Raw genomic sequence first — 461,373 nt, 5'->3', positions numbered from 1 at the left:
ACATTGCCAGCAATCATTGGCTTATCTTCCCCATAATTCAAACAGGGGGTGTGCCCAATATATATCTCGTGAAACTGCAAAAGCCTTTTCGGGTAAAAAATGGATTCCTTACTTAAATGCGGATCTACAGCGAGGGCCAGCTCCCATAAGCTCCTGTCCCAATACAACATGGCTTCAAACCGTTCAAATACCGGCCCGTGCGTAGATGTAAAGCCTGCATGTACAAACAACCGGTATTGCTCATCTACGTAATACAACAGCATTCTTTCGAAGAACGCCGTATGATGCAAGCGCTGGGCAGCAGATAATTTATTAAAACTTGCTAGGGTAGCCATTCCTCCATTCCGTTGCCAGGAAGGTTCCGGCATAATACCATGCAGCCAGGATTCGCACCAGGCGTCGTGGTTACCCTTTATAAAAATACAACGGCAATATTGCTCCAACTCCATCAGGTAAGAGATTACCTCCGCCGACTCTGACCATCCATCCACATAATCCCCTAAAAAAATCAGCGTATCTGTACTATCCGGCGCTATCCGCGCTATCAACTGCTTCAATGCCTTCAATGCGCCGTGTATATCACCTATAGCGTAGGTTGCGTTCATCTGTTGATCTGTTTGTACATTATATCCGGCCGCAGCACATATTTGAAACCTGCTGCCGCTGGTTATCTGCGCCCGGAGGTGCAAATCCCCTTCAGTTTTTCCGGATAAAGGTAGCATAAGCGGCGTCTTTATGCAACACCCTTCCGCGATACGATTCCATAGTAATTAGCTTCCGGGGAAACGTTGACTTGGAAGTTATTCATCTTCAACCCCTTATTAAACTGGTGAGGCAGCAAGGAATAACTCCCTGCTGCCTGTATTTACTTATTCTTCACCACTATTTTTCATTTTCATCAGTAACGCATAAGCATTCTTCGTTACTACTTCCTTGCCACCAATATCAGTTTTAATTTCCGTGTAGCCTTCTTCGCTCATCCCGGTTACCACTGGCGTTAACACAAAATTGTTCTTTCCCTTTACCACAAACAGGTAAGGTTTGTTCTCCCACTTCACCAATGCCTCATCCGGCACGGCTGTTACATGGTCATTATTCAACGCTATCTCTGCATTCATAAACATGCCGGGCAACAGACGTTTATCATATTTATCAAAATGACAATGTACTTCTGCCGTGCGGTTATCGTCTAAGCTGCGGGTAATAAAATGTATGCTGGCATTGTATTTTTCTTCCGGACGTCCGTTTACATAACAAGTTACTGGCTGTTCTGCCGCCAAGCTGGCAACATCATTTTCAAATACGGTAAGGCTCAGGTGCAGATCCGATGGATTGATCAGCTCAAACAATACTTCTGTAGGACCTACATACCGGCCAATATTTACATTTACCTTAGATACAAAGCCACTGATAGGCGCATAAATATTTACGCTACGGGTAATCTGCTGTTCTGTTAGCCGCGTAGGATCTATGTGGATCAGTTGCAGCCTTTCCGCGAGGGAACGGGCGGTTACCTGTTGACTTTCCAATTCGCTTTTCACTTGCTGCAACACCTTATCGCTATTTACTTTCGCCTCATTCAACTCCAGTTGTCTTTTATAATCCGCTTCCAGAAAACGTAGCCGGCTCCGGGTAACCAGATAGTCTTGCTGCAATTGTATATACTGCGGATCTTCAAGCGTAGCCAGTACCTGCCCTTTTGTTACCTGCATACCTGGTAAGAGGTTCATGTATTTCAGGTAACCACCCAACGGCATGCTCACGGAAGTAACGTTTTGGGGAGGCACATCAATTACACCATTTACTTTAAGTACCTGGTGCATATCGCGGGTAACGGGTAAACCTGTTTCCAGCTCCCCGTTTTTAAATTGCTCAGCTGTTACCTGCACTTCATTACCGGATATGGCGGTCTTCTCTGTAGTTGCTTTCGGTTGCTCCTGGCAGGCTAGCAGGAGCGTACTGAAAGTATATGCCAATAAAACTGTTTTTTTCATCATCAATCATTGATTAATTAATACCACTTAATTTTTCTACTGTAAAAGCGGATTGATTTAATTGTTCTACAACTGTAAAATAACTGCTACGTATTTCCATTGCCTGGTTCACTAGTATCACCCATTCCAGGTAACCGGTGTCGCCACCGCGTAAACGTTTGTTGGCGCCATCTATGATAGTAGCCGCATTATTCAATAATATTGACCTATAGGCACGTACCAACTCACGGTGATGGGTATACGTTTTTATAGCCTGATATAGTTCTGCAGAGAGTTGTTGCCGGGTAGCCACTAACTCCAGCCGGCGTTGTTCCAATAACACATTGGAAGCCTGGATACGGGCACGCTGACCGATGGTAAAAACAGGAATACCTACGCCTATACTGAAAGAAGAAAAACGACTGCTGCCACCAAAGTATTTTTCCTGGTCGCCTATCCGCTGATAACCAATAATGCTCATATTATTGTAACCAGCATTGAAAGAAGGCAACAAGCGGCTTTGCTCCAATTTCTTCTCTAATACACCTAATTGTACTTCCTGCTGCTTCAATAGCACTTGTGGTGTTTGCACCGGCAAACTGGTATCCGGCAACTCCTGCAACTGGTAGATCATGCTATCTGCCACCGGTATCAGGGAGGATGGTGAATTAAGCAATATGCGGAATAACTCCAGTTGTATGTCATAATCAGTACGTAGCAACGACAGTTGGTTAGCGATCTGCCAACGCTGATTTTCAGCAGTTGTTTTTTCCAGCAGATCAGTATCCCCTACTTTAAAACGGAGGGCAGCCTTCTGCATAAAAGCGTTATAAATACTATCCGCTTCTTCCAGCAACTGTCCTTTCTGTTGTAATACTAACAACCGGTAAAAGGTTTCTTTCACTTGCGCCATCAACTCCAGCTCACGTTGCCGGGTATTGAGCTTACTGATATCTGTTTGTAGCCGGTTAATAGCCCGTTGTTGTTTGTATACCGTTGGAAATTGTATGCCCTGCGATACAGTGAGCCGGTTATCATTTGCCACGCTGTTGATCTTTCCATACTCAACGCCAACATTGGTTTTATCAATATCCAGATGGCTTTTCCTCAATGCCTGGTAATATTGCTCTCCTAATTTCGACGTCTGTATCTGCAGGTTATTTTTCATAGCCATATCAAGCGATTGCTGCAAGGTTACTTTTGTTTGCGCCGGCAAAGCCATAGGCAATAACAACAGCAATGCCATTAATAACTTACGCTGTTTGAACGAGCCCAATCCCTTCTCAAAAAGTATGTATAACATCGGTAACACAAACAAAGTGAGCAACGTAGAAATGATTAAGCCGCCAATAACTACAGTCGCCAATGGCTTCTGCACTTCTGCACCGGCCCCACGGCTAATTGCCATAGGAATAAAACCTAATGAAGGCACTAGGGCAGTCATTAGTACCGCTCTTAATTTAGTACGGGTACCTTGCTCCACCACCTGGAAAACATCTGCTATTCCTTCCTTTTTCAGGCGATTAAATTCAGACACCAACAATATGCCATTGAGCACAGCCACACCAAATAAAGCAATAAATCCTACGCCTGCTGAAATGCTGAAAGGCATACCTCTCATCCATAATGCCAGGATACCACCTATAGCCGACAATGGAATAGCCGTATAGATCAGCAGCCCTTGTTTCACAGAATTAAAAGCAAAATACAATAACACGAAAATCATCAGCAAGGCAACGGGAACGACTATACTTAAACGTTGCTTGGCAGCAGTAAGATTTTCGAATGAACCGCCGTACACAATGTGATAACCTGCCGGTAGTTTCAATTGTTGCTGTACCTTTCCCTCTAATGTTTTCACAATGCCCTGCACATCTTTACCACTTACATTAAATCCTACAATGATGCGGCGGCGGGTGTTTTCACGTTGTATCTGGTTAGGGCCTTCTATTTCTGTAATAGCAGCCACCTGCGACAGCGGCACTTGCAATCCTTCCTTAACAGGGATCAACAGATTTTGTATATCTGCTATATTCCGGCGCGCATTACCAGCCAATCTTACCACCATGTCAAACCGCTTCTCTCCTTCATATACCAGGCCGGCGCTTTCACCGGCAAAAGCGGTATTCACCACTTTATTCACCTCACTCACGTTTAAACCATATTTGGCCATTTCTTCGCGGTTATAATGGATCACTACCTGTGGCATCCCTGTCACCGTTTCTACATATAGGTTGATCGCACCGTCTACTGTTTTAATGATTTCGCCCAGTTTGTTGGCATACAGGGCCAGGGAATCCAGGTCTTCCCCAAAAATCTTACATACGATGTCCTGCCGGGCGCCGGTCATCAATTCATTAAAGCGCATCTGTACGGGAAACTGGAACCCTACACTGATACCTGGCACATCAGCCAGGGCTTTGCCCATTTTTTCCGACAGCTCTTCGAAAGAAGCAGCAGAAGTCCATTCTTTCTTATGCTTCAATATCACCATCATATCGCTGGCCTCCATAGGCATAGGATCTGTAGGGATTTCCGCACTACCTATTTTGGTGACTATCTTTTCTACTTCCGGGAATTTTTTTAGCAAGATACCCGCCGCTTGTTGGGTTATTTTAATGGTAGTACTCAGATTTGCACCGGTTAGTAAGCGGGTATCTACTGCAAAGTCGCCTTCTTCCAACTGCGGAATAAACTCTCCGCCCAACGTACCCAGTAACAATACAGCCGCCACAAACAACAGCAAGGTACCAGCGATAATACTTTTAGGGAATCGCAATAACTTATCCAATGCAGGCTGATAGCGCTTTTCCAGCCAAGTCATTATACGGTCTGCTAAGGAAGGCCGATGGCTGATCTGCTTATTTAAAAACAAAGCACTCATCATAGGAACATAAGTAACCGATAGCAGGAAGGCACCCAGTATAGCAAAAGAAACCGTATAAGCCATGGGCTTAAACATCTTGCCCTCTATCCCTTCTAACGAAAGAATAGGAATGTATACAATGAGAATGATGATCTGACTGAATACCGCCGATTTAATCATACCGCCGGCAGCGTGTTCCACAGTAGCATCCATGGTGGGTTGGGAAATGCGGGAGATCTCCCGGAACTGCCCTGAATGGGTAAACCGGAACAGGATGGCTTCTACAACAATCACTGTTCCATCTACAATTAAACCAAAATCGATCGCTCCTAAGCTCATCAGGTTGCCGCTTACACCAAACTTATTCATCAGGATAACCGCAAACAACATCGCCAGGGGAATCACCGACGATACAATTAATCCTGCCCGCAGATTGCCCAGGAAGAATACCAATACCACTACAACAATTAATGCCCCTTCAGTGAGGTTGGCTTCCACAGTGCCGATAGCATTGTTCACCATTTTAGTACGGTCCAGGAAGGGTTCTATTTTTACGCCTTCCGGTAAAGAACGTTGTATCTCCGCCACTTTATCCTTCACTTTTTTAATAACCGCAGAAGAGTTTTCTCCTTTCAACATCATCACTACAGCGCCGGCTACCTCACCTTTATCGTTAAAGCACATTGCACCATAGCGGATAGCAGCCCCATATTGCACAGTAGCTACGTCGCGGATCAACAACGGCACGCCATTAGGCAACTTCTTAACCACTATTTGCAGGATATCTGCAATACTGCCAGTAAGTCCTTCACTACGTATATACAATACCGTTGGCCCCTTTTCAATATAGGCGCCACCGGTATTTCCGTTATTCTTTTCCAGGGCCTCAAAAATATCTGCGATGGTAACATTATTCGCTTTTAGTTGATCAGGCAGCACGGCTATTTCATACTGTTTTAGCGCGCCACCAAAACTACTCACGTCGGCTACGCCAGGCGTTCCTAGCAGTTGGCGCCTCACCAGCCAATCTTGTATAGTACGTAACTCCATAGGGCCATATTTGCCCTCATAGCCGGGTTCCGGACGTACTACATACTGGTATATTTCACCCAGCCCGCTAGTAACGGGCGCCATTTCCGGCGCACCGATGCCTGCCGGAATATCCCGCTGTACCTGTTGCAAGCGCTCTGCTATCTGTTGGCGCGACCAGTATACATCTGTTTCATCATTAAATACAATGGTAACAAGCGACAACCCAAAACGGGAGAAACTGCGTATCTGCTTCAATCCCGGAATATTACTGCAAGCCTGCTCTATAGGGAAAGTAATCAACCGTTCTACATCGGGGGCTCCCAACGATGGAGATACTGTAATCACCTGCACCTGGTTGTCTGTAATATCCGGTACCGCGTCTATAGGCAAACGGGTTACCTCATAGGTTCCCCAACCTATCAGTGCCAGCACAAATAGCCCAATAACCAGCTTATTCTTTACAGAAAAGCTGATGATCTTATTCAACATAAAATCTTCGTTATAAACTGATATAAATGTTATACACCGGCCTGTTATTGAACAGGTCCGAAAAAATCAAAAGAAGTAGTAGTAAACACTATACGGTGCGGGGAGGTCTAAACAAACTATTCAGGGCGGGCGCCGGTAAGTACTGGTCTTTTAATACCGGATAATTGATCGTTACCGGTTGATACATTTCCTGTATACGGATGCTGACTACTTTTGCCAGCGGTATAAAAGTTTGCTGTAAAAGATGGCCGTCTATCTGTTTATAAGGTAACTGCCGGTCTTGTTCCTGGTCATTATCGCCATCATCGGCGACGGTATAATGAATGGTGAGAAAGGTTGTAAAACTGATATTGCGGTTGAGCTGGTGATGATATACGTAATGGTTCAACAACGCCGGTACTTTCAATAACTGATTGAATGCACTGTTGTGTAATACAAAAAGAAATAATAATATGTAGGCACTCCTTTTTTTCACCGACGCAAAGATAACAGATAAAAACAAAAGAGGGTATATCAAAAGTAAATTAAGCAGCCTGAAAATAATATTAATGAAAAAGGGGCTACCAGGCAGCGTCTAAAATAAAAAGAGGGGTACCGTACTTTTGATACACCCTCTTTTTATTTAGACCCGGGATAGGAATATTCCAGTCATCTCATAACCTACAACTGTTACACTGTTAAGTAACATGGCGCAAAGATAGGCGCAGTGAATCAAATAAAGTGAGCCGCTATACAGAAGGTTAGCAATAATTTATGCTTTACGCCTTCCTCCACCATAGCGGTATTACCGGCAATAGCAGCGTTGATATCCATATATAAAATTTTCAAATATGGAAATATAACAATGATGTTCCTATTGCCACTCTTCACGCAGGGATTTCATCTACAGCTTCCCGTTCCCAAAAACGGTGCTGAGCAATCGCTTTAATAAATGCTTTGCTGTTACTGTCTATCAATAGTCCCGGTTCATTTTCTTCTATTGGCAGATAGGTTTCTTTAAGCACTTCAATTCCTTCCCGGTTAACGGCAACCGCCTTACAATGTTTGTAAGCTTCGTTAATGAAGTGGAGTGCAGCTGGTTCTTTTTTAAGCAGGGCGGCGCTGGCAGCTCCACCGGGCACGTATACCGCATCAAACAATACCGAAGCAGCAATAAGCAAACTCTGATCTGCTTCCAACCGGGTACCGTTGCTTACTTTGATCTGGCCGAGCTTCGGGGCGATCAATTGCACCTGTGCGCCGGCTGCTATCAGGTCGGCTTTCATTTTGCTTACATCCGTACCAGACACACCGTCGGCCACCAGGAAGGCCACTTGCCTGGATGTAATGGTATTTTTAACGGTGTTCGCCATACTGAGCGCAGCAGAAGAAGCCACCTGCTGCTTTTGGGCTCTGGGCTCATAATCCTTTATATTAGCGTCTGCCGGACGTATATGATTAATGGGTTGCTCCGGTTTAGCGGGCACCTGTATACCCAATCCAGCAGCTACCCGGCTTGCCAATGACTTCTCTACCTGGGTTAATAATCCCACCACACGTACACGTATATCCGGCCGCGTTACCTTGCCTAATTCAAAGCGCAAGGCATTTACGATATGTGTTTTTTCTACCTCCGACTGGCTATTATAAAACAGGGTAGCCTGACTGAAAAAGTCGAAGAAGCTCTGGCTACGCCCACGGATCTTCCTGGCATCCACTTTTTCTTCATAAGAGGTGAATCCTCCATCGCGTACGCCTGCCTGAAAAGGACATCCATTGCTAACGGTGTTGGGTTCATAAGAAGTTTCGGCGCGGTTAATGGCCTGCCGCATAAATCCGTCGCGTTGATTATTATGCACTGGCGCTACGGCACGGTTAATAGGTATTTCATGGAAATTAGGTCCCCCTAGCCGGATCAGTTGCGTATCTGTGTACGAAAATAAACGGCCCTGTAACAAAGGATCATTGGTAAAATCGATACCCGGCACCAGGTTTCCTGGATGGAAGGCTACCTGTTCTGTTTCTGCAAAGAAATTATCAGGGTTACGGTTCAATACCATTTTGCCGATACGTATTACCGGTACTACTTCTTCCGGAATTATTTTAGTAGGGTCCAGCAAATCGAAGGGGAACTTATGCTCATCTTTTTCCGCTACTATTTGTACCCCCAGTTCCCATTCCGGAAAAGCGCCAGACTCAATGGCATTCCAGAGGTCGCGACGATGAAAATCTGAATCTTTCCCCGAAATTTTCTGGGCTTCGTCCCAGGCTACAGCATGTACACCCAACAAAGGCTTCCAGTGAAACTTTACAAAACAGGATTTACCCGTCGCATTAATAAAGCGGAATGTATGTATGCCAAAACCTTCCATCATACGTAAACTACGGGGTATAGCCCGGTCGCTCATCACCCACATGATCATGTGCATACTCTCCGGCGACAGGGAAATAAAGTCCCAGAAAGTATCATGTGCCGAAGCTGCCTGGGGCATTTCGTTCCGTGGCTCCGGCTTTACAGCGTGAACGAAATCCGGGAACTTGATCGCATCCTGAATAAAAAAGACAGGGATATTATTACCTACCAAGTCGTAGTTGCCTTCATCGGTATAAAACTTGACCGCAAAACCGCGCGCATCGCGGGCCAGATCGCTGGAACCACGGGAACCGGCTACAGTAGAAAAACGAACAAACACAGGCGTTTGTTTTTCCGGGTCTTGTAAAAAACCAGCCTTGGTATATTTCGCCATCGACTCGTATACCTGGAAATAACCATGGGCTGCCTCTCCACGGGCATGCACTATCCGCTCTGGTATACGCTCATGGTCAAAGTGTGTAATTTTCTCCCGTAAGATAAAATCTTCGAGTAAAGAAGCCCCGCGCTCACCAGCTTTCAGAGAGTTCTGGTTATCATTGATGCGTACGCCCTGGTTGGTAGTAAGAAACTGGTCTGTTCCTTCTTCTGTATGAGGGGCGAGGTTTTCCGTTTTTTTACTGGGCTTACTCCCAGTAGTCTTTTTTTTCTTTGCCATGGTTTTCGTGGTTTTAATGATGGGGTAGGATCACTAATTTTACAGAAACCATACCATTACCCTATATGTATCTAAACGCATGAGGCAGCCTTTACGGATTCGGGAAAGTTATTTACGGGATGCAAAAATTTGCGATTAACTTCGCAGGCAAAAGGTACCCCATGAAAACACAATCCTTCCCCGCAAGCGAAAGAGGCACAAAAGATATTGGCTGGCTGAAAAGTAATTTCTTTTTCAGCTTCAGCGATTATTATAGTCCTTTGCGCAGCGCCTTTGGTACACTGGTGGCATTTAACGACGATTACGTAGAAACCGGTAAGGGCTTTGGCATCCATCCGCATGTGAATATGGAAATCATTTCTGTATTGCTGAAAGGGAAGATGAACCACAAGGATAGCATGGGGTACAGTACAGAAATAGAAGCGCCCTCCGTACAGATCATGAGCGCCGGCAGCGGGTTAAGGCATGAAGAATACAACATAGGCACAGAAGAAGTGAACTTTCTGCAGATATGGATAACACCCAAACAGCAAAATATTACTCCCCGTTACCAGCAAAGAAATTTTCCGAAAGAAAACAGGAAGAATAAACTGGTTACTATCGTTTCCAGTGAAGAAGGATTACAGCATTGCTGGATCAACCAAAATGCAAAATTGTCACTTGGCTATTATGAACAACCAGTTAACCTCACCTATACCTTTAACCCGGTGAATAAATGTGTGTTCATTTTTTCCATCTCCGGCGGTTTAAGGGTGTTAGACCAGGTATTACAAGAGAGGGATGCTATCGGTATATGGGAAATGGGTGAGATCACCTTGCAGTGTGCCGAAAAAACTGAGTTCCTGATCATCGAAACCCCCATTAACCAGAAGTAATACAAATTTCAGAAAGCATTTATTTATTCCGGCGGAATCGTTAAATTTATAGGGCACCATAGTAAAGGGTCATTTGCCCATATGATTAATACCGCTGAAAATAACTACATAGGTTTCGAGGTACTCTTTAACCATGCTACCATTGGCATACTAGTCGCCGACGCTAACCATATCATTCGGATGGCTAACCCCTTCCTCCTTAACCAGTTCGGCTATACGAAAGAAGAGCTCAAGGGGCAACCACTGTCTCTGCTTTTGCCTTACCAGGAACCTGAATATACTGCGGTACGGAAAGATGGCAGCCGCTTTCCGGTAGAAATAAGTGAAGGAAACCACCACACCACAGCAGGAATGCTAACCATCACTTACATCATGGATATTTCCGACCGGAAGAATATTGAGCTTACCCGGCAGGCATTACACCAGCAAGAAAAAGAAGCAGCCCTGAAAGATGGCGCCCTACAGCGCATGAACAGCTTCCTCACCAGCTTATGGGCCAATGCAGGCGCTATCCTGATGGTGATCAATCCGGATGGTTTTATCCGGTGGTTTAACCCCGCAGCAGAACGGATATTAGGCTACAAAGCCAGTGAAGTGGTAGACATATGCACCCCGCTCATTTTACACAACAAGGAAGAACTAGCGCTTCGGGCGGAAGAATTTTCCCAGGAATTGCAACAACCGGTGAGCCCGGATATGGAAGCACTCACCATCCGCGCCCAGCTAAACCTAGCCAACGAATACGAATGGTCGTACATCCGGAAAAATGGCAGCACCTTACCCGTTTCCTTAACGATAACGGCTATCCGTAATGCCGGCGACATTACCGGCTATATGGCCATCGCCATCGACCTGTCGCAAACCAAACAGGCAGAATCTGAACTGAGGATAGCCCTGGAAAAGGAAAGGGAGCTCAATGAGCTGAAGTCCAGGTTCGTATCGCTCGCCTCCCATGAATTCCGGACTCCCCTCAGTGCCATTTTATCCTCCATTTACCTGGTGTCTAAATATGAGTTACCGGAAGATGTTAATAAACGTAATAAACACATCCAACGCATTATTTCTTCAGTAAACATGCTGACGGACATCCTCAACGATTTTCTGTCGGTAGGCAAAATAGAAGAAGGCAAAATACAGGTACGCTATAGCACCTTTGATACCGGCAAGCATATCGGCAACGTTATCCTTGAAATGGAAGGACTGAAAAAAAATCAGCAACAGATATACTATGCGCACCATGGCTCACCCAATGTATGCCTCGACGCCACCCTGCTAAAACATATTGTGATGAACCTCATTTCCAATGCGGTGAAATTTTCACCGGAAGGCGCCATCATTTCTATCCGTACCCAATGCAATCTACAAGGATTTCAACTCTCTGTAAAGGACAGAGGCATCGGGATTTCGCAGGAAGACCGGCAGCACCTCTTCGAACGTTTCTTCCGCAGCCAGCAGGTGGCCAATATCCAGGGCACCGGCCTGGGATTGCACATTGTGGCCAAATATGCAGAACTGATGAATGGTACAGTTACCTGCAACAGCGAGCCTGAATCCGGTACCGAGTTTATTGTTTCCCTTCCTTTCCCCCAAACTGATGACAATGGAGAAAATATTGTTGATAGAAGATAATCCGGCCATCTGCGAAAATGTAGCAGAAATCCTGGAGCTAGCCAACTACCAGGTTATTACCGCCAATAACGGCAAAGAAGGCGTGGCCATGGCCCTGGAACACCTCCCCGACCTCATTGTATGTGATATTATGATGCCCATTCTCGACGGCTATGGCGTATTGCATATGCTACATAAAAACAAAGTTTTACAAGCTACCCCCTTTATCTTCCTCACCGCTAAAACAGAGAGGAGCAATATCAGAAGGGGCATGGAGATGGGCGCAGATGATTATATCACCAAGCCTTTTGAGGGTACAGAGCTGCTCAGCGCCATTGAGAGCCGCCTGAAAAGATGCGCAGAAATTAAAAACACAACCATTTCAGGACTAAAGGGCTTACAAGTGCTGTTAGCTGCCAGTACCGGCGAAGAACAGCTGTTGCAGCTGAAAGAAGACCGGAATACCCATCACTACAAAAAGAAACAAAACATCTACAGCGCAGGCAACCGTCCGGAATACCTCTACTATCTGTTACAAGGAAAAATAAAAACCTATAAACGTAACGACGATGGTAAAGAACTGATCATCGGATTGTATAATGAAGGGGATTTCCTGGGTTATAATGCCTTACTGGAAAAGGGCAACTACCAGGAATACGCAGAAGCCATGGAAGATAACACCCTGGTAGCAGTAATACCCCATCAGGACTTTGAACAACTGATCAGCAGCAACCCGGAAGTATTGGGAAAATTTATTCAACTGCTTTCACGGGAAATGGCCGAGAAAGAACAACAACTGATCGGACTGGCTTATAACTCCCTACGCAAAAAAGTAGCGGAAGCCTTGTTAACGCTCAACAAAAAATACAATACAGCCAGCAACAAGCAATTCACCATTGAAATCAGCCGGGAAAACCTGGCTGCCGTGGCAGGAGTAGCTAAAGAATCACTGATACGTACACTGGGCGATTTCCGTGACGAACGTTTAATCACTCTCAAAGAGGGGCAAATCGGTATTTTATCTGCCCATAAACTCACCGCTATGATTAACTAACCCGTTACTCTTTCATCTTTTCCTTTTCCGCAGCAATAAATATCAGGAAAGCGAGCTTTATCCGCTCGTATTCCTGTACCATGCCTTCTACATCATTCTTTAAAACAGCATATTGGTGTGGCGCCGGTTGGTTTTCTGGCTGCAATTCCAACCATGTAAGCTGTTCGCCTACTTCGTGCCGCAATAATACCAGGGATTCCTCCCTGTCGAGCATGGTGAGCTGAAACTCTTCCGCCTCTTCAATAAAGGGCCGGTGCATCGTTTCTTTCAATGCAGCTGCCAAGCGGTTTATCAGCGACGCATTATCTTCTCTTAGGGTTTTCAATACCCTGATCCAGGTTTTACAGGCCTGCAAGTATTCCCCTGCAGGCGGATCAGGTAGGATGTCGTTTAGCATAATAAAAGCTAATTATAATAAGTTTGGAGTTCATGCAGGTTCTTTGCCAACGCCCATTCTTTCAACAGACTGTTCAGTTGCTGCTGGGCCAACAACATCTCCCGGATATTTTCCTGTAAAACAGACAATTGCCCACCATTGTCTCCAGCTAACAAGTATTCTTTTCCAATAACATTATCCAGCATATGACCCATCGCTTTACCCTGTGCCACAAATTCGCTAATTAGCTTATGTACTTTACTAATATGATCATAACCAGGTTCCCACAATACTGGCTCATTCTTTTTATTACCGGTGGCAGATTGCAGCTCTTCCTGCAGGTTACGCAATACCACGCCGTGGTAAACGGTTACCTCCTGGTAATAATGGATCGTTAAATCAGTAACATCCTGGATAAAGCCCGACCCCCAAATAGCGGACTCTTTCATTACCGTATGTAGTACTTCCACCTGCTGCAATACTTTCAGCGCCTTCGGAGCGGCATGCTCACGGATATAAGCATCAATGGCAATGGCATGCACCCGGTTATAATCCAGGGCAGACGGGGTCATATCTAACAAATATTTTACCCGGGAATGCCGGCCATATTGCCTGAAAATGAAGTTCCCATATTTGCGTAAGTGCTTAATGGGAAAGAAAAGAAAACCTTCACAAAATTTCCGCTGACGTGAAGAGGGAGTTAAACCGCTAAACAACATATGCTATTTTTTGTGAGATGCCGTTAGAGAAGTATCACCGTTGCCAAAACGGTGATACTTCTCTAACGGCATCTCTGTCCTCATTTTGTTTATGCTCCAGGAATCCAGGTGGATGTCCATTTGCTGCACAAAACTAAAACAGCCGGATTTGCTGAACAATGACGGGGGTTATCGGGTAGGTTGACCGTGGTCATTTTTCAAGATGACCACCATCATCTCTTTTCTGTGGAGGTTGGTAATCCAAACAACGAAACACCAGGAATTTCCTGACTACACGGCCACACAGCCTCACTTCGATGGGAGGAAGCGGGATAACAGTATGGAAGAATGGCGCCAGTTCTGCCACAAATGCTTGCTCATCTTTATCATCCTTTACATCAGTAAGGGAATTAATAAACAAGGCATTCTTTCCCTTCAAGGCCTGCAGGTCTGTACCAATAAAATCAAACTGTAATGCATTTTCTCCAATGATATTTTTGGAATATACCATACGATGCAGGTATAAATTGAGCATCGCGCTGGTCTTATAATCGTCTGCAGAAAAAATAAAGTCATCCGGATATTGTGTAGCCAATTCACGTACACCTTTACCTAATCCTTCCCAACCTATCATGGTATCGTCTGAATGAATAGGTACCGGATACAAAAGCACTTCAACCGCCAACGCCAGATGTACTACCAGCGAACAAATCCATTGCCAGCGTACATACTTAAAGGTGAGCCAGGTACTTACCCAGATAGTGCCTGTAATATAAGCAGGCATCATCCAATTGAGTTTTACCCAATACACAGGGGACATCAACAGGAACAATAAAAAAAGAGGCAGAAAAAAACAAAGTAAAAATAGCTGGGGTGCAGGGATGCGCAAGATATGCCAGCGATACTTGCAGATAAACTTGTAGCAATAGTACAGCAAAGCAAAAAACAGTACCGGCAACAAGATAGCCGCCTGGTGCCCAATAACCCCTAAAAGATCCAAAGGGCGGAAAGCAATACCTTCCACCCGCTCAGACGATTGAAACCGGAAGGAAGCAAAGTTGTTGTTCACATTCCAGATCACTACCGGTGCGATGGTGATAAAAAAGACCACCACGCTGGTCCAAAACCAAGGAGACCACAAATAACGGCGGTGTTCACGGGATAACAGCAGATACAACACCGCTCCTGCCGGTAGGAAAATAGCGGTGTATTTACTGTCGAAAGCCAGCCCCATCGCAATACCCGCGCATATCCAATAAACCCGGCGCCCTTCAAATACAGCCCGGTACATGGCCAGCAACGATAAAGCCCAAAATAACAGTAATGGTACATCAGGTGTAGACACCAACGATAAGATGGTAATCATCAGCGTGGCATACAATAATAACAATGCATTCCAGGAACGGGTACGCGGCAGAAAACAACGGGCCAATTGGTAGAAAACCAGTAAAGTACCCACCGTTACCAGTGTATCGGCCAGTTTAATGACATACACATGAGACCCTAATAAATCTGTAAATCCCCGTAAAATCCAGGCAATAGCGGGAGGGTGGTCGAAATAGGAAAGAGCAAAATGCTGTCCATAAAAGTAATAATAAGCATCCTGGGGCATCGCCCCCATCAGGCCTATAAATGATATTCGTAGTAAAACAACCACACAGATGGACATAGCCATCCATTTATTTGATGAGATATAGGCCATAAGCCGATCATCTCCGGATGATTTCCGCATGATAGGTGCTGACAATTAATTGTGACGCATTAGTTGATAGTGCAAACCGTTCCCACAATCTCTATGCCGTAAGACTGAGTATGAACATATTGTCACTCTTACAATAATGCGCCGCTAGCCTTTCTGTTTAAAAAATGGAAAAAAAATTTGCCAGGCGACTGTGGATACGCACCATCTTTTAATAAAAAAGGCATCAACCTTCGTATACCCATTACCGGATCCGGCTTTCCGTATAACTGGCTTTTCCATATAAAAGGCCAACTTTTTGCTATTCATTTTGTTTGACTAATACAAGTCCTGTATTCACTAAAACCGTCCTGCATGGCAGTTAAGATCCGTCTTCCGGAGCACATTAAAGGTTTAAGTGACGCGGCAGTAATTGCCGCCAGGGGAAGATTTGGCAATAATACGTATGTGGCGCCCCCCCGTAATCCGGTATGGCACATGCTAAAAGAAATATTTAGTGAGCCCATGCTCATATTGCTAATAGCGGTCACTATCCTTTATTTTGTAATGGAACAGCTGGAAGAAGCCTATTTTATGCTCGCGGCCATTTTGTTGGTATCAGGCATTTCTTTCTATCAAGACAACCGCAGCCGGAAAGCATTGAAGGAACTGGAAAAACTAAACGAGCCGCTCAGCAAAGTTATTCGTAATGGTAAGCTAAAAAGCGTTCCTACCAGTGAAATTGTACGCGGCGATATGATGCTGGTATCTGAAGGCAACACCATTAATGCAGATGGCATTATTGTGCACAGCAACGATTTTTCCGTCAACGAGTCTGCCCTTACCGGCGAAGCCTATACGATTTTTAAACAGGCCGGCAGTGACAACAACAAGGTGTATAGCGGCACCCAGGTAGTATCCGGACTGGCCATTTGCGAGGTAACACAGGTTGGCTCTCGTACCAAACTTGGGCAACTGGGCACCTCCATTATCACCATCAAACCGGAACCCTCTCTGCTACAACTGCAGATAAGGCAATTTGTAAAATGGATGGCTATAGCAGGTATCGTGATATTCCTGGCAGTATGGCTGACCAACTATGTACATAGTGGCAGTTTTACCGACAGTTTACTAAAAGGGCTTACACTGGCCATGTCTGTTTTACCGGAAGAAATCCCTGTGGCTTTTACCACTTTTATGGCGCTGGGCTCTATGCGGCTGATGCAGATGGGAATTATTGTGAAAAGAATACGTACAGTAGAAGCCCTGGGGAGCGCCACTGTTATTTGCACCGACAAAACCGGCACTATTACGGAGAACAAAATGCAGCTGCAGCTCGTATACCGGGGAGCAGATCATACTTTATATGACGCAGCGCATTTGCCAGCAGATGTTATTACCATGGCCATGTGGGCCAGCGAGCCGGTACCTTTTGATCCCATGGAAAAAACACTGCATAGCATATACGAAAAGCTCGTTCCATCGGATGAGCGCAGCGCCTGGGAAATGGTACACGAATATCCGCTGGATGGCAAACCACCTATGATGACGCATATATTTGCCAACCACCAAGGGGCACACATAGTTGCCGCCAAAGGTGCACCGGAAGCCATTATCGAAGTATCTACCCTTTCTGAAACAGATAAAAAGGACTTGGCAGTGCGGATCAATGAACTGGCCCGGCAAGGCTACCGGGTATTGGGTGTAGCCACTGCTACTTTCACCGGAGAACATTACCCGGCCACCCAACAGGAACTGCCCTTTACCTTTATAGGCCTCCTGGCCTTCTATGATCCACCCAAACCCAACATCGGCGAAGTATTTCTCCAGTTCTACCGGGCAGGCCTGGGCGTTAAAATCATTACCGGCGACAACGCTGCAACCACCCGCGCCATCGCCAAACAAGCAGGCCTGAAGGATGCAGGCGCTGCTGTAGACGGCAATACGCTTTTGCTGATGGATGCCGCAGACATGCAGCGAACCCTCCAGCAAGTGAACATCTTTACCCGCATGTTCCCTGAAGCCAAGCTGGCCGCCATCAACGCTTTGAAAGCCTGTAATGAAATAGTGGCCATGACAGGCGACGGCGTAAATGACGGCCCTGCACTAAAGGCCGCCCATATCGGCATTGCCATGGGGAAAAAAGGAACTGAAATCGCCAAACAAGCCGCCGCCCTGATCCTGGTAAATGATGACCTGAGCAGCATGTTAGATGCAATTGCCATGGGCAGAAGGATTTATGCCAATATCAAAAAAGCCGTGCAATACATTATCTCCATTCACATCCCTATTATCTTTACCGTATCCCTCCCTTTATTCCTGGGCTGGATCTATCCAAATATCTTCACTCCGGTACACGTCATTTTTCTGGAAGTGATCATGGGGCCTACCTGCTCTATTGTATATGAGAACGAACCCATAGAGGCCAACGCCATGTTACAACCACCACGACCGATTACACAAACATTTTTATCTTTCCGGGAAATGAACATCAGCATCCTCCAGGGACTAATCATTACCGCCGGCGTATTGGGGGTTTATCAATGGAGCCTTACACAACAGCATAGCGAAGTATATACCCGTAGCATGGTGTTTACGACACTGGTACTGGCTAATATTTTCCTTACTTTAGTAAACCGCTCTTTTTATTATTCTTTTGTTCACAATATGCACAACCATAATAAGTTGATGGTAGCAGTTATTTACATCACGCTGGTGTTGCTGGCCATTATGCTATATGTTCCGCCTGTAGCAGACTTTTTCAGCATTAAGGCCTTACAGCCACGGGAGGTATGCATCTGTGCCGGTAGCGCCGCTGTAACCGTATTATGGTTTGAAGGCTGGAAATGGTGGAAACGTTCCAGACACGCAGCTAAAAATCTATCCCCATCATGAAGGTATTTACAACCCGGGTAATTCCAGAAGAAGGACTCCAGTTACTTCAACATGCAGGCATTACCGTTACCCAGTGGTCAACAGAAAGAGAACTGACTCAGGAAGAGCTAGTCGCCGCCTGCCAACAAAGTGATGCCTTGCTTTTTGCCGGCGGCAAAAACATAGACCGTGCTTTTATGGAACAATGCCGGCATTTAAAAGTAATCAGCCTGTTGTCGGTAGGCTACGATAACGTTGACCTGAAAGCCGCTACAGAATTAGGAATACAGATCACTAACACGCCTGAGGTACTGAGCAATGCTACCGCCGATACCGCTTTTTTATTAATGCAGGCTGTTGCCCGGAAAGCTTTCTATCAACATAAAAGAATTATAAAAGGCGAATGGGGATTTAGTGCTCCTACTGCTAACCTGGGCATTGATATAGCAGGAAAAACCTTGGGTATCTGGGGCCTCGGCCACATCGGCTATGTAATGGCCCAACGATGCCGCTATGCATTCGGGATGAAGATCATTTACTGCAACCGCCACCGGAATGAAGCAGCAGAACAAGATCTGCAGGCCACCTATGTATCTTTTGATGAATTACTGCAACAAAGTGACATACTCAGCGTGCATGCCTCACTCACACCGGAAACCAAAGAAAAGTTCAATAAAGACGCCTTCAGTAAAATGAAACCCACTGCTATTTTCATCAATACCGCCAGGGGAGGCATCCATAACGAAGCAGACCTGATCACTGCCTTACAGGAAGGCAGCATCTGGGGCGCCGGACTGGACGTTACCAACCCAGAACCCATGCAACCGGATAACCCGCTGTTGGATATGCCCACGGTAGCGATACTGCCACACATCGGATCGGCTACGCAGGAAACCCGTAACGCCATGTCGCGCTTGGCAGCTGAAAATATTATCGCCGCACTGGGAGGACGCCCGGTACCCAACCCAGTCAATCATCTTTACGCCCTCTGACTAAGGTTTCAGGCGCCAGTTAAAACAAATACCACTGGTAATTGTTGGGCTTATACAAACTCCGTAAACTTCAATAAAAAGCGCTATCTATGAAAAAGGTCGCTATCATCGGCGGAAAACGTATCCCCTTCGTAAAATCCTTCAAGGAATATAATCATATCAGCAACCAGGAAATGCTGACAGCCTGTCTCAATGCCCTGGTAGAACAGTACCAACTGGCCGGCAAGCGGCTGGGGGAAGTAGCCCTGGGCGCCTTGTTAAACCGTTCCACCGACTGGAACTTTGCCAGGGAATGCGTACTGGGCACCCAGCTCGACCCGCATACGCCCGCCTATAATGTACAAAGGGCCTGCGGCACCAGCCTCGACACCACGATCCAGTTAGGACTGCGTATTGCTGCCGGACAAATAGACACCGCCATTAGCGGCGGCAGCGATACCAATAGTGATATACCTCTCCAGTTTCATCGGCAGCTGGCCTGGAAACTCACCGACCTGCGCGCCGCCAGAACTTTTGGGGAACGGTTGAGAATGCTTACCTCTATCCGGTTGAAAGACCTCGCTCCTGTATATCCTTCTATCGTAGAACCCAGAACAGGCATGTCTATGGGGCAACATACCGAAAAAATGGTACAGGAATGGGGCATTACCCGGGAAGAACAAGACGCATTGGCTTTCCTGAGTCATATGAACGCAGCCCAGGCCTATACGGAAGGCTTCTTCAACGACCTGGTATTTGAGTTCAAAGGCGTTAAAAAAGACACCATTATCCGCAACGATACTACGCCAGCCAAACTTGCCGCCTTAAAACCAGCTTTCGATTTTAGCGGAAAAGGCACCCTTACCGCCGGTAACAGCACCATCTATACCGATGGCGCTTCCGCCCTGCTCATGGCTTCGGAAGAATTTGCCCAACAACAGAACTGGCCCGTACAGGCGTACCTGGTAGATGGTGAAACTGCGGCAGTAGACTATGTACATGGAGAAGGTTTACTAATGGCGCCCACTTATGCCGTTGCCAGGATGCTTAAACGCAATCACCTGCAATTACAGGACTTCGACGTATACGAAATACATGAAGCATTCAGCGGACAAGTACTTTGTAGCCTCAAAGCCTGGGAAAATGCGGAATACTGCAAAAAGCTGGGATGGGATGCCCCACTGGGCAGTATAGACCGTAGTAAGCTGAATACCAAAGGTGGCAGCGTTGCTATCGGACACCCCTTTGCCGCCACCGGCGCCCGCATTGTAGCGCAAACGGCGAAAATATTACAGGAACGCGGCGGCGGACGAGCCCTGATATCTATCTGCACTGCCGGCGGCATGGGCGTAACAGCTATACTGGAACGCTAAGTGCATCACCACCTTACTATTCACACCCAAACCAATTTTTAGCATATAGTGCCTGCTATACCTCGTTGCTAAATGATTGATCACTCATCCCCCAACGGGAACCCGTTCCGGGAGCCCCAGCGGGTGGGCATTTGTCATCCATACTGGGTTAGGGCACCAGCACAATTCTGCTGCCATCGGCAGGATGTTTATGCCAGGCCTCAGTTACTTCTTTTAAAGGCATCTCCAACGTATGAATGGTGAGCCGGCCTGCCGCCGCCAAACTGATCACTTCCGGGAAAGCAGCGAAAATAGCCTCTGGTGCAATACTTCCACCACCGCTACCCATAATTTCCAGCCGCGTACTGCGCAATGGCGCTGCCGGTAAGGAAATATGACTGCCGGCCATAGCGCCTACCTGGATAAAACGCGTACGTGGCGCTTCCTTCATAAGGCTTTTACCAGTTACCCCTTCTATCAGGGCTGTTGCTGGTTCTCCCCATAAATAATCTATCACCACATCATAAGACTGGGCAGCAAAAGTTTTTACTAACTCCTCATACGACTTATCAAGCGCAATACATTCATCTGCCCCCAGATCGTATAACTGTTCCAGTATCGCCTTATTTCTTCCTACAGCAATCACTTTGCCGGCACCTTGCTCTTTGGCAATTTGCACGGCCAACTTTCCTGAAGTACCTGTGGCGCCTAGTATCAACACCGTTTCTCCAGGCTGCAATTGCGCCCGGTGGCGTAAAGCCAGCCAGGAAGACATTGCAGGATTAAATATAGCCGCTGCCGTTACATCGCTAACACCATCTGGCAGGGGCAACATCCATTTGGAATTGCCTATGCCCCATTCTGCCATAGTGCCATAAGGTTTGCGCATACCCACAAAATATACCCTGGAACCATCTTCCAGCTCTCCTACACCATCTACGCCTGCCACAAACGGATAATGACCACCGGAAGAATAATGGGTACCTGCCGCCACCAACTTCACTACCTGATGGATAGCAGCTGCTTTTACTTTTACGAGTTTTTCTTCTTTTTCAGGAACCGGGTCTGTAAAAGTGCCATATTGAGGTACTTCCCCTGCTTTAGTTACAATTGCTGCCTGCATAACTTGTTTTTTACAAAGGTCTCCCTTCAAAAAACAAGTACGCTTTACAATTGTTAAGAAAATTATTGGTTCAATTTATTCCGGATGCGGCTCAGGGAAACCGGCGTGATCCCCAGGTAGGAAGCCACGTATTGCAATGGCACCCGCTGCAGTAAATGCGGTTCCTCAGCCAACAGCGCTTCATAGCGTTCCTGCGGCGTATATTTTATATGAGAGATAAATAACTTACTGTAATGCAGCAAACGTTGAAAAATAACTTCCTCTAATTGGACACGATATCCTGGAATACTTTCCAGGATCACATCCATATTTTCTTTCGATATTTTCAGCAACTTGCAAGCGGTAATCGTTTCGATGGCATACGTACTGGGTTTACCAGTACGGAAACTCTCTATGGAAGAAACACCTTCTCCCTCGAAGAAAAATTGGAAGGTGGTATCTTTCCCCTTATTATTAAACCAAAGCCGGATAGCCCCTTCCTGGATATAATAGGCATAGCGGGAAATCTTTCCTTCTTCCAACAGCACTGTTTTAGCTGGCACGGTGATCTCCTCATACAAGTGCTGATATTGTTCCCAGGATATCTTTAAAGGTGTTGGTGTTGTCATAATTTTAACTTCGCGATGCCAACCATTTTTGGCAGCAGAAAGATACAGCATTTATTGCCATAAAAAAGGCGATGCCATGAAACCATGTGCATCGCCCTGTACCCTTATCAACCAAAAAAATTATTGTACAACCAGCGTACTGATAGAATGCGGTAAACTGTTGCTGGCAGCAGCTTGTCCGTCTATCCATAAATGGAAAGGAATTTCTTTATCGGTAGCATTCATCACTATTACCACCAGTTTGCCATCGGTGTTACGGAAAGCAGTGGTTTGAAGCATGGAACGGCTGGAAGCGCTCACAATACGCTTAGCACCCGGACGGATAAACTTAGAAAAATGTCCGAGGTAGTAATAAGCATTAGTATAGATCAGTTCTCCCTTCCGGGTATCTGCATGTACGGGCGCAAAGCAGAAATTGCCTACGTGATTGGGACCGCCCTGCTCATCCAGGAGAATGTTCCAATCTGTCCAGGCAGCGGTACCGGCATTGAAATCACCAATCAGGGAAGCGCCGTATTTTTCGCCGATAAACCAGTCATGTACTTTGCCGAGATCAAATTTCTCTATACAACCTTCCGTAAATACCAATGGTTTATCAGGGAAAGCTTCATGTACCAGCCGTTCGTTTTGGAATTGCATTTCACTGCCGGTCCAGGTTTCGTACCAATGGTAGCCAATACCCCAGATATACTTAGCCGCCTCTTTATCATGCAACAGGGTGCTGGCACGCTGATACAGCAGATCACGGTTATGATCCCAGGCGATGAGCTTTTTGCCGCTCATGCCTGCCTTTTGCAAAGTGGGGCCCAAATAACCTTTAACGAAATCCCTTTCTTCTTCTGCGGTAAAGATGCAGGATTCCCATTTCTGCTTAGCCATTGGCTCATTCTGTACAGAGATCCCCCATACAGGAATACCTAAGGCTTCATATGTTTGAATAAACTTCACATAATGATTCGCCCATGATTGGTAATACTGTTTCAAAAGGTGGCCTCCCTCCAATACATTGTTGTTATCTTTCATCCATGCCGGCGGGCTCCAGGGGCTGGCAAATAAAGGTAACTTTCCTCCTGCGGCCGCAATAGCAGCTTTAATGAAAGGAATACGGTATTGTTTGTCGTGCTCCACACTGAAAGTTTTCAGGCTGGCATCCTTATCTTTCACATAGCTGTAAGTATCGCTCGAAAAATCGCAGCTAGCTATATTTGTTCTTGAAAACGTATAACCAATACCGTTATTAACATCATAATAGGCTTTCAATAATTCCTGTTGTTTGTTTTTCGGCAGCTTGGCATATGTTTCAGCTGCAGCATCTGTAAGCGCGCCGCCAATACCAATAAAGGTCTGGAAGCTTTTTTTACTGTCTACAAACACGCAGGGCTCCGTTTCCAATGGCTGTGGCATGGCTTTAAATTCCAGTGTAGCCGTTTGAGTGAGACGCAGGTCAGTATTTTCTGCTGTGGTAATAACCGTTACTTTTTTCTGTTGGCTATATCCGTGGATACATAATACCAGCAGGCTGGCGCCTGTTAAAAATATTTTCTTCATAACTTTTAGTCTCTTACCATACGAAAGTGGCTACTTCTCCGGCATTAAGGGAGGCAGCGGCCAGTTTATGATTTGCTTTGATCTGAAATGCCTGTGGAGTGGTTTCTCTGTTCACTACAATCAGCACCGTTTTTCCTGCAGGCGTTTTAAATGCCACATTATCCAAATTGCCCGGAACATTGGAAGCAATCCTCACAGATCCTGCCGGTACAAATTTAGATGCATGTCCTATTACATAATAGGAAGAGTTGCGGGAAACAGCAGTACCATCTATTGTAATACCGCCCAAACACTGGGTACATCCTCCCTGGTCGGTATGCGGATTCCATTCAGCATCTGCAGCCAGGTTCCACTGCAGTACATTACGGCTCCAATTGCGGGTAGCGCCTATAATCAGCTGGCTGGCATTGTAAGTGAATTCTTTAGAGAAGTCACCTTTACCATCAGACCATTGTTCGGTGAAGTAAAGATTTTTGGCAGGGAACTGATCATGCACCGTGCTCAGTGCATCGATAGTACCACCGTACAAATGAAAGGCTGAACCATCTACATAGGGGTAAGCGGCAGTATCTTTCAAAATGCTGATTGGATATTCTGGTTTATCACAGTTATGATCATACAAGACGATCTTGGTGGTGATACCTGCCTTTTTAAAAACGGGGCCCAGATGGTTTTTAATAAAAATTGCCTGGTCTGGCGCCAGCATTAGCATGCTGGGATTGTTTCTAGGATGAAGCGGCTCATTCTGGATAGTGATCGCATCAATAGTAATACCGGCGGCTTTCATCGTCTGTATATACTTTACAAAATACCGGGCATATGCATCATAATATTCCGGTTTCAGACTACCGCCGATAAAGGATTGGTTTGTTTTCATCCAGGTAGGCGGCGTCCAGGGTGAACCCAATATTTTAATGGCAGGGTTCAGCGCCACGATCTTTTGCAGTACAGGTATCAGGTCTTTCTTTTCTTTATCTATGTTAAAGTGCTTCAGTTCCGGATCGGTTTGTCCGTTGGGCATATCATCATAAGTAAATACATCGGCGCTTAAATCGGAAGCGCCTACACTAAGGCGCAGATAGCTGATCCCAATGCCATTGCCTTTTGTCAGGAACAGTTCTTTCAGCAAGGCCTGTTGCTGTGCCGCCGGAAGCTTGTTGATCAGGGTGGCGCTGCCACCGGTAAGGGTAAAACCAAAACCGTCTATCGACTGGAATGACTGCGAAGCGTCTACTTCAATTACGGGAGTGCCTTTGTTGGTAGCAGAAAATAACAATGTGGCCGGTTGCTTCTGCAGAGCCATTGATTTGTCGGGAGAAGTTAGCCAGTAACTGATTCCCTGGGCCTTTCGCTGTTGGCCGTTGGCGATAGGGATAATCCCCGTTAGCAAGGCGCAACAACATAAAAGTTGGAAGGTTTTGTTCATAACAGCGTGAATTAATAAACCGCAAAAGTATTCAGGAATTTTCTTATTTCCCGCAACAGCGGATATTTCCTCCGGAATTAGGAAATAAAAAAATTCCTGAACACAATGGATATTATTGACCTCCCCACTCAGGTGTTTGCTTCAACTGTGTATTAGGCAATTCCAATAATGGAATAGGCAGGATTTCGTTTTTATTCTTAGTAAACCCTCTGTCTTTCAGCACATCATAAGCCTGACCGCTTCTTACCAGGTCGAAGAAACGATGACCTTCACCAGCCAGTTCGAGGCGTCTTTCTTTAAAGATGTTATCGATGGTTGCTTCAATAGGTCCGAGGCCTACACGGTTACGCACGGCATTTAACAGGTTATACGCGCGTGAGCCGGCGCCGGTTCCCTGACCAGATTTCACCAAAGCTTCTGCTTCCATCAGGTAAGTATCAGCTAAACGGATTTCGTAGAGGTTCTGCGGGAAGTTCAGCTCCATGTTACCGCCACCTTTACTTTCGTTGGATACGCGGCCACAGAATTTATTGATGAAGTAACCAGTGTTCTTGTAACCTGCATCCGGATCATAATCAGCAATACCATTTCTTTTCAGGCTGTCCATATCCAGGATAGTAGCCTGAAAACGCGGATCGTAGTGCATTACATCATATAGGTCTTTCGTTACAATGAGGAAGCTCCAACCAGATACATAATCTGGCGCGCCTGGCTTGAGGGCTTTGTAGTTTCTGGGGCCGGTCATGATGTTCAACAGGTTGCCATCTGTGCTGCCTATAGCGCTCCAGGTACCACCGGAAATGGAGTTATAGGAAACTTCCAGGATAGATTCCGTGTTAAACTTACTGGTGGGATCAGATTTCCAAAGCGAAGCAAAATCCGGTACCAGGTTGTAACCGTATTTAGCATTTATCTGACCGGGTGTGCCGCCATTTACTTCCTGAAGCTCAGTAGCAGCTTCCGCCCACTTCTGTTCGTACAGGTATACTTTACCTAACAGGGCATGCGCAGTACCTTTAGTAACGCGGCCTCCTTCGGAAGTGGGATCTACCATATCCGGCAGATTGGTTTCTGCGATAGCATCTTTCAGATCGGCTTCAATTTGTTTGTACACATCTTCTGGTGCAGCCTGTGTTACCGTATACATTTCGGAAGTATTATAGGTTCTCAGCAACAGCGGAACGCTTTTAAACATCCGTACGAGGTCGAAATAGAAGAAGGCCCGTAGCAGTTTACATTCCGCCACAAAGCGTTTCTTCAGATTATCATCCATATTGGTCTTCGGTAATTTTTCCAGCAGCACATTAGCACGGGAAACGCCGGAATAACCTTTCTTCCATAATTCATCCTGCGGACCTACACCCGGAGTAATCGTCCAATTAGACATTACCTGGAAAGCCATGACATCGGAAGGACCACCACCGCCGGCCAGCTGATCGTCGCTGGCGGCGTCCATAGTACCTATTTTGGTAACATAGTTGCTGCCTTGCCAGCCTACTACGTCATATACGGCTACCAGGCCATTAAAAGCTTCTGTAGCATTTCTGTAATAGGTATCTTCCAGGAATGTTCCTTTGGGATCTACTTCCAGGAATTTATTGCTGCAAGCACTTAACAACTGCATTCCTGCAGTCATAGCAAGGATATATGTGTATTTTCTTTTCATTTTTAGTCAGCTTTAAAATTATCAGAAAGTAACGTTCAAACCACCCATAAAAGAACGGGCCTGCGGATAAATACCACGGTCAATGCTCAGTGCATTGGTACCACCTATTTCAGGATCATAACCAGTGTATTTGGTAATGGTCAGCAGGTTTTCACTCATCACGTACACACGTATTTTCTGTAAACCGATTTTCTTTGTAACTGTTTGTGGTAATGAATACCCGATCTGCAGTGTTTTGATCCTGAAGTAACTGCCATCTTCCAGATAGAAGCTGGAAGGATTAGAGAAGTTCTTATTAGGATCTTTTACACTCAACCTTGGATAATCGTTAGAAGTACCGGGGCCGGTCCAGCGGTCCAGTGCTTTTGTCTGATAGTTGGCATTAGCGATATCCAAACGGCGTAAGCCCTGGAAGATCTTATTACCGGAAACGCCCTGTCCGAAGATCAGGATGTCGAATCCTTTATAGGCAGCCGTTACTGTAGCTCCATAAGTCCAGCTGGGAGTAGGGTTACCGATAAACATACGGTCGTTATCGGTGATTACGCCATCCCCATCCAGGTCGGCCCAACGGAAATCACCTGGTTTGGCATTAGGCTGTATTTTATTACCTTTTTTATCAACATAGTTGTCGATATCAGACTGTGTCTGGAAGATACCCGTTTGCTTGTAACCATAGAAAGAGTTGAAAGCGTAGCCCACTTCTGTTCTAACAATTTCAGGCATGTTCTGGAAAGTCTCCTGGTGTTCTGTAATGGTTTTTACGCCTGCGCCCAGGAAGGTTACCTTATTTTTCAGGTACGACACGTTACCGGCGGCAGAGAAATCCACTGCGCCAAATTTGTTATGATAGTTCAGTTCCAGTTCCACCCCGCTGTTGGTCATGCTTCCCACATTAGCAGCCGGGTTGTCGATAGCGCCCAGGTAAGAAGGGATACGTGGTTTCTGCAGGATATCGCTGGTCTTTTTATTATACCAATCGAAGGTCAGGTTGATATTATGCAATAATGTAGCTTCAAAACCGATGTTGGTTTGGCTGGTAGATTCCCATTTCAGTTTAGGGTTAGCAGGCGCGTTAGGGCTGTAACCTACATCATAGTTTTGGTTAGTGCCAAAGGTGTAGTTCCTGCCGCTACCAATGGTGGAGAGATAAGCCAGGTCGCCGATGTTATCGCTACCTACCGAGCCATGGCCTCCACGGATCTTCAGGAAGTCGATCACTTTATTATTGTTCCAGAAGCCTTCCTTGGATACCACCCATCCCAGCGAGAAAGAAGGGAACAGGCCATATTGATATTCTTTGGCAAAACGGGAAGATCCATCCCGGCGAAGGATACCTTCTACCAGGTATTTTTCTGCGTAGTTATAGTTGATACGGCCAAACAGGGAAGACACACGGTGCTCAATTCCTTCTGCACCGTTAGAGATACGGTTGCCGGCAGCCACTTTAAAGTTCAGGGAAGCCTGGTCGAATGTTTCGGCAGGAATATCGAAGAACTGTACGTTCAGCTCTTTTTCCCTGTTTTCCATATAGGCACCCTGACCCGCTAACAAAGTAATATTATGCCGTTCGAAACTACGTGTATAGGATACCGTATTTTCCAGGTTCCATGCATAGCTTTGGTGCTGACCACGGTTAAAAGAAGAACGGGGATTGCTGGTGGAGCTATTGAGATAGAATACAGGAGTGAAGGTTTCATCACCCCAGAAGGCAACCTTTGCGCCCATGGTAGAGCGGAATTTCAGGCCTTTTATAGGTTCCATTTCCAGGTAAGTGTTACCTACCAGGTTATGCGACCAGTTATAGTTGCCCAGGCGGGTGCTGATATATGCCAGTGGGTTGGTGATTTCCTGCCCTACTACTGTAGAAATACCATAAGGACGGCCCAAAGCATCTCTTCTTACAGGATTATTGGAATAAGGGGCGCTGTTGGCTATAGCAGGATCAGTAATCACTACCGGTGTAGTAGGATCTAAATTGATAGCAGAGCTCAACGGGCCGCCAAATTCGTTGTTGGTATTACCAATACCGATTGTTTTTTCGTAAGAATAACCTACGTTTTCTCCCCAGGTAAGCCAGGGGGTAATTTTGTGGGAAGTATTCAGACGGAAGTTAACGCGTTCGTATTTAGAGATATCCGTAGCCACGATACCCTCCTGTTTCAGGTAGCCGAAGGAAGAATAGAAAGAAGACCTGTCGGTACCGCCGCTGATACTGACTTCGTGGTTTTGGCGGATAGCATTATTATTAAAGATCTGTGCCTGCCAATCGGTTCCTTTACCAAGTGATTTAGGATCTGCATAAGCAGGAGCATCCCCATCGTTGGTTAAAGCCTCGTTGCGCAGGGTAGCATACTGGGTAGCATCGAGCAATTTCAGCTTATGAGCAGGTGCAGAAATACCATAGTAACCATTGTAGCTTACACTGATCCTGCCTGCCTTACCTTTTTTAGTAGTAACAAGGATAACGCCACCGGCAGCACGCGCACCATAAATAGCCTGGGAAGCTGCATCTTTCAGTACTTCCACAGATTCAATATCGTATTGGTTCAGATAACCGATACCGTCGTTATCTACCACTACTCCATCCACTACCCACAGTGGGTTATTGTTGTTGAAGGAAGTAATCCCCCTTACACGTACCGCTGCGCTGGAACCAGGTTGGCCGGAACTGGCGGCAATGGTTAAACCTGAAGTACGGCCTTGCAGAACCTGCTCTACGCGTGTTACAGGTTGCGACTCAATATCGGAAGCACGAACGCTGGAAATAGCGCCGGTTACCACGCTTTTCTTTTGTATACCATAACCTACTACCACCGTTTCTGTAAGGGCAGTATTAGCAGGCTTTAATTGTATTGTAATCGGACTGTTAGTTACGGCTACAGTTTTAGTGTCGTAACCAATAAAAGACACCAGCAACAAACTTTTGCGGCTGGGCACTTTGAGTGTAAACTTACCTTCAGCATCTGCCGCAGTACCGGATACAGAATTCTGTATGCGTACAGTAGCACCCGGAATAGGCTCTCCCTGTTCATTCACTATCCTACCGGTAACAGTTATACTGGAATCTGCTGCCATTTTTTCCGGCATTACATTTACCAGTGTAATACGATTTCCTTCTACAACATATGCCAGTGGTTGATTTTTCAGGCATACGTCCAATGCTTCTTTTACAGATACATTAGAAACGTCAACGGTTACAGGTGCGAAAGAAGACAGTAAAGCCTCATCATATATCACTGAAATACCCGCCTGACGGGCAACTTCTTTAAGTACTTTTTTCAGTGATACATTTTTTTCCGAAAGGGTGATCTGCTGCGACAATCCTTTTGCGCTGATATGCAGGCAAGCTGAAAGAAGCAAAAAGGCGGTCATTTTCATAACGCAGAACATTTTGGTTGATAGTAATTTCCGGGTACAGGAAATTATACCACTAAAGTTTAATTGCATACTTTTGTAGTGTTTGGGAATTCTGGAAATATAGTTCTTTGATTAAGTGACTGAAATTCAAGGGCGCCCAAACCGTACCGGGAGTGTTGCGAGCACTTCCGGTTTTTTATGGGCAACACTTTCCCCCTGACTAGCTTGATTCAGTTGTAGTCATTCTGTTTAAATATTTATCAGTTTTTACAAATACGTGGATGCGCTACGTGGACGCTACAATAATTATCTTATCAAGTTAATTTTTATTTCATTTTATCTTATAACGGTTAATTTTTTACCCTCAAGTATAAATTTGGCACCGCTGCTTTCCAATAAAGACAGCATTTCTGATAACGGCAAATTCCGGTTTATTCTGCCGCCATAAAGTTTATTGTCTCCGTTTTTAGTGTCTATTTCTATATCGTACCAACGGGCTAACTGCCTCATAATCGTGTATATATTGGTATTGTCGAATTCAAAGAAACCCGTTTTCCAGGCGGTTACGCTGCTGATGTCTGCCTTACGTACTTCCATTACCCCCGTGTTATTATCAATAGCTGCCTGCTGGCCAGGTTTCAGGTATTTTTCAGTGCTGCCCTGTTTCACTTTCACTGCGCCGCTCACCAGGGTAGTCCTCATCTCCTCTTCATCCAAATAAGCCATAATATCGAAGTCGGTTCCTAATACCTGTACTTCCGTATTATTTACTTTCACAACAAAAGGCTGATGGGCATTTTGTTTTACTGCAAAATAACCCTGCCCCTGCATTTCCACTACCCTTTCCTTACCCGTAAATGAGGTAGGATAACGGAGGCTGGAAGCGGAATTCAGCCATACCTGCGTACCATCCGACAGTACAATTGTAAACTGTCCTCCGCATGGTACTTTCAGCGTATTAAACCCTACAGGCGCTTTGCCGTCTGCCATGGCATATTGCAATTTACCATTGGCCTGTTGCACGCGTGTACCTCCTTGTTGTATCACCTGGTTGCCAGCACTGTCTAACGTTACTACACTGCCATCTGCCAGCGTTAATACTGCTTTATTTGTACCCGGCATGATGTCTGTTATTGTGGAAGCTGCCACTGCAGACGCAGCCACTTTATCCGGTATCCTATAATAATAGTAAGCGCCAGCTGTTGTTAGTAACAGCGCTACAGCTGCCGCAGCAGCCCATCCCCACCAACGGCTCCGGGGTACCAGATTTACCTTCCTGCTATCAATAGATTGCAGCAACCGCATTTCAATACGGTTACTTATTTCTTCCGGTAACACTGGCTGTTGCTGTAATACCCGCTCAAAATCATCCTTCATCACAGACAGCAGGTGCTTATGTTTATCTGAAGAAAATAACCAGCTATATAAAATAGCTATTTCTTCAGGGTCGCATTCCCCATTCAGGTATTTCTGCAATAATGCTTCCTGCTTGTTTTCTGGTTGATTCATTACTATCTGCGGGCCATTTAAACAAAGGCCCTGTATTATATATCCGGAAATTTAAAGAAAGGGTACCTCGGTGAAAAAAAAAATTTCAGACCAGGTTAATCAACAGGAATACTGCCACCAAAATATCGCCATGTAGATAAATATACTCCTGTATAAAGCGCATACTGAGTACCATATGTTTTTTTACTGCATCACGGGAAATGCCCAGCATAGCTGCTGCTTCCTCATAAGTATGGCCTTCCTGCCTGCACAACCGGAATACTTTCAAGCGCTGGGTAGTCATTTTACTAAGGGCCTCCTGGAATAAGCGGTCATATTCCCTGGCTCTTACCGCCAGATCTGTTAACCCCGCATCCTGGTGTACCAGCTGCAAAAACACTTGTTCCCGCATCTGTTCGTCGGTGGCTAATTTGGTAATGGTTTTTAGTACATGGTTTCTGGCAATCCTGTAAAGATAACCACTAAAAGAAAGTTGCGGATTAATACGTGCCCTGATTTCCCATACCTTCAGAAATACGTCATGCACAAGGTCTTCTGCAAGGGAAGGTACTTTGCAAAAGCGTAGTAGGTAGGTATAGAGGGAAGAATGGTAGTGCCGGTAGATATTGGAAAAAGCCAATTCATCACCTTTTATCACCCGCTGCAATACTTCCTCTTCAAATGGCATTCGCTCCATATTGAGAAAAACAGTTTTAAATTTATGCACACCGTCCGACTGTAATATAAGCAAAACCCCGAAAAAATACAAATAGCCCCACGCTACTACATAGCCTGTAAAAAAGCCAGCGCCCTCTTCTCTGACCAGTAAAAATCCCCCCCAAACTGCACAAACCCCACATGTCCACCCTGTTCCGGCGTTTCCAGGAACAGATATTGGCTTGCGGCCCCTATCTCATAAGGGTAACACCCTTTTCCCAAAAAGGGATCGTCTTCCGCATTGATCAATAACACCGGTATCCGGATATGCTCCAGCCAGGGCAGCGAACTACTCTGCTCCCAATAAGTGAGGGCATCTTTGAACCCATGCATAGGCGCGGTGTACCGGTCGTCGAATTGCCGGAAAGAACGTATCTCCCGGTAACCGTCTAAATCAATGCTGCCCGGAAACTGTTGCGCTTTTAACCGGAGCTTCTGTTCCAGATCCCGGATAAAGCGCTGCATATAGATAACGTTGTGCTTTTGCTCCAACTCCGCCGCCCCACTTCTCAGATCGCAGGGAACAGAAATGGCCACTGCCGACCTGATCACCCCTTCCAGGGAAGCCCCCCGTTCACCCATGTACTTCAAGGTAACGTTGCCGCCCAGGGAAAATCCCACCAAATGGATAGCCTCATATTGCTTTAATGCCACGAGGTGTTGCACTACTGTATCCAGATCGCCGGTTTCCCCACTGTGGTAAAACCGCAGCTGCCGGTTCGACTCCCCGCTACAACCCCGGAAATTCAACGATACCGTATCAAATCCTGCTTCATTAAATATATGTACCATCCCCAGTACATACTTACGGGTGGAATTCCCTTCCAATCCATGTAAAATAACTACAATACTTTTCCCACCCCTTTCACTGAAATCCAGATCCAGAAAATCATCGTCGGGCGTAGCTATCCGCTCCCGTCTATATGCTGCCGGCTTAATGCTGCGGAACAAGGAGGGATAAATCGTCAACAAATGACGGTTCCTTAATAAAAAAGGCGCCTGGTAATCTGATTCATGTAACAACGGCATGCCACGAAATTAGGAAAAAGCTGATAGTTTTTGAACGGACTGGTGGCCAATCGCTAGCACTCAGCTTCACAATTCCCTGGAAACACTGTTATCTTTAATCACTGCCGGCTGCTTACCTGATCACGGAGAACAACCTCCGCCACCTGATCCGGTTCTGATGGTAGCTTAACCAAATCAACCAGGCTTTGCCTATGATGTGGTCTTCCGGTACAAAGCCCCAGAAACGTGAGTCCAAAGATTCATCACGGTTATCCCCCATCATCCAGTAATAATTCATTTTAAAAGTATAATTATCTGTTTCCTGGTTGTTAATGTAGATTTTTCCGTTTCGCACCTGAAGACTATTGTGTTCATAGGTAACGATGGCACGCTGGTATAGCGACAAATTAAAGGTGTCCAGCTTAATAGTCGCTCCTTTTTTAGGAATGTATATAGGGCCCAAACAAGCTTCGTTCCATTCATAATGCTGCGGATCAAATGGAAATATCCTGATGTCGCTGCCTGCGCCCACTATCGTCGCCCTGCGTTTCACAATAGCACCCATGGCCTGTAAGGCATCAACGTTATCGGAGACAAGGGTATACGAAAAAATGGTAGAATCCTGGGTATCTCTTACTCTCCGGTCTATATCCAGTTTGTTGAGCAATGAATCGCTCATTTTTTTGTGATCGGGCATGCTTACATCATACCGGGCCTCAAAATGCCGGGGTGAACTGGTGGCCTGCCCATTGATATAAATAATACCTTCATCGATACTGACCGTATCCCCTGCAACTGCAATGCACCGCTTGATCCAATTCTCCCTTTTATCTACCGGCCGGTACACTGGCGGTGAATAATCTTTCCAGACACGATCATAACCTAAACCCCTCACCAAGTTATAATAATCCTCGTCCTCTCCACCTTTGCTCTTTAACACAGTGTCTCCACAGGGATAATTAAATACAATCACATCGTTCCTGCTAATCTTCCCAAAACCGGGCAGCCTTTTATAAGGCCACTGTACAGCCATACTAAAGGCCGGCGTGTTTTTGGTGAACGGCAATGTGTGGAGGGTAAATGGCCATGCCAACGGCGTATTAGGTATACGGGGGCCATAGCTAAGCTTACTAACAAAAATAAAGTCATTAACGAGCAGGGTTTTCTCCATGGAGGGACTAGGAATAACAAACGCTTCAAAAATAAAAGTACGGACGAGGGTAGCAGCAACAACAGCAAAAATAACAGCTTCTATCCATTCCTTTAGCTTTGATTTCTTCTTCCTGGTTCCTTCTCCTGCCTTTTTTATATTACCAAAAAAAATGTTCATGCTGGACGCGGTTTAGGATAAGTAAGGTTGAACAATTTACTTAATTTAAACCACAACTTTCTAAATTTTACACGAAAAAAAACAGCTGCATTCTGGCTGCAGTAATCTACTGCATTGACTTTGCAGTACATGCATATATATTTTCGTATAATCGATAACGTTATATACATCTATATTAGTCAGTACCTGCGAAAAACCATCAACTTCACTTTTCTTTTTAAAAAAATTGAACAAGTTAAATCTGATTTATTAAATTGCCTGATATAACCACGTTCAAACGTTATTCATTTACCCACGTTACAAAAATATTACTATCATGTATACTTCAAGACGCGACTTCCTCCGTCAAACGGGCCTGATCACCGCAGCCATGATGTTACCAGGCTCTTTATCTGCTTTTACTGCCGGTAGAGCGCTACCTAAAAAAATAGGCTTACAATTATATACCCTGCGCGATCAATTGGCTAAAGATCCCAAAGGCACCATTGCCAAAGTAGCCGGTATTGGCTACCAGGAAGTAGAAACCTTTTATGGTTATCAGGGAGCCAACGATAAAGGACTATTCTGGGGGCTCACTCCTAAAGCCCTGTCGGCGCTCTTACAACAATATCAACTTACTACCCCCAGCGGGCATTATCAACTCAACGATTACCTGGTACGTGGTAATGGTAATGCAGCAGCCTTGCAACCACAAATAGAGCTGGCTGCCGCCCTGGGACAACAATACTTTATTGTACCGGTATTGCCCCCAGCCCTGTGGGATAAAAAATTAACACCCGCCGACTACCAGTTTATGGCGTCTCAATTAAATAAAGCCGGCGAACTGTGTAAAAAAGCTAATCTCCATATCGGCTACCATAACCATTATTGGGAATTCAAACAACTGGCCAACACCAGTAAAACCGGCTACGATATACTGCTGCAAGAAACAGACCCCTCCCTGGTATCTTTTGAACTGGATCTCTTTTGGGCGATAAAATCCGGGCGCGATCCTATAACCCTCTTCAAAGAAGCTCCCGGCAGATTTGTAGCCTGGCATGTAAAAGACATGGATAAAAACAATACGGGCAGTCTGACCGCCGCCGGCAATGAAAATAAAAACTCGGCAGACCTGCTCTCCAGCGTTACTTTTGCAGAAGTGGGCACCGGCAGTATCAATTTCCGTAAAATATTTGCCCAAGCCGACCTAGCAGGTGTAAAACACCTGTTTGTAGAGCAAGATAAAATCACTATTGATCCATTCACCAGTGTAACCAAAAGTTATCAATACCTGAAAAACGTACTGCTGAAATAAGTTGGTGGAAAACAAGTGGATATAGGAACACGCCTATATCCACTTATACGCCTCCGGGGTAAGATTTTCCCGGAAAGTAGCTAGCTTTGCACGAAAGTAAGTTACTTATGGCGATGCATGACGTAGAAACACTGGTAGAGCTTTCCATTTATTGCCTGGATAAAAGTCAGGATGAAGAACTGGACCGCAGAAGCCTCTTTTTTAATCTGTACAATTTACAGCAGCAGTTCAACACCGGCTTTACACATTTCCGGGTGATGGACCTATTGGTAAAACATCATTTCGTATATACATTTCCGATAAGCGCGCATCCGGATTATGCTGCACACCAGGCCTGGTTTGATGAACTGGCGACCCGGCAGAAGTTCAGTTTCATTTACCAGCGGCCTACCGAAACATGGGACGCAGCAACCAATCCGGTAGCAGGCTATGCCCACTACAACTTCAACACCCAAACGTACACCCTTTACTGCGATGCAGGTTCCATTCTCTGGGGCAATCTGGTTGCCAACGGGTTACTCAGTGGAAAAGACGCCGAGGCGCCCACAATCCTCGACCCTTTTAGCCTGGCCCTGGAAGTAGCTGAAAATGCTGGGGAACAAAAAGATAAAGCCCTCCTGGGCAGCTGGTACCTGCTGATTCCCTACCTGGTAATGCAGGCAGAACAAGAAGGGGAAACCATACATTATAAAGCATTGGAAGCAATACTGGAATTGGTAGTGGCCAACGAATCGATCCCTGATGAAGGATTGCCTCCGGCAGATGAACTACCGGTGGGCGGTGAACTGGGGAAATTCTGCCAGTGGTGGTATGCCCCTGCCGCAGACAAAATGAAACCAACTGCCGACCCGGAAGAAGAAATCGACCTGGAAACAATTCCCTTCACAGCACAAGTAGAAAAAAGCCAGGCATGGTACGAACAGCAGGTAGTGCAGATGCTGCAGGAAGCCAATGCTTCCATTACCCATATGGAAGAACAGGGAGCTAATGAAGCCATGCAACAAAGCGTATACGACCGCTTACAACTCGGACTGCAATACGCCAACAAAGGACTGGAGCTATCCCCCGGAGAGCCTAACCTGCTCATGAACAAAGGCTCTATACTAATGCTCCTCGGACTATACGACCAGGCACAAACCGTATATGATGAAGCACTAACTATTGCGCCGGAAAATCCTTATGTACACCTAAACCGGGCAATCCTCTTTTATCAAATGGACCAGATCCCTGCTGCCATTACCGCTTTCCGGCAACTGTTGGAATTGGAGCCAGAAAATGAATTTGCACAACAATGGCTGGCACATCTCACCAATGAGCCTATCTAAACAGCAACCAGGCATTTGTATGCCTGCACTACAACAGACTTTCTGCCGGAACTACTACCGGTAGAAAGTCTCTGGAGCTACCCACTGCCACAGGCCCTGCAAACACATTACAGTATGGCACTGTAATACAGTACATGCCACCCCCTCCTTTCAACATTATTTCCACTTACCTAACACATTGATCTGCTTACACGAATAGATCATTTTACTGATATCCCTGCAACAGGGCTACAGGAGCACTTGTAGCTTGCCTAAAAAAATTTTTGCAGTTAAAACGGAATACCTATATTTATCTACAAGATTGGTAGACTAATTAAATATATTCACCATGAACACACATTACCACCACCGAGCCTCCCGCCTGTTATGGGCTACCGCCAACTGCCAGATCAAAGCAGCATCTTGTTGTTGTTGTTAATCCATCCCTACCTGCGGCCACTCCACCAAATGCCGCTTAGCCATTTTTATTTCAACAACTGATTTATCACTGTCAACTTAAAAGTACCTCGTCATGAATACGAATAACCAACCCGTGTTCCACCTCGAAGAAGGGGTTACGGACGCGCATATCGCATATTTCCATAAATATGGAATCATACAATTTAAAAATTTCCTTTCCGCAGACCAATTAGCCCTGGTTCTCCGGGAAGTACAGCAGGTACAGGATTTTCTGCTGAACAACAACATCCAAAAGGTAAATGGCATTCCGCTGAAATTCGGTACAGACGTGGATGGCAGCCCGATCATCCAACGCATTGCCTTTACTTCGCACTACAGCAATGTGTTACGGGATTTCCTGAAAGATAAAAGATTGCAATCGCTCATCGCTTTACTAGGCCCTTACTCCGGCCGCATTGGCGAACATGAAAAAGATGGCCTTGTAGTAAACCATTATGTGAACACAACTGAAAGCCAATTTAAACAACTGGGTTGGCATACCGACAGTCCCCGTGACCTGTTCCTCGGGTCACGCATACTACCTATGCTCAATGTGGGCATCCACCTGGACGATTGCCCTTACGATAACGGCGGCCTGCGGGTATTGCCAGGCACACATCATCAGGGTTTATTTAAATTATTATTCAGGAAGAAGTATTTCATCGACAATAACCCCGATAAAAGGGAAGTAGGCTTTAACATCAATGCCGGCGATCTTACCGTACACGATGGCCGCCTGTGGCACCGCGTGCAACAATCACCTGTTACGGGCGAAAAAAGCCGCAGAAGGGTCATGTATGTACCTATTATCACAGGCGCCTATCAGCCTAAAACTGCAAATAGCCCTACACCTTTCTACCACAAACTGGCGTATCTCAAACAACATTTATACGGCGGAAAACTGCATTGGACAAATGCTAAGGCCACTACAGAAAGCCTTGCTAAAATAAACACTACAACATCATTATAAAATACAACAGGTATGTCTTACGCATTAGTTACCGGCGCAGCCAAAGGAATCGGCAAAGCAATTGCAGCAGAGCTAGCAGCGAGAAATTATCATCTACTGCTGGTAGATCTGGATGCAGCAAGCCTCCTTGCCACCGCAGCAGCCTTATCTGAAAAATATAACGTACACGTATATACGTTACACCAGGATCTGTCTTTACCGGATGCCCTGCAACAAGTAACCCGTTGGACCAGCACCTACCATGATCAGCTCTCCGTAGTGGTCAACAATGCGGGGTATGGCATTAACGGACCTTTCGAACAGCTCACCCTTGCCGAACAGTTTAACATCATTGATGTAAACGTTAAAGCACAGGTAGGCCTTTCCTACGCCTATATTCCCGTACTCCGGCAGTTCCCCAAGGCGTACCTGTTGAACCTTGCCAGTACCACCGCCTATCAAACCGTTCCTTATCTCAACATATATGCTTCTACCAAAGCATTTGCCCTCTCTTTTACGCGTGGGCTACGTTATGAGTTAAGGCATTCCAATATCTCTGTGAGTGCACTTAGCCCGGGCAGTACAGATACCGATTTCGTAAACCGGGCACGCATGGGCGACTATACCCGCAAAGTAGCCACCCGGTTCAACATGACGCCGGAAAGTGTTGCCAAAATAGCGATAGAAGGCTTGTTTAAAGGCAAGGCGGAAATCATTCCAGGCTTTACCAATAAACTCAATGCCTGGCTACCCAAGTTCTTCCCCAAAAGCTTTGTGGAGAAGATCGCTGCGGGTATCTATGAACCCCAAAAAAATAAAAAGGAAGCAGCAGCGCTGGCGGCCAGTTACTAGCGGAATGCCATTTGTAATAATGGTAGTATACTTTTTCCGGGTATTAACACAAGGCTATGGCGATTACCGGTTTGCCGTAGAGGCACGCCATAATAGCTGGCTGGCCGAAGATGCCACTGCCTTATTGCAGCAATATAAAATTGCCTGGGTGATCGCCGTTTCCCGTGGGCGATGGCCCTACGCAGAAAATATTACAGCCAAACATATCTACATGAGATTTCATGGGCCTAACGGGCAGTATAACTCCTTATATCCAGAAAAATCCATGATAGAATACGCCGGCAAAATCCAAGCCTGGCAACAGCAAAAATATCAGATATGGGCCTTTTTCAATAACGATGGTTATGCCTTACAAAATGCACAACAGCTCATACATTTACTCAAATAATACCTGTTCATCGGTATAGTAAGTTTTTCTGCCTCCCTCGGTAGATTGCCTGATCTCTCCCCCATCCGGGCTTTCTTTCAGTTTGGAGTTATGCACCAGCATAAAATCGCGGATCTCCCCACGTATAATATCCGGATCATGCTTTAGTATTTTCTTTTCTGCATCTGTTAGTATCTTCTTGATGGCTTTTAACAGCGTTTTTATCTGAGCAGCCGGAATTTTATTACAAATAGAAAATGGGGAGATCCTGGCATACCATAAAATATCATCTGCATAAGCATTACCGATACCCAATACATTATGCTGGTCTAACAAGAACTTCTTAATGCTGATCTTTTTCTTGCCCAATAAATCGGTCAGATATATTTCATCAAACGCATCCGATAAAGCATCTGGAGCATCTTTAGATGGTGGGTCCAGAAAAACATGTGCCGATGCCTGAAAATCCGTGAGTGCCAAACCGGCGCCATCCGAAAATAACAGCTCTGCAATAGTATATTTCTCTTCATTTTTCTTTTGGAAGAAGTATAACTTTCCGTGGAGCATTAAGTGCATTCCCAGCACATGCCCATTAGCGAACACAAAATGCAACTCCTTTCCTACCCGTTGAATCTGCTCTAATTTTTGCCCATCGAGCGCTGCTGCAATTACATCTGGTTTTACAGCAAGTTTTTTTGCATTTTTTATGGTGATGGATTGCAGCTTTTTATGCAGCAAGGCTTTTTCGAGATTATGTTGAAAGGCTTGTAAATCGGGTAATTCAGGCATAACTTATTTTTTCTGAATGTAGGATATTTTAAAATACAGACCATTAACACCTGCTTATTTTTATACTTATACAGATTTCATACCTATGTGAAAAACCTGTTAAAATACCGTACCAGCGGCCTCTTACGAGAGCCAATACCTTGCTGGAGAGATAAAAAATCGTTAATTTTGCACGTGTGATTTTTAGGGTATCTATGCCTTCTTAGTAAACCAAAAACATAACGGAGTGAGTATGAGTGTGAGGAAAACGGTAAAACCGTTCATTTTTGTTTTTATTATTTGCTTTTTTGCATTTTTGATTACTTCCTTAACTAAAACTAAAGCTGAAAACAACTTGGATGCCAACAATAAGCTGGCTCCTGTTGCCATAGCTAAATTGGACTCCTTACAGTCAAGTCTATACGACGATATAAGACTAGACACTGTTGGTCTGAGCCGGGAAGCTTTTAAAAATGCAATAATCGGTTATCAGTATTTACAGGGAAAAGGCCGGATTAAAAATCCGGATGTACTGTCTATTGTGGATTTTTCATTGCCCAGTACCAAAAAACGTTTGTTCGTAATAGATATGAAGAACAAACAGTTACTTTTTAACACATTGGTATCCCACGGCAGAAATTCCGGCAAAGATATTGCCAACGCTTTTTCCAATGCGATGAACAGCTTTAAGAGCAGCCTGGGATTTTATATTACCGGCAGCACTTACAATGGCGAACATGGTTATTCCCTTCGTTTGCTGGGAGAAGAAGCTGGCATTAACGACAATGCGATGAGCAGAGGTATCGTGATGCATAGCGCAACTTATGTAAATGAAAACCTTGCCAGGTTGCAGGGATATTTGGGTCGTAGCCTTGGCTGCCCCGCCATCCCTGAAAGCATTCACCGCAAGGTGATTGAACGTATCCAGAATGGCACCTGTCTGTTTTTATACGGAAGGGATAAATATTATTCTGCGCATACAAAGATTTTAGCGAGCGATAATAACGATATCGCATCCTGATAAAGAATTGATTTTTGGGGTCTTTACAAAAAAGATCCCAAAATCATTTAAAGAGCTTCTTTTTGAACACTTCATCGTGTCCATACACGTCTGAAGCAAAACACAGCTGCCCGTCATCATCTACCCAAGCGGTATAATAAGTAATGATCACCGGTACAGGATTTTTTACGGCCACAAACCGTTGCCGTCCACTGTTCATGGCATCGTCCATTCTTTCATCTGTCCATTCCGGCTGGTCTTCCAATACAAATTGCGCCATTTTTACGGGTTCTTTCAGCCTGATACAACCATGGCTATAAGCACGGTTATCGCGGGCAAATAAGCCCTTATCCGGTGTATCGTGGAAGTATATATTATAACTGTTGGGAAACAGGAATTTAACCCTTCCTAATGCGTTATGCGGACCAGGTAATTGCCGAATCACGGGCACTCCACCAGACCGGCCTGTTATTTCCATATGATGCGCAGCCAGATAACCTTTATTACGCCCCATGGCGGGCAATATTTCCTTTCTTATAATACTGCGCGGAACATTCCAATAGGGACTGAACACTACCTGGTTCAATACACCGGAAAACATGGTTGTGCTATGACCTTCCTTCCCTACCACAATATCCATATCAAATAGCTTTCTCCCATCGTCTGTTACATGCAGCACAAAAGCGGGAATATTCACTAATATCAACTTCCCTTTGGGCGCTGCAGGCATCCATTTCATCCGTTCCATATTCACCAGGAGCTGTTGCAACCGGGTATCTGCAGGCACATTCAACTCCCTGATCACCGTATCGTTGAGTATACCGGTAGGTTTGTACCCGTGACTACTGCGGAAAGTATTTACCGCGGTTTCCAATGCTTCAGTATATATTTTACTGCTATCGTTCTCAGGCAGGTACCCTGTAACCCAAAGACGTTGTTTGATAGCTGGTATTAGGGGGGAAGATTGCCCCTGCCGCAACCCCTTCACCGGGCCAACCGGTTCCCAGCCACCCTGACGCACAATATCCATATAAATTTTCAGTGACGCCTTCATAGGCGCTACTGCCGGATACATGGCATCATCCGTTTGTAACATCGAATCCGCTAATTCCATCGCCGGATAACGCTGCGTGGGCACCATATGCTCCAGCTGGGTTACACTGCCCGATGTTTCTTTAAAATAGTTGATCAACCGCCAGGTAAGCTCTAGCTCCGTATGAATAGCGGATGCGTCAGTGGCGGAGATACCCAGGCTATCCTTGTCTACCAGTGCATCGAGCTGCCGGTCCAATGCTTTGTTGTTCATTGTATCTTTGCTGTAGTTATAAAGGCTCCTGAAAGCAGCTGCCTGCTCTACGGCTCCCCTGCTGTCCAGCCAGGCAAACTCATAATTCCTTGCATTGTAAAAACTACGCATGCGGTTGGCAGTATAAGCATCCAGATTTTCGGAAGCAATAAATTTTGTGATCGCGGAACTATCCAGGAACAGGTCGTTATACGCGTTCTCCGGTGTAATAGCTGTATTTAAGGGAGTGATGGGATCGCTTTTCAGCGAGTCTGCCACTACAGCATCAGTGTGAGAAGGGGTAGAAAAGGAACCACAAGCCCAAAGCAAGACCATATAATACACCAACAACGTAAACAAGGATAATCTTTTCATATCCTTCTATCCATCAAAATGAAAGCCGGAATGGTTTACGTCGCTGTAAGGCTTCTTTCATCCGGGAAACGTGGCTCATCTGTTACAACTTGTGCATATAGCGCAACAACAAAATAATTATTGATGAAAAATGAAAAGAGGATGTATCAAAAGTAATTGAATAGGCTTGAGAATCGCGTAAACGAGATTTCTCTCCATCAAGTACCCGAATAAAATCAGGTAAAAATTACTTTTGATACATCCTCTTCTACTCTATGATCGTTGTAAATATTACGTCCCTGTTTAATCTTTCAATTTACTGCATAGCTAGTTTTATATCCTGCCCATTACCGGGTCGCTGATGCCCTCTTTACCAGTCTCTACCCTACCAGCATAGCGCTGTGCAAATAAACGGCTTCCGGAAACCTTCACCGCCAGGTCGTACCAACCTTTGCTTTGTATCAAGTCTATCACCAACGTAGCCTCTGTACGGGGAGCCACCATTTTTTTCAGCTGTCCTTTATGGTAACCCATATCATCGATCACTACTTCCACCGCTTTATCGCCGTGGTTCATCAATTTCAGGGCCACGTTACCAGTGAGCTTTTTAGTATTGGTAATACTACGTTGATAAATACACTGGATCTCCACCTTCGGATCTTCTGCATTACCAGCAAATTCGCGGTAAAAACCATTAGGACCATATACCCTCAGGTGATACTGCGCATCTTCAAAAGCGGCCAAAGGCCAGGTATCCTGCAAGCGGTCGCCTGCTTTTACAGCGTAAGACCAGGCCCTTAACGGCTCCAGTACCTGAGAGCTTTCCTGCAGGTATCTACCAGGTGCATATACGTTGAATGGGGAACCGGCCGCCTGGTTGCCAAATACTTTATCGGCAGCTTCAAAGCTAATATCGAATGATTGGCGGTCTTCACTCAGCTTACCAGACACATACAGCTCATATGGCAAGGCATTGGAGGCACGCACGCCTTTTTCCTGTTGTGGTATCCACTCCGATGCGGCAGGATGGGCATTCACCTTTGCAATTTCTTCTGGTGTCAATGCCTTAAAGCCATCCGGCAGCTTTTTGAATTTGGCATTGTGAATCATTTCAACGAATTCATTCCGTTCCAGAAAAGGCACCGTCACTTTTTCGCCGTTAAACGGACGGAAAACGGAGGTAAGATCTCCGCACACAGCACGGCGCCAGGCGGAAATATTTGTTTCCCGGATAGGTTTACCTGTTTTATGTTGCAGGAAATGTTCCATCAGCTGCAGGATGGAAGTATGGTCACATACCTGTGAATTCACATAACCACCACGGCTCCAGGGCGAAGCAATCACCAAAGGCACGCGGTAGCCCAGGCCTACCGGGCTTTCCCGGATCTCGTCGGGCTGCAGGTGTTTTTTGCGGGCTTCCTCTTCTTTGGTAACATATTCCAGCCCTGTATCAATACCGGCAGAAACCTTTCCTGTACCAGGTTTATGTGGGGGTACAAAAGGCGGCACGTGATCGAAGTAGCCATCATTTTCATCATAGCAGAGAATGAAAATGGTTTTCTTCCACACTTCTTCTTTGGTAGTAAGGATATCTAACACTTCTGATACATACCAGGCGCCATACCAGGGCGATCCGGGATGGTCCGAAAATTCACCGGGGGCTACCAGCCAGGAAATGGCAGGCAGTTTGCCTTCGTTCACATCCGCCCTGAACTGGTGCAGGATATCGCCTTTAGGCACCTCCATTGTTCTTTCAGTACCGCCGTCCATATAGGTCAGCGTTTCCAGATCGTGATAATGCGGATCGTTGATATTAGTAGTAAATGCTTTGCTATGGAGACTTTGTTCGCGTTGCGACAGTTTCGCAAAGTTTTCCGCAGTGTACACAGTAGCTTCCTTCTCCACATTCGCCAGTTCAGCCTTCAGGTCTGCCTCTTTCTTCAACAGCTTGGTCTGATCCGCAGCACGTTTCTTTTCTTCCTCCAACGCATTTAATTCTTCCGGAATCTGCTTTAACCGCCGTTGCAGATAAGCGATATAACCAGTAGAATAACGCACATTAAAGGCAGTAAACCACTCCATGGGATTATCAGTAAAATTAGCCAGCATGTCGTCTTTATAACCTTCCAGGGCAGCGGCACTAACTTCATTCTGGTATATCTTCCAGGAGATGCCGTTATCTTCCAGCTTCTCAGGAAAAGTATTCCAGTGGGCTTCAGCACCATAGTCTACATCGGAATTCCATACGTTGGCTTTCGCCGAAGCATGTTGTTCGTCCCGCAGGGTACCAGTCCATAAGTGTAAACGATTGGGAGTAGTACCGGTGAGGGAAGAACAGAAATTCTGGTCGCACACGGTAAAGGCGTCAGCCAGAGAGTAATAAAAAGGAATATCTTCCCGGTTGTAATATCCGAGGGTAAGCGGCATAGGCGCCCATTCCTTATTGCCGGATTGTTTCACCAACAACCATTGATCATATTTGCCATTATTACGGGCATCTACCTGATTACTCCAGGAATGCGGCAGGCTGCTCATCCAGGTAGCCTTGGTATCCTTGATGTTTAAACGGAAGGGGGCATACGTAGCGCCTTCTCCGTTACTTTGAAGCCATACCAGATTTTTGTTGGGCAACTGAATGGCCCGGGGATCATTGTAACCACGTACGCCCCGGAGAGTGCCGTAACAATGATCAAAAGAACGGTTCTCCTGCATCAATACCACAATATGCTCAGCATCCAGGAAAGTAGACCCTGGCTGGGGATCTATTGCCAATGCCCGTTGAATAGAAGCAGGCAAAGCACTGAATACGCCGGTAGCGCCAGACAATAAGGCCGCCTTTTTAATAAAATCTCTTCTGTTATCCATTGATATGTTGAATTTTCATATTCACTGTAAGGGAATCACGTGAAAAGGAAAAATACTAAAAAATTGTACCCTGAAAACAAGAACTAGGCTAAATAGCGGTTATATTATTGTTACGGTTTATCCGCCAGGCTAATGGAGTATTATTCTTCCACGATAAAACGCCGCAGCCCCTACGTACAAGTTGTTGCACCACATAAAAAAGGCCCTGCTTTCGCAGCGCCCTGGTATATAAGTTAAAAAATGGTAAAGTGGTTATTGCACAGATGGAATAAGCACAATTTTGATCCTTACGCGGGTTGGAGGTACTGCAGCAGCATAACCTTCAATACCCAGGATCTGCAGAAATACATATTTATTGTCGTGCAGTACATTATACGATTGGTGATTAAATACTTCAGGCAACAATTCATACTCCTGTGGTGCGGCATTGCTACCTGCAACATATCTGGCCATAGACACGATCACAGCATCGGTTTGATTTACATTCTGCAGTTCAGGAACAGAAATGGAATAAGTGTAAGAACCATCAGAAGTATTGCGCTGCCAGTCTGCAGGATTAATTTCGTACAGAATAGTTTGGTTAGGAATAACATATTCATTGGTTGTTTTTTTGCAACCAGACATGATGAAAATGCAACCCAGTAAAAGCAGTGGAAAGTAAAGCCATGTTCTCATATAGTATGTATTTAGAATGGATGATACCAAATACAATGCCATTTCACGGAAGACATATAATTTTACGTTTATACTACAGCGATATACTAAAGCATTTTACCTGCTAGAAAAACATAGCCGCTCCCCCCGCAACACCTACATACACTGCATTGAATTTATAGCGATGTACCGTTTCCGACCAGATATAATGATGCCGGAGATCCTTTCCTACTCCATATTCGGTATGCAGGTAATTAAAGGTAGAACCAGCAAACAACGCTATCCTACGGCCAAAACGATAGGTAGGAAAAATGCCCAGTGATGGCCGGTGATAATAACCTTTCTTAAAATCGGCCATTACTGTATTAGTGCCTTCTACATCGATCCTGAAATGGGAGAACAATGGCAGATGCATACCAATGCCCGCCTGCAATGCATATAACGATGTGCTGTTCTTTACATTATATCCCATGCCCAGTACACCATACAATACGCGGCTGCCAGATTTAAACGCACCAATCAATGTACCCGTTTCATCTATACTGATACTGGCCTGTTTTTCTCCACCCTTTACAATATTCAACACACCAATAGGATGCTCGCTGCTATCTGCAATATTGATAAAGCCAATCTGTACACCTTTTACCTTCTTTGCAATATTCAAAAAACCGGCTATCTGGGTATGCACATCTGCCGATTGATTCAGAAAGCCGGCTATCTGTACATCTCCATTCTTCTCTCCGTTTAAAAAACCAGCCAGCTGCAATGCTGAATTATTTTTTGCCTGGTTCATGAAGCCGGCTACTTGCGTACCATTCGCATCTTTGCTTACTATGTTGGCAAATCCTGCCACCTCCAGTCCATGCAATCCCTCTGCCAGGTTGAGGAAACCTGCTACTTGCAATCCATCTGCGTTTTTCTTCACCTGGTTCATAAAACCTGCAAACTGTGCACTGTGATAACTATTACCAATATGATTGGAAAAACCTGCGATTTCCACACCGGATGCCCGTTCGCGGATAATATTGGCCCCCCCTGCTATCGCCACACCGGTTTCCGCTTTAGATACGCCTGCAATAAGGTGCAAGGAAAAGTGATTAGTATAGTTGCCTGCATTTTTCCCATTGGTGCTCCATGGGTACACCAATCCTACATGTGCCATACTGGTTTGTGCCTGCACATAACCGGTAAAGAAAAAAAAACTTAAAAAGAAACTGGAGTAAAAAGAAATTGTTCTCATGTGTGTTCATTATTACGTATGGTATAACGACACGCTGCAACTGCTCTACCCCTATGATTATTAAAAGGAATTTAAAAAAACATGACACCAGCCTGCCAGCCCAGCCAGCCAGTGGCATTGCCTCCAGCACCAAAGGAAGGATAATGTTCGCCTGGTATATTTGCTTTATAACCAGGTAGCGATCCTACATTATCATGCTTATTTACCGACAACGCAGGACCTCCAAATAATTCAATGCTCTTGTACAACTTTACATGCAATGAAGGCTGTAAACTATATACCTGTATGCTGTGGCTCCCGTTACCTAAAAATATATTCTGCACCGCTACTTCAGCAGAAAGGTCCAATAAGGTATGCAATGGAATCAATTTTCCAATACCATATCCTATTCCCCACGCTTTATTATTGATACCAGTACTAAGCCCTGCCAGCAATATACTATATAGTTTACTGCGGCCTGTTTTCCAGGCAATATTGTACGGCAATACATCGGTGCAGTATACACTCACTTTTTTATATCCTTTGCGTACAATATTGATCACCCCGATACTATACCCGTTTATAGTATCTGCTACATTCACCAGTCCTATCTGTACACCATTCATCTGCCGGGCATAGTTAAAGAGGCCCGAAATCTGCACACCTCTCATCGTGCCCCGGTTAATATTCCATGCACCTGCTATTTGCGCACCATGCGCCTCTTTCCTGTTATAAACACCTAAGCCGCTCAACTGTAATCCTTCCATATAGCCGCCTGTATAAGACAATGCGCCTGCTACTTGCCAACCATATGTATTACCACGGGTAACGCCAACCAATCCCTGCACCTGTACGCCATTCATATTACCATATACCTGCCCTACTGCGCCGGTAACCTGTACGCCTCGCATACTTCCCTCTGTAATGTTGCTGCCCCCCGATAGCTGTACTCCATTCATAGAATCCAGTACATTGTTATGGAATCCGGCTACCTGTATGCCATTGGTTTTACCGCCTACGATATTAAACAACCCGGCTACCTGTACGTGTTGCATATCTTTTTTCACGATGTTGAAAACATTCCCTATTTCCACACCATCTACCCCGGCGGCATAGCCGCCTAACATATTAAAGGAAAATTTATTCACTACCTGCCCGCTCATTTTACCATGTGTACCCAGACCAGGTGTTAGCGATACCTGATAAGGTTTATCTGCGAGGAAAGCACCCAGATTTAAACTGGTCAATTTCTGACGGGAAGATAGGAACACCTTACCAAACCAGGTTTTTTCCACCTGTGCACGGCTAGTAATATCTACTGTTTTCAATTGATAGGTAGCCGGGGAAATATGCAGCGCTACTTCCTGGTCGTATCCCGCGGTGATCAAAACAGAAGTATCTATATACAGGTCTTTACTAACGCTGATGGCCGCGGTAGGATATTTATCCTTTAACCGCAGCCTGAAATAACCATCGCTATTCGTTAAAGTAGCAGTGAGTTGCTGTCGCTCGTATACACTGGCATTGGATACCCGTTGCCCGGTTTTACGGTCTATCACCACCCCGCTGACCTGGTACACCACCTGCCCCGGCAATCTCCGGAGCAAGATGATATAATCGCCCGACTCTTTGTATATATAATCACCGGCGAATAACAGATCCAGCACTTGTTTTATTGTTTTATTTTTAGCAACAATACTTACCAGGCTATCTTTAGGAAGAATAGTGCTCAGATAAGAAAAATAAAAATTGCCTTGTTTACCGATACTGTTCAACACTTCAGCGAGAGGTTGCTGGTTAACTTCTATGCTCACTGTTTTATTAAGCAGCCCTTGAGCGGCCACTCTTACAGATATAGCGCAGATTAAAAATAAAACCAGCAATTGTTTTTGCAGTAACATAGGGTTGGCAGATAGACGATTATTTTAAAATAATTTGCGCGCCCTTTTTTTCCACCGTAATCTCATAGGTAAGCCCTATCACCTTCAATGTGCTGTCGAGCGAACTATTGTGGAAAGTGGCATTTAACGGGAGGTTGCGTTTATTGTTATCAGCAATTACAATATTCACACCATAGGCTTCATTCAGGATTTCCACCAGCTTCCACAAGGGTGTATTATTGCATGTAAAGGTTTGCGTGCGGTAATAATTATACAGTTCGTCGGTGTTGCTTTCTTTACTGGGCGCCTCCTGATTCACTGTAACAATGGCCTTTTCGTGCGATTGCAGCCGGATGCTGTTGTTATTCTTAGTCACCTCTACTGCGCCTGTTTCTACAACCACTTCTGTTATATCGCAACTGCTTTTAATATTAAAAGAGGTACCCAACACTTTAACCGTTACTTCGTTTACCTTGATTACAAAAGGTTTTCCAGCGTCTTGCGCTACATTAAAGAAAGCTTCTCCTTCCAGTTTTACTTTACGCTCATGCTTCGAATAAACATATTCGATAGCAGACTGCTTGTTCAATATTATTTGAGAACCATCGGGTAAGGTACCTTGTTTAATTTGTGTGCCGGAACTAACAATTTCCATAGGCCTACCGGCATATAACCGATAAAAAAACCAGCCTCCGGCAGCCACCAATAATACCAGCAATACAGCAGCAATACGCAGGAAGCTTTGATAGGAATAAGGGCGGGAATCCAGCTGCAGAATACGGGTTGTATTTTCGTTGGCCCCTACCCGTTGTTTGAAATGTTCCCAGGCATCGTTTTCATCTACTGTACTTTGCGGTGCAAGCTTTTTGCTTTCTTCCCAGATAATCCGGAAATGTTCGAAATACTGCTGATGCTCGTCTTTCTCTACCAGCCAGGCAGCTACTGCAGCCCTTTCGGTAGGATCTGTGATATTCAACAGGTATTTTACCAGCAGTTCATCGTTTATATGGTCAGGTTGTTTTTTCACAAAAGCATTTTTACAGGTGGAGCAAAATTAATAACAAAGGCAGGAAATCTACCAGGTTAAGCCGTAACAAGCGTAAAGCTTTGCCCATCTGGTTTTCTACTGTTTTTATGGAGATATCCAGGCGATCGGCGATCTCCTGGTATTTCAATTCTTCAAAACGGCTTAATTGAAACACCGTACGGCATTTTTCAGGCAATGCCTGCAAAGCTGCATCCAACTTTTCTTCCAACTCCCGTAGCATCACTTTTCCGGATGTGTTGCCGGTTTGCGGGTCATTGCCCATCTGATATTTTGTATACGCCTGATGCGTTGCTTTTACCTTTTGGTGCCGCAGGTAATTAATACACTCGTGGTATACAGCACGGTAAAGGTACCCCGACACAGACTGATTAATGTTTATATTGCCGGACTTTTCCCATAGTTTACAAAATACATTCTGCACCATTTCTTCAGCCATCACTTCATCTTTTAATAAAGTACAGGCATAGGCATGCAAACCCTTAAAATAGGTTTTAAAAACTTGCTCAAACGTTAAAGAGGTTTTCTTTTCCGGTACTACAGTGTTATCCGGACTAATAAATTCCATGCTCAGGGTTTGATATCTAACACCAAATATAATTCCTTCTGCCAATTGAACTGATTTATTAAACGACACCTTTATACCTGCTTACCCCTACGCAAGAGAAAAAAAATTATACGGGTTTTAAAAGAATTGTTAACAATGGTGCTACGTACTTTCCTATTTATAAAATTTTAAATAATATGAAATAAAATAAATAGCAGTAGCTTACAATGGCCCAGAGGCCTTTTTTGCATATTAAGTTTTCTAGTCACTTTAACATTATATTATATTCATCTTAAAGAATATTTCACAACTCGACTGCTAATATTGTGATAGAAAAATATGCAATGAAATACATCTGTACACTTAGCTTGTTACTGTCGTTACATTTAATGACAGCCGCCCAATCCAGAACCGGTTATATTAATTTACAGCAGTTAATTGCTGTAATGCCTGAAAGTAAACTGGCTTACGACTCATTGAATATGTTGCAGGAAAAATTAAACCAGGAAGGAAAGCAACTGCTAGACGAGTATACCAGGAAAGTAAAGCTGTTTGATTCTACCGGCAATAAGCTTAGTCCGGCTATGCAAGAAGTAAAGATCGCAGAGATCAAGACGGCGCAACAGCATATACAACAATACAAAGAGCTGGCCGAACAAACCATCGCCGAACGGGAACAACAATTATTAGTGCCTATATTAGATAAAGCAAAAAAGAATTTAAAAACGGTAGCTAACGAGAAGGGCTATACGTTAGTGATTGATAACTCCAGAGATGCGGTACTTGTGTCTGCAGCAACCGACGACCTGATGACGGCGGTGAAAGAGAAGATGGGTATCAGGTAGGGCATTTGATGATTTAGTTATTTAGTTATTTGACTGGTATCAATGTTTGTTGTTTCCTTCCGCCATTCTAATTCATCAAATAGCTGTTACCTGCAAATAATTAAATAACTAAATGTCAAATGAAAAACACTATATGTGTAAACCATGTGCCAGCAGGGATTTCCACTGTGGATGGCTACGTACAAATTCTGCTACTTTTTTGCTGGAAGGTACCATTCTGATGTTCTGTGCAGAGATTTCTTCCATTACTTTTTCCAGCATGGCAGGCAATACACCTTGTTTTTCCAGTACCGGCGGCACTTCTGCTCCAGTAAGAAAAATACGGCTACCATTTCTTTCATAAATTACTTTGGCCAACTGTCCGGCTATATGGGCTTCGAACTGTCTGGCTTCTTTGTTGTCAATAATTTCAAAATCCTTCATGATCAGTTGTTTTTTATACATAAGTCTGGCGTAGCGTACTTAGGGGAAGTGTGATGATATAGGGAAGCGATGTTGTTTAAGATAGCATGGTTGGTATTAAAATACCCTAAAAAAGCTTATTCCAACTGTAAATATACGAAGAAAATAGCAGTAAATCGTGAAACATTCATATTTAAAAATAATTAATGTTTAAAATTATTAGTAGGTAAGCCTTTAACAGGATACTTAACGTGAAACATACTCCCACTGAGGATAAATTTTTCCAAATCTTCATCCGTTAAATGTTCCCACACTGTAGTGATTAGCATTTCATCCATGTTTGTTGCTCCAAATGCGTAAAGTAAGCCTACCGGCTTACTTTTGCCATAACAGGATGGCAGCAGTGAGCACTACCCTATAGCATGCTGCTGGAAATACCACCCCTGCATTTCTATTTATTTTTTGCAGGGTATGCCCCATACAGATGTATATTGCAGTACTATAAAGATTGGTTAATTCCTCTTCTCATTTCTCTATGAACACTCAAGTATTCGAGCAATTGCATACAGCGGGCCTTATCAACAACAACGCCCTCCATGCTGTAAAAAACGCTAACAGCCACCGCCTGTTTTCATTGCACTGGGAAATAAAAACCCTGTTGTACATCGGGGTATTACTGCTCAGCGGAGGATTGGGTGTATTAATCTATAAAAACATCGACACTATTGGCCATCAGGTAATATTGCTGATCACCGGTGCTATTTGTGCAGGCAGCTTCTTCTATTGCATCCGTACCAAAGCTGATTTTTCCTGGCAACAAGTAAGCTCACCTAATGCCTTTTTCGATTATATTTTACTGTTAGGTTGCCTTACCTTCGTTACTTTCATCGGATACCTGCAATACCAGTACCATACCTTCGGTACTACTTACGGACTGGCCACCTTTATCCCGCTGGCCATACTATCGTTAAGTGCTTACTATTTCGATCATATAGGTGTGCTTGCACTAGCTATTACCAATCTGGCAGCCTGGATGGGGGTATCTGTTACTCCGCTCCGGGTATTTTCCGGTATTAGCTCCGGCACGGAAATATACGCCCAACACTATGTATATATGGCGCTTTTACTAGGCGGTATCCTCCTGGCATTAGCCCTGCTGTCGACCGTGTTTAACCTAAAAAAACATTTCGCCTTTACTTACCGGAATTTCGGCGCACATATTATTTTCATCAGCAGTATAGTGGCAATGTGCTTGTTCCATAACAACTATTTTGGCTGGTTCCTTTTCCTCGCGGCAGTAGCCGCCTATCTGGGTATACAGGCTTTCCGGGAGCGGTCTTTTTACTTTCTGCTGATCACCGTGTTATACAGTTATGTTGGACTCAGTATCGTTATCGGCTTCTTACTGGCGGCCATAAAGGAACCCGGCACCTACGTCATATACATCGGTCTGTTGTATATGATTTTCTCCGCCATAGCAGTAATCCTATTATTAATTTTCCTCAATAAAAAACTCAAACATGCTGGCATATAACGGTCAAACGCTAGACAACCTGGAGATCAGAGAGGAAATGGCTAAAGCACTGCGTAAAAACTGTATAGACGCTACTACTTTTAGCACGATTGCAGTAGCGCACCCAGTTGATTTTTATACGCCTAACACTATTATCCGGATTGGCCTGTTTATCTTAACCGGCATCTGTGTATCTTTTTCCCTGGGATTTCTTACACTTATTACAGGAGGATTTACCAGCACAGGAAATGGTATCAGTACCGTATTTATATTTACTGCGCTGTTGTGTGTGGTAATATTGGAGTTATTTATCCGGAAGAAAAAATTTTTCCAGGCCGGTGTGGATGATGCACTCATATGGAGCGCAGCACTTTTGTTGGGCAATAGCCTGCTGTTTAGCAGTACGTCATCTTTCATTTTATGGTCGCTGATACAGCTGGTTGTAACGGCACTGGCTACACTCCGTTATGCCGACAGGATATTGGCAGGCCTGTTCTGGCTGGCTTTTCTGAGCCTGATTTTTAATATAGCCGTAAACACGGGAATGGCTACACGTACTATAATTCCTTTTCTCGTCATTATCTTTTCTTTTAGCGCCTGGTATATAGTACATCTATTGATGAGCAACCTGCGTTACCGGCATTATCAACCCTGCCTGCAGGTGCTTAGTGCACTTACACTGCTCACCGCCTATCTGGCAGGCAATTATTATGTAGTTAGGGAATTAGGCAACAAGCTTTTTAACCTGAATTTGCCTGAAGGGCAAAGCATTCCAGGGGCTTGGTTCTTCTGGATATATACAGTTGCTGTGCCACTTGTTTATATTTATTTCGGCATTCTCAAAAAAGCAACCATCCTGTTGCGTACGGGGCTGTTGCTAACAGCGGCCATTGTATTCACTATCCGCTACTACTATAGCGAGCTGCCGCTGGATACCGCCATGATCATTGGCGGCGCGATATTGATTACAGGAGCCTGGGCCTTGATCCGTTACCTGAAAACGCCCCGTCATGGTTTTACTTACCAGCCAGATGAAGAAGCCTCCATCATGGATAAGGTACAGATCGAATCGCTGATCATTGCGCAAACTTTTACGCCTGGCAGCCATATGCCACAAAATAATAACGACTTGCATTTGGGTGAAGGTAGCGGCGGTGGTGGAGGTGCCAGTGGAGAGTTTTAAAGTTAATCAGCGATCAGGCAAAAGAGGTGCGCGCATAAAGGCATAAAAAAAGCCTGACTGATTGTATCAGTCAGGCTTTAGAGCGGAAGACCGGGCTCGAACCGGCCACCCCGACCTTGGCAAGGTCGTGCTCTACCAAATGAGCTACTTCCGCAGAGGTGTTAAGAACTTTATAAAATGGAGCGGAAGACCGGGCTCGAACCGGCCACCCCGACCTTGGCAAGGTCGTGCTCTACCAAATGAGCTACTTCCGCAGGTGTTAAAAACTTTCTTATTATAAGCACTTTTCCCTTCGATAAGCATTCCTTCGTTTGCTTTGCCCTGTGGCGTTTTTCGTTGGGATTGCAAAGATAGGAAACGGACTGAAAACACAAAATTTTTTTTGAAACTTTTTTATATTTTTTTGTCCGACTACTGAGAACAACTAGCTGAAATACAATACAGTAAAGGATTTCAAGAGAAATAAAAGTAACATTTTTTATTTACAAAGTATCCGTAGCCGTAGCTATACGCACTACTACAGCCATTATAGCGGTAACCAGGCCCTCTCCGGCAGGCACCAAATAAAAAACCTCCACCGGGAACCGGAGGAGGCTGGATAATTATGTTGAAGCTGTAGCTTACTTATATTTTGGATTATACAGTGAGCTTTCCTGAACCTTTACGTCTGGTTTACCAGGATACTTATGTTTGTAAAGATTATAGCAACCACCCAGCATAAACATTACTATACAAAACAATTGTACGTAAAACAGCCAGCGGGAGCGGGAAACCTTATCTAAGGTAATATCATTTTTATTTTCTACTGTATTCTGTTCCATAATCAGTTTATTTCCGGTTGCAAACCTACATAATATTTTGAAATTTTCGAATTTTCATCAGCATATATTTCAATGCCCGCAGGATTTCTTTTACACCTTATACTAATTCCGAGAATTTTTTATGCCGCAGGAAATAATACCGCCAGATCATAATACCATGAAATACACCGGTCATAGTCAGCAGCTTCCTCTCTGGCAACTGGTCTTTTTTCACATATTTGTGGCGCCAGCGAATATAATCGCGATAAGCGCGGCAAATAGCCCTCATATCTTTGGGTTTACCAGCAATGAGGCTTTTCACTCCTGCCAGGATATCCAGGAAAAAACGTTGCGTCAGCACAATCCACCGGTCTTCGCTATGCAGGTTTTTCCATAACATCATCAGGTTGTTGCGGAAGTTAAGATACAGTTTGCGCGGATTCCCCTGGGGCAAGCTACCACCTCCTACGTGAAACACCTGGGAATCAGGGCAGTAGCAAATCCGGTAACCTGCGCGCTGCAACCGCCAGCAAAGGTCTACCTCTTCCATATGCGCAAAAAAGTCGCGATCAAAACCACCTACTTCAAAAAAACAGGAAGACCGGATGAACAACGCGGCACCAGTTGCCCAAAAAATGTCCTGCACATCATTGTATTGCCCCCTGTCTTTTTCTGTGGTATACAAGATACGTCCGCGACAGAATGTATATCCCAGGATGTCCATCCAGCCACCTGCGGCGCCGGCATATTCAAATTCATCCGGCTGCAGATAGGCCCGCATTTTAGGTTGGCAGGCAGCTATCCGGGGATCTTGCTGCATCAGGGCCACCACCGGCTCTATCCAGCCAGGTTCCACTTCTACGTCCTGGTTAAGTAATACAAAAATATCTGCTTGCACATGGGGTAAAGCATCATTGTAACCGCCAGCAAATCCATCATTGCCAGGGTTCCGGATAATGCGTATCTGGGGATAATACTGCTCTACGAATGCCACACTGTCGTCTGTAGATGCATTATCAGCCAATACCAGCTGCAGATTGCCGTAGGTAGAACGGCAAACTGATGGCAGAAACTTCTCCAGGAAAGACCTTCCATTCCAATTTAAAATAACAACTGCTACTGATGGCAATAAGGGCAACTGATATTACGTTTATGCGTGAACAATTATTTTTGAGATGCAAATATGCAACAAAGGATTTTAATATTTACGAATCATTCCCGAATAAGGAAAGCCAAATATGGCCTATATTAGAAGTATGTTTAAACAATATATCGGATGGAAATTTGTACTGGCCTCACTAGCAGTGCTTATCATAGGCACTACTATCTGGTTTGTTAGCAATCTGTCCAGAAATATTCAAGAGGAAGAAAGAAAAAAAGTAGCCACCTGGGTAGAAGCCAACCGGGAACTGTTACAAGCCGGAACAGACGCCAACCTTAACCTGGCAGTGGATATTGTTACCAATAACACCACCATTCCGCTCATATTAACAGATGAAACAGGCAATATCCTGGATTCCCGCAACCTGGATTCCCTGCGCATCAAAAACGACCCACGGTACCTGAAAAATGAGTTACAAGCCTTTAAGCAACAGCATCCACCTTTCATTATGGAGGTAGACGCCACCCAAAAATTATATAATTACATCTACTACGGCGACTCCCTCATCCTCCGGCAAATACGCTATTACCCCTACGTACAGCTTATTGTAGTAACACTGTTTATTGGTATTGTACTCTTTGCCCTGTCCAGCACCAACCGCGCTACCCAAAACCAGGTATGGGTAGGCCTGGCCAAAGAAACCGCCCACCAATTGGGCACCCCGCTGTCTTCCATAGAAGCCTGGCTGGAACTGTTACGGGAAAACGAATCCAATGCTACCATCGTTAACGAGCTTTCTAAAGATGTAGACCGCCTTAAACTGATCACCGACCGCTTTTCCAAAATAGGCAGCGTACCCAAACTGGAAGAAAAAGACGTTGTAGAACAGATACAGAACATGACTAACTATATCCGCAAAAGAGCGCCCCAGAAAGTACAGCTCACCGTACACAGCTCCGAAGAAGAACTACCCGCCATGATTTCCCCACCACTGTTCGACTGGGTAGTGGAAAACCTCCTGAAAAATGCCCTGGACGCTATGGAAGGGAAGGGAAAAATTGATATCACCATAGAAAACTATCCTACTTTTATCACCATAGATGTAGCCGATACCGGTAAAGGTATCTCTAAAATGAACTTCGAAAAAGTGTTCAAACCCGGATTCAGCACAAAAAAAAGAGGATGGGGCTTGGGCCTTTCCCTGGCCAAGCGTATCGTAGAAGAATACCACCGGGGAAGGCTATATGTAAAGTCGTCGGAACTGAACAAAGGAAGCGTTTTCCGGATAGTGCTTAGAAAATAGGTAAAACAACACCCTGCAAAACATTTTTTAAAATATTGAATAAATAAATTTGCTAATTTTAAAAAAGCCATTATTTTTGCACCCCATTCTACCAGATGCGAAGGTGGCGAAATTGGTAGACGCGCTACTTTGAGGTGGTAGTGCCTGAAAGGGCTTGGGAGTTCGAATCTCCTCCTTCGCACCAACAAAAAGAAGACCTGCTCTGAGAGCGGGTCTTCTTTTGTTATATACCTAAAAGGAACCAAAATTCTTTACCAACGTGTTTCCACACTTAACAATTTCCTAACCCCTCCTTAACATCTCAATAACAATTATTCATCAATTTACATACATACTCCGATCGTATTATAACCCCGGAAAACCATTGCTATTGTTTGTTCTGCATGTTGATGAATGAGGAAGGACCTTCAAACTCCTTCCTTTTTTTATTATAAGACAGGCAATCCCCTATCTTTACGTAATTTTTATTGAGATACATACTATGGGCACATCGATCACCTGTCCTAATTGCAAACACCAGTTTGTCATGGAGGATGCTTTCGCAGCAGATATAGAAAAAGAAATGCGGGGAAAACTGGAAGATGAATGGCGCCGGCGCCTCAAATCTCTTCAAGACGAAAAAGATTCCCTCCTTTCCGAAAAAAACAAAATGGCGCAGGAACGCCGCCAGATAGAAACGCTGAAACAACAACAGGAAGAAGAAGTAACCAAACGCGTACTGGCAGAAAAAAAACAGCTCCGGGAAACTATGGAGGAAGAACTCCGTAAATCCATTACTGCCGACATGGATAACCAGTTATCTATGCTGAAAACCACCAATCAGGAACAGGAAGAAAAACTGAAAGAGGCCCGCCGCCAGGAACTGGAATTTCTCCGCAAAGAACAAGCGCTGAAAAGCAAAGAAGAAGAACTGGAAATTAATCTGCAGAAAAAATTACTGGAAGCACGTACAGAGCTGGCAGATAAAATCCGTAAAGAAGAAGCCGACCGCAACGTACTTAAAGATACGGAATATCAACTCCGCCTGCGCGAACTCGAAAAACAACTGGAAGACCAACGCAAACTGGCAGACGAAATGAAACGCAAGGCAGAACAAGGTTCTATGCAACTCCAGGGTGAAGTGCAGGAACTGGTGCTGGAAGAAATGCTGCGCCATCATTTCCCCTTCGATGAAGTAATGCCGGTAGGCAAAGGCGTACGTGGCGCAGATTGTATACAGATGGTCCGCAACCAATACGGACAGGAATGTGGCCGTATCATTTATGAAAGCAAACGTACCAAAGAATTCACCAGGGAATGGATAGAAAAACTAAAAGCAGACATGCGTAGCCAGGGTGTGGAAGTAGCTATACTCGTTACCCAAACCATGCCGAGAGACATGGAGCGCTTCGGTGAAAAAGAAGGCATCTGGATCTGTACTTTTGCAGAAGTAAAAGCATTGGCTTATGTGCTGCGAGACGGCATCATAAAAGTTTCCACAAAACTGCGCTCGCAGGAAAATAAAGGCGATAAAATGCATATGCTCTATGAATACCTTACCGGCGGTGAGTTCGCAGAGCAATGGAAAGCCATCCGGGAAGGATTTATGTCGATGCGGTTATCTATCCAAAAAGAACGGGATGCCATGGAGAAATTATGGAAATCAAGGGAAAAACAACTGGAAAAAGTATTGCTCAACGCAGCACACATCAAAGGTTCCATTGAAGGCATTGCAGGCAACGACTCAGTAGATCTGCAACTATTGGAAGATGCCACACCTGATGAAGTGTTGGAATAATTATTTTTTATATACAGGCACTCCTACTTCAACCGGTTAAGACAATCCGCTTCAACCTGGGAAATCATTCCTATGCCGAAAACATCCGCACCAAATTATAGAATATAACTATTAACATCCTTCAGCAGTTAAAACAAAGCAAACAATTTTATTTGTATACCCACCAATTGATTACGTGAAAGATCCCCCACGCAGGGGGCTCTTTACCCATCACTGCAATTATCTGATAGCATTGTAGACCCGGCAAAGAAAAATTGCCCAAAACAGCAATAGCGCTTTATGAGCTATTGCTTTACTGGTATGCACTAACAGTATATACAAATAACAACCTGCGCAATGTAAAAGCTACCTGTGAGTTGGGTATAGATAGTATCCCTATTTGAGGGATCCACCCAACTAAATTGAATTAAAAAAAAGATCCATAATTCTAAAATTCATTCGTTAATATCTGTATTTGTTAACCAACATTACTTTAAGATTTCATTAACAATCATCTCATAAACTTCTTGTAACAATCATCCATCTAAACCGTTAAAAGGTAAAGTAACACGGAAACTAAAAAGCAACATCGAAACAGCAAAGTCAGGACTACCAACCTGTTTTTATTTCATGATGATTAAACCTTTAAGGATTATTAAACCTTAAACATCTTTTTTCTAATTAATACGCGAGGATATGAAAAGAACATTGTCTTTATTTGCCGCTGCTGCAGTGGTAGCGATGGTTTCATTCAACAGCTGCCGAAAAGATCCATTAGACCACATGACCAATGAAGAGTCGAGGATCTACATTACCAATCACGACAGCACAGCAAACTTTACGGCTTACTCTACCTTTAGCATAGTAGATTCGGTGGCGGTATTAACAAGCACGAGAGACTCTGCCACCAAGCAGCTGACTGATTATGACAAAAAACTGATTGCATCAGTAACTGCTGCTATGCAACAACGTGGGTACACACTCGTTAGTAGGGCTGCCAAACCAGATCTGGCGGTAAACTTAACCCGTATCAACAATTCTTATAACTCCGTCACCTGGACCCCTGGATGGTGGGGAGGCGGAGGCTACTGGACCCCCGGCTACTGGGGCTACCCTGGCGTTGGATGGTATTGGCCTTCTTATTACGTAGTGTACCGTGTAAATGATAAACAAGTAGCCATCGATCTGTTTGATCTAAAAAACCCCAAAAACAATCAACTGACCGCTGTTTGGAACTCCCTCTGGAGAGGCACTGGCGTATGGGATACCAACAACATAGATCAAATGGTACAAGCCTCATTTAGTCAGTCGCCCTACCTGAGTAAAACCCGATAATATTGTTCTTGAACTTTTAAACTGACAGGAAGATGAAAAAGATTAGAAACTGGATATTGATCCTTGCAGGTTGCTTAACCGTTCAGGCAGCCAATGCGCAGATTCGCCCCCCTTTGTCGATAGATGGTAATTACGCTATTGGAACACCTCTGGGCTCACTAAAGGACTATTCGAATAAAACCAGCTTCCGTGGCTGGGGCGCAGGCATACAATACATGTTTAACGATCAATGGGCTGTTGGACTACGCTCTGGTTACCAGGACTTCTACCAGCGGCTACCACGCGCTGTATATCATGATGCTCAAGGTGATGTTTCTGCCGTACAAACACGTACCCTGGAAGTTATTCCCATCCAGGCTACCGTCAGCTATTCTTTCTTAAAACAAGACATGCCGGTATTACCCTACCTAATGGTAGGCGTTGGTACTGCACATATGAATTATGAAAAGTACTGGGGACAGTTTGTAGATAAAGACGGTAGCTGGCAATTCCTTGTAAGTCCTGAAATAGGCATTAACGTGCCTTTCGGCAAAGGTTCCCCGCTGATGTTTAATGCAAATGCACGCTATAACTACGCCCCTTACAGCTATGGCGATATCAGCAACTTTAGTAGCTTCCAGTGGAATGTGGGACTAAAATTGCATATTTATTAGTATTCGTTTTTTATCCATATTCAGAGCAAGTGTGAGGATGGGTCCCGTTCGTTTATGCGGACGGGACATTTTTTTAGAACTCCATGTATTGTTTAAACCCTTTACTGAAGTTCTCCCGGATTGTTCCTTCCACATCCCTATAGATATACATAGCTTGCAATCCATATTCGGGATGCTGCTCCACAAAAGCAATTCCTTTATCCACGCCCATAAGAATCAGTGGGTTGTCAAAAGCATCTGCAGTGAAACAATCTTTGGCAATTACCGTTACGCTGATAATATTGTTATGTAATGCCACACCGGTAAGCGGATGAATAGTATGTGCAAAACGGGTACGCCCCTGGTCGAAGAAACGCCGGTAGTTACCACTGGTGGCAATTCCCTTGCCTGGCAGCCTTACCAATCCCTGTACCGGCTCGTAAGCCGTATCGCCCGGAGAAGGTCTTTCTATCCCTACGCTCCATACTTTATGTTGATGATTATGCCCTTTCGCGCAAAGCTCCCCGCCTACGTCTACCAAATAATTATCAATTCCCCGGCTAGCTAAAAACGCGCCCAGCACATCTACCGTATATCCCTGGGCGATGCCATTACAATCTATCTGCACTCCCTTTTTTAACGTATACAACTGGTTTTCTTTTACCCGCAAGTAACGGCTACCTGTATACGACAAAGCCTGCCGGATGCTATCTGCCGGCGGTACGCCTTTAAAAGAAGGCCTGGTAACGCCAAAGCCCCACAAATATACCAGGCGCTTCACCGTAATATCAAACAAACCGCCAGTAGCCTTATAAGTAAACAGAGCCTGCTGCACAACGGCTTTCATATGCTCATCCATTTGCACCTGACCGGTTTCATTAAAACGGTTGATGGCAGAACCCGGCTTATATAAAGAAAGGGATTGATCTATCACTGCAAAAATAGAATCGATACTGCCTTGCAAAGACGTAGTATCCGCAGACAAATATTTTACGATGTAATAAGTGCCCTGGGCCTTTCCCTCACAGGCCATCAGTTTCAGGGCCGGCAACGATTGCCCGTTGGTAATGGTAATATGGGCAATTGTAGTAACCATCAGAACGATGGCTATTAAAAATCTGTTCATGCAGAAAAATAGGAAAAAATACCCATAAAGCTAATAGCCGCTATTTAAAAGCGTCCAGCCCGGTAATATCATGCCCGGTAATCAGCAGATGTATTTCATGTGTGCCTTCATAGGTCATTACGCTTTCCAGGTTCATCATATGCCTCATGATAGGGAATTCTCCTGTAATACCCATTCCTCCCAGGATGCTTCGGGCATTGCGGGCAATATTGGCAGCTACTTCACAGGAATTCCGTTTAGCCATGGAAATCTGGGCAGATGTAGCCTTCCCCTCATTTTTGAGTACGCCCAAACGCCAATTGAGCAACTGTGCTTTAGTGATTTCGGTGATCATTTCCGCCAGTTTTTTCTGGGTAAGTTGGAAACCAGCAATCGGTCTTCCAAATTGCACCCGCTCCTGTGCATAACGCAAGGCAGCATCATAGCAATCCATGGCAGCGCCAATAGCTCCCCAGGCGATGCCATAACGGGCAGACGACAAACAGGTTAAAGGCCCTTTTAATCCCTTAACGCCTGGCAAAATATTTTCTTTCGGCACCTTCACCTGATCAAATACCAGCTCTCCCGTAGCGCTGGCCCTTAAACTCCATTTCCCTTTGGTTTCCGGAGTGGAGAAACCTTCCATGCCCCGTTCCACAATTAGCCCATGTATGATACCGCCTTCGTCTTTTGCCCATACCACGGCAATATCCGCAAAAGGCGCATTGGAAATCCACATCTTCGCTCCGTTTAATAGCACGTGATCACCTGCATCTTTGAAGCTGGTACGCATTCCAGCCGGATTAGAGCCATGATCCGGCTCCGTTAACCCGAAACAACCCATCATCTCTCCCGTGGCTAATTTGGGCAGATAATGCCGTTTCTGCACCTCGCTGCCGAAAATATAAATCGGGTACATGACTAAAGACCCCTGTACTGAAGCGGTAGACCGGATACCGCTATCGCCCCGCTCCAGCTCTTGCATCATCAAACCATAAGCAATATGATCCAATCCCCCACCACCATATGCTTCCGGGATAGTAGGCCCAAAACAGCCCAGTGTGCCCAGGCCTTTTAATAACTGTTTGGGAAACACCGCTTGCTGACAATAATCCTCTATGATAGGAGACACTTCTTGCTTTACCCATTGCCGTACTGCCTGACGGATCATTAAATGCTCTTCTTTCAGTAAATCATCTACCGAAAAATAATCAGGGGATTGAAACAGATCTTGTTGCATTCATTACAGGTTTACTTCTCAATATAAGGAATTACAGGGTTACCAGAAAACCTTTTTTAGCCGGCTTTTCGGCGCATTTTCACTGCAAAAAAGAGCAGTGGAAAAACACGTTATTTCAAGACAAGTTTGTAACTTCCATTTAAATATTAGGCATATGGCAAGCAAAGTTATACCTGCGCTTTTGCTATTGGGATTTATAGTCATTGTGATATTATCCTTTCACCCTACTTCCTTTCACTCCGTTACCCCCGGAACGTTATCCGCCCAAGTTAACCCTGGCGAGTCTGCGGAGCTAAAACGGTATTGGATGGTTTTCCTGCGAAAAGGACGGCAACGCAACCAGGACACTACCAACACAGAAAAGATCCAGCACGCGCACCTCAATCACCTCAGCAAGCTAGCCGCTGCCGGGCAATTGCTCGTAGCTGGTCCTTTTAGTAAAGATGATGACCTGCGTGGTATACTTATTATGAATTGTGGAGATAGCCTGGAAGTGATTTCCCTGATTAATCAGGACCCCGCAATAACATCGGGCAGGCTGAGATTTGAGGTAAAACCGTGGTACACGGTAAGGAATTGCGTATTCAGGTAAATTTTTCCAGAGAAGATGGTTCATCTTCTCCGGAAAAAAATTTATACGGCAGCAATAGCTTTGTTGAGGTAACCAGCCATCTCCTGTTGGTATTCCAGGGCCACCCTTCTGGCATCAACGGCAAAATCTTCTCCGTTGCCGGCATAAATAATAGCGCGACTGGCATTTACCAGCAAGCCACAATCGCGGTTCATTGCCTGGGTAGAAATTTCTTCCAGGCTACCGCCTTGCGCACCTACGCCCGGTACCAGGAAAAAATGATCTGGCGCCAACTTACGGATATGCCTTAGCTGGGAAGACTGCGTAGCGCCTACCACAAACATCAGGTTATCGGGAGTACCCCATTCTATACCTGCTTTCAACACTTTTTCGAAAAGAAACTCGTCTTTGACCTGCAACATCTGAAAATCCTGGCTGCCCTCGTTGGAAGTAAGCCCTAACAGGATCGCCCATTTCTCAGAAAACTGCAAGAACGGTTCTACACTGTCTTTCCCCATATATGGCGCCACGGTAACAGCATCGAACTGATAAGTCTCGAAAAATGTTTTGGCGTATTGGGTAGACGTATTGCCAATATCACCACGCTTTGCATCTGCAATGGTGAAGATACCGGAAGGAATATATTCTACAGTACGTTGTAACGTTTCCCAACCACGGATACCCATGCATTCGTAGAAGGCCGTATTAATTTTATAAGCTACACACAGATCTTTGGTAGCATCAATAATCGCCTTATTAAAGGCAAACACCGGATCTGCATGAGAAAGCAGGTGTTTTGGAATCTTTTGTATGTCTGTATCTAACCCTACACATAAGTAGGATTGCTTCTCCTTAATCAGATTCACCAATTCCTGTCGATTCATAGTCGGTTAATTTGGGGCGCAAAGTTAAGCAAAACTTAAACATCGGCGCGGCTTTAAATATATTATGATTACCTGTAATTGAAAACAACGTTTTTATATAAAATTCACTGTAGTAGCTGTGGTTTACCTACAATACCAAACATACTCATGCATACGAGGAATAATTAAAGATATTCCTTTTTGTGATTATCCGCATCAAAACCTGCGACAAAAAATGCGGGTCATTTTGCAGATGACCGCCGCGCTGCCATGGCAGCTGCTACTACCAGCGAATGCTCATCACCCAGGGCCTTCAAATGGTCGATCACACTGAAATAGTCTTTATCCTCTTTATGCTGACTTAATTTATAATTGGCATTTACTTCCTTTACAGTAAGTTCAAATCCTACAATGGCATTTACATTATTCCGGAACGTTTTTTCATCTATTTCGCTGATATGCACCGGGCAGGCGGAAGCGGCCTCATAATGATCCATTAACGCTTCCAGGGCGGCGGCCACTTCTGCCTCCTCCTGTATCCTCACCGAACCATGAATATGAACGGCCATATAATTCCAGGTAGGTATCTTTCCTTTTTCATACCAGGAAGATGAAATATAGGCATGTTCTCCTGAAAAAACAGCCAGTGTTTCACCATTGCCAAACCACTGCCATTGGGGGTTTACCTTGGCGACATGTCCGTGCAACACAAAATTTCCGGGAGTTTTTTCCACTAAAGCGAGGGGCAAATGCGTGGCATGGGGAGTGCCTGCATCATCTACATTGATCAATAAACCAAAACCATGTTCCCGGATAAAAGCGGCGATAGTATCCCAGTTGGTTTCTCTGGTGAGTGATGGAGTATACATATACAAGGATGCTAGTTGCAAAAAAACAGGGATAAAGCCGGCGGTATCTCCCGGCCGGCTTTATCCCTGGTAAAAAACTATACGATGATATCTACAATCTTGGTAGGCGCTATATTGGCGTTACGCATCGCAATGCTGCGGGCGGCGGCTCCGGCAATATCCAGGAAAGCCTTACGGGTTATCTTATCATCTCCGGCCATAGCAGGAACACCGGTATCGCCACCTTCACGGATACCTTGTACCAGCGGCAATTGGCCCAGGAAAGGAATTTCCAGCTCTTCGGCCAGTTTCCTGCCCCCTTCTTTACCAAAAATATAGTACTTGTTATCCGGCAATTCTGCAGGCGTGAAATAAGCCATATTTTCTACCAGGCCAATGATAGGCACATTGATCTGTGATCCCTGGAACATAGCGATCCCTTTTTTGGCATCTGCCAGTGCCACATCCTGCGGAGTGGTAACAATCACCGCACCCGTAACAGGTACCGTTTGTACCAGGGTGAGGTGAATATCGCCGGTACCAGGCGGCATATCAATGATCAGGTAGTCCAGTTCATCCCAGTACACATCCGTGATAAACTGCCGCAATGCGCTACTAGCCATAGGGCCACGCCAAACTACTGCTTGCCTTTCGTCAATCAGCAAGCCGATAGACATTACCTTGATCCCATATTTCTCAATCGGCTGGATCATGCCCTTACCATCTACATTTACCATCAGTGGCCTTTCTCCACGCAGCCCAAACATAATTGGCACGGAAGGTCCGTAAATATCTGCGTCCATCAATCCTACCTTGGCGCCATCGCGGCCCAGCGCAAGGGCCAGATTGGCAGCCACCGTAGACTTACCTACCCCGCCTTTACCTGAGGCCACCACGATGATATTCTTTACCTTCGACAATACACCCTGGCCACCAGTACGTTTAGTGTTTACATTGGCGGTCATCACAATATCCACTTCCGCCTCTTTGCTTACCAGCATATGAATGGCATTCATGCAAGCGTTCCGGATCAAGTCCTTCAACGGACAAGCCGGCGTGGTAAGAACGACTGTAAATTTTATTTTATTACCATCGATCTCTATATCTTTCACCATGTTCAGCGTAACCAAATCCTTCCCCAGATCCGGCTCCTCTACGTTGCTCAGGGCCTTTAAAACCTGCTCTTTCGTGATCATAAATTGTTGTTAATTTTGAATCCAGGAAGCAAAGTTAACCCAATTGGGATTTAATTTACAATTTCATCTTAGCAGAAGATCAACTGCAAGGAGAAACACGTAATTAAATTTTTATATCTTAGGGCCGGCATGCATCATAAAAGATCCCACATACTGTTACTTATACTGATCCTCCTCCTATCTCCTTTCCTGTTGAAAGCTCAGATTGCGGAATTCAGAGACAGCGTTATTCAGATTTCAGGTATTACCATGACGGCAGACAGCCTGCGGGCCATTCCTGCGGTAAGCATCATGGTAAGGGGCCAGGGCAGAGGAACCATCTCCAACAAATCTGGTATATTTTCCATTGTAGTATTTAAGGGAGATACCCTCTCTTTCAGCGCAGTGGGCTTTAAACATAAAAACTACCGGGTACCGCCCGACGTCAAAGGAAATAGCTTTTCCCTGATACAACTGATGGTGGAAGATACCACTTACCTGCCGGTAACCATCATCAAACCCTATCTTTCCAAAGAAGAATTTGAACGCGCCTTTGCCACCATGGACATCCCGGACGATGCCTACGAAGTAGCGCGGAAAAATACCAATAACGCCCGGCTACGTGCCATGGCCAGGTATATTCCCATCGACGGACGGGAAGGCGTTAACCAATACCTCAACAAACAGGCCCAGAGCCTTTATTACGCAGGCCAACCGCCTCCACAGAACATTTTTAACCCGCTGGCATGGGCTCAATTTATCCAGGCCTGGAAACGTGGCGACTTTAAACGGAAAGACGATAGCTACGGGGAATACTAACATAATTTTTCCAGACAATTTCATTACCGCCGAAAAACTACTTCACTTACGAATAACAATTCGTGAGACGTAATTCTTTTGTTTAAATTAGCGATTCACAAATCACTACACCATGCAAAAAATTGCGGTAATTGGCGCAGGTACCATGGGAAATGGTATTGCCCATGTATTTGCCCAACACGGTTATGCCGTAAACCTGATCGACGTATCAGCGCCAGCCCTGGAGAAAGCCTTGCAAACCATCACCGCTAACCTCGATCGCCAGGTGATCAAGGGAACAATTACAGAAGCGGTAAAAACAGCTACCATCGGTAATATCTCCCTGCAAACAGACCTGCCTGCAGGCGTAAAAGAGGTGTCGCTGGTGGTAGAAGCCGCAACGGAAAACATATCGCTGAAACTCAAAATATTCCAGGATCTCGACCAGCATGCACCAGCAGATGCCATCCTGGCTACCAATACGTCTTCTATTTCCATTACAAAAATTGCAGCGGCCACCAAACGCCCCGGTAAGGTAATCGGCATGCATTTTATGAACCCTGTACCAGTCATGAAACTGGTGGAAATCATCAACGGCTATGCTACTGATAAAAACGTTACTAACAGCATCATCACCCTGGCTGAAAAATTGGGGAAAGTACCTTGTGTGGTTAACGATTATCCAGGCTTCATTGCCAACCGCATCCTGATGCCCATGATCAACGAAGCCATCTACTCCCTATTTGAGGGCGTAGCCGGTGTGGCTGAAATTGATACCGTCATGAAACTTGGTATGGCTCATCCTATGGGGCCCTTGCAATTGGCCGATTTTATAGGACTTGATGTATGCCTCTCGATCCTGCAGGTATTACACAATGGCTTTGGCAACCCTAAATACGCCCCCTGCCCGCTCCTGGTAAACATGGTAACCGCCGGTTACCTGGGAGTAAAAAGCGGAGAAGGATTTTATAAATACACACCCGGCAGTAAAGAGCTGGTAGTAAGCAACCGGTTCTAATTAGCAGGGAAGCTGCCAGTTGCTGGTAGCTTCCCTGCTAACAGCTAATTTTCAGGATACAGATGAAAATTATGCTTTCACTTTTCTGATCTCCAACCCGTAAATATCTTTAAGACGGAGTAAGCAAAGCTCTTCTCCAGACTTGGGAATACCGATTACCATTTCACAGAACAGTTGTAATTCCTGCGACACCACGGTGCAATTGTTTTGTTTTACGACCATCATTACATCGTTCATAATAGTATAATCAAAACTCAACTGGTATTGCACTTCTATGTTTTTCTGTATTACAGGAATCAGTTGCAATACCATAGCAGCACTCATTTTATACGCATTGATCAGGCCGGGCACGCCTAACAGGCTTCCCCCAAAATAACGCACCACTATGATCAGTACATCCGTCAACTGTTTACTGTCTATTTGTCCCAGGATGGGCTTACCTGCAGTACCCGATGGTTCGCCATCATCACTGGCCCTGAATTGCATTCCACCGGTACCCAGGCGGTAAGCGTAGCAATGATGCGTGGCCTTGGGATGTTCTTTCTTTACTTCTGCCAAACATTCTTTCACTGCTTCCGGTGTTTTAACAGGAAAAGCGTAGGCCAGGAACTTACTCCCTCTATCTTTAAACTCTGCTACAGCGGTTTTATCAATTGTAAAATATACCTCCATCAATATCATTTAATGCGCCTGCTTGTAAAAATCAATATAATCGCCTGCGAGTTCGAGACGGTGTATTTTAACAGCCTTGGTTAGCACTGGCGCAGCCAGTCCTTCCGGCAGCACAGTAGCTCCTGTTATCACCCTGGCTTCATCCCATAAACCGGTTTCAATGAACTGCTGCAACAAATAACTGCCGCCCTCCACCAATATGCTTTGCACCTGCCGTTGATGCAACTGGTGCAGCAATTGCGGTAATAATGCCTGCTGAAAATCTACCCGGATGGCATCCGTGAGACCATGCATTTCCGCTGCTGCCGCAGTAATAAAAATGGTAGGAATGCTACCATCCCAAAGGTGATGGGAACGGGGCACTTTCAGCTCCCGGTCTATCACCAACCGTATGGGGTGTTTACCGGTCCACAGCCGGTTATTCAGTTGGGGATTGTCTAATATAGCCGTACGCGTGCCTACCAATATGCCCATTTCCTCACTGCGCCATTTATGCACCAGGCGGTTGCTGTATTCGTTGGATATCTTCACCGGAGCGCCATCTGTACCTGCAATGAGGCCATTACTGGTTTGTGCCCACTTCAATACAATATAAGGGCGTTTTTTTTCATGAAAGGTGAAAAAGCGCCGGTTGATCTTTCTGCAAGCTGCTTCCAGCATACCAATGTGTACATGTACGCCTGCTTGTTTAAGTTTCTCTATGCCTTTGCCGGCAACGGCAGAAAAAGTATCCACACAGCCTATCACCACTTCCTTGATTCCCTGTGCCACAATCAGATCCGCACAAGGTGGCGTTTTACCGTGATGGGCACAAGGTTCCAGGCTTACATACATAGTAGACAGCGGTATCAATGAACGGTCTTCTTCCCGTACGCTGTTCACACAGTTCACTTCTGCATGGGCCTGGCCGTATTGTTGATGATAGCCTTCTCCAATGATACGTTCCTGATGTACCAGTACCGCGCCTACCATAGGATTAGGCGCTACATGGCCAGCCCCCATGGCTGCCAGCTCCAGGCAGCGCTGCATAAAAAAATCATTGAGTGTGCTATCCATAATCGCCAGCTAAGTAATAATTTTGCAAATTTACCGTTTTTGCCCATGGAAACCCCATGGCTGCATTTTCCGGATTATATTCTTTAAACTATATAAATTGACAATACAAACGGCCTTTACCTATATTACAGGCGCCATCAGTGAATTGTACGATGAGCGGGAAGCCGCCAATATAGCACACATTATCATGGAGTACCTCACGGGCATGAGCAAACTGGATCGCATTGTACATAAAACCAAGATCCTCTCTCCCGAACAAAATCAACGGCTTAAAGAAGCCATTGAAGCCTTACAACACCATGAGCCGGTACAATATATCACCGGCACCAGTTGGTTTTATGGCATGGAGCTTTTCGTTAATAACCAGGTGTTGATTCCCCGGCCCGAAACAGAGGAACTGGTGGAATGGATGGTGCAAGACGCCGCCCACCGGCACCGCCTACACATACTCGATGTAGGCACCGGCAGCGGATGCATTCCGCTGGCCCTGAAGAAATCATTGCCAGATGCCCAGGTATCCGCTTTGGATGTGAGTGAAGGCGCGTTGGAAGTGGCCCGCCGCAATGCCATCCGTCAACGACTGGAGGTAAACTTTTTGCAATTGGATGCCCTTAATCCGCAAGAGATGGCCACCCTTCCCTCCTTCGACCTGATTGTCAGCAACCCGCCTTATATTACACAAAGCGAGCAACAAATCATATCCCGGTTGGTATGGGGTGCAGAGCCTTCGTTAGCCCTTTTTGTACCAGACAACGACTCCTTGCTCTTTTACCGCCACATTTCCCTGATGGCCAGGGAAAAACTCCTGCCAGGTGGCGCCCTTTATTTTGAAATCAACGAAGCTTTAGGAAAAGAAGTAGTGGTCCTCATGGAACAGCTAGGATTCCAGGAAGTGACTTTAAAACAGGATATGTTCGGGAAAGACAGGATGGTAAAGGGGAAAAGACCATAACTATGGCTATTGGCAGCCAGTAATCGGCTGCCAATAGCTTACTGCTTGTGGGCGGTAGCCAACACCACTTTAGCACCCATTTCCCTGGCTACTTCCATCACGTTCACCACATCTTCCACAGGAACAGATTTCTCGGCATTAATAACAATAGTAGGATCTATTTTTTCATTGCCGATAGCAGGCGCCAACGCCTGTTTTAAATGATCGAAAGGTACCTTGCTAGTACCTACAAAAAATTCGCGTTTATCATTGATGCTCACTACTACCGTTTGCTTAGCCTTGGTGTTACTCTTTGCTTTGGGCAACATCAGCTTGATCACATTGGGGTTGGCCAATGTGGAAACAATCAAAAAGAATAACAACAATATAAATAGGATGTCGTTCAATGCGGAGTTGTGCATTTCCACCTGCCGCTTATTTCGTCTGCTTAAATTCATAATGGGTGGATTTAGCGGGTAGGTTCCTGCAAAATATCAATAAACTCTGCGGAAGCACCTTCCATCTTGTTAACAACCTTATCGATCTGCGCATTCAGGTAGCTGTAACCAATAAAAGCCACAATACCGATAATCAGACCGGTGGCAGAAGTAACCATTTTTACATAGATACCTCCGGCAATAGTGCCCAATGTAATGTCAGAAGTAACAGAGATGTTAAAGAAGGTTTGGATCATACCGGCAATCGTACCAAGAAACCCGAACATAGGGGCAATACCTGCGATGATAGACAAGATCACCAGGTTTTTTTCCATCCGGTAGATTTCCAGTTTACCCACATTTTCCATAGACTTTTCAATCGTGTCGATTGGCTTACCTATACGCTGGATTCCTTTCTCTATCATACGGGCAATAGGTCCGAGCGTGTTCTTTGCCAGCGAGCGGGCGCCCTGCATATTTCCGGTAGTGATCTGATCACGGATCATTGGCATAAAGTTATCAGGTATCTTACCTGCTTTAGCAATAGTAATAGCCCTTTCCACAAATACATACACTGCTATCAACGACAAAATGCCCAATGGGATCATCAGCACGCCTCCCTTCATGAGCATATCGATAAGATGGATCTGCGGTGGCGCGGCCGGGGCGGCAGATATGCCCTGTGCCACCGTATCTGCTTTGGGAAGTAATAAAGAATCCTGTAATAATGTAATAAAACCTAACAACATGAACTATAGTTTAACGGGTGCGTAAGTAGAACACTACTATAAACGGTTAAAATAATAAAATATTTGCGAATGTTGCATGCAAAGCGGCAAAGCACACCTGTATACACCGATGTTCCCTAAAGTAAACGCCTATCCCAAAACCTGCTACAAGTTTCCCTAAAGCGGCCCTACTTTTACTTAACTTTACGCCTTCTCTTCCCAAACTTGTGCCAGATATACGATAGTTTGTACGGCTTTTTGCATATCCTGTATACTCACATATTCATACTTGCTATGCAGCGCCATTTCCCCGGTAAAAATATTAGGGCAAGGTAATCCCATAAACGACAAACGGGAACCATCTGTACCACCACGGATACTCATCCTCAGTGGCTGCACTCCCGCACGGCGTATTGCCTCCGCCGCATTAGCCGTTACCTCCGGATGGTTCACCAACACTTCTTTCATATTGCGGTACTGCTCTGTTACTTTCAGGGTAGCCTTTGCACCGGGATATCCGGCCACTACTTTTTCCATCAGCCGGCGCAGATAGGTTTCATGAGCTTCCAGGTTAGACGTTTCAAAGTCGCGAATAATAAAATCGATCTCTGTTTTTTCTACTGTACCCTGTGTACGCACCGGATGGATGAAGCCTTCACGGTCTTCTGTTGTTTCGGGCGACAAACTGTCTTTCGGTAACGCCGCTACGATTTCTCCTGCTATCTTAATAGCGCTTACCAGCTTATCCTTGGCGGCGCCGGGATGCGCGCTGATACCATATACGGTAATACGGGCGCCATCGGCAGAAAAATTCTCATCTTCCAGTGATCCTAATTCCCCGCCATCCATGGTATAGCCAAAATCGGCGCCCAGGCGCTGCATATCCACTTTCTCCACACCGCGACCCACTTCTTCATCTGGGGTGAATAAAATCCGGATTTTGCCATGCTTTACTTCCGGATGCGTCATCAGATAGTTGGCTGCATCCATGATTTCTGCTACGCCTGCCTTATCGTCTGCTCCCAGCAGCGTGGTGCCGCTGGCAGTAATAATATCGTCTCCTTTTTTACTGGCCAGGTAAGGATGCTCCTTCGCACGGATCACCACCGTTTCGTTATCTGGCAATACAATATCACCGCCATCGTACTGGTGGTGCACAATAGGCTTTACACCTGTACCGCTACTGTCAGACGATGTATCCACATGAGAGCAAAAGCAAATAACCGGTACTGCTTTATCTGTATTAGCCGGAATGGTGGCATATACATAACCATATTCGTCCATTTCTGCATCAGTAATGCCTATTTCATGTAATTCCTTTACCAGCAAACGGGAAAGGTCTTTCTGCTTTTCTGTGGTAGGAAAAGTAGTGCTGGTGGGATCAGATTGTGTATCTATCTGTACGTAGCGCATAAAGCGCTTGTCGACTGTGTATGAGTAATTTGTAAACATATTGCAAACGTAAGGAAAATCAATTATACAGCCCTGCCGTAGATTTTTCTGTTTCACCTCTCTTCACCATATCTAAAAAAGAATTTTATTCTATAAAAATCATTTTATCTAATACAAAAAACCAAATTTTAGTCAATATGTATTATAAATTACCAATAATCATAGGTTTGTGAAGAATAAAACACATCCTATATATGCTTACCAACATTCCAGGTTACCCAAGGATAGGGAGCCAAAGAGAGCTGAAGAAAGCCTGCGAACAATATTGGGCAGGAAAAATTTCCTTAGAAAGACTGGAACTTACGGCCAGGGAACTACGGAAAGAAAACTGGACCTTTCTCCAGGCCGCCGGCATAGACCTGATCCCCTCCAACGATTTCTCTTTCTACGACCAGATACTGGATATGAGCATCGCCCTTGGCGTGGTGCCTTCCCGCTTCAAAGCCCTGCAGGATACTCTGGCCAATCCTACATGCCTGGAGCTGTACTTCGCGATGGCCAGAGGCTACCAGAAAAACAACTTCGATATTACCGCCATGGAAATGACTAAGTGGTTTGATACCAACTATCATTACATCGTACCGGAATTTGAAATAGTCCAACAATACCATCTCCACCGTCCTAAATGCGTGGAAGAATTCCTGGAAGCCCGTCGCCTGGGTATTACCACTAAACCGGTATTAACTGGCCTGGTAACTTTTATTCTGAGCGGGAAAATTAAAGACAATCACCTGACTACCTCACAGGTACTACAGCAATTGCTTCCGGTGTACCTGCAACTGCTGACTTCCCTGCAGGAAGCCGGCGCTGAATGGGTACAAATCGACGAGCCCATACTTGTTACCGACTTGGACCCCACAGCCAGGGAACTCTTTCACACCACCTATCATGCCATCAGCCAGGCAGTACCTGCCCTGAAGATATTACTGACCACTTATTTCGGCGGCCTGGAAGAGAATACTGCCCTGGCCGTACAACTCCCGGTACAAGCGCTGCATATAGATCTGGTACGTGCGCCCGAACAACTGGACTCCGTATTGGCAGCCCTTCCGGAAGACAAATTATTATCACTCGGCGTAATAGACGGCCGCAATATCTGGAAAAACAACCATGCTACCTCCCTTGCCCTGATTAATAAAGCCCTGCAGCAAACTGGCGGGCACCGGTTAATGTTAGGCACCTCCTGTTCTTTGCTGCATGTACCCTACGACCTGGAAGTGGAAACCGGGCTGCAGCCAGAAATCCGCCAATGGATGGCTTTTGCTAAACAAAAAGTAGCAGAGCTCCGCGAATTACAGGAAATTATAGCCGGTAACGATCAACTGTTAATAGCTAATGAAAACAGTATGGATAACCGTAAAATCGCCAGCATCATACACCGGCCGGCTGTGAAAGCGCGCCTGGAAAAGATCACGCCTGCAGATATGCAGCGCCACAACATCTTTGCACTCCGGCAGCCACTACAGCATGCCGCATTGCAGCTACCTTTATTTCCTACCACTACAATCGGCTCTTTCCCGCAAACTACAGAGATCAGACGGCTCCGTGCAGATCTGAAAAAAGGCCTGATCACTACCGAAACATATGAAGCAGACCTCCGCAACGCCATCACCACCACCATCCATAAACAAGAGAGCCTGGGACTGGATGTACTGGTACATGGAGAGTTTGAGCGGAACGATATGGTGGAATATTTTGGAGAACAGCTAGACGGCTTTGCCTTCACCCAAAATGGATGGGTGCAAAGCTATGGCACCCGCTGCGTGAAACCGCCAGTGATTTTTGGCGATGTACAACGCCCCGGCCCTATGACAGTAACCTGGAGCCGCTATGCACAATCGCTTACCAGCAAACCCGTAAAAGGCATGCTCACTGGCCCTATTACTATTCTGCAATGGTCGTTTGTACGCAACGACCAACCCCGTATGAATACCGCCTTCCAACTGGCACTGGCTATACGCGATGAAGTACAGGACCTGGAAGATGCAGGCATTTCCGTTATCCAGGTAGATGAACCTGCCCTACGGGAGGGATTGCCGCTCCGCAAAGCAGCACACGCAACCTGGCTGGAACAAGCTGTAAAAGCCTTCCGCCTGGCCGTAAGTACAGTAAGCGACACCACACAAATCCACACCCATATGTGCTACGCAGCATTCAATGATATTATCGAACATATTGCCGCCATGGATGCAGACGTGATCACCATCGAAACTTCCCGGTCGCAGATGGAACTGCTGGAAGCTTTTGCGCAATTCCGCTATCCTAATGAAATCGGACCCGGAGTGTACGACATCCATTCTCCGAGAGTGCCCACTGTAGCTGAAATGGAAGCCCTGCTCCAAAAAGCGGTACAACTGCTTCCCGCCCGCAGTATTTGGGTAAACCCCGACTGTGGCCTTAAAACCAGGCAATGGCCAGAAACAGAAATGGCACTACGGAATATGGTAACAGCTGCGAGGCACATGAGGTTAACTGCCAGTCACTAACGGTTAGCAGCTATTTGCCAATAGTTCCGTAAATTTACAAATGGCGAGTCATGAAACAATAACCTGTCCGCGTTGTAAACAAACCTTCGAATGCCGCGTGGGCACTATTCTCCGCTGCCAATGCCAGAACGTTGTTTTAACAGACGAAGAACGCACTTTCATCCGGCAACAATACAATGAATGTTTATGTGCCAATTGCTTACGCCAGCTAAAAATAGCTTACCAACAACTGCCGGATACCTCTAAATAAAAAATTATGACTTACGAACAAAGGGTTGCAGAATCTACGACCAGGATTTTTAAAGCCGTGTTTCCAAACACGGTGAACCATTACGATACTTTATTTGGTGGCACAGCCATGAAACTAATGGACGAAGTGGCATTCATAACTGCTACGCGATTCACCAGAATGCGTACGGTAACGGTATCGTCGGACAGGATCGATTTTACTAAACCTATTCCCCATGGCACTATCATAGAATTAGTGGGAGAAGTGATACAAGTAGGAAAAACCAGTTTAAAGGTAGAAGTGAACGTATACGTGGAGCAGATGTACGAAAATCATCGGGAGAAGGCTATCAGCGGTACATTTACCTTTGTGGCGATAGATGAGCATAAAAAGCCTATGCAGATCAATATAGCATAGGAAAGCTGATTATTTTTATCCCAGTGATATCACCGGGATAAAAATAATCAGTCAAAAATATTAAACGATTTCAACCAGTTCAAGATCAAATACGAGATCCTCACCTGCTAAAGCGTGGTTAGCATCCAGGGTGATGAATTCGTCGGTGATAGCTACCACTTTTACTTGGAACACTTGTCCCTGAGGATTGCTCATTTGCAGCTCCATACCAATTTCTGGATTCAGATCAGCGGGCATGTTTTCCTTTGGAAAATCGATGATCATTTCCTCACTTTTGGGACCATATGCCTGATCAACAGGGATCTGAATGGTTTTCTTATCGCCCACCTGCATATCCAACACACCATTCTCAAAACCTTTGATAACCATACCGGCACCTACCTTGAATTCGAGCGGAGCTCTACCTTCGGAAGAGTCAAAAGTAGTCCCGTTCGTTAAACGGCCATGGTAATGCACCTTCACTGTATCCCCGTTTTTAACAGTTTGCATAATAATTAGTTGTTTAGTGTTAATAATTAACGCAAGATACAAAAAGCAGCTATAATCACCACTTTTTGATACAGTCATTACAGCTTTGCGTATCTTAACGCAATGAACCGTATAATCCTTTTTTGTATCCTGTTGGCAGGATGCTTTTTTGAAACTTCCGCACAATATGCGGACCATGTTTTACCTGGTGCTACACAAACAATGCGATATCTGCCCCTGTTGAAAAACAAGCGAGTGGCTTTAATGGTTAATCAAACTGCCACCATCGACAAAACCCACCTGGTAGATACGCTACTGAAACTACATGTCAAAATACAGAAGATATTCAGCCCGGAACACGGCTTCCGGGGTACTGCCGGACATGGAGAAAAAGTAGCCAACAGCATTGATTCCGCTACCGGCATTCCTATCATCTCCTTATATGGGCAACATCGTAAAGCCACTGCCGATGACCTTAAAGATGTGGATATCCTCCTCTTCGATGTACAGGATGTAGGCGCCCGCTTCTTTACTTATATTTCCTCCCTGCAGGAACTCATGGAATCTGCTGCAGAAAATAAAAAAACACTCGTTATCCTGGATCGCCCCAATCCTAATGGCGACTATGTAGACGGACCTGTACTTGATACCGCCTACCACTCCTTTATAGGCATGCAACCCATCCCGGTAGTACATGGTATGACTGTAGGTGAATATGCCAGCATGCTAAACGGCGAGCGCTGGCTCAGTAAAGGCTTACATTGCAACATCAAAATCATCCCCTGCGAAAACTATAGCCATCAAACCTACTACCGCCTGCCCATAAAGCCTTCCCCCAACCTGCCCAACATGGCAGCGGTAAACCTCTATCCCTCCCTTTGCCTCTTTGAAGGCACTACGCTCAGCCTGGGACGGGGTACAGACAAACCTTTTCAGCTATATGGCACACCCTACTTTCCTAAACAGAACTTTACCTTTACCCCCCGTGCCAGTGCCTCTAACCCAACACCTGTACTGAAAGATCAATTATGCTACGGATTTGATCTCAGTAATGCACCGGAAACTATACCACATAAAAACCGCAAAATTGAACTGAAATGGCTGATCAACGCCTATCATCTATATACTGATAAAGAAAAATTCTTTACACCCTTCTTCACCAAATTAGCCGGTAATACACAGCTGCAACAACAAATCATTAAAGGCATGTCAGAAGCGGATATCCGCAAAAGCTGGGAACCAGGCCTCGCAAAATTTAAAGTGATCCGTGCAAAGTATTTGTTGTACTAACGTGAAATCATCCTGAGCGCCAATTGCTGTTTCTTATAAAAACGCATTTTTCCTCATCAGGACAATCATCAAAATCACAAAAATCACATTTACTTTTGCAGTTATGAAGAAAGATCTCCGTATTGTTTTTATGGGCACGCCCGACTTCGCCGTGGCCTCCCTGGATATACTGGTACAACATGGCTTTAACGTAGTGGGTGTTATTACCGCTCCGGATAAGCCCGCCGGCCGTGGATTGCAGCTGCAGGAAAGCGCAGTAAAGCGCTATGCCGTTAACAAAGGATTACCGATATTACAACCGGAAAAATTAAAGAATCCGGAATTTCTCGCCGCATTACAAGCGCTTCGTGCAGACCTCCAGGTAGTGGTAGCCTTCCGCATGTTGCCGGAAATAGTATGGAATATGCCTCCTGAAGGCACCATCAATGTACATGCATCCCTACTGCCTCACTACAGGGGTGCAGCGCCTATCAACTGGGCTATTATCAATGGAGAAAAAGCATCTGGCGTAACTACCTTCAAACTGCAACATGAAATAGATACCGGCGATATCCTCTTCAGCGATGAGGTACCTATCCGGGAAGATGAAACAGCCGGCGAATTACATGATGCCTTAATGCAAACGGGCGCAACCTTACTACTCAAAACTGTACAAGCCATTGCTAACGGTGACCTAAAAGGAACACCACAAGCAGACATACCCACCGAAGCCATTAAACACGCGCCTAAAATATTCAAGGAAACCTGCCAAATCAACTGGCATACCCCCTTAGACAATATCTACAACCTGGTACGGGGCCTTAGCCCTTACCCGGCTGCCTGGACTGTTTTTCAGGGCAAAACCCTCAAGATCTATAAGGCACATAAAGAACATACTACCCCAGGCAAAGCTCCCGGCGATTTCGATACCGATCAAAAGACTTATATCAAAATAGCCGCTCCTGATGGATACCTTTACCTGGACGAAATACAATTGGAAGGAAAGAAAAAGATGGATATTACCGCTTTTTTAAGAGGATATAGGTTTGTTTAACCATAACGCAAACAGGCAGCATCTCTTCTTACTACACTTCTCTTTTAACAAAAAACCCGTGTAAAACTTAGGTTTTACACGGGTTCTGATAAAAATATACCTACTTAATTAATTCTCGTAGTTCAACTCACAATAAAACCTGGTTTCGTTACTGCCCAACGCTTCCATAGCGCCATCGCTCAGTTTAATGATCAAGCCAGCATTCGCTTTCATTTGTGGAATAACGTCCAGCACTTTTGCATATATAGCTTTACCATTAAGCGGGTTGGTTACTTTGATAATGGTGCCGCGGGGAGCAGTGTTATGCAGGGCATAATACTTCCCGGCAGCATTGCTTTTAAACCAAGTACCAGGGCCTTTTTCAGTAGCGGCTTTTTTACCATTATTAGTTTGCTCTGCATACAATTGTTCGAAGTCGGTATTATTATTTACTGCGACTGGTTTAGCTGGTGCAGGCGCAGATGGCTCTGTTACTTCTGCAACGGGCCGCGGATCTGTTTCCCTTTTAGCAGTTTCCTTTACCGGAGCCGGAGGTGGCACAGCGGCTACGTTGTTATTTTCATCTGGCTCGCTGGGTTGAGCAGGCTTTTCCTTTACTCTTTCCGGGTGGGATATTCCTTCACCGGTACCACCAGCTTTTATAAAGCCAATAATCACGTAGCTGTCTTTTTTCAATCCATCACCAGACAAACTATTCCATTGCCGGATATTCTCCAACGGCACTTTATTATAGTTTACACTTACCCGGTATAAAGTTTCTTTTTCAGTTACCTTATGATACACTGGTTTACCCGAGGCATCTGCATGCTGTGAAAAGTTGGCAGCAGTAAGCGGAATATGTAACTGGTAACCTAGTTGTAATCCCTGATCCATAGTCACTTTGTTAGCGGCGGCAATTTCTTTTGGCGGCAAGCCGTATGCACGGCTGACACTATAAAAATTCTCTCCTTTTTTAACAATGTGGGATATGAAGAGAGCGGGTGAAGTACCTTGTACTTCCAGCGTATCCTGTGCTTGCACTGCTCCCGCTGAAAAACCAAACATGACGATTGATAGAATCGATTTTATCATACTAACTCTGTTTATGATGGATGTTCTGATAGTTGTTCGGGTAATTACAACCGTATTACACCCTTACAATATCAAAAATCTGAAATTTTTCCTATGCTATTTCGGCAACGAATATATGTGTTAAAATTGACAAATTTATTTAATACCCCAAACGAACAAATGTCCTTTTTGTTGTGGCAGCAGGTGTAAAATACCCTTCTGCCTTATATATGCAAATACGCGTTGGCAGGTTATTTCATCAATTAACAGGTTAGGGGATAACCGCTGCAATCATCCTTTATAAACCAGTAATTTCTTTGAGAATGCGCAACTCTTTCGGATAATAATTATTCATACGGTTAGGCAAAAATTTCGCCCAACCCAGGCTCATACCTTTATACTTTACTAACGCCCAACCCCGCACATGGGTATCAATACCCGGATCTTCCTTGCGCAGGTATTGCAACGCCTGTGGTAGCTCCAGCGAAACAGCAGGCAGTTGTTCCGATACCAACCCGCTCAATGCCAGCTGATGATCCGGGATTAGTTCTTTAGCCCCTGGCTGCCCAGCTTTTACGCCAGCCTTGCGAATATACAGTTGTTGCTGCAGGAAAGGCATAGCTGCAGCTAATAATGGCGGCAGAAGCAATATTTCTTCCTGGTGCTGCCAATACTGATAATCAGCAGGTACATTGGTCCAGGGAGCCATTACATCACGCTGCTTTGCATTCGCCAGGGTAGGTTTAGGCGCTTTGCCATTGCGGACAGATTCTCCACTACGCTTGCGGAAACAAGCAATAAAAAAGCCTTCTCCCTTCAATTGGTCGGGATAAAAACGGTAACCTGTACAATTTCGTTTATTCGTTACCGTTGTAACGATATGCCATTTTTCTTCCAGTGGAACAATAATATTTTCTAACTCGAAATGACTTGCCAGCCAATCAAGTATTTCTTCATCTTCTGCTGCAGAAAAAGAACAGGTAGAATAAATAACGATACCATTCTCCTTCACCGCTGGCAATACATCTGCCATAATCCTTTGTTGGCGCTGGCTACAGAGCGTTACATTTTCCGGCGACCATTCGGCGATCAACTCAGGATTGCGGCGGAATAACCCCGATCCTGAGCACGGTGCATCTACCACCACCAGATCGAAATATCCCGGTAACCTCGAAAAATCACGCGGATCATTATTAGTAACCACTACGTTGGCCGCGCCCCACTTTGTAATGTTATCCGACAACAAAGCCGCCCTAGCCTTGATAACCTCATTGGCTACCAACAGGCTATCCGGGCTGATCAATGATTGCAATAAAGTAGACTTTCCCCCAGGCGCAGCACAAAGATCCAATACCTTTAAAGGTGTTGTAAGATCTACGGTAGCACGCACAGCCTGCTCCAGAAACATCGAAGATGCTTCCTGCACATAATAAGCGCCCGCGTGGAAATAAGGATCAAAAGTAAAAGAAGGCCTGGCAGGTAAATAATACCCTTCACTACTCCAGGGAACTTTGCTTACACCGCTTGAAGACAAAGATTGCAACACCTCTTGCGCAATTTCCGGCGTACCGGTTTTGGCAGGATTTAACCGCAAGGATGTAATCTTTTCTGCGGCCATATGCACTTGTTCAAATGTTTCCCGGTTATATCCGGGCAATCCCGCTAAAGAGTTAAGCAGCGCTGCTGGTAATTGATACGACAAAAGAAATTTTTCCGCAAAAATAAATGAAAATGTAGATTCAACAACAAACTGTTAACCCATTGAATCTATGCCTCCTTAATAGCCACCAGCAAGTCTTGCAGTACCTTCTTGGCATCGCCGAACAACATCGATGTTTTAGGCTGGAAGAAAAGATCATTTTCGATACCGGCATATCCGGGTTTCATGCTACGTTTGTTCACTATTACGGCCTTTGCCTGTTCTACTTCCAGTATAGGCATGCCATAAATAGGGCTGGCAGGATCTGTTTTCGCGGATGGATTTACCACGTCGTTGGCGCCCAATACCAACACTACATCTGTAGAGGCAAATTCATTATTAGCCGCTTCCATCTCCAGCAGTTTTTCATAAGCTACATCTGCTTCTGCCAATAATACATTCATATGGCCTGGCATCCGTCCGGCTACCGGATGGATGGCATATTTCACTTCTACCCCCCGCTCTTCCAAAAAACTTTCCAGCTCGCTACATACGTGTTGTGCCTGCGCTACGGCCAATCCATATCCGGGTACAATGATCACTTTACCGGCATAAGCCATCACTACTGCCGCATCATTCAGGCTGATCTCCTTATAGTGGCCTTGTTCCTTTCCACCGGCAGTAGCCACCCTATTGCTACTACCAAAAGAACCAATCAGTACGTTCTTCAATGAACGGTTCATGGCCTTACACATCAGCATAGTCAGAATCGTACCGGCAGATCCCACCAGAATACCACCTGTTAGCATCACCGGGTTATTATATAAAAAACCACCACAGGCCGCCGCCACACCTGTAAATGAATTCAGCAGGGAAATCACTACCGGCATATCGGCTCCGCCTATAGGCAGTACAAAAAGCACCCCATAAAACAAAGCCAGTAAAAAAATACTGTTGAAAACCACTGTAGCAGTGGTAGCTGCTATATTGCCTGTTATCAGCCAAACCGATAATCCAGCGATCAGCATTAATACACCCAGGTTCAGCAAATGCTGCCCGTTAAAAGAAAAGTCGCTGATCTTCCCCCGCAACTTCCCCCAGGCAATAACACTGCCGGCAAACGAAACTGCGCCAATTACCAGGCTTAATAAAATAATCAGGAGCTTACCGCCAACATAGGCCGCAGCAATAGCAACCGCCGTTGTATCCGCTGTTATTGCGTTAATGAGGTGATTAAATTCTACTACCGCAATCAAGGCGGCACAGGCGCCTCCCATTCCATTGAACATGCTCACCATTTCCGGCATAGCAGTCATCTTTACCTTTTTAGCAGATAACACACCTACCACAGTTCCTATCAATAAGCCGGTAAATATCCAGCCATAGTTGTGCAGGGGTTGATCTGCCACACGGTATAAAAAAATAGTGCCCAATATAGCTAGCAACATGCCGCCAGCGGCTATCAGATTGCCTTTACGAGCCGTATCCGGCTTGCTCAGCAGCTTTAATCCAAGTACAAATGTAACAGAGCCGATCAGGTAAATAATAGATAAAATACTGGAACCCATGGTAGAAACTTTTAGCTTTCAACTATGGTAGTTAAAAGCTGATGAATATTGGTCTGCAAACAACTGCGCTATCGCTTTTTCCTGAACATCTCCAACATCCGGTCGGTTACTACAAAACCGCCTACCACATTAATCGTTCCCAGGATCACTGCCAGAAAACCAATAATCAGGGCCAGGTAATTGTTTGCTTCTGCTTTGCCCATTACGATAATAGCGCCGATGATCACCACTCCATGAATAGCATTAGCGCCGCTCATGAGCGGAGTATGCAACACAGAAGGCACCCTGGAAATCACCTCTACACCTAAAAAAACAGACAGGATAACAATATAGATCAGATCGATATGCTGATGAAGAAAAGAAAAAATATGTTCCATGTTAATGGGTTATGTTACGATCCTAACTTCCTAAGCAGGCTGCATCATGCTTTTCACGCGGTCGTTCATGATAGCGCCATTATGGGTGATACAAGCGCCTTTTACAATATCGTCTTCAAAATCCAGGTGTAAGGCGCCTTTATTCGTCAGTATCAGTTTCAGGAAATTAAAAACATTTTTTGCATACAACTTGCTGGCATCCGCCGGCATGGCAGCGGGCAGATTAGAGTTACCGATGATGGTCACCCCTTTATAATGCGTGGTGGCGTTATCCTTGCTAACGCTGGTATTGCCGCCGGTGGCAGCGGCCAAGTCTACGACCACGGCGCCCGGTCGCATACGATCCAGCATATCGGTGGTAACTAATATGGGAGCGGCTTTACCGGGAATTTGCGCAGTAGTGATCACGATATCCGCTTTGGCAATACTTTCTGCAATACGTTGTTGCTGCTGCTGTTTATAACTATCGCTCTGCTCTACTGCATAGCCTCCGGCAGCAGTAGCATCCGCTGCGCCAGTCACCTCTACGAATTTGGCGCCCAGGCTCATCACCTCTTCTTTTACTGCCGGGCGGGTATCAAATACTTCCACCACAGCACCCAAGCGGCGGGCCGTGGCAATAGCCTGTAACCCAGCTACCCCGGCACCCAGGATCAACACTTTAGCAGGAGCAATGCTGCCTGCCGCCGTCATTAACATAGGCAGGTAACGGCTGTAGTGGTAGGCTGCCAATAATACAGCCTTGTAGCCGGCAATATTGGCCTGGGAGCTTAATACATCTATCCCTTGGGCGCGCGTGGTACGGGGAATGGTATCCAGGCTAAAAGCAGTTATTTGACGGGAAGCCCAATGGGCTACTTCCGGCATCCGGTACAAAGGCTGCAAAATGCCGATAATAATTTTTCCGGGAGATAACTGGTCAATGAGTGTACGGGAAGGAGGCTGCAGAGAAAAGATAATATCGGCGCCAGCAAGGATAGTATCAGCCGCTTTTACCAACGCCCCCGCTTCCATATAAGCATCATCGTTATAGAAGGCACTGTCTCCGGCCCCTTGCTCCACCCACACGGTTACCGACAGTTGCTGCAGTTGTTTTACTACTTCGGGGGTCAGCGATACCCTAGTTTCGCCGTTCTTTTCCTTTAAAATTCCTGCAATCATCTGGTGGAAATTTATAATGGAATTTAACGAAAAAAGAGCAACTGGAAAGTATTTTATTGAATATTTTTTGATCAGCCGGCAGCCAGCAGTTTTTCCGCCATGGTACCCGCATGCTGTAACAAAGCCGGAATAGCTACGCCTTGCAGATAATTACCGGCAATGAATATACCTGGATAATTCTTTTCGAAGACAGATACGGCGGAACGCAGTTTAGCATGACCAATATTAAACTGCGGGATCGCCCGTTCCCAACTGCTAAACCGCTGCAGTTCTGGCGGAGCAGACAATTGCAGCAGCGAGCGGATCTCTGATACCACTTGCTGTTGCAAGGCTTCAGGGCTCATCTTGTTGAACAGTTGTTCTTGGCGGGCGCCTCCCAGGAAAACGGTGAACAATACTTTTCCTGCCGGAGCTTTATCGGGGAAAATAGCTGAATTACAAATAGCTCCCAGAAAATGCATGTTTTCCGCATGCGGCACAAGGAATCCGAAACCATCCAGCGGTTTGGGCAGCGCAGCGGCATCAAAGCCCAAATGCAATACACCCATCCGGGGATAGTGTATTGCTTGCAATAAAGCAGCAGTACCTGCATCCAAAGCAGCAATAGTTGCTGCAGTGCTATATGCTGGGGTAGCCAGCACAACCTTGCTGGCCAGGAAATTGGAGGAGCTGCCATTTTCCACCGCGTTCACCATATAGCCACCGGCAACGGTACTAATGCCCGTTACCTTACAGTTAAACCGTACAGGAGTGGTGAGAAGTTGTTGCAAGCGGTTGGTAAGCACTTGGTTACCGCCTTTGAAACTAATGATTTTACGGCCTCCCATAGCGCCTTTGTCTTTCATAAGCCCTTTTGTAACACTGCCGTATTCCTTTTCCCAACGTGGCAAAACAGGCAATACTTCCGCTACGCTCATTTTATCCAGGTTACCTGCATAGATACCGGATAACACTGGATCAAATACGTAATCTGCTATTTCCCGGTTAAACCGTCTCGTTACAAAATCACTCACCGTTTCTTCCCCAGATACTGACGCCGGCTTTCTGAAACGTTCGGTGAACAAACGCCATTTACTGCCACTGCTGATATAGGGAGAAGCCATAATTTTAAAGGGATGCGGCGATACGCCGTGCAACTGGTTGTTCCTTACCAGAAACCTGTTTTTGCTGGCAGCAGCAGCGGGCATAATTGCATTGTCCAGGCCCAGTTCATGAAATAATGCCAGCACTTCCGGGGAGGCAGCAATAGTATTAGCGCCTGCATCGAGGGTATACCCTGCTTCCTGTATAGATTTCATTACGCCGCCCGTATGATCCGATTCCTCCAGCAATAGGTAGGGTACCTTACGATTTTGCAGTTCATACGCAATACTCAGCCCGGCTATGCCGGCGCCAACAATCAATACGGGTTGTTCGGACATATAAAAACTAAACTATTGTTGATGTTTTTTCGATTACCTGCGTACAATAACTTACAACAGCCTTTACCCACAGGGGATGTATATTCAGACAAGGAATCATCGTAAATGATTCTCCACCGCTGTTCAAAAAAGAATGCTTTCCTTCCATGCCTATTTCTTCCAATGTTTCCAGACAATCCGCAACAAAAGCAGGACAAACCACTAACAGTTTCTTTTTCCCGGTTGAAGGCAGGGTTTCCAACACATTGGCAGTATAGGGCTTCATCCATTCTTCACGGCCTAACCTCGATTGAAAAGAAACGCCCCATTTTTCCCTTGGCAGTCCCAGCTTCTCTGCTACCAGTTCTGCAGTAATAAATACCTGGTGCCGGTAACAATACTGGTGTGCAGGAGATGTTACATGACAACAATCATTCACTTTCATACAATGCGCACCGGTAGGATCTCCTTTATAGATGTGCCGTTCTGGCAGGCCATGATAGCTGAATAACACATAGTCATGATCCTGTTGCACATATGGGCGCATACTTTCCGCCAACGCGTTGATATATTCCGGCTCGTCGTAAAACGGCGGTATGATAGAGAGTTTAAATTTATATTTCTTCTTGCGGTAAACTTCCTTTGCATATTCTACCGCTGTTTCATAAGACGACATGGCATAATGCGGATACAAAGGCAATACCACTACTTCCTTCAATTGGGGATGTTGTTTCAACAGATTGTTGTAAGCCTCTTCAGGACTTGGATTACCGTACCTCATGGCTATCTCCACCGGTATCTCCATATCGTTTTGTACCGCCTTCTGTAATTGTTTCGTAAGTGCGATCAACGGGGAACCTTCTTCCCACCAAATAGATGCATAGGCCTCAGCTGATTTTGCCGCACGCTTAGGTACAATGATACCTTCGATCAATATTTTACGGAACAACCAGGGGTAATCGATCACACGTTTATCCATCAGAAACTCTATCAGATAACGCTTTACATCCGCTACATCCGTTGAATCCGGCGATCCAAGGTTCATCAATACTATTCCAACATCAGATTTTGAAACCATTTTCTCTAAATTGCAGCAAAAGTAAGTAAAAGCAAATAAAGCTGAAAGCCCTTACAATGTCATCCGATTGTAAAGGAAAAACCTGATAAAAATCATTTTTTCATCGCAATGGTTACCAGTAGTAGAAATGACACACTAATGACAGCTTAAAGCCTTTTGTTTGGGACGTATGAAAGTACTTTTGCAACCGGAAGCTTATACAAAAACATGCAGGTCAGTCATTCAAAAGAAATAGCAAATTTTCATATCGTTGGCATCAACTATAAGAAAACAGACGCTGCTATCAGGGGGTTATACGCCATTAACCAGGCTCAATATGAACAACTCCTGGAGCATGCCAGAAGAGTACAATTAAACGATCTCTTTGTACTCTCTACGTGTAACAGAACGGAAGTATATGGATTTGCAGCTACTCCCAAGCAGCTCATTGAATTGCTGTACAGGGAATCCCATGGCGACATCAGTCAGCTGGAAGAATTGGCATACGTTAAATCCGGAGAAGAAGCGATCAGGCACCTTTACCAAGTAGGTACAGGTCTTGATTCACAGATACTAGGCGATTATGAGATCATTGGCCAAATACGCAATGCCACCAGGTTTGCCAAGGAACACCAAAACTTGGGCAGTTTCCTGGAGAGACTTGTAAACAGCGTATTCCAGGTTTCCAAATTAATTAAAACAGAAACGGGGCTGAGTAAAGGCACCGTGTCTGTAGCATTTGCCACTGTGCGCATGCTGGAACGCCTTTGTCCTGATATTAAAAATAAAAAGATCGTATTACTGGGTGTAGGCAAAATAGGCCGCAACACCTGTAAAAATATGATCGAATACTTAGGCGCCAAAGAGATCACCCTTATTAACCGGACCACACAAGTAGCCGCCGATTTCGCCGATCAGCATGGGTTAAGATATGCACCCTATGAAAATATGGTCAGTGAAATACAACAAGCCGATGTGGTATTGGTAGCGTCTAATGCGCCACAACCTACTGTACTGGCCGAACATCTGCATCACTCCTCTCCCAAACTGATCGTCGACCTCTCCATACCGTTTAATGTGGAAACCGCTGTAGGCGAACTGTCACATATACAATTGGTGAATGTAGATGAACTCTCCAAAGTACAGGATGAAACCCTGCAGAACAGACTGGGAGAAGTACCTAAAGCACTCGCTATTATTGAAGAGCATATGGAAGAATTCCTCTACTGGTATAAGATGCGTAAGCATGCAGTAGTGCTCAAAGCAGTGAAAGATAAACTACAGGAAATTCATACCCGCGAAATACAACAACAAAAAAACGGAGATCATTACAAACTGGAAGATATAGAGTTGGTATCCTCCCGCATCATACAAAAAATGATTAATCTCATGGCAGGTAAAGTACGCAAGGAAACAGACAAAAGTGACCAGTACATTGCTATGATCAACGATATTTTTGAGACAGGTGTTAACCAGGAATAAAACAATGGATAAAGTTATCAGGATAGGCACAAGAGATAGTCAGCTGGCCTTGTGGCAGGCGCACCAGGTAAATGATCTACTCACCGCACAAGGTTACCGCACCGAGCTGGTACCCATTAAAAGCGAAGGCGATATAGACCTGGTTACGCCACTGTACGAAATAGGTGTACAAGGCATCTTCACCAAAAGCCTGGATCTGGCGCTGCTCAATAACCGTATAGACGTTGCCGTTCATTCTTTCAAAGACGTTCCTACGCAACTGCCACAACAGATCACACATGCCGCTATCCTGCAACGCGGACCGGTAACAGATCTGCTGGTATATAAAAACAATACGGATTTTCTGGAACAACCCGGATACATTGCCAACATTGCCACCAGCAGTGTGCGTCGTAAAGCCCAGTGGCTGCGCAAATATCCGGAGCATCAACTCCATAATCTCCGGGGTAACGTAAATACCCGCCTGCAAAAACTCGCTGCCGAAAACTGGGATGGCGCTATCTTTGCCGCTGCCGGATTAGAGCGCATACACGTTCGCCCGGCAACTTCCATTGAGCTCGACTGGATGCTGCCTGCCCCTGCACAAGGCGCTGTAGTAGCGGTTTGCAGAGACAATGACACCTTCTGCCTGGAAGCCTGCGCTTCCTTCAACCATGCAGCAACAGCACTGGCCACACATATAGAACGCGAATTCCTGCGCACCCTGATGGGAGGCTGCACCACCCCCATCAGTGCATACGCTTATATTGAACACAACACCGTGCTCTTTAAAGGTGAGCTATGCAGCCTCGATGGCACGCAGCTCTTCTCCGTTTCCCGCGAAGTACCGCTGGATCAGGCAACACACCTTGGTCAGGAAGCCGCACAAGATATCATGGCGCAGGGCGGCGCCGAAATTGTAGCACAGATCAGAAATGTCAAATGATAAATTCCGCATATTATGTACCAGCACTATACCCGACAGCCTCATGGCATTGGCCGGCGAAAGTGCCATACGCATAGATGTAAAGGAACTTATACAGATCAAACACCTTCCGGATGAAAGCCTCATGGGCATAGAAAATATGCACCGGGTTTTTCACGAAGATAAAGTGCTCGTATTTACCAGCGCCCAGGCCATTAAAGTATTACAACAACATTATACCAACCAGTACATACACAGGTTTGAGCCAGGCGGCCAACGTATCTGTTGCATTTCCGGTAAAACCAGGCAGGAAGCGGAAAAAGCATTTCCTGGATGCAGTATCCTCGCCGAAGCGCCTTACGGACAAAACCTCGCCCTGGCCATTATTGCCCTGGGCATACGTGAAGTGGAATTTTTTTGCAGCAATATCAGGCGGGATGAATTACCTGATACGCTGCAGGCTGCAGGCGTTACCGTCCATGAACATGTGATCTACGAAACCGTTCCCGCTCCCCTGGTAACCGCTACCAGTTACGATGGCATCCTGTTTTTTAGTCCCAGTGGCGTAAAAAGTTACCTTTCTGCCAACCAACTGGACCCAAAAACTATTTGCTTTGCCATAGGCGAAACTACAGCGGCTACGCTCCGGGAACATACCAACAATAAAATTATTATCAGCACCGGCACTGATAAAGCAAGCACGGTGAAAACAGCTATACTTTATTTTAACAACATTAATTGCTACGAATGAGCGCATTGAAGAACGACTTATTGCTGAAGGCCCTTAAAGGAGAAACTGTATCCCGTACCCCCGTATGGATGATGCGGCAGGCCGGTCGCTATCTCCCGGACTATATCAAATTGCGTGATAAATATTCTTTTTTTGAGCGCTGCGAAAATCCGGAGCTGGCCACAGAAATTACTGTGATGCCGGTAGACCAGGTAGGAGTAGATGCCGCTATTATTTTTTCTGATATACTGGTAGTGCCTCAGGCGATGGGCCTCGAAGTACAACTGGTAGAAAAAGTAGGCCCGCTGCTTCCACAGCCTATTAAATCTGCCCAGGACCTGCAACGTATATGCGTTCCCGATGTACACGAACGGCTACATTATGTATTTGATGCATTAACGCTCACCAAAAAAACACTGGATGGTCGCGTACCGTTGATCGGTTTCGGCGGAGCGCCCTGGACCTTACTTTGTTACATGGTACAAGGCAAAGGCTCTAAAACCTTTGATGAGGCCAAAGCCTTCTGTTACCAGCAGCCGGCCGTTGCCCATCAACTACTTCAAATGATCACCGATACCACCATCGCCTACCTGAAAGCACAGGTAGCCGCCGGCGCAGATACCGTACAGGTGTTCGATTCCTGGGGCGGATTGCTCAGTCCACAAGATTTCGAAATATTCTCTTTACAATATATCCGCCAGATCGTAGCAGCGATGAAAGATATCTGTCCGGTAATCGTATTTGCCAAAGGCGCCTGGTTTGCCCTGGAAGAAATGGCCGCTACCGGCGCACATGGCCTGGGTATAGACTGGTGCATTAAACCAGAACTGGCCCGCCAGTTCGCCGGCCCCAACACCGCTCTGCAAGGCAATTTTGATCCGGCTAAATTACTGGCGCCCATCCCTGAAATAGAAAAATCAGTGAAAGAAATGCTGAAAGGCTTTGGCAGGCAGCGTTACATCGCTAACCTGGGCCATGGCATATTACCCAATGTACCGGTAGACCATGCCAAAGCATTTGTGGAAACAGTAAAGGCACACGGATAAGTAAAGCAGATAATGCTGCTGGCAGCTAACAAATGGATAACTATGATTAAAGACGACTTTATAACATATATACACGGATTACAAGACACCATCTGTGCAGCATTTGAAAAAGCTGACGGCAAAGCCTTGTTCCGGGAAGACCGTTGGGAACGCCCCGGCGGCGGCGGTGGCAAATCACGCGTTATCGCCAATGGCAATGTATTTGAAAAAGGCGGCGTTAATACGTCTGTTGTACATGGCGACTTACCAGAAGTAATGGCGCAACAGTTCGGCGTTACTAACAGCCGCTTTATGGCCTGTGGCATCTCACTTGTAATGCACCCGCTAAACCCTTTTGTGCCTACCGTACACGCCAATTTCCGCTATTTCGAATTGTATGAACAAGACGGAACGCTGAAAGACAGCTGGTTTGGTGGCGGTGCAGACCTTACTCCCTATTATCTTGAAGAAGAAGATGGCATCCATTTTCACCAGACCTTTAAAGATGCCTGCGATCCCTTTGGAACAACACTATATCCAAAGTATAAAAAACAATGCGATGAATATTTTGTGAATAAACATCGTAATAACGAAGCACGCGGCATAGGCGGTATCTTCTACGATTACCTGCGCCCAAATGAAAACTGGACTGCAACAGACCTACTCCGCTTCTCCCAGGCCAATGGCAATGCTTTCCTGCAAGCTTATCTTCCCCTTGTGGAAAAAAACAAAGCGCTACCCTATACCGAAGCCCATAAAGAATGGCAAATGTATAGGCGTGGACGTTATGTAGAATTTAACCTGATCCACGACAGGGGCACCCTGTTTGGCCTAAAAACAAATGGACGTACAGAGTCTATTTTGATGAGCCTACCACCGGTAGCCCGCTGGGAATATGACTTCCATACTACTCCGGGCAGCCCCGAAGCACAACTGGAAACGTTCCTGCAACCACGTGAATGGGCGAAATAAACAGGATAACCATAAAATTTTTACACCGATGATCAGAAGAAACAGAATATTAAGGGTATCTCCCGCCATCCGTGCAATGGTAGCGGAAACAATATTAACACCGAGCGATTTCATAGCGCCGTTATTTGTAACCGAAGGAGAAAATGTGAAGGAAGAGATCAGCTCTATGCCAGGTTATTTTAGGTACTCCCTCGACCTTACTATCAAAGAAGCCAAAGAGCTCTGGAGCCTGGGTATTAAAAGTGTTTTACTGTTTGTAAAAGCGCCCGACAGCGTAAAAGATAATAAAGGCACGGAAGCTGTTAATCCTAATGGATTAATGCAACGCAGCATCCGCGCTATTAAAGAGGCTATTCCCGGTATAGTAGTAATGACCGATGTAGCCCTGGACCCTTACTCTTCCTATGGCCACGATGGCATTGTAGCGGGTACCGAAATCGTGAATGATCCTACCGTAGAAGTACTGGCACGCATGAGCCTGAGCCATGCACAGGCAGGCGCAGATTTCGTAGCGCCCAGCGACATGATGGATGGCCGCATCCTCGCTATCCGCAATATCCTGGAAGAAAATGGCTTTAGCAATACCGGCATCATGGCCTATAGTGCCAAATATGCTTCCTGTTTTTATGGCCCCTTCCGCGATGCACTCGACTCCGCTCCGGGATTCGGCGATAAAAAAACTTATCAGATGGACTATGCCAATTCCCGCGAAGCCATCAAAGAAACACTGATGGACATTGAAGAAGGCGCCGATATCGTAATGGTGAAACCAACCATGGCCTACCTGGATATTATACGCCTCATTAAAGATCGTACTACCGTTCCCGTTAGCGCCTACCATGTAAGCGGCGAATATGCCATGATTAAAGCGGCAGCAGAAAAAGGATGGCTCGATGAAAACAAGGCCATACTGGAAAGCATGACCAGCATTAAACGGGCAGGCGCGGATCTGATTGCTACCTACTTTGCAAAAGATGCCGTAAAATTGCTGAATATTTAATCTTCAAATTTCTAAATCATCCAGGATGTACAGCAAAAGTGAAATGTTATTCGGGAAAGCAAAGGAGGTCATTCCAGGTGGTGTGAACTCTCCCGTACGTGCATTTAAGAGCGTTGGTGGTACCCCCGTATTTATGCAACGCGCTAAAGGCGCCTATATGTACGATGTAGACGGCAATCAATATATTGACTACATCAATTCCTGGGGCCCTATGATACTTGGGCACGCATATGAGCCCGTGGTAAAAGCCATTCAGGAATATGCCACCTACTCTACTTCATTTGGCACGCCTACTGAGCTGGAAATAAAGATGGCGGAACTCATCGTAAGCATGGTTCCCAATATCGACATGATACGCATGGTAAATTCCGGTACAGAAGCCTGTATGACCGCCATCCGGCTGGCCAGGGGCTACACCGGCCGTAATAAGTTTATTAAATTTGAAGGTTGCTACCATGGCCATGCAGATGCATTTCTGGTAAGCGCCGGCAGCGGCGTAGCCACCCTGGGTATACAATCTGTTCCCGGTGTAACCGCCACCGTAGCTGAAGATACGCTCACTGCCCCTTACAATAATTTACCCGCTGTAGAACAACTGATAGCGGAGCATAAAGAAGCAATCGCCGCGATCATCATAGAACCAGTGGCTGGCAATATGGGCTGTATCCTGCCACAGCCAGGCTTCCTGGAAGGATTACGTCGGCTCTGCGATGAAAATAATATACTGCTGATTTTTGATGAAGTAATGACAGGCTTCCGTCTTTCCCGTGGTGGCGCCCAGGAATTACTGGGTATCAAAGCCGACCTGGTTACCTTTGGTAAGATCATTGGCGCCGGTATGCCAGTTGGCGCGGTGGCAGGGCCCAAAGATATTATGGAGCACCTGGCCCCTGCCGGAAAAGTATACCAGGCGGGCACCCTCAGCGGTAATCCCATCGCTATGATCTCCGGCTATACACTGCTGCAAACACTGAACGACAACCCTGTTATCTATCAGCAATTGCAGGAAAAAGCCACTTATCTGGTAAATGGATTAAAAGAAGCATTCGGGGCTGCCGGTATAGTACACAGCATCAACCAAATAGGCTCTATGCTGAGCGCTCACTTCGCGGAATATCCGATCGTGGATTTCGCATCCGCTTCCGGTGCCAACAACGAACTGTTTAAACGCTTCTTCCACGCCATGTTGGAACGCGGCGTATATCTTCCACCATCTGCCTTCGAAAGCTGGTTCATAAGCAATGCACTCACTACCGAAGACTTCGACGCTACCATTGCTGCTGCTAAATCCGCCATGCAGGCGATCAAATAGTTAACAATTCAATCCTGTGCTGAGTGGTGAGGTTGGCCTTTATAGAAGGTCAACCTCTTTGTTTTAATCCGGTTGATTTGCTGATGAGCAGCATTACTTACTATGCCCAAACAACCAAGGCAGCAGGTCGGGTTCCTGGAACACATGATCCCAACTGTTGTGCCCCACGCCGGGATACTCCGTATACTTCACTTCTGCCCCCAATGATTTCAATTGTGCATTATAGGCCCTGGATGCTTCAACCGGCACTATTTTATCGTCGCCGCCGTGAAAGATCCATACCGGCACTTTCTTCGCAAAGCGGTAAGCCTCTTTTACATTGCCGGCGCCACAAATAGGAAAGGCCGCTGCAAAGAGGTCGGGATGTACTGAAATCATATAAAAAGTGCCCATACCACCGAGGGATAAACCACCAATATATACCCGTTTGGTATCAATCTTTCCGGTGGCCAACAGGCTATCCAGCAACGAAGTAAGCAAAGCGGTGGGAGGAGTGGGCGCACCATCCAACGGAAATTCCGCACGGGTTACTTTCCCTGAGCTATCACGCTCAAATACCATAGGCGCCCAGGTTTGGTTGGGTGGCAGCTGCGGGAACAGCACAAACGCAGGATATTGCCGGCGGATGCTGCCTTCCAGGAACAAACTGCCGCCATGCAACAATTGGGCGTTGTTGTCTGTACCCCTTTCACCAGAGCCATGCAGGAAAACGATCAGCGGATATTTTTTATGAACGTCGTAATTCGCCGGCATTAACAGGCGGTAACGCAGCAAGTCGCCCTTACGGCTAAACGACTCATAACTATACTGTGAATAATCCTGGGCAACAGCGATCTGGCCTGCTAGCAGCAGGCAGCCCAGCAAAAAAAGTTTCAGATAACGCATAACGGGAGGAATTTATACTCCCAATATACTACCGGAAAATCAGTATTTAAGCACAAAGTGTTGCTTGATCTTAAAATCTTTGCGGAAAAAAACCAGGCCGATAAAAAACAAGTCAATGGTCATGGTAACCTGCGGATGCGCTTGTATGGTATTCCAGGCCGCTTCCATATCGGGCGTCCAGTGAATATCATCAAAAACTAAAACAGAGTACTCATCCACAAATTGCAGGCATTGTTCAAAATAGGCCAAAGTGGGCTCTTTGCGGTGATTACCGTCTATATACACCCAATCGGGCAACTGCATCTGTTTCAATACATCTGGCAAAACAGTATCGAAATTGCCCGTTACCTGGGTAATATTGCGGATCTGCAGCGCGTTGAAGTTCCTGGCAGCGCGGGCGGCTATATTAGGGCAGCCTTCTATCGTGTATACCTGTGCCTGGGGGGCTGCCAGGGCCATATAGGCTGTGGAAAGCCCCATAGAAGTACCCAATTCCAGAATACGCCGTGGTTGGAGGTATTGTATCAACCGGTAGAACAACTGCCCGAATTTAGGCTGTTTGGCCGCATAGCGGGTAATATCCCGTACTCGTCGTTCATTGCCCGACGAAATCAGGGAGCCGGCACCCAGGTCGGTCACTTGCAGGGTTTCCTCGCTTTGCAGTAATTGTTTGCGCAATTGTTCAATGGCAGTAAAGGCCGGATGCTGTTTTTTATCGAGTAATACCTCTTCTATGAGTGCATATACAAAAGGAGAATGTACATCATGACGATTACCCGACGTAAAATAGTATTTCAGGTATTTACCTGCTAATTGGTATTGTTGCGCTAAACTCACTAGTTATTCAAGTTTTTTAATAGATTTTCCCTTTGATAAGGCCCCACATATGCAAACGGTGCTGCAGGGATACCCGCAACACGCCCAGGCCATAAATAGCGCTGCGTTTGAAATTAATGCTCGAAGCTTCATCAAAGTATTTTGTCGGACAGGTCACCTCTGCGATGTCGTATCCTTTCATAAAGATCTGTGAAACCATTTCATTATCAAACACAAAATCGTCATTATCAGCCATAAAATTAATATTCCGCAATACTTCGGCTGAAAAAGTCCGGTAACCGGTGTGGTATTCACTCAGTTTCTGGCCAATCAGGATATTCTGCGTCAGCGTCAAAAAACGGTTGAAAATATACTTATATAAAGGCATTCCCCCCTTCAGGGCGCCTTTACCGAGAATTCTCGACCCAAATACCACAGGATAAACCTCATTGGCAATGATACTGCACATGGCAGTAATTAATTTGGGGGTATACTGATAATCGGGATGAAGCATCACCACAATATCTGCTCCCAGCTCCAGGGCCTTGTTATAACAGGATTTCTGGTTGCCGCCATAACCTTTATTTTTGTCATGGCAGATCAGGTGCTTGATACCCAGTTGTTTTCCAACGGCAAGGGTATCGTCTTTACTGGCATCGTCTACCAGCACCACATCGTCAACAATGTCAAAAGGGATCTCCCGGAATGTTTTTTCCAGTGTAAGTGCTGCGTTGTAGGCTGGTAATACAACCACTATCTTTTTGTTGTTCAGCATGAAAGTGGATATAAATTTTGGCAGCAAAGGTAAGTTTCCAGATGACAATTCAAAATATGGCACATATATATCACATAAAAGCAACATTAATAAAAGCGGCATTCGCCACCCATCATGATTTAATTTTAACTATTATTAATTATTTATCTTTGTGTCTTGATGTTTTGGCATCATATTTTCTAATTTTTTTGTTAACAAAAAGCAAAAACAACATGTTAAAGAACCTACCAACGGAAATGGAGCATGCAAAACGCCTGATAGCACATCCCGATGTATCATTACCGTTAGTAAAGCTGGCTAAAAAGTTCCTGTCCTCAGGATGGATTAAAGTTGTATCAGCCCCACTGTTTTTACTTTTTACTTTCCAGACCGCTCAGGCCCAGGAACCTGAACTGAAAAGCACAGTGTTACCTGTTATCAAAACCCAGGACACCACTATACGTAAACTCATTGAAGAAGTACAACGCATTACCGATAACGATAAACAGAATTCTTCATACATACAGGCGCTCATGCAGGGTAAGGATTTCGACAACCTCACCAAATATGAGTTGATCAAAAACAATATTATCAACGCAAGCGAAACTTATTACCTGCTCAATAAGAAGATTATTGACTTGAAGTCGCGTACTACCACCAATAACCTGGATGTATTCATCACCTCCCTCAACAACCCGGAAAGCAAAGCCCTCGGTTTTTCACTGAGCGACCGTATTGTAGACCTGGTGCAAAAGATCATCCTGCAAAACAAAAACGACAAAGGAGAGAAAAATTCTAAGATCGTGGAATCTACCAAATCCATCATCAATAGCCCGATCTTCCAGAGTTTTACTTCTTTAACGCCTCCGCTGGCCATCGCCAACTCCGTAATGAACTTCCTCCACAGCGTGAGCGTAAATAATAAACAGATCAACCAGAAATCGTTACAAGATTTTGAAAAAGAGCTCAATAAATATGTAGTATACTATACGGCTTTAAACGATGCGAACCAGAAATTTGAGTATGGCCTCAATTTTAATAAAGACCAATTAAGCTTACTGCAAGACAACCTGTTCGATCATTTATCTTTTACCGCCACATCACTGAGATTTCCCGCACCGCAAAAAGGCAACCAAAGCCTGAGCCAAACAATGAATGATTATTTTATTGATTTCAGGAAAGAAAAAGTGATCGATTTCTTTAACCAATTGGAAGCAAAATATACCAAAGGAAAACGTATTGACTACGAATCCCTGTTGCGTGAAAATTCTTCCCTGAAAGAAGTTAATAACCAATTGGAAGACCTTGTACTGCAAACCAAACGGTTCGAAAACCTGTACAATGAATATTTCACTTTGCTGGATTCTTACTATTCTAAAGTGAATAACTCCCTGAAAATTGCGCAGGATAACGGCCTAGCCGACAAAAGCATTATCGATACCAAGCAAGCCGAATTCAGGAACCTGAAAACGGAAGCCGTAACAGAAATACAGGCATCCATTAATATCCGTGAGCTGTACAGCAATACTGAAAAGATCAAATACAGATACCGGATATTCTAATATCCACTGAAAATAAAAACAGCGAACGATTTACATGAATCGTTCGCTGTTTTTTTACCTTGAACTTATTGCGCCATGCTATAGATTTTATTGATACCTTTGTTGAATCAATTCAGCAGAAATGACAACAGTTCAATTAGAGTATATTGTTGCGGTAGATACCTACCGGAGTTTTGTAGTAGCAGCAGAAAAGTGTTTTGTAACCCAGCCAACACTAAGTATGCAAATACAGAAGCTAGAAGACGAGTTAGGCGTTAAACTGTTTGATCGTAGCAAACTGCCGGTGGTGCCTACAGAAATAGGGGTATCGGTGATCGCTCAAGCCCGCATTATTATTAAAGAAAATGCCCGCATCCGGGAAATCATTGCCGATCAGAAAAAAGAGATCCAGGGTAACCTTAAAGTAGGGATTATTCCTACCCTCGCCCCTTATCTGCTTCCTCGCATCCTGACGGGCTTCATGAAAAAATATCCCAAGGTAAAACTGGAGATCTGGGAATTTCCGACAGAACAGATTGTACAACAATTAAAACAGGAACTGCTTGACTGCGGCTTGCTGGCTACCCCACTGCATAATCCGCACCTGGAAGAACATCCGCTGTTTTACGAATCTTTTGTAGTATATACTGCCAAAAGCAATCCCTTATACGATAAAAAGATTGTGAAAGCCGAAGAACTCGATATCAAAGAGGTATGGTTGCTTAACGAGGGGCATTGTATGCGTAACCAGGTTTTGAATATCTGTAAAGATAAATTTACCATGGGCGACAATAAGAACCTGGAATATAATACCGGCAGCGTGGAAACGCTCAAAAGGATGGTAGATCTCAACGAAGGCTATACCATATTGCCAGAGCTTTCATTGCAAGACCTTTCCGCCCGGCAACTGAATATGGTCCGCTATTTTAAAGCACCGGAACCGGTGCGGGAGATTAGCATGGTTACTCATCGCCACTTTATTAAACAGGCGCTTATAGAAGCCTTCAAAAAAGAGATTCTGGCCAATATACCTGAGAAAATGAGGGCGCAGAAAAACAAGAAAGTAATAGAGATTATAGCAGAATAGTTTTATATAGATAAATGGAAAGCCCGGGACACTTGTTCCGGGCTTTCCATTTTATGCTTTACCATCGCTATCATTTAGTAGTAGCGGGCGTATAATATTTCATCGCTTCCGGCATCAATTTCTCCAACTGCGCGATACGGGTAGCATCGCTAGGGTGAGTACTCAATAATTCCGGCGGTTTCTGGCCGGAACTGCCCATCTTCGACATCCGTTGCCAGAAAGGAATGGCTTCCTGTGGGCTGTAACCAGCCATTGCCATGAAGATAATACCCAGGTGATCTGCCTCCAGCTCATCTTTACGGGAATAAGCCAGCAAAGCTACATTACTACCTGCGCCAAAGGCCTGGTTAAAGAGGTTAACAGCAGTAGGGTTTTGGTTAAGTGCCACTGCACCGGCCATCTGGATACCCTGAGCTATCAGCCCCTGGCTCATACGCTCGTTACCATGACGGGCAATTGCGTGCGCTATTTCGTGTCCCATCACGCAAGCCAATGCGGTTTCATTTTGAGTAACCGGTAGCAAGCCGGTATACACCACTACCTTTCCGCCAGGCATACACCAGGCGTTCACTTCTTTACTGTCTACCAGATTGAATTCCCATTTATAGCTGGCTGCTTCCTTAGACATGCCATGTTCGTTCATATATTTTGTAACAGCGGCGGCAATACGTTGCCCTACCCTTTTCACCATTTCCGCATCCTTACTGGAAGTCTGGGGCACTACTTTATTTTCAGATAAAAAGGATTGGTATTGCTGCAAAGCCATAGACTGCATGGTACTTTCGGGAACAAGATTCAACTGGCTACGTCCTGTAATAGGAACACGCGTACACGCGGCCCAGGCCAGGCCAACAGTAAAGAATAAAACGTACTTTTTCATGGGAGCATCAATTTAAATAGCGTTAAACGCAAAAATAGCATGAAGCAAAGAGCATGCACATTTTATGAGCTTTGCTTTTTGCTTCATGCTATTCTTTATAGCACTATAACTAATTTTTGTCTTTTCTATTTTTAAATAAAGGCACTTTATTTTCCATACCTTTCAGCAACCGGGTGATATTTTTCTGATGGGTTAATACCACCATTAAAGCTACCGCAATGGCAAAGATGCGATAAAAAAGTTCCGGTTCGTTGAAGATATACAAAATCAATATCGGAAAAGCAATGCTAGCAATGATAGAGCTCAATGATACATACCTGGTTAAAAAAAGTATCATTAAAAAAACGCCTACACAGCACAAAGCAACCAATGGTTGAATAGCCAGCACCAGTCCAAACAAGGTAGCGATGCCTTTACCTCCTTTAAAATTGGCCCATATAGGGAAAATATGCCCTACCACGGCAGCCAGCCCCAGGCCGATCTGCAAATTAACCAATTGTGTAAGATGTTCGTGATCAGTATAATAAGGAGCCAGATAAGCCAATCGTACTGCTAACACACCCTTTAGCATGTCTACCACCATCACAAAAGTACCGGCTTTAGGGCCCAATATCCGGAAAGTGTTGGTAGCACCGGCATTGCCGCTACCATACTCTCTGATATCCATACCAAAAACGCCTTTACTTACCCAAACAGCCGTAGGCACAGAACCAATCAGATAAGCGCAAATAAGCAATATAATTTCTATCATCACTACAAGTTAGGAATGCTAAAATAACAAATTCTACGTTAAAGTATATAGAATATTAGAAAAGTTTATAACACAAAGGTTGGACAATCAGCATATTTCATATAAAAATAAAATATACTACACTATAGCTATTTCAAATTGCATCGCCAGCCAGTTGTCTTTTTCTATCTTTTTTGTGTGTACAAACCCCTGTGCTGTGGCAGCAGTGGTAATGGTAAGTTCGTCTGTAGGTAAAATGCCGCTTAGTAGTAAAATGCCATCCGGTTGCAGTAGCTTGCGCATATCTGCCATAAATTGCAAAAGAATATTGCAGTTGATATTTGCCAGCAAGATATCATATTTTCCGTTAATTTTCTCTAAGCGGTCTGCCTGCCACACCTTTACCTTTTGCATTTGGTTAGCGGCAATGTTTTCTATTGTATTATTTACCGCCCATTCATCGTAGTCGATGGCGTCTATTTCAGCAGCGCCCATCATTTCGGCTAAGATAGCCAGTATACCGGTGCCGGTACCAAAATCAAATACTTTTTCCCCAGAGATATTCAACGCCTGCATCAACTTTATCATGGATGAGGTGGTAGCATGATGTCCTGTACCAAAGGCCATTTTTGGCGTGATCACGATTTCATAGGCAGGCGGCGGCGTAAATGGCGGATGAAAAGCAGCGCGGATACCGCAAAAATCCTCTACTAACACTGGCTGAAAATTACTCTCCCACACTGCGTTCCAGTTCACCGGCAAAATGGTTTCTTTCGTATAGGTAACACCGTAGGCTTCCAGCACTTCCACTAATGCCGCCTCATCAAAATCGGTAGCCGGAATATAGCCAATGAGTGCAGCTGCCTGTTCTTCAAAACCTTCATAACCCACCCCGGATAATTGAGCGATCAGCAAGTCGGTTAGCTCCGCTCCTGCCTGTATCGTAATAGCAATGTAAGACATAAGCCGCAAATATAGGAATTTGGGACGTTAAGAGGGGCAAAGAGTGAGTTATTCTACAGGAATTAACATATTTAATAAATACACACTTTATGTTTTACTTTCTTCTCACTTTTTATGCACATCCCAGTTCTACCACTTCCTCCATTAATTGTAATTATATTACATTTGAATTATAATTAATGTAACTATTCTATGAAAACACTATTCCTCCTGCTGGCAGGTGTGGCATTGTCGCTCTCTGGCATGGCGCAGGTAATTAAAGTAAAACAACCTGTAGCACCAATCGCCGATACCGATTCTATTATTTACCAAACCGACAATGTGATCATGATCTTTGACCGCAAAGACTTATACGATTACATGGTAAGCAGAGACACTACCCTGCGCAATAACAAATACAGCAATAAAGTTTTCAACAGCGTACAGCTTTCCCGGTTTAATGCCAATGATATGGCCAACCATTTCCGCAAAGCATATTGCTACCTGGAAGATACCACCAATAAAGATTTCAGTTATAGTACCAGCAGAATGAATATGCTGTGGGCAGAAGATGGCGGCATTATGCTGCCGTATGTAGAAGAATTATTGCCAGACCTGCTAGCCTTCGGTACTGTAAGAGTAATAGAAAGAAGCACCAAGGCCTTGCAACCTGCTTATAAAATGATTGCCGAACCTATCGACGGCACTAATTACCGGGTATTCCGGCTCAATAGTGGGAAAGAAGTATTCCGGGAAAGCACTTTCCGGGTGGAACAATTAACAAGAAGGTAAACCGTATAACAGCCAGCTACCTACCAGCTGTTCATTACTAAAAGCTAAAAAAGCAGCCACAAAAGTGACTGCTTTTTTTCTTGTATTTTAATTCCAGTTATCTGCTAGCTATTACGGTGCTTATTCAGCATCGAAAGTAGGTTCCTGTGGTTTCTCGTTACGGGAGTTGTAATCACCGCCACTATCGCGGTTACCACGATTAAAATCACGTCTGTCGCCGCCACCGCGTCTGTCATCACCACCGCGTCTGTCGTCACGGGGACCACGTCTGTCGCCGCGATCTCCACCACGGTCGCCACGATCACGGAAATCGCCACGGTCGCCACGCTCTTCACGTTCTGGTCTTTCTACGTAACCTTCCGGCTTAGGCATTAACACTTTACGGCTCAGTTTAAACTTACCGGTTTTAGGATCTGTACCCGTGAGTTTTACTTTCACTTTTTCACCTTCGCTCAGCACTCCTTCCATTGTTTCGAGGCGTTTCCAGGAAACTTCAGAAATATGCAATAAGCCTTGTTTGCCAGGCATAAATTCAACAAAGGCGCCGTAAGGCATAATAGATTTTACAACAGATTCATATACTTCCCCTACTTCAGGTACAGCAATGATACCTTTCACCCAGGCAACAGCTCTATCCAAACTGTCTTTCTGAGCAGAGAAGATACTTACTTCACCGGTTTCGCCAACTTCTTCGATATTGATAGTTGTACCGGTTTCACGTTGGATTTCCTGTATAATCTTACCACCGGGTCCGATCACTGCGCCGATAAATTCGCGGTCGATAATGATTTTCTCCATGCGTGGTGCATGTGGTTTTGGTTCAGGACGGGCAGCAGGTACAGCTTCGTACATGGCTTCAACAATATGCAGGCGTCCTTTCTTGGCCTGGGCCAGTGCAGAGCGCATTACATCCATGCTTAAGCCATCTACTTTAATATCCATCTGGATACCCACAATACCATCACGGGTACCGGTTACCTTAAAGTCCATATCGCCCAGGTGGTCTTCATCACCCAAAATGTCGGTTAATACCGCCCATTTACCGTCTGAAGCACGGGAAATCAATCCCATAGCCACACCGGAAACGTGTTTTGGAATAGGTACGCCTGCATCCATGAGCGCCAGTGAACCAGCGCATACGGTGGCCATAGAGGAAGAACCGTTGGATTCGAGGATATCGGATACCACCCTTACGGTATAGGCGTAGTCGCTACCGGGCATCATTTGCTTCAGGGAGCGCATTGCCAGGTTACCGTGTCCTACTTCACGACGGCCGGGGCCGCGCATCATTTTCACTTCGCCAGTAGAGAAGGGAGGGAAATTGTAGTGGAGGATAAATTTTGAATATGTAGAGACGGCTGCACTTTCGATCAGCAGTTCATCTTCTGGCGTACCCAGGGTAACGGTGGTCAGAGACTGCGTTTCACCACGGGTAAAGAGGGCAGAGCCATGAGGAGAAGGCAGGATGTCTGTTTCCATAGCCAGCGGACGCACCTGTTCCAGGCTGCGGCCATCCAGGCGAACAGATTCATCCAGGATCATGTTACGGATCACTTCTTTTTCCAGGTCGTGCAGGTATTCTTTTACCAGTGGCTGGTCTTCTTCCGGCAATTCACCCAGGTGTTCGCCCAGCTCTTCGCCAATAGCTGCAAAAGCATCGCTGCGTTCGTGCTTAGCGGAAGCTGATTTAGCCACCTTATATATTTTTTCAGTAGCAAAAGCTGCTACTTTCGCTTTCAGTTCTTCGTTCTGATGAGGTAAAGCATACGCACGTTTTCCTGTTGCACCTTTGAGGTCGCGCAGTTCTTCCTGTGCTTTTACCTGAATTCTGATAGCAGCGTGTGCTGCCTCAATAGCCATAATCAGGTCTTCTTCCTGGCATTCTTTACTTTCACCTTCCACCATCATGATGTTCTTTTCAGTAGCACCAATGAGGAAGTCCATATCAGCTTTAGCCAGTTCAGTACGGTTAGGGTTGATAACATAATTGCCATCAATGCGGGCTACACGTACTTCGGAGATAATTTCCTGAATAGGCACGTCAGATACAGCCAGCGCAGCAGATGCAGCCAAACAGGCCAGTGCATCAGGCATTACTTCGGGATCGGAAGAGATCAGGGTAACAAGTACCTGTACTTCGCAAAAATAGTTATCGGGGAACAGGGGGCGCAGGGCGCGGTCAATTAAACGGGAGATAAGTACCTCATAATCAGACAACCGGCCCTCACGTTTGAAAAAGGAACCGGGAATACGACCGGCAGATGCAAATTTTTCCTGATAATCAACAGTAAGGGGGAAGAAAGACTGGCCTGGTTTGGGTTCTTTATTTGCTACCACTGTGGCCAGCAAAATTGCATTCCCTAAACGCACCGTAACCGCTCCATCGGCCTGACGGGCCAACTTGCCGGTTTCGATGGTCACCATCCGACCATCTCCTATATCGAATTTTACGGAAATAGGTGTCAGATTCATAATAAAGTGAGGATTAAGATAAAGTTACTCTTTTTGTATACGAAAGAATAACAAAAGGTATACATACAAAAAAACTATTCCCAACCATAATAAGTTGGGAATAGCGCTATAATTAAGTCATGGTTATTTCCTGATACCTAATTTCTCGATGAGGGCGCGATAGCCTGAGAGGTTGGTTTTAGATAAATAGGAAAGCAAGCGCTTTCTCTGGCCAACCATTTTCATCAAACCACGATGGGTAGAAAAATCTTTTTTGTTTGCTTTCAGGTGACCGGAAATGCTGTTGATACGCTCAGTCAGCAGCGCGATTTGTGCTTCCACAGAGCCTGTATTTTTTTCGCTTCCACCAAATTCCTTAAAAATATTGGCTTTCTTTTCAACAGTTAAGTAAGACATCTTTAAAAATAATAAGTAATAATAATGTTTTTTGTCGCTATTTTTCCGGGGCAAAGGTAATTTAAAAAATAGGAAATACCAATTTACCCGGAATTTATAATAAATGAAGGATAATCAGCATCCGTAAATTTCTGATCTTAAGCAACTATTAAGAAGAAAAATTTACTGCCGCATTATCCGTTACGTGCCCATTCTCTGTACGCAATACCCTGGATGGAAATTTCTGTAACACAATATAATCATGGGTGGCCATCACAATCGCCGTACCTTCCCGGCAAATCCGGAACAACAACTGCATAATGCCATCGGAAGTTTCCGGGTCCAGGTTGCCTGTAGGCTCATCCGCCAGGATCAACCGGGGAGAATTCAGCATCGCACGCGCAATATCTACCCGCTGCTGCTCTCCGCCAGATAATTCATAAGGCATCTTAAAACCCTTAGTCCCTAATCCTACCTTATCCAGTACATCCGCAATCTTATCTTCTATCTCTTTGGGATTTTGCCAACCGGTAGCCCGTAAAGCAAATTTCAGGTTGTTGTGTACATTCCGGTCTGTTAATAACTGGAAATCCTGGAATACTACCCCCAAATTGCGGCGAAGATAAGGCACTTTTTTCCAATCCATCTTCTTCAGGTCAAATCCCACCACCTGGCCAGTGCCGTCATTTAAAGGCAAATCGCCATACAATGTCTTTAACAGACTGGATTTCCCAGTACCGGTTTTCCCAATGAGATACACAAATTCTCCCTTATTAACGGCGATATTCACATCCGATAAGATCAGCGAATTCCCCTGATATATACTGGCGTTTGTTAATTGGATGATTGGTTGTTCAGGCGTCATGTCCTTTCTTGTTTTACGATCAGTTACGAACAAAAATAGCCAATTAAAAAATAACTCGTTGTGATAATATATCAAATATATCTGCCCCTCCCCCAAAAAATCAAAGACGCCAATGACTAAAGCTACCCGCCTATCCCGCTAGGGAGGATGCTACCCCGATCTATAAAAAATGGCTGTATCAAAGCGATACAGCCATTTTTTATATAACAACAATATTCTATATTAATATTCAAAAGTGCCTGCCGGAGATATTACCGTTACTTTTTTCTCTTCTGCAGCTTCCACCCGGCCAATGATCTGGGCATCTATATTAAAGCTTTGGGAGATCTGGATGATACTTGCCGCGATGGTTTCGGGCACATATAATTCCATGCGATGCCCCATATTAAACACCTGGTACATTTCTTTCCAGGAGGTACCGGATTGTTCCTGGATCAGGCGGAACAAGGGAGGAATCGGAAAAAGATTATCTTTAACCACATGCAGTTTCTCAATAAAGTGCAACACTTTAGTTTGTGCACCGCCACTGCAATGCACCATTCCGTGGATCTGCGGGCGAAACTGCTCCAATACCTTTTTGATCACCGGAGCGTAGGTACGTGTGGGTGATAACACCAGCTTACCTGCGTCTATTGCGCCAAAACCAGGGATCTCTATTTTATCGGTCAGCGATTTCTTACCGCTGAATACCAGTTCATAAGGAATATTAGGGTCGAAGCTTTCGGGGTATTTTTCTGCCACGGCCTTGCTGAATACATCGTGGCGGGCGCTGGTAAGACCGTTGCTGCCCATACCGCCGTTATACTCACTTTCATAGGTAGCCTGTCCGTAAGAAGCCAATCCCACTACTACGTCGCCGGCCTGGATGCGGTCATTGGAAATAACGTCTTCCCGTTTCATGCGGCAAGTAACGGTAGAGTCCACAATAATAGTACGTACCAGGTCGCCTACATCGGCTGTTTCCCCACCGGTAGAATAAATGCTGATACCATGGCTGCGGAGCTCTGCCAGGATATCTTCCGTACCATTGATGATCGCGGCTATCACTTCCCCTGGCAGCAATTGTTTGTTGCGGCCAATTGTAGAAGAAAGCAGGATATTATCGGTAGCGCCCACACAAAGCAGGTCGTCCATGTTCATAATAATAGCATCCTGGGCAATACCTTTCCAAACACCCAGATCACCGGTTTCCTTCCAATAAACATAGGCCAGTGACGATTTGGTACCGGCGCCATCTGCGTGCATAATGTTGCAATAAGCTTCATCACCACCCAGGATATCAGGTACTATTTTACAGAACGCTTTCGGGAAAAGCCCCTTATCAATGTTCTTAATGGCATTATGCACATCTTCCTTGCCTGCTGAAACACCGCGCTTGGCGTAAATATTATTATCCACCGGGTAATAAATAAAATATGTAAATAAAAAATAAACTGAACAAAGATGTTATTCAGGCTGCAAAAGTAACAGATTCCACGCAGAATGCCCGGCGATTGTGTTAGATTTGCAAGCGTTTTTGTTAGTTATTGAATTATATGCAGGTTCACAGGGACTTAGATCACTTACCGGAATTTCGAAATGCGGTTATTACCATTGGCACTTTCGACGGAGTACATGCAGGCCATCGCATTATTATCCGGCAGCTGGAACAGGCTGCCCAGGATGGCAACGGGGAAACCGTTATTATTACTTTCGATCCACATCCGCGGGAAGTATTACTGCCCACTCCGAATAATATCCGGCTGCTCACCACTTTACCGGAAAAAATAGCGTTGTTGGAAAAAGCCGGCGTCCATCACCTGGTAGTAGTACCTTTTACCAAGGCATTTTCTGAAATGTCTGCCCGCAGCTACCTCGAAGATTTTCTGATAGCGCGTTTCCAGCCACATACCATCATCATTGGCTATGATCACCGGTTTGGCCATAACCGGGAAGGCGGATTGGAACTACTGGAGGCAGAACAACATTTATATGGTTTTAAGCTGATAGAGATCCCCCAACAAATCGTACAGGACCTCACAGTAAGCTCTACGAAAATCCGCAAAAGCCTGCAGGAAGGAAATATCCGGCTGGCCAATGAGTTGTTGGGTTATCAGTATTTTCTCAGCGGCGCCGTAGTACATGGCGATAAAATGGGCCGCCAGCTGGGCTACCCTACCGCCAACCTCCAACTCGCAGATCAGCGCAAACTGATACCCGCCGAAGGCATTTATGCCATACAGGTACAGCTTAACGGAAGCACTACCAAACTACCAGCCGTGATGAGTATAGGTTTCCGCCCTACCTTTAATGGTACGGACCTCCGGCTAGAAGTACATATTTTTGATTTTAATGAAGATATCTACGGCCGGGAACTCACCGTGCATTTTGTGGAATATATCCGTGCCAACCAGAAATTTGACCATATAAACGATCTAATTGCACAGATGGACAAGGATGCTGCACAGGCAAAAGCTATCTTGCTGCAAACAGATGCTATTTCCTGATAAACGTTTGCAGGATCAAAACTCCTCTCCCAGAAAGTTAATTTTTTGGGGAGGAGCAGACTTCAATAACCTGCGGCCCGCCCGGATCAGGAAAAATGCACCGGAGGCAGTCAGAAACATTCCTATGAGCATTCCTACTTTCAGGCCGGGGCCATTTTTTCATAGGTAATATTTGTTAAATATTTATATTTAGTTCATCACTTTATACATCAGCTCTTTCATCAGCTCACCATCTTCTACACCACTATCGTTAATGCCTATACTCCGCAGGTTATATTGATGCAGGAGCAAAATAGCTTTTTCAATGCCCTCAGGGCCATACTGACGGACAGCGGCAGTATAATCCTTTACAAAGAACGGATGCACGCCTAAGGCGGCGGCCATTTCCTTTTCGCCTCCTTTTACGCTGAAAATAAGGTTTACTTTGGCAAAAAAGTTATAGAGAGCAGGCAGGGTCATCTGGATTGGCGCTGCTTTAGGGTTAGCAGCAAAGTAGGAAATGATACGGAATACTTTAGCCGCATTCTTTTGCCCCAAAGCATTTTGCAACTCAAACACATTATATTCTTTGCTGATGCCCACATATTTTTCAATGTCCTCTTCATCGATCTTTTTACGGGCGGGCAGGTTCACCAGCAGTTTATCAATTTCGTTGGCAATGCGGGAAAGATCGTTGCCAATATGATCTGCCAACAGGATGGCCGCTTTTTGGGTGATGGTCAGGTCCCGGCTGCTCACATAGCCTTCTGCCCATGCCGGCAGCTGGTTATCATATAGTTTTTTGGCAGATAACAACACGCCTTTTTCTTTGATGAGCTTCGCCATTTTACTGCGCCCATCTATTTTACCCTGTTTATGCGCTACTACAAAAACCGTAGAGGCAAGCGGATGATCAATGTAGGCTTCCAGCTTCAGCAAGTCGCGCATAGCCTGGGCTTCTTTCAACAATACTACCTGGCGCTCTGCAAACATAGGATAACGGCGGCAGGCATTCACCACCGTACTCCAGTCTGTATCCTTTCCGTATAGTACGGTGAGGTTAAATCCTTTTTCGGCTTCCGTTAACAGTTCGTGTTCTGCATAGTTGGTTACCTGGTCTATAAAAAAATCTTCTTCTCCTTCCAGCCAGTATAACGGCTTAAACTTTTGTTGCTTCCAGTCCCTAATAATATCCTGATAATCCATTAGCTTGTAACTTTAACTTCTGGCAACCGGTTGGTTGGCGATTGCCTTTATTTTACAATAACGATATTCGCTGTTTTTAGCCACCATACTGCCATCTACATCGTCTTTGGGCATGTGTTCTACCCCCATTACCGCTGTTAGCAGTTTCAGAGAAGTGTAATGTTTAAAATCCCAGAAATCCCACAGGTACTTCCCATGGCTTAAAACCATGCAATTGTAATGGCTGCGGCAAAGATAAATGATGAATAACAGACCGCCTGCAAATAAAAGGGATATCGAACTCTTTTATAGATCCGGCCTTGTCAGCATGGGCTGCATCTTCATCTCCGGAAATTGGCGCAGTTTTTGAGATTTTGTCACGCCAGAGCTGTTGCATATTGTCCGATAAGTGTTCCAGCGCAAACGTAACAGGCGTTGTTGCTATGTCCAATAAGAGTAATTGATCTAACACAATATTTGGAAGCACGTTTCAAAAACAGTTTTATTGCTATTATAAAATAAGAATATTATAAGTATTTTTGAATGACAATTTTTAACCATATAACGATTACATATAAAACTCACAACTATGACTGAGAACACTTTTAACGCACCTGCACCGGGGTCGCCCGGACCAGAGAAGCCACGTAGCCGTAATGGGCTAATTTACGGCATTTTAATCGTAGCATTAGCTGGCACATGGATATATATGTTATATGACAAAAACAAATCCACTGAATTAACGCAGCAACAGAAAGTTCAGATAGATTCGATTTCTGCTTCCCGCGATGATTTACAACAGGAATACAATGCTGCCAATGCCCGTTTGGATGAACTAATTTCCCAGAACTCCCGTATGGACAGCCTTGTTAAAACAAAAGATAAAGAAATCCAGGATATGAAAGCCAGGATTTCCAGCATCCTGACCAACAAAAACGCAACACAAGCACAGCTGGCAGAAGCCCGCCGTTTGATTGAGCAACTGAAATCCAACATTGAAGGATACCAGCAAACCATTGAGCGACTGGAAGGTGAAAAGATCGTATTAGCTGGCGAACGCGATGTAGCCCGCCACGAACGTGATTCTGTATCTACTGTAAAAGATAGCCTGAACAAGAAAGTAGACCTGGGTTCTGTATTGCATGCTTCCAACATTCACCTGTTGCCGATTAAAGTAAAACATAATGGCAAAGAAGTAGAAACCAGCAAAGCTAAACGTGCAGATATGATGCGCGTTACCTTCGACCTGGATGATAACCGCATTGCTCCTAGTGGAGATAAAGAGATCTTTGTGGCCATCACTGCTCCGGATGGTTCCCCACTTGCAGTAGAAGCGCTGGGGTCTGGCCGCTTCACCCTGGAAGATGGCACCGAAAAATTATATACTGCCAAGAAAACTGTTTCCTATGTTACCGGTCAAAAACAAACCGTGAGCATGGATTGGAAACAGAATTCAGATTTCAAGCCAGGCGACTATTCCGTAGAGATCTACCACAACGGTTATAAGATCGGCCAGGGAAAAGTAACGCTGAAAAAAGGCGGCTTGTTTTAATCGCTTACGGTAAAAACATATAAGACATTTATTCATAAAAGCTCCACGCCTTTGAGCGTGGAGCTTTTATTATTATGTGCCCAGGTCTATAAACCGGCGGCCGGTTTATTATTTTAAACAGATAACAAATAGCCGCCTATAAAGGATTTCAGTGATATTTTTTTCACTCATCTAATTTGTTAATGATTAGTTATTGGTAAAAAGATATATATAAAAATAAAATAAAATTAACGTTCTTTGCTTCACAATTAAAGAATAGCCGGAGGCCACTGTGTTCCCTGACCAATGCTTGAGACAAGAAGAATGTGACGTTGTTGTCGTAATACCTGTTTAGCCCATGTTTACAATAAAAATGAATGATTTCAGCGGCTTGTTATACCCTGGCATCTGTTATCATTTTATTGTAGCAAAACGGTACATCAATGAATGCCATTCTTACCGGTCGTTGTCGGTTGATACCACTCTTGCTATAAACGGATAAGATAAGAAGCCCAATTAAAAATGAAGCATGGAAGACATGAATAAAATAGTGTACGTTGTTGATGATGATGAAATATTTCATTTCATCATCAAAAAAATGTTAGGGCAGCAAAGCAATCACCTGGTAGTTACCTCTTTCCTTTGTGCAGAGGAAGCGCTGGAGCAGCTTTCCAGCGATCCGCAACCTACATTACCTTCTCTCATTATACTTGATATGAATATGCAGCGGATGAATGGATGGGATTTCATAGAGGCCTACCGGGGGCTAAAAACATCTTTAAAAAATACTATTCCAATTATAATGTGTTCCTCTTCTGTGGATGTACGAGACCTACAAAAAGTACAACATACGCCTGAATTAATGGCTTATATCACCAAGCCCCTTGATAAGAATAAGCTAAAAGTGATTGAAGAATATCTTTAGCTGTTAGCTTTAAGCTTAAAAGAGATAAGGCCCGAAGCGAACGATCCTGGATCGTTTACTTCGGGCCTTATCATTATAGCGTTAGGTTAAAAATTAAGCCGGAACAGCAGTACCGTACATTTCTTCACGCAGTACTTTTACCCGCTCATCTGCCAGGTACTCGTCGAAAGTCATCATCCGGTCGATGATGCCCTTAGGCGTAAGTTCAATGATACGGTTGGCCACAGACTGCATAAAGGTATGGTCATGTGTGGTGAACAACACAATGCCTTTATAGTTGATCATGCTTTCATTGAAAGACTGGATAGACTCCAGGTCCAGGTGGTTGGTAGGCTCGTCGAGGATCAAGACGTTCGGATCTTGCAACATCATACGGCTGATCATACAACGTACTTTTTCCCCTCCACTCAATACCGAAGTTTTCTTCATGATCTCATCGCCACCAAACAGCATCTTACCGAGGAAGCCGCGCAGAAAAGGTTCATCCACATCAGTTACATGGGCTGGTACATATTGGCGTAACCAATCCATCAGGTTCAGGTTCTTATCTATAAAGAATGTAGCATTATCGTTTGGCAGGTAAGCGCTGGTAACAGTGGTACCCCATTCCAGTTTACCGCTATCGGCCTGTGCTTCATTATTGATCACTTCAAAGAAGGTAGTCAACGCCAGGTGGTCTTTAGACAGGAAAGCAACCTTATCTCCTTTATTAATAGAGAAGGTAACGTCTGTGAAAATCTTACGGCCATCTATTCCTTTCTCCAGTTTTTCCACATTCAGGATCTGGTTACCCACTTCACGCTGTTGCTTAAAGATGATGCCAGGGTATTTACGGTTAGAAGGCTGGATATCTTCGATAACCAGTTTTTCCAGGGCCTTTTTACGGGAAGTAGCCTGCTTACTTTTGGAAGCGTTGGCACTGAATCGGGCAATAAAGTCCATGAGGTCTTTACGCTTGTCTTCCATCTTCTTGTTCTTATCGGCAATCTGACGGGCCATGAGCTGAGACGACTCATACCAGAAGGTATAGTTACCACTGAAGATCTGGATCTTGGCGCGGTCTACGTCTGCCACATGCGTACATACCGCATCGAGGAAGTGACGGTCGTGGGATACCACGATCACAATATTTTCGTAGTCGGCCAGGAAGTTTTCCAGCCAACCAATTGTTTCCACATCAAGGTCGTTCGTAGGCTCATCCAGGAGGAGGATATCGGGGTTGCCAAACAGGGCCTGGGCCAACAGTACCCGCACTTTCAAGCTACCGGAAATATCTTTCATCAGCATGCCAAGCATGTCTTCCTTCACACCCAGATCTCCCAACAATACGCCGGCATCACTTTCTGCGGTATAACCGCCCATTTCGCCGTATTCTGCTTCCAGTTCACCGGCACGCATGCCATCTTCTTCGGTAAAATCTTCCTTGGCATAAATAGCATCCCTTTCGTTTGCTATCTCCCAAAGTTTCTTGTTACCCATTAATACGGCATTCAGCACTGTCACCTCATCAAACTCAAAGTGGTTCTGTTTCAGAACGCTCATACGCTCACCTGGGGTGATTTCCACAGTACCTTTATTCGGTTCTATTTCACCGGACAATATCTTCAGGAAAGTAGACTTCCCCGCTCCATTAGCCCCAATCACACCATAACAGTTCCCTTTTGTGAAATTGAGGTTTACTTCGTCAAACAATACTCTCTTACCAAAAGAGAGCGTTACGTTTTTAACACTGATCATGCTGGCTATGTAAATTTTGAAGCTGCGAAGGTACTGATTTTATGCTGGCTTTCCAAGCCGGCCAGCTTCATTACATTATTAAAAAAATATATACTGTTTTTTATCTTACCGTAAGAATAAAAACGAAGCCAGCACTGCTTTCCGGCGGATAAGCGATCAAGACTGCGGTGTATATGCTTTCTATCTGTATCTTTATCTTATTAAAGTATACATAACATGACATCATATAACCAGATATTTGAGAACAATAAGCAGTGGGTCGCTTCGAAATTAGCCACTGATAGCGCGTTCTTCGAAAAAATGGCAGACTCCCAAAAACCAGATTATCTGTACATTGGTTGCAGTGATAGTCGTGTTCCTACCAATGAGATCATGGGACTGGAAGCTGGGGAAGTGTTCGTGCACCGCAACATTGCTAATCTGGTACCCAATACCGACCTCAACGTAATGGGAGTGATTAACTACGCCGTTGTGCACCTGGAAGTAAAACATATTATTATCTGCGGTCACTATAACTGTGGCGGCGTTAAATCGGCTATGCAAGCTAAAGACCTGGGTATCCTCAATCCCTGGCTACGTAATATCCGCGACGTATACCGCCTGCACATGGACGAGCTCAACGCTATTACAGATGAGCACGAGCGCTACAACCGCCTTGTAGAGCTCAATACCCAGGAACAATGCATCAATGTGATTAAAACAGCTGCCGTACAGAAATCTTATCTGGCAAAAGGCTACCCTACTGTACATGGCTGGGTATACGATTTGAAAAACGGCATGCTGAAAGACCTGGAAATTGATTTTGAAGGCGTACTGCACGAAATTCAAAAAATTTATGACCTCACAGGCTCCGGCCTGATGCAAAAAGAAGGATAATATGGGTCCCATCGGCGTGTTCGACTCCGGCTACGGCGGCTTAACCGTATTAAAAGAATTTGTGGCAGAGCTCCCGCAATACGATTATATCTACCTGGGAGACAATGCGCGTTCTCCTTATGGCAACCGTGGCTTTGATACCATCCATGCCTATACGCTGGAATGCGTGCAGCAACTGTTCAATATGGGTTGCCCCCTGGTAATACTCGCCTGCAATACCGCTTCTGCTAAAGCGCTGCGCACCATACAGCAGAAAGACTTACCCAATATTGCGCCTGATAACCGCGTACTGGGCGTAATACGGCCTACTGCTGAAATGGTAGGTACCATTACCCAAACAGGCGAAGTAGGCATATTGGCCACTAACGGTACTGTATCCTCTGAGTCTTACCCTCTGGAGATCTACAAATTTTTTCCACATGTAAAAACCTATCAGCTAGCCTGCCCTATGTGGGTGCCGCTGATAGAAAATGATGAGCATGAAAGCGAAGGGGCAGACTATTTTGTGAAAGAATACATTGATCATATCCTTTCTATTTCACCGGATATTGACACCTTGGTATTGGGTTGTACCCATTATCCTCTATTAATGAAAAAGATCAAACAATTCCTGCCAGGCGGTATCACCGTACTTTCCCAGGGCAAAATTGTAGCGCACAGCCTGAAAGATTACCTCAAACGCCATCCGGAAATGGAAAACAGGCTAACCAGGCAACAACAACACCATTTTTATACGACCGACGATCCTGCAATCTTTGACAGGATGGCCGAGATATTTTATGGAAAAACAGTTACTTCCGAAAAGCTGATCACGCAATAACCACAGTTCCTGATGAATACTGCTCATCAGGAACTGCCGATCGCTCTATTTTCCTTCTAATTTCAACAGGAAAGCATACTCCAACGCCACTTCCTCCAATACCTTAAACCTGCCGGAAGCACCGCCATGGCCCGCATCCATATCGGTATGCAATAAGAGGAGACGATGATCTGTTTTCATTTCCCTCAACTTGGCCACCCATTTTGCCGGCTCCCAGTATTGTACCTGGGAATCGTGCAGGCCGGTAGTAACCAGGATATTTGGATAAGCCTTATTCACTACATTATCGTAGGGGGAATAAGATTTCATGTATTCGTAAGCGCCTTTATCTGTGGGATTGCCCCATTCGTCGAACTCCCCGGTAGTTAATGGAATGCTTTCATCCAACATTGTAGTGACCACATCTACAAAAGGCACCTGGGCCACTATGCCATTAAACAGCTCCGGTTGCATATTCACCACAGCACCCATCAGCAAGCCGCCAGCGCTGCCTCCCATAGCGTATAAATGAGCCGTATCTGTATAACGCTGCTGTATCAAATACTGCGCACAAGTAATAAAGTCGGTGAAAGTATTCTTCTTCTTGAACATCTTACCATCTTCATACCACTGGCGCCCCATTTCCTGGCCACCACGCACATGGGCAACTGCATAAGCAAAACCGCGGTCCAGTAAACTGATCAAGTCGGAATCGAATTCTGTATCCATGCTGTTACCATAAGCACCATAACCGTACAACAACAACGGGCTTTTCCCATTTTTCTCAAAACCTTTCTTATAAACAATAGAAACGGGTACTTGAGCGCCGTCTGCAGCAGTAACCATCAACCGCTCAGCAGCATAGTGTTGCGGATCATAGCCGCCCAATACTTCCTGCTGGCGCTTCAATTCACTCTTTTCTGTTTCCATATTGTAATCGTACACCGTATTCGGCGTTACCAGGGAAGTATAGTTATACCTTAACACTTTGCTATCCATTTCCGGATTATTACCTACCGAAGCGGTATAAGCCGGTTCTGAAAAATGGAGGTATTTCTCCGAATGGGTTTTATCATTGATCACGCGGATAGTAGTGAGCCCGTTTTTACGTTCTTCCAGCACCGTGTAATCCTTGAACAGCTCCAATCCTTCTAATAAAACATCCGGGCGGTTGGGAACAAGTTCTTTCCAATTTTGCCTGGAAGTTTTATCCAATGCAGATTCCATCAGGCGGAAATTGAGTGCATCCCAGTTGGTCACGATATAGAATTTATCTTCCCGGTGATCAATAGTATACAGCATCTCTTTTTCACGTGGTTGAAAAACGCGGAAAGTCTCATTGGGTTTATTGGCATCAAGGATACGGCTTTCAGATGATAAGGTACTTTCACTGTTGATAACGATGTATTTTCCCGACTTGGTTTTATCCACACTTACATCAAAGGTTTCATCTCCTTCGTGGTATATCTCCCGGTCGGTGGCTTCGCCCAGCACATGCCGCATCACACGGTCGGCCCGCAAGGTAACTGTATCTTTACGGGTATAAAAAAGCGTTTTGTTATCATTAGCCCAAACACCATGTGCCGTGGTTTCCGGGATCGCATCTTTCAACGTTTCGTTGGTTTCCAGATTTTTGATGTGAATAGTATAACGCCTACGGCTAACCGTATCTATACCATAAGCCAGCAACCGGGTGTCTGGGCTTACGCTAAGGCCGGCTACGTGGCAATAGGCATGTCCTTTTGCCAATTCGTTTACATTCAAAATCACCTGTTCTTCACTCTCCAGACTGCCCTTCTTACGGCAATAAACAGGGTATTCTTTTCCTTCTTCGTAACGAACGTAATAGTAGTAGCCATTCTTCAGATAAGGGACGCTCATATCCGTTTCTTTGATACGCGACCGCATTTCTTCGTATAAGCTTTCCCGTAGTTTCTTCTCGGGAGCCATCATGGTATCGAGATAAGCATTCTCTGCATGAAGCCAGTCCAGTACTTTCGGGTTTTCCCGGTCGTTCATCCAATAATAATTATCAATACGGGTATCTCCGTGGATACGCAGTTGTTTAGGTATTTTTTCCGCTACAAGGGGTTTAATTTCATGCTGATCCTTCATGGTATTCTTCTTTTGATTACAAGACAAAAACACTACTCCCAAAAGCAACAAATAATTACCGGGGAAGTTCTTAAACATAGGAGATAGTTTTAAATAGATGGCCAACAAATATAACCTTACATTATTTTCATTTTTACAGGGTCCCAGCTCACCAACTTCTTAGTGAAATAGCTTTCATTGGTAAGCAGCGCCGGACCTGCAGCACGTAATCCGAACACGGCATCTTCTACTACGGGCTTGCCTGTACGCATTGAGGTAAAAAAATTGGTGAAATGATCCAGGCGATCATCGTAACCATTGGGGGCAGCATAAGCGGTAGCAGTTTCCACTGGCTTTCTACTGGCGGCCGGCCAGGCTGCATTGTAATTTTTCACAAACAGGTCTTGCTGTGCTTTGGGGAAAGTATGGAAGGTATCCCAGCCACCATAGCCCGGTGCTTCCGGCAGTTTATGCTTTTTTATTTTAAAATCGTTCCAGCCCAGTTCCAAAACGCCCTCTGTACCTATCAGGCGGGTATACTGCCCTCCTCCGCTGCCGTCTGCAAAATTTACCCGCAAAGTCGTTTGAAAGGCAGGATGTTCTTTGGTGGCCGGATAATTGAAGATAGCCACCACTGTATCTGGCACATCCCGGCCATCTTTCCATTGCACTAGGTTACCGCTGGCATAAATGGATTCCGGCCCTAAAGACCCCGTAATAAAGTGCAAACCAGAGATAAGATGTACAAACAGATCGCCGGGGATGCCAGTACCATAAGCGCGGTAATTGCGCCAACGGAAAAAGCGCACGGGGTCGAAAGGCAGCCTGGCAGTATCTTTCAAAAAGGTATCAAAATCCACTGTAACAGGGGAAGCATCCGGCGGTATGGAATATTGCCAGGCGCCAAGGGCGCTATGGCGGTCCATCCTGGCCTCCACCGCATTCAACTGGCCAATATCTCCAGCCTGGTAACGTTTACGCGCTTCTATTAACGCGATACTGCTCACCCGCTGGCTGCCCACCTGAAAAACAGCTTTGGTACGCTGCTGCGCTGCAATTACCTGATGCCCTTCTTCTATCTGCTGTACCATCGGTTTTTCACAGTATACCGCCTTACCCGCTTCCATAGCGGCAATAGCAATGGTGTCGTGCCAATGGTCTGGGGTAGCGATGATAACAGCATCTATATCTTTACGGGTCAATAACTCCCGGTAATCACGCGTAGTAAACACCTGTGGACCAAATACTTCCTTCACGCGGGTAAGATGGCCGGTATACAGGTCTGCCGCCCCTACCAGGTCAACGCCTGGCACTTTCAAAGCGGTTTGCACGTCGCCAAAGCCCATAATCCCCATGCCTATGCAGGCAATGCGGATCTTATCATTGGCGGCTATACTTTTTCCGGGTTCCAATAACTGTACCGGCGTTCTTTCCCTTCCTATGGCAGCCAACTGCCCCACTCCCAACAATGCCGCCGTACTGCCTATATGCTTGATAAACTTCCTGCGAGATTGATCTGACATTGTTTTTAATTTAATCAGTGACGTGGAAAAAACACATAATAATAAAAAAAATTATACATTAAACTTGTAAATTATTAATGACTAAAGCATAAAAGCCCACATTCACCAATGCCATTAGCAGGACATAAAAAAGCGAAGACCAAAGTGGCGGGGAGCCACGATGATCTTCGCTATACGTTGATACATATTATACGCAGGGTTTATTCCCTGAAAAAAATTGCTTATCTGTCGGAACCGAAACCTGCTGCAATAAATTCCCTGTTAAGACGGGCGATATTGGTGAGCGAGATTTCTTTCGGGCATTCTGCTTCACAAGCGCCGGTGTTGGTACAGCTACCAAAACCTTCCTTATCCATTTGCGCTACCATGTTAAGCGCACGGGTAGTTCTTTCCGGATGGCCTTGTGGCAACAACGACAGTTGGGATACTTTAGCAGATACAAACAGCATGGCAGATGAATTCTTACAAGCCGCTACACAGGCGCCGCAACCGATACAGGCAGCTGCTGCAAACGCCAGGTCTGCTTTATGTTTATCTACCGGGATATTATTGGCATCCTGGGCATTACCAGTGTCTACAGAAATAAAACCACCAGCTTCTATAATACGGTCAAAAGCAGATCTGTCTACAGTCAGGTCTTTTACCACAGGGAAAGCGCCTGCTCTCCATGGTTCTACCGTAACGGTATCGCCGTCTTTAAAAGCGCGCATGTGCAGCTGGCAGGTAGTAGTACCATCCCATGGACCGTGAGCGCGGCCATTAATATGCATAGAGCACATACCACAGATACCTTCGCGGCAGTCGTGGTCAAATGCAACCGGTTCTTTTCCTTCATTGATCAGTTCTTCATTCACCACGTCGAACATTTCCAGGAAAGACATTTCTGAAGAAATATTTTTAGCCTGTAAAGTTTCAAACCTACCCTGATCGTTTTTGTCTTTTTGCCTCCACACTTTTAATGTGAGGTTCATGTTATAATGTTCCATATACCTTGGACAATTATTTAATTTATAATTCTGGCCAACCGTTGCAGGTTAACCAATCACCATTATTTATAGCTACGTTGTGATGGTATTACTTCTTCAAAGTGCAGCGGCTCTTTGTGCAGTTCGTACTGGTCGTTGCCTTTGTACTCCCAGGCAGCCACATAGCTGAAATGCTCATCATCGCGTTGTGCTTCTCCATCCGGTGTTTGTGATTCTTCACGGAAGTGGCCACCACAGGATTCGCGGCGGTTGAGCGCATCCATACACATCAATTCACCCAGTTCCAGGAAATCGGCCACGCGGCCAGCTTTTTCCAGTTCGGGGTTAAATTCGTTAGCGATACCAGGAACACGCACATCTCTCCAAAACTCTGCACGCAGTGCTTTGATCTCCTCGATAGCCTCTTTCAATCCTTGTTCGTTACGGGCCATACCACATTTATCCCACATGATCTTACCCAGTTTCTTGTGGAAATGGTCTACAGATTTGGAACCTTTGATATTGAGGAATTGATTGATACGATCTCTTACCTTATTCTCTGCTTCCACAAAAGCGTCATGGTCAGTAGGAATGGCTTTTACGCGGATTTCATCTGCCAGGTAGTTACCGATGGTGTAAGGAATAACAAAGTAACCATCTGCAAGGCCCTGCATCAGTGCGGAGGCACCGAGGCGGTTAGCGCCGTGGTCGGAGAAGTTCGCTTCACCAAGGGAGTACAAACCTGGAACAGTGGTTTGCAGTTCATAGTCAACCCAGAGGCCACCCATGGTATAGTGTACTGCCGGATAGATACGCATCGGTGTTTCGTAAGGATTTTCACCAGTGATTTTAGCGTACATATCGAAGAGGTTACCATATTTTTCGGCTACCACTTCTTTACCCAGCTTAATGATTTGTTCTTTAGAAGCATTATGCATCTGGCGTTTACCAGCTTCAATCTTTCCATAACGTTCGATAGCAGCTGCGAAATCGAGGTATACCGCCTGTTTGGAAGTACCTACGCCATAACCGGCATCACATCTTTCTTTTGCCGCACGGGAAGCCACATCACGGGGAACGAGGTTACCGAAGGCAGGATATCTTCTTTCCAGGTAATAATCCCTTTCTTCTTCAGGGATATCGCTGGCTTTACGGGTATCATTTTTCTGTTTAGGCACCCAGATACGGCCATCATTACGGAGCGACTCCGACATGAGGGTCAGTTTCGACTGGTGATCGCCGGAAACAGGGATACAGGTAGGGTGAATCTGTGTGAAACAAGGGTTAGCAAAGTAAGCGCCGTTTTTGGTAGCTTTCCAGGCGGCAGTTACGTTAGAACCCATTGCGTTGGTAGACAGATAGAAAACGTTACCGTATCCACCGCTGCAGATCAATACTGCATGGCCGAAATGACGTTCCAGTTCACCGGTAATGAGGTTACGGGCAATGATACCACGGGCCTTACCATCAATTTTCACAATGTCTAACATTTCATGGCGGCTGTACATGGTAACGTTACCCAATGCCACCTGGCGTTCCAGGGCAGAGTAAGCACCTAGCAGCAATTGTTGGCCGGTTTGACCAGCGGCGTAGAAAGTACGCTGTACTTGTGTACCACCGAAAGAACGGTTACTTAACAGTCCACCATATTCACGTGCAAAAGGAACACCTTGTGCTACGCATTGATCTATAATGTTACCGCTTACTTCTGCCAAACGGTGTACATTGGCTTCACGTGCGCGGTAATCGCCACCTTTTACAGTATCGTAGAACAAACGGTAAACGGAGTCACCATCGTTCTGATAATTTTTTGCCGCGTTGATACCGCCTTGTGCAGCAATACTATGCGCACGGCGCGGACTATCCTGAAAGCAGAATGCTTTTACTTTATATCCCAATTCACCTAACGAAGCTGCAGCAGAGGCACCAGCCAAACCAGTTCCAATGATGATTACTTCCAGGTTGCGTTTATTGGCTGGGTTTACCAGTTTACAATGTCCTTTATAGTCTTCCCACTTCGTATTCAATGGGCCCTTAGGAATTTTTGCATCCAACATATATCCTTACTTTACAGAATTATTTGAAATAAATTACAACAGGAATGATAGCAAATCCGATAGGAATGGCTACTCCAAAAACCCAGATACCGATGAAGCTCAGTAAACCGTTGTACTTTTTATGATTTAAACCGAAGGTCTGACAGGCGCTCTTAAAACCGTGAATCAGGTGAAAAGATAATGCGATCATTGCAATCACGTATATCACCACGAAAAGCCCATGTTTAAATACATCATAAGATAACCAGTAGAGGTCTTTCAAAGGCTCTGCAACACCTTCATAGGTTTTAGTGCTAATCTGACCGTAGTGGAATTGTCCCCAGAATTGAACGAGGTGGATAACGATAAAGATGAAAAGAATACTTCCCATAATGGCCATCTGGCGGCTGAACCAGGAAGAGGTTTGGTTACCCGGATTAACGGCATATTTCACCGGCCGGGCCGCCCTGTTGCTAAATGTGAGCTGTATCGCAACGTATGCGTGCAGCAGAATCACAATTTTCAGCCCCCAGGCAATAAACTGAATCAGGCTGTTGTGCCCCATGAATGCTGCGTAAGTGTTGAAGGCCTTGCCATCATCATCTTTCAGCAGCTGTAAGTTACCCGCCAGGTGTACCAGCACAAAGCTGCAAAGAAAAAAGCCGGTAGCACCTACCAATAACTTCTTACCGATAGAGGTATTAAAGAACTGTGACCACTTCATAAGTAAAAATCTAAGCTTCCTAGTATAAAAAGATGTTTGAAATGTCGGGCAAATTTAAAGCAGGAAAAGTAAAAACCAAATGATATTTATCAGGTTTCTATATACATAAACAGAAAAGCAAACTCATTAACAGTTGATAATCAATAAATCACGCATAATATCTTTCATTTTGCAATGAAAATTAATATTATTCCAGGCGTTTTAGCATGATATTATCCACCATATTATACAAATGCATAGGTTGATATGTTCGCCATTTATCGTCTTCCAGCAAGTGTACGTAATAGTGTAAACGCATTTTTTCAAACTCATCTTTTGTTTGCACCGGCATATTCAAACTCACGATCCAGCCGCCTTCATCGCGGATATCATCCCACCATTCTTCATAATAACAATCATCAGAGGAATGGAAGTTCATCACATTTTCGGTGATAAGGATAAACTTTGTGATGCCTTGTGCGATCAAAGTATCAATAACGTTACGTTTCATGGTCATAATATCATTATCGATCGCGTCGTTCCATTCGCCTAATAATTCTATGATGGTAAAATTGAACTGGTAATCTGTATAGAGTATTTTCATATACAGGTTGCGCGAGCCAAATTCGTCCCATTGTGGATGTATGTAGTAGTTATATACTGCATTGGAATATTCGAACTCACTATACTCTCTTCCATAGAAAGGAGAGTATTCATCTTCTTCGGCGGTATACAGGTGCCGCCAGTTGTAATATGGCTCTATGTTATGCATAACCCGGGTTAAAGTGCAAAGGTCTGGTTAAATCATTTTTTCACAAAATCATCCACTGCTTTTTTAACACTGCCCGCCTGCAACAGCAGGCGCTGTGCCTGATCATAATCGGTGAGCGACAGTTGTTCCATCAGCATTTTCACGCCTCTATCCACTAATTTTTCATTGCTGAGCTGCATGTTTACCATTTTGTTATCTTCTACCCTACCCAGCTGGATCATTACGGAAGTGGAAATCATATTCAGCACCAGTTTTTGTGCAGTACCGCTTTTCAGTCGCGTGCTACCAGTCACAAATTCTGGTCCTACCACTACCTCCACCGGAAAATCAGCAGCGGCGGAAACGGGCGTATCAGGATTACAGCTGATGCTGCCGGTAATAATGCCATGCTCACGGCAGGCGTTTAACGCGCCTATTACATAAGGGGTGGTACCGCTGGCAGCGATACCTACTACTACGTCTTTATCGGTAATATTATACGCCTGCAGGTCTTTCCATCCCTGTTGGCGGTCATCTTCTGCAAATTCTACCGCTTTACGGATAGCGTTGTCTCCACCAGCGATCAGTCCTACTACCCATCCTTGTGGCACCCCAAAAGTAGGTGGGCATTCGGAGGCGTCTACCACTCCTAAACGGCCGCTGGTACCCGCACCCATATAAAACAAACGGCCGCCGGCCAACATTTTATCCGTAATAGCTGTCACCAGCTTTTCTATCTGAGGGATTGCCTTTTCTACGGCCAACGGAACAGTTTTATCTTCCTGGTTCATGTTTTCCAACAACTCATGTACACTCATCTTTTCGAGATGATGGTAAGGAGAAGCCTGTTCCGTTACTTTTACAAATGACATATTTAATGAATATAATATATTAATTAACAATGGTATTCCAACAATCCTTCCATGGGCGTACGCAATATTTTGCCTAAAGGCAACTCGTACAACTCACACAGCTCCTGGAGCACATCTCGGAAATGCCAGGCGATGCCGCCGGTAAAATGCAGGGCGGTTGTCCAGCTTTCGCGGTATTTATAAATATGGTTAAAGAAGAAATCATTTAGTCCGTCTTCCAGAATATTTTCGATCAGGAAATGTTTTCTGTTTTCCGACAGGAACTCCGTAAAGCTGGCCAGATAGCGGTTGGCTAAAGGTTTCCGGTACACATTCTCGAGTATTTCATCTTTACTCGTCTGATACTTATATTCAAAACGGGCGTGGAGGTCGGCATCGAAACTATTATATAGATAGTACTGCAACACCTTCTTGCCCAGGTAAGCGCCGCTGCCTTCATCGCCCAGTATATACCCCAGGCCGGGATTATTCTTTACAATATCTTCTCCATTATAATAACCTGAATTAGAGCCAGTACCCAGGATACTTACCACGCCGGCAGTGCGACCACAGAGTGAACGGGCAGCACCCATCAGATCGTGCTGCACTTCGAGATGAGTGGTTGGCCATACCGCCCGGACAGCGTCGGATACCAACTGGATATTTTTAGGCTGAGACAAGCCGGTACCATAAAAATAGATATCGGTAACTGGGGCATCAGCGGGTAACTGCGGCAACAGTTCACCGGAAAAAATGGCTTTTATTTGCTCGAGCGATTGAAAATACGGGCTTATCCCCTGCGTTTTCAGTACTACCGGCCCGCCTGCTCCCAGCAAGCCCCATTCTGTTTTAGTAGATCCACTATCCGCGATCAGCTTTATTCCTGCGCACATATCCGCTAATATTATGAAATTAAAGAATCCTACAAGTTTGCACCTGATTTATGCTATTTTTGTCACAATTTAAACAAAAGGGAGTCATATAAGCAAGTAGCGTCCTTTACGTTTAAATGATGATGATACATGTATATACAGCCCAGCTTTCGCCAGGCGCTTCTATTACATGAATTAAAAAGATTGGTCATATAAAATTAGCGGGATAATAATCAGATTATGTCTAACAGAAAGCTGAATGTTTTTTTACCTCTCCTCTTTGCAGTTGTGCTGGCGCTGGGCATGTTCCTCGGGCATAAAATGCCGGGGTCTAACAATGGCACCACCATTTTTTTTGCCAAACCCAACAGAGGACCGGTACAGGAAGTAATGGACCTTATTAAAACGAAATATGTAGATACCCTTGATACTGACTCTTTACAGCAAGAGGCTATAGAAGGCCTGCTGGCCCATCTTGACCCACACTCCATTTACATTGCCCCTGCCCAGCTAGAAGGGATCAATGAAGACATGGAAGGTAACTTTGAAGGCATTGGCATAGAATTTAACATTACCGCCGATACTGTGAATGTGGTAAGCGTGCTGAGTGGCGGCCCTTCCGAAGCGGCTGGCCTTCAAACCGGAGATAAGATCCTGAAGGTAAACGATAGCCTGGTAGCAGGCAACAGCATTACCCCGGAAGGAATACGCCGCATCCTGCGCGGTCCGGCCGGCTCTATCGTAAATACAGTTATACTACGTCAGCAGGAAGAACTGCAAGTGCCCATTAAAAGAGGCGTTATCCCTTTATATAGCATAGATGCCAGCTATATGGTGGCGCCAGAGGTAGGATATCTTAAAATCAGCAAGTTCTCCGCCACTACCTACGATGAATTTATGCAGGCCATGCGGGAACTGGAAAAACAAGGCATGACCAAACTGATCATCGATCTACGGCAAAACCCCGGCGGCTACCTCGACGCAGCCGTACGCATTGCCGATGAACTACTGGGAGAAAATAAACTGATCGTATATACGCAGGGTAAAAACTTCCCCCGCACAGAATATAAAACAAAACGCCCCGGCCTGTTCGAGCAGGGACCATTGGCCGTACTCACCGACGAAGGCTCTGCCTCCGCCAGTGAAATCCTTTCCGGCGCCATACAAGACTGGGACCGCGGTACTATCATTGGCCGCCGTACCTTCGGTAAAGGACTGGTACAGGAACAATACGACCTGAATAACGGCGGCGCACTGCGGCTCACCGTAGCACGCTACTATATCCCTTCCGGACGCAGCATCCAAAAGCCTTATGGCAAAGACCACGAAGACTACGATGCCGATATCATAGAACGTTACCAGCGTGGAGAAATGGTCAACAAAGACAGCATCAAGATCTACGACACTGTTCCTTATAAAACAGCCAAGGGACGCCGGGTATACGGTGGTGGCGGTATCACCCCTGATGCCTTTATCCCCTTCGACACGACCCGCTTTTCACCTATTCTCGGGGCACTTTACAACCGTAATACTTTCAGCAACTTTGCCTACCAGTATTATACCAGCCATAAAGCAGTATTTGCTCCTTATGAAGATGCAGCCGTATTCGTTAGAGACTTCCAGCTCAATAACGCGATAGTCAACGATTTTAAGGCCTATGCCAAAACAGACAGCATCACAGGCCTGGATCACCTGAGCCCCCGCGAAGAAAAAGAAATCCGGATACGCCTCAAAGCTATGCTGGCCCGTCAGCTGTACAGAACAGAAGGTTTCTATGAAACACTGAACGCAGACGATCCAATGATTAAGAAAGCATTGGAAGTATTGAAATGATGATATATTGTTGTGAGAGATACATTATATGTAAAACGCAGCAGGTAATCCTGCTGCGTTTTACATATATCTCCTGCTTATTTAACTATTCAAACCGGCTAAAACTCGCCACCCAAATATTTTCATCTTCTGAAAATTGAACTGTTCCAATCGCAGATAATTCTTCTTCATCATTTAATAATAGCTCAAGTCCTGTTTTAAGGGCAATATTTAAACGTGCTAAATCATTTAAAGTTCCTATGCAGTTCAATCGAACCCTCCCTTGGCGGTCGCAATTATTAAAATCAACAACAACTTTTTGTATCATATTAAAATAACTGTTGCCACCTCTATTGAGATGGTTAAAAAATCGAATGAACTATAGGCGTGACCATAGATTATCTGATTGGCGGTTCTATCGGCATGGCGCTGAATAAAAACTTCTTAAAAGAATGGGAGAGATTGAAGCCCTGCCTGAAGAGGAGAAAAAAATTTTATTCTTCATCGATATCGCTGCTACTTGTAAAACTCAAAAAGCATGACACTATCTCATAAACTGTGTAAATCATAAAAATCGGGGTTTCGCTCCGATTTTTTAATTTTAAAGCATATACAGTTTTATGAAGACAGAAGATTTTTTATCAGACGATTTCCTTGCCCAGATTCAGAAGCGGGACATTGAAAAGATGTTAGAAGGAGAGCTGGATAGCCATTGGGGTATGATAAGCATGAACACAATGAAAGTGCTAATAGCCGTAATGGTTATAGAAAGAAGAAGCTCAAGACCAGTTACGGCGAGTCTGAGATTAAGGTTCCCAAAGATCGTGATGCCAGTTTTAACCCCCATGATCGTACCCAAACGCGAAGGGATGGCTCAAGGCCAGGAAGAGGTAATCGTGTCCTTTTATGCCAAAGGAATGAGTGTAGCAGATATCGAAGAGCAAATAAGAGAAATGTATAAGTTTGACGTTTCCTCTGCCACGATTAGCCGGATAACCAGCCGGGTGGCAGAAGATATTGTCGCCTGGCAAAACCGGCCATTGGAACCAGTTTATCTTATAGTTTGGATGGATGGCATTGTATTCAAAGTACGTGAGAACAGTAAAGTAATTAACAAAACTGTCTATATCGCTGTGGGCATGAAGCGGGGATGTTTATGCTGCTCCAACCAGACAAGCTGCCATGGCCGCTCTGGACGCTCTGGACACTAAGTGGAGTGCCAAGTACGCATAATGCCATCAAAAGCTGGCGCGAAAACTGGGAGGAACTCACTGTCTTTTTGGGCTTCCCGCTGGAGATCAGGCAGATCATCTACACAACAAACCTCATCGAAAACCTGAACGGCAAAATTAGAAAGTATACCAAAAACAAGCTATCCTTCCCAACAGATGATGCTGTGCTGAAATCTGTGTACCTGGCTTTACGCGAAGTATCAAAAAAAATGGACCATGCCCATTAGAAACTGGGGCATGATCCTTAATCATTTTTTTAACTATTTTTGATAATAGAGTGAGAATATAATTATCAATTTGACTCCCGATTTTTAAGTTTACACACTTAGTGAAATAGTCCCTTAAAATCTGTAAACTTATTTTAGAACGAGACACATCGGTGATAATACCTTCATCACTTTCTGTACGGATGTCCAGCCTGGGAAGCAATAGTCTGCCGCTCTGACGCAGGTAATCGCTGAACTTCTGTAATGCCTGTAAATGCTTATTTAGATAGCTATTGCTTAACCCGCCACCACGGCGCTGATTAGACCTGCCTTTTAACTTATAATAATGATCTTTGAACAGATGTATATCTAACTGATGTAAGCCTGCATAGCCTTTACCTTCTGCATAGTAAAGCAGTTCCTGTATGTGGTTAGGTAGCTGATAAACTGTTTGTTCATTATAACCCAACGCACTTAGCCACTCCCCGTAACTTTGGACAATATAACGGTAGGCCTCACTTTTTAAGTCAAGCTGTTTCACGATACAATAAGTTTTTGTGTGCGGTGTGTATTCTCCGTATAACCTAAGCCGTTACACTAACTGCTTCTTTTCTTTCGTTTATCCGGCTCACTTATCTGATGGACCACTGTTGAACTTTTGAGCCCTTCCGTTACTTCATCTAATACGGTAATGATACGTTGCTGTAATTGCTGGTATTCTTCATAACTCAACACTTCATAATAATAAGCCTTTGTGTAGCGGCTTTCCACCTGACGGATATACCCAACTTGCAGCAGTGCTGCATGGTGACGCTTGACAGTACTTAGTGGGATACGCATCATAGTACGGATGCCACTATTGGTAAAAGCCTTTTCACCACTGGATTCCAGGCATGCCTTGAGCTGTTCAAAATAATGACGGGTAGCACCACTCAGCTCATCACTCTTACGTAGCAATATACCTTTCATCAGCTCATTGGCATCTCTTATATCGTCTATGGTAGTTGTAATATAGTATTCACATGTAGTTTCATCTGCCTGTATATCGCGCTGGTACTGCTTATAAAAGGTAATCACTTCTATAAAGGCCAGATAATGAGCATTGGTACGACGCTGTTTAAAAACCTCCTTCGGTATCTTTAGCAACTCTGCATAAGGATTGCGGACGGTAACAGGTTTTAATATACGCTGTACGTTCTGTAACAGGTAGCGGGCCTGTTGTTCGGCTGCGCTGTTTACCTTACCCGCGCTTAGTTTCCGCTGATAGTCCATGATCCTTTCATCCTGTTCAATGCTTTCATCAAGATATAAAAGGAAGCAGCGATTGGCATTATCTTCGTACAGGCTTTCATGTGTGGTACAACCAGCAATACTAACAGGGCCATGTACCTTCAGATGGATGGTTTTAGTATTGCCGTTACGGTCTTTAATGGTAACAGTTTTACTGATACGCTGCTTACTTTGCAGTTCCCGTAAGGGATACAGGGCAGACCATATACCGTCCAGGTCTTCTATCAGTATCAGCTTATGATCCAGCTCCCCTTTATCAAAATAATAAAAAGCATTCTCTGTTAAAGCAGTGATTTCGATCTTGTCTTCATCGGGCATCAGGTCGCCGATCTTTTCCTGCAGATGACTTTTACCGGTACCACTACTACCAAAGCTGATCACATGCAGCGGACGGCTAGTTTTACGACTGGTAAAGATCAGGTACATAATTAACCGGCTCAGTTCTTCACCTACCATACCGCTTTTACTGATAATTTCGTTTGTGCGTTCCAGTAAATCCGGCTGTTGTAAAAACGCCATAGCCTGGGCCTGTTCTGCTTCTGTTAGCACTTTCAGCTGCTTTACCCGTTCCTGCTTCCGGGCTTCGATCTGTTGTAAACGATAACCCTCCAACTGATCGGTGATTTCCCCCAGCGCCTGTACTACAGGACTGCTACCGATTTCCAGCCGGTCAGCTATCAGCCTGGTGGGGCGTATGATCGGTACGTCTGGTGATGTGATTGGCAGATATGAACGTGGTGATATAACTCCCTCTATCGAAGTGGTGTCTAAAATTTCTGATGCCCTGGAAGTGTCTATTGATTACCTCATTGGTAAACCAAAAATGGAACTGGATAAGCAAGCACTTAAACGTCTGGAAGATATTTCCATGCTACCGGAAGAAAATAAAAAATTCATCCTCAACCTCATTGATATGGCGCTAAGGGATTTTAAAGTCAAGAAGGCACATAATGCATAAGAAAACCGCTGATTCCCTTAGCGGTTTTCTTATGCATTAATCTTTAATGATGTGGTATAGAAACAACACAATATATACCTAGTAATACATTCGCTAATACCGCAAATTTAACTATCTTAATAAAGATTTTAGCATTTAAGCTATCACTGTTGACCGTGGCATGCCGGTAGAATATAATATAGAACAAAGTATAAATTACATTAAGGCACAATAAGTAAAACACCCCAAACGGTAGCATAAAAAAATTCACAGAAGCACTATTAAAAAACTTCATAAGTGCCATACAAAGTACACCTGTTGTGATAGTGTAAATATTAAATGGTAATCTATGTGATTCCCACCATCTCTTTATATCCTTATTCATATACCTACTCATAATGATAATTAATATTAAAATCTTCGACGCCTAATTTCACCTTTCAGAGGTAGCCCATTGAAAAGACCACCATTTATTTTTGATGTGCCGACGGTATGATGAAAGCCTTTCCTTATAGCTTGCTGATCTGCTTTAGCATCCCTAAATCCTTCATTACCCTCAGAACCAACCTTAGCACTTGAATAACTAAAACCTAACCGTTGCATTGCATTGCCCCACAAAAATTGCCCCGCATCATTTAAGTTATAGGCATTAGCTGGAGCACCGGAGAACAGCATAAAGCCCCCTCGTCCATCATAATCTGACATTTTGCTAGAATTAGGGATTATTCCTTGACTTGGCAGAGTATATAACCAATTAAAATCCATCCTATTCTGACTTTCCTCTGCAGCAAAAACCCATCTTCCTATCAGTCCTTTTCCTTTAATATCGGATTTATCCATTACATAATTAATATTCTCATCTGATACTATTGTCAACCCTTTTTGCCCAACTTCCATTGTGCTTAATTGAGCTGCATCTAATTCAGGGTCATTAAAACCAAAATATGCCAGAGCATCATACCTTGTCTGATCATTCCCGTCTTGATCTTTATATGTTGTATTCGAACCAAATGCTCCCGTCATTCCTGCCTGATCAATATCAAACATTCCTAAGTAGGTCCCTTTGGTATCAAACCTATAAGTAGTATCTCCTAATGGATCATTAAATTTAATCGGATTATTAAGCATGGCGGCATATGGACTAATCATTTCATTTGGTTTGGTATCTAGTCCATGCCATCTCCCAATTTGTGGGTCATAAGTTCTATAAAAGAACTCATACGAATTCAGATCAAAATCACTATTTAGTTCTGCACCATTATACTTAATCCGATTCTCAGGATAAGAAGAACCTTTGAGTGTGCTTGAACTTATCCCACTCATTGTGAGTCCAAACGGATAATAATGTGTCTCTTCTAACAGAGCCCCAGGGCTGGTCACTACCGTCACCTCATCAAAAAACACATCCTGCGCAGTTTCGTTACTAGTATAAACATACAAAAATCCACTCTTATCAGCAACCATTTTATCTTGTGCCAATACCTGCACTGCATCCGGCATGGCCTGCACTTGGCGCGCACCGCTATTGTTGTCCACCATTTTCAACTGATCGTCGAACAATACAAAATTGAGATAAGCTTTCGGCCGGTCTGCTGCAGGATTTTTGCCAGGGTCCTGGTCTTTCAGATGTTGATAATCAGTGTTATAAAATTGTTCGTTTAAGGGAGAAGTATTGCCCCCTGCTTCATTTAGTTTACTGCCTGCATCTGCCTGACTTCCTGAGAAGGCTTTCATTAAGGCTGCAACCATGTCCGCTACAGGAGCCAATTTACTTTTTTGTTGATCCGGTCCATTGGATTTATAAAAAGCCCGGGCGCCAACACTGATAGTATCTCCAGCCATTACCCTCAAAACAATAGACGGACCTATCTTTTTATCGGGATCACTGCCATTGAGCTTGGCCACAAATTCATTCTTTGCTGCAACATGCTGGTCTTTAGGGTAACCAGATGGAATAGCACTACGACTGGCATCCACGTTGCTGAATAAAGCGGTTTCGGTAGCAGCGCTCTCCGTTTCCATGGAGGCCATATAGATAGAGGTCTGACTTTCCTCTGTCAACACCGTACGAATGTTGCCCAAATGATCCTTGATAAAGTAATCATAAACGTAGGCAACAGGCTGGCCCGTTTTGTATACTGCACGTATCCGGCCATCAGCCAACCCTACAAACCTTAACGAGTCCTGTTCGTACACAATGCCATTAATATAATCTGTAGTATTTATTTTAACAATATTACCCGTTTGATCTGTTACTATTTTGCGTAATTTACTACCGGTAGCATCATATACATACTGGATCATTCCCTTATCTGTAATGGTAATCTGCTGTGGTAGATTCAGATGGTTATAAGTAATGTTACTGATCTTTTTATTGGAGTCTATGATCAAATTGCCGTTACTGTCATAATCATAATCAATAGCTTCTCCCTTGACAGCTTCTTTAAAATCACCCAATGAGGAAGAGGCATCATTAAAACCATCTGTAACGGCTTTCAACTTATTGCTGTTAGCGTTGTAGCTGTAAACCAGATCATCTATCTGGCTACTTCCGGCACCTTTTAAACCCCATTGCTGCATCCTCAGGATATTCCCGTTGGCATCATAAGCAAGAGCAGGATTTATACCATCCCCCATCTTTACATTAAAGTTAATACCAGCAGATTGATTCCAACTATCACCAGACAACTGTGTAAAGTCAGCCTTCATTAATCGATTGGCTACATCATAACTGTAACCATAAGCGCGGGCATTGGCATCTGCAAATCCTTTCCATTTGATACCGGCTATATTACCAGTATACTCCTGGCTGTCAAAGCCATAATCGTAGCTCAACTCCTGACCAAAATAGTGTCCCCCATTGGTGGTATTTACATAATTCTTGTTAATGCTTTTTAGCCAACCGCGGATATTATACTCATATTCCAAACTTTCCAGGTCTGCGTTATCCGCCTTTCGTATAGTTTTTGTTTTCAGCTCGCCAAGCGCATCATATTCATTGACTGCTACCTCCCGTTTCAGCGTAGCATCATCGTTCAGTTGCTCGGTTACCTTTACCAATCGGCCTCCGTGATCATAGGTATTTACTACTAATTGTCTGGTTATAGGTGTAACGCCGCTATGAGGATTACTATGGTAATTGTATACGCTCAGCAACTTACCATTAAAATCATACAGGTTGGTAACAATGTCCTGGCCTCCATTGGCATTGTCTGACACCACCTGTTGCACCCGCCCTTTGGTATCATAATACGTAGAAGTAATCAACCATTGATCTGTACCTAATATGCGCACCTTGGTGCCAGTAACCATTCCATTAGTCTGGTTACTGATCGCAATGGGTTCCGGATATGCACTGTCTCCTGTCTGAGGCTTGCTGAAGTAAGCAGCGGAGGCATCTTTCCTTCCCGGATAATTATAATGATCATAATAGGTATAAGTAAGTGGGTCAAGGTCTGCAGGGCTTAACGAAGCAATAGTATTATTAGCATAGATGGTATCTGTACTTAGAATACCATGAGGATCTAAAAAAGCATCCATAGTGTTATTGCCCGTATCAAATGCATCCGTAAATTCTATTTGTGTTCTCGCTTTATAAACAGCCCTGCCATCATAGTACCCCGTGATGAGTATATCCTGTAAGGGTATATCTTTTACTATTGGTTGCTGCGCTGTTGCTGTATTGAATGCTACCTGCAACTGTGCATGGGTTTGTGTTGTGGTATACAGACCTGTCATAACAGGCCTGTTCAGATCATCATACAAAGTAGCCAGCCACCTATTATCCTTACGTAAATTACCATCCTGGCTAAGTACCAACCTGTCGCGCATATCGTATACCATGCGAACCGCTGCAGCTCCCGGAATTTCTTTGACTACCATCCGGTTACGGTGATCATATTCATACCGGAAGCACAACTCTTTCCTCAGCATAGTATCAGTCATATTCCAGCCATTTCCAGCCAATATTTCCACCATTTTAGGAGGAATCACGTAACGAAGGTTACCCAGGTCATCATACACATAATAAGTGCTTAACCAACCCGTATAACTGGCGCCTGGCGCAATACCTAACTGTACTTTCTTAAGGATTATACGATCCAATTTGTCTTTGTACTCCACTACCTGATTGCCAGCTTCATCTATCACTACAGTTTTATATAGTGTACCAGCAGCATATCCTCCCGAACAAAAAGGATGGCTCCCTGCAGCAAAGGCAATGTTCCAGATACGCACATCTTCTGCGATGGTGTTTACCAGATACTGCTGGCTTACTCCCTTGCCACTACCCGTCCAACTGTTACCAGGAGACATTGTTTTCAATACCCGGCTCAGCGGAGACGCCTCAAATACAGTTTCCCCATAATATACCTGTTCTCCGGGAAATTGCGTTTCTATAAAGGCTGCCTGTTCCACAAAAGGATTGGCCTTAAACGAGCCATTACCTGTAGTAGCAACATAGGGTAGATATTTGTACTGCTCACGACCATAAGCATCATATAACACCGGAGATACCAGGTCTTTTCTATCCGGACTGATAGCTTTGGCAACAGTTTGTAAAGGTCTGCCGAATCCATCCACATAGACTGTAGTTTGTTTCATTTCACGGGGTGTACGATTCAGAGCTACTACCAAAGATGAATCCGTATATGGTTTGGCAGGCTCCCACGTTCTGACATAGTTCAGCCTAATACTTGCCGGATAAGCAGCAGGGGCAGCCGGCAATTCCTGAGAAGGCCTTGTCGGCAGGGGAAAAGTTGGTGAAATAATTGGTGTCTGGGCAAACATATTTATTGCCACAAACAACATTAACATAAAAAATATAAGGGTAATAGACCGCATTTATTTAACAGTTTCAATTAGGTTAGGAATAATGTCATTTGATTACTACGTGTATTGGATTACGCTATATTCCCTGCTGATATTTATATTCATACTGTTTAATAATGTTCCCATACATGTCCCTGACTATTTTAAGCCTTCCGTAATCATCATACTCAAAGAAAGCATTTGTACCTCTTTGGTCCACCTGATTAATTAATTGATTTACTTTATTGTAAGTATTTCCTTCAAGTATGGATTGAGCAGGAGCGACTATCAACTGGTCGACAAGACCTATTCCTGACATTGTAATCTGATTAGCTGTAATATTGGATTTCTTGTATAATTTCCATTGCCCCTGCACGTTATCAATCAGCTCCATAGTTGCTCCATTTACACTACAACTACCACCATCTGCTACCCATACAAGTACGTCATAAGGTATTCTAGTATTCAAGCCATTGATTATAATATTACCAGCAGACAACTGATAAGCTTTACTACCTGATAAAGTAGTGGCAGTCACTATGCCTGTTGATGGAATGGATACATAGGAAGGCATTTCCATAGTTTCAAATGAGGTATAAAACCAGTTATTGTCCCCTGAGCTTTCTATCATAGCCATTGGAATATTTAAGGCCTTATTCCAGCTATATTTACGGGTCAGACCATTCCTTTTCAAAATAGTTAAAGGATTAACATTATTATCGTAAGCGGGTACTGCGATTGCTCTTTCAAATGGATATTGGCCTATAGCAGTATTAATACTGTCCAGTAATAGTTGTTTCCCGGAAAGACGGTAATAATAACGTTCCTGGTTTATGTTCTCTCCGTTCACGCTCTTCCTGGATGCAAGCAGCGTAGTATAACGGTGCTGTTGACGCAACTGGCTGAACTCGGCAGCATTCAAATGCCCAGGACTATATGTGCTGTCGCCTGCATATACCATCTCCTGCACAACGCTTTCCTCTTTACTATTTTTTGTAGTTATCATAACAGGCAGCAGTGAAGAATCTCCATACTGATAAGTGGTAATGTTGCTGAGAGATGCAGCGTTATTATCATACATTATAACTGTATCTGCGGTTTTATACCACCTGCCGGTAGCAATCATATATATTCCTGGTATGGGAGTATTCGCCTGCATAGGTCCTACTGGATCTCCAGATTCACTAACCTCCATTCTGAAATCATTACAACCCACTTTTACAGCTGTAATATCCTGTTTAAATGGCTGCCCGGACCTATTGGAGGGATAAAAATCATATTCAGTGCCATTAATTTGTAAAGGTGAATAATTGTCGGTTGAATTTGTTTGATAGATAATCTCCCTGGACGGCTTACCCCTTACCCAGTCTTCATCATAAGCAGGCACATAGGGTAATACATAATTATTTTCAGGTGACGAAGAAATAAAATAATGCTCCTTTTTTTGTTTGATATTACCATCTGTAATGTATTCAACCACTTTAGGATAAAATATCAATGCTCCTTCTGTAAAAGAGGCTGGGATCACCGAATTTCCATGCCTTACAAGAAACTCCTTATCCTCAAATTCTATAAAATTATTCTGACGCGAAAGATAATAAGTCTTGATTTCTTCTTTATCACTGTAAACCGGCATGTTTCCCAGAAAACCATAAGAAGAATCATTTTGCTCATTGTGGTACACAAATTCCCTAATCCTAGCCATGTCTGGCCGTACATTGTCCGTTGTTGTTATCCGCTTAATCCTTAGCCCACCTACTATATAGTTTTTTCTTGACAGATCTTTACCATCATAATTTAAACTGACACTGAAATATCTTATGCCATCCACACCTTCCCAATTATTGATATTTCTTACATCGGCATATAAATGATAAGTTCCATTAGGAAAGTAGGTTAAAGGAAAAGTATTATTAAAATTGAATGATACAGGTCCGCTGATAGAATAGGTGCCACAATAAGGAAATCCCTCATCACACATAGGTTCTGATATACCAGTCATAAATGCACCACCCTTAAAATTATTCAATTCACTCGGGGGCTCGTTGATAACAAATACAGTATCATATAAGGAGGTTTTTAACGGTAACCCATTCTCTCTGATATCTGAAAGAGAGATAGTTTTATATATAGTAGAAGGTCTGATATACTTCGTATAGTTATATCCTATAGTATTGGCCTCATATTCAAAAGCATCAAAACCTCCCGTTGGATAAGTGATTTTAGTAAGAATCCCTGCCTTCATATAATCAAATTTGGGATTACGGTTAGATCCAGGAAGAAGCATCACCCTTTCTGCCGGAAGCCCTTCATAGAATGTAACCAATTCTTCAGGGGCAAGAGTGGTAGCATCGGTGGAATTACCATTCTGATAAGCACCATTGGCATACCCCCAGAAATCCTGTGCGTAAGACAAATGGCATGGCAATGGGGTACCATTATACTCAAACCTGTAACGTTGTGCAGTATCAGCAATACCATTACCATCTACACGAAGATCAAGCAGCCTCAAGCGGTAACGGCTGGTAGCAGGATCTTTCAGATAAATATTACCACACTCACCACTATCAAAGTAGTCATAATTGAAAGTATAACTATTAATGAGCTCTCCACCTGAAGTCTGAATAGATACTTTCTTTAATGCATTGCCCCCCGGGAGATCTTTTCTTTCAGGAGTGTCTGTATCAAATGTTATTTTATACTTCCTGGAAGTAATAGTGAAAATACCTGAATTCCCTTCTATATGATTATATGAAAAGCAATTCTCATCCTGACGGTAACGAAATGAGCCACTGCTATTTAAAGGAGAATATGCTGTACTTGATCCGGCCGAATAATAATAATAAGATACTGGATTATAGGTAAACCTGATTGTATCAGTCTTGTCTGGATTGATAATACTTGTCAGATTCCAGGCTGAGATAGTTCTGTTGTAGTTATTACTCGTGGTTCTGCATACGGCAACAGTGGAGGTATATTCTACTGTTGCAAATATATAAGTTGTTCCATCCGGTGTATATATTGTCCACGACGACTCACTGTTTTTCTCTATGGCTAATCCCTGATCTGATATATTAACATACTTACCTGTTTCAGGATTATAGGCAAATTTCCCACTGTAATTACCCATACTAAAGAAAAACAGGTCTGGCTCCAAATCTGCACGACCCTGCAATACATTATTATACATAATGTCCCTTTCAACCGGCTGTGCATCATTATAATAATAATAGGGAGTATGTTGGTTATATAAGAGACCTATTCCATCTCCACTGCCTTCATCAGGTTTTCCTCTCACCTCACGGGTAATAGCTCCACCAGCGGATAAGCTCCATCCTGCTCCTACCCAACTGGCTAATTCATCCACCCTTATCCCACCGGCATGATAAGATAAGTTTATTGGAACATTTATCTCTTTTTCCTCCAGATTAAATATGGGAATAGAAATAGACGGGATTCCAGTTGCGTAGCTGACTGGTAATTCTTCATATTTTTTTATTGCCTGCGCAGAGGGGGAAAGCGGCAAAAGCGAATTCAGTGAATTAATATAATTATCACTTGTTTGTGCAAAAACATTCTTTGTTAAAGAAATAAATACCAAACAACAAAAAAGAAAAATAATAATCGTACTGCTCTCTTTGAACTGAGCTAAAATCCTAACTTTTACGACTCTCATGAGGTATCGCTTTGATTGATTTACTTTTAATGAAGGCGGACTGCTAACTTTAATTTCGCGTACAATAACTGATTGGCTTGAATAACAACAGATATAGGGGCGGCATATTTTGTTATTGTAAAACGATTGAAAAATATTTCGGGTTAAAACAGTATACAGATTTAAATCTCTTAGGCGTTAAATCTACTGCAATTTAAAAAGTTATTTTTCAAAAACAAATACTCCACAGCACATGATTAGAAGAACCATATATCACTATCTCATTTTAGCTATACAAATACGCTTCAATAAAGAAGATGTGAAAGTCATTTATCATCAGTGCAAAGGCAGGGCCGATAACAGCAAAAAAAAGCTGACTAAAAATCACTTTTTAGTCAGCCTTTTTTATAATAGTATTATTACTGATTCTTCCGCTGCATCTTAGGCAAAGCCTGTACGATCAGGTCGTTCATTACATTCACTGCTTCGTCCAGGTAAATGTCTTTAGTTCTTGCCTTGATCCAATCCTTGTTACGGGCAATTTTGGAAGAGTCGTTTCCTAATTTATCCATATCGGATTTGATATTAATGATGCTCAGTTCCTTCACTTTATCGTTTACAGCATCATATTTTTTCAGGGCAGCAGTGTTTGTTTTCTGCTCTGATTTATACGTTTGAAGGTTCAGTGAATAGGTTTCCTGTTTTTCCAGGTTTTTCAGTGTGTTGAGATTTTCGTTCAACAGTTTGAAAGCTGGGCTGGCTGCCATTCTTTTTTCGCTATTCCTTTTCAGGGGTTCGGGATTTACCGGATTGTACCAGGGGGTGAAGCTGGCGCGTGGTATTTCGTCCCATGCGAGAGCATCGGAATCTTTACGCTCTGCCACTTCATAGTAAGGATCTGGTAATACGATATCTGAAGCTACCCCTCTCAGCTGGGTAGAACCGCCATTGGCACGGTAAAACTTCTGTTGGGTCAGTTTCAGGGCGCCGAGGCTGCTGCCATCTTTTACCGGATAGAAATCATCCAGGTTAAAAAGGCGTTGAACAGTACCTTTACCAAAGGTTTGCGTACTGCCGATAATCACTGCACGTTTATAGTCTTGCATCGCAGCGGCCATAATTTCGGAAGCGGATGCACTGTATTCATTGACCATAATTGCCAGCGGACCATCATATTCTACATTTTTATCACGGTCGCGCAATACCACTGCATCGCCGCCTCTGGAGCGCACCTGTACTACCGGGCCTTCCGGAATAAACAGGCCGGCCATTTGTACTACGTCTTGCAGGGAGCCGCCGCCATTAAAGCGAAGATCCAGGATAATACCTTCTACTTTCTCCGCTTTCAGTTTAGCCACTTCTTTCTGCACATCTTCAGCGCTGCGTGCACCGTTACGGTCGTTAAAATCGGCGTAGAACTCGGGGAGATAGATATAACCAATTTTATGCTGGCCGTTAATGATAGCTGATTTAGCAAAAGTTTCTTCTGTTACTATTTCATCGCGTATGATAGTGATATCTTTTGTAGTACCATCCACACTTCTTACCGTTAATTTCACCGGGGTACCTTTTTTACCACGGATCAGCTTTACGGCATCTTCTACAGGATAACCCGTAATATCTACTGGTTCACCAGTTCCCTGGGATACTTTCTGGATCACATCATTTACTTTCAGCTGTCCTTGTTTCCAGCTGGGACTTCCGGTAACGATGCTCACCACTTTGATTTTATCGCCTTCTTCCTTCAGCTGTGCGCCGATACCAAAAAACTTACCAGCCATTTGCTCTTCAAATGCACGTTTTTCATCTGGTGGGAAATAGTCGGTATGCGGGTCCATGGTAGTAGTGATGGCATTTACATACAGATTAAAGCGGTCATTATCGTTCTGCCGGTTTTTCAAACGCTCAAAATAGCGGTCATAGAGCTGTTTTACTTTCAAGCGGGCATCTGCTTCCAACTGCGTATCTGTTTTTGTTTTGATACTGTCTTTTGCATCGGCTTTATCACGCATATCCTGCAAGTCTGTGAGCTTTTCCAGGGTACGGTATTTCAGCACCTTGCGCCAGGCTTCCTTGCGGGCGTTTTCATCTGCCGGATAATCAATTTTATCCGGGTCCAGCACTACCTTTTCATCCACCGTAAAATCGAATGGTTTGGAAAGGATTTCCGGATAGATACTAGCTGCCTCGGCTACACGTTGTTTCACCAGCGCATTGATGCTGCGGAAACAATCAATCGGAGCGCCTTTCAGCTCATCATCTATATGGGTAGATAAAGGAAGGAGTTTATCCACATCTGTTTTCAGGAAGAATTTCTTCTCTGTATCCAGGCTACGCAAATATTTATAGAAAACCTCAGCGGAAAATTTATCGTCTATTGGTTTAGGTTGATAATGTCCTTCCTTTAGCATTTGCCCTACCAAGTTCATAATCACCTCGTAACGGCCTGGGGGGTCATCGGTATGTCCAAGTCTATTAAAAGCCAACACACCTGCGGAAATACTTAATAGCACAACCGGTATTATCACTTTCAGTCTCATATGTATCTCAATTGAACTTAAATGTTGTCAAATCAAATATAAAATAAAATCACCCGATGGGTACGCAAATTATTTCCTTTTAACAAAAAATTGGGCCAAACGGACACCGGTCGAGATATGTGGCTGAAATCAGCCATGTAATTGTCTCTTGCACACCGCTTTAAACAATCTTCATAAAGATAACGGTTAAGTATCCGCGAATGTTGAGAAGAATCAATCTTTCACCAATTTATATACCGCTCCTTTAAACCCATCTTTTCCGGAAATACTGGTCAGCATATAGAGCTCCCCTTGCTCATCCTGGCCCCAGCTAAGGATTTGCAGGTTACCAGCAGGGCGACCAGAGAGTTCGAGATTAGCCCGTTCCCATTTATTGCCATCAGGCACCAGTACAAAAGATTTCCCGTTATAATCACCAAACACATACAGCCCTTTCAGCGCGGGGATGGCGTTGCCGCGGTATACATAACCACCGGTGATACTTATCCCCAGATCGTGGGAATATTCGTGGACAGGTGCAATCAATCCTGCTTTATTAGCACCTGCGGGTACTTTAAAATCGTGGTCCCCTTCCATAATCCGCCAGCCATAATTACCTCCTTTGGTGATAATATCCACTTCTTCATACTTATCTTGTCCTACATCTCCTGCAAACAACTTTTTGCTACCCTTATCAAAAGAAAAACGCCAGGGATTACGCAGCCCATAAGCCCATATTTCTGGTCTTGCGCCGGCCTGGTTAACAAATGGATTGTCTGCTGGCACTTTATAAGGCGTACTGTTCACATCTATCCTTAATATTTTACCTAACAGGGTACGCAGATCTTGTCCATTGCCAGCATCTCCATGCTTATCGCCACCGCCACCACCGTCGCCCAGGCCAATGTACAAATACCCATCCGGGCCAAATTGTAACTGACCACCATTATGATTGGATTCCGGTTCGTCGATCTCCATCAATACCCTTTGGGAAGCCGGATCGGCTTCGTCTGGACGATTAACCGCAACAGTGAATTCTACCAAACGGCTGGTATGGTTAAATCCCTTCTTTTGCATTGGAGCGCTATAATACACGTAAAATTTATGGTTCTTTTTAAAGTCGGGATGAAAGGCCAGCCCCAGCAACCCTCTTTCGTCGTAGCCTGGGTTAATACTTACCATATCATTACTCACATCCAGGAAGGGAGTAGGCAGGCAGACACCTTTTTTCACTATCCAAATCTTCCCTTCCTTCTGACAGAAAAACAGCCTGCCGGAACCATCACCGGCAACAGCCATGTTTACCGGGGAAATAAACTGGTCGGTCACCAATTGCAACCGGGCTTTTCGTACAGGCGGCTCCGTGTCATTACCGGGTGGGTTGCCTGCGCACACAGCGGCCATAGTAATAGCCGGCCATAATAATAACGCCTGAAAAAAAATGCGGGGATAATGAATTTTCATAGTTATGGTTGATTTATTCAGGTTAAAAATATATTTTAAAAAACAAAGGTCAAAGCCTATGCTCACAGTTCCACTTTTATGCTTTTTTGTACCTTCGCCAAAAATTCAACAGGTTGGACAATACCGTATCGAAAAAGAACGACCCGTACGCTTCATTACGCTTCCCGGAATTCAATTACTATCTGGTTATACGTTTTGCCTTCGTATTTGCATTGGCGATGCAATTTGCCATCATAGAGTGGAAAGTATATGAAATTTCCAAAGATCCTTTCTCTCTGGGGCTGATTGGTTTATCGGAAGTGATTCCTGCCGTGCTGTTGGCTCCTTTTGCAGGGCATATGGTAGACAAACGGGAGAAACGGGGTATCCTGCTCCAATGTGTGATCGCTTATCTCTTTATCAGCACCGGACTTTTTATACTTACCTGGGACCAGGCTGTAGCTGGTATTTCCAAGCATTGGGTACTGAACCTCATTTACTTGCTGGTATTTTTAGGAGGTATTGTAAGGGCGTTTACCAGCCCGGCTACCTTCACTTTGTTGTCGTTGCTGGTGCCCCGCGACCTCTATGCCAATGCTTCTACCTGGAGCAGCTCTGCCTGGCAGATCGGTGGCGTGCTGGGGCCTGCATTGGGCGGGCTGTTTATCCACTGGATAGGCGTGCATTGGGCAATGTTGTTGGTAGTATTGATGTTCCTCCCGCCGTTATACAGTTTATTACATATCAAACCCAAACCGATCTATTACCAGTCCAAAGGTGAAAGCTTTATGGATGGCCTTACTAAAGGGATGCGGTTTGTATGGAAAACCAAGGTGGTATTAAATGCTATGGCGTTGGATATGTTTGCTGTACTGTTTGGAGGTGCGGTAGCTATGTTGCCGGCATTTGCCAAAGATGTGTTGCATGCGGGCTCTCTGGGTTATGGACTGCTACGTTCTGCACCTGCTGTAGGCGCCTTAATCACCATGTTCATCCTGGCGCACCGCCCACTGGCGAATAAGCCGGGCGTTAAGCTGCTGGCAGCGGTTTTTGGATTTGGGCTAACCATTATTATTTTCGGCCTTTCTACCAGCTTTTACCTCTCTATTCTCGCTTTATTGATCAGCGGATCACTGGATGGTATTAGCGTTATTATCCGTCAAACGATCCTGCAGTTAAAAACACCCGATGAAATGCGGGGCCGTGTAGCTGCGGTGAGCTCTATGTTTATAGGATCTTCCAATGAATTGGGCGCCTTTGAAAGCGGGTTCATGGCCCGGGCCATAGGCCTGGTGCCTTCCGTTGTATTGGGCGGTTGTGTAACGCTGGGCGTAGTGGTAACTACCTACGTTATTTCTCCGGCTATGCGTAAGCTGGATTTAAAAGCATAGCTAGCCGCCGCCTCACAAATCCATCTTCTCTTTCAGCTTTTCCAGCACATAATAAACGGCTGGACAAACAGTACTGTTTTCATAGGTGATCTTCGGACGTTTGAAAAAATCGTAGCTATCAGTGTAGGGATAGTTGGCGCAATCGCCGGGGCGTACCTCGTAGATACTACAATAATTATCTGACCCCAGGAAAGGGCAGGGAGTAAATTTCACCACATAATCCTCATCACTGTCGATACGCAGATAAGTATCGATAAATTCGCCTTCCTTCATGCCCAGGTGTTTGGAAATGCGGCGGATGTCTGGTCCTTTGAAGCGGGGGCTGATGGTTTTACAGCAATTACCGCATTCCAGGCAATCAATTTTGCTGAACGCTTCTTCATGCAGGTCTGGCAGCAATTTCTCTACCCCTTTACCACGGCGGGTTTGCAGTTTAGTCAGAAACTGTTTGTTCTGTTTTTGCTTGTCGCGGGCCTTTTGTTCCCAATCTTCTAATATGTTGCTCATTGCCGCAAAGATAAGTAAATAGTACGTGGACAAAATTATGACATAGACGCAGATAAATAATATATCATTTATCACTGTTTTCCCTCGCCAGTGTTGATTGTTTGGCCGTTGCTTAAAATCTGCATAGCTTTGCGCATTCTATTTCAAATTACCTGCTTACATCATGAATCTTTTTGATATTCAACAAAATGAATTCGTGCACCGTCACATAGGGCCGAATGAAGGTGAAACCAACCAGATGCTTAAAACCATTGGCGTTTCCGATCTGGACCAACTGATCAGCAAAACCGTTCCGGGCGCGATCCGTATGCAACAGCCGCTGTCTATTCCTGCAGCAATGAGCGAAAGTGATTATCTCCGTCACCTAAAGGAAATTTCACTGAACAACAAAGTATACCGTAACTATATCGGACAAGGTTATTTTGATACCATTACGCCCAGTGTTATCCTGCGTAATGTTTTTGAGAACCCAGGATGGTATACCCAGTACACGCCTTACCAAGCAGAGATCTCCCAAGGTCGACTGGAAAGTCTGCTGAACTATCAGACTATGGTATCTGATCTGACAGGCTTGCCTATTGCCAACGCCTCCCTGCTAGACGAAGCTACCGCGGCAGCAGAAGCGATGACCATGTTCTTCAATGCCTTAAATAAGGACCATGACCATGTAAGCAGACCTCGGTTCTTTGTAGACCGTCACGTGTATCCACAAACCATTGACGTTATCTACACCCGCGCCACTCCGCTGCATATAGAAGTAGTGATAGGCGATTACAAAACCGCTGAGTTCGACGAATCTTACTTTGGTGCGTTGGTACAATATCCTGACAATGTAGGTGCCACAACGGATTATACCACCTTTATCGACAAGGTACATGCAGTAGGCGCTTTTGTAGGCGTAGCTACCGACCTGATGGCGCTCGCCCTCCTCACCGCTCCCGGAGAAATGGGTGCTGATGCCGCTTTCGGTTCTGCCCAGCGTTTCGGCGTTCCTTTGGGCTTTGGTGGTCCACATGCTGCTTTCTTTGCCGTAAAGGATGATTTCAAACGTGCTATCCCCGGCCGCATCATTGGCGTAAGCATCGATGCCCAAGGCAACCGCGCACTCCGTATGGCGTTGCAAACCCGCGAGCAGCACATCAAACGTGAGAAAGCAACTTCTAATATCTGTACAGCCCAGGCATTATTGGCTAATATGGCGGCTATGTACGCTGTGTATCATGGCCCGCAGGGAGTGAAAAACATTGCTACCCGTATTGCCTTGCTTACCAACACCCTGGCTGATAAACTACAAGCCAAAGGCTTTAAACTTACAGCAGACAATTTCTTTGATACCATCGTTATCGAAAATGCGGATGCCAACCTGAAATCTGCCGCAGAAGCAACAGGCCTCAACTTCCGCTACTTCGCTAACGGCCATGTAGGCATCTCCCTGGACGAAACAACCACCATTGCAGATGTAAATGATATCCTGCATGTATTTGCTGCAGGTAAAACTGATGCAACAGAAGTATCTAATGGTACCACCGGTATTCCGGTAACACTGGAACGTACTTCCGCTTACCTCCAGCACCCGGTATTTAACAGCTACCATAGCGAATCGCTGATGATGCGCTACCTGAAAATGCTGGAAAACAAAGATCTTTCCCTGAATACTTCCATGATCTCCCTCGGTTCATGCACCATGAAACTGAATGCAGCTACTGAGATGATCCCTTTAAGCTGGGCGCATTGGAGCAAAATGCATCCTTTCGCTCCTAAAAACCAGGTAGGTGGTTACTTACAGATGACCTCCGAACTGGGTGAATACCTGAGCAAAATTACCGGTTTCGACGCCTGCAGCCTTCAACCTAACAGCGGCGCCCAAGGCGAATACGCTGGCTTGCTGGTGATCCGCGAATTCCATAAGAGCAGAGGCGAAGGCCATCGTAATGTGATGCTGATCCCGATCAGCGCACACGGTACCAACCCTGCGTCTGCAGTAATGGCCGGCTTCAAGGTAGTAGTGGTAAAAGCACTGGAAAACGGTTATATCGATGTAGAAGACCTGAAAGCCAAAGCAGCAGCCAATAGTAAAGACCTGGCCGGTATCATGATCACTTACCCATCTACTTACGGTGTGTATGAAGAAAGCGTGAAAGAGATCTGTGAAGTGATCCACCAACACGGCGGACAAGTATACATGGATGGCGCCAACATGAACGCACAGGTAGGATTAACAGCTCCCGGCCTGATCGGCGCAGACGTATGCCACCTGAACCTGCACAAAACCTTCGCGATCCCTCACGGCGGCGGCGGTCCTGGCATGGGGCCCATTTGTGTGGCAAAACACCTGACTCCGTTCCTGCCAGGTCATGTTTCCCTAAACGACGGACAATTAGCCAACGCAGTATCCGCAGCGCCATTTGGTTCTGCCAGCATCTTACTGATCTCTTATGCTTATATCCGTATGCTCGGATTCAATGGCGTTAAACAGGCTTCTGAATACGCTATTCTCAATGCCAACTACATGAAGAGCAGACTGGAAAACGCATACGATATCCTGTACACTGGCGTAAATGGTACCTGTGCACATGAATTTATCGTAGATCTCCGTCCATTTAAAGCATCTGCTGGTATTGAGGCGGAAGACGTAGCCAAACGTTTAATGGACTATGGTTTCCACGCACCTACCATGAGCTTCCCTGTTCCAGGCACTATTATGATTGAGCCTACCGAAAGCGAGGATAAAGGTGAACTGGATCGCTTCTGCGATGCGCTCCTGGCCATCCGTGAAGAGATCCGTGCAGTGGAAAATGGTACTAGCGATAAACAAAACAACGTATTAAAAAATGCACCACATACCCAACACGTGATCACCGCCGACGAATGGACCGCTCCATATACCCGTCAGCAGGCTGCCTTCCCGCTGGAATATGTAAAGCACAATAAATTCTGGCCTTCCGTAAGCCGTATCAATAATACCTTCGGCGACAGGAATCTGATCTGCACCTGCGAGCCCGTTAGTGCATATGAAGAAGCAGCTAGCCTTTAAATGATGTTATTGACCAATGGCCACATGCCATTGACTCAAATCATAAAAAATAAGCCGTCCCGTAATTACCTGGGGCGGCTTATTTTTTTGCCTGTTATCGAGTTATTTCTTTTACGATATACAAATGGCTCTTCTCTAAGGCATCTCCAATCACCTGTTAATGTTATTTTCCCCATCGCAAAGTAGCCATATCTTGTGCCCTGTTTTAATCCCTATATATTTATGTTAAGAAGAATTTTGTTTGTCTGCCTGTACAGCCTGATGCTACCCGTTTTAATACAAGCCCAGCAACCGCAGATTACCCGCAGTACCTCCTTTGATGAGCCGTCAGACGGCGCGAGCCGATTATTATTGATGAAGAATGGTAATACCATGTTCCTTCATTTTACCCGTAAAAGCGGTATTGATGTAGTAGTATACGATAAAAATCATCATGCCGGCACGTTGGTAAACAACCATGTAAATTCCTGGAAACAGAAACAAATGGTGAGGGCAAGCCTGGCAGGATTATTTGAATTGAATGGCCAGGCAGTTGCTTTCCTGGTACAATATCTCCACAAAAAACCTTGCCTGTACCGGTTTATTTTTGATGGAACAACAGGAAAGCTCGTAAACGAAGAACTGGTTGCCGACCTGCCCAGATTAGGACTAGCCGCTGGTTACAGCCTGGTATATGGTGGCGTGAGCATGCCTGATTTTTTTGTCCGGAAAGATCCGGAATCGGAATATTATGCCGTTGCCGCATTTAATTCGTTTGCCCATGACCGTAACGAACGTATTAAAGTAACTCATTTTGGACCTGATCATAAAAAAATCAACGAAGCTTTTTACGAATCACCTAAGGGTACCTATAAATACCTGGAATTTATGGAGATGTTCGTTCACCGCGATGAGTTTGTTTTTGTGGCCTCTTATGGCTACAATACCAGGGCTTCCGGAGGAAAAGACTCCCGGGTCATCATCTCCCGGTTAATGAAAGGAACAAAACAATTTGAATATAATCTGCTAAATTATACGGATGACTATAGAGAACCCGACATCGCTGTAAAATATAACGCCTCCAATAAAACACTTTATATGTTGGCCGCTGTTAATGCCAAAAGTGCAGGCCGTCCTTACACTATGTATACTAGCTCCGAGAACATGGTGCTACAGATGAATGTCATTAATCCTAATTCTCTTGAGGTCAGGAAGAAGTATTTTATTGATCATCCTGAATTATCTGACTATGCAAAAAATCACTTGAAATATAAAAAACCTTACTATGGCGTAATACAGGACTTCCGCATTAATACAGACAGTACAATTACCCTGATGTTTGAAGAATTGAATGCCCAAAAAGATACTCGCGTAACTACCAATTACAACAATATACCAGGCGGTACAACATCAACACGTTCTTCCTCCACCAGTACTAGTACATCAATAAGTACCACACTGGGCGATATTGGTATAGTCCGCATTAATGAAGAGGGTCAGGAAATACCAGGCAGCTATGCCATCGCTAAAAAGCAGGTTACCGCCACCTGGCTCAACGACCTGTATATTTACCGCAGACCGCAAACCAGCTGGACTTTCCGTAGGGGGATTCTTCGAAGCGGTAATTATAATGCCGGTTTCTTTTCCTATGATTATGTATTTGCCAATAATACAGGATATACCATTTTTAATGAATCGCCCGACAACACAAAGGAAGAAAATGAAAATTACAGAAAGAAAAAAGGACATCTGTCTGTTAGTATCGACAATACTATTTTAGCCTGGTACGCTGACAACACTGTAAAGAAAGCATACCTGTTCGGCGAACCTAAAAAGAAAGATGAATCCCGTTTCAGCGTGCTGGAAATGAACACCCATAGTGAAGATGGTAAATCATTGGCTACCTTAATGCTTGAACGTAAAGGTAACGATAAGAAGGCCTATATTGTTTGGGTGAATTTCGAAGAAAATAATGGCAGAGTTGTTGAATAAACGTCCTCGTTATCACTACCTGAATTAAAAGAAGAGGTTGTCTCCGTTTGCAAACATAGGAGACAACCTCTTTTAATTTTCAAAGCACTTCCTTAATGGTTTAATATAGCCTCCAATACGTCTAGCTTACCATCGATAGGCTGGGTAATATTCAACCCAAGAATATTGGCCACCAAAGGATATACATGCACATTTTCGAAGGTAGCAATACGGGTGGCTGGTTTAAATGCAGGTCCCCAGGCCATGAATATCGCATTCATATTGGTGAGGTTGTTATCATAGCCATGATATCCAAGGGTACTATATTTTTTGCCTGGGAGGCCAAAAATATAATTCGGCTCTGCCAACAGAATGATATCGCCAATGCGGTGATAAATATCTTCCTGGCCATAATGCCATCTTTCCGGTGTTTCCTTTTTCAGATAAGCGGTATAGTGATTTTCGTGTTGTTTCAGATAATCGTATGCAGCCCTGATATCTTGTTCATTTTTACCATATAACATGATCTTTTCACTGCCCCATAATATTTTCAACGGTTGCAATACCGGCACTTCCTGCACTTCTACAGGATGTTCCGTATCTGCCTTGAGCATACCATGGTCTGATACTACGATAAAGTTTACCGGCAGGTGCAATTGATTCACAGCAGCCACCATTTTTCCAATACTAGCGTCTACAAACTGTACAGCGTTGCGCACGCTATCAGAATCCGGGCCATATCGGTGCCCCATATGATCTACTTCCGGGAAATAGAAGGTGATCAGGTGTGGGCGCTCTTCTTCCGGCAGCTTCAGCCAGTTCACTACTTGTTGAATACGTTGATCGATACCTGTTTTTTCCTGATACTTAAAATAGTAAGTAGGCCTAACATTTTGTATGGCACTCTCAGAGCCTACCCAGAAATAACTGGCGCTAAGCAATTGCTGTTTTTCTGCCAATACCCATAGGGGAACTCCATTATACCAGGTGCCATCTGTTACCACATCCGGGTTACCTACTTTATAAACAGCATCACGCTTGCGATCATAAAAATAATTGTCTACTAAACCATGATGAGCAGGGTACAAACCTGTAACCAGCGAATAATGGTTGGGGAAAGTGAGCGTGGGAAAAGATGGTTGCATAGCCAGCGCCCTTACACCAGCACCTGATAGTTGCAGGAGATTTGCCGCATGGTACTTCTCGGCATAATCATACCTAAAACCATCGATAGAAATCATGATAACATATGGCTTTGTTTGCTGTGTGGCACTGTTTCTACGCCCTTCTACCACCTGTTGTGTAGTGTCCTGCGCAAAACTAATGGTATGAACCAATAGCAGGGTGGTAACAAATAAAAGAATCCTCTTCACTATTGTTGTTTTATGATCATTTATAATAGAGAGCCGCAATGGATAGATGCATAGCTGCAAATTAGAAAAGAATTTCCATAAGCAGGGATAAATAAGGCCGCTCTCTACTTAAGCATATCACCACCTGTTCATAAATATGTAATAATATTTTAACGCCCAAATATAAAAAGTGCTACAAATCAGCCAAACCAAAATCACTTCATCAATTTTTATATATATAAATTTAATTAATTAATTGTTTATCTATATATTAGCTTACTGAAAAACCATCGAATAACTATGTCTGATTACACCTTTATTACAACAGAAGAACACTTTTTATTGCAGGAAGCCCTGCAAAAGAACAAACAGCAGTTAACCAAATTTGGCTTGATCGGTTTAGGCCTGTTGATAACAGCCGCCATTATCCCCCAAATATACCTTTATACGCATAATAGTATGGGAGATGCAGATGAATCGCTCCTGTCGTTTAAGAACTTCTGGTTTTGGGTTTGGTTGCTATGCTTTGTGATAGCGTTGATATTTGCCCTGATCAAAGTAACAGATATACGTTACTGGGCCATCAAAAAAGACCTGACGGCTTTGCAAAAAGGAACACTGAAAGCGCCTATGGAAGCGGTTTACCTGGAAAATAACGATTCACAAACCAATATCATGATTTTACTGGAGAATAAAAAGAGACGCTTATTCTACTGGATGAAAGGAGCGCTGGAAGGCTATCGTGCCGGACAGGAAGTAGAAATCACTTATGCCCGCTATTCCCGCGTAATCATCAGCATCAACAAACAATAATATTTTAGATAGATCATCCGGTTAACCGGTACGTTGACAAAACAACATACCGGTTATTTTTTATCATCATCCAACGTACCTTATCCTCTGTATATTTGTAGCTCCCTTAATTTATTTTTAACACCTTCCCTTTTTTTCTTCGGTACAAGCAACGCATTGTACACAAAATTTAACGATTTTTACAGGTAGAGAACTAGCTAAAAATCCTTTATGCACCTTGCACAATTTCAAGAATACTGCCTCTCCTTTCCTGGTGTTACAGAAGAATTTCCTTTTGGAGAAGAAACGCTGGTATACAAAGTAAGCGGAAAGATGTTTGCCCTGAGCAGCCTCGATAATTTTGAAAGCATTAATTTAAAATGCGACCCGGAAGAAGCCATAGAACTACGGGAAAGATACGAAGGCGTTACTCCGGGTTACCACATGAATAAAAAACATTGGAATACCATAGCTGTGCATTCCGGCATTCCCAATAAAATGCTGCTAGAGTGGATCAAAAAATCGTATGAACTGGTAGTAGCCAGTTTACCTAAGAAAGAAAGAGAAAAATTAGGCCATTAACCGCTCCACATTTACAGCTCGTCTGTCCACATTATTTTTATTACATTAGCCGCCATCTAAATCCTAAAAACAAACTGTTTATGAGAAAATGGCTGTTGTTAGCCTTTGCTGCACTGCTTGTATTACCTGCGGTGAGTAAAGCGGTGAACCAGGACTCCCTCTGGATGTATGAGCATTATACCAAAAAAGAAGTATACATCCCTATGCGGGACGGTGTAAGGTTATTCACCTCTATCTATCTGCCTAAAGATGGTACCGAGAAGCATCCTATCCTGATGACACGCACCCCTTATTCCTGCGCTCCTTATGGCGAAAAAAACTTCCGTCCCTGGTACCGGAACCATTATATAAACTACCTGAAAGAAGGCTATATCATGGTAACCCAGGATGTAAGAGGCACCTGGATGAGTGAAGGCAAATTTGTGAACGTACGGCCTTTTAATCCTAATAAAAAAGGGAAACAGGACATTGATGAAGCCAGCGATACCTACGATACGATCGACTGGCTGGTAAAGAACCTTGCCGGCAACAATGGTAATGTAGGCATCTTTGGAATCTCTTATCCTGGCTTTTACTCTACTATGGGCGCATTGAGCGGCCACCCGGCGCTGAAAGCGGCGAGCCCGCAGGCGCCCGTTACCGATTGGTTCCTGGGAGATGACTTCCATCACAATGGCGCATTCTTTATTTCCGATGCGTTCTCTTTTTATACAGCATTTGACCATCCTCATCCCCAACCTACTACCGTAGGCCCTAAGGGAATTGAATACTATACGCACGACAATTACAAATATTACCTGGAAACCGGCGCCTTGCCTAATTTTTCCAGGATCATTGGCGACAGTGTTACCTTCTGGCGCGAAATGTATGCACACCCAACTTACGACGACTGGTGGAAAGCCCGCAACGTGCGCAACTTCGTACAAAACGTAAAACCTGCCATGCTGCTGGTTGGCGGCATATTTGACGCAGAAGACTGTTTTGGCGCCTGGAACACCTACAAAGCCATAGAAGAAAAAAGCCCTGCTACCAACAACCGTATTGTAATGGGTCCCTGGTACCACGGGCAATGGGCATCTAACGATGGTACCCACCTGGGCAATATACGCTTTGGCAGTAATACTGCTGCCTGGTATGCCCAGCATATAGAGATCCCTTTCTTCAACTATTACCTGAAAGGTAAAGGCCAGGCTCCGGATATTGCGGAAGCAACCATTTTCTTTACTGGCGAAAACAAATGGAAACAGCTACCTAAATGGCCCCCGGCCAATATGGCGCCAACGCCGGTTTACCTGCAAAACAACGACCGGTTATCTTTCTCCAAACCCAGCGACAACGACAGCTTCAGCGAGTATGTAAGCGATCCTGCCAAACCGGTTCCATATACCGAAGGTGTACACTTTAACCGCACCATCAACTACATGACAGATGATCAGCGCTTCGCTGCCCGCAGACCTGATGTAGCGGTATTTGAAAGTGATGTACTGGATCACGACATTACCCTGGCCGGCCCGGTGGTAGCAGACATCGTTGCCAGCACCAGCACTACGGATGCCGATTTTGTAGTAAAAGTGATTGATGTATTTCCGGATGATTTTAAATATGAGGAAGATGCACCCAGCGAACACCGTCGTGTGCCTTCTGCTACTTACCCAATGGGAGGCTACCAGATGCTGGTGCGTGGAGAAATTATGCGGGGCAAATTCCGTAATAGTTTCGAAAAGCCGGAACCGTTTGTGCCGAATCAGCCCGCTAATGTGAAATTTACGATGCCAGATGTAGCGCATACCTTCCAGAAAGGCCACCGTATCATGATACAGGTGCAAAGCAGCTGGTTCCCACTGGCAGACCGCAATCCGCAACAGTTCATGGATATATATAAAGCTACCGACAAAGACTTCAAAAAAGCCACTATCCGTATTTACCACGATGCTACGCATGCATCCAGCGTAATACTGCCGGTTGTACCATAATATTGATTTTCCGGGAGATGTTTAATAAGCATCTCCCGGAAAATATCGTAAGTAGAGTCGATTTGCTGTTTTACAATATACGTGATGGTATTATAGTGATAACGTATACCTATATTGAACCCCACCCTATTTAGTCCCAGATGAAGCATATGGATACGCCCATTGGAAAAGCGTCAACCTCAATGGCTAAACAAGTAGCGGGTACGAATGTTTATATTAACAAAAGGCTTGGCCGGTGAAATACTTAATTGATTAACTTGCAGCCATCATTAAAAAACCCTTATTTTAACTAACATTTATTTATGTACAAAAAATACCTGTTCTTAGCTGCACTGGGATGCTTGTCTGTACAAGGTTTCAGTCAATCCAAACCTACACCTAAGAAGCCTGCTGCAAAAAATGTGGTGAAAGCGCCACTCCCCGTATTAAAAACACGCGTGGATTCAGTAAGCTACGGTATAGGGGTAAACATAGCGGAAAATCTGAAGGCACAGGGGCTCGACAACGTTAATACTACCGTGTTAGCTAAAGCCATACAGGATGTCTTAAAAGACCAATCATTAGCATTGTCAAAAGATCAAAGTGATATGAGTATAAGTAATTATCTGCAACAACTGAAAGCAGAAAAGTCTGCAAAGAACCGCGAAGACGGGTTGAAATTTCTGGCGGAGAACAAAACAAAACCAGGCGTAGTAGCCCTGCCAGATGGTTTACAGTACCAGATCCTGAAAGCTGGAGACGGTCCGAAGCCCACCATTAATGATAAAGTAAAAACACATTACCATGGTACTTTAATTGATGGTACCGTGTTCGATAGCTCTGTAGAAAGAGGCCAACCCATCTCCTTCCCGGTGAGCGGCGTTATTAAAGGCTGGACCGAAGCCCTGCAACTGATGCCGGTAGGTTCTAAATGGCGTCTTTTTATTCCGTCTGAACTGGCCTATGGCGATCGTGGCGCTGGTCCGAAAATCGGCCCTGGCAGCACCCTGATCTTTGATGTGGAGCTCCTGGCTATTGAGCAATAAGATGGTGCTGATGAGCAAAAACTAACGAGGCGATAATAAACGAGGGTGTATCAAAATCTGATACGCCCTCGTTTTATCCGGGTGCCTGGATATACTCGCAATCCCTCCGATTATTTTAATCGCATATACGGGGCCGGCGTTGCTCCAGCAACATAAAATCTGCCAGTACCATGGCCGTTACGGCTTCCAGTACTACCGGCACACGAAGGGCAATACAAAGGTCGTGACGCCCTTTTACGCTGAAAGTTTCCATTTCTCCGCTTTTGATGTTCAGGGTATGTTGCTCTTTAGGCGTGCTGGAAGTAGGTTTCACGGCTATACGGAATACCAGTGGATTGCCATTGGTAATGCCGCCCACGATGCCCCCTGCGTTATTCGTAGCTGTTTTGCCGGTTTTATCAATAATAGGGTCGTTGTGTTCGAGCCCCTTCATTTTTGCGGCAGCAAAGCCAGCGCCAAACTCAATGCCTTTAATAGCGGGAATAGCAAATACCGCATGGGCTAAGGAAGATTCCAGAGAATCAAAAAAGGGTTCGCCGAGACCAATGGGCAATCCTTCTACCACACATTCCACCACACCACCTACAGAATCTTTGGCTGCGATTGCCGCCTCTAGCCCTTCTTCAGGGTTGCTGTAGCCGCCCACTTCTGTGATGGCAGCATTGATCTTAATGTCATCGCCCAGGATTTTTTTGGCGATCACACCGGCAGCGACCAAGTTAAGGGTAAGCCTGCCACTGAAATGGCCGCCCCCCCGGTAGTCTTCAAATCCGCCAAATTTTTCGGTAGCTACAAAATCTGCATGTCCCGGACGCGGAAACTCACGCAACTTTTCATAATCCGTGCTGCGGGTATTGTTATTTTCAAAAAGTATAGTGAGGGGTGCGCCAGTAGTATGGTCATTAAACACGCCTGATTTAATATGGGGAAGGTCTTCTTCCTTACGGGGAGTAGTGCCTCTTGCACCTCCCTTACGACGTTCCAGATCGGCTAAAAAGTCTTCCTGCTTAAGGGGAATACCTGCCGGCACCCCATCTACATTCACGCCTACGCTGGCGCCATGTGATTCACCGAAAACATTTACCCTGAATAATCTGCCAAAACTGTTCACACACGAATGATTTAAAATGAAAAAAGAAACCGGCATTCCCGCTTCGCTGCCACTAGTGGCTGGCGGAAGTAGTAGCCGTACTAACTACCTCAACACCAAGCAATGTGAGGTGGTCATAAAATTCCGGATAGGATTTATTGATTGCTTCAGCATTATCTATGATGACCGGACCATCTGCCGTTAGCGCAGCTACAGCGCAAGCCATGGCTATGCGGTGATCGTTGTGGGAGTGTACGCGAGCCGCTTTGATACCAGTGCCACCATGTACCAGCATTATATCTCCGTCCAGGTCTATTTTAATGCCCATTTTTCCGAACTCCTCCTGCAGTGTTAATCCGCGGTCGCTTTCTTTATGCGCAAGACGGCTAACACCTTTAATTTTCGTAGTGCCGTTGCAGTTAGCAGCCAGCGCCACCAGCGGAGGGAAAAGATCCGGGCAATCGGTCGCATCTATTTCAAAAGCATTCAAGCCGCCTTTTTCTATGTTGACGGTAAAAACGCCGGGCATTAAATAAGCGCCGGCTTTTTCCAGTGCTTCCAGTATCGCTTTATCTGACTGGGCAGAAGCGGTGTTCAGGTGCTGCACTTCCGCTTTACCAGCTACGGCTGCAGCTACCAGCAGGAAGGCAGCGCCGCTCCAGTCGCCTTCTACCGTATAGTCGCAGGGTTTATATGCCTGTTGTTTACCGAAATGGAAAGTTTCAAAATTCTTTTCAGTGACCTCCACACCAAAGTGTGCCATCAGCTGAAGGGTTAATGCAATATATGGTTTGCTTTTCAGATCGTTTACCGTAATGGTGGCATTTTCTGCCACCGCGCCGTAAGCCATTAGCAGGCCGGTGAGAAACTGTGAGCTCAGGGAACCGTCAATCGTAATATCTTTAGGTTGCAATGGGCCTTGTATATGCAACGGCAGTTTACCGTTTTGCGTAGTACATTTCACTTCCAGCTGAGGAAGCACTTCTTCAAAGAAGTTCATAGGACGGGTAGTTAAGCTGCCATGTCCCTGGATAGTAATTGGCATTGCCGACAAAGCCGCAATTGGTGTAAACATACGGATACCTAAACCAGATTCACCACAGTTAATCTCATCGTAGCAGGGATTAACGCCGTTGCTGGTGATCTCAAAAAAATCGTATTCCCGTTTGATCTTAGCTCCCAGGTTTTCAGCTACTTCCAATGCTGCCAGGCAATCATTGCTGAGGCCGGGGTTACGGATAATGGTAGTTCCTTTTGCCAGCAAAGCTGCTGCTACAGCACGTTGCATAGCACTCTTAGAAGGATTGGCCGTAACGGTGCCCTTAACGATGGCTGGTGATACAGTAACTTGCATATGTATATTTCGTCCGCCTTTAAAATTAATTAGTAAATATTTTTACAATTCCTGCAGCAACAGCTTCAGTTCTACAATGGGTATAGGCATAGTGGTAGCCTTGCCGATCTGTTCCAGCAATACAAAGTGGATCACATCTTTTTCCCTTTTTTTATCAAGCTTAAAGATGTCGAACACGGCTTCTTTATCGGAGGTAAACGCCACTGGCAACTGATAATCGTTGATCAGTTTAATTAACCGTATGGTTTGTTCCTGTGGAAAGTCTATCAACTTCTCCGAAAGGCGGGCAGCTGCTACCATGCCAATAGCCACAGCTTTTCCATGGGCGATATGCTCGAGCTTTTCTACGGCATGTCCCAGGGTATGTCCGAAATTGAGCCAGCGGCGCGGGCCGTTCTCCAACTCATCTTCCAGTACCACTTTGGTTTTAGCGGCTACCGATTTTCTCACCAGGTATTCCAATACAGCCACATCGTATGATAAAGCTTTCTCTTTGTTGGCTTCCAGGTAATCGAACAACTCTGCATCCATGATGCAGGCATATTTGATGATCTCTGCAAAACCGTTATGCCATTCTTCTGCAGGCATGGTTAACGGTAAGGTATAATCGAATAATATAAAAGAAGGCTGCCGGATAATGCCCAACAGGTTTTTCTGTTTACCGTGGCTCACGCCGTTTTTACCACCCAGGGAGGCATCCACCTGCGCCAACAAAGTAGTAGGTACAAAGCCAAAAGGAATCCCCCTCATATAAATGCTGGCTGCAAAACCGGCCACATCTGTGATCATACCGCCACCGATGCCCACCAACGTGGTTTTGCGGTCGGCTTCATAAGCCACCAACCCATCGATGATGGTTTCTACCGTAGCCATATTCTTCACCTCTTCCCCAGCAGGCACCACTATCTTTCTCCAGTTGTGCAGGTGATGGCCATGGTATTTCTCCACGTTCTCATCAATTACCAGCACTGCCCTGTTGCGGTCTACATGGTTACCTAGTTGCAGCAGGCTTTCACCCAGATAATAAGTGGTTTCCTGTTGCTGAAATTGGTAAGTTTCTTTTAGCATTTGGCTGTTAGCTTTTAACCGCAGGTTCTGCGCAATGAATAATTACCGGTAACCAGCCGCCATTCATTGATCAGGACTGCTGATTACCGGCTAAATAATTATTTTTCGTCGTTCATCACTCTATTCTGACGGTTGATAGATTCCAGATGAACTGCATCAAAGTATTTAAGGATGAATTCTTTGGTAAGGCCCAGTTTTTCACCTTTAGCGATATTACGGTCGAGAATCTCGTTCCAGCGGTTGGTTTGCAGGATAGTGATATTGTTTTCTTTTTTATACAAACCGATCTTTTCAGCGATTTTCATCCGGTTGCCGAGCAACAGCATAATTTCATCATCTACCTGGTTGATCTGCGCACGCAGTTTTTCCAAGGCAGAATTGAATTCCTTTTTATCGGAATGCTCTCTTCTCCAAACAATGCCTTCCAACAGTTCTGCCAGTTTTTCCGGTGTTACCTGTTGTTTCGCGTCGCTCCAGGCATTGTCCGGATCTACGTGTGTTTCCAGCATCAGGCCATCGTAGTCGAGGTCGATCGCTTCCTGGGATACTTCTTGCAGGATATCACGGCGGCCGGAGATATGGCTGGGATCGCAGATCATAGGCAGTTCAGGCATACGGCGTTTCAGCTCAATAGCCAGGTGCCACATAGGTGCATTACGGTATTGGGTATTGCCATAGCTGGAGAAGCCACGGTGAATCAGTCCGAGTTTATTGATACCGGCTTTCTGTATTCTTTCCACCGCGCCAATCCACAGTTCCAGATCCGGATTGATAGGATTCTTAATTAATACGGTAGTATCCACTCCTCTTAACGCATCAGCTACTTCCTGTACAGAAAAAGGGTTTACTGTAGTGCGGGCGCCTACCCACAGAATATCCACACCAAAATGCAACGCGTCTTCTACCTGTTTAGCAGTAGCTACTTCCACAGCCAGGGGTAAACCGGTAAGTTCACGGGCTTTTTGCAACCAGGCGAGGCCCTTAGTACCAATACCTTCAAAAGAACCAGGACGGGTACGTGGTTTCCAGATACCAGCACGCAATACGTCTACTTTACCTGTTTTCTGCAAGGCCAGTGCAGTGGCCAATACCTGCTCTTCGGTTTCTGCACTGCAGGGACCGGAAATGATCAACGGCTTTTTATCGGAAGACGGATCGGAGAATTTGGTTTTGGATAATATCTGTTCCATTGTTTGTACCATAGTATTGAAGTTAAGGAGATTATCAGAATTTAATTACTTCAGGATTTTCCTGATCTTATTGGATTTTTGAATCAATTTGTAAAAAGTATCATAGTCTTCTGCTTCCAGAAGCGCCTTCATCTGCTGTAACTGGCTGATATGTTCATCCAGCACATCCAGCACATTGTGGCGGTTATGCTTGAAAATCGGCACCCACATATCCGGGGAGCTTTTCGCCAGGCGCACGGTAGATTCAAAACCACCGCTGGCCAGTTCGAAGATGCGGCCAGATTCTTTTTCCTTTTTCAGCACCGTTAAAGCCAGGGCAAAAGAGGTGATATGGGAAATATGTGATACATAGGCGGTATGCAGGTCGTGTTCTTCCCCATTCATATATACTGTGCGCATCTGCAATTTATCCACCATGTCTTCTACCAGTTCCAGGGCATCTTCATCACTGTTTTTTACATCACAGAGCACCATGGTTTTATTGACAAATAGGTTCCTTACTGCCGCATCGGGCCCAGAATACTCTGTACCTGCCATCGGGTGGGCCGCTACAAAGCGTCCCCTGTTGGGATGACCAGCAACAAGTTCCAGGATTTTTTCTTTGGTAGATCCCACATCCATAATCACCTGGCCGGGGCTTACTTTATCCATAATCGCCGGCAACGCCTGTAATACAGCGTCTACGGGAATGGCCAGTATGATCAGGTGCGAATGCTGCATAGCCTCAGCCAGCGTAGCCCCTTCATCAATGATATGAAGCTCCTTGGCGCGCTGTAAGTGCGCCTCGCTCTGATCTACCCCGATGATCCGCTCTGCCACACCCTTTTCTTTTAGCGTAATGGCAAGCGAACCACCTATTAAACCGGTTCCTATTATTGTTACGATCATTGTAAGTTTGTTTTGATACGGTCTATCGACTCCTGGAAAACTTTTTCATCCTGGCAAAGGCTTACTCTGATATATCCATTACCGTTACTTCCAAATATACCGCCAGGGGTAATGAATACACGGGCTTTTTGCAAGATCTCATCAGTTAGCGTATATCCGTTATCGATAGTATGCGGAATCTTTGCCCATACGAACATGCCTACCTGGTTTTTATCGTAAGTGCATTGCAGCAGGTCTAACAGCTGGAATACTTTCTCCCTGCGTGCACGATAAATGCTGTTCAGGTTATCGTACCAGTCTTTACCCATCTCCAATGCTTTTACGGCCGCCATTTGCATGGGTTGAAACATGCCGGAGTCCATATTGCTTTTAAAACGCAACACATCAGCAATCCATGTTGCCTTGCCTACGAGCATACCTATACGCCAACCAGCCATATTAGCCGATTTACTGAGGGAGTTTAATTCCAGCACTACCTCTTTTGCTCCTTCAAACTGCAACAGGCTTTCCGGTTGTTCGTTGAGAATAAAGCTGTAGGGGTTATCATGGCAGATGAGGATCTGGTGTTGTTGGGCGAAAGCCACCAGCCTGGCGGCAAACTCTTTGTTCACTTTGGCGCCGGTAGGCATATGTGGATAATTCACCCACATCAGTTTTACGCGGCTCAGGTCTTTCCGCGACAAAGCATCCAAATCGGGCAGCCAGTTATTTTCTTCCGTGAGGTCGTAATCTATTGCAGTAGCACCACTCAGGTTTACGGCAGAACGGTAAGTAGGATAACCAGGATTAGGGATCAGCGCTTCATCGCCTTCCTGCAGATAAGTCATGCAGATATGCATGATCCCTTCTTTAGAACCTATCAGGGGTAATACTTCCGTATCGGGCTGAAGAAATACGTTGTAATAGCGTTGATACCAATCTGCCATTGCTTTTCTCAGGGCAGGTATGCCTTTGTAGCCCTGGTATCCGTGTGTAGTAGGCAGTATGGCATTTTCGTTTAATACAGCCATTACCTCCGGATGAGGGGGCAAATCGGGGCTACCGATACCCAGGTTAATCACCCGGATGCCAGTTTTATTCATCTCCTCAATTTCCCTCAGTTTTTTGGAGAAATAGTATTCTTCCGTGCCTTGCAATCTTTTAGCGACCTGTATCTGCATAAAACTGATTAATGTGTTTTTCCTTTTTTATAAATGCCCAACACTTTCAGGTGTTCGGTAAGCGGTGCTATTTTAGCCAGCGCTTTTTCGAAATGTGCTGCGTTATCAAATTCCATATCGGCATGGAAGTAATAGTTCCATTCTTTAGCCGGGATAGGGAAAGACTGCAGTTTGGAAAGGTTAATGCCGGCATCGGCGATTTTAGTCAGCACTTTAGCCAGGCACCCTCTTTCATTACTGGTCTGGAAATAAACCGACGCTTTATTGGCGTCTGCCGGTGTTGCCACAGGGGTACGGGATACTGCCAGAAAACGGGTATAGTTATTTTTGTTGGTGTGGATATTGGGCGCCACAATATCCAGTTCAAAGATCTCTGCGGCCAGCTTACCTGCAATAGCAGCGGTGCTTTTTAGTTTTTTCTGCCGCACGTGTTTGGCGCTAAGGGCAGTATCTTCTGTTTCCACCAATTTAATATGGGGATATTGCTCCAGGAAATCCATGCATTGCAACAATGCCATTGGATGAGAATGCACTTCCCGGATATCGTTAATTGTCTGACCTGGCAATACCATCAGATGTTGATTAATCTGCAGGTAAATTTCACCGGTAATATGCAAACCGGAATTTTTAATAAGGCTGTAGTTCGGTAAAATGCTGCCAGCAATAGAGTTTTCGATGGCCATGATACCTGCATCCACATCGGGTTGCTGTTTTACTTTCTTAACCAGTTCCGCAAAGGAAGCACAGGTTTCAATTTCGATCTGTTTACCGAAATACCCCTGGGCTGCTACCTGGTGAAAACATCCTTCAAACCCTTGTATGGCAATTTTCATGTGTATGTGTTGGTTTTATTTAATTTATAGTTGCTGTAGCAACTAGCTATGAAAAACAGAAAGGGCCCCGTTTACGGGACCCTTTGCGCTGTACTATATGTTAAAGTATGTTATTGCAAACGAGTCCCCTGCTTCTTCGCATAAAAGAAGTAAGAGAAATAAAAAAAGTAATTGCCTGAAATTGGTAACATAATAATATAATGCTTGTTTTATGCGATTAAAAAAGGCCTTCCGATTTCCCGGAAGGCCTTTTTGTAGTTTCTTTTATTTTTTACAAACGACCTTCCTATTCCTGATACCAGAAATAATAAAAGCCAAAAAAGCCAAAAGTCGTTTGTGAGATCATGTTCTTAAATTATATTGTTGTGATCGTAGAACAAAAATACGGCACGATTTTAATTATCCAAGGGCTATGCACAAAAAATACATTTTTTTCAATAAGTGCCCTTACTTCTTAAATAAGATTCAAAAAACAATGAGGCAGCGCTCTCAATAGAACAAAAAAACCGTCTGAACTAAGCCAGACGGTTATTTATAGCACTAAGCGTTAAATTAGTGGTGAGCAGCAACGGAATCAACAGTAGCATTTGCAGCTGAATCAACATTAGCTTTTGCAGCAGCAGCAGCTGAATCTACAGTAGTAGTTGCAGCTTTAGCAGCTGAATCAATAGCAGAGCTAGCAGCAGTAGCAGTAGAGTCAGTAGCAGTTTCAGTTTTACCACCACCGCAAGCAACTGCGAACAAACCGAAAGACAGAGCAAAGAAACCAATTTTAATTACGTTCTTCATGTTACAATTATTTTAGTTGTTTTTTGAATGATTTAACCTTTATACCGGGATTACCTAAAAGGTAACCCAAACTTTTAAAATATTTTTTTTTGGTACTTTGGGTTACCAAATGCCTTATAACTGTATTAATAAGTGAAACATCAAGATATAACAAGAGATAGGGAATTATTGCTGGGACTGGCAAAAGGCGAGGATAAGTCTTTGGAAATCATATATTCCGAGAACTTTCCGGTAGTATTGAGGATGATTCTTCAGCATAATGGCTCCGAAGCCGATGCCAAGGATGTTTTCCAGGAAGCGATCATTGTTTTATACGAAAAAGTACAAAAGAATGATTTTGAATTAAGCAGCAGGCTCAAAACCTTCCTTTATTCAGTTTGCCGGCATTTATGGCTGAAAAAAGTGCAACGCACTTATGGGCTTTATGCTTTGTCTCCGGAATTGGAAGAAGTGATCCCTGCTACGGAAGAACTGGAAATACACGAAATCCGTGATCAGGAATTCAGGATTATGGAAGGCGCCATGAGCAGCATCGGCCAGCCTTGCCAAACCATCCTGGAAGATTATTATCTGCATAAAAAATCTATGCAGGAAATAGCGGAGAAATTCGGGTATACCAATGCTGAAAACGCCAAAAACCAGAAGTACAAATGCCTGATGCGTTTGAAAAAGTTATTTTTTGATCAATACAGAACAACATAATAAGGAGAAAGCAGCATGAAAGAAGATATGATCTTATTACGTGATATTGAGCGTTACCTGGAAGGGGAAATGAGCGAACAGGAAAAAACTGCTTTCGATGAATTACGCCGTACCAACCCCTTAATTAATCTCCAGGTGGAAGAACACCAACGTTTCCTGCAACACCTGGACAACTTCGGCCAAAGGAAAAATTTACAGGCAAAATTGGATCAGCTCCATCAACAGCTCAACATGCCGGTACTTCGTAAACAGGCTGTGGAAGAAAACAGCCGGGTAAAAAGGCTGGCCATACGCCGCAGAACCATTACCAACCTGGCAGCTGCCGCCTGCATTGCCCTGGTCACCTCCCTGTCTACTATTGCTGTACTGCAAAATGTAGCCAGGAAAAACTCCACCGCACAATATGAAGATGTAAGAAGGGTGCTGAATAACATACAGCGCTCCCAGAACGCACTCATTAATGATATCAACAGCAAGAATAAAGCGCCGTTAAATCCGGGCACCTACGGTGGTACCGGGTTTGCCGTATCCGGCAACGGATATATCGTTACTAACTACCATGTAGTGGCTGGCGCCGATTCTGTGTACGTACAAAATAATAAAGGAGAGGCCTTTAAAGCCATCAGCATATTCGAAGATATTTCCAGTGACCTGGCTGTATTGAAAATTGCAGATTCCACCTTCAAAGGTCAACCACTTCCCTATGCCTTGAAACCGCAAAATGCCAAACTAGGCGAAGAAGTGTTTACCATGGGCTTCCCCCGTGATGAAATCGTTTATGGCAAAGGTTATATCAGTGCTAAAACAGGTTTCAACGGAGATACCATCGCTTACCAGGTATCCATTCCTGTAAATCCGGGCAACAGTGGTGCCCCGCTGTTAGATAGCAATGGGGATGTAATCGGTATCGTTACCGGCAAACAAACTACTTCCGATGGCATTGCTTTCGCCGTTAAATCTGCCCATCTGAAACATTTGCTGGACGAAATGCCCAAAGACAAACAACTCAGAAAAGAATGGACACATAAAAGCCATCTGGAAGGTATGAGCAGGATTGACCAGATCAAAAAACTGGAAGATTTTGTATATATGGTAAAGGTATATAATTGATAGTTAGGCTATTAGCCATAAAAAAACGCAATGAGGCTGTCTCATTGCGTTTTTTTATGGCTAATAGCCCGTATTATTGATTATTGCTGGTTCCCCTTTTTCATCCATGCTTTATACTTATCTGTGATCCAGTAAAGCAGATCATTGTTACCAATGGTGCGCATGGTATTATAATCAGGATAATTATCTCTCATAAATAAATGGAGGGAGTCGCCGGTAAGCCCGGTCACCCTGCTAACCAATATAGGGGTAAAGCGGGAATCGATGAACTTTTCCCTTTCCATTTCCTCATAATTCTTTTTGAATTGCCGTTTCTGCCTTTCATTTTTCGAAAAGCGGGTAATTGGGCTGATCACAATACCGGCGCCCACAGGTGTACTACCGCCAGCGAGTTGCTGGTTAGGCTTATCCAGGATATAGCCGTACAGGTTACGCCTTTCGATGGAGTCCATCTGGTAAGGAGTATATTGGGAAGTTACTTCTATTCCTTTGAGGAACCTGCCTGCCGGTTCCATCACCCGGTTGGCGGTTTGAGTACCGGAAGACAGCGATACGATCAGGGTATCAGGTTTATAACCTACAAAGGTAAAGACGATCCGGTCGTTTTTAGCAGCAGATATTTTATAAAAACCACCTTGGTCGGAGAGGGAATGCTTGCCGCTATTTAAGTTGGTAATAGTGGCATAAGGCAATACCAGCCTGTTACTATCGGAGATCATACCCGTAACGGTAACCTGTGCTTTTACCAGGGAAGTAAACACCATGCTGAGCATACAACCTAATGCTATAGTGCGCAAAAGAACCTTCATATATTGAATAAAAATTTAAACTGCTGAATCCCTTTCCTCTCTTATCAAACATATCTGTACAGACATTAGTTCATCTGTCTGTATAAAGTACAAAATAAAGAAATGCCCACAGGTTAAAAAAACAAAATCCTTCCACCTGCAGTGGCAGGCCAAACATGATCCCTTATGATACGGTAATGGCTATGCGCACATCGAATTCCTGGCTGGCGCCGGGAGCCAGCTGAGCCAGTCCGATACCATTATTAAAGGCATCCGGAGCGCCACTCAGGTTTTCTACGGCGATACTGGTCCGGTGTGGAGGAGTATAGATTTGGATCACCGGATAACATTTTCCGGGATAAAAAGCGATGTTAATATTTTTCTTCGGATCGTGGATGGTCGCCAGTGGTTGTGGCCTGGCAAAGTCCAGGATAAAAGAATTGTCCAACGCTATGTCTTTCAGCAGTTTTCCACCTGCGAAATCTGTACATGGTAATAATTTACCCGTTGGAAGTAATTGTTCGTTGAATTCCACTTTTTCGGTAGATGCGAAGGTAAGCTCCAGTTCATCCACCGGCGTACCGGTTGTGAAATAAGGATGCCAGCCGTCTACAATAGGGATTGTGCAACCGCTCTTATTCACAATAGTGGTAACCAATTGCAATATGTTATTGGGAAGCAGGGTATAAGTAACAATACAATCGTATGCAAAAGGATAACCCGCATCTGTAGTATCAGAAAAATGATAAGCAAGGGTAACAGCGGCCTGCTGGTTGTTGGCCTGCCGGGAAGTTACTGTAAAAGGCGCGTCATATAACAACCCATGGATAGCATTTCCGGGGGCAATGGTTTTGCGGATGCTGTAATCACGGCCTTCCCAGGTATATGCTGCATTCTTCATGCGGCAAACATAGGGGCTTAATTTTACGCTTTTAAAGCTTTTGCGGAGGTTATCTTGCAAATCCTGGAGATCTTTGTAACTATCTATCAGGTTCAGGGTTTCCTGCTGGCGTTTTACTTTGAATGCGTGGAGCAGGGCGCCAAACGCGGGAATGATCTCTACCTGCGTACCAGTTTCCTGGTCCCGGAGCGCAACGATGTCGAATCCTGCCTCTTCTAAAGAATGGATACCAAATTTCATTGTTCCTTATTTTGGAGCGCTAAAATAATAAGGGACCTTGTTTTTTTAACAAGATCCCTTTATTTTATCTCTCTTTAGATGTTAGCGTTGATCAGGTTTTCCAGCCACTCTTGTTTACCGCTGATTTGCGCAGGTTCTCCATTTGCCGCAGCAAAGTTGCGGAGATCTTCCAGGGTTAGTTTGCCGGCTTCAAATTCCTGTCCTTTACCACTATCGAAAGAAGCATAGCGATCGTGACGGAATTTTTTGTAAGGGGAAGCAGTGAGTACTTTTTCCGCTACGATTGCAGCTCTGGCGAAAGTATCGATACCGCCGATATGTGCGTGGAAAATATCTTCCAGGTCGGTAGAATTACGACGGGTTTTAGCGTCGAAGTTAACGCCACCACCAGCAAATCCACCTACTTCGAGGATCACGAGCATGCTTTCAATTAGATCGTTCAGGTTAGTGGGGAACTGGTCAGTATCCCAACCGTTCTGTGCATCACCGCGGTTAGCATCAATGCTGCCCAACATGCCTGCATCGGCAGCTACCTGTAATTCGTGCTGGAAAGTATGGCCAGCAAGGGTAGCATGGTTTACTTCCAGGTTAAGTTTAAAATCTTTATCCAGGCCAAAATGACGCAGGAAGCCAATCACGGTAGCGGCATCGTAGTCGTACTGATGTTTGGTAGGCTCACAAGGCTTAGGTTCAATGAAAAAAGTACCCTTAAAGCCCTGGGCACGAGCGTAGTCGCGGGCCATGGAAAGGAAGCGGGCCAGGTGCTCCTGTTCGCGTTTCATGTTGGTGTTAAGCAGGGTCATATAACCTTCACGACCACCCCAGAACACGTAATTTTCACCGCCCAATGCGATGGTAGCGTCGAGGGAATTTTTTACTTGCGTGCCGGCATATGCCAGTACTGCGAAATCAGGGTTGGTAGCGGCACCGTTCATGTAACGCGGATTGCTGAACACATTAGCTGTTCCCCACAACAGTTTTACGCCGCTGGCCTGTTGTTTTTGCTTAGCGTAATCCACGATCTGCTGCATGCGGGCTTCATATTCCGCTACAGTAGCCCCTTCATCTACCAGGTCCACATCGTGGAAGCAGTAATAAGGCAGGTTCATTTTGGTAATAAATTCAAAAGCTGCGTCCATTTTGTCTTTGGCACTTTGATTGGCATCGGTGGAAGTGAGCCATGGAAAGTGTTTAGTGCCCGGACCAAACGGATCGCCACCGGTACCGCAGAAGGTATGCCAGTAGGATACGGCAAAACGGAACAATTCTTTCATAGATTTGCCGGCAATGATGCGATTTTCGTCGTACCATTTGTAAGCCAGTGGATTGTCTGACTGGGGTCCTTCGTACTGTATTTTACCAATTCCTTTAAAATACTCGGTGTTTCCTAATGTAATACTCATAACTAATGTGGTTTAAAATGCTATTACTTGTATATGTTTCCGTTAATGCATCCTCAGTTGCAAAGCATGTAGCCAGTTGCCATAGGCCTCCTGGTATTGGGTTTGCAGGGAGGTATCGGGCGTTATTACCGAGAGGCATTCCATACCGCGGAAAGCATCCGCTATGGATACATATCCTGCGCCCACGGCAGCGCCACGGGCAGCGCCTTGTGCACCGTCTGTATTATACAGTTCTATCACTACATTGGCGGTATTGGCAAATGCTTCCCGGAAGAGTGGACTAAGGAACATATTGGCATTCCCGGCCCTTACCCGGTGTATGCCCAAGTCCATATGCCTCATGATGTCTATACCATAGTTCAAACCGAATACAATCCCTTCCTGTACAGCGCGCATCATATAAGCCCGGCTGTGGCGATTAAAATCGAGGTTAGCAATAGAGGCTCCAACACTTTTGTTTTCGAGTATCCTTTCCGCTCCGTTGCCAAAAGGAAATACCTGCAGCCCTTTTGCGCCTATAGGCGCTTGTGCGGCAAGGTTGTTCATTTCCGGATAAGTGATGTCGCCTACCAGGTTTTTAAGCCAGCTATTGGTGATGCCGGTGCCATTAAGACACATCAGTACACCATTACGGAGTGCTTCTCCACTATTATTAACGTGTACAAAAGTATTTACACGGCTACGGGCATCATATCCATTCTTATCGTGTACAGCGTATACCACACCGGAAGTACCTGCAGTGGTAGCGGCTTCTCCGGGTTGCAACACGTTGAGGGAAAATGCGTTGTTAGGTTGGTCGCCGGCACGGTAGGTAACCGGTGTACCAGGGGCCAATTTAAGGATAGCGGCAGCGGCGGCGCTCAAACGGCCTTGTTCGCCGAAGGTGGGCACTACCTCAGACAAGAGGCTTCCATCAATCTGGTAGTGTTGCAGCAATACCTGTGATACACTGTTTGTTGTGAAATCCCAGAAAGTACCTTCTGAAAGGCCGGATACGGTAGTCCGCGCTTCGCCGGTTAATTTCATGGCGATATAGTCGCCGGGCAACATCACTTTGTGGATACGCTCATAGATATGCGGTTCGTTTTGTTGTACCCAGCGCAGTTTGGATGCGGTAAAGTTGCCAGGTGAATTGAGAAGATGGGACAGGCAATATGCTTCTCCCAATGCGTCGAAGGCTGCATTACCTATGTCTACTGCGCGGCTATCACACCAAATGATCGCCGGTCTTAATACCTGTTGGTCTTTGTCTACACACACCAACCCGTGCATCTGATAAGCGATACCAATGCCTTTTATCAAGGCTGGATCAATAGTAAATCGATTTAGTAAAATCTCCGTAGCATTAATGATTTCCTGCCACCAGCTCTCTGGGTTTTGCTCTGCCCAATCCTGGTAAGGAACATCTATGGTCATCTCCTTTTCGGGGCAGGTAGCTGTTGCTACACAAGCGCCGGTTTCGGCGTTCAGCAAAGCTGCCTTAATGGAAGACGACCCAATATCATAGCCTATAAAGTACATAACGTGAAGAATTAGCGATCGAAAATAACACCGGATATTTTACTGCGCTATACGGTAGCACTGCAATAAAATATCCGGGTACCAAATTAAGAAAATGTTTCTATTACCAGAATACGGTATACAAAGCGATCAATATGCCTATAATCAGCAAGGCGCCTACTGTAAAACCCATAGCAGGTTTGAACATGCTACCATCGATAGTAAGCCCTTTAGGATTATTTACACTACTCCTATCTGCCAGGGTAATCAGCACCATACCCATTACGCACACAACAAACACCAATCCCATTCGGTCTATGAAGGCCATTTCGTATAATCCGCTGTCTGGGTTCAGGGCCGAGAAGCCAATAGCATGCAAAGGTTCCAGGTTGATCCAGTTAGGCATAAATTTCAGCACAAAGGAAAGCAGCAAACCGCCAATCATGGCAAACAGCGCAGCATCGGAAGTGGTGCGTTTCCAGAAAAAACCGAGTGCAAACATGGCGAATACCCCGGGAGATACGAAACCCGTATACTCTTGGATAAACTGGAAGCCTCCTTTTTTGTCGATGCCCAGGAAGTTGGAGATCACAATCGCAATTACCATAGTAACAATCACCACAATACGTCCTACGCCTACTATCTCCTTTTCATCGGCGTTTTTGTTATATATCTTTTTATAAATATCCAGGGAAAAAATGGTAGAGATACTATTGGCTTTACCTGCAAGGGATGCTACCACCGCTGCTGTTAAAGCGGCAAATGCCAACCCTTTCAGTCCCACCGGGAGCAAGTTCAATAATACCGGATAGGCATTATCCGCGTTCAGGGAACCATCTTTCATCATCGCCTGTACAAAGTCGCCATGATTCTGGGAATACAGTACATAAGCTGCAATACCCGGCAATACTACGATCACTGGCATCAGCAATTTGAGGAAGCCGGCAAACAGCAAGCCGCTGCGGGCCGTTTTCAGATCCGCGCCCAGCGCACGTTGGGTAATATATTGGTTACATCCCCAATAGTTCAGGTTCACAATCCACATACCGCCGATCAATACGCTGAGGCCAGGCAGATCAAGGTATTTGGGGTTATTTTTATGCAGGATCATGTGGAAGTGGTCGCCGGCATACTGGGTCATTAAAGAGAAGCCCTTCAATACGCCAGTGGTGCCGAAATGCGCCGATACCAGCTGCAAAGCCAGGTAAGTAGTGGCCAAACCGCCCAGGATCAGGAAAAACACCTGTATTACGTCGGTATAACCAATCACCTTCATACCTCCCAGAGTGATCAGGATGGCAAAAAAGGCCAGCATCACCATACAAGCATAAAAATTAATACCGGAGATCGTGGAAACCGCCAACGCACCAAGGTAAAGAATAGAAGTAAGGTTCACCACTACGTAGAGCAACAGCCAGAATACAGCCATAATAGTACTTACCGTTTGGTTGTACCGCCGCTCCAGGAACTGAGGCATAGTATAGATCTTATTCTTCAGATAAATGGGCAGAAAAAAAACAGCCACCACAATCAATGTAGCAGCAGCCATCCATTCATAGGTAGAAATGGCCAACCCGATATTGAACCCATTTCCGGACATCCCGATAAATTGTTCCGCAGAAATATTAGAGGCAATCAACGAGGCTCCGATAGCCCACCAGGTGAGGGAACCTTCTGCCAGGAAAAAGTCTTTCGAATCAGTAGTCTTCTTTTTCTTCCGGTGATAGATATAGTAGCCATAGCCAGCCACTATTACAAAATATACCAGGAATACGAGGTAATCAAAGATGTGTAAGGATTTTGTTTGCATAACGTTCCAACGTGGTTATAAAAATTTTGGCGGATGAATATACAGAATAAATGTATAAAATACACTTGCTCAGATATTTTTTAACGTGAAAAATAAACCGCGGCAACAACTGCGGCAATGAGTTAAAACGACGACGAAAAATCAGTTGTCATAGCTCATGTATCATGATAAAGAATTAATACCCCATTCTTTCACAAAAGGTACCCTTTATTTACGGCAATAGGCAGCTGTTTCAGGATGATGTCCGATCTATTAAGGGCGGGAGCGATCAACTGAATGCCAATTAGCGTGGAAATAAAAATTAAATATAGAAAAGAGATAACCGGGAAGCAAATTTTCAGGGAAATTTTAATTCTCCAGGGCCATTACCGCTAATTTATCACCTATTGCCGAGCCTATAGCCACACCCATACCGCCCATCCGCACGCCCATGAGCACATTTTTAGTATGTGCTTTCACGATAGGCTGCTTGTTAGCACCAAAAGCCATGATGCCTGTCCAGCGGTCGGCAATGTTGATATGGCGGCCTGGCAATATAACGGTTCCCAGGAGCACTTCCAGCTCGTGTTGTATACGGTCGTTGAACAGGAAGTCGGTAGATGTTTCACCAGCGAAATCTAGCTGCCGCCCGCCGCCCAGCAACACCCGGCCATCCAGCTCCCGAAAGTAATAATAGCCTTCTTCCATATGAAAAACCCCTTTAAAAGGCAGGTCATTAACCGGCTCGGTGATGAGCACCTGGCCACGGCCAGGGGTTACTTCCTCTCCTGGCAATAGTTGACGGGCAAAAGCATTGGTACAAACCAGTACCTTACGGGCCGAGAAAGCAATATCTTCTTTTAAAGTATGATGGGGAACGATGACGTTAACGGTTGTATGAAAATCTTCGATATGGCTAACAGGGCAGCCGGTCTTGATTTCCACACCTTTTCCGATAGCGGCGTCTATCAGGGTGCGCATCATTTTACCGGTATGCAGCTCCCCTTCAAAATTATTGCGGACCAGGGCTTTCACAAACCGGCGTTCAAAACCAAAAGGAACCAGGTATTCATCGGCCCTTACAAACGCCGGTTGGCTGCCTCCTATGAGCGCGCCCAGTATATCATTCACTTCCTTCAACTGGGCCAACGCCCACTCCTCCCTGCTGCTGATCAGTTCAAAACTGCCGTTCTCCCGGTAACCGATAGCATTGTCTCCCAGGCGCTTCCGGAGCAATTGTAAGCCGCTCATACGCAGGGATACCAGGTTTAATACCGCCTCTACCGGCATAGTTTGCATATCTGCCAATATTTCTGTGAGGCTGCCCACACAGGCAAAACCGGCATTTTTAGTACTGGCTCCGGTAGGGAGCACTTCCCGTTCCAGCACCATCACCCTGCTTTGCGGCGCTCTGTCTTTTATGCTGATCGCCGCCGACAACCCAACTATACCACTGCCAACAATGATATAGTCGTATTGCAGGAGGCTTTGTTTTTCCCAATAACTGAGCATATGCTTGTATTTATTACACGGTACCTACAGATCCGCCATCTACCCGGAACACAGCACCGGTAATAAAAGATGCCTGATCAGAAGCGAGGAAAGCCACAATGCCGCCGGTTTCTTCCGGCAGTCCAGGGCGGCCCAGCACCTGGTAAGGACGGTTGGCTTTCAGAAATTCCTGCGCCGCCGCTTCTACCGAAATATGCTGTTCTTTCGCAATACCTTCCAGCATTTCATCTACCAACGGAGTTTTAATAAAAGCGGGGGATACTGTATTCACCAGGATATTATCTTTCCCGTAGTTCTCAGAAAGCGTTTTGGAATAGTTGTTCAGCGCTGCCTTGGTAGCATTATAATGCCCCATATTAGGATCTGGCTGTTCCGCATTTTCTGAAGAGATATTGATAATACGCCCACCACCCTGTTTTTTAAGGTGGGGGATCACCAACTGGGTAAGCGCTACCAGGCCAAATAAATTTACTTCAAATACGTAGCGCCATTGTGCAAGGGTAATTGTTTCCAGCGGGCCAAACGCATCTATGCCACCGGCATTGTTCACCAGAATGTCTATATGTCCAAATTGTGCTATTGTGGTATCTACGAGACGCTGCAGGTCAGCTTCTTTTGTCATATCCGCTACTACAGGCAATACGCTGTATCCCTGTAAACGGAACATAGCAGCGGTATCTTCCAGTTCATCTGCCTTACGGGCGGTAATCACTACCGTAGTGCCTTCTCCAAGCAATGCTGCCGCAATGCCCTTGCCAATGCCCTTACTTCCACCCGTTACAATGGCCACCTTTCCTTTTAAATTAAGTTCCATAGTGCGTAATAATTATTTAATACCAAATGTAAACATATACCCTGAACGGGAACTTGTATAAATCAGGGAAAAAGGAGTATATCCAGCAAACACACCGGTCGCCCCTGAATACTACAAATTACGTAGCTTCGAGGTTCTAAAAATTTCAGATCATGATTGCAACAAAAGCTTATGCGGCCCAAGGTGCTACCACCGCACTGGGACCATGGAACTTTGAACGCAGGGAACCAGGACCGCACGACGTACAAATTGAGATATTATATTGCGGTGTATGCCACTCAGATATACACCAGGTCAGGAACGAATGGGGCAATTCTATCTATCCGATGGTACCCGGACATGAGATTGTAGGGAGAGTTACCAAGGTTGGCGATCATGTAACCCGTTTTAAAGTAGGTGATCTGGCTGGTATCGGATGTTTTGTGGACTCATGCGGGGAATGCGCCCCATGCAAAGCAGGAGAAGAGCAATATTGCGTACCTGGCGGAGCCTTAACGTACAATAGCTATGAGATGGACCGTAAAACGCCTACTTATGGCGGCTACTCCACCCATATTATCACTAATGAAAATTACACCCTGCACGTTTCCGATAAATTACCGCTGGAAGGTGTAGCACCACTCTTATGCGCCGGTATTACCACTTACTCTCCGCTACGGCACTGGAAAGTAGGTAAGGGCCATAAAGTAGCCGTACTAGGACTGGGTGGACTGGGCCATATGGCCGTAAAACTGGCAGCATCTATGGGAGCTGAAGTAACCATGCTGAGCACTTCCCCTTCCAAAGAAGCAGATGCTAAAAGACTGGGAGCGCATCATTTTGCCTTGATCACCGATCAGGAACAGATGAAGCAGCTGACCAGCCACTTCGACTTTATCGTAAACACTATTTCAGCGCCGCACGATTACAGCACTTACCTGAACCTGTTGAATCTGGATGGGGTAATGATCTGCCTGGGCGTTCCACCGGAAGCTTCTCCTGTACCAGCTTTCAACCTGATCGCCGGCAGACGCAGCATTGCCGGATCACTGATTGGCGGCATCCGCGAAACACAGGAAATGCTGGATTATTGTGCCGAGCATAATATTACCAGCGATGTAGAAGTGATTGATATTAAAGACATCAATACTGCTTACGAAAGAATGCTGAAAGGCGATGTGAAATACAGATTTGTGATTGATATTGCCAGTCTGAAACAATAATTAGCATATATGCGTTCAGGTTACCGCCTGAACGCATATACGTTATTTTTATATTTTATACCAAATAACCAAAGAGGTTATCATCCTTATTCAATTCTGTAAACTGAAAATTATATTTCCTGAAATTAGCGATCAGTTTATCGTAATCTTCCTTGTATTTCAGTTCTATTCCTACCAGTGCTGGTCCTATCTCCTTATTATGTTTCTGAATATATTCAAAGCGGGTGATATCGTCGTTGGGACCAAGGATGTGGTTTACAAATTCTTTAAGCGCGCCGGGGCGTTGTGCAAAGCGTACAATAAAATAATGTTTTAGTCCTTCATACAGGAGAGAACGTTCTTTAATTTCCTGCATGCGGTCTATATCGTTATTGCTACCGCTGATTACGCACACCACTTTCTTTCCTTTGATCTCTTCAGCGAAGTCGTCTAATACTGCGATAGACAAAGCACCTGCGGGTTCTACCACAATCGCATCTTCATTATACAAACGAAGGATCGTAGAGCAAACCCTTCCTTCCGGCACCAGGTGCATTTTTTCCAATACTTCTTTGCAGATCTCATAATTGAGAGCGCCTACTCTTTTTACCGCGGCACCATCTACGAAGCGCTCTATTTCCTGGAGTGTAACTGGCCCCCCATTTTCGAGGGCACGGAGCATAGAAGGTGCGCCTTCCGGTTCTACACCAATGATGTGGGTTTTGGGGCTATAGGTTTTGAAGTAAGTGCCCACGCCGGCCGCTAAACCGCCGCCGCCAACAGGAACAAAGAGAAAGTCGATGCCGGATTGGTCTTCCAATATTTCTACAGCTACCGTTCCCTGTCCTTCAATAATTTTAGCATTATCAAATGGAGGGATGAAGGTCATGCTGCTTGCTTTTGTAAAAGCCTGGGCTTCGGCAGAACAATCGTCGAAAGTATCGCCTACGAGACGGATTTCAATGTTATCGCCACCGAACATATTTACTTGGTTAACTTTTTGTTTCGGTGTAATAACAGGCATAAATACCACGCCTTTGATATCCATTGCTTTGCAGGCGTAAGCGAAGCCCTGGGCATGATTTCCTGCACTGGCGCAGGTAACGCCTTTTGCCAACAGTTCTGCAGGCAGGCTGCTGATCAGGTTATAGGCGCCGCGCAATTTGTAAGAGCGTACAATCTGCATATCTTCCCTTTTCAGATATACATCACACTGATAGCGCCGGGAGAGATTAACGCTATACATCAGCGGGGTACGTGTTACCACTGGTTTCAGTTTTACCGCTGCATCGAGGATGTTCAGGGAGTTGACGCTACTCATCAGTTCAGACATAAAATGTATGTTGTAATACAAAATGGCAAAACATCTTCAAATGACCGAAATGAAGGAACCTGGTATTTAGTGAAAGCTAATGGGGATGCTTTCTGCTAAATACCGGAACCAATAATTTCAATCATTCTAAGATGCTTTGCCATTTGTAATTTATAATAATAAGCTATTATGCATTGTTAGGACGCAGCTTACGTACAGCCGCACCTGCCTGCCACATTTCGCTTTCGCGCAGTTCTCTCAGTTCTTCGTTCAGCTTTTCACGGTAGTCTGCAGTACTGTTGGAAGAAATAGAACGGGCAGCTTCTTTACCTTCTGCTACACTGGCATACAGTTCATCAAAAACAGGCTGGGTAGCCTCTTTAAATTTCTTCCACCAGTCTAAAGCGCCACGCTGAGCGGTAGTAGAGCAGTTAGCATACATCCAGTCCATACCGTTTTCTGCTACCAGCGGCATCAGGGACTGGGTGAGTTCTTCTACGGTTTCGTTGAAAGCTTCGGAAGGAGAGTGACCATTTTTACGCAGGGTTTCGTATTGCGCTGCGAAGATACCCTGGATACAACCCATCAGGGAACCGCGTTCGCCGGTGAGATCGGAGTATACTTCTTTCTTAAAATCTGTTTCGAAGAGGTAGCCGGAACCAACACCGATACCCAGCGCTACTACGCGTTCTTTAGCGCGGCCAGTAGCATCCTGGAAGATAGCGAAGCTGGAGTTCAAGCCTTGACCGGCCAGGAACAGGCGACGCAGGGAAGTACCGGAACCTTTAGGAGCTACCAGGATAACGTCTACATCAGCAGGAGGAATAATACCGGTTTGCTCTTTATAAGTAATACCAAATCCGTGAGAGAAGTACAGTGCTTTACCAGGAGTCAGGTATTGTTTGACAGTAGGCCACAGGGTGATCTGTCCGGCATCAGACAGCAGGAATTGGATAATAGTACCTTTCTGGGCGGCTTCTTCAATATCGAACAATGTTTCACCAGGAACCCAGCCATCAGCTACTGCTTTATCCCAGGTTTTAGAATTTTTACGTTGACCTACAATAACGTTAAAACCGTTGTCTTTCAGGTTCAGTGCCTGGCCCGGGCCTTGTACGCCGTAACCGATTACTGCAATCACTTCGTTCTTCAGCACTTCCCTTGCTTGTTCCATAGGGAATTCTTCTCTGGTTACTACTTGTTCGAGTACCCCTCCAAAATTGATGGTTGCCATGTGTTCTTTTTTTAGCTGTTAGCTACTAGCTGTTAGCTATTAGCTGAGGTGTGATTTGAATGAATAATGATTAATATTTCCTACTGCAGTGCTAAAGCTGCGGGCACATGGTAGCGGATTGCCAAAAGTTAGCCATCCTTACTGCTATCATCATCAGTTAGCTACTACTTCCTGCGTTTGCAGTTCTTTTAAATGTTCATGGAAACGACGGCTCCATTTTACAATGGCTACACGACCACTTTTAGAGTATTCGATCAGCCCATATGGTTCCAGTTTCTTGATAAAACTTATCAGCTCTTGCTGATGGCCTGTTTTCTCAATAACAAAATAATCTGCTGTGATCGTGAGAATACGCGCATTGTTTTCGCGTATCAGCCTTTCTATATCACCAGTATGTAAAGAACGGGTAGATATTTTATACAGCGCCAGCTCCTGATATACCACTTCTTCTTCTTCATGTACAAAGGCACGGTGTATTTCTATCAGTCTTTCTATCTGGCCAACTACCTTATCCAGCAGTTCGCGTGTAGACATCACCGTTATAATAAACTTGAACACGCCGGGAATTTCTGTTTCAGCTGTGGTTAAACTGGTGATATTGATGCCCCTGCGGGTAAATATAATGGTGATACGGTTGGTGATACCTATACGGTCTTCCGTATATACCGTTACTGTATATTCTTTTTGCATATACCTGTTGTAAATTACAAATGATCAATATAAATCTTCTGCACGCACTGTTCTACTCAAGCCGGATAGAGGAAACTGGGGCGCCAGCAGGCACCATGGGGAATACGTTGTCTTCTTTTTCCACCACTACTTCGAGCAGATAAGCACCCTGGTGAGCCAGCATTTCGTCGATGGCGGCAGAGATATCTTCACGTGCGGTCACTTTTTTGCCCGGAATGAAAAATCCTTTTGCAATCTGTACAAAATCAGGATTAACCATTTCTGTAGATGAATAACGTTTGTCGAAGAACAGTTGTTGCCACTGCCTTACCATACCCAGGAAGTTATTGTTCAGGATCACTATTTTCACACCAATCTGCGACTGGTAGATAGTGCCCAATTCCTGCAAGGTCATCTGAAAGCAACCGTCGCCGATGATAGCTACCACTTCTTTCTGGGGCGTGCCTGTTTTTGCACCCATTGCCGCTGGCAGAGAAAATCCCATAGTACCCATACCACCGGAGGTGATATTGGTATTAGGTTCTTTAAAGCGGTAGTAGCGGGAAGCAACCATCTGGTGCTGACCTACGTCTGTTACCAGAACAGCTTCTCCTTTGGTTTTTTCTGAGATGAGGCGGATCACTTCTGCCATTTTCAGCTCACCCTGATCCGGATACAGTTCTTTATGTTGTACTTTCTCGTATTCTTTTTTATCGGCTTCACGGAATTCGTTGAGCCACGCGCTGTGCTCAACTGGCTGCACTTGTTTCACCAGGGCTTCCAGCGCTGCTTTAGCATCTGCGTGTACCGCTACATCTGCCTTTATGATCTTATTGATCTCGGCTGCATCTATTTCGATGTGTATGACTTTAGCGTTGGGTACATAGCTGGCTACGTCGCCGGTTACACGATCATCGAAGCGCATGCCTACGGCAATGATTACGTCGGCTTCACCGGTAAGCATATTAGGCCCATAGTTACCGTGCATACCTAGCAAACCTACATACAGCGGATGGTCTACCGGTACGGCAGAAAGGCCCAGCAATGTAGATCCTACAGGTATCTGCGCTTTTTCAGCGAGTGCTATCAGGTCTTTCTCTGCACCAGACAACAATACGCCGTGACCGCACAGGATAAACGGTTTTTTAGCGCTGTTGATCAGTGCAGCGGCTTCCGCTACTGCTTCCTCACTTAAAGGAGGTACCGGGCGGTAGCTGCGGATATATTCACATTTTTTGTATTCGTATTCAAACTCGCCAAACTGTGCATTCTTGGTAATGTCTACCAGTACAGGTCCGGGACGGCCGCTACGGGCAATATAAAAAGCCTTGGCAATAGCGCCGGGAATATCTTCCGGACGGGTTACCTGTATGTTCCATTTGGTGATTGGCATGGTAATGCCGATCACGTCTGTTTCCTGGAAAGCGTCTGTACCCAGGAGGGCCGCAGCTACCTGTCCGGTAATGCAAACCATGGGAGTGCTGTCCATGAAGGCGTCTGCCAAACCTGTTACCAGATTGGTAGCACCCGGACCAGAAGTAGCAAAAGCAACACCTACTTTACCGGAGCTACGGGCGTAGCCTTGTGCAGCATGCGTAGCGCCTTGTTCATGCCGGACAAGAATATGACGCACCCGATCCTGAAAATCATAGAGCGCATCATAAATAGGCATGATCGCTCCGCCGGGATAACCGAAGATGGTATCTACTCCTTCCTCAATAAGAGAGCGGATTACGGCTTCAGACCCTGTAATCACAGGTTTAACAGCTAATTGCGTATCTGCTATCTCAGGCTTCATCGGTAACACATCCTTCTGTTGCATTTTTAACAAGTTTTGCGTACTTAAATAAGATTCCATTGGATGCTTTCAATGCGGGCTGTATCCACTGCGCTCTGCGAGCAGCCAGTTCTTCATCGCTCACTTCCACATTGATAAAGTTTTTTACTGCATCTATTTCGATGATATCGTTGTCTTTTACGAGAGCGATATTACCACCTTCAAAAGCTTCCGGGGTAATATGTCCCACTACAAATCCATGGGTACCGCCAGAGAAGCGGCCATCGGTGATGAGCGCTACGCTTTTACCCAATCCTACACCCATAATAGCGCTGGTAGGTTTCAGCATTTCCGGCATACCAGGTGCGCCTTTAGGTCCTACCTGACGGATTACTACTACATCGCCTTCTTTTACTTTACCGGAGGTAATACCGGCAATCAATTCGAATTCACCATCAAAAACACGGGCAGGGCCTCTGAAGCGTTCGCCTTCCTTTCCGGTGATTTTGGCCACTGCGCCTTGGGTAGCCAGATTACCGTACAGGATCTGTATATGTGCAGTAGGTTTTAGTGGCTGTTCCAGCGGCACAATAATATTTTGTGTACTGAAATCGATATCCGGTACATTTTCCAGGTTTTCAGCCACTGTTTTACCGGTAACGGTTAAACAATGTCCATGAATATACCCCTTCTTCATGAGGTATTTCATCACCAGGGGAACACCGCCAATATTATGCAGGTCTTCCATCAGATATTTACCACTAGGCTTAAGATCAGCGATGAGCGGCGTTTTGTCGCTGATACGCTGAAAATCGGCGAGGGTAACGGAGATGCCTACTGATTTTGCGATAGCAATAAAATGCAGTACGGCATTAGTGCTGCCACCCATAGCCATGATGATGGTGAGCGCATTTTCAAATGCGTCTTTCGTCATGATATCCCTGGGTTTAATATCCCTTTCGAGGAGCAGACGGATATATTTGCCGGCAACGAGGCATTCATCTTTTTTATCCTGGCTCAACGCCGGATTAGAAGAGCTATAAGGCAAGCTCATACCGAGTGCTTCTATAGCGGAAGACATCGTATTAGCAGTATACATACCACCGCAGGCACCTGCACCTGGGCAGGAATGCTGCACAATGCCTTTGAAATCGCCTTCATCGAGCTTACCAGCCATTTTCTGGCCTAATGCTTCGAATGCAGAGATGATATTAAGGTCTTGGCCTTTGTATTTTCCTGGTGCGATTGAACCGCCGTATACCATGATAGAAGGGCGGTTGAGCCGACCCATTGCCATCAGGGAACCAGGCATATTTTTATCGCAGCCCGGTACAGTGATCAGGGCATCATAATATTGCGCTCCTGCTACAGTTTCAATGGAATCAGCAATCAGATCGCGGCTAACGAGAGAATAGCGCATACCTTCGGTACCATTGCTTATACCATCGCTCACGCCAATGGTATTGAAAATGAGTCCGACCAGATCATTTGCCCAAACGCCTTTTTTAACGTCTTTTGCAAGATCATTCAGGTGCATATTGCAAGTGTTGCCATCATAACCCATGCTAACGATCCCCACCTGTGCTTTTTTCAGATCTTCCTCTGTTAAACCAATGCCATACAACTGAGCCTGAGCAGCTGGCTGTGTAGGATCTTGTGTGATCGTTTTGCTGTATTTGTTTAATTCCATTGCTTTTGATATTAGGAGAGATAACTGTTTTTATAATACCCCTATTTTAAAACTTCAACACAAATTACCCGGGAGCGTCGTCAAATTCAAACCAACATTTTTCAGTTTACCGGTATTCAAATCTGCCTATTGAGCTTTCAAATCCTTTACTGGCAAGAGATTAGAGTTTTTCGATTTACAACCTCCAAGGGGCCGGAGGCATGAGGCGGATATTTTTTGACGGCTAGTCTTTAGCTGCTAGCTTTAGCGGTTGATTTTTACGTATAGCCGTTGGCGTTTAGTCCGTTGCGCACTTTTTTTAGCCTTTCGGCCAGCTGTTAGTCTCTAGTTCAAAAACTAAAGGCTAACAGCCAAACACTAGTGGCTAAAGAAATTATGCCAGCTGCGTTTCGCGCTGGAACGCTTTCTCCAATACCTTGGCTTTATAAGCCTGTTGGAGCACTTTACCAAGAGATCCAGCCCATGGTTTATTAAAAGATTGGCCATCGAGAGAATCGATACCGATGATCTCAGCAGCAGTACCGCAGAAGAAAGCGGAATCAGCTTCTTTCAGTTCAGCGATGGTAAATAATTTTTCTTCAAGTGGAATATTCAGTTCTTGACAAAGTTCAATAACGGTAGCACGGGTGATGCCAGGAAGGATGTTGCCTGCGGGAGGGGTATAGAGTTTGCCCTCTTTTTCAAAGAAAATATTTGCGCCAGGGCCTTCTGCTACATAACCATTCATATCCAGCAAAAGCGCTTCATCAAACCCTTTTACTTTGGCTTCCTGTGAAGCAAGTATGGAGTTTACATAAAGTCCGGCTGATTTTGATTCAATTTTAAAAGCTTTAGGGTTGGGTCTTTCATATGAAGACGTCATTACTTTTAACAGTTTTTCTCCGAGGTAAGCACCCCATTCCCATGCACAGATCAAGATATTTGCTTCCTGGGCAGCTTTCAGGGTCATATTAGGCGGACAGAAAACCAGGGGCCGGATGTAGGCTTCTTCCATATTATTCAGCTCCAACACTTTGTAACAAGCGGCGATCAACGCTTCATTATCAAAGTTGTAGGGGATATGGATCAGTTCACAAGAGCGCTTCAAACGATCGAAATGTTCCTTTGCTTTAAAGATCTTCACTTCTCCACTAGCCGTTTTATAAGCGCGAATGCCTTCAAATACGGCATATCCATAATGCAGTGACTGGCTATACAGATCTGTTGTAGCTGTGTTTGCCTTGGTGTACTCACCGTTAATGTAAAGAATAGTGTTGTCGTTGTAATAGCTGTACATAAAAATTGAAATTATACCAGGAATATATAGTCATAAAAAAAGCCTTCCTCTTTGCGGAGGAAGGCGTATATTCTGTGTTGATAATGCACGTTTACCTATCCTCCATACTGGTGGCTAATAATGACAACGACAATAATCACGACCTTCGTGATAGCCCAATTGAGCTGAGGTACGATGTGATTAAGTTTTATATTGTCTTTATTTACCCACATTGGAGGTAGTGATGATTTTTAAGTGTTAATACAAAAGTATCGGTGAAAAGAATAAAAAACAACATCCATCCCAATATTTCGTGAAAAATCAATCACGGTAGTTGTTTTTGAAAATATTTAAAAAAAGAAGTTTCTAGTTATCAAAAATCTAAACAAATTAATATTTCCTTATAAATTAGTCTACTAATTTTGTGTATAAAAGACGGTAATTTCCGGATAAAACGGGTTGTCTTCTTATTTATATATTGCTGCCGTCCTGCTTTTCCTCCAACAAAAAGTGTTGTTGATGTGTCCTGACCCAAATTTCCGGGCATTTAATCCTTCAGGCTTGGGACTTAAGCCTGAAGGATATTTGTATTGGATTTTATTTCCATAAATTGTCTGGATATTCTCCATTCTTAACCAGCTCCGATAAACTAGCCTGCACGCCTGGTGCATCTTCTTTGTAGGTAACGCCAAACCATTGGGCGCTGGTAGGCAATACTTTCACTACTCCTTTACCACGACGGATAAATTCATCTGCTACAATCGGGATAAAGAACTCAGATTTAGGGTTACTAAGATTTTTCTCCAGGAATTCCTGGAAGAGTTCCTGACTCAGGTTAAATACACTGGGATGAAAGCCCCAGAAGTTCATGGATACAGGAGTACCAGCCGCCAAAGGATGCTTGCTGCCATCAGCCTCTTCATAAACGATCTGTTCGCCGTCTTGATATATTTTAGTTCTTTCGTTGATCGCTGTAAGGGTACCTTCGGCGCTCACTTCGCACACGCCACGGGATACAGAACCGTGTTCGCTGATCGTTTTACCTAACTCGTAGCCTACTACGCTGTACACATCAGGTTTACAATCGGTGTTCAGGAAAGCCGCCATTTTCACAAAAGCGTCTGTTCCATAAAAGTCATCTGCATTGATCACTGCAAATGGTTCGTTAATCGCATTTTTAGCGCAAAGGATCGCATGCGCAGTGCCCCAGGGCTTGGTTCTGTCGGCAGGAACTGCATAATCGCCTACAAATGCATTCATTTCCTGATATACATAATCAACAGCCACGCGGCCTTTGAGCTTGGGATCAAAGATCTCTTTAAACTCTGCTGCAAAATTTTCGCGGATGATGAACACAATTTTTCCAAAACCGGCGCTAATAGCGTCGTAAATAGAGTAATCGATGATAGTTTCACCGCTGGGGCCAAATTGCTGGATTTGCTTTAAACTGCCGTAACGACTGGCCATACCGGCCGCCAAAATCAATAAAGTCGGTTGCATTTTTCTGATATTAGTTTTATGTTTTTTCAACTATTTACCTAAAAATATCGGCAATAAATGTAATGATTAAAACCATTTTCACACTTTCTTTTTGTGTGTACACCACAATTAACGATCAATTTACAGGAACAATGAAACGATTTTTATGCAGGGGAGCCTTTACTGCAACTGCTTACGCATGCCTATGCCCAACAAGCCAACGCAACAGCGCTGCAGTCTTCCAAACCATGAGTAATAAAAAGGGGATGAATAGTTTTGATGAACTTTGTGGATATTTGAATTTTGTGGATAAATAATAAATGGTCACCTACGATAATATTACTCTTGAATCTTTTCGTACAGATTGGCTGCCTGCACATCTGCAGGCAGCCATGTTACGGTTAGACCGGTTGCATCCGGAAATATGCGGGAACAAATGGTTTAAGTTGAAAGGCAATCTGGAAGCGGCAGCAGCCTCGAAAGCCAACGGTATCCTTACCATGGGAGGAGCCTGGTCTAATCATATTGCAGCTACAGCTGTGGCTTGCAAAGAAGCCGGGCTGCAAGCCCTGGGCATTATCCGGGGGGAAGAACATTTTCAGCACAGGAATAACATGCTGCTGGCTGCGGAAGCCCTGGGCATGGGCTTCGTATTCGTTTCCCGGGAAGACTACCGCCAGCGCGCAACATTTACGCTATATGAAAGTCTTTTCCCGGATTATCACGTAATTCCTGAAGGCGGCCATAACGCGCTGGGGGCCAAAGGTTGTGAAGAGATCCTCTCCATCCTCCCGACCAGCGATTTCACACATGTTCTTTGCGCCACAGGCACCGGCACCACCCTGGCAGGACTGATTAACAATGCCCCTGCCCATCAGCAAATCACCGGTATTTCAGTGCTGAAAGGCGCCCAATACCTGGAGCAGGAAATAAGAAACCTGCTACTTCCCAAGCATAAAGCCTCCTGGCAGCTATTACACGACTACCACGGGGGTGGTTACGCTAAAATATCTCCCCGCCTTATAGATTTTATCAATAATTTTTATACCAATACCGGTATTCCTACAGATATCATTTATACAGGCAAACTGGTGATGGCCTTCCATGAATTGGTGCAGCAGGGCTACTTTCCAGACAATAGTAAAATTTTATTAATACATACCGGCGGCTTACAAGGAAACCTTTCCCTGGCTCCCGGCATACTCTCCTTTTAAAAACTGTTCTTTATATTTGGCGGGTAGTGTATTTTTGCCAACTTATAAGCAGCTCACGGAATAATTAGTATGAAGCAGGTAGCGCGTATCATTTTTGTCATCGGATTATTTTTATTGACGGCATATACAGGAAAAGCCCAAGACCAAGGATATGTTCCGCCTGTATTACCGGATTTTACAGCCACCATTAAAACTGGTAAAATTCAGCTGGACTGGATCTCTGGCTTCCCACAGGTGAAAGAAATTGGCATTCAGCGGTCGCTCGATAGCGTATTGAACTTCAATACCATCGGTTATGCCGGCTATCCTACCCAAACCAGAAATGCTTACGTGGACAATAAACCATTACCCGGCACCAACTATTATCGCCTCTTCATCCTATTCAACAACGGCCGGTATATGTACAGTAAAACGGTACTGGCCTTATCCGACAGCACCATCCGGGCCGACCAGAAACTGCAGTACGCCGATATCAAGGATGCCGCCAAAGGACTGCGGGGCAAAGAACAAGAAAATAAAGAACCTGAAAGAGTAGTGTGGCACCCTTCCAACTACGTTTATACTACCGCAGATGGCAATGTTAACATCCGGCTGCCGGATGCCCTGACAAAAAATTATGCCGTTAAATTCTATGAATCCAATGGTACTTTCTTATTTGAAATAGAACACGTAAAAGGCCCTTTCCTCATCCTGGAAAAAGCCATTTTTCTGCATGCCGGCTGGTTTAATTTTGAGATCTTCGACGATGGGAAGCTGAAAGAGAAATGGAATTTATTTATTCCGTTGAACTATAAGATGTGATTTAAGAAGATTTAAACCACATCACTCATCTCTGCTTCAAACACCTCTCCAAAGTGCCTGGCAAGATGGGCTTTCACCTCTTCGATATCTACCTTGCGGCCCAGTTCCTGGTCGAGAGACGCCACTTTTTTGTCGGCGATACCACAAGCAACGATATTATTGAAGTAGGCCATCATCGTATTTACATTAAGCGCAAAGCCATGCATGGTAACCCAACGGCTGCAACGTACGCCCATAGCACATATTTTACGTGCCTGCTGAGGATCATGGGGGGCTATCCATACGCCGGTTTCTCCTTTGGAACGGTCGCCGGCAACACCATATTCCGCCAGGGTACGGATAATCACTTCCTCCAAAAAACGCAGATATTTACCAATATCTGTAAAGAAATTCTCCAGGTCTATAATCGGATAACCTACAATCTGCCCGGGACCATGAAAAGTAATATCTCCGCCTCTGTTAGTAGGCACAAAGCCAATCCCCTGCTCTTCCAGTTCTTCCCGGGAGATGAGCAAGTTTTCCAGATGACCGCTTTTACCCAGGGTATACACAGGCGGATGTTCACAAAACAGCAGGTAATTGGTGGTAGGTTTAGACAGTTGACCCGCTACACGGGATTTCAACTGCACATTTTCCTTCAATAATTGCTCCTGATAGTCCCAGGCAGCCTGATAATCTATCAGGCCGAGGTCTTTTACTACAATCTGTTGCTTTACTTGTTCCATACTAGGGCGCAAAGTTAGGTGTTTTTTCCTCGCAGCGGCACAAAGCACCCAAAGGCGGCAGCGGCGCTACTTTGCCGCTTATGCCGCTTAACCAGAAATAGCTACCTTTGCAAAAAATTAAACTTAATGGCTGAAGAATTGCTGGAACTGGAAGATGAACTGGAAAACGGTGATGGCAGTGAGGAATTATATGAAAAAATCAATATGGTGGTCGACAAAGGCCAGGAGCCACTACGTATTGATAAATTCCTCACCAACCGTATAGAAGGTGCTACCCGCAATAAAATACAACAGGCCCTGGATGGCGAAATGGTATTGGTAAACGATAAACCCGTTAAATCCAACTACAAGATCAGACCGCTAGACCGGATCGTTGTGTTCTCCAACAGGAACCCCGAAAATACAGATATCATTCCGCAGGAAATACCGCTGAATATAATATTTGAAGACGAGGATGTAATGGTGATCGACAAACCGGCCGGTCTCGTTGTACACCCCGGCTGCGGTAACCGCGACGGTACCCTGGTAAATGGATTGTCGTGGTACCTGGGCGATAAAACCCAGGTCACCGAACCGGAGATTCCCCGCTTTGGCCTGGTGCACCGTATTGATAAAAATACCACCGGCCTCCTGGTGATCGCCAAATCAGAGAAAGCGATGAATGATCTGGCCAAACAGTTTTTCGACCACACCGTACACCGCCGTTATATTGCGTTGGTATGGGGCGACTTTGAAGAAGATGAAGGCACCGTAGTAGCTCACGTAGGGCGCCACCAACGCCTACGTAAAATCATGGATGCCTATCCCGACGGAGAATATGGCAAAGAGGCCATCACCCACTACCGCGTACTGGAACGCTTCAACTATGTTACCCTGATAGAGTGTAGGCTCGAAACAGGGCGCACCCACCAGATCCGCGTGCACATGCAACATATTGGCCACTCCCTCTTTAACGACGATACCTATGGCGGTAACCGCATTGTGAAAGGCACCGTTTATACAAAATATAAACAGTTTGTGGACAACTGTTTTGAAATCATGCCAAGACATGCCCTTCACGCGCAACAGCTCGGCTTCATACACCCGCGCACCCGGCAACAACTATACTTCGAAAGTGCACTACCAAGCGACCTTACTACCGTAATAGAAAAATGGAGAAGATATATTTCTGCAAGACCTTACCAGGGAGAGGATGAATAGAGGTGGCTAGTTAAACAAACCTCACAGGAAAATAACCGGATAATAGTTGGGACCAACTTATTGGATGTACCTGAAACAGCTGATAAGATGATCTTTTCCAATAGCTGATTATTAATAATGAGGCCGTATCAAAAGTATGATGCGGCCTCATTTTATTCAGGCCCCCATGGAGCAAAATTTCATTTACATCCATCACTTTTTACTTTTGTACCCCTTAATTAATATCCACATTATTCCATCATATATATAATTTTAATTATCTTTACAGTTAACTACCCATGTCAATGCATGAGAAACCAATTATTCCGTTCCTTTCGTAGCATCCTTATACCGGTTTTACTGCTCTGTTGCTTATGGAGTGGTAAAGCGGCCGCACAAAGAACGCCTTTTACTGTTTCTTCCACCTGTTTAAACGATACTGCTTTCTTCCAGATTACAACGCCTGCAGGCATCGACTCAGTGAAATGGTTTTTTGGAGACCCTGCTTCAGGTGAAAAAGATTCTTCCGTAAATATCCGCGCTTATCATATTTATCCCAGCATTGGCACCTATACAGATACCCTTATTGCCTGGAGAAAGGGTATTAAGGATACTACCATACAAGCTATTACTATTGTAACCCCGGTATTTTTTGACCTGGGCCCACAAGATACCACCCTGTGTGAAGGCGGCACCATCATTTTAAGTGCGCCAGTGATACCGGGGGCGGCTTACCTCTGGCAAGACAGCTCTACCAGCAGCAGCATTCTTGTAGATACTTCTGCCACCTATAAGGTGAAAATTAACGGCTGTCCCAACCCAGATTCTGTGAATGTTTTTTATACGCCCATACCCGTTATAAATCTTGGCAAAGACCTGATATTATGTAGCGGCGAACATATTGCGCTAGATGCCACTGCGCAAAACTGCACTTATCAATGGAATACCGGCAATACCGAACCCACCCAGGATGTTACCACTTCGGGTACCTACCATGTAGATGTGTTCCCAAAAGGCTGTGCTCCTGTATCAGACGACATCAATATCAGTTTCACCGGATCGCCCTATCCTTTTTCATTAGGGCCGGATACCTTGCTATGCCCGGGCGAATCTATCAGGGTGGCTCCAAGTATTCCGGAAGCCACTAAATGGGAATGGAGCAACGGCGCCACTACGCCGGCTGTTACGATCAACTACACCACCAACCTATGGGCATTGGTAGAGATCAACCATACCTGCAGCGTAGTAGATACCGTGTTCATTAATTACAACCATCTCAAGAAACTGAACCTGGGCAATGATACCACCATTTGCAAAGGCAACTTTCTGGTGCTTACTGCCGATTTTGGCAATGGCGTGTACCGGTGGCAGGATTCGTCTGACCAGGCGACTTACTATGTCACCAAACCCGGTTACTATTATGTGCATGCGCAGATAGGCAGGTGCGAATCCTCCGACAGTATTGCTGTAAGGTTTGAAGATACGCTCCGGGTAAATCTTGGGCCCGACACCCTATTATGCAAAAATGAGGTATACCAATTACGCGCTACCGGCGCCTTAGGCGGCACCTACAAATGGCAAGACAGCACCAGTACACCCATGTATACTGTTACCCAACCAGGTTTATATGCGATTGTGGCCTATAACAGCTGTGGTAAAACAGCAGACTCAATAGTCGTGAAATACCATGATTGCGCCTGCCAGGTTTATTTCCCTACTGCCTTTACTCCCAATGGCGATGGCAGAAATGATTATTTCCGTCCTATATACCGATGTCCTATATACGATTTTGTGCTAAGCATTTATAACCGCTGGGGAGAACGGGTTTTTTATACCACTGATCCGCAAATAGGCTGGACCGGGCGGATAAACGGCAAAACTGCTGATGTGGCTACCTATGTATGGATAGTGGATTATAAAGAAGTGGAAACACGGCTGCCGGTACATAAAACCGGGGCTGTTACCCTGTTATATTAAAACGGCTATACCATCTAAACATTACCCTTACAAATGCTTTATCTTATTTAGCTGCAGTAAAATTCACAAACTTGGCGGCAAAAACAGCCGTTTCTCTTTTTTTGAAAGGTATATCCCAGGTGCCATTATAAGCAACCAGGGCAGGAATCAATAAACCGTTGAACTTCGTCATCTGCACATCCATCTTCACATTAAAATCAAATAGCATGGTTTTATAAGAAAGCGCATATTTACGGCCTACAATTTCAAAGTTCTCTTTATTAAACCAGGTCACCAATTCATCTATCACTACTTCCGCCCTGTCTATACGACTCAGGTCTGGTTTGGCTTTTGCTGTAAAAACATAGCAAGGTGTACCATCCACATAATTCTCTGCACTGATAGAAAAATCGTAATAATGCATTACATCCTTGTCGAAGATCGCCACTTTTTGTCCTACGATAGGCACACCGCGAACGGGTTTACCCGGATTGAAGATCAGCTGTTTCAGCTGGGCTTTATGTTTGGCAAGGCTACCGGTGGCATTCTCCGGAGTTTCTCCGTGTTCATCTACACAAACGGTACCCTGTGTAAAAAAGAGGTTGCCATATAATTCGGCCGTATAGTAGTTATAATTTCCTTTGCGGGTATAGAAATCACCTGTTACTTTTTCGTTGCTGACTTGCATAACGCGGCATCTGTCTGTTACTTCCTGGTGGGTTTGATTAAAGAGGGAAGCTTTTATCTGGGCATCCTTATCCAGGATACGGATATCATTGATAGCGTCGAAGCCAACAACATGCAGGTTTTTAAATGCGCGGTAGAAAGTGGTATCATCTTCCACCCTTTTAATAAAGCTATTAACATCGAAGCCTATACGCTTTGCCGCTACAATCACTTCGTCCAAATTAACAGTCATCCCCTTATATTGGGCGGTATCCTGTGCAAAGAGTGCTGCCGGGTGGTGCAACAGGATCAAAACAAAGGCGGCTGCTATGCTTTTCCAATTTATAGACATAGGTGCAATTTAAGTAAAAAGCCGTTATAGCAAAGAGGCAGCGTTGATATGGTTATCTGTCGCTTGCTTTCCGCTATAACGGCTTTTGTTCTTTACTTTAACGTTTCAGCCGTTGAGCATTCACCTTGTTACCCGGGGATTTTTCCGGCCACATACATCTGTTCCATAGTTGGGGCCACGGCACCACCTTTGTTCTCGAGGGTAACAGCAAACATTTGTGCTTTACCCGTTACCTTCATTTTCTGGAGCAGTTTGGCGGTATCACCCATTTCGAACACACCCATATCAATTGGTTTACCATCTACGATAGCCCAGAGTTGATATTGTTTGTCGGCACTTGGTTCCGGCAAGTTGTTCACCTTCAGGTATACCTGTTGGCTTTGCGGGTTCCAGAATACGGTGGCTAATGCTTCAGGGAATGATTTGGTACCCGGCATTGGCACTTTAAGGACTTTAGGGTCCTGGATGATCTCCATGGATTCCTCAATTTGCTCTAAGCGGGTTTTGTAAAGATTGCTCTTTGACAAAATAGAGTTTTGGGATACTAACAAAGACTCATATTTGTCTTTGTACCCTTTGAATTCTTTGTACCGGTTAAAGAAAACATAGTTTAAAATCAGGCTGCCTACCAGCAGCACGGCGGCGGCGGTGGCGATCCATTTCCAGGATAGACGTTTGGTTTCTTGCATAAACACTACTTTAGGTTGCTGCAGGTCTTTGTCGGGTACAGGCTCACCCTCCTGCAAATTTGGTTCATTATTGATTTTAGAGAATAAACTGACTTTGATGTCGGCTTGGGGGTTAATTCCCTGCAACCTAATATACTCTTCCATATTGCGGCGCCAGGCTTCTACCTCAGCTGCCACAGCAGGATATTGGGCCATAGCGGCTTTCAGCTCTTTCACCTCCTCTTCGGTAGCGATGCCAGCCATATAAAGCTCAATAATCCCAGACGATATGAAATGTTGTGGATCCACTATTAAAATTTACTTGTTTAATATGTTCCTTAATTGATTGATCGCATTACGCATCCTTGTTTTCACTGTTCCTAAAGGGATATCCAATACCTTGGCGATTTCTTCCTGTGTACATCCCTTATAATACGCTAAGTCTATAAGGGTACGCTGCTCTTTAGTCAGCTTTTCCAACACGCGGGAAAATCCCAGATAATCAGTAACAGGGTATACGGTTAATGCACTATTGGTGGCATGTACATTTTCCGTAATATTTTGGATCTTTTGTTCCTGTTTGTACGATTTAGAGCGGAGGATGTCTATCGCTGTATTCCTTGCAATATTCAGCATCCAGGTAAAAAGCCGGCCTTTTTCCTCATCATAGCGATCCAGGTGTCTCCATATTTTCAGAAATACTTCCTGTAATACATCTCCAGCAGCACGATCGTCGTTCAGCACTTTTACAATTACGCCGTATAAAGCCGGTGAATATTGATCATACAGGTAACTAAACATTTTCTGGTCGCGCGCCCTCAGGCCCTGCACCAATTCAGCTTCTGTATATGTAGCAGTGTATTCCAAATGGACTGGATATGTTTTATTTAGTATTTAACGTAGGATATTCAGCGCATGACTTGTTAGTCAATATGCCGCACAGGGGTCAGTTTTCACGGATATAATGTTAATAATTGTGTTGTGCGTCTTATAATAATTAAATGGGGATACAACAGCAATATACTGATTTCAAACGACAACAAGTATGCTTCCTCTTGGTTTATTGTGGCCATTTTACAGACAGGTACAACTGGTCCATAGAAGGCGTGGTGCTGCCACCTTTCTCTTCCAATGTTACCACTACGCCTTGAATATGATCAACCGCTTTCATTTGTTGCAATTTTTGGGAAACGGCAGCACCAGTTTCAAACACGCCCACATTCACCAATTGCTGGTCTACTACAGCCCATAACTGAAATTGTTTACCAGCCGGAGGCACCGGCATCGATGGGGCAAGCAGGAAAACCAGATGAGTATTAGGATTCCAACCTACTTCTACAGTATGGCCGGCAAATTCTCCGGCGCCTTTCAGCTGTACCCATTTAAAAGCAGGATTATTCCTGATGGTAGTTTCCGGCGCTATATCCTTAAAGCTGGCGAGTGCCTGATGTTCCTTTTCTGCATCCAATTTTTCTTTGGTAGCGATCAGCGATTTATACCGGCTTTTGTAATCGGTCGATTTCTGAAAGAAGAAAAAGTTGAGAATAATACTTCCTAAAAGCAGTAATACAATAGCGGCGGTAATACATTTCCAGAGCAGGTTTTTAGCACTCCCTTCCGCTGTTTCAGGTGGTATATCCTTTAATAACGGAGGTGTTGTTTCCACCAGGGGATGCATCACCGGCTTGGGGTTTCTGGGGGATGGTTTTACCGGCCTTTCGCTACGGTGACTAACAGTAAGTGGCATACGCAGTTCTTCCGGCAGCAGATCGTTACCTTCCTGCGTGCTTTCCTGCTGGATAATATCCAGCAAGCGTTCCTTGATACCTGGAGGAGGAACAATAGCATAGAGTTTTACAAACCTTTCTTTGTCGAGCTGCAAGGAGTTAACTGCGGCTTTAATATCGGGGTATTGCAATACAGCTGTTTCTACCTCACTTTGTGCTGCTTCCGGCAGTGAACCGAATACATAGCTTTCCAGTATCCCAGATGATATGTAACGATGTACATCCACTATTACTGATGATTACAATTGTTTTAAGAGCGTTCTCAATTGTATAATTGCATTGCGCATACGGGTTTTCACGGTGCCCAATGGTATTTCAAGGGACCTGGCTATCTCTTCCTGGGTATGTCCCTTGAAATAGGCCATGTCGATAATAATTCGTTGATCTTTTTGCAGCCGCTCAATTACTTTGCTGAGCCCCAGATGGTCTACCGACAGGTGCACCGCTAGTTGCGGTTCATACAACAGTGCTACGCTGTTTACATCTTGCACACGCTGATCTAATTTGTGATTTTTAGAACGAAGGCTATCTATCGCTGTGTTACGGGTGATATTCAACATCCAGGTAAATAAACGTCCTTTTGAGGCATCATAACGGTCGATGTTACGCCAGATCTTTACAAATACTTCCTGTAACACGTCTCCGGCTGCAGCTTCTTCTCCAACTACCTTCAATGCTACACCATATAAGGCTGGTGAATAGTGATCATACAAGTAAGTAAATACTTTTTCGTCCCTGACCAGCAGGCCCTGAACCAGTTCAACTTCAGTGTATGTTAAGGTAGCTCCCAAGTTTGAGGATATGGATGTTATACTTTATGATACCAAAATAACAGGTTTTATTTACATTACAAAATTATTTCCTATTTAGGGAAGGTCATTTTGTAATCTACTCTTATTTTACCTTTGGTGATATCATCAAGTTTACTTTTCAACATTCTGCGTTTTAATGGCTTCAGATGATCAATAAATAGTTTACCATCAATATGGTCATATTCATGCAGAATAACACGGGCGGTTACGCCAGTAAAGGTTTTCACGTGCGGAGTAAAATTTTCGTCCACATAGCTGAGGGTAACCGTTTCTGCCCTGTTTACATCTTCCCTCACTTTAGGAATACTCAGGCAACCTTCATTATAAGCCCATTCCTTACCGCCGGTTTCTACGATGTGTGCATTAATAAATACCTCTTTCACACCATTATCACCAGGATAATCGTTTTTTTCCTCTTCTTCCAGGTGTTGTATAATTTGTTCACTATCTACCACAAAAAGCCGGATCGACTTATTTACCTGCGGGGCGGCAATACCTACGCCATTAGAACCATACATTGTTTGCCACATATTGGCAATTAACTCTTTCAGCTCAGGATAATCTGGAGTAATGTCTTCTGCAACTTTTCTCAGGACCGGATGTCCGTAAGCTACTATTGGCAATATCATGTTCTTATTCTTGGTTTGATCTGCGAAGATAGTCAATTTCCGGGGAAGACGGGCCACCACCAGGCTCAAACACCCTTGCCAGCCGCCAATCTTCCCGTTAAAACAATGAAGATGCAAAAACAGCCACGCCTTTTGCATCTTCATCGTTCCGATATATAATTAATTGAAAATATATTATTTATGCTGCAAATATTCCTGCAAAATAATCGTTGCACTGATTTCATCTACCAGGCCCTTGTTCTGCCGGTCTTTTTTCTTCAACCCGCTATCAATCATCGTTTGAAAAGCCATTTTAGAAGTAAACCGCTCATCTACCTTTACTACTGGCATATCGGGAAAATTTTTCCGGATAATACGGATGCATTCATTCACCAGGGCCGTAGCATCTGTAGCCTGGCCATCCAAATTCTTAGGCTCTCCGATAACAATTGTATCCACTGGCTCTGCTGCAAAATACTTTTTCAGGAAAGGGATCAGCTCATGGGTAGCCACAGTGGTAAGCCCGCTGGCAATTAGCTGCAAAGGATCTGTCACCGCCAGGCCCGTTCTCTTTTTTCCGTAATCTATTGCCATTAACCTTCCCATATGATGTAATTTATTGATGTAATTAATATGATCCTGATATTATAAAAAGATCATCATGTCTGCAATGGCAAATACGGCGAACACAACGCTAGCAATACCGTTAGTAGTCATAAACATGATATTGATCTTACTGAGGTCGTTCGGTTTTACCAACAGGTGCTGGGATACTAGCATTACCACAAAAGCAGCTGCACCAATCCAGAACACCCAATGAAAATGCCCGGTGAGGCCAATAGTCACCACCAGGGCGGCCGCTATTACATGCAGGAACTCAGAAAAACGTAAGGCGCCGGAAAGCCCCAGCCAGGCAGGAATAGAATTCAGTTGTTGGGATTTATCGAAATCCTCATCCTGCAAGGAATAAATAATATCAAAACCGGATACCCAACATAACACCAGGAAAGACACCAACACCGGCAACAGGGCAAATTCGCCCGTTACAGCCAAATAAGCGCCTATAGGGGCCAGCGACAAGCCAACACCCAGTACGAGGTGGCATAAGGCGGTAAAACGCTTGGTATAACTATATCCCAACACTACCAGTAAAGCTACCGGTGATAACAAAAAGCAAATACGGTTAATAAACCAGGTAGTAACAACAAACAAGACCACATTGCCGACGATGAAAAACATCGCATTTTTACGGGAGATCACTCCTGCAGGAATCTCCCGCTTGGCCGTACGGGGATTGAGTTTGTCGATATCCACATCCAGCCAGCGATTAAAGGCCATGGCCGCACTGCGTGCAAACACCATACATAGTATTACGAGCCCAAAGGTAGTCCAGCTGAAACTACCACCGCCTCTGGTGATCGCCATAAAAAAGCCGGTAAGGGCAAAGGGCATAGCGAAGATGGTATGCGCAAACTTCACCAGCGACAGATACTTGTTGATCGTTGAAAACATAGCTTTTAACTTTTAGCCTCCGGCAGCCTGGCTGTTCCGACTGATCAGCCTTTTAGCATAGCCCGGATGGCCGATTCCTCTTTATTGAAATGAATTGATTGCCAGGTTCCTCCCAGTCTGCCTTTAACCTCCTAACCACTAACGGTTAGCACCAGACAGCTTCACAAAGGTATCCCAAACTACAATACCGGTGGTCACCGATATATTCAGGGAATGTTTCATACCTAACTGGGGAATTTCGATACAGCCATCTACAGCTTTCATCACCGCAGCATCTACTCCGCTTACTTCATTCCCGAATACCAGGGCCAAAGGCCTGCCAGTGGGAGGCATAAACTTATCCAACATAACGCTGTTCTCTGCCTGCTCTATGGCCATTACCTGATAGCCCGACGCCTTCAAGTCTTCCACCGCCGAAAGGGTGGTTGCCGCATATTGCCATTCTACCGTTTCCGTAGCTCCCAGGGCAGTTTTATTAATATCACGATGCGGAGGCACCGGTGTATAACCACAAAGGATAATCCCTTTTACCAGGAAAGCGTCTGCGGTACGGAATACAGCCCCTACATTATGCATGCTGCGGATATTATCCAATACCAGCACTATGGGCGTTTTATCGGCTGTTTTGAATTCTGACACCGTTTTACGGCCCAGTTCATCCATGCTTAATTTTCTCATCACCTGCAAAGATAATAGGATGGCATGAGTTTTATATATTTGCGCCATGGCAAAAAGTAAATCAGAAGAAACCCCGCTCATGCAACAACATAAGGCCATCAAGGAGAAATATCCCGATGCCGTCCTTTTGTTCCGTGTAGGCGATTTTTATGAAACATTTAATGAGGATGCAGTAATAGCCGCCAGGGTGCTTGGCATTGTATTAACCAAAAGGGCCAATGGTTCTGCCTCTTATGTAGACTTGGCAGGGTTTCCACACCATGCGCTGGATACCTACCTGCATAAGCTGGTGAAAGCCGGCCACCGGGTAGCTGTATGCGATCAGCTGGAAGATCCCAAAATGGTAAAAGGCATCGTAAAACGTGGCGTTACAGAAATGGTGACTCCCGGCGTAGCGATCAACGATAAACTGCTGGAGAATGCCAGCAACAATTTCCTGGGTGCTGTGCACTTTGGCACAGATACTACCGGTGTATCCTTCCTGGATATTTCAACAGGCGAATTTTTTATTGCGGAAGGAAGCATTGAGTATGTAGACAAACTATTACAGAGTTTCCGCCCCGCCGAAGTGTTATTTGCCCGGCAACAACAGAAACACTTTAAAGCCACCTTTGGCAGCCGCTTCTATACGTACACCATGGATGAGTGGATATTTACCACCACCTATGCAGAAGAAATACTGCTGAAACATTTCCAGACACATTCCCTGAAAGGATATGGAGCAGAAGGGCTTCCCTCCGCTATTATTGCAGCTGGCGCCACGCTTCACTACCTGAAAGATACCGAACATCCCAATCTTCAGCATATTACCAGGATGCAGCGCATCAACCAGGACGATTTCCTCTGGATGGACCGCTTCACTGTGCGTAACCTGGAACTGTTGAACAGCAGTGTGGAAAATGGCCATACCCTCCTTAAAGTACTGGACAATACGGTTACGCCTATGGGCGCACGCTTGCTCAAACGCTGGATGGTGTTTCCCCTCCGCGATATAAAAACCATCAATGAACGCCTGGATACAGTTGCTTTCTTTATAAAAGAAACAACGCTGGCCCAGTCGCTGGTACACCATCTGAAACAAACCGGCGACCTGGAACGGCTGGTATCTAAAATTCCCCTCCGGAAAATAAACCCGAGGGAAATGATGCAACTTGCCCGCTCCCTGGAGCAGGTACAGGCAGTGCAAACCCTCCTGGCCGGCAGTAACAACGGCTATTTGTTACAACTCAACGAAAAATTAGATCCCTGCGTACCGCTGCTGGAACGTATCCTGAACGAAATCATGGATAACCCGCCTGTACAGGTAAACAAAGGCGGTGTAATCCGGGAAGGCGTCAACGCAGAACTGGATGAGCTCCGCAATATCGCGTCTAAAGGCAAAGATTACCTGTTACAGATACAACAAAAGGAATCGGAGGCCACTGGCATCCCTTCCCTGAAAATTGCATTCAACAATGTGTTCGGCTACTACCTGGAAGTAACCAATACCCATAAAAGCAAGGTGCCGGAACGCTGGATGCGCAAACAAACCCTGGCCAATGCCGAACGGTATATTACTCCGGAACTGAAAGAATACGAAGAAAAAATTATTGGCGCGGAAGATAAAATACTGGCACTGGAAAGCAGGTTGTTTGATGAACTGGTAACAGCCTTACAATCCTTTATACTACCCGTACAGGAAGATGCACAAGTATTTGCCCGCCTCGACTGTTTACTTTGCTTCGCACAAAATGCAGTACAGTTTAAGTACCGCCGTCCCAATATTACTGAGGGCCAGGAGCTGATCATCAAAGAAGGGCGCCACCCGGTAATTGAAAGAGGACTTCCTCCAGGAGAAAGCTATGTAACTAACGACCTTCATCTTGATAAAGACACCCAACAGATTATTATCCTCACAGGGCCGAATATGAGCGGTAAATCTGCTTTGCTGCGCCAAACAGCCCTCATTACACTGATGGCACACATGGGTAGCTTTGTGCCAGCCAGTAGCGCTGATATTGGCCTCACCGATAAAATATTTACCCGTGTAGGCGCTTCCGATAACCTGAGTGGCGGAGAATCTACCTTCATGGTAGAAATGAACGAAACAGCCAGCATTATCAACAGCATTACTTCCCGTAGCCTGGTAATACTGGATGAAATAGGACGTGGCACCAGCACTTATGATGGTATTTCCATTGCGTGGAGTATCGTGGAATATCTCCACGACATAACGGAGCATCGCCCTAAAACCCTGTTCGCCACCCACTATCATGAGCTGAACGAACTGGAAAATAAACATAGCCGTGTAAAAAACTTCCATATCACCAATATGGAGTCTGGCAATAAAATTATCTTCCTGCGCAAACTAGCGCCTGGCGGAAGCAGACACAGTTTTGGTATACATGTGGCCCGTATGGCAGGAATGCCACCTGCACTGATTAACCGTGCCAATGAAGTGTTATCTACCCTCGAAGCTAAACATATCGATGCGCCATTACAACAAAATGTAAAGCATATCCATACACCTGCCCAACAATTACAACTGAATATTTTTGATACCCATAGCGATACTTTCCGGCAGATCAGAGATAAACTGGAACATGTAGACATCAACAGGCTCACTCCTGTAGAAGCGCTTTTGAAGCTCAGCGAAATAAAAACAATGATCGGATAAGGTATCTGATATCAAAAAAAAGCGGCTATAAAATGCCGCTTTTTTTTGATATCATGATCTTCCACATCATAAAAACATAATATTAAATATTAACTTTTAGTCACTATATTTAGATATAGTCGATAGCATATAATTAATACCATATCACCTTTATCTCCGGGCCACACCTATCTGTGGCTACTCTGTACTTGTAGTTGTGCCTTCCAACCAGGCCCATAGCAGTTAGTTGATTAGCAAAGACAGGTGATAAATTACTTGCATGCTTACTGGTATTTTGTTTAACAGGTTCTCAAAACAAAAACAGGATGAATTTTTTAGGTAGAAATGAAACTTACACGGTGAGCAAAACAGAAGGACTAGAACAGGATATTAAGAAAATTTACTTCCTGTTACCGGACTGTTATATAAAGAAAGATACTATTGTTATAAAATACATCAATGCAATAGAAAAACTGTATATCCTGTCTGATAGCGTTCCTATCGCTTCTTATCAATTGGAAAAGATAAACGGGGGGTTATTTATCAATAATTTCATCCCTGTTATCCAGGAGCTTTCCTTTAACGACCTCAATGCCAGGAGATATAAAATTGATCCAATAAAATATAGCGGGGAAACGCTGGAGATCCTAATCAGTAATGGCGGGAACAGCGTGGTGGAAAATGATTTAGTGCGGCCAGTTGTTTTATCCTTAAGCAAATGATAAAACGATAGTCTTACTATGAATATCCTTGCATTAAAAAGCGGCTGCCCTCATAGAGGGCAGCCGCTTAGTGTATTTACATGGATCACCTACTATCGTACGTTCCAGAATATTTTGACATCGCTTTTATCTTTTGATGCCACCTTAGCATAGTTGTCTGGATTGTACACCTGCTCTGTAGAAGGGTACAATAAACGCTGTGGCGGAGTAGTAGCACCGGAAGTAGAGGCCAGTGGGAACGGCAGTACAGGATAACCTGTACGCCTGATCTCTGCCCAGGCTTCGCCAGCTTGCAGGATGAAGAAGTTCACCCATTTCTGCGTCCAGATCTTCGCCAGTTTTTGTTGGGTAGTGCCAGTGTAACCAACAGCCGGAGCAGCGATAAAATCGCTGATAGCAGCCGGTGTAGGCGTAGGCAGTACAGGCCAGCTACCAGAGCGTAGTACTACATTCTTATTCAGGTTATAATAGAAACCAATAGATTGGGTAATACCGTTTTCATAGTCTGTTTGTGGTGCACCGATACCCCATCTTTCCCCAGCTTCCGCTTTCAGGAAACTTACTTCAGCGGCAGTGAATATTACACCTGGAACATTGTAATTATAAAAGAAAGTAGCAGAATCGTAGGTAGCGTAGCCGGCAGATTCATAGCTGGCCGAAGTACCATTGGCCGGAAAGCCAGCCATACCATATGTTTTGCCTTTATCCCAATATACTTCAGTACGCGGGTCGTTATTAGCCAGCATCACAGTATCTAGCAGGAAGGCAGGTGCAAATGGGTTACCTGTCAACGCATCGAGCATATCGCTTTTCAGCGCAGTAGGGCTCATAGCTACCAATACATTTTCATTATTGGAGCTGATCAGCGGGTACTGTGTAGGATTGTTCAGCATATTGATAACCGCTGCTTTAGCATTAGCTTCCTTTACAAAAGAAGTACGCATCAGTAAGCGAAGACGCAGAGAGTTAGCATAACGTCTCCAGGCGTCTATACTACCTTGCAGCATAAAGTCAGCTTTAGTGAGGCTGGCCTGTGTTTCGGCAGTCAGTTTTGCAGACGCGAAATAGCTGTTCAGGTTATCCAAGCCGGCAATCAGGGTATCGTAGATAGCAGCTGCATTATCGAATTCCGCAGGAACCACGATACGATCAGGTAAGTTAAGTGAACCTGCCTGGCCGAAAGGAATATCTCCCCAAAGATCCACCATCTGGCTGGTTTGATCGAACAGGATCACTTTAGCACAGTTGAGGAACACCACCTGGTCTGCCTGCTGTGCAGGCGTAAGCTTGGTGTAAGTGGTCTGCATTTCCCGGAAGTTAGCCATAATACCGGGTCCTACGTAGTTATAATCGTTGTCGTCGTTTTTAGAACCAGCGTAAAAATCTATCCAACGGTTTTCTGTATAAGCCAGGGAAGGCACATACATTTTAGTACCTGGCTGCAGCGCAGTGGTTTGTGCAAAGCTGGCAGTAGTAGGTAATATAAATGTTGCATAATCCCAATAGGAAGGGCGCATACGTTTATTGATAAACATACCGCTGAGCAGTTTGCTCATAGAACCGGAAGTAGTTAATTCCGGGTTGGCATAGTCATCTGCAATCTGCTTCTTACAAGCGCTGAAAGAAGCCAGGAGCAAGATAAGCAGTGAAGTATTTATTAAAAGACGTTTCATTATAATCTGTTAAGTTCGTTTACAAATCAGTTTCCTGTTAAAAACGGGCACGCAGACTGGCTCCCAGACTTCTTGTTGGTCCAACGGTACCACCATCAACACCCTGACTTAACCAGGAAGAACCTACAGCTACTTCCGGATCTAAGCCTTTAGGCAAGGTTTTCCAGATGTAGAACAAGTTTCTGCCGATGAGTGACAACTGGAGGCCCTGGAAGTGCAATTTGTCTGTGATGCTCTTAGGCATGTTATAGCTGAGCGTTACTTCACGAAGCTTGACATAGCTGTTCTTGAACACCGCGTTCTCGTACAAACCATTTGTTTCCCAGTCGTACTGGTTCATATAATATTGTGCAGCGGTAATTACTTTCTCATTCTTTTTACCATCTTTCGTTACACCTGGCAGGATCACCCCGTCGTGGTATTTACCATTCGGATTAGCTACAAAATTACCGGATGCGTAGTCGATCACATCATAAGCAATACCACCATGGGCAGCATCCCTATATTTCAAGGTGCTGTTAAACATACCTGCACCGATCTGATAGTAATAAGGAATAGAAACCAGGTTTCCGCCTAAACGATAATCAAGGGTAAAGTCGAAGCTAAAGTTTTTATACCTTAAAGAGTTGGAGAAACCACCTACTACTTTAGGCATAATGTTACCGGCATATTCGTAAGCGCCAGTGTTAGCGGTATAGATACCATCATCATTTACCAGATAGTTACCATTTGCATCTTTCGTACGTGGATGTACGTAGATGTTACCCAAAGGATCGCCTACATCGGAGCGGATCAGGAGGTAGCCACCATCGTAAGCAGGCATCGTTAAAGTAGTCTGACCAGCTACGAGGGCTGTCAGCTTATTCCTGTTGATCGCTAAGTTAAAGCGGGTAGTCCACTGGAAGTTCTTCGTAGCAATAGGCGTAGCGTTGATAGCGGCCTCATATCCGTAGTTAGTCAGGTCTCCTGCATTCATCAACTGGGAAGTAGCGCCGGAAGAAACAGGCGTACTCAGTGTCAGGATCTGGTCCATTACTTTGTTATTGTAATAACTGAAGTCAACGCCGATCTTGTTGTTAAACAACTTGGTTTCGAAACCGATTTCCGCTTCCCTCTTCTTTTCAGACTTCAGTCTTTCATTACCAAAGGCAGATGGATTGGTTTGCTGGTAAGGCACATTGTTTTTGCTCAGCGTAACAGTATAAGGATTATAAGCTACGTTGGACTGGTACAGGTTCGGATGGTTACCTACCAAACCATAAGAAGCCCTGATCTTTGCATAATTAATAAAAGCAGGCAGATGTGCCACTTCAGATAAGATGAAGCCAGCATTTACCGAAGGATAGAAATATTTGTTGTTAGCAACAGGCAGTGTAGAAGTAGACTCATAACGGCCAGTTCCCTCCAGGTATAAGAAGCCTCTATAGCTCAGGTTCAGCATACCAAAACCTGCCACATCGATCTGTTCTGCACGGGCAGAAGTAGCATACAATGCGCTGGCAGAGTTCATCAGGCTAAACCAGTTCTCATCGATCAAACCATCGGAGGTACGTGTGTACTGATTTTTATACTGTTGTTTACGGCCGGTAACACCACCGGTAACGGAGAGATCAAAATCTTTGGTGATTTTAGGATTGTATACCAATATCGCATCTCCGTAGAACACGTTGTTGTTTCTATTAGTTACCGCATACTGACCGGTGTATCCGAGTGCAGCAGGTTTTGTATTGTGTTGTTCATCGCTGGTAGTAACGTTAGTGAAATCGCCACCTACACGACCTCTGAAACGCAGGCTGTTCAACAAGCTAACATTCAGGGTAGCGCTGTTGATAAAGCGGTTCTGATTTTCGTTGTAGCTATTACGCAGGTTATTCCAGAGATAATCCATCAGGTTTGTAGCACGGAACCTGTAGGTCATTTTTTCTGACTGATCGTAAGTGGTGTTATTCGCATCTACGTATTTATAGCCGTTGGAGGTTTGGTACTTATTGAAGAAAGTACTCATATCGTCGAAGCGGCTGAAGAAACCGTCGAATGATCCAAACACGCTGCTCATCACATTTGCACGGTTATGCGTATAGTTATTATTGTAAGTAGATACCAGGTCTACACTTACTTTTTCACTCAATTTCAATGTACCATTGAAATTAAAGTTGTTTTTATACAGGCTGCTTCCTGGCATAATGCTCTTATAATCTACACGGCTATAAGAAAAGCGGAAACTTCCTTTATCAGTAGCGTTGGAAATAGCCACGTTGGCAGCAGAGTTATAACCGGTAGAGAAGAAATCTTTGTAGTTATCTTTCTGTGCTACATATTTACGGGTAGTACCATCCCAATATTTTACATCGCGGCCATCGAACTTAGGACCAAACTGATCATAAGCCCTGTAATTAGGGTGTATGGAGCCATCTGCTTCTCTCACCCATCCATCTGCATCAGCGATACCGTTTACAATATTGGTTTGCGGATCATAACCCGGGCCATATTCGTTCTGGTAATCCGGTGTTGACGCCAGTTTTTCCTGGTTAAAGGTATAGTTCACATCTACACCCAAACCGCGGCTTTTTGAGCCTTTTTTAGTAGTAATAACTACCACGCCATTGGTGGCTTCAGAACCGTACAGGGCAGAAGCGCTGGCGCCTTTCAGGATGGTGAGTGTTTCGATATCTTCCGGATTAATATCCAAAGCACCGTTTCCATCAATCCTGGAATTAGTGGTACCAAAGCTACCGGAGGTAAGGTCATTAAAGTTTCTCAGCGGCACCCCATCTACTACGTAAAGTGGTTGCGTGCTCAAACCAATAGAGGATACGCCCCTTACCTGTACAGAAACGGCGCTGGATGCACCACCAGGAGCGGATACAATTTTTACACCCGCTGCTTTACCGTACAAGGCAGAAGCAAAGTTGGTACTTCCGCTTTCAGTGATTTCCTTTGAGCTAACAGTACTTACAGAGTAGCCTAATGCTTTGGCTTCTCTTTTAATACCCATCGCAGTTACCACTACTTCATTCAAGTTTTTGTTGTCTTCTTTCAAGACGATCGTTACATCAGATTGGCCGGTTACTGGCACTTCCTGGTTGATAAATCCGATATAAGAAACTACCAGTGTAGCGTTGGGTGCTACCTGTATTTTAAATTTCCCATCGGGCCCGGTCAAGGTGCCGTTAGTGGCATTCTTTTCCTTGATGGTAACGCCAGGCAACAGCGTTCCTTTTTCATCTTTTACGATGCCGGCAACGGCTTTCTTATCCTGCGCCCACGCAGTAATACAGCAGCATAAGAAAAGCAAGGTGGTGAGAAGAAGTGATCTTCGCATAGCTTCCTTTTGGTTTAGTGAAATTATAACAAGTGAATCAGACACATAACATAAATAAGCATAACACATAACATGGTTACACGGCTACCGGCAAAACCTGCATTGCACAGGAACTCCGATAGTAATCAATTGGCTTCCGTCATTAAATTAACATGGCAATACTCTAAACTAACATGGCAATACTCTAATTAGCAATACTCATTGTTCATTGACTCCCCAGTTGCAATTTGATAAAACGTTTTAGCAACCAGGCATAAAAAAAACTTGTACTCCTTCTCACTTTTCAAACACTACTACAAGTTTCTACTGTCAGAATATTTTTTGCTGACCAAACATAGCACTAATTATGAGAAGTGCAAAGAAGATTTAACATTTTTTTTAATTATCGTTAACAGCCGCTTTAAGAAGATAAAATAATATCCCCCAGACATCAAAATAATATCATAAATACAGCGATTTTTAATTTTCTCATAACAAAAACTGCCCGGCATAGCGTAAAATAGTGTGTCCCTGACACTTTTTTTAAGCAACAAAAGACAATAATACCCATTGCGCGAATCGCTTACATCCCGGTATTACCTCTCTGGGAAGATTCCCTGACAATCAACTCAGGCACCAGTACAATCTGTTGTGGCGCTTCTGTAGTATGTCCCAGTTCATTCATCAGGATATCTACCAATTGTTTTCCGATAGCAGCAATCGGTTGCGACACACAAGTAATAGAAGGACTGTGCAAGCGGAACAGGTCATGGTCATCAAACCCTACCAGGCCTATTTCCTTTCCTATCCGGCGGTTCAGGGCACGAAGGCTTTCAATACCGGAAATACCCAGGTAGTTTGTGGCAAAGAAAACGGCATCCAGATCTTTTACCGAGAGCAGGAACTTTTTTATTTCGTGGATAAAACTTTCCCTATCCAGATCGAAAGGCAATTTTTTGATAAGGGATTTATTAAAAGGAATCTTATGGTCTTTTAACGCAGCAATAAAACCATCCAACCGGTCTTTCATCTGGGTTTGTTCAGAGGCCAGGGTTACAATGGCAATTTTTTTATATCCTTGTGAAACAAGATGACTGGTAGCATCATAGGCGCCTTTGAAATTATCCAACACCACATAATGACTTTTTACATCAGGGAAATAACGGTCTACCAATACCAGCGGCTTTGCGGCAGTTTGTAATAGTGCTATTTCCCGGTCGAGGTTTTTCGTGGGCGTAATAATATAACCATCTACCTGCCGGTATTTCAACACTTCCAGCAGGCCTTTTGCCTTCTCGGTATTATCTTCCGTACTGCCATACAATACTTTATAACCATGTTTATCTGCTTCATCCTCTATTACTTTTGCCAACATAGCAAAAAAGTTGTTGGCAATATCTTCCACAATTAAGCCAATGGTTTTAGTTTTGCCGGTACGTAAACCACGTGCAAGTTGGTTCGGCTTATACTTAAGCTTGCTGGCAATTTTCTGTATCTTTTTACTGACCTGCTCACTGATCCTCTTCTCCTTCGCCTTCCCGTTCAGAACGAACGATACCGTTGTGGGAGATACGCCCGCTTGTTTTGCAATATCTTTTATTGAGATCCCTTTCATAGAAAAATGCTACATCGATTTAGCCTCACATTGAAGATGAGTTTAAAATTGGAAATTACGTTGTTGAATCAATTATTCCAAGCACCTACCTAAATCTTCTCCTACAGTTTTCTGTCACATTAATTGGTTATTTTGAGGTGAATGATATTTTTTTAACCAATTTTTAATAATTTGGCGACAATCATAGGACAAACATAATACGACGCACCTGCCGACATAGGGGTAACCCAGAGGGGTTAAAGGGCAATGGTAATAAAGTATAGGACAATCACAGTAATATAGTTGTTTAAATTAATACATGAATGAAACCCATCCTTATTAAAGTGGGGGCTTTTGCCGATAACCAGGTCACCATGATTGAGAGAAGTGACCCATACTTCAACACACCATTCCACTTTCACCCGGAATGCGAACTGGTATATGTTACGGAAAGTCACGGAAAGAGAATTGTGGGGGATAGCATTGAAAGCTTTGAAGAGGGTGATATGGTGTTTCTCGGCCCCCATATACCACACGTGTGGTATAATGATAAGGAATTTTACAAAGGAGATGAAAATCTGAAAGCCCGTTCTGTGGTAATCTATTTTCCAAAAGATATTTTCGGAGAAAAATTTTACGGCCTGCCGGAAACCAAAGCCCTGAGCGATCTTTTCCACAGAGCGCAACGGGGCATGAAAATTACCGGCGACACCCACGAACAATTAAAGTCTGAAATATTGGCCTTACCCAGAAAAGAGGGGCTAGACCGTATCATTTCCTTACTGCATATCCTGAAAACCTTATCCGAAACAAGGGATTGCTATTACCTGGCCAGCACCGGCTACTCCCACGCCTATAATGTAAAGGACAACCACAAGATTGATGAAGTATTTAAATATGTAATGAATAATTTCTCCAAAGAAATTTCCTTACAGGATGTGGCCAGCATCACCAATCTCTCCCCCCAATCGTTCTGCCGCTTCTTTAAGAATCGCACTAAAAAATCGTTCGTACAATTCCTGAACGAAGTACGTATTGGGCATGCCTGCAAACGGCTTACCGAAGAAGATTGGTCAATCGCTGAAATTGCATACTCCTGCGGTTTTAAGAACCTCTCCAACTTCAACCGCTTCTTCAAAGAAATTGTAGGAAAAACACCCAAGGAATATAAAAACGAATTAAGACTCAAAGAAGCATAACAACTTTATCATCATGTAATAAGTTATTAATTTATTTTAAAAAGCAGCCTCATCATGTAAAATGATGACTGTACCGCCTTTAATGCCATCTGCGACCGCTACAATGCTTCAACAAATTGCGCTATTTAAAATACTCATGAAAAAACAATAGCTGGTATTTAATGGAATTTCCCCAATATTTCCAGTTATGCTCCCCCGGACGTTCTGTATAATCGTGATCAATACCCGCCAGCAGCAATTGCTGGTGCAATGCCCGGTTTACATCTATAAAAAAGTCTTTTACCCCGCAATCGATGGTAAGCGCTAAGGTGCCCGGCTTGAGCTTACCTACCTGACCTATCACCGTATAACTGGTCCAGTTAGCACCGTTTTCTCCTGGTTCGCCAAGACGTTTTATGATATCCCAGTTTTTAGGAAAAGGGCGTATATCCACGCCACCACTCATACTACCGGCAGCGCTGAATACATCCGGATGGCGCATTGCGAGGAACAAGGCACCATGGCCGCCCATACTCAAACCGGTAATAGCGCGATACCTGGGCATTGGCAAAGTAGAATAGTGCTGATCAATGTAGGCGGGGATTTCTGTTGCCACATACGTTTCAAAACGCATCGCGCTATCTACCGGGCTATCGAAATACCAACTGGAGAAAGCGCCATCCGGGCATACCAGGATCATCTGGTAGTTATCTGCCAGCTCCTTCACTGCCGGCACGCTCTTTACCCAGTTGGCGTAATCGCCGCTGTACCCGTGTAGCATATATACCACCGGGAAGCGCTGGGTACCGTTTTTATAAGAAGAGGGCTTAATAACCACGCACTTGTAGCTGCGATGCATTTTGCTGCTAGGGATACTTACCGTATCCACTTCCGCTGCCTGAGCGGTTTGTACCAGGCAAATCAATAATAAAAGACGTGCAAGCAATTTCATAACAGTAAGCTTTAAAAAGAAAAGGCGGCTACTACCACCGGTAATAGCCGCCACAAAATATAAAAATAGCTGACTTATTTTGTATTTGCTTTCTTCATGGGATTATCACCTGTAGAAGCACCACGTACTGTGGCTGCCGCTTTGAATAGCTCAAACCGCGAAGGCGCCGCCTCACGGGGCCAACTATTATTGGCTTCGTCAATATCGGCAGTTTCACGCAATGGGTCTAGCTTAATGGAGGCTACTTGCTTATCTTTAGCAAATACCTTAGTCACCTGGTTTTCATTCTTTCTCCAGATATAAGCGGAAATACGGTCGGTTTCCTTAGTACCGTCGGTAAATGTCCATTCAATGATCAGTGGCATTACCAGCCCGCCCTTATTGGAAAAAGTAACTTCGTAGAAATTCTTCTTACTGTCGTACAAAGCTTTTTCAGCTGGTGTAAGGCCGCTATATAATTGCTCATATGCCGCCTTATCTTCCTGGCTCACACCAAAGCGGTTCCATTTGCTGTAGAAGTCCTGCAGGCTGGTATCCTGGTCTACGGCATATTTGATACCTGCCGCTTTATTCTTTTGCCGCGCCACCTGGTCGAGATTTTTTTCGTAGGCGGCCCTTGCTGCCTTAGCGGTTTCATTCGGATCTTTACCATCCATGCGGTACCATTTTACACTGTCCAGGGAAATGTCTACCGGCTCTGTGCCAAAGAACCATCCGCGCCAGAACCAATCCAGGTCTACAGCGGAAGCATCTTCCATCGTGCGGAAGAAGTCGGCTGGTGTTGGGTGTTTAAAAGCCCAACGGCGCGCATATTCACGGAAAGCGAAGTCGAACAGCTCGCGGCCCATCACGGTTTCACGAAGAATATTAAGTGCCGTAGCCGGTTTAGCATATGCATTGGGGCCAAACTGTACAATATTTTCCGAATTAGTCATAACAGGCTCCAATTGGTCTTTCGGCATCTTCATATAATCCACAATCTTATGGGCAGGACCCCGGGAAGAAGGGAAGTTGCTGTCCCATTCCTGCTCTGCCATAAACTGGCAGAAAGTATTCAACCCTTCATCCATCCATGTCCATTGTCTTTCGTCGGAATTAACGATCATGGGAAAGAAGTTGTGGCCAACCTCATGTGTAATAACGCCGATCATGCCATTTTTGGTAGCTTCTGAATAAGTGCCGTCTTTATCTGCGCGGCCATAGTTAAAGCAGATCATCGGATATTCCATCCCGTTAGCCGCTTCTACGGAAATAGCCACCGGGTAGGGATAAGGTATCGTATGATGGGAATACGACTGCAGCGTATGCGCTACTACCTTAGAGGAATAACGGCGGTAAAGCGGGTAAGCTTCTGGGCCGTAGTAAGACATCGCCATTACCTTGTTGCCCTCTACCTGTGTGGCCAGGGCGTCCCATACCAAACGGCGGGAAGATACCCAGGCAAAATCCCGAACGTTCTGTGCTTCATACACCCAGGTTTTAGTATTGCTGGCATGGCCTTGCATCGCTTTCTTCGCTTCATCCAGGGTTACCACTTCTACAGGTTCTTTGTTGGACTGTGCCTGTTGCCATCGTTGCAACTGGGCAGGAGACAGCACTTCTTTATAGTTCTGGCATTCGCCGGTAGCGCCTACCACATGGTCTGCCGGCACGGTCATGCGCACTTTGTAATTGCCAAAAGCGAGGGCAAATTCTCCACGGCCGGTGAACTGCTTATTCTGCCAGCCCTGGAAATCAGCGTATACAGCCAGTCTTGGGTACCATTGGGTAATGGTATACAGGTAATTTTTATCTTCCGGGAAATATTCATAACCACCACGGCCTCCCACTGTCATACGATCAGAGAGATGGTACCACCAGTTTACTTTAAAACGGAATTTTTCACCCGGCATTAACGGTTTAGGCAAGTCTATCCGCATCATGGTTTGGTTGATGGTATAAGACAATGCTTTACCATCCGCGTCGGTGAGTTTCACAATTTTTACACCCAGGTCCTGATGAGTAGGCAGTATGCTATTCAGCGCAGCCATCGTCATTTTATCCGACATTTTGCTTTCATTAAAGCGCTGATTATCGCTGTTGGCATCGTGCTCATTCTCATCCAGTTGCAACCAGAGATAAGTAAGCGGGTCTGGAGAGTTGTTGAAATAAGTAATGGTTTCAGTACCGTTCAGTTGTTGTTTGGCATCATCTAGCTGCGCTTCAATATCGTAGTCGGCCCGCTGCTGCCAATATTTAGGTCCGGGGGCGCCGGAAGCAGAGCGGTACATATTGGGAGACTGCAGCATGGTACCTAGTTGCTCAAAGCGGTTACCATGGTTAGAACCGGGATTATTTTGCGCCTGCAACGATAACAGGCTGCAAAACAATACCCCGGTGAGGTAAAGTTGTTTTCTCATAAACTGTATAAAAGATTTTGGGACTTCCGGATGTTGTTGTTGGCTGTGTAAACATACAGAAATCAAAACAGCGCTCTCACGCCTTGTATAACCATTAAAAAAGCTACCCCAAATGTGGCCGACGACAGGAACATGGTCCAATCGCGGCGTTTTAAATGCCCTATTTTCACGATCAGGGATGATATAAGTAATATACTCATTACAATGATGATCTGCCCAAATTCCAATCCCAAATTAAACCCTAAAAGCGGCTTTACGATACTCACTTCGTTCCCTAGCAAACTTTTGAGGTAATTGGAAAACCCCAATCCATGTATTAATCCGAAAAACAGGGCATAGCAATAATTCAATTGCAGGTTTTGCGGCTCCTCTCCCCTTTGCAATATGTTGGAAACAGCAGTGATACAGATGGTGACAGGTATTAGGAATTCCACAAGGGCAGCAGGTATACGAATAATATGTAATACGCTTAATGCCAGGGTAATAGAATGGCCAATTGTAAAAGCAGTAACCAGAATCAGTACCTTCCTCCAGTCGCGCAACAGGTAAATTGCGCTCAACGCTATCACAAACAAAATATGGTCATAAGCATCCCAATTAATAATATGCTGCCACCCCAACTGAAAATACAACGCATCCATTGCCCTACTTTTCTATAATTTTGGGTAATTATAACATCTTAAAGTTAATTTTTTAAAAAAATTTAGTCCAGTGGGTTTATTATTATGTAAATGGTGGATGACTTTGTGGCTGACAGCCCTGCATCCTTTTTATGTCAGCGTAACAGAGATCTCCCATAATGCTACCCAAAAAGAGCTACAGGTAAGCTGCCGCATTTTTACGGATGACCTGGAAAGTACCCTAAAAACAGCTTATAAAACCAACATCGACCTCACCCATCCCGCCAATCGCCGGCAGGTGGAGGATTTCCTTGCAGATTACCTGTCAAAACACTTAACAATTACACTGGATGGCAAAAATACCCCTCTGCATTTCATCGGCTATAAGATAGAAGAAGACGCTGTGTGGAGCTTCCTGGAAGCCGAAAAAGTAGCTGCTCCCAGGAAAGTACAGGTAAAAAATGACTTGTTATATGAGCGGCATCCAACACAAACCAATATGATACATGTGATGGTAAACGGCGTACGGAAAAGTACCAAACTGGATAATCCGGAAACAACGGCATTAATTGTATTTTAAGCAGCCCCTGTTGTCTACAAACTTTACCGGCTTACGGCTATTTTCCGGAAACTGCATACGCATAATATCTGGCTGACTGCAATAACGCACCTGAGGAATCACACGTAGCTTTGCCTGTAAATAAGATTTAATCTTCCGGTCTAATTCCTCTGATTCTTCGCGTGGCCAGAGATGCAGTAATATTTCATCTGTGCCTAACTCGTTGGAATATACTTCTACCACAAACTCTTTTACATCTTCCATCTCATTCAGCAGATCAAATAATGCCGGTGGATAGAGGGTAGTACCTTTATACTTGATCATTTGTTTTTTGCGGCCTATCACCGGCGATAAACGCAGCGTATGCCTGCCACAACTGCATTCAGTATAATGGTATTGGCATATATCCCCGGTTTTATACCGCAGTAGGGGCATACCTTCCACGCCGAGCGTGGTAATGGTTACTTCTCCTTCTTCTCCTGGCGCTACCGGCTGGTTGTTATCATCCAGCAGTTCTACATAAAGCAACTCTGGATGATGGTGGCCACCATTACCAGCTTTACACTCCGTAAAAGCCGTTTGCATTTCGGTTGAAGCATAAGTAGAATACAATTGTATGTTCCATTGCTCCGTGATTTTCTTGCCTAACACATTCAAAGAAAAATCGGTATTACGGATATTTTCTCCTATACAAATAGCTTTTTTAACGGTAGTGCTATTGATATCAATATGATGCTCCTTTGCGTAAGCGATCAGTTTCACGATAAAAGAAGGAACACCTACAATGGTAGTGGGTTGAATGCGTTGTATATTTTCCCATTGCATGCTGGGTACGCCTGGCCCTACGCGGAGTACACCGGCGCCCAGTTTACGGATACCGTTGTAATATGCCATACCGGCCATAAACTGACGATCGAGAGTAAGCATCAATTGATAAACGTCACTATCAGTACCATCAGCACAACAGAAAGAAATATATTCGTTGTAACCTAACCGTTGCAGGTCTTTCTCTGTAAGTGCAATAATAACAGGTCGGCCGAGAGTACCGGAGGTAGTTGTGTATTCTGCTATCTTACTTTTATCCACACAAAGAAATTCCCAGTTATGTTCTTGCAGATCTTCCTTACTAACCGGAGGGATCAATGAAAATGCTTCCAGCGACTGAACCTTATCGGCGGCAATGCCATGTTTTTTAAACCATGCTCTATAAAATGGCGAAAACTCACGCAGATAACCTAGCAGGCGCAGTACTTCTTTTTCTTGGTAAGCCCTGATGGCAGCCTTAGACTGTAGTTCAATATCTGGTATATACATTCTCAAAAAATTTTATCCTTCAATAACCACCATTGCAATAGCAGCGGTTCTTTCGTGGGACAAAGAAACCCATATTTTTTTAATGCCCAATGCCGTATACTTATCTGCCCCTTTACCAATCAAAGAAATGACTGGTTTTCCTGCAACATCATTACGCACCTCTATCTCATCGAAGTTTACGCCACCATTCCCCCAACCGGTACCCATTGCTTTCAGGAATGCCTCTTTAGCAGCAAAGCGGGCGGCATAACTTTCTGCGGGCACTCCCTGCTTTTCGCAATAACTGATTTCAAACGGCGTGAATACCAGGTTACGAAAACTATCTCCCTTGGCCAGTTTGGCCGCCACGCGGGATACGTCAACAATATCGGTACCAATTCCCAGGATGCTCATGGCAGTTCACTTTAATAATCAATGTTTATTTTTCAATGCTTCGTTACAGCGTTGCAATTGCTTGCGGATATGTATTTCTTCTCCTTTGGTGGCTATCTCTTTAGTTAATGCTGTTTCGTAATACTGTTTGGCGGTTGCATAATCTTTTTGTTTCCATTCGTAATCACCTGCCAATACATAGGTGTGATAATAAGCCGGATTAGCAGCAATTAGTGCGCTGATATCCACTTGTTGCCCATCTTTCAGTTGATCCTTGAGATGACGGTAAGTATTAAAGGCAAGGTAATCTTTTGACAGCAGGAAACTGTCGGCCGGAATATTCCGGGCACTGTCATATATTTCATGATCAGCAGTAAGACCATGCATACTGAATACCTTGTTGAGGTCGTAAGCCACAAACTGTCCCAACTGCCAGGGCGCGGTAGACACCCATACCAAACCTTTCTTAGGTTCAAATATAATAGCATGATGCGCGATCAACTGATTGATCGCCTTTTCGTTGCCCATACCTATATTGGCATTATGCAAGCCGCTGCGGTCCCGTAGTATGTTCACCGTTTTCTCTACTGTATTGGGGCCATTTTGCTGCATCAACTCTGTAAGACGTTGATAACGGTAACTAGAAGCGCTCTCTTTTATCTGCAGTTGATTAGACACCAGGCTACCCAGTGAATCGCCCTGGAAATGATTGGTACAGGTAATAAAATTTTTGTCCGGGCTGTACATGTCCATGCCCTCCGGTGTCTTTTCTATGACCACGGCTTTATTATCTGCGGCAGAACCAATTAGAAAAGACTCAGATACAAACATTTTCCTTTTCTGTGCAATCTGCCAGGCTTCAGCAATATTAGCAGCATATTGCAGTATTTCACGGGCTACCAATGATACAGGAGTGGCAGCTCCTGTAGGCACATTGGTTTTAGCAGCATTAATGGTAACGGTTAATCCTTTATCGTTCATCCCAGACACAACGCCGGTAAACCCGCCCCAGGTAACAAACATAAAGTTATGCCCCTTATCCGGACGGTAAAATACTACCATTTTATCTTCCGCAAAGGCATCGCCCATATAAAAATCGAAGTTACGGCCAATAATGAGATTACTGTCGGCCGACTGATCATTCCAGGTGCCAAAAGAAGTACAACCTACCAGCATCATGCCTTGCAGGGCATGTCCTATGTCGTGCGCCGCATGGTAGTTCATCAGGCGGGCATAGTTGGTACCAATGTAATCGTAGTTAGGAGAAGCAGAGAAAGATTCTCCGTAGATCTCTTCTTTGAATTCTTCCGGTACATGATGACTCAGGTTACGGTTAAACCAACCGATGAAATATTTTAGAAAATGCAGGTAAGCAGTAGAAGGCACCATTTTACTAAACTGTGCCACAAATATATCCTCCTGTCGCCGTATCAGTTCACCGGATAATTTACCGTTAATAACCCCCCTTTCAAAGGGCGCTCCTTCCACATACATTTCATACAGTCCGGTGTTGCTTTTTCGGAACCAATTGTTGCCCAGGGTATAACAAGTACTGTCTAACTGCACACGTTGCAGTTGTAGCGCACGTTGGTCTGCTATTACCGGCGGCGGCATTTTACTAACGCTCACCAGATAGGTGGCTAATCCGGCAAAGAGCAATATAAAAAAGCCGATGATATATAAAAGTATGCGTCCCAGTTTTCGCCAGCCGCTTCGTTTTTTCTTTTTCAATTTCAAGTTGGTATTGACTGATTAATGGCATCTACCAGGAAATCCATGCCCAACAGTTCTGCTGAGGTGATCACGCTACTGATAGTAACGCCCAAAATTCCATGCAAGTTCAGGTTTTGACCGGTAAGATACAAATTGGATAATTTGGTACGGGCCGATACCATGGTCCGCAATGGGTCTGTACTATCTTTCAGGATGCCATACATACTACCATCGCTGGTACCGATATAATCGCGGTACGATAAGGGCGTAGCCACGTAGTAAGATTGTATACAATCGCGAAACCCGGGAAACTGTTGCTCAACCTGCCTGATCAACAATTCAGCCTTTTTCGTCTTAAAGGCTTCATAGTCTGCTCCCCGGTAGCCTGGCTGCCGTTCTGTATTAAATGTATGCTGCCAGGGCTGTAACTCCTCATAACGCATGTAAGTCATCACCGACAGGCTGTCGGCATAAGTTTCATGGCTAGAGCTGGCAGCCACATACATGGCATAAGTTTGCGGCCATTCCTCTTCCTTGTACTCAACGCCCGCCCAAGCATTGGAAGAAGCATGATAGTAGTAGTTATGATTAAGGTACTTAAATGTACCTGGTTTTAGTACCACATTCAGCACAAAAGCGCCGGTGGAATTTTGCAGGCCCTGCACCCTGTTGCGGTAGGCGCCCCGCAGCATATCGCTATGCGTAATGGCAATGGTTTGCGCCGGATGAAGGTTAGAGATATAATGGGTAGCTTGTACCTTACTGCCATCCTGCAATACGAGGTGGTTTACCTGATCACCCTGGCCCTGTATAGCTGTTACCGCCATATTACGGATGATCTCACCGCCATTTTCCCTTATCCGCCGGCACAAGAGCTTACCAATACGGGAGCCGCCATCCACACATTTCCAGGCGCTCTTCATATAGCTGTTTACCACCAACGCATGTACGTAAAAAGGTGTTTTATCGGCCACGCCTGCATATAACAAATTATTACCCGCCAGTACCTGTTGCAGTTTTTTATTGTTAGTAATGCTGCTCAAATAATCGGCCGTATTGAGATGCAATACTTGTTTTTTTTCTTCATAGGCGCCTGTACGTAAGTTGTACAATGGAAACTTATTGCATACTTCTGTAATCTTGCTGCAATAAGCGCGTAAAGCAGCTTCTTCTTCGGGAAAATCTTCCAACAGTGTACGAACAAAATTTTCTTCTCCTTGTGCCAACCGGTATACTTTGGGATCTCCGGCAAAGTTAACATGATCAAATCCTTCTATGTCCATCCGTTTCAGACGGAGCTCATCATAAATACCTAAATACTTGAATACCTTATATAGGTTCTCTCCCGGCGCCAGGCCACCAATGTAATGCACGCCTGAATCAAAAATTACCTTATCGCGGGAATAAGTTTGCAGGCAACCGCCTACTTGCCGGTTTTTTTCGTATATACATACACGGTACCCATTCTGACTGAGGATAGCGCCGCATACCAGGCCACCTAGGCCACTGCCAATTATAATCACATCATAGTTGAGCATAATTTTTTTGGGGTAGTTTTTTTATCACAAATATTACATTAGACGTGTAGCGGGTATTATCTATTTCCTCTGCTACCGCACCATATTTGTTGACCAGATTACGCACCTGCGTAGCGGAGAAAAACGACAGTTGTTTAGCCTTCGTTTTATTAAATCCAATTACCTTAGTAGACATAAATTCTGTAAACTTCGTTCCCCCATGCCTTGTCACCCGGTCGCTATCACCATCACGCACAATGATAACACCTTGTGGAGAAAGCCGCGCTATACATTGTTGTAACAATGTTTCCTGCTCTTCGGGAAACAAGTAATGCAACACATCGCTTAAAATAAAAGCATCGTACTCTTCGAAAGGCATAGCTGCTATATCCCCATGAATAAATTGCAGCGTATCCGGTTTATTATAACCATTGGCAGCGACTTCTATTTTCTCTTCGTCATAATCAATACCAGTAATCTCTCTTCCCGGTGCAGCCCATGCCAACATATAATCCATAAATCCATACCCGCAGCCGATATCAAGTATCCGGCCTTCTTTGGGCAATAATTCATGAAATAAGCCGTAATTGTTTTCCAATCTGGTTTTAACGCGCATATACCATTCCAATAACGGCCCTTTATAGATAAAGTTGTATTTCAGCTGTTCTCTAAAATAAGCTGTAGTTTCAGTGGATTTACGGAGTAGTTCATACTCTCCCCTGAAGTACCGGCCAATAGACTTGGTTCTTACCGAATAGTTGTCACCCCAGCTGTTATCGTCCAAACGTATACGGGGCAAATATTTCACGGTTACTGTACCATCTTTCAACAGGAAATCCCCTTTACTCATCGTATAGGCTGTACCGTGAATCACCAGCGGTAATATATCCAGCTCCAGCTGTTCAGCAATATAAAAAGCACCTTTATGGAAACGCTTGATAACAGGATCGGGAGAACGGGTGCCTTCCGGATATACTACAATAGAATACCCTTCTTTTACACGTTGGTGCAACTTCTCAATGGCGCCTTCTGCACCGTCTGCTACCGGGTAATAATCTGCCAAACGTACCACCGCGCCAAACACTGGCGAACGCCACACCCACTGGTTGGTTAACAGTATTACCTTGGGATGCAACATCGTTGATACCAGGATATCCAGAAAAGACTGATGATTGCTGATAATCACCGCTGGTTTTTCCAACTGCTCATTGTTTGGGTTAACGATGCGCTTCTTCACATTGCGCATGATGTACAACACACTCCGCGTATATGCGGAAAGGATACGATGGTATAATAATTTGCCTTTTTCTTTATTGAAGGGATTAAGACGGATGAATAATACACCCAGGGCGGTCATAATAAAACAACCTGATGTAAAGTAGGCAAACGAAAATACAGACAGTACCCAGCCTTTCATTGTCCAGGGTGCAAACCCCTTACGCGCCCTATTGGTAATGAGCCAACGGAACAGGAACGGAATCATTACCTGAGCAATCAATACCACCGTGCCAATACCTATAATTGAGATTAAAGCAATAGACCGGAGGGAAGGATGTTTGGCAAAAATCAGCACGCCTAATCCTAAAATAGTAGTAATGGCCGACAGAAAAATAGATGACTTAAAAGAAGAAAGGGTTTTCTTCCCGGTTTTATATTCCTGTAGCAGTCCATCCATCATAAAAATGCTATAGTCATCTCCCAAACCAAAAATAAAAGTAGAGAGAATGATATTCACTATATTAAACTTAATGCCGAACAGGCCCATGATGCCCAATATCCATACCCAGCTCAGGGCCATTGGAATAAACGTGATTAACGCCAGTTCAATACGGCCGTATGATAGTAACAAGGCAAAAAACACCAGCAAGGAGGTCATCCAGGCAATACTGTTAAATTCGTCCCGGATCACTTCCACCAGCCGGTTAGCCGCGTACTGTTTATCCAACACAGTGGTATTGGGAATATTTTCCAATGCTGCGTATACCACCTGCTTATGGGCAGGATCTACTTTTAACAGGGTAACAAGTGAGGTTTGATGAGTTTTTTGTATGATAAAATCTCCCAAATTACCGTTGCGTAATATATTCAGGTCTTCCGGCCCCAGGGGCTGGAATTGTTTATTCAACAGGCTATCGAAAGGATTAAAAGCAGCAAGGCTGAAACCTAGTTTCGGTCCTTCTGTACGCAGGTATTGTAATAATTGCTGCTTTTTATCTGTTGTCCAGTATTGCTGCCAACGGGCAATTCTTGCCCGCTGCTCGTTATTAGATAACAGTAACGCCTGTACGCCAGCATACTTTTTTACGATACCTTTTTCCTGTAACTCCCGGATCACCGGCATCAGCTGTTCTTCCTGTTGCAAGGCCGTTTCCAGGTTCTTCCCATCGGAAACTACGTATACCGACTGTGCTATATAAGCGTTAACCGCATTCAATTGTGTTTCTGCCGCTTTAAGCTCGGGCGTCATGAAATTCATGCGCATCATGTCACTTTCAAAAGATACGTTGCGGGCGGTATAAAGAAATAGGATAGTGAACAGGAAGATAGCGCCTACCAAATACTTATTTTGTTCAGGCTTATAGGCCGACAATTTATCTAACCAGTTATCATGGGATGTTGCTTCCACCTGGGCCGGTTGACGGCTTACGATCCAATGCGGTAAAAAGATCAGGGAAAATAAGGCGGCGCCCACCAGACTCAAGGCGGCAAACAGGCCTACATCATGAAGCATGGGGGAATGTACCCACTGCAGGCAGAGAAAACCGCCAATGGTAGTGAAGCTTCCCAATGTCATCGGCATAGCGAGATCCCGGATTACTTCCCGGATATCGGGCGAGTGACGGTAGTGGTTAAACACATGCAACGAATAGTTCACCGCAATGCCTAATACAACTGCCCCGGCTCCCAAAGCCATCACAGCAATCTGCCCTTTTATTACGTATATCCATGCCAGTGAAAACAGCGCACCAAATACCACCGGCAACATTACCAATACCGGCGCTCTTTTCCTGCGAAAAAACAAAGCGATCAATACTATCAACAGCACTACCGTAATGCCTTGTGTTAAAAAAGTATCCTGCCGCAATTGTGTGGCATTTCCAACCGAAACAGCAGTGCCGCCAAAGTAAGATGCGTTGATACCCGGGTAGCGCTGGTCCAGGCTATCTTTTATTCTGTCTAACCCCTTCAGGAATCGTGTATTCAGTTTAGTGGCACCGGGCGGATTGGCCGGCGTTATAAAAAGAAGTATATGCTTATGATCACGGGTGATCACATAATTATCGTAAAGCTCAAACTGCTCATCGTATTGCAGGTGCTGCAATTTCTTTATCCCTATCCAGGAAATGCCTACGGGATCGGCTTGTATCATTTTTTTCAGTACCAGGCCAGCGGGAGAAATAAGGGTATTATAATCGTACTGCAAAGACTGTTGCAGTTGCGAAGCAGTCAGTAAACTATCTATCTGACGGTAGTCCCTTTCCTCCAGGAAAACAGGCAAATGTTGTTGTATCACTTGCATCAGCCCCATGATCATGCCATCATCTGCCTGGGATTGCAATTGCCGGATATAGGGCGCCAGCTGGGCACCTGCCTGGGAGGAAAGTGCCGCTGCATATGCAGTAAGACTATCAGGTAGTGCTACTGCTGTAGTATCTTTTTGAGAGATGGTAACAATGAGTTTATCTGCAAACCGGGAATCCTGGAATACCTGTTGCAGCTTATCCAGTTTTTTATCCTGCGGTAAAATCCGGGTAATGTCTTCTTCCAGTCTTATCTGTGCAGCGAAATATCCTGCCAATAGGAAACTAACGATAGTACAGCACCATAGCGCCACTTTATGCCGCTCAAAAAAGTTATATACGGCAACAAAAAGATTACCCATTTTTCTGCTGTTTTCTGAAAATTGACAATATACCCCAGCTCACCAACCATACCGTTGTACCGGCTAAAACGGCCAACGTTATACTGCCCAATATGTACTGTAACAGGTTATCCTTTACCGTTGTCCAGTTCAAACCGTCGGAAAAGAAGAAATCCCTGGCATGTTGCCCCATCCAGATACGGCCGGTAAGACAACTGGCAATAACAATAAAAGGCGTAAGTGGCGGCGTACTGATATGCGCCGACAACAGCACCAAAGCTTTGTTGAGCTTTAATTTAATGGCGAGCAATACAGACACCAGCAACTGAAAGCCCCAGATAGGAACAATTCCCATAAACACGCCCATGCCCATGGAAGCGGCCTTCATAAAATTAGATTCATCTGCCCGCAGTACTTCTTCCTTCCACATCCTTTTCCAGTTCTCTCTTTTCAATAGAAAAAGGAGGATGTCGCGGGGTTTTATATATAACAACGTAATCAATACCAACACGGTATTGAGTATACTGATACGGGTAAAATCCCTGCCGGGGCGGAAGTGAGACACCCGCTCCGCAGCAGGCGGATAATATACCTTTACCGGAGTCCAGTCTACCTTGATCCCTTTCCAGGCACTGCGCACAATTACTTCTATCTCAAATTCATACTTTGAGCAGAGAAAACGCATTTTGCGCATCAGGTACAAGGGGTACAAGCGGTAACCCGATTGGGTATCAGGACCTTTCAGACCAGTATTCACATAAAACCAGAAATTAGAAAATTTATTAGCGAAGGTATTTTTACCAGGCATGTTTTCCTGGTGCAGGTTGCGGGCGCCAATGATAAGCGAGCCTGGCTGCTCACTCACCTGTTGGAGCATAACAGGCAGGTCGGAAGCAAAATGCTGTCCGTCGGCATCCATGGTGATCACATAGTCGTACCCTTGTTCGAGCGCATAAGCAAAGCCGCGGCGCAATGCAATTCCCTTACCACGGTTAGGACTATACGAAACTAGCTGTAGCGCAGGAAATTGCTCCAACACGGCAAGCGTTTCGTCGGTAGCGCCATCATTTACTACGATCACATGATCTGTGTAGGCAAGTGCATCCGACAATACCGTTCCCAAAGTGCCGGCATTATTGTACGTAGGAATCAACACCGCTACACGGTGTCGCTCAAACTGTTCGTTATAGGTAAGTTGACTAGCCACTTAAATAAAAATACCCTGAAACTTCATAAATGTTTTATCCTCACGCTTTAGTACCGCATTTACCTTCCAGCCAGCTTCTTCCTGTTTATAGGTAACCGTTACATCTACCAGCGGTTGCTTTACCGGATCTATCATATTCAGGAATTTCATCTGGCTGGCCTTCTTCAGCACTACCTTTTTTGCGATAGCACCTTCCAGCACTTCGGTAATCGTTTGCATCATACATACCCCCGGCACTACTGGTTGTTCAGGAAAATGCCCCTGAAAAATCGGGTGTCCGGCATTCAACTGAATGGTGACTGCCGCCTGTCCTGGTTCTTGTGATTGTGTGGTGACTGTATATAAATTACCTGCTAACATATAATATAATGTGATTAATAAGATCTTTTGAATGTGGTTTATAATTTGTTTGATATTGATATTTTTATTGCTCCAGCTTCCCCTTTTCGGTTCTTTGTAATGAAATATTGAATTTGAAATGTTCGTGACGGATAAGGATACTGTCTGGCACACCATTATTGTAATGCTGCATCCATACGGTAACTGCCGGTTTGCGGCGCGACGATTTTTCTATTCGTATCAACTGCGTACAGGCGGTATCCGTAATGAAATAGTTATTACCTTTTTCCGTTGGCACAACTGTATAACGGTAACGGTTATCCGCAGCTACATACGCCTGCCGCAGGTCAGGATGAAGCAACACTAAAGCAAAATCTTGCTGTAATGTTTTCACCACTGCTTTTTTATCCATTTTTGCCAGCAGATAATGCTTGGTAAAATTTCCGTTCCGGTCAAATTCAAAATCAAAGAACTTAAAACCCATTTCATTGGCAAATACCACCCGGGTACTGCTATCCGGCATCTGTTTAAAGAAAAGGAGCCCGCTCAGGTGGTGCTTTAGTATATCCACTTGCGTACTGTACAGCGTAGCATTGAAACGGGGACTGAATTGCCCGATACAATCCACACTCCCCTTGGCAGGTTTTAAGCCTTTATATACAGAGCAACAACTAACGGCTATCATCAACAGGCTACTTAACAGAAAATACCTCATCCGGGATATTTGAATTCAGTTGTTTATGTAAAAAGCTGATCGTTGTATCATCACCGGATAATTCTGCCATAATGATTTTCGCCACAGAATAATCTTGCTTATCTACCAGGAGCACAATCGTTTTGAAATACTCTTTCATCACTTTATTCACCGGCTCCATCTCTAAACGGTAATATTGGGCATTTTCGGTGGCCTTGGTGGTAAAATCGGTGTTATCCAGTACAGTTCCCCGCACACAATCGACCGTAATTTTATTGATCTGTTCAAATAATTTATTACTTTTTCCAGACACTTTGTTTTCCTTCTGGGCATCTTTAATACGGATATCTTTTCCATTGATGACCAACAGGTAATAAGAAGGCTGCTGGTATTCCATTCTCACCTTGCTGTCTTTCTTAAACCAGAACTTACCTTTAGATACAATCTTATCAGACAGCATACTTAGGTTCTTTTCTTGTACAAAATCGCATTGTATACTCTGCGTATTCTGTGCCGCCTTCGCAAACTGCTGCCTGAGGGGCGCCAGGTCTGTTACTGGCTTAAAATTTGTTTGGGCATTTGTTTGCAGACTTACTATACTACAAATTAATACGAATATCCATTTACACATATGCACGCACGTTTAACATTTTATCAATTCTTTCGATCCTATATCCTTTTTCGCGGATCGTACCGATCAGTTGAGGCAATATATTAGCAGTGATCTTACAGGTATCGTGCAGCAAAATAATAGCGCCAGGCTTTAGCTGGCTTGTAATACGATGCAGTAGTTGCTTTTCGTCTTTTGCAATGGTATCGAGCGAACGGATATTCCAGCCAATTGGCAGATAATTGCCTGCTTTTACCGCTCTGGCCAGGTTAGGATTGGTAACACCATAAGGCGGGCGAAATAATCGCGGGGTTAATCCCGTAGCGTTTACGGTAAGCGCATCCATTTCTTCCATATCTGCCAGCATTTTTCCCGATAACTTCATATCAAACCAGAAATGATGCGAATAAGTATGATTACCGATTACATGCCCTTCTTCATATATGCGTTTCAATAAAATCTCATTACCGGCAATATTTTTGCCGATACAAAAAAACGCAGCAGGCACATTTTCCTGCTGCAGGATATCCAGCACCAACGGCGTATATTCCGGTAGGGGGCCATCATCGAAAGTTAATGCCACTACTTTCTCTGAAGTATCCACCTCACACCAGGTGTTCATGAAATACCCGGCCTCAATACGGATGGCCCCATGAATAGTGAACGGCAGGTAAAACAGTACCGGCAGTACATAGCACCAGAATGGGATATCATATGCCAGCACCTTATGCGAGAACAACAGTCCCAGCAAACAAATAATGGCAATGGTATTTACAACTCTGCTGTTTAGCATGCGGTTAATAATATCAGGGAATGATGTGTTCCTTGATGATGATTATACAATAAAATTTTATTGATTTTTTCCGGCGCCTTTCCATAAAACACCACCGGTTCCGGTACTTTTTGCCCTGCAATGATGGCATTAGCCAACCATACACCAAATGCAGCAGCAGTGGGATATTCGCCACAAAGATGTTTAAAGCTGGCTTCCGGATGTTCCGGGAACAAGGCGTCAACTATTTCCTCGTATATTTCGTCTTGATCTATATCGCCGTTCCTGCCGGTTACCAATAGGTCTATATCGGCGGGGGTACAGTTATTATCTTCCAGAAATTTCATGATATGCCCGATCACTTCCCCTTCCCAAAGCGGCTTATATAACGTGCTTACGCCACTGAGTGCTGCCACGGTGCCAGGCGTTTTGCTAACGCCCAGGGTAAAAAATGCTGCCCCTTCTCCGGCAATGGTGCCAGCGTCGGGGCTCTTGAGCAGCTCCATAGTTTTTACGGGTGCTTTTTTATAGATACCAAAACGCGACAGGATCTGATGACTATCATTGGTGATTTCATCCAGTCCGCCAGTGAGTATATGCTGAGCAGTACCTTCTTTCAGGATCATGATGGCGTCCAGCAGGGCATTTTCAAAAGAAAATCCCCTGTGTACAAAAGTATTGTTATAACCATGGCAACCCAGGAGCAAGGCTATTTGGCCGGCTACGGTGTTATGCGTACTTTGTATAAACGCGGTAGGCGTCAACATTTCTTCCTGCTGATTCACCATTTTGGTTAAAAATATCCCAGTGTCTTCCAGGCAACCATAGGCCGTGCCAGTAATAATTGCATCTGGTTGTGCAATACCGGCTGCTTCCAGGCTCAAACGGGCTGCGCCTACTCCCATTTTCACTACCCGGCTCATCCGGCGGATCTGTTTGATATCGATCCACTGCTTATAATCGGGTTCTATGGTAGCCAGGCGTACCTGCTCATATTCACGGAGCGGCGATAACAAAGCGCCTCCCTGTGCAGTTTCTTGCGGGGAAATACATCCGGTACCATTTATGTAAACTGTCAACATACTTTTTAATTTAATGGCTGGCCACCGAAAAAACCAAACTGGAACAATTTCCACCAAAACCGAATGAATTCGACATCACATGTTGCAACTCATGCCCTGTAGAAAACTGTGTAACCGGTGCAAAAGGCAATTCTTTCATCTGATGCTCAAAACGGGCATTCGGATACAGGATGCCCTCTTTCAGCGCGAAAGCAGAAAATACCGCTTCTATACCGCCACTGGCGCCCAGGGTATGGCCCGTAAATGATTTGGTGGAGCTCATGGGTGGAAAATACGGAGCAAACAGCCGATTAATGGCGATTCCTTCCGACAGATCGTTATTCTGCGTGCCTGTACCATGTAAATTGATATAACCAATTTGTTGTGGTTGTAAACCACTCATATCCAAGGCTCCTTTCATCGCCAGGTAATTACCTGTACCATCTGGTGAAGAAGCCGTTTGATGATGAGCGTCATTAGCATTGGCAAAACCACTGAAACGGCACCAGGGCTGCAACCGGGCAGCCAGGCTATCAGATACCAATATTACATAACCAGCGCCTTCACCCAGGTTAAGCCCGGTACGGGTATCGTCGAAAGGACGGCAAGGCTGCTGATCCAATATCATCAGGGTATTAAAACCATTCAGTGTAAAACGGGTCAGGGCATCTGTACCTCCGGCAATCACCACATCTACTATATTGTTGCGGATCAGCCGGGCGCCATACATCAAAGCATTAGCGCCTGAAGAACAAGCGGTGCTGATAGTAGATACATGATGCCGGATGCCCAGCATATCTGCTACCAACTCCGTAATACTACCACATTCGTGGTGTACTACCTCACGCAAACGGCCTCCACGTGGATCTTTCAGAAACGATTCAAAGAAATCCTCCGTTTTATCCATACCCCCAACGGTGTTACCGGAAACAAATCCCACCCGGTAATTGGAAATATCATCCAGGCCGCTAGACTGCCATGCTTCACGGGCGGCAATCAAACTTAGCAAAGCTGTTCTGCTAATATGTTCCGGCATACGCGCTATATCGGCCAGGGTATCATTATCGGCCTTTACTTCTGCCACCGGAAAGGTATTACGATGAACAGAAGACAGATACTGCATAGCGCCCATACCGGGGCGCATATCCTTAAACGATTGCAAACATTCTTGCAAATTCAAGCCTATTCCGCAGATCACCCCGCCACCTGCTATCCACACCTTTTCACTCATGCTTTTACAGTTTGATGGGCAGAAATATATTCCGCCATGGTACGTACGGAATGAAAGATTTTAGGTCCTTCCTCTGGATTGGTAATGCGAATACTGTAATATTGCTGCATCAATACTATCAATTCCAGTGCATCAATAGAATCCAGTCCCAATCCTTCTTTCAAAAACAAAGGCTGATCGTGGCCGATGCTTTCCGGAGTTAATTCCTGCAAATTCAGTTGTTCAATAATCTGCGCTTTCAAATCCGACATCAACTTTTCCACTGTAGTATAAATTAAATTAAATAATAAGTTGTTATAGCTTTTAGCAATTAGCGGCTATTTATGGCTAGCGGCTACTGCCTGTTCCATTGCTTCCGCTGTTAATGGCCAGGCGTCTTGTCCTGCTTTATTTTCTAGGAGGAACAATATCACCTCATAATCCTGTTCCATTACCTCTACCCAACCACAGATACAAGCCTGCAAAGGAGTGGTAGCCAATAATTGCGCCGGATAAGCGCTCATCAGATCAGTATCAAATTTATCAGATACCAAAAATATATTCTCCCCTTTAAAACCATGCCGGATCGATATTTCCCCCATCACAATATTGGGCAGGGTATATACAAATAGGGCAGGACTGGCGAAATCCTTTATGGTGGCGAAGTAACGTAAGTCGGTATCCAGGCTGCCGCTACAGTTCGATAACACTATCCCCACCTGTTCTGGTGGCAGGGAAGCAATGTCTGTATTTTTCAGCAGCATTTCAGCTGCCAGCCACCCCAGTTTACTAAGGGCATCCATCTTATGAAATTTCGGATACTGACCGGAAAAATGATCATATCCAGCCCGCAGGAACTCCTGTAATGCTAACTTTGGCGCCGTTTCCCACAACAAGGCCCCGTTTAGATATACCTGGTTATGGCGGATAATGCAACTGCGCGTAATATATGCCGACTCGCTATTCAATCTTTGAGCTGCTTTTTATTTTTTCAGTTAATTCAATGGTCCTGGCCAGGCGTTTTAATGCGGTATCATGATTTTTCACAAACGGATTGCTCATATCCCACACATACCCCGCCAGTACAGAACAGATCTGCCCTTTGATCTGAGGATCGGCGTCTTTCTTAAAGAAAATAGTATCAAGCGTGCCTTCATACCAGGCCATAACATAAGAGCGGAAAGTATTCACACCTTGTATAGTTGGCTCCATATAAGACTTTTCCCAATCCACCTCTTCTCCTTTCAGTTTCTGGATCACCAGCTTTGCAGCCGTTTGGGCAGAAACGCAGGCCAAAGTTACGCCGGATGAGAAGATCGGGTCCAAAAATTCTGTTACATTACCGGTGAGTACATATCCTTCCCCGTAAAATTTATCAGTAGTAGCAGACCACGACTGCAACACCCGGGGTTCAAATACCAGTTCCACATCACGGAAACGCTCCCGGGTATAAGGTTCTGCTTCCAACAAAGCACGATATTTTTCCTCGTCGGTACCTGGATATTGTTCAAAAAATTCCGGGTCTCCTACAAAACCCACAGAGGTAACTCCCGTTGCAAAAGGAATAATCCATATCCATACCCCTTTTTTATGCACCACCGCAGTAATGCGGTTAGGTTCGTCTGCCATAGACCGGCGTGCATCCACCGTATGCGCAAACAATGCTTTGCGGGGTTGCAGATTGGAGTTTTTTTCCAGGTTAAACAACCGGGGGATCACCCGGCCATAACCGCTGCCATCCACAATAAAACGGGCAGCAATCTGCGATTGTTCCCCATTTTTGTTTTCTACGGTAGTAACAGAATCTGAGCCGTTAAAACGTATATCGGTCACCGTGGTTTCGTAATCTACCGGCACCCCCATAGCTTCTACAGTATCTGCCAGCGTTTTGTCGAAGTCTGCACGGGTTACCTGCCAGGTCCATGTCCAACCGGGCGTATGTTGCTCTTCGAAAGTAAAATCGCAGGTAGCATTGCCTTTCACGAACTTGGCGCCATATTTCTGTTGAAAACCTTTTGTTTTGATGGCATCAATAAACCCTGCTTCTTCCAGCGCTTCCATGCTACGTGGTAACAGACTTTCACCGATAACAAAGCGGGGAAACTGTTGTTTTTCCACTACTTTCACGTTGTACCCCGCCTGGTGAATGATAGAAGCAGCCACGGTTCCGGCCGGACCTGCTCCAATTACCAATACATCAACTTGCTCAGTTTTCATAAAAGATGTTTTTGGGATTCAGGAAATTGAATATTAGGTATTAAACGCTTATTGCTTTTTACATTTCAGCAATGTATAGTTAATGCCCATCTGATTATTCTCTTCTGTAACCACTAATCCGGCATCATGGATACACTGAAAGAAATCATCTGTATGATACATCTGGCTGTTACCATTAGCCATAGCGGTAAAATACAGGGAGGTCTGTTGCAGGCAGAAAGCTGCAGACTTGAATTGCTGGCGGTTCCAGAAAGGTTCCAGTATATATATGGTTCCCTCTTCGTTGAGCGCTCCGCGGCAACGTTTCAGGATAGACACGATTTCTGTTTCAGAAAAGCAGTCCAGGAACTGGCTCATCCAAATGGCATCAAAACCGGTAGGAAAAGGTATTTCCTCCTGGAGAATATTAGCTATATGGAAATGTACGCGGTTTTCCACACCTGCGGCTTTCATTTTTTGCTGTGCCAATCCGGCCTGGCCGGGTAAATCGAAAATGGTGACTTCCACATCGGGATCTTTCGCGGTACAGGCCAGCGCCCATTTACCGGTGTTGCCTCCGATGTCCAGCAAACGCTTAGGCTTATTTTCAAAGACGATATCCAGCGCAGCAGGCGTAGCGAGATCGGAGTAGTAATGGTCGAAATCGAACCAGCTTTTTCCTATTTCCGGAGGCAATAGGGAAAGACCGGGATAGATGGTATCCCAGGGCCCCAGTTCACGCAAACCAGCTGGCTTTCCTTCCCGCAGGCTTTCCTGCAAGTGGTTCATGCCTTTATAGCAGATATCCTGGGAAAAGTCCATATTAATACGGGTTAACTGATCATGTAAAATAAAGTAGCCTGTTTTGGTGAGGGTATAGCGCTTATCATTAACGATCACGAGCTCCATCCCTAAACCTGCTTCCAGCAATACCCTTACAGCGTAACGCGATAAATTGGTTTGCTCCATGATTTCTTCAATAGTGATGCCTGCAGACCGGCTATTGCTCACGGCTGTTAAAATACCCATATCGCGTAATGCCCTGGTAGCCTGGAAGGCAACAGGAGCAAAAGCCAGACGCAATGCCGCTTCTTTTGCTTCAAGTGCTGTTTTTGTTTCTTTATTAAACACGAATGCTTCTTTTTAGCTGCTGTATTTTAGCTTTGACTGCGATGGATAGTCTGCAACCAAAACCAAAGGTTAGCGGCCCGGTTAAATATGATAAGTTCTTATCCTTTTAATATTAAGCCCCCCTAATGGCTATTGGCCATCCCAAATACCATGGCTGCATTACATCCACCAAATCCTGACACTGTTTTCAGAAAATAGCTGACAGGTTGTTGCAACAGTGTATTCACTACATTAACCGGCATGCTCACACCAGGCGTATCATATCCTTTTGTAGGTAACACTACACCGGCTTTCATGGCCTGCATGCTGATAATAGCTTCTATAATACCAGCAGCGCCTAGGGTATGCCCGTAATAGCCTTTCAGACTGTTCACCGGGATATGGTTTAATCCTGCATGGTGAAGGGCTTTGGCTTCCATTTCATCGTTATACAGGGTGGCAGTACCATGCGCAGACACAAATCCAATATCAGCAGGCGTTAGTCCGCTGCCGCCAACAGCCAGCTGCATTGCGGCGGCCAGCTCCTGCCCTGTGCGGGAAGGACCAGAGATGTGATTTGCATCGTTGCTGATAGCCCCTGCGCCCAATATAAAATCAGCTTGTTGCGGATACCTGCTAAGCACTACAGTAGCGGCGCCCTCTCCCAATGTAACCCCGGTGCGGTGAGCATCGAACGGCTTACAGGGAAGGGCACTCACAGCCTGAAACGACTGAAAACCAGACAAAACAAAGCGGGTAAGCACATCTGCACCAGCAACTACCACATGATCATAACGACCCGATTCAATCAGGCGCTTTCCTGTTAAAATAGCTACCAACCCGGAAATACAGGCACTGCTAACCACTATGGGCGTATTCACCGCCTTAAAATACCGCGCAACTTTATTAGCGGTAGCAAACAAGGGCATATTTTCCAACGGAGGATGCTCCCCTGCCGGCTGCCGCTCCAACAATTCAATATTTCCTTTGGTGGTGGAAATAATAAAGCCGGTACGCTTATCCGTTAACGATATATTGGTTTGCTGCAAAGCCTGATGAACGGATGTTACCAACAATTTCTCAAATATCGTATAACCATCTATGTTATACTCCGCCACATAGCTGTCTAACAAGCCAGGCGCCATTATAGCTCCGTAGAACGGTGCAGGGGCATAAGCCGTATTGTCTTGTTTACTGATACCGCTATGACCTTTCACTACCCGGTCAAAATTCTCCCGGGTAGTACTGCCCAACGGCCCTACAATATTATCTGCTACTACAAACACCTGTTGTATCATTACCCTTAATTATACCAGTCCATGCGTTTTTTTCCATTCCCTGAAAAAGGGAGGCGTGATCAGTTGCAGCGTAGATGTTTCCTTGTCGAGGAACACCTGTACAGAAGACCCTTTCGCTACTACCTCCCCTGTGGCCGGATTGGTTAATATATACTCGAACCTGATCTTTGCTGCCATATCATCTATGTACCTGGTTTCTACCACTACCCTATCTCCATAACGGAGGGAACGTTTGTAGTCGCACTGTATATTTACTACCGGCACCGTATATCCCTGTTCAAAAATATCGAGGTAACGCAGGCCGTATTGCTCCCCAAAGGCTTCCCGGCCATCTTCAAAATAACGCACATAATGCCCGTGCCATACTATTCCCAGCGGATCTGCTTCATTAAATCTTATCAGTATGTTGGTGCATGCAGTGAGTATCATGTTTTATCCTTTCTTCTTTATTTTTTTAGTTTCTTTCAGCGCCATGCCGGTTTTACTGTCCTTTTTGGCAGCAGGTGCAGGTGGCGTTGCCGGTTTTTCTTCCACAGGATCTTTTGCGTCGGCGTATTTATCTTTCAGCTTCTTAAAATCATCATTTACATTGTCCAATACTTTGGAAACAGTGAAAGCCCAATAATTGCGCCAACTGAATCCCTGGGCTTTACCGGTATAGCGCTCGGTGAGCAATACGTGCTTTTTGCCCATATCTACCAGGGTTACGTACATGGAAGCCCGTTTATCGGACTTGTTCATCCCTTCCATTACAATCAGGAAACCTATGCCCCGTCTGCCGCCAAAATCGTAAGATTTTACCAGGTTGGTAATATCCTCTGGTTTTAAACGTTGGTAATCCGCTATATTGTCGGATTTCAGCAGGTCTTTGTTCACGGTTTCATTGCGCTTGTTTACCAAGCTGAGGTCTGTAGTAAATTTATCCCGGCGCCATGCGCCAGAGATATCATACTTTTTAGGTGCCTTCACTACTAACTGGTTAATGCCGGTAAACTGCCGCGCTACGATATCAGACACATTGGCAGCAGCATCACCGATCAGGCGGGCTTGTGTAAAGTCCACACCCAGCCAGGTAAAAGAGGAATCCTTGTTATCCAGGAAATTTTTCAATGTTTGTGCCTGTACCTGTACAGACAGCAAACAAAATAACATAACAGGGACGACAACAGACTTTTGAAAGTTCATAACATCATATTTGGGGGTTAGTGAATATTTTCATTTCACATTGCGCCATAACACGACCATCAAATATTACTTTACCAGTTACCATTGTAGCATTGAACACTTCGCCACCGATTTCGGTGATGGTTTCAATCATCTGCCCTGCAGGTGGCAGTTCCCATATCTCCAGGTCTTTTACAGCGCCAATAAAGCCTAATGGCACAGGGGCTTGCTCCTGTTTGGCGATATAGCCTATTCTGGCGGCGGCAGTTTGTGCGATGTTTTCCATCAGCCCTGGCGGCGTTAAAACCCCGTTTTCCACAAAAATATTATCAGGAGCAATGTGGAAACCGGTACGGGTAACTGGCCCCTCAACGGCCAGGATACCACTTATCATTACAATAGGCGCACGCTGTGGAATATATTCGGTAATATCGTCTGAATGAATAAACATCTGCACAAATTATTATTAATAATGAAACACGAAATAAATAGAATTATACGAAATAATTAACAGTAAAAACACGGATTATTCCCAAAAATTGTAATAATTGAACCATTGCACCGGATAACGGCGCACTTTTTCTGCTACTTCCCGCGTAAAGTCCTGTAATGCGGCGGTTACACCCTCATTACGGCGACCATGGTACAAGCGGGGAGCTGTTGCATAAAAATGATAATGCCTGGAAGATTCCTTAAATGCAAATACCACTGATACCGGTACCCGGAAAGTGGCAGCCAGCAAAAAAGGTCCCATCGGAAAACGGGCATCCTTACCCAAAAAAGAAAGCGTTTCCGTTTTATTGCCGGGTAAAAAACGGTCGGCGTGCATACATACCAGTTCCTGATTGCTCAGGGCTTCGTTAATGGCATAAATATGCGAGAGGTCGTCTTTAATGACAATAATATTCATATTCCGGTCGCCTGTAACACCGGAAAGATAGGTCTTTATCCGTTGGTGCTCGCCGTCGAACATCACAATATTAACACGTGTTTGCAGGCGTTTGAACAGATGCCCGGCCACCTCCCAGTTACCCAGGTGGGCACTAAGCAATATGCCGCCTTTACTGCCGGCAATCATTTCACGCAGGTAATGCTCTCCCTCAAATTCGAAGGTAAAAGAATTAGGAATATCCGCCATCACCACTACTTTGTCGATCAATGTCTGACCAAAAACATAATAATTGCGATACAGGGCCCATAAAGCACGCCAACGGCTATACCCTACTTTAGTGCGGAAATAATGATAGATTGGTTTTGAGGAACTCCAGGAAAAAATAAAATAATAGCAAGCCACAAACCTCAATAGCAGATAGGCGGGCAGCACTCCTCCATGTTTAAGCAGGAAAACAAAACAACTGTAACCAAACTTACTTCCTTTCGATTTTCCCTCCCAGGAAGGCATTATACCAGCTCTTTTTGTTGTACACGGGAGGCTACATAATTGTAGAAATCCTGGAAAGTAATGATCTCCTGAAAATCTTCCGGATTTACTTTAAATCCGAAATTATCTTCGATGACTACTACCATATCAATATAGTCCAGGCTATCCAGATCCAACGTGGATTTCATATCTGCTTCCGGTATAATTGCTCCAGGATTTGCTTCAAATTCCTCTACCAGAAATTTATTCGTGACAGTTATTATCTCTTGTGTATTCATAATATGTGCAATCAGATATAGGCTTAAAAATATGATTATAGCGTATAGTTGGTATACCAATACTGACCTGGGACCAAAGTTAAGTATATTTATTTTCCGTTCCACCCTCTTACGATCAAGGACGAATTCGTTCCACCAAAGCCAAAAGAGTTGGACAAAAATATATTAAAATTTTTATTAACTGTATTGGTCACAATATTTAACCTGGCAGCATCGTCGTCGGGATTGTCCAGATTGATATTAGGTGCAATGAATCCGTTTTGCATCATGAGCATGGAATAAACGATTTCGCTGGCGCCAGCCATCCAGCATTCGTGGCCTGTCATGGACTTTGTGGAGCTAACGTAAGGTTTGGAAGTGCCAAATACTTCATGAATAGCCTTTGCTTCGCTGGCATCCCCTGCTGCAGTGGAAGTAGCATGGGCGTTGATATACTCAATATCTCCGGGTTGCAGTCCGGCATCCTGGAGGGCTATCTGTAGCGATCGTACAGGCCCGTCTACAGTGGGATTAGAAATATGAGCGCCATTGGAAGAAAAGCCATAGCCTAATACTTCGCCCAAAATGGTAGCTCCCCTGCGCACTGCAGATTCCAGGCTTTCCAGTATCACGGTAGCAGCGCCGCCGCTGGGTACCAGTCCATCCCGATCGCGATCAAAAGGACGGGAAGCGCGGGTAGGCTCATTTTCCCGGACTGAAAAAGCAGCGATGGCATCGAAGTTACCCATTGCATACACGTTCACTTCCTGGGCACCTCCGCAAATTACCGCGTCTTGCATACCGTTACGGATAAACGTATATCCAAGCCCGATAGCATGCGAGCCACTGGCACAAGCAGCGCTCACCGTAAAGTTTACACCCCTGAGCTTAAAGATGGTGGCCAGGTTCATATTTACCGTAGAGTTCATGGTCTGGAAAACAGATCCTGAACCTACTAACATCGTATCCTTCTTAGCCCTCATTATGTCGTTCGATTCCACCACCGGCCTGGCAGAACTATCGTTACCATAAAGTAAGCCTATAGGGGTTTTATCAATATATTCGGGTGTAATACCTGACTGGGCGAGCGCCTCACGGGTAGCCATATAGGCAAACTCGGCTTGTTCCGGCATCATCAGCCTGGAACGGCGATCCAGCAAACCTTTCAATTCCGGTCTTTCTATATACCCTGTTAATCCAGACCGGTAACCAAAAGTCTTCCTTTCAGGGTCCAGCACAATACCAGATTTACCCTGATACAATGAATCTTTTACCTCCTGCATATCTTTACCTATGCAGGAATAGATTCCCATCCCAGTGATCACAACTCTGTTTGTCATTGTAAATTAGCTTTAGCTGATAGCTGTTAGCCCGGCTACTATCGGCTTTTAACCTTTAGCAGCTTGTAGCTAAAGGCTAAAAGCGCTCTTTAAGTATGTAGTCCTCCATTGATATTCAATACTTCTCCCGTGATATAACCGGCCGCTTTTGATGTTAGGAAAGCTACTGCTTCCGCTACTTCTTCTGGGGTGCCAAAGCGGTTCATAGGTACTTGCGCAGCCAGTTCCTTTTCATTCAATTCGGCAGTCATATCTGTTTTAATGAATCCCGGGGCAATGGCATTTACGGTTACTCCACGTTTGGCCACTTCCTGTGCCAGCGCCTTGGTAGCGCCAATTACCCCTGCCTTGGCAGCAGAATAATTGGTTTGCCCTGGCAAACCTTTAATACCTGATAAAGATACCATATTGATGATCCGTCCATAACGCTTTAGCAACATACCATTCAATACCTGCTTAGTAACGTAGTAAAATCCATTCAAACTGATGTTCAATACGTTATTCCACTGGGTATCATTCATCCAGAACATCAGGGAATCTTCCCGGATACCGGCATTGTTCACCAGTACTTCTACCGCTTTATCTTTATTATTTTCTACCCAGCCACCCAGCACCTGCTGTACTTCTGCCGCATCTCCTACATTAAAAGGGAGCAACTCACCGGTGCTGCCTTTGGCGATCACCGCTGCGAGGGTTTCCTCCGCTGCCGCTTCATTCCCTTTATAGTTGATCAGGATATGGTAACCTGCTGCTGCCAGCCGGATGCATACTGCCCTACCAATTCCCCTAGACCCTCCTGTTACTAATGCACATTTCATGAATTATAAATTTCGGATAACAAATTAGAATTGTGTTGGCACATTTTTTAACAGGTACTCCTTAATTTGCTGAATGTCCTTGTAACGTGGACTGTCCTCAATAAATTTAGGGAAAATTGCCCTTACTTCCTGATACACCTGATGTGAGAAAGCCGACAAACGTTCCTGACAATTCAAATAATCTACCGCCTGCAACACCGTCATTACCTGGATAGCCAACACCTGGAAAGTGTTTTCTATCACTTTACTGGTGATCATAGCAGCATTGCAACCCATACTCACAATATCCTGGTTATCATTGTTATTCGGGATGCTATGCAAATACATCGGGAACGACAAGGTTTGGTTTTCGGCTACCGTAGATGTTGCAGTAAACTGTACACCCTGCATTCCAAAATTGAAGCCAAGTTTACCCAGGTTCATAAATGGCGGGAACTTGTGGTTTAATTTATCGTTGAGCAGATAGTTCAATTGCCTTTCTGCGAGCATGGATAATTTAGTAATCGCGATCTTTATTTTGTCCATTTCCAGGGAAACATAATCGCCATGGAAGTTACCACCATGGAATACATTTTCCAGGGTATGATCCACTACAGGGTTATCGCTAACAGAGTTAAGCTCTTGTACAACAATTTGTTCTGCCTGCACCAAGGTATCGTATACGGGACCCAGGATCTGGGGTACACAGCGCAGAGAGTAATATTCCTGTACTTTATCTTTAAATATCTCTTCTTCCAGTTCTTTATACAGATGATCGGGGCGATGGCGGACCATTTTACTGCCTTGGAGGATTTCCCTCATTTTGGCAGCTACCTGTTGTTGTCCGGCGTGTTTTTTAACCGCATTCAGTTCTGCAGACAGGTGATCATCGAATGCTTCTACAATTTCATTGATCATGGCAGACAATACTACCGACCAACCTAACAATTGCTTGGCTTCTATCAGGTTAACGAGCCCAATGCCGGTCATAGCGGAAGTACCGTTGATAACGGCCAGTCCTTCCCTTACGTGAATACCTATGGGCTTCAGTTGTAAACGGGCAAACACATCTGCCGTAGGCTGAAATTTATCTTCATACCATACTTCCCCTTCGCCGATCAGTACCAGGGCCAGGTGGGCTAGCTGTACCAGGTCGCCGCTGGCGCCTACGCCACCGTGTTCAAACACACAGGGATATACGTTTTTATTAATCAATGCTTTCAGCAAGTGCACCACTTCCGGATGTATACCGGAATGCGCCTGCATAAAGCTACTCAAACGCGCTATCATGAGGGCTTTGGTGTGCAATGGCGACAATGGCTTGCCAGTTCCGGAGCTATGGCTGCGGATCAGGTTATACTGTAATTGAAAAGTATCAGCATCGGAGATACGGTACTGTGCCATTGGACCAAAACCGGTATTAATACCGTATATGAGTTTTTTGGCTGAAAACGTTTTCAGGAATTGAAAGCTGGTTTCTACCTGCTGCAATGCGGTCGGTTCCAGTGTCAGCTCTTCTCCTCCCAAAAGCACCCTGTACACTTCATCCAGGGACAGTGCCTTACTTCCTATTGCAACCATTTTATCTTAAATTAAATTATTTGTATATGTAAAAAAGTGCTCAAAATTAGCATAAAGCTGGATTTATCCAAATAAATAAGCATGTACACGAACGAATTACGGGTAATTACGTATGCGGGTAATACTCATCTTTCAGGCAGATGTTACTCTTCAGTTGCTGAGGCTGGTGGGGTGACCAACACTTTATCTATCCTATGTGCATCCATATCTACTATTTCGAACGTAAAATCGCGCCAGGTGAACTTTTCACCAGTTTGCGGTATATGTTCGAGGTGGTGTAATATAAATCCTGCCAGCGTATCAAAATCCTGTTCAAATTCTATCATCCAGTCTTCCTTGTCGAATTCCGCCAGGAAATCATAAAATGGTATCTGGGCGTCTACAAGCCAGGAGCCATCTTCCCGTAGCACCATTGCATGATCTTCTTCCTCAGCAGTTTCTGGCATATCGCCTACAATTGCTTCCAGAATATCGTTCAGGGTGATCATTCCCAGAAAAGTGCCATATTCATCTACAATGAAGGCAGCGTGGAGATGGGTTTCCTTAAACTTTTCCAGTACCTGGTAAGCGGTATTGTTTTCCGGCACAAACAGCGGTTTGCGGATAATATCAGACAAGGGCACCGATTTGCCAGACACAGTATATAGGTCTTTGATCGTGATTAACCCTTTGATGCTATCTATCTGCCCGTCGCATACCGGGTATACGGAATGCAGGCTGCTGTTTATTTTTTGATGATAATCGCCGGTGGTTTCGTTGATGTCCAGCCAGGTGATATCATTACGATAGGTCATGAGCGAGGTGATGTTACGGTCGCCCAAACTAAACACCCGTTGTATGATTTCCTGTTCTGTTTCTTCGATAGCGCCGGAAGTGGTGCCTTCGTTAATAATGGCTTTGATCTCTTCTTCCGTAACGTGCGATTCGTTAGGCTGGAGATTAAATAACTTTACCAGCACATTCGTAGAAGCCGACAAGAGCCAGATAAAAGGCCAGGCCAATCTGGACAACGCCCGCATGGGGGTAGCCATAATTTTGGCAATGGATTCCGGTTTCGCCAGGCCCATTCTTTTGGGCAATAATTCTCCCAATACCAGGGAAAAATAAGTGATCACTACTACAATAATGGTAGTAGCAGCACCATTGCTATAACGTTGTATACCAGGAAAATTGGCATTTAGCCAGGTTATTACCTCCGTTTTAATGTTTTCACCGGAATAAATACCTGTCAGAATACCGATCAGGGTAATCCCTATTTGGACGGTAGAAAGAAATGTGTCCGGATTATTGGCCAGCTTCAATGCGGCCTTTGCTTTTTCATCCCCTTTATTGGCCTGGTTTTCCAATCGGATCTTCCGGGCCGAGACCATGGCGATCTCGGACATCGCGAACAGGCCATTCAATAAAATAAGGATGAGGATAATGACGACTTCCATATATAAAGCCTAAAAATAACGAATTATTCAAATATCAGGGTAATAAATGCCAAAACCAATCCCAATGCAATGGCCAACACTTTCCTCCAGCTCAATTCGTGGTGTTTGGTGCCGCTTTCATAGAAAATGGTGGTAGAAATATGCAAAAATGCGCCTACCACCAATGCCACTACATATAACAGATAATGTTGTACTACTTCAAACCGGTTGCCTAACCACGATGCCAATATAGCCGCTACCGGCGTTACCACAGCAAATGCCAGCAATATACGCCAGAGCTCCGGCCTCTTTTTATGTGCATGCATCATCACGGTGATAAGGGTTAAGGCTTCCGGAATTTTATGGACAGCCACCCCTATCATCAGGGAAGGCAGTACAGAGTTGTCTTCATATTTAAAACCCAGGGGCAACCCTTCCATGAAAGCATGTATGGAAAGCCCTATCAGCAAGGGCAATACAGCAATATGGTGGTGATGCTCACCAGGAATATGGGTATGGCCATGTTCCATACCATGCGACAATTGCTGCAGGAATACCTGCAGGAAAAAGCCCAGTACAATATAGATGCCTGCCTGATGCCCCAGGTCGTGGTACACTTCCGGCAAAAGATGCATAATAATCACCCCAAACAGAAAGGCCCCGGTGAAGGCCAGCAGGTAAATAGAAAAATTAGCATTGATGCGCTTTACCGTCATAGGGATAATCCCACCTGCGATGGTAGCCACCAATATCAGTATCAGAAAGTTCCAGTTCATGATGTAAGTGGCTCTAGTCTTATCCGGCGTTGAAAGAAACTACCGGCCAGCAGCCCAATGATAATGCCCATTATCGCTCCGCCAAAAACATCCAGCGGATAGTGTACCCCCACGTAGATCTGTGCATAACCGATAGAAGCGGCCCATGCAAAGAATAACCAGGTATACCGACGAAAGGCCGATTTTAAAGTGATAAAACAAAATGTAGCCAACGCAAAATGGTTGGCCGCATGGTTGGAAGTAAAGCTTCCGCTACCGGGACAATACATCACCAACAAGCGGGTAAAATGCGATACTACCGGGTCCCGGCAAGGTCTTACCCTCCCTACGGCCCCCTTCAGGTATAAACTGGTTTGATCTGCTACGCCAAAACACAACAGGAAGAACATAATCCAGAAAAGCCCCTTCCATCCATAATTAATGGTAACAAATAAAGCCAGAAAAAGATATAAAGGCGCCCAAACATATGGTTCACGCAAAAAAGGCATCACCACATCCAGGAATGCATTATGCCACTGCCCATTGATATGAAAAAATAATCTAAGATCTTCTTTGAGAATAAACTCCAGCATGGCTATAATTTTGTACCGATGAGGATCAGCCGCGGTGAGCGCTGCTCATCATAACTATTGAAATGATAATCGCCGAACAAATCGATGATCTTCAATCCTTGTTTAGCAAACATGACCTCAAAGTCATGTAAGGTAAAGGCATTCACACTTTCTGTAAAAGAAGCCCGGCGCATTTTTCCCTTATCCAGGATATTGATCTCCTTCAGGAATTTATTGTCTTGCAGCTCCCGGTGTATGTCGAACACTACCTCGTCTTTTTCTTTCACTTCACTGTGTACCAGGTGTGCAGCCACAAAATTACTGTTCAGGTAATCCAGTACCAGTTTACCACCTGGTTTCAGGGCATTCGAGAGGGTGCGCAAAGCATTATCGTTATCGCGCTGAGCATCGAAATAACCGAAACTGGTAAAAAAGTTGAACACCACATCGAAGTAGTTTATCCAAAAAGGCAGGCGCATATCATGTTGAAAAAAGCTCAGGTGGTCATTCTCCAGCTTTTTTGCAGCGTTGATACTTTCAATGGAAAGATCAATACCAGTTACCTGATACCCTCTATCTGCCAGGTATTTTGCATGACGGCCTTTTCCACAGGCTACATCCAACATGGCTGCACCTGGAACCGGCTGCAGATAGGCGAGCAGTTTATCAATAAACGCTGCCGCTTCCCGTTCATCCCGGTTGTTGTACAAGAGATGATAATAGGGAGAGTTAAACCAATCTTTAAACCAGCTTTTAATTACTTCCATAAACTCTTTCGCTTTCAAAGGTTAGCCTTTAGCTAAATTCTTGCCCCCTTTATGCTACTATTTCTTATTATTAAACATCAAATATCGGGTGCTTTCGTAAAAGCCCCGCGTTAAATTATCCAGACTTTTTGCGGTATCTGCCTGCTGAGTCTGTATATTTTTCAGTGGATCTCCCTTCAGATCGTACATCGCGGTAGCATTGGTAGACTGGTTCACTTCGTACAAATAGCGATCGCCCATCACTGCATAGAAAGGCATCTGGTTACGCAAATAGGTGATGAACACATATTTATCGTTTACCCGGGTACTATCGAATAAATCTACCCCTAAAGTATAATTTTTATAGGGCATCCCTACCATTTTTGCTACCGTAGGGTATATATCCAACAAACTGCCAGGTGTAGTAACCACCTGAGGCGCCAAGTGTTTAGGACTGTACATGAAGGCGGCAACGTGTTCTCCACCGGTAGACAGCTCGTATTCCGGCAGTGGCATGAAACTGTATGGATTGAGGCGGCAGTTATGATCACCAAAAAATACAAAAATAGTATTGTCCAGGTAGCCATCTTTCCTCGCCATTTCTATCAGGTGGCCTACGTTATAGTCTTCATACCGTAAGGCATTGAACTGGTCTATAGACAAGAAACCTGATTTTTTAAAGGTATTCATGTCTATATCTGTTTCTTTCACCTTCTTAAAATCGCCCGCACCCGCGCTGGTGGTATAGGGGGGATGATTATCTGCCAGTTGCAGGAAAGCGACAAATGGTTGTTTTTTATCATTTTCAGCTTTAAATATCCCGCTGGCTTCCGTGATCAGGTCGTAGTCGGCTACTCCCCATACATCCGCTTTGGCAGATTTATACATACCTTCTTCATATATCCTGATGCCTTCCACGTTGTTGGTAAATACCGCGCGGATATTGGCCCAATTGGTATTTCCACCCAGCAGATAAAGCCTTTCATAGCCATTAAACTGGTCCATTACGATACGCTGATCCAACATTTTGGGATGGCGGCTGGCTGTTTTTATCGCCGTAATATCCGGTAAGCCGGTATGCACGCCAAATACTGTTTTAGCGGTACTGATGGCCGGTACATAAAAACTCCGGAACAGGATACCACTGTCGGCTAAACGCTTCATGTTAGGCGTGGCCTGCATAGGGTTACCATACATACTGGTAATAGCGGCGCCGGTAGACTCCAACATAACCAATACCACATTAAGCCTGGGTTTAGAGGTATCTGCTGCGATAGTACGTACGTAGCTCAACGTGGCATCATTAATACTATCTGCGCGTAAATATTGAGCGATATATGGATAATATTTACGGGTTGCCTCCAGGTTGTAGGTATCGCCTTTTACAGAAAGATTGGAAGCAAAATACAAGATAGGGTTTAGTCCCAAACTTGTTACCCCATTGTCGCGCGTGAACATGGCCTGGCTCCAACGGAGTGGAAAATAGGCAACATTACCATAAATACCTGCCGCAAAAAGTAATACCAAGGCAGTTGTATAACCGGTAAAAGGCCAATTGCGCAAGTACTTCAACGGCTGAGCGGCAAAGCGGTTCCAGGTGGCCTTCTGTAAGCGGCACAACAGGTACATGAGCACCACAATGCCCAACATACCTCTCACTACCGGGTAACTTTGCCATACCATCCGGGCATTGTCTGCACGTTCTCCTTTAGCGAGGAACCTTAATACAGATGGGTCCAGGCGTAAGCCCAGATAATCATAGTGTCCCAAATCCAATATATAAAGGAATATGAGCAGCAGGTATACCACGAAGAAATAAATAAAGTTGGTACGCTTAATCGCCCTGGAAGTAAAAAAATTGTTGCGGGTAATGAGTGTGAGCAACAGTACAGGCACCATCAGGTAAAGGGTAAGCCGTAAGTCAAATCTGAGTCCGAGGTTCCAGGCTTTCGCTATCGCTGCATAATCAGTAATGGCCGTTTTGAAAAAAAACAGGTAAAATATTACCCTAAACATTACCATTAATAAAAAGAGGTAAAGCGTTTGAACAAACACATAACGAATATACCGGGGTATATTCTTCCACGAGTATTGCATGTAACGTATAGCTGTTTTTTGAAAAGCGTAGCTGCAAATATAGTGAAAAGTGAATGGGGAAAAGTGAAAAATAGGGGGGAGCGCAACATGCATTACAGGGTATTTTCATAATTAGGATTTCTGGAGTGGTTTTTTTTATATTTGCCTTCCTTTAAAACAGAATCTCGTGGCACTGATCAAATCGATATCCGGCATACGCGGAACCATAGGCGGTAAGCCTGGTGAGGGACTTTCTCCATTAGATGTGGTAAAATTCACAGCAGCATATGGTACCTGGCTCAGCCAGCAAACAGAAAACCGAAAAGTGGTAATAGGCCGTGATGGCCGTATTTCCGGTGAAATGGTGAAAAATCTGGTCGTATCCACCCTTACCGGGCTGGGTATTGATGTAGTAGATCTTGGTCTTTCCACCACTCCTACCGTGGAATTGGCGGTTACCATGGAAAATGCGGCAGGAGGTATTATCCTTACTGCCAGCCATAATCCACGGGAATGGAATGCTCTAAAGTTACTGAACAGCAAAGGTGAATTTATTTCCGGCGAAGATGGAGCACAGCTCTTAGACATTGCCGACCGCGAAGACTTCAATTTTGCGGATGTCAATAAACTTGGTACTTATACTGTAAATGATACCTACCTGCAAAAACACATCGATCTGGTTGTGAACTATCCGCTGGTAGATGTTGCTGCTATCAAAGAACGCAATTTCAAAGTAGTAGTGGATGCCGTTAACTCCACTGGTGCTTTGTTTGTTCCTCCCCTGTTAAAAGCATTGGGTGTAGAAGAAGTGGAAGTATTGTTTGGTGAAGTAAACGGTAAATTCAGCCACAATCCGGAGCCATTAGCGGAAAACCTCACTGCCCTATCTAACGAAGTAGACAAATCCAACGCGGATCTGGGCATCGCGGTAGATCCAGACGTAGACCGACTTTGCTTTGTATGTGAAGATGGCAGCATGTTTGGCGAGGAATATACACTGGTAGCTGTGGCTGATTACGTATTAAGCAAAAGGAAAGGCAACACTGTTTCTAATATGTCTTCCACTCAGGCATTGAAAGACATTACCCTCAAACATGGCGGCCAATACTCGCCTTCAGCTGTGGGAGAAGTGAATGTGGTGAAAATGATGAAAGAAACCAACGCAGTGATCGGTGGAGAAGGCAATGGCGGTATTATTGTACCCGACCTGCATTACGGCCGTGATGCGCTGATCGGTATTGCCCTGTTCCTGAGCCATCTCGCACATAGCAAAAAAACGATCAAAGCTTTACGTAACAGCTACCCCGACTATTTCATCTCTAAAAATAAAATAGAACTGGACAAAGGTGTAAACGTAAAAACTGTTTTCGAGAAAATCCAGGTAAAATATAAAAACCAACCGCAGAACACTACGGATGGCCTTAAAATAGAGTTCGATAAAGATTGGGTACATCTCCGCACTTCCAACACCGAACCTATTATCCGCATTTACGCAGAAAGCCAGAATGAAACTACGGCAGATAATATCGCCAAAAGGATCATGCAGGATATTAAGGAAGCCATTAGCTGATAACAGGCTTTTTAGCTGAAAAGGAAAGGCGCCGTTGCTGATAAAGCAATGGCGCCTTTTCTGTTGCCTGGAGCGGGTATTGATTAGTGGTTATATCAATTCTTTCAATTTTTCCACCACTTTATCCACTTCCGTTTTTGTGTTATGCTTGCTGAAGGAGAAACGTACTGCCACTTCATCGGGATTGTTCTTGATGGTGCTGATCACGTGAGATCCTGCATTGGCGCCGGAGGTACACGCACTGCCACCGGAAGCACAGATACCGTTGATGTCGAGGTTAAAGAGGATCATCTCTGTTTTTTCCGTTTTAGGGAAAGCCACGTTTAATACGGTATAAAGGCTACGGCCATACAGGTCGCCGTTGAAGCTAACGCTTGGAATATGTTGCAACAGCTGTTCTGCCATATACATGCGAACACTATTAATATGTGTACTATGTGCCTCATACTCAGCCGTGGCCAGTTCGAGGGCTTTAGCAAACCCTACGATACCATACAGGTTTTCTGTGCCGGCGCGCATATTGCGTTCCTGGCTACCACCTTGAATATAGGGAGTTATTTTTACGTCTTCATTAATATACAGGATACCTACTCCTTTAGGCCCATGAAACTTATGACCAGCGGCTGTAATAAAATGTACCGGGGTATTGCGCAGGTCGAAAGGATAGTGTCCTACGGTTTGCACAGTATCGGAATGAAAAATAGCGTCAAATTCCTGGCAGAGCTTTCCTACTGCATGGATGTCTAGCAGGTTGCCGATTTCGTTATTGGCATGCATGAGAGTAACCAGGCATCTTTCGGTGGATTGCTGTAACAGTTCACGCAGGTGGTCTATATCAATGTGTCCGGAAGGCAGTAATCTTACGTAAGAAAGCGCTATGCCTTTGGAATGATGCAAGTGTTCGATCGTATGCAAGGTAGCATGGTGTTCGATAGGAGATGAAATAATATGTTTACATCCCAGATCATTTATGGCTGCATTAATGGCAGTATTGCTGCTTTCCGTACCGCCAGAAGTAAAAAAGATCTCTCCCGGGTGTGCATTCAGTATTTTAGCGACTGATTTACGTGCATTTTCGATGCCCAATCTTGATTCCCTTCCATAAGAATAGATAGAAGAAGGATTACCAAATTTTTCCGTCATAAATGGCAGCATAGCTTCTAATACCGCCGGGTCCAGCGACGTGGTAGCTGCATTGTCGAAATATATTCTTTCCAATGTTGGTGGTTTTTGATAAAAGAACAATAATAAATAATGGTGGTTGGTGGCCTTTTAAAGAAAGCAAAGTTCCGAAAAAATCGGGAATTATACACCAGGACAGCGGAATCGTTTTTCCGGATAGCGCCAAGGCCAGAGGGAGGTAGCAACACTCCCTATAACCACCAGCCACTTCCATGATAAAAGATCATTGATATCTCATCAGGAGTTCCGGTTAATCACATCATAGAAGCGGTCGCGATAGCCATCAGAAATGGGTATAGACTGATTGGCAATCATCACCGTATTTTTTTCCACACTATTGATCTTATTGAGCGATACGAGGTAAGAACGGTGTACCCGTATAAATTTATCGGCTGGCAGGCGGGTTTCGAAAGATTTGAGGCTACGCAATGTAAGAACGGGGAGATTGTGTGTATAGATCTTTGTATAGTCTTTCAGTGCTTCGATGAAAAGAATATCTTCCAGGTTGATCTTAATGATCTTATACTCTGTTTTGATGAAGATGTAGTCATTTACCCAGGTAGCATCCATGGGCATGGTAGCATTGGAGACGCCAATATTTTTCTGTTGGCTGGCAGACCAGGTTTCGCTGGCTTTAGCAGCTGCCTTAAGAAAACGTTCAAAAGGCACGGGTTTTAGCAGGTAATCTACCACGTCGAGATTAAAACCATCCAGGGCATACTCGCCATAAGCGGTGGTAAATACTACCAGGGGCGGGTATTTCAGCGATTTGAGAAACTGTATGCCAGTGATATCCGGCATTTTGATATCCAGGAATACTAAGTCTACGGGTTCATCCTGGATAAACCGCAATGCAGTGGCAGCGTTTTCAAATTTGCCTGCCAATGTGAGAAACGGTACTTTCCGGATATAATCTTCCATGATTTCCAATGCCAAAGGCTCGTCATCCACAGCAATACACCTTATCATTTTTTCAACACAATTTTAAGATCAACAATAAATTGGGTTTCCATTTCCCTGATATTTATTTCATGCTCATTTTCATAAAGCAATTCCAGGCGTTTCAATACGTTTTCAAGGCCTATTCCTCCTCTTTCCGCCACCCGTTCCTTGAAATGGCTATTTTTAACGGTTAGTTGCACCACCTCTTCGGTTGTAGTGATATCTATATCGATAAAGGATTCCTCTGTATAACTGATACCATGTTTAAACGCATTTTCTACAAACGGTACTAATAGCATTGGTTCAATCTGCACATTATCCGCATTTCCGTTGAGCCTGTAATTGATGTGGATATCATTTGGCAACCGTAAACGCTGGATTTCAATATAATCGTGCAGGTATTTCAATTCATGCGACAGTAATACCCTGGCCTCGTTAGACTCATAAATCATGTACCGCATAATAGTAGACAGCTTCAAAATGGCATGTTCAGTTTGCGGCGATTGTTTATGCGCCAACGAATAAATGGTATTTAGACAGTTAAAAAGGAAGTGAGGATTAATTTGCGACTTTAAAAATTTTAATTCCGCATTTAATTTCTCCACTTTCAGCTCTTCCCGTTGTTTTTCGCTTTTAAACCATTCAAGCGCAATTTTAATAAAGCCGCTCATAAATAGCATCAGCAGGGCAAAAAATCCGGACCGCCTCAATACTTCCGGGAAAAACAGGTATTCCAGAATCGTTGGACCATCTGCTTCTGCCGGCAAGGCATTAGGGAAAAGCCCGGCTTTAGTGACAGCAGCCTCTGAAGAATCGCTGCCAGCACTGGTTTCAACCACTACCGGCTGCGCCGGTAACCGTACAGGTTGCTCCGTATTAAAAAATATCCTTCTATTGTGGAACGCAGGAGCAGCCCCAGTTGTTACTTCGGGATCGTTAAATTTTTTCCCCATATGTAACGCTATCATTGGAGGAAACCTGTGCGCGAAGTTCCGGAAGAAGTAATAATTGATTACCGCTTGCTGAGTGGTGATAAAAGCGATCAGCAATATGATGCTGCACAAGTAGGTCATGATCCTCTTCCGGTTAAAAAACCGGGGGATGAGTACATATATATTGAGATAAAAGATGCCGATCAGAAAGAGGTTATCTATCAGTTCTTTAATAAAGAAGCCTGTATGTAAAATCTGGATACGGTAAATAAAAAAAGGAAAAAACAGAAAACACGCCCATCCGGTGATGTGCAATGAGATCAGGAATGGACGACTTTTGAGAATCCGTTTAAAGCTAAGCATCATGTTGATTGATGCAATAAACTTACATTAGATAGGGTTAGGCTTGTGTTAAAGTTTGTTAATCCGATATAAGGGATTGTTAAATTTAATAACAATATTAAAATGCACTTAAAACAGAAACAAATAACTACCCGGACACCAAAATTTTCTGTTCAGGAAAATTCTGATCTCCAGATAGTTATTACAAAGAGATAAATTATTGTGCTTCTGCTATTTGCATCTCTACCAGCTCTTGTTTGGACAAGATTGGTTTTTGGTGATGCGTTAATTTTTCTGCTACGGCGTTGCCTACCCGAACCGCGTCTTCTTTTGAACGGAAAACATGATTACCAGGTATACAGGGAATAACATCCTGATAAATAAAAGTTTTACCTCCTACATTTACCTTATACCCCCATCCTTCTTTCACCGTAAAAGGTTCTACTACCACAGCCAACATTTCATCGCCCTTGCTATTGGTAGCAACCGTACGTTGTTTATAACGGACAGCCAGGAAAATCAACACTATCGCTACGATACCGGCAGCAATTATATTACGTTTAGTCATTTTTGTTATACTCCGCTGTTGGATCAAATTCCCACATATCATCCAGTACCTGGGTAGAAGAATTGCTCTGGCCGAGTACTACGAAACCACGGTCTTTCACCGTAAAACCAGTAGCTGCTGTACGGGGAGCGCCTTCGAAGTCTGTTTTCTGTACCCAACGGTCGGTGCCTGGGTTGTATTCCCAACACGCTGCACCTCTGGTACCGGTGGCTATGTACCCTTTACCTCTCATGGCAAAAGAAGCCGCACCACTACCTGCAAAGTTATAGAGGTCATCGAACGAGTCGTCGCTTACATTAGCAATAGAATTGAGGGTTTTCCAATATAAGTCGTCGCCGTTAAAGGAGTAGAAATCGGTGAGCGGAGAGTTATTGGCAGTACCCATACATACAAATGCGGTATTGTTGATCACGAATACGGAAGCATCCTGTCTTTTACCGCTGATAAGGCTTTGTGCCTGCGTCCAGGTATTGGAAGCAGGGTCATATGCCCAGTTATCTTTTAACCAGTTACCATCATAACCAGTAGCGATGTATCCTTGTCCAACACCTTTAGTAGTAACAGAGAAAGCTACGGCGCCATAGCGGGCAGTACCTCCAAAATCAGCTTTCTTGGTCCATGCATTTGCTACCGGGTCATATTCATAAAAATCCTTGTAATAATTTCTGCCGTCATAACCGGTACCCACGTAACCTTTTCCGTTTACAGCCATGCCAACTGCATTGCTACGGGGATCGCCACCAAAGTCCGTTTTTTGTGTCCACTGATTTTGATCTACGTTGTACATCCAAAAATCCGATAATCTTTTCAGTCCATCAAATCCGGTTCCAACATAGGCCTTATCATCAATTACAAACGAAGCAGCACCACTTCTGGCCACCCCTTCAAACTCAGAACGTTTGATCCAGTTACCCACCAATGTAGTGGTATCTGACCCCTTTGAACAGGCTGCCAGGGAAGCCATCAATAATAAACTATAACCTTTAAAATAACGCATTAGCATGTTCTTTTTTACTGCTGCCAAAATTATCCGCCGCAGCATTCCGTCAAACGGGAAATAGCTATTTCCGTTGTTTTAACTGACGGATACCCCTTTTTCATCTACCAGTTGGAATCTTTCGTCCACTATGCCCATTCCTGCCCTATTGGCGGCATAAAGGATATATACCGTTATTCATCGATAAATTTTGGCCATTGGCATATTAAAGCCGCTGAAAGTATCGAACCTGTCTAAAATTGCGCACCATGAACAATACCATGTATCATTTAATTTTCAGGCGTTTGGATATGCGCATAGGCCGATACCTCCCGGTATTTTTACTGGTGGCCATTTTCTCTTCCTGTCAAAAAACGGGCTTTACTTATAATAATATTGTAGACAACAACCAGCAGACAGAATATCTTCTTGCCGATACGTTGACCGTAACCATGAAGACCATCTTCCAGGATTCTATACCTACTTCCGATAATGATGTAGTGCTGGTGGGTAAAAGAACAGATCCCCAGTTTGGCGTTACAATGGCGCAATCTTTTTTCCAGATCCAGCAACCGGCTCCGGTAGATATCCCGCTCGTAGGCGCTGACTACGACTCCATGGTATTGATTATGCGGCCCAATGGATACATTTCCGGCGATTCCCTGCAACCAGCAGACCTGCAGGTATACCGGGTAACTTCTACCATCCAGACTGCCCAAAATTTCTATTACCTCTATAACAATAGCAATTTTAGCACAGAAAATACACCTATCGGTAGCTTCAGGGGTTCTGTATGGCCTAATACCGACCCAACCGTGACCGTACCCATGTCTGATCAGCTAGGCCGACAACTGTTTATCATGCTGCGCGACAAGTCTGGAGATATTACAGCCAACACCAACTGGCTATACTTCTTCCCCGGCCTCAATGTAAGGGGTGGGCCTACCAGCCAGTCTGTATTAGGCTTTAAAGCTACCGATTCCAGCCTGGTTATGCGTTTATACTACCATATTTCCGAGCTGGTAACCACCGTAAAATATGTAGACTTCAATATGCAGGCGCCCAACCTGCAATTTAACCGGGTTACCAACAACGCCGCCGGCACAGCACTGGCGCCACTTCAACAAGGCGTTTTACAGCTGCCTTCCGAAAGCACCAACCATCAAGGTTATACGCAGCCTATCACCGGATCGGCTACACGCATAGATATTCCTTATTTACGGAACCTGAACACCATCGGGCAATTTTTTAAGGTCATGAAAGTATACCTGTATCTTAAACCCGTTAACGGCACCTACGACAACGACCGGCTGCCTCCACGGATGGCCCTGAATGAAGTGGATGCCCTCAATAATGTAACAGATACCCTTACTTATGGCCTGCTTACAAAAGATACGCAGTTCCCGGATAACAACGCCTATACGTTTGACCTTACCAATTATTTCATTAAAGAACTTACCGCCACAGATTTTACTTCCCGCGGCCTGTTGCTGACTCCCAGCGCAACAGATGCCAGAACAACGCTGGACAGACTGGTAGTAGGAGACCAGCAAAACACCAAATACAGGCTTAAATTACAATTATACTATCTGTTGTATAAATAAAGGATACACATGCGAATAAAACTATATAGCGGTTTAATCTTACTCCTGTTGTGCGGCCTTACTGCAAAAGCACAGCATGGCATTAACTCGATCTATTCTGCCTATGGCATAGGAGATATTGAAACGAGGGATTATAGCCGCAATTTCGGTTTGGGCAGCTCCGGCGTTGGCCGCCACCACTCCGGTTACCTAAATGAACTGAACCCGGCTTCCTATGGCGGATTACCTCCCCAGAACTTTATGATGGATGTGTCTATAAAAGCACAACAAATTAATTATAGCGGAAGCAATATTTCACAGTCAGCCGGAGACATCGATTTTAAGCGATTGGCCATTGGCTTTAAAGCCGCCAAATTCTGGGGGATTGGTGCAGGTATCTCTCCTTTCAGTACCGTAGATTATAAATTGCTAAACCAACGGTTCATTGGTACTGGCACCCCCGCTACCGAAACCGTTACCGGCACCGGCGGTTTTAACCGGGCCTACATCTCCAACGGATTCCAGCTCAATAAAAATTTCTCTGTAGGAGTATCTACCGCCTTCTTGTTTGGCCCGCTGAACATCAACGAATATGTAGGCTCCGACTCGCTGCAAACAGACAATAATAGGTATGGCTTCAAACCTAATTTTACTGCGGGCGCACAATATGCCGCAAAAATAAGCAAGAACTGGCAGCTAGGGCTGGGAGCTACTTACCGCTTCCAAACCAAACTGAAACTGCAGGAAAAAGTGACCATTTCTGACGAGAGCGCCAATACGCTTTTTACAAAAGATATGGACCCGTCTTTCTTTACCTTACCAGGCGAATATGCTGCAGGTATCACCCTTACCAACGGCACCATTACCTGGGTAGCAGATTACCGCCACTCACTCTGGAGCTCCCTGAACGAAAAAGGCGCCACCTACGCTTATAAAGATGCAGACCGTTACTCTACCGGCATAGAGTATACGATTAAACACCAGTACTATAACCAGTCTTATGAAGGGGTTATATTACAAGCAGGGTTCAGCTACAACAACTCTCCCCTGGTGGTGAGCAGCACTCAGATTAGGGATGTTTCCGGTACCTTGGGCCTATCGTTACCCAGTAAGAACGGACAACTGAGATATTACCTGGGCCTGGAAGCAGGACAGCGCGGCAAAACTGGCGCGGCACTAGTGAAAGAAACTTATGTAAATGCAGTATTTAACTTCAGCTTACGGGATATCTGGTTCTTCAAACGCCTGAACCAATAAAATATATTTAAAACTATCTTTTTAATAAAAGAGTCCTACCGTTTGGCAGGACTCTTTTATTATATATTATTTACGTTGTGGGCATTGGCAGATAAAAATTCCCGGAACCAATAGCCGGAATCTTTGATGATCCGTTGCTGAGTTTCGAAGTTAACGTATACCAATCCGAACCTGGCGCGGTAGCCTTCAGACCATTCGAAATTATCAGTAAGCGTCCAGGCGAAATAACCTTCCACCGGCACGCCTTCCTGCCGGGCTTTCAGTACACCGGCCAGATACTCCTGGAAATAATGGATACGGTAGGTATCCACAATACGCCCTTCAGGGTTAGGCAGGTCTGAAAAGGCTGCCCCTCCCTCTGTTACAATCAGCTTTTTCACTCCTTTGTAAGCGGCAAATTGTTTTAGTACCTCATATAAACCATTACCATTAATTTCCCAACCCAATGCGGTTAACGGTACATTCCTGGCTTTAGCTTTTACTTCAGAGATCTTTACCACTGGCATAAGAGCATTGTACTTTATTACCAACGGGAAATAATTCTGCACACCAATAAAATCAAAATCGAATGCCAGCCGGTCCCAGTCGCGCCACAAAGCATAACGGCGTTCTATACGGTGCAATAGGGGGAAATCGTTTACCGGATAGCCCATCCCCAAAGAGGGCTCCAGAAATAACCGGTTAAACAAAGCATCTGCCCTACGGGCTGCCAGCAGATCGGCTTCGTGGTTGGTAAATGGAATAATCTGCGAGCAGGATAAGGAGGTACCAATTTGGGCGCCGGCCACTTCTTCGCGGAGCACACGCCCGGCTTCCGCCTGGGCAAGTACCGCATGGTGTACAGCTGGCAGAAACCAGGAAAGTCCAAACTTGCCCGGTGCATGCACTCCCAACATATAGCCCAGAGCCGTAAAACCGAACGGCTCATTCAATACAATCCAATGTTTTACTTTATTACCAAATTCGCGGGCACATACCCGGGTAAATTCTTCAAAAGCAAATACTACTCCCCGGTGGCTCCAGCCGCCCTTGCGTTCCAATGCCTGTGGCAGATCCCAGTGATAGAGCGTTACATAAGGCTCCAACCCCAATTCCAAACAAGCATCTATTACCCGGTGGTAAAAGTCTACCCCAGCCTGATTAACAGCGCCAGTACCTTGTGGGATGATGCGCGACCAGGATAAGGAGAAACGAAATACGGAGAAACCGAGTAATTTGGCCAACAGTATATCTTGTGTATAACGGTTGTAGAAATCGGTGGCTATGTGCGCATGGCTTTTATCTTTGATCTTCCCTTTACGATCCGAAAAAGTATCCCAAATGGAAGGCCCTTTGCCATCCATATCGAAGGCACCTTCATTTTGAAAAGCAGAGATAGTAACGCCCCAAAGAAAATCGTCTCCGAAATCCTTGCGTGTAAAGGTTACAGCATTATTTTGATACGCATTCATGAAACATTCCGTAACTACGTGCAGTTTACAACAGTTTTCGGGGAAAAATGATTATATAATTGTTAACATGCCTGAGTGCGCTTTTTTAGGGGCGCAAAAGAGCGCACTATATCACCAATACATACATTCATTCTTCTAAAAAGGATGAAAGCACGCGGTAATCGCCATTATAACGCTTGCCGTTGAGGAAAAAAGTAGGCGTTCCATTTACACCGCTACGAACGCCGCTTTCAAAGTCGGCTTCCACCTTGCTCAGCAGCTTAGGAGCCTCCATATCATCTGAAAATTTGGATAAGTCCAGCTGCAGTTCTTGCGCCAATTTTACCAACAGGTGTTCGTTTAGCTTCAGTTGATGATTATAAATTGCGTCATGCATTTCCCAGAAGCGATCCTGCCTGCCGGCTGCTTCGGCTGCCAGGGCAGCATCCATAGCATATTCATGGGCCTCAGAAAGGGGAAAATTGCGGAATACAAAACGTAGCCTGTCGGCAAAGCGTTCCTGTAGTTGTTTCACAATAAAAAAGGCTTCCCGGCAGTAAGGACATTGAAAATCACCGTATTCTACCAGCTCTATGGTAGCATTCCGGCCTCCGAGAATATGATCCAGCGCGTTTACGGGAGGAATCAGCGTAGGCATTGCAATCAGTTTTTAATATTTTCCAATGCGTTGAGGATACCGTCTGCGCCGGGGTTTTCATTAATAGGCGACAAATAGCTCCACTGAATGATACCGTTGGCATCAATCACAAACAGCGCACGCCGACTTACGCCAGTAGTTTCGTATACTCCATATAGTTTGGATACCTCACCTTTTGGCTCAAAATCAGCCAGCAAATCGAAGTGTAGCTGCCGTGCCATGGCAAAAGCATGGTGACACCAGGCGCCATCTACCGAAATACCTAGTAAAACAGCATTATATTTTTCGAAATATTGCAGCATTTCATTGTACAACGCCATCTGGTCGCTGCAAACCGGACTCCAGTCGGCCGGATAAAACGCCAGGATCACATTTTTTCCTTTCAGCGCACTAAGCGTGACTGTTTTTTCGGGCGTTGCATTCAGGGTGAAATCAGGAGCAGTATCGCCTTTTTGTAACATAAACGGTGAATTGGTAATGATATATAACCAGTAACCCGCTTATAATGTTGAACAAAAACAAAAATGCCACGGTGGCGGGCCGTGGCATTTTTGTTTTTGTTATTCACTGCTTACTTTTTCACCTTAACCGCGGCAATTCTTCCGGTTGATGCAGAACGGGGTTAATATAGATATACCGGAAAAAGGAAAATGGATTTACAGGTTGTTACAGCAGCCGTACCTTTATCTGATTTATTTTCACCCGTTGCAACGCACGGTGCATTTTCCATAAAGATAACAACTGGATACAAAAACGTATACACATTGCCGTTACCCCCATCCAGAAAATGTACACCAGGAGCATCCATATAGTAAAAACCGGCCGGGGATGGGCCCAACCAGAGAAATCCGGCACATAGGTGGTAACCGTACCGGCTAATTGCTTATGCCTGTCCACAAATATTGCTCCATCAGGTACCCGGATATAAAATAGGGTGTATCAGACCGCTGATACACCCTATTTTATTTATAAGTATAGTTTCCTATTTCAGTATTTCTTCGAGTTTAGACTCCAAGTCTTCACCCCGCAAGTTTCTGGCCACAATTTTTCCTTTAGGATCTATCAGCACATTCTGCGGAATGGCGCGTATACCATAGAGGTCTGCAACGGCATTTTTCCAGCCTTTCAGGTCAGAAACATGTGTCCAGGTGAGCTTATCTGCTTCTACAGCCGCCAGCCACTTTTCTCTTTTATCATCCAGGGATACGCCAAGGATCTCAAAACCTTTGGATTTGAACTTATCGTATGCCTTTACCACATTAGGATTTTCTGCCCGGCAAGGACCGCACCAACTGGCCCAAAAATCTACCAACACGTATTTACCACGGAAAGACGAGAGGCTGATACTTTTGCCATTAGCGTCTGTTTGTGCAAATTCGAGGGCGGTTTCCCCTACAGCTGTTTTACGGGCAGACTCAAGCCGTTTTGCAAATTCTTTACCCGACGGAGAATTCTTAGCTTCTTTGCTTAATTTCTTAAACAGGGGAGCCACTTTTGCTGGCTTAAGGTCGTAGCCGGCTATCTGGTTAAGCAGGAAGATGGCAATGGGAGAAGAAGTATTCTTATCCAGAAAATCATATTCTATTTTTTTCTCTTCCGCATCCAGCACATCATATTCAGCATCAAGCTTTTTAATGCCTTCCTCATCTTTTTTCTTAGACAGCTCTACATATTGTTTTTGTAAAGCAGCGCTCTTATCGTTCACCTCTTTCAACTGATCGTTCAACCGCTTATAATCATCATTAGCTTTAGAACCGGTTACGGTAGCCTTGCTGATAGAATCGGTTGTATTCACGCTGATAGCGCCTTTATCGATGAATACCGCCAGCATATCGCGACCCATAGAGACAGGCTTTTCGCTACCTTGCTGTACCAGCATCAAACTGGCCAGGGAAGGTTCTTCCAGGTTACCGGCAAAGGTAAATTTACCATCTTTGATCTGTGCGCTGTCTATAAATGTCTCACCATTCTTGCGCATCCTGAGATAAACAGTGGCCGGATTATGTTGCTGGGAAATAGTTCCCTCTATGGTATAAGGCACTCCTACAACAGTTCCTTTTTTATCCTGGGCAAACATTACGGTTGGCACAAAAAGGGCAATTCCAACAATTGCTTTTTTCATTGGTTCTTGATTTACTAATAGCAAATTTGGAAAATCAGCTGGTCAATAACAACCTGATTTTGATAAACGGCTATTTCAATACCCGCTGCAACACATTTTCCAGCTCTTCTCCACGCAGGTTGCGTGCAATAATATTGCCGTTAGGGTCTACCAGGAAGTTGGCAGGGATAGACTGAATGCTGTACTGCACCGCTACCTCGTTGCTCCAACCACGGAGATCAGATACCTGTGTCCACGCCAGGCCGTCCTGATTAATGGCCCGTAGCCAACGGTCACGGTTATCATCCAGCGAAACCCCGAGAATAGTGAAGTTTTTATCCTTGAATTTGTTATAAGCTTTTACCACATTGGGATTCTCCTGTCGGCAAGGACCACACCAGCTGGCCCAGAAATCCACTAATACATATTTACCACGGAAAGATGACAATTTAACAGGCTGCCCCTTCATATCTTCCTGCGTGAAATCGTCTGCCGGTACATTCACACTGTTAACTTTCATACTTTTTATATAGGCGGTTACACCTTCTCCATAAGCACTTGTTTGTATAGACTTATCAAGTGAAGCAAACAGCAGCTGGAATTCTTCCGGTTCCAGGCGGCCACGCAGTTCATTCATCAATAACCAGATGCTGGCCAGACTTTTGGGATGAGTACTGGTAAAGCCTTTTCCAGTAATAATCACGTCTTTATTAAACTCTTCGGCCTTTTTACGGAATGCATTTTTAGCTGCCTCGTCTTCCGGATCTATAGCCTGCGCTTCCAGATTCAGCGTGCGGGCCCTTTTGATCAGGGGCTGAAACGCTTTCTGATATTGCTGCATAGCCAACGTGTTATCGTTGCCTTTTACAGCGGAGGCAACAGGATAGGTATCTAAGGAAGTAACAAAACTTACCGGCGCATCGCCGGTTACGAATAGCATAGGGTAATTGATATCTTTCAGGATCAGCGCATATACAGCCGGCTCTTTTCCGCTCTTTACCTTAAAACTGAATTGCTCATCCTTAATCACCACAGAATCATCCGGATTATTATCACGGTCGTCAAAAAGGTAAATGGTTTTGCCGTTGCCCCCTTTTACAATGCCCGATACCTGCTGGGCATTTACTCCTGCCGAAAACATGGCCGCGGCGGCTAACAGGAACACTTGTTTCATTACAAATTAATTTAATTAGTTTGAGGGCTGTAAGATCACTGATTTTTTTGATTCCAGCGATATCAATTTTTATGATTTTTTGATGACTATGGCTTTTTTATCGCAGTACTAATAATTATAAATTAATAATCAACTCATAATAAATAATAAAATCATCCCCATCAAAAAAATCCTACAAATCCCGCTCTATTTATGACGTTGTTTTAACACCGATATAACATCTGATAACTGGAAACCTTTAGCCTGCAACAATATCAGGTAGTGGAACAACAGGTCGGCAGATTCATTCAGGAACAGTTCATCGTTATTATCCTTCGCTTCTATCACTACTTCTACCGCCTCTTCTCCTACCTTCTGTGCTACCTTATTGATACCTTTGGCAAAAAGACTGCTGGTATAAGATTTATCGGAAGGATTGTTCTTACGATCAGCAATAATTCCTTCCAGCGTAGCCAGAAAATCATTGCATATATTTTGTTCATTCCAGCAAGTGTCTGCGCCAGTGTGGCATACAGGGCCTACCGGACTTGCTTTAATAAGGATTGTATCCTGGTCGCAATCTACCTTCAGGTCTTTTACAATCAGGAAATTGCCACTTTCTTCCCCCTTGGTCCACAACCGGTTTTTAGAACGGCTGAAAAAAGTCACTTTACTTTCGGTCATGGTTTTTTCCAACGCTTCGCGGTTCATATAACCCAGCATCAACACTTTATTTGTTACTATATCCTGTATGATGGCGGGGACCAGGCCATCGGGTGACTTTTGAAAATCTATCTGCATGTTTGCTTGTTTCAGGTTTTCTTAAAATCTTATATTTACTCCCTTATTATATAAGAAAGTTTTGAGTGCTGGTATTTCTACTTCCTTATAGTGAAATATGCTAGCGGCCAATGCGGCATCAGCCTGCGCAGTTTCAAATACTTCTACAAAATGTTCTGCATTACCTGCGCCACCGGAAGCGATCACCGGTACATTGAGATTTTGTGAAAGTTTGCCGGTAATATCCAACGCAAATCCTTGCTTGGTGCCATCGTTGTTCATGGAAGTGAGCAATATTTCACCTGCGCCACGGTTTACTGCTTCTTTGGCCCAATCGTATGCCTTTACATCGGTTTTTACCCGGCCACCATTCAGGTATACATACCAATCGCCGTCTTCAAAACGGGTATCGATAGCCAATACAATACACTGACTGCCAAATTCCAATGCCAAACGGGTTACCAGTTCCGGGTTTTTAAAAGCGGAAGTGTTTACAGAAACCTTATCCGCGCCGGATTGCAATAATATATTCACATCTTCTACTGAAGAGATGCCACCACCTACTGTAAAAGGGATATTTACATGACGGGCAATGCGGGTTACCAGTTCCGCCAGTGTTTTCCTGCGCTCGTTTGTAGCGGTAATATCCAGAAATACCAGCTCATCGGCGCCTTGCTCCGCGTATAAAGCGCCCAGTTCGATCGGATCGCCGGCATCGCGGATATTTTCAAAATTGATGCCTTTAACGGTGCGGCCGTCTTTAATATCCAGACAAGGTATGATGCGTTTGGTCAACATGTGCTAATAGTTTACAGGAATGTTTTTAATGCTTCCATGGAAATCCTTCCCTCATAGATCGCTTTGCCGATGATCACACCACTGCAGCCTATTTCCTGCAGGGCAGCCACATCATCAATATTGCTTACACCGCCACTGGCTACAAAGTTAATATCCTTAAAGCGTTCCAGTATCTTTTTGTAGAGATCCAGGGAAGGCCCTTGCAGCAAGCCATCTTTGGCAATGTCGGTACAAAAGATATGCTGTACTCCTTCCTCAATATTACCTTGCAGGAAGTCGAACACAGACAACTCTGTTGTTTCCAGCCAGCCGCCTACTGCAATCTTTTCTTCCTTTACATCGGCGCCCAGGAATAATTTCCCGGCGCCATATTGTTTCACCCAGCTAAAAAACAATGCTGGCTGCTTTACGGCCACGCTGCCAATAGTAGCTAAGGCAGCGCCGCTTTCAAATACGATCTCCAGGTCTTTTCCGGTTTTAATGCCCCCTCCAAAATCTGTTACCAATGTGGTTTTACCAGCAATACTTTCCAATACTTTCCAGTTCACCACTGCACCTTTCCGGGCGCCATCCAGGTCTACCAGGTGCAAACGACGTACACCGATTGCCTCAAATTCCTTGGCTACCTCCAATGGATGTTCATTATAAATTTTCTGTTGGCTGTAATCACCCTGGGTAAGCCTTACGCATTTACCATCAATAATGTCGATGGCGGGTATAATTTCAAAACGCTTTGCAGTCATATTAGTTTGGTCCAATGGCAATTCCATCTTTACATAGGAGATACCGTTCTTTATAAAATAGTCACCTTTCCGGGTATACCCTAACTGGTCGTAAAAGCTCACTGCTGTATCCCTGGCATTACACCAGAGCAATTTCATTTTTTCTTTTTGGCAGATGCTTACCAGGTGTGCCAGTATTGCTTTTCCAAAGCCCTTGCCCTGCGCGGCGGGGGCAGTGGCAAGTTTACGGAACTGGGCGCTGTCGCGGCCCAGGAAAAGAGACACCACTGTTACGAGCTGTCCTCCGTCAAAAACGCCAAAGTGCAGCCCCTCTTCATCATTCGGTACCTTTGCAGCAGCCAGCGAGTCGTTGGGATACAGTACATCTTTGCGTAATTGCAGGGTATCATCTGCACTGATTGGGCGGATATTCATCTCAGAGATTCAAAAAATTTTCAATGATACGGGAACCCGCCGCAGCAGATTTTTCGGGATGAAACTGTACAGCATAAAAATTACCTTTCTGCAAGGCAGCGCTGTAGTTGATCACGTAATTGGTAATAGCTACCGTATCGGCACATAAGGCAGCGTAATAACTATGCACAAAATACATATAGGTATTCTCCGGCACATGCTCAAAGACAGAGCTGTGTAAACCGGCAATGTTATTCCAGCCGATCTGCGGAATTTTCAACAAGTTTTCTACAGGCGACTGAAAACGCTTTACCTTTACATCAAACACGCCAATACAATCGGTATTATTTTCTTCTGAATGCTGGCACAACAACTGCATACCAAGACAAATTCCCAGCACGGGCTGTTGCAGGCCGGCAATCACCTGGTCTAGTTTTCTTGCCCGCAGATACTGCATAGCCGTACTCGCTTCACCAACTCCAGGAAAGATCACTTTGTCGGCCGACATGATCTCTTCATGATCATCTGTAACGATACCGCTAACGCCTAAACGCTCCAATGCAAATTGCACAGAGCGGATATTACCGGCGTTGTATTTTATGATAACCGTTTTCATGTTATTACTGAATTATATCCGAAATAAACGTTTTTACTGTTTGCGCTATATCTATATCCTGGCTGTTTTCCAGTTTTTTTATAAACGCGGTGCCAATAATGGCGCCATTGGCATAGGCCGACGCTACCTCAAAAGTAGCTTTATCTTTTATACCAAAACCAATTAATACCGGATTCTTTAACCGTAACTCCTTTAATCTTTCGAAATAAGCCTGCTGGTCTTTCATATCCTTGTCTTTACCCGTAGTAGAGGAAGAAGATACTGCATAGATAAATCCCTTGCTCAGGCCATCTATTTTACGGATACGCGCTTCGCTGGTTTCCGGCGTAATCAGGAAAATGAAGTGCAGGTTATATTTTTCGAAAGTAGCCCGGTATTCATTTTCGAATTCGGCCATAGGCAGGTCTGGTAAAATAATTCCGTCTACTCCTACTTCGGCGCATTTGGCACAAAAAGCTTCCACGCCATAAGTCAGTACCGGGTTAAAATAGCCCATCAGGATAACGGGCAGCTGTATCTTTTCACGGAAGCCAGCCAGCTGTTTAAACAGTACATGAAGGCTCATACCATTCTGCAATGCTTTAGCGCTGCTCTCCTGTATTACCGGCCCGTCTGCCAATGGATCTGAAAAGGGCATACCCAACTCAATAATGTCTGCTCCATATTGTTGTAAAGCAGTCATTACCGGCAAGGTATCGTTTAACTGTGGAAAACCAGCCGTACAATATACGTTTAAAACGCTGTGTTGTTTCTTAGCAAACAGTTGATCAATACGATTCTGCATCATCCAATTATTTTTTCATGTGACGGATATAGGTATCCAGGTCTTTATCACCGCGGCCGGAGAGGCATACCACTACTACGTCTTCGGGACGGAGCGTAAGGTCTTTCAGTTTGGCCAGGGCATGCGACGATTCCATAGCCGGGATAATACCTTCCAGGAGCGCCAGTTCATAGGCAGCTGCCAACGCTTCATCGTCGGTAGCGGCAAGAAACTGTGCGCGGCCTGATTCATACAGGTGTGCATGCATGGGGCCAATGCCAGGATAATCCAGGCCAGCGGAGATGGAATGCGGCTCTACAATCTGGCCATCGCCGGTTTGCATCAGCAATGTTTTACTGCCATGGATAATACCTACAGTACCTAACTGGGTGGCAGCAGCGGAAAAGCCGCTTTGCAAACCCTTGCCGGCCGCTTCTACAGCAATTAATTTTACGCTTTCTTCATCCAGGTAGTGGAAGAAGGCACCAGCAGCATTACTGCCGCCACCAATAGCAGCTACCACATAATCTGGGCTGGCATTACCGGTTTTTTCCAGGAGTTGTTTTTTTATTTCTTCACTGATCACCGACTGAAAACGCGCTACCATATCCGGATAAGGATGCGGGCCGGCAGCTGTACCCAGGATGTAGTGGGTATCTACCGGATTATTGATCCAGTCGCGGATAGCTTCGTTGGTAGCATCTTTCAAGGTTTTACTACCACTGGTGGCCGCTACTACCGTAGCACCCAACATTTTCATACGGGCCACGTTAGGCGCTTGCCTTTCTATATCAATACTGCCCATATACACCACGCACTCCATGCCCATGAGCGCACACACGGTAGCCGTGGCCACACCATGTTGCCCGGCGCCAGTTTCTGCAATGATGCGGTGTTTACCCAAGCGTTTGGCCAGCAATATCTGGCCAATAGTGTTGTTTACTTTATGGGCTCCTGTATGGTTCAGGTCTTCGCGTTTGAGATAAATATTCGCCTGATACTTTTCAGACAAACGTTTTGCCAGATATAAAGGAGAAGGTCTGCCTACATAATCCCTCAGCAGGGCTTCAAACTCTTGCTGAAATCCTGGATCGGTGAGGATAGCAAGGTATCGGGACTGTAACTCGTCCACGTTGGGATATAACATCTCCGGGATATATGCCCCGCCAAATTTGCCATAATAGCCATTCCTATCCACCTGATACCTGGAGTTGCCGGTATTGATCGCAATATCCATGACCGTTTTATTTGATGATTGATTGATGAATCTGTTTTACAAAATGTTCTACGAGCGCTATATTTTTCACGCCTGGGCTGTCTTCAAATTTACTATTCACATCTGCTGCTACCATAGCCGGTAACGACATGCTGGTGAGTGCTGCCGCCTGATCGGGCCTAATACCGCCACTCAGGAAAAAAGGATGCGCAAAGGGATACGCTAAAAGCAGCTCCCAGTTAAATTGTTCCCCGGTACCGCCATAACCTTTTACAGAAGCCGTATCAAAAAGAAAATAATCCGTTACAGCAATATATGGTTGCAGCGCTTCTTTCCAGTTTACGTTATTGCCTATACGAAAGGCTTTGATCACCGGAATTGTTTCCCGTATGGCTGCACAAAACTCCGGTGTTTCTTCGCCATGCAGCTGTACCAGATCCAGAGTATAATCTTCAATAGTGCGTCTGATCTGCTCCAACGAAGCATTTACAAATACACCTACTTTCCGGATACGGGTGGTTTCCCTTACAGACCTAGCATCTATTTTATTCCCAGCAAAGCGCGGTGATCTTTCATAAAAAATAAAACCAGCGTAATCTACCCCGTTGTCTACCAAGGCCTGCAAATCGTTTATCCTGGTAATGCCGCAAACTTTAATACGCATAACGTCTCCTTATTTTTGCTGCAATTCCTGCAAAGTGTTCACAAAGTTTTCAAATGTATGAGCAGGATCTTCCTGTTTCATAAAATGTTCCCCTATCAGAAAACCCTGAAAGCCTGCGGTTTTCAACGTTACAATAGCAGCCGGATCATTGATACCGCTCTCCGCTACTTTTACTTTATCTGCAGGAATCTTTGGCGCCAGTTCGCAGGAACGGTTGAAATCTACCTGGAAAGTGATCAGATCGCGGTTATTAACACCTACCAGATGAGTATGCGCAGTTACTTTTTCCAATTGGGATTCACTATGCACTTCCAGTAACACTTCCAATCCCAGATTATGGGCAAAAGCAGCCAATTGCGCCACCTGCGGGGCTGCTAAACATTCGGCAATGAGCAAGATCACATCTGCACCGATCGCTTTGGCTTCTAATATCTGGTATTCATCTATCACAAAATCCTTACGCAAGATAGGAATCTTGTTAAATCGGCGCGCCTGTTGCAAATCATCTGTAGCCCCGCCAAAATATTGCTCATCGGTAAGTACAGAAAGACCGGAAGCGCCGTAGCGTGTATACGCAGTAGTTACCTCTTCTACGGTTGCCACGCCGTTGATTAATCCTTTGGAGGGAGAGCGGCGCTTAAATTCTGCGATGATGCCAGTTTTTTGGGGCTGCTGCAGGAAATGCCGCAGCGACAAGGCTTCGCGGCCAAAGAATGATGATTGCTCCAGTTCATGGGCACTACGTTGCAATTTCCGGGCAGCTACTTCTATTTGTTTATGGGCTACTATCTCAGCTAAAATATTTTTCATGATCGGCGATATGTATGACTACTGTAAGGCAATCAATTTTTTAAATGCATTATATGCGTTACCGGATTCCAGCGACTCCACAGCGGCGGCAAAGCAATCATTGTAGGAAGTATATTTCCCCAAACTATACAATCCCATGGCCGCATTGGCAAATACTACGGAATTCTGCGCCCAGGTGCCTTCCCCCTTCAATATCTTCATAAAGATCTTTGCGGCTTCCTCAGTGGTGCTGCCACCGTAAATATCTTCCGGATGCACTTTCCTTTTGCCTAATTGTTCCGGCGTCCAGTCTTGTTCACCTTTATTGGTGATCACTTTGGTATCGGCAGTGAGGGATATTTCATCGTATCCGTCCAGGTTATGCACAATCACAAACTGATTATTGGTTTGTTGGAAAAGGTAGTTGTATACCCTGGCCATTTCCAGGCTGTACACCCCAATCAGCTGGTGTTGGGCAAAAGCAGGGTTCACCAATGGACCCAGCATATTAAAAAAGGTACGAATGCCCAGCTGGCGGCGTATACCAGCTACATGTTTCAATGCCGGATGGAACAAAGGCGCATGCAGAAAGCAAATACCTGCTTCTTCCAGTTCTGCTTTGAGCCGGGTATCATCGTTCTTAAACTTATAGCCTATCAGCTCCATTACATTAGAGGCCCCGCTTACAGAAGACACACCATAATTGCCATGTTTGGCTACCTTAGCACCGGTACCGGCTACCACAAAACAAGACAGGGTGGAAATATTAAAAGTATTTTTTGCATCACCACCAGTACCCACAATATCGAGTACATCATAACCATTAAAATTAACCGGAATACAGAGTTCCAGCAAAGCGTCACGGAAACCCATCAGCTCATCAATAGTAATGCTGCGCATCAGAAATACCGTCATGAAAGCGGCCAATTCACTTTCATTATATATGCCTTTGGAAATACTAATCAGGATGTCTTTGGCCGCTTCGCGGCTAAATGTTTTATGTTCGAAGAGATAATGGAGAATCTTTTTCATGATACCTAGCAATTAGCTGTTAAGAAATGTAAAGTGATATTAGAAGAGGCTATAGTGCCAGCCAGTTTCTCAGTATCTGCTCTCCTTTTGGCGTTAATACGCTTTCCGGGTGGAACTGTACCCCACTTACATCATAGTTGTTATGTTGTACCGCCATGATAAATCCGGCATCATCTTTAGCGGTAATTGTAAGGTCGGCAGGCAACGTGGTTTCATCAATTACCCAGGAATGGTACCTGCCAACTTCTATTTGCCGGGGCATGCCGTTAAATAACCTTCCTTGCTCTGCAATAATATTCACATTGGTAGCTACGCCATGATATACTTCTTTCAGGTTGGTAAGGGAGGCGCCAAAAGCCTGTCCAATAGCTTGTTGGCCAAGGCATACACCGAATATGGATTTAGTGGATGCATACTCCTTGATTAACGGCAGTAACAAGCCGGCTTCTTCCGGAATACCAGGGCCGGGGGAGAGAATAATTTTATCGTAGTTGTTTACCTGTTCCAGTGGAATTTCGTTATTGCGCACCACGGTTACCTTGCCGTTGATGATCTTTTCCACAAGGTGTACGAGGTTGTATGTAAACGAGTCGTAATTATCAAAAACGAGGATATTCATGGCTATAATTTTTGTGCCAGCAGAATGGCTTGTTTTAATGCATTGAGTTTATTGTTCACTTCTTCCAGTTCGGAAGAGGCTACTGATTTAGCTACCACACCAGCGCCGGCCTGATAATAGAGGGTGTTCATTTTACTGAGTATGGAGCGGATCATGATCGCATGATTAAAATTGCCATCAAAGCCAACAGCGCCTATACAGCCGCCATAGAAGCCACGGGCAGTAGGCTCATATTGGTCGATGATCTCCATAGCACGGTATTTAGGCGCGCCGGAAAGGGTGCCTGCCGGGAAAGTAGCCGCCAGCAGGGCAAAAGGGTTCATAGCAGGATCTACTTTACCTATTACCTCACTTACCAGATGGATCACATGTGAATAGAAATGTACTTCCTTGTAAGAGGCCACAGTTACTTCGGTAGCGTTCCGGCTCAGGTCATTGCGGGCCAGGTCTACCAGCATCACATGTTCTGCATTTTCTTTAGGGTCTGCCAATAGTTTATCGGCCAACAGTTTATCTTGCGCATCATCGCCAGTGCGGCGGAAAGTACCGGCAATGGGGTGTATAGTGGCTTTACCATTCCTGATCACTATTTGCGCTTCAGGAGAAGAGCCCATTAATTTATAATCGCCGTAATCGAAAAAGAAAAGATAAGGAGAGGGGTTGATAGAGCGGAGTGTGCGGTACACATTAAACTCATCGCCTTTGAAAGATTGATGGAAGGCTCTGGAAAGGACTACCTGGAAAACATCTCCGCGGAAACAATGTTGCTTGCCTTTCTCCACCATCTGCATATATTCCTCGTCTGTCATATTGCTATGCTCTTCTCCGATGGTGGTAAATGGATATCCGGGCGAATCTTTGTGACGGATAAGCGATTCCAGCAGTTCAAATTCGCTATCGAGGCCCTCTATCTGATTTTCACAAAGATAGAGCTCATCTTTAAAGTGGTTGATCACTATCACATATTGATAATACCGGTAGCGCATCAATGGGATGGCATTCCCATTCTGTTTATTTTTATTGAATTCGATGTTTTCAAAGAATTGCACAGCATCGAAAGCGGTATACCCAAAAAGCCCTTGTACGGAGGGTATGGGGTGTTTATCGCTTACCGAAAACCTACCCAGGAACTGTTGCAATTCATCCAATACCTGTTGTTTGTTTTTCAGGTCCTTTTTTTCCACTGGCAGATTCGGATATTTGAATTCAAACTGGGCGGTGGAGGTTACTTCAATACCAGCAATGGGTTTTACACAAATAAAGGAATAGCTGTTTTCACTGGCCCTGGAATCCGTACTTTCGAGGAGGAGGGAACCCGGGAATTTATCGCGCAACCGCAGATATATTCCCACTGGCGTGAAAATGTCTGCCAGCATTTGTTTGGATCTCGTTTTTACTTGGATGGTACGCATGATCTTGGGTGAAATATTAGTTATTATTTAAATGGGAAGGTCTTAAAAGCCGGAAGGCCCGCTGTGTAACAGCGGGCCTTCCAAATATATTTCTAAACGAAACATGGCACTGTAACACAGATCAGGATTTGATTCCGTGCCACCACCAATGTTTATTTATAATGATATTTTGCATAATAAAAACAAATGTGGAACATTTTTTTAGAATATGCAAATTTTTTTTGCCATAAAGTTACATACACATAAAATAAAAGTGTATGGATCCCTCACCAACCAACCTGTTCCTTACAGTACTCCTTTAGTGCTGGGCAACTGCATATTTGCTGGGTTTCTCTTTACGGCCATCTTAATAGCTTTGGCAAAAGCCTTGAAAATAGCTTCTATTTTATGATGTTCATTTTCTCCTTCTGCCTGGATATTCAGGTTAGCTTTGGCGCCATCCGAGAAAGATTTAAAGAAGTGATAGAACATTTCGGTAGGCATCTCCCCTATCTTCTCCCTTTTAAAGTTAGCATCCCATACTAACCAGTTACGACCACCAAAATCGATGCCCACTTGCGCCAGGCAATCATCCATTGGCAGGCAAAAACCATAACGTTCTATCCCGCGTTTATCTGCCAGCCCTTTAGCCATAGCTTCCCCCAGAGCAATACCCGTATCTTCTATTGTATGATGCTCATCTATGTGCAAATCGCCTTTAGCAGTAATATCCAGGTCTATAGCACCATGACGGGCAATCTGGTCCAACATATGGTCAAAGAATCCCAGGCCGGTATGAATATTGGCTTTGCCGGTACCATCCAGGTTCAGGGAAATAACAATATCGGTTTCATTTGTTTTTCGTACGTGCGTTACCGTTCTTAATCCCAGTTTCAGGAACTCATAGATTTTATTCCAGTCGGTTGTTTCCAGCGCTATTACAGGTTGCAGACTAGCAATATTGTTGTTAACTTCTGCACCACCCAAACCGGAGCCCTCATTTACCCAGATGGCTTTGGCACCCAGGTTTTTAGCCAGTTCCACATCTGTGATGCGATCGCCAATCACGAAAGAATTAGCCAGGTCGTAATTTCCATTAAGGTATTTAGTCAGCATGCCTGTACGGGGCTTGCGGGTAGGCGCATTGTCTGCCGGAAAAGAACGGTCGATGAACACTTCATCGAAACGTACCCCTTCATTTTCAAACGCCTTGATAATAAAGTTTTGTGCAGGCCAAAAGGTATCTTCCGGAAAAGAAGAGGTTCCCAAACCGTCCTGGTTGGTTATTATCACCAGTTCATAATCCAGTTCTGCAGCGATTCTGGCCATGTTTACAAATACTTTGGGATAAAATTCAATTTTATCCAGGCTATCGATCTGGTAAGTAGGCGGTACTTCCCGGATGAGGGTACCGTCGCGGTCTATAAAAAGTACTCGTTTCATGCAGATACAGGTGTTTCCTTTTTCAGGTTAAAAGTTTTCAATACTTCCAGCAGCCGCAGATTTTCCTCCGGCGTACCGATAGTAATGCGCAGGCAGCCCATACAAAGCTCTACCTTGGAACGGTCACGTACCACAATACCCTTTTCTATAAGATGATTGTAAATACCTTTGGCATCGCTGGTTTTCACCAGGATAAAACTGGCATCACTGGGATAAATTTCCAGCACTTCCGGCAGTTGTATCAGGGCGGCAGAAAGGAGATCACGTTCTATCACAATTTCACGGATCCACTCATTTACCTGGCCTACATTTTCCAATGCCTGCAGGGCCAGTTCATTGGTCACCTGGCTAATGTTATAAGGTGGTTTCACCTTATTGAAAGTATGGATGATCTCTTCGCTGGCAAAGGCCATACCGATGCGTAAACCTGCAAGTCCCCAGGCTTTAGACAAGGTTTGTAACACCACGAGGTTAGGATATTCTGTCAGCTCCTGTATAAAAGTTTTCTGACGTGAAAAATTAATATACGCCTCATCTATCACCACAATACCATCGAAGTTGTTTAACAACAGTTCAATATCTGACCGGTTAATGGAGTTACCGGTAGGATTGTTAGGAGAGCAGATAAAAATAAGCTTAGTTTTTTCATCGATTGCCTGTTGCAAGGCAGGAATATCCAGCTGAAAATCTTCCGTGAGCGATACTTTGCGGATCACTGCATCATTGATATGCGCGCTTACTTCATACATGCCATAGGTAGGCGGACAAAGGATCACATTATCCACACCAGGGTTTACGAAAGAGCGATAGAGCAGGTCTATGGCTTCATCGCTGCCATGACCCACAAAAATGTTCTGTGGTGGTACACCTTTTACATCTGCGATCTTATATTTCAGTTTCCACTGCATCGGATCGGGATAGCGGTTGTAATTCACCGGCAAAGGTGATCCAAAGTTATTTTCATTGGCATCCAGGAAGATTGTCGCTTCCCCTTTGAACTCATCCCGGGCAGTGGAATAAGGCACCAGTCTTTTTATATTTTCCCTTACAAGGGTATCAAGATTAAACATATGAACTGATTTAAAGAGATGATCGCATTACAATGATTTCAGCCTGACTGTCACCGCATTTTTATGCGCTTCCAGTCCTTCTGCCGCGGCCATAGCTTCGATGGTAGCACCTATATTTTGCAGCCCTTCGGGAGATATCTGTTGGAAGGTGATCTTCTTCACAAAACTATCCAGCGAAACACCACTGTAGGCACGGGCATAACCATTAGTAGGCAAGGTATGGTTAGTTCCGGAAGCATAGTCGCCGGCGCTTTCCGGGGTATAATTTCCCATGAAAACAGAACCTGCGTCTGTTACCTTATCGGCTATATTTTCGGCGCCCTCGCAGGCCAGAATCAGGTGTTCTGGTGCATAGGCGTTCAGCATATCCATAGCAGTATCAATATCAGCCACCAGGATCATTTTGCTGTTATCCAGCGCCGCGGTAGCAATACCTTTGCGGGGCAGCTGCTCCAGCTGCGCGTTCAGTGCGTTGGTTACATCGCCAATCACCTTTTCACTGGTGGTTACCAATAGCACCTGGCTATCCGGGCCATGCTCTGCCTGCGACAACAGATCTGCCGCCACAAAAGCGGGTACGCTTGTTTCGTCGGCCAGCACAGCCACTTCCGAAGGACCTGCCGGCATATCGATGGCTACGCCGCTTTTATTGACCAACTGCTTAGCACAGGTAACATATTGATTACCAGGACCAAATATTTTATATACCTGGGGTACCGATTCCGTACCGTAAGCCATCGCACCAATGGCTTGCACACCACCGATTGTAAATACCTTTTCAATACCTATTAACTGTGCAGTATACAGAATGGCCGGATGCAGGGAAGGCGTGCAAAGTACTATTTCCTTACAGCCTGCAATCATAGCCGGAATACCCAACATCAGGATAGTAGAGAACAAGGGGGCAGAACCACCGGGAATATATAATCCTACCTTCTGGATGGGCACTGGTTTACGCCAGCATTCCACACCTGGCATAGTAGTAATTACCTGTACTTTTTCCTGCTGAGCGCGGTGAAAGGCAGTAATATTTTTTGCCGCCTGCTGAATGGCTGCTTTCAATACCGGGTCCAGGCTGGCTTCTGCCGCTTCAAACGCCTGCGTCGGCACCTGCAGACCGGCTAAAGTAACCTTGTCGAATTCCGCTGCAAACTTTCTGATGGCCGCATCTCCCCCCGTACGCACTTCCTGCAGGATATCGTTCACTTTCTTTTCCAGCGTGGAAGTATCCATCACAGGCCTTTGCAGCAGTGTATTCCAACTGTTTCTATCAGGATATCTGATTACTTGCATCGTTTACTCCTTTTTTAGATCACCATTTTTTCGATGGGCACTACCAGGATACCTTGTGCGCCTGCATCTTTCAAACTCTCAATAATATCCCAGAAATCATTTTCATTCAGTACAGAGTGAACAGAACTCCAACCAGCTTCTGCCAACGGCAGTACAGTAGGACTCTTCATTCCCGGCAACAGACCAATGATCTCATTTAGTTTATCATTGGGGGCATTAAGCAGGATGTACTTATTATTCTTTGCCTTTTTCACCGCCTGTATACGGAATAAGAGCTTGTCCAGCAGCAACTGTTGCTCCGGTTGCAGGTGCTGGCAAGCAGCCAATACCGCTTCCGATTTCAGTACAGTTTCCACTTCTTTCAACCCATTCATGAAAAGGGTAGAACCACTGCTCACCAGGTCGCAGATAGCATCCGCCAAACCTATGCCCGGCGCTATTTCCACGGAGCCGCTGATCTCATGGATTTCTGCCTCAATCTCATTTTCCTGCAGGAATTTCTCCACAATTACCGGATAGCTGGTAGCAATCCTTTTATTGTGCAGGTCCTTTATGGAAGTATAATCTACTGATTTTTCCACAGCCATGGACAAACGGCACTTACCAAAGCCCAGTTTTTGAACGATATTTACCTGCTTTTGTTTTTCCAGCACTACATTTTCTCCCACAATACCTATATCTGCTACCCCATCTTCAATGTACTGCGGAATATCGTCATCGCGCAGAAAAAATACTTCCAGCGGGAAGTTACTCGCTTCTGTTTTAAGCTTATTGACACCATTGTTGATGTCTATGCCGCATTCCTTCAATAATTTGATGGAATCATCGTGCAGGCGGCCGGATTTCTGGATTGCAATTTTAAGTTTCATCCTGGATAAAATAAAAAAGGGGCTTACCTCTTCGGTAAGCCCCTGTTGATGATCTAATATGGTGATATACACAAATCATCCCCTTGCCTACCGTAGCGGTAAGATATGATGGTGATGATGTATATGTATGTTAGTAATCATAATTCGAATACAAAAATAGTAACTAAAATGATATATCAAAGGACTTCTTAAAAAAAACTTTACTGCGCCTGTTTTAGCAGTGAATCAGCTCATCTAACTGATATGCTACAAGTTACTTCTGTAAAGCTTTCTAGCCTTTGTAAACGATCTGTTAATGCATTTCTTAAACTAAAAAAATTAGCTTTATTTTGCTAATAATATTAGTATTTATTAAACGATAGTTATATGGAAGCATTGAAAATGAGCGGTATGAGTATAACCCTGCCATTTGTTAACAGCAGTATCCCTGCAGGGTTTCCCACCCCCGCCCTGGATTACCAGGAAGAAGAAATTGACCTTTCCCGTTTGTTACAGCCCAACCCGGCCAGCACCTTCGTTATCAGCGTAAAAGGCGACAGCATGGTAGACGCCAATATCCCCGATGGTTGCATGGCAATAGTAGACCGCTCCATCCGCCCCTCCACCGGCGATATTATTGTAGCGGCCCTGAATGGGGAATATACCGTAAAAAGGTTGGTAAAGGCCGGCCGCAGCTGGGTATTGCACCCGGAAAACCAGTTTTATAAACCCATCGTTATAACAGAAGATACCGACTTCCAGGTTTGGGGCGTAGTAACTGCCGTAATTGTAGATATGCGTAAATAGGCCCCATCACCCGGAAGAAATTGAAAAACTGTATGTAGCGGCTTCCCAGCAAGCCCGCACATGCAGCAATGGGACATACCGTTTTATCCCTGCATTATGGGAAGGTATACGTACCGCTGAAATATGAAGATGGAGAAATAAAAGTACCTTTACCAGATATAGAATCTGTTTAAACCATATGTGTTACGACATTGCTTTTACAGCCAGCATAAAGAGCATCTTACAACACCTGCCACAAGTGAAATCAGACAGCCTGAATATTGACTTTGATCCCACCTGGCATAAGATCGGGATGTCTTATCCACAATGGCCAGTAGTAGTGAACCAACAAGGGTATCAGTTGCAATCGTATACCTGGGGACCTGTTCCCAAGTTATTGGACAGCCTGGAAAAGGTAAAAAAACAACGGCAGCTTTACCTGAATGCCCGTAGCGAAAAAGTATTGGAAACTGGCACCATGTGGAATGCTATCCGGCATCAGCGCTGCCTGGTACCAGCCACCGGATTTTTTGAGTACCGGCAGGTACCAGGATGGAAAAATAAAGTAGCTTACTATATTAAAGCGAAAGAGCAGGATATCTTTTTCATTGCAGGGCTTTGGGCCTTTTCCAATTCCTGGGATGTAGACCAACCGGCCCGCATTCCCACCTTTACCCTGCTTACCCGCAGCGCCAACAAAGTAATGGCGCAGATCCATAATGGCGGCGATAATGCCGGCAGAATGCCTTTAATGCTTACCAATAAACTGGCCCAGGAATGGTTACGGCCAGACCTAACAGACACGGACATACGTAATATAGTACAATTCGAACTTCCCGCAACTGCACTGGAATATTGGCCGATTAACTCCGTACGTAAAGCAAAACCAGACGACGCCAACATAATTACACCAGTAATGTATGAAGGGCTACCAGCGCTGCAACTATAACAACCGGAAGCCCCCTTCACACAAAGCCTTAAAAAAATAAGGGGAGTACCGGATTATGATACCCCCCCATTCATTACAGCATGCAAACAAAAAAGCTTATTTCATTATCACCCCGGCTGGCGCGTGACCATCCGCTGTCAGCGATAGTCCCAACAGCTGCGCTATCAACGGCGCTACATCTATTACATTCATTTCCTGGATATGGGTACCACTGTTAATGCCCGCACCAAAGGCTACAAAGCCGGTCTGTATTTCCTTAAAGTTAGGAAAATAACCATGGGTGCCTCCTTTGGCGGCCTTTACTAACTCTCCTTTATCGGTACCGCTGATCGTTACTCCTTTAGCAGCTGCCAAGGCCAAAGCAGCATGAGGGTCTGCCCCTACGGCATCTAGTTGCTGACGGTCTGCTAACTGGAACAATTGCTGTTGGTCTGCCGGCAAAGCCTTTAACAGGGAGATCACTTTATTACGGGTAGCAACATCCTTGTTATCTTTCAGGAACAGGAAGGCCGAACCACCGGAAGCCAAAAATTGCGCTTTCCAATCGCCAGCTTTAATATTGTTCAGCAACCCATTCTGCGCCAGTAATACATTGGGGCAGAAAGTACGGTGGATATCTACAAAGCCATGGTCTCCCGTGATGATGACAGCAGTACTATCGTATATTCCTGCTCGTTTGAGTGCCTCGAGGATGGTTCCTATTGCTCTATCTGCCCCAGCCACTGCTTTTCTTACGAGAAAGCCATCGCGTCCTTCCTCGTGTTCGTAGTGATCCGTGCAAGCAAGATGTAATGTGGTAAAGGTCGGTTTGTAGGTAGTGATCAGGTAAGCCGACATACGCGCTACGTTTTCATCCATGATCATCTCTCCATCTTCCATAGTAAAATCCAGCGGACCCAATTTACCGGTAGCATTCGCCTGCACTTCCTCCCAAAGGGAAGACGGGGTAGAAACAGAAGGCATCAGCTCCCGGCGGTCTTTCTTCCCGATAGGCCATATATCAGGAATATTATAGTTGATCGGCGCTCCTACTGTTACCGGCCAGATCACGTTAGCAGAAGTTTTTCCCGCTTTATGCACAGCGTCGTATAGCGTAGGCGTTTTGATACTGTCGTAATAAAAATACCATAACCCCGTAGCGCCGGCTGGTTCAAAAGGCGTATTATAATAAATCCCATGTTTGGCTGGCGCTACACCAGTGATCAGGGAAGTATGATTGGGATAAGTAACGGTAGGGAATACACTATTTACGCCGTCTGCATATGCGCCATGTTCCTTCATCATACGCAGATTTACCATTCCCCAGGAAGGATCAGTGTAAAAATCCGGGCGGAAGCCGTCGATAGTAATCAGTACCACATGGGTGGTTCGCTGCGCCATGGCAGTTAAGCCCAACATTAATAGCAGGGCAATGCCTGTAAGTTTCTTCATAAAAAGTAAAAATATTTAAAATACGCGGTGAGCTATTCACATGGATGCACGCCCAAAATATTACTTCATGTGTAATTTACCTGCATACTCCACCTATTAAAAAGGCGGAATTAATGGTAAGTTAACATTACAACCATTTTCAAAAATGATGTTTCTCTTGCGCTAAATAATCGGGGGATGAGATATTTTTTCGTATGGTGTTTACTGTTATACCCTATTTGTCGTACGGGCAGGAAGGCTGTAGAATACCGGGCAATTTTCTACACCTGAGTCTCAACTATACTACGTTATACAAGAAAAAAATGCTTTCCATGCAGTATTTATAGCGCAAAAAACAACTACCCTATCCGATGAATTTACCAAAACATGGAGTAACATACTCCGCAGAAGCAAAGTGACCTATGAATGATCAAACTGGTGCAACCTCCGGCGGAGCATCTGTTATTTCAGTGAGTAATAAGGTATAACTAAGTAACAACAGGATCAGTAATACCTGGTAACGCAATACAATAGGTGCTGCAAATACGCTGAAAGCAAAGTTAATCAGTATAAACACCCAACACAAAAGCAGTGCAATATTGAATTTGCGCGGGGTCTTTCTAATTCCTTTCTTAATCAGATAACGGATGGTTTCTTCTAAAAAAACAACGTGGCAAACCAGGATCAATGAAGGAAATAAGGCCATCAATAGGGATTGCAGATCGTTATATTTACCCATAGGCCTGGGCTTATCACCATTCTTAAACATCGCTTTCACCTCTTTAGGTTCAATTCCAATAAAGGGGCGGTTATAAATGCCTAATACTTCCAAATCAGGGAGGATATACATCTTTGCATTGGGCAGCAGGTAGTAATGGGCAAAATCCAAAGGATATTTTTTTATCATATACTGCCCAAAACTGCCAAACAACGGCGACATGGCAGCCCACCCGGTAAATACATCCACCTTGGGGTGCACATGGAGATACTCTCCCATTAATTTTTTCTCCGGCCCATTATTATCCCACATAAAAAGAGACCCATCAGTAAGCAATATCTTTTTAGGCGCATGCTGCAGGCTATCGCAGTAATGGTACACCAACCGGTGTACTGCTGTAAATGCCGGAGGAATAGCTGTGGTGTCTATTTTCTGGTACTGTAGCATGTACATCGCATTATTCATCATCTGCCAACCGCTGAAAGCGGAAAATATCTTTACACCGCTATGCTCATAAGTACGTTGCCGCATAAACGTTACAAAAGCAACAATCAGCACCAGTGGCAACAATATCGCCAATACCTTCTGCCATGGCTTATATCGCGATAACAGGATCGGTATCAGCGCTACTGCCGGGTAAAACATAGCATTATAACGCACCGTAAAAGCCACTCCCAATAACAAGCCATGAAAAATAAGCAATGCCATAGTGGGCTTATGCAATATCCATAATAACAAAGTAATCCAGGTAAGCCCCAGCGATAGGAACAAAGCATCGGAAATCACATAGTTACTTAAGAAAACGAACAATGGGTTAACGAGTAGAAAAGCGTAACAGCCATAGCGAAAATAACCTTCTGCACGGAAAATATATAGCACGCTGAAATAGAAGAACAAGGAACTAAGCTCCAACAGCGCAAACTGTACGATAGCCAATGCGGTTTCGGTATGCAATACCTGATGAAACAACCATAGAAACCTGGAGTACCCTACCGGCCAAACACTGCAGTCAAGCTTATACAACGCGGCACCGATGTACGACCCGGTATCTGAAGTAAAATCCAGGTCCGGGAAAAAATGTTTAAACACCACTATCTTAATCACTGCTACTAACAATGCGATGCCCAATAACCACCTGTTACGCCGGTTAGCAAATACAAAAGCACCAAAAGAGGCAGATGAAGTAATATCTGTTGTTAACACAGCGGGAATAATGCCGGAGATAATAGCTTTGCTTGATGGCATAGTATCATGGTTTTATAACAGCATCCGCCTGTTTAACGGACCACCTGTTATTGAGGGAATAAAGGACGCACTATTCACTTTCTGCGCACACAATGATAGGGCAATCCACTGAGATAGTACGTCAGCAGTGGGTTTAAAAACAACAAATCCGGACAACTGTAACGATACAGACATCCGGACCTAAAAAATGAGTTGATAATTAATCTTTGTAAATGGCTATTTCAATTTTAGGTACTTACTAAAACATATTGGCATTAACAAGAATGATATTTTTATTCGTCCTCTTCCTCAATCTTATCATTGCCTTTTGTAGCCTTTTCTGTTTTTTGGTTCAGCTTTGCCACCCCAAATCCACCTGCGAGGCCTGTCAGAAAAGTTAACCACGGAACAAAAAATGACTCCTTTAAAAGTAGTATCACGAGCGTCGTCGCTAACAGAGCAATGGTCCCTACAATGAAATAAATTCTGTTTGTTCGTTGACTTGCAGTGGTGGCATCAATTTTCTTTAACGAAACTTTTTCAAGCATATCTAAACGACGCATATGATATTTAACCATATTGTCTTCGTTTTGAACCATCACATCAATTACCCTATCTTTCTGGGAATCGGTTAACTCTGAAAAGTTAATATCTGTACTCTTCCCCTTTTTAAAAGAAAGCAGCTCCAATTTTTCTAGAATATCGCTAGCTTTTTCTATTGGAGAGGGTTTAAGTCCATCATCTGAAACTGCCATATGAAATTCTGTTGCACCTACTTCTTTTTCTGGGGTCGACGATGAATGATCCAACAATTGATCAGAATTGCTCATTACTTTTGTGGAATTTATGATGATTAAGGTATATTAACTCCGTGTAATCATCACTATCCTCTTCCTCGCTTTTCAATACGGCAGAGTTAGCATATGACAGATAATTAGTCATAGCACTTAAACGATTGGAAATAAAATAAGATGCTCTTTTTTGAAAGTATGCCTCCTTAATGATATGCTTTATCACGTCGATTTCTTCATCACTAATATTATTATTACTTTGTAAATATTCTTCTAACAATGACAATAACTCATGATAAGCATCATTCAATAGGGTGGTTCTTACATCTCTGCAAACGAAGGGGTTGTTCTTCTCAATTTCTTTGACTTGCGGATTGATTGTATGCATAGCTTCAATATTTTATTAACCAATAACATACCTCAACACGGCACACACCAATCTTCACAAGATTCTGTTAATAAAAATTACTTTTCTTTTATATAGAACGATCCTTAATTTAAAAATGTTTCAAGTTTGAAACATTTTATCAAATATATACCAATTACATAATGGTATTTTGCCCATTTTAACTCAAAAACATCACTTTTAGATGTAAAAAGTATACACCTATTACTTTATCAGTGGTTGACGCCAATGCCTCCACGTTTCAGGAATACAAATTTAAGTGAGTGATGATAATAGCGCTTAATATTCTGAATATAAAAAAAATCCCTGACTATAGTAGCCAGGGACTAATGTTATTATCAATAAAATAGGTTAACCTATTTTATTGGTGATTCAGTTTATCCAATCATCAATTATAATCAGTTATTCTAACTGCGAATACTACCCGATTATCTTTTCCGTATTTCTCTGTTTCATATTCCGTAAGGTTCCATAAATAACCGGTGGCCTCATCGCGGTACAGATCTTCTGCCCCGTGTGGCCAGCGATAGCGGGTACCTGCAGCAGTGCCATCATTATAACGTACTAAACGCGCAGTAGAGCCTTCATAAGAACTATTACCAGTAGTAGTCATAAAAGTTTTGCTACCCATTCTGAAAACGCCCTGTATACCATATACGTTACCGTTAGTATTGTCAATGGGAGTGATCACTGTAGGAACTGCAGTAGTGCTTACCTGCCCATTGCTATTAACTGGAAAACCGAATACCTGTGGAGTGGTAGTTTCTGAAGACTCAATGTATTGGGCAGTCCAGAGATATTTATCTGCTGAAGTAGCGCCTTCTCCCAATTCAATACAGGAGAATGGATTCGCATTAGTAATTTTATAATATCCTGTTTGCGGCAGGATATAGCCATAGTTAAATGCTTTCAGGTCTCCATTAGATTCTTTACCAATGCGGGTTTCTGTATCATCCCCCTTAGCGGAAATAAACTTAGTGAGGTCAAATACACGGATGCCCAATTTAGTATCCGCCACATAAATTTTGCCAGCATGGCAGGCAACGCCACCAGCATGAATAGGTACCGGACAAAAAGTAGCCAGCTGTGTATAAGAATTAGAAGCTTTATATAACGAGGAGTTAGACATATTAGCAGCATTCTGTACCAGCAAAATGTGCCGGTAAGTGATCTTGCTCATGTCGGTAATGTCTACCAAAGAAATACGCACGCCTTTGTGTTGGTTGTTCACACCAGCCACAGTACCGGGGTCTACACCATACCAGGTAACCAACAAAAACTTCTTGCCTCCCCAGGTAAAACCTGTAATGCCCTGAGGGCGCCATTCATTGGTTTGCTCGTCGCCACTGTTCCATTTAAATCCGGTTACTTGATTATCTGCCGGAATGTTAAAACCATATACAGCATTATAGCCGTTGGTACTGGCATCACGGTTAAGACTCAACTGATCCGGCGTTTTGTAACCATAACTGGAAAGACTATTTACAAAGCTGCTTTCATCTGTATAGGTAACGGTGCTGGCTGCGGCAACACCGATTGCGGCATTGCGTTGTTGCGGAATGGTTTCTAAAGCATTATGGCTTTCTTTTGTACAGGCATACAGGCACAATACCCCTAGCAATGGGAGCCAATGCAATTTGGTTTTCATATTATCATGATTTTGATCAGGGAATAAATGTAGTTATTAAAGAAAGCGATTCCCGGATGTTTATATTAAGGAATATTTAATTGTAATAGCCTCCATTTAAACCGGTGAGGGGGATATTTATCGGTGATGGCTGGTTTAACAATAAAGCAACTGCCCAGTAGGCTACTCCTTACTTAACATACTCATCTATATTAATTATAGTTCAGATTTTACTTGTTTACTAGGATTTTTGATTCGATTGATATTTAAATATAAACTATAATTCATTATAATATATAATATCAAAATGATATTAGAGATATAAAAAGTAAACTATAATTCACATTATCATATTAAAGCATCAAAAATGAGGTTACAGATATAAAATTGAAACTATAATTCATATTTACACAAAATTTCTTAAAAAAATCAATAACTTTATTACAAATCAGTATTATAATTCAGATGTCAGTGCAGCACCTTGGATATATTATCAAGTCGAGGAGAGATTTTCTAAAACTTACTCAAGCGGATCTTTCTGAGATGAGCGGTGTTAATATGAGAACTATCCATTTAATAGAAAATGGAGAAGGCAATCCCTCTTTACTGACATTAGAAAAATTGCTCACCGTATTGGGGATGGAAATAAGTGTACAGCTTAAAACAATTGATTAATGCAAAAGGGCGCTGTATATCAGAATAGCTTATTGGCAGGATATCTTGAAAAAAGAGGACCTGACGATTACCAGTTCATCTATGATGATGACTATCTGGCCAACCCTTTGCTTCCTGCAGTAAGCCTTACATTACCAAAAACACAGCAAACATACAAAAGCCCTGTGCTTTTTTCCTTTTTTGCAGGTCTGTTATCAGAAGGCATCAATAAAAGCATCCAGTGCAGGTTATTGAAAATAGATGAAGACGACGACTTTACCCGCCTGCTGCGCACAGCAAGCGAAGATACCATTGGTGCTATCACAATAAAAGAAATAACAGTATAATATGTGCCCGGGATGCTATAATCCAAAATATGACACCTATTGCCCTGCTTGCCGCAAAAAATTGTTTGACGGCAAAAAGGTAAGCCATATTTTATCGTTTAATCCCCCTAAAGGAGACAATCTTCTGGAATTTCAGCAGCAAACAAAAAGATTATCCATCTCCGGAGTTCAACTAAAATATTCTTTACGACTGGAAGGAACTGAATTAGTATTAAGCAGCAACCATGGACAATATATCCTTAAACCCATACCTCCTGCCGCTCAGTTGATCAGAGCCGACCAGGCTCCGGAAAATGAACACCTCACCATGCAGATCGCCTCGCAGGTATTCAATATTGACACCGCTAATAATGCGCTGATTTATTTTCATGACGGCACACCAGCTTATATTACCCGCAGATTTGATCTTAAGGAAGATGGCACAAAATATCCGCAAGAAGATATGGCACAACTAAGCGGACGTACCCGGCAAACCGCCGGAGAACATTTTAAGTATGAAGGAAGCTATGAAGAAATAGGGAAATTAATCCGTCAGCATGTATCTGCTTATATGCCAGCTATGGAAAGGTATTTTAAACTCCTCATTTTTAATTACCTTTTTTCTAACGGCGACGCACATATGAAAAATTTTTCGCTGATTCAAACTCCTATGGGAGACTATACCTTATCAAAAGCATATGACCTTATGTCTACAGTACTGCATATGCCAAATGAATCAGATACCGCACTCGAACTGTACAAAGGAGACACAGACAATGAGTTTTACGCAGTTTTTGGCAGCTATGGCCAACCTCATTTCAGGGCACTAGGATTAAGGATGGGCATACTCCCCATAAGGATTGAGCGCATCCTGACCCAGCTACTCACTTCTTCCCAACGTGTGAAAGCAATGATCCATCATTCTTTTTTACAGGAAAGTGTGAAAGCAAAATACGAGGAAGCTTATCAAAAGAAATTAAGGTTGATGGGGATGACAAAAACAATGATAGCACAGGCCTTCAAGTCGCCTCACTCCTCCTCTAATAACAAAGCAGTTATTGCTATACACTTGCCAGTCCAACTCGATTTCCTTCGTGGGCCAAGCATAACCGGCGTATTCCTGGCAACAGATCAATCTGCATTATTGGAAAAAGACAATAAATATTTATTTGCTGAAAATAACGTGTTGGAAAAATATATGGATACCAGTGATGAAACGCTTTTGACACTTGTAGATGGAGATATACTAATAAACGTTACCCGGTTATAATCAACCACACCATTTTTCCCGGAAACTTCTGCTCGTGCCAATTCATAAGCTGATTTTTAAATCAGAGCAAACGCTCCAGGTCAATAAATATTTATTAATGAGGCAGCCCTAATTTTTCAAATAGTACCCGATTTCTACTTTTGGCATCTTTGAGCATCTTTTGGTAGGAAATTACCTCTATATAAGCATTATATTTCTCATGAAAATAGAAAAAAACTAAATTGTCGGGAGTGCGTGTATAATCCCGATCTTCGAGGACCTTAGTAAGGCTCTGATTAAAGTCACAAATAATGTACGCATAAAAAGGGGTTTTATCCTTATCTAATTGAATAAGTTTACCCCGCCTATCAGTTGCCCCATTCTCGCGAATTGTTCTAATATAAGAGATCACTTGATCAACTGGATTTTTCTTTTCACTCGATGAGGAAAAATTATTAAGTTCTGGTCTTTTAAATTCCACTATTACAAATGAGTTATGTGGAGCTTCATCATTCACAAAGGCAAAGCTCGAATTAAAAATCAATAAATCTAAACGATCTCTGCTTTCAATATCATGTAAAATGGGTATTTGATTTAAAACTTTATCGGATGCCAAATAATAATGGTATGAAAGTCTCTCATCAATTAACCATAAATTCTGTTGCTCATAATTAATTTCATCAGATTCCTTTCTTATCGGGAAAAAGATATTGTGTATAGTTTCTTCCGTCTGAAATTCTCCATTATCGTCTACTCCTAAGAACACATCTAATAATTCAATGACAGCCTTCCTATGAACAATATATCTTGCTAAATTAGATTTTCCTATATCATTAAACTTCTCGATATACTCTTCATACCTTTTAATGTAATCCTGTGAGGATCTAACATCCTCTGTCACATCCAATATGCTCTCTCCAAGTTCCTTCACCTCCAGTTCCAAATCGTTCTGAATTTTGAATAACTCAATATTGAGTTTGTTCCCAGACAAATTGGGAGGCATTCTCTTTATTTTATCAGGTTTGTATTTAACAAGTGGTTTGAATTGAGGAGCATATTCACTTATATGATCTTTATACTGAAGAAATTTATTCTCTCGGATTTCTGAAAGATACGCTTCAAGTAGTTTTTCAAGGGTATCAACAACTTCGCTTCTAATTTGCTTTAAAGACAACTCCTCCAAATCATCTGTTTCTAACTCGTCTTCGCTATCACCGGTGGGAAAGTGAAAATCTGTTCGCTCGCTGTCAACATTTATATCTAGAAAGCCGCCAGTTATATAGCATTGATAAGTAAACTCTTTGCTTGCTGTGTCTTTAATATGTTTTCCTAAATCTGGAATATATTTTACAAGATTCTCATCAAATACCTCTCTTTCATTTGCACAATAATGAAGCTTACGACCACTCTTATTTTCATATAATTTTATCAAGTGAATTTTGAAAGAATATTTATCACTAATATTAAGTACAGATTCAATATAACTTGTTTTAATAGTTTCTCCATATAGATCTTGGAGCAGAATTTCCTTGCCATTACTATCTACTAAATGGATACATGGGCATTTATCAAGTACGAAGTAGACAAGGAAATGTTCTATTATCTTCTGACCTATTTCTTTAAGTACTTTTGGAATATTACGTTGGAATTCCGAATGAATATGATTTAGAGATACTTTTGTTCCTGTTTTTTTCTCATCACTTGGTTCTATTTCATATTCAAAGAAACCAGAAGGTTTTAAATTAAAATAACGCCGCTGCCGCCTTTGATCAGCATTTGTAAAAATGCTCTCATAAGAAATAGATCTAAAGGCTTTCAGACAAACAAATCGACCAATTCCTTTAGCTCCTTTATCAATTTTATATTCCGATTCCGCAGTAAGAAACGAATGAAAGTTAGCTTCGTTGAATCCAATTCCGTTATCTTCTACAATGAATGACTTGATGGGAGAAACTTCAACGTTTTCCATTTCTTCTAAAGTAGTAGCATCATCATTGCGAAGAACTGTTATAGTTATTTGTCCAGAATGATTATTCCCTTTTTCTTCAATTGCATGTATAGCGTTACTAATTGCTTCATAAAGCGGCCACATGTCTTTTCCTTTAGGTAACTTAGTATTCCTTACTTTTCCAACGAAATTTGTATGAAATTGTGGTAATGCTACTTGTTGTTCCATAAGAGAAAAATATCTCTTAAAAATATCATTTTTGCACGAAAAAAACTTTATACAGAGCTGTTATTTTCTTCCGGAGAAAAATAAATATTAACTTCTTTGAGCTTTTCATTTATGTGCATATGTCATCGTGATACCTGCATTCCCATACGCATTTTGTCGTTATGCCTTTATAATCCAAAGTGCTCAGAAAGCAAATCCAATTACAAATATTTAAGTGCATAAAAATCGACATTTATTTGCAACTCGTCCTTTTCTATAAATACAAAGTTTCCTTTTAAAAAAACTGGTTTCAAAAATTGGGGCATAAAGCAATGCTGAATATACCAGACTTCGTTGGCGTAGATTCCGGGTTAACTCAAGTCATACGGATGCACCATAATCTTAGAGCAGATACACTCATGAAGCAGTTGTTAACGGATCAAGAACTATCAGATAAAGTGTGCATAAAAAAAGCCTAAATCCTTTACAATAAAAGATTTAGGCTTCTTGTTGCCTGACCTGGATTCGAACCAAGACAAACAGAGTCAGAGTCTGTCGTACTACCGTTATACTATCAGGCATTGTTGATTCAGGACCGCAAAATTACGCTATTTTATATTTTTACCAAATTTTTTTACTTCCTCTTAAAAAAAATGGAGATAACTATCAAGATACGAGTCTATTAGAACACCATATAACAAATAAAGCTTAAGCTCACCAACTATCTTACATTTCTACAAATTTTTATATGACTATGACCAAACCGCGATTAACTTTCATAAAAGAAACAAAAAATAAAAATTGTTCAGTAATTTAATGCATGCGTTTAATCATCCTCTATATCATTCTGCTGCTGACCAACCCTGTTTGGGCACAATCTATCCCACCTCAGGTATTAGGCACTGTGGTTACCGATAAAATCACAGAAGCCTCCGGAATTGCTTCCAGTGTACGTTTAAAAGGTTGTTACTGGACGCACAACGACAGTGGCGGTAAACCTGAAGTATATCTACTCAATGGTAAAGCCGCCCTCATTAGCACCGTTAAATTAAATGATGCGAATAACTACGACTGGGAAGATATTGCCGAGGGCATTGGCCCGGAAAAGAGCAAATACTACGTATATGTGGGCGATATAGGCGATAATCTGGGCATCCGTAACCATATCCGTATATACCGTTTCCTTGAGCCGGAAAAAATACCAGGCGAACATATCAACATTACGCCGGATGTACTCACCCTGAAGTACCCCAACGGTGCAAGAGATGCAGAGTCGCTGCTAATAGACCCTATCGGCAAAAAGATCTATATACTTAGCAAACGGGAGAAAGAAGTAAGCCTTTATAAAACAGACCAGTTGTTTTTTAAGAACGGCGATAAAGTGAAATTACAAAAGCTGATTAAACTACCTTATACTTGGATCACCTCAGGAGATATCTCAAAAGACGGCCATCACATTGTGATCAAAACGCTGACTAAAATATACTACTGGCACCGCAACAGCAATGAAAGCGTAGAAGAGGCCATGTCCAAACCTGCCAGGGAATTGCCGTACACGCCAGAAAAACAAGGCGAAGGCATCACTATTACGTCTAACAATGATGGCTATGTCACCATCAGCGAAGGCAAATACCCACTCCTGAATTTTTATAAATGGAAGTTTGAATAACTGATCACGATTCCTCCACGATTATTCCCTGCGTTGTACTTGCAGCCTGTATTTTTCCTCTCAAAATATACCGCTATGGTAGCCATCTCCTGGCCGCCAATACTCCTCTGCTGTACCATTTCAGTAACTACTGGTATACTTGTATAATGCAGGCAGTCTTCATTATGCTGCTAACCCTTAGATAATATACACCCTCAAAACAGGTGTTTCCCTTATGGGAGATATCTGGAATAAAACCATTTTGCTATGCCAACTTTTAACAGGTTCCACCTTTTTCATATTCGGGGAATGCCACTCCGAAAAAACACCCCCGACTTTTAACATACCATCACACATCCGCTTCGATAATATTTTACTCAATAACCTCATCTGCTCATGCAAAAGAAAGCTATCATTATTGGCGCCGGGCCCGCCGGACTGACTGCCGCTTATGAACTCTTACAGCGAACCAACGTCATCCCGGTTATACTGGAAAAAAGTACTGACATTGGAGGAATCTCCAAAACAGTAAATTATAAAGGTAACCGCATCGACATTGGAGGTCACCGCTTCTTCTCCAAATCAGACCGTGTAATGGACTGGTGGATGAACATGATGCCCCTGGATCAGGAAGCAGCTGAAATATTCTCTATCAGTTATCAACAAAAAACACGGGAAATAAAAGCCCCCCGTAACAACCCACACACAGACACCCTTGTAGCCACCGACCCAGACCTGATCATGCTGGTGAGAAAACGCCTGTCACGTATCTACTTCCTGAAAAAATTCTTTACCTATCCCATCCAACTCTCTGTAGATACCCTGCAGAAACTGGGATTCGTGACTACCATCAATATCATGGTGTCTTACCTGTTCGCACAGCTGTTTCCACGAAAAGAAGAAAAATCACTGGAAGATTTTATGGTGAACCGATTTGGTAAAACCCTCTACCATCTTTTCTTTAAAGACTACACTGAAAAAGTATGGGGCGTTTCCTGTAAATCCATTTCTGCTGAATGGGGCGCACAAAGAATCAAAGGTATTTCTATAGGCAAAGCCATCGCCCACGCAGTAAAATCTGCCGTGGAAGCTGGCAAACCTAAAGACCTCAAGCAAAAAAATGTGGAAACAAGCCTTATAGAACAGTTCCTTTATCCCAAACATGGTCCCGGCCAACTCTGGGAAGAAGTAGCCCACCAGGTGGTGAATAAAGGCGGCACAATACTCATGCAGCACGATGTGAAAAAAATTATTACTTCTGGTAACCAGGTAACAGCTATAGAAGTACTCGACCGCACTACCGGCGAAACCATTTTACTGGAAGGAGATTATTTCTTCTCTACTATGCCAATTAAGGAACTGGTTGCCGACATGGAAGCCAACATTCCGGCAAATATCCGGGAAATAGCTGCCGGACTGCATTACCGCGACTTCGTTACCATTGGTATCCTATTGAAAAACCTGAGCTTTGAAGATAAAAAAACCGGCGAACACAAACCGCTTACCCTGAAAGATACCTGGATCTATATACAGGAAAAGGATGTGAAAGTAGGCCGCCTTCAACTATTTAATAACTGGAGCCCATATATGGTGAAAGACCCCGATACTACCTGGGTGGGAATGGAATACTTCTGTAATAAGGGAGATGATTTCTGGGAATTGAGCGATGAAGCAATCCGTCAGCTGGCCATCGATGAACTGTGCAAAATAGGACTGGCACAACCTGCAGATGTGCTCGATGCCACTGTGCTGAGAATGGAAAAAACGTATCCTGCTTATTGGGGCACCTATGCCCGCTTCGATGAACTGAGAAATTATATCGATACTTTCGAAAACCTCTTCCTCGTAGGACGCAATGGTATGCACAAATACAACAATTCCGACCACTCTATGCTCACCGCTATGGTAGCTGTAGATAATATCGCTGCCGGTATTGTTACTAAATCAAATATCTGGTCTATCAATACAGAGCAGGAATATCACGAAGAGAAAAAATAGCTGTTAGCCTTTAGCTGGTAGCAGCTAAAAGCTAACAGCTAAAGCGCTAGCGTCCTTTTTCGTTATATACGCCAAATTCTGCTATAGCAGGAGGTGCTGAGAACTCATCTATCAAGATTCTAACTTTATTACCCCAAACCCGCGGGAAACGGTGAATTTTCACACGCCCCGCATTTTCATTTTCCGATACTATGGGTTTCCACGCACCGTTTTCGTTGTACTCTAAACGGTACTTCTGGATACGCTGCTGGTCTTCTACAATGGTGATCATGTTAAACTCCTTCTCTTTATCGAAGGCTATTTCAAACCAAGGTTGTTTCACAGCCGGATTAGACACCCAGGAAGATCTGAAATTATCATCATTGGCAAAGTCCATGAGGTTCATATCATCGCTCCAGCTGGAATTAGCCGGTTGGTGTTTAGCGATATTAGAAGAAATGATAGGAGCTGCATTAGCTGGCAACGTGGCAACAGGCCCCTCGTTTTTCCATTGCTTACCCACTTGTTTCAGTGTCTCCAGCGCATTGTTATCAATCAAACCATCGCGGTTAGGCGCTACGTTCAAAATGAAATTACACCAGGCCTTGTTAAAAGGAACAATGTTTTCATTTACCAGCCTGTTAACATCTTTTACAGGAGTGGTAGGAAAATCAGCTTTCCAGAACCAGGAGCCGTTAATCGGCAAACAGGAAAGGGCAGGCAACCTGTTATTGTTGGTAGAAATATGCTGTCCGGCGCCTTGTTCGTACGATTTAATATCGGTATAAAACAGTGCTTCGGTAGGATATTTCGCCGCGTTCAGGTCCATAACCAAGCAGTTGGGTTGTAAATGCTTGATCAGGCCGTAAATTTCACTGAAGGGCACATCATCATAAGATATCCTGGACCAGGGCGCATCCCAGCCATCAATGATTAAAGCTGCAATTTCACCATAGTTGCTGAGCAACTCAGTTAACTGCGCCTTGATCATGTCGATGTCTGCTTTGGTGATCTGACCAGGTCTGATTTTATGATGCGTATCAAGGATAGAATAATACAACATCACCTTCAGTCCTTTCGCCCGGAATGCTTGGGTGTATTCCTTTACCACATCCCTTTTCAACGGACTGTTCATCACATTGTAATCAGTGGTTTTGGTATTCCAGATCGCAAAACCGCTATGGTGCTTGGTTGTTAAGCAACCATAAGACATATTAGCTGATTTTGCCGCTTCCGCCCATTGATTACAATCCAGTTTTTTAGGATTGAAGATAGCAGGCGATGCATCCGGATCTGCCCAGTCATCATCCATAAAAGTAGGAATGTTAAAATGAATGAACATCCCAAAACGCAAGTCCACAAACTGTTGCTGCAAGTCGTGCAGGGAACGCTGTTGTGCGGTGGCCGCACCGGCTGTCAACAACAGCAACAAGGCAAATGCACGGAAAAACTGATTCTTTTTCACTAACTGTTAATTTAAAAATATAAATGAGAAACGATTACACACTTACTTCCACTCCGGCTGCTGCTGCAATTGATGGCCCTGATCCAATATATTTTGCGGAATAGGCCATACATAAAATTTATCGCTGGTAAAATACCTGTCTTCCAGCTTGGTTTTCGGATACTTGTTTGTTTTTCCGCTGCCATCAGGAATATCCGTCAGACCGGCGCTGGCATCTAACGTAAATATAGGTCCATTCAACGCTTGCTGTCCGATCTTCCACCGCAGGATATCAAAATAACGGTGTCCTTCCCCTGCCAGCTCTATACGGCGTTCATGCCGGATAAAAGTACGTACTGTTTCTTTATCCAGCGACCATCCGTTTAATGCAAAGGTAGTTGCCACATCCGGCATTTTAGCACGCGCGCGGATTTCATTCAGGGCACTAACTACATCTGCGCCGGGGCCACTGGTTTCATTGACTGCTTCTGCATAGATCAATAGGATCTCTGCATAGCGCAGTATCTTCCAATCATTACCGCCGTTGTCACGTACTTCCAGGTCTGTTTTATCAAACATTTTCTTGAAAGCATAACCGGTATAAGTAGCCTTATCACCGCCTATTTTATCAAGCGAGTTATTGATTGGATCGTATACTTTATTATTTGCCAGTACACTGCCAGGGTAATAGATCGTGGCGTCCAAACGGGGATCGCGGTTTTTCCAAGGCGCATGTGGATCGTAAGCCGGATCTTTCGTATAGGGATAGTAACCAGCTGCACTTTCATAATCATCTACCAAAGATGGCAGCGGATTAAGGTACAAGGTACCACCGGAAACAGAGTTCACACCGGCAATATCACGTAGCCCATTCGGACGTAGCTCTTTTACATGAATATAGCTGATAATGCTTTCTGATGAATAATCACCTTCCTGCTGGAACGAGTTGTAATAATCCGGATACAGTGAATATACTTTACTGTCGATCACTTGTTTGGCTGCTGCAGCTGCGCCGGTGTAATCGCCGTTATACAACAATACACGCGCTTTTAGGCCCCAGGCGGCCCCTTGTGTGAACCGTCCCTTGTCATCGCCGGAATAAGAAGCCGGCAAATCGGGTGCGGCTTCGTCCAACCATTTGAGAATCTGAGTGGTTACAGCAGCTTTTTTGTCTTGCGGCACATCCGATTCTGCAGGAGTGGCAAACACTTTGGTCACCAATGGCACATCACGGAAAAGTAAGGTCATCATAAAGTAGCGGTAAGCCAAGGCTACTTTTACCTCTGCTTTCAAGCGTTTGCGCAGGGTTTCATCCATATCCGGCACTTTATCCACATGATCCAGGAATTCGAGACAATGTCTTATCTGTCCATATTGCCATTCATCTCCCAAACTACCGGTAGTCGCTACAAAAGTGCTGTTGCCGATCAACTGTGCATTACGCAGGGTATTGCCCCAGGAAGCCGTTTTAGCAAAGGCATTGTCACTCATTGCTTCATAACATACAAAGAAATCTGCGGAAGGGAGGAATTGATAAACCCGGGAAGCAAACTTCACGGCATCTTGTTCAGTAGTCCAATAAGTATCGTCGGAATACTGGTCAAGCGGCGAACGGTCCAGGAATTTCTTGCAGGAGAGCAGGCTACCTGCTATGCACAATATGGTGAATATATAGAGTCGTTTCATGCAATTGTTTTTTAGAATTTCAAAGTCACGCCAACGGTGTATGTTTTCATTTGCGGGAAGTTTACACCCGATTGCCAGTTGTCGATCTCAGGATCATAACTTTTCGGGAACTGCTTGGATTTTAGCGTCAGCGCATTCTCCATCATAAAATAAAAACGAAGCTGACTGATCTTACTGCGCTGCAATAAAGCCGGAGCAATGCTATATCCTAATTGCAGATTTTTTAACCGCAGGTATTTGGAATCAAACAACCACCAGTCGGAAAAATCCTGGTTCACACTCTGGTCCTGACGCATCAATGGATAACGCGCATGCGGGTTGTCAGGCGTCCAGGAGTCCATCAGGTCTTTTGTGAAAGTACCGCCATAGTTAAAAGGACTCACAGCATATCCTGTGAGGAAAGTCTTATTTTTCATCACGCCTTGGAATAGCAGGCTCAGGTCAAACTGTTTCCAGGAAAAATTAGCGTTCAGTCCAAACATCAGGTGCGGGTCTGCATCGCCCAGCATAACACGGTCTTCCGGCGTAATTTTTCCATCACCATTGGTATCCTGGTACTTGATATCACCGGCTTTGTTCTGTGGCTTATAGGTAGGCGAATTTTTTACTTCATCGTCTGACTGAAACAATCCTACTGCTTTATAGCCATACCAGGTCCATCTGGATTGTCCTACCATTACGGGGTTGATGTCCAACACATCCGGTGTGCCTCCCAGGTCCAATATCTTATTGCGGGAATCGTACATATTAACCACCACACCGTATTTCAGTTGATGATCGCGATTCTGGTAGCCGGCAGTTACTTCCCAGCCCCAGTTGCCCATACGGCCCAGGTTCATCACAGGTGCACCGCGGCCAAACATAGAAGGCACACTGGGTGTGAGCAAGATACCGGTAGTTCTTTCCCGGAACACGTCGGCGGTAAAAGTGATCTTTTCATTGAGGAAACCGGCGTCTACACCAATGTTACCTGTTACTTTTTCTTCCCAGGTAAGATTTGGATTCGCAGTATTGCTATAGTAGGTAGTGGTTTGCGCTTTGTCGTTGAAATAAGTAGCGCCAGTGCCTATAATGCTGGCCCAGGGATAATAATCGGTAGCATTCTGATTCCCTACTTTACCATAAGAGGCGCGCAGTTTCAAGTTGCTAAAAACAGCAGACGTTTTCAGGAAGTTTTCTTCTGAAAGCCGCCAGCCGGCTGATACGGAAGGAAAGAATCCCCAACGGTTATTTTTAAACCGGGAAGAACCATCATAACGGCCGTTTACTTCCAACAGGTAACGGTTTTTATAGCTATAGGAAAGACGGCCAAACATTGACTGTATTGCCCAGGCATAAGCCGAACCACTGGTAGACCATTGGTCTTTTTTAACAGAGCCGCCGTTGATCACATGAATATCGTTGTTCAGGAAATCCTGACGACCCAGCCCATTGTCTTCGTATTGCAGGCTTTCCTGGCTATAACCCAGCAAAGCTTTAAAATCGTGGTCGCCTTTCTGTAGTCCATAATTCAGTGTACTGATAAAGGTTTGGTTCACGGTAGTGCTATAATCGTCGTATAAAGCATTGGGCGATTGCTGTGTGGTAACCAGGTTTTCGTTATCGTCGTACAACTTATAGGTAGCCTGGAATACTTTATGTTTTATATCACGGCTGTTATAGGAGTACTGCCCTTTCAACGACAAATTTTTAGCGATGCCGTATTCCAGGGTCATGTTAGTATTGAAGTAGTTGTCTTTGTAGTTTTCAAAACCGCCATCGTTGATAATGGCCACAGGCTGGGAGCCGCCACGGTAGCTCCGGTTACGCCCCTGCGGGGTATAAGCCCATTCTGTAGGGTTCAGGATATACGCCCAGTGCATGGCAGTTGTATAAATACCTGCGCCAGCAAAACTTTTAGGCGAATTGGTATAAACTGTGTTAACACCAAATTTCAGGTTATCCAACAGTTGGGTATTGAGATTTATGCGGGAGCTAAAACGTTCGTTCTGCATACCGTTTACCAACCCTTCCTGTTTCAGGTAGCCGAGCGATACAAAATAATCTGTATTTTTTGTTCCTCCGGAGATGCCTACATTATGCTGCATCTGCAAAGCATTTTTCTTGAAGATAGCGCTGATCCAGTCGGTGCTGGGCAGCTCGCCGCTGGCGTATTTCTGGATATCCGCGTCCGAGAACCTCACTGCTGCATCCGGGTTATCGTTTAACTGTGATTCATTCCACTTGCGCATAAACGATACTGCATCTACCAGCTTAGGCAGATAAGTAGGTTGCTGGGTACCTGCATAGGCATCGTACGATAAAGTTGGTTTGGCGTTAAGGCGGCCCTTACGGGTAGTTACCAGGATTACGCCGCCGGAAGCGCGCGCGCCATAGATCGCGGTAGCAGAAGCATCTTTGAGGATACTGATGTTATCAATATCCTGTGGATTTACCGTTTCCAGTTCGCCGGCCACACCATCTATCAATACCAACACCGGGTTATTAGATAAAGTGCTGATACCGCGGATACTCAACTTATTATTGTTGGTGCCTGGCATCCCATCCGTTTGCTGGATAAACAAACCTGGTACCTGCCCTTGCAAGGCATTTACTACATTGGGTACTGGTCTTTCCGCTACTGCAGCTCCTTTTACGCTGGTTACGGCGCTGGTAAGACTGGTTTTAGTTTGAGTGCCGTACCCTACTACAATCACTTCCTCTAGTTTCTTGGTATTTTCTGCCAATACGATCCGTAATACCGTGTCCTTGCCCGTAGCAATTTCCTGTGTGTTGTAACCAATAAAGGAAACCACCAGCACAGCGTTTTCAGGGACTCCTTTCAATTCGTACTCCCCTTTTTCGTTGGTTACAGTAGCCATAGAGCCATCTTTTACGCGTACGGTTACACCAGGTAATGGCTCTCCTTTCTCATTGATTATTTTACCGCTCAGGTCTTTCAGTGCAACAACATAGGCCGAATCTAACAATATATCCGCCAGGGCGGCATTGCTGCGGCGGATAATGACCTTTCCGTCTGCTATAAAATACTCCAGGGAAAAAGGCGACAACAGTTCTTTCAGCACATTACCAACTTGCTGATTGCGGGTGCGGATGGTGACGATACTATTAAATACTTCTGCATTAACAGCATAACTGAAAGAAAGCTCTGCAGCGGCCCCGATCTCTTCCAGGGCATCATGCAGCACGCCATTTTCCATTTTCAGCGTGATCCTTTTTTCCAAGCGCTGGGCCTCAGTAGGATGGGCCAGCAATGTAAGTGCAGTACTACATACAACGACTACAATACACAATGACATTTTCATTAACATGCCTATTACAGGTACACATTTTTTCATACTTTTAGGTAGATTAAGGTTGAGTAAAACCAGCAGACCATCGGTTACCAGGCCAGTGTGGCTTGCCGGCATTAAAACTTAACTTTTTAGCCTCCCTTCGGGGAGGTTTTTCTTATGTGGGATGCGCTTCTTTTAACATGTTTGATCAGTTTTATTCCTATTTCATAAGTGATTAGCATTTGGCTTTTTTAATGATATAGCTGCCGCCCTGTTTTTCCAGCGTGGCGTTCAGGGTAAGGCATAATTGCTGTAGTGCTTTTTCTAGCGGTAAATGCGTGTTAAATTCCCCGAAGTAGAAACAGCCGGGTGTATCTCCGGTGATGGTGATTTTTACATTATAATAATATCCCAGCTGGGCGGCCACTTCCGGCAAACTTGTCCGGTCATATTTTAGAATGCCTTCGCGGCGGCTCAATATACGATCTGTTGACACCGCATTTTCCCGGATAATAACGCCACTGGATTTACTGAATATAGCCCGTTGCTGTGGCGCTACCAATACAGCTGCAGTGCTGGCGCCAGCCGCCACAGATACTTTTCCGGTTATTACGGTAATGGCTACGTCGGGCTGCGCATCAAAAGCCTGTATATTAAAAGAAGTGCCTAACACCTGTGTGTTTACCCGCCCGCTATGAATAATAAAAGGATGGCTGGCTGCCGCCGCTACTTCAAAAAAGGCCTCTCCCTGCAACACCACTTCCCGGCTACCAGCGCCAAAAGCAGCTGAATATTGCAGTGAGGAAGCGGGACTTAACCACACCAGTGTACTATCGGGCAAGCGAATTTGCTGATGTTCCCCAGCTTTGGTAGCAAAGCGTTGGCCCACCCCCATCTTAACAGGAGCAGTCGGTTTCTGCAACCACCAACCAGCCGCTAACAACAACAATACTGCCACTGCTACGGCTATACGGGGCCACCAGATATATTTTGCAGGCGCCAGGTTTTCCTGTGGCATACGGCGAACGTTCAATAACAACCGCTGCTCTATTTCTGCTTCCAGCAACGCTTTTACGCCAAGATGCGACTCATCCCAAATATCGTCGGCCTTAAAGCTATAATAATAGTTCATCAGCTGCCGTAGCTCTCCCTCGTCTGCCCATCCATTCATCCATTTATCAATCAACGAAAAAAAATCCTGCCTGTTCATGTCGGGTATTTTATGTTTAGTGTCAATATAAAGGGGGATACCCCCAAAGCGGAGGAAAATTTTTTTAGCGCAGGGGAAAGGGATCTTAAGCATTCATCGTTAACCATATCAACACTGCGTAATGAAAAACAGTACGCAATCTGCGCAACGCAATATTGATCTGGTTCTCCACGGTTTTAATGGAAACGTTTAATCGTTGGGCGATCTCTTTATGAGTGAGGTGCTGATCACGGCTCATGCGGAATATGATCCGGCATTTTTCTGGCAATGCGTCTATCAGGTTATTTAATAATCCCTGCAGGTCTTTTACTGCCAGCTCACTTTCCGGGGAAGTAGTGTCCGTTCTTTCGAGCAGGTGATCGAACAGCTCTTCTCTGACTTCACGCCTACGGATATACCGGAATACTTTATACCGGATACTGGCAGACAAGTAAGCTTTCATGGAACTATTGATCTGTATACGGCGGGATTTTTGCCAGAGCTCTGTAAACAGCTCCTGTACCAGGTCTTTGCAAGCTTCCTTATCTTTCAATACCTGGTAAGCGGATAAAAAAAGCGACTGCCAGTGCCTTCTGTACAATAATGTTAATGCTTGTTCATCCCCGCTTTGCAGCAACAGCAGTAGCGCTTCATCTGTTAGCTCCTGGTTGGCTGGCATGGCTGATAGTAAGTTTTATTATGAATAGCTGACAACGCGGTAAATATATAGTTTATATTATTATCCCCTGATCAAAAAAATATAAACGGTAAAAACTTGTATTTACTCCAGGTACACACTGCCAACCCTGCAGGAAGCATGCGCCTATATGGCCAGATATTTCTGCTGCAGAAGAAGTAACAAAAATGGCCTGGACCGGGAAATATCAATAAACAACTGCTACAAAAGATCGAAGAACTTACGCTGTATATTATTCAACAAGACAAGAACACATGACAATCATGAAACAGCAGTTAGAGAGAAATAAGTACACCGTAAGATATAAAAAAAGCCGCTGCAGATATATTTGCAGCGGCTTTTTTATTGTTGCCCAACCAGGATTCGAACCTAGACAAACAGAACCAAAATCTGTCGTACTACCATTATACTATTAGGCATTATTTTTTTGAACGGGATGCAAAGGTAGTTTTTTTCTGAAATAAAACAAATAATTCATACACTGTATTTAAAAATACAATGTAAAAACATGGCATACCCTTACTTACTTTTTAATGGCTATCGTCGCAATACCTACAGCCAGGGCATCTTCCACGCCTCCTAAGGCGGCATCTTTTATCTGTAATTTTTTCCCGGTAAACTGACGCAGGTAGAAGAAAGCATAAGCGGCAGCTACGGCGGCAGCGGCGGCGATCAGTCCACCTTTCCATGATTTATTTCCTTTTGCCTGATAAAGGGTAGCACCTGCCAATGCACCAGAAAGCGCCCTGCCCGCAATACCGGCGGCGGCTATACGATTGCCGAGGGCAGGTGCTTTGTCGAGCACCAATTCCCCTGCCGCCAAGGTTTCTAAATACCGGGCAGTAGCGGGGCGTTGCATAAAGCCTAAGGGAGATTTACGCAATTTCTCAGAAGGGTGCTGACTCACCCAATAGCTGGTAAAAGCAGGCCCCATAGCACTACGCATCCCGGTAACCACTCCCATACAGATGGCTTGCAATAAGCCCGTTGCTTTGTTTTTCATAAGCATTGTTACTTTACCTACAACCGGCATCAATCATTGTGCCACCCAGGCCAGGAGTGCTCTCCGGGCCTTAAGATATATTCAAATAATTACTAATCAATAAATTAGTAAACATATAGTTGATTTGTAATGCTTTTAGCATGCATCGTGCGGCTTGCCTATGGTTTTCCAGCTTCCTTTGCCAGTTATTTTTCAAAAAAAATCCGGATTTCCGACAGTAACAAGCCGGGTTGTTTATATCAAACAACACGGTATTACTTTCGTCTGAAATCCGGAATATTTATAAAGATTTTGCCCCATCTGTTCATAGCAACAAGCATCATTATGGTGGCTCCAACCACTACGCTATTCTTCACGCAAGCGTTCGTCCGTATACGTGATAGCCGTTTTACCGTGGGGTTCTGGCTTTCCGTTTTCATCCACGCTCACAAACACCATCTTATCAATGGTAAGAATCACCTTTTGGGTAATCTTGTTCCTCACCTGGCAGGCAAGCGTTAGGGAAGTTGTGCCAAAATGGGTGGCCTTAATGCCTAATTCCACAATATCGCCCTGACGAGCAGAGTTAATAAAGTTGATTTCAGACATATACTTCGTTACGCAACGATTGGTACCTAACTGGATAATAGAATAAATAGCTGCTTCTTCATCAATCCAACGAAGCAAGCTACCACCAAACAAAGTACCGTGTGCGTTCAAGTCCTCCGGCTTTACCCATTTCCTTGTGTAAAAGTTCATGACAATACTGTTTTTAATCCCATCACAAAGCTATTTCATTCTTACTTACCTTATACCATTTTTCAGCAGGTAAACAACCTATATTCTATCCCGTTAGCACGGCTGTTCTTCTCCCTAAAAGGTAATATCAGGGTTCGATAAAATAATCTTATTTTCATATAGTACAGTCTTTTAAATAAAACAACCATGGCAGCCTCTCCCATCTCTGAGTTACCCATTGCCTTCCTGCAGGAAGGCCACTGCAATACATCGCGGCACCATTCATATTATTTGCAGGCCGGTCCTACAGATGGGCCGCTGATCATTTTTGTACATGGCTGGCCCGAACTGGGCAGGGTGTGGCAACAAGCCATGCAGCATTTTGCCACGCAGGGCTATTGGGTAGTAGCGCCGGATATGCGTGGGTATGGAGAGTCATCTGTTTATACCGGCTATGCCGCATACGCTATAGAAGAAACAGTACAGGATATGCTGGAATTATTGGCCTATCTGGGCCGTTCAGCCGCTATCTGGGTAGGGCACGACTGGGGCGCGCCGGTAGTATGGGGCCTGGCGTCGCAGCATGCTGATAAATGCATAGGAGTGGCCAACCTTTGTGTATCATACCAGCCTAAGGGATTTGCGCCGGCTAACCTCATTCCCCTCGTGAACCGCAATATATATCCTGAAGATCAGTACCCTTCCGGGCAATGGGATTACCAATTATATTATGAATCCCATTTTACCGAGGTACAAAAAACATTTGAAGCCGATCTTTCCCGTACTTTCCGTACACTTATACGCTCCGGCGATCCGAACGGCCTGGGCAAACCTGCATTGTCTGCCTCTATTACCAAAGCAGGCGGCTGGTTTGGTGGCGCGGGCATAGCACCCGACCTACCACGCGACCCGGTAACCCTCCCGGAAGAAGAACTGGCAGCTTATATAACTGCCTATTCGCGCACCGGCTTCTTTGGCCCCAATGCATGGTATATGAACGCAGCGCTTAATAGCGCTTACGCCAACCGGGCGCCACACAACGGGCAGATTACCATACCCGTGCTCTTTATCCATGCGGCTTATGATTGGATTTGCGACACCCTGCACTCCGACCTCTCCAATCCTATGCGGGCAGCCTGTTCCCAACTTAGCGAAGCAACCATCAACTGCGGACATTGGATAGCACAAGAAAAACCTGCCGAGTTAAATCTACACCTGGAAAATTGGATACAACAAACCTTAAAACTTTAATCCTTATCCACATTTCCTCTGTCAACAAGCTTATCAACAGGGCCACAGGTTGGATGTAATGAAAGATCCTATCCTCCCCTTGAAAGAAATAAAAAAACCGGCCATTACAGCCGGTTTTCTTTATAATAGGGCGCAAATAATCATCAAGGCACCTGAACAGGCACAATTTCAGAGTAGTTGAACGCTTTATAGCTATCATCTACCCGAACACCGGCACGCACATAAAACTGCCTGCCAGACTTCATGTTCGGCACACGGATCTCATATACTTTAGTTGCCATATCGTTAGACCAGGGCGCGTTAATACTCAATTTATTATTATTGGTATAATCTGGAACGGTAGCCCCGCTGCCTACATAAGGAGTGATGTTTACAAAAGGCTGCACATCAAGGATATTAGGCAACCCTTCTGTAATAGGTGCGTCCAGCTGGAAATGCATCACCAGGGTGGTGCCATCCAGGGTGGCGGTAAAATTATAGATCTTCATATAGGGAGTTACCTGAAAATCCCGGCTGTTATTATTTCCTTTATTGATATCCATTTCGATGGGAGCTACCGGCCAGAAAGCGCCTCCTATGGGCGTTACGCGGTAGTGGCCACTGAAAAGCTGGGTATCTTCAAAAGTACCATCCGGTTTGGCAGGAATAGTTTGCGGCGCAGGAGTAGCGCTCCAACTCAGCTCTTCCAGCTTTATTTGGAAACCGTTGGTTTCAGTGAGCAGGTTAGCACCTTTAGGATCTGTCTTATCTTTCACATTACCCATAAAGCCGGCATTAGGGCCAGGATAATTATCTGTTTTGGTACAAGAGGCGATTGACAATACAGACAAGCCAATCAATAAACCCTTTATTATTTTCTGCATGGCTGAATTTTTTTAATTAATAATTTGGATTATTGGGATATAAATTAGCGTTCTTACCTAATTCACCTCCTGGCAACGGCTCATAGTAAAATTTCTTCTCAAAAGTATAAGAGCGTTGGAAAGGTTCTACTTCCTTCAGGAAGATATATTTCTTTTCGCTCATTACATAATAGGGCATCAATGCGTGATATTTAGTATTATCCAGTACCTTATCAGCAGTTCTCCAACGTTTCAGATCCCACCAGTATTGCTTTTCAAAAGCCAGTTCCTTACAACGCTCGTTACGTACAGTGTCAATGGTAATATTACCGCTAGCCAATGTAGCGCCGGCACGGTCCCTGATCAAGTTAATATCATCTACCGCATCAGCGGTATTACCCAGCTCCATCGCAGCTTCTGCACGGTTTAAGAGTACTTCTGCATAACGCAGGTCGATCCAGCTAGTAGTACTTTTATACAAGCCGCAATCTTCTTGTGGTTTATTGTAGTCAATATATTTTCTCACATAAAAACCTGTACGGGTAAAGTTATCATCATTGGTACTCATACCCGCATTACCGATTACACTCATGCCGTTGATCAACACGTCTGTTTTGGCAGCCAGGTGACGATATGGGGCATTAGGCGGGTTCATGCTCACTTCATCTGCGGCAGTTCCAGTGAACTGATCGTAAATACCCCTGCGGGTATCGAAGGTCAATCCTCTTAAAGTAGCGCCAGGGAAATAGATGGTAGCCAGCAAACGTGGCTCCAGACCCTGCATCAGATCGGCCACATCGTTAAAGCGGCGCGGTGTTCCGTCGGGGTTAACAACAGGAAGAGGGCCAGCAAAACGTTCTACAAATTCCAAAGTAGGATAAGCGCGGGAAAGACCATCTGCAGTCATATAACGGCAAGTCATGGTAGCATCCCAGCTATGCGCAGTGTTAGTAGTTAATGAGTAATCCCTTACGAAAATGCTCTCATTACTGGACTGGTCCAGGAACAGGTCTGTAAAGTTCTTTACCTTATCATCCATTTTCTTTTTGTAGAGATCATAATGACCTTCTACAGCTTTTGCAGCATCATACGCCTGTTGGAAGAAACCATTTGCAGCATCAGCAGGAATACCTGCCAACCCCTGGTCGCGGGCATCGCCAGCCACATAATTGGCGGCGCCATATTTGGCAATAGTGCCGGCATATAACATCGCCCTGGATTTCAGCGCCTCAGCTACATATTTGTTAGCCCTGGCACGCGGACTGGTTTCCGGCATCAGTAGGGCAGCGCTATCCAGATCGGATGCAATAAAATTCCATACATCCACTTCCTTATCGCGATGTACCAACAATTCATCCTTAGCTGCGTCGAAAGCCTGTGGATATTTAATAATAGGCACACCTCCATATCTTTTCACTAAAGAGAAATAGAAATAGGCGCGGCAAAAATAAGCTTCTCCCAACCAACCATTATATTTCGCTTTATCAAATTTGGAAGCATATTTCGGCATCATGGAAAGGAACGTATTCACGTTACGGATATTATCATAAGGCCAATAACCGAAGCCGGTAGCGGCTTCGCCAGTGCTGCCAAATGGTCCTACCAACTCCCCGCAAATAGCACCCGAATGATAAAACTGCTGCCAGTCGCGGTTAAAACCACTTTCATTCGGACGATAAAAGAAATCTTCTATAGGTAATGCTTTGTAAATATTAGCCAGGTAAGCAGTTACGCCTGTTTCGTTGGTAAAGATGTCGGCCTCTCCAATAATGTTCAGCGGCTTTACATCCAATTTGTTACAGGCGGCAAGGGTAGCTCCCGCAAAGGCTATCGCTATTATAAATTTAAATTTCTTCATGTTGTTGTCGGTTTAAAAAGTTACACTCGCTCCAATGCTGAAAGTTCTGTTCATAGGGTATTTATAACCACCCTGGGAATAATTCCAGTCTGCTCCGCTAGCTACTTCGCCCGGATGTTCCGGATCACTGTTTTTCAGACCGGTGAATGTGGCCAGGTTATAACTGTTCACATATACTCTCACGTTACCGATACCCACTCTGCGTAACCAGGCCTGAGGCAGGGTATAACCCAGCTCCAGCGTTTTAATGCGGAGGTAAGAGGCATTCTGTACCGCCTTGGAACCGGATGCATCAGGAGAACCCATAGCAGGATAATAACCAGGTACCCAAACAGTATGAGGATCAAATACATCTGCATTAGGATCTGCTGTATGCCATCTGTCCATGAACTGGGTCAACGCACTACGTTGGTACATCAACGGGCTCGCCATCTGCTCTGCGTATTTTACATAAAACTGGGTAGCTCCCTGTAACAATACGTTCAGGTCGAGGCCTTTCCAGGATGCACCCAACGTAACACCGTAGTTCACCATTGGGATATCACGGGTAGCAATAGGTACTTCGTCTTTGGAATCGATCACACCATCATGGTTAATATCCTTGTAGTAGTAATCTCCAGGCACTACGTTTTGATTTCCTCCACCAGTGTTTACGTTATGGTTATAGATCTGGTCATAGGAAGTAAAACGGCCATCGTATTCTGTACCCCACCAGATATTGGTGTAACGGTCTTGCTGGGAATTTTTCCAATTATCGTAAGAGTTACCTGCACGGGTTTGTACCTTGTCAAGCATTTCTCTTCTGGTAGTAAATAAATTAGCGCTCACATGGTAGCTTACCTCACCAATATGGTTACGATGGGTTAGGGTAAACTCAAAACCACGGGTGCGGTCACTTTCCAGGTTCTGCTGTGGCAGGGAAGCACCCAGCGTTCCTGGCACAATAGCGCTGGCAACGGCCGGTAAACCACTTCTGTTCCTAATAAAATATTCAGCGGTAAAACCAATCAGGCCTTTATACAATTCTATATCCAAACCAAGGTTAAGGGTTTTGGAAACCGTCCAGGTAAGATCCGGATTTACCACGCCTTTAGACACGGTACCATTCACGAAACTACCACCCATAATGTAACCGCCGGAGGGGTAAACATAGCCAGGGAAACTTTGGAAAGCAGTAGCTGCATCATCCCCTGTTTTACCATAAGATACGCGGGCTTTCAAGTTGCTCAGGATGCTGGGGGAAATAATATTCTGCACAAAAGGTTCTTCGCTCAAGCGCCATCCGGCAGACACCACTGGGTAGAAGCCCCATTGTTTCGAATGCACATATTTGCTGGAGCCATCCTGACGGAAACTGAAGTCGATATTATATTTACCCCTGTAATCGTAACCAAACTGACCAATAACACCTTTCGTTACCACCTGGGAAAGGCCATTGGCATCCATCGTAGCCCGCTGATTTACATCATCACCGGCAAACAGGTAAGGAAGCCCCAGAGAATATTGGCGCTGGGCACTGAAGTTATCCACATTGGTGTTGGATTCTTCATAAGTGAGCAAGGCGCTCACGCTGTGCGATTTACTGAAACTGCGTTTATAGTTCAACGATAACTGGAACAAAGTGGCGGTATTATTCCGGTAAGCGCGGTTTATTGTAGCGGGACTATTTACAGTAGTAGGATTGTAGCTATCTGTAGCCGCCTGGTAAGTGTATAACTTATATGCTTGGGAGATAATGTTGTTGTCTGAAATATTAGTACCGTAGTTGTACATACCTCTTGCCATTAACCCCTTGATACCAGGCACTTCATATTCCAGCCCTAATTGACCCTGGAAATTTTTATTGCGGAAACTCTGGCCACCAACAATATCAGAATTGGTAATAATAACCGGATTGGCGTTATCATCCACCCATTGAGGATAAGCAGGGTTGTTATTAGCATATACCGGGTTGGTAGGCAACTGGTTCCAGGTATATTTAAACATTTCCCAAATCCCCCTGCCACCAGGTTGATTCTTGGTATCTATAAACCCGGAAGTCAGAACAGAAGCTTTTAAACGCTTAGTGATCTTGGCATCGATATTAGCACGGAAGTTAAAACGGTTGTAATTCATATCCCCGCTTTTAAACATCCCATCCTGTTTTATGTAGCCCAGGTTAAAGAAATAATTGATCTTGTCGGTACCACCATTCACGCTCAGCGTATGTTGTGTTTCCGGCGAAAAATCCCTCATGGTAGCACCTACCCAATCAGTAGATTGCTTCGTGCCATCCAGATAAGGTTTCATATCCGCCAGGGAAAAGGAAGGTGGCTTTTGTGTAAGGAAGTTACCTCCGAAATCGCGTTTGGTTTGTTCATTTTTCAGGATCATATAATCCGCTGCGTCCACACTTTTAGGCGAATTCAGGAACTGTTGCCAGCTTTGGTTAACAGAGTAAGTAATATCAAATTTACCGTTTGCTGATTTAGAACCTTTCTTAGTGGTAACGAGGATTACACCGTTTGCGGCACGTACGCCATAGATAGCAGCAGTTGCATCTTTCAGCACAGAGATATTATCTATTTCATTCGGGTCCATGCGGGAGAAATCGCCGGAGCTACGGGGAACTCCATCAATTACTACCAATGGCGTACCACCCATACCGCGAACATCAAATACGTTGTCATATGCGCCTGGCTCACTGCTTTTCTGCAGGATACGCAGACCTGGCACTTTACCGGTCAGCATATTCACCACGTTTTCGTTTTTGGTGGTTACTATTTCAGCCGCTTTGATGGTGGCTACGGAGCCGGTTACCCTGGTTTTAGCCTGGATCTGGCCGTAACCCACTACCACTACATCGGTAAGGCTATTGATTTGTGATACCAGGCGGATGTTAAATTCCGTGCGATCGCCCACTGTTACTTCCTGCGTAACATAACCCAGGTAAGTAAATTGCAATACGGCATTTTTATCTGGTACAGTCAGGGTAAATTTACCATGCTGGTCGGTGCTGGTACCGGAAGTGGTGCCTTTTACATGCACGTTCACTCTCTCCAGCGGCGAGCCGGTAGAATCCTTTACAATACCGGTTATTGTAATAACCGCTACAGGCACTTCCGGTTGGTTAGCCACAGGTTTTACCTTGATCACCACCGTTTTGTTGATGATATCGTAGGATAACGGCTGGTCTTTCAGACACAATTTCAGTACATCATCCAACTGTGCATTGTTTACCTCAATACTAACAGGGTTAGCACTAGACAACAACTGGTCGTTATAAAGAAAGTTGTACCCACATTGCTTGCGGATACTTTTAAATATTTTTTCCAAGGTAACGTGGTTGCCTGAAAGCGAGATCTTCTCTTGAGAGAAGCCTGTTGCACTGGCCTGCAGGAAAACAGCTATGGTTAGGAACATCGTCAATTTCATAACGAGGAAAATTTTGGGTAGGCAAATAACAGGCATGGGCCTGCATTTGCAATCTGCGTACAATTGCATACTTTCGTAATGTTTACGTTTTGAATTAATAACTCCGCAAGAGCGTTAATGCGAGACTAGACTTACCAGGAACACTAGCCCTGTTCCTGGTTCTTTCTGTCGTGGAATGCTAAGTTTTCATGCCTGTGCCGTGGAATTTTAGTTATAATTATTTCATTGGTACTTTTTCCTGTACTTCCTCTTTTGTTGGTAATAGGATTCTCCTGCCTAGCTCATAACGTTCTGCTACGATTGCTTAATACTGTTTCATAACGGTTGCTTTCCTGTTCTCGATCTTAAACTTTACATTTCCTGCCAATTCGAGCATTTTGAATACCTCTGATACATTCACATGTTTACTGATGTTGCCACTTAGGGAAACATCCGGTGCATCCTCGTAATATACATCCACATCATACCATCTGGATACTTGCCGCATTATTTCGTAGATGCTGGTATGATTGAAGGAAAATTCACCGTTTTTCCAGGCAATCACATGATCCACATCCGCTTGCTGAATGCTTAATCCACTGCTACCATCCCGCTTTCCTATTGCTTGCTGCCCGGGTTTCAGAAGGGCTCCCTTCCCACCGTCGCTAACAATTACCGCACCTTCCAATAAGGTGGTGGCCACCGTGGCTTCATCACCGTAAGCCATCACATTGAAATGGGTGCCCAGGTCTTTTATCTCCATACCTTCCACTAATACACGGAAAGGCATTTTATCATTATGTGCTACTTCAAAATATGCTTCTCCTTTTAGGGTCACATCCCGTTGGCTACCGGTAAATGCTACCGGAAATTTTAAAGAAGAAGTAGCGTTTAGCCATACCTTAGTGCCATCCGGTAAAATAACCTGGAACTGGCCACCGCGTGGAGTGGTTAATGTATTATAAGCCAACACATTTCCACCTCCCTGGGCCTGGTACCGCAAAGCTCCCCCCTGCTGATGAATAGCTGTACTACCTTGTTGCAGCAATTGATTACCCATGCTGTCCAGCGTTACTGTAGAACCATCGGCCAGCGTCAGGGTTGCCTTATTACTTCCCGGTACCACATCTGTAATATGGCTTACCGAAGCCACTGCTCTAGGCGCAGTGTTACGGCTTTGCATATAGTGATAAATACCCTGCGCTACCAGCAACAACATTAACACAGCCGCCACATACTTCCAGTAGCTGCCCATCATCCTTTCTTTAGCTACCGGTTTTGCAGCTATAATATGCCGGAACATTTTATCCCAGTCTACTTCGTTGACACGGACACCTGGCTTTGTTGCTTCCAACTCTTTTTCTAGCAACGTATGCAACGACTCCTCTTTCCCCGAAGCGATATATGCATATAATTCCTTCAGCTCCCCCTTGGTACAACAACCATCCAGGTACCGACGTAATAAATATTGCAACCGATCCGGCTGTGATGACATGCGTAACTAAATTAAGTGTTTAACAACAGCATTGCTCCATGCCTATATAAAATGACGAATGTGCGAATGCGGTATAACCGTCTTAAAAGAAAATAATTTTTTTTAAAAAGAAAGTGGTAAAAGTGTTGATAACAGAATCGGTCGTATATGGATCTCCGATAGGTATAGATCAGCATAACCTGTTCCAGGCAACCAGCCAGCAAAACAAAGGCAGAAAATGGGCGTGCCGCTCCAGGAAAGACTTAACATACTTCAATGCCTCTACCAGTATATTATTTACCCTGCTTTTGGATAGCCCTAACCGTTGGGAAATCTCAAGATGGCTCAAGCCTTCCTGGCGGCTCATATTAAACACTAACTGCTTTTGCCTGGGCAAACGGCTGATAGCCTGATCTATCAGCTGATAGTAATCCTGTGATTGTAAATGGTTTTCTAATGTGTTATCTTCCGCTATGGTAATACTATTCCATACTCGGTCCAACAAACGCTGATCCCTGGCTACTTTCCGCATATTGTCTAACGCTTTGTTGCGGGCAATCACAAAACAATAATGTGCTGGCCGGTCGATGAAAGGCAGGCTTTCCCGGTTGGTCCATATTTTCAAGAAAGTATCCTGCACAATTTCTTCTGCGTCTGCAGTGGATTTGGTTAAACGCTCTACGAAAGTAAATATCAGTGGAGTATAATGATCAAAAAAACTACGGAACGCAACTTCATCGCCGCGCGCAATCAAACATAATAGTTCCCTCTCATTATGTAAGCTTTCTACATACAAGTGTTTTGGTCAGTTTTTTGCATAAATTTAGGTAAATAGATTAAATATGCAAGATGTCAAATGCCCCATCTAATAGAAAATTTAAAGCTGATTACCAGATGTGTAGGGCAACATCAACATGCAGATCCAATTAACAGAAAAACTGGAAGATATAACGGTACCGGCAATAGCAAATAACGAATAGGAACGCACCGAAATAAAGTATCCTTGTTAACACAACAGCAAGACAAAATGTACTGCCATCACTTTATCTCAGCGCCGGCTACACGCAGTAATATAAATACCGATGCAGATCTAGGAAAAATAGCCATATAAAATGACAACCCACAGTGCAACTGGAACAGGATAAAACTACACCTGATCTTGGTAGTCAGCAGCCAAGTAACAGCAGCATCAACCGGATTACATAGCAACAATAGGATTTTGCTTTGACCCAACTTTTAAATGTAACGCATCCGGCCTCCGGTTACATACCTGATAAAAAGCAAAAAGACAAGAACATTGCTGCTCTTGTCTTTTTTAGTTGCCCAACCAGGATTCGAACCTAGACAAACAGAACCAAAATCTGTCGTACTACCATTATACTATTGGGCAATACCCTTGTTGTTTGGGATGGCAAAAGTATAACTTTTTTTATTTCTGCAAAAAAAACTTGCGATATTTTTTAAATATCCTTTAAAATTCTCTGCAGCAAGGGATTATACAATCTGTAATTTTACTTTTTCCGTGATTATAGCTGGCTGTATCCACTCCATACAGGCATGATCTCCGCGGAAACAGGGCTTATTGCCAAATACAGAACAGGGCCGGCAGGATAAGTCATTGATCTGCACGGCGTTGCTTACCTCCTGGGCGTACCCCATAAAGCCAGCAAAAGGATGGGTAGCCCCCCATACCGATACAACCGGCACCCCAAACAGGGAAGCCAGGTGCATATTAGCGGAGTCCATACTGATCATTACATCCAAATGGCTGATAATCGCCATTTCTTCCTGTAAAGAAAAACGGCCGGCTACAACAGTGGACTGGGGATACCGCTGCGCCAATGCGGTTAATAGTTCCGTTTCCTGTTTCCCACCTCCCATCAACAATATCTGATGATCTGGTTCCTGCAGCAATTGCTGCAACACTTCCTCCATTTTTTCCAATGGATACATTTTCTCCCGGTAAGTAGCAAAAGGAGCTAAACCTATCCACTTTTTAGCCTGTTTAGGACCTATTATTGCAATGGTGGAAGCAGACAACTCACGGGGCGAAAAAACGGGTTTACGCCCCATTTCACAACGAAAACCCAGCTGCCTGAAAACAACTGCGTAACGTTCTATGGTGGTAGTAAGCTGTTGCAATACTTTATTTTCCCGGCGGGTAAGCGTTTTCTTCCCTTCCCTGCCCTTATCAATAAAGGCCACCGGTGTACCGCTCAGCCGGAAAAAAGTACGGATAATTTTGGAGCGCAATACGTTATGCAAATCGGCCACCACATGGATACGATGTGCCTTTTTTATTTCACGGAACAAGCGGTAAAGCCCTTTTATGCCTTTATGTATCCCTTTTACATCTGCCGGAAAAAAAGTAAGCCGAGGAATACCGGCACATAAGGCGCCCCAGTTTTTATTCGTCACAAAAACGATACTCACCGCCGGATTTTCTTCCAGCACCTGTTTCATGACAGGTATTGTCATCGCTACATCGCCCATGGCGGATAAGCGGGTAACCAATATGGTTTTAACAGTGCTCAAAGACAAGGGTTTTTATTTTTCGTTCTTGTATAGTACAGGATTTAAGGAAGGATCATTGTACATCTTCATCTGCTTGTACACTTTCATAAACCTCCTGCCGGCTGCTATGTCCAACAGCAACGCTTCTATGGCCGTGCTCAGATCCTGCTGTTGCTCCAGCAATATGTCGAGCTTACGTTGGCAGGCAGCACGGTGTTCCGGGCTAGCGTCTGCCCGGTTTGCTTCTTCCCGCATATGATAAATTTTTAATGCGAGAATAGATAAACGGTCTATTGCCCAAGCGGGGCTTTCCGTATTTATCACTGCATCGGGAGCAGGTATTACTTCTTTATGTTTATCTAGGAAATAGCTATCTATATACTCTACCACATCTGTACGCTCCTGGTTAGAACGGTCTATCCAGCGCTTAATGCCCAACGCTTCTACCGGATCGATGGCCGGGTTCCGGATAATATCTTCCAGGTGCCATTGCACTGTGTCTATCCAGTTTTTCAGGTAAAGCAGGTGTTCTATGCTGCTTTTTTCATACGGATTGGAAATAGCCTGATGTACATCATTGTGTTCATGATAGGCCTCGATACTCTGGTTAAATATCTTATTGCACGATTGTGTAAACATGGCGCAAATGTAATTATTTGCCATAAAAAAAGCGCATGGTAGACACCATACGCTTATTGTAAAAGATTGTCATGTGAATGTTCGAGAATGCAAATCGTGAAGGCTTTTAATGGTTATCTTGGGGTTGAGATGCCGTCAAGGTTATACCACCTTATTTCCCTTTTACCTTAAAATGACGCTGTTACACATCATATGTCGGCAATAATATTTTTATAATTGTTATTGTTTTTTTTCGAATATTTTTTGAATGCAGTAAATAGTAACTATCAATCACTCTAATGGCTATACGTTCATTTCATATTTGAGGGTGTCAATAAATTAATCTGCTGCAATTGTTAATAAAAATCCAAGTCACAAATTACAGCGCCAGATCACAGACTTTCATATTTCATAAACTAGGAGTGGCTTGTTACCACACTGTTTTATGGGATCTCCTTGTTGACAATATCCTTTTTATTACTCTCAATTTACCGGGTTCTCTAAATAAGGGTCTAATTGCAGACATCACGCTTTCTGTGTGTCTCTTGATGCAAATTAAATGAGGCCACTGCAGTATGATTTGCAGTGGCCTCATTTTTTTGTACAACGTTAGTTGTAAATATGTCAATTCTTTGTCCAATTTAGCTACTATCGGGCTTTTGACTGCCTAGACATCGCTATATAATAGAGTGGAATACCCATCAAAATAATACCCAATCCCGGTAAGGTGTAGCTGGTTTCAAACACTAACAACAGTGCTGCCAGCGATAACGCTACTATAATATATACCAGCGGCAGTAACGGATACCCAAAAGCTTTGTAAGGCCGTTCCAGCTCCGGACGTTTTCTCCTTAAAATAAAAATGCCCAGTATCGTTAATACATAAAAGATCAACACCCCAAAAATCACCAATGCCAGCAAATCATTGTACCGGCCAGTCAAACAAAGCAGGGAAGCCCAGGCACATTGTATCCACAAGCCCTTTTCCGGCACACTATGCTGATTAAGCTGACCAGCTCCTTTAAAGAATAGCTTGTCTTCTGCCATGGTGTAGTAAATACGGGCGCCAGCCAAAATAAGCCCATTATTACAGCCAAAAGTGGAGATCATGATCATGATGGCAATAATATAAGCACCGGAAGAACCAAAAATCTTCGCCGCCGCTGCTACGCCTACCCGGTCGTTGGCAGCAAACGCAATTTCCTGCATGGGCAGTACGGCCAGGTACATCAGGTTACAGCTTACATAGATGATGGTTACTATCGCAGTGCCCAGGAACAAGGAACGCCCAATATTCTTTTGCGGATTTTTAATTTCTCCGGCAATAAAAGTAACATTGTTCCAGGCATCGCTGGAAAACAGCGATCCCTTCATGGAAACAGCGATAGCGCCAAACAATGCCAAACCAGACAATGCGGAAGTAATTACCTCGCCGTTTTGCAGGCTTATGGTAGTGGCATCCCAGGCATGCTGCCAGTTAGCCTGCCATATTTCATGTTTAGCACCCAATAAAAAACCAAAAATGATCAGCCCAAACAAGGATAACAGTTTTGCCAATGTAAACACTGTTTGTATCACCTTACCATGCTGTACTCCCCGTGTATTGATAAAAGTTAACAGGCAAATAGATATGATCGCTACTATCTGGGCGGCGGAAACTTGGAACCACCCGGCTTCAAAAAGAATATTCTTTTCGCTGAAACCAGGAATAAGATAAGCGGTAAATTTAGCGAAAGCTACGGCCACCGCTGCAATAGTACCGGTTTGTATCACCCCGAACTGCGTCCATCCAAACAAAAAGGCAATAAATGGATTGTAAGCTTCCCGCAGGTATACATACTGCCCACCAGCTTTGGGAAACATGCCAGATAGCTCTCCATAACTCAAAGCAGCAATCAGGGTTACCACGCCCGCCAGTACCCACATGGCGGTGATCCAACCGGCGCCTCCCACACTCCGGGCAATTTCGGCTGTTACAATAAAAATACCGGAACCAATCATAGATCCGGCTACGACCATGGTGGCATCCAATAAACCCAGAGAGGGCTTGAACGAGGTGGTCTGGTTAATTTCCACTTTGTGTGGCTTAGCTTGGTTGATATCCATATCTGTTATTTATAAAAAATCCCGGCTCATTGGGAACCGGGACTATTAAGATAAAAAATCTACTGCTTTATTTGTGCTTATTTTGACGAATCGCCACCATGTTCATTCATTCCTTTGATGACTTCCGGCGTTACATCGTACGCTGGGTCTTTGTAAAGAATGTTGCTGGCTGTGCTGCGATAAGAAAATATATAAGCATAACGCTTATCGGAATTAAAGGCTTTCAGAAAATCATCCAGTCTTTTTTGTAATTCTTCGTTGAATTTAGTCTCTTGCTCTGTATAGGCAGCACGCAGGTTTTGCGCTTCCTGCTCCAGTTGCTGCTGCTTGCCCATCAGGCTGCGTTGTGCTGCTTCTCCTTGTTCCTGGGTAAGCGTAGAGGCTCTGCGCTGCAGATCTTCGTACTCACTCTGTAAAGCACGGGCTTTCCCTTTCAACTGATTATCCATCTGTTGCTGTTTCTGTTCCAGCAGCGCTCTTTTCTCTTTAAAATATTCAAAATGCGCTTCCAGTGAATCCAAATCTACGTAAGCAATTTTGAAACTTCCAGCCGCTGCCTGAGTACCATTACTTGCTGCAGTTGTAGGAGCGGGTGTATTATTACCAGCTTTATTTCCCTGGCAAGACATTAATAATCCGGCTGCTAATGCCGCGAAAAATCCTTTGGACACTAATTGTTTACATGTGCGCATGTTAGTAGGAGGCTTTGCTTCTTTTAGTACATATGAAAAATGGAACGGCTAAAATAAGGTTTTTACTGGATTTTCAGATTTTGATTCCTTTTTTTAGCTAGCTTTTAACTAATACGGGCTTCCGAAGAAGAACATATCAATGTTTTACTTTCTCTAATAATATTTCCGGCTCATTGGTAGTGATAAAATCAATACCCTCTTTCAGCAAGGCGTCCATCACTTCCGGCTTGTCTATTGTCCAGGCATTGGTGGTTACCTGGTGCTGTTTTGCTGTAGCAATCAGCGTTGGTTCTTTTTTAAATTCCTGCTGATTATAATCCAGTCCCCATATACCGTCGGCCTGCAACTCAGCAGGTGTTTTATCGCCATTCAGATAGGCAATTTTAGCAGTGGGGTCCAGTTCTTTTAATTTTTTGCAAATATTGTAATCAAAACTAATGTAATACATCCATGCCTGCGCCTTCTTAGCCCGGATCAATTCCATCGCTTTGGTGGCCAACAGCTGCCCTTTTCCTTTGCCAGAAGGTTTTAATTCCAATACCAGTTTGGTTTGGTGCTGCTGCATGATCACATCAATATATTCTTCAAGGGTAGGTACCCGGTCGCCATTCTTTAACTGAACAGTCTGGAGATCTGCCAAGGTAGACTCTTCCACCTTTTTGCCGCCTATTTCAGGATCATGTGAGATTACCAGCTGATTATCCGCAGATAACCATACGTCAAACTCCGATCCCTCACAACCTAATTGGATAGCATCTTTCAATGAAGTAATGCTGTTCTGGCTACCTTCATGATGCTTCCAGGCACCACGGTGTGCCACTACTTTGTTATGGATAAAATCATCTGCTACCAATAAGAAATCGGCGGTATCATTACCCGCCTTAATGCGTACAGGGTAGGTAAATGCTGCTTTATCTTCTACAACTGCCTGCTTCTTTAATCTCAATGCTGATCCGCTGATGGTAAACAACCCCGATTTGTCTTCCAACAATACCGCAGTACCAGTTTGCCCATTCCTGCTATATATTTTACCTATAACGGCATTCTTTTGCTTCAAAGGAATCGTATAAGCATCGAGGTAAGGTGCAGCAGCTTCCTGGGCCTTCACGGTAGCAGTACCCAACAAGGTAAGACCTATAAACAGGAAAAGCTTTTTGCAGTTGTTCATATTATTAAGATTTATCTCCCAAAATAGCGTGCAATTTCTTTATTTCCATTGCTTCCTGAAAAAATACCACGTTAAATTAAAATAAAGCTTTGCTAAAACCGGAAACTAACTATAACGTATAAACGAAAAAATTGATTACCCTAATAACTAATCGCCTTTAGCTGCTAAAGCGCCTAAAGCTGTTAGTCATTAGCTGCTAATCAACAGTGCTAATTGTGTGTTACTTTCAGAATATTGAACCGGGTAGAATCTAATGGATACCCTGTGGTCACCAATGTATATACTTTACCAGTTTGAGTAGGCAAGGTAAAAGATTTCAGTACCAGACTGGAATCTACATAACGGAAATTGATGGTATAGGCGCTATCGCCATACAATGGTGCAAAAGCAGTTTGTGACGGCGCTGTCAATCCTCTAAAAAAGAGGGGGGCTGCGCCGGAATACACATCCATTCCTAATGGTGTTCTGTTAGGCTTAAATCCCTGACTGAAATCTATTACCCGGAATTTAGCGGTACCGGTTCCTAAGGAAGACATATCATCTTCTGTGATAATTAAAGACAATTGCTGCACAGCGCTGTCGGCGCCCAGAAAAGCAGTGTAATACCGTTTATTGCGAAGAAAAAGCTGCACATTAAATAACGCCACCGGCTGACCGCTAAGCGTGATGATCACATTGTATTTCTGCGCGCGGTAAGATTTATAGGGAGTTACGGTACCATAGCCTACATTGCTGGCAAAATTAATGGTGTCCAGCATTACGTTAAACTCACTATTGGGCACTGCATTCACAAACATGAAGCTGGAATGGGTATCCGGCACTGCACTATCGCTGTTTTTCTTGCAGGCTCCCAGCAATCCTACCACAATAATAATGGGAATGATCAGGTATTTCATGAAATCCGCTACGTTTTACGGCCCCAAATGTAAAGAATTACGGGAACGAATACACATAAAAAAAGCGCCTGCCTTGCCGGCAGACGCTTTCTCTTTAAATATCTGATCAATACTATTCTTCTTCATCAAACTGGAACACCTCTTTGGAAGATGCCAGGATGTCGTATTCTTCCTTAGAACCTACGATCATGTTTTCGAACTCACGTAAACCAGTACCAGCCGGGATCAGGTGACCTGTGATCACATTCTCCTTCAGACCCATCATATCATCGGTTTTACCGTTGATAGCTGCCTGAGACAGTACTTTTGTGGTTTCCTGGAACGATGCTGCAGAGATCCAGCTCCGGGTACCGAGGGAGGCCTTGGTAATACCCTGCAGGAGCGGACTGGAAGTAGCCGGTTGTGCATCGCGGTACTCTACCAGTTTTTTATCTGCACGACGTAACAGGGAGTTTTCTTCACGAACCTGGCGCAGGGTTACAATCTGACCTGCTTTCAGGTTGGTAGATTCACCTGCTTCAGTTACTACCTTCTTATCGAAGATCATATCATTTTCTTCAAAGAAGTCGAACCTGTCTTCGGTATCCCCTTCGAGGAAGCGGGTATCTCCCGGATCTTCGATGTTTACCTTACGCATCATCTGACGAACGATCACCTCAATGTGCTTATCGTTAATCTTCACACCCTGCAAGCGGTATACTTCCTGGATTTCATTTACCAGGTATTCCTGTACAGCAAACGGTCCTTTGATAGACAGGATGTCTGCAGGAGTAGTAGAACCGTCGGAGAGGGAAGTACCTGCCTTCACAAAGTCACCATCCTGTACCAGGATATGACGTGTTAACGGCACCAGGTATTTCTTCACCTGGCCTTCACGGCTTTCGATGATGATTTCGCGGTTACCACGTTTGATGTTACCGAAAGCTACCACACCGTCAATTTCAGAAACGATAGCAGGGTTGCTTGGGTTACGTGCTTCAAAGAGCTCAGTTACACGTGGCAAACCACCCGTAATGTCTCGCAGTTTACCGATAACACGTGGGATCTTCACAATTACCTGACCCGCTCTCACCTTATCTCCTTCGGAGATTACAATGTGGGAACCTACTGGTAAGTTGTAAGATTTTACCTCTTTATTACCGTCAACGTAGATAGACGGGATCTTATTTTTATCTTTTGTTTCAATTACCACTTTTTCACGGTGACCTGTTTGCTCATCGGCTTCTTCACGGAAGGTAATACCTTCAATGATACTATCGAAACGGATAGCACCCGGAATTTCAGACACGATAACGGCGTTGAACGGATCCCATGTGCAAATCATTTCACCTTTCGTTACTTTCTGTCCATCTTTTACCAGCAGGGTAGAACCGTAAGGAATGTTGTTGGTAACCAGCAGACGGTCATTTTTCACGTCCATGATACGCAGCTCACCGGTACGTCCGATAACCACCTGCACTTTTTCACCTTCGTTGTTTTCGTAGGTGGTAGTACGCAAGCCATCGAATTGAACAGTACCATCAAATTTGGCAGACAAACCGGATTCAACGGAAGTAGAACCGGCCACACCACCCACGTGGAAGGTACGCAATGTTAACTGTGTACCAGGCTCACCGATAGACTGGGCAGCGATGATACCTACTGCATCACCTTTCTGTGCAGTGTAACCGCTGGCCAGGTTTTTACCGTAGCATTTCACACATACACCACGACGGCTTTCGCAAGTCAGTACGGAGCGGATTTCTACTGTTTCAATAGCGCTGTCTTCAATTCTATGTGCAATATCTTCAGAGATCTCTTCACCGGCAGCCACAATCACCTCATCAGTATGAGGATCGAATACATCATGCAGGGAAGTACGTCCTAAGATACGGTCGTACAGTGTTTCGATGATTTCTTCGTTATCCTTCAACGCGGAAGTAGCAATACCACGGAGGGTGCCGCAATCTTCTTCGTTGATCACCACATCCTGCGCAACGTCTACCAGACGACGGGTCAGGTAACCCGCATCCGCAGTTTTCAGCGCCGTATCCGCAAGACCTTTACGGGCACCGTGCGTAGAGATGAAGTATTCCAATACGTTCAAACCATCCTTAAAGTTGGACAATACCGGGTTTTCGATGATCTCAGAACCAGTAGAACCACTCTTACGTGGCTTGGCCATCAGACCTCTGATACCAGCCAGCTGTTTGATCTGCTGCTTGGAACCACGCGCACCGGAATCCAACATCATGTATACAGAGTTGAAACCTTGCTTATCGGTAGCCAGCTCACGGATCAGGGTTTCTGTCACCTTCGTATCCACACGTGACCAGATGTCGATGATCTGGTTGTAACGTTCGTTGTTGGTGATCAGACCCATGTTATAGTTATCCCAAACCTCGTCTACTTCACCGGCAGCAGCATCAATCATGTCTTGTTTAACTTCCGGAATGATCAGGTCATTGATGTTAAATGACAGACCACCGCGGAACGCCATACGGAAACCTAATTGTTTGATGTCGTCCAGGAATTTCGCTGTTTTAGGGATATCGGTGTATTTAATAATGTCGCCGATGATTTCACGAAGTGATTTCTTGGTCAGCAGGGCGTTTACATAACCGGCTTCCTTCGGTACGAACTGGTTGAACAGTACGCGGCCTACGGTAGTTTCGATCAGTTTTCTTTCCAGCTCACCATTTGCATTTCTCACATTGGTTTTTACGCGAATGTGGGCATGCAGATCAATACGGTCTTCATTTAAGGCGATAATTACTTCTTCCGCAGAATAGAAAGCCTTGCCCTCTCCTCTTACCACTACATCACCTATGGTTTTCTTACCCTTAGTGATATAATACAGACCGAGTACCATGTCTTGTGAAGGCAGGGTAATTGGCGTACCGTTCTGTGGATTGAGGATATTATGGGAAGACAGCATCAGCAACTGGGCTTCCAGGATCGCAGCATTGCTCAAAGGCACGTGTACCGCCATCTGGTCACCATCAAAGTCGGCGTTGAACGCAGAACATACCAACGGGTGCAGCTGTATCGCTTTACCTTCTACCAGTTTAGGCTGGAAGGCCTGGATAGACAAACGGTGCAGGGTTGGAGCACGGTTTAACATTACCGGGTGACCTTTCAGTACGTTTTCCAGGATATCCCAAACCACTGCTTCTTTACGATCCACCAGCTTTTTAGCTGATTTCACGGTTTTCACGATGCCTCTTTCGATCAGTTTACGGATAATGAATGGTTTAAACAATTCAGCCGCCATATCCTTTGGCAAACCGCACTCGTGCAATTTCAGCTCAGGGCCTACCACGATAACAGAACGACCGGAGTAATCCACACGTTTACCGAGGAGGTTCTGACGGAAACGACCTTGTTTACCTTTCAATACGTCTGACAGTGATTTCAGTGCACGACCACCTTCCGCTTTCACCGCATTGGATTTACGGGAGTTATCGAACAAGGAATCCACCGCTTCCTGCAGCATACGTTTTTCGTTACGCAGGATCACTTCAGGCGCTTTAATTTCGATCAAACGTTTCAAACGGTTGTTACGGATGATCACCCTGCGGTACAGGTCGTTCAGGTCGGAAGACGCGAAACGGCCACCATCCAAAGGAACTAACGGACGCAGTTCTGGCGGTACTACAGGAATATATTGCATAACCATCCATTCAGGACGGTTTTCTACACGACCATTAGCTTCACGGAAAGCTTCCACTACGCTCAAACGTTTCAGCGCTTCCGCTTTACGTTGCTGGGAAGTTTCAGTGGCTGCCTGGTTACGCAACTGGTAAGAAAGGCCATCCAGATCAATACGGGCCAGCATCATTTCTACCGCTTCCGCACCCATTTTAGCAATAAACTTGTTAGGATCTTCATCCGGTAACAGTTGATTGTCTTTTGGTAAAGTATCCAGGATATCCAGGTATTCCTCTTCTGTGAGCAAGTCACCGTAGTTCATACCTTTTTCCTGTTTCATACCTGCCTGGATCACCACATATCTTTCGTAGTAAACGATAGTTTCCAATTTCTTGGAAGACATACCCAGCAGGTAACCAATTTTGTTAGGCAGGGATTTGAAATACCATATATGTACAACAGGCACAACCAAACGAATGTGGCCCATTCTTTCACGACGTACTTTCTTCTCCGTTACTTCAACACCACAACGGTCACATACTATACCCTTATAACGGATACGCTTATATTTTCCGCAATAGCATTCATAATCCTTTACAGGACCAAAAATCCTTTCGCAAAATAAACCATCACGTTCCGGCTTGTAAGTACGGTAGTTGATGGTTTCAGGTTTCAGCACTTCACCGTATGAACGCTCCAGAATAACATCCGGAGAAGCCAAACTGATGGTAATGCTGTTAAAATTTGATTTAGGACGATTTTCTTTTTTGATAGCCATCGTAATTAGCTTTTAGCGGTTAGCCGTTAGTTGTTAGCTAGTGGCGAAAAAATAGCCATTAGCTGTTAGCTCCCAACTTGTTAATAAGAAGAGAGCTAACAGCTAAAAGCTTAATCAAATTTCAGATCCAGACCCAGACCACGCAATTCATGGATCAATACATTGAAGGATTCAGGCACACCGGCTTTCGGTATGTTATCACCCTTCACGATAGATTCATATGCTTTGGCACGACCCACGATATCATCAGATTTAATTGTAAGCAGTTCCTGCAGGATGTTGGATGCACCATAAGCTTCCAGTGCCCACACCTCCATCTCACCAAAACGCTGACCACCAAACTGGGCTTTACCACCCAGCGGCTGTTGGGTAATCAGACTGTACGGTCCGATAGAACGGGCGTGCATCTTATCATCCACCATGTGGCTCAGTTTAAGCATATAGATAACACCAACGGTTGCTTTCTGGTGGAAGCGGTCGCCCGTTTCACCGTCATGCAGGTAAGCGTGGCCAAAGCTAGGCAGGCCGGCTTCGTTGATATATTCAGCAATCTCTTCTGTGGTAGCACCATCGAAGATAGGAGTAGCAAAGCGTACACCCAGTTTCAGACCTGCCCAACCTAATACGGTTTCATAGATCTGTCCGAGGTTCATACGGGAAGGTACCCCCAGCGGGTTCAGTACGATATCCAGTGGTGTACCATCTTCCAGGAATGGCATGTCTTCATCACGCACAATCTTGGCAACGATACCCTTGTTACCGTGGCGTCCCGCCATTTTATCCCCCACTTTCAACTTACGCTTGCTGGCCAGGTAAACCTTTGCCAGTTTCAATACCCCCGCAGGCAGCTCATCACCGATAGAGATGTTGAACTTCTCACGTTTGTAACGTCCCAGCTCTTCGTTGAACTTGATGTTATAGTTATGTAACAGTGTATTGATCTGATCGTTCACCACTTCGTCTGTTGTCCAGCCCAGTGGGTTTACGTTCATGAAATCAATGTTTACCAGGTTCTTCTGAGAGAACTTGGAACCCTTGGAGATCAGCACTTCACCATAAGTATTGGTAATGCCCTGGGAGGTTTTATCCTTCAGCAATACCAGCAACTTGCTCATGAGTACTTCCAGCAAGTCTTCCGCATTTTTCTGGTGAATTTTCTCCAGTTTTTCGATCGCTGCTTTCTCACGGGTTTTGGAGTTCTTGTCTTTCTTAGCGCGACTGAACAATTTCTTGTCGATCACCACTCCTTCTGTTGATGGAGGCGCCTTCAGGGAAGCGTCTTTCGCATCAGAAGCCTTGTCACCGAAGATCGCTCTGAGGAGTTTTTCTTCAGGAGAAGGATCAGATTCACCACGCGGAGTGATTTTACCGATCAAGATATCACCTTCTTTAATGTGGGCGCCCACACGGATAATACCGTTCTGGTCGAGGTCTTTGGTAGCCTCTTCACTCACGTTAGGGATATCCGGAGTCAGTTCTTCCTCACCCAGTTTGGTATCACGAACTTCCAGTTCATATTCATCGATGTGGATGGAAGTAAAGAGATCTTCACGAGCAACTCGTTCAGAGATTACGATCGCATCCTCAAAGTTGTAACCTTTCCATGGCATGAACGCCACTTTCAGGTTACGGCCCAATGCCAGTTCACCTCCGCGGGTAGCATAACCTTCTGTTAAGAAGTCGCCATCTTTTACGCGCTGACCTTTCTTCACGCAAGGTCTGAGGTTAATACAGGTACTCTGGTTGGTTTTAACGAATTTGGTCAGTGTATATACTACCAGGTCATCTTCAAAGCTCACCAGTTTCTGCATTTCATCACGCTCGTAACGAACGTGGATTTCGTTGGCATCTACGAATTCTATCACACCACTACCATCTGCGGTGATCTGCAAACGGGAGTCGCGGGCTGCTTTACCTTCCAAACCAGTACCTACGATAGGCACTTCTGGATTTAGCAGTGGCACTGCCTGACGTTGCATGTTTGACCCCATCAGCGCACGGTTGGCATCATCATGTTCCAGGAACGGAATCAGGGATGCACTCAACCCTACAATCTGGTTAGGCGCTACGTCCATGAATTCCACTTCATCTCTGTCGAGGATCGGGAAATCACCGGTTTCGCGGGATTTAATTTTATCGTTTACGAAGTTGCCTTTATCATCCAGCGGGGCGTTAGCCTGTGCGATCTTTACAGAATCTTCTTCTTCAGCGCTCAGGAACTCCACATTCTGCATATCCACCTTACCCTGGATTACTTTACGGTAAGGCGTTTCAATGAAGCCCATCTCATTTACCTTAGCGTGTACGCACAGAGTAGAGATCAAACCGATGTTCGGACCTTCTGGTGTTTCGATAGTACACAAACGGCCATAGTGGCTATAGTGAACGTCACGTACCTCAAAGCCTGCTCTTTCACGGCTCAAACCACCGGGTCCGAGAGCGGAAATACGGCGTTTGTGAGTGATTTCGGACAGTGGGTTTGTTTGATCCAGGAACTGAGACAACTGGGAAGTACCGAAGAAGGAGTTGATCACGGAAGACAGGGTCCTCGCATTGATCAGGTCCACAGGAGTAAATACCTCATTGTCACGTACGTTCATTCTTTCACGGATGGTACGAGCCATACGCGCCAGACCTACGCCAAACTGAGCATATAACTGCTCGCCCACAGTACGTACACGACGGTTAGACAGGTGATCGATATCGTCGATCTCAGCCTTACCGTTGGTGAGCTGTACCAGGTATTTGATGATGGAAATGATGTCATCCTTCGTTAACACTTTCATGTCTAACGGAGTAGGAAGACCCAATTTTCTATTGATCTTATAACGACCAACATCTCCGAGATCGTAACGTTTATCGGAGAAGAATAATTTATCGATGATACCCCTTGCTGTTTCATCATCTGGCGCATCGGCACCGCGCAATTGGCGGTAGATGTGCTGAACGGCTTCCAGTTCGGAGTTAGATGTATCCTTATTTAATGTATTGTAGATGATGGAGAAATCGCCACTCACCTCTTCTTTCTGAACGAATACGCTTTTCAGTCCCATGTCTACGATGGTTTCAATATTCGCTTCATCCAGAATGCTATCGCGCTCCAGCATAATTTCATTACGCTCGATGCTCACCACTTCACCGGTATCTTCATCCACAAAGTCTTCTACCCAGCTTCTTAAAACACGGGCGGCCAGCTTTTTACCAGCGTATTTTTCAAGACTTTTCTTGTCTGCTTTTACTTCATCTGCCATGCCAAACAGTTGCAGAATATCTTTATCTGTTTCATAGCCGATGGCACGTAACAGCGTGGTAACCGGGAATTTCTTCTTACGGTCGATGTAGGCGTACATCACATTGTTGATGTCCGTTGCAAACTCCATCCACGCGCCCTTGAACGGGATCACCCTTGCAGAGTAAATCTTAGTACCGTTCGGATGTACGGATTGACCAAAGAATACACCAGGTGAACGATGCAGTTGGGATACAACTACGCGTTCAGCACCATTAATAACGAAAGTACCTCTAGGGGTCATGTACGGAATGTTTCCAAGGAATACATCCTGAACAATCGTCTGGAAATCCACATGCTCTTCATCATTACAGCTGAGGCGGAGTTTCGCTTTCAACGGTACAGAATAAGTAAGCCCACGCTCAATACATTCCTCGATAGTATAACGCGGAGGATCCACGAAATAATCAAGGAATTCCAGATTAAAGATATTTCTGGTATCCGTAATCGGGAAGTTCTCTTTAAATACTTTAAAAAGGCCTTCGTTGTTTCGCTTGTCTGGTGTGGTTTCTAATTGGAAGAAATCCTTGAAAGATTGGATTTGGATAGCCAACAGATCCGGTGTCTCAGTAACTTGTTTGATCTTTCCAAAATTTACTCTTTCGTTTGTTTGGGCTTTTTTTAGAGACATATTCGAAGTTAGCAGTTATATGACTTATAGAATTAGGGAAATTAAGATTTCTTTGCCAATACCATCCTGATTGTTATGCCTTCTGCACGTGGTCAAAGTCACCTTCAAGTGATTCCCCGTTTTGACTCTCTGAAAAAGACACTTTCCCAAAGGGAATAAGGCCAAAAGTGCACAAGCACTTTTGACCTTTAAAAGATGTATACTTAAGCAAAGAATTACTGAATTTCAACTTCAGCACCAGCTTCGGTCAGCTTAGCTTTCAGGTCTTCAGCCTCAGCTTTGCTTACGCCTTCTTTGATAGCTTTAGGCGCGCCGTCAACCAGTTCTTTCGCTTCTTTCAGACCTAAGCCGGTCAGGTCTTTTACAACCTTAACAACGTTCAGCTTGCTAGCACCTGCAGATTTCAGTACTACGTTGAAAGCAGTTTTCTCTTCAACAGCAGCGGCTTCGCCACCACCTGCTGCTACTACTACTGCAGCTGCTGCTGGTTCGATACCATACTCATTTTTCAGTACATCTGCGAGTTCTTGTACTTCCTTAACAGTTAAACCTACTAATTGTTCGGCTAATGCTTTTACGTCTGCCATTTTATAATGTTTTAATGTAATGTTTGTAAAGTTTGTTATTTATATTGTGACTTGGAAGCCAATTTTTTAAGCGTTTTCAGGAGCAATTATCAACTCCTAAAAAAACTTACTCTGCTGCTGGAGCTTCTTCTACGCCAGCTTCTTCTTTCTTGCCTTTTTCCAACAAAGCAGCAATAACGCGTTTTGCAGGAGATTGCAACAGACCGATAACTTCGCCGATGAGCTCGTTCTTGGTCTTGATGTTGGTCAGTGCAGTCAGCTGGTTGTCGCCTACGAATACTTCGTCAGCAACAAAAGCAGCTTTCAATACTGGTTTTTCCAGCTTGTTGTTAGCTTTACGAAAAGCGGAGATGATCAATGCTGGCTCTTTCGGGCTGTCAGAGAACATCAGGGCAGTTACACCATGCAGACTGTCATAAACGCCAGCATATTTTTCGCTGTCCAGAGATTCCAGTGCCTTACGGATCAAGGTGTTTTTAGCCACCTTCATTTCCACTTGTTTATTGAAGCACACTTTCCTCAGGTCGTTAACCTGCGCCACCGTTAATGACTCGGTATTGGTGATATAAAAGTTGCTGTATTGAGAGAACTTACTTTTCAGCAGTTCGATCACATCATTTTTTTGATCTTTATTCATATTAAAACGTTTGTAGCAAGCCCCATCCTTCCAGATAACGGCTACAACTCGTGATCAATTAGTTTTGAACAGATTTAGTATCGATAACAATACCAGGACTCATGGTGCTAGCCATAGACAGGCCTTTCAGGTAAGTACCTTTTGCAGTAGCTGGTTTCAGCTTGATGATAGCATTGATCAGCTCCAGGGAGTTCTGCTCAATTTTATCAGATGCAAAGGATACACGACCGATAGAAGCATGGATGATACCCGCTTTATCTACCTTAAAGGTGATTTTACCACCTTTTACATCGTTTACTGCAGCTGCAACGTCGTTAGTAACAGTACCGGTTTTAGGGTTAGGCATCAGGTTACGTGGACCTAAGATTTTACCCAGTTTACCGATTTTAGGCATTACAGCAGGAGTAGCGATGATCACATCAATTTCAGTCCAACCAGCTTCGATCTTCTGGATAAATTCATCCAGACCAATGAAGTCAGCACCTGCTTCTTTTGCAGCAGCTTCTTTGTCGGGAGTGCAAAGCACCAACACCTTCTTAGTTTTACCAGTACCGTGAGGAAGCGTTACGGAACCACGGATAGCCTGGTCTGCTTTCTTAGGATCAACGCCTAAGCGGATATGCAAATCGACAGAACTGTCGAATTTAGTGCAGTTAATATCTTTAACTAAGCTGGAAGCTTCTTTCAGGCTGTACACTTTATTTTTGTCCACCTTCGCTTCAGCTACTTTTCTCTTTTTAGTTGCCATTTGTCAAAATGATTTTAAGATCCTGCCTCAACAGGGTGAAACAATTAGTTTTCCCAGGGAGCTTTACCTTCTACAGTAATACCCATGCTACGAGCAGTACCAGCTACCATTTTCATAGCGCTGTTCAGAGTGAAGCAGTTCAGATCAGGCATCTTATCCTGTGCAATAGCTTCTACCTGAGCCCAGGTAACTTTACCCACCTTGTTACGGTTAGGCTCTTTAGAACCACCTTGTAATTTAGCAGCTTCCAACAGCTGTACAGGAGCCGGAGGAGTTTTGATTACGAAGTCGAAAGACTTGTCAGTGTAAACAGTCAGCAATACAGGCAATACTTTACCCATTTTATCCTGGGTACGGGCATTAAACTGTTTGCAGAACTCCATGATGTTCACACCTTTGGAACCCAGCGCGGGACCAATTGGAGGTGCAGGATTGGCCTGGCCGCCTTTAACCTGCAATTTCACGTACGTTGCGATCTCTTTTGCCATGTTTATTGATTTAATTTGGTTAAACGCTCCCTGTTAAACAAGGGGCTCCCAAAACTAAAAGGAACTAAAAAACCTTTTAAAGGGGATGCAAAGGTATATATTATTATGAATTTGTCAAAAAGTATTTGATTTTGGGCATCCTTTTTGCTCTGGAAAGGATTTTTTTTACAAATCTATTGCATTACTGCGAAATATTCCTTATTATCCGAAGTCCGCAAAGCTAAGACTTTTCTGCTACCTGCACATAAAACAATTCCCGTCTCTTTCCTTTCTCTGTTTTTATATATTTATAGACAAACGCCCGCTCTTCCTGCACTTTGCCTTTCATTTCCATCACTGCTTGCTGAAGCTCATCTGTATTTTGCCGGATCGAGGCATCCTTTAAACCTGAAAGCGATTTTTCTATGTCCTGCAACTTACCAACAATCCCGTCAATCATCTTTTTCAGTTCATCATCTTTTACTTCAGGGCTAAACTGCCGGTTCTTAAAGTTTACATATTCATTATATAGCTTCACCACTTCCGTATAACTCCGGTTCATCACATTAAATTCATCTACCTGCCGGTTACGGTTCGCTACTTCCTGGTTATGCACCAATACCTGAATGGTTTGGTCCATCCAATCCAGTTCACTCATGATAAATGGATTGGCAGCCCCGCCAAACCGCCGTATCCTGGCGGCAGCGGATTGCAGGCGTTCCAGGCGCGATTGCCGGAACCATATATTTAAACTGTCGCTGTACGAAAATACCGGGCGCCTCTCTGCTGCTGCCAGTCCTTGTATCCCTACCTCGTCGTGCCCCATTGGATGCAATAACAGCTGCCAGAGCGGATCATAGGGCATATGTGTTTTTACTGCCAGCTGGGGAGCTACCTGGAACCAGGCCCAGTTGGTACGTTGTATAAACCGGCCGTTATCCACATAACCAGCGCCCCAGGTAGGATCTGTCACCGTCCATTGAGCACCATTCTTTACAATCACCCAATCGTGCGATCCCGTGGGGATCATAATATCGTTCTGCAATCCATACCCGGTTACAACAAGGGCACTGATCCCTGCTTCCCGGCATACTTGTGCGTACAACACCGCATAATCAGTACAGATTCCTTTGCGGGTACGTAATGTTTTTTGCATAGCCGCTGCCGAATCGCGGTAGCTGCTTATTTGGTTCATGTTGGGCACATCATAGGCAATATGGGCGGCCATCCAATTAAATAAAGCCTGTTGCAGCGCAATACTGTTGGGCGTATGCGCTTTTAACCATTGGGCCATAGCGGCCGGTGAGGCCGTAGCAGTTTCGGGTATCTGTACAATAGCGGCCGGTGCTAGTTTGCCGGCGGGTTGTGCTGCTGCCTGTGTACATAACAGCAGTCCGAGCAGAACAAAAATTACTGGTTTCATATTACGTTATAATAAATATAGGGAGCTGATAAAAAGGGATCGTCCCAGCTATGGCCAGGACGATCCCAAAATATAAAAACTTTTACGCAGGTCAAAGCTACAGTCATCTTATCAAAAAAACAGCTTCATTATTATTTCATCATCAATAAATAATAAAAGAAAAACCGCCCGGAATGGTCCGGGCGGTTTAAAAATAGCTTATCTAAAAACTTAGGAAAGTTTTTCTACCTGCATAAAGTTCAGCTCTACTGGAGTAGCGCGGCCGAAGATCTTTACAGTTACTTTCAGTTTTTTCTTGTCTTCAATTACTTCTTCGATCACCCCGTTAAAGTCATTGAATGGTCCATCAATGATTTTAATAGTTTCACCCACAATGAAGGGTTCGCTCATGGTTAATCCCTGATCGCTCAGTTCATCCACTTTACCCAGCATTTTATTTACTTCAGCTTTACGGAGTGCGATAGGCTTTTCCTTTCCGAGGAAGTGGATAACGCCGGATACGTTGCGTATGGCTTGTATTACGTCATCGGTCATTTTACCATCTACCGCTTCGATCATCACATAACCGGGATAAAAGTTTTTTTCGCGCATTACTTTTTTACCAGCCTGCACCTTATAAACTTTTTCCACCGGCAGGAAGATCTGGCTGATTACGTTACCCCAATCGGAGCGGCGTACTTCAATATCCAGGTATTCCTTAACTTTTTTTTCCTTGCCACTAACAACGCGGAGTACATACCACTTTGTTTCCTGAGCAGGAAGATTGGCTGCATCCATTTATTTAGCTTTGAAAATTTCGTAATAGTGAGTTAACACAAAGTTGGAAGCGGCATCCATACCCCATACCAAGGCAGTAACGAACAGTGTTGCAATAAGTACAATCATGGTAGATGACTGGAGCTCTTGCCAGGTAGGCCAGGACACCTTGTAAACCAATTCATGATAAGACTCGCGGAAATAATTTCTGATCTTATTCATTATATAAAGTTAACTAATTATGATCAATTGTTTAAAGCCCAAAAATGGTTGACTTGTTTTATTTTGTAATAACAACAATTCAACCATTTAGTTATTTCTTTGAACCTGGCACGGGTACTAGGATTCGAACCCAGATCAAAGGTTTTGGAGACCCGTATGCTACCGTTGCACCATACCCGTGTATAAAGCCATTAGCAGTTAGCTTATGGATATCAGCAAATATATGAAAAATTGCTGACATTTAAGAGCCAAAGCTAATGGCTTTTAATATTATTATAATTACTTGATGATTTCAGTAACCTGACCGGCACCTACTGTACGACCACCTTCGCGGATAGCGAATTTCAGACCTTTATCCATAGCGATAGGCTGAATCAGTTTTACAGTGAGGGTAACGTTATCACCAGGCATAACCATTTCAACACCTGCTGGTAATTCAACTTCACCGGTAACGTCAGTTGTACGGAAGTAGAACTGAGGACGGTATTTGTTGAAGAACGGAGTGTGACGGCCACCTTCTTCTTTGCTCAGTACGTATACTTCGCATTTGAATTCAGAGTGAGGTTTGATGCTACCTGGAGCACAGATAACCATACCACGGCGGATTTGAGTTTTCTCAATACCACGGAGCAACAGACCAGCGTTATCACCTGCTTCACCTTCGTCGAGGAGTTTTTTGAACATCTCAACACCAGTACAAGTAGATTTCAGTGGTTCTTCCTGCAGACCTACGATTTCAACGTTCTCACCCACTTTAATACGACCGCGTTCGATACGACCGGTAGCAACGGTACCACGACCAGTGATAGAGAATACGTCTTCAACAGACATCAGGAATGGTTGATCAACTGGACGAGGAGGCAGTGGAATGTAAGAATCTACAGCATCCATCAGTTGGTCGATCGCTTCAACCCATTTAGGTTCGCCAGCCAGTGCGCCGGTAGCAGAACCCTGGATTACAGGAACGTTATCACCATCAAAGCCGTTGGAAGACAACAGGTCACGGATTTCGATCTCAACGAGTTCGAGCAGTTCCGGATCATCTACCAGGTCAACTTTGTTCATGAATACTACGATACGAGGTACACCTACCTGGCGAGCCAGCAGGATGTGCTCTCTTGTTTGCGGCATAGGACCATCTGTAGCTGCCACCACGAGGATAGCACCGTCCATCTGAGCAGCACCGGTGATCATGTTTTTCACATAATCCGCGTGACCAGGACAGTCAACGTGAGCATAGTGACGAGATTGTGTCTGATACTCAACGTGAGCTGTATTGATAGTAATACCTCTTTCTTTTTCTTCAGGAGCAGCATCGATCTCATCATAACCTCTCTTCTCTGCCAGACCCTTATTTGCCAAAATTGTGGTAATGGCAGCAGTCAAAGTAGTTTTACCATGATCCACGTGGCCGATGGTACCAATGTTTACGTGGGGTTTATCCCGCTTAAAGGTTTCTTTTGCCATTGTATTTTCTTTTTAGATGGTTTGTAAAGATTGTATTGATAGTTGTTTTAAAAAAACGGTTTTACAAACTTGTACCGTTGATGAGAATTGAACTCATGGCCTTCCCTAAATAAAAATGGGTTGCTCTTCCATTGAGCTACAACGCTAAGTTTAATTTCGGAGTGTAGAATTAATAAATTCGAATTCCGAAATTCGAATTTTATGGAGCTTGTTGAGGCGATTTGAAATATTCACTACAACTATTCTTCTAAAATTCAATGAGCTGTTGAAGAGAATTGAACTCTCGACCTCTTCCTTACCAAGGAAGTGCTCTACCCCTGAGCTACAACAGCTTGAAAAATTGCATAATGCGAGCGGGAGACGAGGTTCGAACCCGCGACCTACAGCTTGGAAGGCTGTCGCTCTACCAACTGAGCTACTCCCGCATGTTTAATTCATAAAGTTTCCGGCAAACAACACTGCAACTTTCCACTTTTAGAATTATAGAATATAAAAAAGAACTTAAAAGGCTGTTGTACCACAGGGCTAGGGAATCTTCGGCTTCAGTATACTCACCTTCTATTTACAACTATGTTCCGCCTCTGCGAAGGGCAAAAGCGGAACACGCTGTTTGGGTGGGCAGGATAGGATTCGAACCTATGAAGACGTAGTCAGCGGATTTACAGTCCGCCCCATTTGGCCGCTCTGGAACCTGCCCTAACATTTTTTGATCTTTCACGTCGATGAAAAACCGATGAGCCAGCAGAGGGATTCGAACCCCCGACCCACTGATTACAAATCAGTAGCTCTGGCCAACTGAGCTATGCTGGCATCTTTTCAAAAAACATCCTTTCAATTAGTAACTCGTTGAAAGAGAGCGCAAAATTAAGAGTTTTTTTCAATTCTCAAAATCTTTTTTTCAGTTTATTACAAATATTTAAAAATTTATCTGTTTCGCTGAAAACGCCCTGCTATAAAGAACTTTGCTACTTTTACCAACCCTCTTTTTGAATCGGGATGGCAAAGGTAGCAAAGAGATTAATATTTCCAAAATTATTTCAGAAAATTATTGAAATTTCTTTTCCTTTTTTCTTTTAACCTGGTTAACCAAAGAGTCGTAGGCTAAATCAAATGACTCTTCGAATGATTTGGACTCGTGCTTCACAAACAAGTCCTGGCGAGGGATTCGAACTCTAATCTCGGCTATTTTATCTTTGATCTGATGCGCGAAATTGTCTAACTTAAGAAAAACATCCACACTTATAATCCGATCATAAAAAGTATTCAACTTCTGGATTTTCTTGTTCACATGATCTATCAATTTGGAATCAGCATCAAAATGCACAGTTTGAATTTGTACGTTCATAGCACTAATTTTTAAAATATTTAACAATCTAGGTTCTAGTTAGTAAACCATGGTCATAGGCATTCTCGTTTAGTGTAAAAGAACTTCATTACTAATATAGTCACTTTTACAATGCCATGTTTAGATATCCAGTAATTTTTTGTTAAAAGGTTGTTATCCTATGCTTTGGGGTGTGCCTGCTGATAAACTTTCTTCAATTTTTCGATGGTGTTATGCGTATATACCTGTGTAGCCGCCAAACTGGAATGCCCCAACAACTCTTTCACGGCATTCAGGTCTGCCCCGTTATTGGCCAGATGTGTGGCGAAAGTATGCCGTAGCACGTGCGGACTTTTCTTCTTTAATGTGGTAATCTGATGCTCGGTGAGATATTTTCGTACGGTGAGATATACATACTTGGGGTATAACCGTTGACCACTGAAAGGATGTACGATTAAAACACCAGACTCGAAGCCTTCCAGGTGCTGCCGCTTCTGATCCATATAGTCGCTGATTTGCGCCACCAATTTTGAGCTGATGGGAATAATGCGCTCTTTCCCCCCTTTTCCCATTACTTTGATGCTGAGGCCGCTCCTATCCACTTTAAACTCCTGTAAACCGATCAACTCCGACAAACGGATACCCGTTTGATAGAAGATCTCGAAAATAAGCCGGTGGGTAGTCCCTTCAAAATCATCCGCAAAAATATGCAGGGTGGTCACGGAAACAGGGCTCACATTATCCTCCAGCGCACGCATCCCCTTCTCCTCAATAAAACCCGGCAAACGACGGCTTATTTTGGGAGCAATAACCTTTGTCATGGGCGACTGCTTAATAAGCCCCTGACGCAGGCAGAATTTAAAAAAGGATTTAAGTGTGGAAATTTTACGATTCACTGTTTTCGCCGTCATGGTATCTTCCATCAGACGGGCCAGCCAACTGCGGATCATCACATGGCTAAGCTCTTCTACAGGAGTAACGCCATAACTGGGCGTTACATAATCGAAAAACTGGAGCAAATCGTTGCGATAAGCAATACAAGTATGCGCAGAATAGCGCTTTTCGAGCTGAATGTAGGCAATAAAACGCTCGGCTAAGGAATATAATGGTTCGTTCAACACAAAAAGATTGATGATTGTAAAGTTATCAAAAACCTTACAATCATCAAATATTTTGAGTTGCAGTCAGCTTATGGCCGATGCAATAGAGAATTAAGCATCGAATTTACCAGAAGCCAGCTGTTGCTTGTAAACCGCCTTCAACACTTCGTTACGGCGTTTAACAGATGGTTTAGTAAAAGACTGGCGCGATCTCAGCTGCAGTAAAATGCGAGCTTTCTCGAATTTCTTTTTATATTTTTTAAGCGCCTTGTCTATGTTTTCGCAATCTTTAGAATCAATGATCAACATAATTTTTGCCTCTATTTTTTAGGAACGCAAAGATAACACAAGATTTGATTAAATCCAAAAGTCTGTCAGAATTATTCCATTTCCCCTCCTTCCTCCCCATAAAATATCACCCATAATAACAAATCCGGGGAAAAATTCCGGAAGCGGTGCGTTGTTCCTGCCGGCACAAAAAGGAAGTCCCCTATCCCAATTTTCACCAATTTACCTTCCATCTCAAATTCGCCGCTACCACGCATTACCAGATAAACTTCATCCTGGAGGTGAGGCTCCTGGGTATCCATTTCTTCAGGGCCAAAGATGATCCCCCGCATAGAACCATGTTCAAATAAAACCGCGAAATCATCGTCGCTTTTCTCCAATTGTCTTAATGACTCGGCAAAAGAAACATGAAACCTCATGTTGTGGTTGATTTAACGTGTTCAATGATCTAATTTACAAAAATTGGGAATCGGATCAACGAAACATGATAAGCATTTAGGGGGTAACCTGGGTATGAGGATATACATGCCGATAACTATCCAGGCAATATGCTGCTTCATAAGCAAGCAGTGGCCGGCCTTGCCAACAGGATTTGTTATGCTCCCTGGCTGAAACGGATGTCGTAAAGTCGGAAAAACAGCCACCTGTTATGTTCCGTGGCTGAGAGCTGCCGCAGCACACTTCCTGCTTAACCGGGGCAGCACATTCATTACTGAGCACTGGTTACCTTAATATTTACATGGGGCCACCGGTAGCTGTGAGGGCAGCACGTTCATTACTAAGCACTGGTTACCCGGTTAAACGGGCATTTACTAGTCTTTCAGCTTCTTTTTCAGCATACTTACCTGGTCTTGCAGATGGCTCACCATATCCGCCAGGTGATTAACGCTCATACGGCTTTGCTGACCGGCTTTACTAATCACGGCATCAGACTGCCAAAGCTCCAGCACATCTTCCATTTCCACGCCGTAAGGCTCAAATTGGGGATTGTCAGATACCAGGGTGATCCTCGACTTAGAACGGTTATTTTTCAAAATCCTTTTAAAAACAATACCTTCTCTGGAAGTGATCACAATATAAGTTTCATTATTCTTAATCTCTTCCCAGCCATCTATTTTATGGCACACGATTACAGAGCCGGAAGTAACCGGCAACATAGAGTCGCCAGCAATTTCAAAAGCCCGGTAGTCTCCTGCGCCCAGCATTGGCAACGTAAAGCTGTTCAATTCATCTATAAATTCATCATCATTATATCCTGCCAGGTAACCTGCAGCGGCCTTCACCGGAACAAACTGAATTGCCTGACGGGAATTTCCCAGCTTTAGCTGCCGGCGCTTTTCCAGGAAATTGTCTTTCTGGGAGCCCAGATCCCGGCGAAGCAGGTCGTCGATAGATACCCGGAACATATCACTCACCTGTTCGAGTATTTCTGTACGGGGCTCTGCACGCTCTTCCTCATATGCCCCCAGCAGGGAACGCTTAATACCGAGTTTATCGGCAAATTCTTGCTGCGTCCAGGCTTTTTGCTTACGCAGATATTTTAAATTCTGGCATACTACGGACATAACCTAAATAATTTAGTACATTACTAACAAAATTAGCAAATATTTTTATGAATTACCAAATATATCTGAATGCCTTCGCTTATTTTTGCCCGGTAAAATCCAACTCGATATGTTACATCTACACTCATTTTTAAGATGGGCTATAGTACTGGCTGGGCTTTGGGCGGTTATCCGTTCCCTGAAAGGCGTTGCCGGCAAAACACCCTTTACTGCCACCGACAGTAAAGCAGGTCTCTTTTTCATGATTCTGTGCGATATCCAATTACTGGTAGGTTTGCTCCTGTTTTTCTGGGCAAGCCCACTGAGCACAGCTGGCCTGTCTAACATGGGCGCTGCTATGAAAAACCCGGTATTAAGGTTTTTTACTGTAGAACACGAAGTGATGGCAATAATAGCCATTGCACTGGTACACATTGGTAAATCTAAGATCAAGAAAGCAGCCACTGATGCACAAAAGCATAAACTGGGCCTGATCTTCTTTGGCCTCGCCTTCCTGCTGATCCTTGCGCTGATTCCCTGGCCTTTCCGGGAAGTACTGGGCAAAGGATGGTTTTAATCTTTGTATCTTCAAATCATCAATAACAAAAAGAGACTGCACCACCATTGGATGCAGTCTCTTTTTTTTGACGGATTTACAGGTTAACCACTGAATAAAACCTTATTTCAGCCCTTATCTTTATTATAAAGCCTGAAAGAATAAATATATGGCAGTGCCGCCAGCACTATTGCTACAAAGAATATAATGAAAACCCCGGTGATCAGCGACAAGAAAAATCCGGCAATCATAATGATGATGCCGGCGCTGACCCATAAATTACTAGCCATCCGGTGGGTTTCTGTCCACACCTCGGTACTTTGCAAAGTCCACGGTGTTCTTACCCCCAAATAATTATTAGGTTTCAGCTTACGCAAATAGAAACCAATGCCGGCGATCAATAATCCTACCCCCATAAATGCCCAACGCTCCATGATAAATGGCTGTCCTATATGTACCATGAAAATAATAGCACAAGTAAAAACTGCCTGATACGTATGGATCAGAAAACGGATGCGGTAATACTCTTTACGTTCTACTTCGATGGCCGACGGGATCTCCTGGTTGGCATCCGCCTTCGGAATATAACGGAATAAAAAGTAAATCAACGCATTGGTAAAAAACAGGAAAATCATCAACAAGAGAAAATCGCTTTTTTCTCCTGTTCCCTCGGGTACGCCTGAAGCGTCAAATGTTACGGGGATGGCTGCTGGTAAGGAGTTCCATATAATTGCCAAGTAAACCATCGGCACCAGCAGCAGGGCCAGGATAAGTAATTCTTTGGTAAAATCCGGTTGTTTCATTGAAGATACGTTTAGTTGTAAAACCACGCTCAATTTTTATGTCCTTCATTTCCATTCTCTTATCAAATATCCGCCTACGGCAGTAATAGTGTATTAAAGTTACGAAAAAGGAACCTTAGAGAAACCTCAAATATTTTTTACTAAAATAATTAGCATTACTAAAAATATTAGTAACTTAGCTGCCCAATAAAAGTGATTCCGGCTGGCAGACCCGTTGCTTTACTATCCTCCCTTTGCCCTGGTCCGCCATCCGTATCGCTTTTAGCTACCCACGTTGTTTGTTGGCAAGGTAGCGGCCGCCATCTGTCCTTTGTTTATCCCATAAAATCAATAGCATTATGATCGCTTTACCACAACGCACCATTGCGCATTTTGATCTGGATTGTTTTTTTGTGTCGGTAGAATGCCAACGGGATAGCCGTTTGAGTGGCAAACCACTGCTGGTAGGAGGCAGTAGCGACCGTGCTGTTGTAGCTGCCTGCAGCTATGAAGCCAGGCGCTATGGTATCCATTCGGCTATGCCTATGAAAACGGCTTTGCGGCTATGCCCACATGCCATTGTCCGCAGCGGAGACATGGAACTGTATAGTACCAAATCCCGGGAAATCACCGACATGATCGCAGATAAAGCGCCGCTCTACGAAAAATCATCTATCGATGAATTTTACCTGGACCTTTCCGGCATGGACAAATTTTTTGGCTCCCTGAAATGGGCCACAGAATTGAGAAAAAGCATCATGAAAGGATCGGGGCTACCCCTCTCATTCGGATTGGCATCCAATAAGCTGGTATCCAAAGTAGCAACCGATGAAGCCAAACCAAATGGCCAACTGGAAATACTGTTTGGTGAAGAAAAATCTTTCCTGGCACCACTGGCGGTAGAAAAGATTCCGATGGTAGGCCGTGAAACCGGCGCCCAGCTGAGGCGCCGTGGCGTGGAAACCGTGAAAACACTGAGTGAAGTGCCCATCTCCCTGCTCGAAGCATGGATGGGAAAAACCGGAATAACGCTCTGGAAAAAAGCCAACGGTATCGATGAATCGCCGGTAGTGCCTTATTATGAACAAAAATCCATCTCCACGGAAAATACTTTTCCCACAGATACCATCGACATGGCATTCCTTCACGCAGAACTGGTGCGCATGACGGAAAAAATAGCCTTTGAGCTCAGACAACAAAATAAACTTACCAGCTGTATCACCCTCAAAATCCGGTACTCGGATTTTGAAACCGTTACCAAACAAATGACCATTCCCTACTCCTGCGCCGATCATATACTCCTCGAAAAAGTAAAGGAGCTGTTTAAAAAATTATACGACCGCAGGTTATTGGTTCGCCTGATAGGTGTACGTTTCAGCCACCTCGTACAAGGCAATTACCAAATCAGCTTATTCGACGACAAACAGGAAATGATCGCCCTTTACCAGGCAATAGACCAAATCAAGAACCGCTTTGGATGGGAATACCTGATGAAAGGCACGAATATAACGCCTCCGGAAAGAAGAGCTACACAAAGGGATATTATGCCCTACTTCAAAGTTTAATGAAAGCGATTATGTACCTGAACTGCAAAACATTCTTTAGCCTCCGCTATGGCACCATGAACGCCGAAATGCTGGTAAAAACAGCCCACGAACAAGGTATCAGCCGCCTGGCACTTACCAACATCAACATCACTTCAGATGCCTGGGAATTCGTGGGGCTTTGCCGTAAATATGATATACAACCCATACTGGGCCTGGAATGCAGGAATAACAACGATTTCAAATATATTCTCCTGGCCCGTAACCAGCAAGGCTGGCACCAGATCAATCAATTCCTGTCCCAACACCTGGCAGCAGAAACCCCCTTCCCCGACCAGGCGCCCCTCCTGCTACATACTTATGTGGTTTACGCCTGGGGAAGCCGTCCTCCCGAAAACCTCGCAGCAAACGAACTACTGGGCATCAAACCCTGGGAACGAAATAAACTGTTCCGAACAGACACTGTAGCCCTACAGAAAAAACTAGTGATCCTCCAACCAGTTACTTTTCAAAGTGAAGAACACTATGAGTTACACCGCCGCCTCCGGGCGATTGATCAAAATATACTCATTACTCAATTAACCCCCGGAATGACCGGGCATCCGGGCGAACAATTACTACCACCGGCCCAACTGGTACGCCATTTCACCGACTATCCCACCCTAGTGCAAAATACCGTGGAAATCATGGCCTCCTGCCAGATAGAAACAGACCTGCATGTTCCCCGGAATAAAAAATGTTTCCTGGGCAACGTGGAAGAAGACCGGGAAAAACTACGCCAATTGGCCATAGAAGGTATGCACTACCGCTATGGCGATCAATATACAACAGCATTGCCCCGCATCGAAAAGGAACTGGCTATTGTAGCCCAACTCAACTTTGAAGCCTATTTTCTCATTACCTGGGACATCATCCGCTTTGCACAGGAACAAAAGTTTTTTTATGTTGGACGAGGCAGCGGCGCCAACTCCATTATAGCCTACTGCCTAAAAATCACCGATGTAGACCCTATTGAACTAGACCTGTATTTTGAACGGTTCCTGAATCCTTACCGCACTTCCCCACCGGATTTTGATATAGACTTTTCCTGGCGCGACCGCAACGCCGTAATAAAATACGTTTTTGACAAATACGGAAAAGACTATACGGCTTTACTAGGTACGGTCACCACTTTCCAAACCAATGCTATTATACGGGAACTGGGCAAAGTATACGGACTACCCAAAAAAGAAATTGATAAAATATTGGAAAACGGCTTTCAGCTGCAATTGGAAGAAGAAAGCGACAGCATACACCGGAAAATTGCCCACTACTCCCAACTAATGGATACCCAACCCGCTTTTCCAAACCATTTAAGCATACATGCCGGCGGTATTCTGATCAGCGACGCCCCCATTCACCAATATTGCACTACCTACCTGCCACCCAAAGGATTTATTACCGCCCAAATGGACATGTGGCAGGCAGAACGCATAGGACTATATAAATTCGATATCCTCAGTCAGCGTGGCCTGGGACACATCCGGGACGCCATCGACATGATTAAATCAAACCACCATGTAGACATTGATATACATCGTGTAAAAGCATTCCAAACAGATACCCGCGTAAGGGAAAATTTGAAAGCAGTGAACACCATCGGGTGTTTTTATATAGAATCTCCTGCTATGCGGCAATTACTGCTTAAACTGGAATGCGACGACTACCTCTCCCTGGTGGCTGCCAGCTCTATCATACGGCCAGGTGTAGCACAATCGGGCATGATGAAAGCTTATATCCATCACTACCGGCATCCCGACCAGGTAAAGTACCTCCATCCGGTGATTGAAAACCTGTTGAAAGAAACCTTTGGCATCATGGTATATCAGGAAGATGTGATTAAAATAGCCCACCATTTTGCCGGCCTCGAACTGGCAGATGCAGATACACTGCGGCGTGCCATGGGAGGGAAGTACAGAGACTCAAAAGATTTCAGCAATATCGAAAAAAAGTTTTTTGAGAACTGCCGCAAGCGGGGACACCCCAACGATGTAAGTGCCGAAGTATGGCGGCAGATAGCCAGCTTTGCTAATTTCTCCTTCTCAAAAGCACATTCAGCCAGTTTTGCAGTAGAAAGCTACCAAAGCTTATACTTGAAAACTTATTTCCCGGCAGAATTTATGGTAGCTGTTATCAATAACTTCGGCGGATTTTATAACCGGGAACTTTATTTCAGAGAACTGCAAAAAACAGGCGTCCATCTCCATCCCCCCTGTATCAACAATAGTGATTATACCACTAATATCAAAAACATGGAGGTATATGTAGGCTTTATCCACGTGGAAGGCCTGGAACAAACGCTAGTAGAAAAAATATTGGACGACCGGAAAAGCTATGGCCCTTTTCTTCACCTGGAAGACTTTATGAACCGCATTGCCCCTGGGGCGGCGCAACTGGAAATCCTGATCCGCATTGGTTGTTTTAACTTTACCGGGCATACCAAAAAAGAACTATTGTGGAAAAGCAGCCTGCTGGTAAAACATAAAGAAACGGTAAATACCCATGCCCTGCCCTTGTTCGGCGCTACTACTGTAGATTGTCAACTGCCGGCATTGGCCTATCATGCACATGAAGATGCCTTCGATGAAATTGACCTGCTGGGATTTCCCCTGCAATCTCCTTTTAGTGTATTACAGCACAACCACAGTGCTTACCTGCCCGTCCGGGAATTTAGTAAACGTATAGGCCAAACCATTACCACGCTAGGTTACCTGGTAACCACTAAATTCTTACGCAGCAACAAAGGAGCGCCCATGTGCTTTGGTACCTTCCTGGATAAAGAAGGCCTGTTCATAGATACCGTCCATTTCCCGGACAGCCTGCGGCAATACCCTTTTCAAAAAGGAGGTTTCTATGTGTTACAAGGAAAAGTTGCAGAGGAATACGGTGTACTAACACTGGATATTAGTAAAATGTGGAAGATCGGCTATTTTGAGGATAAAAAGCTGTAGTCAGGCAGATAGAAAGCTTTGGCTGCTATGCTGCCACACCTGTAGTAGTTCAACTATTGAAAACCATCAACATACGACAAATTGTTTTTTATTACCGACAATTGTCGTATATTTGTGTCTTCACCACAAAATGCCGGTTGTTCATGAAACACGTAAAAGGTTACCGCGTGCAGGAAAACGCATTACTGATTGTAGAAGACCCGGGCGCGGCCCTAATCGCCGGCAGTGGGTACTTCGACTTTATACAACTCAGCCGTAGCGGCATTATAAAAAGAGCCCTGTTGAACTTAAGCAGACAACTATCTTTTTCCCTGGCAGAACTGGCGCAAGTAGTGCATGTTTCAGAAAGAACATTGCAACGCTATGCAGACGACGCAAAATTATCTGCCGATACCTCCGAAAGAGCCATACTCCTGTCACAATTATATCAACGCGGCACAGAAGTTTTTGGCATCCTCGAAAATTTCAAAGAATGGATGCGGACGCCATTACCTGCCTTTAATTATCAAACCCCCATTTCACTGCTGGACACTACTTTTGGCTTTCAACTCATTCAAGATGAGCTGGGACGTATTGAGCATGGCATATTTGCATAGAACCACATGGAAGTATTCAGGATCAGTAAGTGCGCTTATATTAACGATTTAAGAGGTACCGGCGCGCGGCTATACGGAGGTCGCTGGAACAGCCCCGGACATTCCGTAGTATATACTGCCGGCAGCAGAGCCTTATCAGCATTGGAAGTACTGGTGCACATCCCGCTTAAAAATATTGTACAAGACTTTTGTATCGCCACCATCAACATCCCGGATAACCTGGCCATTAAAGTACTCACCAAACATGACCTTCCTTCCGGATGGCAATCGCTTGCTCCCGACCTTTTTTTGCAAAACATAGGAGACGAATGGATTGACACAGCAAAATATGCGGTGTTGCGTATTCCTTCTGTGATTATCCCGGAAGAGCACAATTACTTGTTTAATCCACTGCACCCGGATGCTGCTAACATTACCATTGTTGACACCCAACCGTTTTTATTTGATCAAAGGCTAAAAAAATAACCGGAGACCGCTAAAACAACGGAGGATACAAGCATCCGCCTATATCCTCCGTTCCATATATTCTTTACACAAACAACTATTCGAGTCCGAACAAGCCTTTATTCAGCACTTGCAGGGTTTTCTCTTTATACTGACCATTAATCAGAATGGAAATATTGTGCCTGCTACCACCATAGGAAATCATACGCAAAGGAATTTCTTCCAGCGCGTCGAATAACCTGGTAATAATAGATGGCGTAGCTGCTACCTCATTTCCTACAATAGACACAATAGTTTGGTGATAGTCCAGTTCTACGGTGCCAAATGGTTGCAGTTCTTTCAGAATCTGGTCAAGATACTGCTGATTATCGATCGTGAGCGATACCGCTACTTCAGAAGTAGTGATCATATCGATCGGTGTACGGTATTTTTCGAATATTTCGAAGATCTTGCGTAGGAAGCCATAAGCCAGTAACATACGACTCGACTTGATCTTAATCGCAATAATCCCATCTTTTGCAGCAATAGCCTTGGCGCCATTACCATTCGGCATTTCAGTGATAATAGTACCTTTTGCTTCCGGTTGCATGGTATTCAGCAATTTCACTGGAATATTGAAATGCTGGGCAGGCCAAATAGAAGCCGGGTGCAGGATTTTAGCCCCGAAATAGGCCAATTCCGCCGCTTCATCAAAAGAAAGCTGTTCAATTGGGAAGGTTTTCTTTACCACCCTTGGATCATTATTATGCATACCGTCGATATCTGTCCAGATCTGTACTTCAGATGCCTGGATAGCTGCGCCGATCAGTGAAGCAGAATAATCACTGCCCCCACGTTTGAGATTATCTACTTCTCCCCTGGCGTTACGGCAAATATATCCCTGGGTAATAAATATCGATTGGTCTTTATGCTGATTGATCAGATTAGCCAGTTTTATTTTGATCTTAGGGATCTCCGGCTCTTCATACTCATCGATACTCATAAAATCCAACGCAGGCAGGAGTACTGCAGGAATACCGGCTTCCTCCAGATAGGTACAGAACAAGCGGGTAGATAATAGTTCGCCCTGTGCAAGAATATCTTTATTCAGTGCTTCATTGAAAGATATTTTGAGGATAATATTCAGAAACTCAAAGTGTTCATCAACAACTGCCTTGGCTTGAGCGCGGCCGGCTTCCTGCTTCACCAGTTCATTGCAAAAGGTGCGGTAATGGCTCTCCAGCTTGTCTATCTGCTGTTTAGCCTGTTCTTTTTTACCTTCTGACAGCGATTGGCTAATTTCCACGAGGGAATTTGTGGTACCTGACAGTGCGGAAAGAACCACAATTTTCTGATCTTTATCAGCTGTGATCAATTGCGCTACTGACTGCATACGCTCTGGTTTTCCCACAGAGGTGCCACCAAATTTTAACACTTTCATCTGAATGTTTTGTTTTGCTTTTGCTGCCTGAAATTCGGCACTAGCTTTATTCCGGGCGGTTTATAAACGATTGTGATCTAAAAATTCAAATTAAATTTCGCAGCTACTTCCTGCATATCTTTAACAACAGCGGCTAAAACAGGAATGCCTTTTTCCAGCCTTTCCTGGTTCATTTCCCTTTCAGGATCGCCAGGTATCAATACTTTCTTACCTTCTACCGGCTTAGCTTCTCTGAACCGGCTGATCCAGGTATCCATATTAGCTTTAAATTCATCTGCCGGCCTGAAAGCATCCACGCGCATGGCGCCCAGAAAATGCCCTAGCCCTTCTCCAACCGGATCTGGAGGAAGCGGCAGGAAGCTTACAAACGGAGGCGCCCAGGGGCCATAATTGGCGCCGGAGAGAACGGCCGAAAATATATCCACCACTGCTCCCAAACAATATCCTTTATGGCTGCCATGCTCCCGGTCTCCTCCAAGTGGGAGTAAAGCGCCGCCATCTTTCAGTTCGTGGGGGTTTTTACTGGAATGCCCGTCTTTATCCTGTATCCAGCCATAAGGCGCTTCTTCATTTTTACGTTGCAAGATCTCCAGTTTGCCATTAGCTGCGGTAGTAGTCGCGAAATCTGCTACAAATGCCGGTTGCTCCTTCGCTGGGATCGCTACCGCAATGGGATTGGTACCCAACATACGTTCTGTAGAAAATGTAGGCGCTACCAACGGACTGGCATTGGTCATCGCCATACCGATCATATCTTGTTCCAACGCTTTCATAGCATGATAGCCAGCTATACCGAAATGATTGGAGTTTTTCACACTTACCCATCCGGTACCTACCGCCGCCGCCTTCTGCATGGCTACTTCCATAGCATAAGGCGCTACTACCAACCCTAAACCGGCATCACCATCAATAACAGCCGTACTGGGTGTTTCATGCACAATGCGGATATTAGGCCGTGCATTAATACGCTTTGCTTCCCATAAACGCACATAACCCGACAAACGGGCAATACCATGTGAGTCGATACCACGAAGATCTGCAGACAACAATACCTCACTGGCTAGTGCTGCATGTTCCAGGCTACACCCCATGCGAATAAATACTTCATGGGTAAATTCCCTCAAATGATGATACGAAAAAATATGTTCCATCTGATACGAATTAAGCCTGTGCAGTAGGACCACCAAAATTCAATGGTACCGATACCTGTTCCTGGTCCTGGATCGGGCCGTGAATAGATTCGTATTTCTTAATATTTTCCAACATTGCCTTCATAAAACGCTTGGCATGCTGTGGAGTAAGTATAATGCGGGATTTGACTTTAGCCTTGGGCAGACCTGGCATAACATTCACAAAATCCACTACAAATTCAGCATTTGAATGCGTAATGATAGCCAGATTGGCGTATTGACCTTCTGCAATGTCTTCATTCAACTCTATATTAAGCTGATTCTGTTCTTCTTGCTGATTTTCCATATTTGTACGATTTAGCCGTACAAAAATAGAAAAAGAGGACTCAAATGAGTCCTCTTTTTTTATAAACAAGGCATTTGCCTGGTTTAATAGTCGTCTTCATCGAATTTGGTACGTAAAATACCAGCCACAACGTACTTTTTACCCGGATCACTGGAGATTTGGAGTTCCATATAAATGCTGTCGGTAACATGTCCAGCTTTGGATTTACCCTGACCAGGGAAAATTTTACCATTGGTGATGGTTAATTTGGCATCACTATTAGCGTCCGCTGCATCAGTAGCATTGAATGAAAAGTCGGCTATGCTCACATTTACCTTAGATTGGAAATCAAAACCCAGTCCCAGATCCTGTATCCACATTTGTTTACCATCGTTGGCAGTAGTATTAAAGGTGTTAATTTTTGCATGATCGCCGTCATTTTGCAATACACCATCCAGTTGAAGGGTTACCCACCAGGTACCAGACATTTTTTGCACCTGGGTGCCTCCTACGTCTGGCAATTCTTTTTTACAGGAAGAAAAAGAGAAAAGGGATACTGCTGCCAATAACAGTCCTGTAAGATATCGTTTATGCATTTTAGTTATCATGATAAATAGTTTTAAGTCCGTTTATATTATTTAGCCCACCATACTTTCTGATAAATAGGTACTTCCGCAGGCGTATTTTTATTCCGGCTTCTTTCTACATCCGGGAACACCAGACGTTTAGGGAAGTTGCCTGCACCGGTTACGCCATTACGCGAATACACAATCTGGCCGGGGATATAAGATGGGTCGGTGGAATATACCGGACTATATTTCGGATAACCGGTTCTGTTTTGTTCGAAGAAACCTTCCAGTGCATGGCCACCAGGGAAAGAAGCCCATTTCTGGGTAATAATGGCTTCCAGCTTCTGTTCAAAAGTACCAGTTACCGGATAAGCATAAACAGCGCCATCAGCAATGAGACTGGTAGCATCCAGTGAAAATTGGCTGAAAGCTGCTTTTACACCATTATCATAATAGCCTTTGGCTTTGGTACCACCAAAATACCGTTCATCAATCTCTGCGAGCATAAGATAAGTTTCTGCCTTGGAAATAAGGTATACCGGATCTGTGGCAGATTGACGGAAGATGGCCGGAGCCGTGCTCGCCTCCACCAGGCTGGTATAATCACCCTGGTTCAAACCAAAATACAAACCAGAGGAAACACCGGATCTGAATATCTTAGATACCCTGGGGTCTTTATTTTTTTGCAACCACAACATCATCGTATTACTCGCCCTGATATTAGTGGTGGTATTTAAACTTCTGATATTGGATTCGTACAGCGGATTATCCTGTCCTGGTGCATTTTTAAAATTAGTAAACACGGCATCTATGTCTGTCAGTAATGGTACGTTACTGTTAATCATAGCAACAATGCTATCGCGTGCCACATCTGGTTTAACATTCACCATACGCAGGTACATCTTAAGTTTCAGCGTATTGGCAAATTTTACCCAACTGCTCATGGTACCATTAAACAGCATATCACGGGTAACATTTTCTGTAAGAATGGGAACAGTAAGATCTTTAGACAAAGCAGTGTTCAGGTCGGCCAGTAACCAATTATAAATATCCTCCCCTTTATCGAACTTGGGCTGTAACTGGTTCAAGCCACCGAAAGCTTCTGTATAAGGCACCTGATCGTACAAGTCTACCAGCACCTGGTAAGTATAGGCTTTCATTACAGTAGCCATCAGACCAAAGTTATTATCATGCAAACTGTCGCACAAGCGGAGCATCATCGTATAATCTTCCAGCGCACCGGAAAACAACTGTGTGTATAACGTATTATAGTCGCCACGCTGAATATTGTAGGCATCGATAGTTTTATATTGATTGGCGGCATTGCTCTGTGTCCAGTATTGCGACCAGATACCACCAATTACAGCACCATCACTGCCTATGGCTCCGATAGAAGACATCAGGGCAGGGGGAAACAATACATAAGGAGTAGCCTGATCAATAGGAGCATTATTAGGATCCACATTTATATCCAACGCCTTTTTGCAGGAGGTACTGAAAACAGTAACCGCTGTTAGGAAGCTGAGTATATATCTATTATAGATTTTCATGATGTCGGAATTTAGATGTATTAAAAAGTTACCTTCAGGGACGCACCATAAGATTTAATAGAAGGCATAGACCTGAACTCACCCATTTCGCCGCTCAGATCATTACCAAAGTTGGACACTTCCGGATCAATAAAAGTATTACCGGAAGGCGTCCAGATAAAAGGATTACGTGCAAATACAGTGAGTGATAAATTGCTGGCGGCAATTCTCTTTGCTACTGCTCCTGGTAAACTGTAGGTCAGGGAAATATCACGTATTTTCAGATAGGTTTTATCCAGGAAACGCTGATGGTAAGCCATCCCTTTATTAGTAGTAGGATACCAGTATGCATCGTAGTTATCGTCTGTAATTGGAATGGTATTTTCGGCATAAATAGGTTTTGCCTGCGCATCTGTTCCTACTTGCATTACAGAGTTAGGAATTATAAACGCCCTTCTGTCGTTGTAAGTAGTTTGATAAGCATTACCCACAAAATAGGTAAGGTCGGCAGTACCAGAATAGAAAACACCGCCTTTTCTCCAATCAACAGAAATGCCTAATGTGAAATCCTTATACCGGAAAGTATTCACAAAGCCCATAGTAAAATCGCGCTGAGAGGTGCCGTAATAAGCATCTGCATCGGATACGGTAGGCAAGCCGGAACTATTCACAATTATTTTTCCATCTGGGGTGGTGGCCACTTCCGGAGCATAAAAAACACCTAATGGCTGTCCTTTACGTGCAACAAATTTTGCATCATAGGCACTATTCAGGATGATTTGGTTTAAACCGGCCGGCAGTTCTTCCACTACGTTGCGATTGCGGGCAAATGTATAATTGATGGTCCAGTTGAAATTTTTGGTATCCACTGGAATCACAGTAGCCGCTATTTCTATACCCTTATTCCTTACTTTACCAAAGTTTTGGGTGATAGTGGAATAACCTGAGCTAGGTGTAATAGGCACAGACAAAATTTGACCTTTGGTTTCTTTATTATAATAAGCCACATCAAATCCTAACCTGTTATGCAGGAATTTTACCTCGCCGCCAACTTCATACTCCGCACTAAGTTCAGGTTGCAAACTCGGGTTACCAATTACGTCGCCAATAGAATAGCCAGGAACGCCATTGAAAGGGAAATCTAATGTACCGAAAGGCAACCTTACAATGGAACCATTAGATAAAACAGTTTTAGTAAGATAAGGGCCTGCATCATTACCTGTTTTACCCCAACTGGCCCTCAGTTTGGCGAAAGAGATCACGCTTTCATCGAGCTTGAGCGCCTGCGACAATATAAAGGAAGCATTCACCGCAGGATAGAAATAACTGTTGTTTTTTACAGGCAGGGTAGATGACCAATCATTACGTGCGTTTAACGTTAAAAACAAATAATCATGGTAACCTACGGTAGCCTGTGCATACAAACCATAAATTCTGCGGGTAAATAACTGTGTAGTAGAAATAGGTGCGTTGGGCGAATTTGAAATAACATAAAAACCGGGAATAGTTAATCCTTTTACAGAAGAGCTAAAGAACCTTCCCTCGCGCTGGTTCAGGTTAAATCCTACCAAGCCATCCAGCGTGAATTTTGAACTCAGTTTCTTAGATAAATTCAACAGCAGGTCGGAATTGTACTCACCTCTGTAATCGGAGTATTCACGTACGTAACCTACATCTTCCGCACGCTGGGAACCTTCCACGTTATTACCATCATTCCAACTGCCGGCTGCAGGTCTGTTTTTCGCTTTGTAGGTCTTGGAATTACTATTGGTAACGTCTGCGCCAACCCTCCATTCAGCATTCAACCAATCGGTGATCCCGTATTTCAGATCTATATTACCAAAAATACGGTTGCTCTTAAGATAGTTACCATTCTCATACAGGGAGTAATAAGGGTTCTCTGCATATGGTGTAAAGTAATTATCTACGTTATTGAATAAACTCTTATAATCCTTGAAACCGGAAATATTAATATCTACCGGGATCTGGATAATATCTTCAAAAGTAGAAGAACCCAATCCCGCCTCACTGCGGGTAGAGGGCGCTTTGGAGTTTTTATTCACATAGTTGAAAGAGGCTGCTGCAGAGAATTTACCATATTTGGTAGTAGACCTAACTGAAAAGGTATTCCGTTTATACGAATCTGCATCAGTAGGCAATACTCCATCGCTGTATATATTACCATAAGACAGCAGGAAAGTAGACCTTTCATTACCGCCGCTTAGTGAAATATTGTTATTATACTCCTGGCCAGTATTAAAGAAATTTCTTACGTTATCTTTTACAAAAGCGAATGGTTTGGATGCTTGCTCTCCATCTACGATTGCACCCCATTTACGGTCTTCGCCAATTAAACGGGGACCCCAGCTACCGTTTTCAGACAGAATAAATAAACCTCCCCAACCTTGTCCGAATTCATCTTGCATAGTAGGGAGCATGCCAACGTTAGAAAGTGTGGCAGAAGAGGCCACGTCTACTTTTAATTTACCGCTTTTACCTTTTTTAGTAGTGATCAGTACCACGCCGCTGGTAGCCCTTGAACCGTAAATAGCAGTAGCGGCAGCACCTTTCAGTATACTAATCGCTTCTATATCATTTGGGTTAATATCATTAGCATTGTTACCGAAATCGTATCCACCAGTAAGGTTGTTACCTTTAATATCACTGGAACCAGGCCGGTCGTTGTTTAAAGGCATACCATCCACTATGTACAATGGTTGGTTATTTCCCTGTAAAGAAGAATAACCGCGCAAGATCACTTTATTGGAAGCGCCAGGAGAACCACTGATAGTAGCGATTTCCGCACCAGCCACTTTTCCGGATAAACCATCCATCATACTTACAGAAGCCACCTGATTGATCTGCTCTGTAGAAAAAGTAGTAGTAGCATAACCTACTGTTTTCTTCTCCCTGGTAAGGCCTAAACCAGTTACTACTATTTCGCTGAGATCTTTATTATCAGCAACCAGCACAATATTCAGCGCATGGTTATCCCCAACGGCAATTTCTCCTGATTTATACCCTACACTTCTAACAATTAATACAGGAGAAGCGCCTGAAACATTCAATTGGAATGTTCCGCTGGCATTAGCAACGGTACCGGTATTAGTACCTTTAATCTGGATAGTGGCAAAGGGAATTGCATTGCCATCACTTCCCTTAACAGTGCCTGTAACCTGCCGCTGCTGCGAATAGGCCAAGCTAACAATTGCCATGAGCATGGCAAAAAGGAGTAGCACCTTCTTCATAAAAGATTCATATTTTGGTTGAAAAAGAAATGTATAGCGTTTGATAATCTACTTTGCGTATATAGCTGCTGGCCATATTTTAGTTTTAGTAACAATTGGGCAATAAGAGTCCGGAGTGCATCTTTATCTACACTCGGCATAAGCAATAACGTAACATCATCTGTTACTAAGATAAATTCAGGCTACCAGACAAGGGCCGGGTTTGGGGCCATTTTTTTCATAACCATTTTATCAGATTTTGGTTGTATCTAAAAGTTAATAATTCAGGTAACAAAGCGTTTTCCAGGCTAGTTGGCAATGTATAGTTCCAAACTTATCACAACTGTACCTGCAGGAGTACAAAGTACAGATGCAATTGTATTATCAGTTAAGTTATTAATGTAGGTTTAATATTCCAATAAGATTCCGGGTAGAAATTCGGTGGGCGTTATGCTACCACCATCACAAGCCTAAAAGTTCCAGCAGGCACTATACTCATAAAGCAAACTTAGATTTAGATTTTGGTTGATACTCCAAGATAGAAAAAAAATTTATGCTTTTACTATTTTTGGTTAACATTATTTTAACAGCCGGTAAAGATAACCTATAACTATATAGTATTCAACAAATTAATAGAGAAAAATTATTTTTCCCCAGACATGGTATACTGTATCTGACATTGCAATAAAGTTTTCTTTGTACCCTGGATCAGGTCATTTCCACTACCTATACCGGTAACACCTGTATATAGTGATTGATGAAAACGTGTCCAACACGCTAACCGGCGGTTTACCTTCCATTTGATATTCAGGTAATATTGCCATCCCTTTCCATATAATTGTGATACTGCATTTTCGTATAAAACACTACTTTCCGTAGCATATATGCGGGTATCATAGCCACCGGTATGGAAACAGGCCACCCTCCCACTAATGGTAAAAGGTATACGCCTGAAATGGTAACTACAATCCTGGAATATCATCCACCCTTGCTGCATAACCGTATCAGACCGGTAACGGATATATTCCCCACGCATTTTGCCACTGAGTTGTTTGTTAGCTTGCATATTCCATTGAAAACGTATATTCGATGCCGTTATCACTGCCAATACTTTCATAGGATTACCTGGCAACAATACATTCCCATTGCTTTGCCGGTAATTATAGCGCAATAGCCAGGTTATTTTCTTGCCTGCTGTATAAGTACCCAGGAGGAAAAAGTCGTTCCCGCCAGAAGGGGCGCTGCTACGGTATTTTAGCCAGGGAAATTTAAAAAAGTCGGCATAGGCATCCAGCTTCAGATGCCGGTTAACCTTCGCTGTAAGTGCTGTATACATTCCCTGTTCATTAACGGTACGGTAGTTATTACCAAAGCCCTTGGCATATAACGATTGATAAGCCCTGTCATAATACCGGTATACGAGGGCAATATCTACGGCTGGAGCAATACTGGTGAGTAATCCTTGTAACAGTGCCGGTTTGCCATTACTGCTACGGGCTACTTCACCAAACAGGTGTACATTTTTCCAGCTACCGGCATAATCTATACTGATACCCGATAATTGCCTTCCATTAAAATCAAATTGATTATACGGCGCTGTTTTTTTTCTCAAGGCGGGAGCTAAGCCGTGGTAGATCATATTTACGCCCCATTGCCACCGGGAGGATACATAGCGGATATTGCCACCGGCTGTGGTTTGCGATACCTGTCCCCGTTTCTTTATTTCAGCTGCCGTGCGGTGATAGCCACTACTGACCACACTGGCTGCCGTTATTTCATCCGTTAACGTATCTGTGGCAGCGTCTTGCCTACGCCAGGAAGCGAAAGCCGTTATTTCCCAGCAACGCCATTGCAAGGTAGTAGCGGCGCCACGAAAAAAATAAAACTCCCCAGAAGAGGTATAGGGCCGCAAAATAGCTCCCTCCCGCTTTACCTGCATAACAGCAGCCCCTTTCCCATAGGCCTGCGATTGCCAGTTCAATAATCCCTGACCCAGGTTCACCGTATAATCGCCCAGGGCCAGCGCCTTTATGTTACGGTAATTGCTGAGAAATATATGCGCGCTGTAAAAATCAAATCCCTGCTGTTGTGCGCCTTTAAACAAAGCTTCTCCTGCATCCTTTTCCATTACTACTCCTCCACTGATATAATGGGGAAAACTATAGCGGTACCGTATAAATAATTTATCGGGGCTGCCCCGGTAGGCTGGCAAGGTACTATCGGTATGTAAATATCCTTTAGATGGTTCCAACTGCCGGCCATACCTCAACAACCAGATCTGATCTCCTTTATGCAAGTAATCATGCCAGGTATAATGCGGCACCAGATCGTTTCCAACATATACATAAGGTAGGATACGCCGTATCACGTCCAGATCAAAACCTGGTACGGCCTGCAGTTCATAGATACTCACTAATTTCCCCAACAAAGCGCGATAGCGTAAAAAACTACTGATCTGCAGTGCTGTCAGCAAACCGAGGGACTGCAACGTGGCCTCATCGGCGGTATTAAGTTGAATCTTATGCCGCACAAACATGTTCCACTGCTGCCATTGCGCATCATCTTCCGATACTGCCGATGTGCCTGCGGCCTCATTTTCAAGATTATTTTCCATCGCAATCGGTAACGTCTCTTCTTGTTGACGGCCACTCGCAATGCTGCTCACACCAGCCAACAATGCACACCAGATTATTCTGCAACGTGTTGCCATATCAGTGAGGTAGCAGGCGTAATGCCCAATTGTGAATGAAATCCACCAGACAGTTCAATCCGCAGAGAGCGGACATAAAAGGCCACAGCGGCATACTGGTTAGCTGGCCGGGAAGCAATGCCTACTTCCAACGCCAACGCCCTAATGATGCGGTAACAGGCAGCAGCCTTTACTCCCGTGGTAGTGCCAGTACGGCTCACTTCACCTGTGATCAGGCAGTCGCGGGAGGCTTCAAAACCTATGCCTCCACTATAACCTGGCGGCTGACCCACTATTTGGCCAATCTGTACACCTGTATGAAATTGCTCACTGATATGCCATAATAATCCGCCTGTATAGCTAAATGCAGTAAGGGCGCTCACCCCTTGCGCCATGGTACTTCCATAATTAAACTGTAAACCGGCGCCTATATGCTTCCCCAGGCTACGCCCATAAGCTAATCCAACTGTTTGCCGATACCAGGCCGTATTGCCCAGGCGCACTACATGCCCGCTGAAAGTACCTTGCTGCCCGGAAATGGCCAGTATAGCGGCATAGAAAGGAATGTCCTTCAGCAGAAATCTGTTTTCTGCATACACGCCTGCGGTAATTCCCGTTAAACAGGAAAGCCCCGCCGGATTTGTCCAGGCAGATAAAACCTGTTGGAAATGACGGCTATAACCACCGACGCCCGTATTTTTTCCAATAGGCGTTAATAAAGTTTGTGCAGGCAGCAAGGTTATCCACCATGTGGGGATAAGGGTTAACATGAGCTGTTTCATTTAGGAAACCGGGTTTAACAACAAAGTAGCCAACAAGCTGATATAAAGGATCAACAAACCATTTTGTTGGCAGTAACAAAAATAAGCCAGGTGTTACAGAAAAACGTTAATGAAACATCAACAGCAAACGTATTTTCTATAAAAAAATTAGCGAAGGGATATCCCTTCGCTAACCTTGTCCAATAACTTATATGCAGTTTAGAATAATCCGTATAACTGAGAGTCTATTTTAGAAATAATCTCACCCAGATCTTCATCACTTTCCGGGAATTTATTCTTATCAATATCAATGATCAGCAACGGTCCCTCTTTGTATTTCTCAATCCAGTTGTTATAATATTCGTTTAACCGTTTCAGATAGTCGAGCCGGATATTTTCTTCGTACTCCCGGCCTCTTTTCTGTATCTGTGCTACCAGAGTAGGTACAGAAGCCTGCAAATAAATCAGCAGATCCGGTGGCTTTACCATGCTTTTCAGGGTTTCAAAAAAATTGAAATAGTTATCGAAGTCCCTTTTGGTCATGAGGCCCATTTCGTACAAATTAGGAGCAAAAATGTGCGCATCCTCATAAATAGTACGGTCCTGGATCACTGTTTCACTACCGTTTTGTATCTCCAACAGTTGTTTCAAACGGCCATTTAGAAAATATACCTGCAGGTTAAAAGCCCAACGTGGCATGTCTTCGTAAAAGTCGTTGAGATACGGGTTATGTTCTACATCTTCGAACTGTGGATGCCATTTATAATGGCGGCACAGCATTTCTGTAAGTGTAGTTTTGCCAGCCCCGATGTTTCCGGCAATAGCAATATGCTTGATTTTATTTTGATTTGCCATGCGATAATAAATGGTGCTTATCGAAAATAACTACCCTTGGCGGCTTTTTCAATAATAGTTTATACCAATAAGTTTTTTCGCCTGTTGCAAAGTTTGTGCCGCGTTCGCTCTTGCCTTTTCTGCACCGGCTTTCATAATTTTCCTTAAATAATCAGTGTCTTGTTGTAAATCTTTTGCTCTTTCACGGATAGGTGCAATAAATTTCACCATATCTTCCCCTAATTGCTTCTTCATATCTCCGAAGCGGATGGTTTGGTTATTCCAGGCAGCTTCATAAAATGTTACCGCATCAGGAGCAGACACCAGTTTCATGAGATCCAGTAGATTTTGTACCGATTCTGGCATAGGAGCGCCAGATTCGCCTGAACCACTGTCTGTTTTGGCTTTCTTTATCTTGTTGATGATTTTTTCATCGTCATCTGCCAGGTAAATGGTAGCCATTTCATTTTCACTCTTACTCATTTTGCCATTGCCATCCAAGCTGGGGATACGCAACAGGTTATCACCATAATTAAATGCTTCCGGTTCAGGGAACAGATCGCCATAACGGTGGTTAAAGCGCTGTGCAAAATTACGGGCCATTTCCAGGTGTTGTCCCTGATCTTTACCTACTGGTACTTTTACAGCGCGTTGAATCAGGATATCTACTGCCATCAGCACCGGATAGGTAAGAAGACCGGCGTTAACATTTTGCGGTTGCAGGCGTACCTTATCCTTAAAGGTAGGTACTTTTTCCAGCTCACCTACATAAGCCAGCATGTTTATTAACAGGTACAGCTCCGCAATTTCAGGAATATCACTTTGTACATACAGGGATACTTTTTCAGGATCAAGTCCGGATGCAATATTTTCTGCTAATACCCGCATCACATTTCCCGGCAGATCTTTAGGATCTGGGTGGGTAGTGAGTGAATGCCAGTCTGCCACAAAAAAGTAGCAGTTAAACTCATCCTGCATCCGGATATAATTACGGATTGCACCAAAATAATTGCCTAAATGCAAATAACCGGTGGGGCGTATGCCGCTTACCACAATTTCTTTTTCAGTAGCCATAACGGGCGCAATTTAAAGAATAGCTGTTAGCTTTTAGCTATTACCGAATAGCTGTTTTGTAAAAATTTTCTTACAAAAACCCTAAATGCCCAAAGCAATGGACTAAAAGCTGCATAATCTGTCCGTTTATCCCTAATTTTGAGACACTATCATTTTTACTATTTATATTTCATTATCTTTTGATTTAATTTGATTATGGAAGTAAACGACGCGCTGGTGCAACAACTGGCTGATCTGGCCAGACTGGAATTCAATGAACAGGAAAAAACAGAGATACGTGGCGACCTGCAAAGGATGATCTCTTTTGTAGAGAAACTGAATGAACTGGATACCAGCCATGTGGCGCCTTTGCTCCATATGACAGATGATTACAATGTTTTCAGGGAAGACAAAGTAATCCCGTCTGTTTCCCGCGAAGCAGCGTTGAAAAACGCCCCCGATACCACTGCTGAGTACTTCAGGGTACCGAAAATCATAAAGAAATAACCCAACATGCAAAAATCCGTCATCCACCTGGAAGAAATCAGGAAAAGTTATTTTCTCGGAAAAAATGAATTACCAGTACTCAAAGGGGTAACACTCGATATTTTCCAGAACGAATATGTAGCACTAATGGGCCCTTCAGGTTCCGGTAAGTCTACCCTGATGAACATTCTCGGATGCCTGGATACACCGAGCAACGGCAAATATATTCTCAGCGGCCATGATGTCAGCAAAATGGAAGACAATGCCCTGGCCACTGTGCGCGGCAAGGAAATTGGCTTTGTTTTCCAGCAATTTAACCTGATGCCCCGGCTCACCGCCCTGGAAAATGTGGCTATTCCCCTGATCTATGCAGGAATAGCCAAAAAAGAAAGACTGGAAAGAGCCTACATGATGCTGGAAAAAGTAAAACTTGGGGAACGCGCGCACCACAAACCTAATGAACTCTCCGGCGGTCAATGCCAACGTGTGGCCATTGCCCGCGCACTCGTTAATAATCCTTCCTTGATTCTGGCAGATGAACCTACCGGTAACCTGGATACCAAAACCTCCATAGAAATTATGGATATTTTTGGCGCTATCCATGCTTCCGGTAATACCGTGGTATTGGTTACCCATGAAGAAGATATCGCGGATCATGCCCGGCGCGTTATACGTTTGCGCGATGGCATTATTGAATCCGACCGTATCAATAAAAAAGTAATGGCATAGGACCTTACCTCCACCGCTTTGTGTGGGTAATTCGTAATTTGCAGGACAAGCATACTTACTCACATGTCATTAAAAATATATACCAAAACCGGCGACAAAGGGAAAACCTCCCTGATAGGCGGCACCAAAGTACCTAAAAGTGATGTGCGCATCGATGCCTATGGCACCGTAGACGAACTTAACTCTTATATAGGCCTGGTAAATGATCATGTTGCAGACCCAGACACTAAACACCTGCTCCGTGAAATACAGGACCGGCTGTTCACTATTGGCGCCGCGCTGGCCTGCGATCCGGAAAAAGAAACCAAACTGAAAATCCCCGATCTGCATGAAGCAGATATTACCCTGCTGGAGAAAAGTATCGACCAGATGAACGAAGCATTACCGGTGATGAAATCCTTTATTTTACCCGGCGGACATGTAGCCGTATCTACCTGCCATATTGCCCGTTGCGTTTGCCGCCGCACCGAACGCCTCTGCGTAAGCATGCAGGAGCAGGAAATGTTCATTGAGCCACTGGTGCTGAAATACATAAACCGGCTCAGCGATTACCTGTTTGTGCTGGCCCGTTGGATAGGACATAAGCTGGGCGTAGAAGAAATTCCATGGAAACCAAGGGTATAGAAAATTCCTTAAATTCGCTTCATGTTTACAGGAATCATAGAAACATTAGCAGAAGTAATAGCTACCCGGAAAGAAGGCGGTAACCTGGTGATCACCATGAAAACACCTCTCGCCTCCGAATTAAAGATAGACCAGAGTGTGGCACATAATGGCGTATGCCTCACCGTGACCAGCATCCAGGACGATACCTACGAAGTAGTTGCCGTAGAAGAAACCCTGCAGAAAACCAATCTCGGACAGCTCTCCCCCACCCAATTTGTAAACCTGGAAAGAGCCATGGTATTTAACGGCCGGATAGATGGCCACCTGGTACAAGGCCATGTGGATGGCGTAGGCGCCTGCATCACCCGTAAAGAACAAGACGGCAGCTGGTTATACCGCTTCCGCTTCCCCCGGGAATTCGCCGCCCTCGTAGTGGAAAAGGGTAGCATCTGCATGAATGGAATCAGCCTTACTATTTTTGATGTTACTGACGACGAATTTTCTGTCGCCATCATTCCATACACTTACGAACATACCAATGTACCCGAAATTAAACCCGGCTACCTGGTAAACCTGGAATTCGATATCCTGGGTAAATATGTAGCCCGACAACTGACCACAGCAAATTATCAGTAAAAACACCATATGCTGAAACGGTTACTGCCTTGCGTACCAGTGCTTTTTTCCCTACAGGTAACCGCCCAACAGGCAAAATTAGTAAGGATAACAGGCTGTTATGATACCACTGCCGTATCAGAGCTATACAACAAAGTGCCGGTTGGGATACAACTCTTTTATAGCGACAGCTCCATGCAACAAACCACCGGTTGGCTGCATGGAAGCTATCGTTGGCACAAACTGAAAGTAAACAGCAGCAACGGCAATATACAAGACGGTATTTTATATTTCAACAGAGCCCAACTGATAAAAGATAACTATCGTATTACCCTTACCGTTAATAACGAAGATAGCGTTCCACTGCAAACTACCTTGCATATGCCCTATGTTACCGGTATCCGGTTCAATCATTATGCCGATAGCGTGAAACGTGATATCCGGTTTTACCTGAATGTAGAAGGAAAATTCAGCAGCGGCAAAATATTGCCCTTAGACACTGCTACCATCAGGTTCGTAGCCTCCGATGGAAAAATTATAGGTCAAGACCTGTTATTACCCGCTAATGATACCAGTAAAACAGTAACCGTGGAAGCATGGTACAAGTATGGCAAACAGTTCTATCTCCACTCGGTACTACCAGTAAAACAAGCGCCTGATAACGATCCTCCCATTACAAACAACATACAGGAACCCAATAATAAAAAACAGAAAAGGCCCTGATTATATCAACATACGGGACTTTAACTCCAGGTATTTATTCACTACATTCAATGTTAATTGTTCAGGAGGGCTTAACAAAGACATAATACCATATTTCGACAGTTCTCTTACGATTAACTTTTTGTCAAAAGCAAATTTCTGTGCGATAGTTTGCTTATAAATAGACTCCACATCATAGGCCGTTTGCTCAGTTACTCGCTTTAACTCTGTATTCTCAAAAAATACCACCAATAATAAATGATACCTGGCCAAACGCCGTAGATAAGGAAGCTGCCGGTGTAAACCCGACATCGATTCAAAGTTGGTGTACAACATCAATAAAGACCGGGTAGATAAGCTTCCACGCAGTTTCACACTTAATGCTTCGTAGTCGCTTTCCTGCCATTGGGTATCCTGTGCATACAACAACTCCATAATCTTATTTACCTGCACTTTCTTATTGCTGGCCGCCAATAGCTCAATCTTATTTTCTGTAAATGTAACCAGTCCTGCTTTATCTCCCTTATTGATAGCCACATTGCTAAATACCAAAGATGCGTTTACTGCATAATCCAACAACGATAAGCCATTAAAAGGCATCTTCATCGCACGTCCCTTATCAATTACCGCATATACCTGTTGTGACCTTTCTTCCACATAATTGTTCACCATCAGATTGCCGGTACGGGCAGTCGCCTTCCAATTAAGCATACGTACATCATCGCCTTTCGTATAGGGCTTAATGTGATCAAACTCCATACTATGCCCTATAATACGGCGTTTATGCACGCCTATTTCATTGAGGCGGTTCATATAAGCATACAGTTCATAATGCCGCAGCTGCTGAAAACTTGGATATACGCTCACCGTTTGTTCATTATCAAAAACAAAACGGCGCACCACAATACCTAAAGCACTTTTAATAAATACATTGCTGTAACCAAATTGGTATTCACCTCTTTCTACGGGCCTTAGTTCGTATCGAAAGATATGTGTTGCCCCAGCATTTATTTTAGCAGACAAGGAAAAATCCCGTTCCTGGAACTGGGTAGGCAATTCTTCAATGACAGACACCCAAACCGGGAAAGGATAACTGTTACGGCATTCCAGTACTACCTCATTGTTATCTCCATTATTCAAACGGTTGCTGAGCTTACGTGATAGCGATACAATACCGGATGGCCGCAATAATAGTAACAGCATATCCAACAGGAACACGCCCCCCAGTATAATAAACGCCATAATCGCCACTTCATAAAAACGGGGATAAAAAAAAGAGATAAAAAATAACAGTATGTTGGCGCCCAACAGGAAATAAAGCCGGTTGGTAAAAAACAGTATCTGGTATAAATTATTTTTTACAGTTGATGACACCATGGAAACTTTTAGCTTTTAGCTACCAGCTATTGGATAAAAAATATTTTCTGGATAAGGAGAACCCGGTTACTACCTATTCAACGGATGTAATACTATCTCGGTACCTCTACCATCTTTAGTATCTGTGCTACTACGTCGTCGGTTTTAACTCCTTCCATTTCTTTTTCAGGTGTCAGCATAATACGATGGCGCAGTACATGCGGCACCATTTCCACCACATCTTCCGGGATTACAAAATCCCTGTTCTTAATCGCTGCCAATGCTTTAGCACAATTCATAACGGCAATGGACGCACGAGGAGAGGCGCCCAGGTACAACGATGAATTCAGGCGAGTTTCGTTGATAATAGCAGCGATATAATGAAACAATTTATCGTCTACCCTTACCTGGCGCACCAGGTTCTGGTATTCGATAATTTGAGTGGTGGTTACTACTTTGCTAATTAGTTGGGTGGGATCTGTTTCGCCATTAAACTGATGAATATTACGCAATACCGCCACTTCTTCCTGCAGGTTAGGATATTTTACTTCTATCTTAAACAGGAAACGGTCCAGCTGTGCTTCCGGCAGGCGGTAGGTACCTTCCTGTTCAATCGGATTCTGTGTAGCAATCACCATAAATGGGCGGTCCAGCTTCCAGGTAGTGCCATCGTTGGTGATCTGTCTTTCTTCCATTACCTCAAAGAGGGCCGATTGTGTTTTAGCGGGGGCGCGGTTGATTTCATCGATCAATACCAGGTTACTAAAAATAGGCCCTTTTTTATATTCAAAAACTCTTGTCTGCGGATTAAATACAGCAGTACCCAATACATCGGCCGGCATGAGATCCGGTGTAAACTGTATACGGCTAAAATCTGCATCCACACACTGCGCGAGCAATTTGGCCGTCAGCGTTTTAGCGACTCCAGGTACGCCTTCTATCAGTACATGGCCTTGTGTGAGCAAGCCTGTGATCAGTAGATCCACCATCTGGTGTTGCCCTACAATTACTTTCCCTATCTGTGCCCTTATATCTTCTACACCGTTATGCAAAGCAGAAAAATCAATCCTTGGTTGAAATATACTGGTGTCCATTTTTTATTGTGCGTTTAAGTAAAATAGTTGAATACGTTTATAAAATTCCTGCAAAGTTTCATCACTTACATTCCCCTCCAGGTTTATCTGATGTATCATCTGTATTAACTCACTCACTTCCATCTGCGATATAGCAGATTTCTTAGACAACGCAGCTACAAACGCATCATCCAGGTAGTTAGTATTAAGATAATAACGGGAACGTATATACTCCATTAGGTGCAGTATCATTTTATGCACCAGGTTATAGTTATTATGTTGCTGGTAATACAATTGTCCGATAGCATCCACAAACTCCAGCGAAGTATTGGTAACAGGCGGTTTTTCGGGAATGATCCGTTGCCGGCGCTTACTCTCAAATAGCACGTACAACAGCAACAGCGCCACAATAAGCCCAAGCGCCCAGCGCAGGCTCGGATAGCGCATTAATACCTGCCATTCGCTAAAATTGCCGGATTGAGGTGTATGTTGCCCATTATAAAAATCATCCCAATAGATATTGGCAGCGTCTTGTTGCAGATACCCCATCTGGGTTTCCAGGGAAGCTACATTATTTTTATGCAGCAAAAAGTAATTTGTAAAAGTATAAGGGTTCATCAAAACATAAATAAACCCGCTGCTATAAGCAATCCGTATAAAGTTGGGATCATTCTTAAAATTAGTACCCAACACGGTAGTAGTACTGCTATCTATCTTACTGAAATAGTTCTCTCCTACCACGCCATCGTAATGATAGGTAGTATGCAGAGGGATCGTGCTATCGCGGTATTGTTGTACAAATGTAGGATGACGGTTATAGCTGGTACTTTGCATACAAGAAAAGTTCAACTGTTTGGCCAACGCAGGATCGGGTACGTTTGCCGCAATGAACAATTCATTACCCGCAGCTACATAGGCCATCATAGCATCTATATCTTTTTCGGTAAGAAATAGTTCATCTGCTACCATCAGGTACACATTACCACTGGATTTAAGTTCGCCTTCTTTTTGGTATGTTCTGGCAAAAGGCTTTGTTACCACTTGTATGGTATGCCTATCAAACAACTGTTGCAACAGTTTAAAAGCAACATACGCACCTCCTGCCTTTTTATCCTTGCTGTAAAAAGAAGAAGGGGTCATGTTAGTGGATTGCTCATTTATTTTATTGATGTATTTACCGCCAATAACAATAATCGCCACCAACAGCAGCACTACCCCTACAACAATATAAACGACTTTTTTCTTCACGAAGCTTTTACTATTTCGTTATTAAAATCCTTGAAATCCTCGTTGATCTGGCCAAAGCTGCTATCGCTCACCTCAAACCCTCCGTACCAGATATATTCATAATCCAGGGTAAGCGCTGCAAACTTTTTGTAGTAAGGAGAGTTCCGCATACTATGCAGATGATCGTTGTTGGTTTTTTCCCGGCTGGTTACTATCAATTGTTGGCCTGCCAGTTGAAATAAGGTATACAGATACCACCAACGAATTGCCTGCCGGTAGTCGCTAACAGCCATAGCGGCGGCAATTTTATCTTCGTATGCTTTATTACTGCCAAGCGCTTCCTCTGCTCCTGCCACAGAAGGCTCTGCCAGCAATGGTTTACGGAACACATTCATCCCATTGCTTTTCATGAACCGGTAAATCAGATAAATTACCAAACCCAGTAGCAAGGCCAATATCAAGTACCGGAAGGTTGCCAGGAAGGCAATGATACCCACCACCAACGTGGTTAACCAATTATTCTTAGGCGGCGCTGTTTTCACATCATGGTACTGTAATGATTTATCTTCTTTCAAGGCTTTTACTACAGGGGCGGGCACTGTGCGCATGTCGAAAATAGGATAGCCAGTTGCTTCATCACGTAGATGAGCCCCTGCCAATGTAGGAGCAGTATCTTCATTCTGCGCCCGGCCCGGCAACGGTGCGCTGCACAATACCACACCACAACAACTGATGATCCACCAATACTTCTTCATATTACAGCTTTGAAAAGGTGCCTGGTATAAATACTTTTCCATTTGCCTGCAAACGGTACCCTTTCTTATGCAGGTATATGGGATAAAAAATAAAATAGCCCAGCATAAAACTCAGCGAAGCCAATAAAATAAACATACTTAATACCAGTGGCATCTCCGTATGCCTGGTTACAAAACTTTCCAGGATAGCCGCCGCCGTTAGTACAGGCACCAACATTACCATAATCTTGATACCATCTTTGGCGCCTTTTCGCAGGGAGTCTAAACGCTTGCGGGTACCAGGAAACAGCAGGCTTTTACCTAAAATGAGACCAGCGCAACCTGCAATCACAATACTGGGAATTTCCAGCATACCATGTATCCATATCACTAACACTGATTTCCATCCCAAACCATGCGCAAAAAACAGGTATTGAAAAACGCCTACCATCACGCCATTCTGGGCCATGAAATACAAAGATCCCAATCCCAGGAAAATACCACCTACAAAACAAAAGAAAGATATCGTGATATTATTTGCAGCTATGCCGAAGAACATAATAACAGGGTTAGTGTCTTTATACACCCCGAAAGGATTATTATTAGCAATATTCCGTTCTGTCATATTCACATATTCATCTCCCAGCACACCCCGTACAAAAGTTTCATCATGTGCCGATGAAAAAGCGCCCAGGATACAGAATGCCAGAAAAAAGACCAAGGTAAAAAGCAGTAAACGATGATATTGCCGGAACAACAGCGGCAGTTCATATTTAAAAAATAGTTGAAAGCGCCCCACTTCCTCTTTACGGTGCTGGTAAATACGGCGGTAAATGCCCGCAGCCAGGCCATTGATATAACGGGTTACCTTACTGAAACTATAAAAGGTTTTTGCATAAGACAGGTCGTCTAACAGCGACACAAATCTTTCTGCCATTTCATCAGGATCATCTATAGGCTCCTCCTGGTATTGTTTCCAGCGGGATAAATTTTTCTTGATAAATAATGATTCTCTCATAGTGAGTGCTTTCCCTTTAAAAATACAGATATTACCTACAGTAATGGGTTATTAGTGGGGAATACTGGCAAACATACTAAATCGTCCAACAATATATAAACAAATATGTAAATTTGATTATGGCAGAGATAAAAATACCCACTTCATTTAATATAGACCTAGAATTTGAAGCCGCAGACATTGGAAAAAGACTACTGGCCTGGGGTATTGACTTTGCAATACGTGCTGCTTATGCAGTGGTAGTTTTTTCCGCATTGTTTTTTTTTAACATGAATATGGAAAACTTTATGGCAGTATATATGCTGCTTATAGCACTTCCCGTTGTGCTTTATTTCCCTATCATGGAAATCAGTATGTATGGAAAAACGCCAGGAAAAAAAATATTACAGATTCAGGTAGTTAGTATAATGGGCAATCAACCCAGTGTGAGCCAACACCTGATCAGGTGGGTATTCCGGCTCATAGAAACACCATTGTTATTTTCCTTCCTGATACCAGTGATTATCCCTATTATATCCATTACCCGGACCCGTTACCACCAACGCCTGGGCGACATCATTGCCGGCACCATTGTGATCAGTACCAAAAGAAAAGGCAGCATTGAAGAAACCATTTTCAGGGATCTTTCCAACACCGGTTATCAACCTCAATTCCCGCAGATCATGAAATTATCTGACAGGGATATGAATAAAGTAAAAGATTTACTGGATCGCGCCTTAAGAGCTAAAGATGAAGAGCTGGCCTCCCGGGTAGCCGAACGGGTAAAAGAAGTACTGCATATTAAAACAGCAATGGCCAACACCCAATTCCTGGAAACAGTATTGAACGATTACAACTACTATACTACTAAAGATAATTAATGCCTGCAATACAACAGGGCTGGCCATTTTCTGACCAGCCCTGTTTCTTTTCCTCATTACAATTACATCCAGCCATTGTGCCGGGGCACATCAGATATATAAGGAAAACAATGATTAAAGATTTTTGCCAATAGCATTAAGTTCATCGTTCACTTTGTGAAAATGGGTAGGATCGCCTGCGGGCCCTATATACACAATCTTCTTGCTGAATGCCAGGATGGGGTAAAAGATAATGCCCAGAAAAAGTAATCCAACAGTAAAGCCCTCATCCTTTCCGAAGCTTTTGCTGAGTAAATTGATGAGCCAGATAGCAATAACAACGTTCACAAAAGGGATCAGGAAAAACACTATCCACCAACCTGGTTTGCCTACGATCTTGGTTAAGATATAGATATTATAGATCGGGATAATGCCGGCCCAACCCGGCTGACCTGCTTTGGCGTATATCTTCCACATGCAGATCAGGTACAAGATCGAAATAACCAGTACAAAAAGAAAGAAAGTAGCACCAAAAGCGTAAGCAGCCTGGTTACTGTAATAAGAGGTTGTTTCCATGATAGTGGTAAATTAATTAAGTACTAAAAAATGGTTAAAGGTGATTGGGGAATATGCCTATTTGCCAAAAATATATAATTTTCCGATATACAGATACCTCACATTATTAGCCTACAAAGAATGCGTATAAATACGTTTTGAAAAAAAAGTTCAACTTTTCTGTTGCTAATATTTGGAGATTCAACACATTATCTTACCTTTGCATCCGGCAAGTCTTATACGACCAGCTCCTACTGAACTCCCCCAGGACAGGAATGTAGCAAGGGTAGGTGGTTGTAGCGGTGCGATATAAGTAACTTGCCTTTTTTTCTTTTTTTATTGTCATTAGTTGCTTGTCAATAGTATCCTGGTTGCTATTTTCTTCACCTCTTTCACTAATGACGGCACTTCCACAAAAGGCTCATTTCCTGACAAACTAATCTAAATAGTATGAAATTCTTTATTGATACAGCTAATCTGGCGCAAATACAGGAAGCTCATGATCTTGGCGTTTTGGATGGTGTAACCACCAATCCCTCTCTGATGGCTAAAGAAGGTATTAAGGGTGAAGCTGCTATTATTAAGCATTACGAAGATATCTGCAAAATCGTGGATGGTGATGTGAGTGCAGAAGTGATTTCCACTGATTTTAAATCCATTATTGAAGAAGGTAAAAAATTGGCAGCGATACACCCAAACATTGTGGTAAAAGTGCCAATGATCAAAGATGGTGTAAAAGCTATTAAATGGTTTACCGACAACGGTATCAGAACAAACTGCACCCTGGTATTCTCCGCTGGTCAGGCTATCCTGGCAGCTAAGGCTGGGGCCGCATATGTATCTCCTTTTATTGGCCGTATCGATGATACCAACTGGGACGGCGTAGAATTGATCGCACAGATCGCGCAGATCTTCAGCCTCCAGGGCTTTAAAACAGAGATCCTGGCAGCCTCTATCCGTAGCGCCCTCCACATTGTAAAATGTGCAGAAGTTGGCGCCGACGTATGTACCTGCCCGTTAGATTCCATTCTCGGACTGCTGAAACACCCATTAACCGACATCGGTTTGGCGAAGTTCCTGGAAGATGCCAAAAAATTATAAGCAAAGAAATATTTTTTAGATGGTGTGTCCCCGGTACAGTAATGCGCCGGGGATTTTTTTATGGGCCTCGTTCTTTACTGCTGCCAACCTTTAGCGGAATAACGGCTATCAAAAAGGGTAGTGATTGTTGGAATATTTACTTTAAATTCAATATCATTATCCACCTACCCAAAACGCAGTAAAAGAAACCTGATGGCAAAATATATTCTCTCGCTAGATCAAGGCACCACCAGCTCCCGCGCAATCATCTTCGATCACAATGGCAATATTAAAGCGATAGCCCAAAAGGAATTCAAACAAATATTCCCTCAACCAGGATGGGTAGAACACGACGCTATGGAAATATGGACTTCCCAGGCCAGCGTAGCCGCAGAAGCCATTCTGAAAGCAAGGATATCCGGAGAAGCCATCGCTGCTATAGGTATTACCAACCAACGGGAAACTACTATCCTCTGGGATAAAAGAACCGGTAAGCCCATTCATAACGCCATTGTTTGGCAGGATCGACGTACCGCAGCCTATTGCGATTCCCTTATAAAAGATGGCAAAGAACCCCTCGTTAAAGACAAAACAGGATTACGCCTGGATGCTTACTTCTCCGGCACCAAGGTAAAATGGATACTGGATCATGTTCCCGATGCCCGCGCCAAAGCAGCTAAAGGCGAACTGGCCTTTGGTACAGTAGACAGCTGGCTGATATGGAACTTAACCAATGGCAAACTACATCTCACTGATGTAAGCAATGCTTCCCGTACGTTATTATTTAATATCCACGACCTAAAATGGGATGATGAGCTCCTCTCCCTGTTCGATATCCCTGCTTCCATATTACCGCAGGTAAAATCTTCCAGCGAAGTATATGGCCATACTGAAACCAATCTTACTCCCTATAACATTCCTATTGCCGGAATTGCCGGCGATCAGCAAGCCGCACTATTCGGACAACTGTGCACCCAACCCGGCATGATCAAAAATACCTACGGCACCGGCTGTTTTATGGTACTCAATACCGGTGACAAGCCTATTGTTTCGCAGAATAACCTGCTCACCACCGTAGCCTGGCAAATTAATGGTAAAACCAGCTATGCCCTGGAAGGCAGCATTTTTATTGGCGGCGCCGTAGTGCAATGGCTTCGGGATGGCCTGGGCATTATCCGTCATTCTGCCGATGTGGAAAAACTCGCGGCCACGGTGCCACATAGCGATGGCGTTTACCTGGTACCCGCTTTCGCAGGTTTAGGCGCCCCTTACTGGAATCAGCATGCCCGCGGCACCATAGTAGGACTAACCCGTGGCAGTACCGCTGCCCATATTGCCCGTGCAGCGCTCGATAGTATTGCCTTCCAAACAATGGACGTGCTGAAAGCCATGGAAGCAGACGCCGGTATCCCCATTACTGAATTACGGGTAGACGGCGGCGCTACCAAAAACAACTTGCTCATGCAGTTTCAATCCGATCTACTGCATGCACGTGTGATCAGACCCGTTATCACAGAAACTACCGCCCTGGGAGCCGCTTACCTGGCCGGGCTCGCCATCGGCTTCTGGGATAGTATTGAAACCATTGCACAGCAATGGAAAATAGATGCCACCTTCGATACCAACATGGAAGCGGAAGAAACCAACCGGCTTTACAAAGAATGGAAACGCGCCATCCGGGCTGCCCAGGCATGGACGGAAGAAATATAATATTTATCCACGCTCAATATACCTTTGCAATTTATGTCGCCTTATTTAGCTGAATTAATAGGAACCGCGTTTATAATCGTATTGGGAGACGGCGTAGTAGCCAGTGTCATCTTAAATAAATCCAAGGGCTACCAAAGCGGATGGATAGTGATCACGATCGGCTGGGCCATGGCCGTATTTATTGGCGTATATGCTACCGCCAGCTCCAGCGGCGCCCATCTGAACCCTGCCGTTACTTTTGCCCAGGCGCTAATGGGTAATTTTGCCTGGAGCAAAGTACCTTTATACATACTGTCGCAAATAACAGGAGCCATGCTCGGAGCCCTACTGGTATGGCTATGCTATAAAAAACATTTCGACGCTACCCCCGATCCAGATACTAAACTGGGAGTATTCTGCACCATTCCGGCCATTCGCGATAAAAAATATAATTTCCTTACCGAATTTATTGCCACTGCCGTATTTATCCTGGCTTTATGCTACTTAACCAGCCCCACCGTAGGCATCGGTTCCCTAGACGCCCTTCCCGTAGCCTTTGTAGTATTGGCTATTGGCTTATCCCTGGGTGGGCCCACCGGCTATGCCATTAATCCGGCAAGAGACCTGGGCCCCAGATTTATGCATTTCCTATTACCCATTTCGGGTAAGCGCAACAGCGACTGGGATTATGCCTGGATACCTATTTTAGGCCCATTAGCCGGTGCTGCAGCTGCTGCTTTCCTCTTTAAATATTGTCTTTCCGGGCGTTAGCACGCTATTGTAATGTTCCCTATATAGCCTGTATCAAACTGTTACTGCCAGTAGTGGGTTCCTAAATTGCTGCTGCCGGTAGTTGATTCCTCTAACCGTTCCGCTTTTAAATAAACTAATTATTAGCAGCGCATGACGTGTGGAGCAACTGCTTCATACGCTGAAGAATTATTTATGTTTCATTTTTTTCTGAAAGTTCCGTAACTTTGATAAAAATTAACACTGGTACAGCATTTGCCGAGATATCGGGCTAATGAGTGTTTATAAACAGTTACCATATCAATGCAATTGCTGCAATAAAAAAACGAATTATGATTCAGCCCAACATCCCGGAAACAACTCAACCGCGTATCGTTATTGTAGGCGGCGGATTCGGCGGAGTGAACCTTGCCAAACAACTTAAACACGCACCTGTTCAGGTTGTATTGTTAGACAGGAATAATTACCACCTTTTCCAGCCCTTGTTGTACCAGGTATCTACAGCCGGCCTGGAACCAGACAGTATCGCTTTTCCACTAAGGGGTATATTCCGGAAACAAAACAACCTGGTATTCCGCATGGCAGAAGTAACGGGACTACGCGCAGAAGAAAATATATTGGAAACGGGCATTGGCGAAATCCACTATGATTACCTGGTATTTGCTACCGGCAGTAATACCAACTTTTTTGGGAATAAAAACATTGAAGCAAATGCCATTGGCATGAAATCCCTGATTGAGGCGGTACAAATCAGGAACTACGTGGTAAAACAGTTTGAAGAAAGCTTGCTCTTACAAAATCCGGAAGATATTAAACCTAAACTCAATTTCGTGATGGTGGGCGGCGGTCCTACCGGCGTAGAACTGGCCGGGGCTTTTGCGGAACTACGTAAATATATCATGCCTAAGGATTATCCGTCTATTCCCCAATCATTCATGAATGTATACCTCATTGAAGCCGGCCCCCGGTTGCTCGCTTCCTTTAGTGAAAAAACTTCCCTCAAAACCCTGGAAGCTTTGCAGGAATTGGATGTGCGTGTAATGACCAACACCGGTGTACAGGAATACGATGGAAAAACTATCACCCTAAGCACAGGAGAACAGATACAAACACAATCCCTGCTGTGGTCTGCCGGCGTAAAAGGTATTCCGGTAAAAGGCATACCAACAGATGTTACATTGCCCAATGGCCGCATCCTAGTAAACGAGCTGAATCTGGTAAAAGGGTTTACCAATGTATATGCTATTGGAGATATAGCGCAAATGACGAATGATCCCCGCTTCCCTAAAGGCTATCCCATGGTAGCACAGGTAGCGATTCAACAAGGTAAAAACCTGGCCAACAACATCCACCTTTCTTTACAGCACAAACCTATGAAAGATTTTATCTATAACGATCTCGGAAGCATGGCTACTATAGGTCGCAATAGAGCAGTGGCAGAATTTGCCGGCATCAAACTAAGTGGCTATCTGGCCTGGATGGTATGGATGATCGTACACCTTATGAGCTTATTGGGATTCAGGAACAAACTGGTAGTGTTCATTAACTGGTTTTACCGCTACTTCACTTTCGAAAGAGGCACCCGCATTATCATCAAGCGTGGCGCCGCTAATATCGTTAAACTCAGACAAAGCATTTCTTCATAAACAAACAACACGCAAGCTATAAAAAAAGCCTTGCTACCGGAAAATCACATCCGGCAGCAGGGCTTTTTATTTTCTATTAAAAAATCAAAAGTCTGCAGGCTTATTAAAAACCATACCTTACTTGCGGTTCAGAATGGAATTCAACGTTATAGAAGATACCAGTTCGTCTGACCGGCCTCCTAAAGCGCGGTAATACAACAATATAGTATAATTATTTTCTGCCTCCCAGTAGTTGCCTTCCGTTAAATCTGTATTGAATTTCGCATTGGGAACAGTTCTATCCACCAGCCCATATATATAATTATAATATCCCTGCTTTAAGAAGAAAGTGCCTTCATAAGCGCGGGTGGTACCATTATAGGTAAGCTTATTATCCCCATTGCATTCATAATTCGTGAACTCACCAAATAAGTACACATCATACCCAGCGTAAGGTTCCGGTGAGGCAAAAGAAAAATGAACCGAGGCATAATCTCCTTCAAAGTTCGGATCATAATCGTCCAGGGTAGCCAGGTAATACCTGCCATTGTTATCCTTTATGAACTGATATAACTTATCGCCTGTTTCTACGTCTGGTACAGCATATACGTCTGTGCTGTTAGCATGGTATTCTGAATGTTTTACCCGTTCTGTTTGCAAACGGAAACTGCGTAAGTCTATCCAGCGGTATTCTTTTCCGGCCGGCATAATACAATCCTGTTCTGCATTGTACTTTAAAGTATTGCCGCTGATAAACTGCGGTTTCAGCCCGGTAAGGGCATTATCCCAGCGGTAGTTCTGCAGCACTACTACTTTTATCTGATCAAAAGGATTCTGGATATTCAGTCCGCCGGTATTTACTTCAAAATTGATCTTCTGGTAAGTCTTGAAATATTTAGGCGCAATAGGTTGTTGTATATAACCAGACAGTCCGGCTTTATTTTCCACTACATACATTCTGCGGGTAAACGCCAATTGTGAAGTATCACTGTCCAGGTATACTTTCAGGAGATAGTTACCTGATTTTACGGGATAACTATTGGTACCAGGCAGCTGTATACTATAATGTGTATAACGTTGCAGTGCAACGCTCGACAGCTTATAGTTCATGATCCTGGTTTCTGAGAAGCCCCGCATGTAATCGAACTGGTTCACCTGCGCAGGCGTCCAGTCGGCATTGCAAAGCACAAAGCTATAATAGTAGTTCTTCACGTCGTTGTCCAGATCGTCGAACGAGAGCGCTAATTTTTCTGAAGAGCCGATAGTGTACATGGGCATACTGAGCGGATCACCGGCCAAGCTGAACTTCACTGATTTAATGTTGTTGTAGTACACATGATCTGGAGTGATGGCATTCACTTGTGCAGCGACACTGTTCAGGAACAGACAACCTGCCAGGGCCATCATAAAATTTAATGCTGCTATACGCATACCAGGTATTTGAAAATATTCAAGTTATGATTAAAAGCAGAAAGTGGAATACAAAAGCTGTTAGAGCGAATGATTAACGCGAATATATAACAATTAATCTGCTGTGCCGCTTTTTGTATTGTGCTTTCAGATTTCCCTATATTTGTTCTATGCGTTTATCTTTTTTTCTTGCCAGACGGATTGCTTTCAACAAGGGGTCCTCTTTTTCCAAATTCATTATTAATATCGCTGTAGCTGCCACCGCGGTGAGCGTAGCAGTAATGATACTGGCAACAGCATTGGTAAATGGCTTCCAACAAGTGATTCAGGAAAAGATCTTTAGCTTTTGGGGACATATCCACATTAACGAATACCAACCCAACGCCGGACCACTTACAGAAGAACTTCCTTTTACCGGCAGACAAAGCCTGGTAGACAGTATCCAGCTGGCACCCGGCATTAAAAGCATCAGCAGCTATGCTACCAAATCGGCTATCATTAAATCAGATAAAGAAATAGATGGTATTATCTTTAAAGGATTAGACAAGCATTACGACTGGCCACAATTGAACCGTTTTCTCGTTGCCGGTCAACTGCTACAGTTCAACGATTCTTCCTATACCTCTGAGATCATGATCTCGGCAGCGATGGCCCAGGAACTCCAGTTGAAAGTAAACGATAAAGTAATCATCTATTTCATACAAGGCGGGGGCCAGCCACCCAGAGCCCGTAAACTAACGGTAACGGGTATCTACAAAACCGGTATTGAAGAATACGATAAAACCTATGTGATCGGAGACCTCAACTTGGTACGCCGTCTTAACGACTGGCTACCGGACGACGTTGGCGGTTATGAAATCGCCCTAAAAGACTACCACCGGATGGATTCCACCGCCCGGTACATCGATAACAACCTGCTGCCAGACCAGTTATTCACCCGTACCATCCGCGATATTTATCCTAACATCTTCGACTGGTTACAACTACAAAATCAAAATGAGCTAATCATCGTTATTATTATGACCATTGTGGCAATTATCAACATGGTCACTGCCATCCTTATACTTATCCTGGAACGTACCAACATGATTGGTATCACCAAAGCACTGGGTATGCGCAATCATGATATCCAAATGGTATTTGTTTACCAGGCAGCCTATATCATCTTGCTGGGCATCCTGATAGGTGATTTCTTCGGGTTGGGACTAGCATTCCTCCAACAAGCCACTGGTATTTTTAAACTGCCGGAAGAATCGTACTATATGTCGGTAGCTGCTGTATCTGTACATTGGACCGATATTGCACTAATCAATGCAGGCACCTTCATCATCTGTACGTTAATCTTACAGATTCCTGCCCGGATCATCCGCCGTATTACACCAGTAAAAGCGATACAGTTTAAATAGCTATTGCTTGCGGGTACTTTTTATATAATCACGCAAGTAGCTGCATTGCGGGTACACCTGCTGGTAAAATTTCGTTTGCCCATAATTATCCGTCAACAGGGGGAAATAACGGTTATGTACCAACGCGGAAATATATTTGTTAGGATCATCAGGGGCTGTATGCTTTTGCGAGCAACGGGATGCCATAAACGCACATCTTGCCTTAAACTCCTTGTCTGTACTGGCTTGTGCAGCCTTTAGATAATAACTCTCCGCTTCGTAGCAACCAAAATATTGCTTTTCAAATGCATCGCGGTCGCATTGAGGAGTATACCACTTTGTGGAAGGGCGATAGTCTTTCATAAAAAACCATGTTCTCCCATAATAAGACAGACTGAATAACGCTGTCGCATAATCGTAATATACTTTAGGCGCTACCATCGCCCTTTTCATCTGCTCCTGCAATTCCAGCATACGGTCACAAAATGCCAGCTCCGTAATGGGTTGGTTGTAATATTGAGCTGCAGTATCTTCCCCGAAATCCTGCAATTGCTCCCGGAACACCTGGTACGAAACCGCTAAAGTACTTACAGGCGCCCGTTTAAACCAGTTGCGTGCATGGCTGAAATCATATACCCTCAAATAACTCCTTCCTATTACCTGTTCCAGGTTTATACTTTTAGGGAAAAAACCGGCGAGATAAGCCTCATAAGGCGTTTTTACCGGCTGGCGCAAAAAATCATGCAGTTGTATCAGCTCCGGGGGTTTCATATCATCCCCTATCTGGGAAATGGCCGTTTCACCAGAAACAAAATAGTCGTTACTGTTTAATGAGTCGCAACGGCCACGGATCAGGACTTCTTTAATAAGATCCCCTTGGCGGTGGTAACGGGGCGCTAATACGGCAAACAACAAGTTGCGGTACGTTTTCCGGAAAAAGAACGATTTATCCGGATTACCCCAACCATATTCAGTGTTAACAGGTGGAGATGCCGGCAATTTGCTGTCGAGCCACTCGAAAGCCTTTAGTAACCTTGTTTCCAATACACTGTCAATATCTTTTTGTTGGTTGATATCTACCAACAGATGGATAATTTCCCATTGGTCTTTTATAGCCGGATCTGTTGTTTTCACCGCCAGTAACCGGGTAGTAGCTCCGGGATAGTCTTTGCGGATATAGGAAAGATAAGCAGATGCTACCCGCCATAAGTCTGGGTCTTGCAACCTTCCTTCCCGCAATATACTATCTACAGTACTTTGCAAGGCGCCCACAGCTGCGCTCATTTTGTTTTTTTCTTCGGGGGTATAATCATGCATGCTCACAATCCCACCGATCGCCTCACTATTACCCAGATAGGGACTGAAATAATCATCTTCCAGTTTATTGATTTCCCGGCCCAATAAAACATTCAGCGCAGGCGAAGCAGGGTCTAAAGCATATACCTGCCGGAGGCCTTCTACGTTTGGCTCAGGGTTGGCAAAGTTAAAAACAGTGGCCACTACCGCTTTTTCATGCGAATCCTGGCACAAAGAATATACCTGCTCTGGCTTAGTATTGGTCCAGTTTAAACTAATAAAACAACTGATCCGCAAGGAAGGCGCTTTTTCAAACACCCTGGAAAATAGGTAGGCGCTTTGCACAGAATCGCCCAAATGAAACAAAGCTCCGGCTTTTAACGCCAGGGCTTTATAATATACCAATACACCGTTGGCCTTACCGGCAAACAGTTTATCGAAAGAAGCAACAGCTTCCTGGTATTGCTTGCTGTAATGCCGCAGTCTTATAAGCTGAAAAGCGTACCTGTCGCGGATATGCTTATCCTTTGTTTTAACGTACAACTGCTCCCCTTCCTGATAGAGATTTTCCAACAGGGGGATATTCCTGTCTGGCGCCGACCAGGGATCTACATTAAGCACCGCAGGCTCACAGCTTTTAGCAAACAACAGGTAACGCGCAGCATCACGGTGCCCTTCTTGCAGTAAAAATTGGGTAAAAGTGTTCTGCATCACACTATCTGGTAGGGCCTTACCGCCATTCGCTACTGCCGAAAACTGACCGGGTGTATAGGTATAAATAAATTCCCGGATATCTTTTTCATTTACTTCACGGCCGGTATACTGTTGCCAGTCGATTACATTAGCAGTTTCTTCTGAAGGGGTGGGATCATCATAAAAATTGGTAAGGGCTGTATAGTAAAACGGCTCATATCCTGTCCCTTTGGTATGCGGATTATAAAAAGAAACGTAGTAATCGTAGGGGTCTGGTATGGGTCCGCAGGAAAGCGTATAGATCACATTACCGAAAAATACCAGGCAAAAGCTAATCGAAAAGATGATAAATTTTTTGTAGTTCATTCAATGGATATTTTTGTAGGGTCATTGCATCCAGGTGATAGAATATTACTACCGGATCTTTTGTTGATAACTGTTCGGCTACTAAACGTGCTGATGATTCCAATGTTGAAAGTTCAATTGTTTCCCGCCGGATCACATTTCCTTTTTTTAATGTGTACCCGTTTAATGAAGTATCCTGGCGTACGGTGTACAGCCGTTCTTTGCCGGGAGTAAACACCCCAGTATCCTGTAACTCCGTAGTGCCTATATTTCGCAGGATACCCGCATACGCTGTTCCATTATTGTGGAATAGTACGCTCCACTCAAACAGGGGTAAAGCCACGTCCAAAGGTAAGGGATATCCCGCAACCCGGTTCTTTCCCAGATAAGCCTCCATAGTGCCCAGGTCCAATATGGAATTATGGGCGCCTGCCTGGCGCAGGTCTCCCATATTATAACACATTAGCAAGCCTCTGTCGGCCGGTGGGATACCGGTACGTACAGCGTATTTTACCTGGTACATCCGGATGGTAACCGACAATCGCCGGCGCCGGAAAAAAGGTGTTTGCCGGATCTGCCGTATAAAAGAAAAATACGCGTCGCGGGTGGTTTGTGTCCAATCGCAATCCAACTGGACTTCCGGGATACGGCTGGAGGGCAGGCTGTCGCATAGCTCCTGAATCAACCGGGATACCTTTCCGGCTAGTGTAGTGTCGGCATGCGCCCATACTTCGTTCATCAGGAACACCACCGGTACGATATCTACCTGTTCCGGCAAGGGCGCTTTTTGCCGGAATACCGCCACGGGCACCGGCGCTTGGGTAATTTCATTGGTGGTTACGTCAAACAGCTTCACATACAAGCGCCTGGCAGGAAGGTTTTTTAGATAGCTTTGCTCCTCCGGGTTTCCACTCCAGGTTTGCTTCCAGTAATAAAAGGCAGGGGTAATAACACGCGGCGCTTTGTGGCCGCAGGATACTGCTCCCCACCATAAAATACCAATAATGAAATAATGGGGTTTCATCCGGCCTTAAATAAGCAGTCGTCCGCAAATAATACCTGCCGCCACGGCAGCATTCAATGATTCGGCGCCACCGAAACGGGGAATGGTGATCCGATGGGTAGCTAGTGCAATCACTTCTTCCGATAATCCCCTCCCCTCATTGCCAATCAGGATGATACCTTCCTTCATTGCGGGAAAATCGGCTATATTTTGCCCATGCAGGGTAGCGGCATACGAAGGCACCGCTGTTTGCTGTAAGAGTGGGGTAATATCTGATTCGGCTATACGCACCCGCACAATACTGCCCATAGTGGCTTGTATGGTTTTAGGATTATAGATATCCACACAATCCGGTGAACAAATGATCTTCCGGATACCAAACCAATCGGCTATACGAATAAGGGTGCCCATATTACCTGGATCTTGTATTGCCTCCAGGGCTAGCGTTACCTCGCCGGCTTCCGGCAGCGGGTCTGCAAGCGGCGGCATATCTACCAAAGCAATGGCCCTGTTAGGAGTAGTCAGGGAAGATAATTGTTTGAGCACCGGTGCCTCTACTGGAATAGCCGCTCCTGATGACAGCGTGGCCAACAAGGTAGTATGTTGCTCCAACCAATCGCCGGTAGCATAAACAGCTCTTACCGGCATGCCCGCCTGTAGCAGTTCCTGCACTATCTTATCTCCTTCGGCCACATACTGGCTGGATTTTTGCCTGTTTTTTTTGTGCTGTAATGATTGAATATATTTAATTTGCGCCTTTGACAACATAGGACCAAACCTACACGATTTCTTTTAATCAGCCAAGAAGAGGCATGGTATCCGGTTTGTCAGGATTGGCTTTAAAAATCATTAACAACGTTTTCGCCCGTGATGCTGCTGCTTCCCAACTTCCGAAGATTACCGCTCAAACACTTGCTGCTACTGGCTGTAATATTCGCGTTGGCAGGTTGCTCCAATACCAAATATCTACGGAAAGATCAAACACTGTATGTTAGCAGCAAAGTAGATGTAAAAGGAGATATCCTCAGCTCAGAAAAGCAAGACCTCCGTAGCTCTCTCTCTTCTAAATCGCTGATGACGCAGCAGCCCAATAAAAAACTGCTCAACTCCCGCATAAAGGTTTGGCTGTATAACCAGAAATACAACGAAAAAAAATCAAACTGGTTCTGGAACCTCGTACTGGCCAAAAGAAACCTGGAAGAACCCGTAGTATATGATTCTACCAAGTCCAAAGAGTCGGTAGACCGGATGACCAGCTACCTGCATAACCAGGGCTTCTTTTATGCTACCGTAGATTATACTTCCAACACCCGGCGCAGGAAAACCAGCGTTACCTACCGGGTAAATACCGGACGGAACTTCGTTATTGATAAAATCACCTACGATGTTCCCGACACTGCGATCCTGCGCATTGTACAAGCCAATGAAAAATTATCGCTCATCAAAAAAGGAATGCCCTATAAATCGGCTACCCTGGGCAGTGAGCGGGAACGGTTAACCCGTTTAATCAGGGATTCCGGCTATTACAAATTTAGCCGCGACGCTATAGAATATAGCGTGGATACGCTTAATAAAGCCTTGTTCCGCAATACCCTCAACCCTTTTGAAGGATTTGTAAATATATTCAACGAGAATAAAGGCCGGGAGAAACTCACCATGGATGTAGAAGTACGTATCAAAAATCCGGAAGACAGTACTCCCGCCTGGCGCAAATATTATATCGGGAACATTTTCGCCTATCCGGATTTTTCGTTGAACGCAAACCCTAACGACAGTACCCTGAAAGAGGATGAGCATAAATTTATTACCATACGTTACCACCAGGAAATTCTGAAGCCCAAGATACTGTCTAAATCCATCCTGCTAAAACCGGGAGAAACTTATTCTCAACAACAGTATACCAATACTGTTAACAAACTGTACGACCTAGGGATATGGCAGTTTATTACCCTGCAATACAAAGAGCCCAAAACCAATACAGATACCTTGGACGCCTATCTGTTCCTCACTCCCCGGCGCAAGCAGGAACTGGGGCTTACCTTTGAAGTGAGCAATAGCTCCGACTACATCCTGGGATCTGGCCTTACATTGAACTACCGGCATATTAATCTAAACAATACCGCTACCCAACTGGGCACGAGCCTGAGCACCGGCATTGAACTGGTGCGCCCCGAAAGTGGGTGGGAGCTGCAATCGATACAGTTTGGTGGCGACGTAAGCCTTACCTGGCCGCGTTTTGCATTGCCCTTCCATATCAAGCAAAATAGCCGCTCTAATGTAAAAACAAGGCTAACCCTGGGCGCCAACTACCTTTCCCGTATCGATAAATTCGACGTTACCAGTATTAACATGTCTTATGGATACGATTGGAACCAAACGGCTTATAAGCGTTGGGTAGTAAGGCCATTTACATTAAACTACATCGGCGTAACCCTTAACCCGGGTTTCAGGGACAGCGTGGTGAATATCAACCCTTACCTGAAAAGAAGCTTTGAACCGGCGCTGATAGGGGGAGAAAATGTCTCCTATATTTATAACAATCAAGACCTGGTACATCAGCGTCATTATACTTCTTTCCGGGTAAACGTAGAAGAATCGGGGCTTTGGCTTAGTGGTATCAATAGCCTCGTAAACAACGTCAGCGGCCGTAAAGCCGATCTGGAAACCCTCACGCGGGTAAATATTTCCAATTTTGTAAAGATAGAAGCAGACTACCGCCATTACTGGCAACTGGGCTTACACAGTGGATTGGCTACCCGCGCTTATGCCGGTATAGGTATCCCCTATAGTTATTCACAGGTATTGCCCTACGTAAGACAGTTTACTTCAGGAGGCCCTAATAGCATCCGCGCCTGGCGGCTGCGGACCTTGGGCCCCGGTTCTTACAAAGACTCTTCCGCCACTGCACAGGCATTTCCCGACCAAACCGGGGATATGAAATTGGAAGGCAATGTGGAATACCGCTTCGACTTGTTAAAAATGTTTGGAGGGAGCGTAAACCTTAAAGGGGCTACTTTCGTGGATATGGGTAATATCTGGGTAATCCGTAAAGACTCTACCAGGCCTGGCTCGGAATTCCGGTTCAAGCAACTGTATCACGACCTGGCCATAGGCACTGGCGCCGGCCTCCGTTTGGATTTCTCCTACTTCCTGATCCGCCTGGACTGGGGTATCCCATTGAAAGTGCCTTACTTTACCGGCAATAAAAATGGTTGGTATCTCAGTCAGTGGGACCTGAAAAGTAGCAGCTGGCGCCGTGAAAATATTATCTGGAATATTGCTATTGGTTATCCGTTTTAGGAACCGCATTGGCTGCAATGAAGTCTTCCATGCCGGTAGCTTCTTCCAATCTGAAAGCACCAATACGCGTTCGGCAAAGACTGCTCAGGTAAGCACCACAACCCAGCTGGACGCCGTAATCGTTGGCCAAAGAACGTATATAGGTACCTGTGCTGCATACTACCCTGAAATGTACTTCCGGCAAGGCTATTTTAGTGATCTCAAACGCCGTGATCGTTAATTTACGGGGCTCTACCTTTACATCCACTCCCTTTCTGGCCAACAAATAAATAGGTTTACCATTTTGTTTGATGGCAGAGTGAATAGGTGGCAACTGCATAATTTCACCGAGAAAAGGTTGGGTGGCTGCCAGAATTGCTGCTTCGTCGAGATGACTGATCTCTTTGAAATGCTCAGGTTCAGATTCTTTATCGAATGTAGGAGTGGTAGCTCCTAAAGTAAATGTGCCGGTATATTCCTTTTCCTGGGCTTGGTATTCATTAATTTTTTTTGTCATTTTACCGGTACAGCAGATGAGCAACCCGGTGGCCAGTGGATCTAATGTACCGGCATGACCTATCTTGGCTTTGGTGACGTTCCTGATTTTACGTACTACATCAAAGGAGGTCCATGTTAATGGTTTGTTGATCAATATCACAGCTCCTTCCTGGTAATTGGTTCTTTCGTTCGTTTGCATGGCGCAAAGATAGCCTTTTCGTGGCTAGGTTTTAACGCTAAACCGCGGCCATGGCAACCGGCAGCCTTCGTTTAATAACCCGGCAATTAGCAGCGAACAGCTAACCACCGAAAAGTTTGCTGGTTTTTATTAAATTCACGCAATTTTTATTTCATGGCATTAGAACATCATAAAGACGCAAGACTACGATACCAGCAACAGGTAGACAATTCGCGCGACTACGTACTGCCTTTTATAGAACTGGAGTTTCCTCATCTGGAAGGGCTCCGGGTAATGGAAGTAGGTTGCGGGGAAGGCGGCGTGCTCACCCCACTGCTTGAAAAGGGCTGTAACTGCGTAGGCGTAGACCTGGCGCCCGATCGTATAGAACTGGCAAAAAGTTTTCTGCAACATTATTTGGATAACGGACAATTAAAACTGATTGCCAAAAACATTTATGATGTTGATTTTCTGGGAGAATTCCGCCATTCCTTTGATGTGATCATCCTCAAAGATGCAATCGAACATATTCCGGATCAGGAAAAAATCATTGGCCACCTAAAACAATTGCTTACCCCCCGTGGGCAGGTGTATTTCGGCTTTCCACCCTGGTATATGCCACACGGCGGACATCAACAGATTTGCGCCAATAAGTTCCTGAGCATGGTGCCTTATATACACCTGCTTCCCAAACCCTTATACAAAGGGGTATTGCGGATGTTCGGCGAAGGCGATGATGTAGTGGTAGACCTAATGGATGTAAAATCTACCGGTATTTCCATTGAACGATTTGAACGCATTGTAAAACAGCAACGGTATAAAATTACCCAGCGTAGGTTTTATCTGATCAATCCTATCTACAAATATAAGTTCGGGGTAAAAGCACGCGAGCAATGGAAACCCATTGCTGCTATCCCTTATTTCCGGGATTTTGTTACCACTTGTATGTATTACATGATAAAACCGCAATAGATTACCAAGAGATATGATAAAAATTAAAAGGGGCTAACCAGTACTTACTTGGCTAGCCCCTTTTAATTGTGGTTGTATTCATATCAACAACTTTGTATTTCTGTAAGCCATGCCTTACTTAAACCAGGTGATTCCAGATCTCCCAGGAGGCTTCTGCCTGAAGGATCAGCATTTCATGGCCATTTTTCACTGCCGCACCCTGTGCAGCCCCTTTTTGCAAAAAAGCGGTTTCAGCAGGATTATACACCAGGTCGTACAGCAGATGCCGGGAAGTAAGGTGCTGGTAAGGAATTTCCGGGAGAGTATCCACCTGGGGGTACATGCCCAGTGGAGTAGTATTTACAATCAAGGTATGTTGTTCCATAACAGACTGGGTAAGCGATTCGTATGGCACAGCGCCATTACCGGCCTTACGGCTTACTACTGTATAAGCGATGCCCAGTTGCTGCAGCGCATACATAATAGCTTTGGCAGCTCCTCCTGTACCCAGTACCAGGGCATGAGTATGCTGGGGCTGTAGCAACGGCTGCAAGGATTTCGAGAAACCGATCACATCTGTATTATAACCTTTCTTTCTCCCATTTTCTATCTGTATGCAGTTAACCGCCCCAATCTGGGCAGCAGCTTTACTCAGTTCATCCAGATAAGGGATCACTGCTTCTTTATAGGGAATAGTAACGTTTAATCCCTGCAACTGCGGCTGTTGGGCTAATAAGTTGGGAAGCTCAGTGATAGCGGGTATGGGGAAATTTTCATACAGGCATCCTGCTATATTTTCTTTCTCGAATTTCTCTTTAAAAAATCCTTTCGAAAAAGAATGGCTAAGTGGATAGCCAATAAGTCCGTATATCTTCATACTTCCGGAGCTGTTTGAATGTAGTGAAGCAGAGACCTATGAGGATCTCTGCTTCACCAGATAAATTAATAGCACAATTAGTTTATTCCCTGTCGAGGAACAGGTTAAAAGTATCTCCTCTTAATCCAACACGCATTGCTTCCAGGGAAATTACTTCATTGGGGGCTAAGTTGCCCAGATTAGCATTGCAGCCCACCAGTTCCAGGAAGTACAGCTGTTGCGCTTTCTGTGGCGCTTCCCAGATAATTTTTTCTGCGGGTATTTTGGTCAGGATTTCCTGTACCAGTCCTTCCCTTACTTCACCGCTACCGCGGTAAATGCCTACATTACCGCTTTCACGTGCTTCCGCGATCACGTAGGTAGCGCCGGCAGAGAGCTCTGCGCTCATCAGCTCTATCCATTTGTAGGGAGGAATAATATGTTCAGCATCTTTGGAACCTACTTCACTCAGTACTAAACCGATTTTAGCTAGTTTCTCGATGTAACCGCATTTTTCTGCATGCGGGATGGTAACGGAACCATCAGAAACTTCCATATAGCTGATCCCGAAATCCTTTACCACTTTTACATATTCATCAAACTGGTTACGGATCATGAAGGCTTCAAAGAGGGTGCCTCCAAAGTATACAGGAATGTTGGCCGATTGGTAAAGTTCAATTTTTGCGCGCAGGTTAGGCGTAACATAAGCAGTGCCAAAACCCAGTTTCAGGATATCAACGTGAGGACCTGCTACTGATAAAAAATTTCGTGCTTCTTCCAAACTTAACCCCTTATCCATTACCATGGTCAGTCCATGTGTACGGGGCTTCTTTGTCCTTTCCGGAATTTGTGTCAGATTAAAATTCATTTGAAATATTTTTATCTTCTTATTGGTCATTAAAACACATACTAATTTCCGCCAGGCACTTCGGGATAGCGTAGATGCAATTTTAGTAACCGGAAATACGATTGACTTTTGTTCATGACAATAAAAGCCGGCGCAAAAATAAGAAGTATACTTTATTTTATTAAAGTAAATAACATTGGTTAACGTTTACGACGATACTGGGCAATTAAATCTACCACACTCACATGTTGCAATATAGCCGGGTCTAGCTCTACCAGCTTTTTTACAATTTTCGGCGCTTGTTGCAGGGCTGTTTCCAGATGCAGTAACCCTTCTTTGGTTTTTTTCATGGCTATCAGAATAGCAGCACGGTAATATATAAATATAGGTTTGCGGCCTGCTTTTTCCTCTGCAATAGAAAGTTGCGCCAAGGCTTCTTCCAAAAATCCGGATACATACAACCCTTTAAGCAGTTCCTGCCAGGTAACAGCGCTCTTAGGGCGGGTACGTACTGCATTCATGAAATGTACCAGGGCGTCTTTGTTCTTTCCCAGCTCCAGGTAGCATTCGCCTATGCTCATGTTATATTCTGCGTTATTTTTATTGATTTTCAGCGCACTCTGCAGGGATTTAACAGCATTTTCCCAGTTGGCTTCCATCATATAAGCTACGGCAATCTTATAATAGAGCTTATCATCACCGGGGCTCAGGTGGGATGCCTTCCGGTAATAATAACGGGCCTGGGTATATTTACGCTGCTTTTCATAACAATGGCCAATAGCTTCGTAGATCACATCTTCCGGCTTTGCAATTTCCAGGTGTTTCTGCAGCACTTCAATAGCATCCGCATATTTACGCAGCCTGATAAAGGCGTCCCCCATATTCCGGTAGGCATAGTCAAATTTCTCGTCTATCGCTACAGCGTACTGATAGGCATCAATGGCTTTTTCATACAGTTTCAGCCCTTGATATGCAGTTCCCAGGTTAAACCAGGCGAGGTGATTAAACGGATGTTCCTCTATAATGGCGCTATGCAGGCGTATGCTTTCCTCATTGCGGCCGGTAAATTCGGTCCAGAAGCAGATTTTATGCAAGGCTTCCTCGTTGTTCGGATCGTGCTCTAACGCCATTTTCAGGCAATCAAACACCTTCTCGAATTCTTCCCAGTCGTCGTACACATCAGCCAGCTCCAATAATAATTCAGTCCTGTCTTCACCCTCAAATTGCTCAATCTGCTCTTCCAGTACGGCCGCTGCTTTCTGATGTTGGTTCAACGCCAGGTACACATCGGTTTGCAGGATATAGAGGTTGATATCGGTACGGTCCAATACTTCTGCTTTTTCCAATAAATCCAATGCTTCTGTGTATTTCTTGGTTTCTATCAGTAAGTTGGCCTTTTTGAGGAGTAAGACGGAAGAATATGGAAATTGTTCGATGGCTAGTTCTGCTGCCTGCAAGGCAGTTGGCATTTCGTCATGCTCATCATAATAGTCTATGATCTGCTCAAATGAATCTTCGTCCAAAAAAGAATGAGACTTACCAGCCCGGAGGTTTTCAAACTGCTGCAACAAGTCTCTCAGATCATCAAAATCCTCGTTTAAAAATGAAAAGTCTTTACTCATTGGTGTAAATATAGTATTTTTTCTATGACCCAATTATGGGTAAAATCAACATTTTTAAAACTTTTTTAACAATTCTTTGTGATTTCTTCGTATCTTGCGTTAAGAAGATGTTATAGAATACATCAGAAAGTTTGTACATTTGTATTACAATGAAAGCGAAAAATTACATATCACGCACTTTTTCATTGTCTTGTTTCTTGGCAAGCGCTTTGGCGTTCTTTGCCCTCAATGCGGTGGCAAATAATAACTTTTTGCCCTCTGATAATAATAAAGACAAAGTGAAAAAGGCTTCCGACAGCCAGCATTTTGTGCTGAACACCTCCATGCCCAAAACAAATCTGGGTCTGGATGCAAGTTATCGGTATTCCGGTACCTTTAACTCCGATTTTAAATTTACCAACACCGCTAACAATAATACTGTCATCAACTTAAACGCTGTAATGACCTATACTAAAGGTAACATTACCTATGTGGTTCCTTACAACGTACAAGTTCAATCCCAGCCTCCTGGAAATATGAATTTCCAAAAGCTGCAGATCATTTTGCCGCTTAAAAAGGGTTAGCAGGGTTTTAACAGTTATCCAATAAGCGAAGATGGAATTGAATGATTTTTATCCATCAGTTGGTAATATAGCTTAACGTTTCTTACTTACAATTAAAAAAGAGGCGGTTAAAAGTGTAAAGCTTTTAACCGCCTCTTTTTTAATGCTATTTTGGGCTTACATTTTCTCTATCTCCTGTTGGCTCACTTCTTTATACCCTGTTTTTGGCACATCGAAATAAGAGGCTGGAATAAGGTTTAACTCTACTTTAGTTGCTATTACACGGGTTTTAGCACCTGTTTTAGTGATAATTTCAAACTCCAGGGGAATACCTTTCAGGTTCACAAAACGGCGGTTATATTGCCTGTTTTCCGGCACCAGGTCGGGGGTATAATACAGCTCAAAGGTTTTTCCGTCGGGCATAGTGCCAATGGCTCTTCTGCAAGTATAACCGGCTATATCCCGGGTTTCCGGCTGGTCTTTAAACTGTATGCCTTCATATTGTTTCAGGTCTTTATCATATTGTTCTTTGCCCGCCCGGATCAGGTATTTATTGCCATGTACATCTATCAGCGTAGTCATTGTTTCCGTTTTACTATTGATCAGGTAGGTGTAATGGGCAATGTTGAAATTCATATCTATTCTACTCAGCGGGCCACGCATATATTGGGTAAAAGTGCTGCCTTCCAGCATGGCGTCCATTTGTAACTGTTCGGGAGGCAACTCCATCTTATACACAATTTTGGCATCAGAAACGATGCGCTGGGCCAGTAGGGTACCAGAACTGTACAGAAAAATAAAAGTTAGTAACAACCGATGTGACATAGTGTGGTGTGTTAATTGATGTGGTCATAGCAATGGTGGGTAAGTAAACTACCAGCTAAACTTCTCTTTATTTAAAAAAGCGGCTATCCCGCGTTTACAATCTTCGTGTTCCCGGGTACGTGCATTAAGAACAGCTGCATGCGATAATCCCTCTGCTAAAGGAAGGTCAAGTACAGTGCCAATCAGTTGCTTGGTTACTTTCAGGGAATTGGCGGAAGCCTCCTTACACAAACTGCTGGCTATTTTTGCTACATGCGTTTCTATCTCTTCCGCGGGTACTACTGCTGTAATCAGGCCACTCGCTGCTGCTTGTTCTGCTGTTACCAGCTTCCCGGTTAATAATAATTCCCGGGAACGGCCCTCTCCTATTTTGCGGACCAGGAAAACAGCTACCAGGGCGGGAACAAAGCCTATCTTTACTTCGGTATAGCCCATTAATGCTTCAGGTACAGCATAACTCAGGTCGCACAGGGTTACCAGGCCGCAGCCGCCGGCAATGGCATGTCCTTGTACCTGGGCTATCACAATCTTGTCAAGTTCGTATATTTCCCGGAATAATTGCATCAGTTCCTGGGAATCAGTGAGGTTTTCTTTGTAGGTATTTCTTTGTAGTTGCTGGAGATATTCCAGATCTGCACCGGCGCAAAACGCTTCTCCGGCCCCTTTCAGCACCACTACCTTCACCTGGCTGTTTGTGGCGGCATCCCGGAACGCTTGGCGCAGTTCCGCAACCAATGCTCCATTCAGCGCATTCCGCTTTTCAGGGCGGTTTAAGGTAATTGTAGCCACCCTATCTGCTACAGTATATTGTAAAAAGGTAAAAGCCATAAACGAAGTATTACAAGTTACCTGGTTACCCGGATAAACCGGGTAGCCAGGTAAACTTCTATGGCAATCTAAGCAAAAAAAATTAATGGGTAATCTCCTGTATTACCTGTCCTACGTTTCCGCTAGGCATCTGGATGTGCAACAAGGCTGCCAATGTAGGAGCGATGTCGGTCATACCCACTGTACGGTTGGTTTTACCTGGTTGAATGCCCCAGCCCATCCAAACCAATGGAATATGTGCATCGTATGGATACCAAAGGCCATGGGTAGTACCAGTTTTACCGCCGTCTATATATCCTGGTGCCAATACCAGTTGTATATCGCCGCTTCTTTTGGTATTAAATCCGTTGGAGAGCATGGTGCGCATTGGCTCTGGCAATGTAGTGCCCATCAGGTTATCGATAGGGAATACTTTGGCAATAGCCGGAGATTTCATCAGTTGTGCAATGATAAACTGGCGGATGTCTGCTTCATTTTTTCCTGCTTCCGCAATGCCTTCATGGTTCAGCCAGAGCTGGTAGTTATCGCTCCCTTTGATCACGCTTTTCACGCCAAATTGCGTAGCTACCTGTTCGTTCAGCGCTCTGATAGCCGCTTGCTCGTTCCAGGTGCCTCCTGGCAGTTTATTTTCTTCCATAAAACCTGGCACATGCGCCACGCCATGATCTGCGGTGATAAAGAAAAGATACTGTCCTTTACCGATGCGGGCATCCAGGTAATTGAAAAAGGCAGCCAGGTCCTGATCCAAACGCAGGTAGGTATCTTCTGTTTCGATGGAGTTAGGGCCAAACTGGTGGCCTACGTAGTCGGTAGAAGAAAGGCTGATCGCCAGCAAGTCTGTAGCGGAGCCTTTGCCCATTTCATAAGCTTCCAGGGCTTTTTTGGCAAATTCCAGGGTCATAGTATTACCAAAGGGGGAAGCGGCAATGCTACCATTGGCCATGGCGCTCAGATCATGCGGGAAGGAAGTATTGGCGGCGTTCCGGTATTTACCCTCATAAGGCTTCTCATCCGCAGTGCTTAAGGTGTAGGAAGCAATAGGATACAAAGTCGTCCATGGTTTGCTGAGGTATTGCTGTGGCATTTTATCGTTATTATAGGCTTGTACCCAAGCTGGAAGCTCGTTCATATAATAGGTGCTGGAGATCCAGTTGCCAGAGCCACCATCGTACCAATAAGCAGCATTGGCAGTATGACCGGCAGGCAGGATAGCGCCGCGGTCTTTAATAGCCACACCCACTACTTTGCTGGCAAAGTTGTTAGACAGTTTCAGTTCGTCCCCGATGGTAGTTACCAGCATGTTGCGTGGGCTCATTTTGCCCGCAGTGGCAGAATTGCTGCCTACAACGTTCACTGTGGTATCTTCTGCACAATATACCGTGCGGCCCAGTTCCGGACTATACCAACTGTTGCCGATTACGCCATGTATGGCCGGCACAGAACCGGTATAAACACAGGTATGGCCACAAGCGGTAATAGTAGGGGTGTAGTTGATGAGTGTATTTTCGCAGGAAAAACCCTCTTGTACCAACCTCTTAAAGCCGCCTGCGCTGTATCTGTTGGCATAACGGTAAAGATAATCCCAACGCATTTGGTCTACCACTACGCCTACAATCAGCTTGGGCCGGGAAGCTGTTGGGGTACCTTTAGATACCGCAGGATGATTAAATGGTTTTTGAGAAGTAGCTTGCTGCCCGTTACTGAGGGTAGTAGAGAACAGGAAAATGCCCGTCAGGAAATGTGAAAATTTCATTAGAAAACGTATTAATTTTAAATGTTACCAGATATTTTAACAGGTATCTTTTTAAATAGCCTGCAAAATATAAATAAGATGCCTGTTAAAAAAGGAAACCAAGTTTACAAAAAGTAATATTTTAATACCTTTGTGTCCATTTTTATTGGAATGAATTAACCATTACATAACATATCGTATGGACATTTTCGAGAAACTGCTGAAACATCTGGGCCCTATCGGGGAACATTCAGACAGAGCCCATGGATATTTCGCCTTTCCCAAACTGGAAGGAGAAATAGGTCCCCGTATGAAATTCCGGGGTAATGAAAAGATTGTATGGAGTCTGAACAACTACTTAGGGTTGGCTAACCACCCGGAAGTGCGCGCCACAGACGCAAAAGCTGCTGCTGATTTTGGCATGGCCACCCCAATGGGAGCACGCATGATGAGCGGTAACACTAATTACCATGAGCAACTGGAAAATGAACTTTCCAACTACATGGGCAAAGAAGCCACTACCTTGCTGAACTATGGATACCAGGGTGTTATGAGCGCTATTGATGCCATTGTAGGCCGCAGGGATGTTATTGTATACGACGCAGAATGCCACGCCAGCATCCTGGACGGCTTACGGCTGCACCCCGGCAAACGTTATGTGTTCAAACATAACGATATGGAAGACTTCGACAAGCAAATGAAACGTGCTACTGAACTGGCTAAAGTCCAGGGCGGTGGTATCCTGGTGGTAACCGAAGGCGTATTCGGTATGGCCGGCGATCAGGGCAAACTGAAAGAAATTGCTGCTTTTAAAGATAAATATGAATTCCGCCTGCTGGTAGACGACGCACATGGCTTCGGTACCATGGGTAAAACCGGCGCCGGTACCGGTGAAGAACAGGGCGTACAAGATAAAATTGACCTGCTGTTCAATACCTTTGCCAAATCCGGGGCTTCCATCGGCGCTTTCATCAGCGGCGACAAACCTATCATCAACTACCTGCGCTATAACATGCGCTCCCAGATATTTGCCAAATCCATTCCCTTACCGATTGTAATTGGCCACCTGAAACGTGTACAACTGATGCGCGAGCATCCGGAAATGAAGGAAAAACTCTGGCACAATGTAAATAAACTGCAAAACGGACTGAAAGAACGTGGTTTCAATATCGGCAGAACCAACTCCCCGGTAACACCTATTTACTTGCAGGGCGATATTCCAGAAGCTACTGCCATGTGTTTGGACCTACGCGAAAATTACAATATCTTCTGCTCTATTGTAGTATATCCCGTAATACCTAAAGGTCAGATTATTTACCGCCTCATCCCTACCGCTGCCCATAGCGACGAGGATATTGAGCTAACCCTCAAGGCATTCAGCGAAACCAAAGCTAAACTCGATGAAAAAGTTTACCAGGTAGCTGAAATTCCCATGGTATAATCCAGTTATCAATTACTGAAACAATAAAGCCTTCCTGCTTTCCAGGAAGGCTTCTCTATTTAAATGGGAAAAGATAGCGCGCAGGATCGGGCAAAACAAAAACTGGGCAAAACAAAAGGGCTGATGTTACTCAGCCCTACTACAAATCGTTCTTTCACTAGGTGTAATTTTCATTAGATTTCATCAGGACATGGTAGAGAACAAATGGTTTTCATAGAAATTGGAATAACCAAGTGATTCCAAATAATTTATATAAATATTTTCCTTTAAAGCTATTTCTTTTGTTATCGATGCTTCTCAAAAATATAGCAGTTTTCCTCAAAATCCATAACACAAAAGTTGTATTTTGTTAATGGCTTGTTAAAGATTAACACTGCGGTAATAAATCACCCCTACTACCGGAATAACCCATTTTTTTCCCAATGCGATCAAAATTTTTCCTTTTTGCGTAAACACCCATACCTTCTTATAGTATAACTTTATACTGAAGCAGTCCATATTCAGGCTTTTAACCAAATGACTGTGGAAGCACATTGCAAAATACCAACAACATAGCGCTTTCGTGAATAGATGAATGCTGATCAAACTGACAAGGAAATAATAAAATACGGGTTTTGAAAATTCATTGGAACAAGCAATTATACGCATTGCACCGGATAGTAGGGCTCGTAGTGGGCTGTATGCTCTTGTTAATGAGCCTTACCGGCAGTATGCTGGTATTCAGTGATGAAATCGATCATCTTCAATACGCCCACGCCTGGCATGTAACACCACAAGCCTCTCCCAAACCATTACAGGAATTATTACAACAAGCACAGCAATCGCTGCCTGGGAAACCTTACGTGTATTTTATGCAGCTTCCCCAGGCCGCAGATGAAAGCGCCCTCCTGCGCGCCGATTACTCGGCAGACAATAAAATGTATCTCTTAGTTAACCCATATAGCGGCCAAATACTGCAGAAATTCTCTAACAAAAGCAATTTTTCCAGTTTATTACTCTACTTGCACTTTACCCTGTTAAGTGGTAAAACAGGAGCAATCATTGTGCTGATTACTGCAATAGGCCTCTTTTTAACAGTGCTCACCGGTTTATTTATTTATCGCAAGGCCATTGTAAAAGTGCTCACATTCCGGATGAAACTGGAATGGCAACATCCCGGCAAACGCTGGCGCAATTTGCACCGTCTACTGGGCGTATGGGCTTTATTGTTCAACTTAGTCATCTCTTTTACAGGGTTTATGCTGGAATTAAAAGTGCTTGATTCCCGCAAAAAAGCTAATACCGGCTATACTGCCATTCCTTTTAATGCCGATTACGATGCCCTGGTGGCCAAAGCTAGAACGGTGATCCCCGGCTTTAAACCGATAGGGCTCCGGCCTCCCAGAAAAGCGGGCGATCCGTTAAGAATAGTGGGAAAAGGGCATGAATCTGCTTTTTGGGGGAAATATTCCTCTTCTGTTTTCTTTGATACTAGCGGAAAAGTGACCAAAAAAGTAGATTTCAGCAATGCCTCTTTCGGCGACCGGTTCAATGCCTGCATTTCTCCCCTGCATTATGGCAACTATGGCGGTATACTGCTGAAAATCGTTTATTCCTTCCTGGCTTTAACTCCCGGTATATTATCTGTATCCGGCTTCCTGATATGGTATAAGCGGAAAAAAGCGCATCAGCTATCTTCCAAAAACAAACAACAAAAAATGAAAATGGCGGCTTAACCTACCACTACTTTACGACATAAAAAAAGTGGCTGTTCTAATACAGCCACTTTTTTATTATATCCAAAAAAGTTAAATACTAGATACTCTTCTTCATGTGTTCTCCAATGGCAGTATCGTAAGTTTTCTTCCAGGTAGCTACCGCGCCCCAGTTTTCACCATTTACTTTCACTTGCTCACCGGTTACCACACCAATCTTTTCGTAACGAACAGAAGTATCTGAAGCGTCTACCAAGCCATGTAACAGTGCTTCAAACTTCTCTTTATCTGCCGGCTTAACAGTTACCACTACACGGCTCTGGCTCTCACCGAACAGGTAAGCGTCTTTACGGAACTTATTGTTTAGCTGCAGTTCAAAACCTTTACCGCCAGGCATAGCACTTTCAAGCATGGTAATGAATAAACCACCATCGCTTACATCGTGGGCAGACTGGATCAAACCGGCTTTGTTCAGCTTAGTGATCGCCTGGTGTACGTGCAGCTCTTCATCGAGGTTGAAGTGCGGTGCAGGGCTGTATGCTACACCTATGATCTTATGCAGGTATTCAGAACTGTTAATATCGTTGCGGCTGCGGCCTATCAGGTATACCAGATCGCCTTCTTCCTTGAAATCCAGGGTAATGCGCTGGTCCATGCTATCCAACACTCCCACCATACCGATAGTAGGCGTAGGATATACCGGACCCTCCGGAGATTGGTTATAGAAGCTCACGTTACCACCTGTAACAGGAGTATTGAACTTACGGCAAGCTTCTCCCATACCTTGTACTGCATGTACAAACTGGTAATATACTTCCGGATCGTAGGGGTTACCGAAGTTAAGGCAGTTAGTAATCGCCACGGGTTCGCCACCGGAGCAAACGATGTTACGGGCAGCTTCTGCTACGGCAATTTGCCCGCCTTTATGAGGATCGGCAAATACGTAACGGCCATTACAGTCGGTAGTCATTGCCAATGCCTTTTTAGTTGGTTTTACCAATACGATGGCTGCATCGCTGGGGGCATTAGTGCTGGCGTTGGCAGTACCTACCATGCTATCGTACTGATTGTAGATCCAGCGTTTGGAAGCGATGTTGGGTAAAGCTACCATTCTCTCGGCCACAAAGTGCGGGTTATCGGTATCAGGGATTTGCTGAATATCGAAAGCCTTTACTTTAGCGAAATAAGCAGGTTCGGTATAAGCGCGGTGATATTGGGGAGCGCCGCCACCCAGTACCATACTTTCGGCAGGAACATCTGCCTCCAGTTCGCCGTTCATATAGAACTTCAGGTTCTTATCCTTGGTTACTTCGCCGATCTGTACACAATGCAGGTCCCATTTTTCGAAGATATTGAGGATGGGTTGTTCCTGGCCTTTTTTCACCACTATCAGCATGCGCTCCTGGCTTTCGCTCAACAGCATTTCCCATGCTTTCATATCTTTCTGACGGGTAGGTACTTTATCTAACCAGATGTTCATACCATGTTCGCCTTTAGCGCTCATTTCTGCAGTAGAGCAGGTGATACCGGCAGCGCCCATATCCTGCATACCCACAATAGCGCCTGTTTTGATGATCTCAAGGCAGGCTTCCAGCAATTTCTTTTCCTGGAAAGGATCGCCTACTTGTACTGCCGGCAAATCTTCCACACTATCTTCTGTGATATTGGCAGAAGCGAAAGAAGCGCCGCCGATACCGTCTTTACCGGTAGCAGAACCCACTATGAAAACAGGATTGCCTTCACCATAAGATGTAGCGGAAACTGTTTGCCCTACTTTTACGATACCCACACTCATAGCGTTTACCAGGGGATTGGTACCGTAGCAATCTTCAAAATAAACTTCACCACCTACAGTAGGAACGCCGAAGCAGTTACCATAGTGTCCTATACCATGTACAATACCTTTTACCAGGTGTTGTGTTTTCTGATCATTAATGTTACCAAAACGCAGGGAGTTGAGTGCTGCGATAGGGCGGGCGCCCATGGTAAAAATATCGCGGTGGATACCACCTACGCCGGTAGCGGCCCCCTGAAAGGGTTCGATGGCGGAAGGGTGGTTATGCGATTCAATTTTAAATACAACCGCGTAGCCATCACCAATATCTACAAGACCGGCATTTTCTTCACCTGCTTTAACCAGCAGTCGGTCTCCTTCGCGGGGCAGGGATTTCAGCCAAACGATTGAATTCTTGTAAGAGCAATGCTCACTCCACATAACAGAGTACATACTCAACTCTGTAAAATTGGGAACACGGCCTAAAATAGATTTAATTCGTTCAAACTCGTCAGCGGTAAGTCCTAGCTGTTCAGCAATTTCTACGGTGGTTTGCATGTATTTAAGTATAAAAAACGAGTAATTTAAAAGAAGTCGCAAAAGTACATGATTTTCCTACAAATGCCAAGCGCTTACTCACGCATAACGGGAGGAATATTCCTGGCCACTAGATACATATTATTATTTTTTACATTCATTAGATTTCAGAATAACCAACTTTAAATATTTGATGAAATCACAAAAAAATGGCACTTTTAAGCCAGTAAATGTAATTTTTCAGTTAAAATGAACAATTTATTTGCAATTATAATTGCTGATGCGTTCTTTTGTGTAAAATATTTTACAGCATGCAATCGTTACGTTTCAAAGCGCTGGAAGGATTAGCTGGCGTAGACTCCACTCTCACCGAATTTACTGGTAAAATAACCGATGTATTTGGCAGCAATGTTTTCTCTGGTAAAGTAGTTCGCGAATATTTGAGCGATGAGGCTTATAAAAGCCTGATGAACTCTATTAAAAATGGTACCAAGCTGGAACGTAAGATGTCCGAACAAATTGCATCCGGCATGAAAGCATGGGCAATGAAAAAAGGTGTAACCCACTATACACACTGGTTTCAGCCATTAACCGGTACCACCGCTGAGAAGCACGACTCCTTCTTCACCCTTAAGGGTGATGGATCTGCCCTCGAAACATTTGACGGTGATGCCCTGGTTCAACAAGAACCAGATGCTTCCAGCTTCCCTAACGGAGGTTTAAGAGCAACGTTTGAAGCCCGCGGTTATACTGCCTGGGACCCATCTTCACCTGCTTTTATCCTGGAACAAACTACAGGTAAAACCCTCTGCATCCCTACTATCTTCGTTGCCTATACCGGCGAATCTCTCGACTACAAAGCTCCACTCCTGAAAGCTCTCGCTGCACTGGATAAAGCTGCTGTAGACGTTTGTAACTATTTTGATAAAAACGTTACCAAAGTAACTGCTACCCTGGGTTGGGAACAGGAATACTTTGTGGTAGATGAACTGTTGGCTAACGCCCGTCCGGACCTGATCATGACCGGCCGTACCGTAGTAGGCCACGCTCCTTCTAAAGGCCAGCAACTGGAAGACCACTATTTCGGCGCTATTCCTGACCGCGTATATGCTTACATGCGCGATTTCGAAGTAGAAGCCTACAAACTGGGTATTCCTTTAAGAACCCGTCACAACGAAGTAGCGCCTTCCCAATTTGAGTGCGCTCCTATCTTCGAAGAAGTAAACATCGCAGTAGACCACAACTCCCTGCTGATGGATGTGATGAACAAAGTGGCTAAACGTCATAAACTGAAAGTGTTACTGCACGAGAAACCATTTGCAGGCATCAACGGTTCAGGTAAACACAACAACTGGAGCATGGCTACAGATACTGGTGTAAACCTGCTGGCTCCCGGTAAAACACCGAAAACCAACCTGATGTTCCTCACTTTCTTCGTAAACACCATCAAAGCAGTTCACGACTACGCTGACCTGATGAGAGCTTCTATCGCCTCACCAAGCAACGACTTCCGTTTGGGCGCTAACGAAGCACCTCCTGCTATCATCTCCGTATTTACCGGTAAATACCTGTTTGATGTACTGCAAGAAGTGAAAAACCGCGTTAACAACAAATTTGACGAACAAGATGAAGCGATCCTCAAACTGGATCTTCACCGTCATATTCCTGAGTTACTGCTGGATAATACAGACCGTAACCGTACTTCTCCTTTTGCTTTCACTGGCAACAAGTTTGAATTCCGCGCTGTAGGTTCTTCTGCTAACTGCGCATCTGCTATGACCGTATTGAACACTATCATCGCTAAAACCTTGGTAGACTTCAAAACAGAAGTAGATGGCCTGATCGAAAAAGGCGAGAAAAAAGAGATTGCGATTATGCAAACTCTTCGGAAATATATTGTAGATTCGGAAAAAGTATTATTCGAAGGTGATGGTTACAGTGAAGAATGGGAAAAAGAAGCCGAAAAGAGAGGTTTACCAAATATCAAAACCACTCCAAAAGCACTGGATGCCTATGTAACTGAAAAATCAACTAAACTGTTTACTGAAACCGGTATCTACAACGCGAAAGAACTTCACGCACGTCATGAAATCCTGCTGGAAGACTACGTGAAAAAAGTACAGATCGAAGCCCGTGTTATCGGAGACCTCGCTACCAACACTATCCTGCCTTCTGCTGTTAGCTACCTCAATGAACTGGTAACTAATATCCGTGGCCTGAAAGAAATTGGGTTCGGTGATGATGCCGCTAAAGCTCAAAAACAAATTGCTGCTAAAATAGCTGAACATATCAATGTAATTAGTGAAAATGTACAGGCTATGATTGAGGCACGTAAGTTAGCAAACAAACTGACCGATAGCCGTCAAAAAGCGATTGACTATTGTGAAAAGATTAAGCCGTACTTTGATGTGATCCGCTACCACTCCGATAAACTGGAGTTCCTGGTGGATGACAAAAAATGGGCGCTGCCTAAATACAGAGAACTGCTTTTCTTGCGATAAACCGTAAGATTGTTTTGGTGTATGATTAGCCCCGGATTTTTATCCGGGGCTTTTTATTTTCCTACTACCAAACAGCCGGAAATGACAGGTATACATAAAAATTAAACGCCCTCCTGACTTGAATCAGGAGGGCGTTTAAAAAAATAGTATATCCGTAGCCGTTATACCAGCTTGAATGTTTCTGTGAACTTAGTGGTGAAGTTACCTTTACGGAAGTTTTCGTCCCTCATCAGCTGCTGATGGAATGGGATAGTAGTTTTTACACCTTCTATCACAAACTCACTCAGCGCCCGCTCCATAGTGTTGATCGCTTCTTCACGGGTTTGCGCCATCGTGATGATCTTAGCCACCATAGAATCGTAAAACGGAGGGATAACGTAACCGGCATAAATATGGGAATCTACGCGAACACCATGTCCACCCGGAATATGCAGGGTAGTAATCTTACCTGGAGAAGGGCGGAAATCATTATATGGATCTTCCGCATTGATACGGCACTCGATAGCATGCATCTGTGGCGTATAATTTTTTCCGGAGATAGGAATACCTGCTGCAATCTTGATCTGTTCCTTTACCAGATCAAAGTTGATCACTTCTTCTGTAACCCCGTGCTCTACTTGAATACGGGTGTTCATTTCCATGAAGTAGAAGTTACGGTGTTTGTCTACCAGGAATTCGATGGTACCAACGCTTTCGTAATTGATAGCAGCAGCAGCCTTGATAGCAGCTTCTCCCATTTTTTCACGCAGCTCCGGCGTCATGAAAGGAGAAGGAGATTCTTCCACCAGTTTCTGGTGACGGCGCTGGATAGAGCAGTCCCTTTCACTAAGGTGGCACACTTTGCCGTATTGATCGCCAGCCACCTGGATCTCAATATGACGAGGCTCTTCCACAAATTTCTCCATGTAGATACCATCGTTATTGAAAGCAGCACGGGCTTCGTTTTTAGCCATGTTGTATGCGTTCTCGATCTCGCTTTCTTCCCATACTACACGCATACCTTTACCACCGCCACCAGCAGTAGCCTTGATGATCACGGGAAGTCCCATGCCCCTGGCAAGTAATTTGGCTTCTTCCACGCTCTGCAGCAAACCCTCAGAACCTGGAATCACCGGTACACCGGCAGCTATCATGGTTTCTTTCGCAGTCATCTTATCACCCATTCTACGGATCATTTCCGGAGTTGGGCCGATAAACTTAATTCCATGTTCTCCACAGATTTCAGCAAAACGGGCATTTTCAGCCAGGAAGCCGTATCCAGGATGTATAGCATCTGCATTAGTAATTTCTGCAGCCGCCATCAGGTGAGGGATGTTCAGATAAGACTCGGTGCTTTGTGGCTTGCCTATGCAGACTGCTTCATCAGCAAATTTCACATGCAGACTATCTTTATCTGCGGTAGAATAAACTGCTACCGTTTTGATACCCATTTCCTTACAGGTACGGATAATCCTCAGGGCAATCTCACCACGGTTGGCAATCAATATTTTCTTGAACATTGTTTTCCTTATAAGTTAATAATAGCTGTTAGTATTCAGCAGTTAGCCCTTAGCATCCCAGCCATCACGGATATCGACGGCTAAAAAGCTAAAGGCTAACAGCTAAAGACTATTATGGTTCAACTAAAAATAAAGGCTGGTCGTATTCTACAGGAGATGCGTCATCTACCAATACTTTCACGATTTTACCACTTACTTCACTCTCTATTTCGTTGAATAACTTCATTGCCTCGATAATGCAAACCACTTTGCCAGATGTTACTTCATCGCCAACATTAACGAATGGAGCTTTGTCTGGACCGGCACTGCGGTAAAAGGTACCAATCATAGGAGATTTGATGGTAACCAGGTTATCTGCTTTAGGAGCAGCAGGTGCAGGTGCAGAGGCTGCGGATGCGGCAGGTGCTGCTGCAGGAGCTACAGCGGCAGGAGCCTGTACGGTTGCCATGGCTGCAGGAACAGTGATTACCTGTTGAACTTCGTTGTCCTTCTGTTTTATTGTAATCTTAAACTTGTCCTGTTCAATGCTCAGTTCACTGATATTTGATTTATTGATCATTTTTACCAGTTCCTGAATCTGTTTAAAGTCCATGTAGACAGTTTTTGGTTTAGAAATATAGAATATGAATTAGTTCCTTATCTGGATACCAACAGGTTTTGTTCAGCAGCATAAAGCCATTGAACAAAACCATTCAAATCATTCAGATAAGCAACAAAAAAATATAACAATTAGGCTTTTACTCTCTCGATATACTCTCCGTTCTTGGTATTCACACGGATTAGCTCTCCTTCTTCCACAAACAGCGGCACCATTACAGTAGCACCTGTTTCTACAGTAGCAGGTTTCAGGGTACGGGTAGCCGTATCACCTTTTACACCTGGCTCAGAATAAGTAACCAGTACAACAATCTTATCAGGCAATTCAACCGCCATGTATTGCTCAGTCTCAGTATTGATCTGAACACTTACTTCTTGTCCGTCTTTCAGGAACTGAGGTGCATCAATAGCTGATTCCGGCATGGCAATTTGTTCGAATGTTTCATTGTCCATGAAATTGTAACCAGTATCGTCTTTATATAAAAACTGAAAAGGCTTCTTTTCAATACGGATTGGAAAAATAGTATCTCCTGAGTTCCAGGTATGCTCTATAGAACGGCTATTATCAACGCCCTTCAATTTAGCCCAAACTTTCGCTGCTGCTCGGGCGGTTTTGTTCTGACCAAACTCTACAACAGAATACAAACTGTTATCCAGCTTGATGATCAATCCTGTTCTGATATCTGCGGTGGTAGCCATAAATAGGTTACTGATTTTTAAGTTAAAAATTTATACGGATTGCAAAAGTAAAAATTTTCGCATATGAATATGCAACTAATTCCCAAAATTAAACAGATTAGTAGCTTTCTGGCCCAATTTTCGTCTTTTTTATTCAATAAATGACATTTATGGGGTAAATTTAAACCTGAATCAAGAAATTTTTATAAGTATGCGCTACGTGCTTTTCATTATTTTAAGCTGTTTACCCGCTCTTTTAATGGCTCAGACTGCCGGGAATTCCAATAGCAAACCTCCTTATCTGCAATATCCGATCATTCCGTCTTTCCCGCTGAGTCTCGTTGACGGCCATACTATTACTAAAAACGACCTGAAGAAAAGCGAAAAGACCCTGGTATTTATTTTCAGTGTTGATTGCGACCACTGTAAACATCTTACAGAAGAAATGCTGAAAAATATAGACAAGTTCAAAAAAACACAAGTGCTGATGGTTACTCCTTTCAAAGTAGACCAGATGAAAGAATATTACGATCATTATAAAATCCAGCAGTATCCCAATATTATTATGGCCAGCGAACCTACCCGGCAGATCATGTATTTCTATGACCTCCACTATTTCCCCGGTTTGTATATCTATGATAAAAAACAACAGTTTGTGAAGGGCTTTGAAGGATCTGAAAAGATAGATTCCCTCCTGTATTACCTGAACAAGTGAGCCTTGTAAATTGTACCAGGCGGCCGGTTTTTGTAATGCCGAATCACTACATTTGTTTAATCACATTCATTTCTTCACTCTTAAAGCTATAGACAAAATGAAAGTTACAGTAGTAGGAGCCGGGAATGTAGGCGCAACCTGCGCCAACGTACTCGCCCACAAAGATTTTCTACAGGAGGTGGTTTTATTGGATATTAAGGAAGGAACGGCTGAAGGCAAGGCGCTGGATACATGGCAACAGGCTCCCATTGATTATTACAGCACCCGGGTTACAGGAGTAACCAACGATTACACTAAAACTGCCGGCAGTGATGTGGTAGTAATTACTTCCGGATTACCCCGCAAACCAGGTATGAGCAGAGATGATCTGATTTCTACCAATGCCAACATTGTGAAGTCAGTCACAGAAAATATTATAAAATATTCCCCTGACGCCATTATTATTATTGTAAGCAATCCGCTGGATGTGATGACCTATTGCAGCTACCTCACCGCAAAAAAAGATAGCAGCAAGGTATTTGGTATGGCCGGCATCCTAGATACCGCCCGGTACCGCGCTTTCCTGGCAGATGAAATAGGCTGCTCTCCGAAAGACATCCAGGCTATTTTACTGGGTGGCCACGGCGATACTATGGTACCCCTCCCCCGTTATACCACTGTGGGTGGTATCCCTGTTTCTGAACTGGTACCTGCCGATAAACTGGACGCCATTATCCAACGCACCAAAGTAGGCGGAGGAGAAATCGTGAACCTCCTGGGCACGTCTGCCTGGTATGCCCCCGGGGCTGCTGCTGCACAAATGGTAGAAGCCATCGTAAAAGATGAAAAACGCATTTTCCCCGTTTGCGCCTGGCTTACCGGTGAATACGGCCTAAAGGATATTTACCTGGGCGTTCCTGTAATACTGGGTAAAAAGGGCATCGAAAAAATCATCGAACTGCAACTCAACGATGCTGAAAAAGAATTACTCGATACCTCTGCCAAACATGTAAAAGAAGTAATGAACGTATTAGATAAAATGCAATCCGCTACCGTCTAATAAAAATACTGCCACATATGCAACAGCGGAGCCAGATACGGAAGCTATCTTCCTATCCTGCTCCGCTGATTTCTTTGTTCCATCCTTACACTTTATTGTATTCGCCACAAGACAAAACCTGTAATTCTTTTTTTATTTGTAATTTTACGGCAGCCCTGATAATGGCTAATACTATATCAATGAAACACTTCCAAAATCGTTTCATCATATCTGGCTTAACTCTGTATGTATGTCTAACCTGGAAAAACTGATCACACAAAAAACATTTGAGAACGAAATCCAGCGTGGCCTGGTAAGCCTGATCTTTGTCGGTAACTGGATCACCTCCCGGCATCAGCAATTCTTTAAACAATATGGCATCACTATGCAGCAATACAACATACTGCGTATCCTGCGTGGCCAACACCCTAATGCCGCCAGCATCAATTTATTGAAAGAAAGGATGCTCGATAAAATGAGTGATGTATCCCGGTTGGTAGAAAGGCTACGGAAAGCCGACCTGATAGAACGCAAGAACAGTGAAATGGACCGGCGGTCGGTAGATGTACGCATCAACGATAAAGGGCTGCAGCTGCTCAAATCTATCAGTGAAGATGTGGTGCAGCTGAACAGCGCCTTTAAATCATTGAATGAAAAAGAAGTAATACAATTGAATAAATTACTGGATAAAATGCTGGAAAGCTACCAGTAATCAGATTTCTTCCAGGTAGTTCAGATCTTTCCCAAATGTTTCTCCCACCTTCCAGGCCGCAATAAGTGCAATACCAATACAAATCACCGCCACAATGGCCCCACTTTGGCGATAGCTAAAGTGCCGGTTCACTTCTATGAAAAGCAAAGATATCAACGGTAGCATTCCCCGGGCAAAGTTAGGCACCGTAGTAGCTACCGTAGCCCGAAGGTTAGTGCCAAAGCTTTCTGCCGCAATAGTCACAAAAATAGCCCAGAAGCCTACACCGAACCCCATGATAAAACAAACCGTATAAAATACCCAGGTGGCTACACCGGTAAGATTCAGATACACGGCCACCATGATACCTGTTAATATCAGGAACACGATCATCACCTTGCGGCGGCTTTTCCATAATTGGCTGATAAAACCAGTAGTAAAATCACCTAACACGAGGCCCGCATAACAGAAAGCTACCGCATCCCCCGGGCTGATGGCGCCCTGTACATTCATTACGGAAGCAAACTTATTGGAGAACGCAATGAGAATACCCACCACAAACCAGGTAGGCGTACCCAGTAACATACATTTCAGGTATTTTATAAACCGTTCCTTATTGGTGAACAAGGCTACAAAACTTCCTCTGGCGGCAGCCGATGCTTTTACTGCATTAAATAAATGCGACTCCATCACACTTACCCGTAATATCAACAATGCCAGGCCCAAACCGCCGCCAATAAAATAGCAAGTGCGCCAGTCGCCTACCAATTTGGCGATCAGGTTAGCGGCTATGGCCCCAGAAACTCCCACAGTAGCTACTATCATAGTGCCATAACCTCGTTTCTCCTTGGGCAGTATTTCGGAAACCAGTGTAATACCCGCCCCCAGTTCACCTGCCAAACCAAAACCTGCCACAAAGCGCCACAACACATATCCGTGGATGCCATGTACAAAACCATTGGCAATATTGGCAATAGAATAGATCAGAATAGAGCCGAACAAAACGCTTAAACGCCCTTTTTTGTCGCCGATCACTCCCCAGAAAATCCCCCCTGCAAGTAACCCTAACATCTGGATATTGATCAGCAACATGCCGGCGCCGGCATCAATTTCATTTTGTGGTATCCCCAGCGATTTTAAACTGGGCACTCTCACAATAGTAAATAACAATAAATCATAGATGTCCACGAAATAGCCCAGTGATGCCACGATCACCGCTATATTAAAGATAGATACGGAACGAGTACCGGTTTTCATATTGGTTTGGTTGACAAATTATTATAACGGGAATAATTAAAAAAGGGCCTTGGAAGGCCCTTTTAAAGATATAAAAAATTATAACTAGGAGTCTGTTTTTTCTACAGCATCTTGCTGATGGGAGGAGGGATGATGGTTTTTGACCTTACCAAATACAATTTTAATGATCACCGGTAAAGTTGTGATCAATACAATGATCAGGATGATCACCTCCAGGTGCTCTTTCAAACCCGGATACATTTTATCAAGATAATGCCCACCGAGCATCATGGAAAATACCCAGGCAAATGAGCCAATGATGTTATAAACCATGAATTTTTTAGTATCCATCTCCACAATACCAGCTACAATAGGGGCAAAAGTGCGGATAATAGGCAGGAAACGGGCAAAAAATATGGCGCCACCACCATATTTCACAAAAAACTCATGCGCCTGGTGCAGGTGTTTCTTTTTAAAGAAGAAAGTATCCTGCTTCTTAAATAACAAAGGTCCCGATTTCTTTCCGAACCAAAAACCTACCAGATTACCCAATACACCTGCAATGGCTACCATCACCATAATCAATAGGAAAGGGAGATCAAAGAAGCTACTGCAAAGTTCTTTGCTATAAATGCCCGCTACAAAAAGCAAGGAATCTCCGGGAAGGAAGAAACCAACAAAAAGACCGGTTTCTGCAAAAATAATTGCCAGTAACAGGTAAAGCCCACCATGTTCAATAATCCACGAGGGATTAATGAGGTGTTTAAAAAACTCAATAATCTGGTCCATGCTGATAAGCTATTTCAATATCTGAATAAGTAAAATACGTATTAATCTGTTACGCATTTGTTAAGTTAGGCATTGGTAACGTCTCCGGTTGTTAATTTATTTTCCCATTTAGACACAACCGCGGTGGCCATAGCATTTCCGATTACATTGGTAGCGGAACGTCCCATATCCAACAGGTGATCAACCCCCAACAACAGCAATAGGCCTGCTTCCGGGATGTGGAACATAGACAGGGTACCTGCAATTACTACCAGGGAAGCGCGGGGCACCCCTGCAATACCTTTACTGGTGATCATCAGTACCAACAACATGGTGATCTGCTGGTCGATACCCAGGTGCATACCATACGCTTGTGCAATAAATAAACTGGCAAAGGTCATATACATCATGGAACCATCCAGGTTAAAGGAATAGCCAAGGGGCAATACAAAACTCACAATCCGGCTATCGCATCCAAACTTTTCCAGCTCCTCCATGGTACGGGGATAAGCCGCCTCGCTACTGGCCGTACCAAAAGCCAGCAATAATGGATCTTTAATCAAACCCAGCAACCGGAATACCGGTTTGCCTAATATCAACCAGCCCACCAGGGTAATCACTATCCAGAGGCAAACCAGCCCTCCATAAAACTGTAGGATGAATTTACCATAAGTAATTAATATGCCGGGGCCTTGCACTGCAATAATACCCGCCATCGCACCAAAAACGGCAAAGGGGGCGAAGTTCATCACATAGCCGGTTACTTTCAGCATAATATGTGCTACGCTGTCCATGAACTTTACTACCGGTAATGCCTGTTCTCCAATGGCCGCTGCAGCCACGCCAAAGAAAATAGCAAATACTACTATCTGCAATATTTCATTATGCGCCATAGCATTCACCACACTGTCTGGCACCACATGCTGAAAGAAACCTTTCAGTGTCATTTCCGCTTTAGCAATACCGGTAGCGGTATGCGTGTCGGGCAGTGGCAACTGCAATGCGTCGCCGGGTTTCAACAGGTTCACCAGGATCAAACCAAGGAACAATGATACAAAGGTTGCACTGATAAACCACAGCATCGTTTTTCCACCTACGCGTCCAACAGCTTTAATATCTCCCATTTTAGCCACGCCTACTACCAGGGTAGAGAATACCAGCGGAGCAATGATCATTTTTACTAACCGAAGAAAAATGTCGGTGAGGATAGACACGTTATCAGCGAAAGTCTGCGGTGTAGATTTGGCACCTGCCACTGCGGCCGCATCGTGGTAAGCCAGGTATACCCCGTAGCCGGTACCAATTCCTATTACCATGGCAATGGCAATATATACTGTGAGCAGATTCGACGATTTCTTCATTCGTAGCCTAAATTTGTCTTGTGATAATTTATAAGTTGTAACCGGAAAATTTCCCAAAAATAAGGTTAAGCGGCTAAAGATGCGCCTGGGCGGGCAAAATAAAAGTATCTCTTTTTGATTTTAGATATTATATTTGGCGATTAACAACAAACAACAAAACTAAACTACCTTAAAACATCAACCACAATACGACTGCGTATGAGCAAACTTTTTGCTAAGAAACAACTGTCCGTTTTATTGGCCGAAGCTGGGGAATCTGACAAGGGACTGAAAAGAACCCTTGGCGCTGGTTCTCTGATAGCACTCGGTATTGGCGCCATTATTGGTGCTGGTCTTTTTGTAAGAACGGCGGCAGCTGCAGGACAACATGCCGGACCTGCCGTTACAATTTCCTTTATCATTGCCGCCATTGGCTGTGCATTGGCAGGTTTATGCTATGCCGAATTTGCTTCCATGATCCCGATTGCTGGAAGCGCCTATACTTATTCCTATGCCACACTGGGAGAATTTATTGCCTGGATCATTGGTTGGGACCTTGTACTGGAATATGCATTGGGAGCCGCAACGGTGGCTATCGGCTGGTCGCAATACCTCAACAAATTGCTTACAAGCGTATTTCATGTCACCATTCCCTATGAATGGTGCCATAGCCCGTTTGAAGTATCTGATGCCGGCGTACAGGGTATTATGAACGTTCCTTCCCTGTTTATCCTGCTGGCACTCACCCTTTTGCTGATCAGGGGCGTACACGGATCTGCCATTGTAAACAACGTTATCGTTATTACCAAGATAGCTATTGTACTGTTATTCATCTTCTTGGGCTGGAACTTTATCAACCCGGCCAACCACACACCTTTCACTATTCCAGCTACTGCCGGTACGGTAAAAATGCACAATGGCCAGATTGTAGACTACTCCAATTTCTGGAACCATGGCTGGGCAGGCGTGCTACGGGGCGCCGGTGTAGTATTCTTTGCCTTTATTGGTTTTGACGCGGTATCTACTGCTGCACAGGAAACCAAGAACCCTAAAAAGAATATGCCTATCGGTATCCTCGTGTCGCTGGCTATTTGTACGTTGCTGTACATCCTGTTTTCTTATGTGCTTACCGGTATTGCACCGTACAGCGACTTCCTGAAGGCAGGTGGCGAAGCTTCCGTAGCTTATGCAATTGATACCTACATGCCGGGGTATAACTGGTTATCTACCTTTATCACAGTAGCTATCCTGGCTGGGTTTTCTTCTGTTATCCTGGTTATGTTGCTGGGCCAAACAAGAGTGTTTTACTCCATGAGTAACGACGGACTGGTACCTGCTGTGTTCTCCAAACTGCACCCGAAATACCGCACTCCATACCGTTCCCAGTGGATGTTCTTCGGCTTTGTATCTATTTTTGCCGCTTTTATCCCAGACAATGTGGTAGGCGATATGACCAGTATTGGTACCCTGTTTGCCTTTGTACTGGTATGCATTGGGGTAATTGTAATGCGTAAGAGCAACCCGGATGCACCCCGGTCTTTCAAAACACCGCTAGTACCTATTGTACCTATTTTAGGTGCGGGCTTCTGCCTGTTGATGATCGTGAGCCTTGGTATCGAAAACTGGGCGCGTTTAATTGTATGGCTGCTGATCGGATTTTTTGTTTATTTCGGCTATAGCGTAAAACATAGTAAAGCCCGCAAAATGCTGGATTAATCCAGATTTTGCTGCATATATAACAACGGAGAACAAAGCGAAAACGTTCGTTTTGTTCTCCGTTGTTGTTAAATTATAAAATGAAAAAAGACAAAAAACTGAAAATCCTTATTTTTGCGTTCTGTTTTTTACAAGTCACTCATAATTATATACCACTCTAATGGGAAGAATATTTGAAGTAAGAAAATCGACCATGTTTGCCCGCTGGGACAGAATGGCGAAAGCATTTTCAAGAATCGGAAAAGAAATAGCCATTGCAGTAAAGGCAGGTGGCCCTGATCCGGATAACAACCCCGCACTCCGTCGCTGTATACTCAATGCCAAGAGCGTAAACATGCCGAAAGACCGTGTAGACGCAGCTATTAAACGTGCCATCGGAAAAGATAAAACTGATTATGAGGAAGTAGTATATGAAGGTTATGCCCCTCATGGCGTAGCAGTAATGATCGATACCGCTACTGATAACACTACCCGTACTGTAGCCAACCTGCGTATGCACTTCACCAAACTGGGCGGTAGCCTTGGCAACAGTGGTTCCGTAGGCTTCCTATTTAACCGTGTAGGCGAGTTCAAAGTAAAAAATGCCGGACAAAACCTGGAAGAACTGGAACTGGAATTGATTGACTTCGGTTTGGAAGAAATCGGGGAAGATAGTGAAGGTAATATCATCATCCGTGCTGCATTCAACGAATTTGGCAATATGGCCAAAGCGCTGGATGATAAAGGCCTGGAAGTGATCAGTTCTGAACTGAAACGCATTCCTACTACCACAGTAGAATTAAATGAAGAACAAGCAAAAGAAGTACTGGAACTGGTAGACCGCCTGGAACAGGATGAAGACGTACAACAGGTTTTCCATAATCTGAGATAATCAACGCTGATAAAATAATTATTATATAAAAAAGGTCCGCTTTATGCGGACCTTTTTGCTTGCCTGGGGAACGCTAGAAAGAAAACAAGCTTGTATTCTAACAATGAGTGGTTTTTCATAGACCGGCTAATACAAATCCCTCCATGGCTTTACAATAGCCCCAACAGGGAATTTTTATCAGGATCTAACTTTATCAACAGATACAATTAATCGGGAAAATAACGTCCGCCTTTTACAGCGGACGTTTTTCATCGGATAAGGTTAACTTTCTAAACCAAAAAAACAGCTAAATTTTAGCGATGGTGTGAGAACGCTCCAACTCATCAGCAATAAACATGAGACCTTTCCCGTGGTAGGTTTCCAATTTTACGGCAGGGTCTTGTGAAATGTGCTTGCGCAAGCGTGTCAGGTAAACGTCCATTACACGCGACGCGAAGAAATCGTCTTGTCCCCAGATGCAACCAAGGATATCGTCTTTCTTCAGTTTTTTGTTTGAATTCTCGCACAGAAAGCGAAGCAGCTCCGCTTCTTTTGGGGCCATACGAACATGGGAATCGGCACTTTTATGCCTGATATGATATTGTGAATAATCAAAAATGAGGTTACTAATGGTGTAAACGATACGTCTTTCACTTTTCAATAACCGGCTGCGTTTCAGGTATACTTCTACCCTGCACAATAACTCCTGAATATTAAAAGGCTTAATCACATAATCATCTGCTCCTGATTCAAAGCCTTGCAGCCTGTCTTGCTCCATATAACGGGAAGAAGTAAAGATGATGGGGATATTCACATCCATAGAACGGATATCCTCCGCTAATGTGAACCCATCTTTTTTAGGCATTACAACATCCAATAAGCAGAGGTCAAAAACATGTTTTTGAAATTTTTCCCAGCCTTCCTGGCCATTTTCACAAAGGGTAACATTGTAGCCGGCACGTTCAAGTTGTCTTTTTACCACCTTGGCAAAAAATACATCATCCTCTGCCAAAAGAATGCTTGGTTGCATAAGAGTTGGTTTTTAAGCGATTAAACAAGATTTTAGTTGCGGTACCTATATTAATGAGTGTATCTGGTACGTTTATTCAAAAATAACTAACATATCCATATTGCTTATATTCATCCCTATCCACTTCCTTAAACCTCATTCATTTTAATCATTACACAGAGAAATATACCCCGATGGACACAATTTCCTGTTATATTTTCCCTATTAATAACCGTATTTTTTACACTTTGGGTAATGGACCATTAAAAATAATTATCAATACCGCCCACATTAATTAATCACATTTGCCGGATTACCAGCCAAATAAGCATTTACGTTACTTACTACTGTACTTACCAGTCGCCAGATAGCCGCTTCACTAGCCCAGGCTATATGTGGGGTAATCACTGTATTGGGTGCCGCTATTAAAGGATTACCGGCAGATGGCGGTTCTACAGATAACACATCCAAACCGGCACCGGCAATGGTACCCGCCTGCAGAGCAGCAGCCAGATCCGCCTCGTTAATTAATGGTCCGCGACTGGTATTGATCAGGAAGGCAGACCGCTTCATAGTACGCAATAAGGCGGCGTTCACAAACTCCCTGTTACTCTCATTCAATGGACAGTGCAGCGACACAATATCCGCTGTCCGGAAACAAGTGGCAAGGTCCACGAAAGTAACGCCCTCCATCGGATCACGGTCTGGGTGCTTATGATTCGCTATTACCTTCATCCCAAAAGCCAATGCAATACGTGCTACCGCCCTTCCTATCTGCCCCAACCCTACAATACCCAGGGTATTACCAGCCAGCTCTATTAACGGGGATTTGGTATAGCTAAAATCCGGGCTACGGCTCCAATCGCCCGCCCTTACACTATCTGCATGCACCCCTACATGCTGGCACAGTTCAAGTATCAATGCAAATGTTAATTGCGCCACAGAAGGGGTGCTGTAGGCCGGCACATTGGTAACGGGAATACGGCGTGCACGGGCCGCTGCAATATCTACAATATTGTACCCCGTTGCAACTACGCCAATGTATTCCAGATTGCCCGCTTGCTGAATGCTACCCGCATTCACAATAGCCTTGTTTGTTAGTACGATATGGGCATCTTTAATGCGTGCAGCCGTTTCATTTTCCGGTGTACGCTCGTATACCGTTACATGGCCCAGCAACTGTAGTTCGCTCCAATCCAGGTTTCCAGGATTATCCAGTACAACTATGTTTTTCATCATGATATAAATTATTTCGCTACTATCTACTTATTAACAAGATCAGATAGCGCCAGGTTGGAAAATACACTAAGCTATACAGCTTTATAAACGATACAGCAACGTTATGATCTTGCTAAGAAATGGGCGCCCACATGAAATAATCATTAACTCCATCTGTTTCCCTTCTCACTTACAAAAAATCGGCTCAACTTTGCGGTGCCATAATAAGAAAAATAACTCTAAGCCTACAAACTGCTTAACTTTAACTAAGAAGCCATCATGCCTGCAGATACTATGCGGTATGGTGGCTTCGCCAATTTAGCTCCTTTTCCACCAAGTAATTAGTTGTCCTGCATAAAAAAACCGGCCCCTGATCAGGAGCCGGCATATATTTTTTACACTAGTGATGACTACTCTTCCATCATTTCCATCACTGCTTTTACGATATCTTCTGTATTTGGTTTAGAGAAATAATCTCCATCTGAACCATAAGCCGGGCGGTGGGCCTGTGCGCTGATAGTACGTGGCGCTACATCGAGCCAGCGGTAGCCGCCCTGTTTTTCGATCACCTGCTGGAACATGTATGCAGTACCACCACCAGGTACATCTTCGTCGGTGAAGAGGATACGGTTGGTTTTCTGCAACGATTTCACAATGCTATGATGAATATCAAACGGCAACAAGGTTTGCACATCTATCAATTCGCAGGAAACTCCCATTTCCTGTAAAGCTACCATAGCTTCTTCCACAATACGGGTCATGGAACCATAGGTAACAATGGTAACATCTGTTCCTTCTTGCAATATTTCAGGAACACCCAACGGTACAGTGAAAGATTCCAGGTTGGCTGGCAGTTTTTCTTTAAGACGATAACCATTTAACGACTCAATCACCAGGGCAGGCTCATTGGCTTGTAACAACGTATTGTACATACCTGCTGCCTGTACCATATTACGGGGTACACAAACATGCATACCACGCAGGGAATTAATGATCATGCCCATCGGAGAACCGCTATGCCAGATGCCTTCCAGACGATGGCCGCGCGTACGGACAATAATCGGGCAATGCGTCATGCCTTTGGTACGGTATTGCAGGGTAGCCACATCGTCGCTCAGCGGTTGCAAACCATACAGGAGGTAGTCGAGGTACTGGATTTCAGCAATAGGACGTAAGCCGCGCAGGGCTAAGCCTATACCTTGTCCCATAATGGTTAGTTCCCGTATACCGGTGTCGGATATACGATCTTTTCCATGTTTTTGTTGTAAACCGGCAAAGCCCTGGTTTACATCACCTATTTTACCTACATCTTCTCCGAAAGCAAATACTTTGGAATTGTTGGTAAATAACTGGTCAAAGTATTTATTGAGAATTTCGTAGCCATTCAGCAGAATACTTTCTGCCTCATAAGTAGCCGGTACAACCGGTACATTCAGTGCAGAGTTAACGCCGGTGGCATACAGATAAGAATTGTAGTTATCTTTTTCGTACTGCAGGTACTGGTCGTAATACTGTTGTAAGGCCTGTACTGCAGGGATATTTTTCAGCTGTCTGTGTTTCAGCAGGATGGTAGCGCATGCCTTCAGGATATCGCGGCGCAGCGGCTCACGGTTATGCTGCAGGTCACGGATAGCCTGGTTCACCAGGTGGGCATCGGCGCCTTCTACCTCAGCGATGGGTGCAGCCTGGGCTACAAATGCCTGTACTTGCTCTTTGATAGGAACAATATACTTCTCCCAGGCCGATTTACGGGCATCCTGGGCTTTCACCTTAGCATCCGCTTCAATGGCCAATAAAATTTCTTCGTCTCCCAAGGCATTCTCAATAATCCAGGAGCGCATTTTAACGTTGCAGTCGAATTCCTTTTCCCAAGACAACCTTTCCTTACTTTTATAGCGCTCGTGGGAACCGCTGGTAGAATGTCCTTGCGGTTGCGTGATCTCTTCTACATGAAATAAAGCAGGAATATGTGTTTCCCGGATCTTGCGGATAGCGGCTTCAAATACTTCGCACATGCCGGCATAATCCCAGCCTTTTACATTATATATATCAAAACCATTTGTGCCGTCTGCTTTACGGAAACCTTCCAGTGCAGCGCTGATGGAGTTTTTAGTGGTCTGATACTTACGGGGAACGGAAATACCATAGCCATCGTCCCATACAAAAACAGCCATAGGCACCTGTAGCACACCGGCAGCGTTCATGGTTTCCCAGAAGTGGCCTTCCGACGTGGAGGCGTCGCCAATAGTAGCGAAACAGATTTCGTTACCATTATTAGACAAAGAGGTATATTGATGTAAAGCTTCCGTTTCACGAAATAATTTAGAGGCATAAGCCAATCCCAATGCACGGGGCATTTGTCCGGCCGTAGGCGCCATATCCACTGCCGAATTCTTCATTTCTGCCAGATTAAGCCAATGGCCATCTTTACCCAGGTTGGGCGTGGCAAAATGGGAATTCATCTGACGGCCACCTGAAAATGGCTCATTTTGCTGATCAGGATCTGCATATAACTGCGAAAAAAACTGTTCAGGAGTAGCAATACCAGTGGCAAACGCAACAGTCTGGTCGCGATAATAACCGGAACGAAAGTCGCCTGGCTGAAAATATTTTGACATCGCAATCTGCGCCACTTCTTTACCATCGCCAAAAATGCCAAACTTCGCCTTGCCTGTAAGCACTTCCTTACGGGCGAGCAGACTAACTTCCCTACTTTCGCAAGCCAACCTGTAGTCATTTAACACTTCCTTGCGGAATTCTTCGAATGACAACCGGCTTTCTAAATTCATAGCTAGTTCGTTATTTTCTATCATGCCTCATGGTTAAAGTACAAAAGTAAGGTTAATTATACAGTTCAAAAATGTTATAACCCCTCCATTTAAAATAATCTGATTTTTTTTAATAAGAATTTAATAAATTGTAAGGTTTATAATGCTTTTTGGCTGTAAATTTGTTTCCGTCAAGAAAGATATCAATATTTTTTAACCGGTCGTTTTAAAACCATCATATGAAAATGAAAAAATTTATATTATCCCTGTTTGCGAGCATGCTGTTAACCACAGCGCTGTGGGCTCAGTCCACTACTGAAAATACCAACCAGAACCCAGCAGATGCTAAGGTTAAATTTGCGAAAGAAACTATCGATTTTGGTAAAACCGAATTAAACAAGCCTGTTTCTGTTGATTTCGAATTCACCAATATTTCCAAAGAACCAATATTGATTGAAGCTGCCCGCGCAAGCTGTGGCTGCACTACTCCTAAATGGACACAAGAACCTATTCTGCCTGGTAAAAAAGGTAAAGTTACCGCAAACTACAGCGCTAACGGTTTAGGTCAGCAGAATAAAACCATCTGGGTGAAATTCAGAGGAGTGGATCAGGATAAAGAATTACATCTGACCGGTGTAGTTGGTTCCAACAACAAGTAATATCCACCTTTGTAACATATTAAGACCTTACAGCACAACGCTGTAAGGTTTTTTGTTGCCCTACCTATCCCCTATCTTTGCATTGCAAAAGAATCAAAACAATTTTATGCCTACCATTAGCCAGAGAGGCGAGCAAATGCCGTCTTCTCCCATCAGAAAGCTCGTTCCTTTCGCAGAAGCTGCCAAGAAAAAAGGTGTAAAGGTATATCACCTGAACATCGGCCAACCGGATATTGAAACACCTCAACCTATACTGGATGCGGTGCGCCATTCCGACTTCAAGGTACTCGAATACAGCCATAGCGCTGGTAATGAAAGCTACCGTCGCAAGTTGGTTACCTACTACGAGCGGTTCAACATTTCTCTCAACCACAATCAGATCATTGTTACCACTGGTGGTTCTGAAGCTATCCTGTTTGCCCTTATGGCTTGCCTGGATCCAGGAGATGAGGTAATTGTACCAGAACCATTTTATGCAAATTACAATGGTTTTGCAGTAGAAGCAGAGATCAAAATCAAAACAATTACTGCCAGTATCAACACCGGCTTTGCTTTACCGGAGATGGCCGATTTTGAAAAAGCGATCACTCCGCGTACCAAGGCTATCCTGATCTGTAATCCAAATAATCCTACCGGTTATTTGTATAGCAAAGAGGAAATGGAAGTATTGAAACAGCTTTGCCTGAAATACAACCTCTTCCTTTTTTCTGATGAAGCTTACCGCGAATTCTGCTATACCGGGCAACATTTTTCTGCCATGAACCTGGAAGGCCTGGAAGAAAACGTTATTCTGATGGATACCATTTCCAAACGTTACAGCGCCTGTGGTGGTCGTATTGGTGCTTTTGTCACTAAAAACCAGGCAGTGCTGGATGCAGCTATGAAATTTGCACAGGCCCGTTTAAGCCCGCCTTCTTTTGCACAAATTGCCGGCGAAGCTGCGGTAGACTTGCCTGCAGACTATTTCGACGGTATCAAGGCTGAATACCAAAGCCGCCGCGATATCCTGGTACAAATGCTCAACGAAATCCCGGGTGTATATTGTCCGAATCCTGGAGGCGCTTTTTATGCTATGGCCAGTTTGCCTATCGACGATAGCGACAAATTCTGCCAATGGATACTGGAATCTTTCTCTTATGAAGGCCAAACCGTGATGATGGCACCTGCTACCGGCTTCTATGCTACACCCGGACTGGGAAAAAACGAAGTAAGATTAGCCTATGTACTTAATACTGAAGACATTCGTCATGCTATGGTATGCCTGGCAAAAGCGTTAGAAGTATATCCTGGCAACACTACTAAATAATTTTTTTTCAGAAGTTAGGTCGAAAAGCATTGTGAGAAAGGGTAAACATATTACACATAATTTAATATATGTTTTTTCAGACAAAAACACAATTTTTTAACACTGGACTATTGGAATTTTGATGTTTTGTTTCGTATATTTGATACAGAAACAACAACAACGACAAAAATAATCGAATTATAAAAATATTTACAAATACGATGGACTGCAAAATCTAAACTTGTTTAAGAAAAATTTAACCTGCATTATTTCTTATAACGTTTATTTGGTCCGACCTTTGAAACTCAATTACAAGGAGAATTATTAATCTTCTGTAAAACTCAAAGATTAACTAAAACGTTTTAGCAAAATATCGTATTTTTGTATCAGTTTTTCATAACGTGGAATTTATAAAGGCAAACGGCTCTGATCACAGAGCCGTATTTTTTTGCCCTAACCCCTCCTTTTTCCACTTTTTCAACGGATAAAACCCGGAATTTCAAGATATAATCCAAAAATGTTGGCTTTCCTGTTTATCTTTTTTCAATAATATTGTTATGTAATAAAATGGGCGGAGTTACTAACACTATATGTGATATAGTAATATTCGTTTGTTTTCATAACGTGGAATTTTAAAATGCAACGGTCCCGATTCTTCGGGACCGTCTTTCTATACCAGACAGGAGTTTTACCCATTCCTGTCTATAGGAGTCCGGTAATCACCTTACTTTCTTTTCTGTAAGTGCGCTTTCTACCAATATTCGCATTTCTGGTAATATCCTACCTTTTTAGCATTTACCGTCTAAATAAAATATCAAAAAGGCTTGAGGATGGTCTGAATATCCTCCAAGCATAAAAAAGGCTATCTCCTGTTTTTGCAAACATAGGAGACAGCCTATTCTATCATAATAATGTATCTGTTACGCCTGGTGGCTGCGGATCATTTCAAAGAAATCATCAAACAGGTAACGGCTATCGAATGGTCCGGGAGTAGATTCTGGGTGGTATTGCACACTGAATGCCGGTTTATTTTTGATACGGATACCTTCTACAGAATTATCGTTCAGGTTAATGTGAGTTACTTCTACATTTTCGCTGGCCGCTACTGCTTTAGGATCTACTGCAAAACCGTGATTCTGCGTAGTAATTTCGCATAATCCCGTTTTCAGATTCTTTACCGGATGGTTTAAGCCGCGGTGACCGTGGTGCATTTTATAAGTAGGAATATCATTAGCCAATGCCAACAGCTGATGTCCAAGGCAGATACCAAACATTGGTCTTTCTGCTGCCAGGATCTTTTTTACGGTATCAATGGCGTAGGTTAGCGGAGCCGGATCGCCAGGACCGTTAGAAATAAAGTAAGCATTAGGTTTAAACTCTTCACACACTTCAAAGGGTGTGTCTGTAGGGAATACCTGGAGATAAGCACCTTTATCAGACAGGCATTTCAGCATATTTCTTTTTACGCCGTTATCCAATACTGCAATACGGATTTCCGCATTAGGATCGCCAACGTTATACACTTCTGTGGTAGTTACTTCCTTACACAAAGCCAACCCTTCCATGGAAGGCACTTTAGCCAGCTCAGCTTTCAGTTGGTTGATATCCAGGATCTCAGAAGAAATAATACAGTTCATAGCGCCTTTGCTACGAATATGGGTAACGAGTGCGCGGGTATCTACATCGTAGATGGCTACCAGGTTATTATCGGTCAGGAACTGTTCCAGCGATTCATCCGCCATCTTTCTGGAGTAATTGTACGCGATATTTTTTGCGATCAAACCGTTGATCTTCACACTGCTACTCTCTACGTCATCCTTTTTGGTGCCATAGTTACCAATGTAGCAGTTGTTCATAATAAGTACCTGTCCTTTATAAGAAGGGTCTGTAAACACTTCCTGGTAACCCGTCATACCGGTATTGAAAGCTAATTCACCGGCGGCAGTGCCAATTTTCCCAAAAGCTTTTCCCTGAAAAACCGTACCGTCTTCTAACAGCAGTATGGCAGGTTGGATGGTTCTTGTCTGAGGCATTTCTGGTATCTGTCTTGTTTATATTTTAAAAAAAACCTTCAAGGGCGTCAATGCCCTGAAGGTTCGGATAAAAAACCGTGCAAAGGTACGGAATACTCCATTATAAATGGAGTATTTTTAGACAGAAATATATATTTACTTAATTCTTACCGACTTAAGTACCCTTTGTGCTACCTGCCGGGCTATCTGATCATCGTCGCGGTAATTGATGTGTATCTGCCAACGGCTATTGCCCCGGATCATCACCAGGTTGCAAAATGCAAAGCGAACTCCCCCTCTATAAAGGTAATTCCCTTCTTCCAACATTCCTTGCATACCGGAAATCAATACGGGTACCGACTTACAATCAATTTCTGTAGCTGTTTCCTTTAACTGCATGGTACTATGCGCTTGTGCCATAGCTTCTTCCAGGTTATTGGCTACATGGCTCATGTAGCTAAACATATTCACCGCTATGCGGATACCGCCTCCATCTTCATTGCTATAGCTCTTGGCGTATTCAATTACTTTCGCTTCATCTCCATCCAGGGGCTGGTCGTGCACCCATAATTTCACAGGGGTAGTAATTTCCAATGCCTGCCGGCCTATAGTAACTGTTTGCCAACTACGGTAAAGTATACCTGCAGGCACTTTGGGATACATAAAACTATATATGGCTTTTTTACCAAAAATGGTTCCTGCCGCTGCCAGTAATCCTATAAAAAACACAAAAAACAAGATTGTCCTGCTCCGGTGGGCTGGCTGGAACTGTTGTTTTAACCAAATGGGAAAGGTATTAGATCTGCTGGTTTTTACAGTTACGCCTACTTGTTCGCTATAGGTAATAAAAGATGCTTCGGGATTAGACCGGCGCCAAGCTTCAAAAGTCTGGGAAAGTTTTTTACCACAAGCATTACAAAAGGTAAGGTACTCCGATTTGAGTGGGTTGGCATGTCCACAGCTATCACAGGGCAGGTGTTTCATAGGCTCCATACAATTATTACTATCTACCGTAATATTACGAAATTTACGCATTTATTAAAGCATAAAAAAGGACAAAGCTATTGCTTTGTCCTTTTTCTAGTATCGTCAGTAAAAGACTACTCAGCGGCTTTTTCTTCAGTTGCAGTATCAGCAGCATTAGTTTCAGTTGCATCTTCTGCTTTCTTTTTAGCACCACCAGCGCGACGGGTTTTCTTAGCGGGAGTTTTTTCTGTTGTTGTACCGTAAATTTCATTGAAATCTACCAGTTCAATCATTGCTACTTCCGCGTTATCGCCCACACGTTTGCCCAATTTAATGATACGGGTGTAACCACCAGGACGGTTAGCGATTTTTTCGCTAATAGTACCGAACAGTTCAGTGATCGCTACTTTATCCTGCAGGTAGCTGAACACAATTCTACGGTTGTGGGTAGAATCGGTTTTGCCTCTTGTCAGCAGCGGCTCAACATACACACGCAGTGCTTTCGCTTTAGCGAGGGTAGTGGTGATACGTTTGTGGCTGATCAGTTCGCAAGCCAGATTAGACATCAGGGCTTTACGGTGGGAAGCAGTTCTGCTTAATTTGTTTAATTTAACTCCGTGACGCATGACATTTTTGTTTTTAACCCTTGCACCGTGTCAGGAATTGCAAGGTACTTGTTAGTTATAAGCTTTTAGCCTCCAGCAAAGGCTAAAAGCTTTTTTTAATTGATGACTATTCTTCTTCGAGTTTCAGTTTAGACAGATCCATACCGAAGTGCAGACCTCTTTCGCCTAATACCTGTTCAATTTCGCTGAGTGATTTCTGGCCGAAGTTTCTGAACTTCATCAGTTCTTCCTGTTCGTATTGTACCAGTTCGCTGAGTGAATTGATTTTAGCTGCTTTCAGACAGTTGAAGGCACGCACGCTCAGATCGAGATCTTCCAGTGGTGTTTTCAGGATCTTACGCAGTTGCAGTGTTTGTTCATCTACCACATCTTCTTTTTCAGTGTCTTTGGTATCAAAGCTGATGTTTTCATCGGTGATGATCATCAGGTGCTGGATAAGGATGCGGGAAGCTTGTTTCACTGCTTCTTCCGGATGGATAGTACCGTCTGTGATCACCTCCATTACGAGTTTCTCATAGTCCGTTTTTTGTTCCACACGGGTATTTTCTATGCTATACTTTACGTTTTTGATCGGCGTAAAGATAGAGTCAATCGCGATGTAGCCAAATACTGCATCTTTGGGTTTATTTTCCTCAGCCGGAACATAACCACGACCTTTACCGATAGTTAGTTCGATATCCAGCTTGGCAGAAGGGTCCAGGGTGCAGATCAGCAGTTCAGGGTTCATGATCTGGAAAGCACTGGTGGCTTTTTCGATCATGTCTGCGCGGAACTCTGTTTTACCCTTGATGGACAAGGTGATCTTTTCGTTCGTTACATCACTTTCAGAGATCCTCTTAAAACGAACCTGTTTCAGGTTCAGGATGATCTCAGTAACGTCTTCAGTAACACCTTTCAGTGTAGCGAACTCGTGATCGGCTCCTTCAATTTTAATACCCACAATGGCATAGCCCTCCAAAGAAGACAACAGTACGCGACGTAACGCATTACCGACAGTCACAGCATAACCTGGTTCTAATGGACGGAATTCGAATTGAGCTTCAAAGTCAGTAGACTTCTGCAATACGATCTTATCAGGTTTCTGGAAATTTAAAATTGCCATTGATATGATAGATTTATTTGTTAAATATGAGGTTAGTCCATGACCACAATTGGCCATGGACTAATTATTTATTACTTAGAGTACAATTCTACAATCAGTTGTTCCTTGATATTCTCAGGAACGCTCTCTCTCTCAGGATAAGCAATGAATACACCTTTCAATTCTTTCTCGTTCCAATCCAACCAGCTGAACTTAGGATTTTTTCCACGGATAACGCTGGTCAGCGCAGAATTGTTTGCGGTTTTGTTCTTGAGGCTGATTACATCTCCTGGTTTCAGTTGGAAAGAAGGAGTGTTTACCACGATACCGTTAACGGTGATGTGTTTGTGAGAAACCAGCTGACGGGCAGCAGGGCGGGAAGGAGCGATACCCAGACGGAAAACAGTGTTATCCAAACGGGCTTCCAACAGTTTAATCAATACCTCACCGGCAACACCTTTTCTACGGGTAGCTTCGTCGAACAGGTTACGGAACTGGCGTTCCAGCAAACCATAAGTGTATTTTGCCTTTTGTTTTTCTCTCAGCTGCAGCGCGTATTCACCTAATTGTTTACGTTTACGGTTTGCGCCGTGTTGACCCGGAGGGTTGCTGTTTTTACCTAAATACTTGCCATTGCCGAGAATGGGTTCACCAAAAATTCTGGAAATTTTGGTCTTTGGTCCTGTGTACCTTGCCATGATTTAAATATACTTTAGATTTTTTAGTTAATGATGCATGCTCTTCAAAAAATCTGAAAACCTGATCATGCACCCATTTATTAGAATAATAAACTACAAAGTCCAGATACCAAACTCCTGATGGAATCTGGTATCTGGAAGCTGTAAATATATATTACTATACTCTTCTCTTCTTGGGAGGACGGCAACCGTTGTGTGGTAAAGGAGTTACATCTTTAATCATGTTCACTTCGATACCAGAATTGGCGATCGCGCGGATAGCGCTTTCACGACCAGCTCCAGGGCCTTTTACAAAAACGTCTGCTCTTTTCAGACCTGAGTCCATAGCTACTTTAGCAGCATCTTGTGCAGCCAATTGAGCTGCGTACGGAGTGTTCTTTTTAGAACCTCTGAAGCCCATTTTACCAGCAGAAGACCAGGAGATAACCTGACCGTGCTTATTGGTGATGCTCACAATGATATTGTTAAAGCTAGCAGAGATATGCACATCTCCGTAGTTATCTACTTTTACTACTCTTTTTTTGCTAGCAGCAGTTTTTGTATTATTTGCTTTTGCCATAATGATTTAAATTCCAAATATGAAATTCCAGATCCCAAATTTACACGACTCACGGTCATTGAAACCCCTCTGATTCGGAATTGGGATTTCAACCTGGGATTTTATTTATTATTTCTTAGTTGCTTTTTTCTTACCAGCTACTGTCTTACGCTTACCTTTACGGGTACGGCTGTTGGTACGTGTGCGCTGACCTCTTACCGGCAAGCCTTTCCTGTGACGCAAACCGCGGTAGCAAGCGATATCCAGCAAGCGCTTGATATTCATTTGTACTTCAGAACGCAATTGACCCTCTACCTTAAACTCACCGTTGATAATGTTACGGATGGCGGCTTGTTCGTCATCATTCCAATCCCGCACCTTTTTATTTACATCAATTTCCGCCTTGTTCAGGATATATTGGGCGGTAGAACGGCCTATACCGAAGATATAGGTGAGGCCAATTTCTCCTCTTTTATTTTTAGGAAGATCTATACCGGCTATACGTGCCATATTTCTATTTTGATTTTATGATTCTGATTAAAAAATCAAATTCCGTTGGGGAATCGATTAACCCTGACGTTGTTTAAAACGAGGATTCTTTTTGTTGATTACCAACAAAACTCCTTTTCTACGAACTATTTTACAATCCGCACTTCTTTTTTTGATTGCAGCTCTTACCTTCATGGTGAATACTTTATAAAAGGTTATGATATTTATTTAATAAACTTTTCCAATCTCCTCTACGCAACCCCGTCTTACTTGTATCTGAAAATTATACGGCCCCTTGACAAATCATATGGGCTCATCTCTACGCCAACCTTATCTCCTGGCAGAATGCGTATATAGTGCATTCTCATTTTTCCAGAAATGGTGGCCAGGATCTCATGCCCATTTTCCAACTTTACACGGAACATAGCGTTCGACAAGGCTTCTAATATAATTCCATCCTGTTTAATGAGTGCCTGTTTTGCCATAAAAATTTTTAGGACTGCAAAGATAGCATTTATCTTTTGAAATAGAAAAATTTACCACGATTATTATTAATATTGCCGTTTTTCTTGATAAATCCTACCTGATTTCCCAATAAATTCCAACTATATTAGATAATTTAAAATATGCTGACTAGTAATTCGTGTTTAGTTCGGGATTGTTTTTCTCTTCTCTTTCTATATCCACATAGGTAGATAATATATCAGGTTTGCCCTTACCAACAGCTACCATTTGCTCATAATGCACAGAAGGACTACCGTCGCGGGTAACTACTGTCCAACCATCCTCTTTGTATTCTACGTCCTTAGAGCGAAGGTTTACCATTGGCTCAATGGCAATCACTAATCCTTCTTTCATCACCGGACCACTGCCCCGTTTGCCATAGTTAGGCACCTGTGGGTCTTCGTGCAGGTGACGGCCAAGCCCATGCCCTACCAATTCCCTTACTACGCCATAACCACGTTCCTTTTCTGTATATTCCTGAATGGCGTAAGAAATATCACCAATCCGGTTGCCTACTATTGCCTTTTCTATCCCTTTATAAAGGGCAGCTTTTGTAGTCGTCATCAGACGGAGTATGTTTTCCGGTACATTACCAATTGCAAAGGTATAGGCACTATCGGAATGAAAACCGTTCATATACACGCCAGTATCCACGGTGATGATATCTCCGTCTTTCAGGACGTATTTGGTAGGAATACCATGCACCACTTCGTCGTTCACAGAAATACAGCATGCATTCGGGAAACCCTTATAATTTTTAAAAGAAGGCGTACCCCCGTTATCTACAATAAACTTATCCGCTATCGCATCAACATCAAGGGTGCTCATACCAGGTTTAAGAAACCGGGCTACTTCTGCCAGCGCCGCACTCAGGAGCAGGGCGCTTTTACGCATCAACTCTATTTCTTCCTTCGTCTTATAATGAATCATACGATCAACTTTTAGCTGTTAGCGGCTAGCTGATATAGTATATCAACCGGCAGGAAACAGCTTTTCACATTAGGATATGGGCTGATCTGCCATTTGCAGGATCAACCAAATTTTAAGCAGCTTTTAGCCTTACCTCCGTTAGCTGTAAAGCTGAGCGCTATCAAAATAATATAGCCACTAAAGCGTAAAAGCTTCTGTGGCTATTTTATTGTTTTCGTAACACTTTCGTGTTCAATTACTTACGCGTTAGCCGGGGCTGTTCTGCCTTTGATACGGCCGGTGCTCATCAAACCATCGTAATGGCGCATCAGCAGCTGGCTTTCAATCTGTTGCAGTGTGTCCAGGATAACTCCCACCATAATTAACAGTGATGTACCGCCAAAGAATGTGGCAAAATTACTGTTAATTTTAAAGGCAGCAGCTACACCAGGCAATATACCCACCATTGCCAGGAAGAATGCACCTGGCAGTGTAATACGGTCCATTACTGCACCGATATAATCGGCGGTAGCTTTACCTGGCTTAATACCTGGAACGAAGCCGTTATTACGTTTCATTTCATCCGCCATTTGAGTGGGGTTGAAGATCAACGCCGTATAGAAATAAGTGAATACAATAACAAGTACAGCGTAGATCACATTATACCAACCATTAGTATGGTCGCTAAAGATACGAACAAAGCCGGAAGCACTTTCAGAAGAAGTAGCAAAGCCTATCGCAGTAGCTGGTATGAACATGATAGCCTGGGCAAAGATGATGGGCATTACACCGGCTGCATTCACTTTCAGTGGAATGAACTGGCGAACACCACCATATTGTTTGTTACCCACAATACGTTTTGCATAATTCACCGGTATTTTCCTGGTACCTTGTACTAACAGGATCAGGCCTACCGTGATTAAAATAAAGATAGCAATTTCAATGAGGAACAGGATCGGTCCACCCGCTTCACCTGCAACCTTACTGGAAAACTCTGCGACAACCGCTTGTGGCAAACGGGCAAGGATACCCATCATGATGATGATGGAGGTACCATTACCGATTCCTTTGTCTGTGATTTTTTCACCGAGCCACATTACAAACAGGGTACCTGCAGTAAGCACAACGGTAGTAGAGAGCCAGAAGAAAAAGGAGCCATACTCGGGAATAATAGCGCCACCGGATTGATTACGCAGATAAGCCACGTAAGCGCTCGCCTGGAAACCTGTTACTATTACTGTGAGATAACGAGTATACTGGTTAATTTTCTTGCGGCCGCTTTCGCCTTCTTTCTGCAGCTTCTGGAAATAAGGCACTGCTATAGTCAGTAACTGAATAGCAATGGAAGCAGAGATGTAAGGCATAATACCTAACGCAAATATGGACGCTCTTGAAAACGATCCACCGGCAAACATGTTCACCAGTCCCAGGATACCCTGATTAGAATTTTTCTCAAAATTAGTGAGCGCGTTTGCGTCTATGCCAGGCAAAGCGATATAGGATCCTACGCGGTAGATGAGGACCAGGAGCAGGGTGGTCAGGATGCGGTTACGCAGATCCTCAATGCTCCAGATATTCTTAATCGTTTCGATAAATTTCTTCACAGGAAGATAAAGGTTTAATAGCGCTATTAAATATGAAAAGACGCACTACTCCGTAGGCGTCTCCTCAGTCGTAAAGTCTTATACCAGTTCTACTGATCCACCTGCTGTTTCGATGGCCTGCTTAGCTTTTTCGCTGATAGCGTTTACTTTAACAGTTACTTTGGCTTTCAGTTCTCCATTAGCGAGAATTTTAACCTTAGCAGTTCTGTTAATCAGACCGTTCATGTACAGGTTTTCCAGATTGAACTCCTGGAGGCCATATTTTTCAACTAAATGATCCAGCTGGCCCAGGTTAAAGATAGTGTATTCTTCACGGTTATTGTTTTTGAAACCGCGTTTAGGCATACGACGCTGGATAGGCATCTGACCTCCTTCGAAGCCTTTCTTGCTAGCATAACCGGCGCGTTGCTGAATACCTTTGTTACCTTTGGTAGAGGTACCACCTTTACCGGAAGCCTCACCACGTCCGAGACGTTTTTCTTTATGTACAGCGCCTTGTGCAGGCTGTAATGAATGCAAATTCATGATTGTAATTGTTTTTACTTGCGCGGAAATTAACCGCTCGCTTTTATACTAAAATAAAAATGGTAAAGTTACAAATGTAAAGGTAAGATTATCAAAAGACAATCCCACAGCAGTGTTACTTTAATTAAGCGTTAACTGTTTCTACCGTTACAAGGTGATTAACTTTGCGCACCATACCCAGGATCTGAGGAGTTGCTTCTACTTCAACAGTAGCGTGCATCTTGGTCAGTCCCAGTGCCTTCAGGGTCAGTTTCTGCCTTTCAGGACGGTCTATACCACTTTTTACTTGAGTGATCTTGATCTTTGCCATAAATCCCTATCCGCCTAAGACGGAGTAATTTAATTGTTAATGAATTATTTACAAAATTTCCAGGTAATGATCAGCGCCGGAGGCGACTAGAATAATTAACCGTTGAAAACTTTTTTCAGGGAAACACCTCTGGTTTTAGCGATACTAACTGGTTCGCGTAACAGGCCTAATGCCTTGAAGGTAGCTTTTACCACGTTATGTGGGTTAGCAGAACCTAAAGATTTAGCCAGAACGTCTGTAACGCCAGCGCTTTCCAGTACTGCACGCATAGAACCACCGGCGATCACACCCGTACCATGAGCAGCAGGTTTGATCAACACTTTGGCAGCGCCTTCTTTAGCAAACTGATCATGAGGAATGGTACCGTGCATAACAGGAACCTTGATCAGGTTCTTCTTAGCATCATCTATACCTTTGGTGATAGCTTGCTGTACTTCTTTCGCTTTACCCAGACCGTGACCTACCACGCCGTTTTCGTTACCTACTACTACCAGTGCGGAGAAACTAAAAGTACGACCGCCTTTAGTAGTTTTAGTAACACGGTTGATCGCCACTACTTTTTCTTTCAGCTCCAGATCACCAGCCTTTACTTTATTGAATGAATTCTTTGCCATTTTATTTTATAAGAATTACTTGTTCAGAATTTATAAGATTCGGACTTCGTGATTAGAACTGAAGACCGCCTTCTCTTGCTCCGTCAGCTACGCTTTTCACGCGGCCATGATATAAATAACCACTTCTGTCAAAAATAACTTTGGTTAGACCCAGCGCCACTGCTTTAGCAGCTACCGCTTTACCTACCATTACAGATTTTTCAGATTTTGTACCTTGCTGGGCTTTGATATCCTTATCACGGGAAGAAGCTGAAGCCAGGGTAGTGCCATTGGTATCGTCGATCAACTGCACATAGATATCGCTATTGCTACGAAATACAGATAATCTTGGCTGCTGTGCAGTACCGGAGATCTTCTTACGGATGCGATAGCGGATTTTCTGTCTCCTGTTAACTTTTGTGCTCATTTTGAGTTTTTATTTTATTACCCCGATGCTGCCGGGATATGTTAAAATCAGCTAACCAGCTACTTAAATAGCTGATTAGCCAATTAAAAATTTTATTTACCAGCTGATTTACCAGCTTTCTTACGTACCACTTCATCGCTGTAGCGAACACCTTTACCTTTGTAAGGCTCTGGTTTACGCAGGCTACGGATCTTAGCAGCTACCTGACCCAGTAATTGGTTATCGATGCCTTCCAGCATGATTTTAGGGTTCTGACCTTTTTCGGTCAGGGTAGATACTTTCAGTTCTTTAGGAACTTCGAAAACGATATTGTGAGAATAACCTAATGCGAGGTCCAGTAACTGACCAGTGTTAGCGGCTTTATAACCCACACCCACGAGTTCCAGTTGTTTTTTGAAGCCTTCAGTTACACCCAGTACCATGTTAGACAACAAAGCGCGGTATAAACCGTGGAGTGCTTTGTGGCGGATCTGGTCTGTTGGGCGGATTACGGTTAATACGCCGTCCTTAACTTCTATCTTGATATCCCTGTCGAGCAATTGTTTCAGCTCACCTTTAGGACCCTTTACGGTTACTTCATTGGCAGGAGATACAGTTACAGTAACGCCGCTGGCCAATTTGATAGGACTTTTACCTATACGTGACATAACTTTAATTTAAAGTTGTTTGGGAAGATTGATAACCGGTTATCCGTGTTCAGCGCCGTATAGAAAGCTTAATTGTCAGATAACCCGAGTGATCAACCGGCTGACAACAACCTGTTGATCAATATATTAATAGATGTAGCAAACTACTTCGCCACCTACGTTCTGTGCTTTTGCTTCCTTATCGGTCATTACACCTTTGGAAGTAGAGATGATAGCCACGCCTAAGCCATTTTTCACACGTTTGAACTCATCTGGTTTTGCGTACTGACGCAGACCTGGACGGCTAATACGTTGCAATTCTTTGATAGCGGGTTCTTTAGATACAGGATCGTATTTCAAAGCGATCTTGATAACGCCCTGTTTATTATCTTCTTCAAATTTGTACTTCAGGATATAACCTTTATCGTACAGAATTTCTGTAATACGTTTTTTCAGCTTGGAAGCCGGAATTTCCACAATCCTGTGGGTGGCCATTTGCGCGTTCCGGATGCGTGTCAGGAAGTCTGCTATTGGATCAGTAACCATTGTTGAAATAGTTTGATAGATGTTTACAATGCGATATCCAATCGTAAAAAGATGGGAATCAAATAACTAATATTCTGGGAACCAGAAAAAGAGATTTCGGTATAATTACCGGAATCCCATGATTCGTGTCCCTGTAAATTACCAGCTGGCTTTTCTAACACCAGGGATTTTACCAGCGAGCGCCAGGTCGCGGAACATGTTCCTGCAGAGACCGAAATGACGCATGTAGCCTTTAGGACGACCGGTCAGCTGGCATCTGTTTTTCAGACGAACAGGAGAAGCGTTTTTTGGAAGTTGATCCAGTGCAGCGTAGTCACCGGCAGCTTTCAGGGCAGCGCGTTTTTCTGCGAACTTAGCTACCATAGCTTCTCTTTTTCTTTGTCTGGCTTTTACGGATTCTTTTGCCATAATTATATTATCGTTTCGATTTACTGATTATCTTTTTTCATGTTCCTGAACGGCATGCCCATTTCCTTCAGCAGCTCGTAAGCTTCTTCGTTGGTAGTGGCAGTGGTCACGAAAGTGATATCCATACCGGACATTTTAGTCACTTTATCGATATCGATTTCAGGGAAGATGATCTGTTCGGTGATACCCATAGTGTAGTTACCACGACCATCAAATGCCTTTTCGTTAACACCTTTGAAGTCACGTACACGTGGCAGGGAAACAGCGATCAGACGATCCAGGAAGTCATACATATTAGTGCTGCGCAGTGTTACACGTGCACCAATTGGCATGTTCTTTCTGAGTTTGAAGTTGGAGATATCCTTTTTAGACAAGGTAGCGATAGCTTTCTGACCGGAGATACGGGTCATTTCGTCTACTGCGATGTCTACCAGTTTCTTATCACCTACTGCACCATTGATACCCTGGTTCAGGCAAATTTTCACCAGACGAGGCACCTGCATTACACTTTTGTAGTTGAATTTCTTCATCAGTGCAGCTTTCACCTCATCATGGTATTTCTTCTGCAGTCTCGGAGTGTATTTTGTGTTTGACATTATTTAATTACCTCCCCTGATTTTTTAGCGATACGAATTAATTTACCATTTTCTCTCTGCCTGTTTACTCTGGTTGGTTTACCAGTTTTAGCATCCCACAGCATCACATTAGAGATAGCGATAGGAGCTTCTTGCTTAACAATACCACCTTTGGTATTCTGAGCTGTAGGCTTGGTGTGTTTGGTAACAATGTTAACGCCTTCTACAAGAATGCGGGCTTTGTCGGGCTGAACTTCCAACACTTTGCGTGGTTTGGTCCTGTCCTTGTCATCACCGGCAATTACCGCAACCAGGTCGCCTTTCTTAATGTTGAATTTAGGCTTAAATCTAGTTTTCATTACTTTGATTTATTTATAAACGCCAAGCGAAACAATTGTTTCGCTTGATTAATGTTTTTCTCGTTTTGCAAACGGGCTGCAAAGATAAGAAATATTTTATGATTTCGGGATTTTGGTAATTTTTGACAGAAATCTACCAAAACACCAAAATCCCGATATCGATAATATTTTATAATACCTCAGGAGCGAGGGAGATAATTTTCATATATCCCTTGTCTCTCAGCTCACGGGCAACCGGACCGAAAATACGGGTACCACGAGGGTCGTCTGAGTTATTCAGCAGTACAACCGCGTTATCATCGAAACGGATATAAGAACCGTCTTTACGACGTAATTTGTTCTTTGTTCTTACGATTACAGCTTTAGTAACCATACCTTTCTTTACACCACCGCCAGGGATTGCATCCTTCACGGTTACTACAATCTTATCGCCTACTTTAGCGTAGTCCTGACCGGAGTTACCTAATACGCGGATGCAAAGCACTTCTTTAGCACCGCTATTATCAGCTACGCTCAGTCTTGATTCTTGTTGTATCATCGAAATGAGATTTGATATTGTTTAGTCAGCGGCTGGTACCGGGATTGCCGACAGCAGCTTGAAACAAATGATAAATTATTTTACTTTTTCGATTACTTCTACCAGTCTCCAGCATTTATTTTTGCTCAGAGGGCGGGTTTCCGCGATTTTCACGGTATCGCCGATGCTGCACTCGTTTTTATCGTCGTGCGCCATAAACTTGGTAGTTTTTTTCACGAATTTACCATAGATCGGGTGCTTTACTTTACGCTCCACCTCAACGGTAATGGTTTTATCCATTTTGTTGCTGGACACCACACCAATCCTGGTTTTTCTTAATTTTCTTTCGGTCGTCATTGTTGAAAGTATTTAACCCTCCGTGAGGAGGTAATAATTTTGTTATACTATTGCTATTCAGCAGCCCCGGTAAAACCGGGACTGAAGATTTAGAAGCCCAGCTGTCTTCTACGCATTTCGGTATTCATCCTGGCGATATCGCGTCTTACGGCGCGGATGCTCATTGGATTTTCGATTGGCGTAATTGCATGACCGAAGGTCATTTTTTTCAAGCGGAGTTTCTCAGCAGAGATTTTCTCTTTAAGGTCTTGTTCGCTCAGTCCTTTCAGATCCAGCTTTTCTTTTGCCATTGTATTGAATTTGATTCGGTTTGCTACTGGGGTAGCGGACCGGATTTATAGATTAGTTGGATACCAGTAATTAAGCAACGTAGTCGCGGCTAGTTACAAATTTTACTTTGATGGGCAGTTTCTGAGCTGCGAGTTCCATTGCTTCTTTTGCTACCTGTAAGGAAACGCCATCAGCTTCAAATAAAATTCTACCGGGTTTTACTACTGCTGCCCAATGGTCTGGAGCACCTTTACCTTTACCCATCCTCACTTCCAAAGGCTTAGCAGTGATAGGTTTATCAGGGAAAATGCGGATCCATACGTTACCTTCACGTTTCATGTGCCTTGTCAGCGCCACACGAGCAGCTTCAATCTGCCTGTCGGTGATCCACTTAGGTTCTAATGCTTTAAGACCGAAAGTACCAAAGGAGAGGGTAGCGCCTCTTTTAGCGTTCCCTTTGATGCGGCCTTTGTGCATCTTCCTGTGTTTCGTTCTTTTTGGCTGTAACATCGTCTATGTTGTTAATGTTAATAGTAATTGTTAATGTTTGCTTTACCGCCAGCTTATCTGCGGCCGCCGCCACGGTTATCGCCGCCTCTTCTTTCTCCACCGCCACGGTTGTCTCTGCGTTCGCCGTGATGTTCTCTTCTATCTCCACCAGCGCGGTTATCGCCTTCTTTACCGGTTAATACGTTCGGATTCAGATCGCGTTTGCCCAGTACTTCTCCTTTACAGATCCATACTTTGATACCGATTTTACCGTAAACGGTTAAAGCGAACAGGGAAGCGTAGTCGATATCCATACGGAAAGTATGTAAAGGCACGCGACCTTGTTTCATTTCTTCGGAACGGGCAATTTCAGCACCACCCAAACGGCCGCTAATCTTCACCTTGATACCTTCAGCACCCATTCTCAGTGCTGTAGCGATAGCCATTTTGATCGCGCGTTTATAGTTGATACGGCTTTCAATTTGTTTCGCAATAGTTTCAGCAACGATATTGGCATCCATTTCAGGGCGACGGATTTCGAGGATGTTGATCTGTACATCTTCCTTACCAGTCAGCTTCTTCAGTTCTTCCTTGATGCGATCAACTTCGTTACCGCCTTTACCGATAATGATACCAGGCTTAGAAGTATGAACAGTGATGATTAACTTACCTAAAGTTCTTTCGATCACAACTCTTGAAATACCACCTTTGTTGATACGGGCATTCAGATAAGTTCTGATCTTATTATCTTCGATCAGTTTGGTAGCAAAATCTTTCTTGCTGCCATACCAATTAGAGTCCCATCCTCTGATGATACCTAACCTGTTACCAATAGGATTTGTTTTCTGACCCATGTTCTGGTTATTTGTCTATTAGTTTAATAGTTTTGTTTCTGTTTCGTTTCCGGTATGCACGGATTATTGTGCCTTACTGTCCACTACAATCGTTACGTGGTTACTTCTCTTGCGGATACGGTAACCCCTTCCTTGTGGAGCTGGGCGCATTCTTTTCAGGGTACGGCCGCCATCCACAAAAACGGTTTTTACGATCAGGTTAGCATCTTCTACCCTGGCACCTTCGTTCTTCACTTTCCAGTTTGCGATAGCGGATACCAGCAGTTTTTCTAAAGGTACGCTAGGGTGCTTAGGATGGAATTTCAAAATATTCAAAGCCTTTTCTACATCCAGACCACGGATTAAGTCTGCCAGCAAACGCATTTTGCGGGGAGATGTAGGATTATTATTCAGCTTAGCTACTGCTTCCATTGTTATTAATTTCTTTTATTATTAGGTGTCTGATACCTTTCGGCATCAGACTATAATTTACATTTTCTTGTTAACGTGTCCTCTGAAGTTACGTGTAGGAGCAAATTCGCCCAGTTTATGGCCTACCATAAATTCCGTTACATAAACAGGAATAAATTTATTGCCATTGTGAACTGCGAAAGTGTGACCAACGAAATCAGGCGTGATAGTAGAACGGCGAGACCAGGTCTTGATAACAGTACGCTTGGTGCCGGCATTCATTTTTTCAACTTTAGTTTCTAATTTCAGGTCTACGTAAGGACCTTTTTTTATGGAACGAGCCATGTCTTACTGATTTATGATTTTTCGAAACCGGGGCCCGGTATTGCTAGCGGAGCCCGGATTCAGAAATATTATAATTTTTTACCGTTTTTTCTGCTAATGATCAGCTTATCAGAACTCTTATGCGGCTTTCTGGTTTTCAGACCTTTTGCATATTTACCAGTTCTGGATCTAGGATGGCCTCCGGAAGATTTACCTTCACCACCACCCATCGGGTGATCTACAGGGTTCATAGCCACACCACGGTTGCGGGGGCGGATACCTCTCCAACGGTTAGCACCTGCTTTACCGATAGATTGCAGGGCGTGGTCGGAGTTAGAAACAGTACCTACAGTAGCTTTACAAGTATTTAATACTTTACGGAGCTCGCCAGAAGGCATTTTCAGTACAGCATATTTTTCTTCCTTGTTGGACAGCTGAGCATAAGCGCCGGCGCTTCTTGCGATAGCACCACCTTTACCAGGCTGCAGTTCGATATTGTGAACAACAGTACCCAGTGGCATATTTTTCAGCGGTAAAGCGTTACCTACTTCAGGTGCTACATTGGTACCACTGATAACAATGCCACCTACTTGTAAACCCTGAGGAGCGATGATGTAACGTTTTTCACCATCAGCGTAGCTTACCAGTGCAATAAATGCGCTACGGTTAGGATCGTATTCGATTGTTTTAACGGTAGCAGGAATATTTTCCTTTTCGCGTTTAAAGTCGATTACACGATATTGTTTTTTATGACCACCGCCGATATAGCGCATGGACATTCTACCTTGTGCGTTTCTACCTCCGGATCTCTTTGCAGGTTCCAGCAGGCTTTTTTCAGGGATATCCGTGGTCAGCTCAGCATATGCGTTGCCTATTTTCCAGCGGGTACCGGCCGTCATTGGTTTGAACTTCTTCAGTGCCATTACTTCCTAAAAAGTTAAATGTTATTATTAAATATTAAGTGATCTGCATATACATCCACATCCCGGCTGTTGAAGGCCGGAAAGGCACTACATGTTAGCATACAGATCTATAGTTTCCCCTTCTGCAATGGTAATGATCGCCTTTTTGTAAGACGGTTTTTTACCTGCAATGAAACCGGCTTTAGTAAAGCGGAATTTAGCTTTACCTGGCATTACGGCAGTATTTACATCTGCTACGGTTACGCCGTAAAATTCTTCCACTGCTTTCTTGATCTCCAGCTTGTTGGCTTTCTTGTCAACAATGAAGTAGTAGCGGTTGAATTTATCGGTAGCTTTATTCACCTTTTCGGAAACCACCGGTTTGATTAAAACGTCTGAAAGTTTCATCTTTATAGCTTTTAGCTGTTAGCTGTTAGCTGTTAGCTTTGTTTTATTGAATTGGTTTTTAACATCTTAAGCTTCTGCAGGCTCTTCAGTGAAGATTTTAGCAGCGCTCTCTGTAAACACGATGTAGTTGCTGTTCATGATATCATAAGTATTGATATCGCTCAGTACTGCGCCGTCTACAGTAGGGATGTTTCTCAAAGACAGATAAACGTTATCGTTGTATTCAGGCGTGATGAACATAGTCTTTCTGCCTTCAACGTTAATGTTCAGGTTCTTCAGGATGCCAACGAATTGTTTTGTTTTAGGTGATTCGAGCTGCAGATCTTCAACGATGATGATGTTGTTTTCTTTAGCTTTTACTGACAGGGCGGAGATCTTAGCGAGATCTTTCACTTTTCTGTTCAGTTTGATACCCCAACCGTGAGGTTTTGGTCCGAAGATGGTACCACCACCTTTATAGAGCGGGTTACGGATGTTACCTTTACGGGCACCACCAGTACCTTTTTGTTTGTGCAGTTTACGGGAAGCACCTTGCACTTCAGCTCTGGTTTTTACCTTATGGGTACCCTGACGCTGAGCAGCGAGGTATTGCTTAACCGCCAGGTAAATTACGTGGTTGTTAGGTTCAACACCAAAGATCTCCTCAGGAAGTTCGATGGATCTTCCGGTTTTCTTACCTTCTATATTTAAAATATCTACTTGCATGTTACTTCTGGATTAAAACGATTGAACCATTGTGGCCGGGAACGGAACCACTTACCAGGATATAATTCTTTTCAGGGAATATTTTCAGGATCTTCAGCCCTTTCACTTTCACTCTTTCGTTACCTGTCTGGCCGGCCATACGCATACCCTTGAAAACGCGGGAAGGATAAGATGATCCACCAACAGAACCAGGAGCCCTGCTTCTATCGTGCTGACCGTGGGTAGCTTCACCCACACCGCTAAATCCGTGGCGTTTTACAACACCTTGGAAACCTTTACCTTTGGAAGTGCCAACTACGTCGATGGTTTCGCCTTCTGCGAAGATTTCGCAAGTGATAGATTCACCGAGGGCTTTCTGTACATCCGGGTTGCGGAATTCTTTTACAAAACGTTTGGGAGAGGTGCTTGCTTTCGCGAAGTGATTACTTTCTGCTTTTGTAGTGTGTTTTTCTTTCTTCTCACCGAAAGAAACCTGAATTGCATTGTAACCGTCTATTTCCAGGTTTTTTACCTGTGTTACAACGTTGGGACCTGCTTCGATAATGGTGCAAGCAGTTTGCTTACCATTGGTCTCGAAGATACTGGTCATACCAATCTTTTTGCCAATAATACCTTTCATTTTTATATGATTTTACCCAGCGCCTGGGGGATTTCTAGCTATCCCCAGGATGGGCGGTTTAAATACATTTATTGGGCGGCCGCCCAGAAGGCGCGACCTATGTGTGTTGTTAAAATTGCCACGCTGCCGGTAACCAGCAGCATAGCCATAAATCAATAAAAGGCTGGCCTTTCGCCTGCCTTGCTGTTGTCCTATGCTTTAATTTCAACTTCTACTCCGGAAGGTAAATCGAGCTTGCTCAGCGCGTCTACAGTTCTGGAAGAAGACGTGTAAATATCCAGTAAGCGTTTGTGAGTACACAGTTGAAACTGCTCGCGCGCTTTCTTGTTTACGTGCGGAGAACGCAATACTGTAAATATTTTCTTCTCGGTAGGTAACGGAATTGGACCAGTTACCACGGCACCCGTGTTACGCACGGTTTTAACGATCTTCTCAGCAGACTTATCTACCAGGTTATGATCGTAGGACTTCAGCTTGATTCTTATTCTCTGAGACATAATGCAATGAACTTCTACTTAGTTTTTTCCCAATACGATTTGGGAGGGCAAAGGTAACCCGTTTTTTCTATTTGGCAAATAATTTCAGAAAAAAAATATGAGATACCGGGCAAATATCTGGCACCGGCAATTCCAGGAAGAGGAGTATAAGGTTATGCTTTGGCATTAAGGCTTCAGAAATCATTCATTGTGTGTACGTTAAGCCTTAAGGTAACTTCACATGCTCGTTTCGACAAATATAGGAAAACAAATTTCAAAACCAAAAAATGTAGCGGTGATTATTGAGATGCGGTATAATTACCCCAGGTAAATATCCATTTGCCCGGCACACGTATTATAATTATATTTTATACATTCAGTATCAGCTATGCTGTTTTCCAAGATCACCAGCTGCACGAAAAAGGGTTGCTCCCTTTACCCGGAACAACCCTCTTTGAATAATTAAAGTGATTCGATGAGTACACCAAAGGTTAGCGACCTCCGCAATTAAAGCGGTAAGCCATTGCCTAAACCACCCAATAATGATTGAAGTAATCCTAAGATTAAAGACAGCAGTTGATTCAGTAAATCCATGGAAAAGGTTTTTATAAGACATGCCTACTCTATTGACTGGTTTTCGGCGTTCCCCAGTTGTTATTCAGCTAACCTGTTAAAATTAAAAGCTATCATTCAATAAGCGATCATTCATTTTATTCATTCACCCCGCTACTTGCTAACCTGTTCATTCAGCTACAGTAGCTAATTACAGGGAATTATACCTTGTAACAAAACAGTATGGTACAGCTATTTTTCCATCGACCAGATAATCAGGCATCCAAATAAAAAGCTGCCTCCTGTTTTACCAGGAGGCAGCCATTCAAATGACATTGTGTAAGGGAAATAGCATTCACTTCGTATGGAATTAATCCCTTACCACAGGGGGTCGGTCAGATTACAGACCACCCAACAGAGATTGGAGCAGGCTAACAATTAATGCCAGCAGTTGATTCAGTAAAGCCATAAAACAGGGTTTTTACTATAGGTGACACCTACTCTCTTGATTTGGTTTTCGGCAATCCCAGGCACACTATTTTTTTAGTGCATCCCGAAATTAAAACCTATTCACGCAATTCCGTTCATTCATTTTATTCAGTTCGGCATCCTGATTTACACTTGTTCATTCCACTACTGTAAAGGATTTCATTGACACAAAAAAGCTCCGGCTTGCGCCGGAGCTGTAAACAAATTTGCCAATCACGCTAACAGATCATTTCTTGAGCGCTGCTACTACTGTAATCATCAGTTTTAGCTGATTCGCTTACCGGTAGCCTCCGTTTATCCTGACGGATAATCAGACAGCGCCCAATACCGAAGCTAGCAACGCCAGCAGGCCCTTCAGGAAAGTACTCAAGGCATCAAGGATCATAACATTAGTTTTTTTCACCTACTCTCTTGTATGGTTTTCGGCAATTCCATCAGGTGGCATCCTGGTAATTAAGATGATGTGTCTTTTACAGTGCGCCCGTTACGGTGGTCAGAAATTTGAGCACTGCCTGAAGAATGGTGTTTAACATACAGATTTTGATTATGACGATAATGCCTACTCTATTATGCAGGGTTTTCAGCAATCCCCCTTGCCTGTATCCTTACAGACTCTACTAAAATAATAGGTTCCCAGTAAAAATCCCACATTCAATTAGTTCATTTTAAGATCCGCTTATTCATTTCATTCATAATTAATATTATAAGGAATCCTAATAAAAAACCGGCAGCAATAATTGCTGCCGGAAACGCATATAAGCTACAGTTTCATTATGTTTATTTACCTGATTCTTCCTTGTAGATCTTCTTTACACGGGTAGATGGCAGGTAAATCTGGAAACCCACTCCTAACGCTAACCTGTTAGAGGTGGTGGAGTTACCAAACCCAACGGTCAAATCATATTTCAACAATGCTTCAAGCCCCACATTAGGCGTAATAAAATAAGAAACGCCTGGTCCGATACCAATATCCAGTCCATTTGTAGAAGCACCATTAGCGGGGTTAAAACCAGCAACGCCCACAGATCCTTCCAGGAAGAAGCGAGCCCTTCTGGAGAATTCCAATTTCCTGACATTCTTATCTGCTACATAATAGCGGGCGAGAGCTCCCACACCATAGTTAATATCAGTACCGGGGTTATCTGTACTCAAGCCAAAATTCAGGTATCCTCCCAATGCCAGACCATCCGAGATAAACCAGGCTGCCTTAGGAGTAAGATCCATACTAAATTGTGTGCTGTGCTTCTGAAAGTTTAAGCCAAAATTAGCCAAGGTACCACCCACCATAATATTTCCTTTCTCAATTTGGGCGTTAGCAACAGTGCCAAACAATACAGCTGAAAGCGCAAGGGTTAATAACCGGATTTTTTTCATAGTCTGATTTTTAGTTTTAACAAAAAACATGTTGAATGAATAAGAACATTTACAGACAAATGCTTCCATTTGCTGGGTACTGCCTGGTTAAAGCAGCTAATTAATAATAATATAAGAGGCAGGGGATAATGGGGAAGGTAGCCTTACATCTTCAAACAACAACGTCACAAAGTAACCGGGGCTATTTAACTATTTACAAACAAAACTACTGAAAATGAATATAATAAGTAATTATCTTATCAAAAAAAGAAAAAAAACTTTACTGTAGAGCCCGAATTTCCCTTCACCGGATGCGGTTAAGAATTTCCGTTATTATAACATTTAAAGCAAAAGGTTGTTGAGAAAAAACGTGTTTAAATACGATGGGCTTGCAGTAAATCCGCGTGTGTACAAAAAGCTCCCTGGTGTTGGAGGAACTGCAGGAAGCCTTCCATCTTGCGGATCATTCTTTCTCCGGAAGTACGCCTGATATATGCCGGTAAGGCATAATCGCTAATATCCGTGAGTTCCCAGGGGTGAAAGTAAAAAGAGAGATAGTCGTCTTTTTTCAAGATCCTGCTACTGAAATGTTTGGTTATCCAGAGGGGGAAATTTTTTATGCTCAGCCAGAATATAGGGTATCTGATAACCGGTGATACAGAGGAAGGAATGATCCAGGTATCGTTATCTTTGAATAAAGTACGGGACACATGCCAATTGTTATACCTTCCCGGCAGCCAGGTTGGATTTATCGAGGCGTCGTACAGGTAACCAGCCGCATTTAGCGCCTGGATATTTACTTTACGTAAACGGGGCATACGAAACCCCTGGACAGGTTGTCCACTTATTTCCTGCAGGGCAAGCCTGGAACCTTCCAGGTCGGCTTCTGTAAAGGAACTATGGTAGAAGGCATGAGAAGCTATTTCATGCCGGAGTGCTATTTGCCTGATCAGCTCTGGATAATGCTGCGCCCAATAAGCGGTAATAAAAAAAGTGGCACGCACATTATATTTATCAAATAAAGCCAGTGTTGCCTGCAAGCCTTTCCTGGATACTTCCAGTTTTTCCTGCAATGGAACCTGTTGGCCAAATTCTTCCGGGATATCAAATTCCTCCACATCCACACTGATCAAAATCCGTTTCCGTTGTTTCATAAAATCTAAGCGCTCAACTACTAATGATAATCCTGCAATAGTTCACCATTTCCTTCAGCAATAATTTCGTCCTGAAAGAAGAAAATTGTATGCCGGCCCGGCAAACCACATCCACAGTACCTATTTTGAGATGGGAGCGTTTCCCAGCCTGGTATAAGAATTCACTGTCGTACAAGAAACCGTTGACCCGTGTTTTCAGCAGTATACTTCTGCCATAGGCATTAAATCCTTTCAAACCGGCCTGCGCATCGTCTACCCGGAGGTTTAATACTACACGGTTCAACAAGCGGCTAATCTTTGTAATGATGCGACGTTTAGCCGGTAATTTACGCAGATAGGCAGCACCCCTTTCGGCAGCTACTATATCTGTTCCCTGTTGCAAATGATCATATGCCTCTTTGATAACGGATATGCCGAAGGGGAAATCCAGGTCTGTATATACCTGAAACGCATATTGCGCATACTTTACACCTTCCCGAACAGCATATCCCTTTCCCCGGTTTCGGGAATAACTAACGATCATAATCCCAGGAATAGCGGCTTCTAGCCAGGCCACGTGCTGGGAAGTAAAATTTTTTACTGATCCATCGTTAACAAGAATTAACCTGACGGGCACTTTGCCCATCAATGTGGTAATTTCATGATAATGCCTGATCAATGATTCTACCCAGGGGCCCGAAGGGTTCCAACAGGGCAGAATCAAGTCTAGGCCGGAAGAAAGGGTCATCATTTCTCCCGATGTATGTACCACAGTTGTAGGAGGTGCCTGTTGCAATAACTCTATTGACATATCTTTTCATTCTAGGCTATCAGTAAAAAATATACAGGATGAGAAGGATTAGATTTTATATAAAGACGTTAAAAGGCGGCTTTCCCTCTATACAGCGTACAAAAAATAAAAAAGGTCCTGGAGATCAGGACCCTGTGGCAATTAGCAAAAAGTAAATTCAGTTGTAGGTTATGATAATCGAAAATATTGAATATTCCTATCCTGGCAATAGCATGTTCATGTCAGTAGGACTAAAAGAAAAGGTTGTCCTGTGAGAGCAGGACAACCTTTTCTTTATAAAAAGCTAATGATTAAGCGTTTACTTTACCTTTCACTTTTGCAATCACCTCTTCTGCCACGTTATTTGGTGCAGGAGCGTAGTGAGAGAACTCCATGATGGAGCTAGCGCGGCCGGAAGACAGGGAACGCAGCTGAGTTACGTAACCGAACATTTCGCTCAGTGGCACTTTTGCTTTGATTACCTGTACACCATTTTTGGAGTCCATACCTTCCAGCATACCACGACGACGGTTCAGGTCACCTGTAACATCACCCATGTACTGGTCTGGAGTTTGAACTTCCACTTTCATGATTGGCTCCAGCAATACTGGTTTAGCTTTGCGGGCAGCTTCACGGAAAGCTTGTTTAGCGCACAATTCGAAAGACATCGCATCGGAGTCTACCTGGTGGTAAGAGCCATCAAACAGGCGAACTCTTAAGCTGGTCAGCGGGAAGTTTGCGAGCACCCCCTGGTTGAGGGACTGTTCGAAACCTTTCTGTACAGCAGGGATGAACTCTTTTGGAATAGCACCACCGAAGATATCGTTAACGAACTGTAAGCTTTTACCTTCGTTTTCTTTCAGCCATTCTGCGTCAGCAGGTCCGATTTCTATTTGGATATCAGCGAATTTACCACGACCACCAGTTTGTTTCTTGAATACTTCACGGTGTTCTATCTTGGTAGTCAGTGCTTCTTTGTAAGCTACTTGAGGAGCGCCTTGGTTTACTTCTACCTTGAACTCGCGACGCATACGGTCTACGATGATTTCGAGGTGCAGCTCACCCATACCGCTCAATACAGTTTGACCGGTTTCTTCATCTGTTCTTGCTTTCAGGGTAGGATCTTCTTCTACCAGTTTAGCGATGGCCATACCCATTTTATCAACGTCTGCCTGAGTTTTAGGCTCAATAGCGATGTGGATAACTGGTTCAGGGAAGGTCATAGATTCCAGTATGATCGGGTTGTTCTCGTCACACAGGGTATCACCAGTTTTGATGTCTTTAAAACCAACAGCGGCTCCGATATCACCGGCTTCGATGAAGTCGATCGGATTCTGTTTGTTTGCGTGCATCTGCATGATACGGCTGATACGCTCATTCTTACCGGTACGGGTGTTCAGTACGTAAGAACCTGCGTCCAGGTGACCGGAATAAACCCGGAAGAATGCCAGACGGCCTACGAAAGGATCGGTTGCGATTTTGAATGCCAGTGCAGCCAGCGGAGCTTTTGCATCTGGTTTACGTTCGATTTCTTCGCCAGTGTCTGGATTAGTACCTTTTACTGCTTCAACATCCTGTGGAGAAGGCAGGTAACGGCAAACCGCATCCAGCATCTTCTGAACACCTTTGTTTTTGAAGGAAGAACCGCACATCATTGGGATGATAGCAATATCGATTGTTGCTTTACGGATTGCTTCGTGAATTTCGTCTTCGGAGATAGAATTAGGATCTTCGAAGAATTTTTCCATCAAGGTGTCGTCGTATTCAGCTACTGCTTCTACGAGTTTCGCTCTCCATTCTTCTGCTTCAGCCACCATATCTTCAGGAATAGGAATTTCCTGGTAAGTAGCGCCTTTACCTTCTTCATCCCAGATGATACCTTTCATGGTGATCAGATCTACCACGCCTTTGAAGGTATCTTCCGCGCCGATTGGCAGGGTTAAAGGAACGGGGTTAGCACCCAGCATTTCTTTTACCTGTTTAACCACATTGAGGAAGTCGGCACCGGAACGGTCCATTTTATTAACGAAACCGATACGGGGTACACGGTAACGGTTAGCCTGACGCCAAACGGTTTCAGACTGAGGTTCAACACCAGATACAGCGCAGAACAATGCTACCAGACCATCCAGTACGCGCAGGGAACGTTCTACCTCTACGGTAAAGTCCACGTGACCTGGAGTATCGATGATATTGAATTTATATTGTTTGGTATCAGGTAAGGCTTTACCTTGCAAAGTTGGAAAATTCCAGAAACAGGTAGTTGCCGCAGATGTGATGGTAATACCTCTTTCCTGCTCCTGTGCCATCCAGTCCATTGTAGCAGCACCCTCGTGCACCTCTCCAATTTTGTGGGATTTACCTGTATAATACAGGATACGTTCTGTGGTAGTGGTTTTACCCGCATCAATGTGCGCCGCAATACCAAAGTTCCTTTGAAATTTTAAGTCTGCCATAATATTAAAATGACTAAATAATGCAATTTGGGGGGCAAAGGTAATCTATTTTCAACAATAAATAAAACGAACTACTTTTCCAAATTGTTATTTGTTTGTAACAAGCTGGGGCGTTTATCACATTATCATTTATCCGCATGAATATAGTGATCAAAACCAGCTTCAGCGTGTTAATTACCAATTTTTATCAAAACCCATACTAAAATAAATAGTATTTTTTTGCCTTCCCATAATTCTGTGAATTTAGCGAATATCTATCTCAAAAACAGTTTTATCCAGCTAAAGTAGTTTTTCGGCCGTTAAACGGGTAGCCCTGGGCAGGCGGTGGCAATATAGCACAAAAAGGCAAACAGCTCCCAAGGAACTGTTTGCCAAATATATTGAGTTGCCTATAAAGGCTATAACTAGATTCTGAAGTGAGAGAAAGCTTTATTCGCTTCTGCCATACGGTGAGTATCTTCTTTCTTCTTGAACGCTGCACCTTCACCTTTACTAGCTGCTACGATTTCGTTCGCCAGTTTGTCGGCCATGCTCTTACCGTTTCTTTCGCCGGCATAGCGTACCAACCACTTGATGCTCAGAGATATCTTTCTGTCAGGACGAACTTCGGCTGGGATCTGGAAGGTAGCACCACCGATACGGCGGCTTCTAACTTCAACACCAGGAGTTACATTAGTTAATGCTTTTCTCCAAACCTCGTAACCATTTTCACCGGTCATTTGGCTTACCTTATCCACAGCATCGTAGAAAATTTTATAGGCAATGCTCTTTTTTCCTTGTTCCATTACGTTATTAACGAAGCGGGTTACCAGCTTGTCATTAAACCTAGGATCTGGAGCCAGAGGCAATTTTTTTGCAGCTTGCTTTCTCATTTATTGAAAATTACGACTATTTATAATTGATTATTTTTTAGCCTTTTCCTTTTTAGTACCATATTTGGAACGGCTCTGCTTTCTGTCTTTCACACCAGCAGTATCCAGGGAACCGCGAACGATGTGGTAACGAACACCTGGTAAATCTTTTACCCTTCCACCACGGATCAGTACGATAGAGTGCTCCTGCAAGTTGTGACCTTCACCAGGGATATAGGCAATCACCTCAACTTTATTGGTTAAACGCACCTTCGCTACTTTACGCAAAGCGGAGTTTGGTTTCTTAGGCGTGGTAGTGTATACACGAGTACAAACGCCACGACGCTGAGGGCAGCTATCTAATGCCCTGGACTTAGACTTAGCCCGGATAATTTCTCTTCCTTTTCTTACTAATTGTTGTATAGTAGGCATTCTTTACCTAGTTTTTTTATGTCGGTTTACAATGACATCCAAATTCCCACAAAGGGATTTTGGGACGGCAAAGGTAAAACTATATATGTGAATAACAAAATTGTTTCGAAAATATTTTTGCCGGAATGATCTCCCGCTATGATATACAGCAGGCTATTGGTCTTATTTTCTGGTAGTAGCTCAGGATTACCAAAAACCGGACTGCAAAGGTATGATTTCCGTTAGAAACTACCATAAAAAATAGGAACAACTTTTTAGCGGTGAGCAGCTAAAAGCGGAGACCGGGCCCTATATTAAGCGAAAATCTGCCTCACATATAGCAAATCTACTTTAATATATTATCTGCACATTGCGCTTTTAACTGCTCTTTCCCTGGTTATCAGCGGCTATTTTCTATCAATAATGTAGTTCCAGTGGCGGGTATCTGTAGCGCGGCCGGTACGGATATCATCTAAACGGTGAATCACTTCTGCTCCAACATCATACTTGGCAGTATCCAAACGGATCTGCATATCCTTATAATCCAATTGTTCTACATATGCTACGCTGGAAGCGGTACCGGTACCGAATATTTCCCGCAGGGTGCCATTGTTATGAGCAGTCACAATTTCATCAATAGAAATAGGTCTTTCTTCCACTTTGAGGCCCATATCGGTCAGCACATCGATTACGCTCGCGCGGGTAACACCTTCCAGGATAGTACCCTGTAAGAGATCCGGGGTAACAGCAGTATTGCCGATAATGGCAAATACGTTCATGGTACCGCATTCCTGCAGGTATTTATGCTCATAGCCATCTACCCACAAAATCTGATCGTACCCCTGCTTTTTAGCCTGCATAGTAGGATACATAGTACCCCCATAGTTACCTGCCGCCTTTGCAAAACCTACTCCACCGGGAAATGCGCGTATATATTTGTCTTGCACCAGCAGTTTAATCGGCTTATTGAAATAAGGGCCGGAAGGAGAATTAATGATGGCGAATTTATAGGTATCAGAAGGACGCACACCGATAAATTCGTCGGTAGCAATCATGAAAGGACGCAGATAAAGGGAGCAACCTTCGCCGGTAGGCACCCAATCGCGGTCTATATCTATCAACATATCCATTCCCCCGATAAACAACCACTCGGGCACTTCTGGCATGCCCATTCTTTCTGCGGAACTGTTGAAACGTTTAAAATTGTCGTAAGGCCTGAAGATCATGGGATGTCCTTCCTGATCTTTATAAGCCTTGATACCTTCAAAAATAGCCTGACCATAGTGCCAGGCAGCATTAGAAGGACTTACAGACAGATGCTGAAAAGGCAGGATTTCTGCGTTTTTCCATTCTTTTCCATCAAAATCTGCTACCAACATATGGTCGGCATACATCTTCCCAAATGCCAGGTTATTAAAGTCAACTTCATTTAACCTGCTTGCTGTTGTTTTGGTGATCTTGATCTTCTTCAATGCCTCTTCCTTAACTGTTGATTTATTTACCATCATGGTTAATCAATTTTATCTCAATATTTTTACATTTCAATCGTTGTGCCATCGGCGCCCAAAAGCCCCGACGTTGCAAATAAACTGATTTTTCCCCAGAGGGGCTTTTTACATTAAAAACAATTAACATATTTATGTCGCTTGAGCAAATCCGACTTGATCCGGTATTTCTTGCTAAAATCTTTACCCAGCCCATCATTCCCGGGAAAAGCACGCCTGCGGCAGCAGTGGAAAAAGAGTTGCCTAAAGTTAAATTTTTAGGAGAAAATCAAAAAAACATTGCGCTCTTCATACAAAATGAAAATCAAGCGTATTTAAATGAAGAATTATTCAACCTCCTTACCAATATATTAAACGCCTGTAAACTAGGTATGCAGGATGTATCCCTGATGAATGTGTCGCATTACCCTGCATTAACCTTTACCGACTGGCAATCGGCGGTGAAGATAACACGAAGCGTTGTATTTGGGATTACACCGGAGCAACTGGGGCTCAGCGACATTCCTGCTTACCAACTGGTAACGGTAAATGGCACCACGCTTCTTTTTTCTGATGAACTGTCTGTGATTGGCAGCGACAAGCAGCTGAAAGCCAGGCTATGGGCAGGATTAAAACAATTGTTAGGCATTTAATACAATAAATACATTTTTCATCCGACTATATGAAGTTGATATTCGCTACCAATAATCAAAATAAGGTAAAAGAGTTCCGCTCCCTGCTGGGCGACCATTTTGAGATCATTACCCTATCGGAAGCCGGTATGGACATAGACATTCCGGAACCGCACGACACCCTGGAAGAGAATGCCAGGGAAAAGTCCAGTACCATCCACCACATAACAGGAGAAAATTGCTTTGCAGAAGATTCCGGGCTCGAAATAACCGCATTAAACGGGGCGCCAGGCGTTTTATCCGCACGTTATGCCGGTGAGCAAAAAGAAGCCGCCGACAATATCGTAAAGGTGCTGCAAGAGATGGAAGGAGAAGCCGACCGGAGTGCGCAATTCCGCACCGTTATTTCCCTGATCCTCAACGGACAGGAATACCAGTTTGAAGGAATATGCACCGGACAGATTACCATTGCTCCCCTTGGAGAAAAAGGGTTTGGCTACGATCCTATCTTTGTGCCGGAAGGGGCCACAAAAACCTATGCAGAAATGGACCTGGCAGAAAAGAACCAATATAGTCAGCGGGCGAGAGCCTTTGCGAAATTTGCCGCTTTTCTGAAACAAACAACAAACGTTTAGCATCTACCTAAAAAATAATAATGGCAAGGATTAAGATAGATTTACCCGCAGTTTTTCCATTTAGCACGCAAATTCCGGTACGCATCCAGGACATTAACTACGGCGGGCATGTAGGCAACGACGCCATTCTCTCTATTATACACGAGTGCCGGTTACAATTTCTGGCCAGCGCCGGTTATACAGAACTGGACAAAACCACCGGCATTGGACTCATTATGGCCGACGTAGCGGTAGCTTATAAGGGAGAAGGCTTTCATGGAGATATTTTCCACGTAGCTGTTGCCGCAGGAGAATTCAGCCCATTTGGATTTGAGCTTTTCTACTATATTACCACTCAACGGGATGCACAAACGATCACCATTGCCGAAGCTAAAACAGGCATGGTATGCTTTGATTACCAACAGCGTAAAGTGGCCAAATTATCGGCAGCAATGAAAACCCGTCTGGAAACCGGTAAATAACAATAATTACATTATTTATTATGATTATGGATACAACAATATCAGCCACATCTGTGGAACAAGCAATCACTAGCCGGCGTTCTGTAAAGCCTACCAGCATGAATGGCAGGAAAATAGCCGATGAAACTGTGCAGCAATTATTACAACTGGCAGATTGGGCGCCTACCCACGGCTACACTGAACCCTGGTACTTTACCATTTACAGTGGCGAAAAAGTACCAGGCTTTTGTGCAGACCATGCCGAAATGTACAGACAACATACCCCGGCCGACAAGTATGTTCCCGGCAACTACGACAAAATGAAAAGCCAGGGAGATCTTGCTTCCCACATAGTAGCTATTTGCATGAAAAGAGGCAGCAACCCTAAAATACCAGTAATAGAAGAAGTGGCAGCTGTAGCCTGCGCCGTGGAAAATATGTGGCTGGGCGCTACTGCCCTCAATATTGCGGGCTACTGGGGTTCCGGCGGTATGACCTTCCACCCTGCCATGAAAGAATATCTAGGTTTAGGAGAAGAAGACCAGGTACTGGGATTCTTTTATCTGGGCTATACTGACGAACCCTTATCTGCTGGCAGAAGGGTAAAACCTCTTGGCGACAAATTCAAGTGGGCGTAAAGTGACCGGCAGTTAGCGGCTAACCGCTAACTGCTGTTTTTACAACAATACATATCCATTTGCTTCCTCCGCAAAGCTGCTGATCTGAGTAGCTACCCAATGCTCATCTTTATGCAGCTCTTCCGCCATAATACGGGCTACAGCAGGCGCTATACGTAAAGCCTCCCGGGCATCCAAAAAGAGCAACCGGACGCGGCGAGCCAGGAAATCTTCAATATTACGGGCCATCTCTTTTCGTACCGCCCATACCACCTGAGCTTTAAGAATGTTATATTCTTTGCTCAATTCCTCTCCCATAGCAGGTTGACGGTCGATCAGTTCATGGATATTTGCATTATCGGCGCCATAAAAATACCAGGGATCATTCCAGTCTACCGCTGCTTTTGCGCCATGAATTTTCATTTCATAGGTTACTGAAACTGTTTCTTTCCAACGCATCACTTCTTCCAGTTTATGGATCACATCTTCAGCCATGCGGCGATAGGTGGTCCATTTACCACCGATAATTGTGACCAGTCCTGATTGGGAAACGATGATCTTGTGGCTGCGGGATATTTCCTTGGTTTTATGTTCTTCGGACTTGGCAGCAGCGAGCGGCCGGAGGCCAGCCCATACGCTTTGTACATCGGTACGCTGAGGGGGTTTAGCCAGATATTGCGCTGCTGTTTTCAGAATAAATGAGATCTCCTGTTCCAACGCATGGGGGTCTAGGCTGATATAACTGACGGGAGTATCCGTAGTACCTACAACCACTTTATTATGCCAGGGCACCAGAAAGAGCACCCTGCCATCGCTGGTAGCAGGAATCATCATTGCATCGTAGCCTGGCAGGAAATCCCGGTTCAATACCAAATGTACCCCCTGACTCGCAGCAATAGATTTAGGAGCCTTGGGATCATCCATCTCCAGGATATCATCTGCAAATACCCCAGTGGCATTAATTACAGCCCGGGTATTCAGGTAAATATCACTTTCTCCTCCCAGTATATCCCTTACCGTTAGTCCGGCAATATTTCCATCCTCATCTTTATGCAAACCGGTTACCCGCATATAATTCAACACCGTACCGCCTTTATCAGCAATCGTTTGTGCCAGGTTAATGGCCAGCCGGCTATCATCAAATTGCCCGTCGTGGTACAACACACCACCCGCCAGCTTATCTTTTTTAAGAGTAGCCAACCGCTGCAGGGTTTCCGATCTGGAAATATGAATAGATTTTCCGAGGCTGAGGCGACCGGCCAGCCAATCATATATTTTAAGGCCAATAGTATACTTTATATTCTCCCAAAAACTAAATGTAGGGATCACAAAAGCCAGATTGCGAACCAAATGGGGCGCATTAGCCGCTAAACGGCCGCGTTCCAAGCTGGCTTCCCTTACCAAGGACACATTGCCTTGCGCCAGATAACGCACCCCTCCATGCACCAATTTGGTACTTTTACTGGAAGTGGATTTGGCAAAATCAACCTGTTCCAGCAACAAGGTTCTATACCCCCTGGTTACCGCTTCCAGCGCCGCACCAAGGCCGGTAGCACCGCCACCAATTACGATAACATCCCAGGGTTCAAGGTCTTTTCTTAAGGTGGCAACAAGCAATTCTCTGTTCATATATTGTTTTTCAGGGTCTGATAGCTTACAAAATACTCAGGAATCAGATACCTAACAAAAGATAAGCAACTGGCTACAAAAAGTTAACGGTCAGGAAGATTAAAAGTTTTAAATTCAGGAACTTTTAGGCGTAAAAAGTGTTCCACCATAGGAATCAGCTCACCTCATATGTCCTTTAACGTTAAAGTTAACAATCGATTACTGCAGGTGCTTTTTTGGTTGCTACCAGTAACGACCGGCTGTTTACATGCCGATGCCCAGCAGCGTAAAAAAATAAAATCACTGGACACCCTCCACCTGGTGGCAGTAGACAGCGCCACTATACGAAAAAATATTGCCGCACTATCCAGAGATACCAGCCAGGTAAAAAAATCAGATACCGCTGTAGCTATTCTCGTCAACAGAATTGAGAACTACACCTTAATGCTGAACGACCTGATGAGCTCCCTGAAACGTGGATTCGATACTTCCAGCATCAACACAGGCCTGCCACTTACCGACACTTCCCTGGCCCTGATAAAATTGAACATTGCAAGCCTTGGCCGTACCCCCAACATCAATGACATTTATACTAACAAAGTAATGCTGGAACAATTGCAGCGAAAGCTAAGCTCCTGGCAAAGCACCCTGTTTTCCTACTATAACAAGTTGATCAACATTAATGATACCCTGCATTCGCTGCGGCGGGATACCGCCATGCGGAATATCCCGGCAGAAGATGAACTCTACGGCTTTTACCTGGAACAGATGACTAACCTCATCCTTAAATTCCGTACTGTAGACAGCGCCAACCGGTACACTCTCACCCAAATTGGTTTATTACAGAACAAAGTAGCCAACCGCTATATAGATGCTTCTAACCTCTATGAAGACATGAATTACCGGTTGATCCAGTTTTCTTCAAATATGTTTGTACGCGACTACCATTACCTATGGCAACCGCACCACGACAGCATTAATCCGCTAGGTTTTTTTTCAGTGCTGCGGAAATCGCTGCATAAAAGCACTAAAGTATTGGTCATTTTCTCTGCCATACAATGGCCGGTATTTTTTATCTGGCTAGTATTGGCCCTGTTATTCCTATGGTGGGTGCATAATAATATCCGACGTATACGGCTCCACTACCCCGAACAGGAAGGAGAAGCCATCCTGCAACACGCCAAATACGTATACCGGTTTCCGTTAGCCAGTTCCATAGTACTGATCACCACCTTGTCGGCCGTACTTTCTATCCGCTACCCTATTCTCTTTACAGAAATTACCTGGGGACTGAACATCGTTGCTTTAACCATTATTTTCCGCATGCATCTGCCCGGGTCACTGTTTAAAACATGGCTGATGTTAGTAGGGCTATTGTTCGCTTATAGCTTAAATAACCTCCTGATAGAGGTCACCTATGCAGAACAATGGGGATTACTGCTAGGCGCTATCCTCTCCATTATATTAGGAATCAGGCTATTGAAAGAAACCGCCCTCACCTCTTTTGCCCAACCTAAATATGCCCAGCCCCTGATCCGGCTATTGATTGCCACCAGCTGCTTTTCGTTGTTACTGGTTATAGCGGCCAGAGTAGGCAGCGCCAAAATAATGGGATCGAGCGCGATAGTGAATACCATTATGGCATTGAGCCTCTCCGTATTGGTAAAAATATTGATGGAAGCAGTATACCTGCAGGTAGAAGCCAACAAAGATTCCAGCACTTTCATCTCTTTTATGGATTACCAAGAAGTACAACGGAAGCTGAAAGCCTTTTTAAACGTGGTAGCCTATGTAAGCTGGCTGATTATCCTTACACGGAACCTGTACTTATACGATACTATTTATGACTATGTCCGCGACTTCCTGTTGGCCCCGCATCAAATAGGCAGTTCCGCCTTTTCTTTCAGCAGCGTTATCATTTTTGTACTGGTGATCTGGATAGCCACAGTAGCCTCCCAACTGATTGCCTATATGTTTGGCAATACCGGTCAGAATGCCCGAAAAACAAAATTCGGTTCCGCCCTCCTATTGCTACGCCTGGCTGTGTTAGCCGGTGGCGTGCTGCTAGCGTTTGCCGCCTCTGGCATTCCGATGGACAAACTCACCATTGTAATAGGCGCTTTAGGTGTAGGTATTGGCTTTGGCCTGCAAAATATTGTGAATAACCTCGTATCAGGCATTATCCTCGCCTTCGAAAAACCGATTGAAGTAGGCGACGTTATAGAACTGGGCTCCCGTTCAGGCGTAGTAAAAGAAGTAGGCATCCGCTCAAGCAAAATAAGCGCCTATGATGGCTCCGAAGTAATAGTTCCCAACGGCGACCTCATTTCACAACAACTGATCAATTGGACCAGAACCAACCGTAGCCGCCGTGTAACCTTTGCCATAGGCGTAGCCTATGGCAGCGACGTAAAACAGGTAACGGATATTATCAAATCGGCGTTTACTGACCGGAAAGATGTGCTTACCCTGCCAGCCCCACTGGTACAACTGTTTGAATTTGGAGATAACGCCGTAAACTTTCGGGTTTATTTCTGGATTGCAGACCTCGACAATGCCGGCATCATACAAAGTGAAGTGCTCTCCTATATCTATAACACCCTGAACAAAGCCGGCATCACATTACCTTATCCGCAACGGGACCTGCACCTACGCTCCATCGACGAATCGCTGCTGAAAAGATGGGATAAATCCAGCCCAGATAGCACTCTTTAAAAAAAATTATAAAAAAAACGGCGGATACATTTTGAATTTTCGTTTATAAGCCTTTATCTTTGCACTCCCGTTTTGGAGCAACGGACACTGCTAATAGCAAATCAGTGCTTCGAAAAGGTAAATTGGCGAGGTAGCTCAGGTGGTTAGAGCGTTGGATTCATAACCCAAAGGTCTCGGGTTCAACTCCCGATCTCGCTACGAAAGTCTGAAATAAGACAAGTTAAATCCCATAGAATACAAGTTCTATGGGATTTTTGCTTTTTATACCTGTCTGAATTGCTAAATATGGCAATATACAGGAGGTCAACAATTCGGTCACAGTGCCTTTTTGAAGCCTATGAACCTTGTTGCTTTAAAACACTCTCCCACTCTACTTTTATTTTTTCCATTTGCCAGGAGTTGAACCTTCCTGTTTTCTCTCACTTTCTAAATGCACAGCCATGATTATTTTATTTTGGCTGGCTAAATTCAGAACCAATAAAGCTGGTGAAGCCCCTCTCTACATGAGAATTACCTATGAAGGCAAAAGAGCTGAAATAGGGTTAGGGCAATATGTTATTCCTAAAAACTGGGATAATAAACGCCAGAAAGTAAAAGGAGATGCTGATTTAGTAAAGCAGATAAACAATATTATCAATTCCTATAAAACGAAGGCACTGGCTTCTTATGATGATTTATTCAAGACCAATAGCCCTATTACAGCAGAAATCCTAAAGAATAAACTTTTGGGAATTGATGAACAGAGAAAAACCCTGCTGGAAGTATTTCATTACCATAATGAGCAAATGAAAGCCAAGATAGGGATTGAGTTTGCTGCTAATACTCTCAAAAAATACATTACCTGCGAAAAAAAGTAGTTGCTTTCATTGAGGCTGTATATCACAGGAAAGATGTGTTTCTGGCTGAACTAAATTATAAGTTTATTACTGATTTTGATTTCTACCTTAAAACTCATGATAAGCTAAAGCAGAATGCAGTAGTAAAGCATGTGCAGCAGCTAAAAAGGATTATTAAAGTAAGCCTGTTACATGGCTGGTTGCAAAGTGATCCCTTTGTTAATTATAGCTGCAAGCTGAAAGAGGTATTGAGGGGATATTTAACCTCAGATGAGGTGGCAAAGCTGGCATCACTGGATTTAAGTAACAATAAACGACTGGATGAGGTAAGAGATGTATTTCTTTTCTGCTGCTATACTGGATTGTCATATGCAGATGTGGAAAAACTCAATTTCAACCACATTTCCAAAGGGATAGATAATAATTACTGGATAATACTCAACAGGACTAAAACAGAAAGCAGGTCAGCTATACCTGTATTACCACAGGCACAAGAGATACTAGAAAAATATAAAAGCCAGATCATGACTGCTTATGATGGTAAAGTTTTACCTGTAAAGTCCAACCAGAAAATGAATATCTACCTAAAGGAGGTAGCTACACTTGCCAAGATTTCCAAAAGGGTTTCCATGCACTTAGCCAGACACACTTTTGCTACCAGTATTACCTTAACCAATGGGGTTGACATAGTAACTGTTTCAAAAATGTTGGGGCATAAAAACATAAAGACAACGCAGATTTATGCTAAAGTGGTGGATACTAAGATTAGTCAGGATATGCAGCAGTTGAAGGAAAAATTATCTGGTAACAATTTAAAAAGGGTGGCAGATGGAGGTAGTTAGCATCATTTTGAGCATACCATTATTATTGCTTATTTGTTGGGGATTAGGTGCATTATTTCTGGTTGTAGTGCCTGATTTGGAACAAAGTACAGGAAAGCAGATTTCAACTGGTGTTATTATTCTTATCTTGATTGGCATAATAACAAGGCTATAGCTGTAAATCAAAGTTTTAAGTATATTAGGTGCTAATTCATTATCCTAGCACCTAATATATTTATGGCAAGACCAATATCTATTAATCCCAATACTTACAGGAATCTGGAACTTCCTTTTAGCTTAAGGAATACTGAGATTGATTACTTCCATATTCAGCCCAATGTTTTAAGTCTTGACGAGTTTCAAGTTTCAGAGGAAAGGATTAATCTTGAAGCAGGGCAATACTTAGATTTACAAAGGCACTTTCATTCTCTCGATGATTCAATACAAGAAACAGTAGTACTTAATGTGCCAGTAGGGCATGGAAAAACTACCTTGTGCTATAAGTTAATGAAAAAATACTACGAAGAAGGGTATCATATCATAGTTTGTAGCCCCTTTCAAAAGCTAGTAGAGAAAGATCATAAGGCGCTGCGAGCAGAAATGCCCCATGCAATTATAGTCAATTATAAAGAGCTAAATTTTGATGAAGAATCTTTCTTTGGTTCATTTGAACAGCATTTGGCAGAAAATGAATCCAGAATACATATAATAACCATAAACTGTTTGTTGAAGAATCCAGGTGATGATAAATTTGAACAGGCATTTCACAAGAGCAGATTCTTGCAAAAGTTAAAGAACTCCATCAGAAACAAAGGGGAAAAGGTTGTTTTCTTCTTTGATGAGATACACGAAAGTGTAGCGAATTTTAAAAATGAATTTATCCCCAATTTAACTGCATGGAGAGAGTTAACTCATAAGTGCTTTATATCAAGTGCTACATTTACTAGTGCCTCTATACCTGTCATTAGGTATATATCACTGCTTACAGTTGGTAGAATAAGAATATACGATACAAATAGGCAAAAGAACACTAATCAAGCTAATTTGCATTTGCACATTACTACAAATACATACTCTTCTAAGTACCTCAATCCTTTAGGTAAAATATCTGACATTATTAGAACTTCTTTTGAAACAGAATGTAAGGTAAATATCTTATGTGCATACAAAATTATGGTCAATGCCCTTACAGACAGGACAAGCAATAACCACATCACCCAGAGTGTATTAGCACTACAACCCAATATATGTACTTCTGATACTGACAATGAGTTCAACCCTGATGAGAATAATATTGGCACAAATTTTAAAACTGGGGTTAATATTGAGAGTAGTAATGCTACGCTCATTATCATTATGCCAATTGTAAACAAATCTAATCCATTTAGTAGTTATGGCATATTCAGTGATGGTATTCCTGCAATAACACAGGCATTAGCAAGATTAAGAAATGGAGGAAACATTCATGTCTTTATGTATGCACCTGATACAATACTGGATTTGGAAAACCATACCCAACATATGCCTGTCGAATTATTACAGGATAAAATCAACAGACCATATAAAAGAGTAAATGATTCATATGATTGGATGAGACAAAAGTATGATACACTAAGAAGGCATCTTGATAGGGAAATTAATTTCCTGACTGAGGTACTAAATGAAAATGATGAGCTTAAATATCACTATCCCACATTTCAGGAGGTTTTAATAGAAAAAAGTCAAAAATACTTATTGACCAAGAATGAGTGGATGGGGAAGTTTATATCTCCATACTTGGTTTGGGCTGCAATAAACAATCAATTCTGTAATGCTACTTTAAGGAGCATTATATATAACACCCAAGCCTATAGGACTGTCAGATTAACCTCAGATAACATACAATCAGAGCTTTTCTCCTTACTGTCAAATGATACGATTGAAACATTAAGGGGTACATCAATCAGAAATGGATTTGATTCCTTAATTGAAAAACTGCAACATAGTGAGGCTTCTGTTGGTGGATCAATACATCATTATACAAATGATTTTTATCTGAATGGGAAGCAAATAACTTATGGAAAACTCAAAGCTAACAAGGATTTTAATCATGCGATTCTAAAAATCATTTTATCTATTAAAAGTACAGATCAGGAAATCAATAAAGGTATTTACATCAGAACTTGTATTGCAAATGCTGCATCATATGGTGATACAAACAATCAAACACCAAATGTGATAATGATTTACAGGCAATTCCATTATGTGAAGGAGCAATTCATCCAGCTTATAAGAGCAAGAATTATCCAACACAAAAACAGGTTCTTACTGCATCCTAATCATAGCTCAATAATTCCTGATAATTTCATAAAGGAAGCTATTAAACTTATATATACACTGAAAGAAGAGGATAAAACCTTAAAAGCATTTACCTTTTTCCATAATCACAAAGCAGTGTTAAACCAAGAAAGTATTTCCCCTGCCATGAAAGAACTTGTAGTGAATGAACTTGGAAATATATTTTTGGATTTCACAGGAGAGCACTTACTCCATGAGGGTACTAAACATTATATATTGGATGGAGCCATTCAATGACAACATATTATTCAAAATATAAATTTTCTACAGGAGTAGATATTTTGGACAGAATTTTAAAAATTTCTCATACAGGGTATTCTTGAAATTCTGTCCATTTATGTTACGATGGGTTACGACCTTTATCATACAGCCAGGGCAAATAATCTAATCAAAATATGAAAAACTCCAAAGACACAGGTTTATATTTAGCAATTTCATTTCTCATAATAGGTCTGATTGCTATTTTTTTTCCATTTAATCTGCTAAATGGAATCTCTTTAGGGAGGTTTACTTTGAAAATTGACGAATATGATAAATTGGGTGCTTTTATAGCTGGTTTAACAGCCCCTTTCCTATCAATTTCTGCATTCATTTTGTTGTACTTAACATACAAATCTCAAAAAGAAGAATTAGCTGATAGTAAGATTATATTGAAATCACAGTCTGAAACACTTGAAAAACAGCAATTTGAAACCACATTTTTTAATCTACTAAATCTTCATCACTCTATTGTAAACAGTACTGATGTGAAAGTTCCAGTATCAGGACTACAAAGTGTGGTTGCAAGAAACAAAGGGCAATCAGTTAGTCCTGATGTAAGAAATGGGAGAGATTGTTTCACCTACTTTTATGAACGCTTTGCTAACTACTATCATGCTGAAAAAAACAGCAGAGATACATCAACTATAGGAAGTGAACTTTCCATAATACAAGAATCTTATGACAAATTTTATTCGCAGTTTCAGTTTGATCTTGGACATTACTTTAGAAATCTATATCACGTTGTCAAATTCGTAAATAGGTCCAGCATTTCCAACAAACAGGAATATATAAGTCTAATAAGAGCACAACTTTCAAGTCATGAAATATTGGTTCTATTCTATAATGGTCTTTCCTACAATGGAACTAAATTCAAACCATTAATTGAAAAATACCATCTTCTAAAGAATATGCCTAAAGGAGATTTACTGTTGCAAAATCACCTTAATGAATATGATGCAAGTGCATACTGAACAAAATCGTTCATTAAGAATATTATGTATGCCATTATTGGGTTTGACATAAGTTAATTACGAGGAATTGCGCTTTTAATTTATGGTGTAAAACAGTCAGATAAGAAATATAGACTAGGTTACGATAATTAAAAAATCTTTTTAAATTGGTATCTTCGTTCAAACGAAGTCACTCCACATTATGGAAAAGAAAATTGACATCACATCAACCGCCATAGAAAAAGGAATAGATCTAGCTAAAGATTTTCTTGATAAGTTAATAATGCCAGCAATTGAAGAAACTGGACTATTAATAAA

General features: G+C 44.2%; 404 protein-coding genes, 13 tRNA genes and 1 other RNA gene (2 of these 418 only partly in view). 119 read left to right on the top strand and 299 right to left on the bottom strand.

What is annotated here, in order from left to right:
• From ACDQ55_RS09015 to ACDQ55_RS08995, 5 genes are all read right to left on the bottom strand, one after another.
• Nucleotides 1-722: the 5' portion of a metallophosphoesterase family protein gene (locus ACDQ55_RS09015; RefSeq protein ID WP_420981040.1), read on the bottom strand. The gene continues 127 nt to the left of window position 1, outside the view; only the first 722 of its 849 coding nucleotides appear in the window; it begins with the start codon at nucleotides 720-722; its stop codon lies off the left edge, out of view.
• A 147-nt stretch (nucleotides 723-869) separates the two neighbouring features.
• On the bottom strand, nucleotides 870-1,997 hold the full coding sequence (locus ACDQ55_RS09010; protein ID WP_420981039.1) for an efflux RND transporter periplasmic adaptor subunit: 1,128 nt from the start codon (nucleotides 1,995-1,997) through the stop codon (nucleotides 870-872).
• A gap of 10 nt (nucleotides 1,998-2,007) precedes the next feature.
• Nucleotides 2,008-6,360, bottom strand: coding sequence for a CusA/CzcA family heavy metal efflux RND transporter (locus ACDQ55_RS09005; protein WP_420981038.1), 4,353 nt, complete (start codon nucleotides 6,358-6,360; stop codon nucleotides 2,008-2,010).
• Nucleotides 6,361-6,448: 88 nt separating this feature from the next.
• Entirely contained in the window at nucleotides 6,449-6,835 is a 387-nt protein-coding gene (locus tag ACDQ55_RS09000) for a hypothetical protein (protein ID WP_420981037.1), read from the bottom strand.
• 391 nt (nucleotides 6,836-7,226) lie between these two features.
• On the bottom strand, nucleotides 7,227-9,368 hold the full coding sequence (locus tag ACDQ55_RS08995; protein ID WP_420981036.1) for a catalase: 2,142 nt from the start codon (nucleotides 9,366-9,368) through the stop codon (nucleotides 7,227-7,229).
• A gap of 161 nt (nucleotides 9,369-9,529) precedes the next feature.
• Between ACDQ55_RS08995 and ACDQ55_RS08990 the strand changes: the two genes are divergently transcribed.
• The 3 genes from ACDQ55_RS08990 to ACDQ55_RS08980 all read left to right on the top strand — a co-directional run bounded on the left by ACDQ55_RS08990 (nucleotide 9,530) and on the right by ACDQ55_RS08980 (nucleotide 12,905).
• Nucleotides 9,530-10,243 (top strand): pirin family protein, encoded by a 714-nt coding sequence (locus ACDQ55_RS08990; RefSeq protein ID WP_420981035.1) that lies wholly within the window; start codon nucleotides 9,530-9,532, stop codon nucleotides 10,241-10,243.
• An 81-nt stretch (nucleotides 10,244-10,324) separates the two neighbouring features.
• A complete protein-coding gene (locus ACDQ55_RS08985; RefSeq protein WP_420981034.1) occupies nucleotides 10,325-11,872 on the top strand; it encodes a PAS domain-containing sensor histidine kinase in 1,548 nt (515 codons plus the stop codon).
• Complete coding sequence (locus tag ACDQ55_RS08980) at nucleotides 11,844-12,905, top strand: response regulator (protein ID WP_420981033.1); 1,062 nt, start codon at nucleotides 11,844-11,846, stop codon at nucleotides 12,903-12,905. The genes ACDQ55_RS08985 and ACDQ55_RS08980 overlap by 29 nt, the downstream gene beginning before the upstream one ends.
• A 4-nt stretch (nucleotides 12,906-12,909) precedes the next feature.
• On the opposite strand, the gene ACDQ55_RS08975 is transcribed toward ACDQ55_RS08980, so the two are convergent.
• From ACDQ55_RS08975 to ACDQ55_RS08965, 3 genes are all read right to left on the bottom strand, one after another.
• Nucleotides 12,910-13,302: a hypothetical protein gene (locus ACDQ55_RS08975; RefSeq protein ID WP_420981032.1), complete on the bottom strand. Its 393-nt coding sequence runs from the start codon at nucleotides 13,300-13,302 to the stop codon at nucleotides 12,910-12,912.
• Nucleotides 13,303-13,310: 8 nt separating this feature from the next.
• Nucleotides 13,311-14,000, bottom strand: a complete 690-nt coding sequence (locus ACDQ55_RS08970) for a hypothetical protein (RefSeq protein WP_420981031.1) — start codon at nucleotides 13,998-14,000, stop codon at nucleotides 13,311-13,313.
• A 190-nt stretch (nucleotides 14,001-14,190) separates the two neighbouring features.
• Nucleotides 14,191-15,648, bottom strand: coding sequence for an ArnT family glycosyltransferase (locus ACDQ55_RS08965; RefSeq protein ID WP_420981030.1), 1,458 nt, complete (start codon nucleotides 15,646-15,648; stop codon nucleotides 14,191-14,193).
• A 384-nt stretch (nucleotides 15,649-16,032) separates the two neighbouring features.
• Here ACDQ55_RS08965 and ACDQ55_RS08960 point away from each other — a divergent pair, with 384 nt between their 5' ends.
• From ACDQ55_RS08960 to ACDQ55_RS08950, 3 genes are all read left to right on the top strand, one after another.
• Entirely contained in the window at nucleotides 16,033-18,552 is a 2,520-nt protein-coding gene (locus ACDQ55_RS08960) for a cation-translocating P-type ATPase (RefSeq protein WP_420981029.1), read from the top strand.
• Entirely contained in the window at nucleotides 18,549-19,523 is a 975-nt protein-coding gene (locus tag ACDQ55_RS08955) for a 2-hydroxyacid dehydrogenase (protein ID WP_420981028.1), read from the top strand. The genes ACDQ55_RS08960 and ACDQ55_RS08955 overlap by 4 nt, the downstream gene beginning before the upstream one ends.
• 89 nt (nucleotides 19,524-19,612) lie before the next feature.
• A complete protein-coding gene (locus tag ACDQ55_RS08950; RefSeq protein ID WP_420981027.1) occupies nucleotides 19,613-20,875 on the top strand; it encodes an acetyl-CoA C-acetyltransferase in 1,263 nt (420 codons plus the stop codon).
• Nucleotides 20,876-21,023: 148 nt separating this feature from the next.
• On the opposite strand, the gene ACDQ55_RS08945 is transcribed toward ACDQ55_RS08950, so the two are convergent.
• From ACDQ55_RS08945 to lepB, 10 genes are all read right to left on the bottom strand, one after another.
• Nucleotides 21,024-21,977 (bottom strand): quinone oxidoreductase family protein, encoded by a 954-nt coding sequence (locus ACDQ55_RS08945; RefSeq protein WP_420981026.1) that lies wholly within the window; start codon nucleotides 21,975-21,977, stop codon nucleotides 21,024-21,026.
• A gap of 62 nt (nucleotides 21,978-22,039) precedes the next feature.
• Complete coding sequence (locus ACDQ55_RS08940; RefSeq protein WP_420981025.1) at nucleotides 22,040-22,585, bottom strand: Crp/Fnr family transcriptional regulator; 546 nt, start codon at nucleotides 22,583-22,585, stop codon at nucleotides 22,040-22,042.
• Nucleotides 22,586-22,705: 120 nt separating this feature from the next.
• Nucleotides 22,706-24,133, bottom strand: coding sequence for a glycoside hydrolase family 30 protein (locus tag ACDQ55_RS08935; RefSeq protein ID WP_420981024.1), 1,428 nt, complete (start codon nucleotides 24,131-24,133; stop codon nucleotides 22,706-22,708).
• A 13-nt stretch (nucleotides 24,134-24,146) separates the two neighbouring features.
• A complete protein-coding gene (locus ACDQ55_RS08930) occupies nucleotides 24,147-25,559 on the bottom strand; it encodes a glycoside hydrolase family 30 protein (protein WP_420981023.1) in 1,413 nt (470 codons plus the stop codon).
• A 112-nt stretch (nucleotides 25,560-25,671) separates the two neighbouring features.
• The gene (locus ACDQ55_RS08925) at nucleotides 25,672-27,225 is read right to left on the bottom strand and encodes a RagB/SusD family nutrient uptake outer membrane protein (protein WP_420981022.1); all 1,554 of its coding nucleotides are present in this window, start codon (nucleotides 27,223-27,225) and stop codon (nucleotides 25,672-25,674) included.
• Between the two features lie 21 nt (nucleotides 27,226-27,246).
• Nucleotides 27,247-30,606, bottom strand: a complete 3,360-nt coding sequence (locus ACDQ55_RS08920; RefSeq protein WP_420981021.1) for a TonB-dependent receptor — start codon at nucleotides 30,604-30,606, stop codon at nucleotides 27,247-27,249.
• A 315-nt stretch (nucleotides 30,607-30,921) separates the two neighbouring features.
• Nucleotides 30,922-32,094 (bottom strand): FecR family protein, encoded by a 1,173-nt coding sequence (locus tag ACDQ55_RS08915; protein ID WP_420981020.1) that lies wholly within the window; start codon nucleotides 32,092-32,094, stop codon nucleotides 30,922-30,924.
• A gap of 85 nt (nucleotides 32,095-32,179) precedes the next feature.
• Complete coding sequence (locus ACDQ55_RS08910) at nucleotides 32,180-32,770, bottom strand: RNA polymerase sigma factor (protein WP_420981019.1); 591 nt, start codon at nucleotides 32,768-32,770, stop codon at nucleotides 32,180-32,182.
• Between the two features lie 86 nt (nucleotides 32,771-32,856).
• Complete coding sequence (locus tag ACDQ55_RS08905) at nucleotides 32,857-33,819, bottom strand: YheT family hydrolase (RefSeq protein ID WP_420981018.1); 963 nt, start codon at nucleotides 33,817-33,819, stop codon at nucleotides 32,857-32,859.
• A 112-nt stretch (nucleotides 33,820-33,931) separates the two neighbouring features.
• Nucleotides 33,932-35,128 (bottom strand): signal peptidase I, encoded by a 1,197-nt coding sequence (gene lepB, locus ACDQ55_RS08900; RefSeq protein ID WP_420981017.1) that lies wholly within the window; start codon nucleotides 35,126-35,128, stop codon nucleotides 33,932-33,934.
• A 316-nt stretch (nucleotides 35,129-35,444) separates the two neighbouring features.
• On the opposite strand from lepB, the gene ACDQ55_RS08895 reads away from it, so the two are divergent.
• The 5 genes from ACDQ55_RS08895 to ACDQ55_RS08875 all read left to right on the top strand — a co-directional run bounded on the left by ACDQ55_RS08895 (nucleotide 35,445) and on the right by ACDQ55_RS08875 (nucleotide 40,374).
• Nucleotides 35,445-36,422 (top strand): sugar phosphate isomerase/epimerase family protein, encoded by a 978-nt coding sequence (locus ACDQ55_RS08895; protein ID WP_420981016.1) that lies wholly within the window; start codon nucleotides 35,445-35,447, stop codon nucleotides 36,420-36,422.
• Between the two features lie 107 nt (nucleotides 36,423-36,529).
• Nucleotides 36,530-37,747, top strand: a complete 1,218-nt coding sequence (locus tag ACDQ55_RS08890) for a tetratricopeptide repeat protein (protein ID WP_420981015.1) — start codon at nucleotides 36,530-36,532, stop codon at nucleotides 37,745-37,747.
• A gap of 511 nt (nucleotides 37,748-38,258) precedes the next feature.
• Nucleotides 38,259-39,155 carry a phytanoyl-CoA dioxygenase family protein gene (locus ACDQ55_RS08885; protein ID WP_420981014.1) on the top strand — a complete coding sequence of 299 codons (897 nt, stop codon included), beginning with the start codon at nucleotides 38,259-38,261 and terminating at the stop codon, nucleotides 39,153-39,155.
• A gap of 12 nt (nucleotides 39,156-39,167) precedes the next feature.
• Nucleotides 39,168-39,986: an SDR family NAD(P)-dependent oxidoreductase gene (locus ACDQ55_RS08880; RefSeq protein WP_420981013.1), complete on the top strand. Its 819-nt coding sequence runs from the start codon at nucleotides 39,168-39,170 to the stop codon at nucleotides 39,984-39,986.
• A gap of 4 nt (nucleotides 39,987-39,990) precedes the next feature.
• Nucleotides 39,991-40,374 (top strand): DUF72 domain-containing protein, encoded by a 384-nt coding sequence (locus tag ACDQ55_RS08875; protein ID WP_420981012.1) that lies wholly within the window; start codon nucleotides 39,991-39,993, stop codon nucleotides 40,372-40,374.
• Here ACDQ55_RS08875 and ACDQ55_RS08870 read toward each other — a convergent pair.
• On the bottom strand, nucleotides 40,363-41,142 hold the full coding sequence (locus ACDQ55_RS08870; RefSeq protein WP_420981011.1) for a DNA-formamidopyrimidine glycosylase family protein: 780 nt from the start codon (nucleotides 41,140-41,142) through the stop codon (nucleotides 40,363-40,365). The genes ACDQ55_RS08875 and ACDQ55_RS08870 overlap by 12 nt on opposite strands.
• Before the next feature lie 232 nt (nucleotides 41,143-41,374).
• Between ACDQ55_RS08870 and ACDQ55_RS08865 the strand changes: the two genes are divergently transcribed.
• Nucleotides 41,375-42,142: a murein L,D-transpeptidase catalytic domain family protein gene (locus ACDQ55_RS08865; RefSeq protein ID WP_420981010.1), complete on the top strand. Its 768-nt coding sequence runs from the start codon at nucleotides 41,375-41,377 to the stop codon at nucleotides 42,140-42,142.
• Nucleotides 42,143-42,185: 43 nt separating this feature from the next.
• Here ACDQ55_RS08865 and ACDQ55_RS08860 read toward each other — a convergent pair whose 3' ends face one another.
• The 7 genes from ACDQ55_RS08860 to ACDQ55_RS08830 all read right to left on the bottom strand — a co-directional run bounded on the left by ACDQ55_RS08860 (nucleotide 42,186) and on the right by ACDQ55_RS08830 (nucleotide 51,991).
• A complete protein-coding gene (locus ACDQ55_RS08860; protein ID WP_420981009.1) occupies nucleotides 42,186-43,781 on the bottom strand; it encodes a L,D-transpeptidase family protein in 1,596 nt (531 codons plus the stop codon).
• A 312-nt stretch (nucleotides 43,782-44,093) separates the two neighbouring features.
• Nucleotides 44,094-46,625, bottom strand: coding sequence for a phosphocholine-specific phospholipase C (locus ACDQ55_RS08855; protein ID WP_420981008.1), 2,532 nt, complete (start codon nucleotides 46,623-46,625; stop codon nucleotides 44,094-44,096).
• 252 nt (nucleotides 46,626-46,877) lie between these two features.
• Nucleotides 46,878-47,300 (bottom strand): hypothetical protein, encoded by a 423-nt coding sequence (locus ACDQ55_RS08850; RefSeq protein WP_420981007.1) that lies wholly within the window; start codon nucleotides 47,298-47,300, stop codon nucleotides 46,878-46,880.
• Nucleotides 47,301-47,403: 103 nt separating this feature from the next.
• The gene (locus ACDQ55_RS08845; protein ID WP_420981006.1) at nucleotides 47,404-48,519 is read right to left on the bottom strand and encodes a hypothetical protein; all 1,116 of its coding nucleotides are present in this window, start codon (nucleotides 48,517-48,519) and stop codon (nucleotides 47,404-47,406) included.
• Nucleotides 48,520-48,590: 71 nt separating this feature from the next.
• Nucleotides 48,591-50,399: an LA_2272 family surface repeat-containing protein gene (locus tag ACDQ55_RS08840; RefSeq protein ID WP_420981005.1), complete on the bottom strand. Its 1,809-nt coding sequence runs from the start codon at nucleotides 50,397-50,399 to the stop codon at nucleotides 48,591-48,593.
• 19 nt (nucleotides 50,400-50,418) lie between these two features.
• Nucleotides 50,419-51,405 carry a FecR family protein gene (locus tag ACDQ55_RS08835; protein WP_420981004.1) on the bottom strand — a complete coding sequence of 329 codons (987 nt, stop codon included), beginning with the start codon at nucleotides 51,403-51,405 and terminating at the stop codon, nucleotides 50,419-50,421.
• Nucleotides 51,406-51,415: 10 nt separating this feature from the next.
• Nucleotides 51,416-51,991 carry an RNA polymerase sigma-70 factor gene (locus tag ACDQ55_RS08830; RefSeq protein WP_420981003.1) on the bottom strand — a complete coding sequence of 192 codons (576 nt, stop codon included), beginning with the start codon at nucleotides 51,989-51,991 and terminating at the stop codon, nucleotides 51,416-51,418.
• A 323-nt stretch (nucleotides 51,992-52,314) separates the two neighbouring features.
• Here ACDQ55_RS08830 and ACDQ55_RS08825 point away from each other — a divergent pair, with 323 nt between their 5' ends.
• Entirely contained in the window at nucleotides 52,315-52,815 is a 501-nt protein-coding gene (locus ACDQ55_RS08825) for an OmpH family outer membrane protein (protein WP_420981002.1), read from the top strand.
• Nucleotides 52,816-52,944: 129 nt separating this feature from the next.
• On the opposite strand, the gene ACDQ55_RS08820 is transcribed toward ACDQ55_RS08825, so the two are convergent.
• Complete coding sequence (locus tag ACDQ55_RS08820) at nucleotides 52,945-53,238, bottom strand: GNAT family N-acetyltransferase (RefSeq protein WP_420981001.1); 294 nt, start codon at nucleotides 53,236-53,238, stop codon at nucleotides 52,945-52,947.
• A gap of 514 nt (nucleotides 53,239-53,752) precedes the next feature.
• Here ACDQ55_RS08820 and ACDQ55_RS08815 point away from each other — a divergent pair.
• Nucleotides 53,753-54,751: a DUF2157 domain-containing protein gene (locus ACDQ55_RS08815; RefSeq protein WP_420981000.1), complete on the top strand. Its 999-nt coding sequence runs from the start codon at nucleotides 53,753-53,755 to the stop codon at nucleotides 54,749-54,751.
• Nucleotides 54,738-55,913 (top strand): hypothetical protein, encoded by a 1,176-nt coding sequence (locus tag ACDQ55_RS08810; protein WP_420980999.1) that lies wholly within the window; start codon nucleotides 54,738-54,740, stop codon nucleotides 55,911-55,913. The genes ACDQ55_RS08815 and ACDQ55_RS08810 overlap by 14 nt, the downstream gene beginning before the upstream one ends.
• An 81-nt stretch (nucleotides 55,914-55,994) precedes the next feature.
• On the opposite strand, the gene ACDQ55_RS08805 is transcribed toward ACDQ55_RS08810, so the two are convergent.
• The 4 genes from ACDQ55_RS08805 to ACDQ55_RS08790 all read right to left on the bottom strand — a co-directional run bounded on the left by ACDQ55_RS08805 (nucleotide 55,995) and on the right by ACDQ55_RS08790 (nucleotide 57,851).
• Nucleotides 55,995-56,067 (bottom strand) — tRNA-Gly (locus ACDQ55_RS08805).
• 24 nt (nucleotides 56,068-56,091) lie between these two features.
• Nucleotides 56,092-56,167 (bottom strand) — tRNA-Gly (locus tag ACDQ55_RS08800).
• A 366-nt stretch (nucleotides 56,168-56,533) separates the two neighbouring features.
• Nucleotides 56,534-56,734: a hypothetical protein gene (locus ACDQ55_RS08795; RefSeq protein WP_420980998.1), complete on the bottom strand. Its 201-nt coding sequence runs from the start codon at nucleotides 56,732-56,734 to the stop codon at nucleotides 56,534-56,536.
• A 97-nt stretch (nucleotides 56,735-56,831) separates the two neighbouring features.
• Nucleotides 56,832-57,851, bottom strand: coding sequence for a glycosyltransferase family 2 protein (locus ACDQ55_RS08790; RefSeq protein ID WP_420980997.1), 1,020 nt, complete (start codon nucleotides 57,849-57,851; stop codon nucleotides 56,832-56,834).
• A gap of 118 nt (nucleotides 57,852-57,969) precedes the next feature.
• Here ACDQ55_RS08790 and ACDQ55_RS08785 point away from each other — a divergent pair, with 118 nt between their 5' ends.
• The 5 genes from ACDQ55_RS08785 to ACDQ55_RS08765 all read left to right on the top strand — a co-directional run bounded on the left by ACDQ55_RS08785 (nucleotide 57,970) and on the right by ACDQ55_RS08765 (nucleotide 62,862).
• The gene (locus ACDQ55_RS08785; RefSeq protein WP_420980996.1) at nucleotides 57,970-59,118 is read left to right on the top strand and encodes a sensor histidine kinase; all 1,149 of its coding nucleotides are present in this window, start codon (nucleotides 57,970-57,972) and stop codon (nucleotides 59,116-59,118) included.
• A gap of 97 nt (nucleotides 59,119-59,215) precedes the next feature.
• Nucleotides 59,216-59,302 (top strand) — tRNA-Leu (locus ACDQ55_RS08780).
• 342 nt (nucleotides 59,303-59,644) lie between these two features.
• A complete protein-coding gene (locus ACDQ55_RS08775; protein ID WP_420980995.1) occupies nucleotides 59,645-60,895 on the top strand; it encodes a DUF2130 domain-containing protein in 1,251 nt (416 codons plus the stop codon).
• Between the two features lie 675 nt (nucleotides 60,896-61,570).
• Nucleotides 61,571-62,209, top strand: coding sequence for a DUF4136 domain-containing protein (locus ACDQ55_RS08770; protein ID WP_420980994.1), 639 nt, complete (start codon nucleotides 61,571-61,573; stop codon nucleotides 62,207-62,209).
• A gap of 32 nt (nucleotides 62,210-62,241) precedes the next feature.
• Nucleotides 62,242-62,862: an outer membrane beta-barrel protein gene (locus ACDQ55_RS08765; protein ID WP_420980993.1), complete on the top strand. Its 621-nt coding sequence runs from the start codon at nucleotides 62,242-62,244 to the stop codon at nucleotides 62,860-62,862.
• 73 nt (nucleotides 62,863-62,935) lie between these two features.
• On the opposite strand, the gene ACDQ55_RS08760 is transcribed toward ACDQ55_RS08765, so the two are convergent.
• Nucleotides 62,936-63,967, bottom strand: a complete 1,032-nt coding sequence (locus tag ACDQ55_RS08760) for an FAD:protein FMN transferase (protein ID WP_420980992.1) — start codon at nucleotides 63,965-63,967, stop codon at nucleotides 62,936-62,938.
• A gap of 40 nt (nucleotides 63,968-64,007) precedes the next feature.
• Nucleotides 64,008-65,186, bottom strand: a complete 1,179-nt coding sequence (locus ACDQ55_RS08755; RefSeq protein ID WP_420980991.1) for an acyl-CoA dehydrogenase family protein — start codon at nucleotides 65,184-65,186, stop codon at nucleotides 64,008-64,010.
• 154 nt (nucleotides 65,187-65,340) lie between these two features.
• Here ACDQ55_RS08755 and ACDQ55_RS08750 point away from each other — a divergent pair, with 154 nt between their 5' ends.
• Nucleotides 65,341-65,778 carry a YciI family protein gene (locus tag ACDQ55_RS08750; RefSeq protein ID WP_420980990.1) on the top strand — a complete coding sequence of 146 codons (438 nt, stop codon included), beginning with the start codon at nucleotides 65,341-65,343 and terminating at the stop codon, nucleotides 65,776-65,778.
• 41 nt (nucleotides 65,779-65,819) lie between these two features.
• On the opposite strand, the gene pyrF is transcribed toward ACDQ55_RS08750, so the two are convergent.
• From pyrF to ACDQ55_RS08735, 3 genes are all read right to left on the bottom strand, one after another.
• Nucleotides 65,820-66,641: an orotidine-5'-phosphate decarboxylase gene (pyrF, locus tag ACDQ55_RS08745; RefSeq protein ID WP_420980989.1), complete on the bottom strand. Its 822-nt coding sequence runs from the start codon at nucleotides 66,639-66,641 to the stop codon at nucleotides 65,820-65,822.
• Between the two features lie 221 nt (nucleotides 66,642-66,862).
• Nucleotides 66,863-67,489: an FMN-binding negative transcriptional regulator gene (locus ACDQ55_RS08740; RefSeq protein WP_420980988.1), complete on the bottom strand. Its 627-nt coding sequence runs from the start codon at nucleotides 67,487-67,489 to the stop codon at nucleotides 66,863-66,865.
• A gap of 77 nt (nucleotides 67,490-67,566) precedes the next feature.
• Entirely contained in the window at nucleotides 67,567-68,664 is a 1,098-nt protein-coding gene (locus ACDQ55_RS08735; protein WP_420980987.1) for an Mrp/NBP35 family ATP-binding protein, read from the bottom strand.
• 129 nt (nucleotides 68,665-68,793) lie between these two features.
• On the opposite strand from ACDQ55_RS08735, the gene ACDQ55_RS08730 reads away from it, so the two are divergent.
• Together ACDQ55_RS08730 and ACDQ55_RS08725 are read left to right on the top strand one after the other, a co-directional pair.
• The gene (locus ACDQ55_RS08730) at nucleotides 68,794-69,462 is read left to right on the top strand and encodes a carboxypeptidase-like regulatory domain-containing protein (RefSeq protein ID WP_420980986.1); all 669 of its coding nucleotides are present in this window, start codon (nucleotides 68,794-68,796) and stop codon (nucleotides 69,460-69,462) included.
• Between the two features lie 112 nt (nucleotides 69,463-69,574).
• Nucleotides 69,575-70,459, top strand: a complete 885-nt coding sequence (locus ACDQ55_RS08725; protein WP_420980985.1) for a 3-hydroxyacyl-CoA dehydrogenase family protein — start codon at nucleotides 69,575-69,577, stop codon at nucleotides 70,457-70,459.
• Between the two features lie 69 nt (nucleotides 70,460-70,528).
• Here the strand turns inward: ACDQ55_RS08725 and ACDQ55_RS08720 are convergent, their stop codons facing one another.
• Both ACDQ55_RS08720 and ribD read right to left on the bottom strand, forming a co-directional pair.
• Complete coding sequence (locus ACDQ55_RS08720) at nucleotides 70,529-71,131, bottom strand: IMPACT family protein (protein WP_420980984.1); 603 nt, start codon at nucleotides 71,129-71,131, stop codon at nucleotides 70,529-70,531.
• 9 nt (nucleotides 71,132-71,140) lie between these two features.
• On the bottom strand, nucleotides 71,141-72,187 hold the full coding sequence (gene ribD, locus ACDQ55_RS08715) for a bifunctional diaminohydroxyphosphoribosylaminopyrimidine deaminase/5-amino-6-(5-phosphoribosylamino)uracil reductase RibD (protein ID WP_420980983.1): 1,047 nt from the start codon (nucleotides 72,185-72,187) through the stop codon (nucleotides 71,141-71,143).
• Nucleotides 72,188-72,284: 97 nt separating this feature from the next.
• Between ribD and prmC the strand changes: the two genes are divergently transcribed.
• The gene (gene prmC, locus ACDQ55_RS08710) at nucleotides 72,285-73,139 is read left to right on the top strand and encodes a peptide chain release factor N(5)-glutamine methyltransferase (protein ID WP_420980982.1); all 855 of its coding nucleotides are present in this window, start codon (nucleotides 72,285-72,287) and stop codon (nucleotides 73,137-73,139) included.
• A 38-nt stretch (nucleotides 73,140-73,177) separates the two neighbouring features.
• On the opposite strand, the gene ACDQ55_RS08705 is transcribed toward prmC, so the two are convergent.
• The 3 genes from ACDQ55_RS08705 to pepT all read right to left on the bottom strand — a co-directional run bounded on the left by ACDQ55_RS08705 (nucleotide 73,178) and on the right by pepT (nucleotide 75,735).
• Nucleotides 73,178-73,576 carry an ExbD/TolR family protein gene (locus ACDQ55_RS08705; protein ID WP_420980981.1) on the bottom strand — a complete coding sequence of 133 codons (399 nt, stop codon included), beginning with the start codon at nucleotides 73,574-73,576 and terminating at the stop codon, nucleotides 73,178-73,180.
• Nucleotides 73,577-73,587: 11 nt separating this feature from the next.
• The gene (locus ACDQ55_RS08700) at nucleotides 73,588-74,304 is read right to left on the bottom strand and encodes a MotA/TolQ/ExbB proton channel family protein (RefSeq protein WP_420980980.1); all 717 of its coding nucleotides are present in this window, start codon (nucleotides 74,302-74,304) and stop codon (nucleotides 73,588-73,590) included.
• Nucleotides 74,305-74,487: 183 nt separating this feature from the next.
• Complete coding sequence (pepT, locus tag ACDQ55_RS08695) at nucleotides 74,488-75,735, bottom strand: peptidase T (RefSeq protein WP_420980979.1); 1,248 nt, start codon at nucleotides 75,733-75,735, stop codon at nucleotides 74,488-74,490.
• A gap of 194 nt (nucleotides 75,736-75,929) precedes the next feature.
• Here pepT and metE point away from each other — a divergent pair, with 194 nt between their 5' ends.
• From metE to ACDQ55_RS08680, 3 genes are read left to right on the top strand one after another with little or no spacing between them, the layout of a single operon-like run.
• A complete protein-coding gene (gene metE / locus ACDQ55_RS08690; protein ID WP_420980978.1) occupies nucleotides 75,930-78,221 on the top strand; it encodes a 5-methyltetrahydropteroyltriglutamate--homocysteine S-methyltransferase in 2,292 nt (763 codons plus the stop codon).
• Between the two features lie 40 nt (nucleotides 78,222-78,261).
• On the top strand, nucleotides 78,262-78,471 hold the full coding sequence (locus ACDQ55_RS08685) for a cysteine-rich CWC family protein (protein ID WP_420980977.1): 210 nt from the start codon (nucleotides 78,262-78,264) through the stop codon (nucleotides 78,469-78,471).
• A 6-nt stretch (nucleotides 78,472-78,477) separates the two neighbouring features.
• Complete coding sequence (locus ACDQ55_RS08680) at nucleotides 78,478-78,867, top strand: acyl-CoA thioesterase (RefSeq protein ID WP_420980976.1); 390 nt, start codon at nucleotides 78,478-78,480, stop codon at nucleotides 78,865-78,867.
• A 60-nt stretch (nucleotides 78,868-78,927) separates the two neighbouring features.
• On the opposite strand, the gene ACDQ55_RS08675 is transcribed toward ACDQ55_RS08680, so the two are convergent.
• Entirely contained in the window at nucleotides 78,928-79,356 is a 429-nt protein-coding gene (locus tag ACDQ55_RS08675) for an FKBP-type peptidyl-prolyl cis-trans isomerase (RefSeq protein ID WP_420980975.1), read from the bottom strand.
• A 102-nt stretch (nucleotides 79,357-79,458) separates the two neighbouring features.
• Between ACDQ55_RS08675 and ACDQ55_RS08670 the strand changes: the two genes are divergently transcribed.
• Complete coding sequence (locus ACDQ55_RS08670; RefSeq protein ID WP_420980974.1) at nucleotides 79,459-80,625, top strand: exo-beta-N-acetylmuramidase NamZ domain-containing protein; 1,167 nt, start codon at nucleotides 79,459-79,461, stop codon at nucleotides 80,623-80,625.
• Between the two features lie 103 nt (nucleotides 80,626-80,728).
• Nucleotides 80,729-81,658, top strand: coding sequence for a methionyl-tRNA formyltransferase (fmt, locus tag ACDQ55_RS08665; RefSeq protein WP_420980973.1), 930 nt, complete (start codon nucleotides 80,729-80,731; stop codon nucleotides 81,656-81,658).
• Between the two features lie 108 nt (nucleotides 81,659-81,766).
• On the opposite strand, the gene ACDQ55_RS08660 is transcribed toward fmt, so the two are convergent.
• The 7 genes from ACDQ55_RS08660 to hemH all read right to left on the bottom strand — a co-directional run bounded on the left by ACDQ55_RS08660 (nucleotide 81,767) and on the right by hemH (nucleotide 89,931).
• The gene (locus ACDQ55_RS08660) at nucleotides 81,767-82,729 is read right to left on the bottom strand and encodes a LysM peptidoglycan-binding domain-containing protein (protein WP_420980972.1); all 963 of its coding nucleotides are present in this window, start codon (nucleotides 82,727-82,729) and stop codon (nucleotides 81,767-81,769) included.
• A 277-nt stretch (nucleotides 82,730-83,006) separates the two neighbouring features.
• Entirely contained in the window at nucleotides 83,007-84,410 is a 1,404-nt protein-coding gene (locus tag ACDQ55_RS08655; RefSeq protein WP_420980971.1) for a methyltransferase RsmF C-terminal domain-like protein, read from the bottom strand.
• 65 nt (nucleotides 84,411-84,475) lie between these two features.
• Nucleotides 84,476-85,915: an NAD(P)(+) transhydrogenase (Re/Si-specific) subunit beta gene (locus ACDQ55_RS08650; RefSeq protein ID WP_420980970.1), complete on the bottom strand. Its 1,440-nt coding sequence runs from the start codon at nucleotides 85,913-85,915 to the stop codon at nucleotides 84,476-84,478.
• A 68-nt stretch (nucleotides 85,916-85,983) separates the two neighbouring features.
• Nucleotides 85,984-86,292: an NAD(P) transhydrogenase subunit alpha gene (locus tag ACDQ55_RS08645; protein WP_420980969.1), complete on the bottom strand. Its 309-nt coding sequence runs from the start codon at nucleotides 86,290-86,292 to the stop codon at nucleotides 85,984-85,986.
• 30 nt (nucleotides 86,293-86,322) lie between these two features.
• Entirely contained in the window at nucleotides 86,323-87,453 is a 1,131-nt protein-coding gene (locus tag ACDQ55_RS08640; RefSeq protein ID WP_420980968.1) for a Re/Si-specific NAD(P)(+) transhydrogenase subunit alpha, read from the bottom strand.
• Between the two features lie 71 nt (nucleotides 87,454-87,524).
• Nucleotides 87,525-88,874 carry a protoporphyrinogen oxidase gene (hemG, locus tag ACDQ55_RS08635; RefSeq protein ID WP_420980967.1) on the bottom strand — a complete coding sequence of 450 codons (1,350 nt, stop codon included), beginning with the start codon at nucleotides 88,872-88,874 and terminating at the stop codon, nucleotides 87,525-87,527.
• A gap of 7 nt (nucleotides 88,875-88,881) precedes the next feature.
• Entirely contained in the window at nucleotides 88,882-89,931 is a 1,050-nt protein-coding gene (gene hemH / locus ACDQ55_RS08630) for a ferrochelatase (protein ID WP_420980966.1), read from the bottom strand.
• 207 nt (nucleotides 89,932-90,138) lie between these two features.
• Here hemH and hemA point away from each other — a divergent pair, with 207 nt between their 5' ends.
• From hemA to hemL, 7 genes are read left to right on the top strand one after another with little or no spacing between them, the layout of a single operon-like run.
• Complete coding sequence (gene hemA, locus ACDQ55_RS08625; RefSeq protein WP_420980965.1) at nucleotides 90,139-91,392, top strand: glutamyl-tRNA reductase; 1,254 nt, start codon at nucleotides 90,139-90,141, stop codon at nucleotides 91,390-91,392.
• Nucleotides 91,393-91,396: 4 nt separating this feature from the next.
• The gene (hemC, locus tag ACDQ55_RS08620; RefSeq protein WP_420980964.1) at nucleotides 91,397-92,317 is read left to right on the top strand and encodes a hydroxymethylbilane synthase; all 921 of its coding nucleotides are present in this window, start codon (nucleotides 91,397-91,399) and stop codon (nucleotides 92,315-92,317) included.
• Nucleotides 92,307-93,047, top strand: a complete 741-nt coding sequence (locus ACDQ55_RS08615; RefSeq protein WP_420980963.1) for a uroporphyrinogen-III synthase — start codon at nucleotides 92,307-92,309, stop codon at nucleotides 93,045-93,047. Before hemC ends, ACDQ55_RS08615 begins: the two co-directional genes overlap by 11 nt.
• On the top strand, nucleotides 93,044-94,072 hold the full coding sequence (hemE, locus tag ACDQ55_RS08610) for a uroporphyrinogen decarboxylase (RefSeq protein ID WP_420980962.1): 1,029 nt from the start codon (nucleotides 93,044-93,046) through the stop codon (nucleotides 94,070-94,072). The genes ACDQ55_RS08615 and hemE overlap by 4 nt, the downstream gene beginning before the upstream one ends.
• A gap of 36 nt (nucleotides 94,073-94,108) precedes the next feature.
• Nucleotides 94,109-95,023: an oxygen-dependent coproporphyrinogen oxidase gene (gene hemF, locus ACDQ55_RS08605; protein WP_420981295.1), complete on the top strand. Its 915-nt coding sequence runs from the start codon at nucleotides 94,109-94,111 to the stop codon at nucleotides 95,021-95,023.
• A 28-nt stretch (nucleotides 95,024-95,051) separates the two neighbouring features.
• Nucleotides 95,052-96,023, top strand: coding sequence for a porphobilinogen synthase (gene hemB / locus ACDQ55_RS08600; RefSeq protein ID WP_420980961.1), 972 nt, complete (start codon nucleotides 95,052-95,054; stop codon nucleotides 96,021-96,023).
• A gap of 25 nt (nucleotides 96,024-96,048) precedes the next feature.
• Nucleotides 96,049-97,335, top strand: a complete 1,287-nt coding sequence (gene hemL / locus ACDQ55_RS08595) for a glutamate-1-semialdehyde 2,1-aminomutase (RefSeq protein WP_420980960.1) — start codon at nucleotides 96,049-96,051, stop codon at nucleotides 97,333-97,335.
• Between the two features lie 93 nt (nucleotides 97,336-97,428).
• Here hemL and ACDQ55_RS08590 read toward each other — a convergent pair whose 3' ends face one another.
• The 3 genes from ACDQ55_RS08590 to ACDQ55_RS08580 are packed head-to-tail and all read right to left on the bottom strand — an operon-like array spanning nucleotide 97,429 to nucleotide 99,811.
• The gene (locus ACDQ55_RS08590) at nucleotides 97,429-98,220 is read right to left on the bottom strand and encodes a dienelactone hydrolase family protein (protein ID WP_420980959.1); all 792 of its coding nucleotides are present in this window, start codon (nucleotides 98,218-98,220) and stop codon (nucleotides 97,429-97,431) included.
• 39 nt (nucleotides 98,221-98,259) lie between these two features.
• Nucleotides 98,260-99,057: an O-methyltransferase gene (locus tag ACDQ55_RS08585; RefSeq protein WP_420980958.1), complete on the bottom strand. Its 798-nt coding sequence runs from the start codon at nucleotides 99,055-99,057 to the stop codon at nucleotides 98,260-98,262.
• Between the two features lie 16 nt (nucleotides 99,058-99,073).
• The gene (locus tag ACDQ55_RS08580; protein ID WP_420980957.1) at nucleotides 99,074-99,811 is read right to left on the bottom strand and encodes a glycosyltransferase family 2 protein; all 738 of its coding nucleotides are present in this window, start codon (nucleotides 99,809-99,811) and stop codon (nucleotides 99,074-99,076) included.
• A 212-nt stretch (nucleotides 99,812-100,023) separates the two neighbouring features.
• On the opposite strand from ACDQ55_RS08580, the gene ACDQ55_RS08575 reads away from it, so the two are divergent.
• Both ACDQ55_RS08575 and ACDQ55_RS08570 read left to right on the top strand, forming a co-directional pair.
• On the top strand, nucleotides 100,024-101,352 hold the full coding sequence (locus ACDQ55_RS08575; RefSeq protein ID WP_420980956.1) for a hypothetical protein: 1,329 nt from the start codon (nucleotides 100,024-100,026) through the stop codon (nucleotides 101,350-101,352).
• Between the two features lie 121 nt (nucleotides 101,353-101,473).
• Entirely contained in the window at nucleotides 101,474-102,418 is a 945-nt protein-coding gene (locus tag ACDQ55_RS08570; RefSeq protein ID WP_420980955.1) for a LysR substrate-binding domain-containing protein, read from the top strand.
• Between the two features lie 70 nt (nucleotides 102,419-102,488).
• Here ACDQ55_RS08570 and ACDQ55_RS08565 read toward each other — a convergent pair whose 3' ends face one another.
• From ACDQ55_RS08565 to prmA, 3 genes are all read right to left on the bottom strand, one after another.
• Nucleotides 102,489-103,298, bottom strand: a complete 810-nt coding sequence (locus tag ACDQ55_RS08565; protein ID WP_420980954.1) for a M48 family metallopeptidase — start codon at nucleotides 103,296-103,298, stop codon at nucleotides 102,489-102,491.
• 109 nt (nucleotides 103,299-103,407) lie between these two features.
• Complete coding sequence (plsY, locus tag ACDQ55_RS08560) at nucleotides 103,408-104,049, bottom strand: glycerol-3-phosphate 1-O-acyltransferase PlsY (protein ID WP_420980953.1); 642 nt, start codon at nucleotides 104,047-104,049, stop codon at nucleotides 103,408-103,410.
• 117 nt (nucleotides 104,050-104,166) lie between these two features.
• A complete protein-coding gene (gene prmA / locus ACDQ55_RS08555) occupies nucleotides 104,167-104,991 on the bottom strand; it encodes a 50S ribosomal protein L11 methyltransferase (RefSeq protein ID WP_420980952.1) in 825 nt (274 codons plus the stop codon).
• Nucleotides 104,992-105,183: 192 nt separating this feature from the next.
• Here prmA and ACDQ55_RS08550 point away from each other — a divergent pair, with 192 nt between their 5' ends.
• Nucleotides 105,184-105,762 (top strand): hypothetical protein, encoded by a 579-nt coding sequence (locus tag ACDQ55_RS08550; protein WP_420980951.1) that lies wholly within the window; start codon nucleotides 105,184-105,186, stop codon nucleotides 105,760-105,762.
• Nucleotides 105,763-105,882: 120 nt separating this feature from the next.
• Here the strand turns inward: ACDQ55_RS08550 and ACDQ55_RS08545 are convergent, their stop codons facing one another.
• The 4 genes from ACDQ55_RS08545 to ACDQ55_RS08530 form a co-directional block, all read right to left on the bottom strand.
• A complete protein-coding gene (locus ACDQ55_RS08545; RefSeq protein WP_420980950.1) occupies nucleotides 105,883-108,234 on the bottom strand; it encodes a polyribonucleotide nucleotidyltransferase in 2,352 nt (783 codons plus the stop codon).
• A gap of 123 nt (nucleotides 108,235-108,357) precedes the next feature.
• Nucleotides 108,358-108,630 carry a 30S ribosomal protein S15 gene (rpsO, locus tag ACDQ55_RS08540; RefSeq protein ID WP_420980949.1) on the bottom strand — a complete coding sequence of 91 codons (273 nt, stop codon included), beginning with the start codon at nucleotides 108,628-108,630 and terminating at the stop codon, nucleotides 108,358-108,360.
• A gap of 148 nt (nucleotides 108,631-108,778) precedes the next feature.
• Nucleotides 108,779-109,474, bottom strand: a complete 696-nt coding sequence (locus tag ACDQ55_RS08535; RefSeq protein WP_420980948.1) for a cell division ATP-binding protein FtsE — start codon at nucleotides 109,472-109,474, stop codon at nucleotides 108,779-108,781.
• Nucleotides 109,475-109,696: 222 nt separating this feature from the next.
• Entirely contained in the window at nucleotides 109,697-110,872 is a 1,176-nt protein-coding gene (locus ACDQ55_RS08530; protein WP_420980947.1) for an AIR synthase related protein, read from the bottom strand.
• Nucleotides 110,873-111,009: 137 nt separating this feature from the next.
• Here ACDQ55_RS08530 and ACDQ55_RS08525 point away from each other — a divergent pair, with 137 nt between their 5' ends.
• Nucleotides 111,010-111,960: a bifunctional riboflavin kinase/FAD synthetase gene (locus ACDQ55_RS08525; RefSeq protein WP_420980946.1), complete on the top strand. Its 951-nt coding sequence runs from the start codon at nucleotides 111,010-111,012 to the stop codon at nucleotides 111,958-111,960.
• Between the two features lie 189 nt (nucleotides 111,961-112,149).
• Here the strand turns inward: ACDQ55_RS08525 and holA are convergent, their stop codons facing one another.
• Both holA and ACDQ55_RS08515 read right to left on the bottom strand, forming a co-directional pair.
• Entirely contained in the window at nucleotides 112,150-113,145 is a 996-nt protein-coding gene (gene holA / locus ACDQ55_RS08520) for a DNA polymerase III subunit delta (protein ID WP_420980945.1), read from the bottom strand.
• A 12-nt stretch (nucleotides 113,146-113,157) separates the two neighbouring features.
• Nucleotides 113,158-113,355, bottom strand: coding sequence for a hypothetical protein (locus tag ACDQ55_RS08515; RefSeq protein WP_420980944.1), 198 nt, complete (start codon nucleotides 113,353-113,355; stop codon nucleotides 113,158-113,160).
• A gap of 358 nt (nucleotides 113,356-113,713) precedes the next feature.
• On the opposite strand from ACDQ55_RS08515, the gene ACDQ55_RS08510 reads away from it, so the two are divergent.
• Together ACDQ55_RS08510 and ACDQ55_RS08505 are read left to right on the top strand one after the other, a co-directional pair.
• A complete protein-coding gene (locus tag ACDQ55_RS08510) occupies nucleotides 113,714-114,676 on the top strand; it encodes a hypothetical protein (RefSeq protein ID WP_420980943.1) in 963 nt (320 codons plus the stop codon).
• Between the two features lie 508 nt (nucleotides 114,677-115,184).
• Nucleotides 115,185-115,580 (top strand): response regulator, encoded by a 396-nt coding sequence (locus ACDQ55_RS08505; protein WP_420980942.1) that lies wholly within the window; start codon nucleotides 115,185-115,187, stop codon nucleotides 115,578-115,580.
• A 93-nt stretch (nucleotides 115,581-115,673) separates the two neighbouring features.
• Here ACDQ55_RS08505 and ACDQ55_RS08500 read toward each other — a convergent pair whose 3' ends face one another.
• Nucleotides 115,674-117,317, bottom strand: coding sequence for an ABC-F family ATP-binding cassette domain-containing protein (locus ACDQ55_RS08500; RefSeq protein WP_420980941.1), 1,644 nt, complete (start codon nucleotides 117,315-117,317; stop codon nucleotides 115,674-115,676).
• Nucleotides 117,318-117,533: 216 nt separating this feature from the next.
• Here ACDQ55_RS08500 and ACDQ55_RS08495 point away from each other — a divergent pair, with 216 nt between their 5' ends.
• Nucleotides 117,534-118,193: a carbonic anhydrase gene (locus ACDQ55_RS08495; RefSeq protein WP_420980940.1), complete on the top strand. Its 660-nt coding sequence runs from the start codon at nucleotides 117,534-117,536 to the stop codon at nucleotides 118,191-118,193.
• Nucleotide 118,194: 1 nt separating this feature from the next.
• Nucleotides 118,195-119,013 carry a glutamate racemase gene (gene murI, locus ACDQ55_RS08490; protein WP_420980939.1) on the top strand — a complete coding sequence of 273 codons (819 nt, stop codon included), beginning with the start codon at nucleotides 118,195-118,197 and terminating at the stop codon, nucleotides 119,011-119,013.
• Nucleotides 119,014-119,058: 45 nt separating this feature from the next.
• On the opposite strand, the gene ACDQ55_RS08485 is transcribed toward murI, so the two are convergent.
• The 8 genes from ACDQ55_RS08485 to ACDQ55_RS08450 all read right to left on the bottom strand — a co-directional run bounded on the left by ACDQ55_RS08485 (nucleotide 119,059) and on the right by ACDQ55_RS08450 (nucleotide 128,808).
• Nucleotides 119,059-121,185: a S9 family peptidase gene (locus ACDQ55_RS08485; protein WP_420980938.1), complete on the bottom strand. Its 2,127-nt coding sequence runs from the start codon at nucleotides 121,183-121,185 to the stop codon at nucleotides 119,059-119,061.
• Between the two features lie 38 nt (nucleotides 121,186-121,223).
• Nucleotides 121,224-122,609 carry a Gfo/Idh/MocA family protein gene (locus tag ACDQ55_RS08480; RefSeq protein ID WP_420980937.1) on the bottom strand — a complete coding sequence of 462 codons (1,386 nt, stop codon included), beginning with the start codon at nucleotides 122,607-122,609 and terminating at the stop codon, nucleotides 121,224-121,226.
• Between the two features lie 221 nt (nucleotides 122,610-122,830).
• A complete protein-coding gene (locus tag ACDQ55_RS08475) occupies nucleotides 122,831-123,595 on the bottom strand; it encodes a succinate dehydrogenase/fumarate reductase iron-sulfur subunit (RefSeq protein ID WP_420980936.1) in 765 nt (254 codons plus the stop codon).
• A gap of 62 nt (nucleotides 123,596-123,657) precedes the next feature.
• Nucleotides 123,658-125,631 carry a fumarate reductase/succinate dehydrogenase flavoprotein subunit gene (locus ACDQ55_RS08470; RefSeq protein ID WP_420980935.1) on the bottom strand — a complete coding sequence of 658 codons (1,974 nt, stop codon included), beginning with the start codon at nucleotides 125,629-125,631 and terminating at the stop codon, nucleotides 123,658-123,660.
• 19 nt (nucleotides 125,632-125,650) lie between these two features.
• Nucleotides 125,651-126,334, bottom strand: coding sequence for a succinate dehydrogenase cytochrome b subunit (locus ACDQ55_RS08465; RefSeq protein WP_420980934.1), 684 nt, complete (start codon nucleotides 126,332-126,334; stop codon nucleotides 125,651-125,653).
• A 187-nt stretch (nucleotides 126,335-126,521) separates the two neighbouring features.
• Nucleotides 126,522-127,085 (bottom strand): hypothetical protein, encoded by a 564-nt coding sequence (locus tag ACDQ55_RS08460; protein WP_420980933.1) that lies wholly within the window; start codon nucleotides 127,083-127,085, stop codon nucleotides 126,522-126,524.
• A gap of 32 nt (nucleotides 127,086-127,117) precedes the next feature.
• Nucleotides 127,118-127,936 (bottom strand): N-acetylmuramic acid 6-phosphate etherase, encoded by an 819-nt coding sequence (gene murQ, locus ACDQ55_RS08455; protein WP_420980932.1) that lies wholly within the window; start codon nucleotides 127,934-127,936, stop codon nucleotides 127,118-127,120.
• 23 nt (nucleotides 127,937-127,959) lie between these two features.
• On the bottom strand, nucleotides 127,960-128,808 hold the full coding sequence (locus tag ACDQ55_RS08450; RefSeq protein ID WP_420980931.1) for a BadF/BadG/BcrA/BcrD ATPase family protein: 849 nt from the start codon (nucleotides 128,806-128,808) through the stop codon (nucleotides 127,960-127,962).
• Nucleotides 128,809-129,027: 219 nt separating this feature from the next.
• On the opposite strand from ACDQ55_RS08450, the gene ACDQ55_RS08445 reads away from it, so the two are divergent.
• Nucleotides 129,028-130,620, top strand: coding sequence for a S41 family peptidase (locus ACDQ55_RS08445; RefSeq protein WP_420980930.1), 1,593 nt, complete (start codon nucleotides 129,028-129,030; stop codon nucleotides 130,618-130,620).
• An 85-nt stretch (nucleotides 130,621-130,705) separates the two neighbouring features.
• Here the strand turns inward: ACDQ55_RS08445 and ACDQ55_RS08440 are convergent, their stop codons facing one another.
• Entirely contained in the window at nucleotides 130,706-130,927 is a 222-nt protein-coding gene (locus ACDQ55_RS08440) for a hypothetical protein (protein ID WP_420980929.1), read from the bottom strand.
• A gap of 292 nt (nucleotides 130,928-131,219) precedes the next feature.
• On the opposite strand from ACDQ55_RS08440, the gene ACDQ55_RS08435 reads away from it, so the two are divergent.
• Together ACDQ55_RS08435 and ACDQ55_RS08430 are read left to right on the top strand one after the other, a co-directional pair.
• Complete coding sequence (locus tag ACDQ55_RS08435) at nucleotides 131,220-131,810, top strand: transposase (RefSeq protein WP_420980928.1); 591 nt, start codon at nucleotides 131,220-131,222, stop codon at nucleotides 131,808-131,810.
• Entirely contained in the window at nucleotides 131,750-132,058 is a 309-nt protein-coding gene (locus ACDQ55_RS08430; protein WP_420980927.1) for a transposase, read from the top strand. Before ACDQ55_RS08435 ends, ACDQ55_RS08430 begins: the two co-directional genes overlap by 61 nt.
• Here the strand turns inward: ACDQ55_RS08430 and ACDQ55_RS08425 are convergent.
• Together ACDQ55_RS08425 and ACDQ55_RS08420 are read right to left on the bottom strand one after the other, a co-directional pair.
• On the bottom strand, nucleotides 131,949-132,578 hold the full coding sequence (locus ACDQ55_RS08425) for a hypothetical protein (RefSeq protein ID WP_420981296.1): 630 nt from the start codon (nucleotides 132,576-132,578) through the stop codon (nucleotides 131,949-131,951). The two genes, ACDQ55_RS08430 and ACDQ55_RS08425, sit on opposite strands and share 110 nt — an antisense overlap.
• Nucleotides 132,579-132,634: 56 nt before the next feature.
• The gene (locus ACDQ55_RS08420; RefSeq protein WP_420980926.1) at nucleotides 132,635-133,939 is read right to left on the bottom strand and encodes a hypothetical protein; all 1,305 of its coding nucleotides are present in this window, start codon (nucleotides 133,937-133,939) and stop codon (nucleotides 132,635-132,637) included.
• Nucleotides 133,940-133,946: 7 nt separating this feature from the next.
• Here ACDQ55_RS08420 and ACDQ55_RS08415 point away from each other — a divergent pair, with 7 nt between their 5' ends.
• Nucleotides 133,947-134,285, top strand: a complete 339-nt coding sequence (locus ACDQ55_RS08415) for a helix-turn-helix domain-containing protein (RefSeq protein WP_420980925.1) — start codon at nucleotides 133,947-133,949, stop codon at nucleotides 134,283-134,285.
• Between the two features lie 390 nt (nucleotides 134,286-134,675).
• Here the strand turns inward: ACDQ55_RS08415 and ACDQ55_RS08410 are convergent, their stop codons facing one another.
• The 4 genes from ACDQ55_RS08410 to ACDQ55_RS08395 all read right to left on the bottom strand — a co-directional run bounded on the left by ACDQ55_RS08410 (nucleotide 134,676) and on the right by ACDQ55_RS08395 (nucleotide 146,711).
• Nucleotides 134,676-138,866 carry a DUF6443 domain-containing protein gene (locus ACDQ55_RS08410; protein ID WP_420980924.1) on the bottom strand — a complete coding sequence of 1,397 codons (4,191 nt, stop codon included), beginning with the start codon at nucleotides 138,864-138,866 and terminating at the stop codon, nucleotides 134,676-134,678.
• Nucleotides 138,867-139,170: 304 nt separating this feature from the next.
• Nucleotides 139,171-142,749, bottom strand: a complete 3,579-nt coding sequence (locus ACDQ55_RS08405; RefSeq protein ID WP_420980923.1) for a hypothetical protein — start codon at nucleotides 142,747-142,749, stop codon at nucleotides 139,171-139,173.
• Nucleotides 142,750-143,147: 398 nt separating this feature from the next.
• Nucleotides 143,148-145,268: a carboxy terminal-processing peptidase gene (locus ACDQ55_RS08400; protein ID WP_420980922.1), complete on the bottom strand. Its 2,121-nt coding sequence runs from the start codon at nucleotides 145,266-145,268 to the stop codon at nucleotides 143,148-143,150.
• A 213-nt stretch (nucleotides 145,269-145,481) separates the two neighbouring features.
• On the bottom strand, nucleotides 145,482-146,711 hold the full coding sequence (locus ACDQ55_RS08395) for a PQQ-dependent sugar dehydrogenase (RefSeq protein WP_420980921.1): 1,230 nt from the start codon (nucleotides 146,709-146,711) through the stop codon (nucleotides 145,482-145,484).
• Between the two features lie 113 nt (nucleotides 146,712-146,824).
• Between ACDQ55_RS08395 and ACDQ55_RS08390 the strand changes: the two genes are divergently transcribed.
• Nucleotides 146,825-148,081: an MFS transporter gene (locus tag ACDQ55_RS08390; RefSeq protein ID WP_420980920.1), complete on the top strand. Its 1,257-nt coding sequence runs from the start codon at nucleotides 146,825-146,827 to the stop codon at nucleotides 148,079-148,081.
• Between the two features lie 12 nt (nucleotides 148,082-148,093).
• On the opposite strand, the gene ACDQ55_RS08385 is transcribed toward ACDQ55_RS08390, so the two are convergent.
• Nucleotides 148,094-148,588 carry a YkgJ family cysteine cluster protein gene (locus tag ACDQ55_RS08385; protein ID WP_420980919.1) on the bottom strand — a complete coding sequence of 165 codons (495 nt, stop codon included), beginning with the start codon at nucleotides 148,586-148,588 and terminating at the stop codon, nucleotides 148,094-148,096.
• Between the two features lie 163 nt (nucleotides 148,589-148,751).
• On the opposite strand from ACDQ55_RS08385, the gene gcvP reads away from it, so the two are divergent.
• On the top strand, nucleotides 148,752-151,622 hold the full coding sequence (gcvP, locus tag ACDQ55_RS08380) for an aminomethyl-transferring glycine dehydrogenase (protein WP_420980918.1): 2,871 nt from the start codon (nucleotides 148,752-148,754) through the stop codon (nucleotides 151,620-151,622).
• Between the two features lie 222 nt (nucleotides 151,623-151,844).
• Nucleotides 151,845-153,593, top strand: a complete 1,749-nt coding sequence (locus ACDQ55_RS08375; protein WP_420980917.1) for a hypothetical protein — start codon at nucleotides 151,845-151,847, stop codon at nucleotides 153,591-153,593.
• A 92-nt stretch (nucleotides 153,594-153,685) separates the two neighbouring features.
• On the opposite strand, the gene ACDQ55_RS08370 is transcribed toward ACDQ55_RS08375, so the two are convergent.
• The gene (locus ACDQ55_RS08370) at nucleotides 153,686-154,945 is read right to left on the bottom strand and encodes an ectonucleotide pyrophosphatase/phosphodiesterase (RefSeq protein WP_420980916.1); all 1,260 of its coding nucleotides are present in this window, start codon (nucleotides 154,943-154,945) and stop codon (nucleotides 153,686-153,688) included.
• 279 nt (nucleotides 154,946-155,224) lie between these two features.
• On the opposite strand from ACDQ55_RS08370, the gene ACDQ55_RS08365 reads away from it, so the two are divergent.
• The 4 genes from ACDQ55_RS08365 to ACDQ55_RS08350 all read left to right on the top strand — a co-directional run bounded on the left by ACDQ55_RS08365 (nucleotide 155,225) and on the right by ACDQ55_RS08350 (nucleotide 159,296).
• The gene (locus ACDQ55_RS08365) at nucleotides 155,225-155,737 is read left to right on the top strand and encodes a hypothetical protein (RefSeq protein ID WP_420980915.1); all 513 of its coding nucleotides are present in this window, start codon (nucleotides 155,225-155,227) and stop codon (nucleotides 155,735-155,737) included.
• 210 nt (nucleotides 155,738-155,947) lie between these two features.
• Nucleotides 155,948-156,298 (top strand): MmcQ/YjbR family DNA-binding protein, encoded by a 351-nt coding sequence (locus ACDQ55_RS08360; protein ID WP_420980914.1) that lies wholly within the window; start codon nucleotides 155,948-155,950, stop codon nucleotides 156,296-156,298.
• 80 nt (nucleotides 156,299-156,378) lie between these two features.
• Entirely contained in the window at nucleotides 156,379-158,271 is a 1,893-nt protein-coding gene (locus tag ACDQ55_RS08355) for a CocE/NonD family hydrolase (protein WP_420980913.1), read from the top strand.
• 302 nt (nucleotides 158,272-158,573) lie between these two features.
• Complete coding sequence (locus ACDQ55_RS08350; protein WP_420980912.1) at nucleotides 158,574-159,296, top strand: FKBP-type peptidyl-prolyl cis-trans isomerase; 723 nt, start codon at nucleotides 158,574-158,576, stop codon at nucleotides 159,294-159,296.
• A 115-nt stretch (nucleotides 159,297-159,411) separates the two neighbouring features.
• On the opposite strand, the gene ACDQ55_RS08345 is transcribed toward ACDQ55_RS08350, so the two are convergent.
• The 8 genes from ACDQ55_RS08345 to ACDQ55_RS08310 all read right to left on the bottom strand — a co-directional run bounded on the left by ACDQ55_RS08345 (nucleotide 159,412) and on the right by ACDQ55_RS08310 (nucleotide 167,668).
• Nucleotides 159,412-160,407 (bottom strand): chorismate synthase, encoded by a 996-nt coding sequence (locus tag ACDQ55_RS08345; protein ID WP_420980911.1) that lies wholly within the window; start codon nucleotides 160,405-160,407, stop codon nucleotides 159,412-159,414.
• A 52-nt stretch (nucleotides 160,408-160,459) separates the two neighbouring features.
• A complete protein-coding gene (gene aroA, locus ACDQ55_RS08340; RefSeq protein ID WP_420980910.1) occupies nucleotides 160,460-161,740 on the bottom strand; it encodes a 3-phosphoshikimate 1-carboxyvinyltransferase in 1,281 nt (426 codons plus the stop codon).
• A 42-nt stretch (nucleotides 161,741-161,782) separates the two neighbouring features.
• Nucleotides 161,783-162,808 carry a 3-dehydroquinate synthase gene (gene aroB, locus ACDQ55_RS08335; protein WP_420980909.1) on the bottom strand — a complete coding sequence of 342 codons (1,026 nt, stop codon included), beginning with the start codon at nucleotides 162,806-162,808 and terminating at the stop codon, nucleotides 161,783-161,785.
• A gap of 98 nt (nucleotides 162,809-162,906) precedes the next feature.
• The gene (locus ACDQ55_RS08330; RefSeq protein WP_420980908.1) at nucleotides 162,907-164,010 is read right to left on the bottom strand and encodes a chorismate mutase; all 1,104 of its coding nucleotides are present in this window, start codon (nucleotides 164,008-164,010) and stop codon (nucleotides 162,907-162,909) included.
• Between the two features lie 33 nt (nucleotides 164,011-164,043).
• Nucleotides 164,044-164,886: a prephenate dehydrogenase gene (locus ACDQ55_RS08325; protein WP_420980907.1), complete on the bottom strand. Its 843-nt coding sequence runs from the start codon at nucleotides 164,884-164,886 to the stop codon at nucleotides 164,044-164,046.
• Complete coding sequence (locus ACDQ55_RS08320; RefSeq protein WP_420980906.1) at nucleotides 164,883-166,046, bottom strand: pyridoxal phosphate-dependent aminotransferase; 1,164 nt, start codon at nucleotides 166,044-166,046, stop codon at nucleotides 164,883-164,885. The genes ACDQ55_RS08325 and ACDQ55_RS08320 overlap by 4 nt, the downstream gene beginning before the upstream one ends.
• An 8-nt stretch (nucleotides 166,047-166,054) precedes the next feature.
• Nucleotides 166,055-166,879 (bottom strand): prephenate dehydratase, encoded by an 825-nt coding sequence (locus ACDQ55_RS08315; RefSeq protein WP_420980905.1) that lies wholly within the window; start codon nucleotides 166,877-166,879, stop codon nucleotides 166,055-166,057.
• Between the two features lie 552 nt (nucleotides 166,880-167,431).
• Complete coding sequence (locus ACDQ55_RS08310; RefSeq protein WP_420980904.1) at nucleotides 167,432-167,668, bottom strand: hypothetical protein; 237 nt, start codon at nucleotides 167,666-167,668, stop codon at nucleotides 167,432-167,434.
• Between the two features lie 132 nt (nucleotides 167,669-167,800).
• On the opposite strand from ACDQ55_RS08310, the gene ACDQ55_RS08305 reads away from it, so the two are divergent.
• Together ACDQ55_RS08305 and ACDQ55_RS08300 are read left to right on the top strand one after the other, a co-directional pair.
• Nucleotides 167,801-168,370 carry an RNA polymerase sigma factor gene (locus tag ACDQ55_RS08305; RefSeq protein ID WP_420980903.1) on the top strand — a complete coding sequence of 190 codons (570 nt, stop codon included), beginning with the start codon at nucleotides 167,801-167,803 and terminating at the stop codon, nucleotides 168,368-168,370.
• A gap of 15 nt (nucleotides 168,371-168,385) precedes the next feature.
• Nucleotides 168,386-169,480 carry a S1C family serine protease gene (locus ACDQ55_RS08300; protein ID WP_420980902.1) on the top strand — a complete coding sequence of 365 codons (1,095 nt, stop codon included), beginning with the start codon at nucleotides 168,386-168,388 and terminating at the stop codon, nucleotides 169,478-169,480.
• An 80-nt stretch (nucleotides 169,481-169,560) separates the two neighbouring features.
• Here ACDQ55_RS08300 and ACDQ55_RS08295 read toward each other — a convergent pair whose 3' ends face one another.
• The 7 genes from ACDQ55_RS08295 to ACDQ55_RS08265 form a co-directional block, all read right to left on the bottom strand.
• Nucleotides 169,561-170,289 (bottom strand): carboxypeptidase-like regulatory domain-containing protein, encoded by a 729-nt coding sequence (locus ACDQ55_RS08295; RefSeq protein ID WP_420980901.1) that lies wholly within the window; start codon nucleotides 170,287-170,289, stop codon nucleotides 169,561-169,563.
• A gap of 163 nt (nucleotides 170,290-170,452) precedes the next feature.
• On the bottom strand, nucleotides 170,453-171,409 hold the full coding sequence (locus ACDQ55_RS08290) for an aldose 1-epimerase (protein WP_420980900.1): 957 nt from the start codon (nucleotides 171,407-171,409) through the stop codon (nucleotides 170,453-170,455).
• A 74-nt stretch (nucleotides 171,410-171,483) separates the two neighbouring features.
• Nucleotides 171,484-172,812, bottom strand: a complete 1,329-nt coding sequence (gene xylA, locus ACDQ55_RS08285) for a xylose isomerase (protein ID WP_420980899.1) — start codon at nucleotides 172,810-172,812, stop codon at nucleotides 171,484-171,486.
• Between the two features lie 42 nt (nucleotides 172,813-172,854).
• The gene (locus tag ACDQ55_RS08280; RefSeq protein WP_420980898.1) at nucleotides 172,855-174,333 is read right to left on the bottom strand and encodes a xylulokinase; all 1,479 of its coding nucleotides are present in this window, start codon (nucleotides 174,331-174,333) and stop codon (nucleotides 172,855-172,857) included.
• A gap of 103 nt (nucleotides 174,334-174,436) precedes the next feature.
• Nucleotides 174,437-176,122, bottom strand: coding sequence for a sodium:solute symporter family transporter (locus ACDQ55_RS08275; protein WP_420980897.1), 1,686 nt, complete (start codon nucleotides 176,120-176,122; stop codon nucleotides 174,437-174,439).
• 348 nt (nucleotides 176,123-176,470) lie between these two features.
• Nucleotides 176,471-177,613, bottom strand: coding sequence for an NAD(P)/FAD-dependent oxidoreductase (locus ACDQ55_RS08270; protein WP_420980896.1), 1,143 nt, complete (start codon nucleotides 177,611-177,613; stop codon nucleotides 176,471-176,473).
• A gap of 13 nt (nucleotides 177,614-177,626) precedes the next feature.
• Nucleotides 177,627-178,427: an SDR family NAD(P)-dependent oxidoreductase gene (locus tag ACDQ55_RS08265; RefSeq protein WP_420980895.1), complete on the bottom strand. Its 801-nt coding sequence runs from the start codon at nucleotides 178,425-178,427 to the stop codon at nucleotides 177,627-177,629.
• Nucleotides 178,428-178,579: 152 nt separating this feature from the next.
• On the opposite strand from ACDQ55_RS08265, the gene ACDQ55_RS08260 reads away from it, so the two are divergent.
• Nucleotides 178,580-179,629 (top strand): NAD(P)-dependent alcohol dehydrogenase, encoded by a 1,050-nt coding sequence (locus tag ACDQ55_RS08260; protein ID WP_420980894.1) that lies wholly within the window; start codon nucleotides 178,580-178,582, stop codon nucleotides 179,627-179,629.
• Nucleotides 179,630-179,684: 55 nt separating this feature from the next.
• On the opposite strand, the gene ilvA is transcribed toward ACDQ55_RS08260, so the two are convergent.
• The 7 genes from ilvA to ACDQ55_RS08225 all read right to left on the bottom strand — a co-directional run bounded on the left by ilvA (nucleotide 179,685) and on the right by ACDQ55_RS08225 (nucleotide 189,045).
• Nucleotides 179,685-180,941: a threonine ammonia-lyase IlvA gene (ilvA, locus tag ACDQ55_RS08255; RefSeq protein ID WP_420980893.1), complete on the bottom strand. Its 1,257-nt coding sequence runs from the start codon at nucleotides 180,939-180,941 to the stop codon at nucleotides 179,685-179,687.
• 166 nt (nucleotides 180,942-181,107) lie between these two features.
• Entirely contained in the window at nucleotides 181,108-182,154 is a 1,047-nt protein-coding gene (gene ilvC / locus ACDQ55_RS08250; RefSeq protein WP_420980892.1) for a ketol-acid reductoisomerase, read from the bottom strand.
• 153 nt (nucleotides 182,155-182,307) lie between these two features.
• Entirely contained in the window at nucleotides 182,308-182,844 is a 537-nt protein-coding gene (gene ilvN / locus ACDQ55_RS08245; RefSeq protein ID WP_420980891.1) for an acetolactate synthase small subunit, read from the bottom strand.
• Between the two features lie 52 nt (nucleotides 182,845-182,896).
• Nucleotides 182,897-184,645 carry a biosynthetic-type acetolactate synthase large subunit gene (gene ilvB / locus ACDQ55_RS08240; protein ID WP_420980890.1) on the bottom strand — a complete coding sequence of 583 codons (1,749 nt, stop codon included), beginning with the start codon at nucleotides 184,643-184,645 and terminating at the stop codon, nucleotides 182,897-182,899.
• On the bottom strand, nucleotides 184,611-186,290 hold the full coding sequence (gene ilvD / locus ACDQ55_RS08235; protein WP_420980889.1) for a dihydroxy-acid dehydratase: 1,680 nt from the start codon (nucleotides 186,288-186,290) through the stop codon (nucleotides 184,611-184,613). The genes ilvB and ilvD overlap by 35 nt, the downstream gene beginning before the upstream one ends.
• A 373-nt stretch (nucleotides 186,291-186,663) precedes the next feature.
• Complete coding sequence (locus tag ACDQ55_RS08230) at nucleotides 186,664-187,566, bottom strand: branched-chain amino acid transaminase (protein ID WP_420980888.1); 903 nt, start codon at nucleotides 187,564-187,566, stop codon at nucleotides 186,664-186,666.
• Nucleotides 187,567-188,142: 576 nt separating this feature from the next.
• Nucleotides 188,143-189,045, bottom strand: a complete 903-nt coding sequence (locus ACDQ55_RS08225; protein WP_420980887.1) for a nucleotidyltransferase family protein — start codon at nucleotides 189,043-189,045, stop codon at nucleotides 188,143-188,145.
• 299 nt (nucleotides 189,046-189,344) lie between these two features.
• On the opposite strand from ACDQ55_RS08225, the gene ACDQ55_RS08220 reads away from it, so the two are divergent.
• Entirely contained in the window at nucleotides 189,345-190,238 is an 894-nt protein-coding gene (locus ACDQ55_RS08220) for a 1-aminocyclopropane-1-carboxylate deaminase/D-cysteine desulfhydrase (protein ID WP_420980886.1), read from the top strand.
• 69 nt (nucleotides 190,239-190,307) lie between these two features.
• Nucleotides 190,308-191,039, top strand: a complete 732-nt coding sequence (locus ACDQ55_RS08215) for a hypothetical protein (protein WP_420980885.1) — start codon at nucleotides 190,308-190,310, stop codon at nucleotides 191,037-191,039.
• 11 nt (nucleotides 191,040-191,050) lie between these two features.
• On the opposite strand, the gene lipB is transcribed toward ACDQ55_RS08215, so the two are convergent.
• Nucleotides 191,051-191,764 carry a lipoyl(octanoyl) transferase LipB gene (gene lipB / locus ACDQ55_RS08210; protein WP_420980884.1) on the bottom strand — a complete coding sequence of 238 codons (714 nt, stop codon included), beginning with the start codon at nucleotides 191,762-191,764 and terminating at the stop codon, nucleotides 191,051-191,053.
• Between the two features lie 126 nt (nucleotides 191,765-191,890).
• On the opposite strand from lipB, the gene ACDQ55_RS08205 reads away from it, so the two are divergent.
• Nucleotides 191,891-192,964 (top strand): RluA family pseudouridine synthase, encoded by a 1,074-nt coding sequence (locus ACDQ55_RS08205; protein ID WP_420980883.1) that lies wholly within the window; start codon nucleotides 191,891-191,893, stop codon nucleotides 192,962-192,964.
• A gap of 288 nt (nucleotides 192,965-193,252) precedes the next feature.
• Nucleotides 193,253-194,920, top strand: coding sequence for a gliding motility-associated C-terminal domain-containing protein (locus ACDQ55_RS08200; protein WP_420980882.1), 1,668 nt, complete (start codon nucleotides 193,253-193,255; stop codon nucleotides 194,918-194,920).
• A 43-nt stretch (nucleotides 194,921-194,963) separates the two neighbouring features.
• Here the strand turns inward: ACDQ55_RS08200 and ACDQ55_RS08195 are convergent, their stop codons facing one another.
• From ACDQ55_RS08195 to ACDQ55_RS08155, 9 genes are all read right to left on the bottom strand, one after another.
• Nucleotides 194,964-195,917 (bottom strand): hypothetical protein, encoded by a 954-nt coding sequence (locus ACDQ55_RS08195; RefSeq protein WP_420980881.1) that lies wholly within the window; start codon nucleotides 195,915-195,917, stop codon nucleotides 194,964-194,966.
• Nucleotides 195,918-196,045: 128 nt separating this feature from the next.
• Complete coding sequence (locus tag ACDQ55_RS08190) at nucleotides 196,046-196,849, bottom strand: anti-sigma factor (protein ID WP_420980880.1); 804 nt, start codon at nucleotides 196,847-196,849, stop codon at nucleotides 196,046-196,048.
• Between the two features lie 54 nt (nucleotides 196,850-196,903).
• Entirely contained in the window at nucleotides 196,904-197,452 is a 549-nt protein-coding gene (locus ACDQ55_RS08185) for an RNA polymerase sigma factor (RefSeq protein WP_420980879.1), read from the bottom strand.
• 193 nt (nucleotides 197,453-197,645) lie between these two features.
• On the bottom strand, nucleotides 197,646-198,599 hold the full coding sequence (locus ACDQ55_RS08180) for an anti-sigma factor (RefSeq protein ID WP_420980878.1): 954 nt from the start codon (nucleotides 198,597-198,599) through the stop codon (nucleotides 197,646-197,648).
• 12 nt (nucleotides 198,600-198,611) lie between these two features.
• The gene (locus ACDQ55_RS08175; protein ID WP_420980877.1) at nucleotides 198,612-199,163 is read right to left on the bottom strand and encodes an RNA polymerase sigma factor; all 552 of its coding nucleotides are present in this window, start codon (nucleotides 199,161-199,163) and stop codon (nucleotides 198,612-198,614) included.
• Nucleotides 199,164-199,234: 71 nt separating this feature from the next.
• Nucleotides 199,235-199,957, bottom strand: coding sequence for a peptide deformylase (gene def / locus ACDQ55_RS08170; RefSeq protein ID WP_420980876.1), 723 nt, complete (start codon nucleotides 199,955-199,957; stop codon nucleotides 199,235-199,237).
• Between the two features lie 30 nt (nucleotides 199,958-199,987).
• Entirely contained in the window at nucleotides 199,988-200,398 is a 411-nt protein-coding gene (ruvX, locus tag ACDQ55_RS08165; RefSeq protein ID WP_420980875.1) for a Holliday junction resolvase RuvX, read from the bottom strand.
• 39 nt (nucleotides 200,399-200,437) lie between these two features.
• Nucleotides 200,438-201,304, bottom strand: coding sequence for a UbiA-like polyprenyltransferase (locus ACDQ55_RS08160; RefSeq protein ID WP_420980874.1), 867 nt, complete (start codon nucleotides 201,302-201,304; stop codon nucleotides 200,438-200,440).
• A gap of 138 nt (nucleotides 201,305-201,442) precedes the next feature.
• Nucleotides 201,443-201,982 (bottom strand): RNA methyltransferase, encoded by a 540-nt coding sequence (locus tag ACDQ55_RS08155; protein WP_420980873.1) that lies wholly within the window; start codon nucleotides 201,980-201,982, stop codon nucleotides 201,443-201,445.
• 46 nt (nucleotides 201,983-202,028) lie between these two features.
• Here ACDQ55_RS08155 and mutS point away from each other — a divergent pair, with 46 nt between their 5' ends.
• Together mutS and ACDQ55_RS08145 are read left to right on the top strand one after the other, a co-directional pair.
• Complete coding sequence (mutS, locus tag ACDQ55_RS08150) at nucleotides 202,029-204,638, top strand: DNA mismatch repair protein MutS (protein WP_420980872.1); 2,610 nt, start codon at nucleotides 202,029-202,031, stop codon at nucleotides 204,636-204,638.
• Between the two features lie 305 nt (nucleotides 204,639-204,943).
• Complete coding sequence (locus tag ACDQ55_RS08145; protein ID WP_420980871.1) at nucleotides 204,944-205,339, top strand: hypothetical protein; 396 nt, start codon at nucleotides 204,944-204,946, stop codon at nucleotides 205,337-205,339.
• 92 nt (nucleotides 205,340-205,431) lie between these two features.
• Here the strand turns inward: ACDQ55_RS08145 and ACDQ55_RS08140 are convergent, their stop codons facing one another.
• The 3 genes from ACDQ55_RS08140 to ACDQ55_RS08130 form a co-directional block, all read right to left on the bottom strand.
• Complete coding sequence (locus ACDQ55_RS08140) at nucleotides 205,432-207,012, bottom strand: SusD/RagB family nutrient-binding outer membrane lipoprotein (RefSeq protein ID WP_420980870.1); 1,581 nt, start codon at nucleotides 207,010-207,012, stop codon at nucleotides 205,432-205,434.
• Nucleotides 207,013-207,049: 37 nt separating this feature from the next.
• Nucleotides 207,050-210,334: a SusC/RagA family TonB-linked outer membrane protein gene (locus ACDQ55_RS08135; RefSeq protein WP_420980869.1), complete on the bottom strand. Its 3,285-nt coding sequence runs from the start codon at nucleotides 210,332-210,334 to the stop codon at nucleotides 207,050-207,052.
• 562 nt (nucleotides 210,335-210,896) lie between these two features.
• Nucleotides 210,897-211,928 carry a LacI family DNA-binding transcriptional regulator gene (locus ACDQ55_RS08130; protein WP_420980868.1) on the bottom strand — a complete coding sequence of 344 codons (1,032 nt, stop codon included), beginning with the start codon at nucleotides 211,926-211,928 and terminating at the stop codon, nucleotides 210,897-210,899.
• A gap of 302 nt (nucleotides 211,929-212,230) precedes the next feature.
• On the opposite strand from ACDQ55_RS08130, the gene ACDQ55_RS08125 reads away from it, so the two are divergent.
• Complete coding sequence (locus tag ACDQ55_RS08125; protein WP_420980867.1) at nucleotides 212,231-213,106, top strand: AraC family transcriptional regulator; 876 nt, start codon at nucleotides 212,231-212,233, stop codon at nucleotides 213,104-213,106.
• Nucleotides 213,107-213,227: 121 nt separating this feature from the next.
• Here ACDQ55_RS08125 and ACDQ55_RS08120 read toward each other — a convergent pair whose 3' ends face one another.
• From ACDQ55_RS08120 to ACDQ55_RS08110, 3 genes are all read right to left on the bottom strand, one after another.
• Complete coding sequence (locus ACDQ55_RS08120; protein WP_420980866.1) at nucleotides 213,228-214,037, bottom strand: alpha/beta hydrolase; 810 nt, start codon at nucleotides 214,035-214,037, stop codon at nucleotides 213,228-213,230.
• A gap of 74 nt (nucleotides 214,038-214,111) precedes the next feature.
• Complete coding sequence (locus ACDQ55_RS08115; RefSeq protein WP_420980865.1) at nucleotides 214,112-216,436, bottom strand: M1 family metallopeptidase; 2,325 nt, start codon at nucleotides 216,434-216,436, stop codon at nucleotides 214,112-214,114.
• A 62-nt stretch (nucleotides 216,437-216,498) separates the two neighbouring features.
• A complete protein-coding gene (locus ACDQ55_RS08110) occupies nucleotides 216,499-217,077 on the bottom strand; it encodes a HupE/UreJ family protein (protein ID WP_420980864.1) in 579 nt (192 codons plus the stop codon).
• Between the two features lie 70 nt (nucleotides 217,078-217,147).
• Here ACDQ55_RS08110 and ACDQ55_RS08105 point away from each other — a divergent pair, with 70 nt between their 5' ends.
• Nucleotides 217,148-217,636: a DUF6702 family protein gene (locus ACDQ55_RS08105; RefSeq protein WP_420980863.1), complete on the top strand. Its 489-nt coding sequence runs from the start codon at nucleotides 217,148-217,150 to the stop codon at nucleotides 217,634-217,636.
• Here the strand turns inward: ACDQ55_RS08105 and ACDQ55_RS08100 are convergent.
• From ACDQ55_RS08100 to ACDQ55_RS07955, 30 genes are all read right to left on the bottom strand, one after another.
• On the bottom strand, nucleotides 217,622-218,929 hold the full coding sequence (locus tag ACDQ55_RS08100; protein WP_420980862.1) for a phenylacetate--CoA ligase family protein: 1,308 nt from the start codon (nucleotides 218,927-218,929) through the stop codon (nucleotides 217,622-217,624). The genes ACDQ55_RS08105 and ACDQ55_RS08100 overlap by 15 nt on opposite strands.
• A 12-nt stretch (nucleotides 218,930-218,941) precedes the next feature.
• Complete coding sequence (acpS, locus tag ACDQ55_RS08095) at nucleotides 218,942-219,322, bottom strand: holo-ACP synthase (RefSeq protein WP_420980861.1); 381 nt, start codon at nucleotides 219,320-219,322, stop codon at nucleotides 218,942-218,944.
• An 18-nt stretch (nucleotides 219,323-219,340) separates the two neighbouring features.
• Nucleotides 219,341-221,032, bottom strand: coding sequence for a C45 family autoproteolytic acyltransferase/hydolase (locus tag ACDQ55_RS08090; protein ID WP_420980860.1), 1,692 nt, complete (start codon nucleotides 221,030-221,032; stop codon nucleotides 219,341-219,343).
• Nucleotides 221,033-221,034: 2 nt separating this feature from the next.
• Nucleotides 221,035-222,552, bottom strand: a complete 1,518-nt coding sequence (locus tag ACDQ55_RS08085; protein WP_420980859.1) for a phytoene desaturase family protein — start codon at nucleotides 222,550-222,552, stop codon at nucleotides 221,035-221,037.
• A complete protein-coding gene (locus ACDQ55_RS08080; RefSeq protein WP_420980858.1) occupies nucleotides 222,539-226,414 on the bottom strand; it encodes a 1-acyl-sn-glycerol-3-phosphate acyltransferase in 3,876 nt (1,291 codons plus the stop codon). The genes ACDQ55_RS08085 and ACDQ55_RS08080 overlap by 14 nt, the downstream gene beginning before the upstream one ends.
• The gene (locus ACDQ55_RS08075; RefSeq protein ID WP_420980857.1) at nucleotides 226,407-227,600 is read right to left on the bottom strand and encodes a DUF2062 domain-containing protein; all 1,194 of its coding nucleotides are present in this window, start codon (nucleotides 227,598-227,600) and stop codon (nucleotides 226,407-226,409) included. The genes ACDQ55_RS08080 and ACDQ55_RS08075 overlap by 8 nt, the downstream gene beginning before the upstream one ends.
• Nucleotides 227,601-227,960: a 3-hydroxyacyl-ACP dehydratase gene (locus ACDQ55_RS08070; RefSeq protein WP_420980856.1), complete on the bottom strand. Its 360-nt coding sequence runs from the start codon at nucleotides 227,958-227,960 to the stop codon at nucleotides 227,601-227,603. It abuts the gene before it with no gap.
• 64 nt (nucleotides 227,961-228,024) lie between these two features.
• On the bottom strand, nucleotides 228,025-228,654 hold the full coding sequence (locus tag ACDQ55_RS08065; protein WP_420980855.1) for a hypothetical protein: 630 nt from the start codon (nucleotides 228,652-228,654) through the stop codon (nucleotides 228,025-228,027).
• The gene (locus ACDQ55_RS08060) at nucleotides 228,632-229,264 is read right to left on the bottom strand and encodes an outer membrane lipoprotein carrier protein LolA (protein WP_420980854.1); all 633 of its coding nucleotides are present in this window, start codon (nucleotides 229,262-229,264) and stop codon (nucleotides 228,632-228,634) included. The genes ACDQ55_RS08065 and ACDQ55_RS08060 overlap by 23 nt, the downstream gene beginning before the upstream one ends.
• The gene (locus ACDQ55_RS08055) at nucleotides 229,257-230,036 is read right to left on the bottom strand and encodes a polysaccharide deacetylase family protein (RefSeq protein ID WP_420980853.1); all 780 of its coding nucleotides are present in this window, start codon (nucleotides 230,034-230,036) and stop codon (nucleotides 229,257-229,259) included. Before ACDQ55_RS08055 ends, ACDQ55_RS08060 begins: the two co-directional genes overlap by 8 nt.
• The gene (locus ACDQ55_RS08050) at nucleotides 230,030-231,097 is read right to left on the bottom strand and encodes a beta-ketoacyl synthase N-terminal-like domain-containing protein (RefSeq protein WP_420980852.1); all 1,068 of its coding nucleotides are present in this window, start codon (nucleotides 231,095-231,097) and stop codon (nucleotides 230,030-230,032) included. The genes ACDQ55_RS08055 and ACDQ55_RS08050 overlap by 7 nt, the downstream gene beginning before the upstream one ends.
• 10 nt (nucleotides 231,098-231,107) lie before the next feature.
• Nucleotides 231,108-232,307 carry a beta-ketoacyl-[acyl-carrier-protein] synthase family protein gene (locus ACDQ55_RS08045; RefSeq protein WP_420980850.1) on the bottom strand — a complete coding sequence of 400 codons (1,200 nt, stop codon included), beginning with the start codon at nucleotides 232,305-232,307 and terminating at the stop codon, nucleotides 231,108-231,110.
• Nucleotides 232,304-232,570 carry a phosphopantetheine-binding protein gene (locus ACDQ55_RS08040; RefSeq protein WP_420980848.1) on the bottom strand — a complete coding sequence of 89 codons (267 nt, stop codon included), beginning with the start codon at nucleotides 232,568-232,570 and terminating at the stop codon, nucleotides 232,304-232,306. The genes ACDQ55_RS08045 and ACDQ55_RS08040 overlap by 4 nt, the downstream gene beginning before the upstream one ends.
• Nucleotides 232,571-232,624: 54 nt before the next feature.
• Complete coding sequence (locus ACDQ55_RS08035) at nucleotides 232,625-233,254, bottom strand: beta-ketoacyl synthase N-terminal-like domain-containing protein (protein ID WP_420980846.1); 630 nt, start codon at nucleotides 233,252-233,254, stop codon at nucleotides 232,625-232,627.
• Nucleotides 233,247-234,503, bottom strand: a complete 1,257-nt coding sequence (locus ACDQ55_RS08030; protein WP_420980845.1) for an NAD(P)/FAD-dependent oxidoreductase — start codon at nucleotides 234,501-234,503, stop codon at nucleotides 233,247-233,249. The genes ACDQ55_RS08035 and ACDQ55_RS08030 overlap by 8 nt, the downstream gene beginning before the upstream one ends.
• Nucleotides 234,504-234,551: 48 nt before the next feature.
• Nucleotides 234,552-235,613, bottom strand: a complete 1,062-nt coding sequence (locus tag ACDQ55_RS08025) for an SAM-dependent methyltransferase (protein WP_420980843.1) — start codon at nucleotides 235,611-235,613, stop codon at nucleotides 234,552-234,554.
• A 122-nt stretch (nucleotides 235,614-235,735) separates the two neighbouring features.
• Entirely contained in the window at nucleotides 235,736-236,890 is a 1,155-nt protein-coding gene (locus tag ACDQ55_RS08020; protein ID WP_420980841.1) for a beta-ketoacyl synthase N-terminal-like domain-containing protein, read from the bottom strand.
• Between the two features lie 9 nt (nucleotides 236,891-236,899).
• On the bottom strand, nucleotides 236,900-237,319 hold the full coding sequence (locus ACDQ55_RS08015; RefSeq protein WP_420980839.1) for an acyl-CoA thioesterase: 420 nt from the start codon (nucleotides 237,317-237,319) through the stop codon (nucleotides 236,900-236,902).
• A gap of 3 nt (nucleotides 237,320-237,322) precedes the next feature.
• Entirely contained in the window at nucleotides 237,323-238,075 is a 753-nt protein-coding gene (locus tag ACDQ55_RS08010) for a hypothetical protein (protein WP_420980838.1), read from the bottom strand.
• Between the two features lie 4 nt (nucleotides 238,076-238,079).
• Nucleotides 238,080-238,505 (bottom strand): 3-hydroxyacyl-ACP dehydratase, encoded by a 426-nt coding sequence (locus ACDQ55_RS08005; RefSeq protein ID WP_420980836.1) that lies wholly within the window; start codon nucleotides 238,503-238,505, stop codon nucleotides 238,080-238,082.
• A gap of 75 nt (nucleotides 238,506-238,580) precedes the next feature.
• Complete coding sequence (locus ACDQ55_RS08000; RefSeq protein WP_420980834.1) at nucleotides 238,581-239,456, bottom strand: lipid A biosynthesis acyltransferase; 876 nt, start codon at nucleotides 239,454-239,456, stop codon at nucleotides 238,581-238,583.
• Nucleotides 239,456-239,713 carry a phosphopantetheine-binding protein gene (locus ACDQ55_RS07995; RefSeq protein ID WP_420980832.1) on the bottom strand — a complete coding sequence of 86 codons (258 nt, stop codon included), beginning with the start codon at nucleotides 239,711-239,713 and terminating at the stop codon, nucleotides 239,456-239,458. The genes ACDQ55_RS08000 and ACDQ55_RS07995 overlap by 1 nt, the downstream gene beginning before the upstream one ends.
• Before the next feature lie 89 nt (nucleotides 239,714-239,802).
• Nucleotides 239,803-241,032 carry a beta-ketoacyl-[acyl-carrier-protein] synthase family protein gene (locus tag ACDQ55_RS07990; protein WP_420980830.1) on the bottom strand — a complete coding sequence of 410 codons (1,230 nt, stop codon included), beginning with the start codon at nucleotides 241,030-241,032 and terminating at the stop codon, nucleotides 239,803-239,805.
• Nucleotides 241,033-241,121: 89 nt separating this feature from the next.
• Nucleotides 241,122-241,850: a 3-oxoacyl-ACP reductase FabG gene (gene fabG, locus ACDQ55_RS07985; protein ID WP_420980828.1), complete on the bottom strand. Its 729-nt coding sequence runs from the start codon at nucleotides 241,848-241,850 to the stop codon at nucleotides 241,122-241,124.
• 24 nt (nucleotides 241,851-241,874) lie between these two features.
• Entirely contained in the window at nucleotides 241,875-243,410 is a 1,536-nt protein-coding gene (locus ACDQ55_RS07980; protein WP_420980826.1) for an HAL/PAL/TAL family ammonia-lyase, read from the bottom strand.
• A gap of 143 nt (nucleotides 243,411-243,553) precedes the next feature.
• Nucleotides 243,554-244,846, bottom strand: a complete 1,293-nt coding sequence (locus ACDQ55_RS07975) for a hemolysin family protein (RefSeq protein ID WP_420980825.1) — start codon at nucleotides 244,844-244,846, stop codon at nucleotides 243,554-243,556.
• 23 nt (nucleotides 244,847-244,869) lie between these two features.
• Entirely contained in the window at nucleotides 244,870-245,601 is a 732-nt protein-coding gene (locus ACDQ55_RS07970) for a ZIP family metal transporter (RefSeq protein WP_420980823.1), read from the bottom strand.
• A complete protein-coding gene (locus ACDQ55_RS07965; RefSeq protein WP_420980820.1) occupies nucleotides 245,598-246,173 on the bottom strand; it encodes a phosphatase PAP2 family protein in 576 nt (191 codons plus the stop codon). Before ACDQ55_RS07965 ends, ACDQ55_RS07970 begins: the two co-directional genes overlap by 4 nt.
• Nucleotides 246,174-246,175: 2 nt before the next feature.
• Complete coding sequence (locus ACDQ55_RS07960; RefSeq protein WP_420980818.1) at nucleotides 246,176-246,937, bottom strand: class I SAM-dependent methyltransferase; 762 nt, start codon at nucleotides 246,935-246,937, stop codon at nucleotides 246,176-246,178.
• 39 nt (nucleotides 246,938-246,976) lie between these two features.
• Nucleotides 246,977-248,914, bottom strand: coding sequence for an LTA synthase family protein (locus ACDQ55_RS07955; RefSeq protein ID WP_420980817.1), 1,938 nt, complete (start codon nucleotides 248,912-248,914; stop codon nucleotides 246,977-246,979).
• 247 nt (nucleotides 248,915-249,161) lie between these two features.
• Here ACDQ55_RS07955 and glmM point away from each other — a divergent pair, with 247 nt between their 5' ends.
• Nucleotides 249,162-250,544 (top strand): phosphoglucosamine mutase, encoded by a 1,383-nt coding sequence (glmM, locus tag ACDQ55_RS07950; protein WP_420980815.1) that lies wholly within the window; start codon nucleotides 249,162-249,164, stop codon nucleotides 250,542-250,544.
• A gap of 90 nt (nucleotides 250,545-250,634) precedes the next feature.
• Here glmM and ACDQ55_RS07945 read toward each other — a convergent pair whose 3' ends face one another.
• The 3 genes from ACDQ55_RS07945 to ACDQ55_RS07935 all read right to left on the bottom strand — a co-directional run bounded on the left by ACDQ55_RS07945 (nucleotide 250,635) and on the right by ACDQ55_RS07935 (nucleotide 253,621).
• Nucleotides 250,635-251,762: a cysteine desulfurase family protein gene (locus ACDQ55_RS07945; RefSeq protein WP_420980814.1), complete on the bottom strand. Its 1,128-nt coding sequence runs from the start codon at nucleotides 251,760-251,762 to the stop codon at nucleotides 250,635-250,637.
• Nucleotides 251,763-251,963: 201 nt separating this feature from the next.
• The gene (locus ACDQ55_RS07940; RefSeq protein WP_420980812.1) at nucleotides 251,964-252,695 is read right to left on the bottom strand and encodes a LytR/AlgR family response regulator transcription factor; all 732 of its coding nucleotides are present in this window, start codon (nucleotides 252,693-252,695) and stop codon (nucleotides 251,964-251,966) included.
• A complete protein-coding gene (locus ACDQ55_RS07935; RefSeq protein WP_420980810.1) occupies nucleotides 252,692-253,621 on the bottom strand; it encodes a sensor histidine kinase in 930 nt (309 codons plus the stop codon). Before ACDQ55_RS07935 ends, ACDQ55_RS07940 begins: the two co-directional genes overlap by 4 nt.
• 27 nt (nucleotides 253,622-253,648) lie before the next feature.
• On the opposite strand from ACDQ55_RS07935, the gene ACDQ55_RS07930 reads away from it, so the two are divergent.
• Nucleotides 253,649-253,852, top strand: a complete 204-nt coding sequence (locus tag ACDQ55_RS07930) for a hypothetical protein (protein ID WP_420980808.1) — start codon at nucleotides 253,649-253,651, stop codon at nucleotides 253,850-253,852.
• Nucleotides 253,853-254,159: 307 nt separating this feature from the next.
• Here ACDQ55_RS07930 and ACDQ55_RS07925 read toward each other — a convergent pair whose 3' ends face one another.
• Both ACDQ55_RS07925 and ACDQ55_RS07920 read right to left on the bottom strand, forming a co-directional pair.
• On the bottom strand, nucleotides 254,160-254,510 hold the full coding sequence (locus ACDQ55_RS07925) for a DUF4907 domain-containing protein (RefSeq protein ID WP_420980806.1): 351 nt from the start codon (nucleotides 254,508-254,510) through the stop codon (nucleotides 254,160-254,162).
• The gene (locus ACDQ55_RS07920) at nucleotides 254,503-255,507 is read right to left on the bottom strand and encodes a Kelch repeat-containing protein (protein ID WP_420980805.1); all 1,005 of its coding nucleotides are present in this window, start codon (nucleotides 255,505-255,507) and stop codon (nucleotides 254,503-254,505) included. The genes ACDQ55_RS07925 and ACDQ55_RS07920 overlap by 8 nt, the downstream gene beginning before the upstream one ends.
• A 248-nt stretch (nucleotides 255,508-255,755) precedes the next feature.
• On the opposite strand from ACDQ55_RS07920, the gene ACDQ55_RS07915 reads away from it, so the two are divergent.
• The gene (locus ACDQ55_RS07915; RefSeq protein WP_420980803.1) at nucleotides 255,756-257,090 is read left to right on the top strand and encodes a DUF4270 family protein; all 1,335 of its coding nucleotides are present in this window, start codon (nucleotides 255,756-255,758) and stop codon (nucleotides 257,088-257,090) included.
• A gap of 9 nt (nucleotides 257,091-257,099) precedes the next feature.
• Complete coding sequence (locus tag ACDQ55_RS07910; RefSeq protein ID WP_420980802.1) at nucleotides 257,100-258,326, top strand: hypothetical protein; 1,227 nt, start codon at nucleotides 257,100-257,102, stop codon at nucleotides 258,324-258,326.
• A gap of 59 nt (nucleotides 258,327-258,385) precedes the next feature.
• Here the strand turns inward: ACDQ55_RS07910 and ACDQ55_RS07905 are convergent, their stop codons facing one another.
• The 21 genes from ACDQ55_RS07905 to hisG all read right to left on the bottom strand — a co-directional run bounded on the left by ACDQ55_RS07905 (nucleotide 258,386) and on the right by hisG (nucleotide 278,147).
• Nucleotides 258,386-259,777: a GH1 family beta-glucosidase gene (locus tag ACDQ55_RS07905; protein WP_420980800.1), complete on the bottom strand. Its 1,392-nt coding sequence runs from the start codon at nucleotides 259,775-259,777 to the stop codon at nucleotides 258,386-258,388.
• A gap of 127 nt (nucleotides 259,778-259,904) precedes the next feature.
• The gene (locus ACDQ55_RS07900) at nucleotides 259,905-260,414 is read right to left on the bottom strand and encodes a DsbA family protein (RefSeq protein ID WP_420980799.1); all 510 of its coding nucleotides are present in this window, start codon (nucleotides 260,412-260,414) and stop codon (nucleotides 259,905-259,907) included.
• 5 nt (nucleotides 260,415-260,419) lie between these two features.
• A complete protein-coding gene (locus tag ACDQ55_RS07895; RefSeq protein WP_420980797.1) occupies nucleotides 260,420-260,875 on the bottom strand; it encodes a redoxin domain-containing protein in 456 nt (151 codons plus the stop codon).
• A gap of 205 nt (nucleotides 260,876-261,080) precedes the next feature.
• On the bottom strand, nucleotides 261,081-261,311 hold the full coding sequence (locus tag ACDQ55_RS07890) for a hypothetical protein (protein ID WP_420980796.1): 231 nt from the start codon (nucleotides 261,309-261,311) through the stop codon (nucleotides 261,081-261,083).
• 85 nt (nucleotides 261,312-261,396) lie between these two features.
• Nucleotides 261,397-262,536, bottom strand: a complete 1,140-nt coding sequence (locus tag ACDQ55_RS07885; RefSeq protein WP_420980795.1) for a redoxin domain-containing protein — start codon at nucleotides 262,534-262,536, stop codon at nucleotides 261,397-261,399.
• Between the two features lie 70 nt (nucleotides 262,537-262,606).
• Nucleotides 262,607-263,689: a redoxin domain-containing protein gene (locus tag ACDQ55_RS07880; protein WP_420980794.1), complete on the bottom strand. Its 1,083-nt coding sequence runs from the start codon at nucleotides 263,687-263,689 to the stop codon at nucleotides 262,607-262,609.
• Nucleotides 263,690-263,875: 186 nt separating this feature from the next.
• On the bottom strand, nucleotides 263,876-264,469 hold the full coding sequence (gene hisIE / locus ACDQ55_RS07875) for a bifunctional phosphoribosyl-AMP cyclohydrolase/phosphoribosyl-ATP diphosphatase HisIE (protein WP_420980793.1): 594 nt from the start codon (nucleotides 264,467-264,469) through the stop codon (nucleotides 263,876-263,878).
• A 21-nt stretch (nucleotides 264,470-264,490) separates the two neighbouring features.
• Nucleotides 264,491-265,246, bottom strand: coding sequence for an imidazole glycerol phosphate synthase subunit HisF (gene hisF / locus ACDQ55_RS07870; protein WP_420980792.1), 756 nt, complete (start codon nucleotides 265,244-265,246; stop codon nucleotides 264,491-264,493).
• Nucleotides 265,247-265,257: 11 nt separating this feature from the next.
• The gene (gene hisA, locus ACDQ55_RS07865; protein WP_420980790.1) at nucleotides 265,258-266,403 is read right to left on the bottom strand and encodes a 1-(5-phosphoribosyl)-5-[(5-phosphoribosylamino)methylideneamino]imidazole-4-carboxamide isomerase; all 1,146 of its coding nucleotides are present in this window, start codon (nucleotides 266,401-266,403) and stop codon (nucleotides 265,258-265,260) included.
• Nucleotide 266,404: 1 nt separating this feature from the next.
• Nucleotides 266,405-266,998 carry an imidazole glycerol phosphate synthase subunit HisH gene (gene hisH, locus ACDQ55_RS07860; protein ID WP_420980789.1) on the bottom strand — a complete coding sequence of 198 codons (594 nt, stop codon included), beginning with the start codon at nucleotides 266,996-266,998 and terminating at the stop codon, nucleotides 266,405-266,407.
• 4 nt (nucleotides 266,999-267,002) lie between these two features.
• Nucleotides 267,003-267,785, bottom strand: a complete 783-nt coding sequence (gene trpA, locus ACDQ55_RS07855) for a tryptophan synthase subunit alpha (RefSeq protein WP_420980787.1) — start codon at nucleotides 267,783-267,785, stop codon at nucleotides 267,003-267,005.
• Between the two features lie 4 nt (nucleotides 267,786-267,789).
• Nucleotides 267,790-268,986: a tryptophan synthase subunit beta gene (trpB, locus tag ACDQ55_RS07850; RefSeq protein ID WP_420981294.1), complete on the bottom strand. Its 1,197-nt coding sequence runs from the start codon at nucleotides 268,984-268,986 to the stop codon at nucleotides 267,790-267,792.
• A 19-nt stretch (nucleotides 268,987-269,005) separates the two neighbouring features.
• Nucleotides 269,006-269,641, bottom strand: coding sequence for a phosphoribosylanthranilate isomerase (locus ACDQ55_RS07845; protein ID WP_420980786.1), 636 nt, complete (start codon nucleotides 269,639-269,641; stop codon nucleotides 269,006-269,008).
• A 9-nt stretch (nucleotides 269,642-269,650) separates the two neighbouring features.
• Nucleotides 269,651-270,451, bottom strand: a complete 801-nt coding sequence (trpC, locus tag ACDQ55_RS07840) for an indole-3-glycerol phosphate synthase TrpC (RefSeq protein WP_420980785.1) — start codon at nucleotides 270,449-270,451, stop codon at nucleotides 269,651-269,653.
• Between the two features lie 18 nt (nucleotides 270,452-270,469).
• Nucleotides 270,470-271,462: an anthranilate phosphoribosyltransferase gene (trpD, locus tag ACDQ55_RS07835; protein WP_420980783.1), complete on the bottom strand. Its 993-nt coding sequence runs from the start codon at nucleotides 271,460-271,462 to the stop codon at nucleotides 270,470-270,472.
• 49 nt (nucleotides 271,463-271,511) lie between these two features.
• Nucleotides 271,512-272,081, bottom strand: a complete 570-nt coding sequence (locus ACDQ55_RS07830) for an anthranilate synthase component II (protein ID WP_420980781.1) — start codon at nucleotides 272,079-272,081, stop codon at nucleotides 271,512-271,514.
• A gap of 2 nt (nucleotides 272,082-272,083) precedes the next feature.
• The gene (locus ACDQ55_RS07825) at nucleotides 272,084-273,493 is read right to left on the bottom strand and encodes an anthranilate synthase component I family protein (RefSeq protein ID WP_420980779.1); all 1,410 of its coding nucleotides are present in this window, start codon (nucleotides 273,491-273,493) and stop codon (nucleotides 272,084-272,086) included.
• A gap of 285 nt (nucleotides 273,494-273,778) precedes the next feature.
• Nucleotides 273,779-274,915: a bifunctional histidinol-phosphatase/imidazoleglycerol-phosphate dehydratase HisB gene (gene hisB / locus ACDQ55_RS07820; RefSeq protein ID WP_420980778.1), complete on the bottom strand. Its 1,137-nt coding sequence runs from the start codon at nucleotides 274,913-274,915 to the stop codon at nucleotides 273,779-273,781.
• Nucleotides 274,912-275,985: a histidinol-phosphate transaminase gene (gene hisC / locus ACDQ55_RS07815; RefSeq protein WP_420980777.1), complete on the bottom strand. Its 1,074-nt coding sequence runs from the start codon at nucleotides 275,983-275,985 to the stop codon at nucleotides 274,912-274,914. The genes hisB and hisC overlap by 4 nt, the downstream gene beginning before the upstream one ends.
• Nucleotides 275,986-276,012: 27 nt before the next feature.
• Nucleotides 276,013-277,278, bottom strand: coding sequence for a histidinol dehydrogenase (gene hisD / locus ACDQ55_RS07810; protein WP_420980775.1), 1,266 nt, complete (start codon nucleotides 277,276-277,278; stop codon nucleotides 276,013-276,015).
• A 14-nt stretch (nucleotides 277,279-277,292) separates the two neighbouring features.
• Nucleotides 277,293-278,147: an ATP phosphoribosyltransferase gene (gene hisG, locus ACDQ55_RS07805; RefSeq protein WP_420980774.1), complete on the bottom strand. Its 855-nt coding sequence runs from the start codon at nucleotides 278,145-278,147 to the stop codon at nucleotides 277,293-277,295.
• A 366-nt stretch (nucleotides 278,148-278,513) separates the two neighbouring features.
• On the opposite strand from hisG, the gene ACDQ55_RS07800 reads away from it, so the two are divergent.
• Both ACDQ55_RS07800 and ACDQ55_RS07795 read left to right on the top strand, forming a co-directional pair.
• Entirely contained in the window at nucleotides 278,514-278,933 is a 420-nt protein-coding gene (locus ACDQ55_RS07800; protein ID WP_420980772.1) for a LexA family protein, read from the top strand.
• Between the two features lie 178 nt (nucleotides 278,934-279,111).
• The gene (locus tag ACDQ55_RS07795; RefSeq protein WP_420980770.1) at nucleotides 279,112-279,861 is read left to right on the top strand and encodes an SOS response-associated peptidase; all 750 of its coding nucleotides are present in this window, start codon (nucleotides 279,112-279,114) and stop codon (nucleotides 279,859-279,861) included.
• Nucleotides 279,862-279,957: 96 nt separating this feature from the next.
• Here ACDQ55_RS07795 and ACDQ55_RS07790 read toward each other — a convergent pair whose 3' ends face one another.
• The 5 genes from ACDQ55_RS07790 to ACDQ55_RS07770 all read right to left on the bottom strand — a co-directional run bounded on the left by ACDQ55_RS07790 (nucleotide 279,958) and on the right by ACDQ55_RS07770 (nucleotide 286,058).
• On the bottom strand, nucleotides 279,958-281,292 hold the full coding sequence (locus ACDQ55_RS07790; RefSeq protein ID WP_420980769.1) for an alkaline phosphatase family protein: 1,335 nt from the start codon (nucleotides 281,290-281,292) through the stop codon (nucleotides 279,958-279,960).
• Nucleotides 281,293-281,701: 409 nt separating this feature from the next.
• Nucleotides 281,702-283,234 carry a hypothetical protein gene (locus ACDQ55_RS07785; RefSeq protein WP_420980767.1) on the bottom strand — a complete coding sequence of 511 codons (1,533 nt, stop codon included), beginning with the start codon at nucleotides 283,232-283,234 and terminating at the stop codon, nucleotides 281,702-281,704.
• Nucleotides 283,235-283,506: 272 nt separating this feature from the next.
• Complete coding sequence (locus tag ACDQ55_RS07780) at nucleotides 283,507-284,043, bottom strand: hypothetical protein (protein ID WP_420980765.1); 537 nt, start codon at nucleotides 284,041-284,043, stop codon at nucleotides 283,507-283,509.
• On the bottom strand, nucleotides 284,030-284,392 hold the full coding sequence (locus ACDQ55_RS07775; RefSeq protein WP_420980763.1) for a hypothetical protein: 363 nt from the start codon (nucleotides 284,390-284,392) through the stop codon (nucleotides 284,030-284,032). The genes ACDQ55_RS07780 and ACDQ55_RS07775 overlap by 14 nt, the downstream gene beginning before the upstream one ends.
• A gap of 406 nt (nucleotides 284,393-284,798) precedes the next feature.
• Entirely contained in the window at nucleotides 284,799-286,058 is a 1,260-nt protein-coding gene (locus ACDQ55_RS07770) for a hypothetical protein (protein ID WP_420980762.1), read from the bottom strand.
• 444 nt (nucleotides 286,059-286,502) lie between these two features.
• Between ACDQ55_RS07770 and ACDQ55_RS07765 the strand changes: the two genes are divergently transcribed.
• The 3 genes from ACDQ55_RS07765 (at nucleotide 286,503) to ACDQ55_RS07755 (ending at nucleotide 288,287) form a co-directional block, all read left to right on the top strand.
• Nucleotides 286,503-286,712: a helix-turn-helix transcriptional regulator gene (locus ACDQ55_RS07765; protein WP_420980760.1), complete on the top strand. Its 210-nt coding sequence runs from the start codon at nucleotides 286,503-286,505 to the stop codon at nucleotides 286,710-286,712.
• Complete coding sequence (locus ACDQ55_RS07760) at nucleotides 286,712-287,038, top strand: HipA N-terminal domain-containing protein (RefSeq protein WP_420980759.1); 327 nt, start codon at nucleotides 286,712-286,714, stop codon at nucleotides 287,036-287,038. The genes ACDQ55_RS07765 and ACDQ55_RS07760 overlap by 1 nt, the downstream gene beginning before the upstream one ends.
• Before the next feature lie 61 nt (nucleotides 287,039-287,099).
• Nucleotides 287,100-288,287, top strand: a complete 1,188-nt coding sequence (locus ACDQ55_RS07755) for a HipA domain-containing protein (protein ID WP_420980757.1) — start codon at nucleotides 287,100-287,102, stop codon at nucleotides 288,285-288,287.
• A gap of 94 nt (nucleotides 288,288-288,381) precedes the next feature.
• On the opposite strand, the gene ACDQ55_RS07750 is transcribed toward ACDQ55_RS07755, so the two are convergent.
• Nucleotides 288,382-290,442 (bottom strand): ATP-binding protein, encoded by a 2,061-nt coding sequence (locus ACDQ55_RS07750; protein WP_420980756.1) that lies wholly within the window; start codon nucleotides 290,440-290,442, stop codon nucleotides 288,382-288,384.
• Between the two features lie 489 nt (nucleotides 290,443-290,931).
• Nucleotides 290,932-291,002, bottom strand: a tRNA-Gln gene (locus ACDQ55_RS07745).
• Between the two features lie 239 nt (nucleotides 291,003-291,241).
• On the opposite strand from ACDQ55_RS07745, the gene ACDQ55_RS07740 reads away from it, so the two are divergent.
• Both ACDQ55_RS07740 and ACDQ55_RS07735 read left to right on the top strand, forming a co-directional pair.
• Nucleotides 291,242-292,090 carry a hypothetical protein gene (locus ACDQ55_RS07740; protein ID WP_420980755.1) on the top strand — a complete coding sequence of 283 codons (849 nt, stop codon included), beginning with the start codon at nucleotides 291,242-291,244 and terminating at the stop codon, nucleotides 292,088-292,090.
• 375 nt (nucleotides 292,091-292,465) lie between these two features.
• Nucleotides 292,466-294,067 carry an NAD(P)/FAD-dependent oxidoreductase gene (locus ACDQ55_RS07735; RefSeq protein ID WP_420980754.1) on the top strand — a complete coding sequence of 534 codons (1,602 nt, stop codon included), beginning with the start codon at nucleotides 292,466-292,468 and terminating at the stop codon, nucleotides 294,065-294,067.
• Between the two features lie 46 nt (nucleotides 294,068-294,113).
• On the opposite strand, the gene ACDQ55_RS07730 is transcribed toward ACDQ55_RS07735, so the two are convergent.
• The 8 genes from ACDQ55_RS07730 to ACDQ55_RS07695 form a co-directional block, all read right to left on the bottom strand.
• Complete coding sequence (locus ACDQ55_RS07730) at nucleotides 294,114-295,511, bottom strand: alpha-L-fucosidase (protein WP_420980752.1); 1,398 nt, start codon at nucleotides 295,509-295,511, stop codon at nucleotides 294,114-294,116.
• A 42-nt stretch (nucleotides 295,512-295,553) separates the two neighbouring features.
• A complete protein-coding gene (locus ACDQ55_RS07725) occupies nucleotides 295,554-297,176 on the bottom strand; it encodes a RagB/SusD family nutrient uptake outer membrane protein (RefSeq protein WP_420980750.1) in 1,623 nt (540 codons plus the stop codon).
• Nucleotides 297,177-297,187: 11 nt separating this feature from the next.
• Nucleotides 297,188-300,514 carry a SusC/RagA family TonB-linked outer membrane protein gene (locus tag ACDQ55_RS07720; protein ID WP_420980749.1) on the bottom strand — a complete coding sequence of 1,109 codons (3,327 nt, stop codon included), beginning with the start codon at nucleotides 300,512-300,514 and terminating at the stop codon, nucleotides 297,188-297,190.
• A 172-nt stretch (nucleotides 300,515-300,686) separates the two neighbouring features.
• A complete protein-coding gene (locus tag ACDQ55_RS07715; RefSeq protein ID WP_420980748.1) occupies nucleotides 300,687-301,661 on the bottom strand; it encodes a FecR family protein in 975 nt (324 codons plus the stop codon).
• A gap of 85 nt (nucleotides 301,662-301,746) precedes the next feature.
• Nucleotides 301,747-302,319 carry an RNA polymerase sigma-70 factor gene (locus ACDQ55_RS07710; RefSeq protein ID WP_420980746.1) on the bottom strand — a complete coding sequence of 191 codons (573 nt, stop codon included), beginning with the start codon at nucleotides 302,317-302,319 and terminating at the stop codon, nucleotides 301,747-301,749.
• 366 nt (nucleotides 302,320-302,685) lie between these two features.
• A tRNA-Gln gene (locus ACDQ55_RS07705) sits at nucleotides 302,686-302,756 on the bottom strand.
• Between the two features lie 104 nt (nucleotides 302,757-302,860).
• Complete coding sequence (locus tag ACDQ55_RS07700) at nucleotides 302,861-303,340, bottom strand: hypothetical protein (RefSeq protein WP_420980744.1); 480 nt, start codon at nucleotides 303,338-303,340, stop codon at nucleotides 302,861-302,863.
• Between the two features lie 345 nt (nucleotides 303,341-303,685).
• A complete protein-coding gene (locus ACDQ55_RS07695; protein ID WP_420980743.1) occupies nucleotides 303,686-304,078 on the bottom strand; it encodes an acyl-CoA thioesterase in 393 nt (130 codons plus the stop codon).
• A gap of 186 nt (nucleotides 304,079-304,264) precedes the next feature.
• Between ACDQ55_RS07695 and ACDQ55_RS07690 the strand changes: the two genes are divergently transcribed.
• Nucleotides 304,265-305,308 carry an alpha/beta fold hydrolase gene (locus ACDQ55_RS07690; RefSeq protein WP_420980742.1) on the top strand — a complete coding sequence of 348 codons (1,044 nt, stop codon included), beginning with the start codon at nucleotides 304,265-304,267 and terminating at the stop codon, nucleotides 305,306-305,308.
• Nucleotides 305,309-305,451: 143 nt separating this feature from the next.
• Here ACDQ55_RS07690 and ACDQ55_RS07685 read toward each other — a convergent pair whose 3' ends face one another.
• The 33 genes from ACDQ55_RS07685 to ACDQ55_RS07525 form a co-directional block, all read right to left on the bottom strand.
• Nucleotides 305,452-306,171 carry a DUF3823 domain-containing protein gene (locus ACDQ55_RS07685; protein ID WP_420980741.1) on the bottom strand — a complete coding sequence of 240 codons (720 nt, stop codon included), beginning with the start codon at nucleotides 306,169-306,171 and terminating at the stop codon, nucleotides 305,452-305,454.
• Between the two features lie 16 nt (nucleotides 306,172-306,187).
• Entirely contained in the window at nucleotides 306,188-308,008 is a 1,821-nt protein-coding gene (locus ACDQ55_RS07680) for a RagB/SusD family nutrient uptake outer membrane protein (protein ID WP_420980740.1), read from the bottom strand.
• 12 nt (nucleotides 308,009-308,020) lie between these two features.
• A complete protein-coding gene (locus ACDQ55_RS07675) occupies nucleotides 308,021-311,422 on the bottom strand; it encodes a TonB-dependent receptor (protein WP_420980739.1) in 3,402 nt (1,133 codons plus the stop codon).
• 304 nt (nucleotides 311,423-311,726) lie between these two features.
• The gene (locus tag ACDQ55_RS07670) at nucleotides 311,727-312,896 is read right to left on the bottom strand and encodes a FecR family protein (protein WP_420980738.1); all 1,170 of its coding nucleotides are present in this window, start codon (nucleotides 312,894-312,896) and stop codon (nucleotides 311,727-311,729) included.
• A 169-nt stretch (nucleotides 312,897-313,065) separates the two neighbouring features.
• Nucleotides 313,066-313,671, bottom strand: coding sequence for an RNA polymerase sigma factor (locus tag ACDQ55_RS07665; RefSeq protein ID WP_420980736.1), 606 nt, complete (start codon nucleotides 313,669-313,671; stop codon nucleotides 313,066-313,068).
• A gap of 523 nt (nucleotides 313,672-314,194) precedes the next feature.
• Nucleotides 314,195-314,265, bottom strand: a tRNA-Gln gene (locus ACDQ55_RS07660).
• Between the two features lie 104 nt (nucleotides 314,266-314,369).
• Nucleotides 314,370-315,410 (bottom strand): glycosyltransferase family 9 protein, encoded by a 1,041-nt coding sequence (locus ACDQ55_RS07655; RefSeq protein WP_420980734.1) that lies wholly within the window; start codon nucleotides 315,408-315,410, stop codon nucleotides 314,370-314,372.
• Between the two features lie 12 nt (nucleotides 315,411-315,422).
• Nucleotides 315,423-316,028 (bottom strand): DUF4254 domain-containing protein, encoded by a 606-nt coding sequence (locus tag ACDQ55_RS07650; RefSeq protein WP_420980732.1) that lies wholly within the window; start codon nucleotides 316,026-316,028, stop codon nucleotides 315,423-315,425.
• Between the two features lie 627 nt (nucleotides 316,029-316,655).
• Nucleotides 316,656-318,113 (bottom strand): APC family permease, encoded by a 1,458-nt coding sequence (locus tag ACDQ55_RS07645; protein ID WP_420980731.1) that lies wholly within the window; start codon nucleotides 318,111-318,113, stop codon nucleotides 316,656-316,658.
• Nucleotides 318,114-318,190: 77 nt separating this feature from the next.
• Nucleotides 318,191-318,805: an OmpH family outer membrane protein gene (locus tag ACDQ55_RS07640; RefSeq protein WP_420980729.1), complete on the bottom strand. Its 615-nt coding sequence runs from the start codon at nucleotides 318,803-318,805 to the stop codon at nucleotides 318,191-318,193.
• A gap of 136 nt (nucleotides 318,806-318,941) precedes the next feature.
• Nucleotides 318,942-319,973 (bottom strand): glycerophosphodiester phosphodiesterase, encoded by a 1,032-nt coding sequence (locus ACDQ55_RS07635; RefSeq protein ID WP_420980728.1) that lies wholly within the window; start codon nucleotides 319,971-319,973, stop codon nucleotides 318,942-318,944.
• 209 nt (nucleotides 319,974-320,182) lie between these two features.
• Entirely contained in the window at nucleotides 320,183-320,869 is a 687-nt protein-coding gene (locus tag ACDQ55_RS07630) for a DUF4397 domain-containing protein (protein ID WP_420980726.1), read from the bottom strand.
• A 112-nt stretch (nucleotides 320,870-320,981) separates the two neighbouring features.
• Nucleotides 320,982-325,277 (bottom strand): DNA-directed RNA polymerase subunit beta', encoded by a 4,296-nt coding sequence (gene rpoC / locus ACDQ55_RS07625; RefSeq protein WP_420980725.1) that lies wholly within the window; start codon nucleotides 325,275-325,277, stop codon nucleotides 320,982-320,984.
• Nucleotides 325,278-325,387: 110 nt separating this feature from the next.
• Complete coding sequence (gene rpoB / locus ACDQ55_RS07620; protein WP_420980723.1) at nucleotides 325,388-329,197, bottom strand: DNA-directed RNA polymerase subunit beta; 3,810 nt, start codon at nucleotides 329,195-329,197, stop codon at nucleotides 325,388-325,390.
• A gap of 215 nt (nucleotides 329,198-329,412) precedes the next feature.
• Nucleotides 329,413-329,784, bottom strand: a complete 372-nt coding sequence (gene rplL, locus ACDQ55_RS07615) for a 50S ribosomal protein L7/L12 (RefSeq protein WP_420980721.1) — start codon at nucleotides 329,782-329,784, stop codon at nucleotides 329,413-329,415.
• Between the two features lie 106 nt (nucleotides 329,785-329,890).
• A complete protein-coding gene (gene rplJ / locus ACDQ55_RS07610) occupies nucleotides 329,891-330,421 on the bottom strand; it encodes a 50S ribosomal protein L10 (RefSeq protein WP_420980720.1) in 531 nt (176 codons plus the stop codon).
• A gap of 58 nt (nucleotides 330,422-330,479) precedes the next feature.
• The gene (gene rplA, locus ACDQ55_RS07605; protein ID WP_420980718.1) at nucleotides 330,480-331,169 is read right to left on the bottom strand and encodes a 50S ribosomal protein L1; all 690 of its coding nucleotides are present in this window, start codon (nucleotides 331,167-331,169) and stop codon (nucleotides 330,480-330,482) included.
• Nucleotides 331,170-331,213: 44 nt separating this feature from the next.
• A complete protein-coding gene (gene rplK, locus ACDQ55_RS07600) occupies nucleotides 331,214-331,657 on the bottom strand; it encodes a 50S ribosomal protein L11 (protein ID WP_143307800.1) in 444 nt (147 codons plus the stop codon).
• 220 nt (nucleotides 331,658-331,877) lie between these two features.
• Complete coding sequence (locus ACDQ55_RS07595; RefSeq protein WP_420980716.1) at nucleotides 331,878-333,059, bottom strand: transglutaminase domain-containing protein; 1,182 nt, start codon at nucleotides 333,057-333,059, stop codon at nucleotides 331,878-331,880.
• A 210-nt stretch (nucleotides 333,060-333,269) separates the two neighbouring features.
• Entirely contained in the window at nucleotides 333,270-333,836 is a 567-nt protein-coding gene (gene nusG / locus ACDQ55_RS07590) for a transcription termination/antitermination protein NusG (protein ID WP_420980714.1), read from the bottom strand.
• The gene (secE, locus tag ACDQ55_RS07585) at nucleotides 333,837-334,037 is read right to left on the bottom strand and encodes a preprotein translocase subunit SecE (RefSeq protein ID WP_420980713.1); all 201 of its coding nucleotides are present in this window, start codon (nucleotides 334,035-334,037) and stop codon (nucleotides 333,837-333,839) included. It abuts the gene before it with no gap.
• 106 nt (nucleotides 334,038-334,143) lie between these two features.
• Nucleotides 334,144-334,217, bottom strand: a tRNA-Trp gene (locus ACDQ55_RS07580).
• A gap of 99 nt (nucleotides 334,218-334,316) precedes the next feature.
• A complete protein-coding gene (gene tuf, locus ACDQ55_RS07575) occupies nucleotides 334,317-335,504 on the bottom strand; it encodes an elongation factor Tu (RefSeq protein ID WP_420980712.1) in 1,188 nt (395 codons plus the stop codon).
• Nucleotides 335,505-335,576: 72 nt separating this feature from the next.
• Nucleotides 335,577-335,650: transfer RNA gene (locus ACDQ55_RS07570), tRNA-Lys, on the bottom strand.
• A gap of 114 nt (nucleotides 335,651-335,764) precedes the next feature.
• Nucleotides 335,765-335,836, bottom strand: a tRNA-Thr gene (locus ACDQ55_RS07565).
• A gap of 20 nt (nucleotides 335,837-335,856) precedes the next feature.
• Nucleotides 335,857-335,929: transfer RNA gene (locus ACDQ55_RS07560), tRNA-Gly, on the bottom strand.
• A 190-nt stretch (nucleotides 335,930-336,119) separates the two neighbouring features.
• A tRNA-Tyr gene (locus ACDQ55_RS07555) sits at nucleotides 336,120-336,201 on the bottom strand.
• 39 nt (nucleotides 336,202-336,240) lie between these two features.
• A tRNA-Thr gene (locus ACDQ55_RS07550) sits at nucleotides 336,241-336,314 on the bottom strand.
• 235 nt (nucleotides 336,315-336,549) lie between these two features.
• On the bottom strand, nucleotides 336,550-336,849 hold the full coding sequence (locus ACDQ55_RS07545) for an HPF/RaiA family ribosome-associated protein (RefSeq protein WP_420980711.1): 300 nt from the start codon (nucleotides 336,847-336,849) through the stop codon (nucleotides 336,550-336,552).
• Between the two features lie 158 nt (nucleotides 336,850-337,007).
• Entirely contained in the window at nucleotides 337,008-337,949 is a 942-nt protein-coding gene (locus ACDQ55_RS07540) for a tyrosine-type recombinase/integrase (RefSeq protein ID WP_420980709.1), read from the bottom strand.
• A gap of 90 nt (nucleotides 337,950-338,039) precedes the next feature.
• Nucleotides 338,040-338,237 (bottom strand): 30S ribosomal protein S21, encoded by a 198-nt coding sequence (rpsU, locus tag ACDQ55_RS07535; RefSeq protein ID WP_089760158.1) that lies wholly within the window; start codon nucleotides 338,235-338,237, stop codon nucleotides 338,040-338,042.
• A 71-nt stretch (nucleotides 338,238-338,308) separates the two neighbouring features.
• On the bottom strand, nucleotides 338,309-338,635 hold the full coding sequence (locus tag ACDQ55_RS07530) for a cupin domain-containing protein (protein WP_420980707.1): 327 nt from the start codon (nucleotides 338,633-338,635) through the stop codon (nucleotides 338,309-338,311).
• A 393-nt stretch (nucleotides 338,636-339,028) separates the two neighbouring features.
• A complete protein-coding gene (locus ACDQ55_RS07525; protein ID WP_420980705.1) occupies nucleotides 339,029-339,781 on the bottom strand; it encodes an XRE family transcriptional regulator in 753 nt (250 codons plus the stop codon).
• A 109-nt stretch (nucleotides 339,782-339,890) separates the two neighbouring features.
• Between ACDQ55_RS07525 and ACDQ55_RS07520 the strand changes: the two genes are divergently transcribed.
• A complete protein-coding gene (locus tag ACDQ55_RS07520; protein ID WP_420980704.1) occupies nucleotides 339,891-340,337 on the top strand; it encodes a hypothetical protein in 447 nt (148 codons plus the stop codon).
• Between the two features lie 107 nt (nucleotides 340,338-340,444).
• Here ACDQ55_RS07520 and ACDQ55_RS07515 read toward each other — a convergent pair whose 3' ends face one another.
• Nucleotides 340,445-341,119 (bottom strand): SdpI family protein, encoded by a 675-nt coding sequence (locus ACDQ55_RS07515; RefSeq protein WP_420980702.1) that lies wholly within the window; start codon nucleotides 341,117-341,119, stop codon nucleotides 340,445-340,447.
• Between the two features lie 338 nt (nucleotides 341,120-341,457).
• Here ACDQ55_RS07515 and dinB point away from each other — a divergent pair, with 338 nt between their 5' ends.
• The 4 genes from dinB (at nucleotide 341,458) to ACDQ55_RS07495 (ending at nucleotide 346,693) form a co-directional block, all read left to right on the top strand.
• Nucleotides 341,458-342,663, top strand: coding sequence for a DNA polymerase IV (gene dinB / locus ACDQ55_RS07510; protein ID WP_420980700.1), 1,206 nt, complete (start codon nucleotides 341,458-341,460; stop codon nucleotides 342,661-342,663).
• Nucleotides 342,663-345,632, top strand: a complete 2,970-nt coding sequence (locus ACDQ55_RS07505) for a DNA polymerase III subunit alpha (protein WP_420980698.1) — start codon at nucleotides 342,663-342,665, stop codon at nucleotides 345,630-345,632. Before dinB ends, ACDQ55_RS07505 begins: the two co-directional genes overlap by 1 nt.
• A 143-nt stretch (nucleotides 345,633-345,775) precedes the next feature.
• A complete protein-coding gene (parS, locus tag ACDQ55_RS07500) occupies nucleotides 345,776-346,228 on the top strand; it encodes a type II toxin-antitoxin system Xre/ParS family antitoxin (RefSeq protein WP_420980697.1) in 453 nt (150 codons plus the stop codon).
• A gap of 6 nt (nucleotides 346,229-346,234) precedes the next feature.
• Nucleotides 346,235-346,693, top strand: coding sequence for an RES family NAD+ phosphorylase (locus tag ACDQ55_RS07495; RefSeq protein WP_420980696.1), 459 nt, complete (start codon nucleotides 346,235-346,237; stop codon nucleotides 346,691-346,693).
• A 76-nt stretch (nucleotides 346,694-346,769) separates the two neighbouring features.
• Here ACDQ55_RS07495 and ACDQ55_RS07490 read toward each other — a convergent pair whose 3' ends face one another.
• The 10 genes from ACDQ55_RS07490 to trpS form a co-directional block, all read right to left on the bottom strand.
• Nucleotides 346,770-348,092 carry an aspartate kinase gene (locus tag ACDQ55_RS07490; RefSeq protein ID WP_420980694.1) on the bottom strand — a complete coding sequence of 441 codons (1,323 nt, stop codon included), beginning with the start codon at nucleotides 348,090-348,092 and terminating at the stop codon, nucleotides 346,770-346,772.
• Nucleotides 348,093-348,169: 77 nt separating this feature from the next.
• Nucleotides 348,170-349,243 (bottom strand): Ldh family oxidoreductase, encoded by a 1,074-nt coding sequence (locus ACDQ55_RS07485; protein ID WP_420980693.1) that lies wholly within the window; start codon nucleotides 349,241-349,243, stop codon nucleotides 348,170-348,172.
• A 10-nt stretch (nucleotides 349,244-349,253) separates the two neighbouring features.
• A complete protein-coding gene (locus ACDQ55_RS07480) occupies nucleotides 349,254-349,568 on the bottom strand; it encodes a DUF3467 domain-containing protein (protein WP_420980692.1) in 315 nt (104 codons plus the stop codon).
• Nucleotides 349,569-349,651: 83 nt separating this feature from the next.
• Nucleotides 349,652-350,155, bottom strand: coding sequence for a lipid-binding protein (locus ACDQ55_RS07475; RefSeq protein ID WP_420980690.1), 504 nt, complete (start codon nucleotides 350,153-350,155; stop codon nucleotides 349,652-349,654).
• A 26-nt stretch (nucleotides 350,156-350,181) separates the two neighbouring features.
• A complete protein-coding gene (locus tag ACDQ55_RS07470) occupies nucleotides 350,182-351,666 on the bottom strand; it encodes a SusD/RagB family nutrient-binding outer membrane lipoprotein (protein ID WP_420980688.1) in 1,485 nt (494 codons plus the stop codon).
• A 20-nt stretch (nucleotides 351,667-351,686) separates the two neighbouring features.
• On the bottom strand, nucleotides 351,687-354,893 hold the full coding sequence (locus tag ACDQ55_RS07465; RefSeq protein ID WP_420980687.1) for a SusC/RagA family TonB-linked outer membrane protein: 3,207 nt from the start codon (nucleotides 354,891-354,893) through the stop codon (nucleotides 351,687-351,689).
• Between the two features lie 622 nt (nucleotides 354,894-355,515).
• A complete protein-coding gene (locus ACDQ55_RS07460; RefSeq protein WP_420980686.1) occupies nucleotides 355,516-357,582 on the bottom strand; it encodes a ComEA family DNA-binding protein in 2,067 nt (688 codons plus the stop codon).
• Nucleotides 357,561-358,343 carry a hypothetical protein gene (locus ACDQ55_RS07455; RefSeq protein WP_420980684.1) on the bottom strand — a complete coding sequence of 261 codons (783 nt, stop codon included), beginning with the start codon at nucleotides 358,341-358,343 and terminating at the stop codon, nucleotides 357,561-357,563. The genes ACDQ55_RS07460 and ACDQ55_RS07455 overlap by 22 nt, the downstream gene beginning before the upstream one ends.
• A gap of 198 nt (nucleotides 358,344-358,541) precedes the next feature.
• Nucleotides 358,542-359,177 carry a deoxynucleoside kinase gene (locus ACDQ55_RS07450; RefSeq protein WP_420980682.1) on the bottom strand — a complete coding sequence of 212 codons (636 nt, stop codon included), beginning with the start codon at nucleotides 359,175-359,177 and terminating at the stop codon, nucleotides 358,542-358,544.
• Between the two features lie 48 nt (nucleotides 359,178-359,225).
• Nucleotides 359,226-360,230, bottom strand: a complete 1,005-nt coding sequence (trpS, locus tag ACDQ55_RS07445) for a tryptophan--tRNA ligase (protein WP_420980680.1) — start codon at nucleotides 360,228-360,230, stop codon at nucleotides 359,226-359,228.
• A 195-nt stretch (nucleotides 360,231-360,425) separates the two neighbouring features.
• Here trpS and gatC point away from each other — a divergent pair, with 195 nt between their 5' ends.
• The 5 genes from gatC to ACDQ55_RS07420 all read left to right on the top strand — a co-directional run bounded on the left by gatC (nucleotide 360,426) and on the right by ACDQ55_RS07420 (nucleotide 363,368).
• The gene (gene gatC / locus ACDQ55_RS07440) at nucleotides 360,426-360,716 is read left to right on the top strand and encodes an Asp-tRNA(Asn)/Glu-tRNA(Gln) amidotransferase subunit GatC (RefSeq protein WP_420980678.1); all 291 of its coding nucleotides are present in this window, start codon (nucleotides 360,426-360,428) and stop codon (nucleotides 360,714-360,716) included.
• A gap of 6 nt (nucleotides 360,717-360,722) precedes the next feature.
• Nucleotides 360,723-361,424: an ABC transporter ATP-binding protein gene (locus ACDQ55_RS07435; RefSeq protein WP_420980676.1), complete on the top strand. Its 702-nt coding sequence runs from the start codon at nucleotides 360,723-360,725 to the stop codon at nucleotides 361,422-361,424.
• A 63-nt stretch (nucleotides 361,425-361,487) separates the two neighbouring features.
• On the top strand, nucleotides 361,488-362,048 hold the full coding sequence (locus ACDQ55_RS07430) for a cob(I)yrinic acid a,c-diamide adenosyltransferase (protein ID WP_420980674.1): 561 nt from the start codon (nucleotides 361,488-361,490) through the stop codon (nucleotides 362,046-362,048).
• A gap of 21 nt (nucleotides 362,049-362,069) precedes the next feature.
• Nucleotides 362,070-362,666, top strand: coding sequence for a riboflavin synthase (locus tag ACDQ55_RS07425; RefSeq protein WP_420980673.1), 597 nt, complete (start codon nucleotides 362,070-362,072; stop codon nucleotides 362,664-362,666).
• Between the two features lie 9 nt (nucleotides 362,667-362,675).
• The gene (locus ACDQ55_RS07420) at nucleotides 362,676-363,368 is read left to right on the top strand and encodes a hypothetical protein (protein WP_420980671.1); all 693 of its coding nucleotides are present in this window, start codon (nucleotides 362,676-362,678) and stop codon (nucleotides 363,366-363,368) included.
• Here the strand turns inward: ACDQ55_RS07420 and ACDQ55_RS07415 are convergent, their stop codons facing one another.
• The 5 genes from ACDQ55_RS07415 to ACDQ55_RS07395 all read right to left on the bottom strand — a co-directional run bounded on the left by ACDQ55_RS07415 (nucleotide 363,369) and on the right by ACDQ55_RS07395 (nucleotide 368,755).
• On the bottom strand, nucleotides 363,369-364,724 hold the full coding sequence (locus tag ACDQ55_RS07415; RefSeq protein ID WP_420980669.1) for a DUF58 domain-containing protein: 1,356 nt from the start codon (nucleotides 364,722-364,724) through the stop codon (nucleotides 363,369-363,371). It abuts the gene before it with no gap.
• A gap of 92 nt (nucleotides 364,725-364,816) precedes the next feature.
• Nucleotides 364,817-365,797, bottom strand: coding sequence for an AAA family ATPase (locus tag ACDQ55_RS07410; RefSeq protein WP_420980668.1), 981 nt, complete (start codon nucleotides 365,795-365,797; stop codon nucleotides 364,817-364,819).
• Between the two features lie 3 nt (nucleotides 365,798-365,800).
• Nucleotides 365,801-367,024, bottom strand: coding sequence for a DUF4350 domain-containing protein (locus tag ACDQ55_RS07405; protein ID WP_420980667.1), 1,224 nt, complete (start codon nucleotides 367,022-367,024; stop codon nucleotides 365,801-365,803).
• Nucleotides 367,021-367,758, bottom strand: coding sequence for a hypothetical protein (locus tag ACDQ55_RS07400; RefSeq protein WP_420980666.1), 738 nt, complete (start codon nucleotides 367,756-367,758; stop codon nucleotides 367,021-367,023). Before ACDQ55_RS07400 ends, ACDQ55_RS07405 begins: the two co-directional genes overlap by 4 nt.
• 1 nt (nucleotide 367,759) lies before the next feature.
• Nucleotides 367,760-368,755 carry a stage II sporulation protein M gene (locus tag ACDQ55_RS07395; RefSeq protein WP_420980664.1) on the bottom strand — a complete coding sequence of 332 codons (996 nt, stop codon included), beginning with the start codon at nucleotides 368,753-368,755 and terminating at the stop codon, nucleotides 367,760-367,762.
• A 119-nt stretch (nucleotides 368,756-368,874) separates the two neighbouring features.
• Here ACDQ55_RS07395 and ACDQ55_RS07390 point away from each other — a divergent pair, with 119 nt between their 5' ends.
• Nucleotides 368,875-369,615: an RDD family protein gene (locus ACDQ55_RS07390; protein ID WP_420980662.1), complete on the top strand. Its 741-nt coding sequence runs from the start codon at nucleotides 368,875-368,877 to the stop codon at nucleotides 369,613-369,615.
• Nucleotides 369,616-369,729: 114 nt separating this feature from the next.
• Here the strand turns inward: ACDQ55_RS07390 and ACDQ55_RS07385 are convergent, their stop codons facing one another.
• Nucleotides 369,730-370,170 carry a DUF5684 domain-containing protein gene (locus ACDQ55_RS07385; protein ID WP_420980661.1) on the bottom strand — a complete coding sequence of 147 codons (441 nt, stop codon included), beginning with the start codon at nucleotides 370,168-370,170 and terminating at the stop codon, nucleotides 369,730-369,732.
• A gap of 206 nt (nucleotides 370,171-370,376) precedes the next feature.
• Here ACDQ55_RS07385 and ffs point away from each other — a divergent pair.
• From ffs to ACDQ55_RS07360, 5 genes are all read left to right on the top strand, one after another.
• Nucleotides 370,377-370,476: signal recognition particle sRNA small type (gene ffs / locus ACDQ55_RS07380), an RNA gene on the top strand.
• Nucleotides 370,477-370,599: 123 nt separating this feature from the next.
• Entirely contained in the window at nucleotides 370,600-371,250 is a 651-nt protein-coding gene (fsa, locus tag ACDQ55_RS07375; RefSeq protein WP_420980660.1) for a fructose-6-phosphate aldolase, read from the top strand.
• Nucleotides 371,251-371,442: 192 nt separating this feature from the next.
• Nucleotides 371,443-372,939, top strand: coding sequence for a glycerol kinase GlpK (gene glpK, locus ACDQ55_RS07370; RefSeq protein WP_420980659.1), 1,497 nt, complete (start codon nucleotides 371,443-371,445; stop codon nucleotides 372,937-372,939).
• Nucleotides 372,940-372,972: 33 nt separating this feature from the next.
• Complete coding sequence (locus tag ACDQ55_RS07365) at nucleotides 372,973-373,689, top strand: MIP/aquaporin family protein (protein ID WP_420980658.1); 717 nt, start codon at nucleotides 372,973-372,975, stop codon at nucleotides 373,687-373,689.
• Nucleotides 373,690-374,000: 311 nt separating this feature from the next.
• The gene (locus ACDQ55_RS07360; RefSeq protein WP_420980657.1) at nucleotides 374,001-375,314 is read left to right on the top strand and encodes an NAD(P)/FAD-dependent oxidoreductase; all 1,314 of its coding nucleotides are present in this window, start codon (nucleotides 374,001-374,003) and stop codon (nucleotides 375,312-375,314) included.
• Nucleotides 375,315-375,431: 117 nt separating this feature from the next.
• Here the strand turns inward: ACDQ55_RS07360 and ACDQ55_RS07355 are convergent, their stop codons facing one another.
• Nucleotides 375,432-376,724, bottom strand: a complete 1,293-nt coding sequence (locus ACDQ55_RS07355) for a DUF5103 domain-containing protein (protein WP_420980656.1) — start codon at nucleotides 376,722-376,724, stop codon at nucleotides 375,432-375,434.
• A gap of 149 nt (nucleotides 376,725-376,873) precedes the next feature.
• Here ACDQ55_RS07355 and ACDQ55_RS07350 point away from each other — a divergent pair, with 149 nt between their 5' ends.
• Nucleotides 376,874-378,109: an ABC transporter permease gene (locus ACDQ55_RS07350; protein WP_420980655.1), complete on the top strand. Its 1,236-nt coding sequence runs from the start codon at nucleotides 376,874-376,876 to the stop codon at nucleotides 378,107-378,109.
• Here ACDQ55_RS07350 and ACDQ55_RS07345 read toward each other — a convergent pair whose 3' ends face one another.
• Genes ACDQ55_RS07345 through ACDQ55_RS07335 form a run of 3 tightly spaced genes read right to left on the bottom strand, consistent with a single transcriptional unit; the run spans nucleotide 378,110 to nucleotide 382,193 of the window.
• Nucleotides 378,110-380,443, bottom strand: coding sequence for a hypothetical protein (locus ACDQ55_RS07345; RefSeq protein ID WP_420980654.1), 2,334 nt, complete (start codon nucleotides 380,441-380,443; stop codon nucleotides 378,110-378,112).
• Nucleotides 380,409-381,446 (bottom strand): hypothetical protein, encoded by a 1,038-nt coding sequence (locus ACDQ55_RS07340; protein WP_420980653.1) that lies wholly within the window; start codon nucleotides 381,444-381,446, stop codon nucleotides 380,409-380,411. Before ACDQ55_RS07340 ends, ACDQ55_RS07345 begins: the two co-directional genes overlap by 35 nt.
• A gap of 6 nt (nucleotides 381,447-381,452) precedes the next feature.
• Complete coding sequence (locus ACDQ55_RS07335; RefSeq protein WP_420980652.1) at nucleotides 381,453-382,193, bottom strand: TrmH family RNA methyltransferase; 741 nt, start codon at nucleotides 382,191-382,193, stop codon at nucleotides 381,453-381,455.
• Nucleotides 382,194-382,295: 102 nt separating this feature from the next.
• Here ACDQ55_RS07335 and ACDQ55_RS07330 point away from each other — a divergent pair, with 102 nt between their 5' ends.
• Nucleotides 382,296-384,725, top strand: a complete 2,430-nt coding sequence (locus tag ACDQ55_RS07330) for a BamA/TamA family outer membrane protein (protein ID WP_420981293.1) — start codon at nucleotides 382,296-382,298, stop codon at nucleotides 384,723-384,725.
• Here ACDQ55_RS07330 and truB read toward each other — a convergent pair.
• A complete protein-coding gene (gene truB, locus ACDQ55_RS07325; protein WP_420980650.1) occupies nucleotides 384,706-385,401 on the bottom strand; it encodes a tRNA pseudouridine(55) synthase TruB in 696 nt (231 codons plus the stop codon). The two genes, ACDQ55_RS07330 and truB, sit on opposite strands and share 20 nt — an antisense overlap.
• Nucleotides 385,402-385,554: 153 nt before the next feature.
• Here truB and ACDQ55_RS07320 point away from each other — a divergent pair, with 153 nt between their 5' ends.
• Nucleotides 385,555-386,352: a class I SAM-dependent methyltransferase gene (locus ACDQ55_RS07320; protein ID WP_420980649.1), complete on the top strand. Its 798-nt coding sequence runs from the start codon at nucleotides 385,555-385,557 to the stop codon at nucleotides 386,350-386,352.
• A 118-nt stretch (nucleotides 386,353-386,470) separates the two neighbouring features.
• On the opposite strand, the gene ACDQ55_RS07315 is transcribed toward ACDQ55_RS07320, so the two are convergent.
• The 3 genes from ACDQ55_RS07315 to ACDQ55_RS07305 form a co-directional block, all read right to left on the bottom strand.
• Nucleotides 386,471-387,208: a shikimate dehydrogenase family protein gene (locus ACDQ55_RS07315; RefSeq protein ID WP_420980648.1), complete on the bottom strand. Its 738-nt coding sequence runs from the start codon at nucleotides 387,206-387,208 to the stop codon at nucleotides 386,471-386,473.
• Between the two features lie 82 nt (nucleotides 387,209-387,290).
• A complete protein-coding gene (locus tag ACDQ55_RS07310; RefSeq protein WP_420980647.1) occupies nucleotides 387,291-388,055 on the bottom strand; it encodes a phosphosulfolactate synthase in 765 nt (254 codons plus the stop codon).
• A gap of 179 nt (nucleotides 388,056-388,234) precedes the next feature.
• Nucleotides 388,235-389,656, bottom strand: a complete 1,422-nt coding sequence (locus ACDQ55_RS07305) for a tetratricopeptide repeat protein (protein WP_420980645.1) — start codon at nucleotides 389,654-389,656, stop codon at nucleotides 388,235-388,237.
• A gap of 149 nt (nucleotides 389,657-389,805) precedes the next feature.
• Here ACDQ55_RS07305 and ACDQ55_RS07300 point away from each other — a divergent pair, with 149 nt between their 5' ends.
• On the top strand, nucleotides 389,806-390,219 hold the full coding sequence (locus ACDQ55_RS07300; RefSeq protein ID WP_420980644.1) for a hypothetical protein: 414 nt from the start codon (nucleotides 389,806-389,808) through the stop codon (nucleotides 390,217-390,219).
• A 156-nt stretch (nucleotides 390,220-390,375) separates the two neighbouring features.
• Here the strand turns inward: ACDQ55_RS07300 and ACDQ55_RS07295 are convergent, their stop codons facing one another.
• The 3 genes from ACDQ55_RS07295 to pafA form a co-directional block, all read right to left on the bottom strand.
• The gene (locus ACDQ55_RS07295; RefSeq protein WP_420980643.1) at nucleotides 390,376-391,023 is read right to left on the bottom strand and encodes a hypothetical protein; all 648 of its coding nucleotides are present in this window, start codon (nucleotides 391,021-391,023) and stop codon (nucleotides 390,376-390,378) included.
• A 48-nt stretch (nucleotides 391,024-391,071) separates the two neighbouring features.
• Nucleotides 391,072-391,851 (bottom strand): enoyl-CoA hydratase/isomerase family protein, encoded by a 780-nt coding sequence (locus ACDQ55_RS07290; RefSeq protein WP_420980642.1) that lies wholly within the window; start codon nucleotides 391,849-391,851, stop codon nucleotides 391,072-391,074.
• 82 nt (nucleotides 391,852-391,933) lie between these two features.
• Nucleotides 391,934-393,604 (bottom strand): alkaline phosphatase PafA, encoded by a 1,671-nt coding sequence (gene pafA / locus ACDQ55_RS07285; RefSeq protein ID WP_420980641.1) that lies wholly within the window; start codon nucleotides 393,602-393,604, stop codon nucleotides 391,934-391,936.
• Between the two features lie 178 nt (nucleotides 393,605-393,782).
• Between pafA and ACDQ55_RS07280 the strand changes: the two genes are divergently transcribed.
• Entirely contained in the window at nucleotides 393,783-395,024 is a 1,242-nt protein-coding gene (locus tag ACDQ55_RS07280) for an aminotransferase class I/II-fold pyridoxal phosphate-dependent enzyme (RefSeq protein ID WP_420980640.1), read from the top strand.
• A gap of 614 nt (nucleotides 395,025-395,638) precedes the next feature.
• A complete protein-coding gene (locus tag ACDQ55_RS07275) occupies nucleotides 395,639-396,739 on the top strand; it encodes a PepSY-associated TM helix domain-containing protein (RefSeq protein WP_420980638.1) in 1,101 nt (366 codons plus the stop codon).
• 79 nt (nucleotides 396,740-396,818) lie between these two features.
• Here the strand turns inward: ACDQ55_RS07275 and purL are convergent, their stop codons facing one another.
• Nucleotides 396,819-399,050, bottom strand: coding sequence for a phosphoribosylformylglycinamidine synthase subunit PurL (purL, locus tag ACDQ55_RS07270; protein WP_420980637.1), 2,232 nt, complete (start codon nucleotides 399,048-399,050; stop codon nucleotides 396,819-396,821).
• Nucleotides 399,051-399,340: 290 nt separating this feature from the next.
• On the opposite strand from purL, the gene ACDQ55_RS07265 reads away from it, so the two are divergent.
• Nucleotides 399,341-401,530, top strand: a complete 2,190-nt coding sequence (locus ACDQ55_RS07265; RefSeq protein ID WP_420980636.1) for a glutamine synthetase III — start codon at nucleotides 399,341-399,343, stop codon at nucleotides 401,528-401,530.
• 161 nt (nucleotides 401,531-401,691) lie between these two features.
• Here ACDQ55_RS07265 and accC read toward each other — a convergent pair whose 3' ends face one another.
• From accC to efp, 3 genes are all read right to left on the bottom strand, one after another.
• Complete coding sequence (gene accC, locus ACDQ55_RS07260; protein ID WP_420980635.1) at nucleotides 401,692-403,029, bottom strand: acetyl-CoA carboxylase biotin carboxylase subunit; 1,338 nt, start codon at nucleotides 403,027-403,029, stop codon at nucleotides 401,692-401,694.
• Between the two features lie 112 nt (nucleotides 403,030-403,141).
• A complete protein-coding gene (gene accB, locus ACDQ55_RS07255) occupies nucleotides 403,142-403,621 on the bottom strand; it encodes an acetyl-CoA carboxylase biotin carboxyl carrier protein (RefSeq protein ID WP_420980633.1) in 480 nt (159 codons plus the stop codon).
• Between the two features lie 137 nt (nucleotides 403,622-403,758).
• On the bottom strand, nucleotides 403,759-404,325 hold the full coding sequence (efp, locus tag ACDQ55_RS07250) for an elongation factor P (protein ID WP_420980632.1): 567 nt from the start codon (nucleotides 404,323-404,325) through the stop codon (nucleotides 403,759-403,761).
• A 238-nt stretch (nucleotides 404,326-404,563) separates the two neighbouring features.
• Between efp and ACDQ55_RS07245 the strand changes: the two genes are divergently transcribed.
• The 3 genes from ACDQ55_RS07245 (at nucleotide 404,564) to ACDQ55_RS07235 (ending at nucleotide 406,749) form a co-directional block, all read left to right on the top strand.
• Nucleotides 404,564-405,019 carry a peroxiredoxin family protein gene (locus tag ACDQ55_RS07245; protein WP_420980631.1) on the top strand — a complete coding sequence of 152 codons (456 nt, stop codon included), beginning with the start codon at nucleotides 404,564-404,566 and terminating at the stop codon, nucleotides 405,017-405,019.
• Nucleotides 405,020-405,116: 97 nt separating this feature from the next.
• Complete coding sequence (gene mdh, locus ACDQ55_RS07240) at nucleotides 405,117-406,058, top strand: malate dehydrogenase (protein ID WP_420980630.1); 942 nt, start codon at nucleotides 405,117-405,119, stop codon at nucleotides 406,056-406,058.
• 229 nt (nucleotides 406,059-406,287) lie between these two features.
• Nucleotides 406,288-406,749, top strand: a complete 462-nt coding sequence (locus ACDQ55_RS07235) for a MarR family winged helix-turn-helix transcriptional regulator (RefSeq protein WP_420980629.1) — start codon at nucleotides 406,288-406,290, stop codon at nucleotides 406,747-406,749.
• On the opposite strand, the gene ACDQ55_RS07230 is transcribed toward ACDQ55_RS07235, so the two are convergent.
• From ACDQ55_RS07230 to ACDQ55_RS07220, 3 genes are all read right to left on the bottom strand, one after another.
• Nucleotides 406,750-407,985: an MFS transporter gene (locus ACDQ55_RS07230; protein ID WP_420980628.1), complete on the bottom strand. Its 1,236-nt coding sequence runs from the start codon at nucleotides 407,983-407,985 to the stop codon at nucleotides 406,750-406,752. It lies immediately after the preceding gene.
• 84 nt (nucleotides 407,986-408,069) lie between these two features.
• Nucleotides 408,070-408,753, bottom strand: coding sequence for a DedA family protein (locus ACDQ55_RS07225; protein WP_420980627.1), 684 nt, complete (start codon nucleotides 408,751-408,753; stop codon nucleotides 408,070-408,072).
• 65 nt (nucleotides 408,754-408,818) lie between these two features.
• Nucleotides 408,819-410,093, bottom strand: coding sequence for a dicarboxylate/amino acid:cation symporter (locus ACDQ55_RS07220; RefSeq protein ID WP_420980626.1), 1,275 nt, complete (start codon nucleotides 410,091-410,093; stop codon nucleotides 408,819-408,821).
• A gap of 198 nt (nucleotides 410,094-410,291) precedes the next feature.
• Between ACDQ55_RS07220 and ACDQ55_RS07215 the strand changes: the two genes are divergently transcribed.
• Complete coding sequence (locus ACDQ55_RS07215; RefSeq protein ID WP_420980624.1) at nucleotides 410,292-411,788, top strand: amino acid permease; 1,497 nt, start codon at nucleotides 410,292-410,294, stop codon at nucleotides 411,786-411,788.
• Between the two features lie 160 nt (nucleotides 411,789-411,948).
• Nucleotides 411,949-412,659, top strand: a complete 711-nt coding sequence (locus ACDQ55_RS07210; protein ID WP_420980622.1) for a YebC/PmpR family DNA-binding transcriptional regulator — start codon at nucleotides 411,949-411,951, stop codon at nucleotides 412,657-412,659.
• A gap of 286 nt (nucleotides 412,660-412,945) precedes the next feature.
• Here the strand turns inward: ACDQ55_RS07210 and ACDQ55_RS07205 are convergent, their stop codons facing one another.
• From ACDQ55_RS07205 to ACDQ55_RS07195, 3 genes are all read right to left on the bottom strand, one after another.
• The gene (locus ACDQ55_RS07205; protein WP_420980621.1) at nucleotides 412,946-413,668 is read right to left on the bottom strand and encodes a response regulator transcription factor; all 723 of its coding nucleotides are present in this window, start codon (nucleotides 413,666-413,668) and stop codon (nucleotides 412,946-412,948) included.
• A gap of 270 nt (nucleotides 413,669-413,938) precedes the next feature.
• Entirely contained in the window at nucleotides 413,939-414,886 is a 948-nt protein-coding gene (locus ACDQ55_RS07200; RefSeq protein WP_420980620.1) for a D-2-hydroxyacid dehydrogenase, read from the bottom strand.
• 389 nt (nucleotides 414,887-415,275) lie between these two features.
• Nucleotides 415,276-417,654 carry an alpha-ketoacid dehydrogenase subunit alpha/beta gene (locus tag ACDQ55_RS07195; RefSeq protein WP_420980619.1) on the bottom strand — a complete coding sequence of 793 codons (2,379 nt, stop codon included), beginning with the start codon at nucleotides 417,652-417,654 and terminating at the stop codon, nucleotides 415,276-415,278.
• Between the two features lie 218 nt (nucleotides 417,655-417,872).
• Here ACDQ55_RS07195 and ACDQ55_RS07190 point away from each other — a divergent pair, with 218 nt between their 5' ends.
• Both ACDQ55_RS07190 and ACDQ55_RS07185 read left to right on the top strand, forming a co-directional pair.
• Nucleotides 417,873-418,292: a DUF1573 domain-containing protein gene (locus ACDQ55_RS07190; protein WP_420980617.1), complete on the top strand. Its 420-nt coding sequence runs from the start codon at nucleotides 417,873-417,875 to the stop codon at nucleotides 418,290-418,292.
• A gap of 106 nt (nucleotides 418,293-418,398) precedes the next feature.
• Entirely contained in the window at nucleotides 418,399-419,598 is a 1,200-nt protein-coding gene (locus tag ACDQ55_RS07185) for a pyridoxal phosphate-dependent aminotransferase (RefSeq protein ID WP_420980615.1), read from the top strand.
• Between the two features lie 899 nt (nucleotides 419,599-420,497).
• Here the strand turns inward: ACDQ55_RS07185 and carA are convergent.
• The 39 genes from carA to ACDQ55_RS06990 all read right to left on the bottom strand — a co-directional run bounded on the left by carA (nucleotide 420,498) and on the right by ACDQ55_RS06990 (nucleotide 449,227).
• Nucleotides 420,498-421,610, bottom strand: coding sequence for a glutamine-hydrolyzing carbamoyl-phosphate synthase small subunit (carA, locus tag ACDQ55_RS07180; RefSeq protein ID WP_420980613.1), 1,113 nt, complete (start codon nucleotides 421,608-421,610; stop codon nucleotides 420,498-420,500).
• 135 nt (nucleotides 421,611-421,745) lie between these two features.
• Complete coding sequence (locus ACDQ55_RS07175) at nucleotides 421,746-422,573, bottom strand: hypothetical protein (RefSeq protein ID WP_420980612.1); 828 nt, start codon at nucleotides 422,571-422,573, stop codon at nucleotides 421,746-421,748.
• A 116-nt stretch (nucleotides 422,574-422,689) separates the two neighbouring features.
• On the bottom strand, nucleotides 422,690-423,181 hold the full coding sequence (gene rplQ, locus ACDQ55_RS07170) for a 50S ribosomal protein L17 (protein ID WP_420980611.1): 492 nt from the start codon (nucleotides 423,179-423,181) through the stop codon (nucleotides 422,690-422,692).
• Nucleotides 423,182-423,287: 106 nt separating this feature from the next.
• The gene (locus ACDQ55_RS07165; protein ID WP_079470750.1) at nucleotides 423,288-424,283 is read right to left on the bottom strand and encodes a DNA-directed RNA polymerase subunit alpha; all 996 of its coding nucleotides are present in this window, start codon (nucleotides 424,281-424,283) and stop codon (nucleotides 423,288-423,290) included.
• Between the two features lie 71 nt (nucleotides 424,284-424,354).
• Nucleotides 424,355-424,960: a 30S ribosomal protein S4 gene (rpsD, locus tag ACDQ55_RS07160; protein ID WP_420980610.1), complete on the bottom strand. Its 606-nt coding sequence runs from the start codon at nucleotides 424,958-424,960 to the stop codon at nucleotides 424,355-424,357.
• A gap of 157 nt (nucleotides 424,961-425,117) precedes the next feature.
• Entirely contained in the window at nucleotides 425,118-425,519 is a 402-nt protein-coding gene (gene rpsK, locus ACDQ55_RS07155) for a 30S ribosomal protein S11 (RefSeq protein WP_168741537.1), read from the bottom strand.
• Nucleotides 425,520-425,627: 108 nt separating this feature from the next.
• Nucleotides 425,628-426,008 carry a 30S ribosomal protein S13 gene (gene rpsM / locus ACDQ55_RS07150; protein ID WP_326994765.1) on the bottom strand — a complete coding sequence of 127 codons (381 nt, stop codon included), beginning with the start codon at nucleotides 426,006-426,008 and terminating at the stop codon, nucleotides 425,628-425,630.
• Between the two features lie 57 nt (nucleotides 426,009-426,065).
• Entirely contained in the window at nucleotides 426,066-426,182 is a 117-nt protein-coding gene (gene rpmJ / locus ACDQ55_RS07145; protein WP_073083232.1) for a 50S ribosomal protein L36, read from the bottom strand.
• A 71-nt stretch (nucleotides 426,183-426,253) separates the two neighbouring features.
• Nucleotides 426,254-426,472: a translation initiation factor IF-1 gene (infA, locus tag ACDQ55_RS07140; protein WP_012789309.1), complete on the bottom strand. Its 219-nt coding sequence runs from the start codon at nucleotides 426,470-426,472 to the stop codon at nucleotides 426,254-426,256.
• A gap of 148 nt (nucleotides 426,473-426,620) precedes the next feature.
• Complete coding sequence (gene map, locus ACDQ55_RS07135) at nucleotides 426,621-427,421, bottom strand: type I methionyl aminopeptidase (RefSeq protein ID WP_420980608.1); 801 nt, start codon at nucleotides 427,419-427,421, stop codon at nucleotides 426,621-426,623.
• 239 nt (nucleotides 427,422-427,660) lie between these two features.
• Nucleotides 427,661-429,004, bottom strand: a complete 1,344-nt coding sequence (gene secY / locus ACDQ55_RS07130) for a preprotein translocase subunit SecY (protein WP_420980607.1) — start codon at nucleotides 429,002-429,004, stop codon at nucleotides 427,661-427,663.
• 78 nt (nucleotides 429,005-429,082) lie between these two features.
• Nucleotides 429,083-429,529: a 50S ribosomal protein L15 gene (gene rplO, locus ACDQ55_RS07125; protein WP_420980606.1), complete on the bottom strand. Its 447-nt coding sequence runs from the start codon at nucleotides 429,527-429,529 to the stop codon at nucleotides 429,083-429,085.
• A gap of 124 nt (nucleotides 429,530-429,653) precedes the next feature.
• Nucleotides 429,654-429,839, bottom strand: coding sequence for a 50S ribosomal protein L30 (gene rpmD, locus ACDQ55_RS07120; protein ID WP_079470757.1), 186 nt, complete (start codon nucleotides 429,837-429,839; stop codon nucleotides 429,654-429,656).
• Between the two features lie 95 nt (nucleotides 429,840-429,934).
• Nucleotides 429,935-430,453, bottom strand: coding sequence for a 30S ribosomal protein S5 (gene rpsE / locus ACDQ55_RS07115; protein ID WP_420980605.1), 519 nt, complete (start codon nucleotides 430,451-430,453; stop codon nucleotides 429,935-429,937).
• Between the two features lie 52 nt (nucleotides 430,454-430,505).
• Nucleotides 430,506-430,859, bottom strand: coding sequence for a 50S ribosomal protein L18 (gene rplR / locus ACDQ55_RS07110; protein ID WP_420980603.1), 354 nt, complete (start codon nucleotides 430,857-430,859; stop codon nucleotides 430,506-430,508).
• Nucleotides 430,860-430,951: 92 nt separating this feature from the next.
• Nucleotides 430,952-431,506: a 50S ribosomal protein L6 gene (rplF, locus tag ACDQ55_RS07105; protein WP_420980601.1), complete on the bottom strand. Its 555-nt coding sequence runs from the start codon at nucleotides 431,504-431,506 to the stop codon at nucleotides 430,952-430,954.
• Between the two features lie 126 nt (nucleotides 431,507-431,632).
• Nucleotides 431,633-432,031: a 30S ribosomal protein S8 gene (rpsH, locus tag ACDQ55_RS07100; RefSeq protein ID WP_420980599.1), complete on the bottom strand. Its 399-nt coding sequence runs from the start codon at nucleotides 432,029-432,031 to the stop codon at nucleotides 431,633-431,635.
• 138 nt (nucleotides 432,032-432,169) lie between these two features.
• Entirely contained in the window at nucleotides 432,170-432,439 is a 270-nt protein-coding gene (gene rpsN / locus ACDQ55_RS07095) for a 30S ribosomal protein S14 (RefSeq protein ID WP_142685981.1), read from the bottom strand.
• Between the two features lie 20 nt (nucleotides 432,440-432,459).
• Nucleotides 432,460-433,035, bottom strand: a complete 576-nt coding sequence (gene rplE / locus ACDQ55_RS07090; RefSeq protein WP_420980597.1) for a 50S ribosomal protein L5 — start codon at nucleotides 433,033-433,035, stop codon at nucleotides 432,460-432,462.
• Nucleotides 433,035-433,373 carry a 50S ribosomal protein L24 gene (gene rplX / locus ACDQ55_RS07085; RefSeq protein WP_420980595.1) on the bottom strand — a complete coding sequence of 113 codons (339 nt, stop codon included), beginning with the start codon at nucleotides 433,371-433,373 and terminating at the stop codon, nucleotides 433,035-433,037. Before rplX ends, rplE begins: the two co-directional genes overlap by 1 nt.
• A 169-nt stretch (nucleotides 433,374-433,542) precedes the next feature.
• Nucleotides 433,543-433,911: a 50S ribosomal protein L14 gene (gene rplN, locus ACDQ55_RS07080; RefSeq protein ID WP_420980593.1), complete on the bottom strand. Its 369-nt coding sequence runs from the start codon at nucleotides 433,909-433,911 to the stop codon at nucleotides 433,543-433,545.
• Between the two features lie 75 nt (nucleotides 433,912-433,986).
• Nucleotides 433,987-434,247 carry a 30S ribosomal protein S17 gene (rpsQ, locus tag ACDQ55_RS07075; protein WP_420980591.1) on the bottom strand — a complete coding sequence of 87 codons (261 nt, stop codon included), beginning with the start codon at nucleotides 434,245-434,247 and terminating at the stop codon, nucleotides 433,987-433,989.
• An 89-nt stretch (nucleotides 434,248-434,336) separates the two neighbouring features.
• Entirely contained in the window at nucleotides 434,337-434,537 is a 201-nt protein-coding gene (gene rpmC / locus ACDQ55_RS07070; protein WP_420980589.1) for a 50S ribosomal protein L29, read from the bottom strand.
• Between the two features lie 70 nt (nucleotides 434,538-434,607).
• Nucleotides 434,608-435,027, bottom strand: coding sequence for a 50S ribosomal protein L16 (gene rplP / locus ACDQ55_RS07065; protein ID WP_079470768.1), 420 nt, complete (start codon nucleotides 435,025-435,027; stop codon nucleotides 434,608-434,610).
• A 53-nt stretch (nucleotides 435,028-435,080) separates the two neighbouring features.
• Nucleotides 435,081-435,860 (bottom strand): 30S ribosomal protein S3, encoded by a 780-nt coding sequence (rpsC, locus tag ACDQ55_RS07060; RefSeq protein ID WP_420980587.1) that lies wholly within the window; start codon nucleotides 435,858-435,860, stop codon nucleotides 435,081-435,083.
• 63 nt (nucleotides 435,861-435,923) lie between these two features.
• Nucleotides 435,924-436,271, bottom strand: a complete 348-nt coding sequence (gene rplV / locus ACDQ55_RS07055) for a 50S ribosomal protein L22 (protein WP_420980586.1) — start codon at nucleotides 436,269-436,271, stop codon at nucleotides 435,924-435,926.
• A 57-nt stretch (nucleotides 436,272-436,328) separates the two neighbouring features.
• A complete protein-coding gene (gene rpsS, locus ACDQ55_RS07050; RefSeq protein ID WP_420980584.1) occupies nucleotides 436,329-436,595 on the bottom strand; it encodes a 30S ribosomal protein S19 in 267 nt (88 codons plus the stop codon).
• 68 nt (nucleotides 436,596-436,663) lie between these two features.
• On the bottom strand, nucleotides 436,664-437,497 hold the full coding sequence (rplB, locus tag ACDQ55_RS07045; RefSeq protein WP_420980582.1) for a 50S ribosomal protein L2: 834 nt from the start codon (nucleotides 437,495-437,497) through the stop codon (nucleotides 436,664-436,666).
• Nucleotides 437,498-437,584: 87 nt separating this feature from the next.
• Complete coding sequence (gene rplW / locus ACDQ55_RS07040) at nucleotides 437,585-437,884, bottom strand: 50S ribosomal protein L23 (protein ID WP_420980581.1); 300 nt, start codon at nucleotides 437,882-437,884, stop codon at nucleotides 437,585-437,587.
• 66 nt (nucleotides 437,885-437,950) lie between these two features.
• The gene (gene rplD, locus ACDQ55_RS07035) at nucleotides 437,951-438,589 is read right to left on the bottom strand and encodes a 50S ribosomal protein L4 (protein WP_420980580.1); all 639 of its coding nucleotides are present in this window, start codon (nucleotides 438,587-438,589) and stop codon (nucleotides 437,951-437,953) included.
• A gap of 1 nt (nucleotide 438,590) precedes the next feature.
• Entirely contained in the window at nucleotides 438,591-439,208 is a 618-nt protein-coding gene (rplC, locus tag ACDQ55_RS07030) for a 50S ribosomal protein L3 (RefSeq protein WP_420980579.1), read from the bottom strand.
• Between the two features lie 191 nt (nucleotides 439,209-439,399).
• Nucleotides 439,400-439,705 (bottom strand): 30S ribosomal protein S10, encoded by a 306-nt coding sequence (rpsJ, locus tag ACDQ55_RS07025; RefSeq protein WP_012789286.1) that lies wholly within the window; start codon nucleotides 439,703-439,705, stop codon nucleotides 439,400-439,402.
• 1,797 nt (nucleotides 439,706-441,502) lie between these two features.
• The gene (locus tag ACDQ55_RS07020) at nucleotides 441,503-442,099 is read right to left on the bottom strand and encodes a hypothetical protein (RefSeq protein WP_420980577.1); all 597 of its coding nucleotides are present in this window, start codon (nucleotides 442,097-442,099) and stop codon (nucleotides 441,503-441,505) included.
• A 353-nt stretch (nucleotides 442,100-442,452) separates the two neighbouring features.
• Entirely contained in the window at nucleotides 442,453-443,232 is a 780-nt protein-coding gene (locus ACDQ55_RS07015) for a polysaccharide deacetylase family protein (protein ID WP_420980575.1), read from the bottom strand.
• A 13-nt stretch (nucleotides 443,233-443,245) separates the two neighbouring features.
• Nucleotides 443,246-444,022: a glycosyltransferase gene (locus ACDQ55_RS07010; RefSeq protein ID WP_420980574.1), complete on the bottom strand. Its 777-nt coding sequence runs from the start codon at nucleotides 444,020-444,022 to the stop codon at nucleotides 443,246-443,248.
• A gap of 290 nt (nucleotides 444,023-444,312) precedes the next feature.
• Nucleotides 444,313-446,457 carry an elongation factor G gene (fusA, locus tag ACDQ55_RS07005; protein WP_420980573.1) on the bottom strand — a complete coding sequence of 715 codons (2,145 nt, stop codon included), beginning with the start codon at nucleotides 446,455-446,457 and terminating at the stop codon, nucleotides 444,313-444,315.
• 404 nt (nucleotides 446,458-446,861) lie between these two features.
• The gene (gene rpsG, locus ACDQ55_RS07000; protein WP_168741512.1) at nucleotides 446,862-447,329 is read right to left on the bottom strand and encodes a 30S ribosomal protein S7; all 468 of its coding nucleotides are present in this window, start codon (nucleotides 447,327-447,329) and stop codon (nucleotides 446,862-446,864) included.
• A 30-nt stretch (nucleotides 447,330-447,359) separates the two neighbouring features.
• Complete coding sequence (gene rpsL / locus ACDQ55_RS06995) at nucleotides 447,360-447,740, bottom strand: 30S ribosomal protein S12 (RefSeq protein ID WP_012789278.1); 381 nt, start codon at nucleotides 447,738-447,740, stop codon at nucleotides 447,360-447,362.
• A 386-nt stretch (nucleotides 447,741-448,126) separates the two neighbouring features.
• The gene (locus ACDQ55_RS06990; protein WP_420980571.1) at nucleotides 448,127-449,227 is read right to left on the bottom strand and encodes a branched-chain amino acid aminotransferase; all 1,101 of its coding nucleotides are present in this window, start codon (nucleotides 449,225-449,227) and stop codon (nucleotides 448,127-448,129) included.
• A gap of 131 nt (nucleotides 449,228-449,358) precedes the next feature.
• Here ACDQ55_RS06990 and ACDQ55_RS06985 point away from each other — a divergent pair, with 131 nt between their 5' ends.
• Genes ACDQ55_RS06985 through ACDQ55_RS06970 form a run of 4 tightly spaced genes read left to right on the top strand, consistent with a single transcriptional unit; the run spans nucleotide 449,359 to nucleotide 451,548 of the window.
• Nucleotides 449,359-449,856: a hypothetical protein gene (locus ACDQ55_RS06985; RefSeq protein ID WP_420980570.1), complete on the top strand. Its 498-nt coding sequence runs from the start codon at nucleotides 449,359-449,361 to the stop codon at nucleotides 449,854-449,856.
• 29 nt (nucleotides 449,857-449,885) lie between these two features.
• Nucleotides 449,886-450,470, top strand: coding sequence for an RdgB/HAM1 family non-canonical purine NTP pyrophosphatase (gene rdgB / locus ACDQ55_RS06980; RefSeq protein WP_420980568.1), 585 nt, complete (start codon nucleotides 449,886-449,888; stop codon nucleotides 450,468-450,470).
• Between the two features lie 20 nt (nucleotides 450,471-450,490).
• On the top strand, nucleotides 450,491-450,931 hold the full coding sequence (locus ACDQ55_RS06975) for an acyl-CoA thioesterase (RefSeq protein ID WP_420980567.1): 441 nt from the start codon (nucleotides 450,491-450,493) through the stop codon (nucleotides 450,929-450,931).
• Between the two features lie 26 nt (nucleotides 450,932-450,957).
• Complete coding sequence (locus tag ACDQ55_RS06970; protein ID WP_420980565.1) at nucleotides 450,958-451,548, top strand: nitroreductase family protein; 591 nt, start codon at nucleotides 450,958-450,960, stop codon at nucleotides 451,546-451,548.
• Nucleotides 451,549-451,587: 39 nt separating this feature from the next.
• On the opposite strand, the gene ACDQ55_RS06965 is transcribed toward ACDQ55_RS06970, so the two are convergent.
• Nucleotides 451,588-453,156 (bottom strand): glycerol-3-phosphate dehydrogenase/oxidase, encoded by a 1,569-nt coding sequence (locus ACDQ55_RS06965; RefSeq protein WP_420980564.1) that lies wholly within the window; start codon nucleotides 453,154-453,156, stop codon nucleotides 451,588-451,590.
• Between the two features lie 168 nt (nucleotides 453,157-453,324).
• Between ACDQ55_RS06965 and ACDQ55_RS06960 the strand changes: the two genes are divergently transcribed.
• The 7 genes from ACDQ55_RS06960 to ACDQ55_RS06930 all read left to right on the top strand — a co-directional run.
• Complete coding sequence (locus ACDQ55_RS06960) at nucleotides 453,325-455,850, top strand: mechanosensitive ion channel family protein (RefSeq protein ID WP_420980563.1); 2,526 nt, start codon at nucleotides 453,325-453,327, stop codon at nucleotides 455,848-455,850.
• A 124-nt stretch (nucleotides 455,851-455,974) separates the two neighbouring features.
• Nucleotides 455,975-456,048 (top strand) — tRNA-Met (locus tag ACDQ55_RS06955).
• A 242-nt stretch (nucleotides 456,049-456,290) separates the two neighbouring features.
• Nucleotides 456,291-456,707: an Arm DNA-binding domain-containing protein gene (locus ACDQ55_RS06950; RefSeq protein ID WP_420980562.1), complete on the top strand. Its 417-nt coding sequence runs from the start codon at nucleotides 456,291-456,293 to the stop codon at nucleotides 456,705-456,707.
• Between the two features lie 35 nt (nucleotides 456,708-456,742).
• Nucleotides 456,743-457,528, top strand: a complete 786-nt coding sequence (locus ACDQ55_RS06945) for a tyrosine-type recombinase/integrase (protein WP_420980561.1) — start codon at nucleotides 456,743-456,745, stop codon at nucleotides 457,526-457,528.
• A 216-nt stretch (nucleotides 457,529-457,744) separates the two neighbouring features.
• A complete protein-coding gene (locus ACDQ55_RS06940; protein ID WP_420980560.1) occupies nucleotides 457,745-460,081 on the top strand; it encodes a DEAD/DEAH box helicase family protein in 2,337 nt (778 codons plus the stop codon).
• Between the two features lie 158 nt (nucleotides 460,082-460,239).
• Entirely contained in the window at nucleotides 460,240-461,076 is an 837-nt protein-coding gene (locus ACDQ55_RS06935) for a putative phage abortive infection protein (RefSeq protein WP_420980559.1), read from the top strand.
• A 181-nt stretch (nucleotides 461,077-461,257) separates the two neighbouring features.
• On the top strand, nucleotides 461,258-461,373 hold the beginning of the coding sequence (locus tag ACDQ55_RS06930) for a hypothetical protein (RefSeq protein ID WP_420980557.1). 778 nt of this gene lie beyond the right edge of the window; the window shows 116 of its 894 coding nt (coding positions 1-116); the start codon lies at nucleotides 461,258-461,260; its stop codon lies beyond the right edge, outside the window.

The sequence above is a fragment of the Chitinophaga sp. 30R24 genome, assembly GCF_049056765.1.
Classification (GTDB): domain Bacteria; phylum Bacteroidota; class Bacteroidia; order Chitinophagales; family Chitinophagaceae; genus Chitinophaga.
This window is presented reverse-complemented; position numbering and strand designations above follow the sequence as displayed.

Coding starts and splice junctions, on each gene's coding strand:
- ACDQ55_RS07295 (WP_420980643.1), bottom strand. CDS start 391,023: ATGTCACATCGGTTGTTACTAACTTTTATTTTTCTGTACAGTTCTGGT.
- ACDQ55_RS08315 (WP_420980905.1), bottom strand. CDS start 166,879: ATGAAAATTGCCATACAAGGGTTTGAAGGATGTTTTCACCAGGTAGCA.
- xylA (WP_420980899.1), bottom strand. CDS start 172,812: ATGAGTATTACATTAGGAAACACCGAGTATTTTAAAGGAATTGGTAAA.
- rpsS (WP_420980584.1), bottom strand. CDS start 436,595: ATGGCTCGTTCCATAAAAAAAGGTCCTTACGTAGACCTGAAATTAGAA.
- ACDQ55_RS08160 (WP_420980874.1), bottom strand. CDS start 201,304: ATGTTTTCAACGATCAACAAGTATCTGTCGCTGGTGAAGTTTGCGCAT.
- rplK (WP_143307800.1), bottom strand. CDS start 331,657: ATGGCAAAAGAGATCGCAACGTACGTGAAATTGCAGGTTAAAGGCGGC.
- rpsN (WP_142685981.1), bottom strand. CDS start 432,439: ATGGCAAAAGAATCCGTAAAAGCCAGACAAAGAAAAAGAGAAGCTATG.
- ACDQ55_RS07335 (WP_420980652.1), bottom strand. CDS start 382,193: ATGTTGTCAAAGGCGCAAATTAAATATATTCAATCATTACAGCACAAA.
- rplE (WP_420980597.1), bottom strand. CDS start 433,035: ATGTCAAACACAAAATACACTCCGAGACTGCAGAAGAAATACCATGAT.
- ACDQ55_RS08070 (WP_420980856.1), bottom strand. CDS start 227,960: ATGTTAGCAGGTAATTTATATACAGTCACCACACAATCACAAGAACCA.
- ACDQ55_RS08550 (WP_420980951.1), top strand. CDS start 105,184: ATGAAAACACTATTCCTCCTGCTGGCAGGTGTGGCATTGTCGCTCTCT.
- ACDQ55_RS07965 (WP_420980820.1), bottom strand. CDS start 246,173: ATGCTGGAGTTTATTCTCAAAGAAGATCTTAGATTATTTTTTCATATC.
- ACDQ55_RS07650 (WP_420980732.1), bottom strand. CDS start 316,028: ATGTTTACACAATCGTGCAATAAGATATTTAACCAGAGTATCGAGGCC.
- ACDQ55_RS07345 (WP_420980654.1), bottom strand. CDS start 380,443: ATGAACTACAAAAAATTTATCATCTTTTCGATTAGCTTTTGCCTGGTA.
- ACDQ55_RS07515 (WP_420980702.1), bottom strand. CDS start 341,119: ATGAAACAACCGGATTTTACCAAAGAATTACTTATCCTGGCCCTGCTG.
- ACDQ55_RS08055 (WP_420980853.1), bottom strand. CDS start 230,036: ATGCTAAACAGCAGAGTTGTAAATACCATTGCCATTATTTGTTTGCTG.
- truB (WP_420980650.1), bottom strand. CDS start 385,401: ATGCAAACGAACGAAAGAACCAATTACCAGGAAGGAGCTGTGATATTG.
- ACDQ55_RS07320 (WP_420980649.1), top strand. CDS start 385,555: ATGGCATTAGAACATCATAAAGACGCAAGACTACGATACCAGCAACAG.
- ACDQ55_RS07225 (WP_420980627.1), bottom strand. CDS start 408,753: ATGGACCAGATTATTGAGTTTTTTAAACACCTCATTAATCCCTCGTGG.
- ACDQ55_RS07435 (WP_420980676.1), top strand. CDS start 360,723: ATGCAAAAATCCGTCATCCACCTGGAAGAAATCAGGAAAAGTTATTTT.
- ACDQ55_RS07910 (WP_420980802.1), top strand. CDS start 257,100: ATGCGAATAAAACTATATAGCGGTTTAATCTTACTCCTGTTGTGCGGC.
- rpsU (WP_089760158.1), bottom strand. CDS start 338,237: ATGTTGATCATTGATTCTAAAGATTGCGAAAACATAGACAAGGCGCTT.
- ACDQ55_RS08300 (WP_420980902.1), top strand. CDS start 168,386: ATGAAAGAAGATATGATCTTATTACGTGATATTGAGCGTTACCTGGAA.
- ACDQ55_RS07205 (WP_420980621.1), bottom strand. CDS start 413,668: ATGCAACCAAGCATTCTTTTGGCAGAGGATGATGTATTTTTTGCCAAG.
- ACDQ55_RS08910 (WP_420981019.1), bottom strand. CDS start 32,770: ATGGAGCGAATGCCATTTGAAGAGGAAGTATTGCAGCGGGTGATAAAA.
- rpsQ (WP_420980591.1), bottom strand. CDS start 434,247: ATGACGACCGAAAGAAAATTAAGAAAAACCAGGATTGGTGTGGTGTCC.
- ACDQ55_RS07920 (WP_420980805.1), bottom strand. CDS start 255,507: ATGCGTTATTTTAAAGGTTATAGTTTATTATTGATGGCTTCCCTGGCA.
- rplA (WP_420980718.1), bottom strand. CDS start 331,169: ATGGCAACTAAAAAGAGAAAAGTAGCTGAAGCGAAGGTGGACAAAAAT.
- hemB (WP_420980961.1), top strand. CDS start 95,052: ATGATCAGAAGAAACAGAATATTAAGGGTATCTCCCGCCATCCGTGCA.
- ACDQ55_RS07415 (WP_420980669.1), bottom strand. CDS start 364,724: ATGGTGTCATCAACTGTAAAAAATAATTTATACCAGATACTGTTTTTT.
- ACDQ55_RS08265 (WP_420980895.1), bottom strand. CDS start 178,427: ATGGAACTTAATTTAAAAGGAAAGGTGGCCATTGTAACGGGTGGAAGT.
- ACDQ55_RS08870 (WP_420981011.1), bottom strand. CDS start 41,142: ATGCCTGAATTACCCGATTTACAAGCCTTTCAACATAATCTCGAAAAA.
- ACDQ55_RS07460 (WP_420980686.1), bottom strand. CDS start 357,582: ATGGCAACACGTTGCAGAATAATCTGGTGTGCATTGTTGGCTGGTGTG.
- plsY (WP_420980953.1), bottom strand. CDS start 104,049: ATGATAGAAATTATATTGCTTATTTGCGCTTATCTGATTGGTTCTGTG.
- ACDQ55_RS07970 (WP_420980823.1), bottom strand. CDS start 245,601: ATGAACTGGAACTTTCTGATACTGATATTGGTGGCTACCATCGCAGGT.
- ACDQ55_RS07895 (WP_420980797.1), bottom strand. CDS start 260,875: ATGTTACAAAAAGGCGATACTGCTCCTGATTTCACCCTGAATGCAACG.
- infA (WP_012789309.1), bottom strand. CDS start 426,472: ATGGCAAAACAGGCACTCATTAAACAGGATGGAATTATATTAGAAGCC.
- secE (WP_420980713.1), bottom strand. CDS start 334,037: ATGAATAAGATCAGAAATTATTTCCGCGAGTCTTATCATGAATTGGTT.
- ACDQ55_RS08535 (WP_420980948.1), bottom strand. CDS start 109,474: ATGACGCCTGAACAACCAATCATCCAATTAACAAACGCCAGTATATAT.
- ACDQ55_RS08290 (WP_420980900.1), bottom strand. CDS start 171,409: ATGAAATTTGGTATCCATTCTTTAGAAGAGGCAGGATTCGACATCGTT.
- ACDQ55_RS08720 (WP_420980984.1), bottom strand. CDS start 71,131: ATGGAGGTATATTTTACAATTGATAAAACCGCTGTAGCAGAGTTTAAA.
- ACDQ55_RS07015 (WP_420980575.1), bottom strand. CDS start 443,232: ATGAAACAACGGAAACGGATTTTGATCAGTGTGGATGTGGAGGAATTT.
- tuf (WP_420980712.1), bottom strand. CDS start 335,504: ATGGCAAAAGAAACCTTTAAGCGGGATAAACCCCACGTAAACATTGGT.
- ACDQ55_RS07830 (WP_420980781.1), bottom strand. CDS start 272,081: ATGAATATCCTCGTTTTTGATAATTACGACTCGTTTACATACAACCTC.
- ACDQ55_RS07175 (WP_420980612.1), bottom strand. CDS start 422,573: ATGAAACACCTGCCCTGTGATAGCTGTGGACATGCCAACCCACTCAAA.
- hisC (WP_420980777.1), bottom strand. CDS start 275,985: ATGTTTAATCTTGATACCCTTGTAAGGGAAAATATAAAAAGACTGGTG.
- fmt (WP_420980973.1), top strand. CDS start 80,729: ATGAAGAAAGATCTCCGTATTGTTTTTATGGGCACGCCCGACTTCGCC.
- aroA (WP_420980910.1), bottom strand. CDS start 161,740: ATGCAAGTTACTGTATCACCAGCCATCGTTAAGGGCACCGTTACGGCC.
- ACDQ55_RS07185 (WP_420980615.1), top strand. CDS start 418,399: ATGCCTACCATTAGCCAGAGAGGCGAGCAAATGCCGTCTTCTCCCATC.
- ACDQ55_RS08880 (WP_420981013.1), top strand. CDS start 39,168: ATGTCTTACGCATTAGTTACCGGCGCAGCCAAAGGAATCGGCAAAGCA.
- ACDQ55_RS07720 (WP_420980749.1), bottom strand. CDS start 300,514: ATGAAAAAATGTGTACCTGTAATAGGCATGTTAATGAAAATGTCATTG.
- ACDQ55_RS07410 (WP_420980668.1), bottom strand. CDS start 365,797: ATGGACACCAGTATATTTCAACCAAGGATTGATTTTTCTGCTTTGCAT.
- ACDQ55_RS08985 (WP_420981034.1), top strand. CDS start 10,325: ATGATTAATACCGCTGAAAATAACTACATAGGTTTCGAGGTACTCTTT.
- ACDQ55_RS06985 (WP_420980570.1), top strand. CDS start 449,359: ATGTCGCTTGAGCAAATCCGACTTGATCCGGTATTTCTTGCTAAAATC.
- trpD (WP_420980783.1), bottom strand. CDS start 271,462: ATGAAAAAGATTCTCCATTATCTCTTCGAACATAAAACATTTAGCCGC.
- ACDQ55_RS07940 (WP_420980812.1), bottom strand. CDS start 252,695: ATGATAAGGTGTATTGCTGTGGATGACGAGCCTTTGGCATTGGAAATC.
- ACDQ55_RS07645 (WP_420980731.1), bottom strand. CDS start 318,113: ATGGATATCAACCAAGCTAAGCCACACAAAGTGGAAATTAACCAGACC.
- rpsG (WP_168741512.1), bottom strand. CDS start 447,329: ATGAGAAAGCAAGCTGCAAAAAAATTGCCTCTGGCTCCAGATCCTAGG.
- ACDQ55_RS08410 (WP_420980924.1), bottom strand. CDS start 138,866: ATGAAACAAACTACAGTCTATGTGGATGGATTCGGCAGACCTTTACAA.
- ACDQ55_RS07765 (WP_420980760.1), top strand. CDS start 286,503: ATGTCAGTGCAGCACCTTGGATATATTATCAAGTCGAGGAGAGATTTT.
- rpsE (WP_420980605.1), bottom strand. CDS start 430,453: ATGGCAAAGAATTCATTCAATAAAGTAAAGGCTGGTGATCTGGAGCTG.
- ACDQ55_RS08580 (WP_420980957.1), bottom strand. CDS start 99,811: ATGCTGAACAACAAAAAGATAGTGGTTGTATTACCAGCCTACAACGCA.
- ACDQ55_RS07670 (WP_420980738.1), bottom strand. CDS start 312,896: ATGTCATCACAGCCGGATCGGTTGCAATATTTATTACGTCGGTACCTG.
- murQ (WP_420980932.1), bottom strand. CDS start 127,936: ATGTCATTTGTAAAAGTAACGGAACAGGCTTCTCCTTACCATCATCTC.
- def (WP_420980876.1), bottom strand. CDS start 199,957: ATGAAGATGCAAAAGGCGTGGCTGTTTTTGCATCTTCATTGTTTTAAC.
- ACDQ55_RS08525 (WP_420980946.1), top strand. CDS start 111,010: ATGCAGGTTCACAGGGACTTAGATCACTTACCGGAATTTCGAAATGCG.
- ACDQ55_RS08120 (WP_420980866.1), bottom strand. CDS start 214,037: ATGAAATTGCTTGCACGTCTTTTATTATTGATTTGCCTGGTACAAACC.
- ACDQ55_RS07310 (WP_420980647.1), bottom strand. CDS start 388,055: ATGAATTTTAATCTGACACAAATTCCGGAAAGGACAAAGAAGCCCCGT.
- ACDQ55_RS08220 (WP_420980886.1), top strand. CDS start 189,345: ATGGTCACCTACGATAATATTACTCTTGAATCTTTTCGTACAGATTGG.
- gcvP (WP_420980918.1), top strand. CDS start 148,752: ATGAATCTTTTTGATATTCAACAAAATGAATTCGTGCACCGTCACATA.
- ACDQ55_RS08015 (WP_420980839.1), bottom strand. CDS start 237,319: ATGATACTCACTGCATGCACCAACATACTGATAAGATTTAATGAAGCA.
- mdh (WP_420980630.1), top strand. CDS start 405,117: ATGAAAGTTACAGTAGTAGGAGCCGGGAATGTAGGCGCAACCTGCGCC.
- ACDQ55_RS08400 (WP_420980922.1), bottom strand. CDS start 145,268: ATGAGACTGAAAGTGATAATACCGGTTGTGCTATTAAGTATTTCCGCA.
- ACDQ55_RS07300 (WP_420980644.1), top strand. CDS start 389,806: ATGAAAGCGAAAAATTACATATCACGCACTTTTTCATTGTCTTGTTTC.
- ACDQ55_RS08965 (WP_420981030.1), bottom strand. CDS start 15,648: ATGTCCATCTGTGTGGTTGTTTTACTACGAATATCATTTATAGGCCTG.
- ACDQ55_RS08375 (WP_420980917.1), top strand. CDS start 151,845: ATGTTAAGAAGAATTTTGTTTGTCTGCCTGTACAGCCTGATGCTACCC.
- ACDQ55_RS08365 (WP_420980915.1), top strand. CDS start 155,225: ATGTCTGATTACACCTTTATTACAACAGAAGAACACTTTTTATTGCAG.
- ACDQ55_RS08730 (WP_420980986.1), top strand. CDS start 68,794: ATGCATCATAAAAGATCCCACATACTGTTACTTATACTGATCCTCCTC.
- ACDQ55_RS06940 (WP_420980560.1), top strand. CDS start 457,745: ATGGCAAGACCAATATCTATTAATCCCAATACTTACAGGAATCTGGAA.
- ACDQ55_RS08280 (WP_420980898.1), bottom strand. CDS start 174,333: ATGTACTTTATAGGCTATGATATTGGGTCGTCTTCCATTAAGGCAGCT.
- ACDQ55_RS07480 (WP_420980692.1), bottom strand. CDS start 349,568: ATGGAAAATCAGCAAGAAGAACAGAATCAGCTTAATATAGAGTTGAAT.
- ACDQ55_RS07990 (WP_420980830.1), bottom strand. CDS start 241,032: ATGACAAACAGAGTTGTGATCACTGGGATGGGAATCTATTCCTGCATA.
- ACDQ55_RS08495 (WP_420980940.1), top strand. CDS start 117,534: ATGACATCATATAACCAGATATTTGAGAACAATAAGCAGTGGGTCGCT.
- murI (WP_420980939.1), top strand. CDS start 118,195: ATGGGTCCCATCGGCGTGTTCGACTCCGGCTACGGCGGCTTAACCGTA.
- ACDQ55_RS07925 (WP_420980806.1), bottom strand. CDS start 254,510: ATGACTAAACGTAATATAATTGCTGCCGGTATCGTAGCGATAGTGTTG.
- ACDQ55_RS08815 (WP_420981000.1), top strand. CDS start 53,753: ATGAACACTCAAGTATTCGAGCAATTGCATACAGCGGGCCTTATCAAC.
- ACDQ55_RS08450 (WP_420980931.1), bottom strand. CDS start 128,808: ATGTGCGCAGGAATAAAGCTGATCGCGGATAGTGGATCTACTAAAACA.
- ACDQ55_RS08195 (WP_420980881.1), bottom strand. CDS start 195,917: ATGTCTATAAATTGGAAAAGCATAGCAGCCGCCTTTGTTTTGATCCTG.
- ACDQ55_RS08570 (WP_420980955.1), top strand. CDS start 101,474: ATGACAACAGTTCAATTAGAGTATATTGTTGCGGTAGATACCTACCGG.
- ACDQ55_RS08950 (WP_420981027.1), top strand. CDS start 19,613: ATGAAAAAGGTCGCTATCATCGGCGGAAAACGTATCCCCTTCGTAAAA.
- ACDQ55_RS06975 (WP_420980567.1), top strand. CDS start 450,491: ATGGCAAGGATTAAGATAGATTTACCCGCAGTTTTTCCATTTAGCACG.
- ACDQ55_RS08310 (WP_420980904.1), bottom strand. CDS start 167,668: ATGAAGAACGTAATTAAAATTGGTTTCTTTGCTCTGTCTTTCGGTTTG.
- ACDQ55_RS07365 (WP_420980658.1), top strand. CDS start 372,973: ATGTCGCCTTATTTAGCTGAATTAATAGGAACCGCGTTTATAATCGTA.
- hisH (WP_420980789.1), bottom strand. CDS start 266,998: ATGAAAACGGTTATCATAAAATACAACGCCGGTAATATCCGCTCTGTG.
- ACDQ55_RS07245 (WP_420980631.1), top strand. CDS start 404,564: ATGGCTCAGACTGCCGGGAATTCCAATAGCAAACCTCCTTATCTGCAA.
- ACDQ55_RS07690 (WP_420980742.1), top strand. CDS start 304,265: ATGGCAGCCTCTCCCATCTCTGAGTTACCCATTGCCTTCCTGCAGGAA.
- ACDQ55_RS06970 (WP_420980565.1), top strand. CDS start 450,958: ATGGATACAACAATATCAGCCACATCTGTGGAACAAGCAATCACTAGC.
- ACDQ55_RS07800 (WP_420980772.1), top strand. CDS start 278,514: ATGGAAGCATTGAAAATGAGCGGTATGAGTATAACCCTGCCATTTGTT.
- ACDQ55_RS07200 (WP_420980620.1), bottom strand. CDS start 414,886: ATGATGAAAAACATAGTTGTACTGGATAATCCTGGAAACCTGGATTGG.
- ACDQ55_RS08990 (WP_420981035.1), top strand. CDS start 9,530: ATGAAAACACAATCCTTCCCCGCAAGCGAAAGAGGCACAAAAGATATT.
- ilvB (WP_420980890.1), bottom strand. CDS start 184,645: ATGCAACAGAAGGATGTGTTACCGATGAAGCCTGAGATAGCAGATACG.
- ACDQ55_RS08470 (WP_420980935.1), bottom strand. CDS start 125,631: ATGTTGGATGCAAAAATTCCTAAGGGCCCATTGAATACGAAGTGGGAA.
- ACDQ55_RS07495 (WP_420980696.1), top strand. CDS start 346,235: ATGGAAGTATTCAGGATCAGTAAGTGCGCTTATATTAACGATTTAAGA.
- hisB (WP_420980778.1), bottom strand. CDS start 274,915: ATGAAACGAGTACTTTTTATAGACCGCGACGGTACCCTCATCCGGGAA.
- ACDQ55_RS07845 (WP_420980786.1), bottom strand. CDS start 269,641: ATGCGTATTAAAGTTTGCGGCATTACCAGGATAAACGATTTGCAGGCC.
- acpS (WP_420980861.1), bottom strand. CDS start 219,322: ATGAGCATCCTGGGAATTGGTACCGATATTGTTGACGTATCCCGCGTG.
- ACDQ55_RS08675 (WP_420980975.1), bottom strand. CDS start 79,356: ATGCAAACTGTTAAAAACGGGGATACAGTGAAGGTGCATTACCATGGC.
- ACDQ55_RS08775 (WP_420980995.1), top strand. CDS start 59,645: ATGGAGGATGCTTTCGCAGCAGATATAGAAAAAGAAATGCGGGGAAAA.
- accB (WP_420980633.1), bottom strand. CDS start 403,621: ATGGACTTTAAACAGATTCAGGAACTGGTAAAAATGATCAATAAATCA.
- ACDQ55_RS08995 (WP_420981036.1), bottom strand. CDS start 9,368: ATGGCAAAGAAAAAAAAGACTACTGGGAGTAAGCCCAGTAAAAAAACG.
- ACDQ55_RS08820 (WP_420981001.1), bottom strand. CDS start 53,238: ATGAAGGATTTTGAAATTATTGACAACAAAGAAGCCAGACAGTTCGAA.
- ACDQ55_RS08475 (WP_420980936.1), bottom strand. CDS start 123,595: ATGGAACATTATAACATGAACCTCACATTAAAAGTGTGGAGGCAAAAA.
- pyrF (WP_420980989.1), bottom strand. CDS start 66,641: ATGAATCGACAGGAATTGGTGAATCTGATTAAGGAGAAGCAATCCTAC.
- ACDQ55_RS07020 (WP_420980577.1), bottom strand. CDS start 442,099: ATGAAAAAAATCCGGTTATTAACCCTTGCGCTTTCAGCTGTATTGTTT.
- ACDQ55_RS08615 (WP_420980963.1), top strand. CDS start 92,307: ATGTCAAATGATAAATTCCGCATATTATGTACCAGCACTATACCCGAC.
- ACDQ55_RS06990 (WP_420980571.1), bottom strand. CDS start 449,227: ATGATGGTAAATAAATCAACAGTTAAGGAAGAGGCATTGAAGAAGATC.
- ACDQ55_RS08915 (WP_420981020.1), bottom strand. CDS start 32,094: ATGAATCAACCAGAAAACAAGCAGGAAGCATTATTGCAGAAATACCTG.
- aroB (WP_420980909.1), bottom strand. CDS start 162,808: ATGCTAAAAGAAACTTACCAATTTCAGCAACAGGAAACCACTTATTAT.
- ACDQ55_RS08065 (WP_420980855.1), bottom strand. CDS start 228,654: ATGAGGTATTTTCTGTTAAGTAGCCTGTTGATGATAGCCGTTAGTTGT.
- rpoB (WP_420980723.1), bottom strand. CDS start 329,197: ATGTCTCTAAAAAAAGCCCAAACAAACGAAAGAGTAAATTTTGGAAAG.
- ACDQ55_RS07470 (WP_420980688.1), bottom strand. CDS start 351,666: ATGAAAATCTATAATAGATATATACTCAGCTTCCTAACAGCGGTTACT.
- ACDQ55_RS06960 (WP_420980563.1), top strand. CDS start 453,325: ATGTCCTTTAACGTTAAAGTTAACAATCGATTACTGCAGGTGCTTTTT.
- ACDQ55_RS07905 (WP_420980800.1), bottom strand. CDS start 259,777: ATGAATGCGTATCAAAATAATGCTGTAACCTTTACACGCAAGGATTTC.
- ACDQ55_RS07395 (WP_420980664.1), bottom strand. CDS start 368,755: ATGAGAGAATCATTATTTATCAAGAAAAATTTATCCCGCTGGAAACAA.
- ACDQ55_RS08825 (WP_420981002.1), top strand. CDS start 52,315: ATGAAATACATCTGTACACTTAGCTTGTTACTGTCGTTACATTTAATG.
- ACDQ55_RS08565 (WP_420980954.1), bottom strand. CDS start 103,298: ATGAAAAAGTACGTTTTATTCTTTACTGTTGGCCTGGCCTGGGCCGCG.
- ACDQ55_RS07760 (WP_420980759.1), top strand. CDS start 286,712: ATGCAAAAGGGCGCTGTATATCAGAATAGCTTATTGGCAGGATATCTT.
- hisF (WP_420980792.1), bottom strand. CDS start 265,246: ATGTTGACCAAACGCATCATACCTTGTCTGGATATTAAAGACGGCCGC.
- hisIE (WP_420980793.1), bottom strand. CDS start 264,469: ATGCAGATAGATTTTCAAAAGTCACCCGATGGCCTGGTCCCCGCCATC.
- ACDQ55_RS08005 (WP_420980836.1), bottom strand. CDS start 238,505: ATGTTTATTCATTCAGACGATATTACCGAATATATTCCACAGCGTGCG.
- hemE (WP_420980962.1), top strand. CDS start 93,044: ATGAGCGCATTGAAGAACGACTTATTGCTGAAGGCCCTTAAAGGAGAA.
- ACDQ55_RS08925 (WP_420981022.1), bottom strand. CDS start 27,225: ATGAAAAGAAAATACACATATATCCTTGCTATGACTGCAGGAATGCAG.
- ACDQ55_RS08930 (WP_420981023.1), bottom strand. CDS start 25,559: ATGAACAAAACCTTCCAACTTTTATGTTGTTGCGCCTTGCTAACGGGG.
- rpsO (WP_420980949.1), bottom strand. CDS start 108,630: ATGTCTTACTTAACTGTTGAAAAGAAAGCCAATATTTTTAAGGAATTT.
- ACDQ55_RS07630 (WP_420980726.1), bottom strand. CDS start 320,869: ATGAAATACCTGATCATTCCCATTATTATTGTGGTAGGATTGCTGGGA.
- carA (WP_420980613.1), bottom strand. CDS start 421,610: ATGCCTCAGACAAGAACCATCCAACCTGCCATACTGCTGTTAGAAGAC.
- ACDQ55_RS08330 (WP_420980908.1), bottom strand. CDS start 164,010: ATGGTACAAACAATGGAACAGATATTATCCAAAACCAAATTCTCCGAT.
- pafA (WP_420980641.1), bottom strand. CDS start 393,604: ATGAAATTTTCACATTTCCTGACGGGCATTTTCCTGTTCTCTACTACC.
- hemH (WP_420980966.1), bottom strand. CDS start 89,931: ATGGTTTCAAAATCTGATGTTGGAATAGTATTGATGAACCTTGGATCG.
- rpmC (WP_420980589.1), bottom strand. CDS start 434,537: ATGGCAAAAGAAAAGCTGGATCTGAAAGGACTGAGCGAACAAGACCTT.
- rpsH (WP_420980599.1), bottom strand. CDS start 432,031: ATGGTTACTGATCCAATAGCAGACTTCCTGACACGCATCCGGAACGCG.
- rpsD (WP_420980610.1), bottom strand. CDS start 424,960: ATGGCAAGGTACACAGGACCAAAGACCAAAATTTCCAGAATTTTTGGT.
- ACDQ55_RS08895 (WP_420981016.1), top strand. CDS start 35,445: ATGTATACTTCAAGACGCGACTTCCTCCGTCAAACGGGCCTGATCACC.
- ACDQ55_RS07530 (WP_420980707.1), bottom strand. CDS start 338,635: ATGAGGTTTCATGTTTCTTTTGCCGAGTCATTAAGACAATTGGAGAAA.
- ACDQ55_RS09010 (WP_420981039.1), bottom strand. CDS start 1,997: ATGATGAAAAAAACAGTTTTATTGGCATATACTTTCAGTACGCTCCTG.
- ACDQ55_RS07235 (WP_420980629.1), top strand. CDS start 406,288: ATGTCTAACCTGGAAAAACTGATCACACAAAAAACATTTGAGAACGAA.
- ACDQ55_RS08460 (WP_420980933.1), bottom strand. CDS start 127,085: ATGCATAACATAGAGCCATATTACAACTGGCGGCACCTGTATACCGCC.
- ACDQ55_RS07790 (WP_420980769.1), bottom strand. CDS start 281,292: ATGAAGAAACTTACAGGCATTGCCCTGCTATTAATGTTGGGCTTAACT.
- ACDQ55_RS08875 (WP_420981012.1), top strand. CDS start 39,991: ATGCCATTTGTAATAATGGTAGTATACTTTTTCCGGGTATTAACACAA.
- ACDQ55_RS07485 (WP_420980693.1), bottom strand. CDS start 349,243: ATGGAACATATTTTTTCGTATCATCATTTGAGGGAATTTACCCATGAA.
- rplX (WP_420980595.1), bottom strand. CDS start 433,373: ATGAAAACTAGATTTAAGCCTAAATTCAACATTAAGAAAGGCGACCTG.
- ACDQ55_RS08500 (WP_420980941.1), bottom strand. CDS start 117,317: ATGATCAGTGTTAAAAACGTAACGCTCTCTTTTGGTAAGAGAGTATTG.
- ACDQ55_RS07525 (WP_420980705.1), bottom strand. CDS start 339,781: ATGTCCGTAGTATGCCAGAATTTAAAATATCTGCGTAAGCAAAAAGCC.
- ACDQ55_RS08795 (WP_420980998.1), bottom strand. CDS start 56,734: ATGGAACAGAATACAGTAGAAAATAAAAATGATATTACCTTAGATAAG.
- ACDQ55_RS07355 (WP_420980656.1), bottom strand. CDS start 376,724: ATGCGTATAGCAGCATTAAATTTTATGATGGCCCTGGCAGGTTGTCTG.
- ACDQ55_RS08135 (WP_420980869.1), bottom strand. CDS start 210,334: ATGCGAAGATCACTTCTTCTCACCACCTTGCTTTTCTTATGCTGCTGT.
- rplW (WP_420980581.1), bottom strand. CDS start 437,884: ATGAAACTTTCAGACGTTTTAATCAAACCGGTGGTTTCCGAAAAGGTG.
- rplN (WP_420980593.1), bottom strand. CDS start 433,911: ATGATACAACAAGAATCAAGACTGAGCGTAGCTGATAATAGCGGTGCT.
- ACDQ55_RS07775 (WP_420980763.1), bottom strand. CDS start 284,392: ATGCATACAATCAATCCGCAAGTCAAAGAAATTGAGAAGAACAACCCC.
- fusA (WP_420980573.1), bottom strand. CDS start 446,457: ATGGCAGACTTAAAATTTCAAAGGAACTTTGGTATTGCGGCGCACATT.
- ACDQ55_RS08080 (WP_420980858.1), bottom strand. CDS start 226,414: ATGGGTAATCTTTTTGTTGCCGTATATAACTTTTTTGAGCGGCATAAA.
- rplC (WP_420980579.1), bottom strand. CDS start 439,208: ATGAAAGGTATTATTGGCAAAAAGATTGGTATGACCAGTATCTTCGAG.
- ACDQ55_RS08130 (WP_420980868.1), bottom strand. CDS start 211,928: ATGAAAGGGATCTCAATAAAAGATATTGCAAAACAAGCGGGCGTATCT.
- ACDQ55_RS08980 (WP_420981033.1), top strand. CDS start 11,844: ATGGAGAAAATATTGTTGATAGAAGATAATCCGGCCATCTGCGAAAAT.
- trpC (WP_420980785.1), bottom strand. CDS start 270,451: ATGAAAAATATTTTAGCTGAGATAGTAGCCCATAAACAAATAGAAGTA.
- pepT (WP_420980979.1), bottom strand. CDS start 75,735: ATGTTTACAAATTACTCATACACAGTCGACAAGCGCTTTATGCGCTAC.
- ACDQ55_RS07545 (WP_420980711.1), bottom strand. CDS start 336,849: ATGAACGTACAAATTCAAACTGTGCATTTTGATGCTGATTCCAAATTG.
- ACDQ55_RS08325 (WP_420980907.1), bottom strand. CDS start 164,886: ATGATCGTAACAATAATAGGAACCGGTTTAATAGGTGGTTCGCTTGCC.
- ACDQ55_RS08445 (WP_420980930.1), top strand. CDS start 129,028: ATGTCTAACAGAAAGCTGAATGTTTTTTTACCTCTCCTCTTTGCAGTT.
- ACDQ55_RS08045 (WP_420980850.1), bottom strand. CDS start 232,307: ATGAGTGAAAAGGTGTGGATAGCAGGTGGCGGGGTGATCTGCGGAATA.
- ACDQ55_RS07640 (WP_420980729.1), bottom strand. CDS start 318,805: ATGCGCACATGTAAACAATTAGTGTCCAAAGGATTTTTCGCGGCATTA.
- ACDQ55_RS07280 (WP_420980640.1), top strand. CDS start 393,783: ATGGACATTTTCGAGAAACTGCTGAAACATCTGGGCCCTATCGGGGAA.
- map (WP_420980608.1), bottom strand. CDS start 427,421: ATGATTCATTATAAGACGAAGGAAGAAATAGAGTTGATGCGTAAAAGC.
- ACDQ55_RS08430 (WP_420980927.1), top strand. CDS start 131,750: ATGTTTATGCTGCTCCAACCAGACAAGCTGCCATGGCCGCTCTGGACG.
- ACDQ55_RS07430 (WP_420980674.1), top strand. CDS start 361,488: ATGTCATTAAAAATATATACCAAAACCGGCGACAAAGGGAAAACCTCC.
- ACDQ55_RS07305 (WP_420980645.1), bottom strand. CDS start 389,656: ATGAGTAAAGACTTTTCATTTTTAAACGAGGATTTTGATGATCTGAGA.
- ACDQ55_RS08115 (WP_420980865.1), bottom strand. CDS start 216,436: ATGAGAAAACAACTTTACCTCACCGGGGTATTGTTTTGCAGCCTGTTA.
- ACDQ55_RS08645 (WP_420980969.1), bottom strand. CDS start 86,292: ATGGAACATATTTTTTCTTTTCTTCATCAGCATATCGATCTGATCTAT.
- rpsK (WP_168741537.1), bottom strand. CDS start 425,519: ATGGCAAAAGCAAATAATACAAAAACTGCTGCTAGCAAAAAAAGAGTA.
- hemA (WP_420980965.1), top strand. CDS start 90,139: ATGCAGGTCAGTCATTCAAAAGAAATAGCAAATTTTCATATCGTTGGC.
- ACDQ55_RS07230 (WP_420980628.1), bottom strand. CDS start 407,985: ATGAAAACCGGTACTCGTTCCGTATCTATCTTTAATATAGCGGTGATC.
- ACDQ55_RS08350 (WP_420980912.1), top strand. CDS start 158,574: ATGTACAAAAAATACCTGTTCTTAGCTGCACTGGGATGCTTGTCTGTA.
- ACDQ55_RS08920 (WP_420981021.1), bottom strand. CDS start 30,606: ATGAAAATGACCGCCTTTTTGCTTCTTTCAGCTTGCCTGCATATCAGC.
- ACDQ55_RS08850 (WP_420981007.1), bottom strand. CDS start 47,300: ATGAGAACATGGCTTTACTTTCCACTGCTTTTACTGGGTTGCATTTTC.
- ACDQ55_RS06965 (WP_420980564.1), bottom strand. CDS start 453,156: ATGAACAGAGAATTGCTTGTTGCCACCTTAAGAAAAGACCTTGAACCC.
- efp (WP_420980632.1), bottom strand. CDS start 404,325: ATGGCTACCACCGCAGATATCAGAACAGGATTGATCATCAAGCTGGAT.
- ACDQ55_RS08190 (WP_420980880.1), bottom strand. CDS start 196,849: ATGGCTGGCATCGCTACCGAAGAGGAGGTGAAAGAGCTGAAAGCCGCT.
- ACDQ55_RS08505 (WP_420980942.1), top strand. CDS start 115,185: ATGGAAGACATGAATAAAATAGTGTACGTTGTTGATGATGATGAAATA.
- ACDQ55_RS08860 (WP_420981009.1), bottom strand. CDS start 43,781: ATGAAAAGATTATCCTTGTTTACGTTGTTGGTGTATTATATGGTCTTG.
- ACDQ55_RS08755 (WP_420980991.1), bottom strand. CDS start 65,186: ATGCAACAAGATCTGTTTCAATCCCCTGATTATTTTTCGGTAGATGAT.
- ACDQ55_RS08510 (WP_420980943.1), top strand. CDS start 113,714: ATGACTGAGAACACTTTTAACGCACCTGCACCGGGGTCGCCCGGACCA.
- ACDQ55_RS07685 (WP_420980741.1), bottom strand. CDS start 306,171: ATGCAGAAAATAATAAAGGGTTTATTGATTGGCTTGTCTGTATTGTCA.
- ACDQ55_RS07935 (WP_420980810.1), bottom strand. CDS start 253,621: ATGGGGAAAAAATTTAACGATCCCGAAGTAACAACTGGGGCTGCTCCT.
- ACDQ55_RS08960 (WP_420981029.1), top strand. CDS start 16,033: ATGGCAGTTAAGATCCGTCTTCCGGAGCACATTAAAGGTTTAAGTGAC.
- ACDQ55_RS07385 (WP_420980661.1), bottom strand. CDS start 370,170: ATGGAAACAACCTCTTATTACAGTAACCAGGCTGCTTACGCTTTTGGT.
- ACDQ55_RS08060 (WP_420980854.1), bottom strand. CDS start 229,264: ATGTGTAAATGGATATTCGTATTAATTTGTAGTATAGTAAGTCTGCAA.
- ACDQ55_RS07450 (WP_420980682.1), bottom strand. CDS start 359,177: ATGGCAAATCAAAATAAAATCAAGCATATTGCTATTGCCGGAAACATC.
- ACDQ55_RS06950 (WP_420980562.1), top strand. CDS start 456,291: ATGATTATTTTATTTTGGCTGGCTAAATTCAGAACCAATAAAGCTGGT.
- hemL (WP_420980960.1), top strand. CDS start 96,049: ATGTACAGCAAAAGTGAAATGTTATTCGGGAAAGCAAAGGAGGTCATT.
- ACDQ55_RS07595 (WP_420980716.1), bottom strand. CDS start 333,059: ATGAAACCAGTAATTTTTGTTCTGCTCGGACTGCTGTTATGTACACAG.
- lipB (WP_420980884.1), bottom strand. CDS start 191,764: ATGGAACAAGTAAAGCAACAGATTGTAGTAAAAGACCTCGGCCTGATA.
- ACDQ55_RS08480 (WP_420980937.1), bottom strand. CDS start 122,609: ATGTCAGATCAATCTCGCAGGAAGTTTATCAAGCATATAGGCAGTACG.
- ACDQ55_RS07750 (WP_420980756.1), bottom strand. CDS start 290,442: ATGGAACAACAAGTAGCATTACCACAATTTCATACAAATTTCGTTGGA.
- dinB (WP_420980700.1), top strand. CDS start 341,458: ATGATCGCTTTACCACAACGCACCATTGCGCATTTTGATCTGGATTGT.
- rplD (WP_420980580.1), bottom strand. CDS start 438,589: ATGCAAGTAGATATTTTAAATATAGAAGGTAAGAAAACCGGAAGATCC.
- ACDQ55_RS07785 (WP_420980767.1), bottom strand. CDS start 283,234: ATGCCATCAAGCAAAGCTATTATCTCCGGCATTATTCCCGCTGTGTTA.
- ACDQ55_RS07680 (WP_420980740.1), bottom strand. CDS start 308,008: ATGAAGAAATTTAAATTTATAATAGCGATAGCCTTTGCGGGAGCTACC.
- ACDQ55_RS07955 (WP_420980817.1), bottom strand. CDS start 248,914: ATGTTTAGGGTAATATTTTACCTGTTTTTTTTCAAAACGGCCATTACT.
- ACDQ55_RS07770 (WP_420980762.1), bottom strand. CDS start 286,058: ATGAAAACCAAATTGCATTGGCTCCCATTGCTAGGGGTATTGTGCCTG.
- ACDQ55_RS08485 (WP_420980938.1), bottom strand. CDS start 121,185: ATGTTTAAGAACTTCCCCGGTAATTATTTGTTGCTTTTGGGAGTAGTG.
- rplF (WP_420980601.1), bottom strand. CDS start 431,506: ATGTCACGTATAGGTAAAAGTCCTATCAAATTGGCCAGCGGCGTTACT.
- ACDQ55_RS08515 (WP_420980944.1), bottom strand. CDS start 113,355: ATGGTTTTAAGCCATGGGAAGTACCTGTGGGATTTCTGGGATTTTAAA.
- rpsC (WP_420980587.1), bottom strand. CDS start 435,860: ATGGGTCAGAAAACAAATCCTATTGGTAACAGGTTAGGTATCATCAGA.
- ACDQ55_RS08765 (WP_420980993.1), top strand. CDS start 62,242: ATGAAAAAGATTAGAAACTGGATATTGATCCTTGCAGGTTGCTTAACC.
- ACDQ55_RS07165 (WP_079470750.1), bottom strand. CDS start 424,283: ATGGCAATTTTAAATTTCCAGAAACCTGATAAGATCGTATTGCAGAAG.
- ACDQ55_RS08650 (WP_420980970.1), bottom strand. CDS start 85,915: ATGGGTTCCAGTATTTTATCTATTATTTACCTGATCGGCTCTGTTACA.
- ACDQ55_RS08735 (WP_420980987.1), bottom strand. CDS start 68,664: ATGATCACGAAAGAGCAGGTTTTAAAGGCCCTGAGCAACGTAGAGGAG.
- ACDQ55_RS08845 (WP_420981006.1), bottom strand. CDS start 48,519: ATGAGAACAATTTCTTTTTACTCCAGTTTCTTTTTAAGTTTTTTTTTC.
- mutS (WP_420980872.1), top strand. CDS start 202,029: ATGGCAAAAAGTAAATCAGAAGAAACCCCGCTCATGCAACAACATAAG.
- ACDQ55_RS08970 (WP_420981031.1), bottom strand. CDS start 14,000: ATGTTGTTTAGCGGTTTAACTCCCTCTTCACGTCAGCGGAAATTTTGT.
- ACDQ55_RS07195 (WP_420980619.1), bottom strand. CDS start 417,654: ATGAATTTAGAAAGCCGGTTGTCATTCGAAGAATTCCGCAAGGAAGTG.
- fabG (WP_420980828.1), bottom strand. CDS start 241,850: ATGAAATGTGCATTAGTAACAGGAGGGTCTAGGGGAATTGGTAGGGCA.
- ACDQ55_RS08085 (WP_420980859.1), bottom strand. CDS start 222,552: ATGCTCAACTATGATGTGATTATAATTGGCAGTGGCCTAGGTGGCCTG.
- ACDQ55_RS08215 (WP_420980885.1), top strand. CDS start 190,308: ATGAAGCAGGTAGCGCGTATCATTTTTGTCATCGGATTATTTTTATTG.
- rplV (WP_420980586.1), bottom strand. CDS start 436,271: ATGGAAGCAGTAGCTAAGCTGAATAATAATCCTACATCTCCCCGCAAA.
- ilvC (WP_420980892.1), bottom strand. CDS start 182,154: ATGGCAACCATCAATTTTGGAGGGGTACTCGAACAAGTAGTAACCAGA.
- ACDQ55_RS08750 (WP_420980990.1), top strand. CDS start 65,341: ATGGCAAGCAAAGTTATACCTGCGCTTTTGCTATTGGGATTTATAGTC.
- ACDQ55_RS08050 (WP_420980852.1), bottom strand. CDS start 231,097: ATGTTGACAGTTTACATAAATGGTACCGGATGTATTTCCCCGCAAGAA.
- ACDQ55_RS08590 (WP_420980959.1), bottom strand. CDS start 98,220: ATGCGTTATCTGAAACTTTTTTTGCTGGGCTGCCTGCTGCTAGCAGGC.
- ACDQ55_RS08360 (WP_420980914.1), top strand. CDS start 155,948: ATGCACCTTGCACAATTTCAAGAATACTGCCTCTCCTTTCCTGGTGTT.
- ACDQ55_RS07995 (WP_420980832.1), bottom strand. CDS start 239,713: ATGAATACACAAGAGATAATAACTGTCACGAATAAATTTCTGGTAGAG.
- hemG (WP_420980967.1), bottom strand. CDS start 88,874: ATGTCCGAACAACCCGTATTGATTGTTGGCGCCGGCATAGCCGGGCTG.
- ACDQ55_RS07215 (WP_420980624.1), top strand. CDS start 410,292: ATGAGCAAACTTTTTGCTAAGAAACAACTGTCCGTTTTATTGGCCGAA.
- lepB (WP_420981017.1), bottom strand. CDS start 35,128: ATGAACATTTTTTTTGGTAATATAAAAAAGGCAGGAGAAGGAACCAGG.
- ACDQ55_RS08830 (WP_420981003.1), bottom strand. CDS start 51,991: ATGGAATTTATTAGTCCGGATAACACTGTAGTACCGGAAAAGAAAACC.
- ACDQ55_RS07315 (WP_420980648.1), bottom strand. CDS start 387,208: ATGAAGATATACGGACTTATTGGCTATCCACTTAGCCATTCTTTTTCG.
- ACDQ55_RS08935 (WP_420981024.1), bottom strand. CDS start 24,133: ATGAAGAAAATATTTTTAACAGGCGCCAGCCTGCTGGTATTATGTATC.
- rpsL (WP_012789278.1), bottom strand. CDS start 447,740: ATGCCTACTATACAACAATTAGTAAGAAAAGGAAGAGAAATTATCCGG.
- ACDQ55_RS07010 (WP_420980574.1), bottom strand. CDS start 444,022: ATGTCAATAGAGTTATTGCAACAGGCACCTCCTACAACTGTGGTACAT.
- rplQ (WP_420980611.1), bottom strand. CDS start 423,181: ATGCGTCACGGAGTTAAATTAAACAAATTAAGCAGAACTGCTTCCCAC.
- ACDQ55_RS07735 (WP_420980754.1), top strand. CDS start 292,466: ATGCAAAAGAAAGCTATCATTATTGGCGCCGGGCCCGCCGGACTGACT.
- ACDQ55_RS08785 (WP_420980996.1), top strand. CDS start 57,970: ATGTTTAAACAATATATCGGATGGAAATTTGTACTGGCCTCACTAGCA.
- rdgB (WP_420980568.1), top strand. CDS start 449,886: ATGAAGTTGATATTCGCTACCAATAATCAAAATAAGGTAAAAGAGTTC.
- ACDQ55_RS08945 (WP_420981026.1), bottom strand. CDS start 21,977: ATGCAGGCAGCAATTGTAACTAAAGCAGGGGAAGTACCTCAATATGGC.
- ACDQ55_RS08940 (WP_420981025.1), bottom strand. CDS start 22,585: ATGACAACACCAACACCTTTAAAGATATCCTGGGAACAATATCAGCAC.
- rplR (WP_420980603.1), bottom strand. CDS start 430,859: ATGAGCACAAAAGTTAACAGGAGACAGAAAATCCGCTATCGCATCCGT.
- ACDQ55_RS07465 (WP_420980687.1), bottom strand. CDS start 354,893: ATGAAGAAGGTGCTACTCCTTTTTGCCATGCTCATGGCAATTGTTAGC.
- ACDQ55_RS07825 (WP_420980779.1), bottom strand. CDS start 273,493: ATGCGTACCATCCAAGTAAAAACGAGATCCAAACAAATGCTGGCAGAC.
- ACDQ55_RS08200 (WP_420980882.1), top strand. CDS start 193,253: ATGAGAAACCAATTATTCCGTTCCTTTCGTAGCATCCTTATACCGGTT.
- ACDQ55_RS07885 (WP_420980795.1), bottom strand. CDS start 262,536: ATGAAAAAAGCAATTGTTGGAATTGCCCTTTTTGTGCCAACCGTAATG.
- ACDQ55_RS08270 (WP_420980896.1), bottom strand. CDS start 177,613: ATGCTCAGTTATTGGGAAAAACAAAGCCTCCTGCAATACGACTATATC.
- ACDQ55_RS08660 (WP_420980972.1), bottom strand. CDS start 82,729: ATGATAAAATCGATTCTATCAATCGTCATGTTTGGTTTTTCAGCGGGA.
- ruvX (WP_420980875.1), bottom strand. CDS start 200,398: ATGGGAAGGTTAATGGCAATAGATTACGGAAAAAAGAGAACGGGCCTG.
- ACDQ55_RS08260 (WP_420980894.1), top strand. CDS start 178,580: ATGATTGCAACAAAAGCTTATGCGGCCCAAGGTGCTACCACCGCACTG.
- ACDQ55_RS07900 (WP_420980799.1), bottom strand. CDS start 260,414: ATGCCTACGCTGATTCCTCCCGTAAACGCGCTGGATCATATTCTCGGA.
- ACDQ55_RS08225 (WP_420980887.1), bottom strand. CDS start 189,045: ATGCAACCGACTTTATTGATTTTGGCGGCCGGTATGGCCAGTCGTTAC.
- ACDQ55_RS08465 (WP_420980934.1), bottom strand. CDS start 126,334: ATGAAGTGGTCACAGTTCTTTAATACCTCTATCGGTAAGAAGTTATTG.
- ACDQ55_RS07420 (WP_420980671.1), top strand. CDS start 362,676: ATGCTGAAACGGTTACTGCCTTGCGTACCAGTGCTTTTTTCCCTACAG.
- ACDQ55_RS07695 (WP_420980743.1), bottom strand. CDS start 304,078: ATGAACTTTTACACAAGGAAATGGGTAAAGCCGGAGGACTTGAACGCA.
- parS (WP_420980697.1), top strand. CDS start 345,776: ATGAAACACGTAAAAGGTTACCGCGTGCAGGAAAACGCATTACTGATT.
- rplP (WP_079470768.1), bottom strand. CDS start 435,027: ATGTTACAGCCAAAAAGAACGAAACACAGGAAGATGCACAAAGGCCGC.
- ACDQ55_RS09005 (WP_420981038.1), bottom strand. CDS start 6,360: ATGTTGAATAAGATCATCAGCTTTTCTGTAAAGAATAAGCTGGTTATT.
- ACDQ55_RS08320 (WP_420980906.1), bottom strand. CDS start 166,046: ATGCAGATACAGGTCGCTAAAAGATTGCAAGGCACGGAAGAATACTAT.
- rpoC (WP_420980725.1), bottom strand. CDS start 325,277: ATGGCTATCAAAAAAGAAAATCGTCCTAAATCAAATTTTAACAGCATT.
- ACDQ55_RS08890 (WP_420981015.1), top strand. CDS start 36,530: ATGGCGATGCATGACGTAGAAACACTGGTAGAGCTTTCCATTTATTGC.
- ACDQ55_RS07880 (WP_420980794.1), bottom strand. CDS start 263,689: ATGAAACAAGTGTTCCTGTTAGCCGCCGCGGCCATGTTTTCGGCAGGA.
- ACDQ55_RS07975 (WP_420980825.1), bottom strand. CDS start 244,846: ATGGAAGTCGTCATTATCCTCATCCTTATTTTATTGAATGGCCTGTTC.
- rpmJ (WP_073083232.1), bottom strand. CDS start 426,182: ATGAAGGTAAGAGCTGCAATCAAAAAAAGAAGTGCGGATTGTAAAATA.
- nusG (WP_420980714.1), bottom strand. CDS start 333,836: ATGGATGCAGCCAATCTTCCTGCTCAGGAAACAAAGTGGTATGTACTC.
- ACDQ55_RS07360 (WP_420980657.1), top strand. CDS start 374,001: ATGATTCAGCCCAACATCCCGGAAACAACTCAACCGCGTATCGTTATT.
- ACDQ55_RS06935 (WP_420980559.1), top strand. CDS start 460,240: ATGAAAAACTCCAAAGACACAGGTTTATATTTAGCAATTTCATTTCTC.
- ilvN (WP_420980891.1), bottom strand. CDS start 182,844: ATGCAAAAAGAATATACAGTAACGGTATATACGGAAGACCGTATAGGT.
- glpK (WP_420980659.1), top strand. CDS start 371,443: ATGGCAAAATATATTCTCTCGCTAGATCAAGGCACCACCAGCTCCCGC.
- ACDQ55_RS07350 (WP_420980655.1), top strand. CDS start 376,874: ATGCGTTTATCTTTTTTTCTTGCCAGACGGATTGCTTTCAACAAGGGG.
- ACDQ55_RS08140 (WP_420980870.1), bottom strand. CDS start 207,012: ATGAAACGTCTTTTAATAAATACTTCACTGCTTATCTTGCTCCTGGCT.
- ACDQ55_RS08395 (WP_420980921.1), bottom strand. CDS start 146,711: ATGAAAATTCATTATCCCCGCATTTTTTTTCAGGCGTTATTATTATGG.
- ACDQ55_RS08760 (WP_420980992.1), bottom strand. CDS start 63,967: ATGAACAGATTTTTAATAGCCATCGTTCTGATGGTTACTACAATTGCC.
- hemC (WP_420980964.1), top strand. CDS start 91,397: ATGGATAAAGTTATCAGGATAGGCACAAGAGATAGTCAGCTGGCCTTG.
- ACDQ55_RS08355 (WP_420980913.1), top strand. CDS start 156,379: ATGAGAAAATGGCTGTTGTTAGCCTTTGCTGCACTGCTTGTATTACCT.
- ACDQ55_RS08700 (WP_420980980.1), bottom strand. CDS start 74,304: ATGTTGTTAGGTTTTATTACATTATTACAGGATTCTTTATTACTTCCC.
- ACDQ55_RS08295 (WP_420980901.1), bottom strand. CDS start 170,289: ATGAAGGTTCTTTTGCGCACTATAGCATTAGGTTGTATGCTCAGCATG.
- ACDQ55_RS08680 (WP_420980976.1), top strand. CDS start 78,478: ATGACTTACGAACAAAGGGTTGCAGAATCTACGACCAGGATTTTTAAA.
- ACDQ55_RS07490 (WP_420980694.1), bottom strand. CDS start 348,092: ATGAAAGTGTTAAAATTTGGTGGCACCTCTGTGGGAAAACCAGAGCGT.
- ACDQ55_RS08885 (WP_420981014.1), top strand. CDS start 38,259: ATGAATACGAATAACCAACCCGTGTTCCACCTCGAAGAAGGGGTTACG.
- ACDQ55_RS07190 (WP_420980617.1), top strand. CDS start 417,873: ATGAAAATGAAAAAATTTATATTATCCCTGTTTGCGAGCATGCTGTTA.
- rplO (WP_420980606.1), bottom strand. CDS start 429,529: ATGAATTTGCATTCATTACAGCCTGCACAAGGCGCTGTACATAAAGAA.
- rpsJ (WP_012789286.1), bottom strand. CDS start 439,705: ATGTCTCAGAGAATAAGAATCAAGCTGAAGTCCTACGATCATAACCTG.
- ACDQ55_RS08155 (WP_420980873.1), bottom strand. CDS start 201,982: ATGAGAAAATTAAGCATGGATGAACTGGGCCGTAAAACGGTGTCAGAA.
- rplB (WP_420980582.1), bottom strand. CDS start 437,497: ATGGCACTGAAGAAGTTCAAACCAATGACGGCCGGTACCCGCTGGAAA.
- ACDQ55_RS07425 (WP_420980673.1), top strand. CDS start 362,070: ATGTTTACAGGAATCATAGAAACATTAGCAGAAGTAATAGCTACCCGG.
- ACDQ55_RS08740 (WP_420980988.1), bottom strand. CDS start 67,489: ATGTATACTCCATCACTCACCAGAGAAACCAACTGGGATACTATCGCC.
- ACDQ55_RS08100 (WP_420980862.1), bottom strand. CDS start 218,929: ATGTATATACCAGATATTGAACTACAGTCTAAGGCTGCCATCAGGGCT.
- ACDQ55_RS07220 (WP_420980626.1), bottom strand. CDS start 410,093: ATGAAGAAATCGTCGAATCTGCTCACAGTATATATTGCCATTGCCATG.
- ACDQ55_RS08575 (WP_420980956.1), top strand. CDS start 100,024: ATGTTAAAGAACCTACCAACGGAAATGGAGCATGCAAAACGCCTGATA.
- fsa (WP_420980660.1), top strand. CDS start 370,600: ATGAAATTCTTTATTGATACAGCTAATCTGGCGCAAATACAGGAAGCT.
- ACDQ55_RS07475 (WP_420980690.1), bottom strand. CDS start 350,155: ATGATAACTAAAATGCATAAACGATATCTTACAGGACTGTTATTGGCA.
- ACDQ55_RS08905 (WP_420981018.1), bottom strand. CDS start 33,819: ATGCCGTTGTTACATGAATCAGATTACCAGGCGCCTTTTTTATTAAGG.
- ACDQ55_RS08125 (WP_420980867.1), top strand. CDS start 212,231: ATGAAACCCATCCTTATTAAAGTGGGGGCTTTTGCCGATAACCAGGTC.
- trpA (WP_420980787.1), bottom strand. CDS start 267,785: ATGATGCAGAATCGTATTGATCAACTGTTTGCTAAGAAACAACACAGC.
- prmA (WP_420980952.1), bottom strand. CDS start 104,991: ATGTCTTACATTGCTATTACGATACAGGCAGGAGCGGAGCTAACCGAC.
- ACDQ55_RS08205 (WP_420980883.1), top strand. CDS start 191,891: ATGGCTGAAGAATTGCTGGAACTGGAAGATGAACTGGAAAACGGTGAT.
- ACDQ55_RS07455 (WP_420980684.1), bottom strand. CDS start 358,343: ATGAAACAGCTCATGTTAACCCTTATCCCCACATGGTGGATAACCTTG.
- ACDQ55_RS07340 (WP_420980653.1), bottom strand. CDS start 381,446: ATGAAACCCCATTATTTCATTATTGGTATTTTATGGTGGGGAGCAGTA.
- ACDQ55_RS08770 (WP_420980994.1), top strand. CDS start 61,571: ATGAAAAGAACATTGTCTTTATTTGCCGCTGCTGCAGTGGTAGCGATG.
- ACDQ55_RS07725 (WP_420980750.1), bottom strand. CDS start 297,176: ATGAAACGACTCTATATATTCACCATATTGTGCATAGCAGGTAGCCTG.
- ACDQ55_RS07780 (WP_420980765.1), bottom strand. CDS start 284,043: ATGAGCAATTCTGATCAATTGTTGGATCATTCATCGTCGACCCCAGAA.
- ACDQ55_RS08275 (WP_420980897.1), bottom strand. CDS start 176,122: ATGCAAACAAAATCCTTACACATCTTTGATTACCTCGTATTCCTGGTA.
- ACDQ55_RS07505 (WP_420980698.1), top strand. CDS start 342,663: ATGAAAGCGATTATGTACCTGAACTGCAAAACATTCTTTAGCCTCCGC.
- ACDQ55_RS08955 (WP_420981028.1), top strand. CDS start 18,549: ATGAAGGTATTTACAACCCGGGTAATTCCAGAAGAAGGACTCCAGTTA.
- ACDQ55_RS08640 (WP_420980968.1), bottom strand. CDS start 87,453: ATGATTGCAGGAATTTTAAAGGAAAAGAACGGCGAAACTAGGGTATCG.
- ACDQ55_RS08020 (WP_420980841.1), bottom strand. CDS start 236,890: ATGATACAACAGGTGTTTGTAGTAGCAGATAATATTGTAGGGCCGTTG.
- ACDQ55_RS07915 (WP_420980803.1), top strand. CDS start 255,756: ATGAACAATACCATGTATCATTTAATTTTCAGGCGTTTGGATATGCGC.
- ACDQ55_RS07520 (WP_420980704.1), top strand. CDS start 339,891: ATGTTACATCTACACTCATTTTTAAGATGGGCTATAGTACTGGCTGGG.
- ACDQ55_RS08145 (WP_420980871.1), top strand. CDS start 204,944: ATGAATTTTTTAGGTAGAAATGAAACTTACACGGTGAGCAAAACAGAA.
- rpmD (WP_079470757.1), bottom strand. CDS start 429,839: ATGGCAAAGATCAAGATCACTCAAGTAAAAAGTGGTATAGACCGTCCT.
- holA (WP_420980945.1), bottom strand. CDS start 113,145: ATGGATTATCAGGATATTATTAGGGACTGGAAGCAACAAAAGTTTAAG.
- ACDQ55_RS08110 (WP_420980864.1), bottom strand. CDS start 217,077: ATGGATGCGTTGTATTTTCAGTTGGGGTGGCAGCATATTATTAATTGG.
- accC (WP_420980635.1), bottom strand. CDS start 403,029: ATGTTCAAGAAAATATTGATTGCCAACCGTGGTGAGATTGCCCTGAGG.
- rplJ (WP_420980720.1), bottom strand. CDS start 330,421: ATGAATAAAGATCAAAAAAATGATGTGATCGAACTGCTGAAAAGTAAG.
- hisA (WP_420980790.1), bottom strand. CDS start 266,403: ATGAATATCCGCCCAATCAGTGCAGATGATACCCTGCAATTACGCAAA.
- ACDQ55_RS08030 (WP_420980845.1), bottom strand. CDS start 234,503: ATGAAAACTGAGCAAGTTGATGTATTGGTAATTGGAGCAGGTCCGGCC.
- ACDQ55_RS07210 (WP_420980622.1), top strand. CDS start 411,949: ATGGGAAGAATATTTGAAGTAAGAAAATCGACCATGTTTGCCCGCTGG.
- ACDQ55_RS08840 (WP_420981005.1), bottom strand. CDS start 50,399: ATGTTACTGCAAAAACAATTGCTGGTTTTATTTTTAATCTGCGCTATA.
- rplL (WP_420980721.1), bottom strand. CDS start 329,784: ATGGCAGACGTAAAAGCATTAGCCGAACAATTAGTAGGTTTAACTGTT.
- ilvD (WP_420980889.1), bottom strand. CDS start 186,290: ATGGAATTAAACAAATACAGCAAAACGATCACACAAGATCCTACACAG.
- ACDQ55_RS07700 (WP_420980744.1), bottom strand. CDS start 303,340: ATGAAAAACAAAGCAACGGGCTTATTGCAAGCCATCTGTATGGGAGTG.
- ACDQ55_RS08725 (WP_420980985.1), top strand. CDS start 69,575: ATGCAAAAAATTGCGGTAATTGGCGCAGGTACCATGGGAAATGGTATT.
- ACDQ55_RS07330 (WP_420981293.1), top strand. CDS start 382,296: ATGCTGCTGCTTCCCAACTTCCGAAGATTACCGCTCAAACACTTGCTG.
- ACDQ55_RS08855 (WP_420981008.1), bottom strand. CDS start 46,625: ATGGATAACAGAAGAGATTTTATTAAAAAGGCGGCCTTATTGTCTGGC.
- gatC (WP_420980678.1), top strand. CDS start 360,426: ATGGAAGTAAACGACGCGCTGGTGCAACAACTGGCTGATCTGGCCAGA.
- ACDQ55_RS08705 (WP_420980981.1), bottom strand. CDS start 73,576: ATGAATTTAAGCAGACGAAATAAGCGGCAGGTGGAAATGCACAACTCC.
- trpS (WP_420980680.1), bottom strand. CDS start 360,230: ATGGCTACTGAAAAAGAAATTGTGGTAAGCGGCATACGCCCCACCGGT.
- ACDQ55_RS08670 (WP_420980974.1), top strand. CDS start 79,459: ATGAACCGTATAATCCTTTTTTGTATCCTGTTGGCAGGATGCTTTTTT.
- ACDQ55_RS07710 (WP_420980746.1), bottom strand. CDS start 302,319: ATGCCAGCCAACCAGGAGCTAACAGATGAAGCGCTACTGCTGTTGCTG.
- ACDQ55_RS07265 (WP_420980636.1), top strand. CDS start 399,341: ATGCAATCGTTACGTTTCAAAGCGCTGGAAGGATTAGCTGGCGTAGAC.
- ACDQ55_RS08865 (WP_420981010.1), top strand. CDS start 41,375: ATGAGTGTGAGGAAAACGGTAAAACCGTTCATTTTTGTTTTTATTATT.
- ACDQ55_RS08435 (WP_420980928.1), top strand. CDS start 131,220: ATGAAGACAGAAGATTTTTTATCAGACGATTTCCTTGCCCAGATTCAG.
- ACDQ55_RS08810 (WP_420980999.1), top strand. CDS start 54,738: ATGCTGGCATATAACGGTCAAACGCTAGACAACCTGGAGATCAGAGAG.
- ACDQ55_RS07290 (WP_420980642.1), bottom strand. CDS start 391,851: ATGGCTTTTACCTTTTTACAATATACTGTAGCAGATAGGGTGGCTACA.
- hisG (WP_420980774.1), bottom strand. CDS start 278,147: ATGAAACTTAAAATTGCAATCCAGAAATCCGGCCGCCTGCACGATGAT.
- ACDQ55_RS07740 (WP_420980755.1), top strand. CDS start 291,242: ATGCGTTTAATCATCCTCTATATCATTCTGCTGCTGACCAACCCTGTT.
- ACDQ55_RS07635 (WP_420980728.1), bottom strand. CDS start 319,973: ATGAACAACTGCAAAAAGCTTTTCCTGTTTATAGGTCTTACCTTGTTG.
- ilvA (WP_420980893.1), bottom strand. CDS start 180,941: ATGTCTGAACTGATGAGTAGCGTCAACTCCCTGAACATCCTCGATGCA.
- hisD (WP_420980775.1), bottom strand. CDS start 277,278: ATGCAAGTAATCAGATATCCTGATAGAAACAGTTGGAATACACTGCTG.
- ACDQ55_RS07675 (WP_420980739.1), bottom strand. CDS start 311,422: ATGAAATTGACGATGTTCCTAACCATAGCTGTTTTCCTGCAGGCCAGT.
- ACDQ55_RS08010 (WP_420980838.1), bottom strand. CDS start 238,075: ATGAACTTTCAAAAGTCTGTTGTCGTCCCTGTTATGTTATTTTGTTTG.
- ACDQ55_RS07795 (WP_420980770.1), top strand. CDS start 279,112: ATGTGTTACGACATTGCTTTTACAGCCAGCATAAAGAGCATCTTACAA.
- purL (WP_420980637.1), bottom strand. CDS start 399,050: ATGCAAACCACCGTAGAAATTGCTGAACAGCTAGGACTTACCGCTGAC.
- ACDQ55_RS07400 (WP_420980666.1), bottom strand. CDS start 367,758: ATGAAGAAGTATTGGTGGATCATCAGTTGTTGTGGTGTGGTATTGTGC.
- rpsM (WP_326994765.1), bottom strand. CDS start 426,008: ATGGCACGTATAGCCGGTATAGATCTTCCTAAAAATAAAAGAGGAGAA.
- ACDQ55_RS08385 (WP_420980919.1), bottom strand. CDS start 148,588: ATGAGCAACATATTAGAAGATTGGGAACAAAAGGCCCGCGACAAGCAA.
- ACDQ55_RS08440 (WP_420980929.1), bottom strand. CDS start 130,927: ATGATACAAAAAGTTGTTGTTGATTTTAATAATTGCGACCGCCAAGGG.
- metE (WP_420980978.1), top strand. CDS start 75,930: ATGCTTACCAACATTCCAGGTTACCCAAGGATAGGGAGCCAAAGAGAG.
- ribD (WP_420980983.1), bottom strand. CDS start 72,187: ATGGATAGCACACTCAATGATTTTTTTATGCAGCGCTGCCTGGAGCTG.
- ACDQ55_RS07980 (WP_420980826.1), bottom strand. CDS start 243,410: ATGGTTGCAATAGGAAGTAAGGCACTGTCCCTGGATGAAGTGTACAGG.
- ACDQ55_RS08000 (WP_420980834.1), bottom strand. CDS start 239,456: ATGCCTTCCTGGGAGGGAAAATCGAAAGGAAGTAAGTTTGGTTACAGT.
- ACDQ55_RS08405 (WP_420980923.1), bottom strand. CDS start 142,749: ATGAGAGTCGTAAAAGTTAGGATTTTAGCTCAGTTCAAAGAGAGCAGT.
- ACDQ55_RS07390 (WP_420980662.1), top strand. CDS start 368,875: ATGGCAGAGATAAAAATACCCACTTCATTTAATATAGACCTAGAATTT.
- ACDQ55_RS08685 (WP_420980977.1), top strand. CDS start 78,262: ATGGCGAGTCATGAAACAATAACCTGTCCGCGTTGTAAACAAACCTTC.
- ACDQ55_RS07715 (WP_420980748.1), bottom strand. CDS start 301,661: ATGAACAGGCAGGATTTTTTTTCGTTGATTGATAAATGGATGAATGGA.
- ACDQ55_RS08975 (WP_420981032.1), bottom strand. CDS start 13,302: ATGCTAAACGACATCCTACCTGATCCGCCTGCAGGGGAATACTTGCAG.
- ACDQ55_RS08545 (WP_420980950.1), bottom strand. CDS start 108,234: ATGAATCTGACACCTATTTCCGTAAAATTCGATATAGGAGATGGTCGG.
- ACDQ55_RS08230 (WP_420980888.1), bottom strand. CDS start 187,566: ATGTACAGCTATTACAACGACAACACTATTCTTTACATTAACGGTGAG.